The sequence below is a fragment of the Pseudomonas lyxosi genome, assembly GCF_047758685.1.
Taxonomy (GTDB): domain Bacteria; phylum Pseudomonadota; class Gammaproteobacteria; order Pseudomonadales; family Pseudomonadaceae; genus Aquipseudomonas; species Aquipseudomonas lyxosi.
In genome coordinates, this window is the sequence record NZ_CP180481.1 from 4,256,773 (window position 1) to 4,718,145 (window position 461,373).

Sequence of the window (461,373 nt, forward strand, 5' to 3'; positions counted from 1 at the left end):
GGTTTGCTGACAATAGAGCGCAAGGAGCGTAAGGGTGGGCAGGGCTGCTGTTCTGATTTGCATACTAACCTCGGTAAATATCCATTATCGAATTAGCGTAGCTGGCGGCCACATGCCCATGGATTCATCAATAGGCGCCCCACGCACCCTCTAAATCGAATTATCAATCATCGAGATAATCTGAACTAATCTGAACGGGGCCGGTTCGTTCGCCAACGGTCCAACATAAGTGGTAGTCCATATTCTCAATATCGAGAAGGAGCTACTGATGAACAAAGGCTTTTACTTCACCCCCGTTATGGCTTTGGCAATCATTGGGCCCCAAATCGGTCTTGCTGCCGATAGCCAGGCAGAGCTGGCCAAACAATCACTGAATCCGGTTGCCGCGCTCTACAGCGTGCCCATTCAATACAACTGGAACCAGAAACTTGGCCCCAGTGGCGAGGGCTATCAAAGCGTTACCAATATCCAGCCCGTGCTGCCATTCAGCCTCAACGACGAGTGGAATCTTATTTCCCGAACCATCCTGCCGGTTATCGATCAGCATGGCCTGGTACCTGGTGGGCAGGCGGACAAATCCGGTATCGGTGACGTGACCCAGAGCTTCTTTTTTTCACCCAAGCACCCGACCGCGAGCGGTTGGATTTGGGGGGCTGGGCCGGCGTTCCTGATACCGACCGGCAGCGATAAGTTTCTGAGCGGTGAACAATGGGGGGCGGGTCCCACCGTGGTTGCCCTCAAACAAAGTAATGGCTGGACACGCGGCATTCTGGCCAACCACATCTGGTCGCTGGAAAACAGCCCGCCCGATGACAAAGACAAAATCAACCAAACCTTTCTGCAACCGTTCTTTAGCTACACCACCCATACCTATACAACTTACGGCATCAACACTGAATCCACCTACGACTGGCAAACCCGCGAATGGTCAGTGCCGATTAACCTGTTCGTCACCCAGTTGTTCAAAGTGGGTCATCAACCCATGAGCCTGCAAGCAGGGCCGCGTTACTGGGTTGACAGCCCAAAAGATGGCGCGGAGGGCTGGGGATTTCGGGTGGCGTTTACGCTGTTGTTTCCCAAGTAATTCCAACCCTGCTTATCCAGCCCTGAACAGCGCTTCGCTACATCGCGACTCTTTCATTTGTGTACGCAACTGCCAGAGCCCAAGCCGCAGTGAAGGGAATAAGGCAATGGGTTTCACGGCGCCGCGGCATCAAAAGGGTATATTTTGCCCCACTCTTTCGCCATATCCACTACTGTCCAGTTCTGCGCCCGAGCTTCATCCAATGCTTTGTCCAGCTTGCCGACCTTCGACTCTCGGTCGTACGCCCATTCACGCTGTGCATCGGTGTGATGCACAAGTCCCATGAAGCGCTTGCCGTCGCCCGCGGCGGTCCATTGCAGCATTTGCTGATCGCCATCGGAATTACCAAAAGCGAAGATCGGTCGGCGGCCTATAACGGCGTCAATACTGACGGGTTTACCTGGGCCATCGTCGTTATGAGCGAGCTTGGGCATGCGCATGATCACCGGCTTGCCTGCGTTATATTGATACTCAGCGGTGAAGGTAGTCCCGATCACCTGCTCCGGTGGAACGCCATACACTTCCTCCGTCCAAGCGCGCATGAACTCCACTTCGCCTCCAGACACGATGTAGGTTTTGAAGCCGTTGGCTCGCAAATAGGCTAGCAACTCCAGCATCGGCTGATAGATCATTTCCGTGTAAGGCTTATGGGTTTTTGGATGCACAGCTTTAGCCAGCCATGCTCGGACATTGGCCAAAAAGGCTTGCGTACTGATCTCGGTATGGGTGGCATCGATAACTTTCATCTGTCCCTCCATGCCGCTGCCAGCCAAGGTTTTCTGATCGTTTTCCAGCACTGCCTTGAATGGTTGCTGCTGTTTCCATTCTGGATGCTGTGGTGCCAGGCGCTTGACCTCCTCAAGGGCAAACAGCATCTGAAAATACATGGGCTGCTCGCTCCACAATGTGCCGTCGTTATCGAACACTGCAATACGTTCAGCCGGTGGCACAAAATCCTTGGAATCATCAGTCGTCACTGCTTGGACGAATTCCACAATGGCGTGTTTGGAGGGACCCTCTTGCCAAGATGGTAAAGGCTCGGCAGCTTGCAGCAGCAGTGGCCACAACAAGGCAAGCCAGAGCCAACGCATTGACGGACGAGTCAGCGAGATGGCGGTCATAAATTTACTCCCCTCAAAAAATCAGGTGAGAAGGTGGATCATGAAATACCCGCTGCTTTGTTTGTCGCCAGTGGTGACTACTCACCAACATCAATCTGCGAAGGGGCGACCTCTGGTGAAGCCGCCATTTTTCGGTTGATTTGATCAGTTGCCGGCTGGCATCGGCAGGTTAATGCCTTCTTTTTTTAGGGTCTCACGTACAGATTGGAATTTCTGGTACTGGGACAACTCGATCGGCCCGTCGTAACCCATGCTTTGCAATTTACGTGGTGGGTAATCGACGTAGGTTTTCATCAGCTTCATGATTGCGCCCGTGATCGGCACCATCGTCCAGGTACGCTCGGTAAAGTTGTTCATGAAGAGGTCATAGCGCTCTTGCGGGTCTTGCCACAAGTCAAAGATTTGCGGCACGGTGGCCACATATTTTTCTGCGCCTTTCCATCCCAGGTTAGTGTCCACGGCCAGGCCACCGGTTTGCGCGCCATCATCGCCCCGCAGGTTGAATACGGCTTTATAGTTACCAACACGGGCCGCCCCCGGGGATAATTCGTTCTCGGTAAAGTAGAACCACTCCTTACGCGGAGAAGGGCCACTGCCGGTGAGTACTGGGGTCATGTCGTAACTGTCGAAAATGATCGGCTGACCCTCGCGATCTTTCTCGGGCAGCTTCACACCGGCAACAGAGGCGAATGTCGCCATCAAATCCAGGCCACCGAGAATCTCGTGGTTTTTTGTGTCGGGCTTGATCTTGTCTGGCCAGACGGCAATTGCCGGTACCCGGTTACCGCCCTCACGCACAGTGCCCTTAGTCCCGCGGAACGGGGTGTAGCCGGCATCCGGATAAACATCCTGCCAGGCCCCGTTATCAGTGGTGTAAACCACCAGAGTGTTCTTATCTAGGCCGAGCGCCTTGAGCTTGTCCATGATGCGGCCGATGTGGGTATCGAGTTCGACTACAGAGTCGGCGTACTTGGACTTGGACATGGATTTATGAATGAACTCCGGTGCCGGCATGTTCGGCTGGTGGACTTTCATGAAGTTCACGTTGATGAAAAACGGCTTGTCCGATTTGGCCGCCGTATCGAGAAACTCCAGCGCGGCTTTTTCGACATAGTTGTCAAAGAACGGAATGCCGACCACGCCGGGTTTGCCGTCCACGACAGGCGTGTCCACGTACTGGCCATTGACCTTGAATTCTTCGACCGGTTTTTCGCCCGCCTTGCCGGACAAAGCGCCCTTGGTCACTCTTTGAAACATCGCGCGGGTATCCGGGTCCATGTCCGGGAACCATTCGGGGTCTGCATAGGTGTAGGCATTGAGGTGGTACAGACCGACGTATTTCATCACGTCATAACCTTGCGCATTGGGCAGCGCATAGTCGGCTTCGCCCAAATGCCATTTGCCGGTGAAATAAGTGTCGTAGCCACCGGTTTTCAACACCGATGCAAGCGTCCACTCCGCTGCCGGCAAGCCACCGCCCTGGCCCTGGAAGGCCACAGTGGTCATCCCGCTACGGTTGGGGATCCGCCCGGTTTGCATGGCCGCCCGGCCAGGCGTGCAGCTTGGCTGGGCATAAAAAGAATAAAAAGTGACCCCTTCTGCCGCCAGCTCATCGATGCTGGGCGTAGGCATGCCTCGGCCGATCCCACCTCCGTAGGGGCCGAGGTCGCCATAGCCGGTATCGTCGGAAACGATAAACAGAATATTGGTCTTTTCCGTTTGCACCGCGTGGGCAAGTCCGTTCAGTGACAAAAGTGCAGCAAACACGATAGATAATCTGAAACGATCCGATAGCTTTTCCATACCAGGATTCCTCGTTGTTTCATGGTGTTAGCAACCGGGTGATGAGTGCACATCAATATTGACCCTTGGTGCATTGACCACCGAGCAATTAGCCTAGGTACTGCGTACAGAATCATTTCCCCCTTATTGCCTGACCATGCACGGGTTAAGGCGCACGAATGAGTCTAGTGCGGTTTTGTTAATTGAACGTGGCGATTGCTATGTTTTAGCGGGTGTATGTAACGCCAGGATTACAAACTGTATATACACCCATCATGAATACGATAAACAGCAAGGCAATCGCCAGATATGACGGCGTCTCTATTCACAAATGAAATAAGCAAATTCATCGAGTCGCTTGCGCAATATCGCCGCAGAAAATATCGACATTGCCATCCTCGGGTGAGGTACGCACGACAACGGAATACTTGCCGGAGAGCAGGTCTGGCATTTTTATCGGCGCGCTTCTGTAAAAGGACCATCCACCGGTACCCGCATTGGGTTCAGTGTTTACCTTGTCGTTCATTGCGTAGGCGGCTGGCCCTGGTTGCTGGCAACTGCCTTTGTTGATGAACGTGTATAAGCGCGGAGGCATGACGGTTCCGATTGGAACGCCTGTGATGTAGAAGTCAAAGTTGGTTTGATTGCCTACGCCGGTCAACGTGGTATTGGCAACCTGCCCCGGATTTTTGTGGGTCGCTGCCAGAGGAAGGTTCATTGATTGGTTTGATGAGCTGGTGCAGCCGAAGAGACTTGCGGTGATCAGCGTTGCGAGGGGGATACAGGGGTTCATTGCCAACCTCCAATAATGGAAGAAGTGCGTTGGGCGGACTATTGGGTATAGCTCATTCATACGGCGTTACGCTCATGAGCATCTACTTTTATAGCCCCCCAAATCCCTGAAAACCCCGGTTTATCAATCAGACTTTTTGAACCCGAATGCTCACCAGCCGGAGTACCTGCAAGTAAGTGGGTGGTTTCGGTACGATGCCACGGTCGCGCAAAAGCGCATGCAATTGTGGCAGGCGAAAATACGGCACTGACGCCATTAGATGCTATTCGCCGAATGCATGTTTTCCCTGCTCGGCAGCTGCCCCAGACGCGACGGATCATTTCAACGATGGATCATCCATGTTCATTTTCTTCCAGCCCTGCAAGAGCTTCTGCGCCTTCGGTTCCTGCCCTCCTTCGAGGTAGTACTGGAACAACGCCTGCCGCGCATTGCGGTTGGCGGGCTGCACCTTCAACAGTCTTTCCAGTTCCTCACATGCCGCCTCAACCTTGCCGCTGTCATGCAGTGCTACTGCGAGGACATAGCCGTATTGAGCACTCAGCGGTTCCAGTTGCGCGGCATTGCGCAGGAAGGACATGGCTTGGTCCGATTTCCCGGAGCGCACCAGTGACAGACCTTGGGTGTGTTGCAACAGGGCAGCTTCCGGGTGATCCCTCAGGCTTTGCGTGAGTAGCGTTTGAGCCTCCTGGCTGCGCCCATTGGCTTGCAGCCATTGCACCAGCGTCACCAGCGCCGGGTGGAAATCAGGATCACGCTGGAGCGCAGTACGTAGCAGGCCTTCGACATCGCCATTGCGTCCATTGGCTTGATACAGCATGGCCAGGTTGAGGTTGGCTTCGGCGCGTTCGGCCAAGTTCTTCTGGACCGCTTCATACTCGCCAATGGCGGCATTCCACGCGTTCTGAGCATTGCCCAGACCGTTTCGCGCCAGACTGAGCAAGTCTCGCGCCGCCGCAATGCGCACGCCCTTCACCGGGTCGCTCAGCAACGGCGTCAGCAGCGGCGCACGCTCCGGTGGCGGTAGGAACGCGCTGATCGCCCGCACGGCGCTTTCACGCACTTGCGGTGCCGGGTGGCTTAGATCGTTAGTTGCCAGTTTCAGCGCCTGTTCGCTGGGATATGACGGCAACTCGGTGAGCAGGGTCGACCGTTGAATGGCCGGCAGGTTTATGCGCTGCAATTGTTCGTACAAGGCTTGTGCCGCGCCGGGCAAGCCGGTGCGGATCAGCCACATGCTCTCGTCGTAACGTGGCGCTTGTACCGTATGCGCGCCAGTCCACAGCTTGAACTGTTTGGTGACCTTATCGCCGACCTTGCCCTGGTGGCAGGTCAGGCAGGCATCCGGCGTGCCGAGTTTCTTCGCGCGTTCGGGGTTCGGAATGCTGAAGCTGTGATCATGCCGAAAGTCATTGCCCATGTAGAACTTGCCGGGCATGTGGCAATCCACGCACTGCGAGCCGGGTTGGCCCATGGTATGGCGGGTGTGTTCGATGGAATCGTAATTCTTCGCTTGCAGGCCCTTGCCATCGACACCTTCCACCGATGTCTTGCCGACGGTGTTGTGGCATTGCAGGCAGACGCCATTTCCCGGCATCTTGAGCTGGGTGCTATGGGGGTTGTGGCAATTGCTGCAACGCACACCCTTGTCGGACATTTTGCTCTGGGCGAAGGAGCCATGTTCGAACACTTCGTCCTTGATCTTGCCGTCTAGGGCATACAGTTCGCGGGTCAGGGGACTCGGCAGGTAGTCATCCATCAAGCGATTGCCGACGGTGAAACCATCGCCCAGCGGCGCGCGGCGGGAGTGGCAGCGTGCGCAGGTTTCGATTTCGACGGTGGCATTCTTGTCCTTGAGGTCGACTGCAAACCCGGCGTGGATCAAGTCATCTTTTTTCGCCGTCCATTCCAAGTGATTGGAGGCCGGGCCATGACACGCCTGGCAGCCGACACCGAGGCTGTTCCAATGACTGTCAAAGGTATTTTTTGCCGCATCGAAATTGCGCTTGTAACCAGTGGTGTGGCACTCGACGCACATGAAATTGGCGTTCTGGCTCGGTTTGCTCCAGTGCATCGGGTCCTTGAAGGTCACGCTCTGGCCCGGATAGAGGTGAAACCAGCGGTGTTTCTCGGTATCCCAGGCCACACCCAAGGCTTGCAAGCGACCGTCGCCAACCTCGATCAGGTATTGCTGTAGCGGCCCGATCCCAAAGGTGTAAGCGACCTTGAAGTCCGTGTTCTTGCCATCGATGCCGGGGGTGTTGACCCAGAATCCGTCACCCTTGCGGGAGAAATGGGTGGTTTCTTTTTCCGCCTTGAAGGTGACGTTATTGAAGTCGCCAAGCATGGTTTCAGCGTTGGCTACCTGCATCGCCAATTGGTGATGGGAACCTTGCCAGTCCTTGACTTGGGCGCTGTGGCAACCCTGACATTGCTGCTCATCGACCATTTTTGCCGGCGCTATTTCCTGCACTACGGCAACCGGTTGTGGCTTGGCCGATTGGACGACCTGCGTGCCGACCGGCGCATACGCAACGGGAGCAGGTTTGCTGCTGAACAGGAACCAGCCGATGCCCACAACTGCCATGAGCAGCACGCCGATAGTGACGGGGAACAGATAGCGGTTAATCGGCGCCGGTTGCGAATCAGGGCTTGCGCAAACTGCTTTATTTTTATCTTTCGGCATTACGACTTCCATAGCCCGGATGCGTTTGCCGTCAGGCGCGCGTTCAAGCTTGATCCAGCTTTGCCGGATGACCGGCGACTGCCAATAATCTATGTGATAGCCGGATCAATCCTATTGATCACGACGCCGTATTCGGCGTCGCTCCTTTCCACGATGAATTTTTAGACTTTGGATCGACCCACAAATTTTTCTAGTCTATAGATCGCTTAGGCTCAAGCGTGGGACCTGTGAATGTCCGAGTTTGCCGGAAGCGGACTTGGTCCCAACGTCAGCTATTGGCCGATTGCTGCCTGTCGCGATGAGCAAAACCAGGTATCGGTGTCGACGCTTTCACAGCGATTGAAGGCTGGTTTTGATGGTCGTGACCACACGGTTACGGCCTTCGTGTTTAGCGTGATACAGGCGTTGATCGGCTGTGCGCAGAATGGCCTCGATGGTGTCGCCGTCGCGGCCGGATTGCGATACGCCGATGCTCACGGTGACCACGGTTAACCGCTGCAGGCCATGAAAAGAATTATTGGCAACTGTGCTTCGCAAACGCTCGGCGATGACGTGCGCGCCTTCAAGTGAAGTCTGAGGCAGCAGAATCATGAACTCTTCCCCGCCGACTCGGGCTACGCCGTCATACGGCCGGATCGAATCGAGGCATTTCTCCACGAAATCCTTCAGGATGTCGTCGCCAACCTGATGCCCGAAGCGATCGTTGATGGACTTGAAATTATCCAGATCGAGTGCCAACACGGAGAACGGCTCACCGCCGCGCTTGGTCCGGCCCATTTCGACTTCGAGCCGCTCCATGAACCGACGCCGATTGTCAGCGCCAGTCAGTGGATCGGTCGCCGCAAGGTGCCCGAGTTCTTGATTGGTGCGCTGGAGTTCCTGCAGGGCGCTCTCGGTATACGCCATCGCTTCGGCAAGACGCACCATCAACTCCTCCTGGCTGTAAATCTTCGAGAACGACCGCGTGGTGAGGAACGCTTGCACGACCCCATAGCTCAACATGAAGAATCCACCGGCGAAGATCGCATGAGCGAGCCACCACATGTGGTTCCACGGACGTGCAAGGATGAAGGCAAGCGATGACAGCGCGAACGCGGTGACCGAGATGACAAAAATCATCATCAGCGGCGAACGGATACGGCGCAGCAGGAGTATTACCACGGTCAATGTGGATAGAACGAGGGCACCACCTTCCATCGAGAGGCGCACCGCGAGATTGCCGGCGATCGGTGAATTCGCGACGTACGCCACTGCCACGTCAACCAGCAGGAACAGTCCTATCCAGGTCAACCACGGGCGGGCCTTCATTCGTTGGTCCGCGGCATCGGGTGGGCGGTGGTACGACAGCATTCCGACTAACAGCAAACTCGACATGACCAGTCGAGAGGCTGGTCCATAAAGCAGGAAGAGCCAGATATTGTGGTGCGCTTGCCCGGTGAACGCACCATGCAAGGCGTAGATGACTACAAAACCGAGAAAACCAAGCGTCATCCATCGCAGCAGCGGATCTCCGGATGACTGATAGCAGCGCCACGTGACGTAAGTAACAAACAGGCCCGCCAAGGTGGCTGCCGTGATCGCAATGATATGGAACAGGTGGTGTTCGAAAATAAGGGTGGGGTCTTGAAAGACGTATAAGTAGCCAATCAGATAGGCCGGAACAAACGCGAATCCTGCGAGCAGCAAATAGGCGTAAACCTTGACCATGAGGCGGACGGCTTCAGGTGGCTCGCCGCTGGCGATGAGATTGCTCATGGTTCCCTCCAGGTTGAAATCTATTTAGCCAGCACCGGTCCGGTATTGGCTCCAAAGCCGCCTGCATGCCAACGGTCCCACGCATCATTACGCAGATAGGGATGGACCGACCTATGGCATTTCAATATTAGACTCCTTCCCGATTTCTGCTGCACAAGCAGGTAAAAATGTTCACGCGAACGCAAGGGGCGCGCTAATTGATCTGCACAATGACCGGACCTTCCGTGACGACCGGCGGGTTCGCGTGGATGTGCGAGGCGTTTTTCTGAATCCAGTCGCGAGCGACTTTCATGCTCTCATCGGTGCCGGCCTTGTCCGTGCAAACAGTCACCGACATACCGCCATCACCGAGAGGTAACAGTGTGTAGCTTGCGAGGCCAGGCACTTTCCGGAGTGCAGCTTCGACGTCGGCTTTTTGCTTTTCCAAGACATCGAAAAGCTGCTTTGCACCAGGACCTGAGTAGGTTCTTATGACCGCATACATAGTCGTCTCCTTTGTGATTTACCGTCTTGATACCCATCCAGATCGGCTGATGGCCGCTGATGTGTTCAGCTTAGTCAAGCGCCGGTGACAAGCGAAAGGCAACGACCACCGGCAGCTTTTGGCCCAGAGTTGAGCCCGCCAACCCTGTTCATTCGCGCGTAGATTCCGGTTCTTCCAGGTGATCGATGTGCTTGAAGCGTTCGACCAGGAAATCGATCAGGCTGCGTACCCGTGCCGACAGGTGCAGCTGTTGCGGATACACGGCGTAGACATCGGCGCGGGTGGGGGTCTGATCCTCCAGCACCAGACGCAAGCGGCCACTGCGCACGTAACGGGCGATGTCCCATTCGGCCCGCAGCAGAATGCCGTAACCTTCCAGCGCCCAGTTCAGGGCCACTTCACCGTCGTTGCAGCCTAACGCGCCGCGCACCTTGATGTTTTGCGTGCGCCCGCCATTGGTGAAACTCCACACGCCGTAGGGCGTTTCGTTTTGTCGCAGGAAGATGCAGTTGTGTTGCTGTAAATCCGCCAAGCGTTGGGGCACGCCATGCTTTTCCAGGTACAGGGGCGAGGCGCATAACAGACGGCGATTGGAGGCGATCTTTCGGGCATGGAAGGCGGCATCCGGCAGCGTGCCGAAACGAATACCCAGGTCAAACCCGTGAGTCGTCAGGTCGAGCGGGTGGTCGCTGATTTCCAGCTGTATTTCCACTTCCGGGTACTGCGCGAAGAACGCTCCCAGAGCCGGCCCGATATAGCGCCGACCGAACCCCAGCGAAGCGTTGACGCGAATCAGGCCTTTAGGCGTCGCCCGACTGTTGCTGATCAGCTGCTCGACCTCATCGATCTGCGTCAGGATGCGCGCGGCATGGGAAAAATACAGTTCACCTTCCGAGGTCAGGCTCATCGAGCGCGTGGTGCGGTTGACCAGGCGTATGCCTAGCCGTGCTTCCAGTGCGGTCAGGCGTTTGCTCACCGCCGGCGGTGTGACGCCCAACTCGCGAGCCGTTGCCGCGAGGCTGCCTTTGTTGGCCAGCAGGTAGAAAAAAGACAAATCCTGGGTCTGGCTCATTGGTAACTCAAATTCATCTATGTAGTGATCTGGAGTAACTCACGCTCATTTGTTCACTACATATACTCCGCTCACACCCTGATTGAACACCCCGTTCGACAGGCACAACAAGAACGTGACGAGAGTGGAGTCAACAATGAGCGCATACAAAATTGCTGCAGTTCCAGGTGATGGTATCGGTGTTGAAGTGATCGCGGCGGGCGTCGAGGTGCTGCAAGCTTTGTCGCAGAAATCCGGCTTCGAACTGGATTTCAAACATTTCGACTGGAACTCGGACAACTACCTTAAAAACGGCTACTACATCCCGGAAGGTGGCCTGGAAGAGCTGAAAACCTTCGACGCCATCTTCTTCGGCGCTGTCGGTGCGCTCAACGTGCCGGATCACATTTCGCTGTGGGGCCTGCGCCTGCCGATCTGCCAGGGCTTCGACCAGTACGCCAACGTGCGTCCCGCTCGCGTGCTGCCTGGGGTCAAAAGTCCGCTGCTCAATGGTGATCAGATCGATTGGGTCGTGGTGCGTGAAAACTCCGAGGGCGAGTACTCCGGCAACGGCGGTCGAGTCCACCGGGGCCTGCCCGAAGAAGTCGCCACCGAAGTGTCGGTGTTCACCCGTGCCGGGGTCGAACGCATTCACCGTTTCGCCTTCGAACTGGCGCAAAGCCGTCCACGCAAACACCTGACCATGGTCACCAAATCCAACGCCCAGCGTCATGGCATGGTGCTGTGGGACGAGATCTTCTACGAAGTCGCCAAGGACTTTCCGGACGTCAGGATCGACAAGGAACTGGTCGACGCCGTGACCACGCGCATGGTGCTCAAACCGTCGACGCTGGACGTGATCGTCGCCACCAACTTGCACGCCGACATCCTGTCCGATCTGGCGGCTGCGTTGTCCGGCAGCCTGGGCATCGCGCCGACCGCTAACCTGAACCCTTCACGCAAATTCCCCTCGATGTTCGAACCGATCCATGGCTCGGCCTTCGACATTACCGGCAAAGGCGTCGCCAACCCGATCGCAACGTTCTGGACGGCAGCGATGATGCTCGAACACTTGGGCGAAGCGGCCGCGGCGAAACACCTGATGTCGGCCATCGAGGCGGTGACCGAGAGCGGCCTGCATACCCCGGATCTGGGCGGTACGGCCACCACCCGCCAGATCACTGATGCGGTCATCGAGTTGATCAAACGCTGATTCAAGCTGCGGCACAACGCCAAGGGGTTGATCACCGATCAGACCCCTTGGCATTTCCTGACAACAATAAAAAATCAGGGCCCTGTCATGAAAAGAATATTCGGCAAGCTTTATGTACAAGTGCTCATCGCCGTGATCCTCGGCGCCATCGTCGGGGTGTTCGTGCCCGAAACCGGAACAGCGCTCAAACCCTTGGGTGACGCGTTCATCAAACTGATCAAGATGCTCCTCGCCCCGGTGATCTTCCTGACGGTGGTCACGGGCATTGCACGCATGGAGAACATGAAAGAGCTGGGGCGCGTCGGCTTTCGTGCGCTGATCTATTTCGAAGTGGTGTCCACCCTGGCGCTGGTCGTCGGTCTGGTGGTGGTCGATGTGTTCAAACCCGGCGCCGGCATGAACATCGATGTCGCCACGCTGGATACGTCCAGCCTGTCCACCTACACCAGCGCCGTGAAGCATGCGTCGTTCATGGACTTTGTGATGAACATCATCCCCGACACCATCGTGGATGCGTTCGCCAAGGGCAACGTGCTGCAAATATTGCTGTTCTCCATCCTGCTGGGCATTGCGCTCGCGCATGTCGGACCCCGTGCCAAGGTGTTCGTCGACACGCTGGACAGTCTGATGCAGGGCATGTTTCGCATCGTCAACATGGTCATGCGTCTGGCACCCATCGGCGCCTTCGGCGCGATTGCCTTCACCATCGGCAAATACGGCTTTGGCTCGCTGTTCTCACTCGGCAAGCTGATGGCTTGTGTCTACCTGACCTGTGCCGTGTTCGTGATTTTTGTACTGGGCCCGATCTGCCGCTACAACGGTTTCAGCCTGTGGAAGTTTCTGAAATTCATCAAGGAAGAACTGTTCACTGTCCTCGGCACCAGCTCTTCGGAATCGGTGCTGCCGCAGATGATTTCCAAGATGGAAAAGGCCGGCGTTTCCAAACCTGTCGCGGGCCTGATCATTCCTTCGGGCCTGACCTTCAACCCGGACGGGCAGGCGATCTACTACACCATCGCCGCCATCTTCATCGCGCAGGCCACGAACACACCGCTGACCCTGACGGATCAGTTGATCGTCCTGGCCGTGCTGATGTTTACCTCCAAGGGCTCTGCCGGGGTCACCGGCTCGGGATTCATCATTCTGGCGGCGACGTTATCGTCCCTTGGGACCATTCCGGTGGCGGGCATGGTGCTGCTGTTGGGCGTCGACCGGTTCATGTCGGAAGCGCGTGCGATCACCAACACCATCGGCAATGGCGTCGGGACAATGGCCATTGCCAAATGGGTCGGGGCGCTGGACACCGTGAAAATGCACAAGGCGTTGAATGGTGAGGTCGTAGGGGAGAAACCCGCGACGGCTCAGACAGAGGTTATCGCTGCTCATTCAGCGCCTGGTTAACGGAACGAACTCAAAGTTTGTAGCCGATCTGCCGCAACAGGTTCTTGCGCCACAGGATGTCTTCCTCGCCTTCAATGCCACGGGCACAGTAGCCATCCACCACGCCCAGAATCGCTCGTCCTTGGTCCGTCTCGGCGAGAATCACTTCAGTCGGGTTGGCCGTTGCACAAAAAATGCGGCACACCTCTGGAACCATTTTGACGGCGTTCAACACGTTTACGGGATAGAAGCCATCGTCGAGGAAAATGATGAAGCTATGGCCTGCTCCGATGGCTTGGGCATTGCTCCGGGCCAGTTCGATCATGGCGGTGTCGGTGCCGGACCAGCGCACCAGGCAGTTACCGGAGGCTTCGCAAAAGGCCACGCCAAAGCGGATACCCGGCACGGCATTGACTAACGCTTCGTGGATGTCCTCGACGGACTTGATGAAGTGGGTCTGACCGAAAATGAAGTTCGTCGCTTCCGGCTTGTCGATTTTCAACGTGATGAGTTGCATCTCGAACGCCTCCTTTCACGATGTCGTTACTCTTCAGCCTAGCGTGATTAAGAGTCCGGCGTTGAGCATCGATGCGTTTGATACTTGAACATACAAAGCGCCCCGGCGCTGACACATTGCAGATACATCAGTGCGCTTTGATGGGCCAGCCCCACACACATAGAGAGATTTGCCATGTACCGCAAACTGCAGCATGTCGCGAAGTTCCTCAGCCAGAGCGCGCGTTTGATGGTTGGCGTGCCTGATTACGATAACTACGTTGCGCAAATGGCGCTCAATCATCCCGGCGAGCCGGTCATGAACTATTCGGCGTTTTTTCGTGAGCGTCAGGAAGCGCGCTTCGGCCGTGGAAAATGCAATACGCGGTGCTGCTAGAACTTCGCATAGTTCAACGCATCGACAATGGCCGAGCCGCCGATACCGGTCAGCGACAGTACCCCAAAGCGTGCAATGACGATCATCTTGCGATGCAACGTCAGTGGCTGTTAAATCAGGCATGCCACCTTTAAGGTCAGAAGAGCCAGCCGCCATGCACACCATCGGACTCATCGTTTACCCCGGATTTCAGGTATTGGGCCTGGCCATGTGCGCCACGTTCGAGTTAGCCAACATGGCCGCCGACGAACCGGTGTACAGCATTGCCTTGCTGTCCGAGCACGGCGGTACGGTGCAGACCTCCGCCGGGTTTGGCGTGGAAACCTCGGCGTTCGACCAGCGCTCGTTCGACACGCTGCTGGTGCTGGGCGACAACCTGATCCGTCCGGTATCACCGGGCATGGTGGCGTTTTTGCGCAACGCCAGCCGGACCACCCGGCGTCTGGGCTCGATCTGCACCGGCGCCATTGCGCTGGCCGAGGCCGGTTTGCTCGATGGCCGCCGCGCGACCACTCACTGGTGCCATGCCCCGGCGCTGCAGAAGGCTTATCCGAAGGTGAAGGTCGAGGAAGACCGGATCTTCATCAACGACGGCAACATCTGGACGGCGGCCGGCATGAGCGCCTGCGTCGATCTGGCGCTGGCGCTGGTGGAAAAGGATCTGGGCGCGGAAGTGGCACGGCGGGTGGCCCGGCAATTGGTGGTGTACCACCGGCGCGCGGGAGGGCAGTCGCAGTTTTCGGTGATGCTCGAACTGGAGCCCAAGACCGATCGCATCCAGGCCGCGTTGGCCTATGCCAAACAGAACCTGAAGTCCGCGCTGTCGGTCGAGGAACTGGCCAGCGCCGCCAACCTCAGCCCTCGGCAGTTCAGTCGCGTGTTCCATGCCGAAACCGGGCAATCACCGGCCAAGGCCATCGAAAACCTGCGCGTGGAAGCGGCACGCCTGATGATGGAAACCGGTCGGCACCCCATCGACGTGGTGGCGACTGATACCGGTTTTGGCGATCGGGAGCGGATGCGTCGAGCGTTTATCCGTGCTTTTGGGCAACCACCGCAAGTGATTCAGCGAGCCAATCGGGGCTGATGCCAGTCAGTTAAGCGTGACACTGAACCTGTGGCGAGGGAGCTTGCTCCCGCTGGACTGTGCAGCAGTCCCCTGCTTTTTAGGGATCGGGGGGCCGCTTCGCGGCCCAGCGGGAGCAAGCTCTCTCGCCACAGGTTACTTATCGATTGACGCGGGTGATGCTTGAAGTGTCCTAAAAGGTGGTGTATTCGACATTTCGGTCTAAATATTATTGGCGTAATTTTGATCTCGTTGAAGTCCACTCCCTCAATGAGATCACCGCCATGACCATCGTTAAAGCCGCTGCTGTCCAGATCGCACCTGTTCTCTACAGCCGTGAAGGCACTGTAGAAAAGGTCGTTAACAAGATTCGTGAACTCGGCGAGAAAGGCGTGCAGTTCGCCGTTTTCCCCGAAACCATCGTGCCGTACTACCCATACTTCTCCTTTGTGCAGGCCCCTTTCAAAATGGGGTCCGAGCACTACAAATTGCTGGATCAGGCTGTGGTTGTACCTTCTGCAACCACCGATGAAATCGGCAAAGCAGCCAAAGAAGCCAACATGGTGGTTTCCATCGGCGTCAACGAGCGCGATGGCAGCACCTTGTACAACACTCAGTTGCTGTTTGATGCTGATGGCACCTTGATTCAGGCACGTCGCAAGATTTCGCCGACCTATCACGAACGCATGATATGGGGCATGGGCGACGGTTCGGGCCTGCGCGCCACCGACAGCGCGGTAGGGCGCATCGGTCAACTGGCCTGCTGGGAACATTACAACCCGCTGGCTCGTTACGCTTTGATCGAAGACGGCGAACAGATTCACGCCTCGATGTACCCAGGCTCGTTCGCAGGTGCCTTGTTCACCCGGCAGATGGAAGTCAGCATTCGCATGCATGCCCTGGAATCGGCTTGCTTCGTGGTTAACTCGACGGCTTGGTTGTACCCGGAACAGCAAGCCCAGATCATGGCCGACACCGGTTGCGAGATCGGTCCGATCTCCGGCGGCTGCTACACCGCGATCATCGATCCACAAGGTGAAGTCGTCGGCGCACTGACCGAAGGCGAAGGCGAAGTGATCGCTGACATTGATCTGTTCCAGATCGAAATCCGTAAACGTCAGATGGACGGCCGCGGTCACTACAGCCGTCCGGAAATACTGAGTCTTAACATCGACCGTACGCCTCATCGCCATGTTCACGAACGCACAGCTCAGCCGAAGGTGGCCGTCATTGCGCAACCGGAAGAGGTGTGATCATGAAAATCATGGCGATCGGAACACTCAAGACCCTGACCCCCGAGCAGCGCGTTGCTTACCTGCCCGCTGAAGTACCCGCGACGTTGCAACTGTACCTGGATGGCAAGATGGAACAGTTCTGGATGCGCGACAACGAAGCGGGGGTGATTTTCCTGATGACCGTCGAATCGGTCGAAGAGGCCGACAGGTTGCTCAAGGCACTGCCGCTGGGTGAGGTCGATCTGCTGACGTTTGAACTGATGCCGATCGGGCCGCTGAGTCCGTTGGGAATGCTGATCAAGTAAGCGTCGCACACAAAAAAGGCACCTTCACCGTTAAATGAAGGTGCCTTTTGCGTTTGTGTGGCCTTACAGTTCCTGACCCAAAAAGATCAACGTATTGCCATGGGCCTCAGCCGCTGCGCGCTGGTTGTAGCTGTCGCGGTGCGAGCAGTTGAAGCCATGTTCGGCCTCCGGGTACACGACAATTTCGACGTTGTCGTTGTTCTCGAAACGTTCGGCGATTTTCTCCACGGCTTCCAGTGGGATGTGGCTGTCCTGTTCACCGAAATGCATCAGCAGCGGCACTTCGATTTCATCGGCCCGGTCCAGCTGATTCTGGATTCCGCCGCCGTAATAGGCGATGGCCACGTCCACCAGCCCATTGGCGGCGGTGTGGTACGAGAGCAAACCACCGAAGCAGTAACCAATCGAGGCGATCCCGCCGTCCAGGCCCGGCTGGGCTTTCAAGGCGTCAATGGCCAGTTCGATGTCGGCCTGTGCCTTGCCGACGTCGGTGGCGTTCATCAACTCGACGGCGCGTTTCCAGCCGGCCTCGTCGTAGGTCAGTTCGATGCGGTGGCCGCTGCGCCAGAACAGGTCGGGTGCAATCACCAGATAGCCGTCCGCGGCGTATTGCTCGGCGACTGAGCGGATGTGTTCATTCACGCCGAAAATTTCCTGGATCAGCACGATCCCCGGGCCTTTGCGGGTGTGCGGAATCGCCAGGTAAACGCCGAATTTACCGTCGGCGCTATCGATCTCGATCCATTGGGTGGTCACGCTCATGGTGGCTCCTGTCTACACAAGTGAGTGGGGTGAAGTTTATTTCGGCTGCGTGGCCTTGAAGCTTGGCAGAGACTGCATACGTTTCCACCATCCGTCGAAACCGTCCACCGAAAACACCTGCGGTGCATCCGGGGTCATGGCGATGTAGGCGCAGCCCGGCGCCAGGTAAAAGTCGCCGATGCTGGGTTCAAGACCTGCGATATAGGGATCGGTGCCTTTTATTTTCATCAGCTCGCGCAGCACCCGTTTCGAGTTCTCGATGCCTTTGCGGCGCGAATCTTCATTCTGCCCGCCAATGAAGTCAGGAAAAAGATGGTAGCCGAACACTTGCACAAGGTTGCCGTAGCCATAGGAATCGTAAATGCCTTGGGCCATGTGGGTGCGAGCGCGGTCGTGGGCGTTGTCAGGAGTGATGGACGGGCCTGGCAGGACTTCGTCCAGGTAGGCCACGATCGCGCCGGTTTCGATCACCCGGAACCCGTCATGGTCGATGACCGGCACCTTGCCGAAAGGGTGACGCACCATGTGCTCTGGCAGGTGCGGCTCGCCTTTGATCACGTTGACCTGCACCTGGTCGAAGTCCGCGTCTTTTTCCACCAGCAGCATCTTCACGGTGCGCACATAAGTACTGCCGTCAAAACCATAGAGGGTGAGACTCATGACGATTGCTCCACTATTGAACCGAGGGACGTTATCGAGTCCCTGGCGCTTTAGCGGTTATCGCGACGCCAGAAGACTCGAGCCAGCAGCGCATCGAGGCTGAGCTTGCCGGCACCCGAGAGCAACAGCGGCATAAAGGCCGCGAGGTAGATCAGCGGCAGTTTGAAGTTGCCGTGACCCTTGTTGCTGATGGCGTAACCCTGGGCAAGCTCACTCAATGTAGACCAATCGGCCGGCCAGTGAACGGCGGCGGTCGCGACGACCGTGACCACGATCAAAATGATTGCCGAGATCCGCGTTCCCAGGCCTACCAGTATGGCCAGGGCGCAGATCAGTTCGGCCCACATCGACAGTTCCCAGTTCAGCGTGGCCGGCACGTGGTTGAAGGGGAACGGGAAGCTGTCCTGAATATCGGCGAACCAGTTTTCGCCATTGAATTTTTCCAGGCCTGACTCGAAGAATTCCCAGGCGAGGAACACCCGCAGGGTCAGCGGCGCAATCCAGCTACCGGCACGGTCGAGGTTCAGGTGCAGGCCTTTCACGGCCGATGAGAGTGAGGTGGTCATGGGCATGATCTCCGTTCAGTCAGGGAAGTGGGGCAACGGGGTGCCCCACGCAAAGGGTTACTCGCTGGCGCCGCACTTGCCTTCGCCACATTTACCTTCCGCCGGTTTTTCTGCCGTGTCGGCCTGGACCTGACTGTAGCCGTGGGCCAGTTGTTTCATGCTGAATGCTTCGGACTCGGAGGCCGAAGCCACGTTGGACAGGGCCAGGCCGCCAGCGATGATCAGGCCGAGGGTCAAGGAAGAAGTCGAGAGCTTGAACATGGTGATACTCCGTAGCATTGATTGAGTTGAGCGCTTTGATCGGCGTGGCCAATCGACAGGCACAGTTCATCAAGCAGGTGTATCTGCGATGTGTCTTTGGTGTGGGGATTTAGGGGCAGGGTGTGTCGGGAGGGGCGCTGTACACACTGTGATACGTAACCTAGAACGCAGCCCTGTAGCAGCTGTCGAGCCCCAGCGAGGCTGCGTTCGGCTGCGAAGCAGTCGTGAAACCAAGCGACGCGGTAGTTCAGGTAAATCGCGGGCACAGGAACTGCGACTGCTGCGCAGCCGAACGCAGCCTCGCTGGGGCTCGACAGCTGCTACAGGGATAGTGTTTCAGCCCCGCAGATATTGCATGCTCCTGCAGGAAACTGTGATCCGGCCCCGACCAGTGGCGTCTAGCATCTGTGTCCCCGCAATCCCATGGGGCGAGACTTCGGAACCCGGCATGCAAGCGCTGTTGAACGAGATCCTTGACGCAGTACGTCCCCTGATCGGCCAGGGCAAGGTGGCTGACTACATTCCCGCTCTCGGTACGGTGCCAGCCGATCAACTGGGAATCGCGGTGTACGGCAATGACGGCGAACTGTATTGCGCCGGCGATGCCCATACGCTGTTCTCGGTGCAGAGTATTTCCAAGGTGTTCAGCCTGGTGCAGGCCATCGACCACTCCGGCGAAGCCATTTGGAAACGCCTGGGGCACGAGCCTTCCGGCCAACCGTTCAACTCGCTGGTGCAACTGGAATTCGAGCGCGGACGCCCGCGCAATCCCTTCATCAACGCCGGTGCGCTGGTGATCTGCGACATCAACCAGTCACGCTTTGCCGCGCCGGCACTGTCCATGCGCGATTTTGTCCGTCGGCTGTCCGGCAACCCGCAAGTCATGGTGGACGGCAAGGTCGCCGAGTCCGAATACCAGCATCGCGCGCGCAACGCTGCGATGGCCTATCTGATGCAGTCTTTCGGCAATTTCCACAACGACGTCGAAGCGGTACTGCGCAGTTACTTCAGCCATTGCGCGCTGCGCATGAGCTGCGTAGATCTGGCGCGGGCGTTCTGTTTTCTGGCCAATGACGGTTTCTGCAAGCACAGCGGCGAACAGATCCTCACCGCCCGCCAGACCCAGCAAGTCAACTCGATCATGGCCACCAGCGGCCTCTACGATGAAGCCGGCAACTTTGCCTATCGCGTCGGTTTACCCGGCAAGAGCGGCGTGGGCGGGGGGATTGTCGCGGTGGTGCCGGGGCAGTTCACGGTGTGCGTCTGGTCGCCGGAGTTGAACACCGCCGGCAACTCCCTCGCGGGTATGGCCGCGCTGGAGTTGCTGAGTCAGCGGATTGGCTGGTCGGTGTTCTAGTCAGAGCGGCAACGCTTCGACCCGGCTGCGCAGACACGCCAGTGTTTCATCGTCCAGCACCGTGGTGATATCCAGGTGCTCTTTTGCCAGACCTTCATCGTCAAGGGCCGCTCCATGGCTTGTGAATTCATCGCTCATGACGGCCTCCTTGGAAAACAGGAAACGCTGATATACCTCTTTCAGCGTAGGAGGGCAGCATGCAGGGCTGCCGGGTTTTCGACCACCGGTCAGGCGTGCGGTTAATGACGCTCCAGGGATTTTCCTATACATTTTCCGGCCGCCCATTGCATGGTGAAACCGCTTCATGTCTCTTGCGCTCGAACGTCTAGTCGCTGGCACGCCTATCCCTTTCGCCGGGAATCGTGTCTCTGTGGTCAGCCCCGAATTGGCCGCGCGTTTTCAGCCCGGGGACCATTTGCTGGTGGAGCAGGTCAGCGGCGAATTGTTGCTGATTCCGGTGGCTGACCAGCAAGCGGCGGCCATCGCAATCGAGCGTGCCGAAGCGGCGTTCAGCGCAATGTCCGCGGTCACCGATCAAGCCATCAGCGAGTTCTTTGATCGCTTCGCCCAACGCCTGGAAGACCCTGCCTGCTGGGCCTTGATCGAAGCCGCCAACCTGGCCGACATCGAGCGGGCCAAGGCCCGTGGGCGTTCCACCACACGGCTTCTGGCGGATGAACGCATGCGCCGTGACATGATCGCTGGCCTCAGGGCCTGGCGCGATGCGTCGGCCACGCGCGGCAAAGTGGTCAGTTGCATCGAGCATGACGGCTGGAAAGTCGAGCAAGTGGTCTCGCCGCTGGGCATCGTCGCGTTCGTCTTCGAAGGCCGGCCGAACGTCTTCGCCGACGCCGCCGGTGTGTTGCGCACGGGTAACACGGCGGTGCTGCGCATCGGCAGCGATGCGTTGGGCACGGCGCAAGCCATCGTCACCCACGCACTGAATCCGGCACTGAGCGACGCCGGGTTGCCGACCGGCGCGGTGTCGCTGGTGGAAAGCGTCAATCACGCCGCCGGTTGGGCGATGTTCGCCGACCGGCGCCTGTCGCTGGCAGTGGCCCGTGGTTCGGGGCGCGCCGTCAGTCAATTGGGCAGCATCGCCCAACAGGCCGGCACCGCCGTCAGCCTGCACGGCACCGGTGGCGCCTGGCTGATCGCCGACAAGGACGCCGATGCCAAACGCTTTGCCGCGGTAGTGCGCAATTCGCTGGATCGCAAAGTCTGCAACACGATGAACGTCTGCCTGATCCACCGTGACCGTGTGGCGCAATTGCTGCCGCTGTTCCTCGACGCGCTGCAACAGGCCGGCACCGCACGCGGGCAGGGCTGCAAATTGCACATCGTCGAAGGCTGCGAGCAGTACTTGCCAACCGATTGGCAGACCGCCAGTGTTGAGGTGTACCGCGCCGAAGGCTATCAGACCGAAGCGTTGGCCGAACCGCTGCCCGAGGATCAGTTGGGCCGCGAGTGGGAATGGGAAGAAACCCCGGAAGTCAGCCTGAAGATTGTCGATGACCTGGACAGCGCCATCGCGTTGTTCAATCGCTATAGCCCGCAGTTCACCGTGTCGTTGATCAGTGAAGATGCCGAGGCTCAGGAACGCTTCTACAACGCGGTCAACGCACCGTTTGTCGGTAACGGGATTACCCGCTGGGTCGACGGACAGTACGCGCTGAACAAGCCGGAACTGGGGCTTTCGAACTGGGAGAGCGGTCGCCTGTTTGCTCGCAGCGCGATTCTCTCGGGAGATGGGGTGTTCACGATCCGCAGTCGCATGACCCAGACGGATCTGTCGGTCAAACGCTGATCCAGCACCACGACCCCAGTCAACGGTCGCACTATACTTAATGTGCGTCCGTATGGGCGTGGCGAGCACTCCAAAACGAATCAGATGTCCATAACGCTCGCCTGAGCGTCAAGGCTGCACAGCCAATGGACGGGCAGTGCATCTGATGACGGAGAGAGGGTTACACCATGAAACTTCATTCCTTCCAACAATACTCTCATGATCTGGAAAGGGGCGTTCACGACACGTGGATTACCGCCAGGGTGAAGTCAGCCCTGGCAATGGCCGAACCCAGTCTTGGCCTGCAAATCCATGTCAAAACCCACGGGGGCACGGTGGCATTGAGCGGCCGCGTCAACACCCATAAACAGTGTGAGCAGGCTGTTGCTCTGACCCGTTCGGTTCAGGGGGTCGTCGATGTCGATGCCAGAGACTTGCTGACTCACGTGTTCACCCCAGGCAGCATTCCAGAACCACCCAACGCGGAAGAGAGTCCTGAGAATCGGGACGATAAATAACCTTGTCGATCGTGTTAGTGCGGCGCTCCCGTGAGCCGGGAGCGCTGCATCGATCGTCTCGCGGCGAGTCGATTCAGGCTGCTGCTTCTACGGATCTCGCTTGAAGGGCACAGGTGTCCGGGTACTCGGCGAGCGCCACGAAACGGTGGCTGTTGGCATCCAGGGCGTCGACCGAACCGGTCTCGATGTCGTAAACCCAACCATGCAAATTCAACAGGCCTTTCTCCTGAGCCAGGCGCACGCTCGGGTGTGTCTGAATATTGGCCAGTTGCGCGATGACATTCTCCCGAACCATTGAACTCACCTTCGCCGCGTCATTGGCGTGAGGGCGGGATTCGTTGATGACTTTCGCTGACTCGGCGTGTTGCAACCAGCCGCTGACGGCGGGCAGGTGGTCCATGCATGTGCACTTGGCGACGGCGGTCATGGCGCCGCAGTCCGAGTGCCCGCAAATCACAATGTCAGTCACGCCCAGCACTGCGACCGCATATTCGACCGTGGCCGACACACCGCCGGGGTGAGGGCTGTAGGAGGGCACGATGTTGCCGGCATTGCGGATCACAAACAGTTCACCGGGTTCTTGTTGGGTCAGCAATTCTGGCACGACACGGCTGTCGGAGCAGGTGATGAACAGCGTGCCCGGATGCTGGGTGGTGGCCAGGTGTTTGAACAGGTCGGTCCGTTGCGGAAAGGCGTCTTTCTGGAACTTCAAAAAACCTTCGATGAGCGCTTTCATGGCGATCTCCTCATGGGTGCATCGGATGGTTCCGTAGCAGCTGCCGAGCCCGCGAGGCTGCGTTCGAGCCGGGGTCGCGCTCGACCGAAGTCCTCGCAGACCCAGGCGACTGCTGCGCAGCCGAACGCAGCCTCGCAAGCTCGACAGCTGCTACGGATATAGCGTTTTAAAGGTAATGCGGGCCGGTATCCGCTTAGAAAGGACGCAGCGGCAGGAACTTGCCATCGAGGGTGATCACCGCGCGGGAGCCGCCTTCCGGGTCTTCGACTTTCTTCATGTCGAGCTTGAAGTTGATCGCACTGATGATGCCGTCGCCGAATTGCTCATGAACCAGGGCTTTCAAGGTGGTGCCGTAAATCTGGATCATTTCGTAGAAGCGGTAGATGGTCGGGTCGGTCGGGACACCCGAGAGGCTGCCGCGCAACGGGATAATCTGCAGGCGGGCCACGGTGTCGGCGTCCAGATCCAGTTTTTCGCCAATCACTTTGGCGGCGCTTTCCGGCAGCGGGTGCTGACCGAGCAGGGCGGCAGTGACGTAGGCCAGACCGAGGCCGGTGCCGTCGGTCAGGTCCTGCCAGGACAGGTTTTTGCTCGCCTTTGCATCGAGGATCGACGTGGTCAGGGCCAGGCTTGGGTCGTTGTAAGCGTGGGACTGTTGCATGGTGTTTCTCCTGTCGGGAGTGATGTTGCTTGGGTGTGGAGCAATCTTCTGCCGATCGATCAATAGCGTCCAAGACCGATATACAATGCAGCGCATAAGCACAGCCTATAGATGGTGATTCCCCATGCTGCTCCGACATTTGCGCTATTTGCTGGCGGTCGCCGACCACGGCGGTTTCACCCGCGCCGCCGAGGCGCTTCACGTTTCGCAGCCGACCCTGTCCCAACAGATCCGACAACTGGAAGAAACTCTGGGCGTGAGCCTGTTCGACCGAACCTCGCGCACGGTGAAACCCACCGATGCGGGCGAGGCCTACATCGAATGTGCTCGTCGGGTGCTGGTGGAACTGGAGGCGGGCAAACGTGCGCTGCATGACGTAAAGGATTTGTCCCGCGGCACCCTGCGACTGGCCATGACCCCAACGTTCATGGCGTACCTGGTGGGGCCGCTGGTGCGCGATTACGTGGCGCGCTTTCCGAACATCCATCTACAGATTTTCGAGCTGTCGATGGATGACATCGAGGCCGGGCTGGTGGATGACTCACTGGACATCGCCATCGCGTTTACCCAGGTCAGAAATGCCGACATCGAGTCGATCCCGGGGTTTACCGAGACCTTGGGCGTCATGGTGGGGCGCGATCACCCGTTATACGAAAGCCAGGTCGGGTTGTCCGCGCAAGAGGTTGCGCAGCTGGAGTTTGCGCTGCTGGCCCCCGACTTCGTTACCCGTACCCGTATCGATGAGTACTTTGCCCAGGAGCAAATCACGCCGAAGGTGGTGATCGAGGTCAACTCGGTGAGTACCTTGCTGGAAGTCATTCGGCACACGGCCATCGCCACCATCCTTCCGGAGCCCATTGCCACCGAGGACCGGGCGTTGCGCAAAATCCCGTTGTTGGGGGAGTCGCCCAAACGAGGGGCCGCGCTGCTTCGACGCAAAAACAACTATCACAGCGCAGCGTCGGTGGCTTTTATGGAACTGGTGTTGGGGGCGGCTGCAGGTGAGTCGACGACGTCAGTCTTCTATTAATTGGCACACACCATTGGGCGCCTTGCCCGTGGAGGACACCGTGACCGAATCGTCATCGGAGAGGAGGATCGAGATGACGACGCCCGAACCCCTGGCTTCGAAACGGCGATCGTCAATGGCTTTGGTCTCGGCTTCCTTGCTGTTGATCAATACCGGCCCGTCCTGATCCGCGTGGACGATGACTTTGCCGGGGCAGTCCGCATCGAACAACGGAACGCCGATGATGCTGTTTGCATGGGCAGCACTGGCCATTACGAGCAACAGCAAGCCTGTCAGTTGTATGTTCATCACAAACCTCCAATGATCCAGTGCACACGGTTAACAATAGCGTTGTTTGGTGCGCACGAGACAAACAAAAAGGCCCCGCTCGATATGACGAGCGGGGCCTTTTTATGGATGGGGTGTGGAGGTATCAGTAGAACCGGTCAATCACCCGAACTTCGTTCTGGTTCTGCATCGAGGCCCATGCCTGTTTCAGCGTTTGCAGAACATTACCGATGAAGTCCTTGTCAGCCGCGGCTTTCTTGCCGACATAGCCTTGGCCGCGACGGTACATCTTCAGTCGGGCGAGCAGGTTCTGGTTGTTCTTGTCGAACTCCGCTTCATCAGCGTGCGTCGACAGGCAGTCGATATGCACCTGGCCCGACTTGCTGATCCAAAGAATATGGCTGTCATGGCTGTCTTTTTGCGCAGCGAACAGATGAGCCAGTTCATCGATAGTGGGTTGATTGTTCAGATTCATAGTAAGCCCCTTGACCATTTGGTGATCTTTCAAAGTTGATTCGCTAATACAGGTAGCCCATCGGTTAGTTGATCCCTGGCACCGAAACCAGGACGTCAGCGGTCGGCCGCCAATATGACGGGGTCCCGCGTCTGTTGCATGTAGTCGTGTTGAATAACTGCTACGCAATAGCGTCACAACGAGGAGAAGCGGCGAAAACCTTCTGGCCACTGCCGACATTTTCAGGGTCGGCCACAAGCTTCATGAGGATTGATCGCCAGCGCTTCTCGTCCTTGTACTGGACGTTCAGGCCAGGTCAGCTTCTTCAATCTGCCTTGTGGGCAGCGTGTATCCGGGAAAAACAGCTCGGCGGTCAGACGAGCTTGCTCAAACGTGTTGCCTGTTCTCCCGATCGGGGAGACGTCTGCATCATGCAAGGGCAAATCGGAGGCGTCAACGGTTTTGTAGTGATTATTTTTTGGCACTACATATTGTCGGACAAAGTCGTTTGGAATTAAAAAGCGGAATGGGAAAGCGCCAGTCAGGACGATGGCAGCGATGTCTGGAATCGGTAAACGGTGCAGGGATAACCGTCTATCGGCAGCTTATGCAGGGTGAACTCGCCATGGGTGACATCAGCCAGGACCCGGCCCCAGAACCGCCGCGCAGGCTGATTCGCGTCGAGGTGGAAAATTTGCCATTGACCGGGGAACCGGCTCAAGAGGGTGGAAACGACAAACTTCGCGACGCCTTGGCCACGAAAGCGTCGACTGACAAAGAAGTAGCCGATGTTGTAATCGGCGCCGTGAGTATGGGTTTCATCATCCACCGTCACGAAACCGGCCAATTCTCCGTCGACCTTGATCAGAAACGGCCTGGTTGCGGGGTTGCGCCAGTAACCCGGTTTGGGCTGGGCGTTGAAGAAACCATGCTCACCGAACTTCAGCGGCAGCCACTCGCTGAAGTCATACATGTAGAACTGCATCAGGTTTTCAATTGTTTCCAGTTCGTCGCGCTGGGCGGCGTGCAGTTCTATCAAGGGCATGCTCGTAGGCTCCTGAGGCGCACTCAGTGGGGGGCGAAATCGTATTTCCCACCTTTTTTCAGTGCGGCTTGATAGGCCGGGCGAGCCTGAAAGCGTTCAATCCAGGCCGCTATATGAGGATAGTTGCCGAGCTTGGCTTGGGCTCTGGCGATCTCGCCGATAAAACTCATCTGGATGTCGGCGGCACTGAACTCATCGCCCAACAGGTAATCGGACTGGTTCAGAGCCGTGTCGAGGTAGCTCAGGTAGTTGGCTACCTCCGAATTGATCCGTGGATGCAACGGCGCGCCGGCCTCACCGAGACGCCCCACGTACAGGTTCAACATCAGCGGCAACATCGCCGAGCCTTCGGCGAAATGCAGCCACTGCACGTATTCGTCATAGGCGGGGGTGAACGGATCGGGTTGCAGGCGACCGTCGCCATGGCGGCGAATCAGGTAGTCGATGATCGCGGAGGACTCGATCAGCTTCTGCGCGCCGTCTTCGATGACCGGTGATTTACCCAGGGCATTGATCGCTTTCAATTCCGGCGGTGCCAGGTTGGTCTTCGGGTCGCGCTGATAGCATTTCAGCTCGTAAGGGATGGCGAGTTCTTCCAGCAACCAGAGAATCCGCTGGGAACGGGAGTTGTTCAGGTGATGCACGATAATCATGGTCGATGCCTTCTCAGAAAATGGGGCTGTCGCTGGGCTTGAAGAACACTAGACCCTTTTGGCTCGCTCGAAGTGCCCTCAAGCCTTGCTCGCCGGTTTTGCCGCGCGTTTAGTGCCGGTGGAGGGCTTGCGTTTGGCGGGTTTGCGTTTGTTTTTCCACGGTGTGGCACCGCGCCCGGCGGGGCTTGCCGGTCCACTGATGGTCAGGCTCAGGCCGGCGCAACGGGCGACCTGTTTGCTCATCCACGCGGCTTGCTTGGTGACGAATTCTTCCAGGCTCATCTCGCCACTCTGCACCATGTCCAGCGCCTGCTCCCAGATCGCCGTGGTCCCGGGGTCGGCGATGGCACGCGGCACCGCATCGATCAGGCTGAACGCGGCCGGGGTGGCGGCCAGGGCCTTGCCGTTCTTGATCAGATAACCACGGTCGAGCAGGCCCTGGATGATCGACGCGCGGGTTGCTTCGGTGCCGATGCCGGTGGTGTCCTTGAGTTTCTGCTTGAGCAGCGGATCTTCCACCAGTTTGGCGACGTTCTTCATCGCCTTGATCAGATCGCCTTCGGTGAACGGTTTGGGCGGTTGCGTCCAGAGGTCCTTGAGCTTGACGTCGGCCACTGCACAGTCACGTCCTTCGGCCAATGCCGGCAGTGTTTGCGGCGCCGGTGCTTCGCGGCCTTTGGCCGGGGCAAGGGCCTCGGGCAGGGCGCGTTTCCAGCCGGGTTCGACGATCTGCTTGCCGACGGCACGCAAGGCTTCACCGGCGCAGTCGAAGTCGGCCTGGGTCCGGTCGTATTCATGGTTGGGCAGAAACTGCGCCAGATAACGCGCGCGGATCAGGGTGTAGACCGCCCGCTGCTTGCCCACCAGCCGCTCGAGGTTTTTCGCTGCGGCCGTGGGGATGATGCCGTGGTGAGCGCTGACCTTGGCGTCGTTCCACGCCCGTGAGCGGCGCAGAGGCTCCAGGAAGTCGTTCAAGGCGTTCAGTGCCGGATCAGCCTGCCTCAGCGCGGCCAGAATGCCCGGTGCTTCGCTGTGCTGACTCACGGGCAGATAACCGCAGTCGCTGCGTGGATAGGTGATGACCTTGTGGGTTTCGTACAGGGCCTGGGCGATATCGAGGGTTTCCTGGGCGCCGAGCCCGAGCTTCTTCGAGCAGACTTCCTGCAAGGTGCCCAGATCGAAGGGCAGGGGGGCCAATTCGCGCATTCGCTCGGTACGCAGTTTGATCACCCGGGCACTCGCCGCACTGCCAATGGCTGCCGCTGCATTTTGCGCCAACGCCTGATTCAGGCAGCGATCCTGATCGTCGCAAACCTCGGAGGTCGCACGCCACTGGGCGGTGAACGCAGTGCCGTCGTGCAGCAGTTGCACATCGATGGCCCAATAGGCGACCGGCACGAAGTCGGCGATGCTGCGGTCGCGATCCACCACCAGGCGCAGGGTCGGCGTTTGCACCCGACCGACCGGCAATACGCCCTGATAACCGGACTGACGCCCCAGCAGTGTGAAAAGCCGACTCATGTTCATGCCGATCAACCAGTCGGCCCGCGAGCGCCCGAGTGCCGAATGGTAAAGGCTAAACGTCTCGGCCCCCGGCTTCAGGGCTGCCAGCGCCTTGCGGATCGACGCATCGTCCAGCGCCGACAGCCATAGCCGCTGGATCGGCCCGCGATAACGGCAATGCTCCACCAGTTCCCGGGCGATCATCTCGCCTTCACGGTCGGCATCGGTGGCGATCACCAGTTCGCTGGCCTCGCCGAGCAGGCGCTTGACCGCTTTGTACTGGCTGGCCGTGCGTGGTTTGACGGTCATCTTCCACTTCTCTGGAATGATCGGCAGATCCGCCAGCACCCAACGCTTGTAACGCGCGTCATAGGCGTCGGGCGGCGCGGTTTCCAGCAGATGGCCGATGCACCAGGTCACCGTGACGTCCGTTCCCAGCCAGCAGCCGTCGCCACGACGCCTGGCGCCGAGGACGGCCGCAATGTCTTTGGCCTGGGAAGGTTTTTCACAGAGGTACAGCCGCATAACCACCATCGCTCATCAACTGTCGAGAGGCGGACAGAATGGCGGCTGATGAGCGATGGGGCAATCTTTATCTGTATGGATGTACAGTCGGTGCGTTGCGATTCATTGCACAGGCTCCTCAGTAGTTCAGGTTAACCACCGGCTGGTCCAGCTTCGCGCCGGGCTCTCGCCTGAGAATGGTCAGCAACGCTGCGGTAATCACGTTCACATCATTATCGAAGCCTCCGTGAGAGGTGTCTTTTTTGGTGCCCGCGCCATAGTTCATTTTCGGATCGTTGAAGATATGCAGGGTTTGCGCGAACGCTTCGGGAAGCCCGCGACCCGTTGCGGCAAACCCGGTCGGAATGGTTTTCCCAAAGTAAAACTGGTTCCACTGTTCGGTCATGTTTTTGGCGGCGATGTTCCACTCCGCCAGATCGGGATTGCTGAAGTCCTGGCACTGTTTGTCCAGACTTTTGGCCATGCCCAGCAGCGGCATGCGTTGCAGTTCTTCATAGGCCCGGGAAACGAGGTAAAGCAGGGATTTGTGGTACACGCCGATGACGTTGTCCTCCTGTTCGCGGCTCTCGGACATGATGTAGATGTGGAAGTCCTTGCGCTTGAGGCCTCCACCTTCGATGACTTTGCGGTAGGTCTGGTTGGCGAAATCGAGGGTGCAGGCCGGGGCCATCAGCGTCGACGTTTCCGTGGGCAAACCCCTGGCCCACAGCAGTTGAATCAAGTGGCCATTGATCAGGGAACCCGCGGAGTGGCCGATCAAATGCAGCTCGACGTTCTTCTTGCCCATGTCGGCGACCAGGTTTTTCAGGTTCTCCGCCATTTCCACCAGCCCGCGCGGGGTAAAGCCGGCGACTGCGGCGGCTTCGGCGTTCTGTTTCATCTGGCTCCACTGGTCGCCGCCGGGTTTTTTGGTCGCCAGTTCCAGCGTGCGATCAAAGCCTTCCACGGCTTTGTCCTTGATGGCCTTCAAGGCATCGCTGATGCTGCCGGCTTCGGGAAACAGCCCGGGCAGGGTGTCCTGGACGATATCCGCCAGCGTTTCGAGGGCCCCGGTGCGCCAGGTGACAAACAGCGGATAGATGCCGTTTTCAAGGAAGTAGGGCGCCATGGCACAAATGCGGTTGATCGAATCCTGCTCGGAATTGAGCCCGCCGTGGGCAATGACGGCGATGCGCAGCACAGGGGGGCTGTTTGCGGCCGGCAGCTTGTTGTACCAGGCGCGAGGCGCCTCGAAGACGATGCGCTTGACGCCCGCCCGGACGTTTTCCACGTCGGTGAGGCGAGGGCCGATGCTGCCATTGTTTTCCATCACGATGGTCAGGCCGTAAGCCTGATCCTTGGTCAACAGCGGCGGCCCTTTGCGATCGGGCTCGCAGGCGCTGGCCGTGAACAGGGAAAACCCTTCGCGCTTGGCGCTGGAACTCGAAAGCGCGCTACAAAACGGTGATTGAACGCCGTTCCGGGAGCCTGAAGGGCGTGCGTTTTTCGATAACGCGCCGCGTTCGATCGGTACCCCGAGGGCCACGGTCCAGGCGTCGGTGCCATTGGCCAGCCAGTCTTCGAACGTCAGGATGGCAAAGCCGGAAAATCCCCAGTCGGTTGACCAGGAGTTCTGCACGATGAACCCCTGACTGGTGTACCCGATCAAGGCAAAGGCGTGACCGCCCTCACTGGCTGCCGGCCATTTGATGACGGGCAGCTGGGACATGCTCTGGAATTCCACCGCCGGCTGTTTTTTGCCTTTGGGCCGCATCAGTGCCCAGCCCTGATGCACATTGGCAGAGACGAAAAGCGCGCCGGCCTCATACAGCGCCGCCATCATGGCGGTGACATCGTCCTTCTCGACACGGTAGTAAACCCCCAGCGGCCGCGTCATGGCATCCATTGCCCAATTCTCCGCCGGTGCTTCAAAGGCCGGAACCGATCCGTCCGGCTTGACGGTATAGGGCCACAGTTCCTGCGCGCAGACGCCGTGTTTGTGCCAACCCTTCAACGCGCCGCGACAACTGGAACCCACATAGTCCTCGCCTGGCCATTCATCATAGAGTTTGGCCAGATGATAAAGCTGGCGCGGACTCGTTTTGGTGGAAGCCCTGTCTCGCCGCCACAACAGAAAATTGACCACCGCCGCCAGTCCGAACCCGGTGCACGCGCCTTCGCTGCCCTGGTAGAGCACCATGTTTTTGTCCAGGTAACCCGAGAGTTCGGAGGCGATGTCCTTGTCGGCGGGCCAGGAGGGCGGCAGTGACTGGACACGAGGGGTAAAAATGCGATCGCGCAGGTCGAGGCGATCTGGACGGGCGTCGAGGGTGATGATTTTCTGGTCGAGGGAAAACTGTGTGGCGGGCATGGTGAAACCCTCAGGTTTCTGAGACTCAAATCCCCACGCCATGCCACGACTGCCTGTCTGAGCAGCAGGGACGTCAACGATCCTATTGATCGTAGACGATGTTTCACCGACTTTGAGCGTTTGCCTGCTTATATCGGCATTTCGTTTTTGATCCAGTCAAGAATCGAGCTGGAGGAAGCTCGTTGGAACGCCGCATCGTCCCGTTCGGCTGCGAAGCCGTCGTGAGTGCAAAATCTGGGTTATACCTGAAAGTCGTGGTCTCAGGTTTTGGGGCTGCAGCGCAGCCCATCAGCATCATGAGGAACGTATTTCATGAAAAGCACCGGTCCTAGTCCTGTCATCACCATTGCAGAGCAGCCGGGCTGCCTGCTTGTAAAGTTTCACGGTATTCAGGTGGCCGCGTCCGCACGGGCGCTGGTGTTGCTCGAGGCCAACTATCCTCCGGTGTATTACGTACCGCGGGAGGACATCGATGAAAAGTACTTTGCCCGCACCGATCACACGAGTTATTGCCCCTACAAGGGCGATGCCAGCTATTTCAGCTTGCAAGTGCCGGGACATGAGGGCGCTAACGCGGTGTGGAGCTATGAAGACCCCAAAGTGTCGGTAGAGCAGATTCGCAGCTACATGGCGTTTTATCCCGATCAAGTGACCTTTGAGGTGCTCAAAGACGTTGAGTGAGGAGCGCTTTCCAGGCATCAACGAAAACGCCGCGCATGGGCGCGGCGTTTTAAGGTCAGGTGTTCAGCTCATCGAGCAGCATCCACCAGCGTGGATTCATCAATCTGACTAATCGAAGTCACCCCGGTCAAGGTCATGGCGACGCGCATTTCCTTGGCGAAGATATCCAGCATATTTTCCACACCGCGTTGACCATCGGCCGCCAATGCATAGGCCATGGAACGCCCCAGCAGTACGCCTTTTGCGCCCAGCGCCAACATCCGTACGACATCAAGCCCCGAGCGGATTCCCGAGTCGACCAGCACCGTCAGATCATTACCGATGGCTTGCATGATGGGAGGCAATGCCCGGGTGGTGGAGAGCACGCCGTCCAGCTGTCTCCCTCCGTGGTTCGACACGACAATGCCATCCGCGCCAAAGCTGACCGCGTCCCGGGCATCCTGAGGATCGAGAATGCCTTTGATGATCATCGGGCCTTTCCAGAACTCACGAATCCACTCCAGATCGCTCCAGCTGATTGAAGGGTCGAAGTTGTTGGCCAACCAGCCCATGTAGTCTTCGAGCGTGACGGCTTTGCCAAGGTACTTCGAGATATTGCCCAGGTCGTGTGGACGCCCCATGACGCCGACATTGAATGCCCAGTCGGGTTTGGTCATGGCCTGAAGCATTCGCCGCGATGAAGCAAAAGGGCCTGACATGCCCGAGTGTGCGTCCCTGTATCGAGCGCCGGGCGTGGGCATGTCCACGGTAAACACCAGGTTTTTCACACCGGCGGCCTTCGCCCGCTCCAGTGCATTTTTCATGAAACCTCTGTCCTTCAACACATACAGCTGAAACCAGATGGACTGTTGGCTTTGTGCCGAGACTTCCTCGATCGAGCACACCGAGACCGTTGATAGACAAAGCGGGATGCCTTTGTTCTCCGCCGCTTTAACCGCCTGCACTTCTCCACGGCGGGCGAACATGCCCGTCAGGCCTACCGGGGCCAATATGATCGGCATGGAAAGTGGTTGATCGAAGAGGGTGGTTTCAAGGCTCAGGGTTTCGACGTTTTTCAGAATGCGTTGACGCAGGCTGATGCCGGTCAAATCAGCGCTATTGGCCCTCAGCGTGTGCTCTGCATAAGCCCCGCCATCAATGTAATCAAACAGAAAACGGGGGAGTTTGCGGCGTGCTGCCTCGCGATAGTCAGATGCGGATGAAATGATCATGGTGCCTCGGTCTGGTGAGTGGCGGGGCGATGGTTGCGTCGAGCGTCGGGTCAGATTAACGAAAACCCCGCGCATTGCGGTAATGCTGTTCACTTAAGAAAATGGATGGCGGCCTGAGAGCCGACTGGGTTTTGATCGTGTACATATCCGTTGCTGCGATAACGGCGGCTTAGGGTTCCGCCCTTACGGCGGGTCACTTGGAAAAGCGCCAAGTAACCAAGCGCTCTTGCCCCTGACGTACGGTGCCTCGCTTAGGCTCGGCATACCCTCGCTCCGGTCCTGCTCCGTGGGCCCGCCGCCATCGGCCATCCATGGCCGGGGGCGGCTACCGCGGCATCCTTGCCGCGGTGCCCACTGCGCAGAACCTGCGCTCGGCCTTCCGATGGGGCAGATCAAAAGCAAAAGCCAAAGCCAAAGCCAAAGCCAAAGCAACAGCAAGATCAAAAGATCGCAGCCTCGCTTTGCTCGACAGCTCCTACAGGGAAATGCGTTCACTTGAAGCCAGGCCGGCCGGTAGGCCGCCTCGCTTTTGCGGTGTGCGCCCCCTCGAGAGGCCGAGTGGAGGTTCTGCGCAGTGGGCAACCCGGCATGGATGCCGGGTTAGCCGCCCCCGGCCATGGATGGCCGATGGCGGCGGGCCCACGGAGCAGGACCGGAGCGAGGGTACCCTGAGCCTAGGCGAAGGGCCGAACGAAAGGGGCAAGAACCCTTTGGTTACTTTGGGGTTCTTTTCCAAAGTGACCCGCCGTAAGGGCGGAACCCTAAGCCGCCGTTACCGAAGAAAGGATATACACCCAATCGCTCGACCACCAAAACGTCAGTTGGTATCCAGGTCCACGTTCTTGGTCTCACGCAAACAGATCATTCCAACGACCAGGCTCACCGCGGTAATCACCACCGGGTACCACAGCCCGTAGAAGATGTCCCCGGTGTACACCACCAAGGCAAACGACACTGTCGGCAGGAAACCGCCGAACCAACCGTTACCAATGTGGTACGGCAGCGACATCGAGGTGTAGCGGATGCGGGTCGGGAACAGTTCGACCATCAGCGCTGCCAGCGGGCCGTAACACATGGCGGAGATGATGATCAGCGCGACGATCAGCGCCACGATCATCGGTTTGTTGATCAGCTGGACATCGGCTTTTGACGGATACCCGGCCAGGGTCACGGCGCCACGCAGGGCCGCTTCATCGTAGCCATCGAGTTTCACTTCGCCGACGCTGACCTGCACCGCGCTGCCGGCAGGTAGAGCTTCGCTGTTGTAGGGCAGGCCCTGTTTCACCAGGAAGGTTTTGACCTTGTCGCACGGGCTATCGAATTTCGCCTTGCCCACCGGGTCGAACTGGAAGGTGCAGGTGGCCGGGTCCGCCAGCACGGTGATCGGTGCCTGACGGCTGGCCTGGTCGATGGCCGGGTTGGCGTAGTGGGCGATGGACTTGAAGATCGGGAAGTACAGCGCGGTGGCCAGCAGCAGGCCGATCATCAGCACCGGTTTGCGCCCGACTTTATCCGACAACCAGCCGAAGAAAATGAAGAACGGTGCGCCGATGATCACGCTGACGATCAACAGACTGTTGGCCAGCGCCGGGTCCATTTTCAGGAACTGGGTGAGGAAGAACAGCACGTAGAACTGCGCCGCGTAGAAGGTCACGGCTTGCCCGGCATTGATGCTGAACAGGGCGATCAGGACGACTTTCAGGTTTTCCCATTTGCCGAAGGAATCGCGCAGCGGCGACTTGCAGAGCTTGCCTTCCTCTTTCATTTTCACGAACGCCGGCGACTCGTGCAGGCTCATGCGAATCCAGGTCGAGATGCCCAGCAGAATGATCGAAAACAGGAACGGAATCCGCCAGCCCCAGACTTCGAACTGGTCACCGGTGAAGTAACGGCAACCGAGCACCACCAGCAGCGACAGCAGCAACCCGAGGGTCGCGGTGGACTGAATCCAGCTGGTGTGGAAACCGCGTTTACCCATCGGCGCATGTTCCGCCACGTAAGTGGCAGCGCCGCCGTATTCACCGCCCAGGGCCAGGCCCTGAAGCATGCGCAGCACCACAAGGATGATCGGCGCGGCAATGCCAATGCTCGAGTAGGTCGGCAGCAGCCCGACGCAGAAGGTCGCCAGGCCCATGAGGATGATGGTTGCAAGGAAGGTGTATTTACGCCCGATCATGTCCCCCAACCGGCCGAACACCAACGCGCCGAACGGCCGCACGATGAAGCCAGCGGCGAAGGCCATCAGCGCAAAGATGAACGCCGTGGTGTCGTTGACCCCGGCAAAAAACTGTTTGCTGATCACCGCCGCGAGGGCGCCATAGAGGAAAAAGTCATACCACTCGAAGACCGTCCCGAGTGACGAGGCGAAGATGACTTTCTGGGTTTCCTTGCTGGTGCCCGCGCTGCGCACGGCGTCCAGAGGCTGAACATGTTCTGACATATCGGTATCCCTCACAGTGATTGTTTTTTTTGTTCCACTGCCGGCGCCGGCCTTTTGGGCTGGCGCCGCTATTCCTTTGTTCAAGAGACTGCGGTCAGTGCTTTTTCGTCGGGTGCAAAACTCCTTGTGGGTGTTCCCAGGATCAGTTGTGCAGCCTTTTCGGCAATCATCAGCGTAGGCGAACAGGTGTTGCCCGAGGTGATGCGCGGCATGATCGAGGCGTCAGCGATGCGCAGGCCGGGGATGCCGTGAACGCGCAGTTCGGCACCGACCACCGCGTCCGCGTCGTTGCCCATGCGGCAGGTGCCGACCGGATGGAAAATCGTTGTGCCGATACGCGCGGCGGCTTCGTGCAATTCTTCGTCGCTCTGCAAGCTGTCGCCGGGCAAGTACTCGACCGGTTTGAACGGCTGCAGGGCCGGTGCAGCTACGATGCGGCGGGTCAGGCGAATGGCATCCGCTGCCACCCGCAAATCCTCCGGATGGCTCAAGTAATTGGGCTGAATCAGCGGTGCTTCCTGCGGATCGGTGGAACGGATCTCGATGCGACCACGGCTTTGCGGGCGCAGATCACACACCGACGCCGTGAAGGCGGGGAAGGCGTGCAACGGCTCACCGAAACGCTCCAGCGACAGCGGCTGAACGTGGTACTCGAGATTCGCCGACATCTGCTCCGGTCCCGAACGGGCGAAGGCTCCAAGTTGACTCGGTGCCATGGACAGCGGACCGCTGCGGTCATACAGGTAACGCAGGCCCATGCCCATCTTGCCCCACAGGCTGCCGGCAATTTGATTCAGCGTGCGTGCGTTTTCCAGCTTGTAGATCAGGCGCAGTTGCAGGTGATCCTGCAGATTGCCACCCACGCCGGGCAGTTCATGGGCAACGCCGATTCCTAGTCGTTGCAACAGCGGGCGAGGGCCGATCCCGGAACGTTGCAGGATGCTCGGTGAGCCGACGGAACCGGCGCACAGCACGATTTCCTTGCGCGCTTTGAAGGTTTTCGCCTGACCCTGCCAGCGCGCACTGACCGCTGACGCACGGCCGTTTTCCAATAGCACGCGATCCACTTCGACGTCGGTCAGCACGGTGAGATTGGGCCGGTTACGGATCGGCTTGAGAAACGCCTTGGCCGCGTTCCAACGAATACCGGCCTTTTGGTTGACCTGGAAGTAGCCGCAGCCTTCATTGTCGCCCTGGTTGAAGTCATCGATGCTGGCGATGCCGCTTTGCTCGGCGGCGCTGCGGAAGGCATCGAGAATCGGCCACGACAGCCGCTGACGTTCGATCCGCCATTCCCCGGCGGCGCCGTGAAACTCCGAGTCGCCGGCAAAATGGTTTTCGCTCTTTTTGAACAACGGCAGCACGTCGTTCCAGCTCCAGCCGGGATTGCCCTGGGCCGCCCAGCCGTCGTAATCGCCGGCCTGGCCGCGCATGTAGATCATGCCGTTGATCGAGGAACAGCCGCCGAGCACCTTGCCACGCGGGTAACTCAGGGCGCGACCTTGCAGGCCGGGTTGCGCTTCGGTCTTGAAGCACCAGTCGGTGCGCGGGTTGCCGATGCAGAACAGGTAACCCACGGGGATGTGAATCCACGCATAGTTGTCGCGGCCGCCGGCTTCGAGCAGCAGCACGCGATTCTGCGGGTCGGCCGACAACCGATTGGCCAGCAAACAACCGGCCGGGCCGGCCCCGACCACGATGTAGTCGTATTCATCCAGGGAAGTCTGCATCCGTGACCTCTTGTTGTTGTTCTTGTTGTCGGTCATCCTAGTTGTTAGCTTTCGTCAAAAGAATGTTAGTTTTTGCGCAGCCGCTGTGCGTTTTTAAACAGCCCCACCTCAAGGACGGTTCATGTTCGACTGGAATGACCTGCGGTTTTTTCTCGAGTTGCAGCGCAGCGGGCGTCTGCTCACCGCTGCCCGTCGTTTGAACACCACCCACGCCACCGTGGCCCGGCACATCGAGGCCATCGAAAAGAGCCTCGGCACCGCGTTGTTTGTCCAACATGCCCAGGGTTATGAGCTGACCCCGGCGGGCGAAGCGTTGCTCAAACATGCCGAAGCGATGGAAAACGTCGCGTTGCTGGCGCAGGAAGAACTCACCCAGTCCACGGCGCCGCTGGGCAAGATCCGCGTCGGCGTGACCGAAGGCTTGGGCATCATGTTCCTCGCCAGCCGCATGAACGGCCTGTTCGAACGTTATCCGGGGCTGGAAGTGGAACTGGTGGCGGTGCCGCGTTTCGTCAGCATCCTCAACCGCGAGGCCGAAATCAGCATCCACCTCGAACGCCCGGCTGCCGACATGCTGGTCACGCGCAAACTGACTGACTATCGATTGGCGTTGTACGCCAGCCAGGAGTACCTGGATCGTTCGCCACCGCTGCGCAGCCGCGAAGACCTCGGTCGCCACGCCTGGATCGGCTATGTCGATGACTTGCTGTTCAGCCAGGAGTTGATGTTCCTCAACAGCTACTGCCGCAATCCGCAGGTGGTGTTTCACAGCACCAGCGTCATCGCCCAGCAACAGGCTGCGCGCTCAGGCCTGGGGATCGCCGTGCTGCCGTGTTACATGGCCAGCGCCGATCCCGGCCTGGTGCCGTTGTTGCCGGATGAGAGTATCCAGCGCAGCTATTGGATCAGCACGCGGCGCGAGCTGCACAAGTCGGTGCGGTTGCGGGTGTTGTGGGATTACGTGGTGGAGTTGTGTGAGGCGGAGCAGGGGTTGTTGCTGGGATAACAAAAATCAAGAGATCGCAGCCTTCGGCAGCTCTACAGGGATAGGTGTAGGAGCTGCCGAAGGCTGCGATCTTTTGATCTTGAGAGAGTGTCAGACTCATTTCCCAAATGCTCACTCATGCTTCAGAACGTGCCGATACTCTTTGTGGTGAAAGCCAACTTCACTGTGTTGTTGGAACCGGTCTGCCACTTTACGTCGGTCGGGTCGTTCTCTTTGCGCACGATGCACTTCCATTCCACATCTTTGCCGTCATCCGTGCCAGGGAAAAGTACCTTGCCGGTCCATGTAGAGTTGTTAGGGGCGGGTTTAGGGTCGAGCTTTACGGCCTTGGCCGGATCCCAATTCCCTAACTCTGGATGGTTGCCAAGAACATACACGCTGTAGCCCGGCACCGTGTTGCCGTTATCGCATTGAAATTCCACTTGGTCTTTCAAGGGCTGCCACGTGACACCCAGGGCATCGCGGAACACGGGCAGAATTGCCAACAGGAAAACGCCCAGCGGCAATAGGTAACGATTGCGAGACATGATGAACACCTCAATTCATTCCAGTGGGCGCAGCTTAGCCCCGGCCAAACTGAAAGTGACCTGTTAGAAATGACAGTTCTTTAGAGCGCTTCGCAATAGCCTCAATCGTTGCTTATTAACTGCGAGCTTGTTTGCGCTGGACGGCGCAGCCGTCCTGGCCTTCAATTCGTGGGATGAAGACAAGGAGCGTCCACCGACACTCCGTCGTGATAAAGGGAGCTTGCAGCATGACCGACGACACAAAAATAAAAGGCCCGGCGTCGTACTTCCCATCAATCGAGAAAAAGTACGGGCAGCCAATCAGCCACTGGCTGGATCTGCTGGGAACAGTGAGTGCAAAGAAGCACATGGAAATGGTGGCGTGGCTGAAGACTGAACACGGTATGGGGCATGGCCATGCGAATGCTTTGGTTGCGCATTATTTGGCGAGTTCACCTACCTAGAGACCTGACGCCATCGCGAGCAAGCTTTGCTCCTACAGGGGTTCGTGTTTCAAGGGAGGATTTCGAATGAGGTGCTGGCCAGGCGCTCTCCATTCACCAGCACGTGCACGGCGTGTTTGCCCACGTAGTGTTTGCGGGTGGTGAGTTCCTTGATCTGCTGGCTACGGGCAATGGTCTCGGTAGCCTTGCCGGGAAGCGTCAGCGCCTTGAGCTTGAACACCTTCGCTGACGTGCTGCCGTTGGCTTTTACGTAATCGATCGCATAGTCGATCACCAGTCGCTGACTGTTCTGGACCGTGGATTTAACGGCGAAGGACAGGGTGACTTTTTCCCCCAGACGAATCACTGCCGGTTCCACCTTCACATCGATGATCTCGACCTCAGGCTTGCCGCCTGCGCCAATGATCGCCAATGCGCGTTGGTTGCCCTGTTTGATCAGGCTGCGCAGGGCGTGTTTGGCGATCCATGCGGTGTGTTTGTTGTCCAGCGACCAGCCTTCGATCAGGTCCAGCACCCATTCGGGATGATCCTTGGTGATGTCGTTGAGGTGGTTGGCCACGGACTTGCGCACATAGAGGCTGTCGTCGGCCTTGAGGTTGTCGAGGATCGCGGCGGCCAATGTTGGGTCAGCCTGAATCTGTTCCAGTCGAAACGACCACGGCAGGCGCGGTCGGCTGCCTTCGCTGGCCAGGCGGCGGACGTGCTCGTTTTCGTCCAGGGACCACTCGTGCATGACCGCCAGTGAGCGTTCGATGTCGCTGCGCAGGAAATGGCGGATCGCGAATTCCGAGGAGCCGAAGGTGGTGAAGTATTTCAGCGCCTCCATGGATTGTTCGAAGGCATGTCCGCCGTAGGTCGCGACGTAATGCGGCAATGAGATGCTGACGAAGCCGCTGTTCAGCTGCGGAGCGAGGGCGCGCAGCACTTCAAGCGTTTCTTCATAGCCCAACGGCAGGACCGCGTGCAGGCACTCGCTGACCCGGGCCATGCGCTGCATGATCGATAACTCGGCAAGGCCGTCGTTGGCCAGTTTCAGGAAGGCCTTGGCGTTGAACTCGGGGTAGACGGCGGTCATCTCGGTGGCGATGTGCTTGAGGCGGTCGGCGTTGAAGATTTCTTTCAGGGCGGGGGAGCTTTGGTCAGCAGCCATTGTGGATTCCTTTTGATCGTTCCCACGCTCTGCGTGGGAATGCCGCCATGGACGCTCTGCGTCCGCTCTTGGGATGTGACGCAGAGCGTCACGGGATGCATTCCCACGCAGAGCGTGGGAACGATCAGTTATCAGTTACGCCTTGCCTGATTCTTCTTCCAACTGATCCGCCTCAAACAACCTCGCCAGTTCCGCCCGCGCTTCCTGCGCCGTCTGCAATACCTTCGCCGCATCGTCATAAATCGCATGCTGGGCTTCCAGCACCTGCTCGTCGTGATGTTTGAAGCGCTTGATTCGCGCATCGGCCTGGGCCTGGGTCAAACCCAGGCCGACCAGGGTGCGCCGGCTCATTTCCAGACTCGAATAATAGGTTTCCCGAATGGCCTCGGCGCCAAGGTCCACAAGCCGATGCACATGCTGACGGTTACGGGCCCGGGCGATGATTTTGATGTGCGGATAGAGTTTGTGCACCAACTCGGCGGTCTTGATGTTGGTGTCCGGGTCGTCGGTGGCGATGACAAAGTATTCCGCCTGCTCGACCTTGGCCGCACTGAGGATCTCCGGGCGCATCGGGTCGCCGTAGAACACCGGCACACCGCCGAAGCTGCGCGACAGTTCGATGGTTTCCACCGAGGTGTCGAGGGCGACGAACTTGATGTTTTGCGCGCGCAAAATCCGCGCAACGATCTGCCCCATACGGCCCATGCCGGCGATCACCACGCGCGGCGTGTCGGTATTGATCTCGCGGAATTTCTCCGGCACTACCACCGGTTGAACCTTGGGGCTGACCAGTCGTGCGCACACCAGCAACAGCAGCGGCGTCACCGCCATGGACAAGGTGATGGTCAGCACCAGCAAGTCGTACAGGCGCGGCTCGAACAGCCCCTGGTCGCGGCCGATCTTGAACACCACAAACGCGAACTCACCACCGGCCGCCAGCACGATGCCGAGGCGAATCGCACTGACCTTGCCCAAGCCACCGGCCAGCCGACCGACAATAAACAGCAGCGGCAGTTTGATTGCGATCAGCAACAGGGTCAGACCCAGCACCGTGATCGGCGCGCTCAGAAGCAGACTCAGATTGGCGCCCATACCGACACTGATGAAAAACAGCCCCAGCAGCAATCCCTTGAACGGCTCGATTTGCGCTTCCAGTTCGTGACGGTATTCGGAGTCCGCCAGCAGCAACCCGGCAAGAAACGCCCCCAGTGCCATGGACACGCCGACCAGGTCCATCAGCCACGCCGTGCCGATCACCACCAGCAACGCGGTGGCGGTGGAGACTTCCGGCAAACCGGTCTTGGCCACCACCCGGAACACTGGGCGCAGCAGATACCGCCCACCGATCACCACCACCGCGATGCTGCCCAGCACGCGCAAGCCGTGATTGAGGCCTTCGCCAGCGCTGCTGGTGTGATCGCCACCCGCCAGCAACGGCACCATGGCGATCAACGGGATAGCGGCGATGTCCTGGAACAGCAGAATCGCGAACGCCAATCGCCCGTGGGGGCTGGTCAGTTCCTTGCGCTCGGCCAGGCTTTGTAAACCGAACGCCGTGGACGACAGCGCCAGGCCCAAACCCAAAACGATCGCGCTGTTCAACGGTTGGCCGAACACGAACAACGCCAGCACACCAATCACCGAGCCCGTCAGCAGCACTTGCGCCAGGCCGACGCCGAACACCGATTTGCGCATCACCCACAAACGTCGCGGCGACAGCTCAAGGCCAATGATGAACAGCAGCAACACCACCCCGAGTTCGGAAATGTGGCTGACGCTTTGCGGATTGCCGATCAAGCCCAGCACCGACGGGCCGATGATCACGCCGGCAAACAGATAACCCAGCACCGCCCCCAGTTGCAGGCGCTTGGCCAAGGGAACGGTGAGCACTGCCGCGAACAGAAACACGACAGCGGCTTGCAACAGGTTGCCTTCATGGGGCATAGCGAAACTCCAGGGACTCGGTGTGGCGGGGGTGACAAGGATAAAGGGTGATGCTTCATGCGTCAGCCTGAACATAAAGTCTTGTTGACTGACACACCGCCATCGCGAGCAAGCTCGCTCCCACAACGGATCTCCAGTGGACACAGTTTCTCTGCACGCCACGAACAAATGTGGGAGCGAGCTGCTCGCGATGGCGGCCCTAAGGGCGACGAAAATGTAGTTATATGTTGCATTAGTTAGTTACATTTATGCGATAAGCTGATCAATCTGTCCGTCCCCGAGTGCGCACCATGGCCATCAACTTCGACCTGAACGACTTGCAAGCCTTTCGCGCCGTGGTGGAGCAGGGCAGCTTTCGCAAGGCGGCCGACGCGGTACGCATTTCGCAACCGGCGTTGAGCCGGCGCATCGAAAAACTCGAAGACGCCCTCGGTGTAAGGTTGTTCGAGCGCACCACACGCAAGGTCAGCCTGACCCAGGCCGGACGCGGTTTTATGCCGAGCGTCGAGCGTCTGCTGGACGACCTGGACGTGGCGCTATTGGGCATCAGCGAAGTCGCCTCGACCCGCCTTGGCCACGTCACCGTCGCCTGCGTGCCTTCTGCGGCTTACTACTTCATGCCGCGAGTGATCGCCCACTACCACCGGCAGTTTCCACGGATCAAGGTCAAGGTCCTCGATTCCAGCGCCCACGAAGTGCTGAGTGCGGTGGTCAACGGCGAGGCGGATTTCGGCCTGAGTTTCATGGGCACCCTGGAGGCGGAAGTGGAGTTCGAGCCGCTGGTACAGGAAGGTTATGTGGTGGCGTGCCGGCGTGATCATCCGTTGGCCGGGCGCAGTAGCGTGACGTGGGATGAGTTTTATCAGCAGGATTACATCTCGCTGGATAAGACGTCGGGCAATCGCTTTTTGCTGGATCAGGCGCTTACGGGCATCGTGCCGCAGCGGCCGAGCATCTGCGAAACCCGGCATGTGACGACGATGATTGGTTTGGTCGAAGCGGGGTTGGGCGTGGCAGCGGTGCCGTTGATGGCGATGCCGGCGGCGGATCATCCGATCCTGACACGGGTGCCGCTGACCGATCCGCAGGTGATGCGCAGTGTCGGTTTGATCAAGCGCCGGGGTCGTACCTTGACCCCGGCGGCACTGGAACTGGAACGGCTGGTGGTGGAAATGAAAGTCCAGATCAGCGACTGACCGAGTCCAGCCCGGTGGCTTTGACATCCGGTTGAGCGGCGGTGGAGGCCAGGTAATCCAGCAATGCCTTGGCTTGCGCCGGGTGTTGCGCACCGACCGGAATGCCTGCGGCGAAACGCGTGACCGACTGCACCGACTCTGGAATCTTCGCCACAAAACTCACGCCCGGCACCGGCAGCAACTCGCTGACCTGCTGGAAGCCCAGTTGATAGTCACCGGTGGCAACCACCGAGCCCACCGGGATTTTCGGGATCATCGTTGATTTGGGTTTGAGCTGGTCTTCAATGCCCAGCCGTTTGAACAACTGATCCTCAATGTACACACCACTGGCGCTGTCGGAGTAGGCCACGGACTTCGCGTCGAGCAAGGTCTTTTTCAGGCCGTCGACAGAGCTGATGTCCGGCTTCGGCGCGCCTTCGCGCACCACCAGACCGATCCGCGAGTCCGCCAGTTCGACCCGTGAGGCGGGATCGACTTTGCCTTGCTTGATCAGGTCATCGAGGGCGTAGCCGACCATGATCAGCACGTCGGCTTTTTCACCGCGAGCGAGGCGATTGGGAATCGCTTCCGGGGCCTTGCCCATCGAAGGGCCGAGGGCGGTGTCCAGTGTGTTGCCCGTGGAGGCGGCGAATTTCGGGCCGAGGATTTTATAGGCGGCGGTGAAACCGCCGGAGGTCATCACGCGGATCTCTTCGGCCTGAGCGACGGTGTTCAGACCCAGGCTGGCCAGCAAAGTCAGGGCTGCAAAATTGAATAGCTTCTTCATGGTCATGTGCTCTCAAAGGGTTCAGGACATCGCCGGTTGCAGGCGACCGGTCGAACGGCGATAGAGATACAGCGTCGCGCACAGGGCACAGAGCGCGGCAAAACTCATCCAGTAGCCGGGCGCAGCCTTGTCGCCGGTGTACTGGATCAGGAAGGTCGATATCGCCGGGGTGAAACCACCGAACACCGCCGTGGCCAGGCTATAAGCCAGGGAGAAACCGGCAACCCGAACTTCGACCGGCATGATTTCCGTCAGCGCGGCGATCATCGCGCCGTTGTACAAACCGTAAATGAACGACAACCACAGCAGCACCAACAGCATGTTGATGAAGCTCGGTGCCTGCACCAGATACGTCAGCGCCGGATACGCCGTGGCCAAGGTCAGCAGGGCCATGGCAATCAGCACCGGGCGACGGCCGATGCGGTCCGACAGTGCACCGCCAATCGGCAGCCAGAAGAAGTTCGAAACGCCCACCAGCAAAGTCACCAGCAGCGCATCAGATGTACTCAGGTGCAGCACGGTCTTGCCGAAGGTCGGTGCGTACACGGTGATCAGGTAAAACGCGGTGGTGGTCAGGGCAACCATCATCATTCCGGCGAACACGATCACCCAGTTCTGCGCCAATGTGCGGAACACATCGCCCATGCTCGGGCGGTGTTTACGGGTGGCGAACGCTTCGGTTTCCTCAAGGTTGCGGCGCAGGAAGAAAATGAACGGCACGATCATGCAGCCGACGAGAAACGGAATCCGCCAACCCCAGTCGGCAATCATCGCTGGCGCCATCCATTGGTTCAGGCCATAGCCCAACGCCGCAGCGACAATGATTGCCACTTGTTGGCTGGCCGACTGCCAACTGGTGAAGAAGCCTTTGTTGCCGGGCGTGGCGATTTCCGAGAGATACACCGAGACGCCACCCATTTCTGCGCCGGCCGAGAAGCCTTGCAGCAAGCGGCCGATTAACACGATGGCCGGTGCGAACAGCCCGATGGTTTCGTAACCGGGCACCAGCACAATCAAAATCGTGCCGCTGGCCATGATCGACAGGGTGACGATCAACCCTTTGCGCCGGCCAACATCATCGATGTAGGCGCCCAGTACCACCGCGCCCAACGGTCGCATCAGGAAGCCTGCGCCGAATACCGCGAAGGTCATCATCAGCGAGGCGAACTCGCTGCTGGCCGGGAAGAACACGGCAGCGATCTGCGTGGCGTAAAAGCCGAAAAGGAAGAAGTCGAATTGTTCGAGGAAGTTGCCCGAGGTGACCCGGAAAATCGCACTGGCCCGGGAGCGACCGGAAGTCGCGGGCCGTTGGGTTGATGCTGTCATAGACGTGTACTCCACCGCTTTTATGACGTGCACTGCCTGGACGCAGTGCACGGTTCTTATTGGGGCGGATAGTGGAGCAGCGTGATCGATATGTTAATTGCATTGTTGGCATGCATTGATGTTTGAAACGGATCAATGTAATCCGTAAGGAATGATTCGCTGCATGTGCAGTCGGAGTTCTGGTACCGCGACATCACAGGAGGATCACCCCATGAACAGCAAATCCCTCATCGCCGCCTTGGCCATTGCCGCCAGCGTTGCCGGTATCAGTCCTATTGTTCAAGCGGATGACCCACCGCAAAAAACCGTCCAGCCTGGGGTCAACAACTCCCGCCAACTGGTGATGGGTGATCGGGCCCCAGACGTTTACCAGCGCAGCGAAAAAGCCCTGACCAACTGGAAGCAGAAAGGCCTGAAAGCCCCGAAAAGCCAGGCGCAGTGGGTGCAGATCAATGACAAGTACATGATGGTGATGATTACCAACGGGACGATTGTGGATGTGACGCCTGTGGAGCGTTAAACCGCCCGCAACAATTGGCCATGGAAGGCTGATTGAAATTGCACACCGTTCCGGTAAAGCTCGGCATCGATTTTGTTGACTGGATGTCAGGAGCGACTCGTTGGAAAAGAAACCTCTTTACCGCAAGGTCAATACCCGCACTTGGGGTGTCCGACGTAATGAAGTCACGGGACATTACCGGCATCAGCGCAATACCAAGACTGAAATCCAAAACGATACACCGCGGGGCTCAATGCATGGAACTCGTCGGCACGGGTTCGACTACACGCCGTTGTTTCGGTTTCTGCTATCCCGAGTCGGTGGGCAATGGGATGAGGTTTTCAGCGAAGCGGTGGCTCGCCTCGATCGGCCTGAACCGGTGTTCTGGATGGTTGCCCTGCATGAAAGCGAAAGGCAGGAGCAGGTGCGATTAGGGGAGTCGAGCTACTTCAGTGGCTTGTATGTCGATGATCAGGGGCGTTTGCGGATCGTCAATACTGAGCTGACGGCCGAAGGCATGACGCCTTATTGTCATTGCTGCACCCACACCTTTAACGGCATTCCTTTCGGCCAGCGCAAGGACTGAACGGGTCAATCGACCCGACTATGGTTCATCGTTTGCTCGCCCAATCGATACTGATTATTCCCACTGCGCTTTGCCTCATACATCGCCAGATCCGCAATATGAATCAACCGGTCCATGCTCGGCGCATGGTCCGGGAACACCGCGACACCCAGGCTGGTGCCGATGTGGCGTTGATCATTACCGATGGTTACCGGTGGCGACAGTTCGACGAAGATTTTCTGGCAGATGCTGCGGGCTTCGTCTTGCAGGCTGTTGCCCTGAGGCAGGCCTTGAAGGATGACCACAAATTCGTCGCCACCGATCCGGGCGACGGTATCGGTTGAACGCAGGATTTTCTTCAGTCGGGTGGCGGTGGTGATCAGTACCCGGTCGCCGGCGGCATGGCCGTAATGGTCGTTGATTGCCTTGAAGCCGTTGAGGTCGACAAACACCAGCGCAACCCTCGTGGCGCTGATGCGCGCCTGTTCCAGCGCCTCGGACAGACGCTCCTCGAGCACCAGGCGATTGGGCAGACCGGTCAGCGGGTCGAAGTGAGCCAGGTGTTGCAGGTAGCTGGCGGAGGCTTTTTCCTCGGTGATATCGCGTACCACGCCCATCATCTTGATCGTTGCATCGTGGTCGTTCTTGACCACATTGCCGGTTTCCCGAAGCCAGCGGATCGTGCCGTCGGGCCAGACCACCCGGTATTCCTCGTCATGGTTGTCGCCGGTTTCCAGGCAACGCAATTCCCCGGCCCGGACCTTGGCCCGGTCGTCGGGGTGAACACATGAGCAAAACAGTGCGTAGGAGGGCGTTACTTCGTCGATCTTGAAGCCGAACATGCCGTAGATCGCGTCCGACCAGTAGAGCTTGTTGGTGTCGACATCCCAGTCCCACGTGCCGATACGGGCGAAATACTGGCTGCGCTTGAAGCGTTCGACGTCGCCGTCCTGGCGGATGTTTTGTCCGTCAGTCAGGCTGGTGATCAGCACGCGATACTCGGCCAGCTGCTTTTGCAGCGAGCGCTCACGACAGATCAACGCGACGATCAGGGCTAGCATCACTGAGCCGATGGCGGCGCTGGTCCAGTCCACAGTCATTCAGGTTTCGCCATCGTGGCGTATCAGCCGTATCGGGGGAGATGTGCCTATGTTAGTTCACACGGCGTTCGATCATCAGCCTCTATTACGAGGGGGCGCCAAACTTATAGCAGTTCACCTTTGTCCCACAGATGTACCAATTCCCCTGGCGCCTGATCTTCAGGCACCTTCATCACCATCCGGTCGTCCTGTTCGCCGCTGCGGTAGCGCACTTCGATTTGATAGAAGCGCTGATCGCCCCGACCAGCGGATGAACTCGTCATAAGCAGGCAACCCTCGAGCAACGAACAAATGCGGGTGCGTTGGTCGGCATTGCATTGGGCGAATTCGATCTCTCGGGGGCGGGTCAAGGTGTGGATCGCCGCTATGCCGCCCTGGCGGGAGACACAGACCACCGCGTTATCGTCCAGTGTTGGAAAGGTTTTCATTGTTCCTCCGGCGTCAGGTTGACGCCCACTTCAGACCAGCCGTGTCGCACAGCTTCGACTGCCTTCGCCCCAAACCCTTTCTGGGCATGCTCGACGGTCAGTTGCGCGAAAGCACTGAATGTCGCTTCGCTACTCAGGCGTTTGTCGCACAGCGCGTCGTACCAGATGCGGCCGGCTTTTTCCCAGGCAAAGCCGCCCAGCGCCATCGCGGCCAGATAAAACGCCCGATTGGGGATGCCCGAATTGATGTGCACACCGCCATTGTCCTCCTGGGTGATCACAAATTGGCGCATGTGATCCGGTTGCGGGTCCTTGCCGAGCAGAGGGTCGTCATAAGCCGTACCGGGACGGGCCATCGAGCGTAAACCGATACCTTTGATGCGCGGTGCCAGCAGGTCGGCACCGATCAACCAGTCGGCCTCTTCGGCGGTCTGGCCCAATACATGTTGTTTGATCAGTACCCCGAAAACGTCCGATATCGATTCATTCAATGCCCCGGACTGATTGACATAGAGCAGACCGGCTTCGCTTTCGATCACGCCGTGCGTCAACTCGTGGCCGATCACATCCAGAGAGCGGGTGAAGCGCTCGAAGATTTCGCCATCGCCGTCACCGAACACCATTTGCGCGCCATTCCAGAACGCGTTCTGGTAATCCAGGCCGTAATGCACGCTGCCGATCAGGGCAAAACCCTTGTTGTCGATGGAGTCCCGACCCAGCACCTTCCAGAAGAAATCATAGCTGGCACCCAATGCGTCGTAGGCCTCGTCGACCGCCGGATCACCGGTTGCCGCCTGGCCTTCAAGCCGCACAGGCATACCCGGCAGAAGCATTTTCCCTTGCGCGTCGTGAATGCTGCGCTGCGCCAGGCCGGGTTGGCCGGGCTGCGGCAGGATCGCTTTGGCGGGTGGGCGCGATGGCGGGCCGGGATTGTGCCGCAGACGGCGGACATGGATCAGCGTGGTCTGGGCGCTGGAGCGCTGACGGTCGGAACCGTGGGCGATGATTCGGTTGAGGATGTAGGGCGGGATGAAACTGTACAGCGGTGATGAGTCGGTCATCAGAGCGTCCTTTCCTGAATACGAAGTCGTTATTCATGTGAGCCGGATGACGGTCTTTCGGTTCCGTGGATTGCCTTGCGCGCCGGTTTCTGCGAAAACCTCCGCCAGCGCCCCAATCACTGGGCGACAGTGAACGAGTAGGAATCATGAACGACGAGTTGCAAATCATTGACCTTGAGCCGGGCGACGGCAAAGCCGCCGTCAAAGGCGCGCTGATTACCACCCAATACCGCGGCTGGCTGGAAGACGGGACTGAATTCGATTCTTCCTACAGCCGGGGTAAACCTTTCCAGTGCGTGATTGGCACCGGTCGGGTGATCAAGGGGTGGGATCAGGGGATTATGGGCATGCAGGTCGGCGGCAAGCGCAAGCTGTGGGTGCCTGCGCATTTGGCCTATGGCGAGCGGACGATGGGAGCGATCACGCCGAATTCGAACCTGATCTTCGAGATTGAATTGCTGGAAGTGCTGACGCGCGATGATTGATTGGCGTATGAGCTGAAATGACAAAAACCGCACTATCTGCACACAGAAAGGGCGGTTTTTTTTTTGGAGCATTGATCAAACCACCTCGCCACTATTTTTTCGCCAGCGCCTTCTATTTGGTGATTCAGGTGAATGCGTCAATGTCGTCAAGGGTATCCGTCACAACGCCTTCCAAGGAGGGAAACCTGTACTTCACGCTTTCGAGTGCTGGGAGCACCACTTTCGTATCCAGATCGCCATGCCTGCGGGCTATATGACCAAGAGCCGTGATGGCGGATGCTGCAATCGATTCGCTCTCACTTGCGAGGTACTTGAGGCAGGTGTCCTGAGCCCAGGTTCTGTCCTGCTCATTCAGGCCGATGGAAACCAATGCGGCAATAACGTTCGCTTCTTCATCGCTAGCAAGGAGCCTCGTCGCTTCCTCGTGGCTCATGGATGGATCCTGGTAGAGAAGGCTCACTTTTTTACTCCTGGAATGTTGGTGAAAACTCAGGATTGCATCTTATGGCTGTAGGACGGGTCTGAAACTCGTACTGTTGTTACAAATGCACGCGTTTCTTTCAAGATAAGTGAATTGCTGGAAGTACTGACCCGCGATGATTAACCGCTAGGACTGAAAGGTTTCCCGGTAGGCAAAAAGACCCGGTGTTCCACCAGTCATCACGAACAGCACATTGTCCCCGGAACGGAAGCGTCCTTGTCTGAGATCAGCCAACAGCCCGGCAAACGCTTTGCCGGAGTACACCGGGTCGATCAACAGGCCTTCGGCGCGAGCCATCAGGCGCACTGCTTCCTGCATGGCTGGCGTCGGCAGACCATAGCCGTCGCCCAACTGACTGCCGTCGATGGCGATCTCTTCAGCCTGCACAATGACGCTACTGCCCAACAGCGCCAGTGCGTCCTGGGTCAATTGCCGGGTTCTGGCCGCTGACGTGTCTCGATCGGACAACACCGAATAGGACTTGACGATCGAGGTGCCTCGGCCCAGCAACTGGAAGCCCGCCGCGAGCCCGGCGTGGGTGCCGGCGCTGCCGTTGGGCACCACGACCTGATTGAAGGTGAGGCCGAGTTCCGTTTCCTGTTGCGCGATCTCCGCTGCGCAGCGCGCATAACCGAGACTGCCCAGGGGCGTTGAGCCACCGGTGGGAATCACCAGCACGTTGCGCCCCGAATCCCGAAGTTGCGTGGCCCGTGTTTCGGCCTCGGCGAGTGAGTCGCTGCCCCCGGCAAGCACCTGTAGGTTTGCGCCAAACAATTGGTCGAGTAGAACGTTGCCGTTGAGTTCGTAATCCACATCGATTTTGGGTACCGCGCGGGTCAAGATCAGTTCGCAGGCAAGGCCCAGGCGCGCGCACACCGCAGCAGTCAGGCGCGCATGGTTGGACTGAATGCCGCCCACGGTGATCACCGTGTCGACTCCGGCCGCCAACGCTGCGCCGATATGGAATTCGAGTTTGCGCAGTTTGTTACCGCCACCGCCAATCAGCATATGATCGTCGCGCTTGAGAAACAGGCCGATTCCCTGCGACTTCAAGCCCAGCAGGTGTTCGAGGCGTTCGGCGTGCTGAATGGGTGTGGGGCCTTGCAGAAGGTCTGCCCGTGCAAAAGAACTCAGTGACGTGTCCAGTAGGGTTTGCATCAATGGAGCCTCGTTGTTCACTTTAATTAAGTGACTCTAGGGAGAAAGCCCTTCGTGATAAACGCATTGCCGGTTATTACTCCTTTAACCTGATGTACTTAATCAAGCGTTCCGTTTCCTCCCTTCACAAGGCATGGTCATGAGCAAACTCAGGCAAATGGAAGTTTTCGTCGCCGTGGTCGAGGCGGGCAGCTTTGCCGATGCGGCCAATGACATCGGGATGTCGGCGGTCATGGTTGGACGGCATATCCAGAGCCTGGAGAAAACCCTCAACACCAAACTGATTCAACGTACCACCCGACGCCAATCCATCACCGGGGAAGGGCGGTTGTTTTATGAGGAAGCCAAGCGGGCATTGGAGCAGGTGAAGTACGCGTTCAGCCGGGTGGAGGCGTCGAACCCGGAGCCCAGCGGCCTGTTGCGAATCACCGCACCGATGACCCTCGGCGTGGCATTGGTCGGTCCTCTGGTGTCGAAGTTCATGCAGTGTTATCCGCAGATCCAGGTCGAGCTGATTCTGAGCAACGAGGTGGTGGACCTGTACGAGACATCATTCGATCTCGCGTTCAGGATCTCCGAACTGATCGGCGTGAACCTGCTGGCCAAGCCGTTGCCACCGTATCGAATGGTGATCTGCGCATCGCCCCGGTATCTGCAAAAATGGCAGGAACCTCAGTCCCCCGAAGACCTGCACCGACACAGAATCCTCACCCACACGTCCTGGAACAACCGGTTTGCCTGGCCTTTGCAAAACGGCGCCAGCGAGGTTCCCTGGCCCGAAGGAGCGGTGCTGAAAAGCAATGACGGCCAGGTACTGCTGCAGGCGGCCGTGGCCGGAGAGGGGATTTTGATGCAGCCCGATTTCCTGGTGTCGGCTGCCTTGGCCAACGGGGAACTCGTGCGGATCCTGGACGCCTACGCGCCGCCCCCCAAGCCGGTGCAGATGGTTTATCCACGCTCGCGAAAATCACTGCCCAAGTTGAAAGCCTTTATCGATTTTGTTGCGCAGCGACTGGCGTGACCGTTGCGTGTTGACGCGGTCTTACGGCAAATCGCTAAACAGCGGAATACGCCCGTTCAGCGAAGGCCGGTAATGCCAGGTCACGCGATCCAAAGCAGGCTTTATCGTCAGGATCTCCTTCAACGTAGCGCTGGCAATGCTTAGGGCCAATGTCTGCCCCGGACATTGATGCCGCCCCGCACCAAAGGTGAAACTGCGCCGGTCTGGACGATCAAGAAGAAAGACGTCGGGCTGGTCATTGAGTTGCGGATCGCGATTGGCCGAGGCCAGCAGCACCAGAATCACGTCGCCGAGGTTCAGGCTTACCCCCTCGATTTCACAAGGCGCCGCGACAAACCGGCGGGTGTTCTGCACCGACGGATTGAAGCGCTGAACTTCAGCGATCAAGTCGTCAACGGGTGTCGATTCGCTGCGCAACGATGGGTTCCGAATCAACGCCAACAGCGCATTGCCGATCAGTCCGGCGGTGGCTTCATAGGTCTGGGAAAACAGCCCGATCAGGTTGGCGATCAATGTCTCAGAGTCGCCAACTGTTGCCGCGAAGCGCTGGCGGATCCCGGCGAGCAGGGCGCTCTGATTGCTCGGATCATCCAGCAACTCAACGAAATAGCCGCTCAATTGTTCCGCTGCAACGTGGGCTGCATCCAGTTGCGCTTGATCGCTCAGGGGCGACAGGCAGGCGACGAAGTCCCCCGTCAGTTCGCTGATAGCCCGACCCTGAGCCGGAGAGAACCCGAGCAATGCAGCCACCACGCAAACCGGCCCGCGAAACATCGCCTTGTAAAACCCATCGGCGCCCGGAGTGATCAGGCGAGCGCCGACCAGTGCATTGACTTCATCTGCATCAATCGACGCCAACCCTGGTTGAATCGCCGACTTCGGGCAACGCTGCCGTTCGCCCTCATTCATCCGCATCAACTGACCAAAGACCTTGCCGGCCATCCCGCCAACAATCGCCTTGGGCACCGGTTCGTGGGAAGGCCGGACAAGACAGTCAGGATGCGCCAGCACGGCCGCAACAGTTCGGGCACTACTCGCCACCCACACGTTCAGTCCTTGGTGAAAAACCAGCCCGCCCTCCGCGCGCAGTTGCGCGTAATAGGGATAAGGATCGGCATGAGTCGCAGCGATGATCGGGTCCATGGGTCGCAGCCTTGTTTGTGGTTGGAAAAGTGTTGCTACTATCTCCAGTTCGAAAGGGCCTTGATTCGTCCGGGAGCGAAATATGAACGTAGAACAGCACGATGTCGGCGTCTCTCAGGTGGCTGCGGCGATCGCGGAACCGGCCCGGACGAAAATCCTTTGTTCGCTGATGGACGGCCACGCCCGCACCAGCACCGAGTTGGCAGCGATTGCCGAAGTCAGCGCCTCCACCGCCAGCGCGCACCTGGCCAAACTCAAGGAATTGGCGCTGGTGCGCCTGCACGTGCAGGGCCGACATCGCTATTACAGCCTGACGGACAAGCGCGTCGCCCAGGCGCTGGAAGCGTTGATGGTGATCGGCCAGAACGCTGCGCCGACCTTCAATTCGCGTACCCCGGATCGCCTGCAATTCGCCCGCACTTGCTACGACCACATGGCCGGCACGTTGGCGGTGCTGCTGCATGACCGGATGATCGAAGCGGGGTGGCTGCTGGAAACCGATGAACAGGTCTATCAACTGAGCGACAGCGGTGAGGCGGTGTTTGAAGGGTTGGGTATCGAGGTCAAGGACTTGAGCACGCTGCGCCGCCGCTTCGCCTGCCCATGCCTGGACTGGAGCATGCGTCGGCCGCATCTGGGCGGCTCGTTGGGGGCGGCGTTGTTGCAAACGGCGATCAAGCGCAAATGGGTGACTCAGGACCTGGACAGTCGCGCGCTGGCGTTGACGGCGACGGGGCGCAAGGAACTCAGCAGCCGGTTTGTCGTTGAACTGCCGGTTCAGGTATCGACAGCACAACCCGCGTCCACCGAGACCCGGCGTCGCGCGATCGCCAGTTCTGCGCCTTAGCGACTGGCCGAGGCCATCAGCACGCCGAAGCCGGCGAAGGTCACGCCCGAGACTTTCGCCGCCAGCCAGGACCCCTTCGTGCTGGACAACCAGCCTTTGGCGGCATTGGCGAGCAAGGCATAGCTGCCATGCACCAGAATCACCAGTACTGCGTATGAGGCCACCAATTTGAAGAACTGGGTGGAGAAGTGCGCCGAGGTGTCGATGAATTGCGGGAACACCGCCAGAAAGAAAAACACAGCCTTGGGGTTCAAAAACTGGATCGAAGCCGCTTCAAGGAAGCGGTAGCCCGGGCTTGAGGGGCGCGTTTCAAGCAACGAGCTGAAACGATCCGAACGCCAGCTTTTGTAACCCAGGTACAACAAATAGGCAGCCCCAGCATATTTCAATGCGGTGAAGGCGTGCGCGGAGGTGCTGAGGATCAGGCCGACACTGGTGGCGCTGATGGCGGCGACGATAAACGCACCCGACGCGATCCCCAGAATGCCTGGCACTGCCCCCGTCCAGCCGTGGCGCACCGCGTTGGACAGGGTCAGGACCACGCCAGGCCCTGGACTCAAAATGGTCAGGGTGGCAAACAGTAGAAAGAGTCCGTAGCTGTTCATGTCTTGCTCCGTCAGGTGGCGCAGGCTGCGTGCGGGCAGATTGGCGTGGCGACGTGGGCGTGACAAACGTTTTAATTGCGCTGCATATGTGACTAAATTAGACGCATGACAAATCCACTACCGCCGCTTAATGCTGTTCGCGCCTTCGCCGTTGCTGCTCGCCATCAAAGTTTCAGCCTGGCGGCCGAAGAGCTGCATGTCAGTCACAGTGCCGTCAGCCGGCATATCAAATTGCTTGAGGAACACCTGGGCGTGCTGCTGTTCGAGCGGCGTGTCCGTCAATCGGTGCTGACGCCGGCCGGTCAGCGTTTTTATGAGCAGGTCAGTGCCGGGCTGGCGCAGATCGCCAACGCCGCCGCTGCGCTCAAGCAACATGCCTCGCTGCCGACCGTGAAGATCAATGTCCGTCCATCCTTTGCGATGCTTTGGCTAGCGCCCAGGCTGGAGGATTTCATTGCGCAGCACCCGGACATCAAACCGCAAGTGATTACCCAAACCCAGGCACCCGATCATGCGCGCGACGGGTTCGACATCGTCATTCGCCGTGGTCGTGACGACTGGGCGCCGGCGATTGAGGCGCGAGCCCTCTTCGAAGACGAACTGTTGCTGGTCGCGGCACCTTCGCTAATCCAGCGCCTGGCCCTTGAAGACCTCGCGTCCCTGAGCCGGCACACGTTACTGACTGCCAAGGCGCGTCGCGAAGATTGGCACAACTGGGCCCTGCATTTTGGCCAATCCCAGTCAGCCACTCAGGTCACCCGGCAGTTTGATCACATGCACCTGGTGCTTGAGGCCGCCGTGGATGGACAGGGCATTGCCTTGTGCCCGACCTCTTTGCTGGGCACCCACCTCTCGAGCGGTCGCCTGATTTGCCCGTTGCCCGAATTGCGGATGCCGTTGCCGCGTTATTACTACGGTGTCGCGCCGGACGTGACGGTGCAGACACGGGTGTTTGTGGAGTGGTTGTTTGCCCGCATTGCTCAGGATGGGCGGGCGTTATAAAAAGTAGCGCCTTCAGGAATGTTTTTATTGACGAAGGACATGGCCCCGATAGTAACGTTATCACCAATTGAGAGGGTGTCCGCGATGATGCAACTATTTGCTCCAACACTTACGTTATCGCCGATCTTGAGGTCATATTCAGGTAACCCCATGGTTTTTATGCCAATGGTGGTATTTTGACGGATAAAGAAATTTCGGCCGATCTGAACATAGCCAGTGATGACGATCCCAGGCAAATGGCCGATACGAAAGCCGGGCCCTATTTTGGCATCAATACTTATTTCAACCCCGTACTTTAGATTGATCTTCCTTTCCAATCGTTTCGCATAAACGCGGAACAAACCTTTTCGAGCATTTAAATACTGCGCAAGTCTAAATAAAAACAAGTATCTAAGCGTGTTGTTCTTTCTGGTTCGTTTAAGAATGTTGGTTATCAGGCCGATGTGACTTCCCGGTTTTTTCTTGTTTGAAACTTCCGATTTCCAATGCATCGTCAAAGTTTCTAAATTCACGGCGCAGCCCCTAGCCTTACGGCTCTGAAAAATGGGCTAGTTTAACAAGTGAACTATGGAATGGGTACGGCCCCTGGATAGCCATTCTTTTTGCAATAAAAAACCCACCCATCGCCAAAGCGATGGACGGGTTATGTGCCGCTTGGGATCAGGCCCCGTCAAATCAAACCTTGACGATCCAGCCCGCTGGCGCTTCGATGTCGCCGGTCTGTACGCCCGTCAGCTCTTTGTAGAGCTTCTGGGTGACCGGGCCGACTTCGGTTTCGCTGTGGAACACGTGCAGTTTGTCGTTGTAGCTGATCCCACCGATCGGGGTGATCACCGCAGCAGTACCGCAAGCACCGGCTTCCTTGAAGTCGGACAGCTTGTCGATGAACACGTCACCTTCAACCACTTCCAGGCCCAGACGCGATTTTGCCAGCTCGATCAACGACAGACGGGTGATGCCCGGCAGGACCGACGGCGAGTTCGGGGTCACGAACTTGTTGTCGTGGGTGATCCCGAAGAAGTTGGCCGAGCCGACTTCTTCGATTTTCGTGTGGGTCATCGGGTCCAGGTAGATGCAGTCGGCGAAGTGGGCTTTCTTGGCCTGGGAACCTGGCATCAGGCTGGCCGCGTAGTTACCACCGACCTTGGCTGCACCGGTGCCTTGTGGGGCGGCGCGGTCGTAGCTGGAGATCAGGAAGTTGTGCGGGGTCAGGCCGCCCTTGAAGTAGGCACCGACCGGAATGGCGAAGATCGAGAAGATGAACTCGGGGGCGGTACGCACGCCGATGTTGTCACCCACGCCGATCACGAACGGACGCAGGTACAGCGCGCCGCCGGTGCCGTAAGGCGGGATGAAACGCTCGTTGGCGCGGACCACTTCCTTGCAGGCTTCGACGAACTGCTCGGTGGACACCTGTGGCATCAGCAGGCGCGCGCAGCTGCGTTGCATGCGTGCGGCGTTCTGATCCGGGCGGAACAGGTTGATCGAACCGTCCTTGCAACGATAGGCCTTCAGGCCCTCGAAGCATTGCTGGCCATAGTGAAGGGCAGTAGAGCCTTCGCTGATGTGCAGCACATTGTCTTCGGTCAGGGTGCCTTTGTCCCACTCGCCATTACGCCAGTGCGACAGATAGCGCTTGTCTGTCTTGATGTAGTCAAAACCCAACTTGTCCCAATTGATGCTTTCGTTACCCATGACACCCTCTATCACTTAACAACCGCCGAAACGGTTCAAGGCTTCTGACGTTTTTCTGGATGGGGACAACAATACTTCATTCCGGGCCCATTTCGCAGCCGGAATTCAATCTCTGCGACCATCGATGCACCCGATGTAGCAGCTGTCGAGCACCGCGAGGCTGCGTCCGGCGGCGAAGCCGTCGCAAAACCTGCCATCGCGGTCTTTCAGACTGACCGCGTTAACCGGATTACGACGACTTCGTCGCCGGACGCTGCCTCGCGGTGCTCGTCAGCTGCTACAGGGTTATATGTCCGGTTTTAGAGGTGCAGAGCATGACCCAAAGCTCGCAACGCCGCTTCCTGCACAGCTTCGCCCAAGGTCGGATGCGCGTGGATGGTGCCAGCGATGTCTTCCAGTCGGGCGCCCATTTCCAGGCTCTGACCGAACGCGGTCGATAATTCCGACGCGCCCACACCGACTGCTTGCCAGCCGACAATCACATGATTGTCACGCCGCGCCACGACCCGCACGAAGCCGCTTTTCGATTCCAAAGTCATTGCCCGGCCATTGGCCGCAAACGGGAAGCTGGAAACGATGCAGTCCAGACCAGCCGCCTTGACGTCGTCCGGGGTCTTGCCGACCACCACCAGTTCCGGGTCGGTAAAGCACACGGCGGCGATGGCGGTGGGGTTGAACTCACGGGATTTACCGCTGATCAGCTCGGCAACCATCTCGCCCTGAGCCATGGCCCGGTGGGCCAGCATCGGTTCGCCGCTCACGTCGCCGATGGCATACACGTTGCGCATGCTGGTCTGGCAGCGGTTGTCGATCTTGATCGCCGAGCCGTTCATGTCCAGGTTCAAACCTTCGAGGTTCCAACCTTGAGTGTTCGGTTTGCGGCCGACGGCCACCAGCACCTGATCGGTTTCCAGGTTCAGGGTGTCGCCATTCGGGTCAAGCACTTGCAGTGTATTGCTAACAGAATCAAAGCCTTGGACGCTGTGCTTCAAGTAAAGCTTCATACCAAGTTTTTTCAGTTCGTCATGCACAGGCTGTGTCAGTTCGGCGTCGTAAGCCGGCAGGATGCGATCCTGAGCCTCGACCACGCTGACCTCGGCGCCGAGCTTGCGATAGGCAATCCCCAGCTCCAGACCGATGTAACCGCCACCGACCACGATCAGCCGTTTCGGCACGGACGTTGGCGCCAGAGCTTCGGTGGAGGAGATGATCGGGCCGCCAATCGGCAGCATCGGCAGGTTCACGCTTTTCGAACCGGTGGCCAGCACCAGGTGCTCGCACTGAATGCGCGTGTCGCCAACTTCTACGGTTTTACCATCAATGACTTTCGCAAATCCTTGAATAATCTGGATTTTATTCTTTTTCAGCAGTGCCGAAACGCCGGTGGTCAAGCGATCGACGATGCCGTCCTTCCACTCGACACTCTTGCTGATATCGAGCGTCGGCGCCGAAACACTGATGCCCAGCGCCGAGTGCTGGCTGTGGTGCTGCGTCTGGTGAAACTGTTCGGCGACGTGGATCAACGCCTTGGACGGAATGCATCCGATGTTCAGGCAAGTACCGCCCAACGATTCGCCTTCCACCAGAATGGTCGAGATGCCCAGCTGGCCGGCACGAATCGCCGTTACATAGCCGCCAGGGCCGCCGCCGATGATCAGCAGTGTGGTGTTCAAAGTTTGCATGCGTGCTCCTCTAAAATCAGTCCACGAACAGGGTGGCGGGTTGTTCGAGCAGGCCACGAACGGCCTGGATGAATTGCGCCGCGTCCATGCCGTCGACCACGCGGTGATCGAAGGAGCTGGAGAGGTTCATCATCTTGCGAATCACGATCTGGCCTTTGACGACCATCGGGCGTTCGACGATTTTGTTGACGCCCACGATCGCTACTTCCGGCAGGTTCAGCACCGGGGTGCTGACGATACCGCCCAAGGCGCCGAGGCTGGTCAGGGTGATGGTCGAACCGGACAATTCATCGCGGCTGGCCTTGCCAGTGCGCGCGGCGGTGGCCAGACGGGAGATCTCAGCGGCGCTGTCCCACAAGCTGCGGGTTTCGGCGTGACGGACCACTGGCACCATCAAACCGATGTCGGCTTGCGTGGCGACGCCGACATGCACCGCGCCGAGGCGGGTGATGACCTGGGCTTCGTCGTCGTAACGGGCGTTGATCTGCGGGAAGTCGCGCAGGGCGACGACCAATGCGCGGACCAGGAACGGTAGCAAGGTCAGCTTGCCGCGGGTCGCGCCGTGTTTTTCGTTCAGATGAGCGCGCAGTTCTTCCACGGCGGTGACGTCGATTTCTTCGACGTAGCTGAAGTGAGCGGCGCGCTGAGTGGCGTCCTGCATGCGCTGGGCAATCTTGCGGCGCATGCCGATGACCGGGATTTGCTCTTCGTCGTTACGCTGGGCGTAAGCGGCGGCAGCGGTGGATTGCGGCTGCTGACCCTGGGCCAGATAGGCGTCGAGGTCTTCGTGCAGCACCCGACCGGCAGGGCCGGTGCCACGTACCAGACGCAACTGGATACCGAGGTCCAGCGCATGTTTGCGTACAGCCGGTGAGGCCAGCGGACGCTCATCAGCTTCGCGAGCAACCATCGGACCTTGGCATACGGCAGCTCGCGGCGCTGCAGCGGCGACCGGTTTGCTTTCAACTACGGCTGCAACTTTCGGCGCCGCAACGGGCGCTTCTTTAACAGGTGCAGGCTGAGCCGACTCTTTAACGTTGCCCGCGCCTTCGACTTCAATGCTGATCAGGATGCTGCCAACCGCCATGACTTCGCCAGGCACACCGCCCAGCGCAATCACCTTGCCGTTCACCGGCGAAGGGATATCGACCATCGCCTTGTCAGTCATGACATCGGCGAGTACCTGATCTTCGACGACCATGTCGCCGACTTTGACGTGCCAAACCGACAATTCAACTTCTGCAATGCCTTCACCAATGTCCGGCATTTTAATAACGTGCGTGCCCATTCAGACCTCCATAACCCGATGCAAAGCCGCGCCCACTCGGGACGGACCAGGGAAATACGCCCACTCTTGTGCGTGCGGGTAGGGAGTGTCCCAACCGGTGACGCGTTCGATAGGCGCTTCCAGGTAGTGGAAGCAGTGCTCTTGCACCAGGGCGACCAGTTCGGCGCCGAAACCGCAGGTGCGGGTCGCTTCGTGAACGATCACGCAACGACCGGTTTTCTTCACCGACTTGACGATGGTGTCCAGGTCCAGCGGCCACAGGCTGCGCAGGTCGATGACTTCAGCGTCGATGCCGGTTTCTTCAGCCGCCACTTGCGACACGTAAACGGTGGTGCCGTAGGTCAGAATGGTCACGTCCTTGCCCGGACGCGCGATAGCGGCAACGTCCAGCGGCACGGTGTAATAACCGTCCGGCACTTGGGCGGCCGGGTGTTTCGACCACGGCGTTACCGGACGGTCGTGGTGACCGTCGAACGGGCCGTTGTACAGGCGTTTTGGCTCGAGGAAGATCACCGGGTCATCGTTTTCGATGGAGGCGATCAACAAGCCTTTGGCGTCGTAAGGGTTGGACGGCATGACCGTGCGCAAGCCGCAGACTTGGGTGAACATCGCCTCGATGCTCTGGCTGTGAGTCTGGCCGCCGTAGATGCCGCCGCCGCAAGGCATGCGCAGGGTCATCGGTGCGGTGAACTCGCCGGCCGAGCGATAACGCAGGCGGGCGGCTTCGGAAATGATCTGGTCCGACGCCGGGTAAACATAATCGGCGAACTGAATCTCGGCCACTGGCCGCAGACCGTAGGCGCCCATGCCGACGGCGACGCCGACGATGCCGCTTTCGGAGATCGGCGCATCGAATACCCGGGAAGTGCCGTATTTGGTCTGCAGGCCTTCGGTGCAACGGAACACGCCGCCGAAGTAGCCGACGTCCTGGCCGAACACCACGACGTTGTCGTCACGCTCAAGCATCACATCCATGGCCGAGCGCAGGGCCTGGATCATGGTCATGGTGGTCGTGGTCATGGCGGTTTCCAACTCGATTTTGTTGTTGTGATCGTTCATGTCAGATCCCCAACTCTTGACGCTGGCGCTTCAAGTGCTCCGGCATCTCTTTGTAGACGTCTTCGAACATGGTCGCGGCGCTCGGAATCTGGCCGCCGGCGAGGGTCCCGTACTGTTCGGCTTCTTTTTGCGCGGCGATGACTTCGGCTTCCAGTTCGGCGCTGACGGCGACGTGTTCCTCTTCGGACCACTGACCGATTTTCACCAGGTGCTGCTTCAGGCGCGCAATCGGGTCGCCCAACGGGAAGTAGCTCCAGTCGTCGGCAGGACGGTATTTGGACGGATCATCAGAAGTCGAGTGCGGACCGGCGCGGTAGGTGACCCATTCGATCATGGTCGGACCGAGGTTGCGGCGCGCACGTTCGGCGGCCCAGGCAGAGGCAGCGTAGACCGCGACGAAATCGTTGCCATCGACCCGAAGGGAGGCAATGCCGCAACCGACGCCACGACCGGCAAACGTAGTGGCTTCACCACCGGCAATCGCCTGGAACGTGGAGATCGCCCACTGGTTGTTGACCACGTTGAGGATCACTGGCGCACGGTAAACGTGGGCGAAGGTGAGGGCGGTGTGGAAGTCGGATTCAGCGGTAGCGCCGTCGCCGATCCAGGCCGAGGCGATTTTGGTGTCGCCCTTGATCGCCGAGGCCATGCCCCAGCCCACGCCTTGTACGAATTGGGTGGCGAGGTTGCCGGAAATGGTGAAGAAGCCATAGTCCTTGACCGAATACATGATCGGCAGCTGACGGCCCTTGAGCGGATCGCGCTCGTTGGACAGCAGTTGGCAGATCAGGTCCACCAGCGGCACGTCTCGCGCCATCAGAATGCTTTGCTGGCGGTACGTCGGGAAGCACATGTCATCGACGTTCAGTGCCAGGGCCTGGCCGCTGCCGATGGCTTCTTCGCCAAGGCTCTGCATGTAGAACGACATTTTTTTCTGGCGCTGGGCGACCACCATGCGGTTGTCATAGATCCGCGTCTTGAGCATGGCGCGCATGCCTTTACGCAGGATCTCGGCCGGTACGCCTTCAGCCCATGGACCGAGGGCATTGCCCTCGTCATCGAGCACGCGAATCAGGCCCTTGGCCAGATCAGCGGTGTCGGCCGGTTCAACGTCGATTGGGGGTTTGCGCACCGTGCCGGCGTCGGTCAGACGCAGGTAGGAGAAGTCGGTTTTGCAGCCAGGACGGCCCGATGGTTCGGGAACGTGCAGTTGCAGCGGTTCGTACGCTTGGTTCATGGCTTCTACGCTCGATCTTGTGAATTTCTTGTAGTGAGCTGACCGTCATTCTTCGATGAAAGAAATCTTGTCCTACAACAATCATAGGCCGGGCCAAGAAGAATATTTCTCTCTGTTTCGTTGCGTTGGCGATCATTTGAGGATAAAAAATCTGCATAAACATAAAAAACAGGTGGTTTTGTCTCATGCGCAAACTGGACCGTACCGATATCGGCATTTTGAACAGCCTTCAGGAGAACGCGCGCATCACCAACGCCGACCTCGCACGCTCGGTCAACCTGTCGCCGACGCCGTGCTTCAACCGGGTCAAGGCGATGGAAGAATTGGGCCTGATTCGAGAGCAGGTGACCCTGCTGGATGCCGAGCTGCTGGGGCTGCATGTGAACGTGTTCATTCACGTCAGCCTGGAAAAACAGGTGGAGGAGGCGTTACAGCATTTCGAAGAAGCGATCTCGGATCGCCCGGAAGTGATGGAGTGCTATTTGATGGCCGGCGACCCGGATTACCTCATCCGCGTACTGGTGCCGACCATTCAGTCGCTGGAGCGCTTCATGATGGACTTTTTGACCAAGGTGCCCGGCGTCGCAAATATCCGCTCGAGCTTTGCGCTCAAGCAGGTGCGCTATAAAACCGCGCTGCCATTGCCGGCTAACGGCTTGACCCTCAACAACTAAACACAAAGCCTCTGTAGCAGCTGTCGAGCACCGCGAGGCAGCGTTCGGCTGCGTAGCAGTCGTAGAACCTGTAAACGCGTTCTTTCTGACAGACCGCGGACGCAGCCTCGCGGTGCTCGACAGCTGCTACGAGGGGAAACTCAGAGTCTGTTGATCGGGATTTTCAGATAGGTCACGCCATTGCCCTCGGCCGGCGGCAAATTCCCCGCTCGCACATTCACCTGAATCGCCGGCAGCAAAAGCGTCGGCATGCCCAGCCCCGCATCGCGCTGGGTGCGCATGGCGACGAACGCGGCTTCGTCGATACCGTCATGAATGTGAATGTTGCTTTTGCGCTGCTCGCCCACCGTGCTCATGCACTGAGGTTCGCGGTCTGCGGGCGGGTAATCGTGGCAGACATAAAGTTTCACGCCGGCAGGGAAGGCCAGCAGTTTGTGGATCGAGGCGAACATCTGGTTTGCATTGCCACCGGGAAAGTCGCAGCGCGCTGTGCCCACGTCCGGCATGAACAGCGTATCGCCCACCAGAATCACATCGCTGTCGATCAGATAGGCCATGTCCGCTGGCGTGTGGCCGGGCACATGCAGCGCCGTGGCCTTGAGGTTGCCGATGCGGAACGATTCGTCCGGCGCGAACAGATGGTCGAACTGCGAACCGTCACTGCGAAATTCCGGCTCAAGGTTGAACAGGGTCTTGAATACGCCCTGAACCTTGCTGATGGATTCGCCGATAGCAATCTTGCCGCCCAATTCCCGACGCAGATAAGGCGCGGCGGACAGGTGATCGGCATGGGCGTGGGTTTCCAGCAGCCATTGCACCTGCAACTGATGTTGGCGAACGAAGGCGATGATCTTGTCGGCCTGGACGGTGGCGGTTCGTCCGGCGGCGGGGTCGTAGTCGAGCACCGGGTCGACGATGGCGCAGTGCCCGCCATCGTGCTCGTAGATCACGTAGCTGAAGGTCGACGAGGCAGGGTCTAAAAACGCTTCAATCAAGGCGGGCATGGTGGCCGTTTCTTTCTGGACAAGCCTTGAGGGTAGTTTCATTTTCCCTGCGCTGACCAGCCCGCATCAATTCAATTAATGAAAAAAGCTGTGCGCGCTCTATCCTGTCAGTCATCGATACCGGGCGCTCCCGGCTTTTTTTGCAGATCACGAGAGTTTTATGTTGCTGGCAAGTTTCTTTGGCGTGGTGATGGGGTTGGTACTCGGTTTGACCGGAGCCGGTGGCGGGATTCTTGCGGTGCCGGCGCTGGTATTGGGGCTGGGTTTGACCATGACCCAGGCTGCGCCGGTCGCACTGTTCGCGGTGGGCAGTGCGGCGGCTGTCGGCGCCATTGACGGGTTGCGCCATGGCCTGGTGCGCTACCGCGCAGCGTTGCTGATCGCTCTGCTGGGGGCGGTTTTTTCGCCGGTCGGCATCTACTTCGCCCATCAGTTACCGGAAAAAATCCTGATGATCCTGTTCAGCCTGCTGATGGTCATGGTGGCCTGGCGGATGCTGCGCCGTGAGCGCCAGGAAGAGGGACCAAACGACCACGGCCACGCCAACTGGGGCCAGAAGAACTGCATGCTCGATCAGCAGACCGGGCGCTTTTCCTGGACCGCCAAGTGCACCGCGACTCTTGCGTCACTGGGCGCAGTGACCGGTGTGGTCTCCGGGCTGCTCGGGGTGGGCGGCGGCTTCCTGATCGTCCCGGCGTTCAAGCAGCTGACCGATGTGCAGATGCGCGGAATCGTCGCCACTTCCTTGATGGTCATCAGCCTGATTTCCGCCATTGGCGTGATCGGCGCGTTTCAGGCCGGGGTGCGAATCGACGGTTTGGGCGTGGCGTTTATCGTTGCGAGCATCGTCGGCATGATCATTGGCCGAAGACTTTGCGCGCGAGTACCGGCCCGGGGATTGCAGATCGGGTTCGCCAGCATCTGTGTCGTGGTCGCCGCTTACATGCTGTTTAGAGCGGGCGTCTAGCAAGTACCGGTTCCTGTGGACGCCAGTCCGTTCCACAGGCGTACACCTTAAGTTTCGGGCCTCGTCGACGGACGGTCTTACACCGAACTTGTCGCGCATCACTTGCCACTCCAAAGCACTCTAAATCCGCCTCCAAGGCAGCGTATGACGCCGCCGGTCAGCTTTCGATAATCGCCTCCGACATCCAGTCCCCCGCTGCGGAGCGCGTCATGCACAACAATAAGAACATCAAGCATCGTTTCTTGCCTGCCTTCATCGCCAGCCTGTCGACCCTCGGTTTGAGCTCGATGGCCGAAGCCGAGATCGTGCTGTACGACAAGGACCAGACCACGTTTTCCACCGACGGCTACATCAACGCCTTCTATGTGAACAGCGATGTGGACCGTGCCGGCGACCAGTTCGACCGGAAACAGGCGCGGGTCAAAATGGGTTTTCTGCCCAACTACCTGGGCTTCAACATGAGCAAGCAGGTCGATGACCTCAAGCTCGGCGCCCGGTCCTCCTTCTGGGTGACCATCAACGACAGCGAAACCAACGGCACCGACACCGCCATCGACGTGCGGCAGTTCTACGGCACGGTGGCCAACCCTGAGTGGGGCGAAGTGCTGATCGGCAAGGACTTCGGCCTGTTCGCCCGTTCCAACATCCTGCTGGATGAAATGCTCGCCGGTTACGGCCAGGTCAGCGATTCCCTGGGCCTGGTGGACGGTGGCGGGGTGTCGTTCGGCAACATCGGCACGGGTTATCCGTACCCGTTCCCTACGTCCCAGATTACCTATCGCACGCCAGTGATGGAGGGCTTGCGGGTGGCGGTGGGGATCATGGACCCGGTGGACACCAACGACAGCAGTCCATTGGGCAAGGCGTATCAGGAGAATCCGCGCACCGAGAGCGAGATCACCTATCAGTTCGACGTGGCCGGGGCGAAGATCTACAGCTGGGTCAACGGCAGCTACCAGACTTCGGACAATACCGATTCCACTGTGCAGTCCGTCACCTCCAAAGGCGTCGGTTATGGCGTGCAGGCGAAGATGGGTGGGCTGTCTCTTACCGGCTCCGGCTTCCAGGCCAAGGGTATCAACCCGTTCTTCACCAACAATGCCGGTGAACCGACCCTGCGCAACGTCGACAGTGACGGTTACCTGCTGCAGGGCTCCTACAAACTCGGCAAGAACCGCCTGGCCTTGTCTTACGGCAAGACCAACGACGAGGGCAACGGCGTGGTCGGCAGCGGCGCGGACTACGAGACGCGCGGTGTGGCGCTGTTTCATGACGTCAACGACAACCTCAAGCTGGTGGCCGAGTACAACCAGTTCGCAATCAACGGCCACGACACCAGCGACCAGAACGAAGACACCGACACCTTTGCGGTGGGGGCGGTACTGACCTGGTAACTCTTGGGTGGCGAGTCTGGCTGCGCGCATCGCGGCGAGATTCGCCACCACTCTCATCCCATCGAAGCGGCTACCCGCTACCCAAGTAGCATACGTTGCAGCTCGCAGGCTTCGTACACTCGGGCTTCATATATGCGCACCTGCGGGAGGCGACGATGCAGCAGGTCCAGAGTGATGAAGGTGTGGTCAGTGCAATGTCCCAGGCCACCGATGCCCAACAGGTGGCCCAGGAGCTGGCGCGACAACTGTTGCACCCGCACTTGGGCTTCGTGCTGTTCTTCTGTTCCGCCGAGTACGACTTGCAGGCGCTGGGCCAGGCCTTGCAACAAAGCTTCGGCGGCATTCGCCTGGTGGGTTGCACCAGCGCCGGGGAAATCACGCCCTTGGGCTACGGTCGCAACTGCGTGACGGCGGTGGGCTTCGACCATCGGCATTTCTCCATCGACGCCGAACTGATCTCCGAGATGGAGCGTTTCAGCCTGATCGACGCCCAGCAAATGGTCGAGCGACTGGTCGGTGGCTGTCGCAGCAACACCTTGGCGCCGATCAAGGGCAACAGCTTTGCGTTGACCCTGCTCGATGGGTTGTCCAGTCGTGAAGAAATGGTCCTCGCAGCCCTGAGTGCGGCGTTGGGCGACATTCCGCATTTCGGCGGTTCGGCCGGCGACGACAATTACCTGACCCACACCCACGTCTATTTTAATGGCGAGTTCCACAGCGGCGCAGCGGTGGTGGTGTTGGTCAATACCTGGCTGGATTTCGAGGTGTTCACCACTCATCACATCTTGCCGAGGGCGGAAAAACTGGTGGTCACCGGCGCCGACAGCGCTTCGCGTCGGGTCTTTGAGCTCAACGCCGAACCTGCCGCCGAGGAATACGCCCGGCACATCGGCGTGCCGGTGGCGGAGCTCGATCATCGGATCTTCGCCGCGCACCCTTTGGCCGTGCGGATCAACGATCAGTATTACGTGCGGGCGATCCAGCAGGTTCACCCGGACCTGAGCCTGAGTTTCTACTGCGCGGTGGAAAACGGCATCGTCCTCACGGTCATGACGCCAGGCCCGATGCTGCCGAATCTGCAAACGCTGTTCGATGGGTTGCAGGAGCGCCTCGGCGATCTGTTGCTGACCATCGGCTGCGACTGCTTTCTCAGGCGTCTGGAACTGGAAGACGGCGGCAGTCTGGAGCAGATCGGAACGTTTTTGCGTGACCAACGGGTGATGGGTTTCAACACCTACGGAGAACAGTTCAATGGCATGCACATCAACCAGACCTTCACCGGGGTTGCCATTGCCCGAGGCCGGTCCCCTGGACACCGTTGAGCTTCAGGCACAGATCGCCAGCCTGCAGCGCGACAACCACAAACTGCAGCGCATCAATGGCGCGCTGATCGAGCGGATCGAGTCCGGCATCACCCGCGGCAATGACCCCTACGCGGCGTTCCAGCATTCGGTGGTGCTGGCCGAGCAGGTGCGTGAGCGAACCGACGCGTTGAACCAGGCCATGGCTGAACTCAAATCGGGCAATCATTTGCTCAGCGAAGCACGCCTGCGCGCAGAAACTGCGCATCAACACTTGATCGATGCCATCGAGAGCATTTCCGACGCCTTTGTGCTGTTCGATGCAGACCAGCGGATCGTGTTGTTCAACAGCCGCTTCAAGGCTTTCTGGGGCAACAGCCGGGTGCGAATCAACGCCGGTATGCGCCTGGCCGAGGTCAAGCGGCTGATGTCCGCCACCGGGCTGTTCACTGAAGAGCCGCGCGGGCATGCCGACGAAAATCTGTTCTATCGCCTGCAGAACGGCCGCTGGTTGCAAGTCAGCGAAAGGCCGACTCAGGAAGGCGGGCGGGTGATCCTGTTCACCGACATTACCGACGTCAAACTCAGCGAAACCGTGCGCCGCGAGCAGGCGGTGGCGCAGAAATCCCATTTGTTGCAACGGGCGGTCGACAACCTGTCCCAAGGCGTGGCCATGGTCAATGCCGAGGGCATTCTGGAGTTGTGGAACCGGCGTTTCCTCGAACTGAGCGGCCTGGCGCCGGTGGCGGCTCATCGTCTGTTTGCCGAAGTGATCGGCGACAGCGAGTTGAACCTGCTGACGCCGGCCAGTCGCGATGCAAACGGGCGGCCGGTGCAGGAATGCGAGCAGCGCCTCTACGATGGCCGGGTGCTGGAAATCCGCACCCATCCGTTGCCCACCGGTGGTTTCGTCAACACCTTCACCGACATCACCGAACGCTACCAACACGCCGAAGCGCTGAGCGAAAGCGAGCGCTGGATTCGCCTGATCACTGACCATGTGCCGGCGCTGATTGCCTACCTGAATGCTGACCTGGTCTACGAGTTCACCAACAAGGTGTATGAAGAATGGTACTGCTGGCCTCGGGGCGTGATGCTTGGGCAGAGCCTGCGCGAAGTCCACAGTGAGCAGCATTACCAGCGCCTGGAAGCCTACGTGGCCCGGGCCTTGGCCGGTGAGAGCGTGACGTTCGAGTTCGCCGAAACCAACATCAACAATCAGGAGCGCTACATGCTGCGCTCCTACGTACCCAATCGCTTGGCCACCGGGGAAGTGGTGGGGATTTTCGTGTTGATCCGCGACATCACCGAACGCCGCCGCACCGCCGAGGCGCTGCACCAGGCCTATCAGAATCTTGAGTTGCGGGTGCGCGAACGGACGGCGGAACTGACCACGCTCAACGACCAATTGCTGCGTGAAATCGACGAGCGTCGGCGAGCGGAATCTCGCCTGCGTGAAGCCAAACTCGAAGCCGAACAGGCCAACCTGTCGAAGACCAAGTTTCTCGCCGCCGTCAGTCATGACCTGCTGCAACCACTCAATGCCGCGCGGCTGTTTACCAGCGCGTTACTCGAACGGCGGGAGCCGGTGGCCAATGCGATTTTGGTGCGTAATGTCAGCAATTCCCTCGAGGATGTGGAGAACCTGCTGGGTACGCTGGTGGACATTTCCAAGCTGGATGCCGGGGTGATCAAGGCCGACATTGCGCCGTTTGCCCTGAGTGAACTGCTGGAGAACCTTGCGGCCGAGTACACCCAGGTGGCTCGCAGCGAAGGCCTGGAGCTGCATTTCATTCCCTGTTCCGCGCTGGTGCGCAGCGACATTCAGTTGCTGGCGCGGATTCTTCGAAATCTGTTGAGCAACGCCATTCGCTACACCTACAGCGGTCGTGTGGTGCTCGGTTGCCGGCGTCATCACCAGCGCCTGTCGATCGAGGTCTGGGACAGCGGCATGGGTATCGCCGAAAACCGCCTCGAGGAGATTTTTCAGGAATTCAAACGCGGTGATGTACAGCGACCAGATCAGGATCGCGGGTTAGGTCTGGGTCTCGCGATCGTGGAAAAGATTGCCGGGATTCTTGGTCACCGCATTCATGTGCGTTCGTGGCCGGGCAAGGGCTCGATGTTCTCGGTCGAAGTGCCGCTCAGCGCCACCGCACCCAAGGCGCTGCCAAGCCAGCAGGTGAGTGAGCCGATGCTTGAACGTCTGCGTGGGGCGCGGGTGTGGGTGCTGGATAACGACGCGGCTATTTGCGCCGGGATGCGCACGTTGCTCGAAGGGTGGGGGTGTCTGGTGGTCACGGCGCTGTCCGAGGAGGATCTGGCGCGGCAAGTGGACAACTATCACGAAGAAGCCGATTTGCTGATTGCCGACTATCACCTGGACGACGATCAGAACGGCGTCGATGCCGTGGCCCGTATCAACGCCCGACGCGGCTCGGCGATTCCGGCGATGATGATCACCGCCAACTACAGCAACGAACTCAAGCAGCAAATCCGCGAACTGGGCCACACCCTGATGCACAAACCGGTGCGGCCGATGAAGCTCAAGACAGCGATGAGTCATCTCCTAGGCCTATCCCGATAACTTGAATCGGACTGAACCTGTAGCAGCTGGCGAAGCCTGCGTTCGGCTGCGCAGCAGTCGTAAACCCTGAAGGCGCGTTCTTCCTGAAGCACCGCATTGTCTGAATTCACGGCTGCTCCGCAGCCGAACGCAGGCTTCGCCAGCTGCTACAGGGAGTGTGTCGCCGTAAAATCCCCTTAACTGATCGGCATTAGGGCATGCCACTCAGCACAGTAAACGTGTTTCAGCGCCGTAAATAAGACCCGAAATCAATATCCCCGGCACTCAAAATGGCCTGCACCCGATTGTGCACATTGAGTTTGCGCAGGATCGCCGAGACGTGGGCCTTGACTGTGGTTTCGGCGATTTCCAGGGTGTAGGCGATCTGTTTGTTCGACTCGCCCTTGGTCATGCGTTCGAGCACCAGCAACTGCTTGCGGGTCAAGGCCTGGAGCAGTTCAGGTGGAAAGCTCGGGGCATCGTTCATGCGCCTTGTACCGCATTTTTGTGTGCGGATGATGTCCGGCGGCAAGTAGACATTGCCGTTGAGGATCTGCTGGATGGCCTCGGTCATCTGCACCCGTGGCGAGGATTTGGTGATGAAACCCACCGCGCCGTAAGTGATGGCTTGCAGCACGACTTGTTTGTCCTGTTCGGCCGAGACGATCACCACCGGAATGGTCGGCGCCTCGTTGCGCAGGTTGATCAGGCCATTGAGGCCGTGCATGCCGGGCATGTTCAGGTCGAGCAGGATCAGGTCCAGGTCGTCATGTTCCTGCGTCAGCACCAGGGCGCTGTCCAGGTCGGCGGTTTCCATCACTTCGCTGCCGGGGAAACCGTCGCTGATGACGTTATGAATGGCTTCGCGAAACAGCGGGTGATCGTCGGCAATCAGAATTTTGTACATAGCCTTTCACCTCATTATTTTGATTAGGGTGTGGCAACAACACGCACGCGTAACGGTCAGGGAAAGGGTTCCGGCTGGGCGGGTGATACGGGCAGGTTGGCTGCCTGCCAGGCGTCCAGGCCGTCGCGATACCAATACAGAGTCTTATAGCCCATGGCGGCGGCGCGCTTCACGGCGTTCCAGCTCAGCCAGCAATCGGAGCGGCAGTAGAAGACCAGCGGTTGCGCGAGATCACCTGCGGTCAATGTGTTCAGCTTACGCGCAAAATAGTCCTGCCAGTCGGGCGTCAGGTCACCGTCGCCGGTATTGGCCAGCCAATGGCTGCCGGGGAGGTTTTCGTGGGGCTGGTCCTCGATGAAACGTCCTTGCAGCCATTGGCGGCGGTAGACGTCGATCAGCACCGGACGCGGTGTCTGGGTCAGTAGGGTTTGCAGGGCGGCGGTATCGATGATGCCGGCGCCCTGGACTTGACTCGGGGTCGGGCTGCGGTACAGACCGATGCGATAGCCGTCGGCGGAAAACAGCGGTGTTTCGGCCTGCGCGACGCCCAGCAACAGGCTCAGCGATAGCGCAGCGAGAGAAGGGCGCAGCAGACGACGTCGGGCACGCGGCATGGGGTTCAATCCTTATAGTTATGAACCTATTACATGCCAGTCTCGGTGCGATTGGAATGCGACGATAGACAGGAAAACCAGTACTAAAGTAGTAATTTTCAACCGTTGATCGCTGATTGATCGTTCCCACGCTCTGCGTGGGAATGCCTCCACGGACGCTCCGCGTTCGGCTCTGGAGGGGACGCGGAGCGTCCCGGGCTGCATTCCCACGCGGAGCGTGGGAACGATCAGGGTAACAGGGGAGTTAGATGGATTTGCGCAGGGCGGCGTGTTGCGGGTTGAAGGTGAGTACCGCCAGCAGCGCGAACATTAGCGTCAACCCTAGACAAACTGCCAGCGCCAACGGATTGAAGCGTTCATACAAGGCAAACCGCACCAGTTCCACCGCATGGGTGAACGGGTTCAACGCGCACAACCAGTACAGCCACTCGCTGGACTCGCGCATTTTCCACAGCGGATACAGCGCCGACGACAGGAAAAACAGCGGGAAGATCACGAAATTCATCACCCCGGCAAAGTTCTCCAGCTGACGGATCGCGTTCGACAGCAACAAACCCAGCGCGCTGAGCATCAACGCCACCAACAGCAACGCCGGCAAGGCGATCAACAGCCCCATGGCCGGTGGCTGCACGCCGTACACCCAGGCAATCGCCAGAAAGGCATAGACCTGCAACAGCGAGATCAGCGAGGTGGCCAACAGTTTGCTGCACAGCAGGAAAGTCCGGGGCAGGGGGCTGGTCAGCAGCACGCGCATGCTGCCCATTTCCCGGTCGTAGACCATCGACAGCGAACCTTGCATGCCGTTGAACAGCAGGATCATGCAAGCTAGCCCGGGGATGATGTAAACCTCATACGGAATGTAGGTGTCGTACGGCTCGATGATCGCAATCCCCAGTGCAGCGCGAAAACCGGCGGCGAACACCAGCAGCCACAGCAGCGGCCGCACCAGCGCGCTGAGAAACCGCGTGCGCTGCAACACAAAGCGCAGCCATTCACGCAGCACGATGCCGCTGAAACATTGCCAGTAGGCATTCATTGGGCGGCTCCTGAAGTCGTCAGTCGAGTGAAGGCCGAACCCAGGTCACCACCGTGCTCCAGGCTCAGGACGTCGGCTTGTCCGCTAGCGACCAGCCGGCCCTGATGCAGGATTAACAAGTTGTCGCTCGGCTGTACTTCATCGAGTAAGTGAGTGGTCCAAAGCACGCTGATGCCTTGCTCGCGGCACAAACTGCGAATGTGTTGATTGAGCGCCAGCCGACTGGCCGGGTCGAGGCCGACGCTGGCCTCGTCGAGCAACAGCAGGCGCGGTTCATGCAGCAAGGCGCGGGCGATTTCAACCCGGCGACGGTGGCCGCCATTGAGTTCGCGGACCCGCTCGCGACGGCGTTCGGTCAAGGCCTGACGTGCCAATTCGGCGTCGACGCGGATGCCGGTCTGACGTCGGGACATCCCATGCAGCGCGGCGTGATAACGCAGGTTCTGCTCGACGCTGAGGTCCAGGTCCAGCGTGCTTTGCTGAAACACCACGCCCAACTGCTTGAGCGCCGGACGCGCCGCGTTGCGCAGTGAACAACCACCGACGCGGATGTCACCGCGCTGCACATCGTAGAGCCGAGTGAGCAAGGCAATCAGCGTCGATTTGCCGGCGCCGTTTGGCCCCAGCAATGCAGCGAAACGGCCGGATGCCAGGCTGAAACTCACCTGGCGCAACGCCTCTTTCGCACCATAAGCGAAACTCAGCTCGCTGACTTCGAGTGCGTTCATGGGGTCACCACCACGCCCCACGGATAGCGCCCGACCTTGATCGATTGGGTGACCTTGAGGTTGTCGACATCGATCACCGACACATCGCCGCTGACGCCATTGGTGGCCAGCAATTGCTTTTGATCCGGGGTAAACGACATCTGCCAGACCCGTCGCCCGACCAACAGATAATCAAGAATCTCGAAAGTCTTGGCATCGATCACCGCCACGTGATTGGCCGGGCCGAGGGCGACGAAACCGTACTTGCCGTCAGCGCTGAGCTTGATGCCCACCGGTTGAACCTTATCCGGGTGCACGCCCTTGATCTGGAAGGTCAAGGTCTTGAGGGTCTTGCGGGTGGCGACGTCGAGAATGGTCACCGTGCCGCCGATTTCCGCCGAGGCCCAGAGCTTCGAACCATCCGGCGTGAACTCGACGAAGCGCGGCCGTTGATCCACCAGTGTGCTGTCGGCCAGGGTCTGGGTACTGGTGTCGATCCAGTGCAGCATGTTGGTGGTTTCGCTGGTGTTCACCGCCCACTTGCCGTCGGGGCTGACAGCCATGCCTTCGGGTTCGACGCCGACGCTGATCTGGCTCAGCACTTTGGAGGTTTCTGTGTCGATCACCGTCACCAGCGCATCGTCTTCGTTGGAAACGTACAACCAGCGATTATTCGGGTGCAGGGCGAACTGCTCAGGGTCCTTGCCCGAGGGCAGTTCCTTGATGATCTTGCGCGTGGCGACGTCCATCACCTGGACCCGGTCCGAGTCGCTGGCGCAGATGTACAGCAGCTTGTTGTCGTGGGATAGCAACAAACCGCGCGGGCGCTCGCCGACGGGCAGGGTGTCGGTGACTTGCTGGGTCTGCAGATCGATCAGGCTGAGGCTGTTGTCCTTTTCGTTGGAGACCCAGGCGGTGCTGGCCGCGGCATGCCCGGCGGCGAGCAGCAGGGCGCAAGAGAGCAGGGTGCGGCGCATGGCGGATTCCTTTTTGTTGTAGTTCTTGTGGAAAGTTGGATTAGGGAAAGTGGCAGGTCACTTCGGGTTTGTCGTAGCCCAGGCTGTCCATTTCGTTGAACGGGTGCAGGAAACCGTCTTGCGGCGAGGTACTGACCAACGCCCGGGGCTGCACGATGGGAATGGGTTGGCGCAACTGACCGTTCCACGGTCGATAACTGAGCTTGCGACCCTTGAAACCGTCCAGCGGCAATTGATCGCTGATTTCAAGCGCACGGATCGCCATCGGATCGACCTGACGCAATTTGCTCACGGCACTGGCAATGCTGCGCACGGCGATCCAGGCCGCAAAATCCCGGTCATTCATCCAGCGCCCGGTCAGGGCTTCGAAGCGTTTCTGCAACTGGGCGGCGCCGTAGGTTTCCACGGTTTTGTGCCAGCCCACCGGGGTCAGCCCCTGAGTGCCGGCGACCGGCCGTGGGTACCAGGTCTGGTAGGGCACGTATTCGCCGAAATCACCGCGTTCATCCGCTACCAGCACCACGTCGTACTCGGCGGTCTGGGTGAACAGCGGCATGTCGGCCTGGGCGCTGCGACGCTGATCGTTGTCGAAACTCCAGGCTTTTTCCGCGACCAGTTTCAGACCGAAGCGTTTGGCGGCGCGGCGCAGGGCGGCGGCATAGGCTTGATCGTCCGGGGTCGGGCCGACGATCAGCAGCGCCCGTTGCCATTTGCGCACCACCAGAAATTGCGCCAGCGCATCGGCGAGCATCGCCCGGCTCGGCAGGCTGTGCAGCACGTTCGGCAGGCAGTCGGTGGTGCGCAGGCTGTCGTCGGGGCTGCCGGCGTTGAACAACAAGCTGTCGGGCAGCACGGCGCTGAGTTGGCGCAGGCTGGCGGCCGGTGCGTTGACGACAAACAAGCGCAGACCTTGTTCATGCTGAGCCTTGGCCGCTTCGACCAAGGCATCCGGATTGTCGACGTTGGCGCTGACCAGGTTATAGCTCTGGTTGAGGAAACGCCCGGTGCTGTTGCTGTCAGTGATCGCCAGTTCGGCGCCACGCAGCCCGGCATCGACCGGCTCGGGAATGACGTTCGACAGCAACGGGCCCGGGTCGGGGCGATAGCCCAGGTAGCCGATCTGCACCTGCAACGGTGCGTCCGCGGCTTGGCTCTGGGTCGCCAACCCGGCGGCGCAGGCAATCGCCAACAGGTAGATCAGGGCGTAAGGGGCAAGCTGGCGCATAAGGCACTCCATTACAGGTAGCGCCAGCATAGGAACGCTGTGAGGCAGAAGGAAATATGCAGAAAGTACCAGTGAGCCAGTACCAAGGTAGTAAAGGCGCCGGAAGCGTACCCGGGTGCGCGCCACAAGCCCTACTACCAAGGAACTAGACGGCGGCCACCAAAGCAGCATGGGGCTTGCGCGAAGCCCTTCCTAAGATGGGTGCCATAGCCTCTGCCAAGAGGTTTTGCGTGCAATCAAGAGGGCATAACAATGACAACAAAACGCAACGCCTTACTCGTTGCCGGGCTGCTGGCCGGTTTTATCAGCGCAGGTTCGGTCTGGGCCCACGGCAACGTGGTCCCCCAGGCTGTCGAAACGCCGGGCCTGACCCCGATCAAGGACGCCGGCGTGCCGGTCGATGCCGATGGTTGGGCATCGGTGAACCCTTACCGCAATTCACCGCAACACGATAAAGCCGTAGAAATTGGCTCCTCGGCGTACAACCAGAACTGCGCGGCCTGTCATGGCCTGGAAGCCAAGTCTGGCGGCATCGCCCCCGATTTGCGCATGCTCGATGTCGCTGATGCCGGAGATGAATGGTTCGTCGAACGCGTGCGCCACGGCGCCGTACGTGACGGCCGGGTCTACATGCCGAAAATGGCCGACTACCTGAGCCAGGAAGCTTTGTGGGCGGTACGCACTTACCTGGACACCGTACACGTCGAGGAGTAATCCATGCGCCTGTTCGCTGTGTTGATCAGCGCTGTGTTGCTGTGCTGCCAGGCAGTGCAGGCGCAGGTCCGTACCTATGACGAAATGATCGCTGCCAGAGAGCTGAAAGTGGCGGTCTACAAGGACTTCGCCCCCTACAGTTTTGAAGACACCGGCCAGGCCCGTGGCGTTGATGTCGAACTCGCCGAAGCGTTGGCCAAGGCGCTCGGCGTGCGCCTGACGTTGATTTGGGCGCCGGCCGGCGAGAAGCTCGATGACGACCTGCGCGATTACATCTGGCGTGCCAGTCAGTTGCACGATCTGCAACTGGCCGACCTGATGATGCGTGTGCCGTACGATCGCGACTACGCGCAGAAGCGCAATGAACTGGGTGAGCTGGAAAACGGCCATGTGGTGATGTTCGGGCCGTACCAGAACGAACAATGGCAGGTCGCCTATGACCGCCGCCGGCTGGACAAGGTCGGCAGCGTCGCCGTGTTCGAGCACCACCCGATCGGCGTCGAAGTCGACAGCGTGCCGTCGTTCTACCTGACCTCGGTGTTCAACGGCATGCTTGCCGGCAAAACCCACCACTATCCCGGCGTGCCCCAGGCTTTCGCGGCCATGAAGGCCGGTGAAGTCGATGCGGTCATGGCCATGCGCGGCGAGATCGACTGGCAGGTTCATGAAGCCAATGATCCGCAAGTGGCGCTGGCGGAAAACGCCTACCCGAACATGGGCAAGCAGCTTTGGGAGATCGGCATGGCGGTGCACGAAAGCAACCGTCAACTGGCCTATGCCGTGGAAGAGGCGCTGGAAGCCTTGATCCGCGAAGGCGCTGTCAAAACCATTTATGGCCATTACGGCCTGCGCTATGACGTGCCCGAGATGTATCAATAGTGAACTGGCGAGCGGGTTGTCTGTTGGCCTGTTGGCTACCCATCGCCGCGCACGCGGTGGACATCGACCCGGGCAAAGACCCGGTGCCCTCGGTGATGTGGGCCTTCTATCACAAGCAAATGCTCGGCGATGCGCCGTTCGTGTTCGACGAGCGGGTCAAGCTGCTGGCGCCGCCGTTCGCCGAAGACGCCCGGCAAGTGCCGTTGGAAATCGACGCGCGAGCGTTCAAGGGCGAGGTGGTGAAAATCCTCGCCTGGGCCGAACTCAACCCCTTGCCGAAAATTGTCGATTTTCAGCCGCTGGACCGGGTGCTGCCGTGGCTGTCGATCCGCATCCGTATCGAACAGGCCACGCCGTTGCGCGCGGCGGTACTGACCCGCGATGGGATCTGGCATGTCGGCTCGACCTTGATAGATGCGGCGGGCGGCGGTTGCACGGCGCCGAGTGTGGTACGCACTCAGCCGGGCTGGGAGGACCACATCGGCGAGGTGCTGGGCGGTCGTTATCCCCGTGGCGAATTCAGCCGTGTGCGCTTGCAGGTGGCGCACCCGATGGACAACGGCATGGTCAGCGGCATCCCGGAATTCTTCATCAACCATGCCGAACTGCGGGATCAGAACGATCAGTTGCTGGCACGTTTGGAGCTGTTTCCCGCTGTCAGCGAAAACCCCAACCTGGCCTTCGATATCGAAGGGGCAGGGCAGACGCGCCTGATGCTGCGCGACAACAGCGGCAATCAATTCGATGCGGCCATACCCTGACCCAAAGGAGCGCGCGATGCGCTGGATGCTGCTGTTGTTCATCGGTTTGAGCCTGCCGGCCCTGGCCGAACTCGACTACTCACTCAAGCCCCGGCAGATCGCCGAAGACACCTGGCTGCTGGAAGGCAGCACCGATAATTTCGCCAAGGCCAACGGCGGCAACATAGTCAACACCGCGTTCATCGTCACCGAGCAGGGTGTGGTGGTGATCGACACCGGACCGTCGAAACGCTACGGCGAAGCGATGCGCAAGGCGATTGCCTCGATCACCGACAAACCGGTGATCGAGGTGCTGCTGACCCATCATCATCCTGATCATGTGCTCGGCAACCAGGCCTTCACTGACGTGCCGATTGGTGCGTTGGCCGGCACCACCGAGCTATTGCATCAGCAGGGCGATGCGATGGCCGAGAACATGTATCGCCTGGTGGGCGACTGGATGCGCGGCACCGAAGTGGTGTTGCCGACCCGGACGCTGGCGCCCGGCGTGCAAAGTTTTGGGAATCACGATCTGCGTCTGCTGGGCCTGGGTGGGCACACGGGCGCGGATCTGGCTATTCTCGACCAGAAAACCGGCGTGCTGTTTGCCGGGGACCTGGTGTTTTACCAACGGGCGCTGACCACGCCCAACAGTCCGGGTCTGGCGGTGTGGCTGGCGGACATCGCCACGCTTCAAGGCTTGCCGTGGACGCTGATCGTCCCTGGCCATGGGCCGGTGGCCAGCGATCGACAGCCGTTCGAGCAAATGCGTGACTACCTCAGCTGGCTCGATCAGCTCATGCGCGATGGCGCCGCCAACGGCAGCGACATGGCCGAGATGATCCACAGCCCCATTCCCGAACGGTTTGCCGGGATCAGCCTGAGTCGTTACGAACTGATCCGCAGCGTCAGCCATCTGTATCCGCGATACGAACGCGGGCAGATGACGCGAGTGGATTCCGCCGCGAACAAATGATCTAGCGGCGACACAACCCCTTGTAGCAGCTGGCGAAGCCTGCGTTCGGCTGCGTAGCAGTCGTAAATCCGGTTTGCACGATTTTCCAGATGCACCGCGAGCGCTGATTTTACGACTGCTACGCAGCCGAACGCAGGCTTCGCCAGCTGCTACAGGTCGAGGTGAACCCTAACTCGTTGGCATCATCCGACCCGGTACTAAGGAACTAGCAATCTCAGCACTGCGGGCAATTGTTCCAAGGGCGGCGGCGCCCAAGAATCAGCACCAGACCGGGAAAATTTCCCGGGTATAACAAAAACTGCAGAGGTAGCCGTCATGACCCAACCCGCACGTCGCCAACCCTTCGTCTTGAGTGTGCTGCTCAGTGCCATGCTGTTGTCTGGCTCCGCATTGGCCGGCGTCACTGATAAAGACATCCTCCAGGACCCCAAGAACCCGGAGCAGATCGTCACCAACGGTCTGGGCGTCCAGGGTCAACGCTACAGTCCGCTGGACACGCTCAATGTCAACAACGTGAAGGATTTGCGGCCGGTCTGGGCATTCTCCTTCGGCGGTGAAAAACAACGCGGTCAGCAAGCACAGCCGATGATCAAGGACGGCGTGATGTACATGACCGGTTCCTACTCGCGGGTGTTTGCGGTGGATGCGCGCACCGGCAAGAAACTCTGGCAATACGATGCGCGCCTGCCCGATGACATCCGTCCTTGCTGCGACGTGATCAACCGTGGTGTCGCGCTGTACGGCGACCTGGTGATCTTCGGCACCCTCGACGCCAAGCTCGTGGCCCTGAACAAAGACACCGGCAAAGTCGTCTGGAGCAAGAAAGTCGCCGACCACAAGGAAGGCTATTCCATCAGCGCCGCGCCGTTGGTGATCAACGGCAAACTGATCACAGGTGTCGCCGGTGGCGAGTTCGGGGTGGTTGGCAAAATCGAAGCCTACGACCCGAAAAACGGCGACCTGCTGTGGACCCGTCCAACCGTAGAAGGCCACATGGGCTACACCTACAAGGACGGCAAAGCGGTAGAGAACGGCATCTCCGGCGGCGAAGCCGGCAAGACCTGGCCCGGCGACCTCTGGAAAACCGGCGGCGCGGCGCCTTGGCTGGGCGGTTACTACGACCCTGAAACCAATCTGCTGCTGTTCGGCACCGGCAACCCGGCGCCGTGGAACTCGCACCTGCGTCCTGGCGACAACCTCTACTCCTCGTCGCGTCTGGCGCTCAATCCGGACGACGGCACCATCAAGTGGCACTTCCAGAGCACGCCTCACGACGGCTGGGACTATGACGGCGTAAACGAGCTGGTCTCGTTCAACTACACCGAAGGCGGCAAAGAGATCAAAGCCGCCGCGACCGCTGACCGTAACGGCTTCTTCTACGTGCTGGACCGCACCAACGGCAAATTCATTCGCGGCTTCCCGTTCGTGGACAAGATCACCTGGGCCACCGGCCTGGATAAAGAGGGCCGGCCGATCTACAACGAAGCCAGCCGTCCTGGCGCGCCCGGCACCGAAGCCAAAGGCAGTTCGGTATTCGTAGCCCCGGCGTTCCTCGGCGCGAAAAACTGGATGCCGATGGCCTACAACAAGGACACCGGACTGTTCTACGTGCCATCCAACGAGTGGGGCATGGACATCTGGAACGAAGGCATCGCCTACAAAAAAGGCGCGGCGTTCCTCGGTGCCGGTTTCACCATCAAACCGCTGAATGAAGACTACATCGGCGTGTTGCGCGCCATCGACCCGAAAACCGGCAAGGAAGTCTGGCGCCACAAGAACTTCGCGCCGTTGTGGGGCGGAGTGCTGACCACCAAGGGCAACCTGGTGTTCACCGGTACGCCGGAAGGTTTCTTGCAAGCGTTCAATGCCAAGACCGGCGAGAAAGTCTGGGAATTCCAGACCGGCTCCGGCGTACTCGGCTCGCCTGTGACCTGGGAAATGGACGGCGAACAGTACGTCTCGGTTCTCTCCGGTTGGGGCGGCGCCGTACCGCTGTGGGGCGGCGAAGTGGCCAAGCGCATCAAGGACTTCAACCAGGGCGGCATGCTCTGGACCTTCAAACTGCCGAAAGACCTGGTCGCCAAGCACTGATTGCTGCCACTGATCGTTCCCACGCTCCGCGTGGGAATGCAGCCCGGGACGCTCTGCGTCCCAAGAGCCGAACGCAGAGCGTCCGTTGAGGCATTCCCACGCAGAGCGTGGGAACGATCATCTACTACCAAATAACGAGAGTCCTCCTGCCAACGGCGCATTCGTCTGACGCGCAGGGCTCTCTACTATCGGTTCATCGCCTGTTTGCCCGACAGGCATCGACCCAGACAGAGGCCCACCATGATCTACGCACAACCTGGTACACCTGGCGCCGTCGTTACGTTTAAACCGCGCTACGGCAATTTCATCGGCGGCGAGTTCGTCGCCCCGGTCAATGGTGAGTACTTCACCAACTCTTCGCCGGTCACCGGTGAAGTGATCGCCGAATTTCCTCGCTCCAGCGCCGCTGACATCGAAAAAGCCCTCGACGCAGCGCATGCCGCGGCTGATGCCTGGGGCAAGACCTCAGCGCAGGACCGCTCCCTGGTGCTGCTGAAAATCGCTGACCGCATCGAGCAGAACCTGGAAATCCTCGCCGTCACCGAAACCTGGGACAACGGCAAAGCCGTGCGCGAAACCCTGAATGCCGACGTGCCGCTGGCCGCCGACCATTTCCGTTACTTCGCTGGTTGCATTCGCGCCCAAGAGGGCGGTGCCGCCGAGATCAATGAGCTGACCACCGCCTATCACTTCCACGAGCCGTTGGGCGTGGTCGGTCAGATCATTCCGTGGAACTTCCCGCTGCTGATGGCCGCCTGGAAACTCGCCCCGGCCCTGGCCGCCGGTAACTGCGTGGTGCTCAAGCCCGCCGAGCAAACGCCGCTGTCGATCATGGTCTTCGCCGAGCTGATCGCCGACTTGCTGCCACCCGGCGTGCTGAACATCGTTCAGGGCTTCGGTCGCGAAGCGGGTGAGGCACTGGCCACCAGCAAGCGCATTGCCAAGATCGCCTTCACCGGTTCCACCCCGATTGGCGCGCACATCATGAAATGCGCGGCCGAGAACATCATTCCGAGCACTGTCGAACTGGGCGGTAAGTCGCCGAACATCTTCTTCGAAGACATCATGCAAGCCGAGCCACAGTTCATCGAGAAGGCTGCCGAAGGTCTGGTGCTGGCGTTCTTCAACCAGGGCGAAGTCTGCACCTGTCCATCGCGAGCGCTGGTGCAGGAGTCGATCTACGACGACTTCATGAAAGTGGTGATGAAGAAGATCGTCAAGATCAAGCGCGGCAACCCGCTGGACACCGAAACCATGGTCGGCGCCCAGGCGTCCGAGCAGCAATACGACAAGATCCTCTCGTACCTGAAAATCGCTCAGGAAGAGGGCGCCGAGCTGCTCACCGGCGGCGCGGCCGAGCGTCTTGAGGGCGACTTGTCGACGGGTTATTACATTCAGCCGACCCTGCTCAAGGGCCACAACAAAATGCGCGTGTTCCAGGAAGAAATCTTCGGCCCGGTGGTGGGTATCACCACCTTCAAGGACGAAGCCGAAGCCCTGGCGATTGCCAACGACAGCGAGTTCGGCCTCGGCGCCGGTCTGTGGACCCGCGACATCAACCGTGCCTACCGCATGGGCCGGGCGATCAAGGCCGGGCGTGTCTGGACCAACTGCTACCACCTGTACCCGGCCCACGCCGCGTTTGGTGGCTACAAAAAATCCGGTGTCGGTCGTGAAAACCACAAGATGATGCTCGACCACTATCAGCAGACCAAAAACCTGCTGGTGAGCTACGACATCAATCCGATGGGGTTCTTCTAACCTCCGCAAGATGAAGAACCTGTGGGAGCGAGCTTGCTCGCGATGAGGCCAGTACATTCAACATTGATGTTGACTGTCACGCCGCCATCGCGAGCAAGCTCGCTCCCACATTGGTTTTGTGTGTACTAAAAAACCGCGCAGTACCCCCTACCAATGCACGCCGCCACCTCGTTCGAAAGTAGCATTCGGGTGCCTGGCGCCCCGTGCATTAATGGCTTCACCGGAATCGTCCGGCATAAGAAGAGGATTGACCCATGTGGACTAAACCCGCGTTTACCGATCTGCGCATTGGCTTCGAAGTGACGATGTATTTCGCCAACCGCTGATTGTTCACCCGGCCAGTCGTTACGTTGGCCGGGCCTGCCTTCTGGAGCATTGCCCATGCACATTCGCGTTCTCGGATCCGCCGCTGGCGGTGGTTTTCCGCAATGGAATTGCAACTGCCGCCAGTGCGCCGCGATGCGCAATGGCAGCCTGCGGGCCCAACGGCGCACCCAGTCCTCGATTGCCCTGAGCGACAACGGTGTGGATTGGGTGCTGTGCAATGCTTCACCGGACATTCGCGCGCAACTCGAGAGTTTCGCGCCGCTGCAACCGGCGCGCCGGGTGCGTGATACCGCGATTGCTGGCGTCGTCCTGATGGACAGCCAGATCGACCATTGCACCGGCCTGTTGAGTCTGCGCGAAGGTTGCCCGCATCAGGTCTGGTGCACCGAACGGGTCCATGAAGACCTGAGCAGCGGCTTCCCGCTGTTCACCATGCTCAAACACTGGAACGGCGGGTTGCAGTGGCAACCGGTCGCGCTCGACCGCGAGCCCTTCAGCATCCCGGCTTGCGCACACCTGCGATTTCGCGCGATCCCCTTGGTCAGCAACGCACCGCCGTACTCGCCCAATCGCGGCAATCCACAGCCGGGCGACACCGTCGGATTGTTTGTCGAAGACCGGCGCAGCGGTGCGTCGCTGTTCTACGCGCCGGGCCTGGGACAAGTCGACGACGAGGTTCTGGGTTGGATGCAACGCGCCGATTGCCTGTTGCTGGACGGCACCTTGTGGCGCGACGACGAGATGCGAGTCTGCGAAGTCGGCCAGAACCTGGGCAGTGAAATGGGTCACCTGTCGCAAAGCGGTCCTGGCGGCATGCTCGAGATCCTTGAAGGCTTCACCCGCCAGCGCAAGGTGCTGATCCACATCAACAACACCAACCCGATCCTCGATGAAGACTCGGCCGAGCGGGCGCTGCTGGATCGGCGCGGGATCGAAGTGGCGTTCGACGGCATGAGTATTGAGCTGTAGCGGAGGGCCCTTTCGCGAGCAGGCTCGCTCCCACAGTGGATCGCATTCCCCTGTGGGAGCGAGCCTGCTCGCGAAGACGCCAGACCAGACACCGCAGATTTCCCGGAGAACCGCAATGACTGACACCCCAATGTCCCCTACCGAATTCGAAGCGGCCCTGCGCGCCAAAGGCGCCTATTACCACATCCATCATCCGTTCCACCAAGCCATGTATGCCGGGCGGTCAACCCGCGAGCAGATTCAAGGCTGGGTCGCCAATCGCTTCTATTACCAGGTGAACATCCCCCTGAAGGACGCCGCGATTCTCGCCAACTGCCCGGACCGCGATGTGCGCCGGGAATGGTTGCAACGAATACTCGATCACGACGGTGCACCCGGCAGCGAAGGCGGGATCGAAGCCTGGCTGCGGCTGGGCGAAGCGGTGGGGCTGGACCGCGAGCAAATCCTTTCACAGGAATTGGTGCTGCCCGGTGTCCGTTTCGCCGTGGACGCCTACGTCAATTTCGCCCGTCGCGCCTGTTGGCAGGAAGCCGCCAGCAGTTCGCTGACCGAGCTGTTTGCGCCACAGATCCACCAATCCCGGCTCGATGCCTGGCCGGCCCATTACCCGTGGATCGACGTCGGCGGTTACGACTATTTCCGTAATCGCCTGAGTCAGGCACGACGGGATGTCGAGCATGGCTTGCGCATCACCCTGGCGCACTACGTCACGGTCGAAGGCCAGCAACGCATGCTGGAAATCCTGCAATTCAAGCTCGACGTGCTGTGGAGCATGCTCGACGCCATGAGCATGGCCTACGAGCTGGAGCGCCCGCCGTATCACACCGTCACCCCCTCGAACGTCTGGCACCGGGGGATTGCCCTGTGAGCCTGATCAACCGCGAGCAATCACCGTCGCTGCGTCAGGGTTTTCGCCTGCAATGGGAGCCTCGTCAGGACTGTCACGTGCTGCTGTACCCCGAAGGCATGATCAAACTCAACACCAGTGCCGGGCAGATCCTCGATCTGGTGGACGGCCAGCGCAGCGTTGCAGCGATCATTGATCAACTGTCCGCGAATTTCCCCGGTGTACCGGGGATCGACGAAGATGTGCTGGCGTTTCTGGAGGTGGCCCATGCTCAATTCTGGATCGAATGACTCACGCCCGGGCCCGCCGCTGTGGCTGTTGGCGGAGCTGACCTATCGTTGCCCGCTGCAATGCCCGTATTGCTCCAACCCGCTGGACTTCGCCCAATCAGGCGAAGAGTTGAGCACCGAAGAGTGGATCCGGGTGTTCCGCGAAGCGCGGGAGATGGGCGCTGCGCAACTGGGTTTTTCCGGCGGTGAACCGTTGGTTCGCCAGGACCTGGCCGAGCTGATCAAGGCCGCCCGGGACATGGGTTACTACACCAACCTGATCACCTCGGGCATCGGCCTGACCGAGCAGAAGGTGCGCGATTTCAAGGTCGCGGGGCTGGACCATATCCAGATCAGCTTCCAGGCCGCCGACGAAACGGTGAACAACATGCTCGCCGGCTCGCGCAAGGCCTTCGCCCAGAAACTCGCGATGGCCCGTGCAGTAAAGGCCCAGGGCTACCCGATGGTGCTGAACTTCGTCACCCATCGGCACAACATCGACCAGATCGCGCAGATCATCGACTTGTGCCTGGAACTGGAGGCGGATTTCGTCGAATTGGCCACCTGCCAGTTCTACGGCTGGGCCGAGCTCAACCGCGTCGGCCTGTTGCCCACGCGCGAACAATTGCAGCGCGCCGAGCGCATCACCAACGAATACCGCGAGCGTCTTGAAGCGCAGGGCCACCCGTGCAAGCTGATCTTCGTCACCCCGGATTACTACGAAGAACGCCCCAAGACCTGCATGAACGGTTGGGCCAATCTGTTTCTCGACGTCACTCCGGACGGTACGGCATTGCCTTGCCACAGCGCTCGACAGTTGCCGGTGCAGTTTCCCAATGTGCGCGAGCACAGCATCGAGCACATCTGGACTGATTCTTTCGGTTTCAATCGCTTTCGTGGCGATGACTGGATGAAGGAGCCGTGCCGCTCCTGCGATGAAAAGCACAAGGATCTTGGCGGCTGCCGCTGCCAGGCATTCATGCTGACCGGTGACGCCGCCAACGCTGATCCGGTGTGCAGCAAATCCCCGCACCACGGTGTGATTCTCAAGGCTCGCGAGGAAGCCGACGCACCGGGGTTGGGCATGGAACACCTGACGTTGCGTAACGAGAAGGCTTCGCGATTGATCTATCGCGGATGAATCTAGAGTTGACACAGATCCCTGTGGGAGCGGGCTTGCCCGCGATGGCTTACTTCCAGTGAACAGTGAGTCGCCTGACACTCAGTCATCGCGGGCAAGCCCGCTCCCACAGGGATTTGCGGTGGATATCAGATTTAGGTACACCGCGACTTGCTACCCATTGGTCTGATTGCATTCACAGCCGGATGCTTTAGTGTGGACGTTACCTTCCAAAACAATAAAAACAGGCTTTCCAATGAGCCAGAGTCTCAGCCAGCTGCGTAAATTCGTTTCGCCTGAAATCATCTTTGGTGCCGGCTGCCGGCACAACGTCGGCAATTGCGCCAAAACCTTTGGCGCCCGCAAGGTGCTGCTGGTCAGCGATCCCGGTGTGATTGCGGCCGGTTGGGTCGCCGATGTTGAGGCCAGCCTGCAAGCCCAGGGCATCGAGTACGTCCTGTACAGCGCGGTCTCGCCCAACCCGCGGGTCGAAGAAGTGATGCTCGGCGCCGATCTGTACCGGGAAAATCATTGCGATGTGATCGTGGCCGTCGGTGGCGGCAGCCCGATGGATTGCGGCAAAGGCATCGGCATTGTCGTCGCCCATGGGCGCAGCATCCTCGAATTCGAAGGCGTGGACACCATCCGCGTCCCGAGTCCGCCGCTGATCCTGATTCCGACCACCGCCGGCACCTCAGCCGATGTCTCGCAATTCGTGATCATCTCCAACCAGCAAGAACGCATGAAGTTTTCCATCGTCAGTAAGGCGGTGGTGCCGGACGTGTCGCTGATCGACCCGGAAACCACCCTGAGCATGGACCCGTTCCTGTCGGCCTGTACCGGCATCGATGCGTTGGTGCATGCCATCGAAGCGTTTGTTTCCACCGGTCACGGGCCGTTGACCGATCCCCATGCGCTGGAGGCGATGCGCCTGATCAACGGCAACCTGGTGCAGATGATCGCCAACCCGAACGACATCGCCCTGCGCGAGAAAATCATGCTCGGCAGCATGCAGGCCGGGCTGGCGTTCTCCAACGCGATCCTCGGCGCAGTGCACGCCATGTCTCACAGCCTCGGTGGCTTTCTCGATTTGCCTCATGGACTGTGCAACGCGGTGTTGGTGGAACATGTGGTGGCGTTCAACTACAACTCGGCACCAGAACGCTTCAAGGTGATCGCCGAGACCTTTGGCATCGATTGCCGTGGCTTGAATCACCGGCAGATTTGCGGACGTCTGGTAGAACATCTGATCGCCCTGAAACATGCGATCGGCTTCCACGAAACCCTCGGACTGCACGGAGTCAGCACCGCGGACATTCCGTTCCTGTCGCAACACGCCATGCACGACCCGTGCATTCTGACCAACCCGCGCGAGTCCAGTCAGCGTGATGTCGAGGTCGTCTATGGCGAAGCCCTCTGACGAACAGCAACGGGCGCTGGCGGGGTTACTGGGATTAGGCAGCCACTCGGCGCGCAAGAGTCATTACCCTGAACTGGCTGCGCGCCTCGACGAGCTGGAAGCCGAGCGCAATCGCTACAAATGGCTGTTCGAAAACGCGGTCCACGGGATCTTCCAGGCCAGCCTCCTGGAAGGCATGCGTGCCGCCAACCCGGCACTGGCGCGGATGCTCGGCTATCAGGACCCGCAAGAGGTGCTGTTCTCACTGGCCGACCTGGCGAGCAACCTGTTTGTCGGCGGCGCTCAAGAACTGGAAAACATCGGTGAACTGCTCAAGCGCGAGCGCAGCCTGCTTGGCTACGAAACCCAATTGCGACGCAAGGATGGCAGCAGCCTCGACGTGCTGATGAACCTGTTGCTCAAGCCCGATCAGGAAGGGCTGGTGGAAGGTTTTGTCGCCGACATCACCGAACGCAAACTCGCCCAGCAACGTCTGCAGCAACTCAACGACGAACTGGAGCAGCGCGTCACCGCGCGCACCGACGAGTTGCTGGAAGCCAACCGCAACCTGCAACAGCAGATCACCCAGCGTAAACAGATTGCCCAAGCCTTGCGCGATGCCCGGGACGCCGCCGAGGCCGCCAACCGCAGCAAGGACAAATACCTCGCCGCCGCCAGTCATGACCTGCTGCAACCGCTCAATGCCGCGCGTTTGCTGATCTCGACCTTGCGCGAGCGCAAGCTGCCCGACGTCGAACAGGTGCTGGTTGAGCGTACTCACCAGGCGCTGGAAGGGGCGGAGGATTTGCTCACCGATTTGCTGGATATTTCCCGGCTCGATCAGGCGGCGGTCAAACCGGACATTGCGCTGTACCGCCTCGATGAATTGCTCGCGCCGCTGGTGTCGGAATTCCAGTCAGTGGCCCAGGCTGAAGGGTTGAACCTGCGGGTGCACATGGGCGATTACGCCATCAGCACGGACTTGCGCCTGATGACGCGGATCTTGCGCAACTTCCTCAGCAACGCCTGCCGCTACACCGACGAGGGCAGCATCCTGCTGGGTGCCAGACGCCGGGGTGAAATGCTACGCCTGGAAGTCTGGGACACCGGGCGCGGGATCGCGGCGGACCGGTTGGATTCGATTTTCCTCGAGTTCAACCAACTGGACGTCGGACGTGCTGCCGATCGCAAGGGTGTGGGCCTGGGGCTGGCCATCGTTGAACGCATCGCCAAGATTCTCGGTTACAGAATCCAGGTTCATTCATTACCGGGACGCGGTTCGATGTTCAGCATCGACGTGCCGATCTCCCATGAGATACCGCTGCCGATCAGCCTGGCGGCACCACTGCCGGGCACCGGAAATCCGTTGCCGGGCCGACGTTTGCTGGTGCTGGACAACGAAGTGAGTATCCTCGAAAGCATGAGCGCGCTGCTCGGGCAATGGGGCTGCGAGGTGGTCACGGCCACTGATGAATTCTCCGCACTGGCCGCCTTGCAGGGGCGACCGCCGGAACTGATTCTGGCGGACTACCACCTCGATCATGGGGTGGTGGGCTGTGATGTGGTCAGGCATCTGCGAGAGCATTACAAGCAGGTGATTCCGGCGGTCATCATCACTGCCGACCGCACGGATCAGTGCCGGCGCTCATTGCAGAAACTCGACGCACCGCTGCTGAACAAACCGGTGAAACCCGGCAAGTTGCGCGCGGTGCTGAGTCAGTTGCTGGGGGAGCGATAGTGCAAGCTGAAACCGAGTTCGGCTGACTCGCCTTGCTCCAGCAAACGCAGTCCTGGCCGACCGGGCAGGTGATGCGCGTTGACCGGGTGGCTCACCGGTTCGATACAGAAAAAATCCAGGCCCACCGGGCAGTAGAGCAGGAAGTAATCGCTGCCGGTGGCCCGGCATTCCAGCTCATAGCCCAACGCCGGCTGGCGGATCAGGCAGTGGCCGTCCCATTCGCAGAAGCCGTTGTCGACCAATGTGTCGGGCAACCCCTTGAGTGACTGGAAATCCCATTCGGCTGGTAATGCACTGAGGTGTGTCGGCAGTTTGGTCCTGTCACACAACCAGACTTGCCGGGCTTGCGCTTGCAACTGGGTGCCCGTGGTACGCGGAAAGTAAGGATGCAAACCGAGCCCATGCCAGGCAGGGCTTTCGGCCAGATGGGTGACCTTTAGATCAAGTCTCAGCTTGCCTTCGCTCAGATGGAATCGTTGCCGGGCGCGGTAAGCGAAGGGCGTAGTGCTGTCGAGTTGCAGGATGACTTCATCGCGCGTCTGCGAAACCACCTGCCACGACTGTTGCCAGGCACTGCCGTGAATCGGCAGGGGATCGGTGAGGCTGTTGGGAGTCAGTGCCAGCCAGCCCTCGGGGCATTCAAAGCCACCTTCGGAAATTCGGTTCGACCACGGTGCCAAGGGAAAACACCCGAGTTTGCCCGGCAGACCGGTGTTCAGCGCGTGAGCGTCACTGTGGCGCAACAACGGCAGCCCCGTGCTGCGCACGCTCCAGTTGACGATGCTGCCACCGAGTTCCGGGGCGAGGGTGAGGTGGGTGAGTTCGTCTTCGAGGTTCAGCAATGTTGGCGTCATTTCAATTGAGCTCTGATGTGAGAACACCGCCGAGCCTTGTAGCAGCTGCCGAAGGCTGCGTTCGGCTGCGAAGCAGTCGTCAATCCGGTGAATGCGATTTTCCTGATACACCGCGCCGTATGGTTTTACGACTGCTTCGCAGCCGAACGCAGCCTTCGGCAGCTGCTACAGGGGACCTGGTTCATCCCTGGAACAACGGCTCCGGTAAACCTTTCACCCCGGGATTGAGGGCGAACACACCGCCGGCCAGTGACTGTTCGTCATGGTCGTCACCGGGGCGGATCGAGGTCACGAACAGCGTGTCTAGACGACTGCCACCGAAGGCGCACATGCTCGGTTTTTTCACCGGTACGGCGAGGGAACGGTCCAGTCGGCCGTCCGGAGTGAAACGGTGAATCAGCCCGGCGTCATTGGCGCAAATCCAGTAGCCGCCTTCGGCATCGACCGCCGCCCCATCGGGACGACCAAGGAACTGATGCATGTCGACAAACAGCCGCCGGTTGGACGGCGTGCCGCTGTCGATGTCGTAATCAAAGGCCCAGATTTGCTGGACCAGGGGATGAGAGTCAGACAGGTACATCGTCCGCCCGTCCGGGCTGAAACCCAGGCCGTTGGGCACGATAAACCCGCTGAGTTGCGCCTCGAGTGGCCCGCGTTGCCCGGCGCTGTAACGGTAAAGCGTGCCGTCGGCAGCATTGGCGCCCATGTTCAGCACCATGCTGCCGGCCCAGAAGCGCCCCTGACGATCGCAGCGACCATCGTTCAGGCGCATATCTGTGCGGGCGTGTTCGACCGGAGCCAGGAGGTTGCTGTCGAGGCTGCCATCGTTATGCGGGTGCAGATGAAAGAGCCCGCTTTCCATCCCGGCAACCCAGCCGCCGTTGCTGTGACGTGCAATGCAGGCGAGCATCTCCGGTGCTGTCCAGGCGTGAACATGGCCGGTTTCGGCGCTCCAGCGTTGCAGGCCTCCGACGGGAATATCAACCCAATACAGGGCATTTTCCTCGGGGACCCAGACCGGGCATTCACCGACTGCGTTACGGGCATCGACAATCAATTCGGCTTGCATGACAACTCATCCCCTCGGATTTTTGTTGTTGGGATCAAGTGAGGTTCGCGGGTTCAGTCGCCGAACGGGCCGGACGCGACAAACGCACCACCCTGGTAGACCCGTGCCGGGTCATCAGCGGCCGGCATCGGTTGGGCTTCGACTTTTTCGCGGAACACTTCGGAGCTGTCCTGAGGTTCATAACCCAGGCCGCTGGCGAAACGGTTGTCCCACCAGACGTTCTTGTTGTCGGACATGCCGTAGACCACGGTGTGGCCGACATTGGGGGCGTACAGCGCGCATTCGAGCAATTGAGTCAGGTCGCCGAAGCTCAACCAGGTGCTCATCATTCGGCGGTTGAGCGGCTCAGCGAACGAGGAGCCGATGCGCACGCTGACGGTCTCGATGCCGTAGCGATCGAAGTAGAAACTGGCCATGTCTTCGCCGTAGGACTTGGACAAACCGTAGTAGCTGTCCGGGCGGCGAGGGGAGTGGGCGTCGATGACTTCATCCTGCTTATAGAAGCCGATCACGTGGTTGGAACTGGCGAAAATCACCCGCTTCACACCATGGCGGCGAGCAGCTTCATAGATGTGGAACACGCCGCAGATGTTGGCGCCGAGGATCTCTTCGAACGAGTGCTCCGTCGATACGCCACCGAAGTGCAGGATCGCGTCCACACCTTCAACCAGCTGATGGACTGCTTGCTTGTCTGCCAGGTCGCAGGGCACGACTTCTTCACGGTCATCGATGGCCGGGGCGATGTCAGCGATATCCGACAGGCGAATCACATTGGCGTAGGGCCGCAGGCGTTCGCGCAGGACTTTGCCGAGGCCACCGGCGGCACCGGTCAGAAGCAGGCGATTAAAAGGGGCACGGGCTGTAGGAATGGTTGTCATGGAAGTCCCTGCACAAGCGGTTATTGTTATTGGATTCGTTGTAGGTTGTCGTACGACTAGATCGAAGTATCGTTAAGGTCTCAGGTCGTTGTCAACGCGTCATCGGTTGAAATTGACGGAGGGTCTGGTCGCCCGGCGATCGATGTAGCAGCTGGCGAAGCCTGCGTTCGGCTGCGCAGCAGACGTAAAATCAACCGACGCGGTGCATCAGGAAAATCACGTGCGCAGGGTTTACGACTGCTCCGCAGCCGAACGCAGGCTTCGCCAGCTGCTACAAAGAGTGAGTTTTGGCACAAATTGGGGGATTCAACCTTGTCGTAATACCCGCCTTACAACAACGAGAGCGGGTAGTTGATGATAATGCGGTTTTCGTCGAATTCGTTGGTGCTGAAGTCCTTGCGGATGGACGCATTACGCCATTTGACGTTGAGGTTCTTCAGCGCGCCGCTCTGCACGGTGTAAGCCAGTTCTGACTCGCGGCCCCATTCTTTGCCGTCGGTGATGGTGCCTGTGTGCACGTTATCGCCGCTGATGTAGCGGTTCATCATTGTCAGGCCGGGAATGCCGAGCGCCACAAAATTGTAGTCGTGGCGCAGCTGCCAGGATCTTTCCTTGGCGTTGTCGTAGCTGGAGTTGTAACTGTCGTTGGCCAGGGTGCCGCCGCTGGTGCCGTTGACCCGCATCCAGACATCGTCGCCGGTGAGTTTTTGCAGGCCGACAAAGAAGGTGCTGCCGCCGTATTTGGCCGAGAGCATGGCGAACGCGGTTTTGTTGTCGAGATCGCCGGCCAGGGCGCTGCCGTCTTCCTTGCCGATGAAGTAGCCAAGATTGGCACCGAGGGTCCAGTCGCCGATGGGCTGGCTGTGGCTCAGGTTGAAATACTGCTGCTGATAAATGTCGCTGAGTTGCGCGTGCCAGATGCCGACCTGGGTGCGTTTTTCGTTGAACGCATATTCACCGCCGCCAAAGTTGAAACGGTCCGAGGTGAAGGCAGCGGATTTGCCGTTCATGAACATGTCTTCCATGCTCGCATCGTTGCGCGGGCTGTTGGCGCGGAACTGGCCGCCGTAGAGCGTCAGGCCACTGATCTCGGTGGACGTCACCTGACCACCACGGAAGGTTTGCGGCAGGGAGCGGCCGTCGTCGGAGCGCAGGATCGGCAACACAGGCATCCATTCGCCGACTTTCAATTCGGTTTTCGAGACTTTCCCTTTCAGCGCCACACCCAGGCGCCCGAAATTGTCGGCCGGGCGGCCGTCGTCATGAATCGGCAGCAACGAGGTGCCGCCCGTGCCTTTGCCACCGTCGAGTTTTTCCGAGTACAGGCCCAGCACATCCATGCCGAAACCGACGGGGCCCTGGGTGAATCCGGATTTGGCATCGAGGATGAAGCTTTGCGTCCACTCTTCAGCCTTGCCCTGCGGGTAGGCCGGGTTCGTGAAATTGCGGTTGATGTAGAAGTTGCGCAGGTTCAGCGTGGCTTTGGCGTCATCGACGAAACCTTCGGCATGACTGGTCATGGGCAGGGCGAGGGCCAGGCTGCCGCAACCGATCAGGCTCAGGGTGTGACGGCGTGCGAAGGTTGGGCGAGGGGGGCAGACGGAGGAATTGCGGACGAGCTTGCTCACAGTGACGCTCCCGTGTTTCTTGTTGTTTTTATTTTTTGTTATACGTCGTCGTACAACATCGGGGCGGATTATTTGCAAGTGTTACGGGGAATGTCAATCAGAAGTTGTACGATGACTTGGTGCGATCAGGGTTTTGTGTTTTAGCTCACGATCATCGGGGGCATGGTGCCCAGAAGTGAAACCGCGGCAACCGCTCCCATCCCGAGCAACCATTCGAGGATTACGCTAGTTTTCAGAGCGATCCGACGCTGCTCGCAGTCGTTGATCCGCAGTCGATTGAACAGCGCCAGCCCCAGCATCGCGGCGACCAGCACAACCTTGATCAACAGAATCAGCGCAAATCCGGACAGCAACGGCGTCGGCCAGAATTGCCCGGTGAGTACCCGCACGTTGATCAAACCGGTCATTACCAACCCCGCCACCAATACGTAACCAACGCCGCTGAAGCGTTGCAATGTCGCTTTGATGGAATGCTCTGCCGGTTGCAGCAGGATCATCACCAACAACGTCAAACCGCCGAGCCAGGCGCCGACGCAGGTCAGGTGAATGATTTGATTGAGGATCAGCAATTGGCCGTTGAGGCCGTCGAGCATGGCACCGTGTCCGACCGGGGCGAGGGTGGCCAGCAGCAGGCTGGCGAGGCCGATTCGCAGGGGCAGGTTTGCATGCAAGGGCGTCATCAGCAGCGCGACCAACAACGCATTGAGCAGCAAGTGCCAGCGCCAGACCTGGCCGAAAAACGTCTTGCCCAGCACCAGTTGCAGGGTCAACGGATCGAATGCCGCGTCCCACGAACCGGCCATGCTGGCCGTGATCAGCAGCAACCAGCTAACGCCAGTGACCAAGGTCACCGCCGCCAGCCAGCGGCTTGTTCTGGCCAATCGCCGATCCAGATTTCCAGCGCCGCCATTGACCAGCAGAGGCCTGAACACCCAGGCCCCGAACAGCATCAGCACAACAGTGAAATGCAGAAAGCGGCACAGCACCATCGCGCTCGTCATGAATTACTGGCCAACCTTGAAGCTATAGGCGCCTTCGCTTTTGTGGGTATCGACCGACACCGCGTGCCATTCGACTTTGTAGGCACCCGCTGCCAACGGCTCGGCCGGGGTGACGATCAGGGTTTTCTTGTCGCTGCCTTCGGTGGCGAGGCTCTTCACCGGCACGTCGCTGCCGTCCTTGCTGATCGTGACCTTGGAAAAGGTCGCTTCAACGCCTTCGGAAAACACCAGGCGCAGTTCCGACGGCGCGCTCACCGTGCTGTCGGCGGCCGGGGCCTGGCTTTTCAGATGGGCGTGGGCAAACACCGATGAAGCGGCGAACAACGAGCCGAGCAGGGCGACGGTGGTCAGCGTTTTCTTGAGCAGCATCGTGGAATACCTCTGAGGCGGGTTCGAAAAGGCGGTCAGTTTACCTGCGAGAAGCTGGGTGTACGAAGTTTCGTTTTCCCTTGTCGCCGCGAGGTAGAGCGGATGCTAGTCTTGAGCAACGCTGTTGTCAGGGAGCCCTCATGGGCAATCACAAGATCGAGATTCGTCGCAGTAACGTCGAGAAAATTCTGTTGGGGGCCGAAAAGGTTTTCGCCGAAAAAGGTTTCGGCGGCACCGCCATGGCCGACATCGCCGCCGAAGTGCAACTACCGCGCTCCAACCTGCATTACTACTTCAGCACCAAGAGTGAGCTGTACAGCGCCGTGCTGTTGGGTTTGCTGGAAGTGTGGAAACAAGACGCGCTGTGCTTCGAGATGTTCGACGACCCGCGCGTGGTGCTCAGCAGTTACATCCGCGCCAAGATGAACCACTCCCGCAGCCGACCTTACGGCTCCAAAGTCTGGGCCAACGAAATCATCCATGGTGCGCCGACCTTGGGTGAGAAGCTGGACGTCAGCCTGTACGACTGGGCCAAGATGAAAGAAGCGAAAATTCGCCAGTGGGTGGATGACAAACGCATCCTGCCGGTGGAACCTTCGAGCCTGCTGTACATGATCTGGGCCTCGACGCAGCACTACGCCGACTTTGATCATCAGGTGAATATTCTGAATGACCATCAGCCGTTGTCGGACATGCAGTTTGAGCGGGCGGTGCAGACGGTGACGAGTGTGATTTTGCGGGGGATTGGGTTGGAGCCTTGAGGCTTAAGATCGATCGTTCCCACGCTCCGCGTGGGAATGCCTCAATGGACGCGGAGCGTCCCGGGCTGCATTCCCACGCAGAGCGTGGGAACGATCAGTTAGGGAGCGACGTGGTACGGATTCCTCGGATCATGATTCCAATCCAGAAACGGCTTCCCGTTCTCCATCGGCACCATCTCGATACAATCCTGCACCGGGCACGTGATCTGACACAGATTGCACCCCACGCACTCATCATCAATCACTTCATATTTATGCGTCCCGTCCGCCTGCTTCAGGCTGGCAATCGCCTGGTGCGAAGTGTCTTCGCAAGCAATGTGGCAACGACCGCAACCAATGCACGCCTCCTGGTCAATCTTGGCAATCACCTGATAGTTGATGTCCAGGTACTTCCAGTCCGTGGTGTTGCCCACCGCACGCCCGGAAAACTCTGACACGCTGGCGTAGCCCTGACTGTCCATCCAGCGCGATAAACCGTCCTTCATCTCCTCGACAATCCGGAAGCCATGCAGCATTGCCGCCGTGCACACCTGCACCGAGCCGCTGCCCAGCGCAATGAATTCCGCGGCGTCGCGCCAGCTGCCAATGCCGCCAATGCCGGAGATCGGCAGGCCTTGCGTCTGTGGATCGCGGGCGATTTCGGCGACCATGTTCAGCGCAATCGGCTTCACCGCCGAACCGCAATAACCACCATGAGTGCTTTGGCTGCCCACGGCGGGATTGGCGACCATGCGCTCCAGGTTCACGCTGGTGATCGAGTTGATCGTGTTGATCAAGGACACCGCATCCGCACCACCCCGATGAGCCGCGCGGGCGGCGACGCGAATGTCGGTGATGTTCGGCGTGAGCTTGACGATCACCGGCAGCGAGCAGTACGTCTTGCACCAACGGGTGACCTGCTCGACATACTCCGGCACCTGGCCGACCGCCGCGCCCATGCCGCGCTCCGGCATCCCGTGCGGGCAACCGAAGTTCAGCTCGATGCCATCGGCACCGGTGGCTTCCACCAGCGGCAGGATGAATTTCCAGGATTCTTCAACGCAGGGCACCATCAGCGACACGATCAGCGCGCGGTCCGGCCAGTCCTTTTTGACCTGGGTGATTTCCCGCAGGTTGATCTCCAGCGAACGATCGGTGATCAGCTCGATGTTGTTGAAACCCACCACTTCACGGTTGGCACCGAAGTGCGCTGAGTAACGCGACGATACGTTGACCGCCGCCGGGTCTTCACCCAGGGTTTTCCAGACCACGCCGCCCCAGCCAGCCTCGAAGGCGCGGACCACGTTGTAGGCCTTGTCGGTGGGTGGCGCGGAGGCCAGCCAGAACGGGTTGGGGGCTTTGATGCCGGCGAAGACAATCGAGAGATCGGCCATTTACGCAGCCTCCACGTTGAGCATGAGTTGGGCGTTGATGGCCTCGGCGGCCCGTTTGCCGTGCTGCACGGCCTGTACGGTGAGGTCCTGATCGAGACTGGTGCAGTCGCCGCCGGCGTACACGCCGGGGATGCTGGTGCGCAGGTTTTCGTCCACTTGAATCCGCTCACCCTGGCGCTTGAGTTCACGGGCCAGCGGGTCGACGAGGGCACTGGCGTCGAAGGCCTGGCCGATGGCTTTGAAAATGGCGTCAGCGGCCAGTTCGAACGTTTCGCCAGTGGTTTGCAGGCGACCTTCGACTAACCAGGTCCGAGCGAAGCGCATGCCGCGTACTTGGCCTTGAGCATCGAGCAAGACTTCTTCGGGTTGTGCCCAAGTCAGCAAACGCACTTGATTGGCTTTGGCGATGTCCTGTTCGTGGCCGGTGGCGCCCATTTCCTCGACGCCGCGGCGGTACACCAGGTTGACGTCGCGTGCCCCGAGGCGAGCCATTTGCACGGCCATGTCAATGGCGGTGTTGCCGGCACCCAAAACGATACAACGGTCAGCGAGGGGGAGTTGGGTCAGGTCATCGGCCTGACGCAGTTCGCGGATGTAATCGGTGGCGGCCAGCAGACCGGGTGCCTCTTCATGAGCAAGCCCCAGCTGTTTGCTGGCGGCCAGACCCAGCCCAAGGAACACCGCATCGAACTGCTGATGCAGATCGCTGAGGGTCAGGTTCTCTCCAAGTTTCTGCCCGTGGCGGATTTCGATCCCGCCGATTTCCAATAGGAATTCAAGCTCCTTCTGCGCGTAGTCGTCCACCAGTTTGTACTTGGCGATCCCGTATTCGTTGAGGCCGCCAGCCTTTTCCCGTGCCTCGAAAATCACCACGTCATGACCGTGCATGGCACTGCGGTGAGCGCAGGACAAACCGGCCGGTCCGGCGCCGACCACCGCGATGCGTTTGCCGGTTGATGCAGCACGCGTGAAGGGGTGTTCGCTGAAGTGTGCGTTGTCGACGGCGTAACGCTGCAACAGGCCGATCAGCACCGGTGCGCATTCATGGTCGTTGTTGCGCACGCAGGCTTGCTGGCAAAGCACTTCCGTCGGGCACACCCGGGCGCAACTGCCGCCGAGGATGTTCGCCGAGAGGATTTTCTGCGCGGCGCCCTGAACGTTTTCCTGGTGGATATTGCGAATGAAAGACGGAATGTCGATCTCGCTCGGACAGGCATTCACGCACGGTGCGTCGTAGCAGTACAGGCAACGCGAGGCTTCCAGGTGGGCCTGACGGTCGTTGAGCGGCGGTGCCAGATCGGTGAAATGGCCGGCGAGGGCGGCCGCATTCTCGTGCGGATGCGGGAGGTGGTTCAGGGTCTTGATCACGGTGTTAGCCTCACGGTTATTGAGGTACTGCCTCTGATGGGCTGATCGTTCCCACGCTCTGCGTGGGAATGCCTCAATGGACGCTCTGCGTCCGCTTCTGGGACGCGGAGCGTCCCGGGCTGCATTCCCACGCGGAGCGTGGGAACGATCGGGTGTACGGCGTCAGCGTTTCACGGCAACAGGCTTGTTCAACTCAGCCCGCTTACTCAGCAAATCAAACACCACCGGATACGCCGGCCGTTCGACATACCGCCCGGCACCACGCTCGGCCCGCAAATCACCATCGGCCCATACCACCCGGCCCTGGCTGACGGTATGACTCGGAACACCGCGCACGGTCTTGCCTTCGAAGATGTTGAAGTCCACTTGCTGATGGTGAGTCTTCGCCGAAATCGTGCGCGTACCTTCCGGATCCCACAGCACCAGATCCGCGTCCGCACCGACGCGAATCGCGCCTTTGCGCGGGTAGAGGTTGAAGATCTTCGCTGTGTTGGTGGAGGTGAGCGCCACGAAGTGCTGCATCGACAATCGCCCGGTGTTTACCCCTTCATCCCAGAGCACCGCCATGCGGTCTTCGATACCGGCCGTGCCATTCGGGATCTTGCTGAAATCATCACGGCCGGCGGCTTTTTGCTCGGCGCAGAAGCAGCAATGATCGGTGGCGGTGGTGTGCAGGTTGCCCGATTGCAGGCCGTGCCAAAGTGCTTCTTGATGGCCGCGCGGACGGAAGGGCGGGCTCATCACGTAACCGGCGGCGGTCTGCCAGTCCGGGTGTTGGTAGACGCTGTCGTCCAGCAGCAAATGCCCGGCCAGGACTTCGCCGTAGACTTGTTGGCCCTTGCTGCGGGCGTAGGTGATTTCGTCGAGGGCTTCCTTGGTCGAGACGTGTACCAGATACAGCGGCGTGCCCAGGGTTTCGGCGATGCGGATCGCCCGACTGGCCGCTTCACCTTCCACCTGCGAAGGGCGCGACAACGGATGCGCTTCAGGGCCGGTCATGCCCTGGGCCATCAACTTGCGTTGCAGGTGATAGACCAGCTCACCGTTTTCCGCATGCACGGTCGGCACTGCGCCCAGTTCCAGGCAGCGCTCGAAACTCGCCACCAGGGTGTCGTCGGCGGCCATGATCGCGTTCTTGTAGGCCATGAAGTGCTTGAAGCTGTTGACCCCGTGCTGGCTGACCAGCTCGGCCATTTCCTCGCGCACCTGTTCACTCCACCAGGTGATCGCGACGTGGAAACCGTAATCCGACGCCGACTTCTCGGCCCAGCCGCGCCACTGATGAAAGGCTTCCATCAAGGATTGCTGCGGATTGGGAATCACAAAGTCGATGATCGACGTCGTGCCACCGGCGAGTCCCGCCGCGGTACCGCTGAAGAAGTCTTCACTGGCCACCGTGCCCATGAAGGGCAGTTGCATGTGCGTGTGCGGATCGATGCCGCCGGGCATCAGGTATTGGCCGCTGCCGTCGAGCACTTCGGCACCCGCCGGAACATCAAGATTTTCGCCGATGGCTTTGATCACGCCGTCGGCGCAATAGACGTCGGCGCGATAACTTTCATCATGGGTAATAACGGTGGCGCCACGGATCAACAGAGACATTCCGAGTTCCTCGCAGGCAATGACCGACTTGTGCCGGTTCTAAATGTTTTATATGAAGCCGACGCAAACAGGTGTATTCCTGTCAGCGCTGTCAGGAATAAACGCTAGTCTGAGTTTGAGGATTGAGCAAGAATATTTTTTATAAGCTTATATCTGTTTTAACGTACTGATAAATAACGAATAAGTTTGTAAATCACCAAAATGGTGAGGCCTATCACCATTTTGACGCACTTGACAGGTTGTAAAAATAGACGAGATTTCTTATGTGAAATCAGCCGCTTGAGGATGGTCTATGGTTGATGCGCAACATTGAAAAAAAGTGGTATGCACCAGATTGAGTCCTGACTGTTCGGACAACTTGCCTGGCATTTGGCCTGAGTGAACAAGCAAGTCACCGGTGACTCATAGGCTATATAAATAAAACTGATAAACATCAGTTGGTTACAAAGTTTTTATGGAACTGCCCGATGCGCAAACGGGGTAACCGGCACGTTAATTGATGCCGCCAGCCCCTGATGAGCAACAATAATCAAAAGAACAGTGGAGCGGCCATGCAACAGATCAGATCGCAAGTGACCGAGCGCGACGGCTTGTTCGAGCTCGAAGCCGGCAGTGACGTCCTCGACAGTCCCCGTTACAACCACGACATGGCACCGACCAAGGTGCGCGAACGAACCTGGAACAAATGGCACATCACAGCATTGTGGGTCGGCATGGCGATCTGCGTGCCGACCTACACCCTCGGCGGCGTGCTCACCGCGCATTTCGGCCTGAGCGTCGGTGAAGCGCTGCTGGCGATTCTGTTCGCCAACATCATCGTACTGATCCCGTTGACCCTGAACGCCTTTCCCGGCACCAAGTACGGCATTCCGTTTCCGGTGTTGTTGCGTTCGTCCTTCGGCATCCTCGGTTCCAACATTCCGTGCCTGATCCGGGCGGTGGTGGCGTGTGGCTGGTTCGGCATTCAGACGATGTTCGGCGGACTGGCCATTCACCTGTTTCTCGGCTCGGTGTTCGATGGTTGGAAATCCCTCGGCGGCACCGGTGAAGTGATCGGGTTCATGGTGTTCTGGGCCTTGAACCTGTGGGTGGTGATTCGCGGTGCGGACTCGATCAAATGGCTTGAAACCCTCTCTGCACCGTTGTTGGTGCTGGTGGGCGCGGGGCTGCTGGTGTGGGCGATGCCGAACGTATCGATGAGCGAATTGATGGCGATCCCGGCCAAACGTCCGGAAGGGGCCAGCGTGGTCAGTTACTTTGCCGCCGGGCTGACCGCCATGGTCGGGTTCTGGGCCACCTTGTCCCTGAACATTCCGGATTTCAGCCGCTATGCGAAAAGCCAGAAGGATCAGATCGTCGGGCAGATTATCGGCTTGCCCCTGACCATGTTCCTGTTCGCCTCCCTCGGTGTGGTGATGACGGCCGCCTCGGTCAAACTGGTGGGCGTCACCGTCTCCGATCCGGTCACCCTGATCGGCCATATCCAGAGCCCGGTCTGGGTCGCGCTGGCCATGGCGCTGATCATCATCGCCACGCTGTCGACCAACACGGCGGCGAATATCGTTTCGCCGACCAACGATTTCCAGAACGTCGCGCCCAAGTTCATCAATCGCACCAAAGCGGTGATGCTCACCGGTCTGGTCGGTTTGGCGCTGATGGCCCATGAGCTGTTGAAGAAGCTCGGTTTGATCGTCTCGGATTTAAGCCTGGAAACGGTGTATTCCAACTGGTTGCTGGGCTATTCGAGCCTGTTGGGCCCGATCGCCGGGATCATGGTGGTGGACTATTTCCTGATCAAGAAACAGCAACTGGATCTGGCCGGCCTCTATCGCGATGACGTTTACCCGGCGTGGAACTGGTTCGGGTTTATCGCGTTCGGTGTGCCGGTGGCGCTGACGTTGCTGTCACTCGGTAGCAATGCATTCAGCTGGTTCTACGACTATGGCTGGTTCACCGGCTCGGCACTGGGCGGGCTGATTTATTACGGGTTGTGCTCTATGCGCCCCAGTCCGTCTGTTGCGAAATCTGCAGTTTGATCGTTCCCACGCTCCGCGTGGGAATGCAGCCCGGGACGCTCCGCGTCCCAAGCCTGGACGCAGAGCGTCCATGGATGAATTCCCACGCAGAGCGTGGGAACTAGAAGAACTGAGGAGATCATCATGAACGCTGCCGTAGACGTTCTGCAGTCCACCCATCAGCACATCAACCGCGACCGCTTGTGGCAGTCGCTCATGGACCTGGCCAAGCTCGGCGCCACGGTCAAGGGCGGCGTCTGTCGCCTGGCCCTGACCGACCTCGACCGTCAGGCCCGGGACATTTTCGTGAATTGGTGCGAGGAGGCCGGTTGCACCGTCAGCATCGACGCCGTGGGCAACATCTTCGCCCGCCGCCCCGGCCGCAACCCGAACCTGCCACCGGTGATGACCGGGAGCCACATCGACACCCAACCCACCGGCGGCAAGTTCGACGGCTGCTTCGGCGTACTGGCCGGTGTCGAAGTGCTGCGCACCCTCAATGACCTGGGTGTGGAAACCGAAGCGCCGCTGGAAGTCGTGGTCTGGACCAACGAGGAAGGTTCACGCTTCGCTCCGTGCATGATGGGCTCCGGTGTATTCGCAGAAAAATTCACCCTCGAAGAAACCCTGGCCAAGGTCGATGCCGAGGGCGTCACGGTCGGTGAAGCCTTGAACGCCATTGGCTATGCTGGCGAGCGCAAGGTCAGCGGCCATGCCGTCGGCGCCTATTTCGAGGCGCATATCGAACAAGGCCCGATCCTCGAAGACGAACACAAAACCATCGGTGTGGTGATGGGCGCCCTCGGGCAGAAATGGTTCGACCTGAAACTGCGCGGCGTTGAAGCCCATGCCGGCCCGACGCCGATGCACCTGCGCAAGGATGCTCTGGTCGGCGCTTCGGTAATCGTCGGTGCAGTCAACCGCGCCGCCCTCGGTCATCAACCCCATGCCTGCGGCACCGTCGGCTGCCTGCAAGCCTATCCCGGCTCACGCAACGTCATCCCCGGCGAAGTGCGCATGACCCTGGACTTCCGGCATCTGGAACCGGCGCGCCTGGACTCGATGATTGCCGAAGTCCGCGAAGTCATCGAAACCACCTGCGAGGAGCACGGCCTGACCTTTGAATTGACACCCACTGCGGATTTCCCGCCGCTGTACTTCGACAAAGGTTGCGTCGAAGCCGTACGCGGCGCTGCCCAAGGCTTGGGCCTGTCGCACATGGACATCGTCAGCGGAGCAGGGCACGACGCAATCTTCCTCGCCGAACTCGGCCCGGCGGGAATGATCTTCGTACCGTGCGAAGGCGGCATCAGCCACAACGAAATCGAAAACGCCGCGCCGGATGACCTGGCGGCCGGGTGTGCGGTGTTGCTGCGAGCAATGCTGGCGGCTTCAGCGGCGATTGCCAGCGGTCAATTGGCGGCGTGATATGCCTGACGTGCGCTGAAAAAAACAGCGCACGTCACAAACCCGAATCCTCAATCGTCATCCTGTTGAATCCCCCAAACAGTGGAGCAACACGATGTCGTCCAACACCCAACCGGTCAACCTGCTGCAATCGATTCCTCAGGTGTTCGAAAGCCTGACCCAGGTCCACGTCACCCTCGACAGCCACGACCTGGCCCCGACCCTCAAACACCTGCTGCACCTGCGTGCCTCGCAGATCAACCAATGCGGTTTCTGCGTGAAGATGCACACCCGCGAGGCCCGTGAAGCCAATGAAACCGACGAGCGCCTGGACCGCCTGATCGTCTGGCGTCACGTCAGCGATTTCACTGCTGCTGAACGTGCGGCCCTGGCCTGGACCGAAGCCCTCACCGTACTCGATGAAAAGACCGATTACGCCAGCCTGCGCGGTGACTTGCGCGAGCACTTCAATGACGCGCAAATCGGTGCCTTGACGGCCGAGATCGGCATGATCAACCTGTGGAACCGTTTGCAGGTGTCGAGGCACTGATTGATGAACTCCGCTGAAAACGCCGCCGCTGTGTTCGAGCAGCGCCGGCCCTTTTTGCTCGGTCTGGCGTATCGCATCCTTGGCTCCCGCGCCGAAGCCGAGGATGTCGTGCAAGAGCTGTTCATCAAATGGCTGGAGACCGACCGCGCCGCCATTACCACGCCGGCCGCCTGGCTGACCACGACCTGCACCCGGCACTGCATCGATCTACTGCGTTCTGCTCACAAGTCGCGGGTTGATTACATCGGCACCTGGCTGCCGGAACCGATTCACACCACCCATCAGGATTCACCCGAACACAGGCATGAACTGGCCTCGTCGCTGTCCACCGCGTTCCTGTTGCTGCTGGAACGGCTAACCCCCAAAGAGCGTGCGGCGTACCTGCTCTACGAAATTTTCGACATGGATTACGCGCAGGTCGCGGATGCGGTCGGGGTTCAAGAGGCTGCCTGCCGCAAACTGGTGTCCCGGGCCAAGGCCAGCCTGGGCAGCGGACAAACGCGCTTCCAGCCGGAACCGGCTCGTCAGGACCAATTGCTCAGCGCCTTCCATCGCGCCATCGCCAGCGGCTCGACCGCTTCCTTGACCGCGATGCTGAGCGAAGACGTCGAACTCTGCGCCGACAGCGGCGGCAAGGCCTCGGCGATCCGCGATACCTTGTCCGGCATTACCAGCGTGCTGGATTTCATTGGCCAGTCGTTGCACGTCTATTGGCAGACTTGTGAATGGCTGCCGAGCGAAATCAATGGCGCCCAAGGCGTAATCATCAAGGCGGACGGGGTCATCACTGCGTCGATGACGTTTGGGTTCGACGAAACGGGGCGGGTGAGCCGGATTTTTATCATGCGTAACCCGGAGAAGTTGGCGGGGTTGCAGGGTTTGTTGGATGTGCAGTAATTCAATGCCCGGCGGATGAGTCCTCTGCACTATCCCAACCCCCCGCGGTCGTAATCTTCACAGGGCGGTGCGTGAATGCGCCGCCGTACGCGTGGAGATCCAATGAGCCAGGACGTCCTGACCACCGAAACCAATCGCCGTCAGTTGCAGCAGATTATCGCCGGCCTCTCCGATGGGGTGATTCTGCTGGAACTCGACCAGACCCTTCTCTGGGCCAATGACGCCGCGTTGGCCATGCACGGCGTCGGGCAGCTCAGCGAGCTGGGGGCGAATGCCAGGGAGTATGCCAAGCGCTTCGCCTTGCGTTATCGCAATAATCATCCGGTTCAGGCCGACAATTATCCGATCAGCCGCGTCGCCCGAGGCGAGTCCTTCAGCGATGTGTTGGTTGAGGTGACACCGGCAGACGACGAAGAGCGCACCTGGGTTCACAGCGTGCGCAGCATGGTGTTGGCCGACAGCGCTGGCAAGCCGGAGTCGCTGGTGCTGATCATGAACGATGTCACGGAGTGGGCCAGCGCCGAACAGCGTTTCGAGAAAACCTTCAACGCCAACCCGGCCCCAGCGGTGATCTGTCGCCTCAGCGATTTGCGCTACATCAAAGTCAACCCGGGCTTCCTGGAGATGACCGGCCTTGCCCGTGATCAGGTGATCGGCCGTTCGACCTATGAACTGGACGTGCTGGAGGGCGCAGAAAACAAAGACCTGGCCAAGCAGCGTTTGCGTGAAGGGGCAACCATTCCGCAAATGCAGGCGCAGCTGCAGTTACACGACGGTGGCAGCAAACAGGTGATCGTCGCCGGCCAGCCCCTTGAGCTGAACGACGAAGCCTGCATGCTGTTTTCCTTCGTCGACATCGAGCCTCGGTATAAAGCCGAAATCGCCCTGCGCCAAAGCGAGGAACGTTTCGCCAAGGCTTTTCGACTGACCCCGGTACCGATCCTGGTGTGCAACGCCATCAATCAGGAGGTGATGGACGTCAATGAAGCCTTCCTCGATACGCTCGCGTATCCCCGTGAAGAAGTGCTCGGCAAGACCCTCGCAGAGATCGACTTCATCCATGACAAGGGCGCACGTACACGGCTGTTCGCAACCCTGGAGAAAACCGGAAGCCTGGATCGCATCGATGTCAGCCTCCGTAAGAAAGACACCGGGCTCATCGATTGTGCGGTCTCGGCCGACACCGTGAACATTCAGGACAATCCCTGCTACTTGCTGGTGTTTATGGACATCACCGAACGTAAACGTACGGAGCTGGAGTTGGTGTCGGCGATAGAAGAGGTCATGAAGGATGCCTCCTGGTTCAGCCGCACGCTCATCGAGAAACTCGCTAACGCCAAAAACGTCAACTCGCCGCAGTTGCCTAGCGTGTCTTTCACCGACCTGACCGCCCGTGAGCGCGATGTGCTCGGCCTGATCTGCGAAGGCCTGGCCGACAAGGAAATCGCCGCGCGGCTGAAGCTCGCGCCGAACACGGTGCGCAACCATGTGTCGACGGTGTATTCCAAGCTCGACGTTCACAGTCGTAGCGAGGCGATTGTCTGGGCTCGCGAGCGTGGTTTGTTCTCCAGCGAGTGGCGGCCCAAGGCCCAGCGGTAGGTGCAAATGCACTACTCGAGGGGGTGCAAATTCATGTTCTGGACGGGGGCGGCAGTTCTTACGCTGTAAGGGTGCGATACAGGTCTTCGGGTATCGCGTCCCTTTCAAAACAGCGACAGGAACTGCCGGATGATTTATGTGGCGCAATTGCGGATGCAACTGGAGCGGAGCTTTTCGCCGTTGGCCTGTGACTGCGGTGTTACCGGTGATCAATCACTGACGGTGAAGCTCTATCATCCGGTGTCGGGGCAGGTGGATCTGGTGGTAACCGGGTTGAGTGTGGCCAACCTCAGAACGCCGGAGTCGGTGGCAGCTTTGATCGAAGAGCTGCGTTATGAACTCGAGAGCAACACATTGCATTGTCGCGAAACGTCCTAGGAACTGTCGGGTTTTGCCGAAGGTCGTATAAAGAATACGAGAGTATTTTTTCTGTGACCGGTCCGCGGGTTCGCGGTGAGGCAGTTGGGTCGCGGAATATGTCGATCACTTACCGCGGGTCAACCTATGAAAAGTCTTGGGAAACGCATTTTTGCAACACTGTCGTTCGCACTCTGGATAGCGATTCTGGGTGGTTGTGCGAGTCCTCCACCGCCACCTCCCGCCGCGCCGCCTCCACCCCCTGTGCGCACCTGCCAGACCACTGAAAACACCGATGTGCAAGGCGATATGCGGGCTGAGGGGCAAGTGACCCGGGAAACGACGCTCACTCGTTGCGTCACTCAGTAAGCGTCCATCTGCTCACGTTGAACCGCCAGCGGCGCTGTGCTGCTGGCGGTTATCCGCGCGTTTCGCTCAGACTTCCTCGATCCTGACCCACCGCGATTCCTGCGCTGCCAGTCGAATCGCGGTCGCCAGGCGTTCGACTTCCCACGCCTGTTCGAAATCCGTTCCACCCTGAGACAAGCCTGCCAGCGCCATCACCAGATCATGGACTTCCAGCGTCTTGAGTTCGTTGTAACCCAGCTGATGCCCTGCCGCCGGACTGAACGCCGCATAACCCGGCAGATTCGGCCCTGCCAGCAGGCGCTGGAAACCGTCCTGACCGGCACGAAACAGACGCAGTTCATTCAGGCGTTCCTGATCGAACACCAAAGTCCCTCGGGTGCCGCTGATTTCAAAACTCAGGTGATTCTTGTAGCCGTGCTTGAGCCAACTGCTGCTGAATGTGCCCCGGGCGCCATTCGCAAACCGCAACAAGGCGTGGACCTGATCGTCGACGGCGATACTGCGTAGTTCCGTGCTGCCAGCCGTGGCGGGACGTTGCCGGTGCACGGTCTGGGTGTCGGCGCTCACTGCCTCGACATCGCCCACCAGATAGCGGGCCATGGCCAACAAGTGACTGCCCAGATCGGCCAGTGCACCACCGGCATGATCGGCATCGCAACGCCACGACCAGGGTGACGCGGGATCGGCCATGAAGTCTTCGCTGAATTCACCCTGGAAACTGATGATCTGACCCAAGTCGCCGTTTTCAATGAGCTGCCGGGCGAGCGCGATCATCGGGTTGTGCTGATAGTTGTAACCCACCCGCGTCACCACGCCTGCCGCTTTGGCCGCCAGACGCATGGCGTCGGCCTGTTCCAGATTCACCGCCAATGGCTTCTCGCAATACACTGGTTTGCCGGCGGCGAGGGCGGCCATGGCCATGGGGTAATGCAGGTGATTGGGCGTGGTGATGGCAATCAGATTGACCTGGGGGTCATCGATCAGTTGCTGCCAGTCGCTATGAGCGGTGTCGAAACCCCAGGCATCGGCGCAGTGGCGGGCACGCTGCGGATCGGCGTCAGCCAGGGCGGCGAGTTTGAGCTTGAGGGGCAGTTCGAAAACCGCACTGACGTTGCGAAACGCCAAGGCATGGGCGCGGCCCATGAAACCTGTGCCGATGAGTCCGATACCGAGTTCGCGCATAGCCGGGGTCCTTTTGGGATTTTGTTTTCAGGAGGGCTATTTATGGAATAAATATTCACTTATTGCAAATAATAGAAAATAAGTTCTTACTTATGATCGTACCCACGCTCTGCGTGGGAATGCCTCACTGGACGCTCTGCGTCCGCTGTTGGGACGCGGAGCGTCCCTGGCTGCATTCCCACGCAGAGCGTGGGAACGATCGATAACAAACAAAAAGGCAGCCCTGAGGCTGCCTTTTTGTTCATCTGGTGAAATGGATCAGGACAGGAAACCCCCATCCACATTCAATGAAACCCCGGTGGTGTAACTCGACGCATCACTCGCCAGATACAACACCGCCCCCGCCATCTCACTCGGATCCGCCACACGCTTGAGCGGAATCTGTTGCAATGCTGTGTTCAAAATAGCCTCGTTTTTCACCAGCGCCGAAGCGAACTTGGTGTCGGTCAGGCCTGGCAGCAGGGCGTTGCAGCGGATGCCGAACTGCGCGCATTCCTTGGCGAACACTTTGGTCATGTTGATGACCGCGGCTTTGGTCACCGAGTAGATACCCTGGAAGATCCCTGGTGAGATGCCGTTGATCGAAGCGACGTTGATGATGCTGCCGCCGCCGTTTTCGCGCATCAGCTTGCCGGCTTCCACCGACATGAAGAAGTAGCCGCGGATGTTCACGTCGACGGTTTTCTGGAAAGCGCTGAGGTCGGTGTCCAGTACGTTGCAGAACTGCGGGTTGGTCGCCGCGTTGTTGACCAGGATGTCCAGGCGACCGAACTGTTCGCGGATACCGGCGAAGACCTGGCTGATCTGTTCCATTTCACCGATGTGGCAAGCAACGGCCGTGGCTTTGCCGCCGGCGGCGATGATCGCGTCGGCCACGTGCTGGCAGCCGTCGAGTTTGCGGCTCGAGACGATCACGTGGGCGCCTTGTTGGGCCAGCAGTTTGGCGATGGCTTCACCGATACCGCGGCTGGCGCCAGAAACGAATGCGATTTTGCCGTCGAGGTCGAACAACTGAGTCTTGGACATGGTTTTTCCTTGTTATTGGGGCCAGTGGCTTGATCAGAGGCTGGATTTCGAAATGACTTGCAGGCTCATCTGCTCCAGCAGTTTGTTCATGTGAATGAACTGCGCGAAGCGTTTGTCCTGGGTCTGACCATGGAAGAAGCGGTAGTAAATCTGCTGCACGATGCCGGCCAGGCGGAACAGGCCGTAGGTGTAGTAGAAGTCGAAGTTGTCGATCTGGATGCCTGAGCGCTCGGCGTAGTAATCGACGAACTCGCGGCGGGTCAGCATGCCCGGGGCGTGGCTCGGTTGGCGGCGCATCAGTTGCACCGGCGCCGGGTCGTCGGCTTCGATCCAGTAGGCGAGGGTGTTGCCCAGGTCCATCAGCGGGTCGCCGAGGGTGGTCAGTTCCCAGTCGAGCACGCCGATGATATCCATCGGGTTGTTCGGGTCGAGGATCACGTTGTCGAAGCGGTAGTCGTTGTGGACGATGCTGGAGGTCGGGTGATCGGCCGGCATCTTGTCGTTGAGCCAGGCTTTGACCGCTTCCCACTTCGGCGCGTCCGGGGTCAGGGCTTTCTCGTAGCGATCGCTCCAGCCTTTGATCTGCCGCACGACATAACCTTCGGGTTTGCCGAGGTCGCCCAAGCCATAGGCGTTGTAGTCGACCCGGTGCAGTTCAACGAATTTGTCGATGAAGCTCTTGCACAGCGTTTCGGTTTTCGCCGAATCCAGACCCAGTTCCGGTGGCAGTTCGGAGCGCAGGATGATCCCCTTGACCCGTTCCATCACATAGAACTCGGCGCCGATCACTGATTCGTCAGTGCAGTGCACGTAGGCTTTGGGGCAGTACGGAAAACCATCACGAAGCTGATTGAGGATACGAAATTCGCGGCCCATGTCGTGGGCGGACTTGGCCTTGTGGCCAAAGGGCGGGCGACGCAGGACGAACTCCTGTTCGGGGTATTCCAGCAAATAGGTGAGGTTCGACGCACCGCCCGGAAACTGGCTGATCTGCGGCAAACCACTCAGGCCCGGAATGTGGGCCTTGAGGTACGGATCGATCAGGCTGGCATCGAGTTCTTCGCCGGTGCGGATACGGGTGGACTGGTCAGTAAGCGCCATGCTTATCCCTTCTGCTTATTCTGGAGGCCTGAGACTATTGGCTAATCTAATGCGCACACCCGACACCCACAACCACGAAACGCCCTTATAGGTGAGCGTGTTGCCGGGCAATCATTGTTTTTGATACACCTGTTTGAATGGCGGTCAGATCATGCTCGTCGTCGATGGCAGGGCAATCGGGGTCAATACCGGATTGCCGGTGAAGAACGCCACCAGATTGCGACCGACCAGCTCCACGGTGCCTTGAGTGGCTTCCGGGGACAGACCGGCGACATGCGGGGTGAGGATCACATTGGCCAACGCCTTGAAGGCATTGGGTACTTGGGGTTCTGTGTCGAAGACATCCAGCGCAGCGCCGGCAATCCTGCGCTGCTCAAGCGCGCTGATCAGGTCTGCGGTGACGATCACACTGGCTCGGGCGATGTTGACGATGAACCCCTGGGGCCCCAAGGCGTCGAGAACTTGTTTGTTGATCAGGTGTTTGGTGCCCAGGCCGCCGGGGGTGGCGACGACCAAAAAGTCTGATTCCCGTGCCAACTCGGTGGGCGTCGAGCGGAAGCTGTACGGCACATCGCTGCGATGCTGGCGGTTGTGGTAACTGACCGTCATGTCGAAGCCGTGGGCGGCGCGTTTGGCGATGGCCATCCCGACTGCACCGAGCCCCAGGATGCCCAAGTGCTTGCCCGCCAGGGAAGGGCGCATGATCTTCGGCCACTCACCGCGGCGCACGGCGGCGTCGCAACGGGGAATGTCACGTACCAGCGACAGCAGCATCGCCATGGCATGGTCGGCGACTGAAGAGGCATTGACTCCGGCGCCATTGGTGACCGTTATGGCCCGGTTGGCGGCGGCTTGCAGGTCGACGTGTTCGTAGCCGGCGCCGATCACGCAGATGATCTTGAGATTGGGCAGGGCGGCGATTTCGTCGGCATACAGGCCCAATGGGCCGCGGGTCAGCACCGCATCGATCTGCGCACCATGCCGTGTGATGGCATCGGCGCGCTCGGCAGGCGTGGGCGCCAGAATCAGGTGAAAACCCTGATGTTCGAGAATCGGCAGGTAATCATTGATGGTTTCAACCAGTACCAGAACGGTTGCGGGCATGCTGGGCTCCTGTGCGCATCGGAAAGTCGGGGCTCGAAAGTTGCTTCAAAACGTTGCTTCAAATTGCTGATTCCGCAACGGTTTGGCATTTATCAAAGATAGCAGGCTTGTGGCCTTCGACCTCAGTGTAGGAGCGTTCAGTAGCGCTTACATATCCACGGTGTTCAACACCTTTGCGAAGGCACCGTTCAACGTCGCGTTATGGTGTTCGATGATCGACCGGGCCGGCAGCGCAGGTGTGTCCATGCAGGTATGCGCATCGGCCACGAGTATGGGTTTGAACCCCAACTCGGCCGCAGCCCGGCAGGTGCTGTCGATGCAATATTGGGTTTTCATGCCGGCGATGAACACTTCATTGATGCCGCTAGCTCGCAGTTGCTCTGCCAGCGCGGTGGCGTAAAAGGCATTGGGTCGGGTTTTGTCGAACAGTATGTCGGTGCTGGCATTCAGATCCAGGGCGGGCAGCAACTGCCAGAAGGGGCTACCGACTTCGATGGGCGAACCTTGAGGGCCGGTATGGCGCACCGCGAAGATCGGCAGGTTGCGCTCCCTGGCCTGACGAATGAGTTGCTGGATGTTCGCCAGTACCCGTTCACTGTCGTAGGGTTTTTCCGGGCCGTGGAACAGACCGACCTGCATATCGATGATCAACAGCGCAGATGACATGGGTGTTTCTCCTTGGGTGTCGTACGAAAAGTGCCGAACGGACGGGAGAAACAACAAGGCCCCGTCCATTGCTGGCGGGGCCTTGGGTTCACTGCGCTGTGTTTATCTCAGCCAGCCACCGCACGACCCGCCGTTAGCGGTCGTGGTGGTGCGGGTGAGGTTCAGCGCAGGAATATTCATGAGGCCGATCATGCTGTCGGCGTCGCGGGTGTGTCAATAGCCGTGTCCGAGGTGAGAAATGTCCGGGCTGCGTCGAGAATTTCATCGGACAAGGCGTCACCCCGGGTTGCGCGGGCCAGGGTCAGGGCGCCGACCATCAGCGAATAGTCCACCAACGCTTTTTGCCGATTGGTTTCGGGCTGATCTGCGCCCATCAGCGGTGCCAGCATCTGCAGCAATGCCTCCAGCCCTTGGGTGTAGGTCTGGTGCAATCCGCTTTCAGCGGTTTCATGGCACATGTCGCTGGCAAACGCGGTCACCGGGCAGCTTTCGCCCGGATTGTCGCGATTGGCCGCGGACAGGTAGGGCGCAATGATGCTCTCGCGGGCCGAGAGGCTGTCATCGTTACCCTCTATTTTCTGCTTCCAGCGTTCCATGGATTGGGTGAACGCCCGGCTGCACGCCTCTTGCGCCAGCGCTTCCCTGGATTCGAAGTGACCATAGAACCCGCCATGGGTGAGGCCGGCCGCGCCCATCACGTCGACGACACTGATCCCGTGCAGGCCGCGTTCGCGAAACAGACGCGTGGCGGCCTCGACGATGATCTCGCGGTTGAGTTCGGCTTGTTTGCGGGAGACTCGGGGCATTGGTGGCTCACAGGTTTATAAAAGTAGAAATCAGCTGGCGTACTGGGCTATGCCATTGCCAAACGACCAGTTCTCTTTCTTTACTTCCACCAGATTGATGAACACATCTTCCAGGCGCACCGCCAGTTCCGCGTTAAGGCTCTCGGCAATGGTTTTGTAGAGGAGTTTTTTCTGCTCGATGGTGCGGCCTTCGCTCAGGGTGATCTGAATCACCACCAGATTGTCGGTGCGATTGATGCCCAGGTAGCCGGGATCAAAGATGAAATGCTGTTCATCGTGCTCGGCAAGAATCTGGAAGTTATCGTTCTCCGGCACGCCAATGGCGCTGTGCATGGCGGCGTAGATCAATTGCCCGACACGTTTGGCGTAAGTCGGGTCTTGATGCTTTTTGATGTCGACGCGAACGAGTGGCATGAGAGGGCTCCGAAATTAGGGTTACCGGTCAGCAGTCGGGATCGAAATTACATGACGGCAATCCTTTATTGAATAGATTTTTTAAAACATCTATTCAATAAAGAGTGCCAGAGGATCTGATCCGCCCAACCACTCCTCAGCTAAGTCTTTGCTTCTGCTCATTAATCCCGGACAATCGCGCCCCTGTTTCGGCCAGGGCGCTGCCTGTCGGATTTTTCCGACTCGTCCTGACCGGGTAGCAACTGACCGGAATGCGGAGATCCCACCGGATGAATGATCGGGCCAATAGCGTCGACGAACGCTATGTATCGGCGACACCAGCGACGCTTGAGAGCTGGAATCGCCATGACACCACCTGGATGCTGGGCCTGTTTGGCACAGCCATTGGGGCTGGCACGCTGTTTTTGCCGATCAACGCGGGTCTGGGCGGCTTCTGGCCGTTGTTGGTCCTGGCGGTGTTGGCGTTCCCCATGACGTTTTACGCACACCGTGGCCTGACCCGCTTTGTGTTGTCCGGACGCGAAGGCGCGGACATCACTGAAGTCGTGGAAGAGCACTTCGGGATCAAGGCTGGCGCTCTGATCACTTTGCTGTACTTCTTCGCGATCTTCCCGATCCTGCTGATCTACAGCGTGGCCCTGACCAACACCGTGGGCAGTTTCCTCGAGCATCAACTGCACATCATGCCGCCACCGCGCGCCGTGCTGTCGCTCGTGCTGATCCTCGGCCTGTTGGCGGTGGTACGTTGCGGCGAACAGGCGATCGTCAAAGCCATGAGCCTGATGGTTTATCCGTTCATTGTTGCGCTGCTGTTCCTCGCCGTGTTCCTGATTCCCCACTGGAACGGCGGCATTCTCGCCACCGCGTCGACGCTGCCAGAACCGTCGGCACTGCTGCACACGCTGTGGCTGGCGATTCCGGTGATGGTGTTCTCGTTCAACCATTCGCCGATCATCTCGGCGTTCGCGGTGGACCAGAAACGTCGTTATGGCGATCACGCCGAAGAGCGCAGCTCGCAGATCCTGTCCCGCGCTCACGCCTTGATGGTAGTGATGGTGCTGTTCTTCGTGTTCAGTTGCGTGCTGACCCTGTCGCCAGCGCAATTGGCCGAAGCCAAGGCGCAGAACCTGTCGATCCTGTCGTACCTGGCCAATCACTTCAGCAACCCGACCATCGCCTTCGCGGCGCCGTTGATTGCGTTTGTGGCCATTTCCAAGTCGTTCCTGGGTCACTACATCGGCGCCAGCGAAGGTCTTAAAGGTCTGATCGTGAAGAGCGGCAAGCGCCCGGCACCCAAGACCCTGGATCGCATGACTGCCGCCTTCATGCTGGTGGTCTGCTGGATCGTTGCCACGCTGAACCCGAGCATTCTCGGGATGATCGAAACCCTTGGTGGCCCGATCATCGCTGCGATCCTGTTCCTGATGCCGATGTACGCGATCCGCAAGGTTCCGGCCATGGCGCGTTATCGCGGTCAGGCTTCCAACGTCTTCGTGACGGCGGTGGGCCTGGTGGCAATTTCGGCGTTGATCTACTCGTTGACTGCCTGAACACCACTCTGATCGTTCCCACGCGGAACGATCAGGCATAAAAAACGCCGCTCATCTCACGATGGGCGGCGTTTTTTTATTGCGTTGAAATTGCTCAGCACCTGACCCAGAGCCGACATTCCGTGCGCTTAGCGATTAAGCTTGAGGCTTCATAAACGCGTCATAGAGCGTTGCCGAGGACTTTTCCCGGCCAGTCTATTTTTCTCTGGAGACGCTTCATGGCTCGTGCCCACGGCGCATCGGCGCAACCCCAAGCCGATAGGCCAAACCGTTGGCTGGACGTATTGGCCGGGCTGTCGATTGCCGGTTTGTTGTTACCCGAGGCGGTCGCCTATTCAAGCATTGCCGCGTTGCCGCCACAGGCGGGCGTGATTGCGTTATTTGCCGGTCTACTGTGTTACGGGCTGTTCGGCACCAGCCGTTTTGCCATCGTTTCTGCTACGTCGTCTTCGGCGGCGGTACTGGCCGCCGCCACAGCCACTTTGGCCAATGGTGACTCGGGCCTGCGCATGACCCTGGCGATCGGTCTGGTGCTGGTGACGGGTGGGTTTTTCCTGCTGGCCGGGTTGTTCAAACTCGGCAGCGTGACGTCTTTTATTGCCAAACCGGTGCTGCGAGGCTTTGCCTTCGGTCTGGCAGTGACGATCATCCTCAAGCAAGTAGCGAGCATCGTTGACGTGCACTTGAACAATGGCAACCTGATCCGTTTCCTGCCGCAACTGCTTGAGCAGTTGCCGCAGTGGAACCGGGTCGGCGCGCTCGTGGCAGTCGTGTCCTTGCTGGTGCTCTGGCTGTGCACGCGGGTCAGGCGTTTACCGGGAGGTTTACTGGTGGTGGCGCTTGGCATCGCGGCCGGTCAATGGCTGAACTTGCCCGCTTATGGGGTGAAACTGATTGGCGTGATCGACTTGAGCCTGGAGGTGCCAAGCCTTCCTGTGCTGCCGTTTACCGACTGGCTGCGCCTGGGAGAATTGGCGTTTGCCATGGTGATGATTCTGTACGCCGAGTCTTACGGATCGATTACCTCGTTTGCGCTCAAGCACGGCGACCGTGTGTCCTCGAACCGCGATCTGCTGGCACTTGGTGCGGCCAATTTGCTGTCGGGCCTGTTTCATGGCATGCCGGCGGGCGCCGGTTACTCTGCCACGTCGGCCAATGAGGCGGCGGGTGCCGGATCGCGTCTGGCGGGCGCGGTAGCAGCGGGGGTGGTGTTGCTCATTGTGTTGACGGTGTTGCCCTGGATTGCCCTGACCCCCGAGCCGGTATTGGCGGCCATCGTCATTCATGCATTGGCACGTGGCTTGAGCCTGCAGCCATTGGGCCGGTATTTCGTCTGGCGTCGCGATCGTCTGCTGGTGATTTGCGCGGTGGCGGCAGTGCTGGTGCTGGGTGTGTTGGACGGCTTGTTGGTGGCGGTGGTGATCAGCGTGGTGCTGATGTTGAAACAGATGTCATCGGCGGATATTCAGGTGCTGGGCCAAATGGGCGGTGGCCATGAATTTGTTGACGTGCAACGCCATCCCCAAGCTATCGAGATCCCCGGAGTGTTGATCGTCAGGCCGAGCGAGGCGCTGTTTTTTGCAAACGTTGAGCGCATTCTGGGCGGTGCATTGCGCCTGGCCCGGCATGCATCGCCACCGATTCATACGATCATTCTCAGTCTGGAGGAGTCTCCCAACCTGGATGGCACGAGTATCGAGGCGCTGGAAACGTTCTTTATGCAAGTGCGAGCCGAGGACAAGCTGCTGATTCTGGCGCGGCTCAAACACGAGGCCAAAGCGGTTCTCGCGCAGTTACCGGCGCAGGAGCTGGAGCAGGTGAGTCTTAGCGGTTTGAGCGTCGACGGCGCTGTGCAACAAGCGCTTCAGGCGAACGGGCACCTTTCGCAGGCATAAAAAAACGCCGCTCATCTCACGATGGGCGGCGTTTTTTATTGCGTTGCAGCGTTAGGCTTGAACGACCGGGATGTTGGCGTTCGCAGCAGCTTCACGGAACTCGGCGATCTGGTCGAAGGACAGGTAGCGGTAAACATCGGCCGCCATGCTGTCGATCTTGCCAGCGTATTCCATGTACTCCTCGACGGTCGGCAAGCGACCCAGGATGGAAGCAACAGACGCCAGCTCGGCCGAAGCCAGGTAGACGTTCGCGCCGTCACCCAGACGGTTCGGGAAGTTACGGGTCGAAGTCGACACAACAGTCGAGTTCGGCTCTACACGTGCCTGGTTACCCATGCACAGCGAGCAACCCGGCATTTCCATACGAGCGCCGGCCTTGCCGTAGATGCCGTAGTAGCCTTCTTCAGTCAGCTGGTGAGCGTCCATTTTGGTCGGCGGCGACAGCCACAGACGGGTTGGAAGCTGACCTTTGACCTGTTCCAGCAACTTGCCGGCAGCGCGGAAGTGACCGATGTTGGTCATGCACGAACCGATGAACACTTCGTCGATCTTCTCGCCAGCAACGCTGGACAGCAGACGGGCGTCGTCCGGATCGTTTGGCGCGCAGAGCACAGGCTCTTTGATGTCAGCCAGGTCGATTTCGATGATTTCAGCGTATTCGGCGTCAGCATCGGCAACCATCAACTCAGGGTTGGCGATCCAGGCTTCCATCGCTTGAGCACGACGTTCCAGGGTACGCGCATCGCCGTAGCCTTCGCCGATCATCCAGCGCAGCAGGGTGACGTTGGAGCTCAGGTACTCGGTGATCGACTCTTTCGACAGCTTGATGGTGCAACCGGCAGCCGAACGTTCGGCCGAGGCGTCGGACAGCTCGAAAGCTTGCTCGATGCTCAGGTTGTCCAGGCCTTCGATTTCCAGGATGCGGCCGGAGAAGGCGTTCTTCTTGCCTTTCTTCTCGACGGTCAGCAGGCCAGCCTGAATCGCGAAGTAAGGAATGGCGTGAACCAGGTCACGCAGGGTGACGCCTGGTTGCATTTTGCCTTTGAAACGCACCAGGATCGATTCCGGCATGTCCAGCGGCATAACGCCAGTGGCTGCGGCAAACGCTACAAGACCGGAACCGGCCGGGAACGAAATGCCCATCGGGAAACGGGTGTGGGAGTCACCACCGGTACCGACGGTGTCCGGCAGCAGCATACGGTTCAGCCAGCTGTGGATGATGCCGTCGCCCGGACGCAGGGAAACGCCGCCGCGGGTCATGATGAAGTCTGGCAGGGTGTGGTGGGTGGTCACGTCGATCGGCTTAGGGTAAGCCGCGGTGTGGCAGAAGGACTGCATCACCAGATCGGTCGAGAAGCCCAGGCACGCCAGGTCTTTCAGTTCGTCACGGGTCATCGGACCGGTGGTGTCCTGAGAGCCGACGGTGGTCATTTTCGGTTCGCAGTAAGTACCTGGACGAACGCCTTTGCCTTCTGGCAGGCCACAAGCCTTGCCGACCATTTTCTGCGCCAGGGTGAAGCCCTTGCCGGTGTCGACAGGTGCTTCAGGCAGTTTGAACAGGTCGGTAGGGCCCAGGCCCAATTCGGCACGGGCCTTGTCGGTCAGGCCGCGGCCGATGATCAGCGGGATACGGCCGCCAGCACGAACTTCGTCCAACAGCACCGGGGTCTTCATTTCGAAGGTGGTCAGGACTTCGTCAGTGCCGTGTTTGCAGACTTTGCCAGCATGCGGGTACAGGTCGATCACGTCGCCCATGTGCATGTTGGTGACGTCGAATTCGATTGGCAGTGCGCCAGCATCTTCCATGGTGTTGTAGAAGATCGGAGCGATTTTGCTGCCGAAGCAGAAACCACCGGCACGCTTGTTCGGCACGTAAGGAACGTCGTCGCCGAAGAACCACAGTACCGAGTTGGTCGCCGATTTACGCGACGAACCGGTGCCGACCACGTCGCCAACGTAGGCGATCGGGAAGCCGGCGTTGCGCATTTCTTCGATCTGCTTCATCGGACCGGTGACGCCCTGGGCGTCAGGCACGATGCCTTCACGGGCCATTTTCAGCATGGCGAGGGCGTGCAGCGGGATGTCCGGGCGGGACCAGGCATCAGGAGCAGGGGACAGGTCGTCGGTGTTGGTTTCGCCGGTAACCTTGAACACGCGCAGGCTGATCTTGTCGGCCAGCACAGGGCGGTTTTTGAACCACTCGCCGTCAGCCCAGGATTGCAGCACGCCTTTGGCGTGAACGTTGCCGTTCTTGGCTTTTTCAGCGACGTCGTGGAAAGCGTCGAACATCAGCAGGGTGTGCTTGAGTTCTTCGGCAGCGACTGGCGCCAGTTCGGCGTCGTCCAGCAGATTGACCAGAGTCACGATGTTGTAGCCGCCCTGCATGGTGCCGAGCAGTTCAACAGCGCGTTTCTTGTCGATCAGAGGGGATTTTGCTTCGCCTTTGGCGAGGGCAGACAGGAAGCCGGCCTTTACATAGGCTGCTTCGTCCACACCTGGCGGAATGCGATTGGTGATCAGGTCAACGAGGAAAGCTTCTTCGCCAGCCGGGGGATTCTTCAGCAGCTCGACCAGGCCTGCAGTTTGTTCGGCGTTTAGTGGCTGGGGAACGATACCCAGTGCTGCACGCTCTTCGATATGTTTGCGGTAGGCTTCAAGCACAGTTATTACCCTCATCAGTGGTCCCATCTGGGTGTCCGGGACGCTCATCCCGAAATTGCCGTACTCATGCGCTGCGTGGCGTTGTGGGCCACTTAGCCAGAATTACCGACAATTCCTTACAGAAGCTGCTTTCAAAGTTTTACGCCTGCAGAACGGGAGCTGATGAGGGTTGGCGTTGGGCTTTTCCCCGCTGGAAAAACCCGTCGCCAACACCGCTCTGAAGGAACGACTGTGCTCGTGACGCTTTGAAAACAGCTTCTAACGGACATTGGCGCCTTAAAAGGCTGGCTGATTCTACGGCAAAAAAAAATTAAAGGTAAGTCAGGGTCTATTGGACTTTGGTGGCGAGCCGCGTTGCTGGGCCAACGTGTGCGAGGCAAGGCGCGGGATGCCGCCAATGGTTGTTCCCTTGGCAAATCCCGCAACGCAGCCTCGCGCACGTTGGCACGCAACCCGAAGGGACGGGGCCCGCTTGGTGCAGGGCTGCGTTGCTCGGAACTTATTTGGAACAACCAAACTGCGTTCCTCGCGCCTTGCCCTGCACCAAGCGGGCAACCGTCGCGGCCGCCACCAAAGTCCAATAGACCCTGAGGCCCTCAAGATTGAGGGGTGATGAATGTTAGACAAAGGGCTAACATGCCGACCTGTTCTGCTTTCCCGTGCTCTGCCAACCTATGCCCAATCAGACCATCAAGACCCCCTGCGTCGGCCTCTGCTCCACTGTTTACGGTGATTTGGTGTGCCGTGGCTGCAAGCGTTTCCACCATGAAGTGATCAACTGGAATGGTTACAACGAGGAGGAAAAACGCGCGGTGTGGCTGCGTCTTGAGCTGCTGCTGTCCCAGGTAATGGCCAGCAAGCTGGAGGTTTTCGATCCACAGCGCCTTCGATTGCAGCTGGAACAGCGCAAGATCCGCTTTGTGCCGCATCAGTCGGAATATTGCTGGGCCTATCAGTTGATCGCCCGGGGCGCGCGGGTCATCAACAACCTGGAAGCCTACGGGATGGTGCTGATGCCGGAGTTTCGCGACTGGAACCTGCCGGAACTGCGGGATGCCATTGATCGGGAGTTCTTTTTACTGTCTGAAGCGCATTACCAGCGCTACATTGCACCGGGCTTTCTCCGGGATGCCTTCGGCGGCTGACTTTTAAAGTCAAAAGATCGCAGGCTTCGCCAGCTCCTACAGGTTGAACTCAATACCAAGTAGGAGCTGGCGAAGCCTGCGATCTTTTGATCTTCTCTAATGCTGGGTCACGACCTCTTCCAGATGGTCCATGATCGTATCCGGCTTCAGCACCAGCACATCGCTCTCCACCGCATCCAACACGACCTCCGCCGTATTTCCGATCAGCGCTCCTGACAACCCCGATCGAGCCACGGTACCGATGACCGTCACCGCCGCTTGCAGCTTGTGGACCATGAACGGAATCAACACATCCGCCGGGCCTTCCTCGATATGCAGGTGCTCGTCATCGATATCGAACTCGGCCTGAAACGCCTTGCACTGTTCGCGATAGCGCGCCTCGATGGTTTCGCTGAGTTGCAACGTCGGGTCGGCTGCCGACAGCATCGGCGACGGATGGGCACTGACCACGTGCAAATGGGCCTTGGCCAGGCTGGCAATGTCGTAACCGTGATCGACAATGCAAGAGTGCAAGGTGCGGTGTTCACCATCGGTACTACCGACGTCGATCGCCGCCAGAATGACGCCGCCAGTCCAGGGTTTCGAGGTTTTGACCAGCAGCACCGGCGTCGGGCAGTAACGCAGCAGCTTCCAGTCCGCCGGGGTCAGCAGGGCTTTTTTCAGCGGACTGTCGGGGTAATGCTGCTTGACCACCAGTCCGCAGCCTTCAGCCTGCTGCACATCGACGATGGTTTCGTGCAGGCTTTCGTTCCACGCCTGCTCGGTGGTGACGCTGTAGCCGTCCTCGATCAGCGCGGCCTTGAGCACGCCCAACATGCCGCTGTGGTCATGCTTGCGGTCGCAGACCAGCAGATGCAGATGAGCCTGGGTCACGCCGGCAATCAGTTTGGCCCGTTTGAGCGCCAGGCTTTCCGAGTGCTCAGGTTCGAGGACCACCAGAATGCTGCGAATGGCTTGCATGATCGGGATCTCCATGAAGTAAAAAATACTGCGTTGGACAACTATAGTTGCTGGTTGGCCATTCGGGACTTGATGTATATCAACGGTCGCGACTGGTGGTCTGCCGGCAGGCCGGTATAATCGGCGCCCTTCGATTTTGAACCTCTTATCCGTGAGCCCCATGATCCTTCCCGAAATTCACGAGTTCCTCGGCTGCCGCACCCCCGATGGCTGGGTTCAGGCCGCGCTGGCCGATCAGGACACCCTGCTGATCGATCACAAGAACTGCGAATTCAAGGCCGCCAGTACCGCGTTGAGCCTGATTGCCAAGTATCACTCCCACGTCGATCTGATCAACCTGATGTCGCGTCTCGCCCGGGAAGAGTTGGTGCACCACGAACAGGTCATGCGCCTGATGAAAAAGCGCAAGATCGAGCTGCGTCAGCTGTCCGCCGGACGCTACGCCTCAGGCCTGCGCAAAGTGGTGCGCAGTCACGAGCCGGTCAAACTGGTGGACACCCTGGTGGTCGGCGCCTTTATCGAAGCCCGCAGCTGCGAGCGTTTTGAGGCGCTGGTGCCGCATCTGGACGAAGAACTGGGCAAGTTCTACTTCGGCCTGCTGAAGAGCGAGGCCCGACATTTCCAGGGTTACCTGAAACTGGCCTACCAGTACGGTGACGCCAAGGACATCGCCCAAGTGATCGAAAAAGTCCGCGCTGCCGAGCAGGAGCTGATCGAGTCGCCGGATGTGGAGTTTCGTTTCCACAGCGGTGTGCCAGCACGGGCTTAGCGGCTCAAACCCAAGCGCTCATGCCACTCGGCGATGGATTCTTCGGGATAGACGTCGAACTGCTGATCCCCAGGATGCGCCTCGACTTCCACCCACGGCGCCTTGGAACCGAGCATCAAGTGCGTGTGCTCCGGTGGCACCGGCAGCGGGGTGTCGATGGCAGAGGCAAACGGGTGAATCAGCTCCGGCCATTCGGGGTTGAACAGCCACAAGCCCGAGCCACACAGAGAACAGAAATGCCGCTCGGCGGTGCTGCTGTGGGCGCGTTTATCGCCTTCGTCCTTGAGTCGTGCGTGATAAATCGCAATGTACTTGCGACCGCGCACCTTCAGGCTGCCGGCATCGCCACCCAGGTTGATCGCATAACCGCCACCGCCCTGGGTCTTGCGGCAGATTGAGCAATAGCAGCGCTGGTACGGGTAGGGGTGGGCGCTGGTCAAACTGAACGACACCGCGCCGCAATGGCAGGAGCCTTCGAGCTGCATGGGAACCTCCGACAGGGCTTGAACCGATCCATGACAGCCTAGACCAACAAATAAACGGTCCCGCTGGACGCCCACCCATGGCCGGGGCAGCATGGGCGCCTTCCTATTGGAGCCTTTGCCATGCGACGACTGCCTTCTCTGGCAGCACTCAGAACCTTCGAATGCGCCGCCCGCCACGCCCATTTCGGCCGGGCGGCGGCGGAGTTGTGCGTCACCGACAGCGCGGTCAGCCATCAGATTCGCCAGCTCGAAGAACAATTGGGCGTGACGTTGTTCATCCGTGAAGGCCGGCAGATTCGCCCGACGATGGCCGCCGGACGCCTGATGCAAAGTTTGCAGCAGGCCTTCGAGCTGATCGGTGACGCCTGCGATGAGCTGCGCGACCCGTCATCGCTGGCGGTGTTGCGTCTGGCGGTGACCGCCGAGCTGGCGCAAAAGTGGTTGATGAGTCGCCTCACGGATTTTTACGCGCGCTATCCGCACATCACCTTGCACCTCTACGAACAACCGATCGACGCCACGGCGCCGGGCGAAGACATCGACCTGGCGATCACTTACGGCACCGGCCCGGTGGACAGCAGCGCATACTTTGTCCGGCCCTTGCCGGCCTTGCAGTTCTTCCCGGTGTGCAGCCCCGGACTGTTCAACCAGGGCACGTTGAAAACCCCGAAGGATCTGACGCGTCACTGCCTGTTGCACGACGATCAGGACGGCAAGACCTGGACTACCTGGCTCACCAGCCATGCTGGCGATCAGCGTCCGGAACGGCAGCTGTATTTCGCCCACGCTGGTTTGGCGCTGGAAGCGGCGGCCCAAGGGCAGGGCGTGGCCATGGGCGACAACCTGACGGCTCAAGAAGACTTGCTCAGCGGTCGGCTCGTGCGGCCCTTCACCTCCAGCATGACTGCGCTGGGCCAATATGCGCTGGTGTGCGAACGGGTGAGATTGGAGCGCCCGGCAGTGGCGCAGATGCTGGAATGGTTCAACGATCAACTGATCGATTGATGAGTTGAATTCAAGTATTCCGAAATAATCATCGTTGGCGAGGAGGGCGCCGGCGACCGTAGCCTGTGGTCATTCCAATCCCCGCTGATGAGGTTTGACCATGGCACGTTTGCTCGACTCCACACCCAAACTCGATGGTTTCCGTTTGCCCGGCGAGTTCGAAACCAAGTCCGGTTGCTGGCTCGGCTGGCCGGAGCGCACCGACGTCTGGCGCAATGGCGCCAAGCCTGCGCAGAAAGTCTGGGTGCAGATCGTCACTGCCATCTCCCGCAGCGAACCGGTCACCGTGTGCGCCTCCGCCGCGCAGTTCGCCACCGCCCGCCGCCAATTGCCGCCTCAAGTGCGGGTGGTGGAAATGACCTGCAACGACACCTGGTTCCGTGACAGTGGCCCATGCTTTGTGGTCAATGACGACAGCGATGAGGTGCGCGGCGTGGACTTCGAGTTCAACGCATACGGCGGCCTCGACGGGGGCCTCTATTACCCGTGGGACAAGGACGATCAGATCGCCAGCAAAATCCTCGAAATCGAACGGTTTGACCGCTACCGCGCGCCGCTGATTGCCGAATTGGGTGGTATCCAGAGTGACGGCCAGGGCAGCATTCTCACCACCGAACAATGCCTGCTCAACCGTAATCGCAACCAGCATTTGGGCAAGGAAGAAGTCACCCGGCGATTGACCGATTACCTCGGTGCCGAGCAAATCATCTGGCTGCCTCGGGGCTGCAAATTCGACGAAACCGACGGCCATGTCGACGATCTCGCCTGCTTCGTGCGCCCCGGTGAAGTGGTGCTGCAATGGACCGATAATCGCGATGACCCGCAATGGGAAATCTACCAGGAGGCCTACGACATTCTGCGCAGCACCCGCGACAGCCGTGGCCGCGAGCTGAAAGTGCACAAGCTGCCGCAACCGGACGTGCTGGAATGGACCGCTGAAGAAGCCGAAGGCCTGGATCAACAAGACAGCACGCACACCCGTCAGGCGGGGACCAAAATCTGTGCCTCGTATATCAACTATTACGCCGGCAATTCCTCGATCGTGGTGCCGCTGTTTGGCGATCGCAACGATCAGGCAGCAATGGCGACCCTCGCCGAACTGTTCCCTCAACACAAAATCGTCGGTATCGAAAACTCTCGGGAAATCCTCCTCGGCGGCGGCAATGTCGCGTGCATCACCATGCCGCAGTACGCCGGCAGTGCCTGCAACAAAAAGGGAGTCTGATCATGGGCTTGCACAAACTGACTCAAGCATTACTGCTGGTGCTCGCACCCCTGTGTGTGCAGGCCGCCGACACCGCTAAACCGGTGGTCAATCTGTACATCTGGGGCGAGTACCTGGCCCCGGACACCCTGACCAATTTTGAGAAGAAAACCGGCATCCACGTGGTGGCCGACCACTTCGACTCCCTGGAAACCGTCGAGACCAAACTGCTCACCGGCCGTAGCGGCTATGACCTGGTGCTGACTGCGGGTCAGCATTTGTCCCGGGCGATCCAGAGCGGTGCAATTCAAACCCTGAACCCGCAACAGCTGCCGCATTTTGCTGGCGTGGGTGACGAGTTCCGCCAGCACATGGCGGTGTTCGATCCGGGCAATCGCTACGCAGGGATCTACGCCTGGGGCACCACCGGCGTCGGCTATCAGGAACAGGCAATCAAGCAGCGTCTGCCCGACGCACCACGGGACAGTTGGGCGATGCTGTTCGACCCGGCGGTGGTGTCGAAATTTGCCGATTGCGGGGTCAGTTTACTCAACGATCCCAACGAAGTTTTCGCCGCGGTCATGAAGTACATGGGGCTGGACATCAACCGCCAGAACCTCGATGACCTGAAACGGGCCGAACAGCAACTGGCGAAAATCCGGCCTTACATCCGCTACTTCGACAATGACCTGAACATCAGCGACCTCGCCAATGGCAACACCTGCGTCGCGATGTCGTGGAACGGCAATGTGGCCATCGCCGCCGGACAGGCCGAGGCTGCGAACAAGCCGTTCAAGCTGAGTTATCGGATACCGAAGGAGGGCACGTTGATCTGGTTCGACGCGATGGTCATTCCCAAGGATGCGCCTCATCCTCAGGCGGGACTGGCGTTGATGGATTATCTGATGACGCCGGAAGTGATTGCGCCAATCACGGACACCATCCATTACGCCAATGCGATTACGGCGGCGGACGGCTTGATTGATCCGGCGATTCGCAATGACCCGGGGACATATCCGTCGGCTGAGGTGAGGGCTTCGTTGTATAGCAAGAATGACAATGGCAAGGCGTTTAACCGGGCGTTGATTCGGGCGTTCAGTCGGTTGAAGTCGGGGTTGTAATCGGCTTTGGGTGATGTGCTTGTCGGTCTGACGCCTTCGCGGGCAAGCCCGCTCCCACAGGGATAGTTGTCGCATACAAAACTTGTATTCACAGAAGATCCCTGTGGGAGCCGGGCTTGCCCGCGATGAACGATAACGCGGTCTACTTGCCGGTCATCCGCCACAAATACCAGGAAGCCACCGTCCGATAAGGACTCCACGCCAACCCGATCTCAATCATCTGCTTGCGCGTCGGCTGCACCTCCAACCCCTTCATCCGCCGATACCCTTCACGCACCCCGAAATCATCGGCCGGCAAAATATCCGGTCGCTCCAGGCTGTAAATCAGCAACATCTCAACCGTCCAGCGCCCAACACCACGCAGGGTGATCAAGCGTTCAATCAACGCTTCATCATCCATTGCCACTGCCTCCGCGTAATCCGGTACCACACCGTCCAGCGCCGCTTGGGCAATGCCCTGAATGGTCGCGATCTTGCTGGCGGAAAACCCGCAACTGCGCAGTTGATCGAACCCGGTCGCGACAATCTGTTCAGGCCTCGGGAACGCGCCCGTCCCAAACAATGCCAGCAGCCGACCGACAATCGCATCCCCGGCCTTTGCATGCAGTTGCTGGTAGGCAATCGCCCGCACCAGCGACTCATAAGGATCGCGAGCCGCATGGGGTTGATGCAGGCAAGGGCCGATGGCGGCGATGTGGCGGCGCCAGTCCTCATCGATGGACGATAGAAACTCGGTGGCGGGCAGATAGGCGTCGGGCATGGGGTCAAGCTTTCCCGGACGGCGCCAACAGGGCGTTCACTTCGCCATAGGTGAAGGCCTTCAGATCACGGCTGTCGAGTGTCCCTGTTTCCAGAAAGCTCTTGGCCAGTGCGCTCATGGCGCCATAAAGAAACTCGGCGATGCGTGAACCCGCGCTCAAACGACGTACGCCGAGCGCTTTCAGTTCTTCAGGCGATGGCAAGCCGGGGAGCCCGAGGACGTTCAACGGCAACGGAGTGCCCTGGCACAGCGCAGCGATTTCGTACTCAGCCGTGACGCCAGCCGCGAACAAACCATCGGCACCGGCCGCTTGATACAACGCGGCACGCTTGAGCGTCTCTGCCACGCGATCTTCGGCGGGCACCAGACTTTTGAGGTACACATCGGTGCGGGCATTGATGAACAGCTTCACATTTCGGCGGCTGGCAACCTGCCGAGCGATTTCGATCTTGCGCACCAGCAGCTCGGGAGGGGACGCACCGTCCTCGATATTGATCCCGACGGCCCCGGCGGCAATCACCGCATCGATGAGGTCGGCCACCCGCGTCAGGTCATCGGAATAGCCGGCCTCGATGTCCACGGTCAACGGCACCGAGATCACCCGGGCGATGGACTCGACCGTTGATATCAGGCGCTCAAGGGGCAGGGCGTTGCCATCCGGATAACCGTGAGCCCAAGCCACCGCCGCGCTGCTGGTGGCTACGGCTTTGCTGCCCAGTTGCTCCACGATTCGCGCCCCGGCGGCATCGCCGACGTTGGTGAGAATCAGCAGGCCATCCTGGTGCAACTGGTGAAATTGATTGTCGAGCGTGTCCATCGAATGTCCTTCCTTATGACTATTTGAGAAACCTGCGAGGGATCAGAATGCGAGTTGTTGCGTGATCTGCACCGCCGCTTTTTCCAGCCTGAGCAAGAACGCCTTGCGCGGTTGTCCTCCACCATAGCCGGTCAGCGAGCCGTCCGCGCCGATCACCCGGTGGCAGGGCACAACAATCGAAAGACGGTTATGCCCGTTGGCCAGGCCCACGGCGCGACTGGCGCCGGGTTTGCCCAATAGCGCCGCGATGGCGCCGTAGGTGCTGGTCTGGCCGTACGGGATCTTCGCCAGTTCGGCCCAGACCTGTCGGGCGAAATCGCTGCCAGGCAAGTGTAGTGGAACGTTGAAGTCAGTGAGTTTGCCGGCGAAGTACTGCGTCAGCTCGGCTTCAATCTGCTGCAAATGCGCGTTATGCCCTGGCGCGACCGCATAGCCGTATCGATTCTGCAATTCTTCGACTTCCTTGGTCAGCGCTGGCCGATCAAGAAACTCCAGCAGCACCAGCCCGCGTCGTTCGGCCATGGCGATCATGGGCCCCAGCGGTGTGGTCAGGCGAGTGAACAGCAGCGGCTCGCTGTTGGCGGCGCGGCCGGGCGTGATGTTGAAGGACTTTTGAAACGCATCGCGAAACCCGCTCAGGGACTCGTAGCCTGAATCGAACGCCGCGTTGTCGATGGAATCGCCCTGTTTGATCCCGCCCAACGCCATGCCGAGGCGTCGGGTGCGCAGCCAGGCGTGAAAGGTCATGCCGAAATGCTGCTTGAACCAGCGGCGCAATTTCAGCGGCTCGATGCCCTCGGCCAGCAACTGGGCATCGGTCCAGCGCTGCTCGGGGTCGGCGTCTACGGATTTGAGCAGCCGCTGCACCCAGTCCGGGGCAATGGCCGCCGCGTCCAGCGGCTTGCAGCGCAGGCAAGCGCGGTAGCCGGCCGACATGCACTCTTCGGCATGGGCGAAGAACTCGACGTTCTCCGGTTTCGGTTTGCGCGCCGTGCAGCTGGGGCGACAGAAGATGCCGGTGGTTTTGACCGCGGTAAAGAACACCCCCTCGTAGGCGGTGTCTCGTTCGAGCATGGCGCGAACCATCTCGGCGTGGGGCGGAAGCAAAGCGTTTTGTAGGTTCATGAGGTGAGCATAAGACGCGTCGCCCAGCGCCTCCACCGGAAAATCGACAGGGAATTCCAGTCATTCGTCATGAGGACTGCCTAATGGTTATGTCGGTGATGGATGTCCGGAAAATGTGGATGGCTGTGGCGCAGCGGCGTGTGTTCATGTTCGTGGCTGTGGGGCTCGGTTCCGTCCCACTGGAACGAATGTTCATGTTGATGATGCTCGTCATGTACGTGGCGATGAGCATGCTTGAGCGCCTCATGTTGATGCTCATGGGCATGACGTTCCTTGAGGTGAATCCATACCCCAAGGCCCATCAACAGCGAAGCGGCCCAAAACGTCAGCGTGACGGGTTCATCCAGCAGCAGGATGGCGATTGCCGCGCCGAGGAAAGGTGCCGTGGAAAAGTAGGCGCCGGTACGCGCAGTGCCCAGGCCTCGAAGCGCCAGAACGAACAACACCAGGCTGATGCCATACCCCAGGAAACCGACGATCAGCGTAGGCGCCAACACTGTAATGTGTGGCAGTGTTGCGCCGAGCAACAGCGCCAGAGAACAGTTCACCGCCCCGGCGACCAACCCCTTGATACCGGCAATAAACAGCGCATCCGAGGCCGATACCTTGCGCGTCAGGTTGTTATCGATCGCCCAGCACACGCAGGCCAGCGCGACCGCCAACGGTCCGATCCAGCCCTGTGACTGCGCCGGGCTCTGGGGCCAGGCCAGCAGCAGGCCACCGGCGACGATTGCCAGCATTCCGGCGACGATGCGTCGGTCAGCGTTCTCCTTGAATACCACCCAGGCCAGGACGGCGGTCAATACCGATTCGAGGTTGAGTAGCAGCGAGGCCGTGGCGCCGGCGGTCAGGGTCAAACCGAACATCAGCGCCACCGGCCCGAGCACGCCGCCAAAAGCGATGGCACCGATCAGCCATGGCCACTCCGACGATTTCAGGCCGCTGGGCTGCCAGCCTCGGTCGCGCAACAGTCTGACGAGCGTCAGGCCCAGGCCGCTGCCCAGGTACAACAATCCGGCCAAAAGGATCGGCGAAAGGTTCAGGCCCAGCAACTTGGCCAATGGTGTACTCGCGCCAAAAAGAGCGGCAGCGCCAAGGGCGTAGACAACGTTCAGGTTCATTCAAGGCTCGTCGGGTATTGAGACGGGATCAAACGCAGTCTGAACCTGCGTTGCATCCCGTCAATCCATAACTTCAGGCCCGCCGCGCCATCAGCAACACCGAAGCCGCCGCCGACAGCAATCCCGCGCAGCAACGATTGAATAGCTGCTTGCCCCGGGGTTCGGCGAACCAGCGGCGCATGTGCAGGCCCATGTAGGCGTAGGCGCCGATAGCGATCCATTCCAGCACCAGGAACAACGCGCCCAACACGGCGAATTGCGGCGATACGGCTTGGGTCGAGTCGACGAACTGGGGCAGGAACGCGGTGAAGATCAGGATCGCTTTCGGATTGCCGGCCGCCACCAGGAACTCCTGCCGCGCCAACGCCAGCATCCCCACCGGCGCGCCCGCTACCACGTTTTCCGCCCCGGGATCGGCGCGCCACAATTGCCAGGCGAGGTAAAGCAGATACGCCGCCCCCAGAATCTTGATCCCGTAGAACAACAATTCCGACGTTTGCAGCACCACCGCCAGCCCCGCCGACGCGAGGGCGATCATGCCGGCGAACGCGAGCAGCCGACCGATCCCGGCGACACAGGCGATGCGATAGCCGTAGCGGGTCGAGTTGCTGACCGACAACAAGTTGTTCGGCCCGGGCGCCATGTTCAAGGCGAAGCAGGCCGGCAGAAACAGGGTGAGGGTGGCGAGGTCCATGACGGGTCTCCAAAAGCAGGAACGGTATTTTTATCACAGGGGTGGGGTGGCTTGACCCATACAGTGGTGGACGTCGGTCGCGGTACAGCTGAGGGGTGTTTTGTTCAATACAGCCATCAGGTCGCTCTTTACCTTGAGGCCTCGTTCAACTGAATAGAAGAAGGTCTGTGATGAGTCTGATTATCTCGATGGCGGCGTTTGCACTGGTGGCCTCGATAACCCCAGGGCCGGTGAATATCGTGGCGTTGAGTTCCGGTGCGCAGTTTGGTTTTCGCGCCAGTCAACGGCATGTGGCCGGGGCGACGTTGGGTTTCGTCGTGTTGTTGGTGTTGATGGGATTAGGGCTGCATGAGGCGTTAAAGCGATGGCCAGCGCTGACGCAGGTGGTGCAATGGGCGGGTGTGGCGTTCCTGTTGTACATGGCCTTCAAGTTGGCCGCCGATAATGGGCATCTGGATGCGAAGGAGTCAGGCCGTGCACCGTCGATGCTGTATGGCGCGGTCATGCAATGGCTCAACCCGAAAGCCTGGCTGGCCTGTGTGGCGGGCATGGGCGCTTTTGTGGCGGATGGCGAGGCGCGGCTGGTCTGGCAGTTTGCCGCGGTGTATCTGGTGATTTGTTACCTGTCCGTCGGCTGCTGGGCTTATGCCGGGACGTTTTTACGCGGCTATCTGAGTAACCCGGCGGGCATGCGCCTGTTCAATCGGAGCATGGCGTTGCTGCTGGCCGCGAGCGCGGTGTACCTGTTGTTTTAGCCGCGATACTGCCCCGGTGTCGCCGCCAGATGCTGTTTGAACGCACGCTGAAAATGCGCCTGATCGGCAAACCCGGCTTCGAGCGCTACATCGGCGATCAGCTTGCCGCTGCGCAGCTGATCGCGGGCGAACTGGATGCGCCGGTTGACCAGAAAGGCGTGGGGCGTCATGCCGTAATGCTGCTTGAACGCACGAATCAGATAGGACGGCGATAGCTGAGCCGCCTCGCAAATGTCTTCGAGCTTGAGCAGTTGCGTGCAGTTGTCGCGGATGTAATCGGCCGCCCGCTCCAGTTTGAAATTGGGCTCGCGCAGCGGTTGATCGATCGGATTGAGCCGCTGCTGCACGTCGGTGAAAAACTCCACGGCCGCGCTTTGCTTGCGCAGCACATCTTGCTGCGCATCGACCAGCACGTCGTACAAACCCTTCAGGCCGGCAAACAGCTCGCTGTCGTGAGTGTGGGTGATGGAAAACCGGCGAAACGCCAAGTCCTGGCTGAAACCGAGCTGATGCTGCAAATCGGTCAGCCAGGGTGTCTCGACGTACAGCATCAGGTACGACCACGGCTCGTCATCGATGGGATTGCAGGCGTGGACATCACCGGGATTCATCAGCACCACGGTGCCTGCACTGACCTGAAACTCCGATTGCTCGTGGAGGTAGGTACTGCGCCCGGCCGTGATCGCGCCGATGGAAAAGTGCTCGTGGGAATGCCGTGTGTAGCAGACCTCGCGGCCGTCGGCGATGGAACGGGCTTCGATGAAGGGCAGGGCGTCGTCGCGCCAGAAGCGCGGGGCTTTGTCAGCGTCTTTGGCAACGGCGGGCTTCATGGTCAGCGTCCTCGGCAGGTCAGCGTCGAAGTGTATTAGCTCTCGCCGTCAAAGGCTCGTTGCAGTGCCGCGATATCGAGTTTTTTCATCTGCAGCATCGCCGTCATGGCGCGTTGGGATTTTGCCGTGTCAGGGTCTTTCATCATGTCCATCAGGGCCACCGGTACGATCTGCCAGGACACGCCGAATTTGTCCTTCAGCCAGCCGCATTGCTGGGCCTCAGCGGGTCCGCCCGCGGACAGGCGCCCCCAGAAGTGGTCGACTTCTTCCTGATTATGGCAATTGACCTGAAATGAAACCGCCTCATTGAATGTGAACACGGGACCACCGTTGAGGCCGGTAAAACTCTGCCCGTCCAGTTCGAAACTGACCGTCATCACCGAGCCTTCGGGTCTGCCGTGGATCTCCTGACCGGCCTTGCCGTAGTGGGTAATGGCGGTGATTTTCGAATGATCGAAGATTGCACAGTAGAACTTCGCGGCCTCCTCGGCGTGATCGTCGAACCACAGGCAGGGCGTGAGTTTTTGAACACGGTGCATGGCGTCGCTCCTCTACGGATTACTCAGGCTGGACTTTCAGCGTAGTCAGCCTCTGGTCGTCTGGCCGTACCGTAGATCGACAAGTTGAAAGAGTTTCCTTTGGCGACGGAATCAACAATGTCGGCATGACCCGATAGCCGCTAGACTGCGGACCTGGTTTGCCGCAAGGACGCTCTGCATCATGGTTATTCCTCGTTTATTGGCTGTTTCCTGTCTGCTGACCGCCGCTGCGGTGAGTGCCGAACCGCTGACGTATCACCTCACGGATCCCGCGCAGAAATACGTCATCGACGTGCTGTTTGCAGAGCCGCCCACCCAGACTTTCGACGGCGCTCCCGCGCTGATTACGTTGCGCGAAAGAGCCGGCGGGCAGGTGCTGCAGCGCATCGAGTCAGCCGAAGCGTTCGCCCTGTTCAAGCCAGGCCGCAAAGCTTCGGAGTTCGACCGCAACCTGGCGTATGCCGATCAAAGTCTGCTGTTGTTCGGCGATTTCAATTTCGACGGGCAACAAGATCTTGCCGTACGCAATGGCAATGAAGCGGGCTATGGCGGCCCTTCCTACGACATCTATCTGTTCGATCCCGAGAGCCCGACGCTCGTGTTGAGCACGTCCTTTTCCGCTCTGACCCGTGACGCAAATCTGGGCATGTTCGACATCGACCCGGTCACCAAGCGCCTGCATACCCAGTCCAAAAGCGGTTGCTGCTGGCGCCAGAGCGCGACTTGGCAAATTCAGGACAACCGTCCAGTGATGGTGGCCGAGAAAATAGAGGTGGTGCAGAAGCCGTCGGAAGCCAACCCGTTCATGCCATATGGCTATGTGGACGTTACCGATCGTGAACTGAAATCTGGCCAGTGGACGGAGCGTCGTCGCCTCGAGGGTCCCGTCGGCGAAGCGCCCGTCATGTTGCGCGGCACCCTCGATGACAAGATCCCCGTTGAGCTGTGGTGGCAACTTCAGGGTGATGTCTATGTTGGCGAAGTTCGCTACAGCAAGACCGGCAGCGGTAAACCGATCCGGCTGGTGGGCAATACCTACGAAGATGGTGGAATCGTTCTGCGTGAACTGGACGACGACGGTCAGATGATCGGCAACTGGTTCGTCGAAGGCACGCCGAACGAGCAGGGCAGCCAGACCGGCACGTGGATCAACGGCTCTCGTCAATTAAGCATCAATGTGCGGCCGACCGCGTTCAAGGTCGCCGCGCAAAAGCTTGAGCCGGTTGCTGACAGTCAGCGAGAAGGGCGCTACCTCGTGAGCAATGTCCAGGATCGGCGTGTCGGCGAGTTGACCCTCAAAATATTGCCGGGAATCGACAACGGCCCCGAGATGGCGGACATCAACCTGAGCATTTTTCAGCTCAAGGATCCGCCCGTCGAAGTCCATCATCAGTATCCATTGCTCGCCGGCAACCTTGTCATCGCGCTGGACCCCCAGGGCGATCCGCTGTTTCGGCTGCAGTTGCTCAATGGCGCTGCAGAAGTGACCGGTTTTGGCGAGTATCAGAAGTACAGCGCGGCTTATGTGAAACAACCCTGATGTAGTCGTAATGACGTTTGATCGGGTCGGTATGACTACTTCGAGCTGGATACTCGTGGTCTGAAGGCGAAGGTTCAGCGACGTCCCAGGCCTCCTTTTTCAGAGATCCACCGGGTGGCCAAATCGATAAAGGCCCGCAGTTTCGGCTGTGTCTGTGTCCGGCTGGGAAAGTACAGGTACAACGCCGAGCTGAGTGGCACAAAGGGTTGCAGCACCCGTTCCAGGCGTCCATCCGCCAACTCGTCGGCAATTTCCAGATCACAGGCATAGGCCAGGCCCGAACCGCTGCGTGCGGCCGCCACCAACAATCGGCGGTCATTGACGATCACGCCGCCCTCGACGCCCACGGTGAAGTCCCGACCCTCGCGACGAAACTCCCAGCGATGCGCGCTGCCGGAGGTCGAGAAGCGAAAGCCGATGCATTCATGTCGGGTCAGGTCTTCCGGGATGAGCGGTTTGCCTGCTTTGGCAAAGTACGCCGGGGAGCCCACCACCGACCATTGCAGGTCAGGTGTCAGACGCACCGCGATCATGTCTTTTTCAATCGACTCTCCCAGGCGAATCCCGGCATCGAAGCCGCCAGCCATCAGGTCGACCGTGGCGTCATCCAGGGAAATATCGAGGGTGACTTGCGGGTAGGCCTGCCGGAACAGCGGAATCAGCGGCTCCATCAACAGCGTGCCGGACAATCGCGGTACGGTGAGTCGCAACGTGCCCATGGGCTGATCACGGAAACCGCTGAGCACCGCCAGGGCTTCATCGATTTCACTGGCCGCCGGACGCAAGCGGGCAAACAGGCTGGCGCCGGCTTCGGTCAGTGCCACTCGGCGCGTGGTGCGCTGAAACAGCAGCACGCCGGTACGTCGTTCCAAGAGTTTGATCGCATGGCTGACGGCGGTGGGCGTAACGGCTAGCCGAGTCGCGGCCAGGGTGAAACTTTTGTGCTCGGCGACGGCGAGAAACTCGGTCAAACCGTCGAAAGGGTCGTGATTCATATCGGCGCCATTATGAAAGAGCGTTTCATAGTGCTTGTAACACGAAGGCATTTTTCTAACCAATGTTCCTGCGTACCTTGTGCTTACCCCAACTGCCTACAAGGATTCGCGAACATGACCACTGCCCAAAACTTCAAACGTGTCTGGCTCATCACCGGCGCTTCTCGCGGTATCGGCGCCAAAATCGCTGCCGCCGCGCTGGCCAATGGCGACGCCGTGGTCGCCACCGCCCGTGACGCCAGGAGCATCACCCAGCGTTTTGGCGAGCAGCCAGGCTTGCTGGCCGCCACCCTTGATGTGACCAACGAAGCCCAGGGCGTTACGGTGGCCAACGCCGCCATTGAACACTTCGGGCGCATCGACGTGCTGGTCAACAATGCCGGTTTCGGTTTGCTCGGCGCGGTGGAAGAGGCCAGCGCCGACGAAGTGCGACGCGTGTACGAAACCAACGTCTTCGGCTTGCTGAATGTCACGCGCGCCGTCCTCCCGCACATGCGCGCCGCTCGCCGTGGTCATGTGATCAACATCTCTTCGGTGGGCGGTTATCAGTCGGCACCGGGTTACGGTGTGTACTGCTCGACCAAGTTTGCCGTCGAAGCATTGAGCGAAGCCTTGCACGGCGAGCTGGCGCCGCTGGGCGTCAAGGTCACCGTGGTCGAGCCGGGTTACTTCCGTACCGACTTCCTCGACAGCAACTCTCTGGTCGAGTCCCCTGAAACAATTGCCGACTACGCGTCGACCTCCGGTGAAATGCGCAAGGTGGCCAAAGCCGTCAATCAGCAACAGCCAGGCGACCCGGAAAAACTCGCTCAGGCGATGATCATCCTGGTCGAGGCCGAGCAACCACCGCTGCGCCTTCCGCTGGGCACGGACTCGGTGACTTACATCGAGGCCAAGAACGCCTTCGTCACCGGCGAGCTGAACGCCTGGCGCGAGTTGTCAGTGTCCACCGACTTCTAAGCCCCACCCGCTCTGTGTAGCAGCTGCCGAGCCCGCGAGGCTGCGTTCGGCGACGAAGTCGTCGTAAACCCTGCGAACGCAGTTTTCCTGGCACACCGCAGAGCCTGACTTCACGACGACTACGTCGCCGAACGCGGCCTCGCGGGCTCGGCAGCTGCTACACAGAGTGAGTTACTTCAGTCTTCTTTGTGTGACCGGTGGTCGATGAACCTGTCTCGCCCGGTAATTTGCGCTTAGCTGTAGGGATAACCCGAGGTTCCCGAGAGCCCCTTCAGAACACCGTGAATCTGAGGAAATTCGCAATGCTGACCCTCAACATCAATGGCAAGGACCAGGCGCTGGATGTCCCCGCAGACATGCCGCTCCTGTGGGTCCTGCGCGATGTCGCGCACCTGACCGGCACCAAGTTCGGTTGCGGCATGGCCCAGTGCGGCGCCTGCACCGTGCACGTCGACGGCGCGCCGCTGCGCTCCTGTATCACCCCCGCCACAGCCGTGGCCCACGGGCAAAAAATCCTCACCATCGAAGGCCTGTCCACCGACGGTTCGCACCCGGTGCAACAAGCCTGGGCCGAACTCGATGTGGTCCAGTGCGGTTACTGTCAGTCCGGGCAGATCATGTCTGCCGCCGCTTTGCTGGCGAAAATTCCCAAACCCACCGACAGCGACATCGATCAGGCGCTCTCCGGCAACATCTGCCGCTGCGGCACCTATCCAAGGATCCGCGCAGCGGTCAAACGCGCCGCCGAGATCGGTTGATGCCACGTTGACGGGAGTCCCAACAATGAACAGCCTCAATCCTCTGTCACGCCGCGGTTTCCTCAAGGGCAGCGCGGTGCTGGGCGGTGGTCTGGTGGTGGCGTTTGTCATCCCCGGTGGTCATCGCTTTGCCATGGGCGCCGAGAATCAAGGCAATGTTTTCGCGCCCAATGCGTTTTTGCGGATCGGCAATGACAACAGCGTCACCATACTGCTCGGCCATTCGGAAATGGGCCAGGGCATCTGGACCGGCCTGACCATGTTGATCGCCGAAGAACTGGACGCCGACTGGTCGAAGATCCGTGTCGTACATGCCCCCGCATCGGCCGCCGAGTATGGTCTGGCCGGGTTTGGCGGGATGCAAATCACTGGCGGGTCCACCTCGACCTGGATGGAGTTCGACCGCTACCGGCAGGCCGGTGCAGCGGCGCGTTTGATGTTGATCGACGCGGCGGCCAAACGCTTCAACGTTGCGCCCTCCGGGATTCGCACCGAATCGGGTGTGGTGATTGCCGGCGACCAACGCGCCACCTACGGCGAACTGGCCGATGACGCCGGCAAGTTGCCGGTACCGGATCCGGCGTCGATCAAGCTCAAGGAGTCCAAGGACTGGAAAATCATCGGCAAACCGACCAAGCGCCTGGACACCCCGGAGAAAATCACCGGCCGTGCCAAGTTCGGCATGGACGTGCAGTTCGATGGTCTGATGACCGCCATGGTCGCGCGCTCGCCAGTGTTCGGTGGCAGCGTTAAATCCTTCGAAGGCGCCGAAGCGCTGGCGATCCCGGGCGTACACAAAGTGGTGCAGGTGCCCACCGGGGTGGCGGTGATTGCCGACCATTACTGGGCGGCGAAGCTGGGGCGCGATGCGTTGAAGATTGATTGGGACCTGGGCCCGAACACCGGGCTCGACAGTCAGACGCTGCTGGAAAGCTTCCGCAAACTCGCCGCCACCCCTGGCGCTTCGGCCAGTCAGGCCGGTGATGTCACGGCGGGTCTGGGTAAAGCGGCGAAGACCATCGATGTCGAATACAGCGTGCCGTACCTGGCCCACGCGCCGATGGAGCCGCTCAACTGCACGGTGAAAATCACCCAGGACAAATGCGAAATCTGGACCGGCACCCAGTTCCAGACGCTGGATCAAATGGTCGCCGGGAAAATCACCGGGCTCAAACCCGAGCAGGTGGAGATTCATACCGAGTTTCTGGGTGGCGGTTTCGGTCGCAGGGCCAATCCGACCTCGGACTTTGTCGCTGAAGCCGTGGAAGTCGCCAAGGCAGCGGGCGCGCCGGTAAAAACCGTCTGGTCCCGGGAGGACGACATTCGCGGTGGCTACTATCGCTCGGCGTTCCTCCATCAGGCCCGCATCGGCCTCGATGCTGGCGGCCTGCCGATCGCCTGGAAGCATGTGATGGTCGGGCAGTCGATCATGGCGGGCACGTCATTCGAGGCGACCATGGTCAAGAATGGCATCGACAAGACGTCTGTCGAAGGGGTCGCCGACAGTCCCTACCTTGAGGGGTTGGCGAATCATCAGGTGGATCTGCATTCGCCGCAAACCGGCATCCGCGTGCTCTGGCTGCGTTCGGTAGGGCACACCCACACCGCGTTCGTGATGGAGTCGCTGATCGACGAACTGGCAGAGGCGGCCGGCAAGGATCCGGTCGAGTACCGACGAACCTTGCTCAAGGAACATCCACGGCATCTTGGCGTGCTGAACCTGGCCGTCGAGAAAGCCAACTGGAAGGCGCCACTGCCGGATGGCCATGCGTTGGGTGTTGCGGTGCATGAGTCTTTCGGCAGTTATGTTGCCCAGGTGGCCGAGGTGTCCCAGGACAACCTGGCGATCCGTGTGCATCGGGTGGTGTGTGCGGTGGATTGCGGGATTGCGGTCAACCCGATGAGCATCGCGGCGCAAATGGAATCGGCCATCACCTTCGGCCTCGGATTTACCTTGCACAGCAAACTGACCTTCAAGAATGGGCAGGTGGTGCAGTCCAATTACCACGACTATCAAGTGCTGCGGCTCAACGAAATGCCGGTGGTGGAAGTGCATATCGTGCCCAGCAGCGACAAACCCGGCGGCATCGGCGAGGCCGGTGTGCCGCCCACGGCGCCGGCAGTGGCTAACGCGGTGTTCGCCCTGACCGGCCAGCGCTTGCGCGAACTGCCGTTGCAACTGTCGGGGGTGTGAGATGAGACGACATCTGGTTCTTGGCGCGGTGGTGTTGATCGGCCTGATCGCCTACGCCGAGCACGTGTTCGCTGACGATAAGGAAGCCATCAAGGCGTTCGATACCGTGCAAAAGGTCTTTCAGAGCCCGCGGTGCCAGAACTGCCATATCCCCGGCGATTCGCCATTGCAGTTCGACGCCGGGATTCCCCACGCCATGAACGTCGTGCGGGGCATGGACGGCAAGGGCGCGGCGGGTCTGCCCTGCGCTACCTGCCACGCCGAGAGTAATCCGCCAGCCAGTTACGGCGCTCACGCACCGCCGGGGGCGCCGCACTGGAGCCTGCCGCCAGCCGCGCACAAAATGGCCTGGATCGGGCTGCCGGCCGATAAATTGTGCGCAATGATCAAGGACCGTTCCAGCAACGGTGACCGCGATTTCGCCGCGCTGATCAAGCATGTCAGCGACGACAAGTTGGTGCTTTGGGGCTGGAATCCGGGTCAGGGAAGGGCGCCGGTCCCGGTGCCGCATGATATTTTCGTCACCCAGTTCAAGCGCTGGGCAGACGCGGGAGGGCCATGTCCGGTCGTGGGAAGTTGACCGGCGGTCCGTTAACAGGGAGTCAAACCGGGTATGGACGACTCTAAGAAATATACCCGCCAATGGAGTGAGTAATGCTGATCCCAGGCAAACCGGTAAAACCAGGCGCATGCGCCGACCCGTTGCGCACGCCACTGCAGGAGCGCGAACTGCTGCGTGACTTGGCCCGCAAGGCCGAGGAGGAGTTGATGGGCGTGCAGATGGCGAGCATGGATGAGTTGACGCTGCTCTCCAACCGACACGGTTTTACAGCGCTGGCCCAACAAGGGCTGGATGTCTGCCAACAGCTGAAAAAGTCAGCGACGATGCTGCTCTTCAATATTGATGACTTCAAACACATCAACTATCTCTATGGTCGTGCCGAGGGCGACAACGCCCTGAAAACCTTCGCTGATGTGCTGCGAATCGCCTTTCGCGAGAGCGATGTGATCGGCCGGTTGGGCAGCGACAAATTCGTTGCGTTGCTGACCGGCTCAAGCGTTGTGGAAATACCCGCGATCAGGGCGCGACTCGAAGAAATACTCGAAGAGCGCAATGCCACGGTGCATCGCGGTTATGACATCCACTTCAGTGTCGATCAGATCGAGTTTCATCCTGCGCTCCACCAGACGGCCGAGGGCTTATTGGCCGCGATCAGTGAGCAAATCGGAAGCGACCCGTTCGGCCACCCGTAGCAACGAACCGTCATTTCTGAACCGGCCGATCATCTGTAAACCGATAGGCATCGATCCTTCAGCGCGAACCAGCGGGATATTCACCTGCGGCCAGCCGAACGCGCCCCAGAACTTGATGAAATCCGATGGCCCGGTGCTTTCCAGGCCCACGGGCGCGACCATCCCGCAGCAGGGGCCGAGCATTGCGTCGTAGGGCTGGCATCGTTCATTCAAGCGCGGTGCAAGCGCCGCCAACCGGGCCTTGGCAGCGGACTCCTGTTCCCAGGTTGTCGCCGCCGCTCGGTCGAACATTGCCAACGTCGAAGGGCTTAACAGTGCGCGGTGTTCCTGAAACTCCTTCGCCAGAGAACGGGCGCCTTCGCAATCGTTGATTAACAGGTGATCGTCGAATACTCCGGCAAATTCATCCGGCAGTTGCACGTCGTTGACCTGATGACCGGCGCTGAGCAAGTGGTCCACGGCCTGTTCCAGGGCGTTGGCCACCTCGGGGTCGACCTGATCCCAGCGCGCTGTGCGATAGAAGCCCAATTGCAGAGGACGTGGTTCAACCTCAGGCACTGCAAAACCTGGAATCAACACCCGCGCCACCAAGTGCAAATCCCGCACCGAGCGACCGTACCAGCCTACGGTGTCGAAGCTCGGCGCCAGCGGCTTTACGCCTTCCAGCGATACCAGTCCAAACGAAGGTTTGAACGCGAACAGACCGCAATAGGACGCCGGTTTCAGCAGTGAACCGGCAGTCTGGGTGCCCAGCGCCACAGCAAAGAAATCCGCTGCCATCCCGGCCGCTGAGCCGGCACTGGAGCTGCCCGGCGTGCGGTCCGGGTCATGCGGGTTGCGGGTCGGGCCGGTGTGCATGTACGCAAATTCAGTGGTGTGGGTCTTGCCCATGATCAGCGCGCCGGCCTGACGGAGCAGGGTCACCACATGGGCATCCCGGGCAGGTTGATGACCGGCATAGATGGGCGAGTTAAATTGCGTCGGATGGTCGGCACTGTCGAAGACATCCTTCACCCCCACCGGGACTCCGGCCAGCAAGCCACGACTGTTGTGCAACGCAGCATCGGTGCGTACTTTTCGGGCATCGAACGAGACGAAGGCCCGGATGTCCGGCTCCAGCGCCTGAATGCGCTCCAGGACCGTTTCGGCGATGACGGCGGCGGTCGTCTCACCCTTGATCACGGACTGACTGAGGGCTGTGGCATCCGGGACGGGGCGGATCATTTGGCAAACAACTGAGTGATGTCCTTGAATGCCTTGAACTCAAGCGCGTTGCCGCAAGGGTCGAAGAGAAACATCGTGGCTTGCTCGCCCACCAATCCCTGAAAGCGAATGCCCGGCTCGATGACGAATCGGGTATCGAGGGCTTTCAGGCGTTCGGCCAGCGCCTCCCATTCGTTCATCCCCAACACCACGCCGAAATGCGGCACCGGCACGTCATGACCGTCGACAGCATTGGTGTGCGCGGCTTCTTGAGAGGCGTTTTTCGGCGCCAGGTGAATGACCAGCTGATGGCCGAAGAAATTGAAATCGACCCAGTGATCGCTTGAGCGACCTTCTTCCAGGTCGAACACCTGGCCATAAAAATTGCGCGCGGCAGTCAGGTCGTAGACCGGGATGGCCAAGTGAAAAGGGGATAGTTGCATCGGATGTGCCTCGGCTGTCTGGATTCGGATTGAGTTTAGCCCTGTGCTTTTTGATTAAAAGACGATAATTTTTGCATCGAGCTCAAATTATTTCGATCAATCGAGAACGCCATGCTGCGGGAACTGAAAACCTTTATTGCGGTGACGCGCTACGGCACTTTTGCCGCGGCCGGGATGCACATCGGCCTGACCCAGTCGGCCGTCAGCGCGCAGATTCGCAATCTGGAACAGGCCTTGGGTATTCGTTTGTTCGACCGCACCGGACGTCAGGCGCTGCTCAATGCGGCGGGCCAGCGGGCGTTGCCGATGGCCAGGGAAATGCTCGAGACTTTCAGCCGCATGGCGGTCAGCGATGATGTCAGCGAGTATCGCGGCGAGTTGAAAATAGGCGCGGTGGCCACGGCCCAGACCGGACTGCTGCCCCAGGCGTTGCTGCGGCTGAGGCAACAGGCGCCGTTGCTGGAGCCGAAACTGGTGCCCGGCGTGTCGCTGAACCTGTTGAGCCAGGTGGACACCGGTGAGGTGGATCTGGCGATCCTGATCAAGCCGCCGTTCGAGTTGCCCAAAGAACTGTCAGCGCAGGTCATCCGCAAGGAGCCGTTTGTATTGATCGTGCCGGCGGACCTTGAAGGCGATGAGCCGTTGCAGATCCTCGCGAGCCATCCGCACGTGCGTTACGACCGCAATTCGTTCGGTGGAAGATTGGTGACGCGGTTTTTGCGTGAGCAGCAGGTTGATGTGCAGGTGGCTTTGGAGCTGGATGAACTGGAAGCCATCGTGAAGATGGTTGAATGCGGGTTGGGGGTGTCGCTGCTACCCGAGGCGGGGCTCTGGCTTGAGCATGGGGCGAAGGTTCGGATCATTCCGTTGGGGGCGTTGACGTTCTATCGGGAGATTGTGTTGTTGCAGCGTTACAGTCAGCGCACACAACCGATCCAGCAGCTATTTGCCAACTGCCTGACACTAATTGACGATTAACCACAAATCCCCTGTGGGAGCGGGCTTGCTCGCGAAGGCGTCGTGTCAGACGACATCAATCTTGAATGATCAACCGCATTCGCGAGCAAGCCCGCTCCCACACTGGATTGCATCAGACCTGGAATAGCAGGCACAAAAAACCCGCCTCAAGAGGCGGGTTTAATGAGATGGTCAGCCTGACCGAAGATTACTCTTCGAGGCTGCCCATGGCCGTGGTGTTGAAACCACCGTCCACGTACATGATTTCGCCGCTGATGCCGGACGCCAGGTCCGAGCACAGGAAGGCGCCGGCGTTGCCGACTTCGTCGATGGTGACGTTACGACGCAGCGGGGTTTGCGCTTCGTTGGCGGCCAGCATCTTGCGGAAGTTCTTGATGCCGGAAGCGGCGAGGGTGCGGATAGGGCCAGCCGATACGCAGTTGACGCGGGTGCCGTCCGGGCCCAGGGAGCCGGCCAGGTAACGAACGCCAGCTTCCAGGGAAGCCTTGGCCATGCCCATTACGTTGTAGTTCGGCATGGTGCGCTCGGCGCCCAGGTACGACAGGGTCAGCAGGCTGCCGTTGCGGCCTTTCATCATTTCGCGGCCGGCTTTGGCCAGGGCCACGAAGCTGTAGGCGCTGATGTCGTGAGCGATGCGGAAACCTTCACGGGTGGTGGCTTCGGTGAAGTCGCCATCCAGTTGGTCGCCCGGGGCGAAGCCGACGGAGTGCACGATGCAGTCCAGACCATCCCACTTCTTGCCCAGCTCAACGAAGACCTTGGCGATTTCTTCATCGCTGGCCACGTCGCACGGGAAGCACAGGTCAGGGTTGGAACCCCAGCTTTGTGCGAACTCTTCGACACGACCCTTGAGTTTGTCGTTCTGATAAGTGAAGGCAAGCTCAGCGCCCTCGCGATGCATGGCGGCAGCGATGCCGGATGCGATGGACAGCTTGCTGGCGACACCGACGATCAGTACGCGCTTACCGGCGAGAAAACCCATGTGTTGCTCCTCTCTTTCAGGTTATTGCGCAGTGGCTGGGGCCAGGAAAGCGGCTTCCAGCAACTGCTGTGTATACGGATGTTTGGGGGCCGCAAAAATACTTTGCGCGTCTCCCTGTTCGACCACTTGGCCTTGCTTGACCACCATCAGCTGGTGGCTCAGCGCTTTGACGACAGCCAGGTCATGGCTGATAAACAGATACGTCAGGTTGTACTTGGTTTGCAGTGAACGCAAAAGCTCCACCACTTGGCGTTGCACTGTCCGGTCGAGGGCCGATGTCGGCTCGTCCAGCAGAATCAACGCCGGTTTTAGCACTAATGCCCGGGCAATGGCGATTCTCTGCCGTTGCCCACCGGAAAATTCGTGGGGGTAGCGGTGCCGGGTTTCCGGGTCCAGACCTACCTCCTTGAGTGCCGCAATAATCGCCAGTTCCTGTTCCGCCTCGGTGCCCATCTTGTGGATCCGCAGGCCTTCGCCGACGATCTGGCTCACGCACATCCGTGGGCTCAGGCTGCCGAACGGGTCCTGAAACACCACCTGCATCTCCCGCCGCAGCGGCCGAACCTGTTGCTGCGTCAGGCAGTCTAGCTGCTTGCCTTCAAAACGGATGGCGCCTTTGCTGCCGATCAGCCGCAAAATCGCCAAACCCAGTGTCGACTTGCCCGAACCGCTTTCTCCCACAATCCCCAGGGTCTGGCCCTGAGGCAGGCTGAAATTGATTCCGTCCACCGCTTTGATGTGGTCGACGGTCTTTTTCAGAAAGCCTTTCTTGATCGGGAACCAGACTTTCAGGTCCTCGACTTGTAGCAAGGGCGGGCCGATAACGTTAGTTGCCGGCTTGCCGCTGGGCTCCGCTGCCAGCAGTTCCCGAGTGTACGGATGCTGCGGTGCGCGGAACAACTCTTCGCACGATGCCTGTTCGACGATGCAACCGCGCTGCATGACACATACGCGATGTGCAATTCTTCGCACAAGGTTCAAATCGTGACTGATCAGTAGCAGCGCCATGCCCAATCGGGCCTGTAATTCCTTGAGCAATTCGAGGATTTTCAGCTGGACGGTCACGTCCAGCGCGGTGGTTGGCTCGTCGGCGATCAGCAGTTCCGGCTCGTTGGCCAGGGCCATGGCAATCATCACCCGCTGACGCTGGCCGCCAGACAATTCATGGGGCAGGGCCTTGAGGCGTTTCTCGGGCTCCGGGATGCCGACCATTTCCAGCAGCTCCAGCGTGCGCTTGGTCGCGACTTTGCCGATCAGGCCTTTGTGGGTGCTCAACACCTCATTGATCTGCTTCTCGATCGAGTGCAGCGGATTGAGCGAGGTCATCGGCTCCTGGAAGATCATCGCGATCCGGTTGCCGCGGATGTGGCGGATGGTTTTCTCTTTCAGACTCAGCAGGTTTTGCCCGGCGTACTCGATGGTCCCGGACGGATGCCGGGCGAGCGGGTAGGGCAGCAGCCGCAGGATCGAGTGCGCCGTCACCGACTTGCCGGAGCCACTTTCGCCCACCAGCGCGAGGGTTTCCCCGCGCTTGATATCGAAGCTCACGCCTTCGACCACCCGTTGAACGCGCTCGCCAACGACAAATTCGACGGCCAGGTCGCGCACTTCGATCAGATTGTCCTGATTCATTTCACTTCCTCGGGTCGAAGGCATCGCGAGCGGACTCGCCGATGAACACCAGCAAACTCAACATCAACGCCAGCACGGCAAACGCGCTCATGCCGAGCCACGGCGCTTGCAGGTTGGATTTGCCCTGGGCCACCAGCTCACCGAGGGACGGCGCGCCAGGCGGCAAGCCGAAACCGAGGAAATCCAGGGCGGTCAGGGTGCCGATGGCGCCGGTCAGGATGAACGGCATGAAGGTCATGGTCGAGACCATGGCGTTGGGCAGGATGTGGCGGAACATGATCGCTCCGTTTTGCATCCCCAGCGCCCGCGCGGCGCGCACGTATTCCAGATTACGCCCACGCAGGAATTCGGCGCGGACCACGTCCACCAGGCTCATCCACGAGAACAGCAGCATGATCCCCAGCAGCCACCAGAAGTTCGGCTGGACGAAGCTGGCGAGAATGATCAGCAGGTACAGCACCGGCAGCCCGGACCATATCTCCAGAAAGCGCTGCCCGGCCAAATCCACCCAGCCGCCGTAGAAACCCTGCAAGGCTCCGGCAATCACGCCGATGATCGAGCTGAGAATGGTCAGCGTCAGGGCAAACAGCACCGAAATCCGGAAGCCGTAAATCACCCGCGCCAACACGTCGCGGCCCTGATCATCAGTGCCGAGCAGGTTGTCGACAGAGGGTGGCGCCGGGGCCGGGACTTTCAGGTCGTAGTTGATGCTTTGATAGCTGTAGGGAATCGGCGCCCACAGGACCCAGGCGTCTTTTTCCTTGAGCAGTTCGCGGATGTACGGGCTCTTGTAGTTGGCTTCCAGCGGAAATTCGCCGCCGAAGGTGGTTTCCGGGTAGCGCTTGAGTGCCGGGAAGTACCAACCGTTGTCGTAGTGCACCACCAGCGGTTTGTCGTTGGCGATCAGCTCGGCGCCGAGGCTCAGTCCAAACAGCAGCAGAAACAGCCACAGCGACCACCAGCCACGCTTGTTGGCCTTGAACAGTTCGAAACGTCGGCGATTGAGAGGGGACAGGTTCATCTCAATGCTCCCGGCTTTCGAAGTCGATGCGCGGATCGACAAAGGTGTAGGTGAGGTCACCGATCAGTTTCACCACCAATCCCAACAGGGTGAAGATGAACAGCGTGCCAAAAACCACCGGGTAATCGCGGTTGATCGCCGCCTCAAAACTCATCAGCCCGAGGCCGTCGAGGGAGAAGATCACTTCAACCAGCAGCGAACCGGTGAAGAAGATGCCGATGAACGCCGACGGGAACCCGGCGATCACCAGCAGCATGGCGTTGCGGAACACATGGCCGTAGAGCACGCGGTGATTGGTCAGGCCCTTGGCCTTGGCGGTGACCACGTACTGCTTGTTGATTTCGTCGAGGAAGCTGTTTTTGGTCAGCAACGTCATGGTCGCGAAGTTGCCGATCACCAGCGCGGTGACTGGCAACGCGAGGTGCCAGAAGTAATCGAGCACCTTGCCGCCCATGCTCAACTCGTCGAAGTTGTTGGAGGTCAGCCCTCTGAGCGGGAACCAGTCGAAATAGCTGCCGCCGGCAAAGACCACGATCAGCAGGATGGCGAACAGGAAGGCCGGTATCGCATAGCCGACGATGATCGCCGAACTGGTCCAGACGTCGAAGTGGCTGCCGTGTCGCGTCGCCTTGGCGATCCCCAGCGGGATCGACACCAGGTACATGATCAGGGTGCTCCACAGCCCTAGGGAGATCGACACCGGCATCTTTTCCTTGATCAGGTCGATGACCTTGGCGTCGCGGAAGAAGCTGTCGCCGAAATCCAGGGTGGCGTAGTTCTTGATCATGATCCACAAGCGTTCCGGGGCCGATTTATCGAAGCCGTACATGTGCTCGATTTCCTTGACCAGCGCCGGGTCCAGGCCTTGGGCGCCGCGATAGGCGGAGCCCGCCACCGAGACTTCGGCACCGCCGCCGGCGATGCGGCTGGTGGCGCCTTCGAAGCCTTCGAGCTTGGCGATCATCTGCTCCACCGGCCCGCCGGGAGCGGCCTGGATGATCACAAAGTTGATCAGCAAAATGCCGAGCAAGGTCGGGATGATCAGCAGCAGTCGCCGAAAAATATACGCCAGCATCTGATTACTCCGTGCCCGCAGGGTCGGCTTGCAGTTTGGTTTCGACTTCTACCGCAGGTTTGGCATCGGGCTTGATCCACCAGGTGTTAATGCCGATGTCGTACTTGGGTGAAACTTTCGGGTGGCCGATGTGATTCCAGTACGCCACGCGCCAGGTCTTGATGTGCCAGTTGGGGATCACGTAATAGCCCCATTGCAGCACGCGGTCCAGTGCGCGGGCGTGGGCCACCAGGCTTTTGCGCGAATCGGCGTTGATCAGTTGCTCGACCAACTGGTCCACCACCGGGTCTTTCAGGCCCATGGAATTGCGGCTGCCGGGTTTGTCGGCGGCGTCGGACATCCAGAACTCGCGTTGCTCGTTACCCGGCGAGTTGGACTGCGGGAAGCTGCCGACAATCATGTCAAAGTCCCGTGAACGCACGCGGTTGATGTACTGCGAGACGTCGACCCGGCGGATCACCAGGTCGATGCCCAGGTCACTCATGTTGCGCTTGAACGGCAGCAACACCCGCTCGAATTCGGTCTGGGCCAACAGGAACTCGATGGTCACCGGTTTGCCGTTGGCGTCGACCATCTTGTCATCGACGATCCGCCAGCCCGCCTCTTGCAGCAATTGATAGGCTTTGCGCTGTTGGGCGCGGATCATGCCGCTGGCGTCGGTCACCGGGTTCTGGAAGGCCTCGCTGAACACCTGCTCGGGAATCCTGCCGCGGAACGGGTCGAGGATCGCCAGTTGATCGGCGTCCGGCAGGCCGCTGGCCGCCATTTCCGAATTTTCGAAATAACTGCGGGTGCGCGCATAGGCGCCGTTGAACAATTGCTTGTTGGTCCATTCGAAGTCCAGCAACAGGGTCAGGGCCTGGCGCACGCGCACGTCCTGGAACACCGGGCGGCGCAGGTTGAATACAAAGCCTTGCATGCCGGTGGGGTTGCCGTTGGGGATCTGTTCCTTGATCAACCGGCCCTCGGTGACGGCCGGAATGTTGTAGGCGTTGGCCCAGTTCTTTGCTGCCATTTCCAGCCAGTAATCGAACTGCCCGGCCTTGAGTGCTTCCAGGGCCACGGTGTTGTCGCGGTAGTAGTCGGTGGTCATCACGTCGAAGTTGTAGAACCCGCGGTTGGCCGGCAGGTCCTTGGCCCAGTAATCCTTGACCCGCTCATAGCGCACCGAACGCCCGGCCTTGACTTCGCTGACCTTGTACGGGCCGCTGCCCAACGGCATTTCCAGATTGCCCTTGGTGAAATCGCGCGTCGCCCACCAATGCTTTGGCAACACCGGCAACTGGCCGAGGATCAGCGGCAGCTCACGGTTGTTGTTGTGTTTGAACTTGAACAGCACCGTCAGCGGATCTTCAGCGACCACTTCCTCGACATCGCTGTAGTAACCGCGGAACAGCGGCGCGCCGTCCTTGATCAGGGTCTGGAAGCTGAACACCACGTCCTCGGCGCGCATCGGATGCCCGTCGTGGAAGCGCGCTTCGGGGCGCAGGTAGAAACGCACCCAGCTATTGTCCGGGGCTTTTTCGATCTTGCCGGCGACCAGGCCGTACTCGGTGAACGGTTCATCCAGGCCCTGTTTGGCCAGGGTGTCGTAGATCATGCTGATGTCGTCGGCCGCGACACCCTTGTTGATGAAGGGGTTGAGGCTGTCAAAGCCGCCGAAACCGGCCTGACGGAAGATCCCGCCCTTGGGCGCGTCGGGGTTCACGTAATCGAAATGTTTGAAATCGGCCGGGTATTTCGGCGGCTCGTTGTACAGGGTCAGGGCATGTTGCGGGGCGGCGCAGGCCAGCCCGGCGAACAACAGACCGCTGGCCTGCAAGAGCAGGGTGCGTACGGGTTTCATCGATCTTTCTCCGAAGATTTCAGCCACCACGCGCTCAGGCCCAATGTGTAGGGCGGCGTGGTGACGAAGGCGAACCGGTTGCGGTAGGCCAGGCGGTGATAATTGAGGTACCAGTTGGGAATGATGTAGTGCTGCCACAGCAACACCCGGTCCAGGGCCTTGCCGGCGGCGACCTGTTCATCGCGGGTCTGGGCGGCGAGCAATTGTTCGAGTAAATGGTCGACCACAGGGTTGGCGATGCCAGCGTAGTTTTTGCTGCCCTTGACCCCGACCTGGCTGGAATGGAAGTACTGCCATTGTTCCAGGCCCGGACTGAGCGTCTGGTTGAGGGTCATCAGGATCATGTCGAAATCGAACTGATCGAGGCGTTGCTTGTACTGGGCGCGATCGACCGTGCGCAGCCGGGCGTCGATGCCGATGCTGGCGAGGTTCTCGACGTAAGGCTGAAGAATGCGTTCCAGGTTCGGGTTGACCAGCAGGATCTCCAAACGCAACGGTTGGCCAGCGGCGTTCTGAACGTGCTGGCCGCTGAGCTTCCAGCCGGCCTCGGCAAGCAGGCCCAGGGCCTTGCGCATGGTTTCCCGGGGGATGCCGCGCCCTTGGGTCTGCGGCAGGCTGAACGGCTCGGTGAAGAGCTTGGCGGGCAACTGCTCGCGATAGGGCGTGAGCATCAGCCATTCATGGCCGACCGGAAGGCCCGTCGCGGAGAACTCGCTGTTGGGGTAGTAGCTCATGGCGCGTTTGTAGGCGCCGCTGAACAGGGTGCGATTGGTCCACTCAAAGTCGAACATCAGGCCCAGGGCTTCACGGACTTTGGTCTCGGAGAAGGCCGGGCGTCGGGAGTTCATGAACAGACCCTGGCTCTGGGTCGGGATCTGGTGCGGAATTTGCGCCTTGATGACGTCGCCGCGTCGCACCGCCGGGAAGCTGTAGCCGTTTTCCCAGTTCTTCGCCTGGTGCTCGATATAGATGTCGAATTCGCCGGCCTTGAAGGCTTCGAACGCGACGTCGCTGTCGCGGTAGAACTCGACTTCCATGCGGTCGAAGTTGTATTTGCCGCGATTGACCGGCAAGTCCTTACCCCAGTAATCCTTGACCCGTTCGAAAATGATCCGCCGTCCTGGCTCTACCGACGTGATGCGATACGGCCCGCTACCCAGCGGCGGTTCGAAGGTGGTGGCCTTGAAGTCACGACCTTTCCAGTAATGCTGGGGCAGCACCGGCAACTCGCCCAGGCGCAGGATCAGTAACGGATTGCCGGCGCGCTTGAAGAGGAAACGAATGCGCTGCGGATTGAGGATGTCGACCCGCGACACTTCCTGAAGATTGGTGCGGTATTGCGGATGGCCTTCCTTGAGCAGCAAGCGGTAGGAGAACGCCACGTCATAGGCGGTAATCGGCGTGCCATCGTGGAAGCGCGCTTCGGGACGCAGATTGAACACCACCCAGCTGCGGTCTTCACTGTATTCCACCGATTGGGCGATCAGGCCATAGCTGGAGGTAGGTTCATCGCCGGACGGCGCGTACTGGCCGGTGCCGACCATCAACGGTTCGTTGAGCTCGTTGATGCCGTATTGCAGGAAATTCGGCGTGGAAACCGGGCTTGAACCCTTGAAGGTGTAGGGATTGAGCGTATCGAAGGTGCCAAACGCCATCACCCGCAACGTACCGCCCTTGGGCGCTTGAGGGTTGACCCAGTCGAAGTGGGTAAATCTGGCCGGGTACTTGAGCGTGCCGAACTGCGCATAACCATAGCTTTCGCTGATCGTCGCGCTTGCGGGGGAGCTCAAGGCCAGGCTGATCAGGAGCAGGAGGAGGGGACGCTTCAAGTCAGGGATCCGATCCAGGCGGCTTGGGCTTTGTGGCCCGTACAGTAACAGCTTGTATCGACAGGAAAAAGACGGGGGCTTAATGCGCTCGTCATTGTGCCGGAGGACTCCCTGTAGCAGCTGGCGAAGCCTGCGTTCGGCTGCGCAGCAGTCGTTAATTCAGACGATGCGGTATTTGAGGAAGTCCGCGAACTCAGGTTTTGCGACTGCTTCGCAGTCGAACGCAGGCTTCGCCAGCTGCTACAGGGGTTTGGGTAAAACCTTGGGTCAAAAAAAGCCCCTGAAATCAGGGGCTCATTTTAGTGCGGGGAAGCCACCGTCAACATCTGACCAGGCTTCAGCGCCTGGCCAACACGTGGGTTCCAGCGCTTGAGGTGCTGCATCTCAACGTTGAAACGCTTGGCCACCATGTACAGCGAGTCGCCTTGCTGGACCTTGTATTGGGTCTGCGGCTTTTCCTTGACTGCTTTGCTGTTGGTTTTGCTGTTCGCCGCAACGACGGTGTTGACGCGACCGCTGCTGCGCTTGGTGGCGTCCTGCATGACCAGCGCCTGGCCGGCCTTGAGATTCTTGCCGGTCAGCTTGTTCCAGCGTTGCAGGTCCTTGACGTCGACCTTGTTGGCCTTGGCGATGGCGGCCAGGTTGTCCCCGCGTTTAACGCGGTAAACGCGTTTGAGACTGGCGAGTTCGGAGTCGTCCGAGCCTTCGAATACCGGCTTGAGCGGCTTCTTGCTGATCAACTCTTCAGGACGCATGGTCGACAGGCTGGCCGTCAGCAGTTGCGCCTTGGACGTTGGCACCAGCAAATGCTGGGGGCCATCGATGGTGGTGCGCTGCTTGAAGGCCGGGTTGAGCTGGAACAGTTCGTCTTCGTCGATGTTAGCCACCGCGGCGACCTTGGACAGGTCCATGCGCTGGTTGATTTCGACGACCTGGAAGTACGGTTCGTTGGCGATCGGGTTCAGGTTCACGCCGTAGGCTTCAGGTGCCAGCACCACTTGCGACAGGGCCAGCAGCTTTGGCACGTAGGCCTGGGTTTCGGCCGGCAGCGGCAGGTTCCAGTAATCGGTCGGCAAACCGAGCTTTTCGTTGCGCTCGATGGCCCGGCTGACCGTGCCTTCGCCGGCGTTGTAGGCCGCCAGGGCCAGCAGCCAGTCGCCGTTGAACATGTCATGCAGGCGGGTCAGGTAATCCATGGCCGCGGTGGTCGAGGCGGTGATATCGCGACGGCCATCATAGAAACGGGTTTGACGCAGGTTGAAGTAACGCCCGGTGGAAGGGATGAATTGCCACAAGCCAACCGCGTCGGCCCGGGAATAGGCCATCGGGTTGTAGGCGCTTTCAATCACCGGCAGCAGCGCCAGTTCCAGCGGCATGTTGCGTTCTTCAAGGCGTTCGACGATGTAGTGAATGTAGAGGCTGCCGCGTTCGCCGGCGTTTTCGAGGAAGGACGGGTTGCTGGCGAACCACAGGCGCTGTTGCTCGATGCGCGGGTTGACGCCTAGGTTGTCCTGCAGCTGAAAGCCCTGACGCATGCGTTCCCAGACGTCTTGTGGAATTTGCGGAGTCGGTTTTTCGCTGAGCCAGATAGGTTTCTGCTTGGCTCGGGCGGCGATATTCGGAGTGTGTGTCGCTTCGGTCTGCGGCACATGGCTTGAACAGCCCGCCAAAGTGGCGGACACAGCCACCGCAATGGCTTGAGCCAAGCGGGTCAATGCGTCTGAATTGATGGCTTTACGAATAGATGACGACATTGGCTGGAAGTAAGTTCCGGGCAAAAATGTCGGGCGATTCTAGAAAGCGTACCCCCTGCGGTCAACCATTCAGAATTTTTGTACCAACGTGATGGCTACTTAGAACTTATCTTTCCAAGCACGCAGAGCAGCAAAGACCGCACTCGGAGCCCGGTTTTGGGTTCCATTCCGTTCGTCCATTTTTTCTTTAACGGATGTTTCGTCGACACGCAAAAACGGGTTGGTAAGCTTTTCAAGCGCCAGAGTAGAGGGCAGCGTCATGATTCCGGCTTCACGTTGTGCGGTGACTTTTTCCAGACGTGCGGCAGTGTCCGGATTGCCTGGTTCGACCGCTGCGGCAAACTTCAGGTTGCTCAAAGTGTATTCGTGAGTGCAGTAGACCAGCGTATCTTCAGGCAGCGCGGCGAGGCGCGTCAGGGAGGTATGCATTTGCTTCGGCGTGCCTTCGAACAAGCGTCCGCAACCGGCAGCGAACAGGGTGTCACCGCAGAACAGTAAACCATGATGGTAATAGGCGATATGCCCCAGGGTATGGCCGGGGACGGCAAAGACATCGAAGTCCCAGCCCAGCACGCTGACGCGGTCGTTGTCCTTGAGCGCCACGTCCCGGACCGGGATGGTTTCGCTGGCCGGACCGTAGACTGTCGCGTCTGTCGCTTTTTTCAGCTGCTCGACGCCGCCGACGTGGTCATGATGGTGGTGAGTGATCAAAATATCACTCAACACCCAACCCGGATGCGCTACGAGCCAGGCCTGCACTGGCGCGGCATCGCCCGGATCAACCACCGCGCAGCGCTGGGTGCGGTGGTCTTGTAACAACCAGATGTAGTTGTCGGTAAAGGCGGGCAGGGCACTGATCTGTATCATCGTCGGATTCGCCAAGCGGAAAACAATGGCGCATCTTAGAACTTCCTGGCGCGTTGGAGAATGCAATGACCGATAAAGCGTTCGCTCAGGCTGATCCTGAATGGCTGACATTGATCAGCGCGGCCCGAGAATGGCTGTCCGGCCCCATCGGGCAATTTCTGCTGGACGAAGAACGTCGCATGCTCGAAGACGAGTTGGGACGGTTCTTCGGTGGCTACCTGGTGCATTACGGTCCGTCGGCCCAAACGCCGCCGTCGGCGCCGCAAGTCCAGCGCAATGTGCGGCTCGGCGCGCCATTGCCGGGTGTCGAGATCGTCTGCGAAGAGCAGGCGTGGCCTTTGAGCGAGCATGCCGCCGACGTGGTGGTGTTGCAGCATGGGCTGGATTTCTGCCTGTCGCCCCACGGCCTGCTGCGCGAAGCGGCGAGCAGCGTGCGGCCCGGCGGGCATCTGCTGATCGTCGGGATCAACCCCTGGAGTACCTGGGGCTTGCGTCACGTTTTTGCTCATGACGCCTTGCGCAAGGCTCGCTGCATCTCCCCATCGCGAGTCGGTGACTGGTTGAACCTGCTGGGCTTCGCGCTGGAGAAACGCCGCTTCGGATGCTATCGTCCGCCGCTTGCGTCACCCGCCTGGCAGGCTCGTCTGGCCGGTTGGGAGCGCAAGGCCGGTGACTGGCAACTGTCGGGTGGCGGCTTCTATTTATTGGTGGCGCGCAAGATCGTGGTGGGCCTGCGGCCCGTCCGTCAGGAGCGGCGCGAACCGATGGGCAAGCTGATTCCATTGCCGATGGCCAAGGTCAATCGTCGCCGCATTGATCCGTAATACACTTTTTATTTTCCCGGCCGGGTTTGCCCCGGCCTCGGGCATCGTCGATCACCGATCGGCGAGCCACCGCATTTTCTGGATAGATTGGCATGAGCGATAGCGTAGAACTCTTCACTGACGGCGCCTGTAAAGGCAACCCTGGCCCTGGCGGCTGGGGCGCGTTGCTGGTGTGCAAGGGCATTGAAAAAGAACTGTGGGGCGGCGAAGCCAACACCACCAACAACCGCATGGAGCTGATGGGTGCGATCCGTGGCCTTGAAGAACTCAAGCGCTCCTGCGACGTGCTGCTGGTCACCGACTCGCAGTACGTGATGAAAGGCATCAACGAGTGGATGGACAACTGGAAGAAGCGCGGCTGGAAAACCGCCGCGAAAGAACCGGTGAAAAACGCTGATTTGTGGAAGTTGCTGGATGAGCAGGTCAATCGCCACAACGTCACCTGGAAATGGGTGCGTGGCCATATCGGTCACCATGGCAACGAACGCGCCGACCAGTTGGCCAACCGTGGCGTGGATGAAGTGCGCGGCTACAAGCAGGCTTAAACCTCACACTGATCGTTCCCATGCTCCGCGTCACTAGTGTCCGGTAAAACCTTTTCAAAGCTGAAGGCTGCCTTGGGCAGCCTTCAGCTTTGTTCGCTTTTGCCTTCGCTGTTCAAGGTGTTCAATGCTTAATGGGCGTTCGAACAAGCTGTGGGTTAGCCGAATGGCAAAGTCTGAAATAGATCCCGAGCAACCTGAACGGCGCTGATAAAGATGCAGCAAAAGATAGGTAATCAAGGCGCTGTAGATCTGCAAACGAACGGCATTTTCAGAGAAGCCGAAATACCGTTTGAGCTTGAGGTTTTGCTTGATCCACTTAAAAAACAGTTCGATCTGCCAACGTTGTTTGTACAGATCGGCGATCTCCTCCGCTGAGCGAGAGAAGTCGTTGGTGACCAGAATCAATGGCGTTTCGTGGTCCTCTCGGCGGATCTGAACCCGACGCACAGCCTGATTTTGGTAGAGATTCGGACGTCGAGTGTTCAGGTATTTCTTCCCGAACAATACCGATTCGTCCGCCTCAATGAATTCGGGTGCATCCTTTTCCCTCAAATTTTCTACCGGCTTTAGATTGGCGTTTTTCTTCAGTCGGGTGACGAAGAAAGAACCCATCTGATCAATCTGGTGCCACCAGTTGTAGTCGCAGTAACCCTTGTCGAAAACGTACGTCATACCTGCTTCAAGCGGCATGGTCAGGGCATCGCTCAGATCGTTGACGTTGGCGGCGGTGATGTTTACGTAAGTCGGGGCTGTTTGCTGTGGATCGATGGCCACATGTACCTTCAAGCCTTGGGTTATGCGGGTTTTCGTCGCGGTGGTCCATTCGTCAAAACCGGGTCCGCGCAGGCTGATCGAGGTCGAATCGATCAGGGTGATCATGGCTTCGAGCGACTTGCGCTGCTTGCGGCCAATGCCTTGAAGCAAGTGCTCACAGGCCAGCCGAAACGGCTCTGAGCTGCGCTTGTTCAACGCATCACAAAGGGTCGAACGCACCATGTTCTTGGCGTTGAGGTGGTGGCGATGGGGTTGCAGCGACTGCGAGGCTGTCGCCAACGTACGCAAGCTTTTGGCTTGCGTCAGCTGACCGTAAATCAGCGTGACGAGCAGATCCCAGGACGTGAATTGTTTGGCGTAACGATCAGCGCCACAGCGTTTGACGGCGGCTTTGAAGAGCTGATGAGGAAGGGCTTGAAGCATTTGCGCAAATCGAGTGCTGCTGAACATGGGCGAAAATCAAGTCTGAAAACCTGATTATTGCTTACGAAGCAGGCACAGCAAGGGGGAGCAAGCTCCCCCTTCGGTTTTTACCGGACACTAGTGATGCTCCGCGTGGGAATGCCTCTAGGGACGCTCCGCGTTCCAAGGGGACGCAGAGCGTCCCGGGCTGCATTCCCACGCAGAGCGTGGGAACGATCAGCGCCGGCATTACCTATGCGCCGTGAGTGGGTGCAACACGCACCCGAAAGACCCCGGCGAGCGTGTTAAGATCGCCGCTTTTGCACGATTGACCCGTTGAGAGCTGAGCACTGATGGCCACCAGATCCGTTGTACTCGATACCGAAACCACTGGCATGCCGGTGACCGACGGCCACCGGATTATCGAAATCGGTTGTGTCGAGTTGATCGGTCGGCGCCTGACGGGCCGGCATTTCCACGTTTACCTGCAACCGGACCGCGAGAGTGATGAAGGCGCCATTGGCGTCCACGGCATCACCAACGAATTTCTGGTTGGCAAGCCGCGCTTCACTGAAGTGGCCGATGAATTCTTCGAATTCATCAAGGGCGCGCAGCTGATCATCCATAACGCGGCGTTCGACGTTGGCTTCATCAACAACGAATTCGCCTTGATGGGCCAGCACGATCGTGCGGACATCACGCAGCACTGCTCGATCCTCGATACCCTGATGATGGCCCGGGAACGTCACCCGGGGCAGCGCAACAGCCTCGACGCATTGTGCAAACGCTATGGGGTCGACAACTCCGGTCGTGAACTGCACGGCGCCTTGCTCGACTCCGAGATCCTCGCCGACGTTTACCTGACCATGACGGGCGGCCAGACCAGCCTGTCCCTGGCCGGTAATGCCTCCGACGGCAACGGTTCAGGGGAAGGCGCGGACAATTCCGCCACCGAGATCCGCCGTCTGCCGGCCGATCGTCAGCCGACGCGGATTATCCGTGCCAGCGAAGATGACCTGGCCCAACACGTGGCACGCCTGGAAACCATCGCCAAATCCGCCGGCGCCCCATCGCTCTGGCAGCAACTGGCCGAGGCCAAGGCTCAAGCCTGATTTTTTCGCCACACAATGGTGCGCCTGATGACCCCCTTCGGGGCACCGCACTCGCCACATGCGCCCGAACCCTCTACCCTGAGGTGATTGGCGGACCACGGTCTGCCGCCTCAGGACACTGAGCCCCATGTATAAAGATTTGAAATTCCCGGTCCTGATCGTCCATCGCGACATCAAGGCCGACACCGTCGCCGGTGATCGCGTGCGTGGTATCGCCCGGGAGCTGGAGCAAGAAGGCTTCAGCATTGTCTCGGCGGTGGATTACACCGAAGGGCGTCTGGTTGCCTCGACCCATCACGGTCTTTCCTGCATGTTGATTGCGGCCGAAGACGCCAGCACTCACTCTCATCTATTGCACAACATGGCCGAGCTGATTGGCCTGGCGCGGGTGCGTGCGCCTGACTTGCCGATCTTCGCACTGGGCGAGCAGGTGACCCTGGAGAACGCTCCCGCCGACGCCATGGCTGAACTCAATCAGCTGCGCGGGATACTTTATCTGTTCGAAGACACCGTGCCTTTTCTGGCCAGGCAGGTCGCCCGAGCGGCACGCAAATATCTGGATGGTTTGCTGCCGCCGTTTTTCAAAGCGCTGGTGCAGCACACGGCCGACTCCAATTATTCCTGGCACACACCCGGCCATGGCGGCGGCGTGGCGTACCACAAGAGCCCGGTGGGTCAGGCGTTTCACCAGTTCTTCGGGGAAAATACCCTGCGTTCCGATTTGTCGGTGTCGGTGCCGGAACTCGGCTCTTTGCTCGATCACACCGGTCCGCTGGCAGAAGCCGAGTCTCGTGCTGCCCGCAATTTCGGCGCCGATCACACCTTCTTCGTGATCAATGGCACCTCGACCGCCAACAAAATCGTCTGGCATTCGATGGTCGCTCGCGATGACTTGGTGTTGGTGGATCGCAACTGCCACAAATCGGTATTGCATTCGATCATCATGACCGGCGCCATTCCGCTGTACCTGTGCCCGGAGCGTAATGAGCTGGGGATCATCGGCCCGATTCCATTGAGCGAATTCAGCCGCGAATCGATTCAGGCCAAGATCGACGCCAGCCCGCTGACCAAGGGCCGGGTGCCCAAAGTCAAGTTGGCGGTGGTGACCAATTCGACGTACGACGGCCTCTGCTACAACGCTGAGCTGATCAAGCAGCAGTTGGGCAACAGCGTCGAGGTCTTGCACTTCGATGAGGCCTGGTACGCCTACGCGGCGTTTCACGAGTTCTTCGCCGGGCGTTACGGCATGGGCACTTCCCGCAGTGAAGACGGCCCGCTGGTGTTCACCACCCATTCCACCCACAAACTGCTGGCGGCGTTCAGCCAGGCGTCGATGATTCACGTCCAGGACGGCGGCGCGCGGCAGCTGGATCGGGATCGCTTCAATGAAGCGTTCATGATGCACATCTCCACCTCGCCGCAGTACAGCATCATCGCTTCGCTGGATGTGGCGTCGGCCATGATGGAAGGCCCAGCCGGGCGTTCGCTGTTGCAGGAAATGTTCGACGAAGCGCTGAGTTTCCGCCGGGCGCTGGCCAATTTGCGCCAGCACATCGCCGCTGACGATTGGTGGTTTTCCATCTGGCAGCCGCCGTCGGTGGAAGGCATCGATCGTGTTGTCACGCAAGACTGGCTGCTGCAACCCGACGCCGACTGGCACGGCTTTGGCGGCGTGACCGACGACTACGTGCTGCTTGATCCGATCAAGGTCACGTTGGTGATGCCGGGCCTGACGGCAGGCGGCGCCCTCAGCGAGCGCGGGATTCCGGCGGCGGTGGTCAGTAAATTCCTTTGGGAGCGTGGGCTGGTCGTTGAAAAGACCGGGCTGTATTCGTTCCTGGTGCTGTTCTCCATGGGCATCACCAAGGGCAAATGGAGCACGCTGCTGACCGAGTTGCTGGAGTTCAAGCGCAGCTACGATGCCAATGTCAGCCTCGCGACTTGCCTGCCGTGCGTGGCGCAAGAGAATGTCACGCGCTATCAGGGCATGGGGTTGCGCGATCTGTGCGATCAACTGCACGCCTGCTATCGCAGCAATGCCACGGCCAAACACCTCAAGCGCATGTACACAGTGCTGCCGGAAATCGCCATGAAGCCGTCTGACGCCTATGATCAATTAGTGCGTGGCGAGGTTGAAGCGGTGTCGATCGATGCTCTGGATGGGCGGATCGCCGCGGTGATGCTGGTGCCGTACCCGCCGGGGATTCCGTTGATCATGCCCGGCGAGCGCTTTACCGAGTCGACGCGCTCGATCATCGATTACCTGGCATTTGCGCGCACGTTCGATAGCAGCTTCCCGGGGTTTGTCGCTGATGTGCACGGATTGCAACACGAAGACGAGGGCAATGGACGGCATTACACCGTTGATTGCATCAAGGAATGAGGACCTTTCCCAGTATGCAACCGATCATGAATCCGAAATACCCAGGGCTGTCGGTGCGCGTTGCCGACGATGGTTTTGCAGCCTATATCTGGGGCAGTGATTTCAGTTTTGAAGTCGCGGCCTACGGCGCAGCCGAAATCGGCAAACCGGTGGAGCAATGGCCGGTGACGCCGATCACGCCCTATCGCAAGTGCTACGGCATTGATCCCGAAGAGTTCAGCAGTTTCCGCGATGCCGCTGACAGCGCGATTTTCATGGCTTATCTCGATGATGAGCCGGTGGGTCACCTGGTGGTCAGCACCAACTGGAACGGCTTTGCCCATATCGACGAGTTGGCGGTGCATGCGCCGGCGCGCCGTCATGGCGTGGCCAAGGCGTTGCTGGATGTGGCGCAGTTCTGGAGCCGCAAAAAGAAACTGCCGGGCATCATGCTCGAAACCCAGAACAACAACCTGGGTGGCTGCCGGCTCTATGAGCGCAGCGGTTACGTCCTGGGCGGAATCGATCATCTGCGTTATCGCGGGATCGATCCGAACACCGCCGAAGTGGCGCTGTTCTGGTATCGATTGTTCGATAACCCGCTGGAAACCCCGGTTAGTTCGCCAACATCGCCACGGCTTGTTCCGTGATGATGCCCAGCAATGCCTGAACCGCTGGCGATGGCTCGCCATTCTTGAGGGTCAAGGCATAAAGGCTGATCGGCACGGCCGGCGCCAGCGGGCAGGCATCCAGTCCGGCCGATTTGGCCCCGAGGGCGGTGAAAGGGTCGACGATGGCCAGGCCTTCACCGGCCTCGACCATGCTGCGCATCATTTGATGAGTCTGTACCCGTGTCTGAATGACCGGGGCAGGGCGCAGGGCATGCAGTTTGTTTTCCAGCGCCGGGCTCAGCGGATCGTGACCTTCCAGGCCCACCATCGATTGGCCGGCCAGGTCCTGCAGCGAAATGTACTTTTGTTTGGGTTGCAACCAGCCGTGGGGTGCCAGCAGCTGTAGTTTGCCTTGGGCAATCACCTGGCAATGAACGTCGGCGTGATCGGGGTCATGCAGGCTCACGCCCAGATCGCTTTCACGCAGCAGCAGGTTTCTGACGATCTCGCGGGTAGGTTGACTCAGAAGGGTGCAAGGCGCGTCAGGAAGACGTCGGCGCAGGGCGGCAATGCTCTGTGGCAATAGCTGCTGTGCCAGGGGCGGCGTGCAGACAATCCGCAAGGGCGGAGCCTGATATTGCTTGAGGCTGTTGGCCAGGCGCTGGACCGGCTCGAGCGCTTCATAGACGTGGGCGATCTGGACCTGCAACTCCCGCGCCTCGCGCGTAGCCTGCAAGCGTCCACGCACGCTGGAAAACAGCATGAAACCCAACTGATCCTCGGCGTCGCGCAGAATCCCTTCGACTTCGGCCACAGGCAACTGCAGCCATTCGGCGGCGGTGCCCAGGTGACCGGTCTGCAGGAGCGCCTGGATCACTTCGATATGACGTAAACGCATGCGTGAAGTCCATGTTCAGCAGGTGAGGGAGTCAGTGGCTGAATCCTAACTCAAGTGCGCGCATATGACTTCTGCTCATAACACGGGGTTATGAAGCGACGTTGGTTTCCGGCCGGCTGCCGACATAGGTGTCGGGCTCGCGCACGATAGTGACGTCCGATTGCACCAGCAAAAACTGGTTGTCATCGAGTTTTTTAACGCGATCGCCAATGGCCAGCTTATAAGTGGTGACAGGCACCGAGCCAGTGAGGCCGTCTGCCGACGGGGTGGATTCCTGGAACTCATGCACGGAATAAACGCGGCCTTCCGCGTCTCTTGCATGGAACTGACCGACGAGTACTGCTGCCATCTGCTTAGAACCTCTGGGGATAAATCACTCAATTTGCGGCTCTGTAGACCGTGGTTGGGCGAGGTAAGTTTTCCTACGGGAAAAAAATAGTCAGGGACGGCGTTTTCAGTCGCCCACTGGTTGAATCGTCATCTATAACTACAAGCTCTTTCCATCGGACAGTCGAGAATCTTCCATGAGCAACGTCTATAAGATCGCTGTACTGGTCGGCAGCTTGAGAAAGGAATCGATCAATCGCAAGGTGGCGCTGGCCCTGGCCGAGCTGGCGCCTGCCAATCTCAAACTGGCTATCGTCGAAATCGGCGATCTGCCGCTCTACAACGAGGACATCGATGGTGCTACACCGCCCGCAGCCTACAGCACTTTCCGGCAACAAGTGAGCTCATCCGACGCGGTGCTGTTCGTCACCCCCGAATACAACCGTTCGGTGCCTGCGCCGATGAAGAACGCGATCGATGTGGGTTCGCGTCCCTATGGCAAGAGTGCCTGGAGCGGCAAGCCCGGAGCGGTGATCAGTGCTTCGCCGGGCGCTATCGGTGGTTTTGGCGCCAACCATCACCTGCGCCAGTCCATGGTGTTTCTGGATGTGCCGTGCATGCAGCAACCGGAAGCCTACTTGAGCGGCGCCGGTTCAGCGTTCGACGAGGCGGGTAACCTGTCCGAGGCGCTCAAACCGTTTTTGCAAAAATTCATCAATGCCTATGGGCAGTGGGTCGAGCAGCATAAAAAGCAATGACGCTCTTTTAGCCACGGAGCCGGCCACAGATCATCGATTCGATCTCCAGCAGCCATGCGGCGGTTTGCGCCGCCGCAGGTTGTGCGGTGACGCAATAACGGCGACCGCCCCAAGCCGTGATCAGCCAGGCATCAATGGTTGTTTCTGAAGGGCATACGGGCAAGTCGGTACAGGCTGCGAAGGCTTCGCGCCACTTCTGCGACAGCTCCTGGAACACTCGCCGATGGTGTTTGGGTTCGGCGATCTGGTGTTCGAGGGTCATCAGTTCATAGTCGAACAACGGTTGCCTGGCCTCGACCGGGTCACAGGTCAGGCGTATCAGACGGTTGGTCCGGGTCTGCCAATCCAGATCCGTGGGCTGTACGACCTGTTCATCCACCTGCTGCAACAGGTGCTCCAGGCAATGTCGGACGTAACCTGACAGCAAGGCTTCCTTGCTCGGGAAATAGTCGTACAGCGTGCCAATGGCGACGCCTGCTTCCAGTGCGACCGCGCGCGTGGTCAAACCCGACCAGCCATCGCGCCGCCAAATCCGAACAAACGCCTCATAAATGGCTTCCACGGTGAAAACTGCCCGGGCCTGACTCGGTCGTTTCAGCGGCTTTGCGCGGGGATTGAGGGTGGGCGCGATGCCCTTGGAGTTTCCGAACCCGCTCTTCATCGGCTGCCACTACTCTGGTGCTACCCGCCACTCACTCGCAGCAGGAGTCTGAAAGATGCAAAGTCCGAGCACGGTAACACGGCTGATCACCCGCAAAAACGCCCTCGACCAGAGTCGAATCGAGCAGGAGCAACGTAGCCTGATTCCGGCTGACGGGGAGGTGATTTTCAAGATCGACCGGTGCGCGTTGACCACCAATAACATTACCTACGCCGCTTATGGCGATTCGATGAACTACTGGGAATTCTTTCCTACAGGGTTGGCGGAATGGGGTCACATCCCGGCGTGGGGTTTTGCCGATGTCGTGGCGTCTGATGTGGCCGGTATCAATGTCGGGGAGCGCTTCTACGGGTATTTTCCGATTGCCAGCCATCTGTGGATGCGCCCGGAACGGGTCACTGAGCGTGGTTTCTATGACGCCGCCGAGCATCGGCAGGCACTGACGTCGGCTTACAACCAATACACCCGTTGCAGCTGGGATTCGTACTACAGCCCTGAAACCGAAAACCTGCAGATTTTGCTCAAGCCGCTGTTCCTGACCTCGTCGATGCTGGCGGATTTCCTGCAGGACAATCAGTTCTTCGGCGCAACTCGACTGGTGTTCTCCAGCGCTTCGAGCAAAACCGCCTACGGCACGGCTGTGTGCCTGGAAAACCACCCTGACCTGGAGCGGGTGGCGCTGACCTCCGCCGGCAACAAGGCGTTTGTCGAGAAACTCGGTTGTTACGAGCGAACGGTGGCCTACGCAGAACTGGCGAGCCTGGCCAATGACCGCCCTACGTTGTACGTAGATTTTTCCGGCGACCTGGATTTACGTGATCAGGTCCACCAGCATTTTACCGGGCAGTTGGTTTACAGCTGTTTCGCCGGTTCTGCGCAAAGCACCGATGAGGCTAGATTGACGGCCATCGAGGGGCCGCAACCGGTGTTCTTTTTTGCGCCGATCCAGATCCGCAAGCGCAATGCCGAGTGGGGGGCGGAAGGAGTCAGCCAGCATATTGGTGAGGGTTTGCAGCGTTTCTACCGGCAGTTGACGACGGCTGAAAATCCGTTGCTCGAAGTGGTCGAGGACAAAGGCTATGAAGCCGCGCAGAGCGTGATTTCCCGGCTGTTCCACGGCCAGATCGCACCGGTGGAGGGCCATGTGATCCGGCTATAGCACACCGATCTGTCGTAGCAGCTGTCGAGCCCGCGAGGCTGCGTTCGGCGACGCAGTCGTCGTGAAATCAGGCACCGTGGTGTCCCAGAAATACCGCGTTCGCAGGGTTTACGACGACTGCGTCGCCGAACGCAGCCTCGCGGGCTCGACAGCTGCTACGTTGATTGCGGTGCGTTTAGGGGGAGAGGAGCAAGTTTGGGCTTTACTCCGCTTGTGCATTGCGGCTGAATCGCGGTTTGTTTTTCCGACAAGGCTGCACTGCATGCTGATCGCATCGTTGATTTTCCTGCTGACCATCACCTTGGTGATCTGGCAGCCAAAAGGCCTTGGCGTCGGCTGGAGTGCGGTATTCGGCGCGGTACTTGCGCTGATTTTCGGGGTCGTTCATCTGAGCGACATCCCGCTGGTGTGGCAGATTATCTGGAACGCCACCGGGACCTTTGTCGCGCTGATTGTCATCAGTCTGCTGCTGGACGAGGCGGGTTTTTTCGCCTGGGCGGCGTTGCATGTGGCCCGATGGGGGCGGGGCAGCGGACGCAAGCTGTTTGCTTATATGGTGCTGCTCGGGGCGTTGGTGTCGGCGTTGTTTGCCAATGACGGGGCAGCGCTGATTCTCACACCCATCGTGATTTCCATGCTGCTGGCGTTGCGCTTTTCCCCGGCGGCGACACTGGCGTTCGTCATGGGCGCCGGTTTCATCGCTGACACGGCGAGTCTGCCGTTGGTGGTGTCGAACCTGGTGAACATTGTTTCAGCGGACTTCTTCAATATCAGTTTCAACCGTTATGCGGCAGTCATGATTCCGGTCAACTTCGTCAGCGTCGCCGCCACGCTGGCGATGCTGATGTGGTTCTTCCGTCGTGACATCCCCAAGGATTACGACCCCGAGCAACTGGCGCATCCGGCTTCAGCGATCCACGACAACGCCACTTTTTATGCCGGTTGGGCCGTGTTGGTGATTCTGTTGCTCGGCTGCTTCGCGCTGGAACCGCTGGGGATTCCGATCAGTGCCATTTCTGCGGTGTGCGCGGCGTTGCTGCTGGCCATCGCCGCCCGTGGTCACAAGATTTCCACGCGCAAAGTCATCAAGGAAGCGCCGTGGCATATCGTGATTTTCTCGCTGGGCATGTACCTGGTGGTCTATGGCCTGCGCAACGCCGGGCTCACGGGGTATCTGGCCGGATGGCTGGATGGTTTTGCCGGTTACGGCGTGTGGGGCGCGGCGATGGGCACGGGCGTGCTGACGGCGCTGCTGTCGTCGATGATGAACAATCTGCCGACGGTGCTGATCGGTTTGCTGTCGATCGATGCCAGCCAGGCGACCGGGGTGGTGAAGGAGGCGATGATCTACGCCAACGTCATCGGCAGCGACCTGGGGCCGAAGATTACGCCGATCGGCAGCCTGGCGACGTTGCTGTGGTTACATGTGCTGGAGCGCAAGAGCATTCGGATCGGCTGGGGGTATTACTTCAAGGTCGGGATTGTGCTGACGGTGCCGGTATTGTTGGTGACGTTGGCGGCTTTGGCATTAAGGCTATCTATCTGAACCGAGCTGGCCCAGACGCTACAAAACTCAGCCATTACCCGGCACATTCGGCCAAAGATCCGCCACCAGAAACAGTCGCTCGGCTTCTTCCCAATCGCCCTGGGCGTTTTCTGTGAGTCGCACCAGCAACTGCGCCGGGGCCAGTGGCTCCAGATCGCTGAGCCAGGCATTCAGCTGTTCAATGCTCCAGGTCTGCTCCACCGGATAGTGCGCCGGCGCCAGCCAGGCATGGCGGGGCAGGGGTTGCCAGCGACCGAACGGGCGTTGCACGACAAAATCTGCCCAGTCCTTCTGATGCAGCCAGCTACCGCGTAAATGCTGGGGATGTGCACCATTCGGTGGCTCGGCCGGTCCTGGCCACGGATACAGCAAATAGCCGCCCAGCCACAAATGTGCACTGAACTGCTGGATATCCAGCGCCGCCAATACTTCGCGGCTCTCCGGGCGCGCCGAAATCGGTAATTGATGCTGAGTCAGATGGGCCAGTTTGCGGTCCAGCCGATCATGGCAGCCGGGGCCGAGCCACTGCGCCGTGTCGTGTCCGTCGCCATTTTGCGGGCCAAGGTAAAGTTTGATCGCCAGTTCCAGATGATGCACGCCGTCACGATCGCGCAGCAGCATGTCCAGTTCGCCCAGCGTGTGGCCTTCGCGGCGGATCGGCATGTTGGCGGCAATCAGGTCGATACCCGGCGCGTGCCGCACGGCGTATTGCCAGAGGCGTTCGTAGTACAAGCCCAGTCGCCGGGTTCTGGCCTGCGCCAGCCAGTGCAGCAAGTCATAACTGTCTCGATCCAGTTGCCGCAGCCACTGTTCCAGCCGCTCCGGCGCTTGTACCCAATCACTGCCGGTCAGCGGGTGTCGCTGCGGCCACGTCGTGACGCCAAGCATCGGCGGCGCGAGGATGACCCAAGCCAGGTCGCGCACTTCGGGGTGGCGCAACTGGTGGGGTAACTGCAGCAAATCGGGAAATAGGATCATCTTGCGAGCATAGCCTCAATCGTGAGTACACCGTTGTGGCTGAAAGGATTTTGTCTATCCCGCGCTTTCGCCCATAATCGTGTTTTTCGCCGCCGCTGCCCTTCATTAGGAGCCCCATGGAGCAATTTCGTAATATCGGCATCATCGGTCGCCTGGGCAGTTCTCAGGTGCTGGATACCGTTCGCCGACTGAAACGGTTTCTGCTCGATCGTCACCTGCACGTGATCCTCGAAGACACCATCGCCGAAGTGCTGCCGGGTCATGGCCTGCAAACCTCGTCGCGCAAGATGCTCGGTGAAGTATGTGACATGGTGATTGTGGTCGGTGGTGACGGCAGCCTGTTGGGCGCCGCGCGGGCACTGGCCCGACACAATATTCCGGTGCTCGGCATCAACCGTGGCAGCCTGGGCTTCCTGACCGATATTCGCCCCGATGAGCTGGAAGTCAAAGTCGCCGAAGTGCTCGACGGCCACTATCTGGTGGAAAACCGCTTCCTGCTGCAAGCCGAAGTTCGTCGTCACGCCGAGGCCATTGGTCAGGGCGACGCGCTGAACGACGTGGTGCTGCACCCCGGCAAGTCGACGCGGATGATCGAGTTTGAACTGTACATCGACGGCCAGTTCGTCTGCAGCCAGAAGGCCGACGGCCTGATCGTCGCCACGCCCACCGGTTCGACCGCCTACGCGCTGTCGGCGGGCGGGCCGATCATGCATCCCAAGCTCGACGCTATTGTGATTGTGCCGATGTACCCCCATACCTTGTCGGGCAGGCCGATTGTGGTCGATGGCAACAGTGAGCTGAAAATCGTCGTGTCCAAAGATATGCAGATTTACCCGCAAGTCTCCTGTGACGGGCAGAACCATTTCACCTGCGCACCGGGTGACACCATCACGATCAGCAAGAAAGCCCAGAAGCTGCGGCTGATTCACCCGCTCGACCACAACTACTATGAAGTCTGCCGGACCAAACTCGGCTGGGGCAGCAAGTTGGGTGGTGGAGGCGACTGATGCTCGATCCCGCGCGAAGCTACGACCTGATCGGTGACGTGCACGGTTGCGCTCTGACCCTTGAGCACTTGCTCGACCGGCTCGGTTATCAAAAACAAGGTGGCGTCTGGCGGCATCCGTCGCGTATGGCGGTGTTCGTCGGCGACATCATCGACCGCGGCCCGCGGATTCGCGAAGCGCTGCACATCGTTCACGACATGGTCGAAGCCGGCCAGGCGCTGTGCATCATGGGCAACCATGAATTCAACGCCCTCGGCTGGAGCACACCGGCGCCTCCGGGCAGCGGCAAGCAGTTCGTGCGTGAACACACCCCGCGCCATGCCCGTTTGCTGAACGAAACCCTGACCCAATTCGAAGACCATCCGGCTGACTGGCATGACTTCCTGCAATGGTTCTATGAGATGCCATTGTTCGTCGATGCCGGGCGTTTCCGGGTGGTGCATGCCTGCTGGGACGCGGGGTTGATCGAACCATTGCGCGCGCTATTCCCTAACGGTTGCGTCGATGAACATTTCCTCCAGGCCTCGGCCGTACCGGGCAGTTTCGCCTGCACTGTGTTCGACCGCCTGCTGCGCGGCACTGACATGCGCTTGCCTCATGGTCTGACAATGACCAGTGGCGATGGCCTGACGCGTTCGTTCTTCCGCACCAAGTTCTGGGAAGACGACCCGCAAACCTACGGAGACATCGTGTTCCAGCCCGACGCCTTGCCCGAACCCGTGGCCCGGACGCCGCTGTCGTCCACCGAAAAAAACACCTTGCTGCGCTATGGCGTCGACGAGCCATTGTTGTTCGTGGGCCATTACTGGCGCAGCGGCAAACCGGTGCCGATCCGGCCGAACCTGGCCTGCCTGGATTACAGCGCGGTGCTCTACGGCAAACTGGTCGCCTACCGTCTGGACCAGGAAACCCGCCTCGATCCGCATAAATTTGTCTGGGTTGATGTCGAGCGGCCGGAGGTGTTGCGATGAGTGCCGTTGCCGTATTACGGCTGCCGTTGGCGGTGGACTTGAGCGGGTTCGTCAAACTGTTGCAGCGCATGCAGGTGCCGCATCGGGTCAGCGAAGAGGCGGGTGAGCAAGTGCTGTGGGTGCCGGCCAACATCAGCGAAGATGTGCGCACGTTGTACGAACGCTTCCCGGCCGGTGATCCCGATCAGCAGCTGGACATTCCGGTGGCGCAAACCATAAAGCGCCCAGGTTTCGTTGAGCAACTGCGCCACGCCAAGGCGACAGCGTTCGTGTTGCTGCTGAGCCTGCTTGTCGGCGCGGTGACGCTGTTGGGCGAAAACCTCGACACGATGCGCTGGCTGACCTTCCTCGATTTCCGCATTGTCGGCGAGTACATCCACTTCGTGCCCTTGGCCGACAGTCTGGCAGCGGGGCAGTGGTGGCGTCTGGTGACACCGATGCTGATCCACTTCGGCATCCTGCACCTGGCCATGAACGGCATGTGGTATTGGGAGCTGGGGCGGCGCATCGAGTCGCGCCAGGGCAGTATCAACCTGATCGGCCTGACGTTGCTGTTCGGCCTGGTCTCGAACTACGCCCAGTTTGTTTTCAGTGGTCCGACACTATTTGGTGGGTTGTCCGGCGTGCTGTACGGCCTGCTCGGGCATTGCTGGATCTTTCAGCTGTTGTCGCCAAACCCTGCTTATCGCCTGCCGCGCGGCGTGCTGGTGATGATGCTGGTGTGGCTATTGCTGTGCCTGTCCGGGCTGGTCTCGATGATCGGCTTCGGTGAAATTGCCAATGCGGCCCACGTCGGCGGGTTGCTCGTCGGATGCTTGACCGGTTTGTTGGGTGGTTTGTACAACCGCCGTAAACTGGCCGCCTAAAACAGTTATGTATTAAAGAGCGCGGAGCCCTTGATGTCCTCTTTTAACGAAATGATCAACAACATCACCCCTGATATCTACCAGAGCCTGAAACTGGCGGTGGAAATCGGTAAATGGTCCGACGGTGGCAAACTCACCGCCGAACAACGCGAACTGTCGCTGCAAGCGATGATCGCCTGGGAAATCCAGAACCTGCCCGAAGACCAGCGCACCGGTTACATGGGCGTGCAGGAGTGCAGCTCCAAGTCGATCGAAGTGCCGAATATCCTGTTCAAATCGGATGCCGTCCATTGATCGAGATTGGCCGCGGTGCAATCAGCAAAATGTCGGCGCGCCTTGACGGGCCGAACGTGCAGTACGCGTTTCGTCTGGACGACGTCGAGGTGCCGGTCAACCCTTTGATCGGGACCACGGTGCGCCTGGAATACCTGGGAGCGATTCACTGCACCCATTGTGGACGCAAGACCAAAACCAGTTTCAGTCAGGGTTACTGCTACCCGTGCATGACCAAACTGGCCCAGTGCGATATCTGCATCATGAGCCCGGAGCGTTGCCACTACGACGCTGGCACTTGCCGTGAGCCGGAGTGGGGCGAGAAGTTCTGCATGACGGATCACATTGTGTATCTGTCCAATTCCTCGGGGGTGAAGGTCGGGATTACCCGCGCCACCCAGCTGCCGACCCGTTGGATCGATCAGGGCGCCCGTCAGGCCTTGCCGATCATGCGTGTCTCGACCCGTCAGCAGTCGGGCTTCGTCGAAGACCTGTTCCGCAGTCAGGTGGCGGACAAGACCAACTGGCGTGCATTACTCAAGGGCGATGCGGTGTCGGTTGACCTGGCGCAGGTTCGTGATCAGCTATTCGACAGTTGCGCCGAAGGATTGCAAAGTTTGCAGGAACGATTCGGCCTACAGGCGATCCAGACTATTGCCGATGTCGAACCGCTCGAAATCCGATATCCGATCGAGCAATACCCGGCGAAGATTGTCAGCTTCAACCTGGACAAGAACCCGATTGCCGAAGGCACGCTGCTAGGGATCAAAGGGCAATACCTGATCTTCGACACTGGCGTGATCAATATTCGTAAATACACGGCCTACCAGCTCGCCGTGCATCAGTAAGGACTCCAGCATGCGCACCGAACAACCGAAGATGATCTACCTGAAGGACTATCAGGCGCCCGAGTACCTGATCGACGAGACGCACCTGACCTTCGAGTTGTACGAGGACCACAGCCTGGTCCATGCGCAACTGGTGATGCGCCGCAATCCTGAACGTGGCCCGGGCCTGCCGCCGCTGGTGCTGGATGGCCAGCAGCTTGAATTGCTGTCGGTCACACTGGCCGACCGTGAGCTGAATGCCGCTGACTACCAGTTGACCGAGAATCACCTGACCCTGCACCCGACCAGCACCACCTTCACGGTCGACACCAGCGTCAAGATCCACCCGGAAACCAACACCGCGCTGGAAGGTCTGTACAAGTCCGGCACGATGTTCTGCACCCAGTGCGAGGCCGAAGGCTTCCGCAAGATCACCTATTACCTCGATCGCCCGGACGTGATGAGCACGTTCACCACCACGGTGGTTGCCGAGCAGCACAGCTATCCGGTGCTGCTGTCCAACGGCAATCCGATTGCCAGCGGTCCGGGCGAAGACGGCCGGCACTGGGCGACCTGGGAAGATCCGTTCAAGAAACCGGCCTACCTGTTTGCGCTGGTGGCCGGTGATTTGTGGTGCGTCGAAGACACCTTCACCACCATGACCGATCGCGCTGTAGCGCTGCGCATTTATGTCGAGCCGGAAAACATCGACAAGTGCCAGCACGCCATGAACAGCCTGAAGAAGTCGATGCGCTGGGACGAAGAGGTCTACGGTCGCGAGTATGACCTGGACATCTTCATGATCGTCGCGGTCAACGACTTCAACATGGGCGCCATGGAGAACAAGGGCCTCAACATCTTCAACTCGAGCGCCGTGCTGGCCCGCGCCGAAACTGCGACCGACGCCGCGCACCAGCGGGTCGAGGCGATTGTTGCCCACGAATACTTCCACAACTGGTCGGGCAACCGCGTGACCTGCCGCGACTGGTTCCAGTTGTCGCTCAAGGAAGGCTTCACCGTGTTCCGCGATTCGGGCTTCTCCGCCGACATGAACTCGGCCACGGTCAAGCGTATCCAGGACGTGGCGTACCTGCGCACCCACCAGTTCGCCGAAGACGCAGGTCCCATGGCTCACGCCGTGCGCCCGGACAGCTTTATCGAGATTTCCAACTTCTACACCCTGACCGTGTACGAAAAGGGTTCGGAAGTGGTCGGCATGATCCATACCTTGCTCGGCGCCGAAGGCTTCCGCAAAGGCAGCGACCTGTACTTCGATCGCCATGACGGCCAGGCCGTGACTTGCGACGACTTCATCAAGACCATGGAAGACGCCAACGGTGTCGACCTGACCCAGTTCAAGCGCTGGTACAGCCAGGCCGGCACGCCGCGTTTGGCAGTCAGCGAGTCCTACGACGCGGTGGCGAAAACCTACAGCCTGACGTTCCGTCAAAGCTGCCCGGCAACCCCGGACAAGGTTGAGAAGTTGCCGTTCGTGATCCCGGTCGAATTGGGCCTGCTGGACTCCAAAGGTGCGGCCATTGCGTTGCGTCTTTCCGGTGAAGCCAGCGCTCAGGGCACCTCACGGGTCATTTCGGTGACCGAAGCCGAGCAGACATTCACCTTCATCGACATCGCGGAACAGCCATTGCCTTCGTTGCTGCGCGGCTTCTCGGCGCCGGTGAAACTGAGCTTCCCGTACAACCGCGATCAGCTGATGTTCCTGATGCAGCACGACAGCGACGGCTTCAACCGTTGGGATGCGGGTCAGCAATTGTCGGTTCAGGTGCTGCAAGAGCTGATTGCTCAGCAGCAAAAAGGCGAGAAGCTGGTGCTGGATCAGCGCCTGATTTCTGCCTTGCGCACCGTGTTGTCGGACGAGACGCTGGATCAGGCCATGGTCGCGGAAATGCTTTCGCTGCCGGGCGAGGCGTATCTGACCGAGATCAGCGAAGTGGCTGACGTTGACGCCATTCACATCGCACGCGAGTTTGCTCGCAAGCAATTGGCAGAAGGTTTGTTCGAGGCGTTGTGGCTGCGTTATCAGGCCAATCGCGATCTGTCGAAGAAAACCCCGTATGTAGCCGAGGCCGAGCACTTCGCTCGTCGCGCGTTGCAGAACATTGCGCTGTCGTACCTGATGCTCATCGGTAAGCCGGAAGTGTTGGCGGCGACGCTTGAGCAGTTCGAAACCAGCGACAACATGACCGAGCGCCTGACGGCGTTGGCGGTATTGGTGAATTCGCCGTTCGAAGAAGAGAAGGCCACGGCACTGGCGAGTTTTGCCGAGCACTTCAAGGATAATCCGCTGGTCATGGATCAGTGGTTCAGCGTCCAGGCGGGCAGTGTATTGCCCGGTGGTCTGGAGCGGGTCAAGGCGTTGATGCAGCATCCGGCATTCAATATCAAGAACCCGAACAAGGTGCGGGCGCTGGTCGGCGCGTTTGCCGGGCAGAACCTGATCAACTTCCATGCGGCGGATGGTTCGGGTTATCGGTTCCTGGCGGATCTGGTGATTGAGTTGAACGGGTTCAACCCGCAGATTGCTTCCCGGCAGCTGGCGCCGCTGACTCGCTGGCGCAAATACGACGACGCGCGTCAGGCGTTGATGAAAGGTGAGCTGGAGCGGATTCGCGCTTCGGGTCAACTTTCGAGCGATGTGTTTGAGGTGGTCAGCAAAAGCCTGGCCTGACTCTGGGTTTGCTCCTACAGCGGTTCACCTGAACCCTGTAGGAGCTGAGCTTGCTCGCGAAGGCGGCCTTAGAGCCGACCGGGATTTTTGATGGTGTACATATCCATTCCTGCGGTAACGGCCGCTAATGGTTTCGCTCTTACAGCGAGTCCCTTTTGGCAAACGCCCTCCGTGTCAGGCTACTTGTCGCCCTTGTTGATTGACTCATTCACTCAAGAGGGCGAAGGTGCACGACAATGCCTATGCGTTATACCGACGACTTCAAAGACTGGGCCGTACAGCAAATGATGCCGCCCCTCAATCGTTCAGTGGCGGACCTCGCTGTTGCACTCAATGTCACGCCACAGGCACTGCGTAATTGGAGGCAAATGGCTAGAGATAAAGGTTTGATCGTGCCCGGAAACGGGAAGACCAGTGATCAATGGTCCAGCGCCGATAAATTCAATGCCGTCATGGAAACCGCGCCGTTGAGCGAGGTGGAAATCTCTCAATATTGCCGAATCAAAGGTATTTATCCTGAGCAAATCCAGCAGTGGCGCGAAGCCTGCCAAAACGCCAATACCCTTGCTGACCTGAAACCCAGCGCAGAGAAAACTGCCGAGCAACTACGGATCAAAGAGCTGGAACGTCAGTTGATTCGATCAGATGCTGGACGTGCTGAGGCGGAGGCTTTGCTGGAACTCAGAAAAAAAGCCAATGCGATCTGGGGCAAGGACAAGGAAGACTGATCAGTGCCTCTGATCGTACGCAAGCCATGAAGTTGATTGCCGAGGCAGTACTGGGTGGAGCTCGTCGATATCGGGCGTGCAACGAGCTGGGACTGAGCCTGCGCACGGTTCAACGTTGGCGACACACTGACTGCGACAAGCGCCTGGTGGCTCAGCGGGTAGCGCCATCAAACAAGCTCAGCGAGGCAGAGCGCCAAGCGGTGCTTGGCGCGGCCAATCAGGCTGGCTATGCCAGCCTCACACCGCACCAAATCGTTCCCAAGCTGGCAGATGAAGGTATCTATCTGGCTTCGGAATCGACTTTTTACCGTGTGTTAAAAGCGGCTAATCAAAACGTGCGCCGTGGTCGTGCCAAAGCCCCGAAACGCAAGGTGCTGACGACGCATCGTGCTGACGGCCCCAATCAGGTGTGGTGCTGGGATATCACCTGGTTGCCGAGCACAGTTAAGGGCCGTTTTTTCTACTGGTACATGGTCAAGGACATCTACAGCCGTAAATTGGTCGCCAATGAAGTGTATGAATCGGAGTGCAGCGAGCATGCGTGTGAGCTGCTTGAAAAAGGCTGCTTACGCGAGCACACAGCCGGTCGTCCCTTGGTGCTGCACTCAGACAATGGCCACGTCATGAGAGGTTCTTTGCTGCGTGAAAGCATGGTTGCTCTGGGCGTCGAGCCGTCATTTAGCAGACCTCGTGTGAGCAACGACAATGCCTACGCCGAAGCACTTTTTCGCACGGCAAAGTACTGCCCGCTCTGGCCGGATCAACCGTTTGATACGGTCACGCAAGCAAGGCTTTGGGTGCAAAAATTTATTGAGTGGTACAACGAAGACCATCGTCATAGTGCCTTGAAATACGTGACGCCGAACGAGCGCCATGAAGGCAAAGCAACAGCTCTATTACAGGCCAGAGCAGCGCTGTATGAAGATGCCAGGGAAGCTAATCCGAGCCGCTGGAGTACCAGCACACGCAACTGGAAGTTGGCAGATACGGTGTATTTGAACCCCGAACGCCCTGACGTTAAGGCCGCAATGGGTTAGCCGTAGGAATACCAAGGCGACAGGTACCTTGACACGTACCGAACGCCTCAAAAGTAACCAAAAAGTCTCGCCCCAAGCGTCCGGCCCCTCGCTTAGGCTCGGCGTTCCTTCGTTCCGGCATTCATCTGGGGGCATCGCCTCCGGTTGGCTTCGCTTCAACCTCCTCTCGATGTGTGCGGCTTCGCCGCACGGCGCTTCGCGCCTTCCCCCCAGATGCACACCTCCACTCAGCCTCCCGAAGGGGCGGGTGGGTCAAGATCAAAAGCTGCAGGCGAGCTAACGCTCGGCCTGTTGAGTGGTGAGAAGCCGGGGGTACACCCATTCCCTGTAGGAGCTGTCGAGTGAAACGAGGCTGCGATCTTTTGATTTTGCTGTGGCTGTGGCTTTAGATCTTGATTCTGCTTTTGATCTCTCGCCCCTTCGGCAGGCCGAGCGTAGGTGTTCATCAGGGGGTTAGGCGCGTAGCGCCGTGCGGCGGAGCCGCACACATCGAGAGGAGGTCGTCGCGAAGCAGACCGTAGGCGATGCCCCCTGATGGATACCGTAGCGAGGGAACACTGAGCTTTAGCGAAGTGCCGTACGCCGGGGCGAAGCCTTTTGGTTCCTTTTTGGCGTTTGAAAAAGGGACTCGCTGTAAGAGCGAAACCGCCAGCAGCCTTAACCGCAGTAACGGATATACACACCGACCAACAAAACCCAATCACCCCACCTGATACCCAAACATTCAGCAAATGCGCAAACCGCCCAGGTTAACAAAACATAACGTGGCGTCGATTGTCAGACCTTTCCAAACCCCGATAGGATAAGCCAGCTTCCGAAGGGGCTCTAGATTGCGCATTTCAGGACTATGCTCCAGAAAAGGCATTCGCAAAGAGCACCCTTATGGCGCCCAGAAAGGTTGAACGACCTAACAATAATAATGGGGGAAGGTCTATGAGTGAGCCTGTCATGGGTGTGGGTATCTGCCGCCCGCCGGCATTACGCAAATTCGCGTTGCTGGCTACAGCGCTCTCGCTGTTGGGCTGTGCCGTGCTGTCGGCACCTGCGCTGGCCGCTGCTGCGCCAGCATCCGACATTGTTTATTCCGTTGAATCTGCCAAAGCCAGCAAGAGCCTGATGCTCGACGTCGTGCACGCCGGCAAGCGTCTGGTGGCGGTCGGGGATCGCGGGCACATTTTGTATTCCGATGATCAGGGCGCAACCTGGACCCAAGCCAAGGTGCCGACGCGGCAACTGCTGACGTCGGTGTTTTTCGTCGATGACAAACACGGTTGGGCTGTCGGCCATGATGCGCAGATCCTCGCGAGCGAGGACGGCGGCGTCACCTGGACCAAGCAATTCGAAGATCTGAAACGCGAATCGCCGCTGCTCGACGTCTGGTTCCAGGACGTCAACAGCGGCTTTGCCGTGGGCGCCTACGGTGCGTTGATGGCCACCACCGACGGTGGCAAAAACTGGGAAGACGTCAGCGATCGCCTCGACAACGAAGACCAGTACCACCTCAACGCCATCGCCGCGGTCAAGGATTCCGGTCTGTTCATCGTCGGCGAGCAGGGCAGCATGTTCCGCTCCGCCGACTGGGGTCAGACCTGGGAAAAGCTTGAAGGTCCATATGAAGGCTCGCTGTTTGGCGTGATCGGCACCGCTCAAGCCAATACGCTGCTGGCCTACGGGCTGCGGGGCAATCTGTTTCGCTCCACCGATTTCGGTACGACCTGGGAGCCGGTTGAGCTCAAGGCCGCTCGCGGTGCACTGGAATTCGGTCTGTCCGGAGCGACGCTGCTCGACGACGGCTCCATCGTGATTGTCGGCAACGGCGGCTCTGTGATCCGCAGCAACGACAACGGCGAAACCTTCAGCGTGTTCAACCGTCCGGATCGCATTTCCGTATCGGCAGTCACCGCAGCGGGCAACGGCAATCTGATTCTGGCAGGGCAGGGTGGCGTTCGCGTCACTTCGCCAACCGGCGCAGAGAATGGAAAAAATGGGTCGTCCAAATGAGCCGGGCAAATAATAAGAAGGCGGGTCTATGACATCCTTGAGCACTCATCATCATGACAAGGCGACGTTTCTCGAACGCCTGATTTTCAACAACCGCCCGGCAGTGATCGTGATCTGCCTGCTGGTCAGTATTTTCCTGTTCTGGCAAGCGACGCTGATCCGGCCGTCCACCAGTTTCGAAAAAATGATCCCGCTCGAGCATCCGTTCATACAAAAGATGATGGAGCATCGCAACGATCTGGCGAACCTGGGCAACACGGTGCGCATCTCGGTGGAAGCCACTGATGGCGACATCTTCTCCAAGGAGTACATGGAGACCCTGCGTCAGATCAACGACGAGGTGTTCTACATCTCCGGTGTTGACCGTTCCGGTCTCAAGTCGCTGTGGAGCCCGAGCGTACGCTGGACCGAAGTGACAGAGGAGGGCTTCGCCGGTGGTGAAGTGATTCCGCAGAGCTACAACGGTTCCCAGCAAAGCCTCGACCTGTTGCGCAACAACGTGCTCAAGTCCGGTCAGGTCGGGCGTCTGGTGGCCAACGACTTCAAGTCGAGCATTGTTGATATCCCGCTGCTGGAGTCCTACCCGGACCCACAGGATCAGGGCAAGTTGCTGGCGCTGGACTATCGCAAGTTCTCTCACGAACTTGAAGACAAGATCCGCAACAAATTCGAAGCCCAGAACCCTAACGTGCAGATCCACATCGTCGGTTTCGCCAAGAAAGTCGGCGACCTGATCGATGGCCTGGTCATGGTGGTGATGTTCTTCGGCGTCGCCTTCATCATCACGTTGATCCTGCTCTACTGGTTCACCAACTGCATGCGCAGCACCGTGGCGGTGTTGAGCACCACGTTGGTGGCAGTGGTCTGGCAGCTCGGCTTGATGCACTTTTTCGGCTTCGGGCTTGATCCTTACTCGATGCTGGTGCCGTTCCTGATCTTCGCCATTGGTATTTCCCACGGTGTGCAGAAGATCAACGGTATTGCCTTGCAATCCAGCGAGGCAGACAACGCCTTGACTGCGGCGCGGCGCACGTTCCGTCAGCTGTTCCTGCCGGGGATGATTGCGATCCTTGCGGATGCGGTGGGTTTCATCACACTGCTGATCATCGACATCGGCGTGATTCGTGAACTGGCCATCGGTGCGTCTATCGGCGTGGCGGTGATCGTGTTCACCAACCTGATCCTGCTGCCGGTGGCGATTTCCTACGTCGGCATCAGCAAACGCGCCGTCGAACGCAGCAAGAAAGACGCGCACCGCGAACACCCGTTCTGGCGTCTGCTGTCGAACTTTGCCAGCCCGAAAGTGGCGCCGGTATCGATCGTCCTGGCCTTGCTCGCCTTCAGTGGCGGCCTCTGGTACAGCCAGAACCTGAAAATCGGTGACCTTGACCAAGGTGCTCCGGAACTGCGTCCGGACTCGCGCTACAACAAGGACAACAACTTCATCATCAGCAATTACTCCACCAGTTCCGACGTGTTGGTGGTGATGGTCAAGACCAAGTCCGAAGGCTGCTCGCGCTACGAAGCCATGGCGCCGATCGACGAGCTGATGTGGAAGATGCAGAACACCGAGGGCGTGCAGTCGGCGATCTCACTGGTGACCGTGTCCAAGCAGATGATCAAGGGCATGAACGAGGGCAACCTGAAATGGGAAACCCTGTCGCGTAACCCGGACGTGCTGAACAACTCGATCGCCCGGGCTGATGGTCTGTACAACAACAGCTGTTCATTGGCACCGGTGCTGGTGTTCCTCAACGATCACAAGGCCGCCACGCTGGATCGCGCCGTGCATGCGGTGCAGGACTTCGCCAAGGAGAACAACAAGGAAGGCCTGGAATTCATCCTCGCCGCCGGTAACGCCGGGATCGAGGCCGCCACCAACGAGGTGATCAAGGAATCCGAGCTGACCATCCTGATCCTGGTGTACATCTGCGTGGCGACCATGTGCATGATCACCTTCCGTTCCTGGGCGGCGACGTTGTGCATCGTGCTGCCGCTGGTCCTGACCTCGGTACTCGGCAACGCCCTGATGGCCTTCATGGGCATTGGCGTGAAAGTCGCAACCCTACCGGTTGTGGCACTCGGGGTGGGGATTGGCGTGGACTACGGCATCTACATCTACAGCCGTCTGGAAAGCTTCCTGCGTGCCGGTCTGCCGTTGCAAGAGGCGTACTACCAGACGCTGAAGTCCACCGGTAAAGCCGTGCTGTTCACCGGCCTGTGCCTGGCGATCGGCGTGTGCACCTGGATCTTCTCGGCCATCAAGTTCCAGGCCGACATGGGCCTGATGCTGACCTTCATGCTGCTCTGGAACATGTTCGGCGCACTGTGGCTGTTGCCGGCATTGGCGCGGTTCCTGATCAAACCGGAGAAATTGGCGGGGCAGAAGGGCAATTCGTTGTTCGCTCACTAAGCTTTAGTCACACCCCGAAGCCGCAACCTCTGGTTGCGGCTTTTTTATGGGCGCGACTCAGCGCGGTAGCAGCGGCAAGAAATCGTTGTTTGCCAGCTCTTTGCTGATGAACCCGCGATGAATGTCGATTTTCTGTTTCGGATCTTTAGCCTTGGCGATCGCCGATTCATACGTTTCGAAGCGTTGTTCTTTGGTTTTTAGATGGGCCTGGGTGTAGTCGGACTTGGCATCATCCACCTTTGCATAGTGAAAATGTCCGTACCACCAGGGTTGATCGTCACCGTTCAACAGGACGTATTCCTGCATGAAGTCCCGGCGTCCGGTTTTAAGCTGAACCCGGTTACCAATGATGCGCGGGTATATTTCCTTACGCCGCAATAGATACTCCACGCCCTCGCTGTTAGGGGCTTGGGCCAGCGTCATGCGGGTGCGCAGCTCCGTAGCCTTGTCGTCCAGGGCTCGGGCCTTGTCTCGCAGATCGGTAACAAGCGGGGCCTCTTTTTCTCGGTTTGGCGGCGCGTTTTCGTGCTTTTCCAGGTTATCGGCATACCGGATCAGCTTTTGCGCTTCTCGCTGCAATTGCTCTTCGATTTCCTTGGGCGAGCTCGCACGTTGTGAGTAGCCCTCAATTTTCCGCACTTGTTTATCAACATTGGCCAGCGCTTTGCGGGCGTTGGCCTTGAGTTGATCGTAGGGCACGGGTGAAAGCTTGGGTGCCGCGGGCCTGGCTTCGACGATTTCGACCCAGACATCGGGCTCATGTTCGTGGAAAGACGCCAACGGCTTGTCGTCCATTGGCCCATTGATATCGACGATGTCACCGCCCTGATTGGCAATGCGAGGGCGAATCTCACCGATCAACGTACCCTTTCTGGTTTTGATGACCTTCTTGCGGCTTGCCGACGAAGAGGGAGGTTTGACCGGAGATTTGCCGTCCCCCGACGAGGAGGGCGAGGGTGGCTCTGGTTGCGGCTGGCTTTGAAGTTCTTCGGCCAGACGGCGCTCGGCATCCACGCGCAACTCTTCAACGATCTCTCGCAGGCGGGTGAAGGCAGAGAGCTGTATTTCGTCGTTATCGAAGATGCCAATACTTTCGAGGCCGTCTTGCGCCTTGTTGTAGTGGGTGACCAGGTTATCCAGCACGGCGATACGGTCGCTGCTTTCATAGACATGTGTGGTGTGCAGTTCGGCATGAGAACGAGACAACAACCGTATGGGATCGAGCGTGCTTTCAAGTGTCGCCTCTGTTTCGGAGCCGAGTGCCTTGGCACTGAGAATGCGCAAGATGGTCAGTTGGTAGGACTTGACCCTCAGCGCGGTCATTTCATTTTCCGATCGGTTCCCGGTCAATCGACTCCAGGCTTCTACGCCCAGGCGAGGGATCTGCTTGAGTTCGTGAAGTCGGCTATCCACCTCCTCATAGAGCTTGATCATGGATTCGTTGATGTCGGCGGTTTTGCGCATGAAGTCAAAGTACCGATCCACCATGGTCGGGCCTTCGATTTGCAAGGTTGCAAGGACTTGCTGAACGCCACTGCTGAATTCGGTGTAAGCGAGGTTGTTGGCGTCACGATCCAGGTCAGCCATAACGAGCTGTTTGCGAACGTTATTGATGATGTTTTCCAAAAGGCCGCAGAGCCGCTGATTGTTGGGCGGCGTGTCGGTCAGGCTGCTTAATTCCTTGGTTTCGGCAATCAGCGTGACGTAGCTTTGGGTCTGCGTGTCCAGTTCAGCGGCGTACCGTTGCCTGAATGTCGCGCGTTCCGCCTCGGAACTGGCGGGGTGATTTTTTTTCAGCTGCATCAGGCTTTCTGCGATATCGACGCGTTTTTGCACCCGCTCCTGTTGGTCCAAGAACGCCTGACTTTGAAACTCCAGCAGTGCGATGCGCTCTTGACGCCTTTCTCGCTCGGCGGCAATTCTCTTTTTGGGTCCGCCTCCAACCAGTTTCAGGCCCTGATCCAGCACCCATTTGCCATTGGCAGTGGCCTTAAGCTTGATCCCCGGATGATCCGGGTGTTCGGGATGCACCAGATAGACCTCGCCGAATCCGGGCACGATACTCACGCGAAAAAGCAGGCCCTTGATGCTGGCATGCCATTTGTTGTCAATCCGGTACAAGCCTTTGAAGAGACCGGTTGCGATGGGTTCGGGCAGAGACGCCGGCCATGGAACCCGAACGTCGTGCAGCTTCTCGAACAGCCGCGCCGAGGCCGAGTCGCGAGCGGTCGACAGGTTGAAATCCAACAGGGTGTTGCCGCTACCCGGCGGTTCTGAAGGCAACCCTGGCGTGTCCTGGGCGACGGGCGCTTCGATGTTCAGAGGGGATTGCGCCGCTGAGCGGAGCAACGGATCGAAGGCGACCGGACGTTGTTCGCCCTTTTTTGTGGACAACGGCACATCGACGGCACCTCGGCCTACATGCAAAAGCACCAGCCCGATGTTCAACAATACGTCGACCCAGGCCTGGTTTCGAACCTGGGCATCTTCACTGTCCAGGGCTGGAAGGTCGTTGATCAGACTGTGGGTGATTTGCAGCATCCATCCCACCAGCATGGCCGGACCGCGCAACAGCGGCAGAATCAGGTTGTTGAATACCAGCCAGCCGCCTTCCAGGATGATCGCCCAGCGGCTCTCGGCATTGGATACGGATTGTTTGTCGGCCAGATCCACCAATGCGCGGGCATTGCTGGCGAACAGGCTGGCCAGCAATCGACCTTCTTCGAGCGCAGTGAGCCAATCACCTGCGGCGTCGTCCCCCACCAGAATCGCCGGTTTCGGTTTGTCTGGCTGGGTGAAGTCATCGCCAACATGGAAGTGGACAATGTGCGGTTCGTTGAAACCGTTGTTGTCATAGATGGGCCGCGCGCGATCCGTAAGCCAGGTCAGCACGCTGGTTTGCAGCGGGCCGGCCTGGGCGATCGCGCTCAATAAGTCGGTGCGGGTGGGGTATTGATGCAGGCACGGCGTGTACAGCGGTCGGTAAAGAATATGTGGGCCGTCGGCATCGACGTTTTTCGGCTCGATGATGAACATGTTGCGGACTACATCGCAGTCAGCCCCGGCTTTCCTTTGAAATGCCAATGGCCTGATGACAATCGACTGCTCATCGACGATTCGCTCGATAGCGGTGTTGTTCATCAATGCATCGACGTACCGGTATCCCCGGCGGGTGAAACCGTGTTCACCCTTGATCGAATGTTCAAGGGCCTGCAGTGGTAACCGGGTACCCAGTTCGAGGCCAAACAGGCGCCCGCGTTCCTTGGCCTCATGGTTATTTCCAAGCAACAGGTTCTCAAGTAACTCCGGATAGCGTTTGCCCACATCGACCCGGGTCACCAGATCCAGCAAGTAGGCCTCGGTGGTCCAGTCCTGGATCAATTGCTCCCCTGTATGGCGAATGGTCATCCGGCCTTTGGGTTTTCCAGCCAGGTTTTTGACGGCCAACTCGGTCAGGGACATTTTGACGGTTTCAATGTAGCCGCTGCCAAGATCACCGACGGGAACATGAAAGGTCAGTTCCAGTTCATCGGCGTTATAGCCGGGCGCCAGGGGCTGATCCTCCAGCATCTGTTTGTGCAACGCCTTTCTAGCGAACGTGTGGAGGTCGTCGATGCCGTCTTTAAACGAGCGACCTTGGGTTTGCTGTTTGATGCTCGCCATTGTCAGAACGTGTTTGCGATAAGCCATACGGTCCGTGGGTGCAGCCTCTTGCAGCCACTCGGGAATCGTTGTCTGTATCGGTTGAAAGTGCATGGGGGCGGTTTGGCTTCCAACGAACAGCTTGGCCACGTCGGTGATGGAATCAAAGCGTCTTTCAAGGTCCTCCAGACGCCGACGGGCGGGCAGTTTGAGCGCGGCCAGGTCTTCCAGTTGCTGGTTCAAGAGCAGGGAGGCCTGGGTGTCAAAGATATTGCCGTCGGGCTCAAAGCGTTTCCAGGTGATCGAGTCAGCCATGAAGTCCTGTTGAAACTGCTCGCACCAAGCCAGGCCGAAGGCTTGCAGGGAAGGGTAAGACTTGATGGTGCCGGTCACACTGCACCACAGATGGGTTTCACCACAACTCACCAGAATGTCGGAGGTCTGCAGGGCGACCGATACTTCGCCTTTGATCAGGCTGGTTTGAAGGGTGTAGGCATGAACAACGCCATTTGGCCCTGGCCTTTGAAGGCGCATTTGATTGTCGGGGTGATTGGCCAGTTCACTGAGGACATCGGCTTGCAATGCGTTGCTCGACGACAGGTGTGTGGCGGATGTCTTGAGAACGCCGGCAAGCAGATCCCCCAACCATTGCCAGCGGCTGACCTCGGTATCGGTCTTCTTGTTCCAGTAGGTTGTCAACGCCTCCTGAAAGCTGATGTACAGAATCGTCGGCAACTCACGGATAACGCCTGCAATCACTTGCATGTCCGGTCCGCGCGAGGTGGTTTTTCCGATGGTCAGGTGCGCAGGCGCTTTGTTGGTCAAAAAGCAGCTGCGGCCGTACTGCTCGTTCAGGTCGGGCGGTGTGCCGCTGGCCAGGTACTCAAGCACCACGTCCAGAAACAGGGTGAGACGCCATGAGCCATCCGGGATCGGCTGCGCGATTTTCGTCAGGGAAGGATCAAAATCAAGCTGAGGGTATTTTTCCAGCAAGCCGTCCTTGAGCAAGCGAGAGGTTTGCGAGCGCAATGTCGGTCGGGTATTGAATCGGGCGCTGATCGCGCGCGCGAGGATGTCGGTATAGCCCACCGTAGTGGGCGATGAGGCAGGTGTCGGCATGATGCAGTCCTTTGCATGGGGTTAAATCCGGAGCATAAGACCAAGCCGAACGAGGTGTGCGGTAACCGGCTACCACCTATCGACCGACTCGACAGGCTAAGAGCGCGCTTGATGTAACAGCTGGAGGTTTTGTTACGACGGGTCGGTGCCCAACACCGCATTCAACGCACTACGCGCATCATCCAGCTGCACCAGCGTGGCATGCCGCGCTCCGAGCGCATCACGATTCTCGATTGCCGTCAGAATTGCCTTGTGCCGTGGTAATGCCAGTTCATGCAGATTCGGTCGCTGGTTGGAATGCTTCAAGGCTTCGGCAATCGCCACCGACAGCATGTTGCACAGGTTGGCCAGCAAGTCATTATGGGTCGCATCGGCAATCCGGCTATGGAAATCCAGGTCCGGTTGCAAGAGCGCTTCGGGGGTCGGTGCGGCTTCCATACGTTGGTAGGCTTCACCGATGGAGGCGATGTCAGCGTCCGTGGCGAACTGCGCGGCGAGGGCGGCTGCTGCGGGTTCGATGATGCTGCGCACGCTGGTGAGCAAATCGAAGAATTCATTTTGCGGGCTGCTTTGCATCAGCCAGTGCAGCACATCCGGATCGAGCATGTGCCATTCCTTGCGCTGCTTGACCACCGTGCCCACTCGCGGACGGGAATATACCAGACCCTTGGCGACCAAGACTCGGGTGGCTTCGCGCAGGACTGGACGGCTGACCGCGTACTCCTCGCACAACAGGGCTTCGGCGGGCAGTTTGTCACACGGCTTGAAGCGTCCGGAAACGATCTGCATGCCCAGTTCCTGGACGATGCGCGAGTGCATGCTTTTGCGGTCGGAGGGTTTGCGGTAATCCATGGGGAACGGCGCGATCCTGGGCGATGGGGTGCTGCGCATGATAACAGGCGCGAGCGGCGGGCGATCCAGCCCTTGAAAAGATCGCAGGCTGCGCCAGCTCCTACACCGACCGAGTACGCCGAAAATACCCCGTCGTACCGGACCCCGTAGGAGCTGCCGAAGGCTGCGATCTTTTGCTCTTAATGGGAATGGCGCGGTACCTCAGAACCACGGCAGCCGACCAGGAAGTCGAAATCGCAACCCTGATCCGCCTGCAGCACATGGTCGATGTACAGCTGACGATAGCCACCCACGATCAGTTGCTGCGGCGGTTGCAGATCAGCCATGCGCGCCGCCAGTTCGGCGTCCGGAATGTCCAGGTGCAGACGACCGTTGGCGCAGTCGAGTTCGATCCAGTCACCTTCCTTCACGGTCGCCAAAGGTCCGCCGGCGGCCGCTTCCGGGGCCACGTGCAGAACGACAGTGCCGTACGCTGTGCCGCTCATGCGCGCATCGGAAATGCGCACCATGTCCGTCACACCCTGGGCCAGCAACTTGGCCGGCAAGCCCATGTTGCCGACTTCGGCCATGCCCGGATAACCCTTCGGCCCGCAGTTTTTCATCACCAGAATCGAGTTGGCATCCACCTCCAGCTCTGGATCGTTGATCCGTGCCTTGTACATGTCGAAGTTTTCGAACACCACCGCACGCCCGCGGTGTTGCATCAGTTCGGCGCTGGCGGCTGAAGGTTTGAGCACCGCACCGAGTGGCGCAAGGTTGCCGCGCAATACGCAAATGCCGCCGTCGGCGCGGATCGGGTTGTCGAGGGTGCGGATCACTTCGTCCTGGCCGTAGATCGGTGCGTCCTTGGTGTTCTCGCCGAGGGTCTTGCCATTGACGGTCAGTGCATTCGGATGCGGAATCAGATTGGCTTCACCCAGACGACGCAGCACCGCTGGCAGGCCACCGGCGTAGTAGAACTCCTCCATCAGGAAACGCCCGGACGGTTGCAGGTCGACGATGGTCGGCATGCCACGACCGATGCGGGTCCAGTCATCCAGATCCAACTCGACACCGATGCGTCCGGCAATGGCTTTCAAATGGATCACGGCGTTGGTTGAACCACCGATGGCGGCGTTCACCCGAATGGCGTTTTCGAAGGCCTCTTTGGTGAGGATTTTCGACAGCTTCAAATCTTCGCGAACCATCTCCACCGCGCGCATGCCGGACATGTGTGCCAGCACGTAACGACGCGCATCGACCGCTGGAATCGCCGCGTTGTGGGGCAAGGAGGTGCCAAGTGCTTCAGCCATGCAGGCCATGGTCGACGCGGTGCCCATGGTGTTGCACGTACCGGCCGAGCGGGACATGCCACCCTCGGCCGCAAGGAAATCGTCGATGGTGATGGTGCCAGCCTTGACCTGTTCGCTGAGCTGCCAGACCACAGTACCCGAGCCAATGTCCTGACCTTTGTGCTTACCGTTAAGCATCGGCCCGCCAGTGACGACGATCGCCGGCACGTCGCAACTGGCCGCGCCCATCAACAACGCCGGGGTGGTTTTGTCGCAACCGGTCAGCAGCACAACTCCGTCAATCGGGTTGCCGCGAATCGCTTCTTCGACGTCCATGCTCGCCAGGTTGCGGGTGAGCATGGCGGTCGGACGCAGGTTCGACTCGCCGTTGGAGAACACCGGGAATTCCACGGGAAAGCCCCCAGCCTCGATCACCCCACGTTTGACGTGCTCCGCAATCTGGCGGAAATGCGCGTTGCACGGGGTCAGTTCCGACCAGGTGTTGCAGATGCCGATGATCGGCTTGCCGTGGAACTGGTGGTCGGCGATGCCCTGATTCTTCATCCAGCTGCGGTACATGAAGCCGTTCTTGTCGGCAGTGCCAAACCATTGGGCGGAGCGCAGGGTGGGTTTCTTATCAGACATGATCGGTTCTCTTATTGTATGACTATATTGTTTGAGCTGAGGCGTAACATAAGCGCAAATCCGGCGGTTTGGAAGTGTTGTTGCGTAAATAGTATTACTATATAGTCAATTTCAACGGAGGGATTGCCCTGGCGGTTTTCCGCGAGAGGCGTCCCCCGAGGTTCTATAACAACAACAATCGGAGACCGATCTCATGAGCCAGGAACTGCGGCTTATTCGTCGCATCACGCTGAAACTGATTCCCTTCCTGATCCTGCTGTACCTGATCGCCTATGTGGATCGCTCCGCCGTAGGCTTCGCCAAGTTGCACATGGGCGCCGACCTCGGCATCGGTGACGCGGCTTACGGGCTGGGCGCCGGGCTGTTTTTCATTGGCTATTTCCTGCTGGAAATTCCCAGCAACCTGATGCTCGAACGCTTTGGCGCGCGGCGCTGGTTCGCGCGGATCATGATCACCTGGGGCGCCATCACCATCGGTATGGCCTTCGTCCAGGGGCCGCACAGTTTCTATGTGATGCGCTTTCTGCTCGGCGCGGCGGAAGCCGGCTTCTTTCCGGGCGTTCTCTACTACATCACCCAGTGGTTCCCGGTGCGCCATCGCGGCAAGATCCTCGGGTTGTTCATCCTTTCCCAACCCATCGCCATGTTGATCACCGGCCCGGTGTCCGGCGGTCTGCTCGGCATGGACGGCATTCTTGGCCTGCATGGCTGGCAGTGGCTGTTCATCGTCATCGGTACCCCGGCAATCCTGTTGACCTGGCCAGTGCTGCGCTGGCTGCCGGACGGTCCGAAACAGGTGAAGTGGATGGACCAGGCCGAAAAAGACTGGCTGACCGGCGAACTGAAAAAGGATCTTGAGGAGTACGGCCAGACCCGCCACGGTAATCCGTTGCACGCCCTCAAGGACAAACGTGTGTTGCTGCTCGCGTTGTTCTATCTGCCGGTGACCCTGAGCATCTACGGCCTGGGTTTGTGGTTGCCGACCCTGATCAAACAGTTCGGTGGCACGGATCTGGTGACCGGTTTCGTGTCATCGGTGCCGTACATCTTCGGGATCATCGGTTTGCTGATCATTCCGCGCAGTTCCGACCGCTTGAATGATCGCTACGGCCACTTGGCGGTGCTTTACGTGTTGGGTGCCATCGGCCTGTTCCTCAGCGCCTGGCTGACGGTGCCGGTGCTGCAACTGGCGGCGTTGTGCCTGGTGGCCTTCGCGCTGTTTTCCTGCACCGCGGTGTTCTGGACCTTGCCGGGCCGCTTCTTTGCCGGCGCCAGTGCGGCGGCCGGGATCGCGTTGATCAACTCGGTGGGCAACCTCGGCGGCTACATCGGTCCGTTCGTGATCGGCGCGCTCAAGGAATACACCGGCAACCTGGCTTCGGGTCTGTACTTCTTGTCCGGCGTGATGGTGTTCGGGTTGGTGTTGGTGTTGACCGGTGTGGTCTATCGCCTGCTGGAACGCAAGCATGTACTGCCGGCCGACCAGTTCGCTGCCAGCGCCCGTGGCGCTACCCGCACTTAATCTGCAAACAGGAGAAGGTTCATGCGTTTAGTTCAGTTCGAATTGAGTAACGGCGAGCGCCGGGTGGGCGTGGTCGAAGACGGTCTGGTGCGCGAAGTGCAGGACGCGCGCACCGTTCGCGACCTGGCGTTGGCGGCGATCGAGGCGGGGGTCAATCTTGAGCAACAGGTGAAAAACCTGGGCCTGGGCATCAGCCATGACTACGCCGAACTGTTGGCCACGTTGTGCATCCTGCCGCCACTGGATCACCCGGATCCCGCGCACATGCTGGTCAGCGGTACGGGCCTGACCCATCTGGGCAGCGCGTCGGCACGGGACAAGATGCATCAGCAAGTCGGCGACGAAGCCGCGATGACCGACACCATGCGCATCTTCAAATGGGGCGTGGAGGGCGGCAAACCGGTAGCGGGGCAGGCCGGCGTTCAACCGGAATGGTTCTACAAGGGCGACGGCAGCATCGTCGTGCGTCCGGGCCAACCGTTCCCGTTGCCACCGTTCGCCGAAGACGCGGGGGAGGAGCCGGAGCTCAGCGGGCTCTACGTCATCGGTCGCGACGGCAAACCGTATCGCCTGGGTTTTGCCGTGGGCAACGAGTTCTCCGATCACGTAATGGAACGCAAAAATTACCTGTACCTGGCCCACTCCAAACTGCGCAGTTGCAGTTACGGCCCGGAACTTCGAGTCGGAGAACTGCCTCAACATTTGGCAGGCACCAGCCGCATCCTGCGTAACGGTGAAGTGCTGTGGCAGAACGAGTTTCTCAGTGGCGAGGCCAACATGTGCCACAGCCTGGAAAACCTCGAGTACCACCATTTCAAGTACAGCCAGTTCCTGCGTCCGGGCGATGTGCACATTCACTTCTTCGGCACCGCGACCCTGTCCTTTGCCGACGGCATTCGCACCCAGCCGGGTGACGTGTTCGAGATCAGTCAGGCCGAGTTCGGTGCACCGTTGATCAACGGGATTGCACCGGTTGAAGCAGCGTTCGAGCCCGGCACCATTGGTACCCTTTAAGGAGACAGGCATGACCCAGATTCTTGGTCACAACTACATCGGCGGTCAGCGCAGCGCTGCCGGCGAAATCATCGTCAACAGCGTTGATGCCAGCACAGGCGAAGCGTTGCCTCACAATTTTTACCAGGCCACCCTCGAAGAAGTCGATGCCGCTGCCAAGGCTGCCGCTGCCGCCTACCCGGCCTATCGCAGCCTGAGCGCCGAACGTCGGGCGCAATTTCTCGATGCGATTGCTGATGAACTGGACGCGCTGGGTGATGACTTTGTAGCGCTGGTCTGTCGCGAAACCGCGCTGCCCGCCGCACGGATTCAAGGCGAGCGCGGTCGCACCAGCGGCCAGATGCGCCTGTTCGCCAAGGTGCTGCGGCGTGGTGATTTCTACGGTGCGCGGATCGATCAGGCACTGCCGGATCGCCAACCGCTGCCGCGTCCGGACTTGCGCCAATACCGCATCGGCCTCGGGGCAGTCGCGGTGTTCGGTGCGAGCAACTTTCCGTTGGCGTTTTCCACGGCGGGCGGCGACACCGCGTCGGCGTTGGCCGCCGGTTGCCCGGTGGTGTTCAAGGCTCACAGCGGTCACATGGCCACCGCTGAACGGGTCGCTGATGCGATCATCCGCGCGGCGGAAAAAACCGGCATGCCGGCTGGTGTGTTCAACATGATCTACGGCGGTGGCGTCGGCGAAGCGTTGGTCAAGCATCCGGCGATTCAGGCGGTAGGCTTTACCGGTTCGCTGAAGGGCGGTCGTGCGTTGTGCGACATGGCGGCCGCGCGTCCACAACCGATCCCGGTGTTCGCCGAGATGTCGAGCATCAACCCGGTGATCGTGTTGCCGCAGGCGCTGGAAGCTCGGGCAGAAACCGTCGCTCGTGACCTGACGGCGTCGGTGGTTCAGGGCTGCGGTCAGTTCTGCACCAATCCCGGTTTGGTGATCGGTATTCGCTCGCCGCAATTCAGTGCGTTTGTGCAGCAAGTCGCAGGGCTGATGGGCGATCAACCGGCGCAAACCATGCTCAATGCCGGGACCTTGAGCAGCTATGACAAAGGCTTGCAAAAACTCCTCGCTCACCCCGGCATCGAGCATCTGGCCGGCAGTCAGCAACAAGGCAATCAGGCGCAACCGCAGCTGTTCAAGGCCGATGTCAGCCTGTTGATCAAGGGCGATGATGTGCTGCAGGAAGAAGTGTTCGGCCCGACCACGGTGTTTGTCGAAGTGGCGGATCAGGCGCAACTCAGCGCCGCATTGAACGGCCTGCACGGGCAGCTGACGGCGACGATCATTGGTGAGCCGGCAGACTTCGAGCAGTTCGCTGAGCTGACGCCGTTGCTGGAACAGAAGGTTGGAAGGATCCTCCTCAATGGCTATCCGACTGGCGTGGAAGTCTGCGATTCAATGGTCCACGGCGGTCCGTATCCGGCCACTTCCGATGCGCGTGGTACGTCGGTGGGCACCTTGGCCATTGATCGCTTCCTGCGCCCAGTGTGCTTCCAGAACTACCCCGACAGCCTGCTGCCGGATGCGTTGAAGAATGGTAATCCGCTGCGTATTCAGCGGTTGGTGGATGGCCAGCCTTCGCGCGAAGCGTTGTAATCCTGTGACTGATCGTTCCCACGCTTTGCGTGGGAATGCAGCCCGGGACGCTCCGCGTCCCTTCAAAGCCGAACGCAGAGCGTCCGAAGAGGCATTCCTTTGCTGCGCGTGGGAACGATCATTGCGGTGTGATGAGCTATCATTGCGTCTTTCCCATTCAAAGATTGACTGCCATGACTGCCGCAACCGACACCTTGATCGCCACCCTCGAACACTGCGATATGGTAGAAATCGATGGGCTGCACGCCTTCGAATTCTCCCTCGATGAAGACGATAACCTGCACATCGAATGCTTGGACGGTCGTGTGTCCAAGCACTGGGAGTTCACGCCGGCCGAAGTCGAGGCCGCGACCTTCGACCCAACCCTGCAAAGCTGGCTGATCACCGGCAGTTCCGGCGAACACCGGCTGGTGTGCATGACCGCTATCCGCGGTGATGACGACGAGGAAGAAGCGAATGAGGATGCGTAAGCTCTGGCCGCTGTTGATAGCCGGCAGCGTCGGCGCGATGGGTATTCAGGTTGCGTCGGCCGACGACTACCAGTTGCTGGTCGGTTCCTACACCGCCGGTCAGAGCCAAGGGATTTATCGCCTGAACTTCGACAGCGCCACCGGGCAGATCGATGCCAAACCACTGCAAGTGATCAAGAGCGAAAACCCATCCTGGCTGACCCTGTCCAAGGATCAGCGTCAGCTGTTCGTGGTTAACGAAAACGGCCCGGGACAGACCGATCCGGTAGGGCGCGTCAGCAGTTATGCGATCGATCCCAAAACCCATGAGCTGAGCCTGATCAATCAGGTGCAGAGTCTGGGCAACGAGCCGACGCATTCGGGCCTCAGCGTTGAAGCCAGTCACCTGTTTGTCAGCAACTATTCGGTGGCTGAAGATCCGGGCGGCACGCTGGCAGTATTGCCGGTGGGCGCCGATGGCAAGCTCAAACCCGTGGTGCAGATGAGCAGCCATCCATCAAGCCGGGTCAATCCCGAGCGGCAGATGTCGGCACACGTGCATTCAACGGTTTCCTCGCCGGACGGCCAGTATGTGTTCTCCAATGACCTGGGCGCCGACAAGATCTTTGCCTACCGCTTCGACCCCAAGGCCAACCCGGAACTGCCCTTGACCGCCGCTACACCGGCGTCCGTCCAGTTGCCACCCGGCAGCGGGCCGCGTCATCTGCTGTTCAGCGCCGATGGCAAGCACGCGTGGCTGACCATGGAAATGAGTGCGCAGGTTGCAGTGTTCGATTACAAGGACGGCCAACTCAAGCAAACGCAAATGGTCGAGTTGGCGACGGGTCAGCCCGTTTCGGACAAGGCAGCCGCTGCGCTTCACGCGTCAAGCGATGGCAAGTTCCTCTATGTCAGCAACCGTGGCACCGCCAATCAGCTGCTGGTGTTCGCCATCGATCCTGCGACCGGGCACCTCAAGGAACTGCAGCGCCGTTCCGTAGAAGGTGATCATCCGCGGGAGTTCAGCCTCGATCCGAGTGGCAAGTTCTTGTTGATCGCTAACCAGAAAAGTAACCAGATTGTCGTCGTCGAACGCGATTCAAAGACAGGCCTGCTGGGTAAAACCGTGCAAAAACTGCCGATGGATGCCCCGAGCGACCTCAAGTTCATGGTGCGTCAATAGGCCGCAGGCCCCGGTTGATGGGGCCTGCATCCTTCTATTAATGACGCTGATATCTGCTAATGCTACAAAAGATTTCAAGGCGCCAACCTCGAAGGTTAAGTTTGCTTCACGGCCCCACCGGGCAAGCAAGCCAACTGAATCCGAGGAACATCGCCATGAACTTCAACCTCTTCTCCGTAATCGCCGCTTCCGCTATCTCTGCCACTGTTGCTTTGCCAGCCAGCGCCAGCGTTGAAATCAGCGACAAAAAATCCCACGCCCAAAGCTACACCCAGAAATACCTGCAACAGAGCGCCAACTTTTACGCGGCTCTGGATCATAAGACCCAAGCCTGAAATTTGAACCCTGCACCTTTTATGCAGGAGCGAAGTCACTTGCGCCGATCAAGCTGAAAAGCTTCGAAAGACCTGAGTGATGTCGCTCCTGCATAACGCGTTTACGACAGCATCATATTGCTATCAATGTATTGCTTGATATCACATGGCCATAAGTTTAAATTTGACGCTGATTTTTTGACTCCTTCTCAAAATAAGGATCGACAGCATGGCAATGCGTCTGGCCGTGGTTCTTCTGTTTCTCTATTCCACCCCCATTCTTTCGGCTGCCCAGCCCGTTCCAGAAGAGCCGGATGCGGCCCGCGAACGCATGATGAGTTTTATTGAAGACTGAGATAGTTTGGCTTAATGATTAACGAAGCTGATGGTTACTATGGATAACCCTGAGTGGTTATCACCGCTTTTTTGATCGATTCTGTGGGCATCGAAACATGCCTGCGGAGAACATCATGGCCAGCGCAATCATCACTTCTGCCAAACACGGCGCCTATCTGGCTATCGCTCTTTACGTAGTCCTGGTGCTGGTTGTCAGCCTCTCGCCACAATCGCGTCAACCGCTTGAAGCGCCGGTTCAAGTCGCTCATCCCGGCATCCAGTTTGAACACCGTTCGCAAACCGCGATGGTCGATCAGGCTGAACTCGCGGGAGTCGCCGGGGAATGAAAGGGCATAGACTTTGGGTCATCGCCTTCCTGGCGTTCATGACCAATGGATCCTCGTTGTTGGGGATCGGACAGGGCTCGGCGGGGTCGGTGGCACGGACTATCGAAGCCAATCACAACCTTGCTCGCAACATTGAAACCGCTAAGGCCCTGGGGCTGCTGGCCGGCAATCCACCAATCGAACGCCAGGACGATTTCTTCGGGCCGTTCCACGTGGATTGCTCGGCGTTGCAGATGTGTGAAGTGTTGGCCTGAGTCGCCTAGACGCGTCCCCTGTAGCAGCTGGCGAAGCCTGCGTTCGGCTGCGCAGCAGTCGTAAATCCGCTATGTCAGATTCATCTGTTAGACCGAGTGCTCTGGTTTCACGACTGCTGCGCAGCCGAACGCAGGCTTCGCCAGCTGCTACAGGGGGCGGTGCGGCTCCTTCTGCATTACGTCGACAAACAAATCCGACTCCAGAAACCGCTGCAACCAGCCCTGCAAACGGTGATAGGGCGTCTGCCCGAACCACTCGCGATCCACATGGGCGAACTGCCGCACAAACGGCATCAGTGCCACATCCGCCAGACTCGGATGCTCGGCCAGCAAGTAGTCGCGTCCCTCCAGTAACTCATCAAGCCTGCGCAAAAACACCTCGCCCTCGGCGCGATAAAACGCCATCGACTGCTCGGGGTATCGCTCGGCGTACTTGTAGCGATTCAGGTGCACCTTGAACACCTGATCGTTTTCTTCGATCAGCCCGGCGATGTGTTGCTGCCCGACAGGATCATCCTTGAGCAACCAATCCTGCGGATCGTTCTGTGCCAACGCCCAGTGCATGATCGCCAGGCTTTCATCGATCACCTGACCGTCGACGCTCAGCACCGGCACCGTGCCTTTGCTCGACAGCGCCAGCATTTCGGCAGGTTTGGCCTTCAGGCTGACCTCGACAATGTTCACCGCAACGCCGGAGTAGCGCAGGGCCATGCGCGCCCGCATCGCATAGGGGCAGCGACGGAAGGAATACAGCGTATTCATTTCACCTCCAGCGTACTGAGGCCGTTGCCCTGACGGCGGACCTGAATCTGCACCGGAATCCGTTCATGCATTTCCTGCACGTGTGAAATCACCGCGACTTTACGTCCCTGCGCTTGCAAGCCGTCGAGAGCATCCATGGCCAGTTGCAGGGATTCCGGATCAAGGCTGCCGAAGCCTTCATCGATGAACAGCGATTCGATTTTCAGCGTGCTCGATGCCATGGACGCCAAACCGAGCGCCAGGGCCAGCGACACCAGGAACGTCTCGCCGCCGGACAACGAATGCACCGAACGCAGTTCATCACCCATCTCGGTGTCCATCACCAACAAACCGAGCATGCTGCCGCCACGTTTGAGGCGATAGCGCCGCACCAGTTGCCGCAACTGAACGTTGGCGTGATGCACCAGCAGGTCGAGGTTGTAGGCTTGGGCGATCTTGCGGAAGGTGTCGCCCGTGGCCGAACCGATCAGTGCATTCAAACGTGCCCAGCGCTGGTATTCGGTGTAAGCGTCGGCGATCTGCTGCGCGAGGGCTTGATTGGCATTTTGCCGGCGCTGATCCTCGGCCTGTTCGGCGCGCAGTTCGGCGCAACGGTGTTCGCTGGCGATGAACAGGTTTTGCAGCTCGGCAAGCGCTGTCGCCAGTTGTTCGGCGTCGAGATTGCCGTTGTGCTGCGCTTGATGATTGAGCAGACGCTGATCGCGTTCCTGCAACAGAACCTTGGTCTGTTCGATGGCTTTTTCGCTTTGCTGCAATTGCTGACGCAGTTCGCTGACCTGCTGGTCGTCGACACTCAGCAGATCTTCCAGACCACCGTCATCCAGTTCCGGATGCAATGCGCGCCAGTCGGCAATCTTGCCGCTCAGCTCGCGATCTTCGGTTTCCAGTGCCTGCGAGCGTTCCTGCTGGGCCTTGAGTTCGGCGCCCAGCTGCACCAGCCGCGTACGCACGGTTTGCAGTTCCTGATTGGCCGTCGCCTCAGCATTGCGCGCCTGTTCGACGGCTTGATCCAGTTGCTGCTGCCACTGCTCGGCGCTGGCGTGTTCGCCGAGCAATTGCGTGAGTTTTTGCTGGCAGGCCTGTTGCTGGTCGGCGAGGGCGGTGAACTGCTGGCGGGCCGTTTCCAACTGCTGGAGGCGAGTGAGTTGGCGGTCCTGTTCTTTCTCCAGCGTCTGCTGCCGTTGTTGCTGTTCGCCGAGTTCATCGCGTTGCTGATCGAGTTGTTCCAGCCGCTGGCTGATCTGCCGGTCCAGTTGCATGAAGGTCGCGGCCGGTTCGTTGCGCAGCGCTTGCAGCGTGTCGGCCGGGAGCAGGGTGCTGAACGCCGTCAACTCCTCGTCCAGACGCTGGCGATCACTGCTCAACTCTCGTTGCTGGTTGGCCAGGTGCTGGGCAGCTTGCTGGCTCGCCGCTTCAGCACTACGCAGTTGCTGTTGAAGGCGCGCGGCGTCCTGTTGCAGGGTGAGCAGGGCGGTCTGCCGTTGTTCGTCCTGAGTGATGCTTTGGTTCAACTGGTTGTTTTGCTGCACCAGCCAGGTATCGCGTTTAGCCGCATCCTGCGTGAGCAGCTGCGCAGATAACGGATGTGCTTCAAGGCTCGGTGCCAGGCTCTGTTGCTGGGTCGCGAGGTGCTCTTGTTGTTGCAGCAACTCCTTTTGCTGCGCAATCACGCCGCCCACTTCAGCGCGCAGGTCAGTGAGCTTTTCTTTCAACAGGTCGACGGCTTTCTGGGCGTTGGCCTGTTCGCTTTCATCATGCCGGCCAAGGCTTTGCAGCAGTGCTTCGGGCTGATGATAGGGATGGTCGGGGCTGCCACAGACCGGGCAAGGCTGATCGTCCTGTAACTGCTCGCGCAGTTCTTCGACGCTGGCGCTGCGGGCCAGGCGCTGGCGTTCCAGCAGTTCGCGGGTGACGGTCAGGGTCTGTTCGGCAACGACCAATTCGTTCTTGGTTTTTACACCGTCCTGGGTCAGACGTTCTCGTTCTTGCTGAGCGGTCAGCTGGCGCTGCTGGAGTTCGGACGCGCGCTTGTCCAGTTCCTGCTGACTGGCCCACAGGCGCGTCAGCTCTTCAAAGGCTCGCTGTTGCTTGCGGTTGTCTTGCAACAGACTCCCGAGAATCTGGATCTGCTCGGCCACCGCTTCCGGTTCGGCGCCGGCCTCCTTGTACAGCACTTCAAGGCTCTGGCGCTGAGTGGACAGGTCCTCGGCAGCGCGAGCGGCGCTCTGTTCCAGGGCGGCCAGTTCATCCTGGCCCTTGTTCAGGCGATTGCCGATCAGCATCAGCTGTTGCAGGCGATCACGGTAGGCGTTCCAGGCATCGCTCAAAGGCGCCAGAGGGGTGCTTTGCTCAAGCTCCCCGGCGATCCGCTGCAAACGTTCGGCGACCTGTTTCTGTTGGTCGAGCAAGCCTTGGATCGTGTTTTGGCCCTGAGTGCAGGTCAGTTCCGCCTGCTGCTTGAGGTCGGCACTGAGGCTTGCATCCTTGACCAGGCGGGCGAGGGTACTTTGCTCTTCAAACGCCTGACGCAGCAGTGGAGCGCTGCTGGTGTGTTGGCTTTGGGCTGAGACGAGTGCGGTCTGCGCGGCGCTCAGGCTGTGTTCGAGTTGCGCCTGGCGCTCGTTCAGTTCGGTTTGCTGTTGGATGTGCTGCTGAATCTGCGCGGTCAGCGGTGTGAGCTGGGCAGTGAGTTCGGTCTTGCGGGCGAACTGGTGCCGTTGCGGGGCCAGTTGCTCCAGGCGAGTCAGCTTCAAACGTTCGCCGGCCAAACTGTTCCAGTGCTGCTGGGCCGATTGCAGTTGCTCGGTGGCGCTCTTCTGCTCGTCCTGCAACTGGCGCAGGTCCTTGAGCCAGGTGTGTTGCAGTTCTAAATGCTTGAGTTGCGCTTGCTGGGTCTTGAGTTGTTGCTGAGCCTCGTTGAAGCATTCATCGAGTTCTGCCCGAGCTTCTGGCGACAATGGCGTCACGCCGGTGGCCTGCTCCTGCAACAGTTTGTGGGCTTCTCGAGCCTCTTTGGTTTTGTCGAAAGCCCGGCGACCGAGGCGCGTATACAGCGCAGTGTCGGTGAGTTTTTCCAGCAGTTCGCTACGTTCGTTGTCGTTAGCCTTGAGGAACGCACTGAATTCGCTCTGAGCCAGCAGCACCGCGCGAGTGAATTGCTCAAAGTTCAGGCCCAGTACGGATTCGAGCTGGGTTTTGAATTCAACTTTCTGACTGGCCAGCAGTTGATCGAGATCGATGTCGCGCAAACTCTGGCGGCTGGCTTGCAGCTTGCCGCCGGCTTTCTCGCGGGCGCGATTAGCCTCCCAGCGAGCGCGGTAGCGACGGCCATCGATGCCAACGAAATCTACTTCGGCATAACCTTCACCGGTACCGCGGCGCAGCAGCGTGCGCGGGTCGCCAGTGCTGATCTCGCCGTCGGCGTCTGGCGCTTTGGCAGACACCTGAGCATTGCTCAGCCGAGGCACAGCACCGAACAACGCCAGGCACAAGGCGTCGAGCAAGGTGCTTTTGCCGGCTCCGGTCGGCCCGGTGATCGCGAACAGACCGGCGCTGGCCAACGGCTCAGCGGTAAAGTCGATTTCAAAGGGCCCGGCCAGTGAGGCGAGGTTTTTCAGGCGGATCGCGAGGATCTTCATGGTTGTTCGCTCTCCATCTGCACGTCTTGCAACAACTCGGCGAAGTCCTTGAGGGTTTGCTCATCGACCTCGCTGCCGTAGTTGTCCTGCCAGGCGCGGCTGAACAGTTCCTGAGGTGAGAGCTGGTCGAGTTCGATCAAGGTCGTGCCGTCATCCACGCCATCGCAGCTGCCATTGCCGGCGTATTCAGCGGCGATCCGCACCAGGCGCACGGCTTTGCCTTGCAGGGCGGTTTCCACTTGATAACGCAAGTCGGGTTGCGGCTCATCGAGACGCACACGAACTTCCAGCCACGGCTGGCGCTGGATATCGGCCAGCAAGTCAATGTTCGGCAAGTCGGCCAGTTGCAGCAGGATTTCCGCCAGTGGCGCGGGACCGATGCGTTGCAGATTCACCGCCCGGGGGATCAGTTTGGGTTCGACGCTGACCAGGGTTTCGCCCTCGAGTTTGATGTCGAGAATCTGGTGCTGATAGCCAATCTCGGAGAACGACAACGGAATCGGCGAGCCGCTGTAGCGGATGCGCTCTTCACCATTGACCTTCTGCGGCTTGTGCAAGTGACCGAGGGCGACGTAACTGATGCTCGGCCCGAACAGACTGGCGGGCAGCGCTTCGGCGTTACCGATGATCAGGCTGCGTTCGGAATCTTCCGACACCGAACCGCCGGCCATGTGCGCGTGGCTGATAGCGATCAGCGCCTGACCTGGTTTGCGCTTGGCATTGGCGGCTTCGATCAGCCATTCGTGAACCTGACCGATGCCGCGCAGGTAGTTGTCGCCCAAGTGCGCGCCGGTCACCTCGGCGGGGCGCAGGAACGGCAGCGCCAGGCACCAGGCGACGGTTTTGCCTTTGGCGTCCGGCAATGGCAGCAGCAGGCGCTCGGCGTCGAGTTGACCATCATCCAGCCACAGCACACGACCCAGCGCATGCGTGCGCAAACGCCGCATCAACGGCGCGGGCAGTTCGATCCGCGAACCGGAGTCATGGTTGCCGGCGATCATCACAATGGTCAGCTTCGGCTGTTGTTCATGGGCGCTGACGATGAAATCGTAGAGACGTTCCTGGGCTTTGACCGGCGGGTTGACCGTGTCGAAGATATCGCCGGCAATCAGAAGCACGTCTGGCTGGTCCAGCTTCAGCTGGCGCAGCAGCCATTCGAGAAAGCAGGCGTGTTCGAAATCGCGTTCCTGGCCGTGCAGGTTCTGCCCGAGGTGCCAGTCGGAGGTGTGAAACAGACGCAAGGTGAACTCCGTAGGAAATAAGGTGATGGCCGCGAGGAAAATGATGGCGGCTAAAGGGGAGGGAGTTTACTGGCAAACACGCTGGATGTGGCCGTGCACTTCTTGTAGCAGCTGGCGAAGCCTGCGTCCGGCTGCGCAGCAGTCGCAAAATCAGCACTCGCGGTGTATCAGACAAACCATGCAAGCCGGATCTACGACTGCTTCGCAGCCGGACGCAGGCTTCGCCAGCTGCTACAGGGGATGCGGCGACAGTGGTTATTTTGGGTACAGCGGCGGCAGGCCACTGTCGCCAACCGGGTCCTGAACCCGCTCGGCAATCGGAATCGCCTTGATCGCCCGCCACAAGTCTTCACCTTGCCAATGCTGGCCGGTTTCGCTGTAGAGCGCGCCGTTCAAGCCGTCGAGGGCGTCGGACAACGGCACAAAACGCGCCGCCATATCGGCCAGGGTTTCCGGTTGTTGCCGGGCCCAGGCGTCGAGGGCCTGACGGGTGGCGTGGGAGTCGTTGGCCTGACAGGCGCGCTTGAGATCGTCGAGCACGGTGCGCGGGCTCGGGCCGGTCTGCGCCGCGCGCAGGATCGCCGGTTGCCAGCGGGCGCGCCACCAGAGACCGAAACCCAGCAGGGTGGTGCAGGCCAGGATCAGGGTGCTGAGTTTCCACCACCAGAGGGCTTCGTTGTCGGCCGCGGAAAAGACTTGAGGCATGCCGGCCGGGGTGTCGACCATCAGGGCCGGATTGTTCGCCACTGGCAGGGTTCGGGCCGGCAGGCTGCTGTGATCCAGGTGGTCTTCGAAGGTGTTCCACCAGATCACTTCAACCGCTGGCAACTCGATTGCGCCGGCACGGGTTGGCACCAGGGCTTCACGGTCTTCGCGACTGCCGATCAGACCGCGCTCGCTGTTCTGGTTGCCCAGCACCGGTTGATCCGGATAGCGCCGCAAGCCGTTGACGTCGGTGGCGGGCAGCGGTGGCAATTGCGAACTGTCCAGGCCTTCAGCCTTTACCGTCAGGCTGCGGGTCAACGAGTCACCCACCTGCGCATGATCCGGTTCCGGGTTCCAGCTTTCGCTCAGGCTGAGGCTACGGGCCGGGAGCCATGGCACGTCGGCCGGGTAGGTGGCGGGTTTGGCCTTGACCGTCAGCAGAATCTCGGCGGAGCTGACCCGCATCAGTTTGCCGGATTTCGGTGCTTGGGCGGCGGAGTCCTTGGCAGGCTGTGCGTCAACGAGTGCGGCATTGAATATCTGCGGCGGAATGATCAACTCACCGCTGTGTTGCGGGTAGATCGCGTAGCGCATCTCGATCACGCCGTGGCGCAGGCCGTTGATGTCTTTCTCGTAGGTGCGCGCCTCGCCCAGTTGCTCGATGCGCACATCGGGGATTTGCAACGGGGGAAGGCTGCTGTCGTCGTACAGCGACACCGAATGATAGATGCGCAAGGTCAGGATCGCCTGGGCTTGCACGTACACGCTGTTTTGATCGAGGCTGGCGTCGATGAATACCGGGGCCCGTTTGGTCGGGCTGTCCTGGGTTTCGGTTTCGACCACTTGCACGGTGATTGGCTGGCTCTGCACGTCACCCAGTTGCAGTGACGGAATCACCACGCTGCCGTTCTGCCGAGGCAGCAAGGTGATAATCCAGCGGGTTGTCGCACGGTTGTCGCCGTTCAGGGTAGTCAACTGGTTGACCTGACGGGTACCGCGCACTTCGAACAGCGGCTCCAGCGGTGTCAGATCAGGCTTGCCGAACTGCGTCACGTCGTTGGATTCGAGGGTCAGTTCAATCGTTTCGCCGCTGTTCAGGTGACTGCGATCGACACTGGCGAGCAGCCCCGCAGCCTGGGCCTGAACAGTCCAGAGCAACAGTGCGAGCAAGAAAGTGGTGAAGCGGGTCATCGAGTTTTTCCCTGATCCTGATGTTGTTGCTGTTCGTACCAGAATTTGCGCCTGAGCAATTCACCCGGGTCATCCGGGATCTTGCGCAGCCATTGCTCCAGCGCTTGGCGCTGTTCACCGTCGATGCTGTCGCTGGCCGGACGCATCGGTGGTCTGGTGCTGTCTTCATTCCCCAGCTCGCTGCCCGGGACTTCATTGGTGCCGGGTTTCGACGGCGTTTTGCTCTGTTGGTCGGAGTCCGTCGTGGTTTGTTGGCCGTCGGTTTTCGGTTCGCCCTTATCCGACGGTTGCGTGGCCGCGCCCGGTGGCGGTTCTTGCGTGGGGGGCTCGGTCTCGTTGCCGGCGTTTTTGTCCGGTGCAACGGGCGGCGGAGTGTTTTTCTGCTTGAGCAGACTTTCCACCAGCGCCTTGTTGGTCAGGGCCGGGCGCAAATCCGGTTGACGCTCCAGCGCCTGTTCGTAGGCATCCAGCGCGGCTTCCAGCTCACCGCTTTTGGCCAGGGCGTTGCCACGATTGTAGTGGGCGTGGGCGTCGCTGCCTTCGGCGAACCGCTGGGCGGCGCCGCTGTAGTCGCCTGCCTCGTAGAGCGCGACACCTTGCCATTGTCGATCTTCGAAATGCTGCGCAGCCTCAGCCGGACGCTTTTTCTTGAGCAAGATCAGACCCTGTTGGTCGGGGCGCAGCCACAAATCGTTGAAGTCGAAGGCATAACTCGGTTGTGGCAGCAAAAACAGCAGTGGCAAGCAGAACAACCAGCCGCGACGACCGGCGCACGCCGCCAGCAGCAACAACGGCAACAACAGCCAGTAACCCTGATCGGCCCACGAATCGAGGCGCAGGGTCTGGCCGTCGTTGCGCAATGCGCGTGGACCGTCGAGCAAGCGGAGGGCGCGCAGGTCGGCATCGTCCAGGCGCGCGTGGCGATAGCTTCCGTTCAGGTCGTTGGCAAAGGCTTTCAGGCCTGGTTCGTCCAGATGTGGGACCAGAATCGCGCCCTGGTCGTCCTTCAGAAAACTGCCGTCCTCCTGGGTGATCGGCGCGCCTTCGGCAGTGCCGATACCGAGCATCAGAAATTGTGTCGACTTGCCGTCCAGCGCCTGCTGAATCCCCTGGCGTTCCAGTTCGGTCAAGGTCGAACCGATCAGCAGGATCCGCCCGTCACCGAGGGCGCCCTGTTCCAGCAGGGCAAGGGCCTTGGTCACCGCCAGATCGGCGCGATGTCCTGCTTGGGGCATCAACGAAGGCTTGAGGGCATCCAATAGATTGCGGCTGGTCGACAGATCATCCGAAAGGGGCACCAGCGTGTGAGCGCTGCCGGAGTAGACGACGATTGCAGTTTGGGCGTCGCTCCGGTTCTCCAGCAGGTTGAACAGCTTGCGCCGGGCCTGTTCCAGCCGGTTGGGTGGTACGTCGGTCGCGAGCATTTCCGGGGTCAGCTCAAGGATCACCACCAGCGGGTCGGCGGGTTTCTGGCTGGCTTGCTCGACACGTTCCCAGCTCGGCCCGAGCAGCGCCAGAACGGTCAGGACCCAGGCACATCCCAGGATGACCCACGGCAATTTGCTGTCGCGACCGTTGCCACCACTGAGCAACGCCGCATGGAAGGCCGGTGGCAGAATCATCTGCCAGCGCCCGGCGCGTTTCTGCCGATGCCAGAGCTGCCAGAGCAACCAGCCGAGCAATGGCAACAACAGCAACCACCAGGGGCGGAACACGTACGGCCAGAGTGCGCTCATCGACGCCTCCGCAGACGCAGGCGTTTAAGCCGCTGGCGCCAGTCGGGCAGTTGCGATTGCAAAAACAGATCCTTGGTAAACAGTCGGCGCAACGGGTTGTCTGGCCAGCCCTCGCGAACCACCAACAGCATGCTCAACAGCAACGCTATTGCCAAAGGCCAGTGGTACAACGCCTGAGCCGGGCGGGCCTGAGTCGGTTGCTGGGTCACCGGTTCCAGTTTGTCGAGGGTGTCCTTGATCGCTTGCAATTCCTTGTCATCGTGAGCCCGAAAATACTGGCCGCCCGTGGCTTCGGCGATCGCCATCAAGGAGGGTTCATCGAGGTCTAGGCTCGGGTTGACCCCAAGGAAACCCAAAGTGCCGCTTTGCTCAGGATCGGCGCCGATACCGATCGGGTAGATTTTCACGCCTTCGCTGGCCGCCAGCCGCGCCGCCGTGAGCGGGTCGATTTGGCCACCGTTGTTGGCGCCGTCAGTGACCAGAATCAGTACGCGACTTTGTGCCGGGCGTTGGCGCAGGCGTTTGAGGGCCAGGCCAATGGCATCGCCGATGGCGGTGTTCTTGCCGGCGATGCCGATCCGCGCTTCGTCGAGCCACACGCGCACCGTGTGCCGGTCGAACGTCAGCGGTGCTTGCAGATACGCCTGGCTGCCAAACAGGATCAGGCCGACGCGATCGCCGTCGCGACTTTCAAGGAAGTCACCGAGCAAGTGCTGAACCAGTGTGAGTCGACTGACTTCTTCGTCCTGCCACTGCATGTCGGGGAAATCCATCGAGCCGGACACGTCCACCGCTACCAGCAGATCGCGACCGCTGGCGGCGATGGGCAGCGGTTCGCCAAGCCATTGCGGGCGCGCCGCCGCGATCAGTAACAACAGCCACAGCAGAATGAACGGTGCCTGTTGGCGCCAGGCCGGCAGGTTGGCCCGGGCGCGGCGGCGGACCAGGCCTTCGAGGTCGCCGAGGAAGCTGACTTTGAGCGCCGGCTCGCCACTGTCGGCGACAGGCAGCACGATGCGCATCAGCCAGGGCAGCGGCAGCAGGGCAAAGATCCATGGCCAGGCGAACTCAAACATGTTTACGAATCCAGGTGTCGACCGCTTGAGTCAGGCCGGCGATGGCCTTGTCGTCGAGTTTGCATTCGGGTTTGTAGGCGCCTTCGACCAGCACCATCCAGCGGGTCAGGCCGGCGGCCGGGCAACGATTGTCGAGGAATGCCAGCCATTTGCGCCCATTGAGGGTATGGCTCTGGCTGTAGGGGTAGTGGTTGCGGCACAGGCGTTTGAGTAAACCGTTGAGTTGCTGCAACCAGGCACCGGCCGGAGCGCCGTCGTAGGGTTTGGGCATCCGCGCCAGTTCTGCCAGCGCGGCGAGGCGCACCGGGTCCAGCGGTTGTTCGGCGCGCACGATAGGGCCTTTTTTCGCAAAGAAGTGCCTGGCCTTCCACAGACCGAAACCGATCAGAGGCAGTAACAGCAGCAACAGCCACCAGCCCGGTGCCGGTGGCCAGAATTCGATCGGCGGCGGGGAGATCAGCGGTTGCAGTTGATCGAGGCTGCTCATCGGCCTTTCCCCGGTTTCTGCGGGTTAAGGTACTCGCGCAATTGTTCAACCATCTCGCTCTGGGTGCTCAGGGGCATCAGCAGTACCCGCAGCTTCTGCGCCAGCAATTCCCAGCGAGCGATGCGCGCTTCGGCCTGGGCGCGATAGGTCTGGCGCAACTCGAAGTTCAGCGTGTCGAGTTCCAGTTGCGCACCGCGTTCGGCGAAACGTAAAAGCCCGGCGGCGGGCAGGGCGTGATCCAGTGGATCGGACACCGGTAGCAGCAATAGATCGCAATGCCGCGACAACAGGCTCAGCTGTTGTTCGGCGCCCTCGGTCAGGGTGCGTTCGTCGCAGATTATGATCACCAGGCTGCCGGGACGCAGTACTTCCCGGGCACGGCGCAGGGCAATGTTGAAGGCGTCCCGGTCCGGCTCGTTTTCCGTGTGCAGCGACTGATTGACCCGCACCAGACGGTTGAGCAACTGCAGCAGGCTCTGTTTGCTGCGTCGTGGCTTGATTTCATAGTGTTCGTTGTTGCCGAACACCAGTCCGCCGACGCGATCGTTATGACCCAGTGCGGCCCAGCCGATCAGGCTCGCGGCCTGGGCGGCGAGCACCGACTTGAACATCAGCCCCGAGCCGAAAAACAGCCGGCGACTTTGCTCGACCATGATGAAAATCGGCCGTTCGCGCTCTTCATGGAACAGCTTGGTGTGGGGTTCCTGGGTCCGTGCGGTAACCCGCCAGTCAATGCTTCGCACGTCATCGCCGGCCTGATAGACCCGCACCTGATCGAAGTCCACCCCGCGCCCGCGCAGTTTGGAGTGGTGCAGGCCGATCAGCGGGCTGCGCTGGCTCGGTGTGGAAAACAGTTGCACTTCACGCACGCGATGGCGCATCTCGATCAGCTCGGCGAGGCTGACACGGATGCCCGGCTCGGGCGGCAGGAGGACGTTCATCGGGGTCAAGCGACGGCTACGACGTCGAGAATCCGCTGGACCACCCGGTCCTGGTCGATGCCCGCGGCTTCGGCTTCAAAGGAAAGAATGATGCGGTGGCGCAGTACGTCGAACAGCACCGCTTGAATGTCTTCCGGGCTGACGAAGTCGCGACCGGCCAGCCAGGCGTGGGCCCGGGCGCAGCGGTCGAGGGCAATCGAACCGCGCGGGCTGGCGCCATAGGCGATCCACTCGGCCATCTCCGGGTCGAACTTGGCCGGGGTGCGTGTGGCCATGACCAGTTGCACCAGGTATTCCTCCACGGCGTCGGCCATGTACAAACCGAGGATTTCCTTGCGCGCGGCAAAAATCGCCTGCTGGCTGACCCGGCGCTCAGGCTTGGTTTCGCCGTTCAGCGCTTCGCCACGGGCCTGTTGCAGGATCCGACGTTCGACGGCGGCGTCCGGGAAGCCGATTTTCACGTGCATCAGGAAGCGGTCGAGCTGCGCTTCGGGCAGTGGATAGGTGCCTTCCTGCTCGATCGGGTTTTGCGTGGCCATCACCAAAAACAGCGGCGACAGCTCATACGTGCTGCGCCCGACGCTGACCTGGCGCTCGCCCATGGCTTCGAGCAGGGCGGACTGAACCTTGGCCGGGGCGCGGTTGATTTCGTCCGCCAGCACCAGGTTGTGGAAGATCGGACCTTGCTGGAACACGAAACTGCCGGTTTCCGGGCGATAGATTTCCGTACCGGTGATGTCGGCGGGCAACAGGTCGGGAGTGAACTGGATGCGATGGAACTGTGCTTCGATGCCTTCGGCAAGTTCTTTGATGGCCTTGGTCTTGGCCAGGCCCGGAGCGCCCTCGACCAGCATGTGGCCGTCGGCAAGCAAGGCGATGAGCAAGCGCTCGATGAGTTTTTCCTGGCCGAGAATCTGCGTTGAAAGAAAGGTTCGCAGCGCGAGCAGCGCTTCACGATGTTCCATCGATGACTGTTCCTGGAAAGGGTGACCGAAGACGTTCGAATAACGCCAGGGCTGGGGGCGTTACTTTAATCTATCGCGGGGGGCGGCGACTAACGGCATTTTGTGCAAATGTGCGCAGCCGCGCGAGGATCAAAGGATCGCAGGCTGCGCCAGCTCCTACAGGATCGGTGTCATCCGTAGCAATTGCGCCAAACCCGGTCAATGTAGGAGCTGGCGAAGCCTGCGATCTTTTAGCGGCCTAATCAGGCGAGTTGGCTGATATAGGTGCCAGTACCCTTCAGAATGTTTTGCAACGTTTCTTCCACTTCAGCCAAATCCGCCGTATCAGTGCTGTGAATGATTTCCAGCGAATCATCACCATTCAGCGCATCGGCGTCAGCGGCGGCGATTTCGATCAGCAGGCGGGTAGGGCTGAGGGTGACTTTCACGCCGTCCAGCGTCGAAGGCTCGCCGTCGAGGGTGATGTCCAGCGCGTCCTCGTCCGGGTAGCGGGTCATCAGGAACATATCGCCCTGATCGCTGTGGCAGCAGAGCATGGCCATGTTGTCTTCTTCGTCGTCGCACGGGTTGACGATCAAGAGGGCGGTGGTCATTTGCATGGGAAATTCCTGGCTCGACGAGCGTTGTGAAGACAAACAAAGGGCAATTCTGCCAGCAGACGGGAATTTCTGCTCGCCTGAGTGTCAGAGGATGTGTCGTGAACATCCGGGGTGTTACTGGTCATTTCTGGTACGGATGTGCCGCAAAACCGGGCTTAAACCCCCCGTTTTGCCGTGCGACTGCTAGTGTTGTTCGATGCACAAGGCGCAAGCTGCGTACCGATGACCGAATATGTCGCAGCGCTGCAAGCACGGGGCTTGCCGCACTGGTTAAGCTGCGCAACGGATGAGCACCTGTAAAGGCATTGCGCTGCACCTTGCCCAGTCGTTTTTGCAGATGCCCATTCATGGAAGGTGAATGTGACCTGAGTGTCTTGTCCAGCTTCACCCACCTGTCATCCTGTTTCCTCTGCCCGAGAATCAGGAACAGGGTGACGGATCGCCCCGAAAGGGGTTTTGCACGCGACGCTTCCATCAATAACAAGCCCAAGCGGAGTACCACAGATGGCGTTCTTCACCGCAGCCAGCAAAGCCGACTTCCAGCACCAACTGCAAGCGGCACTGGCCCAGCACATCAGTGAACAGGCACTGCCACAAGTGGCGCTGTTCGCGGAACAATTTTTCGGCATCATTTCCCTGGACGAGCTGACCCAGCGTCGGTTGTCCGACCTCGCCGGCTGCACCCTTTCTGCGTGGCGCCTGCTTGAGCGCTTCGATCACGCGCAACCGCAAGTGCGCGTCTACAACCCCGATTACGAACGCCACGGCTGGCAGTCGACCCACACCGCGGTCGAAGTGCTGCACCACGACCTGCCATTCCTGGTGGACTCGGTGCGTACCGAGCTGAACCGTCGCGGCTACAGCATTCATACCCTGCAAACCACTGTGCTGAGCGTGCGTCGCGGCAGCAAGGGCGAGCTGCTGGAAATCCTGCCGAAGGGCACCCAGGGCGAAGGCATTCTGCAAGAATCGCTGATGTACCTGGAAATCGACCGTTGCGCCAACGCGGCCGAACTGAATGTCCTGAGCAAGGAACTGGAACAGGTTCTCGGTGAAGTCCGCGTTGCGGTCGCCGATTTCGAGCCGATGAAAGCCAAGGTCCAGGAGATCCTCACCGGCCTGGACAACAGCCAGTTCAAGACTGATCCGGAAGAAAAAGCCGAAATCAAAAGCTTCCTGGAATGGCTGGTGGGCAACCACTTCACCTTCCTGGGCTATGAAGAGTTCGTGGTTCGCGATGAAGCTGACGGCGGCCACATCGTCTACGACCAGGATTCCTTCCTCGGCCTGACCAAATTGCTGCGCACCGGCCTGACCTACGATGACCTGCGCATCGAAGACTACGCCGTGAACTACCTGCGCGAACCGACCCTGCTGTCGTTCGCCAAGGCTGCGCACCCTAGCCGTGTACACCGTCCGGCTTACCCGGATTACGTGTCGATCCGTGAAATCGACGCCGACGGCAACGTCATCAAGGAATGCCGTTTCATGGGCCTGTACACCTCGTCGGTGTATGGCGAGAGCGTGCGGGTCATCCCGTACATCCGTCGCAAGGTCGAAGAAATCGAACGCCGTTCCGGGTTCCAGGCCAAGGCTCACTTGGGCAAGGAACTGGCGCAGGTGGTCGAAGTGCTGCCGCGCGACGATCTGTTCCAGACCCCGGTCGACGAGCTGTTTACCACTGTGATGTCGATCGTGCAGATCCAGGAACGCAACAAGATTCGCGTGTTCCTGCGTAAAGACCCGTACGGCCGCTTCTGCTACTGCCTGGCCTACGTGCCGCGCGACATCTACTCCACCGAAGTGCGTCAGAAGATCCAGCAAGTGCTGATGGATCGCCTGAAAGCCTCGGACTGCGAGTTCTGGACCTTCTTCTCCGAGTCCGTGCTGGCCCGCGTGCAACTGATTCTGCGCGTCGATCCGAAAAACCGTCTGGACATCGACCCGCAACAGCTGGAAAACGAAGTGATCCAGGCTTGCCGCAGCTGGCAGGACGACTACTCGGCCCTGACCGTCGAAACCTTCGGCGAAGCCCACGGCACCAACGTGCTGGCCGACTTCCCGAAAGGCTTCCCGGCCGGTTACCGCGAGCGTTTCGCCGCGCATTCGGCTGTGGTCGACATGCAGCACCTGCTGAGCCTGAAAGAATCCAATCCGTTGGTGATGAGCTTCTATCAGCCACTGGGTCAGGTCTCCGGTCAGCGCGAGCTGCACTGCAAGCTGTATCACGCCGATACCCCGCTGGCGTTGTCCGACGTGTTGCCGATCCTGGAAAACCTTGGCCTGCGTGTGCTGGGTGAATTCCCGTATCGCCTGCGTCACAACAATGGCCGCGAGTTCTGGATTCACGACTTCGCGTTCACTGCCGCTGAAGGCCTGGAACTCGACATCCAGCAGCTCAACGACACCTTGCAGGACGCGTTCGTCCACATCGTGCGCGGCGATGCCGAGAACGATGCGTTCAACCGCCTGGTGCTGACCGCCGGCCTGCCATGGCGCGATGTTGCGCTGCTGCGTGCCTACGCCCGCTACATGAAGCAGATCCGTCTGGGCTTCGACCTGGGTTACATCGCCAGCACCCTGAACAACCACACCGACATCGCTCGCGAGTTGACCCGGTTGTTCAAGACCCGTTTCTACCTGGCCCGCAAGCTCGGTACTGACGATCTGGAAGACAAGCAGCAACGCCTGGAACACGCGATTCTGAGCGCACTGGACGACGTCCAGGTGTTGAACGAAGACCGTATCCTGCGTCGCTACCTGGACCTGATCAAGGCCACCCTGCGGACCAACTTCTACCAGACCGACGCGCACGGTCAGAACAAGTCCTACTTCAGCTTCAAGTTCAACCCGCACCAGATTCCAGAGCTGCCGAAGCCAGTACCGAAGTTCGAAATCTTCGTTTACTCGCCACGCGTCGAAGGCGTGCACCTGCGCTTCGGCAACGTTGCTCGCGGTGGTCTGCGCTGGTCCGACCGTGAAGAAGACTACCGCACCGAAGTCCTGGGCCTGGTAAAAGCCCAGCAAGTGAAGAACTCGGTCATCGTGCCGGTTGGCGCGAAGGGCGGCTTCCTGCCGCGTCGCCTGCCACTGGGTGGCGGTCGAGACGAGATCGCGGCCGAGGGCATCGCCTGCTACCGCATCTTCATCTCGGGCCTGTTGGACATCACCGACAACCTGAAAGACGGCGCGCTGGTACCGCCGGCCAACGTCGTGCGTCATGACGACGATGACCCGTACCTGGTGGTGGCAGCGGACAAGGGCACTGCAACCTTCTCCGACATCGCCAACGGCATCGCCATCGACTACGGCTTCTGGCTCGGCGATGCGTTCGCATCGGGCGGCTCGGCCGGTTACGACCACAAGAAAATGGGCATCACCGCCAAGGGCGCGTGGGTTGGCGTTCAACGTCACTTCCGCGAACGCGGCATCAATGTTCAGGAAGACAACATCACGGTGGTCGGCGTCGGCGACATGGCCGGTGACGTGTTCGGTAACGGCTTGTTGATGTCCGACAAGCTGCAACTGGTCGCAGCGTTCAACCACCTGCACATCTTCATCGACCCGAACCCGGAGCCGGCCAACAGCTTCGCCGAGCGTCAGCGCCTGTTCGACCTGCCGCGTTCGGCCTGGTCGGATTACGACACCAGCATCATGTCCGAAGGCGGCGGGATCTTCTCCCGTAGCGCGAAAAGCATCGCGATTTCCCCGCAGATGAAAGAGCGCTTCGACATTCAGGCTGACAAGCTGACCCCGACCGAACTGCTGAATGCCTTGCTCAAGGCACCGGTGGATCTGTTGTGGAACGGCGGTATCGGTACCTACGTCAAAGCCAGCAGCGAAAGCCACGCCGATGTCGGCGACAAGGCCAACGATGCACTGCGCGTGAACGGCAACGAACTGCGCTGCAAAGTCGTGGGCGAGGGCGGTAACCTCGGTATGACCCAGCTGGGTCGTGTCGAATTCGGCCTCAATGGCGGCGGTTCCAACACCGACTTCATCGACAACGCAGGTGGTGTGGACTGCTCCGACCACGAAGTAAACATCAAGATCCTGCTGAACGAAGTGGTTCATGCCGGTGACATGACCGACAAGCAACGTAACCAGTTGCTGGCGAGCATGACCGACGAAGTCGGCAACCTGGTGCTCGGCAACAACTACAAGCAGACTCAGGCCCTGTCCCTGGCGGCACGCCGTGCCTTCGTGCGGATTGCCGAATACAAGCGTCTGATGAACGACCTGGAAGGCCGCGGCAAGCTGGATCGCGCCATCGAGTTCCTGCCGTCTGAAGAAGCGATCAACGAGCGCCTCGCGGAAGGCCATGGCCTGACCCGTGCAGAGCTGTCGGTGCTGATCTCCTACAGCAAGATCGACCTCAAGGAAGCGCTGCTCAATTCTCAGGTGCCGGACGACGATTACCTGACGCGCGACATGGAAACCGCTTTCCCGCCGACCCTGGTGAGCAAGTTCTCCGACGCCATGCGCCGTCACCGTCTGAAGCGCGAAATCGTCAGCACCCAGATCGCCAACGATCTGGTCAACCACATGGGCATTACCTTCGTTCAACGACTGAAAGAGTCGACCGGCATGAGCCCGGCGAACGTGGCCGGTGCTTACGTGATCGTGCGTGACATCTTCCACCTCCCGCACTGGTTCCGGCAGATCGAAGCCCTGGACTACCAGGTTTCCGCTGACGTGCAACTGGAGCTGATGGACGAGCTGATGCGTCTGGGCCGTCGCGCTACGCGCTGGTTCCTGCGTGCCCGTCGCAACGAACAGAACGCTGCCCGTGACGTCGCGCACTTCGGTCCGCATCTGAAAGAGTTGGGTCTCAAGCTCGACGAACTGCTGAGTGGCGAGATCCACGAAAACTGGCAGGCTCGCTATGAGGCGTATGTCGAAGCCGGTGTGCCGGAGTTGCTCGCACGCATGGTGGCTGGCACTTCGCACCTGTACACCCTGCTGCCGATCATCGAGGCCTCCGACGTGACTGGCCAGAACCCTGCAGACGTGGCGAAGGCTTACTTCGCTGTCGGCAGCGCGCTGGACATCACCTGGTACCTGCAACAGATCAGCGCTCTGCCGGTTGAAAACAACTGGCAGGCCCTGGCCCGTGAAGCGTTCCGCGATGACGTCGACTGGCAACAACGTGCGATCACCATCTCGGTCCTGCAACAAGGCAACGGTACCCAGGACGTGGAAACCCGTCTGGAACTGTGGATGGAAGAGCACGAAGGCATGATCGAACGCTGGCGCGCCATGCTGGTAGAAATCCGTGCCGCCAGCGGCACTGATTACGCCATGTATGCGGTGGCCAACCGTGAGTTGCTGGATCTGGCGTTGAGCGGTCAAGCGGTAGTGCCTACTACTGCTGCTGTCACTGCCAGCGCTGAGTTGGAGCCGGCTGCCTGATCAGGCGCTGAATGAAGAAGCCCTGCAATGAGAGTTGCGGGGCTTTTTTTTGTCTGATCGTTCCCACGCTCTGCGTGGGAATGCCGCTATGGACGTTCTGCGTCCGCTGTTGAGGCTGTGACGCGGAGCGTCACGGGATGCATTCCCACGCAGAGCGTGGGAACGATCTTTAGTGCAACTTTATGCCTGTAGTGTTATCGATCATCGACACTTTATCTGTCGGTCTGGTCAATAAATTACTGAGCGACTGGTCAAACTTCTGCAAGGCCCGAACTTGCACATTCTGTTGTTCGTTTATATCGGCAACTATCTCTTCGCTGCGTTTATAGTCCGCCCATACCGGACTCAGTTCCTTAGCGTCATGCCCTTGCGCAATGCCGATATAGTTGAAGTTGGTATCGTAGAACGCTGCGCTGACATTCGCGCTGATATCCGAACTGCGCGATGTCATCAATTGACTGCGCGTGTCGACGACGGCGACCACGTCGGGTTTTGCGGCCCTGAGGCTTTGCATATCCGGATACACCGTCACCGAGCCAAACTGACGTTGCAAAGAGGCTTTGACCCAGTCCACCGCAAGGTCCGGTTTGGAGGTGGCAACGTAGGCATCGTGGATCGACTGCACCAGCAGGGTCTGGCCGAAACCGGTGCCGGCGTTGGCTTGGTAATCCTGAAGGTAGGCGCGGTTGGTCTGAGTGTTGCGGCTGTAGACGATGCCCAGGGAAACGTTGCTGCCATTGGTGACATGCGTGGCGCTGCTGCGGCCGACCGGCTCGGTGAAAATGCCGTCGAGCGAAGAAACAGCCTTCGGTGCAGTGGGTATTGAACAGCCTGTTAAAAGAACCGTTATCGTCAAGGTGCTGACAAGTGCAAGTTTCATGGTGTTTCTCCCGTGAAACAACTTGAGTCGGAAAGTTAATAGGCCGGACACAGTCGGCGGAGATTCCAGACTAAACCTGTCGTCACTGAATGAAATGGCCAATCACCGCACTTGTCAGGTGACGACTAGTTTTGATTGGTTTAAAAGGCCCCGGTTAATGACGCCGGGAAATAAAAAGGCCCGAATGCTTAATTCGAGCCTGTTTATTTATGGCTGGCGCAATAGCTATCAGTTTTCCAAAGGGATCAATATTTTTTCTTCTGGCGCTAACACCATAAACACCAACAGTTTGGCGGGGTTGGTGGTGCTGGCATTTTTCGAGACCAGATGCTCCGACCCCGCCGGCTCGTACCAATATTCACCAGCCTTGTAGGTGATCGCCTTTTCGCCTTTGACCTGGGAAATGATTTCTCCCGAAATGACGTAAGCCATGGCCGTCCCCTCGTGCTTGTGGGCGATGGACGATTGGCCGGGCAGATAGTCGACCTCGATCATCAGCGCCTTTTTATTGGGCACGTTTTTCAACATTTGGTCCTGCAACACGGTGACCTTTTCCGAAGGCGCGGATTCGTGGGCGAATGCCGCGGCGGAGACGGTCAGGGCGAGGGCGGCGAGGGGGGCAGCACAGTAGCGGAAGGCTTTCATGGGTATCACCTGCTTGGTTAGTCGTCAGGGACCACAGTAAGTCTCGGCCAAGGCCAAACAAACAGCCAATTTTCGTGAAGGCGAGGGGACCAATCATGCGCGTTGAAAAAACAAGATCGCCGCCTCCAGCTACTTCTGCAGGGGTACCCATTGCCCTGTAGGAGTAGCCGAAGGCGGCGACCTAATTTTCTAAACGATAGGAAAGCTGTTGAAGTCGACGCTGTTGGCCAGACGGCTGTCGATCAGGCCGATAAAGCCTTGTACTTCAGGGCAGTTGAAATGCATTTGCATGGCCGCTTCCGATTGCCAGCGGGCGCTGACCGTCCAGCGGTTGTCGTCCTCGGGGCAGCGGTCGACCATATAGGAATCGCAGCCCGGCAGTTCGCGCAGGGTGTCGACAATTTTTTGCAGTTGCTTGCCCAATTCGTCCGAGCGGCCGGCGGCGGCCTGCACCTTAACGGTATTGATCACTTCGTTGGACATTGCTCACACTCCTGAATCAGGCCGGACGAATCCTGCTCATTGAGAGATAACGCTTATGCAGGATAGGCCCGCATCTCCGGACCACCAATAGCCAATCGTGGGATAAAAACGCAGACCAATCCATCAGGCGACCTGCTGCAAAATGTCCCGCAGACGGTCCAGGGCGATGTCGATGTCGAGGGTTTCGATGGCGCCAAAACCGAGGAAAAGCCCGGACTGCGGCGCTTGCTGATAGAAAAAGCTGTCGATGGGATACACCCCGACTTCGACCTTTTTAGCCAGTTCGATCACTAATGGAATATCGATAGGCACTTTGCACATAACCGCCATGTGGAACCCGGCGGTGGTCGGGACCGCCTCGAGCCACGGTGAAAGGTCGCCGGCCATGCGCTCGAGGATCCGCTCACGACGCCCGGCATAGATCGTATGGCAGCGTCGAATGTGCTTGAGCAGACAGCCTTCGGCGATGAACTTGGCCAGCGCCCATTGGGGCAGGGTAGACGTGTGCAGGTCGGTGAGCTGCTTGGCGCGAATGACCGCTTCGAGTATTGCCGGCGGCAGGATCGCATAACCCAGCCGCAGCTCCGGCAGCAGGGTTTTTGAAAAGGTTCCGACGTAGGCGACGATGCCGCGTTCGTCCATGCTTTGCAGCGAGTCGGTAGGCCGGCCTTCGTAGCGGAATTCGCTGTCGTAATCGTCCTCGATGATGATCGCGCCCAACTCATGGGCCCGCTCCAGCAGCGCCACCCGGCGCGCCTGGCTCATTGGCATGCCGAGCGGGAACTGGTGAGAGGGGGTGACGTAAATCAGTCGGGTGCCAAGGGGGATCTTGTCCACCTGAATGCCTTCGGCATCCACCGGGACGCCGATCACCGTGGCGCCATGGGTACCGAACAACAGGCGTGCGGGCGGATAGCCGGGGTCTTCCATGGCGACAAGGCTGCCGGGGCGCGTGAGCACCCGGGAGATCAGGTCCAGTGCCTGTTGCGCGCCGTTGCACACCACCACGTCTTCGTCCTGGCAATTGACCCCGCGAGAAAACGCGATGTGCCGGGCGATCGCATTGCGCAGCGCCGGCAGGCCTTCGGGCAGGCTGTAGAAACCCTTGGAAGCGGCGATCTGGCGCAAGGCGTGAGCGGTGCAGCGCCGCCAGTCATCCTGGGGAAACTGGCCCTTGCTGGTGGCGCCGCCGATGAAGTCGTAGCGCAACGAGCCTTCCAGCGTCGGATGGCGCAGGAACACCGGCAGGTTGCGCCAGGACTCGATGACCTCGGCACTGGCCAGCTCCGAATGGCTCTGTTTACGGGTGATTTTCGCCGGTCGGGCGTTGACGTAGGTGCCTTTGCCGATGACCCCGGTGAGGAAGTTTTCGTAGGTCAGTTGCGTGTAGGTGTCGGAAATGGTCTTGCGCGAAATGCCCAGTTGTTCTGCCAGCAAACGACTGGGCGGTAGCTGCGTCCCGGCTGCCAGACGCCCGGATTCGATCGCGCTGCGCAGTTGGCTGTACAACTGGCCTGCCAGGTCCTTGCGGCCGTTGATGACAACGTGAAGTTCCATACCGGCGAGGCTCCTGGGGCGATTGAGGCGCGTGTGCGTCGGGCCAGATTACCCGCATGAGCGCCTGCGCAAAAGTTGCGTGGGCGAAAAACCTCCGATTGGTCTGGTGCCTGAGTGGTCCACGGGTATTTCGTAGAATTGGATCTGTAACGCCGGCGTATCAACGCCTACCTTGGGGGGCACACATTCGATCCACGAGGTCACTCCATGAACGCCCGCCTGGATTACTACAGCGCGTCGCCCAAAGCGATGAAAGCAATGATTGCCATGGAGGCCTTGACCAGCAACCTCAGCATCGAGCCGGCCTTGCTGCATTTGATCAAAATCCGTGCCTCGCAACTCAATGGCTGCGCCTTCTGCACCGACATGCACTCGGTGGATGCCCGGCGACTCGGCGAGACTGACCGTCGGTTGTATTCAATCGTGGTCTGGCGCGACAGCGGCTTCTTCAATGCGCGAGAACGCGCGGCGCTGGCCTGGACCGAAGCCGTCACCTTGCTCTCTGAAAACCATGTGCCGGACGAGGTCTACGCGCAGGCCCGGGAGCAGTTCAACGAAGGCGAGATGGTCGACCTGACCATCGCCGTCACCACGATCAACAGCTGGAATCGCCTGGCGGTGAGTTTTCGGCAGACCCCTGGCGGCTGAATCGATTTTACGCCCCGAATGTCACATCAGGTTCATAAACCCTGCGCAGGATGAGGCTTTCAAGGACAGATCGACAGGGAGTCAGCGATGCCATTTATGGAAACCACAGATCGTCAGCAAGCTGCCGAGTACCGCTCGCCCGTAGAAAATACTTCATCCTGGCGCACACTGGCGGCAGGGATTGATCCGGTACTGGCGCAGTCTTTTCGGGTCAGTGCCCGTTGCGGCTGTTTCATGCAGGCGGCCCGCAGTCTCAACATCAAGGCCACTCAACTGCGCAAACAATTGGCACAACTTGAAGCGCAACTGCAGTGTTCGCTGTTCAGCCACTCAGAGAATGGCGTTGCCCTCAGTCGTGACGGATTGCAGCTGCAATCGCAGTTGATTGCTCTGGCCCACGAGCGCGACTTGCCGGTGATCGAGCAGCCGTTGATTCGCCTGGCCGTCGCCGAATCGATCCTGCATGACATTCTCAGTCGCGATCTGGTTGCCTTGTTGCGGCGCAACGCCAGCGTGCGCCTGGACATCATTACCCTCGACAGTGAACTGTCCCTGCAAGCGGTCAGTGCCGATGTGGTGCTGTGGCTGGCCGGCACCGATTCACCGCTGCTCGGCCCGAGTTTTGCTGTCAGCGAGCCCCGGCGTCTGGCGCGGCTCGACTATCTGCCCCACATTGCCAAACGGTATTCACGGGTCGCGTCCCGCCCTGACAGCCTCGATGACCTGGCGGATATCCTGCTGGTGCAATGGCAGCATGACCGTCAGGTCGACTGTTTTCGGCCGTGGAATACCCTCGTGGACCAGCGCCTGGCCGGAGTGGTGCAGTTGCATTCCTATGAGCTGATGCTGGAGATGATCCGTTGCAGCGCCTGCATTGGCCTGCTGCCCGGCTACATCAGCCGCTTCGACCGCGGCCTGATTGAATTGCCGGGGCTGTTCAGTCAACCGATGCAGCGCCAGGTGTGGATGGCGGTCAATGCCGAGTCCGAGGGTTCAGCGCAGGTGCAGATGATCGTCGAGCTGATCCAGAACACCTTCGAAGAGCGGCGGGAGTGGTTCGAACAACCTGCGGCGGTATAGAGTGGGCGGCCATGTCTGTATCAAGGATGAATCACCCATGCCCGCCACTGACGCTGTCATTTCCTTCGAACGTTTCAACGAATCCCACATCGACGGCATTACCGCGCTCTACAACGACCCGGCCATTACCCGTCAGGTGTTGCAAATGCCGTTTCAGTCCGCGGAAGTCTGGCGCAAGCGCCTGGCGCCCGACAACGAGCGTGTGGTGCAGCTGGTGGCGCTGCATCAAGGGACGGTCATCGGCAATATTGGCCTGGAGCAGTTTTCGCGGATACGCCGCAGCCATGCCGGCAATCTCGGCATGGGCGTCGCGGTGGCTTGGCAGGGCAAGGGCGTCGGCTCGAAGCTGTTGGCGGCGGCGCTGGACATCGCCGACAACTGGATGAACCTGCAACGGGTCGAGCTTTCGGTCTATGCCGACAACGAAGCCGCCATCGGGCTCTACCGCAAGTTCGGCTTCGACACCGAAGGGTTGTTTCGCGACTACGCCGTGCGTGATGGCGTGCTGGTGGATGCCTTGAGCATGGCGCGCCTGCGTCGCACACCCAAGGCCGGTTGAGTCACTCGCCCAACGCGAACGCCACCGCCGCTTGAGCATGCAGTTCGGTGGTGTCGAGCAAGGGCAGGGCGCTGTGCTCGGGTTTGATCAGCAGGCCGATTTCCGTGCAGCCGAGGATGATTGCCTGGGCGCCGCGTCGGGTCAGCGATTCGATGACCTGCTGATAGACCTTGCGTGACGCCTCGCTGATCACCCCGACGCACAACTCGTCATAGATGATCCGGTGGACGGCCTGACGTTCATCGGCCTCCGGCACCAGTACGGTCAACCCCATTGAAGTCAGGCGCTCCTTGAGGAAGTCCTGCTCCATGGTGAACGCTGTACCGAGCAATCCAATCTTCAGCGCGCCAGCCTCGACGGCAGCCTGACCCGCCGGGTCGGCGATGTGCAGGAACGGAATGCTGATCGCTGCCTGAATCTGCCCGGCCACTTTGTGCATGGTGTTGGTGCACAGCACCACGCAATCGGCACCACCCGCCTGCAGCCGTTGCGCCGCGTCCACCAGAATCGCCGCGGCATCGTCCCAGCGCCCGGCGTGCTGGGCCTGTTCGACAGGGCCAAAGTCGACGCTGTACATTAGCAATTTCGCCGAACGCAACGGCCCGAGCCGGTCGCGCACTTGCTGGTTGATGAGACGGTAGTACTCGGCGCTGGACTCCCAGCTCATGCCGCCGATAAGGCCGATGGTGCGCATGTCGTGCTCCTGTTGATGGCAACCCTTTGTTCGAGCATGCCCTTATTTGAGAGTACCCGTGGCTCTTCATAGCGATCTATCAGGAAATTTCACATGCCAACGGTGCTGAGCCAGGAGCTGCTGGGCGGCAGACTCTGCTTGCAGCTTTTGCCCCGGGCGGCTTACAGCGCGCGTGATCCTGTGCAGTGGCAAACCCTTGGGGTGACACTGGAACGTCAACAGGGCGTGCACGCCATCGATTCGGATCACCGGGTGGATTTCGACACTTTGCCTGGGGTGCTGGCTTACACCCCGGTCGGCGTGGAAGTGTTTTCCGAATCGGCCAGCGGTGGCGAATACCTGCTGATGCGTCTGGACGAGCCGTTGGCCCATCAGCATTTACCCGCGGTTGACCATCGTGTGCAGTCTTCAGGTAATCGCCGCGCACTGATGCTGGGCCGGGAACTGCGGCGTCTGTTGCTCGCTCCGCAACCGGACAGGCTGGCGCTTGAGCAAAGGGCGGTTGAATTCGTTGGTTTGATGGAGCCGAAGGCCAATACCGCGCAACGTGCCACGCCCAGGGTTTTCACCCAAGTGCTTGATCAGATCGCCGAGCAGTTCCACGAGCCCCTGACGCTGCAACAATTGGCCGCCACCTACGGGCAAAACGAGCTGCGCTTTCTGCGCGACTTCACCCGGACCATCGGCCTGACACCTCACGCTTACCTCGTTGAAGTGCGGCTTCAGGCGGCACGCCGGATGATCGAACACACCGATCTGTCCCTGGCCGACATCGCCCTGGACGCCGGCTTCGCCCATCAGTCCCACATGGGCAGTGCCTTTCGCAAATACCTGGCCATGACCCCCAGCCAATACCGTTCACGCTTTTAGTCGTACGCCGGCAGCGCGCATCTGCCATGCTCAAAGTCCGCAGCACTGCTTCAACAAAGGAACACCGCAATGGACGACGTACAGCAACTGGGTGAGATGCTTCGCCATTACGCAGAAAGCGAAGCGCACAAGAAGCAACTGTTCGAGTCGCAATCGGCCGTTTGGGCGACGCGAATTGGTGAGCTGTTTGATCAGATCCAGCAATGGCTGGAACCGGTCCAGGCGCCGAATCTGCTGGAGGTGAGCCGCGAGGCCTATGTCGCCTCGGGGCCGAGCGTTCCGGTCGAAACGTCGACCTTCAAGACCGAGAAGCTGTCCATTGTGATCGCCGGTAAACCAGTGGAGTTTGTGCCGGATGTGATGGGTGCCGGTGGTCAGATTTCACTGGCCGTGATGGGCCTGACGGCCGCGCGCTATGGCAGCATTTCGCTGGTGTGCCTGCCGCCGTCCAGTAGTTGGCAATGGCGCAAGACCAATGGGTTGAAAGATCCGGATACCTTTGCGTTCGATGCGAACTTTTTGGCGCAGCAGTTGCAGAGTCTGATTCCCCGCGAACGCAGCTGAGCTTAATGATCGTTCCCACGCAGAGCGTGGGAACGATCAGTGTGGCGTCAGATTTCCAGGTTGCCCCACCCCGGTTTCACTTCTTCCGGCGCCACCGCCTTCACACTCTTACCCGTCGCCAACTCCACCCGCCGCGCCACCTCCGGGTCATCGGCAAACGGAATCAAACTGGCTTCATCCAGACTCTCTGTCGTCTGGTGTTTCAGGCAGTATTCAACCGCCAGCCAAAGCCCCACCACGCCCAACACATTCAGCACGACCTCAATCATCTCAAGCCCCTTGCCTCAGGCAATCTGCGCGTCGCGGTGGGCCATTTCGACGTCCGAAACCCGCACCGTGCGCCAGACGTTGTAAGCCATGAGCAACATGCCGCTGAGGAAGAACACCCCACCGGCGAAGCGCACCACGAACCCTGGATGGCTGGCCTGCAAGGCTTCGACGAAGGAGTAGGTCAGCGTGCCGTCGTCGTTGATCGCGCGCCACATCAGGCCCTGGGTGATGCCGTTGACCCACATCGAGGCGATGTACAGCACCGTGCCGATGGTCGCCAGCCAGAAGTGCAGGTTGATCAGCGGCGTGCTGTACATCTGCTCGCGGCCGAAGACTTTCGGGATCATGTGGTACAGCGAGCCGAAGGTGATCATTGCCACCCAACCCAGAGCGCCGGCGTGGACGTGGCCGATGGTCCAGTCGGTGTAGTGGGAGAGGGCGTTGACCGTCTTGATCGCCATCATCGGCCCTTCGAAGGTCGACATCCCGTAGAAGGCCAGGGACAACACCAAAAAACGCAGGATCGGGTCGGTGCGCAATTTATGCCAGGCCCCTGACAGCGTCATCATGCCGTTGATCATTCCGCCCCAGCTCGGCGCCAGCAGGATCAGCGACATCGCCATGCCCAGCGACTGCGCCCAGTCCGGTAGTGCGGTGTAGTGCAAGTGGTGCGGGCCGGCCCAGATGTACAGGGTGATCAGCGCCCAGAAATGCACGATCGACAACCGATAGGAATACACCGGCCGCCCGACCTGTTTCGGCACGAAGTAATACATCATCCCCAGGAACCCGGTGGTCAGGAAGAAACCCACCGCGTTGTGCCCGTACCACCACTGCACCATGGCGTCGGTCGCCCCGGAATACACCGGATAAGACTTGAACCAGTCCACCGGAATGGCCAGGTGATTGACCACGTGCAGCATCGCGATCACCACGATGAACGCGCCGAAGAACCAGTTGCCGACGTAAATGTGTTTGGTCTTGCGCTGCACCACGGTGGTGAAAAACACGATGGCATAAGCGACCCAGACCACCGTCATCCACACCGCGCCGGAGAACTCGATCTCGGCGTATTCCTTGGTGGTGGTGTAGCCCAGCGGCAGGGTGATCAGCATCACCACGATCACCGACTGCCAACCCCAAAAGGTAAATGCCGCGAGCTTGTCCGAAAACAGCCGCACCTGGCAGGTACGCTGCACCGCGTAGTAACTGGCGGCGAATTGCGCGCTGCCGGCAAAGCCGAAAATCACCAGGCTGGTGTGCAGCGGGCGCAAGCGGCCGAAGGTGGTCCATGGCAGGTCGAGGTTCATCTGCGGCCACACCAGTTGCGAGGCGATCCACACCCCCATCGCCATCCCCACGACACCCCAAACCACGGTTGCCACGACGAATTGGCGGACGACCTTGTAGTTATAGGCCTGTCCGATTGTTGCTGTGCTCATGGTCAATGCTTCCACGGTTGCAAAGTCTTGCCAGGCCACCCGGACTGGCATGCCGTCCACTGTAGAAACCCTGCCGGAAACAAAACAGACTCAGAAAAACCGAGTTTATGCGGATCAGATAAAGCGCATGTCTGCGGTGATCAGCCGCAGTCTGATACGGTTTTTTAGCATTCAGGTGAATCTGTAACGTACTGCGCCGCAGGTCCATAGTCGTTACCACAAGCACCGCCAAACCCGTAGCAGCTGTCGAGCACCGCGAGGCTGCGTTCGGCTGCGAAGCAGTCGTCAAACCAGGTGACTCGGTCTGTCAGGTAAACCGTGGGCACAGGATTTACGACTGCTGCGCAGCCGAACGCTGCCTCGCGGTGCTCGACAGCTGCTACGGGGCAGAGCGTGCGATCAATCCTGATGAGGTAGCCACATGTATCAGTACGATGACTATGACCGGGCCCTGGTCTTTGAGCGGGTCGCGCAGTTTCGCGATCAGGTCGAACGCTTCATGGCGGATGAGTTGAGCGAAGAAGAATTCCTGCCGCTGCGTTTGCAAAACGGCCTGTACATGCAAAAGCACGCCTACATGCTGCGAGTGGCGATTCCTTACGGCACATTAAGCGCGCCGCAAATGCGTACGCTGGCGAGCATCGCCCGGGATTACGATCGCGGCTATGGCCACTTCACCACCCGGCAGAACATGCAGTTCAACTGGATCGAACTGGCCCAGGTGCCGGACATCCTCGAACGTCTGGCACAGGTGGAAATGCACGCGATCCAGACCTCCGGCAACTGCGTGCGCAACATCACCACCGAAGCCTTTGCCGGGGTGGCGGCGGACGAAATGATCGACCCGCGGCCGCTGGCGGAAATCCTGCGGCAGTGGTCGACCATCAACCCGGAATTCCTGTTCCTGCCGCGCAAGTTCAAGATCGCCATCTGCTCGGCGGAACAGGACCGGGCGGCGATCATGATGCACGACATCGGCCTCTATCTTTACCCGGGTACCAACGGGCAAATGCTGCTGCGGGTCATCGTTGGCGGCGGGTTGGGGCGCACGCCGATCCTTGGTTTACAGATCCGCGAAGGGTTGCCGTGGCAGCACTTGCTGTCCTACGTCGAGGCGGTGCTGCGGGTCTACAACCGCCACGGTCGGCGCGACAACAAGTACAAGGCGCGGATCAAGATTCTGGTCAAGGCGCTGGGCATCGAAGCCTTTGCCCGGGAAGTGGAGGAGGAGTGGCAGTACCTCAAGGACGGCCCGGCGCAGTTGACCGACGTCGAGTATGAGCGCGTGGCCAGCGCCTTTGTGCCGCCGGATTACCGCGCTCTGGCGGACGCCGACCTCGATTTCGGCACACGCCTGTCCGAAACCCCGGCTTTCGCCCGCTGGGTGTCGCGCAACGTTCAGCCACACAAGGTGCCGGGTTACGCCAGCGTGGTGCTGTCGACCAAACCGGGCATTGCCTCACCGCCGGGTGATATCACGGCCGAGCAAATGGAGGCCGTTGCCAACTGGTCCGAGCAGTTCGGTTTTGGCGAAATTCGCATCGCTCATGAACAGAACATTGTGTTGCCCGACGTGCCCAAGGCTGATCTCTACTCGCTCTGGTGCCTGGCTTGCGAACAGGGCCTGGGCTGCGCCAACATCGGTTTGCTCACCGACATCATCGCCTGCCCCGGCGGCGACTTCTGCGCGCTGGCCAATGCCAAGTCGATCCCCATCGCACAAGCCATTCAGGCACGCTTCGAAGACCTCGACTATCTGCATGATCTGGGCGACATCAGCCTGAACATCTCCGGCTGCATGAACGCCTGCGGCCACCACCACATCGGCAACATCGGCATTCTGGGGGTCGATAAGAACGGCAGCGAGTGGTACCAGATCACCCTCGGCGGTGCCCAGGGCAAGAACAGCGCATTGGGCAAAGTCATCGGCCCGTCCTTCAGCGCCGCCGAAGTACCCGGGGTGATCGAGCGGATCATCGCCACGTTCGTCAATTACCGCGAGAGCGAGGAAGTGTTCGTCGATACCTTGCAGCGCATCGGTCTGGAACCGTTCAAAGAGCAGGTCTATCCGAAGCTGCTGGAGGTGTCGGCATGAATAATTTGCTGCGGCTGGAGGAGGGTGTGGCGCGGATTGTCGCTGATGATCCATGGACCCTGGTCAGGGATGTCAACGATGAATGGCCGGCGGGTGCAGTGATTCTGCCGTTGGCCCGTTGGCTTGAGGGGCCACCGCAAAAAGGGGTGTGGTTGGGGCCGGACGATGAAGTAGAAAGCCTCAAGCCGTGGTTTTCACACCTGCCGCTGATCGCCCTCGACTTCCCGAGCTTCCGTGACGGTCGCGGTTACAGCCAGGCCTACTTGCTGCGCACTCGATTGGGCTGGACGGGCGAGTTACGCGCGGTCGGCGACGTACTGCGCGATCAACTCAGCCACATGCGTCAATGCGGGTTCGACAGCTTCGCGGTGCGTGAGGACAAGTCCGCCGAAGATGCGCTCAAGGGACTGGCCGGGATGAGTGTGTTGTATGGGCGTTCGGTGATTGAGCCGCGGCCATTGTTCAGGCGACGTTGAGGGTTTCGCTTGGGTCGATGATGGCACTTTGGTAGAGTCCGCACCTCATAAGGAAGTCGTACCGAAAGGAGTCTGGTTTGAGTGTGGGCAAGAAGATTTTAGGGTTAACCGCGTTTCTGCTGATGTTGACCCTGTGGGGCGGCTACTTTTATGTGTTCCAGGAGAACCGCGGCGGTCAGTTGGGTGGTGCGTTCGACAGTTACGCCTGGTGCGGCACGCCACCGGCCGCCGATGCGCTGTCACTGGGCAAGGATCAGCTGACGCTGCGCATCACCAACAACCTGCGTGGCGAGTTCATGCTCAGCGGCGCGTTGATTGTTTCCGAGCGGACTTTCAACCGCTACGACCTGGGCCGTAACGAGCTGCGCCTGCGCCTGGAACCGCTGCAATGGTCCTACGGCGCCACGCCGATTTTCCTCGAACAGGTCAGGATCGAACCCCTGAGCCGTAACCTCGCCTCTGACAACAAAAGCGCCTACGCAGAGCTGGAGTCACGACCGATTGGCGTACAGGGGCGCGCCACCGAGTTCCCCTTCGATACCTACCGCTACGGCTACAAACCGGTGCTGTATTACCTCAAGGGCAATGAGCGCATCGACCTGCGCTTTCGTCACATCACCACGGTGATGGAGATGTCGAACACCTTTACGCCCATTCAGAAGTACAACCGGGTCGAGTATATCAACGAGAAAAACTCGCTGGTTCGCGACGAGGATTACAAGCCTTACGCCGCCAACGAATGCGCGTTCAGCGTCGAGCGCAAGGGCTCGTTCAAGGTGATCGTCTTGTTGTTGCTGCTGGTGATTTGCCTGCCGCTGATGCACGTGTTCTATCGCGATGAACCGGGGATCGATTTTCTCGCCACGCTGGTGAGTATTGGGGCGATCCGGGTGTTTCTGGTGGGGCCGTTGCAGGACTTTCAGCTGTACAACATTGACTTCCTGTTTGGTGCGGCGATTTTACTGGTGGGGACGGTGTCGTTGATCAAGGCGATGCGGGCGAATAGTCGGCGGGAGTTGGCGTTGAAGAGTGGTTCTTCGTGGTGATTCCACCTTCTATGTAGCAGCTGCCAAGCAGCGCGAGGCTGCGTCCGGAGTCCGCCGTCGTGAAGTCACGCGATACGGTTTACAGGAAAACCGTGTTTGCAGGGTTTACGACGACTTCGTCGCCGAACGCAGCCTCGCGCTGCTCGACAGCTGCTACAGATGACAGACCGAGTGCGTTCAAGATCACGTTAACGACTGGATCAACGACAACCGGGCATTGCGATTGCACCGGCAACGCCCACAGATAACTTTGGACCGCCTGTTGGAAATCCAGCTCGGCGTAGAGCCTGGCGATCGATTCATGCGCCGGAGATTCACCTTCCGTCGAGATCTTGCCGATCCGCATATCGAGGTCCTGAGCACCGACGCCGCAACTGACGAACATCGTCATCAGGCTGAAACCGGCTGCGCGAATTGCAACGTGCATATCAAAGTCCTCATTTGCCGAAGGTGACGTTAATCCCGGCGAACAGTGCGAACCGCAGTAGGCCATCGCCGGTGTTGTAGCCACCGTTTGGATCAGTTCCAGCGCTGATCGGCACGGTGGCGCGCGGTAACTGCGGCACACCAATAAAATCGCTGGGAGCGAGGGGTAAGGTGCCACGCATCAGAAAGTCATCAGTAAAGCTTGGGTGTGTAGTCATCCAGAAGGTGGGTGCCAGGCCTGTAGGACACTTCTGTTGAAGCTAGCAGCTGACGCCGGGTTCGCCAGTCGAAGGGGGAGCCTGAACAGATCAACCAGATAGATAGCAAAAAAGTTAGTACTAAAACAGGAGGTTGAGAGCGATGGACTGCTGATGTGGCGAGGGGGTTTGGCCCTCTCGCCATTATGATCGGACTATTCAGTGCTTCTTCACCTGCGCACGCAGCCGTTCTTCCTGCTCCCGCAGCTCCGGTGTGAACTCGTCCCCGAAATCCTCGGCCTCGTACACCTGGCGAATCTCGATCTCGGCGTCGGTGCCTGGCATCGGGTTGGGGCAGCGCTTGACCCACTCGATCGCCTCCTGTTTCGACTTCACCTGCCATATCCAGTAGCCAGCGATCAGCTCCTTGGTTTCGGCGAACGGGCCGTCGATCACCGTGCGCTTTTCACCCGAGAAACGCACGCGGGCGCCTTTGCTGCTGGGTTGCAGGCCATCGCATTCGATGAGGATGCCGGCTTTGACCAGCTCCTCGTTGTAGTTGCCCATTGCGGTCATCAGTTCTTTGCTGGGCAGCACACCGGCCTCGGAATCCTGGCTGGCTTTCACAATGATCATGAATCGCATGGTCTTATCTCCGCTGGATGTGAGTGACTCACAGGCTAGTCGAATGGCCGTCGCCTGAATCGACAGCGCTTCCTACGAAAGATCGCCGAAAAGCAGATTTGTTTCTCGACACTAAACTCGCTATGCAGTGATAGGGGCGGGTTGTATCCAATGTGTGCGACGAGACATCACAATTTGTATCTGGGCATAGGTCGTCGGGCCATTTCGTGGTTAACTTCGGCCTCTTCAAAATTCTCTACAACAACGTTCAGAAGGACTCCGTTCATGGCTCAAGTCACTCTTAAAGGCTCCCCGGTTCAAGTCAACGGCCAACTGCCACAAGCCGGTTCCAAGGCGCCAGCCTTTTCCCTGGTTGCCGGCAATCTGTCCGACGTGACCCTGGCGAGCTTCGCCGGCAAGCGCAAAGTGCTGAACATCTTCCCAAGCGTCGATACCCCGACCTGCGCGACTTCGGTTCGCAAGTTCAACGCCCAGGCCAACGATGTCGCCAACACCGTCGTGCTGTGCATCTCCGCTGATCTGCCGTTCGCCCAGGCTCGCTTCTGCGGCGCCGAAGGCCTGGAAAACGTACAGAACCTGTCGACCCTGCGCGGTGCCGAGTTCATCGAGAACTACGGCGTTGCCATCGCTGACGGTCCGCTCAAAGGCCTGACCGCCCGCGCCGTCGTGGTTCTGGACGAAAACGACAACGTTCTGCACAGCGAACTGGTCAAGGAAATCGCTGAAGAACCGAACTACGAAGCAGCACTCGCCGTTCTGAAGTAAAAGTAGTTTTACAATTGTTAACGGCCTGGCCCTGTCCAGGCCGTTTTCATTTGTGCTTCAGTGTCTTAGATAAATCTCCTGTTACGTAAGCCAAAGGTAAATTGCCGGTAAAGCCGCTTTGCTTAATGCCCGCCAGTGCTTATCGTTCAGCCTCCTGTAGAAGAAGCCCACGCGCCCAATGGTTGATCATTCCATGCAATCCTCCGTTTCCCGTAGTCCCCGTCGCTGGCTGTTCGGCCTGCTTGTCCTGTTGGTCATCGCTGGCCTGTGCTGGAAATTCTGGCCTGCCGGCACTGCCCAAAAAGAGGGCGCAGGGCAAAAAGCCGTTGCCGGGCACACCGGCAGGTCGGGGGGGATGCGTCCCGGTTTCGGCGGGGCGACCGGGCCCGTTCCGGTGCGTGTCGCGCCAGCGGTCAAGGGCGACTTCCCGCTGTACTACAAGGCGCTGGGCACCGTGACGGCGCTGAACACCATTAATGTGCGCAGCCGCGTCGGTGGTGAGCTGATGAAGATCTCCTTCGAGGAAGGGCAGATGGTCAAGGCGGGCGATCTGCTGGCTGAAATCGACCCGCGTCCTTACCAGAACGCCTTGCTTCAGGCCGAAGGCACGTTGCTGCAGAACCAGGCACAACTGAAAAACGCCCAGGTCGATGTGGAACGCTATCGTGGCCTGTATCGCGAAGACAGTATCGCCAAGCAGACCCTGGACACCGCCGTAGCGCTGGTGGGCCAGTATCAGGGCACGGTCAAAACCAATCAGGCGGCGGTCAACGACGCCAAGCTCAATCTGGAATTCACCAAGATCCGCGCCCCGATTGCCGGGCGTGTGGGCTTGCGTCAGCTGGATGTCGGCAACCTGGTGGCAGCCAACGACACCACCGCGCTGGTGATCATCACCCAGACCCAACCGATCAGCGTTGCCTTCACCTTGCCGGAAAACAGCCTGGAGATCGTGTTGGCCCGTTATCGCACCGGCGCCAAACTGCCCGCCGAAGCCTGGGACCGTGGCGACACCAAGTTGCAGGCCACCGGCGTCTTGCAGAGCCTGGACAACCAGATCGACGTCACCACCGGTACCCTGAAATTCAAGGCGCGCTACGAGAACCGCGATCAGGCGCTGTTCCCCAATCAGTTCGTCAACGTCCACCTGCTGGCCGACACCCTAAAAGACGTGGTGCTCGCACCTTCGGCAGCGATTCAGTTCGGCACCAACGGCACGTTTGTCTACGCCCTGGACGGCGACAAGAAAGTCGCGATTCGTCAGTTGAAAGTCGGCGCCAGTGATGGTGAAAACACCGTGATTACCGAAGGCCTCGCCCCTGGCGATCGCGTGGTCCTTGAAGGCACCGACCGCTTGAAGGAAGGCAGCGAAGTGGAAGTGGTCAACGACACCAAGGATGTACCGACCACCCCGACCGGGCACCTGCAAGGCAAATCCGCCGCCACGGCACCTGACGCGACGACCACCGACAAGGTGAAAAAGGGCGGCGCATGAACATCTCGCGGCTGTTCATCCTTCGCCCGGTCGCCACGACCCTGAGCATGCTGGCCATTATCCTGGCCGGCGTGATCGCCTATCGGCTGTTGCCGGTGTCGGCATTGCCTCAGGTCGATTACCCGACCATCCGCGTCATGACGCTGTATCCCGGTGCCAGCCCGGATGTCATGACCAGCGCCGTGACCGCACCCCTTGAACGTCAATTCGGGCAAATGCCCGGCCTGACCCAGATGGCTTCGACCAGTTCCGGCGGCGCTTCAGTGCTGACCCTGCGTTTCAGCCTCGACATCAACATGGACGTCGCCGAGCAGCAGGTGCAGGCGGCGATCAATGCCGCGACCAATTTGCTGCCCAAGGACCTGCCGGCGCCGCCGGTGTACAACAAGGTCAACCCGGCCGACACCCCCGTGCTGACGCTGGCCATCACCTCCAAGACCATGCTGCTGCCCAAGCTCAATGATTTGGTCGACACGCGCATGGCCCAAAAAATTGCCCAGATCAGCGGCGTGGGTATGGTCAGCATTGCCGGCGGCCAGCGTCAGGCCGTGCGGATCAAGGTCAACCCCGAGGCGCTGGCGGCCAATGGCTTGAACCTGTCTGACGTACGAACCTTGATCGGCGCGTCCAACGTCAACCAGCCCAAGGGCAACTTCGACGGCCCGACCCGGGTGTCGATGCTCGATGCAAACGATCAACTGACCTCGCCCAAGGACTACGCCAACCTGATCCTCGCCTACGCCAACGGCGCGCCGTTGCGGTTGAAGGACGTGGCGGAGATCGTCGATGGCGCGGAAAACGAACGTCTGGCGGCGTGGGCCAACGAAAATCAGGCGGTGCTGCTGAATATCCAGCGCCAGCCTGGCGCCAACGTCATCGAAGTGGTTGACCGGATCAAAGCCCTGTTGCCGAGCATCACCGACAACCTGCCGGCCGGCCTCGAAGTCACCGTGCTGACCGACCGCACCCAGACTATCCGCGCCTCGGTCACCGACGTGCAGCACGAATTGTTGATCGCCATTGCGCTGGTTGTGATGGTGACCTTCCTGTTCCTGCGTCGGGCCAGCGCCACGATCATTCCGTCGGTCGCGGTCCCACTGTCGCTGATCGGCACCTTCGGCGTGATGTACCTCGCGGGTTTCTCGGTCAATAACCTGACCCTGATGGCACTGACCATCGCCACCGGTTTCGTGGTGGACGATGCGATCGTCATGCTGGAGAACATTTCCCGATTTATCGAAGAGGGCGACAGCCCCCTGAATGCAGCACTCAAAGGCGCCAAGCAGATCGGCTTCACGCTGATCTCCCTGACCCTGTCGCTGATTGCAGTACTGATTCCATTGTTGTTCATGGCCGACGTGGTAGGGCGGTTGTTCCGCGAATTTGCCATCACCCTGGCGGTGGCGATCCTGATTTCCCTTGTCGTCTCCCTGACCCTGACGCCAATGATGTGCGCGCGGTTGCTCAAGCGTGAGCCCAAGGAAGAAGAACAGGGCCGTTTCTACCGGGCCAGCGGCGCCACAATTGATTGGATGATCGCGGCTTACGGGCGCAAGTTAAAGTGGGTTCTCAAGCATCAACCGCTGACCCTGATGGTGGCCATCGGCACACTGGCGTTGACCGTGTTCCTTTACATGGTGGTGCCCAAGGGCTTCTTCCCGGTGCAGGACACCGGGGTGATCCAGGGCATTTCCGAGGCGCCGCAGTCGATTTCCTTTGCGGCCATGAGCGAACGTCAGCAGGAACTGGCCAAGGTGATCCTGGGGGATCCGGCGGTGGAGAGCTTGTCGTCCTACATCGGCGTCGACGGTGACAACTCGACGCTCAACAGCGGTCGTCTGCTGATCAACCTCAAATCCCACAGCAATCGTGATCTGAGCGCCACCGAGGTCATCGCACGTCTGCAACCGGAATTGGACAAGCTCCCCGGCATTCGCTTGTTCATGCAACCGGTGCAGGACCTGACCATCGAAGACCGCGTCAGCCGGACTCAATACCAGTTCAGCATGTCGTCGCCGGACTCGGAGTTGCTGAGTCTGTGGAGCGGTCGTCTCGTCGACGCACTGGCCCAACGGCCGGAGCTGACCGACGTTGCCAGCGATTTGCAGGACAAAGGTTTGCAGGTCTATCTGGTGATTGACCGCGATGCGGCGTCGCGGGTCGGTGTGTCGGTGTCGAACATCACCGATGCGCTGTACGACGCCTTCGGTCAGCGGCAGATTTCCACCATTTATACCCAGGCCAGCCAATACCGCGTGGTGCTGCAATCGCAGTCCGGCGAGAGGATCGGCCCGGAGGCGCTGAACCAGATTCACGTGAAAACCACCGATGGCGGGCAAGTGCGCCTGTCCAGTCTGGCGCACATGGAGGAGCGTCAGGCACAACTGGCGATCACTCATATCGGTCAGTTCCCGGCAGTGATGATGTCCTTCAACCTCGCGCCCGGCGTGGCGCTGGGGCATGCGGTGGAGATCATCGACCAGGTGCAGAAAGACATCGGCATGCCGATTGGCGTGCAGACCCAGTTCCAGGGCGCGGCTGAAGCGTTCCAGGCGTCGCTGTCGAGCACCTTGCTGCTGATTCTGGCGGCGGTGGTGACCATGTACATCGTGCTTGGCGTGCTCTATGAGAGTTACATCCACCCGATCACCATTCTCTCGACCTTGCCGTCGGCTGCGGTCGGCGCCTTGCTGGCGTTGCTGTTGAGCGGCAATGACCTGGGCATGATCGCGATCATCGGCATCATTTTGTTGATCGGCATCGTGAAAAAGAACGCGATCATGATGATCGACTTCGCCCTCGACGCTGAACGCAATCAGGGCATGGACCCGGAAACGGCGATCTATCAGGCGGCGCTGCTGCGTTTCCGGCCGATTCTGATGACCACGCTGGCCGCGTTGTTCGGCGCGGTGCCACTGATGCTGGCGACCGGCTCCGGCGCGGAACTGCGTCAACCGTTGGGTCTGGTGATGGTGGGTGGCTTGTTGGTCAGTCAGGTGCTGACGTTGTTTACCACTCCGGTCATCTACCTGTATTTCGACCGCCTCGGTCGGCGCTGGGGTCGCAAGCCTGAAGCAGTGGAAGCGGCAGAACAGCCATGAACCTGTCCGGACCTTTCATCAAGCGCCCGGTCGCGACGATGTTGCTGAGCCTGGCGATCCTGCTGCTGGGCGGCGTGAGCTTCGGCCTGTTGCCGGTGGCGCCGCTGCCGCAGATGGACTTCCCGGTGATCGTGGTCCAGGCGAGTCTGCCCGGTGCGAGCCCGGAGGTCATGGCCTCGACCGTGGCCACGCCGCTGGAGCGTTCCTTCGGCGCTATCGCCGGGGTCAACACCATGAGCAGCCGCTCCAGCCAGGGCTCGACCCGGGTGATTTTGCAGTTCGACCTGGACCGCGACATCAACGGCGCGGCCCGGGAAGTGCAAGCGGCGATCAACGCTTCGCGCAATTTGCTGCCGAGCGGGATGCGCAGCATGCCGACCTACAAGAAGGTCAACCCGTCCCAGGCGCCGGTCATGGTGCTGTCGTTGACCTCCGACGTACTGGAAAAAGGCCAGCTCTACGATTTGGCCTCGACGATCCTGTCCCAGAGCGTGTCTCAGGTGCAGGGTGTCGGCGAAGTGCAGATCGGCGGCAGTTCCTTGCCGGCGGTGCGCATCGAACTCGAACCGCAGGCGCTCAACCAATACGGCGTGGCGCTGGACGATGTGCGCAACACCATCGCCAACGCCAACGTGCGCCGGCCCAAGGGCTCGGTCGAAGACAGCCAGCGGCTGTGGCAGGTTCAGGCCAACGATCAACTGGAAAAAGCCAAGGATTACGAGTCGCTGATCATTCACTACGCGGACGGCGCGGCCCTGCGCCTGAAGGACGTGGCCAAGGTCAGCGACGGCGTCGAAGACCGCTACAACAGCGGTTTCTTCAACAACGACGCGGCGGTACTGCTGGTGATCAACCGCCAGGCCGGCGCCAACATCATCGAGACGGTCAACGAAATCAAGGCTCAGCTGCCGGCGTTGCAGGCCGTGTTGCCGGCCAGCGTGAAGCTGAACGTGGCGATGGACCGGTCGCCGGTGATCAAGGCGACCTTACACGAAGCGGAAATGACCCTGCTGATTGCCGTGGCGCTGGTGATTCTGGTGGTGTTCCTGTTCCTCGGTAACTTCCGTGCCTCGTTGATTCCGACCCTTGCGGTGCCTGTGTCGCTGGTCGGCACCTTTGCGGTGATGTACCTCTACGGATTTTCCCTGAACAACCTGTCGCTGATGGCGCTGATTCTGGCCACCGGACTGGTGGTGGACGACGCCATTGTGGTGCTGGAGAACATTTCCCGGCACATCGACAAAGGCGTACCGCCGATCAAGGCCGCGTACCTCGGGGCGCAGGAAGTCGGCTTCACCTTGCTGTCGATGAACGTCTCGCTGGTGGCGGTGTTCCTGTCGATCCTGTTCATGGGCGGGATCGTCGAAAGCCTGTTTCGCGAGTTTTCCATCACGTTGGCGGCGTCCATCGTGGTGTCGCTGGTGGTCTCGCTGACGCTGACACCGATGCTCTGCGCCCGCTGGCTCAAGCCGCATACGCCGGGTGAGGAAAACCGTTTGCAGCGCTGGAGTCAGCGCGCCAACGAGTGGATGGTCGGCAAATACGCCACGAGCCTCGACTGGGTGCTGCGTCACCGCCGGTTGACCTTGCTTAGCCTGATCGTGACAGTCGGCGTTAACATTGCGCTGTATGTCGTTGTTCCTAAAACATTTATGCCTCAGCAGGACACCGGCCAGCTGATCGGTTTCGTGCGCGGCGACGACGGGCTGTCATTCAGTGTGATGCAGCCGAAAATGGAAACCTTCCGCCGCGCCGTGCTCAAGGATGACGCGGTGCAAAGCGTCGCCGGCTTCATCGGCGGCACCAACGGCACCAACAACGCCTTCATGCTGGTGCGGCTGAAACCGATCAAGGAACGCAACATTTCTGCGCAAAAGGTCATCGAGCGCCTGCGCAAGGAAATGCCCAAGGTCGCCGGTGCGCAGCTGATGCTGATGGCCGATCAGGACCTGCAATTTGGTGGCGGTCGTGAACAGACCACGTCGCAGTATTCCTACATCCTGCAAAGCGCCGACCTTGGCGAGTTGCGCGAGTGGTACCCGAAAGTCGTTATCGCACTCAAGGCGTTGCCGGAGCTGACGGCGATTGACGCCCGTGAAGGGCGGGGCGCCCAACAGGTGACCCTGATCGTCGATCGTGATCAGGCCAAACGCCTGGGCGTCGACATGGACATGGTCACCGCGGTGCTGAACAACGCCTACAGTCAGCGGCAGATTTCGACGATTTACGACAGCCTTAACCAGTATCAGGTGGTGATGGAGGTCAATCCGAAATATGCCCAGGACCCGATCACCCTCAAACAGGTTCAGGTGATCACCGCTGACGGTGCACGGATTCCGCTCTCGACCATCGCGCATTACGAAAACAGCCTGGAAGACGACCGCGTCAGCCATGAAGGCCAGTTCGCCTCCGAGAGCATTTCCTTCGACATGGCCGAAGGCGTGACGGTGGAGCAGGGCACGGCGGCCATCGAGCGGGCCATCGCCAGACTGGGTATGCCGGAAGACGTGATCGTGAAAATGGCCGGCACCGCCGACGCCTTCGCCGCGACCCAGAAGAGCCAGCCTTGGATGATTCTCGGCGCGCTGGTGGCGGTGTATCTGGTGCTCGGTGTGCTGTATGAAAGCTACATTCATCCGCTGACCATTCTCTCGACCTTGCCGTCGGCCGGGGTCGGCGCGTTGCTGTCGATCTATGCGCTGGGCGGTGAGTTCAGCCTGATCTCGTTGCTCGGGCTGTTCCTGCTGATCGGCGTGGTGAAGAAAAACGCCATTCTGATGATCGACCTGGCCTTGCAGCTGGAACGGCATCAGGGCATGGCGCCGCTGGAATCGATTCGCAGCGCTTGCCTGCAACGTCTGCGGCCGATTCTGATGACCACCCTGGCGGCGATCCTCGGCGCCTTGCCGTTGCTGCTGAGCCGCGCCGAAGGTGCGGAAATGCGTCAGCCGCTGGGCCTGACCATCATTGGCGGGCTGATCTTCAGCCAGGTGCTGACCCTTTACACCACCCCGGTGGTTTACCTCTATCTCGACAAACTGCGCCATCGCTTCAACCACTGGCGTGGGGTGCGTACCGATGCTGCTCTGGAAACTCCGCTATGACTGACCGTTCGCTTATCACTCTGGCTGCACCGCTGGTAACGGCCCGAGGCTCGCGTTTGTTGAGCCTGGCGCTGTGCGTGGCGATGCTGAGCGCCTGCGCCATCGGCCCGGATTACCAGCGCCCGCAAGCGGCTGCGCCGGCGCAATACAAGGAAGCGGCAGGCTGGCGTCAGGCCAATCCCAGCGATTCCCTGGCCCGCGGCGCGTGGTGGGAGTTGTATGGCGATCAGCAACTCAATGGCCTGGTTGAAAAACTCAACAGCTCCAACCAGACGGTCGCGCAGTCCGAAGCCCAGTACCGGCAGGCCCAGGCCTTGGTGCGCAGTGCCCGTGGCGCGTTTTTCCCAACCGTGGACCTGACCGTCGGGAAAAACCGCTCCAGCCAGGGCACCGGCAGCAGCAGTTCGAGCCTGACCAGTTCTTCCAGCGGGATTCGCGACACTTACACCGCACAGGCCGGGGTCAGTTGGGAAGCCGATGTTTGGGGAAAACTGCGCCGAGGCCTTGAAGCCGACACCGCCAACGCCGAGGCGAGTTTTGCCGATCTGGCGGCGATGCGCTTGAGCCAGCAGTCGGAACTGGTGCAGAACTATCTGCAACTGCGCGTGATCGACGAACAGAAACGCCTGCTGGAAGCGACGGTCGAGGCCTATCAGCGTTCGCTGACAATGACTGAAAACCAGTATCGCGCCGGTGTCTCCGGCAAGGACGCGGTGGCGCAGGCCCAGACTCAGCTCAAAAGCACCCAGGCTGACATGGTTGATCTGATCTGGCAGCGCGCCCAATTCGAGAACGCCATCGCCGTACTGATCGGGTTACCACCGGCCGAGTTCAGCCTGGCTGAAACCAAAGACATTCCTGCGTTGCCCGAGATCCCGCTGACCCTGCCTTCGCAATTGCTCGAGCGCCGCCCGGACATCGCCTCCGCCGAACGCTCGGTGATGGCGGCCAATGCCAACATCGGCGTGGCCAAGGCGGCCTACTACCCGGACCTGACGCTGAGTCTGAACGGTGGTTACAGCAGCAGCACCACTTCCAACTGGATCAGCGTGCCGAACCGCTTCTGGTCGGTCGGACCGCAATTGGCCATGACCTTGTTCGACGGCGGTCAGCGCTCCGCGGAAGTTGACCGTAGCGAAGCGGCCTACGACGAAACAGTGGCCAAGTACCGCCAGACCGTGCTCGATGGCTTCCGTGAAGTGGAAAACTATCTGGTGCAGCTCAAGGTACTGGAAGACGAAGCGGGCGTGCGCCAGGAAGCACTGGACGCAGCGCGTGAATCTTTGCGTCTGACCCAGAACCAGTACAAGGCCGGTGTGATCGCGTATCTGGGCGTGGTGGTCGTTCAGGCCACAGCGTTGAACAATGAACGCAGCGTGCTGAGCCTGTTGCAGAGCCGATTGATTGCCAGCGTGCAGTTGATCGCGGCATTGGGTGGTGGCTGGGATGGGGCGTTGCAGGTGAGCGAAAAAGAGTAGGCGCCAGCTCCGATGATCGTTCCCACGCTCTGCGTGGGAATGCAGCCCGGGACGCTCCGCGTCCCTTTCGAGAGTTGGAACGCGGAGCGTCCCTAGAGGCATTCCCACGCGGAGCGTGGGAACGATCATAGGGGCGACACTTAATGTGAAACCTTAAAACAAACGTTTCATCGGCTTGATGGCCCTTTGCTAATTTTGTCAGTGCGTTCTTTTGCGCAATCAGTACAATCGCCCGATTTGCCCCCCGAGAACGGAGGGCTGTCGCGAGTAGTCTCATGCTTATCGGTAGCTATTCCCCTACGCTGGTTATCATCTCGCTTTTTGTGGCGATCCTCGCCTCCTATACCGCGCTCGACCTGACCGAACGCATCGCTACGGCCAAGGGTCGGGCCGTGCATCTATGGACGGCTGGCGGTGCCTTTGCCATGGGGGTTGGCGTGTGGTCGATGCATTTCATCGGCATGCTCGCGTTCAAATTGCCCATCGACCTCGGTTACGACGTCGGCATCACGTTGCTGTCTCTGGTGATTGGCATCCTGTCCTGCGGCTTTGCCCTGTGGCTGGTCAGCCAGCCACAATTGCCAGCCTGGCAATTGGCATTCGGCGCGCTGGTCATGGGTTCCGGGATCAGTGCGATGCACTACACCGGCATGGCCGCGATGCGCATGCAGCCGGGTATCGATTACGATCCGACGCTGTTCGGCACCTCGCTGCTGATCGCCGTAGTCGCCTCGGGCGCCGCGTTATGGATCGCTTTCCGCCTGCGCCAGCACACACCTTATGTCGGCCTGATCCGGGGCGGTGCGGCGGTGATCATGGGGTTCGCGATCGTCGGTATGCACTATACCGGCATGGCAGCGGCGCGTTTCCCGGATGGCAGCTTCTGTGGCGCGGCCGTCAGCGGCTTGAACGGCAAGGGCCTGGACAATCTGGTGCTGATCACCACCCTGGCAGTGTTGAGCCTTGCCTTGTTGACCTCGATCCTCGATGCGCGCCTTGAGGCCCGCACCGCAGGCCTTGCTCATTCATTGACCGAGGCCAACCGCGAACTGACGCAACTGGCCCTGCATGACACCCTGACGGGCCTGCCGAATCGCGTGTTGCTGGCTGACCGCATCGATCAGGCAATGTCCATGGTGCGCGAGCAGGGCGGTTGTTTCGCGTTGATGTTCATCGATCTGGACGGTTTCAAGCCAGTCAACGATGCCTTTGGGCACCATATGGGCGATCTGTTGTTGCGTGAGGTCGGCTTGCGCCTGCGCGAGGATTTGCGCAGCCATGACACCCTGGCGCGGATCGGCGGTGATGAATTCGTATTGCTGGTGCAACTCGTCGAGCAGGATGACGCATTGAACCTGGCGGCCCGTCAGGTCGGGCTGATCGGGCGTTCGTTCCGGGTCGGCGAACATGACTTGCAGATTTCCGCCAGCGTCGGCATCGCTATATACCCGGGCAACGGTGAAACCGCCGAAGAGTTGCTGATGAACGCCGACGCGGCGATGTACCACGCCAAGGGCACCGGGAAAAACGGCTACAGCTTCTTCGATGCCTCGATGAACAGCAACGCGCGCAAACAGCTGCAGTTATTGCAGGACTTGCGTATCGCCATTGATCAGCAGCAATTCAGTCTCTATTACCAACCCAAGTTCGATGCCAACAATGGCCGACCGGTCGGTGCGGAGGCGTTGTTGCGCTGGGTGCATCCGACCCAGGGCATGCTGCTGCCGGACAAGTTCATCGAACTGGCGGAAAAGACCGGGCTGATCATTCCTATTGGCGAGTGGGTGCTCAACGAAGCCTGCCGTCAGATGCGCGAGTGGTACGTGCTCGGGTACACCGACTGGCGCATCGCGGTGAACCTTTCTGCCTTGCAGTTCTGTCACGCGGGCCTGGTCCAGAGTGTCGCCAAAGCCTTGGCCACTCACCATTTGCCGGCCAACAGCCTGACCCTCGAGATCACGGAAACCACCGCCATGAGCGATGCCGATGCGAGCATGACGGTGCTTCAGGAGCTGTCGACAATGGGTGTCGACCTGTCGATCGATGACTTTGGCACCGGCTATTCGAGCTTGATGTACCTCAAGCGCTTGCCGGCCAACGAACTGAAGATCGACCGGGGGTTTGTCCGCGATCTGGAACGTGACAGCGATGACGCCGCCATCGTTTCTGCCATCGTCGCCCTCGGTCAGGCGCTGGGGTTGCGGATCGTCGCCGAAGGGGTGGAGACCGACTCGCAGCAAGACTTCCTGACGCAACTCGGTTGTGATTCGCTGCAGGGCTATCTGCTCGGGCACCCGCTGCCGGCCGAACGCTTCATGGTGGATATTCTGCGTGCAGAGCAATTGGCGGTGAGTTGAGAACACTGTGATTGATGTGAACCCATGCAAAAGCCAGCGATGACGGTTATTCTTGCCCCCGACTGCTAACGCTTGGAAAGGGGGAAAGCTCACATGGACAAAGTCATCGTCATCACTGGCGGCAGCCGCGGTATCGGCGCCGCCACAGCCCTGTTGGCCGCCGAACAAGGCTTTCGGATCTGCATCAACTACCTGGCCGACGAATCCGCTGCGCAAACTGTGCTGGAACAAGTCCGCGCCCTCGGCGCCCAAGCCATCGCGGTGCGCGCTGACGTCAGCATCGAAGATGAAGTGATCGCGCTGTTCCACCGCGTGGACACTGAGCTGGGCCGGGTCACGGCGCTGGTGAACAACGCCGGCACGGTCGGGCACAAGTCCCGGATCGATGAAATGTCCGAATTCCGCATTCTCAAAATCCTCAGAACCAACGTCCTGGCGCCGATCCTCTGCGCCAAACACGCGATCCTGCGCATGTCGCCCAAACATGGCGGGCAGGGTGGCAGCATCGTTAACGTGTCCTCGGTGGCCTCACGCCTGGGTGCGCCAAGTGAATACGTCGACTACGCCGCCTCCAAAGGTGCGCTGGATACGTTCACCATCGGCCTGTCCAAAGAAGTAGCCGGCGAAGGCATCCGCGTCAACGCGGTGCGCCCTGGTTACATCTACACCGATTTCCATGCATTGAGCGGCGACCCGGATCGGGTCAGCAAGCTGGAGTCGGCGATTCCGATGGCTCGGGGCGGGCGTCCGGAAGAAGTGGCTGAGGCGATTGTGTGGTTGCTGTCGGACAAGGCGTCTTATGCGACCGGGACATTCGTTGACCTCGGCGGCGGGCGTTAACACTGATCGTTCCCACGCTCTGCGTGGGAATGCCTCAAGGGACGCTCTGCGTTCCAGCTCTCGAAAGGGACGCGGAGCGTCCCGAGCTGCATTCCCACGCAGAGCGTGGGAACGATCAGGTAGGTGTGGTTAGAACGACCGCACAATCCGCCCCAGCGTCTCCATCGCCTTCTCGGCAGTCTCATCCCAAGGGCTGCCGTAATTCAGCCGGATACAATTCCTGAAGCGCTGGGTCGGTGAAAAAATCGGCCCGGGCGCAATGCTGATCCCTTGCGCCAACGCCATCTGAAACAACTTCAGAGAATCCATCTGCGGTGGCAGCTCCAGCCACAGGAAGTAGCCGCCGGCGGGTTGGCTGACGCGGGTTTGCGCCGGGAAGTAGCGCGCGATAGCGGCGAGCATGGCGCTTTGCTGTTCTTCCAGGGCATAGCGCAGTTTTCGCAGGTGCCGGTCGTAGCCGCCGTGTTGCAGGTAATCGGCAATGGCTGCCTGGGCCGGCATCGACGCGCACAGCGACGTCATGAGTTTCAGCCGTTCGATCTTCTGCGCATAGCGCCCGGCGGCGACCCAACCGATGCGGTAGCCGGGGGCCAGGCTTTTGGCGAACGAACCGCAGTGCATCACCAGCCCTTCGGTATCAAAAGACTTGGCCGGTTTCGGCGCCTGTTGGCCGTAATAGAGTTCGGCGTAGACATCGTCCTCGATCAAAGGCACCTGATGGCTGCGCAATAGCTCAACCAGTTCCTGTTTCTTCGCCTCGGGCATCGTCGCGCCCATCGGGTTCTGGAAACTGGTCATGCACCAGACAGCCTTGATCGGGTGCCGTGCCAGGGTTTGCGCGAGTACGCCAAGGTCGATGCCATCGCGCGGATGCACAGGGATTTCCACAGCTTTGAGCTTCAGCCGCTCCAGGATTTGCAGGCAGGCGTAGAACGCCGGGGCTTCGATGGCCACCAGATCGCCGGGCTCGGTGACCGCTTGCAGGCACAGGTTCAGCGCTTCCAGCGCACCATTGGTGATCAGCAGTTCTTCCATGGGCAGCATCAGCCCGCCGACCATGTAGCGCAGGGCGACTTGTCGACGCAGTTGCGGGTTGCCCGGCGACATGTCGGTGACGACCATGCGCGGGTCCATCTCGCGGGCGGCGCTGGCCAGGGAGCGGGACAGGCGCTGCAGCGGGAACAGGGTCGGGCTGGGGAAGGCCGAGCCGAAGGGCACGGTGTTCGGGTCCTTGATCGAGTCGAGAACCGAGAACACCAGTTCGCTGACGTCGACTTCGGTGGACTCGTTGACCTGACTGCTGATCACCGGCTCCGAGAACGGGCTCGGCGCGTGCGCGTTGACGAAGTAGCCGGAACGCGGGCGAGCGCGGATCAGGCCGCGGCGTTCGAGCAGGTAGTAGGCCTGGAACACCGTGGACGGGCTGACCCCATAAGTCTGGCTGGCGTAACGCACCGATGGCACACGCTGGCCGGGGCCGAGAACACCGGAGCGGATCAGTTCAGCGATGTCGTCGGCGAATTTTTCGTAGCGTTTCATCGAGGGCCTGGATGGGTGTCATTCATTGAAAAAATGGGTGGCAGTCAGGTCGCCAAGATCGCAGCCTTCGGCAGCTCCTACAATGGATCGGCGTACACCTGTAGGAGCTGCCGAAGGCTGCGATCTTTGGCTTTGCATCTTAAAGGCTCAACGATTCATCGGCGCAACAAACCGGCTCTTCGCCACGCTATAAATCTCTGGCTCATCGCTGTCGACAATCTTGAAGCTGATCGTCTGCGAACTGCTGCTCGGCCGTTCCGTGGTCATTGCCACCGACACCGGCACATCCACAATCTCGCCCGGTGCCAGGCTCAGTTCGGTCTTGCCTTGCAACTGGAAGCCGTCGCCGTCGACCAGGGTCAGGCGGTAATCCTGACGTTGCTGGGTCTTGTTGATGACTTTCAGGCTGTAGATGTTTTCGATCTGCCCCTGACTGTTCTCGCGGAACAGGCCACGGTCCTTGCTCACGTCCAGCGAGACCATCGGCCGCTCCACCAGCGCCAGGGCAAGCGCACCGATCATCACCAGCAGGACCGCGGTGTAGCCTATCAAACGCGGCCGCAACAAATGAGTCTTGCCACCCTGCAATTGATGCTCCGAGGTGTAGCTGATGAGCCCGCGGGCGTAGCCCATTTTGTCCATGATCGAATCACAGGCGTCGATGCACGCGGCGCAGCCGATGCATTCCATCTGCAAGCCGTCGCGGATGTCGATGCCGGTCGGGCAGACCTGCACGCACAACTGGCAGTCGATGCAATCACCGAGGCCGACTTCAGCCGGTGCCACGTCACGTTTGCGCGGGCCGCGGTTTTCGCCACGGGCCACGTCGTAGGAGATGGTCAGGGTGTCTTTGTCGAACATCACGCTCTGGAACCGCGCATACGGGCACATGTGCATGCACACCGCTTCACGCAGCCAACCGGCGTTGATGTAAGTCGCGCCGGTAAAGAACAGCACCCAGAACAGGCTGACGCCGCCCATCTGCAAGGTCAGCAGTTCTTCGGCCAGAGGACGGATCGGGGTGAAATAGCCGACAAAGGTCAGGCCGGTCAACAGGCTGATAGCCAGCCACAAGGTGTGCTTGGCCGAGCGGCGGATCAGTTTGTTCAGGCTCCAGGGCGCGGCTTGCAGCTTGATCCGCTGGTTGCGTTCGCCTTCGGTGATCTTCTCGCACCACATGAAGATCCAGGTCCAGGAGCTCTGCGGGCAGGTGTAACCGCACCAGACTCGCCCGGCGAACACGGTGATCGCAAACAGGCCGAACGCGGCAATGATCAGCAGCGCCGACAACAGGATGAAATCCTGCGGCCAGAAGGTCGCGCCGAAGATGTGGAATTTGCTTTCGGAAAGGTCCCAGAGCACAGCCTGGCGGCCGCCCCAGTTCAACCACACCGTGCCGAAGAACAGCAGGAACAGAAACCCCGCGCCGCTCATGCGCAGGGTACGGAATAAACCGGTGAAGCTGCGGGTGTGGATCAGGTTGTCGCTGGACTTGGCCTTCATCTTTGGACGCGAAGGCTCGTAGCTTTGTACTAGCGGGGCACTTTCAACAATTCGGACGGGGATTCTATCGCTCATGGTCTTTCGCTCATCAGCCTCCATCAGGCCTGAGCACTATGAGCGGTGATCTGTTTGCATAACAGATTCACCTATTGCAATAAAAAGCGGATCAGATGGACATTGATCCGCTGCCTGCGACAGTTGATGCACCCGCTACAGCGGGACGCAGACACCTATATCAAGCGTCTGCGGGTGTTATTGATCCGGGTCAGTCAAATCACCGAATCACTGTCGGTGGCCTTCAAATGCTTACGACCGTCGACTGCGCCTGCTACGGTCAATGCGTCGGCTTCTGCTTCGGTAATGTAGAAGCGCTGGCCGTCGAGCTCCACCGCCGACATGGCTTTTTCCGAGTCGGTAATGATGGTGACGTCGGGACACAAACGAATTTCTTCGCCGTTCTCGGTAATGAAGAAGCAGGTCTGGTTTTCGATGCGCACAGTCATGGAGGCGTCCTTTTTTCTGCGGGTTATAAGGTGTTAGGGCACAGCCGAGGATCATCGTTCTGTGCAACTGATTAATGGTCGACGCGGTCCATCCCCAATAGAGCAACTTTCCATTCAGTCATCACAAGGACAACACCATGAGCGCCTGGTGGCATGAGGTTTGGGTGACCCTGCAAGCGGAGTTCGCCGATGTTGGCGACGCTTCACAACTGACGCGCATTACCGTGCGCTTGCTGATGGCAGCGGTGCTGGGCGGGATTCTCGGCTTCGAACGCGAGCACAAGGGCAAGGCCGCCGGGGTCCGCACCCACATGCTGGTGGCGCTCGGTGCCGCGCTGTTTGTGCTGGTACCGCAAATGTCCGGCTCGCAGGCCGATGCCATGAGCCGGGTGGTGCAAGGTGTGATCGCGGGGATCGGCTTTCTTGGCGCAGGGACTATTCTGAAAAACAACGAGGGCGACGAGGGGCACGTCAAAGGCCTGACCACCGCCGCCGGGTTGTGGATGACCGCCGCCATCGGCGTCTCGGCCGGGTTGGGGCGAGAGGCGACGGCGGTGCTCAGCACGTTGTTGGCGTTGGCGATTCTCAGTGTGATGCCCGTCGTTGTGCGGATGATCGACAAGGACAAGGATCAAAATCCCTGACCTGATCGTTCCCACGCTCTGCGTGGGAATGCCTCATCGGACGCTCTGCGTTCGGCTCTCGATGGGACGCGGAGCGTCCCGGGCTGCATTCCCACGCGGAGCGTGGGAACGATCATTCGGGTGTGACAACCACCGGCGGCATGGTGCTCGGCGGTTCTTCCCGAGGTGGCGGTGTGGTACCGGGCGGGTCTTGCTCAGGCACCGGCGCAGGCTCGGTCGGCGGAATGGTCGGGCTGTCGATGTTTGGATCAGGCGTTTCGGCAGGGATCGGAATGCTCATGAATTTAGCCTCCAGTGGCACATGGCGTAAGTCGTGCTTAAGTGTGTTGACCACTGTGTAAAGGAATTGATTCCGCCGAAGGCCCAGGCAAATCCTCGTGAACTTTACCGGTGCCTGTCGCTCGGAACCTAAGTGAGTTCATTCCGGGGCGGACGATCCTGCGGGATGGCTATCCTGCTACAAGCCACAGACACAAGAGCGTCCATGGGGCGTAAAGGAGAGATGCTCGATGACTGCTGAAAAACCGACAGAGCTGAACTACAACCCTCATATGCCGCTGTCGCAGGCTTTACTGCTACCGCGCATCGCCATCGAAAACACCATGCCGACCCTCGATGGCGGGCAGTTCGCCGTCAAAGCCGTGGTCGGTCAGGACGTGGTGGTGACCAGCAAAGTGTTTGCCGACGGTCACGACAAGTTGGCCGTGCGAGTGCGCTGGCACGCCGAGGACGAGGAAACCTGGCAAAGCGAAGTCATGACCGACCTGGGCAATAACGGCTGGCAGGGCCAGTTCCGGGTCGCGCGCCAGGGCCGTTATGTGTTTTGCATCGAAGCCTGGATCGATCAGTTCGCCAGCTTCTGTTATGAGCTGGAGAAAAAACACGCCGCCAGGGTGCCAATCAGCCTGGAGTTGCAGGAGGGGCGAACGCTGGTCCAGCAAGCCGCCGAACGCACCGAAGGGCAGCTGAGTGAACAACTGGCGGCGCTGCACCATGACTTGTCGGGGCTGCTCGAAACCGAGCAGGTCGAGATGTTTCTGCACCCAAGTAGCGCCGAGTTGATGACGCAGGCCGATCATCGTGCCTATTTGAGCATCAGCCCTGAGTACCCGCTCGACGTCGAACGGGACCTGGCGCAGTTCGCCAGTTGGTATGAATTGTTTCCGCGCTCGATCACTGACGATCCGGCCCGTCATGGCACCTTCAACGATGTGCATTCGCGGCTGCCGATGATCCAGGACATGGGCTTCGATGTGCTGTACTTCCCGCCGATCCACCCGATCGGCCGCAGTTACCGCAAAGGTCCGAACAATTCCCTGACCGCCGGGCCGGACGATCCGGGCAGTCCGTATGCCATTGGCAGCGAAGAGGGCGGGCATGAAGCCATTCATTCGGAGCTGGGCACGCGCGAAGACTTCCGGCGTCTTGTCGCGGCCGCCGCAGACCATGGGCTGGAAATCGCCCTCGACTTCGCGATTCAGTGTTCCCAGGATCATCCGTGGCTGACGCAGCATCCGGGCTGGTTCAACTGGCGTCCCGACGGCACGATCAAATACGCCGAGAACCCGCCGAAGAAATATCAGGACATCGTCAATGTCGATTTCTATGCCACCGATGCGATTCCGAGTCTGTGGGTCGAGTTGCGCGACATTGTGGTGGGTTGGGTCGAGGAGGGCGTGAAGCTCTTCCGCGTCGACAACCCTCACACCAAACCGCTGCCGTTCTGGCAATGGTTGATCGCTGATGTGCGGGCGCTGTACCCCGAGGTGATCTTCCTGGCCGAAGCCTTCACCACCCCGGCAATGATGGCGCGGTTGGGCAAGGTCGGTTACTCCCAGAGCTACACCTACTTCACCTGGCGTAACAACAAGTCCGAGCTGGCCACCTATTTCACTGAACTCAATGAGTCACCGTGGCGCGAATGCTTCCGGCCGAACTTCTTCGTCAACACACCCGACATCAACCCGGCGTTTTTGCATGAGTCGGGGCGCGCCGGTTTTCTGATCCGCGCCGCGCTGGCGACCATGGGCTCCGGTCTGTGGGGCATGTATTCAGGTTTCGAACTGTGTGAAGCGGCACCGGTGCCAGGCAAGGAGGAATACCTCAATTCCGAGAAGTACGAGATCCGCCCACGGGACTTCAACGCACCGGGCAACATCATTGCCGAGATTGCCCAGCTCAACCGCATCCGCCGGCAGAACCCGGCGCTGCAGACGCACCTGGGCTTGAAGGTCTACAACGCCTGGAACGACAACATTTTGTATTTCGGCAAACGCAGCGCCGATGGCAGCAATTTCATTCTGGTGGCCGTCAGCCTTGATCCGCAGAACGTCCAGGAAGCGAATTTCGAATTGCCGCTGTGGGAAATGGGCTTGCCCGACGACGCCAGCACCCAGGGCGAAGACTTGATGAGCGGTCATCGCTGGACCTGGCACGGCAAGTACCAATTCATGCGGATAGACCCGGCGAATCAACCGTTCGGGATCTGGCGGATCACCGTTTAGCACTGATCGTTCCCACGCTCTGCGTGGGAATGCAGCCCGGGACGCTCCGCGTCCCATCCAGAGCCGAACGCGGAGCGTCCGTGAAGGCATTCCCACGCAGAGCGTGGGAACGATCTGGGCCGAGGCGCTTTCCAGTTTTCAACAGGAGTTTCAAATGGCGAAGAAACCCAAGGCTGCCACCTTTATCAAGGACCCGCTCTGGTACAAGGATGCGGTGATCTACCAGGTACACGTTAAGTCTTTTTTCGACTCCAACAACGACGGGATCGGCGACTTTCCCGGTCTTATCGCCAAACTCGATTACATTGCCGATCTGGGCGTCAACACCATCTGGCTGTTGCCGTTCTATCCCTCGCCACGACGCGACGATGGCTACGACATCGCCGAATACCGTGGCGTGCATTCCGACTACGGCACCATGGCCGACGCCAAGCGGTTCATCTCGGAAGCCCATAAACGTGGCCTGCGGGTGATTACCGAACTGGTCATCAACCACACCTCGGACCAGCACGCCTGGTTCCAGCGCGCGCGCAAAGCCAAGAAAGGTTCGGCGGCGCGGGACTTTTACGTCTGGTCCGATGACGATCAAAAGTACGACGGCACTCGCATCATCTTTCTCGACACCGAAAAATCCAACTGGACCTGGGATCCGGTGGCCGGCCAGTACTTCTGGCACCGTTTCTATTCCCACCAGCCAGACCTGAACTTCGATAACCCGCAAGTCATGAAAGCCGTGCTGTCGGTGATGCGCTACTGGCTGGACATGGGCATCGACGGTCTGCGTCTGGACGCGATTCCGTACCTGATCGAACGCGACGGCACCAACAACGAAAACCTGCCCGAGACCCACGACGTCCTCAAGCAGATCCGTGCCGAAATCGACGCCAATTACCCGGACCGCATGCTGCTGGCCGAGGCCAATCAGTGGCCGGAAGACACCCAGCTGTATTTTGGCGACACCGACAAGAAAGGCCTGAACGGTGACGAATGCCACATGGCGTTCCACTTCCCGCTGATGCCGCGCATGTACATGGCGCTGGCCCAGGAGGACCGTTTCCCGATCACCGACATTCTGCGTCAGACCCCGGAGATCCCGGCCAACTGTCAGTGGGCGATTTTCCTGCGCAACCACGATGAGCTGACCCTGGAAATGGTCACCGACAAGGAGCGCGATTACCTGTGGAATTACTACGCGGCCGACCGTCGGGCGCGGATCAACCTGGGCATTCGCCGCCGCTTGGCGCCGTTGATGGAGCGCGATCGTCGCCGGGTGGAACTGCTCAACAGTTTGCTGCTGTCGATGCCCGGCACGCCGACTCTGTATTACGGCGACGAAATCGGCATGGGTGACAACATCTACCTCGGCGACCGCGATGGTGTGCGTACACCGATGCAATGGTCGATTGACCGTAACGGCGGTTTCTCCCGCGCCGACCCGGCGAGCCTGGTGCTGCCGCCGATCATGGACCCGCAATATGGCTACTTGTCGGTCAACGTTGAAACCCAAGCCGGCGACCCGCATTCGCTGCTGAACTGGACCCGGCGCATGCTCGCCGTGCGCAAGCAGTCCAAGGCCTTCGGTCGCGGCACGCTGAAAATGCTTTCGCCGAGCAACCGGCGGATTCTGGCTTACACCCGGGAATTCACGGGGCCGGATGGCAAGTACGAAATCATTCTGTGTGTGGCCAACGTGTCGCGCAGTGCGCAAGCGGCGGAACTGGATCTGTCCGCGTACGCCGGCATGGTGCCGGTCGAGATGCTGGGCGGTAACGCCTTCCCGCCGATCGGCCAGCTTAATTTCCTGCTGACCCTGGCGCCTTACGGTTTCTACTGGTTCGGCCTGGCGGCGGAAAACCAGATGCCGAGCTGGCACGTGGAACCGGCGCAAAGCCTGCCGGACTTCACCACGCTGGTGCTGAAAAAACAAATGGAAGAACTGCTCGAAGCGCCGTCCCGCGGCACGCTGGAGCAGGGCATCCTGCCGAACTGGCTACAGAATCGCCGCTGGTTTGCCGGCAAGGACGCGGCCATCGAACAGGTCAACATCGCTTACGGCGTGCGCTTCGGCGATCCGCTGCACCCTGTGCTGTTGAGTGAAATCGACGTCACCAGCGGCGGCCAGACCAGCCGCTATCAATTGCCGTTCGGTTTTATCTCCGAAGATCAGGTCGGTGCCGCGTTGCCTCAGCAACTGGCCTTGTCTCGGGTCCGGCGCGTGCGTCAGGTCGGCTTGATCACTGACGCCTTCAGCCTCGACACCTTTGTACATGCGGTATTGCAAGGCATGCAAAGTAATGCCGTATTGCCATCCAGTGCGGGCGATATCTGTTTTGAGCCGACGTGGGAACTGGCGAAACTCGGTCTGACCGGTGAATCGGAAGTGCGTTACCTGTCCGCCGAACAGTCCAACAGTTCGGTGGTGATCGGCAACAGCCTGGTGCTGAAACTGATCCGCAAGGTCGCGTCTGGCGTGCACCCGGAACTGGAAATGAGCGCGTTCCTGACTCATGCCGGTTTCCGCAATATCTCGCCGCTGCTGGGTTCGGTGGTTCGCCGCGATCCGGCGGGCGAGGACAATCTGCTGATGATTGCCCAGGGCTATTTGAGCAATCAGGGCGACGCTTGGGAATGGACCCAGAACAACCTCGAACGGGCGCTGCGCGATGAGCTGGCCGACGCCATGTCCGAGCAGGAGCAACACTACAACGCCTTGGGCGAACTGAGAGACTTCGCCGGCATGCTCGGTCAGCGTCTGGGTGAAATGCATCAGCTGCTGGCGTCGCCCAGCGACAACCCGGACTTCGCCCCGCAGGTCACCACCCAGAAAGATGCCCTGGCCTGCGCCAAGGACGTGACGGAGCAATTGGAGTACGCGCTGAAGTTGCTCAAACAGCATCAAAGCGAATTGAACCCGGCAGACAAAGCCTTGGTCACTCGTTTAGTGGACAACAAAAAAGCCATCCTCAGCCATGTTCAGGAGCTGGGCAAAAAAGCCGTTGGTGGTCTGCGCATTCGCGTCCACGGCGACTTGCACCTGGGCCAGGTGCTGGTGATCAAGGGCGACGCCTACCTGATCGACTTCGAAGGCGAGCCGGCGCGACCGCTGCATGAGCGACGGGGCAAACACAGCCCGTACAAAGATGTCAGTGGCGTATTGCGCTCCTTTGACTACGCTGCGGCGATGGCGATCAATGTGCACAACGTCGACAACACGGCCGATGTCCAAGCCGCTCGTCAACGTGTCGCCGATCGCTATTTAAATGAAGCAAGACAAGCATTTGTCGACGCTTATCGGCTGGCGGCAGCTAGTCTTGCTCATGCATGGCAAGATCCGGAAGGCGAGGACGCCGCATTGGCGTTATTCGGCCTGGAGAAGGCAGCGTATGAAGTGGCCTACGAGGCAGAAAATCGCCCCACATGGTTGCCCGTGCCGTTGCACGGTTTGTATGGGTTATTGAGTGGGCTTAAACCCTTTTCCGATCTTGGTGGAGAGTAGTCATGAGTTTCTCGAACAAGGAACAGGGACACGCTAAAGAAGCGTTGCTGCCCAGATCGCGGGACATCGACGCACTGGTACGCGCCGAACATCACGACCCCTTTGCAATACTCGGCCCCCACGGCGATGGTGCCGGCGGGCAATTCATTCGGGCCTATTTGCCGGACGCCTTGAGCGTGCAGGTACTGGCCAAAGACTCCGGGGAGGAACTCGGCAACCTTGAGGCCACCCAGACGCCGGGCCTGTTCGTCGGGCATTTCGATCGGGCGCAGCCGTATCTGCTGCGTACCCGGTGGGCCGGCGGCGAACAAATCTCCGAAGACCCTTACAGCTTTGGCCCGTTGCTCGGCGAGATGGACTTGTACCTGTTCGCCGAAGGCAATCACCGCGATCTCAGCGCTTGCCTGGGCGCGCAGCTGAGAACGGTCGACGGTGTCGACGGCGTGCGTTTCGCCGTGTGGGCACCGAACGCCAAAAGGGTGTCGGTGGTGGGTGATTTCAACAACTGGGACGGTCGCCGGCACCCGATGCGCCTGCGTCATCCGACCGGTGTATGGGAAATTTTCGTCCCGCGCATGCAAGCGGGGGAAACGTACAAATACGAAATCCTCGGTACCCACGGCATTCTGCCGCTTAAGGCCGACCCGATGGCGCTGGCCACCTCGCTGCCGCCGGACACCGCGTCAAAAGTCGCTTCGCCGCTGAACATCGATTGGCAGGATCAGGAGTGGATGCAATCCCGGGGCGACCGTCATCGGCCGAGTGCGCCGCTGTCGATCTACGAATTGCATGCTGGTTCGTGGCAATGTGAGCTGGATGATCTGGGCGAGGTCGCCCGCCAGTACACCTGGCATGAGTTGGCCGAGCGGCTGATTCCTTACGTGAAGGAACTGGGTTTCACCCACATCGAACTGATGCCGATCATGGAACACCCGTTCGGCGGTTCCTGGGGCTATCAGCTGCTGTCGCAATTCGCCCCGAGCGCCCGCTACGGTACGCCGGATGATTTCGCCGCGTTCATCAATGCCTGCCACCAGGCCGACATCGGCGTGATCCTCGACTGGGTGCCAGCGCATTTTCCGACCGATACCCACGGCCTGGCGCAGTTCGACGGCACCGCGCTGTACGAATACGGCAACCCGCAGGAAGGCTTCCATCAGGATTGGGACACGCTGATCTACAACCTGGGCCGCACCGAAGTGCACGGCTACATGCTGGCCTCGGCGCTGCACTGGCTGAAACATTTCCACGTCGACGGTCTGCGGGTCGATGCCGTGGCTTCGATGCTGTATCGCGATTACTCGCGCAAGGCCGGCGAATGGGTGCCAAACCGTCACGGCGGTCGGGAAAACCTTGAAGCCATCGACTTCCTGCGCCATCTCAATGACGTGGTAGATCTTGAAGCCCCCGGCGCGCTGGTGATTGCCGAAGAGTCCACCGCGTGGCCGGGTGTAAGCCAGGGCACGCAACAGGGCGGACTGGGCTTCGACTACAAGTGGAACATGGGCTGGATGCACGATTCGCTGCATTACATCCAGCAGGACCCGGTGTACCGCGCCCATCACCACAACGAGCTGAGTTTCGGCCTGGTGTATGCCTGGTCCGAGCGCTTTATCCTGCCGATCTCCCACGACGAGGTGGTACACGGCAAGCACTCGCTGATCGACAAGATGCCCGGCGACCGCTGGCAGAAATTCGCCAACCTGCGCGCCTACCTCAGTTTCATGTGGGCGCATCCGGGCAAGAAGCTGCTGTTCATGGGCTGCGAGTTTGGTCAGTGGCGTGAGTGGAACCACGATCAGCAACTCGACTGGTACTTGCTGCAGTACTCGGAACACAAAGGTGTGCAGAAACTCGTCGGCGATCTCAATCGGCTGTATCGCGAAGAGCCGGCGCTGCATGATCAGGACGACGCGCCGCAAGGCTTCCAGTGGTTGATTGGTGATGATGCAATCAACAGCGTCTACGCCTTCATGCGCTGGAGCAGGGATGGGCGGCCGGTGTTGGTGGTGGCTAACTTCACGCCGGTGCCACGTGAGGGGTATCGCATCGGCGTACCGTTTGCCGGGCGTTGGACCGAGGTGATCAACAGCGATGCTGCCACTTACGCCGGTTCGAACTATGGCAACAGCGGCGGGGCGTTTACCGAAGACGAGCCGAGCCATGGCCAGGCACTCTCGTTGGTATTGAACCTGCCGCCGCTGGCGGTGTTGATGCTGCGTCCGGAGGGTTGATCTAGAACCGAGTCGCCGCCATTCGCGAGCAGGCTCGCTCCCACATTAGATTTTTGTCGTATACAAAACTAATGTGGGAGCGAGCCTGCTCGCGAAGGCGTCAGCCCTGAAAAAAGCATTTCTTCAAGTGTGACGCTCACCACCGCATCCGCACACCCAAGCTCCCAATCAACCCGTTCAAATCATTTTCATCCACCGCACTGCTGTAGTCGGCGCTGACGTAAAAACTCACGGCGGGCGTCACTCTGGCCACCAACCCCAAACCCACTTCGACGGTCGATGAATAGCGGCTGCTGCTGATCTTCTCGACCTGATCGAGGTTCACGGTATTGCCGGTGTACACCGTGTGCCACACGTTGGTTCGCACATAGGGTTCGACCCCCAGACCGTTGATGTCGTAACTACCTTTCAACCGTGCACCGACCCGGCCGCTCCAGGACGTCAGATCGCTGGACGAGGCATTGCCGGAGCCGGCATACGGGGTGTCCAGGGTAATGCGTTGATTGATCAACTGTGCCTGGGGTTCAACTACCCAGTTATCGCTCAGACCAATGGGGAAACCACCTTCCACCGACAGCGTCACCGCGCTGCCCTCGGTCGCCAGTCGGGCGCCCTGGTCATTGCGGGTATAACCGTTGACCCGGCCGCCGCTGGCCGTCAAATCCACGTGCCAGCCTTGGGGCCCGGTCAGGCTCCAGTAGGCGCCGAGGCTCTGGCCTTCGAGGTTGAGGGTGTCGTGGCTGGGGTCAGCAAGGGCGCGACCGGTCAGCAGCCCGTTGCTGTTGCCTTGTAACTGAGTGACGCCGCCAACCAGTCCGACCCGCTGGGTATGACCGCTACCGCTTTGCAGAGTCAGGATCGCCGGACCTTTGAATTCGCTACTGCCAGGGATAGCAAACCCCTGAGCCAGAACATCGGTTTGCGCCTGTCGCGAAGCCTGCCCATACACCTGATCCCAGGCCGAAGGCGCAGCGTCCTCGATGGTCAGGCGCGAAGTTCGTGTATCGGAGGCGGCGCTGAAGCGGCCGGGGTAGGGGGTGGTGAAAGTGACGGCTGGCAAGGTCATGACCGGAACGTCCTGACGGTACCAAGGTGTGGTTTCATCTTCTGCAGGCCCTGCCTGTACATCCATGGACGAGCACAGAAGGAGTGAACTCGAGACAGCGCAAAAAGTAACTTTGATCTCTTGTTGGGTGAATGAAGTTTTCATGGAGGTCTACCTTGCAATCGCATGCCGTAGCTCGCTCTGGCGTCTCTCTCCTACCCCGAATGAGGGGCGACCGAATGTAGTGGGGCAAGCCTCTGGCCGCCCGATTTTGCGGGAGTCTGGGGGGTTGCCCCGGGTGATATTTCCGGGGGTAGTAATGTGTAGCTAAGAAGACCCTTGACATCGCGTCAAGAAAATGGCCGATAAATGGTATGTGTATTTTAGGACTCGCAAGTGACTGATTTACGCCGCACATCTAAGTTCTTGTTTGTTCGAAAAATCGTCAAGAAATCCGCGTTCCAGAGCGTTTTTGATAGTGGGCTACCGGTCTACCAACTCACCCTGACACCGACATTTGCGGCCGTTCCGCGCAGTTGATTGCTGTCGATATTGCTGGTGTACGCGACTGCGCCATACACGCTCACGGTTTTCGCGAGGCTAAGCACCACGCCGACACCGAGGTCGGCCGATGACGATTTTTGCTCGGTATCGATCCGGTCTGCGCCGTCGAAGGTTACCGAGTCGGTACCGGAAAGGGTGTGCCACAGATTGGCTCGTACATAAGGTTCCAGTGGTCGTCCGCTGACTTGGTAGCGGCCTTTGAGTCGAGCGCCGAGGCGACCGGTCCAGGCACCGTCGGAGTCGAATGAGACGTGGGAAATGCCGTCGTCCTGGCTGTCCAGCGAGACTTTTTGATGGATGACCTGCGCCTGGGGTTCAACAACCCAGTTACCCGTCACTTGAATTGGATAGCCGGCTTCCGCCGAAACAGTCAAGGCGTGGCCTCGGTTGTCCAGTTCGAGGCCGCGTTCGGAGTGGCTGTCACCGTCGAGCCGGGTGCCCATGATGACGGTGTCGACGTACCAGCCCTTGGGATCGGTCAACGTCCAGTACACGCCATAACTGTCGCCTTCAAGTTCCACTTTGCCAGCGCGCTTGTCTTCGAAGCCTTGGTTGAAACCGTCGACATCGCCCCGCAAACGCGTATGCCCGACAAAAAAACCAGTGCGCTGGGTCTGTCCATTGGAAGTCTGTGAGCTGTACACATCGTTACCCACCTGGAAACCGCTGAGCGAACCGTCGAGCCTTGGCGTTACGGTGCCGGCCCAGGTCTGATCGACGTGCTTGCCGTAGACCCGGCCCCAGCCAGCGCCAAAGGCCCCGGTTTCGTTGAGCAGGCGCTGATCGCCCTGGCGATCATGGAAAGTGCCGAGTGCATTCAGGGTCAGTTGCGCGGCAGCGGGTGGCAGTACCGACCAGGTCGGGACCTCGGGGCGGTACAGCGGAATCGGTGACGCGCCCGGTACGGCTGCCGGTAAAACCGGTAGCGGTGGACTGCCGGCGGGAGCGAGTGCAGCCACCGGCGTTGCGATAACCGGGACGACAATTGGTGGCAAGGCCGGATCCGGGTTTGGGAGGGTGACGGTCGCGGGGGCCACAACGGCAGAGCGCAAATACCAACTGTTTTCGCTGCCTGCACTAACGCCACCCTTGAACAGGTAGTAATCGAAGGCACCCGCAGATAGCGGACCTTTGAGCGCAAACGCATCGGGGGTGCTGACAGCAGTGCCTTGAGCCTGTACCAACTCAATGCCGTTCTGCTGCGTCAACCCGCCGGTTCCGCCCAGATTGGTGACCGTGATCAATGTGCTGCCGGTCAATGTCCCATCGTTCACCACCAGTTTGTCGCTGGGGGAGTTGTCGTCTCCCACCACGCTTTGCAACAGCAACTGGCCGCCGTTGCCCGCGTAATTGCCTTGCACGGTCAGGGTGTCATTGGTGCGGGTATTACCGCTGCCGAGGTCGATCCGCCCGGCGTTGTTCAAGGTTGCACGCTGGCCGGCGGTGAATGGCGTGATGTTGCCCTGGGTTGACGTCAGCGTGCTGCTGCCATCGATATTGAACACACCGGTGCCGCTGGCACTGTCGCCCAATACAAAGTTGCCGGCCAGATCGAACTGCGAACTGTTGTTCAGGTTGACCGTTTCCCAGTTGATGTACCGGGCAGCGCCCGCTGAAGTGGTGTGGTCGAAGGTCAGCAGGTCTGTGCCGTTTCCACCGTCGATGCTCGGGGTGAGGGCGAGGGTGCTTTCGCCGAGATTTCCCAGGGTGGCACTGTCGTTGCCGACGCCCATGAGGATGGCCGAGCGGATGATACCGCCACCGTTCCACACCAACGTGTCGTTGCCGGCGCTGGCGCGGACCTCGCCGACGATCTCGCCACCCGTCACCGTGATGCTGTCGTTGCCGCCGCTGACACTGACGTTGCCGCCAATTCGCCCGGCGGACACGATGATGGTATCGGTGCCGAAACCGGTCACCAGGTTGCCGAGGATCTGCCCGCCGGACATGTCAAAGGTGTTGTCGTCGAGTTTCATGTCGACGCGACCGATCGTGCCACCCGTTATCTGCGCAAAGTCACCGTCTTCAAAGCCGCCGACAATCGTGCCGCCGGTCATCAGGAATTGGTCAAAACCATCGCCCTGCGCCAGGGACTGAATACTCCCGCCATTCATGATGAAGGTGTCGATGCCGCTGTGCTGGTGGACTTCGCCGGTAATCTGCCCGTTGTCGATTTGCAGAATATTGGCGCCGTCGCCCTGATCGAGTACGCCTGCGATGGTGCCCGAACCCATGAGCACCCGGTCGACACCCGCGCCGAAGGTTACGTCACCATTGATGGTGCCGGTGCCATTGGCGGGAAAGGTCAGTGTGTTGTTGCCCGACAAATCGGTCAGCGGGCCACTGCTGGCGCTGTCGCACACGTAGTTGTCGTTGCCGGCGGTAGGTGTGAGCGTACAGGCCGCGTGGGCGGTCTGGGACCAGCCTATCCAAAGCCAGAGAGAAACGGCGCAGGCTGAGTAACGGTACTTGGGCAGTTCTGTCGAAAATATCATGCTCGTCTCCACGCATCGATTGGCGCCCGATCCCTTCACTCGTCATGAGTGAAAAAGTTTCAGGCGTCCTTGGCAGCGCGAATTGCGAGACGACATCGGTAATACAAGTACCCGAACTGGAAAACCTTCGGCAAAGTTGGCTGCTACGGTTGTATGTCCGTACATGCAACGGGTACGGGCATGTGCACCGTAACAACAGATTTTGAAAGTGGCTACTGTCAGAAGTAACAGGTAGGGCAGCGGATTTCCTTCTCAGGCACAGTATTCAACCGAGCTATTGGGCGTTTCAAAGATGCACTTCCACCGCCAACGGCAAGTGATCCGACAAATGCGTCCAGGGCTTGTGCCCCAGTATTCGCGGCTCATGACTGCTGGCATTGCGCAGATAAATCCGATCCAGGCGCAGCAGCGGAAAGCGTGCCGGATAGGTTTTCGCCGGGCGACCGTGGTGACGCTCGAAGGCTTCATGCAGATAGTCGCGTCGGGCGAGGGCGGTGTTACCTTGCAGCTGCCAGTCGTTGAAGTCGCCGGCTATAATCACCGGCGCATCGTCGGGCAAGGATTCGAGCAGTAGGCACAGTAGCTGGAGCTGCAGCTGGCGATGGCTTTCCAGCAGACTCAAGTGAACGCAGATCGCATGGACTTCAGTATGCCCCGGCACATCCAGAACGCAATGCAGCAGGCCGCGGCGTTCCGGGCCGGTGATCGAGACGTCGAGGTTGCGGTGTTCGCGGATCGGGTATTTCGATAACAGGGCATTGCCGTGGTGACCGTTGGGGTAGACCGCGTTACGACCGTAGGCGAAGTCGCTCCACATGCTGTCGGCCAGGAACTCGTATTGTGAGGTCTGCGGCCAATCGTTGTAGCGAGTGGAATGGCGGTCGTGTTCACCGACGACTTCCTGCAGGAACACCAGGTCCGCCGACGTACTGCGTACCGCTTCACGCAGTTCCGGGAGAATGAAACGTCGGTTGAGTGCGGTAAAACCCTTGTGGGTGTTGACCGTCAGCACTCTCAGTCGATGAATCGCCAGAGGCGTGTTCAATGGAGATGATCCGACGGCCTGCCACTTGGAATCACTGGTCACGTTCACTCCTCTGAATCAGGACTGCTTATGTATGCGACTGATTCAGCGGCGGGCAGTTCAGAGTGATTCGTCGTAACAACCGTTCACCGAAAACTGTAGCAGCTGTCGAGCTTGCGAGGCTGCGTTCGGCTGCGTAGCAGTCGTCATCCAGAACATGCAGTTTGCCTGACACACCGCGTTGCCGGATCTCACGACTGCTTCGCAGCCGAACGCAGCCTCGCAAGCTCGACAGCTGCTACAAAGTTGTGTCAGACGAAGACAATTTCGTAGGGCAACCGTATCCGTTCCAGAAGCACCGGGGGCAGCAGTGGGGCGAGGCCGATGGCCGGTTCGCCGTCGAGCTGGCTGGCATAGGCGTGGGTGGCGTGGCTTTTGCGCGCGACGGTCCAGGTGTCCAGGCGAACCTTGCGCGCGCGATGCCATGGGATGAGCCCTCGATCACGCGTTGGCCAGTGCCACGCCCAGACCGGTACTTCGTTGAGCTCCGCCCCGACCATGGCCGCGGCCTTGGCGCTGGCCCGACCCACGGCGTCATGGTCGACAATGCCATCCTCGCGCCAGGTGCTGAACACCACATCCCCGGGACGTAAATAACGGGCAATGAATTGCGTCAACTGAAATTCCCGTTCGGCCAGGGCGTTGTCGGTGAAGCCGCCACGAATCCATTTCAGGCTGTGCATCGGCAGCCCGAGCCGGCGCAAGGCTTCGAGGCTTTCCTGGGGGCGGAACACGCTCAAGCGTTTCTCCGACCACTGTTGCGAGCCCGGATGGCTGGCGCTGCCGTCGGTAATCGAGATCAATTGCAGGGGATGCCCCAAGGCGCTGAGCAGCTGCAGCAGGCCGCCGCAGGTCACGACTTCATCGCCAGGGTGTGGGGCAATCACCACGGCGCGTGCGCCGGCGGGGACCAGGGTCTGAGTGCTGATGACAGGAATGTTGTCCAGTTGCGGGGCGCTGTTCCAGATTTGTACTGGCGGGATGCTTTCACTGATGGAGACCGGTTTCATGGCTACGTCCTTGTTCTCGTTGATAGCAATGTGCGGCGCTCCAAACCCTGGATTGCCGCGAGGAGAGTATTGCTCAAGACACGCTATTCGTCGCCTCGATGCTCCATCCGGTACGTTTTTTTATCCGAGCTATCCCTGAAGGTCCATTTCACTCTTCTTCCTCATGCTGCAATTCGAACAGCAGCAGCGAACGACCGGTGACGGAATATTCGTGTCCGAACTCGAAGCGTTCCTGCCCGCGAATCGACGGTTGATTGGTGTCGATCATGCACGTCCAGTGATAGCCGTCAGGCACTTCCGGCAAGGTGAAGTTGACGATGTCGTGATGCGCGTTGACCACCAGCAACAAGGTCGCGTCACCACCCTTGCGACGGATACCGGTTTCCTGGGCGCGGCCATCGAGCAGCATGCCGAGGCAGCGGCCATGGCCTTCCTCCCATTGTTCGATGGACATTTCGCTGCCATCCGGCGCGAGCCAGGTGACGTCCTTGACGCCGATGTCCTCGTTGTAATTGCCCACCAGGAACCGGCCGCGACGCAGGATCGGGTAGGTCAGGCGCAACTTGATCAGCCGTTTAACAAACTTGAGCAGGGCCTTGCCGTCTTCGCTCAGGTCCCAATTGACCCAACCGATCTCGCTGTCCTGGCAATAGGCGTTGTTGTTGCCTTCCTGGGTGCGGGCGAATTCGTCGCCGGCCACCAGCATCGGCGTGCCTTGGGACAGCAGCAGCGTGGCGAAGAAATTGCGCATCTGCCGCTGACGCAGCTCATTGATCTCGGGATCGTCAGTCGGGCCTTCGACGCCGTGGTTCCAGGACAGGTTGTTGTTGCTGCCGTCCTGATTGTTCTCGTCGTTGGCTTCGTTGTGTTTGTCGTTGTACGACACCAGGTCGTTAAGGGTGAAACCGTCGTGGGCGGTGACGAAGTTCACCGAGGCATACGGCCGCCGGCCACGCTGATTGAACATCTCGCCGGAGGCGGTCATGCGACTGGCGAAGTCCGCCAGTTGGCCGTCGTCGCCTTTCCAGAACGCACGCACGGTGTCGCGGAATTTGTCATTCCACTCGACCCAGCCGGGCGGAAAGTTACCGACCTGATAGCCGCCGGGGCCACAATCCCAGGCTTCTGCAATCATCTTCACCTGACGCAGCACCGGGTCCTGACGGCAGGCCACAAGGAAGCTGTGACGTTCGTCGAAGCCATCGTGGTAACGACCGAGAATGGTCGCCAGGTCGAAGCGGAAACCGTCGACGTGCATTTCCGAAGCCCAGTAGCGCAGGGAGTCGGTGACCATTTGCAGCACGCACGGGTGACTCAGGTCCAGGGTGTTGCCGGTGCCGGAATCGTTGATGTAGTAGCGTTTGTCTTCGGGCATCAAGCGGTAGTAGGAGGCGTTGTCGATGCCGCGCATGGACAGGGTCGGGCCTTGCTCGTTGCCCTCGGCGGTGTGGTTGTAGACCACGTCGAGGATCACTTCAAGATTGGCTTCGTGCAGGTGCGCGACCATCTCCTTGAACTCGGCGATCTTGCCGCTGGCCAGGTAACGCGGGTCGGGGGCGAAGAACGCGATGCTGTTGTAGCCCCAGTAATTGGTCATGCCTTTGTGCAATAGATGCTGGTCGTTGACGAAGGCATGGATCGGCAGCAATTCCACCGTCGACACGCCGAGCTTGCGGATGTGTTCCAGCACGTCATCGACCATCAACCCGGCGAAGGTACCGCGCAGATTCTCAGGGACGGAGGGGTGACGCATGCTGATACCGCGCACATGAGTCTCATAAATGATGGTCTTGTCCCAAGGCACGCTGACCCGATGGTCGTGGCCCCAGGTGTGAGCCGGGTCGATCACCTTGCACTTGGGTACGAACGGGGCGCTGTCACGTTCATCAAAACTGAGGTCGGCGTCGGGGTGGCCGATGGTGTAGCCGAACAGCGCTTCGGACCATTTCAACTGGCCGACCAATTGTTTGGCGTAGGGGTCGATCAGCAGTTTGTTGTGGTTGAAGCGATGACCGTTCGCCGGGTCGTACGCGCCGTAGACACGGTAGCCGTAGATCATCCCCGGATGCGCGTCGGGCAGGTAGCCGTGGTAGATCTCGTCGGTGTATTCCGGCAGTTCGATGCGTTCCAGTTCGACTTCGCCGGCATCATCGAAGATGCACAGCTCGACCTTGGTGGCATTGGCGGAAAACAAGGCAAAGTTGACGCCTAGGCCATCCCAGGTCGCGCCCAGCGGGAAGGGCAAGCCTTCACGGATTCGCGAGGCCTCGACCTGAGGTTCTGGCGCGGCTTTCTTCGGACTGGTCATAGGTGCTCCTGCAAAGGGGGGACAGTTCTTGGCTCTGGTTTTTTTTGAGGGCGAGCGAGCCCTCGGTGGCGAGAAGACTCGCCACGAGGTCAATCAGGACAAGGTGAGAGGCGTCAGACAGCGGGCGGTTTACGCGCTGATCGAGGCTTTTTCTCGTTGGCTTTTTCGCCCGGTGGGATGACCTTGGAGGCCGCGGCGGGCTTGGCTTTGGCTTTTGGCTCGGCAGCCTTGCCATTGGCTTTGCTGGCAGGGGCCTTGGTGCCGGCGGTTTTGCTGCCAGCCGCTTTTGCCGATTTGCTCGGTGCCAGGGCTTCGGCTTCAGCCAGTTTACGGGCCATCTCCCAGTGGCGAGCGTCCTGGCCCTCGGGTTTTCCTTCCGATTCCCAGATCTGATAGGCAAATTCGCGAATGCGTTTATCGTTGATACTCATCGCAATGCTCCTGAACTGAACTCAAGTGTGGGTAGTTTGGATAAAAAGATTGATCGGGAAATCCACTAGCGCGTCGCTGATGTTCAGCTCCCTTTGGTGTGTGACTGTTGTGCTTGAAAAAAGTCCCTCTAAATTTTCATCAGGGGCGGTGAACGGTAATTTGACCCGTGTATCGCCCCACAGCGGCGCGTCAATCCGGGGTTCGGCACTGTTTTTCAGCAGTTCAGCGCAACGTATCGGTACGATCACGATGGCGCGTTTTCCTTCCAGTGAGCGAGCAAATGCGAGTACCCGGTGAGCCTCGCTGCCGACGACTTCAAGGGCTTGATACGTCCCGCGCCGGAACAGCTCGGTGTGTTCGAACCGCAGGTTCAGCGTACGAGCGATCAGGGTTTGCTTGATGCGCCCGTCACGCCAGTTAGCTAACAATTCTGGCAGCTCCAATGGCGTCTGCATGGACTGCTGACGGCTGGCGTAATCCACCGGCCGGCGGTTGTCCGGATCGACCAGCGAAAAGTCCCAGTACTCGTTGCCCTGATACAGGTCCGGTACCCCCGGCACGGTCATGCGCAGCAAGGTTTGCGCCAATCCATTGAGTGCGCCGGGGACGGCGATGCTCTTGGCTGCTTTGCCGAGGGCAGCGCGTAGCAGCTCACCTTCGGGGCTCAGAAGCAGACGTTGCAGGAATTGCTGAACCGCTTGTTCGTAAGCCTCGTTCGGCGCGCTCCAGCTGCTTTGCAACTTGGCTTCGCGCAAGGCTTTCTGTTGCCACTGCCACACACGTTGAGTGTAGTTCTCCAAAGTGGCTTGATCGTCACTGCGCAAATCGAGCGGCCAGCTGCCGAGGATCGCTTGATAGAGGATCAACTCATCGCCCGCAGTCGGCATCTGGTCGTCGTCGCGCAGGGGGCGGGCGAGGGTCCGCCAGAGCGAGACTTGCTCGGCGTACCAGGCACTGCGCTCGCTCAGCACCGCCAGGCGCGCGCGGGTGTCTTCGCCGCGTTTGTGGTCGTGGGTCGCGGTGGCCAGCAAATTGTCGGGGAACGCTTCGAGACGGTTGATGCAAGCCGCATGGAAATCGGCCACCGGCGCGCTGAACTGCTCGGTGCTGAAGCCCACGTCATTACGCGACAACAATGTCGCCGAGCGATAGAACGCGGTGTCTTCCACAGCCTTCGCCGCCGCCGGCGACGTCAGTTGCTGAAAACGCACACAGGCATGCTTGAGCATCTTGCGCGGCCGGCCCAACGGGCGTTTGCGCCACGGCTCACCCCCCAGCCAACTGGCCAGGCAATCGAGCACCGGCCAGTCGGCCTCGCTGAGGGTTTGCCTGGCACCGTCCATGGCTTGCTGGAAAAACACATCGTCTTCAGCCGAACGCCCACGGGGGCTGATGTAGGTGCGGTACACCGGGAAATGCACGATCAATTCCTGCAACGCCCGACGAATTGCACCGAGGGTCAGGTCACGAGTCATCAGGTCATCCCGGGCCACTTGCAACAGGGCCTGGGCGACGCTTTCGAAGTCTCCGGCGAGGGAACCGTTGAGGATCTGCTGACGGGCAAGTTGTGCTTCCTGACGGAAATCGGCGGGCCGTTCGCTGTAACGATTCCACAGTTCGCCCAAGGTGTCGGCGCCTTCAGGAGCATGTTGCAGCAGCGACAGCTGATTCATGAACTCGTAACCCGTGGTGCCATCCACCGACCAGTCACGGTGCAGGGTTTCACCTTCGCCGAGGATCTTCTCCACGTAGATCGGCAGGTGCCGATCCGGTGACAGGCTGTCGACCCGCCGCCGCAGTTTGCGGCAGTAACCTCGAGGATCGGCGAGGCCGTCGATGTGGTCGATGCGCAGACCGTCAACCAGGCCTTCAGCCACCAGCTCGAAGATTTTCGCGTGGGTGGCTTCGAACACGGCCGGGCGTTCGACCCGCAGGCCGCCCAGTTCGTTGACATCGAAAAAACGCCGCCAGTTGATGTCATCTGCCGCCGTGCGCCAACTGGCCAGGCGATAGCTTTGGTGTTCAAGCAACTGGTGCAGGCGCTGGAAACCTTCGGCGGTGAGTGAGTCGTAAGCGCTGAGGTTTTGCTGGATGGCCTGCAGAATCGCCGGATCATTGGCCAGTTCACGCAGCTCTGCTTTCAGCGGCATCGCCAGACTGTGGGCGTCGGTCTGGTAGCTCAAGGTGCTGAAGCGGTCTGCCAGCGACTTGAGCGATTCGGCGGTCAGCGGGTCATCGGTTCTGAGCAGTTCGCCGTAATGGGTCGGGCAGATCGGGAAGTGATGCTCATAGTGCTCGACATAAAACGCGCCCTTTTGCGCATCGAAGCGCAGGGGCAGGGTGCCGTCCTGCAAGGCGATGCCGTAGTCGCTGCCGAGGAAGGGCAGCAGCAATTGGCCTTCCATCAACGGGTCGGGTGAATGCCACTGGATATCGAAGAATTCGCCGTAAGGGCTCAGGCGTCCCCATTCCAGCAAATCCTGCCACCATGGATTATCGCCACCGCCGACGGCCATGTGGTTGGAGACGATGTCGAGGATCAGCCCCATGTTCAGCTCGCGCAATGCGCTGACCAAACGCCGCAGCGCCGCTTCGCCACCCAGCTCCGGATTCACCGTGGTCGGGTCCACGACGTCGTAGCCATGCATGGAACCGGCGCGGGCGCTCAGCAGGGGTGACGCATAGACATGGCTGATGCCGAGGCTGGCGAAGTACGGCACCAGCGGCACCGCATCGTCCAGCGTGAAGTCTTTATGGAACTGCAGCCGCAGGGTCGCCCGCAGCGGTTGGATAAGCGTTTGCTTCATTGGTCACGCTCGGCCGCCTGAAGCCGCGCACAGGCGAGCAGTTCCAGGCGCCGGGAGGCGTCCGGGTCATCGAGCAAGGCTTCACTGTCGCCAGGCAAGCGTCGGGACCAGTTGGGGTGCGTGTCGGTGGTGCCGGGCAAGTTGGCCTGCTGCTCGATGCCCAGGGCATCTTCCAGCGGCAACAACACCAGCGGCGCACGGGTATGGCCGAGGAAACGTATCGCGGCGTCGAGCACCTGATCGGTTTCATGGGACTCTTCGCGAAAGTTCTGCGGGTCCTCGCTCAACACCCGGCGCAGGCCTTCGCGCTCGCGTTCACGGTGATGGCGCCATTCGATTTCACCCGCGGCTTCGACCAGCCCCAGTCGGGCGTTCCAGTCGATATCGTGGCCATGCCACCAGCCATTGAGTGTCGGCAGGTCATGGGTGCTGGTGGTCGCCAGTGCGTTGTCCGGCCAGTCGAGAATCGGTTTGAAGTGCGCGTTGTCCTGTTCGAACAACAGCACGCGCATGCCGAGGATCGAGCGGGCGATGAGCTTTTCTCGCAGACCGTCAGCCACGGTGCCGAGGTCTTCACCGAGGACGATGGCCTGATGGCGATGGGACTCGAGGGTCAGCAAACGCAGCAGGTCGTCCACCGGGTAATAGAGGTAGGCGCCGTCGGCGGGTGACGCGCCGTTGGGGATCACCCACAGCCGTTGCAGGCCCATGACGTGATCGATGCGCAGGCCACCGGCGTGGGCAAAATTGGCGCGGAGCATTTCGATGAAGGCACGAAAGCCGTTGCGCACCAGACCTTCGGGCGAGAACGCGGAAATTCCCCAGCCCTGACCGGTGCGGTTGAGGATGTCGGGCGGTGCGCCCACGGTGAGTGAGGCGAGCAACTCGTCCTGACGACTCCAGGCCTGACTGCCACCGCCATCGGCACCCACCGCCAGATCGGCGATCAGGCCAATGCTCATGCCGGCGCTGCGGGCGGCGGTTTGTGCGCGTTCCAGGCAGCGTGTGATCAGCCATTGGCAGAAGGCAAAGAAGCCGATGCGTCCGGCGTTCTCTTCGGCGAATTCGGCCAGGGCAGCGCTGCGCGGGTTTTGCCATTGCTCGGGCCACTGCCGCCAGTCGAGGTTTTCACCCTTGGGGGCGCGGGCTTCTTGAATGGCTTCGAAGCGGCAGTGGTTTTCCAGGGCTTCGCCAGCGGCGTGGCGGAAGCTGCTGAAGTCGGCATGCAACGGGTGTTCACCCTGGACAAAGCCGTCGTACAACGCTTGCAACAGACGATGTTTGGCTTCGGCCGCCACCGGCCAATCAACCAAGGGCAAGGCTTCAAGGTGCTTGAGTTCTGCCGCCAGGCCGGTGGCATCAATCGCGGTTCGCAACGCTCGCTCGCCCAGGATGGCGCCCGGTGCGGCGTACAGACTGTTGAGAAACAAACGGCTGGAAGGCGAATACGGGCTGTAACGCTGAGTATCGCTGCTGAACATGGCATGCAGCGGACTGATCGCCAACGCTTCGGCGCCACGTTCGCCGGCCACACGGGCCAGGTCTTCCAGCGCCTGGGTATCGCCGAAACCGCAATCGCCCGGACGACGCAGCGAGTACAGCTGCACGCTTAGGCCCCAGGCGCGCGGGATCGGGCTGTCGACGGCATCGCCGACGCTGTAGCAGCGAGACGGCGCCACGGCCAAGGTAAATTCCTGCCCGTCGATGCTGACGTGCTGATAACCGACCGGGATCAGGCCGGGCAGTATCGCCTCGGCATCCAGTTTCAAATGAAGTCGCGAGCCATCTTCAAGGTGGACCTCGCACGGTGTTTCCGGCTCAAAGTAATGCGCCAGGCTGAGGCCGACACCGAAGTCTGCGGTCAGCAGTGGTGGCAGGTGTCGGGTCTGTTGCACCTGCTGCAGTTCCAGCAGGCTGGCGTCGATTTCCTGAGCGCTGCTGGCCGGGTGGCCAAGTCCGATGAGGACGTTGCGTAACACTGATGGAGCGACTTTCTGTGGACGACCGTTAGCGTCGATCCAGTCGACAGCCAGGCCAGCTCGGCTGGCCAGTATTTCCAGTTGCGTATCGCTCATTGGCGCTCTCCATCCGGGGGTAGCAAAGGGGCTGCGGCCGTGAGGCTGACTAGCGCGCAATACGGGGCAAGCGTGCCCTGATCTAACAGACCGGCTGACTGTGGCGGGTATTCGAACAACAACAATGAAGCGTCGGCCTGTGGGGAGTGGACCACAGGTGTGTCGCTGAGGTTCAGGTCAATGCGCAGCTGACTGCCATCGCCCAGTCGCCAGCGCGCCGTTACCGCGCCTGTGGCCAGCACCTCGGCGCCCAGTGCTTGAGCACCGGGCAGGCGGGGAATGATCTGCTGATGGCGGATCTGCAACAGTTGGCGATACAGATCGTGCATGGCGGATTGTCGGGCTGATGTCAGCTCGGGGCGTGAAGCCTCAAAGGTCTGGCGCGCGTTGGGGTCGGGAATCTGCTCGCGTTTGTGCGGATCAGCAAACGCGCTGAAGGCGGCAAACTCGTTACGTCGTCCCTCGCGAACCAGCTCCGCGAGTTCACCGTGATGGCTGGTGAAGAACAGGAACGGTTGCTCGACGGCGAACTCGTCGCCCATGAACATCAGCGGGATCATCGGTGACAACAACAGTAATGCGGTGGCGGCCTTGAGCGCATCGGGGTTGGCCAGTTGATGCAGCCGTTCGCCCAGGGCGCGGTTGCCGATCTGGTCGTGGTTTTGCAGAAACAGCACGAAAGCACTGGGCGGCAAATGACCGCTGGGCTCGCCACGGGTTGTACCGTGACGGGTCACGTGGCCTTGAAACACAAAACCCTGGCTCAGGCAGCGAGCCAGTTGCTCGGTGGGGTTTTGCGCATAGTCGGCGTAATAGGCGTCGGTTTCGCCGGTCAGCAGCACGTGCAAGGCGTTGTGGCCGTCGTCGTTCCACTGCGCGTCGAAGCCTTCTTCCAGCAGACTGGCCTGGTTGTGTTCGTTTTCAACGGTCAGCCACACATACCTGGCCGGATCGGTTTGCTGGCGAACCTTTTGCGCCAGTTCCTGAAGAAAGTCAGGGTCTTCGATAGCGTGTACCGCGTCCAGACGCAAACCATCGAAGCGATACTCCAGCAACCACATCAGCGCATTGTCGATGAAGAAGTCCCGCACCTCGCGCCGCCTGAAGTCGATGGCCGCACCCCACGGTGTGTGCTTGTCTTCGCGGAAGAAGCCCTTGGCGTAGCGATGCAGGTAATTGCCGTCCGGGCCGAAGTGGTTGTAGACCACGTCGAGAATCACCGCCAGGCCATGACCGTGGGCGGTGTCGATCAGGTGTTTGAGTTGTTCGGGAGTGCCGTAGGAGGCTTGGGGCGCGTAGGGCAGAACCCCGTCGTAACCCCAATTGCGATCACCGGGGAATTGCGCCAGCGGCATCAGTTCGATCGCGCTGATGCCCAGCTCCACGAGGCGCGCCAGGTGCTGCTCGACTTCGCTGAAGCCACCGAGCGCACCGACGTGCAATTCGTAGATTACCGCCTCATTCCACGGCCGCCCGAGCCAGGCGCTGTGTTGCCATTGATAGGCAAGTGGATCGACCACCACGCTGTGGCGGTCGATATCACCGGCCTGCGCGCGGGAGGCCGGGTCGGGCACCTCCAGCTCGCCGTCGATGTTGTAGCGGTAACGCGTGCCGGCGGGGCAGCGGGTGTTGATCACGAACCAGCCATCTGCCTGGGGCAGGAGTGGCAAGGACTGTCCATCTTCCAGTTCGACACTGACGTAAAACGCATCTGGCGCCCACAAGGCAAAACGCGTGTGTTCTGCGTCCAGCATGATTGCGCCGTGGGGCCAGGTCTCAAGGGTCCGTAACGGCATCTTTGAAAACCTCTTAATGTTTGCCCGATTTACCCAACGCCTTGGCGACAAGTTGTTCGTAGAGTTCGGCGTATGGTTCGACCGCCTTGCACCAGTTGAAAGGCGCGGCCATGGCACGGCAGCGCATGGCATTGAGCAGGTCGGGGAAGGCAAAAACCTTGAAGGCCCGGCTCAGGGCTTCTTCGTAACTTTCGGCCGTGGATTCGTCGAACAGGAAACCGGTCACGCCGTTTTCAATGGTGTCGGCCAGACCACCGGTGTTGCGTGCCACCGGCAACGAACCGAAGCGCTGGGCGTACATCTGGCTCAGCCCGCAAGGCTCGTAACGCGAAGGCATCAGCAGGAAATCACTGCCGGCGAACATGCGACGGGCGTCGGTTTCGTTGAAACCGATGCGCACGCCGATCTGGCCTGGAAAACGCAGGGCCAGCTCACGCATGGCTTGTTCTTCTTCCGGCTCGCCACGACCGATGATCGCGATCTGCCCGCCGGATTTGACGATGTACTCGGAGACGGCTTCGGTCAGGTCCAGGCCTTTCTGATAGACCAGTCGCGAAACCACGGCGAACAGTGGGCCTTCGGAGTCTTCCAGGCCGAACAGCTTACGCACGTGGGCGGCGTTGACCGCTTTGCCTTCCCAATCGCCAATTTTGAAGGGGCAGAACAGGTGCGGGTCGGTGGCCGCGTCCCAGCTTTCATCGATGCCATTGGGAATACCACTGAGCAGACCTTGCTGGGTCTTGGCGGCAAGAAAACCGTCGAGACCGCAGCCGAAGGCCGGGGTGGTGATTTCCTGGGCATAGGTGGCGCTGACGGTGGTGATGTGGCTCGAATATGCCATGCCGGCCTTGAGGAACGACATCTTGCCGTAGAACTCCATGCCTTCCTGTTGCAAGGCATGCAAAGGAATACCCAGTTCCGGGCACGAGCCAAGACTGGTCACGCCCTGATAGGCGAGGTTATGAATGGTGAACAGCGTCGGGGTGCGCTGTCCACGCCAGTGCATGTAAGCGGGTGCCAGACCGGCAGGCCAGTCATGGGCGTGCACCAGGTCCGGGCACCAGTGAATTTGTGCAAGGTTGGCGGCGATATCGGCGGCTGCCAGTCCCAGGCGGGCGAAACGAATGTGGTTGTCCGGCCAGTCGCGGCCGTTGTTGGCACCGTAAGGCGAACCCTCGCGCTCGTAGAGCTCGGGGCAGATCAACACGTAAATGACCAGACCGTCGGGCATGTCCATGCGCCCGATCTTGCAGGGGGGCAACGCGGCGTGACCACCGAGCTCACCAATGATATGAATCGGGTTTTCGCTGTGCAGCACTTGCGGGTAACCGGGGATCAACACTCGCACATCGTGCAAATGAGCCATGGCTCGCGGCAGCGCTGCGGAAACGTCGCCCAGACCACCGGTTTTCACCAGATCGGCGATCTCCGAGGTGACGAACAGCACTTTCTTCTTGTTAGGGTTCTGGCTGGCCACCGGTGCCAGCGTCTTGGTGCCGGGGACGCTGATCGATTGGTGACTGGGGGCGCTCACAGCGCTCGTTTCGCCGACCTGCTGATGAGCACGTTCTCCCTGAATATCTAAAGCCGCACTGATCATATGAATCTCCCGTGTTGTTGATCTAATTCTTAGGTCTGGCACAAACGGTGTTTCGTGGCCAATTCCTGTGGCCGGGCGCAAACGCGCTACGCATCGGAGAGCAAGCGCTGCCAATGCGATGAAGCAGAATGGCTATAGAGATCGTTGCAAGGATTGCACCAGTCGCAACGCGCCTCCCTTTAACCTGACCCGTCACGACCGGCAAAAGTTTCGACTTTTTTTCCGCTTTGTGACCGGCCGGTTTCGCCCCGCGGAACTGAGTCTAGGCCAGAACTTAGAGCGGGGGAGGTCAGATGGCAAAATTGTTCGACAATCGGTTTAAAGAGGTACGGACGTACCGCTTGGAGGGGGAAACGCACCGACGAAGGGCATGTTTTTTTACCGTTTTGCCTCAAAAAAAAGTCGAGATGTCACATGAATGTGCGAAGTGCGGTAATGCTCATGCACCATTGTGGTGCTCGACGGCCAGTCCTGTCTTTGGCCGAACCGCTGCCTTACGGTGCGCCTTGATGCCTTGTTATAGTCCGGGCCTCATTTTCTGTCCGGTAAAAGGATCACTGCCATGTCTCAGTACACTGCGTTCACCGTCGAACTGGCCGATAAAATCGCCCATGTGCAGATCAATCGGCCGGAAAAGATCAATTCGATGAATGCCGCGTTCTGGAGCGAGATCATCGAGATTTTCCAGTGGATCGACGACACCGACGAAGTCCGGGTGGTGGTGCTCAGTGGTGCGGGCAAGCATTTTTCTTCCGGCATCGACCTGATGATGCTGGCCGGCGTGGCCAATGAACTGGGCAAGGACGTGGGTCGCAACGCGCGCCTGCTGCGCCGCAAGATCCTCACCTTGCAAGCGTCTTTCAATGCCGTCGACAATTGCCGCAAGCCGGTACTGGCGGCGGTTCAGGGATATTGCCTGGGTGGCGCCATTGATTTGATTTCGGCTTGCGACATGCGTTACGCCGCCGAAGACGCACAATTCTCGATCAAGGAAATCGACATCGGTATGGCCGCCGACGTTGGCACTTTGCAACGCTTGCCGCGGATCATCGGTGACGGCATGCTGCGTGAACTGGCTTACACTGGTCGCACGTTCGGTGCCGAAGAAGCGCGTGGCATGGGCCTGGTCAATCGCGTTTACAGCGACACCGCCAGCCTGCTCGACGGTGTCATGGGCATTGCCCGCGAGATCGCCAGCAAGTCGCCGATTGCGATCACCGGCACCAAAGAGATGATCAGCTACATGCGCGACCATCGCATCGATGACGGCCTCGAATACGTCGCCACCTGGAACGCCGCCATGCTGCAATCCACCGATCTGCGCGTGGCCATGGCCGCCCATATGAGCAAACAGAAACCCGAATTTCTGGACTGATTAAAAATGACTTCACGCTGGACCACTGCAGTACTGGACACCGACCAACCCGGCGGCTGGGCGGTGGCGCGCAGCCCCGAAGGCTTTCTGTTCGATGACAATGGCGCGCTGTTCCCGCGCGAATGGCTCAAGCGCCAGGACCTGTCGATCCTCGCCGAACATGGCATCGGTCACCTGGACGGCGAACCGGTCTATTTACTGGAGCTGCGCAGTCACAGCGACGTGCCGGGCTGCAACTGGAAAGGTCTGCGGGCGTTCATGCTCGAAGGTGACCATACGCTCTACAAAGTGCTCGGTTATGCCGCGCAAATCGGCACCTGGGCCCGCGAACACCGCTTTTGCGGTAACTGCGGGCAGGCGATGACCCAGGTAACCCGGGAACGGGCGATGTATTGCGAGCCGTGCGATTTACGCAGCTACCCGCGCATTTCGCCGAGCATGATTGTGCTGGTGACCCGGGGCGATGAGGTTCTGCTGGCCCGTTCGCCACGCTTTGTCAGCGGGGTCTACAGCACGTTGGCGGGGTTTGCCGAACCTGGCGAATCGGCTGAAGACTGCCTGATTCGTGAAGTCCGCGAAGAAGTGCAGATCGAGGTCAAGAACATCCAGTACATGGGCAGCCAGTGCTGGCCGTTCCCGCATTCGATGATGCTGGGTTTCCATGCCGAATACGCCGGTGGCGAGATCGTGTGTCAGGAAGACGAGATCGAAGACGCCCAGTGGTTCAACGTTCATGAGTTGCCGCCGTTGCCGGCGTCACGCTCGATTGCCCGTTACCTGATCGACGTCTATGTGGCGCGGCGCTTAGGCCACGCTGAACCAGTGTTGCCAGGCTAACCGCACGGTCAAGCCCAGCACCACGGTGATGAACACCGGGCGAATGAACTTCGCACCGCCGCTGATGGCGGTGCGAGCCCCGAAGAACGCCCCGACCATCACCGACAGGCCCATGCTCAGGCCGATGATCCAGTCCACTTGCCCGGAAAACACGAACACCGACAGTGCGGCAATGTTGCTGACGAAGTTCATGCTGCGCGCCACCCCGCTGGCCTTCACCAAGTCGATGGGGTACATCAGCATGCTGCTAACGGTCCAGAACGCGCCGGTTCCGGGGCCGGCCACGCCGTCGTAGAAACCGAGGCTGAAGCCTTGGGTCGATTGCCACTTTTTCTTGATCGGTGCGTCGCTGTCCAGCGGCGCTTTCGGCGTGCCGCCAAACAACAGATAGACGCCGCAGCCGAAAACGATCACCGGGAGCATCTTGTTCAGCCATTCTGCTGGCAGGTAATGAGCGACCACGGCACCGGTCAGCGCACCCACCAACGTGCCGACAATGGCGTGCATCCACTGCCTTGGATGGAACAGTTTGCGTCGGTAGAAGGTGAAACTGGCGGTGGCCGAGCCGAACGTCGAACTGAGTTTGTTGGTGCCCAGCACCAGATGCGGCGGCAGGCCTGCGGTCAGCAGCGCCGGGGTGGTCAACAGACCGCCGCCGCCGGCAATGGCATCGATGAAACCGGCAATGAAAGCGACGAGGGCCAGAATGGCCAGGGTGGTGAGGTCAACACTGAGTTCGAAAGGCATGGAATCGGCTTATTCGGCGGGGTGCAGGACAGGGCTGCGGGGAAGGGCCGATATCTTACCTATAAAGTTGTCCTCCTACAGCTGATCGTTCCCACGCTCTGCGTGGGAATGCCGCCATGGACGCTCTGCGTCCGCTGTTAACGCTGGGACGCGGAGAGTCCCGGGATGCATTCCCACGCAGAGCGTGGGAACGATCAGTGGTGGTTATTTATACTGTGGTCCATTGCCGATCTGCCACACAAACGGCGGCTCGGTCCCGTTGATCGCCCAATCCCCGACAATCCGCGCCTTGTAGATCACCGGATTGTGCGACGACACCGTCCGCGCATTGCGCCAGTGCCGGTCCAGCGATTTACCCATCCGAGTATCCGAAGCCCCCAGTGCGTTGAACAGCTCTGTGGTCGCTCGCTGGATCAGCTCCGACACCACCACCTGCGCCTTGGCCGATTCGATTTCCGCCGCGACATTCGCCTCTTGTTCCAAGGCTTCATCACCTGAGAATCGCGCCAGATAAGCCCGCTGCGCCGGTTGTGCAGCCCTCAAGGCGCTGGCCTCGGCGGCATACACCAGCGCGGCGATTTCACCGACCACTTGCTGCACCTGCGAATCCTGGCTGACGTGCTGCGCATTGCCATGGCTGTAGATGCGTTTGCGTTCACGTACTTGGTGAGCCACATCGCGCAACGCGGCACGACCGATCCCGGCCAGTGTCGCCAGCAGCACCAACTGATAAAACGCGGTCTGGTATTTGAAGCGGGTGGCGAAGTCGATGATGTTCTCGGCCTCCACGTCGGCGTCGATAAACCGTGAAGTACCACTGCCGGTGGTGCGCTGGCCGAAACCATCCCAGTCGTCGCTCTGCACGATGCCCGGCTGACGGGTTCGGACCGCAGCAATCACGTCTCCGCCGGTGTCGCTGCGTTGCGCGTACACGTCGATCCAGTCGGAAAACAGGCTGCCGGTGCTGTAGAACTTCTCGCCGTTGAGTCGCCATTGATCGCCATGAGGCGAGACTTTGGTGATGACATCGCCAATGGCGACGCTGCCGATTTCGGTCCAGGCATTGCCGACGATGTCACCGTCGACGAAGCGCTTGAACCACAGATCCCGCGCCGGGCCGGGCGCCGAGTTCAAGCGATCCTCGGCAAATGCGAAGTGCCCGCGCAAGGCCTGAGGCACGTTGGAATCGGCTTCGGCCAATTCGATCAGCAGCTCAAACAGTTGTGGCAGGGAGGCGCCGCCACCGCCGTACTCAACCGGAATCCGTACGGCGCCGAAACCGGCGTCCTTGAGCCACTGAATCGGTTCGTACGGAAGGCTGCGGGACTGTTCGCGCTCAACGGCACCGGCGGCGATGCGTTGAAAGATCGGCCGGAACCTTGCGGCCAGCGCTTCATAATCAGTGCCAATGGACAGCGGATTGATTACCTGGTGTTCGGTCATGGGACGGCTCCTTGGCTCGGCTAAAAAAAGTTGCACACCAAGGGGATTGCACGGTCCATGCCGGGAGCGCACGGCCAGGATTTACGCCATGAAGTCACTGCTCAATCGCGCCTAACTGTTGCTCCGCCAACAGTCCATCAGCAAATCGCCCTGATCACTCACAGCACACCATCGTGAATGTCCCGTTAATCCGCGGTTTGCGCGCTGGCACGGTTGCTGCTCTCACCCCAGGACTTCCCTAAAGTCCCGAGGACATGCCAATGAGTCAGCAAGCCGTCAAATTTGCCTACTGGGTGCCGAACGTCAGCGGCGGGCTGGTGGTCAGCAAAATCGAGCAACGCACCCACTGGGGAATCGACTACAACCGCAAACTGGCGCAACTGGCCGAAGAGGCGGGGTTTGAATACGCCCTGACGCAGATCCGCTTCACTGCTGGTTACGGCGCCGAGTACCAGCACGAATCGGTCGCCTTCAGCCACGCGCTGCTGGCCGCCACCACCCAACTGAAAGTGATCGCCGCCATCCTGCCCGGCCCTTGGCAACCGGCGCTGGCGGCCAAGCAATTGGCAACCATCGACCAGCTGACTAACGGCCGGGTGGCGGTGAACATCGTCAGTGGCTGGTTCAAGGGTGAGTTCCAGGCGATTGGCGAACACTGGCTGGAACACGACGAGCGTTATCGCCGTTCCGAAGAGTTCATCCGCTCGCTAAAGGGTATCTGGAGCCAGGACAACTTTACCTTTCGCGGTGACTTCTACCGCTTCGACAACTACAGCCTCAAACCCAAACCGTTGGGTCAGCCGGAAATCTTCCAGGGTGGCAGTTCCCGTGCGGCTCGGGACATGGCGGCACGGGTTTCGGACTGGTACTTCACCAACGGCAACACCCCGGAAGGCATCAAGGCTCAGGTCGATGACATTCGCGCCAAGGCGGCGGTGAACAATCATTCGGTGAAAGTCGGCGTGAACGCGTTTGTCATTGCCCGCGACACCGAAGAAGAAGCGCGAGCCGTGCTGGCGCAAATCATCGATCAGGCTGACCCCGAGGCGGTGAATGCGTTTGGCGATGCGGCGAAGCAGGCGGGCAGGGCGTCACCTGAGGGTGAGGGCAACTGGGCCAAGTCGACGTTCGAGGATCTGGTGCAGTACAACGACGGCTTCAAGACCAACCTGATCGGTACGCCGCAGCAGATTGCCGAGCGGATCGTCGCGCTGAAAGCGGTGGGCGTGGATCTGGTGTTGGCGGGGTTTCTGCACTTTCAGGAAGAGGTGGAGTATTTCGGCAAGCGGGTGTTGCCGTTGGTGCGTGAGCTAGAAGCCAAGGCAGATGTAACACCTCAAGCCGCAGTCGCCTGAACACCAATGATCGTTCCCACGCTCCCGCGTGGGAATGCAGCCCGGGACGCTCCGCGTCCCTGAAGCGGACGCGGAGCGTCCGGTGAGGCATTCCCACGCAGAGCGTGGGAACGATCAGTGTTGGTTTACAGACCCAGATCAGACAGGCTTGGGTGATCGTCAGGACGACGGCCCCGCGGCCAGTGGAACTTGCGGTCGCTTTCCTTGATCGGCATGTCATTGATGCAGGCAAACCGATTGGCCATCAAACCGTTCTCGTCGAACTCCCAGTTTTCGTTGCCATAGGAACGGAACCAGTTGCCCGAGTCGTCGTGCCATTCGTAGGCATAACGCACGGCGATGCGGTTGCCGGTAAAGGCCCAAAGTTCTTTGATCAGGCGGTAATCCAATTCCTTGGCCCATTTGCGCGTCAGGAAACTTTTGGCTTCTTCGCGGTTGTAGGCAAACTCGGCGCGATTACGCCATTTGGTGTCCAGGGTGTAGGCCAGCGACACGCGTTCCGGGTCGCGGGAGTTCCAGCCGTCTTCGGCCAGGCGTACTTTTTCGATGGCCGATTCACGGGTGAATGGCGGCAATGGCGGACGAACTTCGGCATTAGACATTAATAGTCTCCCTATCAAAGTAAAGTTCTAGCAAGTTGTCGGGCTTGGTTTAAGTGTTACAGGTCCAATAACTTTCGCGCCATGCATTGCGCATTATCGGCGGCACTGTGATCACCCATGACAAGCGCCACGGTAATGGCACCGTCGATCAGGATAAGCAGCTGTTTGGCCAGCGTATCCGGGTCTGTGGCGCCATGTTCGGTGCAGAGCTCGCGCACGTAGTCGAGCAGCTTCTGTTTGTGGTCTTTGGCAACCAGGCGAACCGGGTCTTGCGGGTCGCCGGTTTCGCCGCTGGTATTGATGAATGCACAGCCACGGAAGCCTTCGGAGGCGAACCAGGCCTTGAGTACGGTAAACAGGTTGAGCAGCCGGTCGGCCGGCGTTTCAGCCTGGTCGACTTCGCTTCTGTACCAATGCATCCAGCGCACATCACGGCGTTGCAGGGCCGCGACGGTGAGCTCCTCCTTGTTGGCGAAGTAGCGGTAAATACTTTTTCTGGAGACGCCGGCGGTTTTCACCAGAAGATCCATCCCGGTGGCAGCGATGCCACTTTTGTAGATCAACTTTTCGGTGACATCCAGAATGATGTCGCGTGTGTCTTTGCTGGTTATTTCGTTCATGTGGCGAACAGTAGAATGATCGTTCTCCTTGGTCAAGAAGATATTTTCGTTGCCTACAAAATTGCTATCGCGAGCAAGCTCGCTCCCACAGGGGAACGCATTTCAAATGTGGGAGCGAGCTTGCTGCGATGGGGGCATTACAGTCAGTAACAAGACCCGAACCGATCCATGGTGTAAGCTCTCGGGTTCTCCGGATTCGACCTTTTTGCGAGCCCTATGCCGTCGCTTTTCAAACGCTCTCTGCTGCCCAAACTGCGCAGTTTTCCGCTGACCGCCGATGCCGTCACCATCCTTTCTGGCGCTGCCGAGTTTCGCCGGTGCCTGCTGGAAAAGATCGCCAGCGCCACCCGGTGCATTTATATCGTCGCCCTCTATCTGCAACAGGATGAAGCCGGCCAGGAAATTCTCGATGCCTTGCACGCGGCCAAACTGGCGCGTCCGGAACTGGACGTGGTGGTGGTGGTTGACTGGCTGCGCGCCCAGCGTGGCTTGATCGGCGCCGGCAAGCAGCCGGGCAACTCGGCCTGGTATCAGGAAACCACCCGCACTCATGCCAGTGAAGTACCGGTATATGGCGTTCCCGTGCAGACCCGTGAGCTGTTCGGCGTGCTGCATTTGAAAGGCTTCGTGATCGATGATTGTGTGATCTACAGCGGCGCGAGTCTGAACAACGTTTACCTGCACAAATTCGACAAGTACCGCTACGACCGTTATCACCTGCTACATAACAGTGCCCTGGCCGATTCGATGCAGCACCTGATTCAGCACGGTCTGATCGCTTCCAAAGCGGTGCATCGTCTCGATTTGCCGAACCTGCCGACCACCCGCAGCCTGCGCAACGACATCGGCGACTTGCGCAGCCGTCTAAAGCACGCGGCGTACGACACCACGACAGGCACCACGGAAAAGGGTGGTTTGTCCGTCAGCCCATTGCTCGGTGTTGGCAAGAACAACCCGTTGAGCCGGGTGATTTGCGAATTGATCGCCAGCGCTCAGCATCAACTGACCATCTGCACGCCGTACTTCAACCTGCCGCTACCCGTGACCCGGGAAATCAACCGGGCACTGGCGAGGGGCGTGAAGATCGACATCATCGTCGGCGACAAGACGGCCAACGACTTCTACATCCCGCCGAGCGAACCGTTCAAGGTGATTTCGGCGCTGCCGTACCTTTACGAGATCAGCCTGCGGCGTTTCGCCAAGCGTCATCATCGCAGCGTCGACAGCGGCCAGTTGAACCTGCATCTGTGGCGTGATGGCGACAACACCTATCACCTCAAAGGTATGTGGATCGATCAGCGCTACACCTTGCTGACCGGCAACAACCTCAACCCGCGGGCGTTCCGACTCGATCTGGAAAACGCCTTGCTGATTGATGATCCGAAAGGTGAGTTGCTGGAGCCGCGCCGTAAAGAGCTGGCGGAGATTTTCGAGAACACTCGCCGGATCGAGCGTTATCAGGAACTGGAAACGCTGCTGGAATACCCGGCAGGGGTGGCCAAGTTTCTCAAGCGCGTGAGTCGTGTGCGGATCGAGCGGTTGTTGTACCGGATTTTGTAAGGCTTAAAGCAAAAAGATCGCAGCCTTCGGCAGCTCCTACAGGATGTACGTCATCCCACTGTAGGAGCTGCCGAAGGCTGCGATCTTTTTACAGGCAACGCCGATGTTTAATTCAATCCCAACTTCCCACGCAACGTCGACAAATCCTCAGCCAAAGTATTCACCGGCCCGACCAGCGCCTTGCGGTCGTTTTCCTTCACCTTGTCATACGTCTCGAAACCACCGTCTTTGGTTTTGTACTTGGCCAGTGTCTTGTTCACCGTAGCGAAGTTCTTGTCGACTTTGGCAATGAAGGCCGCGTCCTGCTTTTCGATCTGCGGACGGAATAAATCGACGATTTTCTTCGCACCGTCGATGTTGCCCTGGAAGTCATAAAGGTCGGTGTGGCTGTAGCGATCTTCTTCCCCGGAGATCTTGGTCGCAGCAACTTCTTCAAGCAATGCAGCGGCGCCGCCCACCACTTTTTCCGGCGGGAAGGTCAGGCCGGCGACGCGGGTTTGCAGGTCTTTCACGTCTTTGTTCAAGCCATCGGCCAGTTCGCCCAGGCCCTTTGTGCTGTTTTCCGAGAACAGCGAGTATTCGATGCGGTGGAAACCGGTGAAGTCTTCGGCTTTCACGCCTTTTTCGTGGTCATCGACACGGGAGTCGATGGATGCATCCAGGTCACTGAACAACTCGGCTATCGGCTCGATCGACTCGTAGTAGACGCGGGTCGGGGCGTAGAGCTTTTTGGCGGTGGCCAGGTCGCCTTTTTTCACGGCATCGGTGAACTGTTGGGTGTGGCTGGCCAGCTCATCGAGCTGTTCAGTCACGTAAATCTTGTAGTCCGAGATCGGCCCCACCAACTCCAGCGGTGCCGTCGCCGCGAAAGCCGAAAGCGGGGTGTTGAGCAAACCAAGGGTCAGCAGTAACGCGAGTGGCGACTTTTTCATGGCACGGTTCCGTGTTGGGGGTTGGTTATGCGGTGGCTTTTGGTTTTGTGGCCTCAAGCAGCGAGCGACCGATGAAGTCCTTTTCATCCGTCACGCCTGGCAGGGTGAAGAAATACCCGCCGCCGAACGGTTTGAGGTATTCCTCGAGCGGCTCGCCGTTGAGTCGGGTCTGAACGGTGATGAAGCCTTTTTGCAGATCCGCCTGATAGCAGATGAACAGCAGCCCCATGTCCAGCTGACCGTTCTTGTTCACGCCGTTGGAGTAGTTGAACGGCCGGCGCAGGATCAGGTTGGCCTGTGTCGCGGCGGTGCGCGGGTTGGCCAGGCGGATATGCGCGTCGAGCTTGGTCAGCTTACCTTCAGGGTCCTTGGCATAGTCCGGGACCTGGGTTTCATGCTCGCCGCCCATCGGCGCGCCGGTGCTCTTGACCCGGCCGAGAATGCTTTGCTGTTCCTGCAGCGGAGTGCGGTCCCAGCGCTCGACGAAGTTGCGGATGATCCGCACGGCCTGATAACTGCCATTGGCCGCCCAGGCCGGTTCGTCACTGCCGGGCTGGACCCAGACGATGCTGTCCATGGCCTTGGCATCGTTGGAACTCGGGTTGGCTGAGCCGTCACGGAAACCCAGAAAGTTGCGTGCACTTTGCGCGGGCACACCGGGTTTGGCCGGGGCCTGGGGCGGCACGCTGCCTTCCTGTTTCCAGCGCACCAGGAGCAAGTCCGGCAGGTTTTTCACGATGTCGCGCAGGGCGTGGATGTTGGTGTCGGTGGTGTTGGAGCAGAACTGCAGACTGAGGTCGCCGTGGCAGCAATCGGCTTCCAGCGCATCGTTGGGAAAACCGACCATACGGATCAGCCGCTTGGGTTTGGCGGCGCCCAGGCCGAAGCGCTCATCGAACAGCGATTCGCCCACCGAGACGGTGATGGTCAGGTTGTCCGGCGTCACCACCGGGCCGAGAATTCCCGAATCCACCGGCGGCAGTTTCGGATCGACCTGCGTGACCGGGCCGCCTTTCATCAGAAATGCAATGCGCTCGTTGAGGGTGCGAAACAAGCGCTCCAGGTCTTCGCGGTCGCTGGCCAATACATCAAACGACACCAGCATGCCGCAGGCCGGGCGTGGGGTGACGATGCCGGTCTGGTGTTTGCCGTGGAATGCGTGGCGGTCTTCGGTCTTGTCGCTGCTCGGCGCTTCGGTCACTTGCGCCGGGCTGGCAGCCATGGCCGGGCAACTGAGTGCGGTTCCGGCCAATACCACGCCAGCGGCACCCATGCCCATCAATACCCGGCGACGCTGGAGGTTGAATTGCTCTGAATCGTTCATCGGTTTGTTCTTCTGCTTACAGGCCGGAAAGGCCAAGGGCGGGATCGATTTCATCGAGTGCGTCGGCCAGAACCTTGGCCTTGTCGGCGATCTGTTTGCGCTGCCCGGCACTGACGCTGTCGTAGCTCGCATAGCCTTCCTTGACCTTGAAGCCATTGAGCTCGGCGTCGAGGGCGGTGGCGGCGTTGTCGATCTTCGGCAGCAGTTCGGCGGCGGATTTGCGCAGTAACGGACGCAACAGGTCGACGACTTTACGGGTGGCATCGAGGTTGGCGGCAAAACCGTTCAGGTCGGTGTGGCTGTAGCGTTCTTCTTCACCGCTGCTGACGCGGACATCGCCCATGCTGTTGAGATTGCGCACCACAATGCTCACCAGTTGCTCAGGCGGTAGTGACTGAGCCAGCAGTTGCTGTTTGAGCGTGGTGGCATCGGCGATCAGACGCTGGGCGACGGGCGTCAGACCGTCGAGCGTGCGTTGCTGGAACAGCGCGTATTCGATCCGGTGGAAACCGGCGAAGCCTGGGTCCTGCTCGCGTTTCTCAAAGTAATCGGCGCGGGCGTTGATCGTGTTGTCCAGCTCGGCCAGACGCTGGGCGGCCGGGGCGATCCGTTGATACGCGGCGCGAGCTGGCACGTACAAGGCTTGCGCCTGGCTGAGGTCGCCGGCTTCGATGGCGTGTTCAAGGGCGGTGACGGCGTTGATCAGCGCGCTGCTCTGAGTGCTCAGGTAAACGCGGAATTCCGACAGTGGGCCAACAAAGGCCACCATCGACGGTTTGGCCTTGGCCGCCGCGTCTGAAGCGGCGGTCGGGCTGACGTGCAAGGTGCCGCGTGGATTGCTCAGCAGACCGCATGTGATCGCATAGTCACCGGGCAACAGGTTGGCATTGATCACCTGACTCAGGCCGGGCGCGATGTTTTCCCGCTCTTCGACCACCAGTACACCGTCGAGAATTTCCCATTCAACGGCCCGGTCCGAGCGATTGACGACACGGAAGCTGGCGCGACCGGCCGGGACGCTCAGTGCACTCGGCTCGCAGCTGTGCGGGTGGATGGTCACCAGCACTTCGTCATGGTTGGCCTGGCGCTTGGCGGCGGCCATTTTCGAGGCGTAGTAGAACAGGCCACCGGCGGCGATCATCACGATCACCGAACCGGCCACCGCCCAGCGCAAGGCGCGGGGAGGGGAGGCCTGAGGAGCGGCTTGATTTGGCATGGGGGCCCTTACTGAATGGAAACGGAAGAAGATTGCTTGGCGGATGCAGGCGCAGGCGCAGGGAGAAAAAACATCACCAGCGCCACCACCAGATAAATCAGATACGCCCCGAGGGTGCTGACCGTAGGCGCGTCCTGGTAACCGAACATTCCGGCCAGCACCGATCCCAACGGGCTATCCATCGGCAGCGTCGCGCTGAAGTCGAAGAGTACGGTTTGCAGGTGATTCCACACGCCGGCTTCATGCAGCGCTTGTACGGAGTTGGCGAGGATTCCGGCAGCCACCACCAGAATGAACAATCCGGTCCAGCGGAAAAACGCGCCGAGGTTCAGGCGCATGCTGCCGGTGTAGATCAGAAAACCGACGATGATCGCCAGGATCAGGCCGAGCAGGGCGCCGATCGGTGCCGCCGGGCCTTCGCTCTGCTGGAACACCGCGAGCAGGAAGAACACCGTTTCCAGGCCTTCCCTTGCTACGGCGAAAAACACCATGGCGATCAGCGCCGTGACCTGGTGTCTGGAACCGGTCAGCGCGTGATCGAGAGAAGCGTGCAGCGACTGTTTGATCGAACGCGCAACTTTGCGCATCCAGAACACCATGGAACTGAGAATGCCCACGGCGACCAGGCCGACCACCCCTTCAAACAGTTCCTGTTGTTTTTGCGGGAACTCGGCACTGACCAGTTCCAGGCCACCGCCCACCAGCAAGGCCAGGGCTGCGGCGAGGAAAACGCCGATCCACACCGCCGGCATCCACTGGCCGCGACCGGTCTGCTTTAGGTAGCTGGCGATGATGCCAACGATCAGCGCGGCTTCAATGCCTTCGCGCAGCATGATCAGAAAAGGAACGAGCATTCAGCACCGGGGCGTCATTAGATAGGGTGCTAATTTGTAACATAATGACACTCATTCCCAAATGCCAGTCATTGACATTTAGCTGAACCTAACCTGAACAGAATCTCTTCTGCACGGATCGTTCCCACGCTCTGCGTGGGAATGCAGCCCGGGACGCTCCGCGTCCCGAGAGCGGACGCAGAGCGTCCATTGAGGCATTCCCACGCAGAGCATGGGAACGAGAGTGGATTCAGCTAATATGCCCCACTTCAAACAGGAACAAGGCTTGCCTCGGTCAATGTCGGAAAAAGACACCATCTCCATTCAACTGGTGCGCGAAGCACTGCTGCAAAGCTGCGCCCCCGGAGCGACCACCGATGAGGTGTTGAACAAGGTCGGCATCGATCCGGCGCTGCTGCAAACCACCACTGCCCGCGTGCCGGCCACCGCTTACGCAAGGCTGTGGCGCTTGCTGGCTCGGCGCCGGGACGATGAGTTCTTTGGCATGGACCCGCGCAAACTCAAATCCGGCAGCCTGGAGTTTCTCTGTCGCTGCTCCATGGTCCAGCCGAGCCTGGCCGCCGGCCTGACCTCGGGTTTGAGCTTTCTGTCGTTGATGCTCGAACACCTGCCCGCGCAGTTGGTTCGCCAGCAAAGCCTGGCCGAAATCGTCCTGCTCGAAGACGACCAGGACCCGCGCCGCGCCTTCACTTATTTCACGTACTGGATGATCGTTCACGGCGTTGCCTGCTGGCTGGCGGGGCGGCGGATTCCGATCCTGGCCATCGAGTTGCGCTGCCCGGCACCGGACTTCTGCGATGACTATCAGGTGATGTTCTCCGAGAACCTGCGTTTCGAGCGGCCGCGCACGCGGATGATTTTCTCCGCCGAGTGCCTGGACTTGCCGATCAAGCGCAACCCGGAAGAACTCAAGCGCTTCCTGGCCCAAGCGCCGGCCAATATTCTGGTCAAGTACCGCGACCCGGAGAGCCTGGCCAGCCGGATCAAGCACGATTTGCGGCAACTGCCCGCCGAACACTGGCCGGAAACCGAACCCCTGGCGCAACAGCTGTGCATGTCGGCTTCCACCCTGCGTCGGCGCCTGGCCGAAGAAGGTCAGACTTACCAAGGGCTCAAAGACAGTGTGCGCAAGGAGCTGGCGATTGTTTGGCTGGCCGAGCCTGCCATCAGCTTTGCCGAGATCGCCACGCGACTGGGATTTGCCGATACCAGCTCGTTCTACAAGGCGTTTCGCAAGTGGTCGGGCTCAAATCCCGGGCATTACCGCAGCCTGATCCTGAACGAAGCCAGCTAGACACCGATCGTTCCCACGCTCTGCGTGGGAATGCCTCAACGGACGCTCCGCGTTCGGCTTTTTGGGGCGCAGAGCGTCCCGGGATCATCTTGGCCAAACCAGTCACGCAACTTGATAGCTTTGACCATTGTCCCGCGCCCCGCGCAGAGCGAGTATTTCCCTGTTAATCGAGGTTCCCCCAGCCTAATAAAAATACAAAGGGATTCTGGCAATGCGCGATTATTTGTCTGCTACATCACAGTTCAATTATCAGCACACCGTCGACGCCGCGCTCGCGGGCGATTTGACTGCCCTCAATGCCTGTGTCGAGTGTTGCGACCGGCATGCCTTGCCGGGGCGCATCGCGCTGTTCTGGGAAGGCCGCGATGGTGCCAGCGCGACCTACACCTTCAGCGACTTGCAGGACAAAGCCGCGCGGTTCGCCAATTTCCTGCTGGCCCAAGGCGTGAAAAAAGGCGACAAGGTGGCCGGTCTCCTGCCACGTAACATCGAATTACTGATCACCGTCTTCGCCACCTGGCGCATCGGCGCGGTCTATCAGCCGCTGTTCACGGCATTCGGCCCGAAAGCGATCGAACACCGCCTCAGTTCCTCTGGCGCCAAAGTGGTGGTCACCGACGCGGGCAATCGTTCCAAGCTCTCTGAAGTCGCCGACTGCCCGACCATCGTCACCGTCGCCGGCCCCAAAGGCCAAGGCATCGTCCGCGGCGATTACAGCTTCTGGGCCGAACTGGCCAATTATTCTCCTGTGTGCGAACCGGTCCTGTTGACCGGCGAAGACCCGTTCCTGCTGATGTTCACCTCGGGCACCACCGGTCCGTCGAAAGCGTTGTCCGTACCGCTCAAGGCCATCGTCGCCTTCCAGAGCTACACCCGTGACGCCGTGGACTTGCGCCCTGAAGACGCCTTCTGGAACGTCGCCGATCCGGGTTGGGCCTATGGCATCTATTTCGGTGTCACAGGTCCCATGGCGATGGGGCATCCGATCACCTTTTACGATGGCCCGTTCACCCTCGAAAGCACCTGCCGGGTGATCAACAAATACGGGATTACCAACCTCACCGGTTCGCCGACGGCCTATCGCCTGTTGATCGCGGGTGGCGACGAATTCGCCCGCTCGATCAAGGGCAAGCTGCGCATCGTCAGCAGCGCCGGCGAGCCGCTGAACCCGGAAGTGATTCGCTGGTTCGCCGACAACCTCGGTGTGGTGATTCATGACCATTACGGCCAGACCGAACTGGGGATGGTCCTGTGCAATCACCATGGCCTGGAGCATCCGATCCACATGGGCGCCGCCGGTTTCGCTTCACCGGGCCACCGCATTGTGGTGCTGGATGACGAGTACAAAGAACTCGGCGTCGGTCAGCCGGGCATTCTGGCCATCGATCGCACCCAGTCGCCGATGTGCTGGTTCGCCGGTTACGAAGGCGCACCGACCAAGGCCTTCGTCGGCAACTATTACCTGAGCGGTGACACCGTCGAGTGGAACCCGGACGGCAGCATAAGCTTCGTCGGTCGCAGCGACGACGTGATCACCACCTCCGGCTACCGGGTCGGCCCGTTCGACGTGGAAAGCGCGTTGATCGAACACCCCGCCGTGGTTGAAGCGGCCGTGGTCGGCAAGCCCGATCCGGAGCGCACCGAACTGGTCAAAGCCTTTGTCGTGCTCAGCGCGCAATACCGTGCTGCGCCGGAACTGGCCGAAGAGCTGCGCCAACACGTGCGCAAACGACTGGCCGCACACTCGTACCCCCGTGAAATTGAATTTGTCAGTGAATTGCCGAAAACCCCTAGCGGCAAATTGCAGCGCTTTATCTTGCGCAACCAGGAAATCGCCAAGGCTCAAGAGGCCGCCGCGAAGAACGTTTCAGCTTGAATCCAAGGAAACAATGATGCAGATCGAAAACAAGGTTTTTCTCGTCACTGGCGGTGCGTCCGGCCTCGGTGCGGCCACCGCTGAAATGCTGGTCGCGGCCGGCGCCAAAGTCATGCTGGTGGACATGAACGCCGAGGCCGTTGCGGCCCAGGCTGAACGTCTCGGCGCGCAAAGCGTGGTGGCGGATATCAGCAACGAAGCCGCGACGGAAGCTGCTGTGCAGGCGACTGTCAAAGCTTTCGGTGGCCTGAATGGTCTGGTCAACTGCGCCGGCATCGTGCGCGGTGAGAAGATCCTCGGCAAGAACGGCCCACACGTGTTGGCCAATTTCAGCCAGGTGATCAACGTCAACCTGATCGGCAGTTTCAACATGCTGCGTCTGGCCGCTGCGGCAATCGCCGAAACCGAAGCGGATGCCGATGGCGAGCGCGGCGTGATCATCAACACCGCCTCGGCCGCAGCCTATGACGGCCAGATCGGCCAGGCCGCGTATGCCGCCTCCAAAGGCGCGATCGTCAGCCTGACCTTGCCCGCCGCCCGTGAACTGGCGCGCTTCGGCATCCGCGTGATGACCATCGCCCCGGGCATTTTCGAAACCCCGATGATGGCCGGCATGACCCCGGAAGTCCGCGCGTCCCTGGCCGCTGGCGTGCCATTTCCGCCACGTCTGGGCAAACCAGGCGAGTATGCCGGGCTGGTCAGGCATATCATTGAAAACAGCATGCTTAATGGCGAGGTGATCCGTCTCGACGGTGCCTTGCGCATGGCCGCCAAATAAGGAGGATTTGTCATGACTATTTCCAACGATCCCATTGTTATCGTCAGCGCCGTCCGCACCCCGATGGGTGGTTTCCAGGGCGAACTGAAAAGCCTGACCGCACCGCAACTCGGTGCTGCCGCAATTCGCGCCGCCGTTGAACGCGCCGGTGTGGCGCCGGACTCGGTTGAAGAAGTGCTGTTCGGTTGCGTCCTGTCCGCCGGCCTCGGCCAAGCCCCTGCGCGTCAAGCCGCATTGGGCGCAGGGCTGGATAAATCGACTCGCTGCACCACTCTGAACAAAATGTGCGGTTCGGGCATGGAAGCGGCCATTCTGGCCCACGACATGCTGGTGGCCGGCAGCGCCGACGTGGTTGTCGCCGGCGGCATGGAAAGCATGTCCAACGCCCCGTATCTGCTGGACCGCGCCCGCAGCGGTTACCGCATGGGCCACGGTCGTGTGCTTGATCACATGTTCCTCGACGGTCTGGAAGACGCTTACGACAAAGGTCGCCTGATGGGCACCTACGCCGAAGATTGCGCTGAAACCAATGGTTTTACCCGTGAAGCCCAGGACGCGTTTGCCATTGCCTCGACCACCCGCGCGCAGCAGGCGATCAAGGACGGCAGCTTCAAAGACGAGATCGTGCCGCTCACCGTGACCGTCGGTAAAGAGCAAGTGCTGATCAGCAACGACGAACAGCCACCGAAAGCCAAACTGGACAAGATCGCCTCCTTGAAACCGGCGTTCCGCGAAGGCGGCACGGTGACGGCGGCGAACTCCAGCTCGATCTCCGATGGCGCCGCGGCACTGGTGTTGATGCGCCGTTCCGAAGCTGAAAAGCGCGGCCTGAAACCGCTGGCAGTGATTCACGGTCACGCGGCGTTTGCCGACACCCCGGGCTTGTTTCCGGTGGCTCCGGTGGGCGCGATCAAGAAACTGATGAAAAAAACCGGCTGGTCCCTGGACGAAGTCGATCTGGTCGAAGTCAACGAAGCCTTTGCCGTGGTCAGTCTGGTCACCATGACCAAACTGGAAATCCCCCACGAGAAGGTCAACGTTCACGGCGGCGCTTGCGCCCTCGGCCACCCGATCGGTGCATCTGGCGCGCGGATCCTCGTGACCTTGCTCTCGGCCCTGCGCCAGAAAGGCCTGAAACGCGGCGTTGCAGCGATCTGCATCGGCGGCGGTGAAGCCACGGCCGTGGCCGTTGAATGCCTGTATTAAGGAATCACTATGCTCCCGACTGACGAACAACTTCAGATCAGCGACGCGGCCCGGCAGTTTGCCCAGGAACGGCTGAAACCGTTCGCCGCCGAGTGGGACCGCGAGCATCGCTTCCCCAAGGAAGCCATCGGCGAGATGGCGGAACTGGGCTTCTTCGGCATGTTGGTGCCGGAAGAGTGGGGCGGTTGCGACACCGGCTACCTGGCCTACGCCATGGCCCTGGAAGAAATCGCGGCCGGCGACGGCGCCTGCTCGACCATCATGAGCGTGCACAACTCGGTGGGTTGCGTGCCGATTCTCAAGTACGGCAACGACGACCAGAAAGAACGCTTCCTCAAACCTTTGGCCAGCGGCTCAATGCTCGGGGCTTTTGCCTTGACCGAACCGCAGGCCGGCTCCGACGCCAGCGGCTTGAAAACCCGCGCGCGTCTGGAAGGCGATCACTACGTGTTGAACGGCTGCAAACAGTTCATCACCTCCGGGCAGAACGCCGGGGTGGTGATCGTGTTTGCCGTGACTGATCCGAGTGCCGGCAAGCGTGGCATCACGGCGCTGATCGTGCCCACCGATTCACCGGGCTACAAAGTCGCGCGGGTCGAAGACAAGCTCGGCCAGCACGCGTCCGACACCTGCCAGATTCTGTTTGAGGACGTGAAGGTGCCGGTGGCCAACCGGTTGGGCGAGGAGGGCGAAGGTTATCGAATCGCCCTGGCCAACCTCGAAGGCGGCCGCGTCGGCATCGCTTCGCAATCGGTGGGCATGGCCCGTGCTGCGTTCGAAGCGGCTCGCGACTATGCCCGCGAGCGTGAAAGCTTCGGCAAACCGATCATCGAGCATCAAGCGGTCGCGTTCCGCCTGGCGGACATGGCAACCCAAATCGCCGTCGCCCGGCAGATGGTGCATTACGCGGCGGCGTTAAGAGACAGCGGTAAACCCGCCTTGGTCGAAGCGTCCATGGCCAAGCTGTTTGCCTCGGAAATGGCCGAGAAGGTTTGCTCCGCAGCCTTGCAAACCCTCGGCGGTTACGGTTACTTGAACGATTTCCCGCTGGAGCGGATCTACCGCGACGTGCGGGTCTGCCAGATCTACGAAGGCACCAGCGATATTCAGCGCATGGTTATTTCGCGCAATCTTTGAGAAGGAAAACACTTGTGAGCTACGAAACGATTTTGTTGGAAACCCATGGTCGTGTCGGCCTGATTACCCTGAACCGCCCGAAGGCGCTGAATGCGTTGAACGCGCAGATCGTCAGCGAGCTGAATCACGCCCTCGATAGCCTGGAAGCCGATTCGAACATCGGCTGCATCGTGCTGACCGGCTCGAAAAAAGCCTTCGCGGCCGGTGCCGACATCAAGGAAATGGCCGAGCTGACCTACCCGCAGATCTACCTCGACGACCTGTTCAGCGACAGCGATCGCGTGGCTAACCGCCGCAAGCCGATCATCGCCGCGGTCAACGGTTTCGCCTTGGGCGGTGGTTGTGAACTGGCGCTGATGTGCGACTTCATCCTGGCCGGCGACAACGCCAAATTCGGTCAGCCGGAAATCAACCTCGGCGTACTGCCGGGTATGGGCGGCACCCAGCGCCTGACCCGCGCGGTGGGCAAGGCCAAGGCCATGGAAATGTGCCTCAGCGGTCGCTTGATCGATGCGGTGGAAGCGGAGCGTTGCGGGATTGTGGCGCGGATTGTTCCGGCTGATGAGTTGCTGGAAGAAGCGTTGAAAGTCGCGGCGCTGATTGCCAAGAAGTCGTTGCCGATCGCAATGATGATCAAGGAAAGCGTCAACCGCGCGTTTGAAGTGAGCCTGTCGGAAGGTGTGCGCTTTGAGCGTCGGGTGTTCCATGCGGCGTTTGCGACGCAGGATCAGAAGGAAGGGATGGCGGCGTTTATTGGTAAGCGTGAAGCCGAGTTCGTCGGTAAGTAACCCACACTGATCGTTCCCACGCTCTGCGTGGGAATGCATCCTGTGACGCTCTGCGTCACGCTTGAGAAGGGACGCGGAGCGTCCCGGGCGGCATTCCCACGCGGAGCGTGGGGACGATCATTTAGACCAGGTAATGCTTCAACTCCCGAGCAATCACCATCCGCTGTATCTCGCTCGACCCTTCATAAATCTGTGTAATCCGCGCATCCCGGTAGTAACGCTCCACCGGGTAATCCTCCAGATACCCATACCCGCCATGAATCTGCATCGCCGACGAGCACACTTTCTCGGCCATCTCGGATGCAAACAGCTTCGCCTGTGAGGCCTCCGACAGACACGGCTTACCGGCACTGCGCAACCGCGCAGCATGCAGGATCAGCAGTCGTGCCGCGTTCAACCGGGTGTGCATGTCGGCCAGCATGTTGGCGATGCTCTGGTGCTCGATGATCGGTTTGTCGAACTGCACCCGATCCCGCGAATAGGCCAGCGCCGCTTCAAACGCCGCGCGGGCAATGCCCAGCGCCTGCGCCGCGATGCCGATGCGGCCGCCTTCAAGGTTGGAGAGGGCGATTGCCAAACCTTTGCCGCGCTCACCCAGCAGGTTGGCTTCGGGAATCGTGCAGTTGCTCAAGGTCACCGCGCAGGTATCGGACGCGCGAATACCCATTTTGTGTTCGGTGCGATCAACGATGAAACCCGCTGTATCGGTCGGCACCAGGAACGCCGAGATGCCGCGTTTTCCCAGGTCCGGATCGGTCACCGCAAACACGATGGCCAGTTTCGCCCGTTTGCCGTTGCTGACGAATTGCTTGGCGCCGTTGATCACCCACTGGCCGTCGCGCAGTTCGGCGCGGGTGCGCAGGTTGTGGGCTTCGGAACCGGCCTGGGGTTCGGTCAGGCAGAAGCAGCCGATGGCCTGGCCGCTGGCCAGATCCGGCAGCCAGGTCTGTTTCTGTTCTTCAGTGCCGTAGTTGAGGACCGGACCGCAGCCCACGGAGTTGTGAATGCTCATCAGTGCGCCAGTGGCGCCGTCACCGGCCGAAATCTCTTCCACGGCCAAGGCGTAGGCGACGTAGTCGACATAAGTGCCGCCCCATTCCTCGGGCACCACCATGCCCAGCAGCCCCAGTTCACCCATCTTCGCCACCAGACCGTCGTCGATCCAGCCGGCCTTTTCCCAGGCTTGTGCGTGGGGCGCGATTTCGCCGCGGGCAAAGTCCCGGGCCATGTCGCGGATCATGACTTGTTCTTCGCTCAATTCGATATCGTGCATGGCTCAGCTCCCGCTTTGGTCAAAACCGGTGAAGAAACTCGCGACGTGCTCGGCGTCCAGCGCCTGCAAGGTCGGCGGGTTCCAGCGCGGTTTCTTGTCTTTGTCGATCAGCAAGGCGCGCACGCCTTCGATCAGGTCGCCGCGCTCGAACCACTGACGGTCCAGGTGCAGCTCAAGGGCGAAGCAGTCTTCCAGACTCAAGTGCCGACCACGACGGAGCATTTCCAGGGTCACACCCATGGCCAGCGGTGAACGGCTTTCCAGCAGGTCGGCGGTGGTCGTGGCCCACTCGTGGCTGTCGGCGACCGTTACTTCACGCAGTTGCTCAACAATACTCGGCACATCGGGCAGGGCGAAGAAGTGATCGATGGCCGGGCGCAACGCCGCCAAAGGTGGTGCCGGCAATTGTTGCACGGCGAGTTTCGCCAGCAGACCTTGAAGGTCCTTCAACGGCGTTTCGTGCCATTCGAGCTGATCGAGTTGCTCGTCCAGGGTGCCCAGCCTGTCGCTTTCCAGGTACCAGTCGGCCAGGCCGCAATAGAGCGCATCGGCCGCACGGATTTGCACACCGCTGACGCCGAGGTAAATACCCAGTTCACCGGGAACCCGCGGCAGGAAATGGCTGCCGCCGACATCCGGGAAATAACCGATCGCCACTTCCGGCATCGCCAGACGGCTTTTCTCGGTGACCACCCGCAGGTCGGCGCCTTGTACCAGGCCCATGCCGCCGCCCAGGACAAAACCGTCCATCAAGGCGAGCACCGGTTTGCGGTAATGGTGAATCGCGAGGTCGAGGGCGTATTCCTCGACGAAGAAATCTTCGTGCAGCGTGTCGCCGTTTTTGAAGCTGTCATACAGCGAACGGATGTCGCCGCCGGCACAGAACGCCTTCTCGCCAGCACCGCGCAACACCACCGCGTGCACGTGCGGATCCAGCGCCCAGGCGTCGAGTTGACGCTGCAGATTGCGCACCATGTTCAGGGTAATGGCGTTGAGTCCGGCGGGGCGATTGAGGGTCAGGTGACCGATGTGGTTGCGAACCTCGGCCAGCACTTCGTTTTGCATGGCATCCATGGACGAAGTCCCCTTCGATGAAACCTGAGCAGTCATCACTAACTCCCTGCTTTTATTGTTCTTTATAGAGAAGCTCGCGCGCGAGCGATGCTGGATCGTAACAGTGCAAATTTGTGATGTACAACCGGCATATGTGCAGCTCTCGTCTGCATTTTTGTAATGCTGGCGCAGAATTCCTCTGCGAAAACGGCCGCGGGCCGGGCTCACGACAGATTCGGCTGTCAAAACAGCCTTATCAGCGCAATCCGGGTGTCTACACCGGCCCGTACGACACCTGCACCCGATCATCTGTTGGCATTCTTGCCTCGGGTTTGAAGCCGTCTGTGCCGAGGGTTTCAGGCCGGGTGCCGCTGTGTGCGGTCCCACCGTGCAAAACAATAAGAAACGCTGTTGCGGTGTTAGCCGCATCGACTCTCTGTTCCTGCCCATAAAGGTGGCCTGGTTAGCCTGGCCGCGATAACTCCAAACAAATCGGGATTCAAGAAGATGAAGACTAGATGGCTGAGCTTGTCGGTACTCGCATTGCTGTGCTGCACCACGGGCGCCAGCGCCAAGGAGTGGAAAGAGTTGCGATTCGGCGTCAACCCCAGTTACCCACCCTTTGAATCCACCACCGCCGATGGCGGCGTGCAGGGCTTTGGCGTGGATTTGGGCAACGCGATCTGCGCCGAATTGAAGGTGAAATGCGTGTGGGTCAGCAATGACTTTGACGGACTGATTCCGGCGCTCAAGGCCGGGAAGTTCGATGCCATCGAATCGTCGATGACGGTGACCGATGCGCGTAAAAAGCAGATCGACTTCACCGATCGCCTGTACGCCGGGCCGACCGCCATCGTCACTCGCAAAGATTCCGGGCTGTTGCCCACCGCGGAGTCGCTGCAGGGCAAGACCATCGGTTACATGCAGGGCACGATTCAGGAAACCTACGCGAAGGCCAAACTGGCACCCGGCGGCGTGAAACTGCGGGCCTATCAGAATCAGGATCAGGTCTACGCCGACCTGGTATTTGGCCGTCTCGACGCCTCGATCCAGGACAAGATGCAGGCGCAGATGAGCTTTTTGACCTCCCCTCAAGGCGCTGACTTCAAGAACAGTGAAGGCATCAGCGACCCGTTGGTGCCATCCGACATCGCCATCGGCGTGCGCAAGGACAACGAAGAACTCAAAGGCATGCTCAATGCCGCCATCAAGGCCCTGCATGACAAGGGTATCTACGCGCAGATCCAGCAGAAACACTTCGGCGATCTGGACCTCTACAACTACTGATCCTCGCGCCCCGAAGGCTGCGTCCTGGTAACAGGCGCAGCGCTTGCGCGCGGGCGCCTCAAGACAGGTGACTGACGTGAACTCCTTCCTGAATCTGATCGGGGTCGATCTCTCGGCCCTGCAAGGCTATGGCCCTTTGTTGCTGCACGGCACCTGGGTCACTCTGAAATTGTCAGCGCTCTCGCTGCTGGTGAGCATGGCGCTGGGCTTGTTCGGGGCTGCGGCGAAACTGTCGCCGCTGAAGCTGTTGAACCTGCCGGCGACCTTCTACACGACGCTGATTCGCGGTGTGCCGGACCTGGTGCTGATGCTGCTGATTTTCTACAGCCTGCAAGGCTGGCTGAGTAGCCTGACCGAGGCCATGGATTGGCCGTACATGGAAATCGACCCGTTCGTGGCCGGCGTCATCACCCTCGGCTTTATCTACGGCGCGTATTTCACCGAGACCTTTCGCGGGGCGATTCTGAGCGTGCCGCGCGGCCAGCAGGAAGCCGCCGCGTGCTTTGGCTTGAACCGCTGGCAGCGGTTTCGCTTCGTGGTGTTCCCGCAAATGATGCGTTTCGCCTTGCCGAGCCTCGGCAATAACTGGCTGGTGCTGCTCAAGGCCACGGCGCTGGTGTCGATCATCGGTTTGTCGGACCTGGTCAAAGTCGCGCAGGAAGCCGGCAAAAGCACTTTCAATATGCTCGATTTCCTGCTGCTGGCAGCGGCGTTGTACTTGCTGATTACCAGCGCGTCCAACTACGTTTTGCGCGTGCTGGAACGGCGCTATAACCAGGGTGTGCGGGGGATGGCACGATGATTGAGTTGATTGCCGAATACTGGAAACCCTTTCTGTTCAGCGACGGCTATAGCCTCACCGGGTTGGCCATGACGTTGTGGCTGCTGGTGGCGAGCATTGTGATGGGGTTCTTCCTGTCGTTGCCATTGGCAATCATGCGCACTTCGCGTTGGGGCCTGCTGCGCTGGCCGGTTCAGCTGTTCACCTATGTGTTTCGCGGTACGCCGCTGTATATCCAGTTGCTGATTTGCTACAGCGGGATCTACGGCATCGCCGTGGTGCGCTCGCAACCATTGCTCGAAGCATTCTTTCGCGATGCGATGAATTGCACCTTGCTCGCGTTCACGCTCAACACCTGCGCCTACACCGTGGAAATCTTCGCCGGGGCGATTCGCAGCATTCCCTACGGTGAAATCGAGGCCGCCCATGCGTATGGCTTGAGTGGCTGGCGCCTGTACCTGCGGCTGATTCTGCCTTCGGCGTTGCGCCGGGCACTGCCGTATTACAGCAACGAAGTGATCCTGATGTTGCACGCGACTTCAGTGGCGTTCACCGCCACCATTCCGGACATCCTCAAAATCGCCCGGGACGCCAACGCCGCGACCTTCATGACCTTCCAGGCCTTCGGCATTGCCGGCCTGCTGTACCTCGCGCTGTCGTTCGGCCTGGTCGGAGCCTTCCGGTTGGCAGAGAAGCGCTGGCTGAGTTTTCTTGGCCCGACTCACTGAATCCCATTTTCTATCCAGAGCGGTGCCGTTTGCGCGCCGTTCCAGGAGTGCTGACATGTACAAACTCACGGTTGAAAATCTGTATAAGCGTTTTGGTGACAACGAAGTGCTCAAGGGTGTCTCGTTGAATGCACGGGCAGGCGATGTGGTGAGCATGATCGGCGCCAGCGGTTCGGGTAAAAGCACGATGCTGCGCTGCATCAACTTTCTGGAGCGCGCAGATGAAGGCGCCATTGAACTGGACGGCGAGCGCGTCATCACCCGCCCGGGTGCCGGGGGCATGCGCGTCGCTCATCCGGCGCAATTGCAGCGTTTGCGCACGCGCCTGGCGATGGTGTTCCAGCATTTCAATCTGTGGAGCCATCTGACGGTGCTGGAGAACATCGTGCTCGCGCCGTGCAGGGTGCTGGGAATCAGCCGCAAGGCTGCGGAAGAAAGTGCGCGGGCCTATCTGGACAAGGTCGGTCTGCCGCAACGAGTGGCCGATCAATACCCGGCGTTTTTGTCCGGCGGACAGCAACAGCGGGTGGCAATCGCGCGTGCCCTGGCGGTGGAGCCGGAGATTCTATTGTTCGATGAGCCGACCTCGGCACTCGATCCGGAATTGGTGGGTGAGGTGCTGAAGGTAATTCAGGCGCTGGCGGAAGAAGGCCGTACCATGTTGATGGTGACCCACGAGATGGGGTTTGCCCGGCAGGTTTCCAGCCAGGTGTTGTTCTTGTATCAGGGAAAGGTCGAGGAGCAGGGTGACGCTACGATCCTCGACCAGCCAAAAAGTGAACGTTTGCAGCAATTTCTATCGGGCCGTTTGAAGTGAGGCAAGACGTACATGGCGGATATCCGCGATCTGTCGATCGTGCTTGATCGTATCGATCAGGCAATCATCGAAGTGCTGCGCCACGAAGGGCGCATCACTTATCAAAAGCTTTCCGAGCGTGTGCACCTGACGCCCAGGCCGTGCCTGGAACGGGTGCGTAAACTCGAACAGCTCGGGGTCATTCGTGGGTATGGCGCGATTCTCGATGAAAAGAAACTGACGCCGGGTTTGTCGTTGCTGGTGTTGGTGGCGTTGTCCAACCAGAGTGGGCGGGCGGCGCAAAAGGCGTTCGAAGCCAAGGTCCGCGCCTGTCCGCAGGTGCTGGAATGTCGGTTGATCAGCGGTGCGTTCGACTACAGCTTGCGCATGCGTTGCCGGGACATGGAGCACTATCGGGTGCTGACCGAAGTCTGGTTCGATGATCCGGATTTGCACATCGACAAGTTGGTCAGCCATCCGGAATTGGCGATGGTCAAGACCACGATGGAATAAAACTTCACCCGGCCCTGTAGCAGCTGCCGAGCCTGCGAGGCTGCGTTCGGCGGCGCAGCCGTCGTAAACCCTGCATGCACGGCCTACCTTATACACCGCACCGCTTGATTTCACGACGGCTTCGCCGCCGAACGCAGCCTCGCAGGCTCGGCAGCTGCTACAGACCTTCGCCGAATCGGCTGAGCGATTCAGAATCTTCAGCCGTTTCCATCACAACCAACCCCCTTATCAACCGGGTTTTTCCGGCGCCGAAACAGACAATGAGTACCTCTCAACCCTCATTGAATCTGTATCCATGCAAACCACCAATACTGTTTTGATGATTCGCCCGACACGTTTCTCCTTCAATCAGGACACGGCGGCGAACAACCGTTTCCAGCAGCCGGCCGACGTCAGCGAAGACGTTCAGCAAAAGGCCCTGCAAGAGTTCGATGGCTACGTTGCCGCGCTGCGTCACCACGGTGTCGAGGTCATGGTGCACAACGACCGCGAAGCACCGCACACCCCGGATTCGATCTTCCCCAACAACTGGTGGAGCAGCCATCCCGACGGCACATTGGTGCTGTACCCGATGCAGGGCCACAACCGGCGTCTGGAGCGGGACAAAGGCGTGCTCGACTGGCTGCGGGACGAGTACCGGGTGGAACAGTTGCTGGACCTTTCCAGCCTCGAACAGCAAGAAGTGTTCCTCGAAGGTACCGGCAGCATGGTGCTGGATCGTCAGCAGCGGATTTGCTACGCCGGTTATTCCACCCGCACCCATGCCCGTGCCCTGGACCAGGTGGTCAGCCATTTGGGTTACGAGCTGTGCGCCTTCAATGCAGTGGACCGCCAGGGTGTCGCGATTTACCACACCAACGTGATGATGAGTGTCGGCACGCGCCTGGCCGTGGCTTGCCTGGCGTCGGTCACGCACCCGGCCGAACGCCTGGCCCTGCGTTCGCGACTGGAAGACAGCGGTAAAAAGGTCATCGCCCTGAGCTGGGAGCAGCTGGAATCCTTCGCCGGCAACATGCTGGAGGTCCACAACGCTGCGGGCGAACCCTTGCTGGTGATGTCGCGCACGGCCTGGCAATCGCTGGATGCCGCGCAACGTCGTTTGATCGAAGCCCACGCCATGCCGCTCCCCGTCAATATCGACACCATCGAGCGCATCGGCGGCGGCAGCGCGCGCTGCATGTTGGCGGAAGTCTTTCTAACCAAACGTCTGGCTACCCAGGAGCAAGCACGATGATCGTTCGTCCAGCCACACCGGCAGACCTGCCGGCCTTGTTAGCCCTGGCCCATAGCGCCGGAACCGGTTTGACTACCTTGCCGGCCGACGCGGGGCGTCTGCGTCAGCGTCTGGAATGGGCGGCGAAAACCTTCGCCGGCGAGGCCGAACGCGCCGATGCCGATTACCTGTTTGTGCTCGAGAATGACCAGCATAAAGCCATCGGCATTTGCGCACTGGCCGGTGCCGTCGGCCTGCGCGAACCCTGGTACAACTATCGACTGGGCCTGTTTGTCGCAGCCTCGAAAAACCTCGGGATCAATCAGCAGCTGCCGACATTGTTCCTCGGTAACGACATGACCGGCCATTCGGAGCTGTGTTCGCTGTTTCTGCATGCCGATCACCGCAGCGGTCTGAACGGGCGCTTGCTGTCCAAGGCGCGGTTCCTGTTTCTGGCGGAATTTCGTCAGCACTTCGGTGAAAAGGTCATCGCCGAGATGCGCGGCTACTCGGACGAAGAGGGCGTTTCACCGTTCTGGGAAGGTCTGGGCCGGCACTTCTTCAAGATGGACTTTGCCGATGCCGACTACCTGACCGGGCTGGGTAACAAGACCTTCATCGCCGAGTTGATGCCCAAGTTTCCGCTGCCGACCTGCCTGTTGCCTGAAGCGGCGCGAACGGTCATCGGTCGCGTTCACCCCAATACCGAACCGGCGCTGGGCATGCTCAAGGCTGAAGGATTTGAACACCGCGACTACATCGACATCTTCGACGGCGGCCCGCTGATCGAATGCGCCACCGGGGACATCCGTGCGGTGCGTGACAGCCAGGTGCTGCAACTGAGCATCGGCACACCGGGGGAGCAGGCGGCGAGTTACCTGATTCATAACCGCCAGTTTGCCGAGTGCCGGATTACCGCGGCACCGGCGCGGGTGGCTGCTGGTACGTTGATAGTCGATGCACAAACCGCGAAGAGTTTGGGGTTGAGTGCAGGGTCTTCGGTTCGAGCGGTAAGTTTGGCAGTACCTGAAAGGCAATTATCTGCGGCCTGAATTTGTAGCAGCTGGCGAAGCCTGCGTTCGGCTGCGAAGCAGTCGTGAAACCTGATTGCACGGTATTCCTGATACACCACGCCGCTTGATTTCACGACGGCTTCGCCGTCGAACGCAGCCTCGCAGGCTCGGCAGCTGCTACAAGGACCGTGGCGCTGTCAGGTTCTGCCTCGAAGGACTTCACCGATGCTGCGCCGTTTGGCATGCAACTCACTGGCATGGATCAGCTGTTCGAGGTCTTCAGGGGTGACGTCAAAGAACGCCTCCATGTCCGCCAGGGCCAGTTTCAGGTCCTGCGCGGTGATAGCCTGGCTGTCGATCGGCGGATTATCGGCCGGCACTATGCCCACTGGTTCGCCGGCGCGTTTTGGGTAACGAATGCGCGTCAGGTTGTTGTAGGCCAGGGCGCTGAGCAGCATGGTCGATCCGCTGAGCATCACCGGGCCGAGGGCTTTCCAGTCCAGGGCAATGGTCGCCGGGTCTGCCAACACCAACAGCAGCGCCAGCGCCCCGGCCGGAGGATGCAGGCAACGCAACCAGCACATCAGAATCAGCGCCATTCCGGCCGCCAGGCAAGCGCTGCCAAGGGTTCGTCCGAGCACGTGAGCGACCAGTAGCGACACCACCCCCGCGCTGAGGTAGCCGCCAAGAATCGACCAGGGCTGGGCGAGGGCGCCGGAGGACACTGCGAACAGCAACACGGCGGATGCGCCCAGCGGACCGATCAGGTGCTGCGCTACTTGCATGCCGAATACCTGGCTGCAGAGCCAGACACTGAACATCGTGCCCAAGGACATGCCGATCGCGGCGCGGCTCCATTCGGAGGGGCGGGTGTTGATGGCGGCGGGAAACCAGCGAGCGAACATGAGGCAGACGATCCGTTGAAAAAAACCGAGGCAAAAAAAAGGCTTAGCTGGGAAACCCAGAAAGCCCTTGAAGTTGTTCCAACTATTGGGGGAGGAACGAGCACAGTGTGCCGTTCATTCCTGATGCTGACAAATTCATATTAATGCAGTTTTAGTGCATTAATTTTGCTGTAACGCCACCCGACGACCGCTCATGAAACACAGGAAACCACCCATGGCAGTCAGCGCGCTCAGGGCATAAAACATCGTTGGCGCGGGGGTGTGCATCAGCAGGAAACCGCAAATCACCGGGCTCAGGGCACCGCCGAGGGCCGCGAGGTTTTGCGCGCCGTAATAGCTGCCGCGCAGTTCTTCCGGGGCCAGGGTGTCGACGAAGAGGAATTCGGCGGGGTAAATGATCATTTCACCGAGGGTGAAGATGAACATTGCCACGCACCACGACACCAGGCTGTCAGCCAGGCTGAAGCCGATCAGCCCGACGATGAACAGACTGGTACCGCCCGCGATCCAATAACGCAATTGTTCGCGCTTGAGGAAACGGCCGATCTGGTATTGCAGCAGGATCACGCTGATCGCATTGCAGGCGAGCAGGGCGGCCATGGTTTCCAGTGCCCGCTTGGAATCGTGGGTCACCAGCAGGTATTGCGACAGGTACAGGGTGAAACGGCCATGGACCACGGTACTGAGCAGGCAGCCGCAGGTGAACATGATCAGCGTGCGGTCATTTTTCAGGGTGATCAGCGTCTTGAGAAAACTCGCGGGTTGGCCAATCGCGGGTGTCTGGGCCGAGTCCTTCGGTATCCCGATCATCAGGAAAATACTGAAGAACGCGATGCCGCCAGCGATCAGGAACGGTGCAATCGGATACACCCCGGCAATCACCACGCCCAGCATCGGGCCGGTGGCGTAGCCGATGTTGGTCAAGGTGTAGCGCAGGGAAAACGCCTTGGCGCGCTGGCCCATGGGCAGGTTTTCACTGAGGATCGCCTTCGAGCCGATCAGGAACAGCGCCGAGGCGGTTTCGGTGATCACCAGGGTGGCGGTGGTCAGGTAGAGGTTGTCGGCGAAGGTCAGCAGCACGAAGCCGATGGCGCTGGAGAGCATCGCGAGGATCAGCAGCCGGCGCTTCTCGAGGCGGTCGATGATGTAACCGCCGTAGAGCGCGAGCAGGGTGGCGATGAACACCGCGATGCCCAGCAGCAAGCCAACGTCCTGTTGGTTGAGGCCGAGTTTGTTGCTCAGGAACAACGTCAGCAGCGGGCTGGTGATGGCGCGGCTGACGACGATGGTCAGCGAAACGATCATCAACCGGCGGATAACGAGTGAGTAAGTGGCCACGGTGGTGCAAATATCCTTATTTAATGATCTCTGACTGATCGTTCCCACGCGCAGCAAAGGAATGCCTCAATGGACGCTCTGCGTCCGCTTCTGGGACGCGGAGCGTCCCGGGCTGCATTCCCACGCGGAGCGTGGGAACGATCAGTGCCTCGACAGATTCCAGCTCTTCAACCCGCCACAACTGCTCAAGCAGTTCTGCCGCTTGCCGCCGCGGCATCACCCGCACCGCCAGACTGAAAAACTTCTCCTTCAACGCCGCATCATTCAACGGATTGCGCGGGGCACCCAGCGGCGGGTCGACACACAGGCTCGCCTGCCGACCGTCTACGGTCCGCACGCTGACGATTGGCTCGCCATCCTCTGACAGTTGCGGGTCCACTTCAAGACGGATGCGCGACATCCAGTGAGCAATCCGTGGATCGCTCCGTTGTTCATCGTCATAAGCCTCCAACCGGCAATGACCCTGCACCAGCCGGGCGGCGAGGGCATACGCCAGGCTCATCTGCGCCGCCGCCAACGTGCCGACATCGCGTCCGCCGCACATGTTCTGAAGAAACCCGCACAACGACACCCGGACATCCTCGACCTGATCCGCGCTGACCTGCAGTTGATCCAGCAACAGCCCCAGCGCATCAATGGCTGAATGCGTTCCTCGGCACGCCGCATAAGGTTTGATCGAACAGCGAGCGAGTTTCCATACGACGCCCAGATCGGCATCCAGCGCGTCAGGTTGTGCAGCCTCACCGGCGAGGGTTTTCAGAAACCCGCCCCAGACATCGTCGAACAACTTCGTCGGCCCGGTGATGCCTCGTTGGGCAAATCGCGCCGCCAGCAATCCACCCTCGGCGGCACGACCGCTGTGAAGTTTTTTGCTTTGCGAACCGTCGTGGATAAATGCCCACAGCCCCCCACTGAAACTGCCGGCAATGCCCAGCGCCGATACGGTTTGCGCGGTATCCAGTCCGAGAATTCGCGCACTGGCCGCCGCCGCACCGAACACGCCGCAGGTGGCGGTGGAGTGCCAGCCGGCGCCGTTGTGGGCCGAATAACTGCCGCAGGCTTCGAGCACCCGACGGCCGATTTCGTAGCCGATTACCACAGCCGTGATCAACTCCCGGCCATTCACCGGTTTTCCAGACATCGACACCGCCGCCATGACGGCCGGCAGCACAACCGCGCCGGAATGGTCGCAGCCACCGGTGTCGTCCAGTTCCAGGGCATGGGCGGCGACACCATTGAGCATGGCGGCCTGAGCCGCGCCGGTGCGCTGATCGGTGCCCCAGATCAGCGTGCTCCCGACTTCACCGTCGAAGACCTGCCGTGCCTGCTTGGCTACCTCGCTACCAGCCCCGGCCAACGTCGCGCCGAAGGTGTCGAGTATGTGCCGCCTGGCTTGTGCCACCAGTGCGGGCGGCAAGTTTTCGAATCGGGTATCGACGCAGAACTGCGCCAGCCGTTGCATCCGCTCACTCATGAAAGGTAATCCCGATAATGCCGCTCATACACCGCCGCCGGATGGTCCTCGGTCACCGGCAGCGCCGATTCAGCCCACCATTGAGCGACGTCGGCCCCCGTGGCGATCCACACGTCATCGTGCTGTTGAATCCCCTCAAGCAACTCGCGCAACACGCCAATCCGCCCAGGTGTCGCAATGATTTCCGGATGCAGCCGCAGCACATAACACAAGCCAAACCGGTGAAACCCGGCGAAGTCCATTTGCAGGTTGCCCAACGTGTGGCTGTAAGAGGCGATCCGCGATTGCGCCGGCGGCACGGCCGGGCTGAGGTTGAAGGCGAAGTAGGGTTCGTCTTCCAGCTCGTAGTGCAACGGCAACTCAATGACTTCGGGTGCCGTCGGATGAGCGAATGGCAAATCATCACCGCGCCACGACGATGACCAGCGAATGCCGTGATCCTTCAACGCCTCGATGAAGCCCGGCGCACCGTTGCCGGCCGGGATGCGAAAGCCTGTTGGACGCTGGCCAGTCAGCGCGGTCAACGCCTCACAGCCTTTGGCAATCTCGGCGCTTTGCTCGGTGAGGCTCAGGGTGTCGTAGTTCTGATGGCGATAACCGGCGCAGGCGATCTCATGTCCGCCAGCCTGGATTGCCCGAATGTGCTCGGGGTTTTCCTCGGCGACGATACCGGGCACAAACCAGCTGGTGGAAACCCCCAATTCTTCGAACAAACCGAGCAAACGGTCGACGCCGCGTTGGGTGCCATAGCGCCAGACCGACAGCGTCTTGTCGCGCCCGGCAACCTCCGGAGCCTGAGTGAGGATGCCGTGGATGTCGTTGTAATCGACGGTCAGTACCACGGCGCAGCGGTAGCCTTTGGGCCAGACAGTGGAATCAGCCATGGTGATGCTCCTTCAGCCACCACTGGGCGACATCGCGGCACGTGGCGAACCACACGTCATCGCGCTGGCGCATGTGTTCGAAGAGTTTTTCCAGCAACAGGATGCGTCCCGGTTTGCCGGTGATCTTGGGGTGGAACAGGGTGGTCAGGCACAACCCTTCGTTCATGGCGCCGTCGTACTCGCGGCACCAGTTATCGAGGGTCAGGGCGTAGCTGGCGGTGCGGTCCAGCCCGGAAGGAAAGTCCGGCGCGCGGGTGTAGGCGAGGGAGGCGTAGTCGTCCATTTCCCAGCGACCGGGGATTTCCACCAGCGGTGTTTCGTGGCCCGGCACTTTCACCAGGTACGGCCGGTCATCACCGCGCATGCTGCTGGAGTAGGTCACGCCGGCTTCCACCAGCATCGCCGGGGTTTCGGCGCGCCAGTCGCCGGATGGGGTGCGGAAACCTTCGGCGCGGATGTTCAAGTGCTTCCAGAACACCTCGCGGGATTTCTTCATCACGTCCTTTTGCTGGTCCAGCGTCAGGGCGTAAAAGGATTCGTGTTTGTAGCCGTGGTAGGCCACTTCATGCCCGCGCTCGACAATCGCCTGGCACTGTTTCGGCCAGTTCTCCACGACCCAGGCCGGGACGAAGAACGTCGTCGGGATTTGGTACTCGTCGAGCACATCGAGGATTCGTGGCAGGGCGCGGTAAGGGCCGTAACCGCCGAAACCGAAGTACTCGGGTTTGCGCCAGATCGAGCCGTTGAGCATGGCATCGCCGGTCGGGCCGTCGAGGTCGAAGGCCAGGGCGAGGCAGGCTTTGTGCTGGTCGGGCCAGGAGGGTTGTGGCGAGGAGGACATCTTGGGCACTCCATTGAACAATAGGTCTGAAGCAACCACTCCCGTAGGAGCATGGCTTGCCCGCGATGGCGTTCTCAGGTGCGCCATCGCGGGCAAGCCATGCTCCTACAGGCAAGCATTACTTGCCGGCGTTAATGGTCACAGTCTTGATCGCACCCAACTGCAGATCCCATTTCTTCAGGATTGCCTGGTAGCTGCCGTCATCGATCATGCTCTGCAACGCGACCTTCAGCGCCTCACTCAGCTCAGGCTTTTTCTTGCTCACGCCCAGCCCGGTGAACTGCTCGGAGATCGGCAGGCCCACGGTTTTGTACATGTCCTTTTCCTGAGTCTTCAGGTACGACAAGGTTTCGCTGCCCTGCATCGCCGCGTCGATACGGCTCTGACGCAGTTGCGCACGGGCATCGGCCGAGCCTTCGGTGCCGATCACGTTGATCGCAGGCTTGCCGGCGGCTTCGCAATTGGCCTTGCTCCACTCGGCGATTTCCGCCGGGAAGGTGGTGCGGCGGCTGGTGCCGACTTTCTTGCCGCACAAATCAATGATCTCGTTGAAGTCCTTGTTCTTCTGCAACGTGTAGAACTGCGGACCGCTGGTGAAGTAGTCGACGAAGGTCACGCTGGCCTGACGTTCGGCGGTGTCGGTCATGCCCGACATGACCATGTCCACGCGGTCGGTGGTCAGCGCATTGATCATTTGCTCGAAGCCGGTTTCCTGCCATTTGATCTTTACGCCCAGACGTTCGGCCAGGGCATTGCCCAGGTCATAGTCGAGACCGGTGAGGGTGTTGGTGGCCGGGTCCTTGAAGTCCATCGGCGGGTAGTTCGGCATGATCGCTACCACGACCTCGCCTTTCTCCTTGATGCTGGCCGGGAGTTCGGCGGCGAAGGTGAAGCCGGAAGCCATAACGCTTGCGAGTACTGCGGGGATAACGAAGTTCTTCATGGTCGTTCTCTTATGAGTGTTGTTACGCCAGCCGGCGCTTAGGTTCGAACGGCAGAAATGAAGCTTTGGGTGCGCGGGTTTTGCGGACTTATTAGTATTTCTTCGGGGCTTCCAGCCTCCACGATCTGCCCGCCGTCCATGAACACCATGCGGTTGGAAACCTCGCGAGCGAAGCCCAGTTCATGGGTGACGACGATCATGGTCATGCCGGTTTGCGCGAGGTCGCGCATCACCGACAGCACCTCACCGACCAGTTCCGGGTCGAGTGCCGAAGTGGGTTCATCGAACAGCATCAGCTTGGGCCGCATGGCCAGTGCACGGGCAATGGCCACCCGTTGTTGCTGACCGCCCGAGAGTTCGATCGGGTAGCTGTTGCGTTTGTCGGCCAGGCCGACGCGAGCGAGCAATTCCACGGCTTCTTCGTGCGCCTCTTTGGGCGAACGCTTGAGCACCTGGCACGGCCCTTCGATGATGTTTTGCAGCACAGTCATGTGCGGGAACAGGTTGAAACGCTGGAACACCATGCCGGTGGACAGGCGTTGACGGGCGATCTGCGACTCGTTGAGTTCATGCAGTTTGTTGCCGACGATCCGGTAACCCACCAGTTCGCCGTCGACCCACAGACCGCCCTTGTCGATTTTTTCCAGCTGGTTGATGCAGCGCAGCAAGGTGCTTTTGCCGGAGCCGGACGGGCCGATGATGCACAGCACTTCGCCTTGCTCGACTTCGATGTTGATGTCCTTGAGGGCGTGGAAATGGTCGTAGTACTTGTTCAGGCTCACGGCCTTGACGATGCTTCTCATGTGGGGCTCCTCAAGAACGCTTGCCGGCGCCGCGAGCGAAACGACGCTCCAGACGGCTTTGACCGAAGGACAGGACGGTGACGGTGGCCAGGTACCAGATACCGGCGACGATCAGCAGCTCCATGACCCGGGCGTTGGCGTAGTAGATGTTCTGGGCGTTGTAGAGCAGTTCCGAGTATTGGATGACGCTCGCCAGCGAGGTCATCTTCACCATGCCGATGAACTCGTTACCGACTGGCGGAATGATCACCCGCATGGCTTGCGGCAGGATGATCCGGCGCAGCGCTTGCAGGCGCGGCATGCCGATCGACTTGGCGGCTTCGTACTGGCCGGTGTCCACCGACAGCAGGCCGGCACGCACCACTTCAGCGGTGTAGGCGCCCTGGTTGATGCTCAAGCCGAGGAGGGCGGCCACGAACGGGGTCATCAGGCTCACGGTGTCCATTTCGAACAGGCCGGGGATGCCGATAGTGGGGAAGATCAGCGCCAGGTTGAACCACAACAGCAGTTGCAGAATCAGTGGCGTACCGCGAAACAACCAGGTGTAGGTCACTGCCACGTAGCGCAGGATCGGGTTGGCCGACATGCGCATGATCGCGGTGATCACCCCGAAAACAATGCCCAGCGCCATGGCCAACACCGCCATGACGATGGTGTTGAGCAAGCCCCACATGATCGCCTGGGAAGTGAGGAACTGGCCGATGTAGGACCACTCGATCTTGCCTTCGGCGAAGGCCCGCACCAGTCCGAGAATCGCAATGACGATGACGGTGGCGAAGAAAATCCGCCCGTAATAACGCCGTGGCACATGGTGGTACTGGGTGATATCGAACTGGTTTTCCGCCAGTTTGCGCTCCGACTGGAGTCGTTCTGCCTGAGTCTGGCTCATGTTGCTTCTCCGTACACTGGTATCACAGGTCCAACTTGATCCCTGTAGGAGCCGAGCTTGCTCGCGATGGCGGTGTGTCAGACGACATCAATGCTGAATGTCAGACCGTCATCGCGAGCAAGCTCGGCTCCTACAGAGTTTTGCGTCGTCTATCAGAGCCGGAAACCTTGATAGTTCTCGGTCCATTGCTGCTGCGCGGCGAGGGCCGTTTTCAACCGACCGATCTGCTCACGCACCTGTTGCGGCGCCGTTCCGCCCCAGCCACTGCGGGCGGCGATGGCGGCTTCGAGGGTCAGGCTGTCGCGCACTTCCGCGGTCAGGCGCGGGTCAATCTCGGCCAACAATGCCGGGGAGGCTTCCCACAATTCGATGTCGTGTTTCTCACAGGCCTGGACCAGCGCACCGGTGATTTCGTGGGCTTCCTTGAACGGCACGCCGCGCATGGCCAGCCAGTCGGCGACTTCGGTGGCGAGGGTGAATCCCAGTGGCGCTTGACGACGCAGTTCTTCGACGTTGACCTTCATGGTCGCGACCATCCCGGCCATGGCGGGCAGCACCAGCAGCAGGGTGTCGACGCTGTCGAGTACACCGTTTTTGTCTTCGCTCAAGTCGCGGTTGTACGACAGCGGCAGGGACTTGAGCGTGGAGAGCAGACCGGTCAGGTTGCCGATCAGGCGACCCGCTTTGCCGCGCGCCAGTTCAGCGATGTCCGGGTTTTTCTTCTGCGGCATGATCGAGCTGCCGGTGGCGTAGGCATCGTCCAGCGCGACCCAGCGAAACTGCCGCGACGACCACAGGCAGAACTCTTCGGCGAGGCGGGAAATGTTGATCCCGAGCATGCTGGCAATGAACAGGAACTCGGCAACGTGATCGCGGCTGGCCACGGCGTCGATGGAGTTTTCACACACACCGCTGTAACCCATTTCCTTGGCCGACTGCTGAGGCAGGCGCGCGATGGCGGAACCGGCCATGGCAGCAGCACCCAGTGGCGACAGCGAAGTGCGATTGTCCCAGTCCACCAGGCGTTGCACGTCACGCAACATGGATTGGGCGTGGGCCAGCAAGTGGTGGGCGAAAACGATCGGCTGGGCCTGCTGCAGGTGGGTGAACCCCGGGCAGATGCTTTCGATGTGTTGCTCGGCTTGGTCCACCAGTGCTTGTTGCAAGGCCAGAACTTCAACGGCCAGGGTGCGAACGTGATCACGCAGGAACAGGCGCAAGTCGTTGGCGGTCTGGTCGTTGCGCGAACGACCGGCGCGCAGCTTGCCGCCGAGGGCGCCGAGGCGTTCGGTCAGCAGGCGTTCGATGAAGGTGTGGACGTCTTCGTCATCCAGGGTCGGTGCGATGCTGCCGGCGCGGAAGTCATCACCGATGCGCTCAAGAGCGTCGAGCATGGTCTGGGTTTCTTGCTCGCTCAGCAGCCCGGCGCGCTGCAATTCACGGGCATGCGCCTTGGAACCTGCGAGGTCGTACGGGGTGAGGCGAAAGTAGCGCTCGGGGCAACGGGACAAGGCCGCCAGGGCTTCGGACGGGCCGCTTTTGAAGCGAGCACCCCAGAGACGGTCGGTGGTTTGAGACATTGTTGTTTTCCTCGTCGGTAAAGCGAACTGAAATCGGTGTGCCGGGCCTGAAACACTCGCCGCAATTCAATTGGGCGTGGTTCGGCCTAAACATTATTCAAGGGCAGGGGAAAAGCGCAGTTGCATCGTCGCGAGAGCTGATCGAAGTGTCAGCTTTTAATAGTTCGAAATCAGTGAGTTGGCACTGATGTGCGGGATTTATTAGCGGTTGCCAAGCCTGGTTTTCTGTGGTCATTATTATTTACCAGCACTATTTTTGTTGTTGGACACAGGTTGTTGAATAGGGCGCCAGAGGTAAATAGGCATTATGGAAACCCCACTTTCCAATTCCGGAAACCCGCCGCTGAAAACGGGCCATCGGGCACCGCTGACCCTCAGCGGTCTGGACTTCAAACTGCTCAAAGTGTTCAAGGCCGTGGTCGAGGCCGGCGGCTTCAGTGCCGCCCAGAACGAGCTGAATGTGGGACTGGCAGCCATCAGCAAACAGATCTCCGACCTGGAGATCCGCATCGGCATGCGCCTGTGCACCCGCGGCCGCGAGGGTTTTCACCTGACCGAAGAGGGCCGCCTGGTGTATCAGGCGTCGATTGATTTATTTGCCTCGGTCGACAACTTTCGTGATCGCCTTAGTTCAGCGCAAAACGAACTGATCGGTGATCTTGGTGTGGGGGTTATTGACAATACGATTTCCGACGTTAATTCGCCGTTAGTTGCTGCACTTAGAATAATTAATGAGGCATCGCCTAAAGTCAGGTTCCAACTTCAAGCCTCACAGCTGGATGAAGTGGAAAGAGGCGTGGTAGAGGGGCGGTTAGTGGCGGGGATCGTACCGGTTTATCAGAAACGCGAAGAGTTTGATTACTACGCGCTTTATGAAGAACGCTCCGAAGTTTATTGCGCGGTCGGTCATCCGTTATTCACGGTGCCGGACGCAGAAATCGGCAGCCATGTGCTCAAGGATTACGAGTGCATCAACCACCGCTACGCGATCCACCGCGACAAACTGAACTTTGCCCACTACGACAGCTTTTCCGCCTCGGCCAGCCAGGTCGAAGCGGTGGCATTGTTGATCAAGACCGGGCGTTTCGTGGGTTTTCTCCCCCAGCATTACGCCGCGCCGCTGGTGGCGCAGGGGCAGTTCCGGGCGGTGCGTGCGGACCTGATCCACATCGTCACGCCGTTCAATCTGATCCTGCGCCACAACACTGTGCGCAGTCCGTTGGTCAAGGCGTTTGCCCAGGCGTTGGGGGTTGATTTGAAGGCGCCGCTCTAAGGCTCAAACGCATCGCACAACGGCTTTCACCGGGTAAGCCGTGGGCGACTTCGTCGCTTAATACAGTCGCTAATCGCAGATCCAATTGTGCAGGGCTCAATGTTTCAAAGCCCATTCGCTGATAAAACGGTTCATTCCACGGCAAGTCGCGGAACGTGGTCAGCGTCAGACCATAGAGTGCTCGATCCCGGGCATGCGCAACCGCGGTTAACAGTAACTTGCGACCCGCGCCCCGGCCCTGGAAGTGTTGTCTGACGGACAGTTCCTGAATATGCAGCTCGTTGTCGACTTCAACAGCGCTGACAAATCCCTTGGGCACCGCGAATAGTGAAATTCATGCGGGCGACTGTAGCAGCTGTCGAGCTTGCGAGGCTGCGTTCGGCGACGCAGTCGTCGTGAACCCAGGCAACGCGGTGTTTCAGGAAGACCTCATGCGCAGGTCTTGCGACGACTTCGTCGCCGAACGCAGCCTCGCAAGCTCGGCAGCTGCTACAGGGGATTGAGGTGCAGCAGGACATAATCGTTTTTGTCGAAGCGCCCGCTCAACACGGGCGGCAACGCACCCAGCGGCGTGCCCTGCAGGGCGCGGTAGTCGTGTTCATCCATCATCAGCCAATGCGGCCCCTGAAGGTTTTCCAGTTCTTGGGTCGATTCGGTGAAAACCGGTTGCAAGTCCTGCTCGATATTGACCATGAACTTGATCGCCTTGGCGTCTTTACCCATGGCGTGCAGCACCAGCGGCGCCGGGTCTTTCTGGACAAGTGCGAATGCCGCGCGGCTGAAGGTCTGGGTATCGTAGAGGCGACGTTCGACGGTTTCGAACACCACGATGTACACCGACCACAACGCCAACACCGCGCAACTGGCCAACGTCAGCGCCCGCCATCGGGGTCTGAAAAGCATCGCCAGAGCAATGACTTGCAGCATGCCAAGAATGATCAAAATTGCAGTCAGAGCCGGCATTTGCTCGGAAAAACGTCGGTGAGCGACCATCAATCCAACGACCAATAGAGCCGGAATCAACAACCACACCCCTTGCATCAACCCCCGCAACCACTCGAATACCCGACCTTGCGCCACCTGGAACGGATACGCCGCAATGATCGCCGCCATGGGTAACATCGGCAGCAGGTAACGGGCCTTTTTTGCCTGGGGGATCGAGAGCCCGACCATCACGATCAGGCCGGCCGCCGTGCAGTACTGCAACAGGCGTAACGCGGGACCGGCCTGCCGAGGCGTTGTCAGCCAGACGGCGGCCAGAGCCAGCAACGCCAATGGATACGCGAGCGCATAGTTGCCCAGCGAACGGGTGAAATAATACAGCGAACCGCTGACGCCTTCGCTACCGTCCAGGCGCCCCATGATCTGCATGCGCACCACATAGTGCATGAACTCCGGGCCGCCAATGGTTTCCGCCAGCCACAGCAGCACGCCAACGCACACGGCCAGCAGCACCGACGCCACCAAGCCAAAACCAAAAAAATACTGCCATTGTCGATTGAGCAAGAAATAGCTGCACAGCATGCCCGTGGGAATCACCAGCCCGATCGGCCCGCGAATCCCGAAACCCAGCAGCAATAAGGCAAAGATCAGCCACCACCGGCGCTTTGCGGCGAAATAATCGGCGGCATAGCCGAGGTAGAACACCGCAAATGCCACCGCCGCGAGCATCAAATCCAGGGACACGGCACGGGTTTCGGTGACAAAGGTGTTGGTCAGCAGCATCAGGGCGATGCTCAGCAACGCCCAGCGCTGGGAGTAGGGCGCCAGTAGCCGGTACATCAACGTGACGATCACCGCCCCGGCAATTGCGCTCGGCAACCAGGCAGTCAAACTGTTGACCTGCCCGAACGGCAGTGACAGCGCCCAGATGAACAACGTCGTCAGCGCCGAATAATCCGCATACGGCTGGCCATAGGTGGTCGGGAAAAATGTCGGCCCGTGGCGCAGCATTTCCTGAGCGAACAGCACAAAGCGCGAATCGAAGCCGATCACCGCCTGCTGATACACCCCGGCGCTGAACAACAGCAGCGCCGCCAGCCCTAGCGCCAGGGACTGGCGGCGGATAGCAGGTGACATCGCACTCAAGCGAAGACCGAAGCAGCGGGCCACTGCTGATGCGGAATCGGCAAGTTGCGCGATTCACCACGGCCCATCGGGAAGTACATGAAACCGGCGCGGGCCAGTCGATCGGCGTCGTACAGGTTGCGTCCGTCGAAGATCACCGGGGCGTTGAGCCGCTGCTGGATCAGGCTGAAATCCGGGGCTTTGAACTGCTGCCATTCGGTGCAGATGATCAACGCGTCAGCACCGGACAATACCGATTCCGGCGTACCCATCAGCATCAACCGGGATTCATCGGGATACAGCTGCTGGGTTTCCTGCATGGCTTCCGGGTCGAACGCGCGGACATTGGCCCCGGCGGCCCACAGCGATTCCAGCAGCACCCGGCTCGGTGCATCGCGCATGTCGTCGGTGTTCGGTTTGAACGCCAGCCCCCACACGGCAAAGGTCCTGCCGCGCAAATCGCCCTTGTAGAACGCGTTGATGCGTTCGAACAGCTTGTGCTTCTGACGCTGATTGATCGCTTCCACCGCTTGCAGCAAATCGCTGGAGCAATGCGCCTCTTCGGCGCTGTGGATCAGCGCGCGCATGTCCTTGGGAAAGCACGAGCCGCCATAACCGCAGCCGGGGTAGATGAAGTGGTAACCAATGCGCGAATCGGCGCCGATGCCCAGGCGCACCGATTCGATGTCGGCGCCCAGGTGTTCGGCCAGTTCGGCGATCTGGTTGATGAAGCTGATCTTGGTCGCCAGCATGCAGTTGGCGGCGTACTTGGTCAGCTCGGCGCTGCGCAGGTCCATGAACATGATCCGGTCATGATTGCGGTTGAAGGGCGCGTAGAGGTCACGCATCACGTCCCGCACCTCATCGCGTTCGCAGCCGATGACGATCCGGTCCGGGCGCCGGCAATCGGCCACGGCAGAGCCTTCTTTCAAAAACTCCGGGTTGGAGACGATATCGAACTGCAGCAAGCGGCCGACCTTGATCAGGCACTTGTCGATATGCGCGCGCAAGGTGTCACCTGTGCCCACCGGCACCGTAGATTTCTCCACCAGAATCACTGGTTGTTCACGATGACGCGCCACGGCTTCTCCTACCGACAGCACATAACGCAGGTCCGCCGAACCATCGTCCCGGGACGGTGTACCGACCGCGATAAACAACACCTGGCCATGTTGCACCGCGAGTTTTTCGTCGGTGGTGAACTGTAGACGTTTGGCGTCCAGGCCTTCGCGCACCAGGCTGGCCAGCCCCGGCTCGAAAATGCTCACGTGTCCTTGTTGCAACAGTTCGACTTTCTTCTCGTCAATGTCCATGCAGACCACGTCGTGGCCGACTTCAGCCAGGACAGCCGCTTGCACCAGGCCAACGTAACCGCTACCAAATACACTGATTTTCATGGGGCACTCCTGAGTTCGCGCGAGCGAGCAGGCCGAGAGTTAATGGTAATGACACCGAGGATGACCAGGGCCACCCCGATGGTTTTTGAAAAGCTGAATGCTTCGTTGAACAGCGGCAGGCTGGCGGCCAGCAGGTACACCAGCGCGTAGCTGATGCTCAGCAGCGAATAGGCTCGGCCCAGCGGTAAATCCCGCAGGGCGGCGAGCCAGCAAAGCATCGACAGGGCGTAGGCCAGAATCGCCGCAATTACCACGGCGACGGCAGTTAGATCGACGCTGGCGGTGAACCAGTGTTCAGGTGTTGGCAGGCGACTCATGCTCCAGCGCATGCCCAGTTGCGCGGCACTGACCAGCAACACGCTGCCCAGCGCGAAGGTGATTCCGCGACGCAGGTTCATGTGTGTTGCCCCAGCAGCACCACGCCACTGATCACCAGCGCCACACCCAACCAGTGGCGCCGGTCGATGGTTTCGTGGAAAACGAAGCGGGCGACCAGGGTGATCAGTACGAAATTGAGGCTCAGCATCGGGTAGGCGATGCCGACCTCGAGGCGCTGCAACACCAGCAGCCACACCAGCAAGCCCAATCCCAGAGAAGCGAGGGCTAGCCACAACCATGGCGAGCGCAATTTCTCGCTCCAGAGCGACGCCTTGTCGCGCCAGCTCTCGACGGCGTACTTCTGGGCGATCTGGCCCAGGCAGGTCAGCAGGCAGGCAGCCAAGAGCAGTAACAAGCTCATGACGCCTCCTGAGGAAAGATCAGAATCACAATGTTGCCTTGTTCATAGCGCTTGCCATCCTTGGGCAGCCGTTCGATTTCCTGCAGCTCCTCGTCACCCTTGACCCGCATGACCACGCCGACCGAGCCGCTCTGGCGGGCGTTGCGCATCCATGCTTGAACCTGGTTCGGGTGGACTCGCTGCTGTGCGCCGTCAGGATAGGCGAGGCCATATTTCAATTCGCCTATCGTGTTGTACAACGCCACGTCCGGGCGTTTCAGACGCCAGGCCAACGCTCCGGCGGCGCCGAGGTCGTTGCTCAGCAACTGGTCGGACTGGCCGAGTTCCTGGGCATGTTCGAGGATGAATCGGTCGGGCATCTTGTTGGCGACCACTGACTCGGGCAGCCCGGCCGGCAACAGGGCGATCAGCAGCAGGCTGCCGAAAGCTGGCGCCGCCCAGCATTGCAACGGTCTGAAAGCTTGCAGCAGGTTGGCCATGATCCAGCCGGTCAGGCCGATGAACACCAGCACCAGGTTGTGCAGTTCATGGTTGTAGAGCGGTTTTTTCAGTTGCAGGTAGACCAGGGCCACCAGGATCGTCAGGCCCAGCAGCAGGTTCAGCAGACCATTGATGCCCAGTACCCGGCCTTGCTCCAGCTTCAAGCGGTCCACCAGTGCGTGGCCCAGGAGCAACGCCAGCGGCAGCAGGCACGGCAGGATGTAGCTGGGCAATTTGCCTTTGCTGAGGCTGAAAAAAATCAGCGGCATCAGCAGCCACAGCAGCAGGAAAGCGACGTCGGCCTGGCGTCGTGTGTCCCACGCCTGTTTCAGCGCCGACGGCAGCAACGCCACCCACGGCAAACTGAACGCCACCAGCAACGGCAAATAGAACCACCACGGCGCGTCATGCTGGGCGTCATCGCCGGCGAAGCGGCGAATGTGTTCGTGCCAGAAAAAGAACCGCCAGTAATCGGGCTCCTGCGCGTGCACCGCCAAGACCCACGGCAAACTGACGGCGATGGCCACGACAATCGCCAGCGGACCGTAGATCAGCAGTTCACGCCAGCGTTTTTGCCAGATCATCCAGGGCAGGGCGATCAGCACCGGCAGCAGCCAGGCGAGGAAACCCTTGGTCATGAACCCCATGCCACAGGCCAGGCCCAACACCGCCCAACCGATCAGACGCTGGCCACGACTGACGCTATCCAAGGCAAACCACAAGGCAACCAGGCTCAAATTGACCCAGAACGTGAATTGCGGATCGAGGTTGGCGTAGCCTGCGGCGCCAGCGATGACGGTGAGACTCATGTACAGCAGCGCGCAGGCAAAACTCTTGCGTGGTTCGTTCCAGAGCCGGCGGGCGATCAGGTAGCACAGCAACACACTCAACCCGGTGCTCATCGCGGAAGCAAACCGCACGCCGAACAGGTTGTCGCCAAACAATGCTTGGCTGGCTGCGATCATCCAGTAACCGGCCACCGGTTTTTCGAAATAGCGCAGGCCCATGAAATGCGGCGACACCCAGTTGCCGCTCAGGAGCATGTCCTGGCTGATCTGGGCGTAGCGGGTTTCGTCGGGAATCCATAAGCCATGGCTGCCCAGCGGCAGCAAATACGCCAGAGCGAAGATGGCCAGCAACAACGGCAATGCCCAACGCTTGCTCATACGCTTTGCACTCCCAGCCAGCCTTCGCGTCCTTCGAGGGTGCCGCGCAGCACCCGGCCGGCCGGCAAGGTGTCGGGGGCTTCGGGCAGCAGATCGCCCAAGGGTTGAAAATGGATGTCTCGCTGGCGCGCATCGGCCAGCAGTTGACGAAAATCGTTGGCCATCAGAATCCCTTCTACTTCGGCATGGATCGTATAGACGTTGAGTTTTTCGGGGCTGAAGCGATCAAGAATGAAGGCGTTGAAGTCTTTGGCCGCCACGCTGGGGCCGACCACCTCATCGAACGTCGGCAGGTCCACCGGAATCTGCGGGGCACCCAAACCACCATCGGCCAATCTCGGCTGGAACAGGCTCTGGCCCCGGCAGTCGCTGTTGTAGCGAAAGCTGAACGCCTGCTTGGCCTCGATTACGCGCTCGTCCGCCCGCCACCCGGCGGATGCCGAGCACTCGACGTTTTGCCCTAGGATGTCGCAGAGCGTGTCCACGCCCCGACGAAGGTGCTCGATCAGTTGCTTGTCGCTCCACCGCCCGGCATTGGCCTGCCAGCCGTGGTGATCCCAGGCGTGCAGGCCGACTTCATGCCCGGCTGCCACGGTTTGACGCATCAAATGCCCAAGATCACGGCCGATCGGTTTGCCGGGCCACGCTGTGCCGGCCAGCAAGATGTCCCAGCCATACAGGCCGGCCGCGTTGGAGCGGAGCATTTTCCAGAGAAATTGCGGGCGGATCAGGCGCCATAAATGACGCCCCATGTTGTCCGGCCCGACACTGAAGAAAAACGTCGCCTTGACCTGCGCTTCATCGAGGATTTCCAGCAGCCGCGGCACCCCCTCACGGGTGCCTCGGTAAGTGTCGACATCAATCCGCAGACCTGCCTGCATCAGCGCTTGTCCGCGATTTCGAGCATGGCTTCACGCAAGAAGAAATCCAGCGTATTGCCAATGGTTTCACTCATCTGCACGGTCGGCGTCCAGTCCAGCAGGCGCTTGGCGTTGGCGATGCTCGGTTTGCGGTGGGACACGTCCTGATACCCGGTGCCGTAGAACGCTTTGCTTTCGACATCGCGGAACCCGGCGAACGGCGGGAAGTTTTCGCGCAACGGGTGCGCTTCGAACTGACACAACAGCTCCTCGCCCAACTGACGAATGCTGGCCTCGTTGTCCGGGTTGCCGATGTTGATGATCTGGCCATTGCAGGCGTCGTTCTCGTTGTCGATGATCCGTGCCAGCGCTTCCACGCCGTCGGCAATGTCGGTGAAGCAGCGTTTTTGCTCACCGCCATCGAACAGGCGAATCGGCGTGCCTTCCACCAGGTTGAGGATCAGTTGGGTGATCGCGCGGGAACTGCCGATACGCGCCGAGTCCAGACGATCGAGGCGTGGGCCCATCCAGTTGAAGGGACGGAACAACGTGAAGTTCAGGCCTTTCTGGCCATAGGCCCAGATCACCCGGTCGAGCAGCTGTTTGGAGATCGAGTAGATCCAGCGCTGCTTATTGATCGGACCGACGATGAGGTTGGAGGTGTCTTCGTCGAAGTTCTGGTCCTGGCACATGCCATAGACTTCCGAGGTCGACGGGAAGATCACGCGTTTGTTGTATTTGACGCAGTAGCGAACCAGTTTCAGGTTCTCTTCAAAGTCCAGCTCGAACACCCGCAGCGGGTTGCGGGTGTATTCGATCGGCGTGGCGATCGCCACCAGCGGCAGGATCACGTCGCACTTCTTGATGTGGTATTCGATCCACTCGGAGTGGATGCTGATATCGCCTTCGACGAAGTGGAAGTTCGGATGGCTGCGCAGACGCTCGATGGCATCCGAGCCGATGTCCAGTCCATACACCTCGTATCGGTCGTCACGCAGCAGGCGCTCGGACAGGTGATTGCCGATGAAGCCGTTGACGCCGAGGATCAGCACACGGGTGCGACGCGGCGCGCGACCGGACTCGGCGCCACGCAGTACGGAACCGTCCACCAGACCCAGTTCGTTGGCCAGTTGCGGGCCACTGAGGTACAGGCCGTTGTCGTTGCGCTGGCCGGCGGTGATCACTAGGGAGTCTTCGCTGCAGGCGATACGCAGCGGGTCGACACTGATGACCCGTCCCGGTGCCAGGCCTTCATTGCCCTTGGCGACTTCTGCGCTCCAGACAATCAGCTTGTGTTCGCCCACGGCGCAGAAGGCGCCCGGGTAAGGCTGAGTGACGGCGCGAACCAGATTGAACAGTTCTTCCGCCGGTTTGTTCCAGACCAGTTTGCCGTCTGCCTGTGTGCGGCGACCGAACACCGTGGCTTGGGATTCGTCCTGTGGGGTTTCGTTGATTTTGCCCTGAAGCAACGCCGGTAGCGTGTCACGCAGCAAGTCGGTAGCGGCCAGACGCAGTTTTCCGTGCAGGCTCAGCGCCGTGTCGCTGCGCTCAATCGCAACCGTTTTCTGGGCGAGGATTGCGCCCGCATCGGCCCGTTTGATCATGCGGTGCAGGGTCACGCCGGTTTCGGTTTCGCCGTTGACCAGCACCCAGTTGGCCGGCGCACGACCACGGTAACGCGGCAACAACGAACCGTGCAGGTTGAAGGCGCCTTTGCTGGCGGTGGCCAACAGCGGTTCGCTCAGCAGGTGGCGGTAGTAGAACGAGAACAGGTAATCCGGGTTGAGCTTGCTGATGCGCTCAATCCACAGCGGGTGGTTGGCATCGTCCGGGGCGTGCACCGGGATGCCGTTGCGGGCGCACAGTTGCGCAACGGAGCCGTAGAACGCGTTTTCCTTCGGATCATCGGCGTGGGTAAACACGGCGGCAATTTCAAAGCCCGAGCTGAGCAGGGTTTCGATGCCGGCACAGCCGATATCGTGATAGGCGAAGACAACAGCTTTTACACTCATGAGAGAACCTGATCGGAAGAAGTGGAAGTGAGGCCGTCAACGGTGACAACGGGAGCCGGGGCAGCAGGCTGGCTACGCAGAACTTTTTCGATAAAGAACCGGGGGCGGGCGCGCACGTCGCTGTACATGCGGCCCAGGTACTCGCCCAACAGGCCCATGCCGATAAATTGGCCGCCGGTGAAGATGAACAGCACGGCGAACAGCACGAATGTCCCGTCGCCGGCCCAATGGGCGCCGAAGGCCAGGCGCAGTACGATCAGCGCCGTGGCAAACAGCACGCCGAGGGCTGCCATGCCGAAGCCGACAATGCTCAACAAACGCAGGGGTGTGGTGGTCATGCAGGTGATCAGGTCGAACATCAGGTTGACCAGGCGCATGGGGCTGTATTTGGATTCACCGTGTTCGCGCTCGGCGTGAGTCACGAGGATTTCCGTGGTGTGCCGGGCGAAGCTGTTGGCGAGGATCGGGATGAAGGTGCTGCGTTCGCGGCAGGCGAGCATGGCGTCGACGATGGTTCGCCGGTAAGCGCGGAGCATGCAGCCGTAGTCGGTCATGGCGACGCCGGTGGATCGCTGCACCGCCAGGTTGATCAGCTTCGACGGCCAGCGACGCAACGCCGAGTCCTGACGATTGCTGCGCACGGTGGCGACCACGTCATAACCCAGTTCGGCCTGAGCCACTAACCGCGGGATCTCTTCGGGCGGGTTTTGCAGGTCGGCGTCGAGGGTAATAATCACATCACCTTTGCACTGCTCGAAACCGGCCATGATTGCCGCGTGCTGGCCGTAGTTGCGGTTGAGAATGACCGCCACCACCGGGCTGCATTCACGATGGGCGGCGGCTTCGAGGATCTGCGCCGAGTCATCGCGGCTGCCGTCATCCACCAGCACAATCTCGTAGTCATGGTGCAATTGCTGGCAAGCCGCTTCGGTGCGCCGGAGCAATTCCGGCAGGCTGTCTTGCTCGTTGTAGACCGGGATGACGATCGACACGCAACGGATCGGGTAAGGTTTCACAGGCTTGAGTCCATAACGTTTTCAATGGCACCGACCACACGATCGACGTCATCGAGGGTCATGTCGGGGAACAACGGAATCGAGCACAGCCGTGCCGAGTTCCATTCGGTGTTGGGCAGATAGATGTTGGGGAAGCGTTGGCGGTAGTAGGTGTGCAGGTGAGTGGCGATGAAGTGAATGCCGGTGCCGATGTTCTGCGCTTGCAGGGCCTTCATGAACGTTTCGCGGTCCAGCCCGCAGCGCTCGCTATCGATCCGCAGGATGAACAGGTGCCAAGCGTGCCGCTGCGGGTACGCCGGAATCGCCAACGGCTGCACCTTTGATCCTTCGAGGCGCTGCAGGTAGGCGCGGGCCAGTTCGGTACGCTTGGCATTGATCTGATCCAGGCGCTCCAGTTGCACCAGGGCGATGGCGGCGTTGATGTCGGCCAGGTTGTATTTGAACCCCGGCTCCATCACCTGCGCCTGAGGTTTACGGCCGTGCGTCATGCGGTCATAGGCGTCGACGCCAAGGCCGTGAAACTTGAGCATGCGCACCCGACTGGCCAGGGCTTCATCGTCACTGACGAACATGGCGCCCTCGGCGCAGGTCATGTTCTTGATCGCGTGGAAGGAGAAGATCGCCGTGCCTTTCGCGCCGACATGCCGACCTTTGTAGAAGGTGCCTGCTGCGTGAGCGGCATCTTCAATGACCGGGATGCCGTGTTTGTCGGCCAACGCATAAAGCGGATCGAGATCGAACGCGGCGCCGGCGTAATGCACCGGAATAATGGCTCGGGTGCGCGGCGTGATCGCGGCTTCGATACTGGCCAGGTCACTCATCAGTGTGTCGCGATCAACGTCGACGAATACCGGGGTCGCGCCCAACAGGCAGATCATGTTCGCGGTGGACACCCAGGTCTGGGACGGCGTAATGACTTCATCGCCCGGACCAATGCCCAATGCCAGTAACGTGATGTGCATCCCGCCGGTGGCCGAAGACAGTGCCACGGCATGACGACATCCCACGTAGTTGGCGAATTGCTCTTCCAGTTCCTGATTTTTCGGCCCGGTAGTGATCCAGCCCGAGCGCAATACTTGCTCTACGGCGGCAATTTCTTCATCGCCGATACTGGGGCGGGAGAAGGGTAGAAAAGCCTGACTCATGGGCACCTCGGGGGCTGAAAAGTGAGTAGCCGTAGAGGCTAACGTATTGGATCCAAGGTAAGCGTAGACGCTAAAACGAAAGCTGCATCAATCAGTTACTTCAAATGCATGAGAAAGCACATCGGTTGACTTTTGCTGCCATGCTCGGCAGGTTGGGACCAAGAGCAGGGTCACCCCGGATTCATTGAGGTTATTCCCGATTTTGTGAAAGGAACATGAAAAGCCGGTCGGCGAATCGTTTATCTGGATGTCATACAGCCACTGTTCAGACTTCTGCCGTTCATCGAGTTTTCTAGTAAGAAGTCCTACGCAAGTGTCCCGCTTTATATGAAGGATGTTTCAATCCTTAGTTGTTAATGAACTGTTTCCACATTAAGGCCGTTTCGTTTGATTGACTTACCCGCTACCGACCCAATCCCTTCAAAGACCAATCCGCTGACCCTGTACCTGGCGCGTCTGGCACCCTCCAGCCAACTGACCATGCGTTACGTGTTGCAGGACGCCGCTGACCGGTTGGGCTTCGAAGACATGAACGTCGAGGAGATTCCCTGGCACAACCTGCAACCGGAAGATGTCATCGCGCTGGTGGCCACCTTGCGCACCGACGGCTACGCGCCGAACACCTCTTCGCTGTACGTCAACGCGGTGCGTGGAGTGATGAACGAGGCGTGGCGCATGAGCCTGATCAGTCAGGAACACTTGCTGAAAATGCGTTCGGTGAAAGGAATTGCCGGCACGAGATTGTCCCAGGGGCGCAACCTCAGGCGTACGCTGATCCAGGAATTGATGGCGGTCTGCGCGGCCGATCCACGGCCACAAGGGTTGAGGGATGCGGCGATCATCGGGATTTTGTATGGCTCGGGCATGCGCAAATCGGAATCGGTGAACCTGGACCTGAACCAGGTCGATTTCGCCGAGCGCAGCCTTCGTGTGACCGCCAAGGGCAACAAGCAATTGATCAAGTACGCGCCGGCCTGGGCGTTCGCCAAGCTCAATGACTGGCTGGAACTGCGGCGCTCGCTACTGAAGGAGGGCGAAGTGGACGATTCGTTCCTGTTCAACCGCATCCGCCGCGGCAGTCACATCACCCGCGAGCGCATTACCAAACATGCGATCTATTACATCGCCCGACAGCGGGGCGCGCAGGTCGGGGTGAAAATCATGCCGCATGACTTCCGACGTTCATTCATTACCCGAGTGATTGAGGAGTACGACTTGTCGATTGCCCAGAAACTCGCTCATCACAGCAACATCCAGACCACGGCGAACTACGATGTGCGCGATGACAACGAGCGGCGTCGGGCCGTGGACCGGTTCGATCTTTGATGGGCAGGGGTCAAGATTCGCTCAGTACGTGGGCATGGCCGATTGTCGAGACGTGAACCGCACTGCCGGCGGGTGGCGCATAGAGGCCCGAACTGCGCACCATTAATGATCGACCAGGCTGTTGCCCGGAAGCCAAAGCCTCCAGTTCCACCGTCAACGTGCAGGTATTGCCGCTGAAATCCCGCTCGGTCACGACGGCGCGACACCCGGCAGCCTTGGTCGTGCTGGGCTGGATGCTGACGAGTTGCAGTTGTTCGGGACGCAGCATGATCTGCGCCGATTTGTTGTTCCGGTGGTTGTTTACCGGTATCCGACCGAGATCGCAATGAGCCCAACCGGCTTCGATTCTGGCGGGCATGACCACGGCATCCCCCAGAAACAACGCGGTTTGTTCATCCTCGGGGTAGCGGTAAAGATCCAGCGGATGGCCCGACTGCACCAGCCGACCATCGCGCATCACCGCCAGCTGATCGGCAAACGACAGCGCTTCACTCTGGTCATGGGTGACCAGAATGGTGGTCACGCCGGCGTCTGTCAGTAGCCGCGCGACCATTTTGCGCATAGCGCCCCGAAGTCCGGTGTCGAGGGCTGAAAACGGCTCGTCCAGCAACATCAAGCGCGGCTGTTGCGCCAACGCCCGCGCCAGTGCCACGCGTTGTTGCTGGCCGCCGGAGAGTTCATGGGGCCAACGGTTGGCCATGTTTGCATCCAGCGCCACGCTGTCCATCAACTCTGCGACGCGCTCCTGTTTTGCACCGCCCTTGATCGAAAGCCCGAAACCGATGTTCGCGGCCACGGTCATGTGCGGGAACAGGGCGCCGTCCTGCGGAACATAGCCAATCAAACGCTGATGCGCCGGGACTTCGTGGGTGTCGTCGACGAGCGTTTGGCCATTGAGTGATAGTCGCCCTGCGTCCGGGAATTCGAAGCCGGCGATCATCCGCAACAGCGTGGTTTTTCCTGAGCCGGACGGGCCGACGATGACCGTTCGGCTGCCTGTTGGCACCGACAGGTTGATGCTCTCCAGCGCTTGATAGGAGCCGTAGGACTTGGAAATGGAATGGAGTTCAAGAGCGTTCATCGGCCAGCCGTTCGTTTGGATTGGTGGTAAAGAAGTCCGGTCAACGGAAGCGACAGCAAAATCATCAGCAGGGCATAGGGCGCAGCCGCGGCGTAGTCGATTTCGCTGGTCATGGCCCAGAACCCGGTGGCCAGGGTGCGCGTGCCGTTGGGGGCGAGCAGCAGGGTGGCGGTCAACTCATTGGTGATCGCCAGAAACACCAGTGCGGCGCCTGCGGCAGCGCCGGGCGCGGCCAGGCGCAGGGTGATCAGCCACAATGCCCGGGCAGGCGAGCGCCCGAGGCTGCGGGCCATGTTCTCCAGCTCCACCGGCGCCTGGGCGATACCGGCGCGCAAACTCACCAGGGCGCGGGGCAAAAACATCAGCAGGTATGCCAGCAGCACCGTGACAGTCGTCTGGTAAATCGGCCGGGCGAAATGGATGGTGACGGTCACCAATGCCAAGGCCACGACGATCCCGGGCAACGAACTGGTGATGTAGTTGCAGCTTTCCAGTACACGTTGCAACCGGCCCGGAGAGCGAATCGACAGCCAGGCAATCGGAATCGCGGCGCAGGTCGTAAGGGCGGCACCCGCAAGGCCGAGCAGCAGCGTCTGTTCCAGCGCCGGCAGAAGCTCGTCCATCTGCCAGACCTGCGTGCCGCCGGCTATCAGCCAGCTACCTAACGTCACGAGTGGCACGCCCAGCGCCAGCGCGCAGGTCGCGATCTGTACGGTCAGGGCGACGAGGGTGGTTCCGGATTTCAGGCGTACTACCCGCTGCTCACGAGCGCTTCCCGATCCGACCCGGGCGTAACGCGCCGTGCCGCGAGAGGCCGATTCTGCGGTCAGCATCACCAGGCAACACAGGGCGAGCACGCTGGCCAGCATGTGGGCGGCCGGGCCGTTGAAGGTGGATTTGAACTGATCGAAGATGGCCGTGGTGAAGGTGTCGAAACGGATCATCGCGTACAGGCCATATTCGGCCAGCAGGTGCAGGCCCACCAACAACGCACCGCCGCAGATGGCCAGACGCAGTTGCGGCAACACCACGCGGAAAAATATCGCCCAAGGCTTGAGCCCCAGCGATTCGGCAACGTCTTCGATGGCCGGATCGAGCCTGCGCAAGGTCGCAGCAATCGGTAGGTACAGGAACGGGAAGTAGGCGATGACCGAGACCAGAACCCCGGCAAACAGCCCGTGAATCGGTGGGACCAGACTGACCCACGCATAGCTGTGCACGAAGGCCGGCACCGCCAGCGGCGCGGTCGCCAGCAATGACCACCAGCGCCGCCCCGGCAGGTTGGTGCGTTCTGTCAGCCAGGCCAGAGACAGGCCTAACGTGACGCACAACGGAATCGTGATCACCACCAGTAAAACGGTGTTGATCAACAGTTCAGCGACCCGCGGCCGGAAAACCAGCGGCACAAGGGTCGCCCAGCCTGTCTGAAACGATACGCCGATGACGAAGGCAATCGGCAGCAGCGAAAGCAGCGACGCCAGCACCGACAAACTGATCACCCACGCGCCACCACGCCCCGCGAAGAGACCGCGGGATCGTCGTCGCAAGTTCGCGGGTATCGCCTCAGCGACACCCGCTGGTAAGGTTTCAGGCATCAATTAGAGCAATCCCGCCTGAGTCATCAACTCCACGGCTTTTTTACTGTCGAGTTTTGAAGCATCGACTGTCGGCGCGTCGAGTTGCTGCAAAGGCACCAGTTTTGGATTGGATTCAGCGTTCTTGCCCACCGCGTATTCGAACGATTTACCGGTTTTGAGAATGGCCTGGCCATCTTTGCCGGTAATCCATTTGAGGAACGCCTGGGCTTGTTCCTTGTGTTTGCTGGACGCCAGAACGCCGCCGCCGGAGACACTGACAAACGCGCCCGGATCCTTATGCTTGAAGTAGTGCAGGGCGGTGTTCTTGCTGTTTTCGCCGGTCTTGACCTGGTCGCCGAAGCTGTAATAGTGGTAGATCACGCCGCTGTCGATCTGCCCGGCGTTGACCGCTTTGAGCACGGCGCTGTTGCCCCGGTACGCGGTAAAGTTGGTTTTCATCCCTTTGAGCCACTCCAGGGTGGCGGCTTCGCCTTTGAGTTCCAGCACGGCGGCGACGATGGCCTGGAAGTCGGCACCGGCCGGTGAAGCGCCCCAGCGACCTTTCCAGTTCGGGCCGGCGAGGTCCATCAGCGACTTGGGCAGCTCGGCTTCGGGCAGTTTGCTCGGGTTATAGACAAACACCGTGGAGCGCGCGGCGATCCCCACCCATTTGCCATGGGCAGGGCGGTACGCTGCACCGACCTGTTCCAAAGTGGCCGGTGCAACCGGTGCAAACAGCCCCGCGTTGTCGACCAGCACCATCGCAGGGGAGTTTTCGGTCAGGAACACGTCGGCCGGGGAGGCGGCGCCTTCCTGCACGATCTGATTGCCCATCTCGGTGTCGTCACCATTGCGCACGGTGACCTTGATGCCGGTTTCCTTGGTAAAGCCCTCGATCCAGGATTTGGTCAGGCTTTCGTGCTGGGCGTTGTAGACCACGATGCCATCGGCATCCGCTGCATACACGTGACCGGCACTCAGCAAAGCGGTGGCCAGCAGTGCTGTTTTCAGGAAAGAAGGGATGTTGGGACTCATGCGTTGGCAGCTCCTGTTTTTTTTAATAATCGTGCGCGCAGATTCAGCCGAGACGGTCGTCAATTATTGTAGGCCAATACGAATCATTTGCAGGATTAAGGCGGCGGCAAATGTACTGCGCAGAATGAGAAAAAAACGTCAAATCACTGGGTCACCGGGCAACCTCTTTGAGTTCCACCCGCGGCCTGGCTGATCACCGCAGCCAGGCGTTTGACATTGTTCTGCTGAGCCGCTACCAGTTCATCGATGGACGGCCCTGAAGGTGTCTGCAACGTGCTGCGGCAAGTGACCAGCGCGTTATCACTTTCGCCGAGGCTACGCAGGCGCCATTTGACGTCGATCAACCCGTATTGGCCGGGGATCGAGTCAAACCGTTGCACGTCCAGCCGCACCGATACCTTGCGCTGGGGATTGCTGTTGACCAGTTGGTCCGCCAGGGCAGTGCGCAATTCATCCGACAGGCTCGCGCCCCACCACTCGGTTTCGAGGATCGCCAGGCCGCTGTTGCCCTGGCGAATAACGATTTGCGGGCGGTCGACCTGAGGAGGGACGCTGAGCCCCTCGATCTGGATATCCGCAGCGCTGGTCCTTGAACTGCCGCTCGGTTGGGCCGGGGTCAGGGTGTGGAATTGAATCGGATCACTGCGGCAAGCGGCGAGTAGCAACAATGCAGTGACCAAGCTGATCTTCAGCGGATAAACCATGAGTGATGCTCCTGTGGTCATTTGCGCGGCGGCCCTTGCAGGTCCATCGGCGCAGCATTGTCGGGACGACCGCGAATCAGCGATTCCGGATGCCGTCCCAGGTAATCCGAGAGTTCACGCAAGGAGCGCGACATGCGCCCGAGTTCGTCGAGGGTCTGACCTAATTGTTCGCGTTGCGGCGAGTCTTCGGCCAAGGTCGAACTGGCCGATTGCAGGGTCTTGCTGACATCCGCCAGGGTTGTCTGCACGCCGGGCAGGGTCTTGGCGTTGAATTGCGCCAGACCTTTACGCAGTTCGACGAGGTTGCTGTCCAGGTTGCCGGCAATGCGCTCGATTGGCAGCTGGTTGATCTTGTTGACCATGCCCTCCAGTTTTTCTTGCAACTGCTCGAGGCTGCCAGGAACGGTTGGGATAGAGACTGGACGGGCGGTCGGATCGAATACGACTTTTTCCGCTTTGGGGTAGAAATCGAGCGAAATGTAGAGCTGGCCGGTCAACAGGTTGCCGCTACGTGCCTGGGCCCGCAGACCGTTGTCGATGAAGGTGCCCATCAGACGTATGCCAGCGGCTTCGTCGTTGGGGTCATGCTTCAAGACCTCGAGCATTTTGGTGTGGGCCTGGCCGAGGCGTTGCGGGTAGATCACGATGCCGACATTGACCGGGAAACTGCGCTTTTTCGCGTCGAAGTCCAGATTCACCGACACCACTCTGCCGAACTCGATGCCAAGGAATTCCACCGGTGCTCCAACCTTGAGGCCGCGCAAGGCCTGATCGAAACGCAAACTCAAGAATTGCCCCTTGCCGCTGGGTGGGGCGAGGGCGGTTAGCTGGTCTTCGAACAGGTCGAAGGATTTGTCCTCGGCGGCCGGTTGATCGTTAGGGCTGTATTCCGGAGCGCGGAAGGCGATGCCGCCCACCAGGATGGAGGACAGCGATTCGGTTTTCACCGAAAAGCCGTTGGCGCCGACATTCAGGTCGATCCCGCTGGCGTTCCAGAACCGGGTGTTTTCTGTGACGTAGGCATCGTTGGGCGCGTGGATGAACACTTCGATGTTCACCCCTTTACCGTCGGCGTCCAGGGCATAGGCCACCACTTGCCCCACCGGAATCTTGCGGTAGTAAACCGGCGAGCCAATGTCCAGTGAACCGAGATCCTGGGTGCGCAGGGTGAAGCGCTTGCCCGGCTCGCCATAGGTAATCGGCGGCGGGTTTTCCAGGCCGGTAAAGTTCTTGGAGCGAGCATTGGCCTGGCCGATGTCGGCGCCAATGTAGTCCCCGGACAGCAGGGTATCGATCCCCGACACCCCGCCGGCGCCAATGCGCGGACGCACAACCCAGAATTGCGAGTCTTCGCGGGTGAAACTTTCCGCCTGTTTGTCTAGTTTGATCGTGGCGTTGACGCTTTTCTGGTCATTGCTCAGTTCCACCTCCGAGACATGCCCGATCACCACGTTGCGGTATTTGACCTCGGTCTTGTTGGCCGTCAGGCCGCTACCGGTCTTGAACGTGACGGTAATGGTCGGACCTTCCTGCATCATGGTGTGCACGACCAGGGAAATCCCCACCAGCACCGCGACGATCGGGACGATCCACACCAGCGAAACGCTAAAGCGGCGGGTCTTGACAGGGGCCTGCCCGGGGGCTTGCGACCCATTAGTGGCTTGCGACTTCATCCATGACCTCCTCGTTTGGGTTATCCCGCTCTTCTTTATCCCAGATCAGGCGTGGGTCGAAACTCATGGCCGACAGCATGGTGAACACCACCACCAGACCGAAGAACAGAATGCCCGGGCGCGGTTCGATATCGGCCAGGGCTTGAAACTTCACCAGTGAGGCCACCAAGGCGACCACGATCACATCGAGCATCGACCAGTAACCGATGAGCTCGACGAAACGGTACAGCGTTGACCGCTGCTTGCTCGCCCATTGGCTGTCGCGCTGAACGGTCACCAGTAACAGCGTCAGGGCGACGAACTTGATGCCCGGCACCGCGATGCTGGCGATGAAAATAATCAGGGCAATGTCCCAGGCACCGTGCTTCCAGAAATCCAGTACCCCGCTCATGATCGTGCTATCGGCGCCGTTGCCGACCATTTTGGTGTTCATCACTGGCAGCAGATTAGCCGGGATATAAAACACCAGCGATGTCAGTAGATAGGCCCAGGTCCGGGTCAGGGAGTTGGTTTTGCGCCGATGCAACGGCGCGCCGCACCGTGTGCATTCGTGAGGTTCATCGGTCATGTCACAGGCCAGGCCGCAGCTATGACACAGGCACAGGTTGAGTTCACTCGCCACCGGGGGCCTGTTCATAAGATGTCCCATAGATCACGGATGTCGCGCCCGGCAATGCGGATCATCATCAGACTGAGAATGGCCAGGGCAAACAGGCCGATGCCGGGCAGCACATCCAGCAGTCCGGCGAGTTTGATGACCGCGACCATCGCCCCCAGCAGACAAACCTCCAGCATGCTCCAGGGCCTGAGGGTTTCCAGCCAGCGCATGCAGAACCTGAAACCGGGCGAGCGCTGATGGGCGAGGGCGAAGCTCAGGACCCAGATAAGCAGCAACAACTGGAAAATCGGCGCGATGATCATCGAGATAGCCGCCACCATGGCGATGAAAGTGATCGGCCCCAGACTCAGGGCCAGCACCGAATCCCAGAGTGTTGCGCTGTTTTTAAGGCCTTGGAGGCTGATGCTCATGACGGGATAGAAGTTGGCGAAAATCCACAGCATCAACGCGGTGAAGGTCAACGCCAGACGTTGTTCCACCGTCAGGCCGTTATAGCGCTGAAGCACGCCGCCGCAGCGTGTACACAGGGTTTTCTGATGTTTGGCGAGCGTGACTTTTTCATACACGCAGTCGCAGTGCTCGCAGATGATCAGTGGGTCAGTCGTAGCCATAGGCTGCACTCGCCAGGACGCAGGGAAGTCAGAGCACTCCCTCAATATAGAAGCGCCTAGCGATTGAGCAAATTAAAAGGCGGGCACCGATCGTTCCCACGCTCTGCGTGGGAATGCCTCAATGGACGCTCTGCGTCCGCTGTTGGGACGCGGAGCGTCCCGGGCTGCATTCCCACGCGGAGCGTGGGAACGATCAGTTGGGCGGTCAGCCGAGCAGTTCGCGCAGGCGATACCAGAACATGCCGAGGGCCAGCAGTGGAGAGCGCAGCATAGGCCCACCGGGAAAGGTCATGTGCGGCACGGCGCTGAACACGTCAAAGCCCTGACTGTGACCGACGTGGATCGCTTCGCCCAACAGCTTTGCGCACCAGTGGGTCACGTTCAGGCCATGACCGGAGTAACCCTGGGCGTAAAACACGTTCGGGTGCTGGCTCAAGCGCCCGACCTGTGGGAAGCGATTGGCGGAAATCCCAATCTTGCCGCCCCATTGATAGTCGATGCGCACGTTGGCCAGTTGCGGGAAGACCTTGAGCATGTGTGGGCGCATGTAAGCTTCGATGTCCGCCGGATCGCGCCCGGAATAATGGCAGGCGCCGCCGAACAGCAAGCGTCGGTCCGCCGAGAGCCGGTAGTAATCCAGACCGACTTTCTGGTCGCAGAGCGCCAGGTTATGCGGGATCAATTGCGTTGCCTGTTCGGGCGTCAACGGCTCGGTGGCGATGATGTAGCTGCCCGCCGGAAGGACCTTGCCGCTCAGTTTCGGTTCGAGCTCTTCCAGGTGAGCGTTGCACGCCAGCACCAGACTGCCGGCGCGCACCGTGCCGCCGGCACAGCGAACCTGCACCGTGCTGCCATGGATCAACTCCAGCACCGGGCTCTGCTCGAAAATTTGCACGCCTAAGGATTGAGCCAATAGCGCTTCGCCAAGGACAAGATTGAGCGGGTGCAAGTGACCCGAGCCCATATCGACGAGACCACCGGCATACACGCCTGAGTTCACCACCTGCTGACGGATCTGCTCCGGCCCGACGAGTCGGGTTTCGTGGGCGTAACCCGATTCGGCAAGGCCTTGCTGCTCCGCCTTGAATGCCGCGAACTGCGCTTTAGTATTGGCCAGTTCACAGAACCCCCAGCGCAGGTCGCAATCAATCCCGTGTTCACGAATGCGGTTGCCCACGAGCGCTACCGACTCGACGCCCGCACGCTCAAGGTAGCGCACGCCTTCTTCACCGACATGACGGGCAAAACCGCTGACGTCATGGCCGATACCGCGGATCAACTGACCACCGTTACGTCCGCTGGCGCCCCAACCGATCCGTCGGCCTTCCAGCAGAATCACCGAGAGCCCGCGCTGCGCCAGTTCGATTGCGGTGTTCACGCCGGTAAAGCCGCCGCCAATCACACAGACATCGGCCTCAAGATCCGCGGCCAGTGTGGGGTAGGGCGCCATGCCATTGGCTGACGCCGCGTAATAGGAGCGAGCATGTTCGTTGCTGTACTGATTCATTGGTTGGACTTCACTTTGCTCCAGGAACGGGTCATCAAACGCATGATTGCCTGGGGCGGGGTGGTCGAAATGTAGAGCTTGTCGAGGACTGCCTGTGGTGGATAAACCTCAGGGTTGTTGACCAGCTCAGGGTCCATGTCTTGCTTGGACGCCGGGTTAGGGTTGGCGTAACCGACCGACGCGCTGACCTTGGCAATCACTTGCGGGTCGAGCAGGTAGTTGATGAAAGTATGAGCCTCTTTCTGGTTGCTGGCGTCTGCAGGGATCGCCAGCAGATCGAACCACAAGTTACTGCCTTCCTTGGGAATCGCGTAGGCGATGTTCACGCCGTTCTTGGCTTCCTTGGCCCGGTTCGCGGCCTGGAACACGTCACCCGAGTAACCGAAAGCCACGCAGATGTCGCCGTTGGCCAGGTCTGACACGTACTTCGAGGAGTGGAAGTAGGTGATGTAAGGGCGGATGGTCAACAGCTTGGTTTCGGCTTTTTTGAAGTCTTCAGGGTTTTCGCTGCGCGGGTCCATGCCCATGTAATTGAGAACGGCCGGGAACACTTCATCGGCCGAATCCATCATAGATACGCCGCACTGACTGAGTTTTTTCAGATTCTCCGGTTCGAAAAACACCGCCCAGGAATCGATGCGGTCAATGCCCAGCACTTGCTTGACCTTGTCGACGTTGTAGCCGATGCCGTTGGTGCCCCACAGGTACGGGACCGAGTGTTCGTTGCCCGGATCGTTTTTCTCCAGCAGCGCCAACAGTTTCGGATCGAGGTTCTTGAAGTTGGGCAGCTGCGAACGATCGAGCTTCAGAAACGCACCAGCCTTCACTTGACGAGCGAGGAAGTGGTTGGACGGCACCACCACGTCATACCCGGTGCGGCCAGCGAGCAATTTGCCCTCCAGGGTTTCGTTGGAATCGAACACGTCGTAGATCACCTTGATCCCGCTTTTAGCCTGGAAGTCGACGAGGGTGGTCTCGCCGATGTAATCGGTCCAGTTGTAGACGCTGACCGTTGGCTGAGCCTGCGCAACGGCGCTGAACAACACTGCCAGCGCGACCGGAACCATGGGTTTCAATAGACGCATACGACACCTCTTCTAATTGTTTTTAGACGCTGATCGTTCCCACGCTCTGCGTGGGAATGCCTCAAGGGACGCTCCGCGTTCCAGCTCTCGAAAGGGACGCGGAGCGTCCCGGGCTGCATTCCCACGCGGAGCGTGGGAACGATCATCAGGGGGGGTTAGACGCTGAGCAGCAGGAACTCTCGTTCCCACGAGCTGATCACGCGCTTGAAGTTCTCGTGTTCGGCGCGCTTGACCGCCACATAACCGCGGACGAATTTGCTACCCAGATAACGCCCGATGGTTTCGCATTCTTCCATCTGCGTCAGGGCGTCCTCGATGGTGATCGGCAGGCGCAGATTGCGGCGCTCATAGGCACGACCTTGCACCGCAGCGCTCGGTTCGATGCGCTCGACCATGCCCAGATACCCGCACAACAGACTCGCAGCGATCGCCAGATAAGGGTTGGCATCGGCACCCGGCAAACGGTTTTCCACGCGCATCGCGTCCGGCGTTGAAGTCGGCACACGCAGGCCCACGGTGCGGTTTTCTTCACCCCATTCGACGTTCACCGGCGCCGAAGTGTCCGGCAGGAAGCGGCGGAACGAATTGACGTTCGGCGCAAACATCGGCAGCACTTTGGGGATGTACTTTTGCAGGCCGCCGATGTGATGCAGGAACAGCTCGCTCATCTGCCCGTCGGCATCGGCAAAGATCGGCTGGCCGGTGGCGATGTCCACCACGCTTTGGTGGATATGCATCGCGCTGCCGGGTTCATCGCCAATCGGTTTGGCCATGAAGGTCGCAGTGACGTTGTGCTTGAGCGCCGCTTCGCGCAGGGTGCGTTTGAACACGGTGATCTGGTCGGCCAGATCCAGCGCGTCGCCGTGACGGAAGTTGATTTCCATCTGCGCCGGGCCGTCTTCGTGGATCAAGGTATCGAGGTCCAGGCCTTGGAGCTCGCACCAGTCGTACACGTCTTCAAACAGCGGATCGAATTCGTTGGCAGCGTCGATGGAAAACGACTGACGACCACTTTCCGCACGGCCCGAACGCCCCAGCGGTGCCTTGAGCGGCAAGTCCGGGTCTTCGCAGCGCTGGGTCAGGTAGAACTCCATTTCCGGCGCGACAATCGGCCGCCAGCCTTTGTCGGTGTACAGCTGCAGGACTTTTTTCAGCACGTTGCGCGGTGACAGTTCGATCGGGTTGCCGAACTTGTCGAAGGTGTCGTGAATCACGATAGCGGTGGGCTCGATGGCCCATGGGATCACGTACACCGCGTCGGAGACGGGCTTGCACACCATGTCGATGTCGGCCGGGTCGAGCAGGTCGTAGTAGATGTCGTCGTCGACAAAGTCCCCGGTTACCGTTTGCAAAAGCACACTTTCCGGCAGGCGCATGCCTCGCTCATGCAGGAACTTGTTGGTGGGTGCAATTTTGCCGCGTGCAATGCCGGTCAAGTCACTGACCACACACTCGACTTCGGTAATCTTGTGATCTTTCAGCCACGTGAGCAGCTGATCGAAAGGGACATTCATAAAGACCTCGTTATTGGTTTTATTAACGCCGGGGAGGCTGGTTTCATCCACCACACACTTCCCCTGTGGCGCGTTGACGACTATCTTGGGCGAGCCTTGACGTTCCATCTATCCACTTTCAGCAGCACCAAAACGCACCAAACGAGTGCGTAAGGTCACCCATGACAACGTGCAATCCCCTGCAAGTCCAAGCGTTCAACACCGCCGATGTAGCGGAGCAAATCCGCGCCACACCGGGCTGGGTGCAGTATTACCAGCAAATGTCACCGGGGCATTTCGCCGGGCGCGTGCGCTACCTGGACCTGCAAGGCGTGGAGATTTACGAGGAACAGATGAACACGCGGGTCGAGCAGAATTTCAGCGCGCCCGAAGGCTCGCTGGCGTTCTGTTTTGATCGAAGCGACAACGCGCTGTACGTGTTGAATGGCGAAAGCCGCAACATCTGGATCACCCCGGAGAACTACCAGGAAATCGCCGTGGTGTTCGGTCCGGCGTTCGTGCAGCGTCACGGTTTGAACGTGGCCAGGCTCGAAGGCCTGTTCATGGCGCCGCTGAACTCGGGACAGAACGCGCTGTTCAGCCGCTGGCTGAGCGGGACGTTGACCCGACTGACGCAGACGCTCGATCCGCCGAGCAAGGAGGCGTTGACCCAGCAGTTGCTGGAAGACTGCCTGTACATCCTCGACAACGCGTGCGTTTGCCTTGATCGCGGTGGGCTACAGCGCCGCGCCGAAGAGCGATCGGTAATGAAGCGCATCGGCGAATGGGCGGCTGATGCCCCGGAAGAGACCCTGAATCTGCTGGAACTTTCGCAGGTCGCCGGGGTTTCACTGCGTCAGTTGCAGCATGCGTTCAAGGCTTATACCGGGATGACCCCGACCCATTGGCTGCGCTTGCGCCGACTCAATAGCGCACGCCGCGAATTGCTCAGCCGCACAGCGATGGACACCACCGTTGCCGAAGTGGCGATGCACTGGTCGTTCTGGCATTTAGGGCGATTTTCCAGCAGTTATCGCGCGTTGTTCAACGAACTTCCCAGTCAGACGCTCGCCCGCAAACCCTGTGGCGCACCAGGTCGCAGGTAAGCCGGGGACACGTCAGCGCGGCTTTGTGGCTTTCGCCGATTTGCTGTTGCCCGGCATGTGCAGGTAAGCCATCACGCTTTCGGTCAGCTCGGTCGCCAGTTTGACGGCTTCCTTGTTGCGCGCCATCACGCCCGCCACCAAGCCTTCGATCAAGGCGAGCACCGCGATGTTGGAACTGGTCAAAACCGGATGGTCGGCGGGAGCAAACAGCACGTGTTCGGCAATGCTGGTGAGCGGCGAAGCGGGTGAGTCGGTGATTGCCAGCACCGAGGCACCCCGCTCATTGGCGAAACGGGCGAGTTGCAGGGTGTCGAGGGAATAGCGCGGCAGGGAGATCGCCAGCAACACATCCTGATCGGTAATCGCGGCCAGACGGTAAGCGGCGTTTTCGTTGCCGCCCTCCATGCTGATGGCGGTGGCGTCCGCGCAGAAAGGCATCAAAGTCGAGGCGGCGAGGCCGGCGAAGTAGACGCTGTTGCCAAAGCCCAGGATGTAGATTTTGCGCGCGGTGGTCAGGCGCGTGACGAACGCTTCAAAGGTATCTTCATGGTTGTTGGTCGCCGCCGTGGCGAGGTTGCTGCTGGCGCTCTGGATTTGTTCATGCAGGCCAAACGCGCCGCCAGGACGATGCGCCAGTTCGTTGCGCAGTTTGTCGACCGGCGACACCATCTGCTGCAACGTCGCGACCAGCTCGGCCTTCATGCCGGTGTAGCCACCCAGGTTCAGGGCCTTGGCCAAACGGTTGACCGCGGCTGGCGAGGTGGACGTTTCGTGAGCCATCTCCTCGATGGTCAGCGTCGCAGCCCTCAGCGGGTGACGCAGGATAAAGTCCGCCACCTTGCGCAGTGACGGCTGCAAATCGCCAACGATCTCTGCCAGTTTGCGCATAACCGGTGCGGCATAGACCGTGGTGTTTTTCGCTGGGGTCGGCATATCCGGCTCAACATTTCCTGAGGGTTGATAAAGCTGGCGGGAGTGTATCTGAAGCCGCCCCTCGGTGTGCAGCGCTTGGCCAAGGGGCGGTGATCGGGAATGCCCGTCAGTTTAGCCGCAACGCAGTCCGTGTAGCAGCTGCCGAAGGCTGCGTTCGGCTGCGCAGCAGTCGTAAAACCTGACCGCGAGGTAGTCCTGAAGAACCGCACTGCCTGATTTCACGACTGCTGCGTAGCCGAACGCAGGCTTCGCCAGCTGCTACAAAGTATGCGCTGCAACTGAAGTTGCTTAACTGACTGGCATTAGGCCGGTCGGATTACTTCAAGCTCCCGGCAAGAAACTGCTGGAGGCGTTCGGACTGCGGGTTGACCAGCACTTCGCGCGGGTCGCCACGTTCTTCGACCTGACCTTTGTGCAGGAACACCAGTTGATTCGAAACCTCGCGGGCAAAGCCCATTTCGTGGGTCACGACCACCATGGTGCGACCTTCGAGGGCGAGGTCCTGCATAACTTTCAGCACTTCGCCGACCAGTTCGGGGTCGAGTGCCGAGGTCGGCTCATCAAACAGCATCACTTCCGGCTCCATGGCCAGCGCACGGGCAATCGCCACACGCTGCTGCTCGCCGCCCGACATATGGGCCGGCCAGGCATCCATCCGGTGCGCCACGCCGACTTTGTTCAGGTAGTGCTCGGCTTTTTCCCGGGCTTCTTTCTTGCTGATGCCAAGCACATGCACCGGGGCTTCCATGACGTTTTCAAGGGCGCTCATGTGTGACCACAGGTTGAAGTGCTGAAACACCATCGACAGCCGCGAACGCATGCGTTGTAACTGCCTGGGTTCGGCCGCCTTGAGCCCGCCGAGTTTGTTGGTCACCAGTTTCAATTGTTCGCCGTTGAGCACGATGTTGCCGGCGTTGGGCTGCTCCAGCAGGTTGATGCAGCGCAGGAAGGTGCTTTTGCCAGAGCCGCTGGAGCCGATGAGGCTGATCACGTCACCGGCTTTTGCCTCCAGGGACACGCCCTTGAGCACGTGGTGGCTGCCGTAGCTTTTGTGTAGATCCTGAACTTCAAGTTTGTACATGGTTTTAGTTCTCTGGAATCAGTCGCTGAGCAAGCGACCCTGGCGAATAAGGCGGGTGCCCGCGACTTTGGCCAGCCACAAACCGGGCTGGGCAAAACGCAGGCGTTCTCGGGCATAGAGGATGCCGTCGGTGCTGGCGCGCACGATACTGTGGCGATCGGTCAGCGGATCCAGCACTTCGAACAGCGGATCGCCAACCCTGACCCGGGCACCCAGCGGTTGCAGAAAACTCACCACGCCGGGGTGCGGCGCATAGGCGTACTGCGCGCCGGCGAATGGCGTCGCTTCACAACAGGTCGTTGGTGCTGCTGGCCAGTCACCGCTGATCAGGCCTTGTTCGGCGAGATAGCCAAGAATGGCCTCGGCGCTATCGACACATTGTTCGCGTTCGGTGTCGGCCATGCCGCGCAACTCGATGGTGGTGGCCACACAGGCCAGCGGAATATCGACTTCAGGAAAGAGCTCGGCCAACCGCAACCAAGGGATCGCACAGGCCTCATCGAAGGCACTGCCGCCCGCACCCTCGGCCAGCAGCGCGGCGCCGGCACCGAGTCGAGCGGCCAACGAACGCAATCGCGGCCAGTTTTGCGGCATGGCGTAAAGCAGCATGATCGACTCGAAATCGCAGTGCAGGTCCAGCACCACATCGGCGTCACAGGCATGTTGCAGCAGCAGGCGGCGCAGGCCATCGAGTTCCGATGTCGGTGGTGGCATGTCGGCGAGGACATCGGCCATGGCCCGGCGGATCAGTGCGGTGTTGACGTCGGCATTGTCGCCCAGGTGGTCTTTCACCAGCGCCGCCACAGCTTCGGCCAGCGCCGGGAAATCCCGATTGAAATTCTTCCCGCTGGAGAACTCGAAGCGCCCCTGATGGGTGGCCTGGAACATCTGGGCGATGCCAATCGGATTGGCCATCGGCACTAACTCGATCACTCCGTTCAGGCGACCTTGTTCTTCCAGCACCCGCAGACGTCGTTTGAGTTCAACCGCCACGCGCATCCCCGGCAGCTCATCAGCGTGCAGGGACGCCTGAATGTAGGCCTTGCGCGGTCCGCTGCCAAAGCGAAACAGCGACAGTTTCCGTTCAGTGCCCGAAGCACTCCACGGCAACAGGTATTCAATGTGCTCCATAACAGCTCCTTAGTGCTTGCGCGGTGCCAGATACGCCAGCCAGCGACGCTCGGCCAGCTTGAACAGGCGAACCAGGATGAAGGTCAGGGCCAGGTAGATCAGGCCGGCAGTGATGAACGCCTCGAACGGCAGATAGAACCGCGCACTGACCGTACGCGCGGCGCCGGTGATGTCCACCAGCGTGACAATCGATGCCAGGCTGGTGGTTTGCAGCATCATCAGCACTTCGTTGCTGTACTGCGGCAGCGCCCGGCGCAAGGCCGACGGCAGCAGAATGCGGCGGTACAGGGTAAGGCGCGACATGCCCATGGCCTTGGCGGCTTCGATCTCGCCGTGGGCCGTGGACTTCAAACTGCCAGCCAGCAGTTCCGCGCTATAGGCACTGGTATTGATCGCGAAGGCCAGGCAGGCACAAAAGGTTGCACTGGACAGGTATGGCCAGAGCACGCTTTCACGTACCGCGGCGAACTGCGCCAGGCCGTAATAGATCAGGAACAATTGCACCAGCATCGGCGTGCCGCGAATCACGTAGGTGTAGAGCCAGGCCGGGAAGTTGATCAGGGGCGATCGGGACACCCGCATCAGTGCCAACGGAATCGCCAGCACCAGACCGAAGGCCAGGGAAATCAGCAGGACTTTGAGGGTCAACAAGGCGCCATTGAAATACAGCGGCAGGTTTTCCCAGATCAGGTTGTAGTCAAGAATCATGGGGTGCTCCCAATCACAATTCGGCGGCTTTGATGCCGACCGAGTAGTGTTTTTCCAGATAACGCAGCACCAGCAATGACACGCTGGTCAGCATCAGATAAAGCGCCGCCACCGCGAGGAAAAACGTAAATGGCTCATGGGTGGCGTCCGCTGCGTTCTTGGCTTTGAACATCATGTCCTGCAAGCCGATCACCGAGATCAGCGCGGTGGATTTGGTCAGCACCAACCAGTTGTTGGTGAACCCGGGAATGGCGAAACGAATCATCTGCGGCACCAGAATCCTCCAGAACACCTGGCCGCCACTCATGCCATACGCCGCGCCGGCCTCGGCCTGACCTTTAGGGATCGCCATAAACGCGCCGCGAAAGGTTTCTGACAGATAGGCGCCGAAAATGAAGCCCATGGTGCAGACGCCGGCGATGAAGGGATTGATGTCGATGTAGCGGGTGTAACCGAGCGCCAGGGCAATGCGGTTCACCAGATCCTGGCCGCCGTAGAAGATCAGCAGGATCAACACCAGGTCAGGAATACCGCGAATCAGGGTTGTGTACCCTTCGCCCAGCATCGCCAGCCATTTGAGCGGTGACAACCGAAAAGCCGCGCCGATCAGCCCCAAAGCAATCGCCATGCTCATGGAGGTCAGGGCCAGGTTAATGGTCAGCCAGGCGCCATCGAGAATGCTCGATCCGTAGCCGTGAAGCATGATGAAGTTCCTCAAACGAGCGCCAAAAGGCGCGCGAGACAAGCCCAAAGCGCCCGCAAGAGGCCGGCGCCACAGGGTTTCAGGTAAGGTTTATTCGCCGTAGATATCGAACGCGAAGTACTTGGCCATCACTTGCTGGTACTTGCCGTTGGCGCGGATGGCGTCGATCGCCGTACTCAGACGTGCAACGTTCACGCTGTCGCCTTTACGCACCGCGATCCCGGCGCCTCGGCCGAAATATTTCGGGTCGTTGATGTCCGGTCCTGTCAGCGCGAAACCTTTGCCTGCTGGCGTCTTGATGAAGCTCTCGTCGGTGTTGACGATATCGGCGAGCGTCGCGTCCAGACGACCCGACGCCAGATCAAGGAAGGCTTCATTTTGTGAGCCGTAGCGCAGCACTTCGACCCCGGCTTTTTCCAGCTGCTCGGTGGCAAAACGGTCGTAGGTCGATGAGCGTTGCACTCCGACCTTCTTGCCCTTGAGATCAACCAGCGGGTCGTTGATCACGTTGCCGGCCTTCATCGCGAACTTGCCTGGCGTGTGGTAGTACTTTTTGCTGAAGTCGACCGACTTCATACGGTCTTCAGTGATCGACATCGACGACAGTACGGCATCGATCTTACGCACTTTCAGCGACGGGATCATGCCGTCGAATTCCTGGATGACCCACTCGCATTTGACCTTCATTTCTTCGCACAGGGCGTTGCCGATGTCGTAATCGAAACCACTGACATTGCCCTCCGGCGTCTTGAAAGAGAAGGGCGGGTAGGCGGCTTCGATACCGATACGCAGGCTGTCTTCGTCGGCGTGTGCCAGCAAGCTTGCGGCGCACAGTGCCAGAGCACCTAGAAGTTCTGTCTTGTTCATATTGTTGACTCCTTGGAGGGGCGTTGGGGTGGTACAGGCCGTCCGATCTGGCACGGTGGATCAGTCCTGATGATTTTGCGTGGCTATAAATGACATGTTTTATTTCACAATGCAATACTGTGAAAATAAACGTATCAGTCGGTAGCGCAAAAATTCACACCGATTCCGTGTGATCACGAGCTCGTTCAGGCGCCAGGCAGGCTATTGATGGGGATTACGCGGGGGGAACAGGCTTGGCCAATTCGATGCCGGCCGCACCCAATCGCTTCAGGATCTCAAAGAGCAGATCGCTCTTGGTCGTACTGACAATCCTTGGGCTGCTGACATAGCCGGTGATGGTCAATGTGATGCCTTCAGGGCTCAGATTGCTGAAGCGGACAACGGGGGCGGGTTTCTCGAGGATGGTTTCATGCTCGTGATAGGCGTTGTACAGCAGGTTCTTGACTTGCTCGGGGTCGATGTCCAGAGGGAACACCAGCTCGAGTGTGGCCACCCCTTGGGCGCTGCCGCCCATGGTCACATTGCGCAGGTTCTGGGAAATAAGCTGCGAATTGGGCACGATCACGATCGAACGGTCACTGAGCTGTATCTCGGTGGCCCTGACATTGATCCGCCGGATATCACCTTCGACCCCGCTGATGCTGATCAAGTCGCCGACCTTGACCGGACGCTCGGTGAGCAGGATTAACCCGGACACGAAGTTCTTGACGATCTCCTGCAGGCCGAAGCCGATCCCCACCGACAACGCACTGACGATCCAGGCCAGGTTCGTCCATTTGACGCCCAATGAAGACAACGCCAGCAGAATGACCAGCGCGTACCCGATATTACTGAACAGGGTGCTCAGCGACGCCCCCATGCCGGGGTCCATATCGGTTTTCGGCAGGAACTCGTTATCCAGCCATCTGCGCAGCGATCGAATCAGGTAAATACCGATCAACAGTGCGAGGACCGCATTCAACAGATTGCCCGGAATGATGTTCAGCTTGCGCAAGCCATCGCCGCCGAGGATCGCTGAAACCCTGTCAGTCAGCTGTCCAAAAGTCGCTCCAACCCCCCCCACAATCGTTGTAATCGCGGCAATCAACAGTAGGGCCGCTCTGCCAATACCCGACACAACAACCTCGATTTGTTCAAGCCGTACGTCGCCGACACCCAGCAGCTGTTTGATCGTCTTGCCGCTGGAGTGCTTGGGCGAAAACAGGTAATCACACAGGTCCCTGAACAACTGCGTCAGCAAATAGAAGCTGGCAATGACGATATAGAGCCAGACAATTTCGTAAGTAATGAACCGGGCCAGGGAGATGTAACCGACCAGCAGGCCAAAAATCGAGATCAACATGGCGATACTGACGGCGGTATAAATCAACCCCGCCAGCGTAGTACCTGACTCAGGGTGTTCTCCGGCAATGACCATCGCTCGGCGGGTTTTACTGACGCGCAGTAATAGCGCACCCATAATCAAGATGACGACTAATGACACGACGCCCCGGCTGAACAGAACCACCTGCGAACTCATACCCGTCGCATTGGTGACTTGTACCAGCGAGATGAGTATCAGCATTGATCCGGCCAGCAGCGCCGGAAAAGGGCTTATTGCAAGTGCCACTTCATCGGCGATGCCAGGCAACCGCCATGAGGGATTGCGTTTAGACAGCAGGGCCCGACTCAGACCGATAATCAGGGCGCAGGCGTAAGCGACTTTCTCTACATCGTCGAAGTAACCTTGCAGTGGCTGAGGCAATGGCTGAAGGCGGGTAGCCGCCGCGGAGATGAGCTCTATTGCGCAACCTGCGCTCAGCATCGTGGCAACTACCGTGGCTATCGCCAATGAACTTCTGCGCAGGCGACCTTCCGGTACCCGATGGATGCAGATCCATGTCAAACCACGCTCAGCCAGTCTTCGCCCCGGCGTCCAGAAGGCCAGGGCCAGCAATAACAACGTGACGGTCGCGGCGCGCCGGCCGGGTTGCCAGACGGACTGAATGACACTGTTGCACTGGTCGATCAAAAAACTCAGACGGTTTTTATCCTCCTCCAGTGGAGAAAACAGCGGTAACCAGAACCGGGGGTTGAGGAGGCTGGCGGTTCGCTGGGCGAGTTCGGTTTCCAGTTGTGTGCGCCGAATGCTGGCGATCTGAGCGATGAGGTTAGTAGCGCCTTCTTTGATGGCCTGCAATATCTTGAGATCGGCATCCACCTTGTCTTTTTGTTCGGTGAGATAGGACCTCTGTTTCACGAGATCGGACTTTTCCATGGCAACGCTGGTGGCGGATGCCGTCCCGAGCACACTGAGTTGTGCTTGCAATTGCGTCTGCTCGGGAAGTAACACGGCCGCCAACTTGTCCGCATCACTTAAGAGCAACTGAACGTTGTCCTGAAAGCCTATTAACTGGGTGTAGTTACTGGTCAGTGACACCTGCTGTTTAAGGTTATCCAGCCTTAATTGCAGTGCTTCCAGATCGCTTTTCGACACCGTAGCGGTAGCGCTGGCCTCACCGTTGCTTGCCGTGTTGGGTAGTTCATCCGCCGACAGCTCGCCGATGTTCGCCCCCATCAGCGCGAACACAACGAATATGAGTAATTTCAATGCAGGACGCATAGGCATGCCTCCAGCGGCTTTAGCCATTCAGGTTAGGTCATGGCGTGTGCTGGCGCGAAAAATAGTTCCGCACGCTGAGCACGAATAGGGAAGGGGGGGCGGGTGAGAAGGGGTGATCTACAATCTTTTATGCTGAACCACGCTCAGGATCACGAGGTGTGACGTATTGAGCGGTCTGTCTACCGACCCAGTGTGCTTGCAGAGTGCCGGGCCCTGTCGGAGGTCATCATGAAAAGGTTGTCATCCATTAGCCTGTGCATCGCACTGTCGGTTTCCTGGACCCAGGGCTGGGCGGAAACGGTGGTGCCGATGAAAGGGCAGAGTTCGCAACAAACCCAAACGGACATTACCGAATGCAACAACATCGCGGCCAGTCAGAGCGCCTCGGCTGCACCGCCTCCTAGCGGTGGAAGGTTGAAGGGGGCTGCAGCGGGCGCTGCCGCCGGTGCGGCGGGGGCCCAGGTGCGCGGACGTCAGCATGACGAGTTTTATGATCGCGTCGATGATGACACTAAGCAGGACTATCGCCAGAATCGCGCCAAGGAAACCGCCGCGGCAGGCGCGGTCGTCGGAGGCTCGCGTCAGCGTCAGGAACGCCGGGCGCAAGAGAAAACCAGTGCTGCGACCAGTTCAACGGCCTATACAAGCTGCCTGCAAGGGAAGGGGTATCAGGTTAACCCTTGAACGTCATTTTGCCGCCGCTGATCGAGCAGATGAACCATCAGGCAGGCATACAGCGTCACGAGGATGAACAGGCCCATGCGGATGGCGAACGCTGTGTAAACGTCCTTGCCTGCTGCGCTGTCCTGTACCGACTGACCCAACAGGATGATCAGTGTGATCAGGGTATTGAGCCAAAACCCCGGGGTAAACCGGCTAGGGCTCAGGGCGTAGAGTTTGCGCGCCAGCACCAGGCCGAACAGCAACATCCATAGAAAGAACATCCACAGATGCACGAACAGACTGAGGGCGCTCCAGAACAGGATCGCCAACAGGCCTGCGAGCAAGGTTGACCCGAGCAGTTCGCGACCGGCGTTGCGGGCATTCGTCGTGGAGCTTTGCTGACCCAGGCCAACGGCCTTCAGGATGATCGGCAGATAACCGGCCGGGTCGATCAGCGCCAGCAGGAATGTCGGTAACACAATCAGGGTTGCACGCAGCGCAACCCGACTGACTTCTTCTGCCGGCAGGGGTGGGGCAGGCGGCGGGGAAGGGGCATTGGGTGGATCCGGGAATAACCCATGACTGAACGCCACAACGACAACGGCGAGTAGCAAACCCTTGACCAGTGCGCCGATGACCATCGCCGCCAGATCGAATTCGGCGATACCGGCCGAGGAAATCATGGTCAGACCAATCACCAGGAAGGTCATGATCAAGGTGTTGCCGCCGCGCAGGCCAAAGCGGAAGGCCAGGAACAGACCGACGCTGATCAACAGCACGCCGCTGACGGGGTAATAACGCAGGACCGGGATCAATAGCAGGCCGATGCCGGTGGTCAACATGGCGGCCAGTGCGAGAACCAGTCCGGCCTTGAACGGCAGCGGGCGATTGACCGAGGCCAGCAACAGCAGGCAAAGCACCGGCGCCATAAAAGGAATCGGCAAGCCCAGGCCGAAACTGGCGGTGAGGCTCAACGCCGTGCCGGTGGCCAGGCGCAGCGCGCGTTGATCCCGCGGCGTGCGCCGAGTCGACATACCCTTAATAGGCATAGCTCAGCCAGCTCATGAACCCCACAAACACACGGCCGAGTGGGTTCAGCGGATTGCTCTCGGTGGGGAAGGCCATGACTTCGGCCTGGCCACCGGCACGGATCCCCCGACTGTCACGCAACGTGTTCAACGAGTCTGGCGAAAACTCGATAATGACCGGGAAACGCTGGGCCGGACGCAACCAATCGCGGCTGTTCTGCACGCTGGGCAAGGTGCCAGGCGCGGGTGTCTGGCCCACGCTGACGCCGTAGCCGACGCTGCGCACGCGCCCCTCGAAGACCTCGCCCGGCAGCGCATCCAGAACAATCGAAACCGGCGTGTCGAGCTTCACCAGACCAAGGTTGTTCTCGGTCATGTCCGCACTGATCCACACATCATGAATGGCGATCAGGGTCATGACCGGGCTACCGGCCGCGGCGAATTGCCCAGCGTCAGTGCGCAGATCCGTAATCAGCCCGGCCGAGCGAGCGCGAATCTGCGTGTTGGACAGATCCAGTTCGGCTTTGGACAACGCCGTGGCGGCACTGCGCAGCAAGGCGTTGTCTTCCTCGCTGCCACCTTCCTGCTCACGCGCTCGCTGCACTTCGGCGCGGGCAGCGGCGACCTGACTCACAGCCTGTTCGCGGTTAGCGCGAGACACTTCGAGCAGGCGTACGGAAATGGTGCCCGGGTCTTCGCGATACAAACCTTCAAGACGCTGATTGTCCTGACGCGCCTTGAGCTCATTGGCCTGTGCGGCCCGCAAGTTGGCTTGCGCCGAGGCAATGCCGGCGGTGCTCGCACCGATCTGTCGGCGGGTCGATTCAAGGTCGGCGCGCGCGCGGTCGACGGCAATCTGGTACGGCTGAGGGTCCACCTCGAACAGGATTTCGCCGGCCTTGACGTCCTGGTTGTTGCGCACGTTCACCCGGATCACGCGGCCTGCCACTTCCGAGGCGACCGGAATCACAAAGGCACCCACTCGGGCCTGTTGTGTGTAGGGGGTGAAACGATCCGCCAACAGGTACCAAGTCAGACTCAGGAGGATCAGTAGGAGGACCCACTTGATGCCTTTTTTCGCCGGGTCGGCAGCCGGCGCTGGAGCCTGGGCGACTGGGGGCTCGGACGAGGAAGGGGCGGTTTCACTCATTGGTCTTTTACCTTGTAAGACATTGGAATGGCAGGCTGTGCAGGGGTGGGCTCTTTCAGCAGATCGCCCCAGTCGGTGCGTTTTTCCATTTGCTGGCGGGTGGTCGGATCAACTTTCGGCTGGGCGCTGTACCAGCCACCGCCCACGGCTTTGTACAAGGCAATGACATTACTGACGGCATTGCTGCGGGCGACCAGATAATTGTCCTGTTGTTCGAGCAAGGCACGCTGCGCATCCAGCACCCGCTGGAAGTCCGAATAACCTTCGCGATATTGCGCGCTGGCCAGCACCAGCGAGCGTTTGGCGGCTACTTCGGCCTCGCGCAGGATGCCTTCGCGCTCCAGGGATTTGATCAAGCCATAGGCTGCATCGTCCGCCTCGCGTGCCGCCTGGCGAACCTTGTCGCGGTAGGCCTCGATCAGTTGCTGCAACCGCGCATCCTGCACGCGCACGTTGTTGCTGATCTGCCCGTGATCAAACAGATTCCAGCGCAGACTGGGGCCGCCGATCAAATCCAGATTCCGGGGCGTGCCACTGAGCGTGTCGGTGGACCAGACGATGCTGCCCAGCAAGGTCAGCGACGGATAGAAATCGCTCTCGGCCACACCGATGAGCGCTGACTGGGCGGCGACATTAAGTTCGGCGGCGCGCACGTCGGGCCGACGCAGCAGCAGGTTGGCCGGTACATCCTGCAACACGGCACGGTCGATCAGCGGGATCAATCCCACGTTCTCGACCAGTTGCGGCATTGCGCCGGGCGGCTGACCAATCAACACCGCCAACGCATTGCGAGTCCGTTGCAACTGGTCTTCGAAATTGGGGATGGTGCTCAACGTGCCCAGGTATTGGGTCCTGGCTTGTTGCAGGTCGAGCTCGGCAGTTTGGCCACTGTTGAAGAGCTTTTCGGTGATCTCGAAGTTGCGCTTTTGCTGTTTGGCGTTTTCCCGGGCGACACGCAAACGGGCTTCGGTGGTGCGCAGCGAAAAATAGGTATCGGCCACTTGTGCGCGCAGCAGTACGAGTACGTCTTCATAGTTGGCCTGGGCGGCGAAGTAGCTGGCATCGGACGACTCGATGGCGCGACTGAAGCGTCCCCAGAAGTCCAGTTCCCAACCCACGTCGAACCCCACGCTGTGTTGCCAGAAATGGCTGTCTTGCGGGTTGGTCCCACCGGATTGCCTGCGGTTGAAGTAAAGACTGTCGACACTGGCTTGCTGCAGTTGCGGGTAAAGACCGCTTTGAGCAATGCCGAGTTGGGCGCGGGCTTCCATGACGCGCAGGCCGGCGATTTTGAGGCTGGAGTTGCGTGCATCCGACTCGGCAATCAAATGATCGAGGACCGGATCGGCGAAGACTTGCCACCACTGACGAATGTCCGGGTTCAGGCTGCGTTGGCTGGATTGCTCGAGGGCAGGGGTGCTCCAGTGTTTGATCCATTCTTCGCTGGGCGGCTGGAAGTCCGGCCCAAGCCGTACGCAGCCACTGAGGCCGAGTACGCCAAACAGCACGAACCGGCCAGGCCAATTCAGCAGGGTTGTACCTGGATGCATTACGCATTTCCCGACCAACAAAGATCACTGGAGCATAGCCGTCCAAATGGGCACATGGCTGCTACGCTTTTTAAGCGCCATCAAATCTACTGTGATCCGTTAGAAAGGTACGACGATTATGAATAACACCCCGGGTGTTGTTGAACCCCATTCAGCCGGTTGGCGCTTCAAGGTGGGAATAGTCATTATCTGCTTGATGCTGGGCTCCTGGCTGTTAGTGCCTCTCGCGGCGGCAGCCGATGTGTCTGGATCAAAGATCGCTGCACTGACTGGCGTGCTGTTCATCAGCAACAAAATCCTGCTGATTCTCGCCATTGCCATCATGGGCAAGTCCGGATTCCAACAGTTAAAGCGCAGCCTGTTCGGCTATGTGTCCTCACTTGCACCCAGCACGGACGTCGAAGTGGGCCCATTGCGTCATAGAATTGGAATCGTGATGTTCTTTGTGCCGCTGATTTCCTCCTTTCTTGAACCCTACATCGACAGCATTTGGCCGGGGCTCAGACCCAACCTCTGGCAAGCTCAAGCGCTGGGTGACCTTATGCTGATCGGTAGCTTTTTTGTATTGGGGGGGAATTTCTGGGAGAAAGTACGCGCCTTGTTTATTCGCACTGCTCGTGTCGCAAACACAAGTGCGGCGTGAATAACAATAGTGGGCGAGGGTAGTGAGTACTCGTGTGCTCAAGCCCTAATGGCTAGCTCTACTAAAGAGCTATTTAGCATAGTTATTATTAATCGTGCGCATGGGAATAATAGAGCGGGCGCATTAATTGCACGCTATTTCAAAGGCTGGAGGGCTCAATCAACATGACTACCAACACCTTTGATAAACACATTCCCAGCGCTGAGGCTGTAGTCGCAGCACTGAACCTGGAACCCCACATGGAAGGCGGTTACTACCGCAGAACCTTTCAAACCGATCACCACGCGATGGTTGAGACCGCTGGGGGCCGGCGCTACCTGATGACATCCATTTACTACTTGCTGACCAAGGATTCGCCGATAGGTCATTTTCATCTGAACCGATCGGACATCGTGCATTACTACCATGTGGGAGATGCGATTCAGTACAGCCTGATTTTTCCGGACGGCACATTAAAAACGGTTGTGATGGGCAGCGACATAATCGCCGGACAATGTCTGCAGTTGCATGTGCCTGGTGGCGTCTGGAAAGCTTCGCAGCTTACAAATGGATTGGCGGGATACGGCCTGATCAGCGAAGCGGTTACACCGGGGTTTGATTTTGCAGATATGGAGTTGGGTATTCAGCAGCAGCTTACCGAGCAATTTCCCGAACACACGGAGCTGATTGAGAAGCTGACGGGAGAATGAGTGGCTGAGGTGATTTGATCCTTCAAAATCTGCGTGCAACTGTGCGCCTTCGCTAAATATGGCAAAGACCAACCAATTGATTTGATTGAAGTTTCCAATCGGCAAGATCAAACGCGGCATTGAAAGCAACGTTTTTGTCATATTTACCAATCAATTAGCACTTTTTGTCACGTTTAAGGATTAAAAATAATTATTGCTATTGCGAAATCTTATAATCATTTGAATGGTTATTTCTTCGTCAGAGATATTTGGTGAGTTAATCTGAGAGAGCTTCATATATCTGGAGTTTCGATATGGCAGAGCTCATAAAAATCTCGATTGGCAGGGTTTTTCAATTTGAAGCATCACAGGTCGAGGTGCTTGCTACGCTAAGTGACGGCCTGTGTCAGGTGAGGAGCTTGTCTAGTGGTAAGATTTTTATTATCTCTGTCGGTGAACTAGTACCAATATTAAATGAGCGCGAGAAGAAATTAACCGAAGAAGTTTCCTTGTGGGTCGATGAAAAAGGTACTGCAGGTACTCGTCAACGAAGCAAAGCAGTTGAAAGGTTTAACGAGATACAGAAAGTATTTACTAAAACTATCAGTAACTCAGAGGCGGTAGCTGAGCTACAGACTGTTTTGGGGCTGGGGCAGAGGTCCATATACAGATTACTTTCGCGCTATAATGAAAAGCGAGGACCTGTGAGTGTCATGGAGGCACGACGAGGACGCTGTACTGGAAAAGTAATGTTAGATGAGCAAGTTGAGTCGATAATTGGATATTGCATTAAACAGACCTTAGAAAAAAAAGAGCGTTTCACATATGTAAATCTTCACGAAAAAGTACGTGGGCTGTGCGAAATGGCCGGATTAAAAAGCCCTGGTATCAAAGCCGTTACGCAAAGAGTCAAAAAATTGCCAGCCACCAAAACAGCAAAAATTAGAATTGGCACTAAACGGGCTGCAGATGAATCAAGACCAAAGCCAGGAAGTCTCGACATAAGCCGCCCCTTTGAGCGGGTACAGATCGATCACACACCCGTGGACATAATACTAGTGGATGACGAGTACCGTTTGCCCATTGGTAGGCCTTGGGTAACTTTTGCAATTGACCTTTATACGAGAATCATACTAGGGATTTACTTGTCTTGGTCCTCGCCCTCGCGATACTCCGTTGCTTGCTGTGTTGCCAATATGTGCATACCAAAAGATCGATGGCTTCAGCAAATTGGGTGTGCTGATGTAAAATATCCGTTTTATGGCGTACCTGAGGTTATACATGCTGACCGTGCGGCGGAATTTAGGACGCCCGCGTTAGTTGATGCCTGTGATGCTCATGCAATGAAGATGGAATGGCGCAGAGAAAAACATCATGGCGGCCATATTGAGCGATATATTGGCACTGCGATGGGGGCAGTGCACTTTTTACCAGGCAAAACAGACTCAAACACTGTGGCAAACAGAGGCTATAATAGTGAAGTGTCGGCGTGTTTAACATTTAGCGATTTTCGACACTGGTTGTTGCGCGAAATTGAGCGGTATCACTTGCGACCTCATACTGGTATTGGCAATGCTACACCAAAGTCAAAGTGGGACGCTTATTTTACTTTGCCCGATGGTACTAGAGATGTTCCATCGATTATCAGTGATCCAAAATCCTTTAAATTGGATTTCATGCCAAGGAAATCCGTAGCGATTCGTAGCGCAGGGATTAAGTTGAATAATCTCCGCTACTGGGATGATTCGCTCAGGCTGGAAATAGGAAATTCATATCCTTGTGTTTATAACCCTGAAACGCTACGAACTGTCTGGTTGAAAATTGATGGACATTATCGCGATATTTATTACGCAAATGTCATGGCTCCGGATGTTTCATTAGAACAGGCAAAGTGTGCGGCTAAGTTAGCGAAAATACGAGGGATAAGACCTGCAGACGAAGCGCGGTATTATGAAATACTACGTGAAAATGAAGCACTAGTAGAGGATTCTGCGCAAAAAACCAAAGAAGCGAGAAAAAAAAGGTCAAAGCAGAAACAACGAAGCGAACATCACTTTGAGGCAGTTCCTAATGATGAACTTCTTTCAGCGATTGGGACTAAAGGGAGTATTAGTACTGGAGTAGATTCAAAGCCGTCGAGAAAGGTATATTTTGATGACTGACACTCTGAAGATGAATCATTTGTCAGAGCGAGCGCGTGCTCTGGCTATGAATGGGGAGGAAGATCGAATTTCTCATATTTATAACTGGATGTGGGTCCACAATAGCTCTGCTGAGAAGGTTGAAGCTATTTGTCGACGTATGCTAACTACCCACAACCCTAACCAAGCACCCTGTTTGTTGGTTATCGGGCCAACAGGTATTGGAAAAACTGCTTTGCTGAAGCATCTTGAAAAACACGTTTTTTCTAAAAACCGTGCGATTATATATTTTGATCCGCGATATTGCACCACGTATAAAGCTTTTCTCGCTCAATTTTCAAAAAATTTGAATATACACGTTACCCCTAAGCAAATTCCCACCAATGCTGTGTTAGAGGCTGAGTTGGCGAGGGTTCTTTTGTTGCGAGGAGTCAAAGCGATTGTAATTGATAATTTGCATGATCTAATGAGAGGGAATAGTGTAAATCAGAGAAATACGTTGACCTTTCTGCGAGAGCTAAGTTGCGGTTCGAATCCTGTATTGTTACTTTGTTTCGGGATCGATAAAGTTATGAGTTCAATCCGGAGTGACGAACAGTTGGAGCGCAGACTTTGCATATATTCAATGCCGGTATGGCGAAACGATTCTAATTTTTTAGAGTTTTTAGCAGTAATAGAGTCTGAGCTACCTCTGCGTAAACCATCCGGACTTACTGATCGAAGCAAAGTTGGTTTTCTGATCGCTCATAGTCACGGAGTAACAAGTGGGATAATTGAGCCAATTAAACATGCGGCGATTTATGCGATCACTAGCGGGGAAGAACGGATCAGTTTGGCTGCACTAAAAATAGGCGCGAGCGCACCTTTTCAGCAGGAGGGTTGGTGAGGTGAGCCCTTTAAAGAAAATCAAGCCCGTGCATGACGAAACACTAACATCGTTTCTGTATCGTTCAAGCTTAAAAGAGGATCAAAGATGTGAGCGAATAAATTTGCTGCTTAGTGATTTTAATTGTAACTGGGACGAAGGATTTGATCCTGATTATTCTTGCTCGAAAATAGGGATTGCAGTGATTGGACACGCAGTTAATTGCGGTTCAGGCGAAATATCGAGAATAATATCCGATTGTCCATGGTTAGTGTTACGACCACGTCGACACAGAAAGTTTTTCTGTGCGCATTGTATTTTTAATGATGTTACGTGCGGGCGCCATCCCTCGTGGCGAAAAACATGGGATAGCTTCATTACAATAACCTGTCCAGAGCATGGTATTCCCATGAACCAATTGGATGAGCCAATCATTCAATCTACAAAGGCGCGAGCGGCTTTTTCGAAGGCCTGTCGAGACTATACAAGTAAAGGGCCTTATGTCTATGAAACGATGCATCTATCGGTTCCTTCTATCGGAACGACGGCAGGCGCATGGGCCTGCCTGTGGAAGTTCGGAGCTCATATTCAAGCTGTTCTGACTATGTCTCGCGCTAAACAGGTAATGTTAAGAGGGGTATTGAAAGGGGAGCCGTGGAGTGAGTGCTGGCCGGCACTAGAGACAATTTTAGGTCTGTCGCTAAGACAACATACTAGGTATCACGAATGCAGGAGCTTAATTTCGAGAGTGCTTCGAAGCCCACCCCAATATCAGGTAGCAGTTGATACGAGCGATGCGAGCAAAAAAATAGACGATGGCATGGTGTCAACGGGATTAATTAACCGTCTATTCTCGTTGCTTATATTAGGGGTTTTTTGGGAGTTGTTTTCAGTCTCTGAAGGCGTTTTGCTGTTTAAGGCATTGTCCCGACTTTGTTTTTCTCTACCTTCGACGATATGCGAATTGAAGAGAGAACTATTATTGTCGGAAACAAATGACTATGAGTCTATTGTAGTGGCGCGGCAACTCAAATGGTCCCTAAAGGCTCGTGCACACTGGATGTCGCGCTGACAAGGTAGGTGTGAAATGGAAATTACATTCGATGCTTATGGCGATTGTGTGTATCGAGCCATCATGATGCAGAAAAACTTACATGACCTGAGGGGCGTATTACTTGATGATCCTAGCCTTGAAATAAATATCCTATGGAAAGTTCCTCCCCAAAAATTCGGTACTAATGTAATTGCACAAAGACTTTTTGACGGAGTGGCCGGTAGCGCACTACTAGAAGCGATGTCAAATTTTTCGGGGGAGGAGGCATGGGCACGCAAGCGACCTATACGCTTTCCTGGATTGGTACGAGTCTCGCCTGAAACATTTCGGATAGTAAAAGAAGTTTGTGAAAGCAAATATCAATTGCGCGCCTCTCTTAATGCCCTTTCTAAATCTCAACGACAGAAATTTTGGTCTAAGTTTCCCACATGGACTGGTATTGAGGTGCGTCGTTTTCCGATTCTGATAGAATCAGCCAAAGCGATAAGGTTTTATTGGTTTTTAAACTCGTCCCTCAAAAAAATGTCTGCAACAAACTGGGCTGCGAAAATACGTCAGCAGATCGCCAACGAGTTCAAAATCTCTTCAGCTATCAGAGATCGTTTGATTGAATTAAGGCGGCGTGAACTTGCATATTTTGAGACGGTGAATCCTGATTTGGTGGTTGGGGAGTTTCGCACAACCCGACCCAGTATTAAAGGGCGAGTCGTATTTCAAGATGGCAGTGCGCGGATTTATAACGCCTCTTTACCATTTATATTTTGTGATGATGTTTCCGACATTGTGATTAATCCATTAAAAGATCTCTATGATTATTGCCCTCCCGGCCATGCCAGGAACGCCCACCATGTCAGGGCCAAATTGATGGTCGATCCGATAACGCCAGGGTCGAATTTTTATTGTTACCAATCTCGTTATCAGTCTGATTTTGCAGATCCGATGAAATTTTAACAATAGACAGCATGTTCCCTAATCCATCAATGAAGCCTGTGCCTACATTAATTTCGATATTGTCGCTCAAAACGAACGAGAGGGCTGGGTGCAATATTCACAGGTTTTTTCATTGGCCAGCGCGTACTTGTACGGTTGTGTAACGGCGTTGCGTCGACCCGGAGTAACTGGTTGGTAATATTGAATACGCTAATCGGACTGAAATTTCCGTCTTCGGAAACAACGGCGGATAACATTCCCTTATCAGATCTAATATCCTCGTAGGTTGACCACCTTGGAATAAGGGGTTGATCAAATCCGTCAGCTCGCCACCGATATCCTAACGCGAATCAGCTAGATTTCACGTCAAACCCCAAGTCAGGCGGCCAACGGAGAGCACCTCTCTGGCCATTTAGCTGCCCTACACGCTGATCGGCGGCACGTTCGTCGGTACCATCATGACGCTGGTGTTCCTGCTAGCGATGTACTCCATCTGGGTTCAAGATGCATCCTGACAATACGGTCAAGCTGAACCAGCCGAGCATTAATTTATGACTTGACGAAATTATCGTCTGTCGCCTTTGGGCCGAAATCGCCTTTAATGTAGAGATCGAAGTTTTCCACAGTTTGGCCGGAGACAGCCTTGTCCAGCCGATGTTTTATAAGCCACCTGGCATTCACGAGGTGATAAGTAACATCATAGTAACCCGCAGCACTTCGCTGTCCGTTATAGTTGGCATTAGGCCTGAACAAACCAATCCACTGAAAATGCAACCGACTATAAGCCCTGTCACCGATGAGTTGAATTCGGGGAAGATGCATGAAGTGCAGCCCCTTGTAGAAAGCGTCGATGCCCCGGCAAAAGGCTGAGAGTTTTGCGCTTCCGGTGATGATCTGGCGTTTTTGGGCACCGACGGGGGCCAAGTCGAGCACGCCATCACTTGTGAACAGCGCTGCCCAGCCATCACCATCGCCGGCATCCCAACTCCGTGCATATTCTGCCTCGAGATCTATGATTGCCAGACGGGCTTCAACCTCTGCGAGACGCACTTCAAGGGCCGCTAACGTTTGGTCTTTCATTGTATTCAGCTCCAGGAGTTTTCAGGGGCGTCGATACGATTGGTGGGTTGGCAACTACGGGGCCAGAACTCCAAGTCATGCGACTGTTCCTTAATATTGTATTTTCGTTCGACTCTACTCAGAGGTCTGGCACCCGTCCTGGTCCAAACGGAGGTTGGAAGCGACACCTTCGCTCGCGCCTGGCCTCTCGTGCATTCAGAGAGATCTACGCACTGCCGATCGTTGCGCTGCGTTGTTAAACGCTCTCTATCGTCTCTTCAGACTAAGACGCCCATCTGTTTGACCTTTAGGATCAGATCCAAAGGCCAATTCCAGAGAGAGCGTCGGGTATGACTGTCGAACGAGATTTCACCAATAAAGTGGTGTTGGTTACAGGTGGCACCAAAGGAATTGGCTTCGGGATAGCAGAGTGCTTCCTGAAGGCCGGCGCCACGGTGCTGGTGTGCGGACGCAATTCTCCACTGACATTGCCGGGCGTAGAGGGGCGGTCGGCGGATTTTTTTCCTGCAGATATTCGTGAGAGCGCCGATCTGGACAGACTCTTCTCCCATATCCATGAGCGTTATGGCCGGCTTGATGTGTTGGTTAAAAATGCCGGCGGTACCCCTTATTCTCTTGCAGCCAGCGGTTCAGCTCGCTTTCACGAGTCGTTGATCAGCCTGAATCTGACCGCACCGTTGCTTACTGCATTGCGGGCGAATGCCTTTATGCAGGATCAGGACACGGGAGGAGTCATTTTGTTCATCGGCAGCGTGGGCGCTTACTCGGCCAGGCCGGGTAGTGCTACCTATGCGGCGGCCAAGGCTGGCGTGCTCAGTTTAACCAAATCCTTGGCGGTGGAGTGGGCGCCCAAAGTCCGCGTGGTCTGCGTCAGCCCCGGGCTGGTACAAACCGAGCAGTCTCATTTGCATTATGGCGATGATGACGGCATCGCTGCGGTGTCCGCTACCGTGCCACTTGGACGTATGGCACAACCTTCGGATATCGGTGAAGCCTGCTTGTTCATGGCCTCTTCGCAGGCGGCGTACATCAGTGGGGTAGACCTGCTGGTCCATGGCGGGGGCGAGCGCCCTGCGTTTCTCAATGCGGCGAGTGTGAACAACGAATGAATCCTCGGCCTTTGCTCTAGTCCTGATGGACGATGAGTCAGCTTGTTCTCTCGGCCAGCATCTGGCCAAGTTCTACTTCTTCAGAATAGGAAATGACAAATGACACAGGCGGTCATCGTATCCGTAGCGCGCACGGCAATGGGCAAGGCCTATCGAGGGGCTTTCAATGACACTGAAGCGCCAGTACTCGGGGGGCATGTAGTTCGTGCAGTGGTCGAACGGGCAGGTATCGAATCTTCCGAGGTCGATGATGTGGTCATCGGCGTAGCGGCTCAACAGGGGACTCAGGGCTACAATCTGGGTCGGTTGTGCGCTTACACGGGCGGCCTGCCTGACTCTGTGCCTGGCATGGCGGTGGACCGGATGTGCGCATCGGGATTGATGAGCATCGCGACGGTCGCCAAGGGCATCATGTGTGGCGAACTGAACATTGCAGTGGCCGGTGGTCTGGAGTCAATTTCGCTGATCCAGAACAAACACAAAAATACTTATCGGCTCCAGTCCAAAGCGGTGCTGGAGGTCGCGCCCAGCGCATATATCCAGATGATTGAAACCGCTGAAATCGTCGCGAAGAAATATGCGATCCCGCGTGCCTTGCAAGATGAGTACTCCCTGCAAAGCCAACAACGTATCGCAGCGGCTCAACGTGATGGCCTATTCAGCGAGGAAATCGTACCTATCACCACGGCCAAACAGCTGTTCGACAAAGAAGGCAACAGCCTTGGCCATGAACTGGTCACCCTCACCCAGGATGAATGCAATCGGGCAGATACAACACTCGAGAGCCTGGCTAACCTGAAGCCGGTTTGGAAGGGGGGCAATTGGATCGCTGAAGGAGAATACATAACCGCGGGCAACGCCTCGCAACTGTCCGACGGAGCCGCCGCCAGTCTGCTGATGAGTGCTGCTGAAGCAAAGCGCCGCGGATTACAACCGCTGGGGGCCTACCTCGGCCTTGCTGTGGCTGGCTGTAAACCCGAAGAAATGGGCCTCGGTCCGGTTTACGCTATTCCCAAACTACTCAAGCAGCACGGGTTGGCGGTCAAGGATATTGGGCTGTGGGAGATCAACGAGGCATTTGCCTGTCAGGTGATTTACAGCCGCGATCAGTTGGGTATTCCTCAAGACAGGCTTAACGTCAACGGCGGAGCTATTGCCATTGGGCACCCCTTTGGAATGAGTGGCACGCGGATGGTCAACCATGCCTTGCTCGAAGGCCGACGTCGCGGCGTTAAATATGTCGTTGTGGCCATGTGTATCGGCGGTGGCATGGGAGCCGCCGGGCTTTTCGAGGTGTTATGAGTGTGAATGCCCAAACCGGTGATTGGTTATCACGGATTCAAGCGCGCCTCGATCAGCCTTATGCTCGGGTATTGGCGTGTGATCCCGTGAATCCAAGCATGATTCGACACTGGTGCGAGGCTCACGGCGTCGATGATCCACGCTATCGGGTAGGCGTGGGTGAATGCAGTGACGCACAGTTGGCTCCACCGAGTATGTTGCAGGTCTGGCTTCAGCCGGGCCCTTCAGGCTGGCGGCCGGAAGGCTCGGCGCAAGTGGATGCGACGGAAATTATCCGGCTGTTCAGTGAGGGAGGTTATACCGGTCTGGTCGGCGTCAATGTTGATCAGGAGTTTGTTAGATACCTTCGCGTAGGTGAGCGGCTTTATAGTGTCAGTACCCTTGTGTTGGTGAGTGATCGCAAATCTACAGGGTTGGGTGACGGATACTTCTTCACTGTGCGCCAGGACGTATTTGCTCAGGACGATGAAAAGGTTGCAGTCCTGCACTTCCGCCAGTTGTGCTATATGCCGAAGGAGTCATCATGACCAGTGTTTCGCCTGTGCGTTTTGAAGATATTTGTGTCGGCCAATCTTTGCCGACATTGCGGGCTGAGGTGACGACCAGCAGCATCGTTACCAGTGCCATGGCCACCCGTGATTTTCATCCGATTCACCATGATCTCGATACAGTCCGTAAGTTGGGGCACCCAGAACTTTTCTTGAATATCTTTTCCAGCGCTGCCTATGTCGAGCGCTTCGTCAGTCAATGGGCAGGAACCGAGGCGCGTCTGAGCAGGATGAGCATTCGGCTAGGTGCTCCGTGTTATGCAGGAAACACGTTACGCATTGAGGGTTCTGTCAGCGATTCAGGGGCCACGCCAATGCGCTGGGTTGAAATTGAGATGCACGCATACGGGAATGAAATCGTGCATGCCAATGGCGCGGTCAGGCTGGAGTGGCCTTGAGTGGTTATGTTCTGCCCGCAAATGTAGTGTCCGATTCTCAAACAAGAATAAGCAGAGGATGACCATGATGAACGATGGCAGTACTGCGGCCGCTTTAGGCCACAACGAAAACGCCAAAGCGTGTGTGGTCGTGGCCGGCCCTGCGCTGGTTGCACTGATCCCTATGGCGGCGGCGCCTGCGCTACCGGCCATGGCGGTACAGTTCGCCGCAGAAGGTGACGGGGCACTCTTTGCGCAATTGGTGATGACGATTCCAGCGGTCATGGTCATTCTCGCCGCTCCCCTAATGGGCTATCTCGCTGAGCGTATCGGGCGTCGATTGGTACTGCTCAGTTGTCTGTTTCTGTTCAGCCTTTCGGGTGCTTGTGTGATGTTGTTGAGCGATCCCTGGTTGCTGATCGGCTCACGATTATTGTTGGGTGTTGCTGGCGGTGGGCTGCTAACCATTTCATTTGCATTGGCGGGGGATTTCCAGGGACACCTTCGTGAGCGCGTACTCGGTTTTGCCGGGGCGGGCGCGGCGCTGATGGCCATAGTCGCGATGGTCGCCGGCGGGCATCTGGTGGATTTATTGGGATGGCGAGGGCCTTTCGTACTCTACCTGCTAGGTTTGCCTGTGGTGCTTTTGGGCTGGTTTGTAGTGGCTAGACATCGAGCGGTAGAACGTATTTTTAACGACGTCAGATTTCCGATACACAGCCTTTGGCCGCTTTATTTGCTGACCATTATTTTGACCATCGGCCTATTCATGCCGGGCATTCAGGGACCGTTTCTACTTGAGGCTGATGGAGTCGAGAGCGCGACGACTCGAGGTCTGGTGCTATCGGCATACTCACTGGTGGCTGCGATTGCCGCTGGTAGCTTCGGTTACTTGCGCCGTCGCTTAGAGCCAAGAGCAGTGTTGGTGCTCACGGCGCTCGCTCTGGGCATCGGCTGCCTGGTCATGGCCACTGCTCACAGCGTCTTCGGATTGATCCTGGGTTGTGTGATTACCGGGATCGGGGCGGGTCTGGTGGAGCCGATTACGGTGTCAATGATTTTGTCCCGTGCGCCGGAACCCGTGCGAGCACGGGCGGTTGGATTGCTCTTGAGTGCGGTGTTCCTCGGGCAGTTCCTTAACCCATTGGCGGTTGGCCCTCTGAGGACTCTTTACAGCATCCACGGTGCATTTTTCGGTGTCGGTCTGATCTTCGTTGGTCTGGCGATCATGCTTTGGCTGGTCAAACGCAAGCGCGCAGATAGCTCGGTGCCAGTGCCTTCCAATAGCGAACTTTGAGCGCTGAGTCAGCGATCCTCAAATGCCCCAGCCGGTGTTCAGGCTGGGGCATTTTTCATTGTGCTTTTTTGAAAGCAAGCTGCAAGGCAGTCGCTGCCACGCTCAAGGCTTCGTCGGCCGCGTCGATGACCCCGAGCATGCTGGCGAAGCCATGGATTTGCCCGTCCCATCGGTGAAGACGAGCAATGACTCCCGCCGCCCTCAGTGCCTGGGCATACGCTTCGCCCTCGTCACATAAGGGGTCATACTCGGCGGTGATCAAGGTGGCTGGCGCCACGGCAGGTGAAAGAGTGGCTCGTAACGGAGAAGCGCGTGGGTCGTTCGCCGCCGATTGATCAGGCAAGTACTGATCCCAGTACCACTGCATCATTTCAGTAGTAAGAAAATAATCTTCGCCACGTGCCTGGTAGGAGGGGCTGTCGAAGCGGCAGTCGGTTACCGGATATAGCAGCACTTGATGGCAGAGTGTCGGTGCGGCATTTTGGGCGTCAATGTTGGCGATCACAGTGGCCAGATTTCCACCGGCGCTGTCACCGGCGATAGCTATGCGACTTGGGTCGCCACCGAGCGAGGGGGCATGCGAGACGACCCAGTTCAGCGCAGCAAGGCTGTCATCCAGGGCTGCGGGAAATTTTGCTTCTGGCGCCAGGCGATAGTCGACCGACACTACCAGGCTTGCTGCCCGATTAGCCAGACAACGGCAGACGTTGTCGTGCATCTGTGGCGAGCCGAAGACAAAGCCACCACCGTGCAGATAAAGGGTAATGGGTAGCGGACCTTCAGCGTCGGGATAATACAGGCGCAAGCTCAGTCGGCCAGCGGGGCCTTCGATACTGAGGTCTTCGATACGCCGTACCTCATCGCCGGGACTGAAGGGTGATTGGCCTTCGGGCATCTGGGCCAAGACAGCGCGGATCTGGGCGCCGTCCATGCTGTAGTCCATCGGCGGCATCAAGGACAGTAACTCCAGGGCGGCCTTGGCTTGTGGGTGAAGTGGCATGAGTCTGCTCCTGTTCGTTATGGAGGAAATCAATCGTGCTGGGTGGTCGCCAAAATACGTTGTAGTCGGCGCTCGGCCGCTGTGCGAACTTCCTCTTGAGGGAAAATCCAGAACTGCTGTGCCTCGATCCCGGCCAGCACCTTTTCAGCCAGGACTTCGGGGGACATGGCATGGCTGATCAAATCACGTAAATGTGCATTCAGCTCCCCTCCGTGGACGGAGCCATTGTCATTCAGGTTTCGGGCGATACCTGTGCTGATAGCAGCAGGGCAGACCACCGAGATGGTGATCGGATGTTCAGTAGCTGCCATTTCCGCAGCCAGGCATTCGCTCAGTGCGATCACTCCATGCTTGGACACGGTATAGGGCGCCACCCAGGCACCGCTGGTGAGGCCGGCCAGTGAGGCGATGTTCACGACATGGGCGCCGCCTGTTTGTTTGAGCAGTCGCGGGATGAAGGCATGTATGGCATGAATCACGCTCCACAGATTGATGTCCAGCACTCGCTTCCATTCTTGTACATCGAGTTCCCAGCTGGCACCGCTGCTCAACACTCCAGCATTATTGATCAGCAGGTCGACGCGGCCGAACTGTTCGAATGCCCTGATGGCCAGGTTCTCAACAGCAGCGGACTCGGCGACATCCGTTTCGACAGACATGGTCGTGACACCCTGCGCGCGCACCTCGGCGTGAACCTGCTCCAGACCAGTCAAGTTGATATCCGCCAGCACCAGCTTGCAGCCGCGCTTGGCCAGTGCAAGTGCCAGGCCTTTGCCGATGCCGCTGGCCGCCCCGGTCACGACAGCGACCTTGTTTTTGCAGATGCGCATGGGGTCGTGCTCCAACTTTGAAATAAACATTGTTCTAGCGTGAGAGACGTCTGCGCAGCATCGTCCGCACGGACTAACCGGTAACTCGTCCAAATGGGGTATGTGCAGATCGAAGGTGGCGCCTAACGTGAGCAAAACCTGAGCGCGATGCGTGCCTGACGCGCGCGCTTTATGTGGTCCGGCTGGATTCGGCGCCAACGTGCGCTACGTTTTGAGGAGAGAGAGATGGCACTGGGACACAAGATCGAGACACAAGCGATCCCGGAGCGTTACGCCCGTGGCTGGCATTGTCTGGGGTTGGCGCAGGATTACAAAGACGGCAAGCCACATAAGCTCGATGTGTTTGGCACCAAGCTGGTAGCCTTTCAGGGTGAAGACGGCAATGTGCATATACTCGATGCGTACTGCATTCACATGGGCGCCGATCTGAGTATGGGAGAAGTGCAAGGCAACTCTGTCGTTTGCCCTTTCCATCACTGGAGTTGGGGGGCAGATGGCAAATGCAACAGCATTCCTTACTGCAAACGAATTCCGCCAAGAGCCAAGACCAAAACCTGGCCAACTCGTGAGCAAAATCTACTGTTGTTCGTCTACAACGACCCGGAGGGTAATCAACCGCCGCCAGAAGTCGAGATTCCGCGCATCGATGCCTGTTTCTCTGATGAGTGGACGGACTGGAGCGTCAAGTATTGGCTGTTCAATACCAACTGCCGCGAGCTGGTCGACAACTTGGCGGACGAAGGTCACTTTAATGCGGTCCACCATGCTCCGAATGATTATTTCGCCAACATTTTTGAAGGGCACAAGGCCAGTCAAATCACCATTGGTGGCAGTGAAACGCTGACGGAAGGAGGGTTGAGTACCTACAACACCTATTTCGGACCGGCTTACCACATTACCCATATGATCGCCGAGCAAGGCGGTATGGCCATTGAGTCGATCCTGTTGAACTCGCATGTGCCGCGGGATCTCAACAGCTTTCATCAGCGTTTTGGTGTGATCGTCAAGCGCGTGCCAGGGATGTCGGACGCCGAGAACGAAGCGTTGGCCGAAGCGTATTCGAAGGCGGTGTTTGATGCCTTCGCCCAGGACCAATTGATCTGGGACAACAAGGTGCGAATCGACAATCCTATGCTCTGTGAGAACGACGGCCCGATTTATCAGTTACGCAAGTGGTACTCGCAGTTCTACACCGACGTCGCAGATCTGCCGGCAGATGTGAGTGAGCGCAAGATCTTCGAAACCGTTACCAAAGTGGAATCGCCCGCGATGCATCACGTGTTCGAGCAGGAAGATTCCGGGGATGAATGTTCCACGCCGCTACAGGCCGGTCGCACGGCATGATTTGACAGATGCAAGACGGGTGGAGGGTGGACCGGGTTGATCCTGGTTCGCCTTTTTTTTGCGTCAGTGAAACACCCGTCGGGGGAGGAGCTGGCCGTTAGTCTTTTTGGACGATGCCTGGGGCCCGTGCGAATGGAAGGATAGGGTTAAAGGCACACAGTCTCTGGTGTGACCATCAGGCTTTTATAGGGAGAAATTGCATGTCCATTCAGTCCGTACCCAAGACGGCCATCCCGAGTGAGTACGACCTCGTACAGCGTGCTCGCGCGATGGTGCCGCGGTTGCTTGAGCGTGCAGAACAGGCGGAGCGAGACGGTAAGGTCCCCGATGAAACGATCCGTGAAATGCTGGAAGCCGGTTTCTTTCGGGTCTTGCAACCCAAACGGTATGGCGGTTATGAAATGTCACCGGCGACCTTCTACAAGGTGCAGATGACCTTGGCCGAGGGCTGTATGTCGACCGCCTGGATCTACGGTGTGTTGGGGGTCCATCCTTGGCAGATGGCCTTGTTCGACGAGCGTGCCCAGGACGACGTTTGGGGGAGCGATACTTCCATTCTGGTGGGCTCAACTTACATGCCTGTCGGTAAAGTCACCCCGGCAGAGAAGGGGTTTCGTTTGAGCGGGCGTTGGAGTTTCTCCAGCGGTTGCGAACATGTCGAGTGGATTTTCCTGGGGGGAATGGTTCCTCCCAGCGACGAGGGTGGTGTACCTGAATACCGCACTTTTCTGTTGCCAAAAAGTGACTACGAGATCGTCCGCAACTGGAATACCTTCGGCCTCAAGGGCACCGGGAGCCATGATATTGTGGTCGAGGATGTTTTCGTTCCGGAGTATCGAACCCATCGCACCCGTGACGATTCGGTTGCGGCCCGTCCAGGTTTGGCCATCAACGATGCGCCGCTGTACCTTCTGCCATTTGCGCAGGTGTTTGTGCGTGCAGTGTCGTCTTCCTGTATCGGTGGTCTGCAGGGCGCGCTGAATGCATTTCGAGCGAGTGCAGCAGTGCAAGTCAGTCGCAATTTCCTCGGTGCGACGGCCAATGATCCATCGGCTCAACTGGTGGCCAGCGAAGCGGCTTCAGCGGTTGATCAACTCAAAACGACATTGTTTCGCAATTTCGAGGCGCTAATGAGCGCTGCTGAGAAGGGTGAGCCGGCCCCTATCGAAGACCGTTTGCTGTATCGCTTCCAATCGTCTCAGGCGCCGGAAATCTGCGCGCATCATGTCAGTCGTCTACTCAAGGCTTGTGGCGGTTCCGGGCTTTATCAAAGCCATCCGGTGGTGCGCTATTTCCTCGATATTCATGCGGGGCGAGCACACGTCGCCAACTATGCGGACCCTGTGGGGCGCAACTTCGGAGGGGTGCTCTGTGGTCTTGAGAATAAAGACACTACTGTTTAAGCGCCTCTGGGCGTCTTTCAGTCCCGCCAATAATAACGACAAGATCAGGCCATGAATGCGATAGCAAGCCGGGAAGAAGCATACGATGTGGTGGTGGTCGGGACCGGGGCGGGCGCGATGCTGACGGCTGCCCGAGCCCACGACTTGGGGTTGTCGGTACTGGTGATCGAAAAAACCGACAAATACGGCGGCACGTCTGCAGTGTCGGGTGGGGGGATCTGGATTCCCAACAACGACCACATTGCAGCCAGCGGCGGTAGCGACAGCATAGAAGACGCAAAGGCGTATCTGGTTGCTGCGGCCAAAGGAGAAGTGGCCCCTGAGCGCATTCGTGCCTATGTCGAACAGGCGCCACTCATGTTGCGCTATGCCGAAGAAAAGACGCGCATGCGTTATCGCGCCGTGCCCAATTACGCCGATTATTATCAGGATTTGCCCGGTGCCAAACTTGGCTACCGGACCCTCGATCCTTTGGCGTTCGATGGTCGCTCCCTCGGTTCGCTATTATCCCGATTGCGTGAAACGTCTCCCACCATGCTTATATTCGGGCGAATGGGCATGACCACGTTCGAAGCCATGACCCTGTTGGCCCGGGTCCCCGGTTGGAAGAGGCTTGCGTTCAAGCTGGGCTGCAAATACTGGCTGGACTTGCCTGGCCGGCTTCGCAGCAAGCGCGATCGTCGGTTGACCATGGGCAACGCGCTGGTGGGCTCACTTCTGCGGTCGTTGCTGGATCGCAACATTGCGATTCGGTTGAACACACCGTTAAAAAGTCTGCGTGAAGAGGACGGCCGTGTGGTTGGCGTAGATGTGACTTATCAGGGTCGGGAGCTGTTCATACGTGCCCGCAAGGGCGTTGTGCTGGCTGCCGGTGGATTTGAGCGCAATCAGCAGATGCGTGAACAGTACTTGCCCAAGCCCACTCAAACCGATTGGACTGCAGCGCCACCCTGCAATACCGGGGATGCGATTCTGGCCGGACAACAGCTGGGGGCTGCGGTGGATCTGATGCAGCATGCCTGGTGGACTCCTACCGTACATGTACCGGGTGAGGAGAAACAGCGCGGCTTGTTTTCCGAGCGCGCCTTGCCAGGGTGCATCGTGGTCAATCGACTGGGCAAACGCTTTGCCAACGAAGCGCAGGACTACCTGGACTTCGTCCTGGCGATGTATGAAGACCACGCCAGGACGAAAGCCAATCTACCGGCCTGGATGATTTTCGACGCTAACTTCCGGCGCAAGTACAACGCAGGTCCGCTGGTCTCTGCTTCAGTCATGCCTGATTCGCTGCTGCCACGTGATTGGCTGGGCAATGTGTTCTTTCGCGGTCAAACCCTCGAATCCCTCGCCAGCGCCATTGGTGTCGATGCAGCAGGTCTGACGGACAGCGTGCAGCGTATCAACCGCTACGCGGCCACGGGTATCGATACAGATTTTGCAAAGGGCGGTAACCAGTATGACTTGTTCTATGGCGACCCTACCGTCAAGCCGAATCCGTGTCTTGGACCGATCCTGAAACCACCGTTCTACGCACTGAAACTCGACGCGGGAGAGATCGGAACCAAGGGTGGCCTGGTGACCGATGAGTTCGCTCGGGTGTTGAACGAGTCCGGGCAGCCTATCGTCGGCCTCTATGCCACCGGCAATACTTCGGCCTCGGTAACCGGGCCTTCTTATCCGGGGGCGGGCGCCACGCTTGGACCCGCGTTGACATTCGGTTTCATCGCCGCCAACCATCTTGCGGGAGAGAAAAATGCTTGAAGGAAAAATCTGCTTAGTTACGGGTGCGAGTCGAGGCGTTGGCCGTGGCGTAGCACTCGCGCTCGGTGCCGCGGGCGCTACGGTCTACGTGACAGGACGCAGTGTGCGTGAAGGTGATGCGCCTTTACCCGGCACAGTTTATCGCACCGCTGAAGATATCGATCAGGCAGGCGGACAGGGCATCGCCGTGGTCTGTGATCATGCCGACGATGCTCAGGTCCAGGCCTTGTTCGAGCGGGTTCAGCGTGAGCAGGGGCGGCTCGATATTCTGGTCAACTGTGCCATCGCCATTCCTGCAGAGCTGACGGATATCGCGCCGTTCTGGAAGAAGCCGCTGACGATGACCGAGTTATTCGGGGTCGGTATGCATTCGGTGTATGTCGCCTGTTATCACGCGGCGCCCTTGCTGCTGGAAACCCAGGGGTTGATCGTCAATATTTCTTCCGCTGGCGGACGTTGCTATATGCATGGCCCGGCTTATGGCGGTGCAAAAGCTGCGACCGACAAAATGTCCCATGACATGGCTCACGACTTTCGCGCATTTGGAGTCAGTGTTGTGTCTCTGTGGCCGGGGCTGGTCAAAACCGAGCGGACCTTGGCTGTCTGTGCGGCGGAGCCGGAGAAGTACGGCGACTGGCTGGCCATGGGCGAAACGCCGGAGTTTCTTGGGCGGGTAGTGGCGGCGTTGTATCTGGACAGCGAGCGACAGGCGCGTTCAGGAAAAGTCTTCTATGCCGCCGAATTGGCAGTGGATTACGGCGTGCAGGATGAGGGTGGCATACAGCCTCCATCCCATCGTGCGTTCCTCGGTGATCCTCCTGAGTTCTCTTCGGCAGTGGTGGAGTAGCACGCTTTTTTTTTTGATCATTGCTCCCCTTCACACACTGATCATGGCGCCCCATAAAAGGGGCGTTTTTTTGCGGTAAAGATTTAAACCACTGGCGATAGTCCTATTGGACGATGAGTCCAAACGCATTGAATCCGAGAATCCAGACATCCCGGAACCAATTACAAAAAGTAAGGGGCGCGCTTTTGAAGACTCGCATGCAAGACAAGGTGGTGTTGATCACCGGCGCAGCCAGTGGTGTGGGGCAAGCCGCCGCACAAGCATTGGTTAACCAGGGCGCGTGTGTGGTCGTCGCCGATGTTGATGAGCACAAGGGTCGTGAGACCGCTCAAAGCTTGGGTGAGGCTGCGCTGTTCATACGTTTGAACATCACCGATGAACATGATTGGGAACAGGCTCTCGCTGTGACTTATGCGCATTTCGGACGCCTGGACGCGGTGGTCAATAACGCGGGTATTTTCCCGACTGAAGATATCGAGCAGACCAGTCTGCAAGAGTGGCGGCGAACACTTTCGATCAACGCCGACGGAACTTTCCTTGGCTGCAAATACGCAATTCAGGCTCTGCGTGAGAAGGGTGGGGCAATCGTCAACCTCGCGTCCACCGCCGCTGTCGCAGGTCACCCTGGCATGTGCGCTTACTCGGCTTCCAAGGGGGCCGTGGCTGCTCTGACACGTAATGTGGCCGTGCATTGCCGCAATCATGGCTATCGAATCCGTTGCAATACGATCATTCCCGGCGGGATCCGCACACCGATGACGGCTGCCATCTGGAGCGGGAATGACGACCTCAGCTTTGCTGACAATCCCAAGTCGCCTTTCTGTGAGCCAGAGGATGTAGCCAATCTGATTGTGTTCCTCGTCTCGGATGAATCGCGATATATCAATGGTGCTGAAATGCGAGTCGATAATGCATTTCTGGTGGCGCTCGGTTGAGCAGGAGATCTTGAAACATGAGCGGCCCGGTTTATCACACCCTTCGTATCCGAACCGTCATTGAAGAAACGCTGGACGCCAAGTCCCTCGTGTTCGATGTTCCGCTGTCGTTGGCTGACACCTTTCGCTATCGGCCGGGGCAGTTCCTCACATTGCGTTTACCCGTTGGCGAGCGGCACTTGCCCCGTTGTTACTCTCTGGCCAGTTCGCCCTTGGTCGACGGCGCGATGCGGGTCACCGTCAAGCGCGTTCGCGACGGGCGGGGCTCCAATTGGGTCTGCGATAACCTGAACGCCGGTGATGAGTTGCAGGTGCTGCCACCTGCTGGCGTATTTACGCCGAAATCCTTCGAAGGCGACTTCTTGCTCTTTGGAGGGGGCAGTGGCATCACCCCAGTGCTGTCGATCCTGCGCTCGGTGTTGGTGGCGGGTACGGGACGGATCTGTCTGATCTATGCCAATCGCGATGAAGCCTCGATCATCTTCCGTGATGAGTTGAAAACCCTTGCTGCCGCCCACCCATCACGCCTGCAAGTCCTGCATTGGCTGGACTCGGTTCAGGGTATTCCTTCGGTCGCCCAACTTGCGGAACTGGCCCGGCCGTGGCGCCAGGCCAATTGTTTTATCTGCGGTCCAGGGCCTTTTATGGATGCGTCGGTCGAGGCGCTGCACGGTCTGGAGATTCCCCAGGCACGGATCCATGTCGAGCGCTTCGTGTCCTTGCCTGAAGAAGGGGCTGAGGTCGTGCCGATTCAAGGCGATGGCCCGGTCAAGGAAGTGCGTCTTGACGTCACGCTCGATGGAGAGCGTCACCAATTGACCTGCACCAATCAGGAATCCCTGCTCGACGCCATGCTGCGCGCTGGTATTGATGCGCCTTATTCCTGTCGCGCAGGTGCCTGTGCCACCTGCATGTGCACGTTGGTGAGCGGAAAAGTGAATTTACGCGTGAATGATGTGTTGGACAAAAACGAGCTGGCTGAAGGCTGGACGTTGGCATGCCAGGCGGTCGCCGACAGCGATCACATCACTTTGCGCTTCCCGGATTGATCGTGCCGGGCTGTCTTAACACTGAGGTTTATTGAACATGGCGTCGAATACTCTGACAATCCCTCGCATGCTGGCGCACTCGGCGCAGCGCCACGGTGAACGTATCGCTATCGAGGAAAACGGTGTTGCGATCACGTATGCGCAGTTACATCGCAACGCCTTGAAAGTCGCCGCGGGACTTATCGCCCTGGGCGTCGAGCCCGGTGACCGAGTGGCCATCTGGGCGCCCAACGGCAGCCAGTGGATCGTCGCGGCGCTGGGTATTCATTGCGCAGGTGCGGCGTTGGTGCCGGTCAACACCCGCATGAAAGGCAGTGAAGCCGGTTATGTGTTGGCCTCCAGTGGTGCGCGCGTCCTGTTCAGTGCCGGGCAGTTTCTCGGCAGTCACTATCCTGAGTTGCTGGCTGAACATCGTCCCTTCTCACTGGCGCAGATCGTCGTCCTCAATGACGCACGTCCCGTCGAACTGAGCTGGGAAAACTTTCTCGACAAGGCGCAGGAGATTGATGATGCCGTGGCGTTCCAGCGTGCGGCAGCGGTGACTCCGGACATGCTCAGCGATGTGATGTTCACCTCTGGCACTACGGGTAACCCCAAAGGCGTCATGACCGCACATGGGCAGAACCTGAAAGCTATCGACGGCTGGGCCCAGGCCATGGGTTTGTGCGCAGAAGACCGCTATTTGATCGTCAATCCGTTTTTTCATGCGATGGGTTACAAGGCGGGCTGGTTGGCAGCCTTGATGCACGGCGCGACAATCCTGCCGCAACAGGTTTTTGATACGTCGGCCGTATTGAAAGCCATCGAGCGTGACCGCATCAGCGTATTACCTGGACCGCCCACGGTATTCCATAGCTTGTTGGCCGACCCTGCGTTGGCGACGACTGATCTATCAAGCTTGCGCGCAACCATTACCGGTTCGACCACCATTCCCCCCAGCCTGATTGAGCGCATGCGTAACGAGTTGGGTTTCAAGGTCGTGCTAACCGGTTACGGTCTGACGGAATCCTGCGGGTTTGCCACGTTGACCTCTCGAGATGATTCGCCACAGGTGGTCGCTCATAGTTGTGGCCGAGCGATGCCGGGCGTTGAGCTGAGGATTGTTGACGAGCACGACCGGGAGGTTGAGCCAGGAACGGCGGGTGAGGTGCTGATTCGTGGCTACAACGTCATGCAGGGGTATTTTTCCGACGATGCCGCCACTCGTGAGGTGGTGGACACCGAGGGTTGGCTGCACACAGGAGATATCGGTTTGCTTGATGAGGCGGGCTGTTTGCGCATCACGGATCGACTTAAGGACATGTACATAGTGGGTGGCTTCAACTGTTACCCGGCAGAGATCGAACGTTTGATCGCTGCTCACTCAGCCGTCGCTCAAGTGGCGATAGTCGGTGTCCTGGATGATCGTATGGGGGAGGTTGGGCGAGCCTTTGTGGTGTTACGTCCGGGTGCGTTGATGAATGGCGAGGAGTTCATTGCCTGGTGCCGTACGAACATGTCGAACTATAAAGTGCCGCGCTACGTCGATTTCGTTGACAGCCTGCCCACTAACCCCAGCGGTAAAGTCCTCAAACGTGAGCTGAGGTCTGTGGCGCTGGCGCAGGTTTCCTGAACGGGAAGCGAGCGTAGCGATTAATGAAAAGGGAACCGATCGGTTCCCTTTCCACGCTTTGCCTGGCTCATCGGCCACCCAATAATCCTGTCTGTCAGCATGCGCATCGAATCCTCTCCAGCAGGGTTCGAGGGGCCGTCGAACCGCCGATCTTCGCGGGCTTTTGATTATCGAATCGATAGTCTCAATGGACGATGTTTGATCCCGCTATCCGTCTGAGAATCCTCATCAGGTAATCGAAATTTCTGAGAGGCACTCATGATCGATATCAGAGGACTGGCCTACGTGGTCGCGGAGTCGACCGACATTGCCCGTTGGAAACGCTACGGCGAACAGGTAATGGGCTGCATGTCGACACCGACAGCGGCAGGTGGCGTCTATCTCAAGCTCGACGAGCGTCCCTATCGCTATGTCATCACCCCTGGAGAGCGTGATTGTTACTTTGCTTCCGGGTGGGAAGTGGCCGATCAACAGGCATTCGACAAGGCCGTTGTCGAGCTGGAGGCCGCTGGTGTCAATCCGCGCAAGGCAACCGCGGTTGAGCTGGTTTCACGCATGTTTCAAGACATGGTCTGGTTCCTTGACCCTTCTGGTAATCGTCATGAAGTGGTCTGGGGGATCAAGTCCGACTTCAAACTGTTCGACTCGCCGGTCGGTATTCCGAAGTTCATCACCGGGGCGATGGGGCTAGGGCATACCGTGTTGCCTGCTGCGAAATTCGACGCCACCTGGGCTTTTTTCCGCGATGTGATGGGCTTCGGTTTGTCCGATATCTACAACCATCAGGCAGGTCCTGATGCACCGGTCCAGCGATTGCACTTCACCCATTGCAACAACGGTCGTCAGCACAGCTTGGCGTTGTTTGAAGCTGAGGCTCCGTCCGGCTGCATTCATGTCATGGCCGAAGTCGATTCGATGACAGAAGTCGGACGGGCCATGGATCGTTGCAAGTCGCAGGGGTTCAAGCTTCTGGCGAGCCTGGGTCAACACGTCAATGACGAAATGGTTTCCTTCTACATGGAAACCCCCGGAGGTTTCGCGTTGGAGTACGGCTATGGCGGGTTGGTCGTGGACTGGAACCAGCACTCGGTCTTTGAGGCCACTGCTATCAGCTATTGGGGGCATGACTGGAGTCTCGGTCTCGCCACTGCACACCTGGATAAATGAGGCTCACGATGAATAAAGAACTCAGCGCGAAGGATGTCGTCGCTCGACTGCGTGATGGCATGACCATCGGTATCGGTGGTTGGGGACCGCGTCGCAAGCCCATGGCAATCGTTCGTGAACTGCTGCGCTCGGACCTCAAAGATCTGACGATCGTCAGCTACGGTGGGCCGGAGGTGGGCATGCTTTGTGCCGCGGGCAAGGTCAGAAAACTGATTTTCGGCTTCGTCACACTCGACGCCATTCCGCTGGAACCTTATTTCCGTAAAGCCCGTGAAGCCGGTGAGTTACAGGTCATGGAACTGGACGAAGGGATGTTCGAGTGGGGCTTGCGTGCTGCAGGTATGCGTATGTCTTTCCTGCCGACCCGCTGCGGTTTGGGCACCGATGTGCTTGACCGCAATCCTGATCTGCGCACGGTGCGTTCGCCTTATGACGACGGCGAGGTCTATGTCGCCATGCCGGCCTTGAATCTCGACGTGGCGCTGATTCATGTCAATGAATCGGACCGCTTGGGTAACACCTTGGTCAAGGGGGGGGATCCGCTTTTTGATCACCTGTTCGCCCGTGCCGCCAAAGAGAGCTACGTAAGCACGGAAGTCCTGCATGACTGCTTCGGTCTTGCTCCGGAGATGGCCCGCCTGAATTTTTTCGAACGTTACCTGGTCACTGGCGTGGTGCACGCACCTTTTGGCGCACACCCCACCTACAGTGGCCCCGACTACGGCTGGGATCTGGAGCACTTGAAGCGTTATTGCGCCAGTGCCACCCAGGAAAATGGCTGGCAAGGCTACGTCGATGAATTCATTGCCTGCAGTGAAGCCGAGTACCTGAGCAAGGTTGGAGGCGCCGAGCGCGTCAGCAAATTGCCTTTGCCGATTTTCTAGCTTTCGCAGCCTAAAGATAAGGACAACCGTCATGACTCAAGCCTCTACTGCCGCCACCGACTACAGCCTCGCTGAGCTGTTGATTATTGCTGCCAGCGAAGCCTGGCGTGGCAATGGTGAAATTCTGGCGTCCGGGATCGGTGTGGTGCCACGCCTGGGGGCCAGCCTGGCCAAGCTCACTCATTCGCCCGAGCTTTTGATGACCGACAGTGAAAGCTTTCTGGTCGAGGAGCCGATTCCCCTTGGTCCGCGTGGCGATTACCAGCCCAAGTATTCCGGCTACATGTCTTTCGACCGAGTGTTCGAATGCGTTTGGGGCGGTCGGCGGCACGCGATGATCGGTCCGACTCAGATTGATCGCTACGGTCAGACGAACCTGTCACTGGTTGGTGATTACGTCAAACCTAAAACTGCCGTTCTAGGCGTTCGCGGTCTGCCGGGCAATAGCATCAACCACGCCAACTCGTTATTCGTGCCTAACCACAGCGTGCGGGTTTTCGTCGGCGCCGAGGTCGATATGGTCTCCGGTGCCGGATACAACCCGGAGCGTTGGCCAGAGGGCTCACGCAATGATTTTGTCGATCTGCGATTGATCATCACCGATCTGTGCGTCATGGATTTCGGTGGACCGAATCATGGAATTCGAGTGGTTTCCTTGCATCCGGGTGTGACCTTTGAACAGGTTCAGAGTGCCACCGGTTTCAGCCTGCTAAAGGCTGACGAGATCCTGACGACTCCGGGACCGAGCGAAGAGCAGTTGGAAATCATTCGCCGCCTCGATCCGTACAACTTGCGAGCAAGTGTGATCAAAAACAATCCGCCTGGCGTACGCACCGCCTGAAGCCGCTGCAAGAACGGGGAGCACCGTATGGCTGAACAACAAGAAACAGGCGTCGACAGTGCGCAAGAGGTGGTCCTGTACAACGTGCAGGATGGCATCGCGACGGTGACGATGAACCGTCCCGAGTTCAACAATGCGCAGAACTCGAAAATGACCTATGCACTGGACGCTGCCTTTCGCCGCGCGGTGGATGATGACGAGGTCAAGGTCATCATCCTGCGTGGCAGTGGCAAACACTTTTCTGCTGGTCATGACATCGGCACGCCAGGACGAGACATCAATCAGAGTTTTGATCGCACATCACTGTGGTACGACCATGTGAACAAGCCAGGTGGTGAGTTTCTTTATGTGCGTGAGCAAGAAGTGTATCTGGGCATGTGCAGACGCTGGCGCGATCTGCCCAAACCGACCATTGCCATGGTCCAAGGTGCCTGTGTAGCCGGTGGTCTGATGCTGGCCTGGGTTTGCGACATGATTGTTGCCAGTGACGATGCGTTCTTCTCCGATCCAGTTGTGCGCATGGGAATTCCGGGCGTCGAGTACTTTGCCCATGCTTTTGAGTTGAACCCGCGTATTGCCAAGGAGTTTCTGTTTCTCGGTGAGCGCATGAGCGCCGAGCGGGCTTACCAGATGGGCATGGTCAACCGCATTGCCAGTCGGGAGAACCTCGAGGAAGAGACTTACAGCATCGCTCAACGGATCGGCAAGATGCCACGCATGGGTCTGGCCTTGACCAAACAGGCGATCAATCACATCGAAGACCTGCAAGGCAAACGGGCAGGCATGGATGCGGCGTTTGCCTGGCACCATTTTGCCCATGCTCACAATGAGTTGATCTCCGGTGACAAATTGGGCGGTTACGACGCCAAAGCCATGGCTGATTCGCAGCGCACTCCAGGTGAAATCCGTTCCGGCGAGGCGCAAAACAAATGACCCTGAGCCTGCATACACCGATCTGTGACTTGCTGGGTTGCCGCTATCCGGTGATTCAAACCGCGATGGGCTGGGTGGCGGACGCGCGGCTGGTGGCGGCAGTCGGCAATGCAGGCGGTTTTGGCTTTCTGGCGGCCGCGACACTGCCGGCGGACCGGTTGGAGGCGGAAATTCGTCAGGTGCTGGCGCTTACCGATCAGCCATTCGGAATCAATTTCCACATGTTCCAGGCGAATGCCGGGCAAGTGCTCGCCTTGATCGTCAAGTACCGATTGCGCGCAGCAAGTTATGGGCGAGGTGCGGATCGCCAGAGCATCGATCGTTTGAAGCAGGCAGGGGTGATTTGCATACCTACCGTGGGTGCCGTAAGGCATGCGCGTAAAGCCGTCGAGTTGGGTGCTGACGCCCTGGTCATCCAGGGTTCCGAAGGCGGTGGGCATACCGGTGTCGTGCCTACCAGCATGCTCCTGCCAATGGTGCTGGATGCGGTGAATGTACCGGTTCTGGCGGCCGGCGGACTGCACGATGGTCGGGGGCTGGCAGCGGCCTTGGCGTGTGGCGCTCAGGGGATAGCAATGGGCACACGCTTTTTGCTGACCGAGGAATCGCCCGTGCCGGCTACCACGCTGGAACGCTATTTGAGTGTTAGAGATCCAGCCAATATTCGCGTTTCCCTGGCGGTAGACGGCTTGCCGCAACGGATGATCGACAACCCGACACTGCAGCGTTTGGAGCGATCGGGCGTGGTACGTCAAACCTGGCAGGCCTTGCGCAGTGCCTGGTATTACAAACAGCAGGCCGGTCTGAACTTTCTCCAGTTGTTGCGCGTCGCGCTGAGTACCTGGCGGGCTGACAGCGAGCTCTCGCTGAGTATGGCCGCCCGCGCCGCCAACGCCCCACAACTGATTCGCCTGGCATTGAGTGACGGACGTCCCGACGACGGCGTGCTACCCAGTGGCCAGGTGGCTGCCAACATCGATCGACTACAGAGCTGCGCACAGGTTATCGAAACAATCGTTGTCCAGGCCCGTCAACGGCTACTGGCTCTTCAGACCTGGATGGCAACGACTCCGGAGGTAAAGATATGACTCAAGGATTTCATAGCTCGATAGAAGACGGTGTCGCGGAGTTGGTCATCGATCATCCCCCGGTCAACGCCCTCGACAGCGCGGGCTGGTTCGCCCTGGCTCTGGCGATTGATGCTCTAGGCGCACGAAGCGACGTTCATGTGATTGTGATTCGAGCTGAAGGTCGAGGTTTCTGCGCAGGTGTCGACATCAAAGAGCTGGCGACCTATCCGGAGCGCATTGTTGCAGTCAACGCAGGCAACTACGAAACCTTCCGGTCAGTGCACCGCTGTCCGGTGCCCGTGATTGCGGCGGTGCACGGCTTCGTTCTGGGTGGAGGCATCGGCATCGCCGGTGCGGCAGACATCGTCATCGGTGCCGAGTGCGCAACGTTCGGTGTACCGGAAGTTGATCGTGGTGCGATGGGTGGCGGGGCGCATTTGCAGCGTCTATTCCCGGTACAGAAAGTGCGCCACATGTACTTCACCGGAGAAAAAATCACTGCCGCCGAGGCCTATCGCCTTGGTGCGCTGGAGCAGGTTGTACCGCGCGCGCAGCTACGGGAAACCGCGCTGGCCGTCGCGCGCAAAATTGCTTCGAAAAGTCCGGCAATGATTCGCCTGGCCAAAGAAGCATTGAATGGTGTGGAAGACGGGAACCTGGAGGACAAGTATCGCTGGGAGCAGGGTTTTACGCTTCAGGCCTATCTGAATGCCGACTCCGCCGAAACCCGCCAGGCCTTCGTCGAGAAGCGCCAGGCAAGCTTTATTCCACACAGCGCGGATTGACCAGGAGAGCCTTTGATGAAACTCGAATATACCGACCAGCAACAGGCGTTCCGCCAGGAAGTCCGCAATTGGCTGGCAGTGCATGTACCCAAGCGACCTTTGGACAGTTTCGACTCGGCGGAGGGCTTCGAACAGCATCGCGAATGGGAGCGAACGCTGGCAACCGGCAACTGGAGCATGGTGACCTGGCCCAAGGATTTGGGCGGTCGCGCTTGCGATCTGATTGAGTGGTTGATCTTCGAAGAAGAATACTGGCGCGCCGGTGCGCCAATGCGGGTTAACCAGAACGGAATCTTTCTGCTCGGCCCAACGTTGATGGATTTCGGCACACCCGAACAGAAGCAGCGTTTCCTGCCCATGATGGCCAGCGGTGAAAGCATTTGGGCTCAAGGCTGGTCGGAACCCAATGCTGGCTCGGACATGGCGGCCATTCGTGCCAAAGCGACCCGTGATGGTGATCACTATGTGCTTAACGGCCAGAAAACCTGGTCGACCCGAGCGGTTTGGGCTGACTGGTTGTTCGGGATGTTCCGTAGCGACCCGAACTCGCAGCGTCATCATGGCTTGAGTTTTCTTCTGGTGCCGTTGGATTCGCCAGGCATCACGGTTCGTCCGATCCGTCAGCTCAACGGTCTGCCCGGTTTTGCCGAAGTGTTCTTCGATGATGTACGGGTTCCGGTAGAAAACCGGTTGAGTGAGGAGGGTGCGGGTTGGCAGGTGGCGATGTCCACGGCCGGTTTCGAGCGCGGTTTGATGCTGCGCTCACCCGCGCGGTTCCAGGCGACCGCCAAAGCGCTGGTGCAACTGTATCTGGCGAACCGGGCTTCGGCCGACCAGGATCCATCGGTCCGTGAGGCGGTAGTCAGTGCCTGGATGCAAGCAGAAGCCTACACGCTCGCGACCTATCGCACGGCCAGCAGCCTGATCGCCGGCGGGCATATCGGCGCTGAGTCCAGCACCAACAAAATCTTTTGGTCCGAGCTTGATCAGCACATGCACGAGACGGCCATGCAGATACTCGGTGCGCGCGCAGAGCTGTTACCGCACTCACCCGCGGCTCGAGACGTTGGCGGTTGGCTGGAGGGGTTCATGTTCGCCCACGCCGGGCCTATCTACGCTGGCACCAACGAGATCCAACGCAACATTATTGCCGAGCGCATGCTCGGTATGCCTCGCTGAGGAGACGTCCATGGACTTTAAATTTACAGCGGATCAGATCCTGTTTCGCGACACCATGCGGCGATTCTTTCTGGTCGAAGCCGCCCCTGAAATGCTTCGCGAGCTCTGGGAAACTGAAGCCGGTCGTTCTCCGCAGTTGCGCCGCAAGATTGCCGAACAGGGCTTGACTGCTCTTTCGGTCGGTGAAGCCTATGGTGGCCTGGGGTGTGGCGATGTTGACTGGGCGTTGATGATGCCCGAGCTGGGTTACTTCGCGATCCCCGACTCACTGGCGGGTACCGCCTACCTGGCGGCAGCAATGCTCAGTGCGTTGCCGGATGAGTCGCTGATCAAGCAGGAATGGTTGCCGCGTGTTGCTGATGGCAGCGCGAGGATTGCCGTGGGCCACCCGATCAACCCGTTGGTGGCTGACGCGCACCTTTGTGACTTGCTGTTATTGGCTCATGAAGGCGAGGTCCACGCGTTGCATCGTGACGAGGTGAAACTGGAGCGCAATTCGAGCGTCGATTTATCCCGGCGCCTGTCCCAAGTGAGCTGGACACCGAGTGACAACAGCCGTATTGCCGATGCCCAGAGTGGGCAACTGATTTGGACCGACACCCTCGAGCGTGGTGCCTTGGCCACCAGTGGGCAGCTATTGGGCCTGGCCAAACGCATGCTTGACCTCTCCATCGACTACACCGCCGAGCGCAAGCAATTCGGTAAACCGATTGGCAGTTTTCAGGCGGTCAAGCACCACTTGGCAAACGTTGCTGTGCTGATCGAGTTCGCCAAGCCCGTGTTCTATCGGGCGGCTTATGCAGTCGAGCATCAACTCCCAAACCGTGAAATCTATGTATCCCACGCCAAGTTGGCGGCGGGCGAGGCCGCTTTGCTCGCCGCGAAAATGGGGATTCAGGTTCATGGGGCCATGGGGTACACCTGGGAAGTCGACCTGCAAATTTTCATGAAGCGCGCTTGGGCCCTGGTGGGCACCTGGGGCGATCGTGGCTTCCACAAGGCCCGGGTTGCCGAGTTCGTACTCGGTAACGTCGACCAGCTCGGTCCGGGCAATACCTTTAACTTGAATGAATGAGGTCCAGCATGGCGCAAGCCTATATCGTCGATGCACTGCGTACGCCGACCGGTAAACGTCGCGGCTCGTTGTCCGAGGTTCATCCTGCTGACCTGGGTGCACACGTTTTAAAAACCTTGGTCGAACGCAACAATATTCCTGCTGAAGACTACGAAGATGTGATCTTCGGTTGCGTGGATGCGGTCGGCCCCAATGCCGGGGTTATCAGCCGCACGTCCTGGTTGGCGGCCGGTTTGCCTGACCATGTGCCGGGCACGGTGATCGACCGCGCCTGCGGCTCCTCGCAGCAGGCCCTGCACTTCGCCGCGCAAGCAGTGATGAGCGGCACCCAGGATGTGATTGCCGTGGGCGGCGTGCAGAACATGAGCATGGTTCCGATTGCCTATGCCATGACCGCCGCGAACCCCTTGGGTTTTACCGACCCGTTCTCGGGCAGCAAGGGCTGGAAAGCGCGTTACGGCGATCAGCCAGTCAATCAGTTTTATGCGGCGCAGATTATCGCCGAGAAATGGAAACTGACCCGCGAAGACATGGAGCGATTCTCTCTGGAGAGCCATGAACGGGCGTTAAGGGCTATCAAGGAAGGGCGCTTCGAGCGCGAGATCGTCGGCCTTAATGGCTTTTCCATCGACGAGACACCGCGTGTCAGTAGTCTGGAAAAAATGGCCACGCTGGAGCCAGTCGATCCGGCTTACCCAATGATCACTGCTGCGGTGTCCAGCCAGACCTGTGATGCGGCCGCCGCTCTGCTGGTGGTTTCCGAGGCGGCGCTCAAACGTTACAACCTGACGCCCCGTGCACGGATCGAGCACATCAGCGTGCGTGCCGATGATCCGATCTGGCACCTCACTGCGCCGATTCCAGCCACCGCTGCCGCTTTGAAAAAGGCGGGCCTGCGCCTGGAAGACATCGACCTGATAGAGATCAATGAAGCTTTCGCTTCCGTGGTCCAGGCCTGGCTCAAAGAGACCGGCTATCCCTATGAACGAACCAACGTCAATGGCGGGGCTATAGGTCTGGGTCATCCGCTGGGCGCAAGTGGCGCACGCTTGATGACAACCTTGCTGCATGAACTGGAACGCACCGGTGGCCGTTATGGCTTGCAGACAATGTGCGAGGGTGGCGGCCAAGCGAACGTCACCATCATCGAACGACTTGGGTGAGGGATTTGAAAATGGGTATTTGTGCTAACAGAACAGTAATTATCACCGGCGCCGGTGGTGGTCTTGGGCGTGCTTATGCGTTGGCCTTCGCCGCCGAAGGTGCGAATGTGGTGGTCAACGACATTCGTCGTGAGGCTGCCGAGGCGGTGGTCGCCGATATCGTCGCCGCCGGTGGGCAGGCACTGGCCAACGACGACGACATCACCCGTCTCGACCACGCTCAAGCGATCGTCGAGAAGGCCGTGGCACATTTTGGTGAAGTGCATGTACTGGTCAACAACGCCGGCAACCTGCGCGACCGGATGTTTGTCAGCCTGAGCGAAGATGACTGGGACGAGGTCATGCGCGTCCACCTCAAGGGTCACTTTTGCTTAGCCAATACCTTGGCCAAACGCTGGCGCGATAAGGCCAAGGCGGGCGAACCTGTCGATGCTCGGATAATCAACACCAGCTCCGGTGCCGGGCTGCAAGGTTCGGTCGGACAATCCAATTACGCCACCGCCAAAGCTGGCATTTGTGCGCTGACACTGGTGCAGTCGGCAGAGTTGATCCGCTATGGCATCACCTCTAATGCCCTGGCGCCAGCCGCGCGTACCAGCATGACCGAGTCGGCAATGCCCGATGTGGTGAAAAAACCCAGTGATGACAGCTTCGATTTTTGGGACCCCGCCAACGTCGCGCCGCTGGTGGTCTGGCTAGGCAGTGAGCAGTCTCGACACATTAACGGACGGGTCTTCGAGGCTTCCGGTGGCAAGTTGTCGCTGGCCGATGGCTGGCGCCTTGGCCCACAGCGCGATAAAGCGGCGCGCTGGCTGCCGGCTGAAATTGCAGAGGTCGTCGCTGCACTGATTGCTGAAGCGGTACCTCCACAAAAGGTGTATGGGGCATGAGTGCCGGTATGGATTTTTCCCTCAACGACGATCAGAAGATGATCGCTGAAGCCGCCGAAAGCTTCATGGCCGAGGCCTGTCCATCGTCGTCAGTGCGTGAGGCGATGGAAAGCCCGACTGGCTACGACGCCGCGCTGTGGAAGCAGATTGCCGAGGACATGGGCTGGTGCGCCACGCATATTCCTGAAAGCCAGGGCGGACTGGGATTATCGTGGGTCGAGTTGACCCTGATTTTCGAACAGATGGGACGGCGTCTGCTGCCATCGCCGTTTTTCGCCACAGTGGGCTTGGCTGCAACGACATTGCTCGAAGCGGTGGACGAGTCTACACGTGCTTCTTATCTGGAGAAAATTGCCGCCGGGCAGTTGCGGGCGACCGTGGCATTGGCAGGCAAAGGTTTATCCTGGTGCGCCGAATCGCCTGGTGCCACGGCTCAGGCCTGCGCTGAGGGCTATCGTCTGCAAGGGCGATTCCGACACGTCCCTGATGGCGCCAGCGCCGAGCTTTTTTTGTTGCCTGCGCGGCTGGAAAACGGTGAGTTGGCGTTGTTCGCGGTTGCTGCCGACCTCCAGGGGATCGAGCGGCAGGAACACGTCGGTGTCGATCTGACGCGACGCGTGGCTGAGGTTATTTTGACCGACGTTACGGTTGGAAAAGCCTGCAAACTGGCCGCAGGTCCACAACTTGATGACCGCTTGCAACGTGTGCAGGCCCTGGCAACGCTGGTGCTCGCTGCCGAGCAGCTGGGTGGTGCGCAACAGTGCCTGGATTTGACACTGGCCTATGCCGCTGAACGGGTGCAGTTTGGTCGTCCGATCAATGCATTTCAGGCGGTCAAACACCGCTGTGCGGAAATGATGGTGAAGATCGAGGCGACACGTTCTGCCGTCGGTGGCTGTGCTCGCGTTGCAGCCACTGTGCCGGGGACCGCCGAGTTGCTGCGCGAGGCGGCCTGCGTCAAGAGCTTCGCCAGCGAGACGTTCTATTTCTGCGCTCAAGAAGCGATTCAGTTGCACGGCGGCGTGGGGTTCACTTGGGAATACGATCCGCAGCTGTATTTCAAACGTGCCCAGGCGAGTGCTCATTGGTTTGGCGATGTCGACGCGTCCCGCGAAGCCATTGCCAGCTGGCTGATCACTGGCGGCGAAGCCGAGCGGGAAAAGCCTGAAGAGGCGGATGAAGCACTAGCCTTTCGCGCAGAGATTTCGCAGTGGATGGGCGAGCATTTAACGGGTCGCTTTGCCTGTCTGAAGCATCGCGGTGGCGCCGGAGACGAGGATGCCTATCCGGAGCTGCGCAAGGAGTGGGAGCAGGAACTGGCCAAAGGCGGTTGGACCTGCGTCGGCTGGCCGAAAGATTACGGCGGCCGTGGCCTCAGTGTGGCGCAGCAGATTATTTTTCACGAGGAATACGCTCGCGCAGGTGGTCCGGGCAATATCGGTCATTTGGGTGAAACGTTGCTCGGTCCCACTGTGATTGCCTTTGGCAGCGAAGCACAGAAACAACAGTTTCTACCGGGAATCGTGGCAGGTACCGAGTATTGGTGTCAGGGGTATTCCGAACCCAGTGCCGGCTCGGACCTGGCCAATGTACAGACCCGAGCACGCCTTGACCCGGTGACCGGTGAATGGGTGCTGCACGGTCAAAAAGTCTGGACCTCTCTGGCACACGAATCGCAATGGATTTTCGTCGTGGCCCGTTCTGAGCCCGAGTCTCGTGGGCATCACGGGCTGATCTTTCTACTGGTCAAGCTGGATCAGCCGGGTGTTGACGTTCGCGGGATCAAACAGATCACCGGCACCTGTGAGTTCAACGAAGTGTTCTTCGATGGTGCACGCTGTCCCGCACAGAATGTTATTGGTCAACCCGGCGAGGGCTGGAAGATCGCCATGGCCTTGCTTGGATTTGAGCGCGGGCTGTCCTGGATCGGCATGCAGATGCATTTTGCGCATCAGCTCGAGCTGGTCTGTAAAGCTGCCCGGGATACCGGCAGCGTCGACAACCCGTTGATTCGTGCGCGTATCGGCCAGGCCTGGATGGGCCTCAAGGTTATGCACTACAACACCTTGCGCACGCTCAGCGGCGGGGATGACGGCAGCCTTTCCCGAGAGGGTTACATCATCAAGTACTACTGGTCCAACTGGCACCGCGATCTGGGCAAGTTGGCCATGGATGCATTAGGTATCGAAGGCGATATCTATGTCGATGACTTCTCTCGAACCCGACTGCAACAAGTGTTTCTGTTCAGTCGTTCGGACACCATCGTCGCGGGTACCAACGAGATTCAGCTCAATATTATTGCCGAACGTGCCTTGGGTATGCCCAAAGAAGCACGACCGACGCGTTAGCTCAACAGGAGTCTCGCATGATTAATGTTCCTGCCTATGTTCCCGGCCATGACTTGCTCAAGGGCAAGTCTGCGCTGGTCACCGCCGCCGCTGGCGGTGGTATTGGCTATTCCACTGCGCAACGATTTGCCGAGGAGGGTGTGCGCGCGTTGATGCTTTCTGACGTGCACCCGCGTCGCCTTGAAGAGGCGGTTGCCCGTTTGCGTGAGGAAACCGGACTCGACGCGATTTACGGCCAAGTCTGCGACGTGACACAAGAAGATCAAGTTCAGGCCTTGGTTGCCGAGGCTGAGGCGTGTCTGGGCGGCACCGATATCCTGTTCAACAACGCAGGTCTGGGCGGGCAAAAACGCATCATTGAAATGAGCGATGAGGAATGGCTGCGGGTGATCGATGTATCGCTCAACGGTACGTTCCGCATGACCCGCGCGATGCTCAAGGTCATGCAACCGCGTGGCCATGGCGCAATCATCAATAATGCCTCGGTGCTGGGCTGGCGCGCTCAGAAAGAGCAGGCGCACTATGCGGCGGCCAAGGCCGGGGTCATGGCCCTGACGCGCTGCAGTGCGTTGGAAGCGGCCGAATACGGTATTCGCATCAATGCAATATCTCCGAGCATTGCCATGCATGCGTTCCTGAAAAAGACAGCGGATGAAAACCTGCTTTCAGCTTTATCCGCCAACGAAGCCTTTGGGCGCCCTGCGGAAGTCTGGGAGATGGCCAATATTGCAGTTTTTCTGGCCAGCGAATATGCGTCCTATCTCGTGGGAGAAGTCATTTCTGCCAGTAGTCAACGGGCTTGAGGGGCGGCGCATGGTAAACATCTACAACAATGCCGAAGAAGTGCTCGCAGCCGTTGGCACTTCTCTTGGTGTGACCGAGTGGCTGAGTATCGATCAGTCTCGGGTAACGGGGTTCGCCGAGGCGACCAATGATCATCAATGGATTCATGTCGATGCCGAGCGGGCCAAGGAGGGGCCGTTTGGCACAACCATAGCGCATGGGTATTTGACGTTGGCCCTGGCCGGCAGCTACTTCCTCTCGCAACTTATCGATGTGCGAATGCGCATGGGCGTCAATTACGGTACCGACCGTGTCCGCTTTCCTGCACCAGTGCCCGTCGGAGCGTCTATTCGGGGGAGGGGGGAGATCATCAAGGCTGAGGTTGTGGATGGTGGAGTGCAGGCAACTGTGCGGGTCACGGTGGAGATTCACGGGGCTGAGCGACCGGCCTGCATCGTCGACACAATCAGTCGTTACTACTTCGATTGATTCAACGGAGTCATCCAATGCCTAGCATCGTACGTATGAAGTCAATTTTTCAGCATTATGTTGACGGCTTTGAGCGTGCTGATGCTCAGGCAGTCATCGCACTATTCGCTGAAGACGCAAGTATCGAAGATCCAGTTGGATCGAAAGCTCATGTTGGCAGAGCAGCTATCGTCGATTTCTACAACAGAGCCATTGCAGCAGAAACAATTGTGAAGGTTCGAGGACCGATCCGAGGCGCTCCTCATGGTAACGCGCTAGCCGTTGTCCTGGAGACATTGGAACCCACTGCAAAAGGTCTTGAGGTCTACTCGAGAATTGACGTGTTTCGGTTCGATGATTCGGAAAAAATAATTTCACGACAATCTTTCTACGGGCCTGATGATTTGTTATTGGTCACGCCTGGTTAGTTCTATCGATAACTGCATTGCCCCCTCATTCGGAGGCGCACTTTTCTATGAGGTTTGAACACCGTGGATGCGACTGACTACTTTGAGATCCAGAACCTGATTTATGAATATGCCGCGCGTCTGGATCAAGGTGATCTTGATGGTGTTGGCAGGTTATTCGCACACGCTGATGTTCATATTCCTGGGCGCAGTGCGCCGGTGAGCAACGACCCTAAGCTGTTGTCCGAGCTGTTCAAGGATTTTGTTCGCCTGTATGACGGTAAACCGCGTACCCGGCACATGATGAGCAATGTGCAGATCCGCCCCAATGGTCCGAATCGGGCCATGGCCCATGTCTATGTGATGGTCTTCCAACAGACCGCTGAACTACCACTGCAGCCGATCATTGGCGGTGACTATATCGATCGGTTCGAGAAGGTTGATAACGTCTGGCGGTTTTCCGAACGGATCATCGCCAATGATTTGTACGGGGACCTGAGTGCCCATGGAAAGTACACCTATGCTCCCGGCGGAGCATAAAGTCATAAGCGACTACTCCGGATGGACGATGCAGCAGGGGGCTCTGCACGGCACATTCCAGTAAGCCCATGATGCAGTGATCCGTGACTGCTCGGCGATGCTTAATCAGGAGGAGTCATGAATCAGCAGTCAACAATAATCAACAATGAATCTGCTACGCGAACGGCCCAGCGGCAGCCGCCGTCAGGTCTGCGCTCCACCGAAGCAGGACGGCATCGAGTTTGGGGCGGTTTGGCCATGGCGCTGCTGGTAGCTATCGGTACGGTTGCTTCCTTTCTGCCTCGACCCAGCCCACATTTCCCTGCTACCTCAGTCCAGCCTCAGCGCATGCTGATCAATAGTGCCGCGCAAGTTGATGCGCAAATTGTTGCGGCCGGGGAATTGGGACATCTTTTCTTCAGTGTGGACGCAGGCAAGAGCTGGCAGGACGCTAAAGTCGAGCCGCAACGTGGCTCGACCCTGACAAGGGTTTTCTTCCCCAGCCCGACACTCGGTTTTGCGGTCGGTCACGACAACTGGATTTTACGGACTGAGGACGGTGGCAAAACTTGGCAGGAGGCCAACTTCGCGGGTGAAAACTCAGAAGTATTGCTCGATGTCTGGGGTAAAGCGCAGGGGCCGTTATTTGCTATAGGCAGTTTTGGCAGTTTTCTCACCTCTACAGATAAGGGTAAATCCTGGGCGCCGCGCGATACGGCGCTGGGTGACCGACATTTGTATGCGCTGTCCGGAGCCGGCGAGACACATCTGATGCTGGTGGGGGAGAGTGGATTGGTCGCGAGGTCTTCTGATCAGGGTACGACCTGGACTCGCTTGCCGGAGTTCTACAAAGGTTCGTTTTTCGGTCTGGTCTCGCTTTCCCCTGATACCTGGCTGGTGTACGGCATGCGTGGCAAGGTCTACCGCACTCAGGATTTCGGTGAGACCTGGAAGGAAATCGACTCGGGCACTACCGCTGCGCTTTACGGTGGAACTCAGACTCGGGAAGGCAACGTTGTTTTGGTGGGTGAGGGCGGTGTGGTCACTGTCTCGGAAGATCACGGCCAGACATTTAAGCGCACGCACGCTGGAGGTGGCCAAAGTCTCTCGAGTGTCAGTGAGGCTACTGATGCAAGACTGATATTTGTCGGCCCGGCGGGTATCACGCAGCAGGCACAACAGCCTGTGCAACGCAAAGCCGTCGAATGAGGAACGCGTCGTGAATAACAAGAAATCCATCTTCGTCGATCGTTGTGCCGATTTATTGATGGCGCACCGCCGTTGGTTGTTCGTGCTGTTCGTGCTCCTGACATTAGTGTTTGCCGGCACGGCCACACGCATCAAGCTGGACCCTGGTTTCTATAAAATGATCCCGCTGCAACATCCCTATATGCAGACCTTCGTTGATTATCTGAAGGTGTTTCCCGGGGCAAATCGGGTCTTGGTCAATCTTCGCTGGAAAGGTGAGGGTGACATCTACAACAAGCAATTTCTGCAAGCCTTGCGCGAAGCTACCGATGAGGTGTTTTTCATTCCCGGAGTGGACCGCACACGGGTTTCGTCACTGTTTACCCCTGATACGCGCTTTATCGAAGTGACAGAAGAGGGCTTTTACGGTGATGTGGTGGTTCCGTCGCGGTTCGGCGGAACCGATGAGGACCTTGCGGTAGTTCGGCGCAACGTGGCGCGCTCCGGAGTCATTGGACGCCTGGTCCAGATAGATCTGAAGGGTGCCCTGATTCGCGCCGATCTGCAGGAACTCAATCCGCAAACCGGCGAGAAGGTCGATTACGAAAAAGTCGCGGCCGCGCTGGAAAAAGTTCGAGCCAAATTCAGCAGCGATCAGCTTGACGTCAATATCATCGGTTTCCCGGTGTTGATCGGTGAGATTATTAACGGTTTGGTTGGGGTGATTGCGTTTTTTGGGGTTGCCTTCGCGATCACTGCAATCTTGCTGTTTTTCTATTGCCGATCATTTCGCCTGACCTTGCTGACCCTGGCGGTAGCGCTGTTGCCCGTCATCTGGCTGTTGGGTTTGTTGCCGCTTCTGGGCTATGGCATCGACCCACTGTCCATTCTGGTGCCGTTTTTGATTTTCTCCATCGGCGTCTCCCATGCGGTGCAGATGACGAATGCCTGGAAGCAGTCGGTACTGGGCGGCGCTGACTCACTGTCAGCTGCGCATTCGGCGTTCCGTCGACTGTTTATTCCCGGGGCGTTGGCGTTGCTGACCAACGCACTGGGCTTCGCGGTGATCATGCGAATTCAGATCGATAGCGTGCGTGAGCTGGGCATTACCGCGTGCCTGGGCGTTCTATTGATGATCATCACCAATAAGATGATGTTGCCGATACTGCTTTCCAGAATGCGTCTGGAGAGTTCTGCCCGGAACGTCAAGACCGATCCGGTCGGTCGTCATCCTGTTTGGTGGAAACTTTCGGCGGTGACGCGGCCTGGGCCGGCCATGGCTGTCTTCGTGGTTTGGCTGACGTTGCTGGTGGTGGGGACGCTGGAGTCGCGCCACCTCACGGTGGGTGATATTGGTAGCGGCGCCCCAGAGCTGCGGGCCGACTCACGTTATAACCAGGACAATGAGGCCATAGTCAGCCACTACGCTATCGGCGTCGACGTACTGACCGTGGTAGTCGAAGCCAAGGGGTTCGATGGTGATGCCTGTCTGTATTATTCGGTGATGAATAACGTCGATCGTTTTGAAATGTTCTTGCGCGGCGTCTACGGCGTGCAGTCGGTGGTCAGCGTGCCGGACCTGGCCAAGGTCGGTATTGCTGCCAACAACGAAGGTAACCCGCGTTGGGCGGCGCTACCGCGTAGCAGTCAGGCGTTGCAGCAGGGATCCGCAGCCTATAACCCTGACTTGGGCTTGAATACGGACAGCTGCACTGCCATGCAAGTATTGATCTACACCAAAGATCACCAGGGTGTGACGCTTGATCACTTGACCAGGGAAATCAAACGCTACATTGCTGAGCAGCCGACGGAGGGGGTTGAGTTTCGGGTCGATCAGTCGTTCCGTCTGGCGGGTGGCAACGCTGGCGTAATGGCCGCCACCAACGAAGCGGTCGAGCAAGCGGAAGTGACCATGTTGGCCTCAATCTTCGGTGCGATCACACTCCTTTGTCTATTGACCTTCCGCTCCTGGAAGGCGGTGTTGTGCATCATCATGCCGCTGGCGATTGTCTCGATCCTGTGCAATGCGTTGATGGCGCAGCTGGGGATCGGCCTGAAAGTCGCGACGCTGCCGGTCATCGCGCTGGGTGTCGGGGTAGGGGTGGATTACGGGATCTATCTCTATGAATGCATCAAGCATCATCTCGACAATGGGGATGACTTGCGTTCTGCCTTTTACGAAGCAATGCGTCAGCGGGGGACGGCTGCGGTGTTTACTGCCGTGACTATGTCGGTTGGTGTCGGCACCTGGGCATTCTCCGCGCTGAAGTTTCAGGCTGACATGGGTATTTTGCTGGCCTTCATGTTCCTGGTGAACATGTTCGGCGCGGTGCTCTTGCTGCCGGCATTTGCCAGTTGGCTAAACGTCGGAGCCAAGGTTGAAACCAAATTCAACGCTCCGGCTTCCGTTAAGTAAAACAACACTTTCTGGTTGTACATCGCATCGACAACTTTGTTGTCGATGCGCCTTTGTGCCCTCTATTTAACATTCAGTCGAGGACGTTATGCATATCGCAATACCGAGGGAGACACTCGCCGGTGAAACACGGGTTGCTGCAACCCCGGAAACCATCAAGAAGCTGATCGGCCAGGGTCATAAGGTCACTGTGCAAAGCGGTGCCGGCATTAATGCCAGCGTTGTCGACAGTGCCTATGAAGCGGCAGGCGCAATTATTGGCAGCGCCAACGATGCGTTTGGTGCCGAGCTGATTCTAAAGGTGGTCGCCCCCAGCGACAGCGAACTGAAGCTGATAAAAAGCGGCACCGTTGTGGTGGGTATGCTCAACCCGTTCAGCAATGAAACCATTGCCAAGCTGGCTGAGCGCGGCATTACCGCTTTCGCACTGGAGGCTGCACCACGCACCTCCCGCGCGCAAAGCCTGGACGTGCTGTCCTCCCAAGCCAATATTGCCGGGTATAAGGCTGTATTGCTGGCGGCGCACCACTATCCACGCTTCATGCCGATGCTGATGACCGCGGCGGGCACCGTGAAAGCGGCGCGTGTGCTGATTCTCGGCGCTGGCGTAGCCGGGTTGCAGGCCATCGCCACGGCGAAACGCCTGGGTGCGGTGATCGAAGCCTCTGACGTGCGTCCTGCGGTGAAAGAGCAGATTGAGTCCCTCGGCGCCAAGTTCGTCGACGTGCCTTACGAGACCGATGAAGAGCGCGAGTGCGCCGTCGGTGTCGGCGGTTACGCGCGACCCATGCCGGCCAGCTGGATGCAGCGCCAGGCCGCGGCCGTACACGAACGCGCCAAACAGGCTGACATTGTCATCACCACCGCGCTGATCCCGGGCCGCAAGGCGCCGACGCTATTGAGCGCGGAAACCGTGGCGCAGATGAAGCCGGGCTCGGTGGTCATCGACCTCGCTGCAGCCCAGGGTGGTAACTGCCCGCTGACCGTCGCCGATCAGGTGGTCATCGAAAACGGCGTGACCATTTGCGGTCCGACTAACCTGGCCGGCGTGGTCGCGGCAGACGCTTCGGCACTGTACGCGCGCAACCTACTGGACTTCCTGAAGCTGGTCTTCAACAAAGAAGGCCAGTTCGAGATCAACCTCGAAGACGACATCGTCGCCGCGTGCCTGATGTGCCGCGACGGCCAAGTCATCCGCCAAAACGCCTAAGCAAGGATTCAGACGATGGAAGAGCTTATCTCCCCCGGTATCTACAACCTGATCATCTTCGTGCTGGCGATTTATGTCGGCTACCACGTGGTCTGGAACGTGACCCCTGCACTGCACACGCCGCTGATGGCGGTGACCAACGCCATCTCGGCGATCGTGATCGTCGGCGCCATGCTGGCGGCGGCGCTGACCGTCACACCTCTGGGCAAGACCATGGGCACCCTGGCGGTGGCGCTGGCGGCGGTGAACGTATTTGGCGGCTTCCTGGTCACCCGGCGCATGCTGGAAATGTTCAAGAAAAAAGCCGCGTCGGCAAAAGCGCCTGCCGCGAAGTCAGCAACAGGTAAGGTAGAGGTGCAAAACGCATGAGCATGAACCTGGTTACCTCCCTGTATTTGTTCGCGTCGGTCTGCTTCATTCAGGCGCTCAAGGGCCTGTCGCATCCCACCACATCGCGGCGCGGCAACCTGTACGGCATGCTCGGCATGGGCCTGGCGATCCTCACCACGGTCGGCCTGATCTACAAGCTCGGTGCCGAGCTGGCCCAGGACGGGATCGTCTACGTGATCGTCGGCCTGCTGATAGGCGGCACCGCCGGTTCGATCATGGCCAAACGCGTGGAAATGACCAAGATGCCGGAACTGGTCGCCTTCATGCACAGCATGATCGGTATGGCCGCTGTGTTCATCGCCATTGCGGCGGTGGTCGAGCCGCAGTCGCTGGGCATCGTCAAACAGCTGGGTGATTCGATTCCGGCCGGTAACCGCCTGGAGCTGTTTCTTGGCGCAGCGATTGGTGCCATCACCTTCTCCGGTTCGGTGATCGCGTTCGGCAAGCTGTCGGGCAAGTACAAGTTCCGCCTGTTTCAGGGCGCACCCGTGCAGTTCGGCGGCCAGCACAAGCTGAACCTGCTGCTGGGACTGGCGACATTGGGCCTCGGCGTGACCTTCATGCTGACCGGTAACTTGAACGCCTTCGCGCTGATGCTGGCCCTGGCCTTCGTGCTGGGCGTACTGATCATCATCCCGATCGGCGGAGCGGACATGCCGGTTGTGGTGTCGATGCTCAACAGCTACTCCGGCTGGGCAGCGGCGGGCATCGGCTTCTCGCTGAACAACTCGATGCTGATCATCGCAGGTTCGCTGGTGGGTTCGTCCGGTGCGATCCTGTCGTACATCATGTGCAAGGCGATGAACCGTTCGTTCTTCAACGTGCTGCTCGGTGGCTTCGGCAATACCGCGGATGCGGCTGGCCCTGCTGGCTCGAAAGAAGCCCGTCCGGTGAAATCCGGTTCGGCTGATGACGCTACCTTCCTGCTGACCAACGCCGACACCGTGATCATCGTTCCGGGCTACGGCCTGGCGGTCGCACGGGCACAGCATGCGCTGAAGGAACTGACCGAGAAGCTGACCAATCGCGGCGTGACCGTGAAGTACGCGATCCACCCGGTCGCCGGTCGTATGCCTGGCCACATGAACGTATTGCTGGCCGAGGCCGAAGTGCCTTACGACCAGGTGTTCGAGATGGAAGACATCAACTCCGAGTTCGGTCAGGCCGACGTGGTGCTGGTGTTGGGCGCTAACGACGTGGTCAACCCGGCTGCGAAGAACGATCCAAAATCGCCAATTGCCGGCATGCCGATTCTGGAAGCGTTCAAAGCCAAGACCATCATCGTCAACAAGCGCTCGATGGCCAGCGGCTATGCCGGTCTGGATAACGAATTGTTCTACCTCGACAAAACCATGATGGTCTTCGGCGACGCCAAGAAAGTCATCGAAGACATGGTCAAAGCCGTCGAGTAAAGCCTCCACAAGTACCTCTGCCGCCCGCTGGCGCAATGCCGGTCGGGCGAGCTACTGCTTGCCAAAAAAAGCCCTGCTGTTCGCTATTAATCCCTCAACATCAAATCGCCCAAGTTGACTACTCCAGTCAGACGATGCGCGAAAGTTTTAACGCTATCCATACTTGGCACAACTTCTGAGCGACGAACACCCAGAACGGTTGCGACGCTACAGGTAGAGCCCAGCGATAAGGAGAAAAACCATGAAGTTTTCGTTAATTTATGAAGCACAAACCACAGATTCTTCGCGCGAAGGTGACCGCAAAGTATTTGACGATACCGTCGAGCAAGTCGTATTGGCGGACAAGCTCGGTTTCGATGTGGTATGGGCGGTAGAACACACTGCTCTTAGTAACTACTCGCACTCGAGCGCACCTGAAACATTGCTGGCATTTCTCGCTGGCAAGACTGAACGCATTGGTATTGGTCACGGAGTGGTGTGCTTGCCTCCGGCGATGAACCATCCGGTAAAAATCGCTGAACGAATTTCTACGCTCGACCTGTTATCCAAAGGACGTGTGCATTTCGGTATGGGTAAAGGCGGAACGCAGCAAGAGGCAGGCACCTTTGGTTACGACCTGGCCAAGCTGCAGCCGCAAATCGACGAAATGATGTACTTGATCCCGAAAATGTTCGTTCAGGATGAGATCGAACATGACGGCGAGTTCGTGAAGATTCCACGTCGCCCTATCCATCCAAAGCCTTACCAATACCCGCATCCTCCGATGTATATGGCCTGTACCAATGCGACCAGTCTGGCGACCGCGGGGGGGCGTGGTCTTGGCGCTCTGGTCCTTGGGTTTGGTGGTCCTGATGAGGTCGCGAAAAAGAATGCAACCTACCGAGAGGCATTTGCCAATCGCAAGGCTGAAGATCAGGTGGGCTTCCGCCCGACCGAGCATTTGGCGGCGCTTTGCCCGGCTATCGTCATGCAGGACGGACAGGCAGCCCGCAAGATCGGGATACGTGGGCAGCGCTACTTCCTCGAGTCCCTGGCGCACTGGTACACGGGGGGGGAGAAGCCTGATCCATCGAAGTGGGATGAGGATGTAACCACCACGGGTAGCGGGCAAGCTGTACTCAATACGTCGTGGGGATCGGAAAAGGTATCGGTGGACTTCAGTGATCCGTCCCTTGAGTTGCTCAACCCCAATCATGCCTATGGCACGGTTGCCGACTGTATCGGTTACGTTCAGCGGCTCGTGGATGCCGGCGCGGATGAAATTCTGTTCATTTGCCAGATGGGGACTATCCCGCAGGAGGCTCAACTGGAGACCATTCGCAATATCGGCGAGCATGTCATCCCTTATTTTCGCGATGCACTGGTCAAAGGCCGGGAGGCCGCTGTAGAGGCCTGATCGAGGGCGTGTGGGCGTTGCTCCGACGGGAGCAGCGTCGCTTTGCGGGGTACGTGTTTTCGAGGGGCGTGCGGATAAATTTGAGGTATTTTCCGCCCTCGTCCAAATGAAGGATGTGAGGGGGATTCTGCAAAGCAATAGTAACGGCACCTGCTGATAGGGAAGCGCTCACCGTCCTGAATACAGGTCGAGACGCATCACTCACAGGGGCTTTGCCGGCAGTAGTGAAATGGCTGGCAAGCGTTCCAGGGCGAACAATAAATTCAATACTGTCCCGGAGGCGAAACTGAAATGAACGCTCGAAATTGCAAGGCGAACGCTGGCAGTCCACGGCTGCGTTTAAAGCTGAATATGATGACGTGCGCCTTTGTCGCAATGGGAGTGTCCTCAGCGCATGCGGGGAACTTCCAATTTGGTGACGGCATCAATGTCGATTACCTCACGACCGTCAATTATGGCTTGAATGTCCGTGCTGAAAAACAATCGAATGACCTGATCAATAACAACATCAACGGCGATGACGGTGATCGCAATTTCAAGCGAGGGAGCATTGTCAACAATCGCATCAGTGCCATCGGTGAAATGAATATTTCCAAGGATGGCACTGGCGTAATGCTGCGTGGCTCGACCTTTTACGATTTTGCCTACAACACCTCGAACGACAACAACTCGCCGGACACGATCAACAAGTTTGGTCCGGTTGACCACTTTTCCTCCCAGGCCGAGGATCGCAGCGGATCGCGTACTCGTCTACTTGATGCCTATGCCTATACCGGGGGCGCTGTAGGTGATAGCAGCTTCTACGATCTGCGAGTCGGTAATCAGGTAGTCGCGTGGGGTGAAAGTCTCTTCATCTCCGGGATTTCCGCGGTGCAGGGGCCGGTGGATGCGACCAAAGCCAACGTGCCAGGAACCGAAATCAAGGAAATACTGCTTCCGGAAAGCCAGATCGCCGGCAGCTTTTCCTTCAATGACTGGACGTTGCTCAGCTATTACCAGTTCAAGAGTCACCCATACGAACTGTCGCCTGTGGGTGATTACTTCTCCACCACTGATGTAGTGGGTGCCGGTGCACGATACATTCGTTTCTCTGAGGGTGATCTGGCCAGCGTGGGCAAGCTCGCGCGGACCAGCGACGAGGATGCGCGTGACAGCGGGCAGTGGGGCCTTGGTGTGCGTTATATGCTGACACCGAACACCCAAGTGGGTGTTTATCGGCTGCGCTACCACGACCGACTGCCGAGTGTTCTGATTAACCCGACTGCAGGTACGTACACCGTCAAATACTTTGAAGACATTGATCTGACAGGGGCCAGTGTCTCGACCCGTATTGGTGATTGGCAGGTGTCGGGCGAGGTCAGTTACAAGGATGGCTTGCCACTCGCCAGCACCACCGTTGGCGTCTCTCGTGGTTCTGCCAGCCAAGCGCAGATCTCGACCATCAGGACCTGGGGCGCGAGCTGGCTTGCCCCGCAAACCACGCTGGTGGCTGAAGTCGGCGCCTTGCACGTCAACGACATAGACCAAGGCAAACTGGCGGGAGATCGTAACGCCCAGATGGGCCAGATGACAGCGACCATGACGTATCCCGACGTCTTCAGTGGCTGGGACATGTCGGTACCGGTCAGCTACGGTCACCAGTTCAATCAGTCTTCAGTGGGGACCTTCGGATTTGGCGGCGATGGTGATTCGCGCGCCAGCATCGGCGCCAAGTTCAAATACCTGAGCAACCTTGAAGTCGGGCTGACGTACAACGCTTTCCTCGGTTCGCCAGACCCGGTGGAACGTCCTCTGGCCGATAGAGACTTCGTCTCCTTCAACGTCAAATACGACCTGTAACAAGACAAGAACAGGAGATTTACGATGATGATTAATGTTCTTCGTACTGCAGTGGTCGCTGTTGGTTTGAGTTTTGCGTTAGCGCAACCGGCCTGGGCAAAAGTGTCCGCTGATGAAGCCGCCAAGTTGAAGGGCGACCTGACGTGTATCGGGGCCGAGAAACAAGGCAATGCCGATGGGTCGATTCCAGCTTTTTCCGGTAAGTGGCTGGGTGTTCCACCCCAACTCAAGTTCCCCGGGACGGGCCATTACTGGCCTGATCCGTATGCAGATGAAAAACCCCAGTTCACCATTACTGCACAGAATATGGCGCAGTATGCGGACAACCTGACTGCTGGCCAGCAAGCACTGCTGAAAAAATACCCGGATACCTTCAAGATCCCGGTCTACGCCAGTCATCGTGATTTCCGTTATCCGGATTGGGTGTGTGCGACAGCCGAAAAGAACGCTACGCAAGCAGAAATGGTCGACAACGGCGAGGGGTTCATCGCAACCACTGGAGCACCTCCGTTCCCGATTCCAAAGACCGGGCTGGAACTGTTCTGGAACTTCAACAACACCTCTTTGCAACCCTGGACCGAGTCCTCGGTCCAGCAGCAAGCCGTGGTTTATCCGGACGGTAACACCGCATGGGGTGAGGTGGACATGCGCTGTCTGTCCCCACGAGGAGAACCGACTGTTCGAAGAAGCACTGATTCTGCTGAACAACCTTACGGAGGTGTGAACGCCTGGTGCTTCGTCAAAACCATTCTTCCGCAGCGCGATAAAGGCTCGGTGTTGGTGGCGGGCGACTACTTCAACTACGCCAAGCGCCCTCGGGATGCTTATCAATACAACCCCGGCACCCGCCGTGTGCGTCAGTTACCTTCTTTCGGTTTTGATATGCCCCAAGGGCCAGGTGGCTTCCGTACGGTGGATGACGATCACTTGTTCAACGGTTCGCCAGAGCGATACGACTGGAAGATCGCTGGCAAGCGTGAAATCTTTATCCCCTGGAACAGTTATCGCATCCACCAAGACGATGTGACCACGGATGAACTATTGAAGAATAAGGGCCATATCAACACCGACAGGATGCGTTTCGAGAAGCAACGTGTCTGGGTGCTTGAGGGCAATCTCAAGCCCGGCTTCCGCCATCAATATGCCAAGCGCGTGATTTACATTAATGAGGATACCTGGTCGGGGGTATTGGCTGACGAGTATGACAGCCGTGGTCAACTCTGGCGTACGGTGCTGACCAACTGGGTATACGCCTATGAGATCCAGGGCTACTTCTACGGCGTGGTGGGGCATCACGATCTGATCTCCGGTGCTTACCTGGTCGACCGCATGACCATGGGCCGTGGTGCGCCAAAACTCAACGAGGGGGGGATGACCCCAGCCATGTTCACGCCTGAGGCGGCTGCTCGCGCCGGTCGTTAAGACTGCTCGCCGAACAGTTAACCAGAGAATGCCCCGGCCAGTCCGGGGCATTTTCATCATGGGAGCGTCTTCAGTGATGAATCGTATCGACTGGCCGGATTTGACCTTCGATTATCGTGGTCGACATGTATTGGTAACAGGTGGCACCAGTGGTATCGGTGCCGTGATCTCTGCGGCTTACCACAGCGCAGGCGCGCAGGTGTATGTGACCGGAACGCGTACGGCAGCGGCCGACTATCCACAGGATCTGAGCGGCTACCGCTATCTACCACTCAATGCGCTTGATAACGATCAAATAGAAAACGTCGCGTGTGCCTTGCCGCAACTCGACATCCTGGTGCATTGCGCTGGGGTGGCCCTGTCCGGTGATGGTGGCAATGAGTTCGAACCCGATACTTTCGAGCGTGCCTTGCAGATCAATCTGTCGAGCTTCTATCGCATGGCCCTGGCGGTGCAGCCGAAGCTGGCAGTGAGTTCGTTGCCGGGAGGCGCGAGCGTGATCAGCATTGCCTCTATGACATCGTTCTTTGGCAACCCTGTCGTCCCTGGTTATGGCGCGGCCAAGGCAGGGCTGGTGCAGTTGAGCAAAACACTGGCCATCGCCTGGGCCGGGCAGGGGATCCGGGTCAATGCAGTAGCGGCGGGCCTGACCGAGACCCCCATGACGGCAAAACACATCGCCAATGATCAAGCGCTTGAGCCGGTCATGCAGCGTACGCCGCTCAAGCGAGTCGCCCAGCCGGGGGACATCGCCGGTGCCGTTCTCTTTCTGACCAGCTCCGCTGCCGCATTCATCACAGGGCAAACGCTGCCGGTCGATGGCGGATATTCGGTGGTGGGGTAGATCATCCAGTGATTCTCAGGAGCTAGTCATGGCCAAGGTTATTCCAAGCGTCGAGCATATCCGTCAGATGTTCGAGCGTTATGCTGTTTGTCTGAGTGAAGGCGACGTCGAGGGTGTCGTTTCGTTGTTTGCTCCAGAGGCATTATTGGAGGATCCAATAGGGACCGAATATCGTGGACATGCTGCGATCCGCGATTTTTTTCAACGCAGCTTCGACGGAGTCGGTGGGCGCATCCGCTTCGAGCCTGAAGGGCAAGTGCGCATTCATAATGAGCACGCCGCCTGTGCCTTTACGGCCATCTGCGATCGTATCGAGCCGCCCTTTGAGGTCGATACGCTGGACATCGCCCGTTTCGATGAGCAAGGGCGGTTTGGTTCGTTGGTTGCGATCTGGAGTCAAGCCAATGTGCGCACGGGAGGGGCTCTGAAATGACCAGCGCCACGATCCAATCGCATTCAACCGGGCATCTGCGTTGGGCGATGCCTGTATTGCTGGCCAGTGCGCCGGCAATGGCATTGTTGTACACCGCCGTCAGTCCGGTACTGCCGGAGCTGGCCGACTATCTGGGTGGAGATCCTGGCGAGGCGGCATTGATGGCGCAGCTGGTGATGATGGTTCCGAGCATCGGCTTGATGGTTGGCGGCCCGCTCACCGGCTGGTTGGTCGACCGGCTGGGGGCGAGATTTTTACTGATTGCTTGTGCCGGAATCTATGCGCTCACCGGGTCGGCAGGTCTGTATCTGGACAGCGCCTGGAGCTTGTTGCTGACTCGCTTTTTTCTGGGGATGGCGGCGGCGGGATTGGGGACGTCCACGCTGGTATTGATTGGCGAAAGCTTCGATGCCCAGGCTCGCAATCGAGTCGTGGGCTATCAGTCGGCGTGCGGCGCGCTGATGGGCTTGCTGTCGATGCTATTGGCCGGATATCTAGGCCAACTGGCTGGCTGGAGACTGCCCTTCAGCTTCTACTTGCTCGGCGTGCCACTGCTGGTGTTGTCCGTGCTGGTGATCCCCAAGCGCGCTCCAGCCCCCGTCGCCATGGATTATAAAGCCAGGGAAAAGAGCTCGATCCGCAGTCTGTTCCCACTGTATCTGGGCTTCATCCCATTGTACGCCGCGGTATTTACCAGCAGCACACAAACCTCGTTTCTACTGGCGGACAGTGGCGTGTCCAAGCCGACGATCCTGGCACTGGTACTTGCAATGTCAGCGCTTGCCAACACGCTGGGAGCCACCGGGTACGGATTTCTGCGGAGTCGGTTTGGCAGGCGTCGCGTGTTTTTTTTCGGGCTTATTGCGCTTGCGATTGGGCATGTGGTGTTGGGCTTGTCCAGTGGTGCATGGGTAGCAGGTCTAGGATGTGCCATGACGGGTCTGGGAGGAGGCATTCTGACTCCGCATCTTGTCAATCTGGTGCTGGACCGCGCCAGTGAAAGCCAACGAGGACGAGCCGTTGGCGTCATGTATAGCGCACTATTCTTTGGCAGCTTCCTCAATCCCCTACTCATGGCGCCTTTAGCCGCATGGTTTGGACGTCATACGGCGGTATTGGGGATTGGCATAGTGCTGACGATTGTTGCGTTGCTCATCCTGTTGCGGCGTGAACGGCCAGATGAGTCGTCAACGGCGCCTGCCCAGGTGCCGTCTTCGTCAGGCTGAATCACGATGAGTGCGGCTGACGCCTGAGTATTTCCAGGCGTACGCCGTTCGGGTCACTGCAGGACAAACCGTATAGACCGCGTTGGTCCTGTGCGCGAAAGTGGACGATACCGCCGTTTGCCTCGATAGCATGGGCGGCGGCGGTAAGGTCGGTGGCGGACAACATCAGAAAGTTAAAACCGTAACTGTTCAATGGCGCCCGAGTCAGTGCACCGACGCAAAGTGGATGATCAATCTTAAGCAGCTCGAGTGTGTCGCCTTGGGCGTTTCGGACCATCTGCGCACTGAGCCGGACGTCGTCCAGTTCATTGATGGTGTCCAGCCACTCGCTTTGCAAATCGAAACGTTCGGCTTCGGCAAAGTTGAGTTGCGAATAGAAGTCGAGGGCAGGCTCTATCGCTGAAGTACACATCCCTGAATGCGAGAAGCGGTCATTTTCTTCGGGGCAATGCATGAGTTCGATACGTATCCCGTTCGGGTCGATGGCATACATCATGGTGACCTGCGCCTCGGAAAAAAACGCACGGGTGTGCGGGTAGATCTTGCCTCCCGCTGCATCAATCCGTTCAGCACTGCGCGAAATATCGGCCACCCAGAATGCCAGGTGCGTCAGGCCGTATTGATTGTTAGGGCGTCGTTCCAGTGAGCCCGAGGATTGTGGGTTCTCGAGTTCAAACAGGGTCAAATCGACTCCTTGAGCGTTGCGGACGCTTTGAAGACGACCCCGCGCATTGTGGAGTTCGCCGCTTCCTGGAAGGCAGGCCAGGTCCAGCGTGTGCGGTGAGCGTTGCGGCGTGAAATCCAAGGCGTCTTCATAGAAACGCACTGATCGATTGAGGTCATGGACGCATAAGCCTCTGGACTTGAACTGAATATTCATCGCTTCTCTCTTCATTGATCAGTGCTGTGGATGAGTACTTTGCCGGTTGACATATCCGCTTCCCGCGCGCGTCGAAGATCCTCCTTTTGTATTGTTCGGCCATCGTCCGCTTGGACTAACAAAACAGCGTTCAACCTATCGCTGCCTACCCGGTGCAATCTCGCTCAAAAGTAGTCCGGACGGACGATGGATGACGCGCTCCATTGCCGTAATTTCAATTCAAAGGCCTGTCGCCGACGAGCCGCTCAAGCGGTCGTTACGGGGATTGGTGTGAGTAGAAATCAGCCAGGAGAGAGCTCGGGCATGAACGTCGAAAATAGAGAACCATTGGCCGAGCATTCGCAAGCGCGTGTGCTCCCAAGCGCAACACTGACTCACTTGCAGCGTCTCGAAGCCGAAAGCATCGATATCATGCGTGAAGCGGTATCGGACAGTGAAAACCCGGTGATGATGTACTCCATCGGCAAAGACAGTTCGGTGATGCTGCATTTGGCAATGAAGGCTTTTTATCCTTCCAAACCTCCGTTCCAATTCCTTCACGTGGACACCACGTGGAAGTTCCGCGAGATGATCGAGTTCCGCGACAAGACCGCGCAAAGGCTGGGCATGGACCTGTTGGTGCATATCAATCCGGAAGGGGTGGAGAAGAACATCAATCCTTTTGATCACGGCTCTTCGCTGCACACCGACATCTGGAAAACCCAAGGTCTCAAGCAGGCGCTGGACAAGTACGGCTTTGATGCGGCGTTCGGTGGCGCACGCCGCGATGAAGAGAAATCACGCGCCAAGGAGCGCATCTTCTCGTTCCGCTCGGCCCAGCATCGCTGGGATCCGAAAATGCAGCGACCAGAGCTCTGGCGGTTGTACAACTCTCGCAAAAACAAGGGCGAGAGCATTCGGGTATTCCCTCTGTCGAACTGGACCGAACTGGATATCTGGCAATACATCTATCTGGAAAACATCGAGCTGGTACCGCTGTACTTCGCCAAAGAGCGTCCTGTTGTCGAGCGCGACGGTACGCTGATCATGGTCGATGACGAGCGCATGCCGTTGCTTCCAGGCGAAACGCCGATGATGAAAAGTGTGCGCTTCCGCACCTTGGGTTGCTACCCCCTGACCGGCGCTGTCGAGAGTACTGCTTCGACGTTGCCGGAAATTATTCAGGAAATGCTCCTGGCTAAAACCTCCGAGCGCCAGGGTCGCATGATCGACCATGACTCAAGCGGCTCGATGGAGAAGAAAAAACAAGAGGGGTACTTCTAATGGCACACGTTTCCGATTTGATTGGCGAGGATATCGAACAGTATCTGCACGCCCACCAGCACAAGAGTTTGCTGCGTTTCATTACCTGCGGCAGTGTCGATGACGGGAAAAGTACCCTGATCGGCCGGTTGCTTTATGAATCGAAGATGCTGTTTGAAGACCAACTTTCTGCACTGGAAGCTGATTCCAAGAAAGTCGGTACCCAAGGGGGTGATCTGGACTTCGCATTGTTGGTCGACGGCTTGGCCGCCGAGCGCGAGCAGGGCATCACCATTGACGTGGCTTACCGGTTTTTCTCCACCGACCGCCGCAAATTCATCGTCGCCGATACCCCGGGTCACGAGCAATACACCCGCAACATGGTGACCGGTGCTTCGACCGCCGATGTGGCGGTCATCCTGATCGACGCCCGCCGTGGTGTGCTGACTCAAAGCCGTCGCCACAGCTATCTGGTTTCGCTGATCGGTATCCGGCATGTGGTGCTGGCAATCAATAAACTCGACATGGTCGATTATTCAAAAGCGCGATACGACGAGATCGTCGCTGAGTACCGCACATTCGCGCAGCAGATTGGTATCGAACAGTTCCAGGCCATTCCGATGTCGGCGCTCAAGGGCGACAACATCATCGACAAGAGCCCTAATACGCCTTGGTACGACGGCCCGACACTGATGGAGTACCTGGAAACCGTCGAGATCGACAATGATCTGTTGATTCGTGGTCCTTTCCGTATGCCCGTGCAATGGGTTAACCGTCCGAACCTGGATTTCCGTGGTTTTTCGGGGCGTATCCTCGGCGGTGCGATCAAGCCGGGCGACCGGGTTCGTGTCCTGCCATCCGGGCGCGAGAGTACGGTCAAACGTATCGTCACTTATACCGGTGACCTACCGGTTGCTGTAGCGGGACAGTCGATCACCTTGACCTTGGCGGATGAGGTCGATATCAGCCGTGGCGATGCCATTGTTACGGTCGATGCACCGGCATCGGTAGCGGATCAGTTTGAAGCCAATCTGGTCTGGATGAGTGATGAGGCATTGGTGCCTGGGCGTCAGTACCTGATGAAAATCGGCGCCAAGACCGTGACCATGACCATTGCCGCGCCCAAGTACAAGGTCAATGTAAACACCCTTGAACACTTGGCGGCCAAGACCCTGGAACTCAATGAAATCGGTGTGTGCAACCTCAGCCTGGATCAGGCCGTGGCGTTTGACCCCTACACCGAAAACCGTGACATGGGTAGCTTCATCATCATCGATCGGGCCAGCAACACGACGGTCGCAGCGGGGATGTTGCACTTCGCCTTGCGCCGTTCGCAGAATATTCACTGGCAGGCCATCGAGGTCAACAAAGCCGCGCATGCGAAACTTAAAGGGCAGCGTCCCGCGGTCGTCTGGTTTACCGGCTTGTCCGGTGCCGGCAAGTCGACCATCGCCAACTTCGTGGAAAAACGCCTGCATGCATTGGGTCGCCACACGTATCTGCTGGACGGCGACAACGTGCGTCACGGTTTGAACAAAGATCTTGGTTTCACCGAAGCGGATCGAGTGGAGAATATCCGTCGAGTCGCCGAAGTCTCGAAGCTGATGCTTGATGCCGGTTTGATCACCTTGGTTTCGTTCATCTCACCGTTCCGTACCGAACGTGATATGGCCCGCGGCCTGATGCAGGAAGGCGAGTTCTGTGAAGTGTTCGTCGACACGCCGTTGGGAGTGGCCGAAGAGCGTGATCCGAAAGGGTTGTACAAAAAAGCACGGCGTGGCGATCTGAAGAACTTCACCGGTATCGACTCGCCGTATGAAGCACCCGAGAATCCTGAGTTGCGTATCGATACCACCTCGCTATCGCCCGAAGATGCGGCGGAGCGTATTGTCGAACACCTACGCACCATGGGCATCCTGACCTGAGTGCGTCGAGCCTGAAGCTGCCCGGATAAGTCTTCGGACTTATTTGGGCAGTGTCGATCACGCAGATGGAGAATTGTGGATGAGCGGAATCGTCTTCGACTTTAGTCAGTTGAATGTCATCGTCACCGGCGGTACCAGCGGCATCGGTCTGGCAACCGCCAGGTCGTTTCTGGCTGCCGGTGCAAGGGTTACTGTTACCGGTCAACGTGCGGCGCCTGATGAGTATCCGGACGTGGATCTGAGTGGTCTTGATTACCACTGCCTGCAGCTGGATAACAAAGGCTCAATTGCGGACTTTGCAGGTTCGGTCAAGTCTGTCGACATCCTGATCAATAACGCAGGGCATATCATGCCCGACGCTGATTTTGCCGAGGCCGTTCAAGTCAATCTGAATGCAGTCTACGAGTTGAGCGCAGCGTTGCGTCACACGCTGACCAAAAGCGTGCTTGCAGGGGGCGCCAGCATCATCAATATCGCCTCGATGATGTCCTATTTTGGCAGTCCGCATCTGCCAGGTTATGGCGCAGCGAAGGCCGGGGTCGTGCAACTGACGAAAACCCTGGCGGTGGCCTGGGCGAAGGAGAATATCCGGGTCAACGCGATTGCCGCAGGCTCGGTGCCGACCAGCATGACAGCGACCTACGCGGACAATCCTTATTGGGCCAAGGTGGTTAGTGACAAAACTCCCTTGGGACGTTGGGCTACGCCGCAGGAAATGGCTGAGCCGATCATGTTCCTCTGTTCGCCTTCGGCCAGTTACATCACCGGTCATACCTTGGTGGTCGACGGTGGTTATTCGGTCATCGATTGATCCAGCCCGGACGGGTCAGGGATACAGGGCTGCAAGCTGGCCATAACAATAAAATGAGGAGCAAGACATGCAACGTTTCAACGGGAAAGTAGCGCTGGTGACCGGTGCAGCCTCCGGTATTGGTCGTGCCAGTGCAGTGCGCCTGGCACAAGAGGGCGCAAAACTGCTGCTGGCAGACATTAATTCAGCGGGCCTTGAGTCTGTCGCCGCACAGCTGCGAGAAGCTCATGGGACCGAGGTCGCCTGCTTTACCTTTGACGCGACCGACATGCAAAGCTGCCGGGATATGGTCGCACTGGCGGTGGCACATTTCGGTCGCCTCGATGTGCTGTGCAACATTGCCGGCATTGCCGGGGGTTGGCATTTCACACAGATGACCGACACCCAATGGCGGCGGATGCTAACTATCAACCTGGACAGTGTGTTCGCCATTTCTCAGGCGGCAATTCCGGCCCTGATTGCCAGTAAAGGCAATATCGTCAATATGGCTTCGGCTTCGGCTAAACAAGGCCAGGCTTATCTGGCAGCCTATTGTGCCTCCAAGGCTGCCGTGGTTGCGTTGACCACAAGTATCGCTGTCGAGTTTGCCGCTGATGGTGTGCGGGCGAATGCGATTTGTCCGGGTGGGGTGAACACCAACATCCATACCACGATCCAGTTCCCGGAAGATATCGATCAGAAATTGATGGCCAAGCTGTACCCGCTGTCAGCCATTGCCGAGCCCGAGGAAATCGCTGCCGCTGTCGCTTACCTGGCCTCTGATGAAGCGCGCTACGTCACCGGTATCGACTTCTCCATCGATGGCGGGCAGACCATGTCCTGAACAGACATCCATCCGCGATAGCCGAACAGAATTATAAAAAAATGGAGTCCATCAGTATGTCCAGTGGCTTTAGCCATCTCATGTCTCCAGGGTCGATCGGATCCATGGCCCTGCGCAACCGGATCATCATGTCGCCGATGGGATCGAACCTGGCAGAGCCTGAAGGCTTCTGTGGCGAGCGCATCGTGCGTTATTACGAAGCGCGTGCCAAAGGCGGCGCAGCAATGGTCATCATGGGCTCCACGGGTGTGGCTTGGCCGCGCGGCTCGGGTAATCAAATGCAGGTGGCGATCTCCGAGGACCACTTCATTCCAGGGCTCAAGGCAGTGGCCGACGCGGTGCATGCATATGGCGGAAAAATCGCCATGCAGCTGCAACATGCCGGGGCCATTTCGGTGAATGAGCCGTTGCGCGGTTTGCCGTTGCTGGTGCCGTCGATTCCGACAGATAAGGCGTTTGACTGGCCTGTGGATTTAACCCCGGAAGAAAACAAGGAGATGTTCGAGGCCTTTTTCAAACCCGGTGTGGTGATCAGCCATCAGGTGGCCACCGAAGAAGATCTGGAATGGGTAATCGACTGTTTCGCCCAGGCCGCGCGTCGAGCCAAGGCTGCGGGTATGGATGGTGTCGAGATCCACGCAGGGCATGGCTACTTGCTGTCCGGTTTTTTGTCTCCTACGAGTAACAAGCGCGATGACCGCTGGGGCGGCTCATTGGAAAACCGCGCACGGCTGTTGATCGAGGTCATCAAGCGGATCAAGAGTACCGTGGGCGCAGAGTATCCGGTGTGGTTCCGTCTCGATTCTCAAGAGTTCCTGATGGATGACGGTATCACCCTCGAAGATGCAATCTCGGTAGCCCGGCTTGGAGAGCAGGCTGGCGCCGATGCGATCCATGTGACGGCGAACGCAGATAAAAGTAAGGGCATCAGTTTCACCGAAGGCCATGCCACGCATTTTCCCGGCTACTTCTTAAAAAATGCCGAGGCAATCAAGGCGGCGGTCAACATTCCCGTGATTTGCCCCGGGCGCATCGAACCGGAAGTCGGTGATCGGTTGATCGGCGAAGGCAAGCTGGATTTTGTCACCATGGCGCGCAAGCTCCTGGCCGATCCTGAGTTACCGAATAAACTCGCCATCAATCGTCCAGAATTGGTTCGCCCCTGTATCTATTGCTACACCTGCATCAGCCAGATATTTCTGGGGACCAATGTGCGCTGCGCGGTCAATGCGCAGACCGGCTATGAAAATACCGCACCCATCATGCCCCTTGAGGGCGCGCCAAAGCGAATACTGGTGGTTGGCGGCGGCCCGGCAGGCATGGAAGTAGCGCGAGTCGCAGCGTTGCGAGGTCACGACGTACACCTGTATGAGGCCTCCAAGCGTCTTGGCGGAACCGTGTTTTTCTCGTCCATTGTCTATCCGGAAAACGGCAAACTCATTGAGTACCTTGCCCGGCAGATGATCGAACTCAAAGTGTCGGTGCATTTGAACTGCACCGTCACCCCTGAGTTGGTCAGGCAGATGCGACCGGATGCTGTGGTGGTCGCGACAGGCGCCACGCGCAGCTTGATCGATTTACCCGGATCCAAATTTCCCCACGTATTCAGCGGCGATGAAATGCGCTCCATGGTGACCGGCCAGTACGGTCCTGAACTCGCCCGCAAGCTGCCAGCGTACGTTCGCTTGCTGATCACTACCGGCAGGACCCTGGGCTTTCTCAAAAACGCGGCAACCATCAGCCATATGAGCGAGTACTGGCTACCGCTTGGCAAACATGTGGTGATTTACGGCGGCGGGCTGGTGGGTGTCGAACTGGCCGAGTTCCTCGCCGAGCGTGGACGCAAGGTCACAATTATCGAGCCAGGCGTCAGCTTCGGTAAAGAGCTGATGATGGTTCGCCGCTGGCGCCTGATGGACACCCTTCGCAAGCTGAAAGTAACGCTTCTGTCGTCCAGCGATCTGCTTGAGATCAAGGCTGATCGGGTGGTCTACCGAACGGCCACCGGGCAAGTGCAATCACGTAAGGCCGATACCGTCATCATGGCGCTGGGCGCAAAACCGAGTGGAGAAAAATTGTCCAGGAGCCTCGAAGCCGAGTGTGCTCAGGTGCACTGCATCGGCGATGCTCAGGAGCTGGGTTATATCGAGGGAGCGATCCGTACGGGCAACGCCGTCGGCCGCGCGCTCTGAGTTTTTTACCAATATTTTGGAGTTGAACGATGAACATCTCGCCTTCAAGCGATCAAGCCGTTCGCGATAAAAATAAAGCGTTGTTTGTACGCATGCTGGGTCACCTTGGACGAAAGGAATTTGACGAGTTCGAGGCTTGCCTTGCACCGGATATGCTTCAGGAATGGCCTTATCGCCCGGTGCCGAACATGCCCTCGAGCCTGGTTGGTAATCGCGCATTACGTACACTGATCGAGCGGGGCACGGCGCCTTTTGACCCTTATGCGTATGAGATCGAATCGATGCATGATTTGCTCGATCCCAATACGCTGATCGCCGAATACAGCTCCCACACTTTTTACCATCCCACCAACAAACCGTATTCGAATTTCTATCTGAGTATTTTCCGGTTTGTTGACGACAAGATCGTGTACTGGCGCGAGTACGTGAACCCGTTGATCATCAAAGAAGCCTTGCTCGACGATTTCACCAAGCCTGTGTACGCCGATCCGGAGGAGCCGCGATGAACATAGTGGATACCTTGGACGAATTGTTGTCCATTGAGCTGATCAAGCGCCTGAAAGCCAGCTATTTCCGGTGTGTTGATAGCCAGGACTGGTTGGCACTCGCTGATTTGTTTACGCAAGACGCACGCTTCGACATGCGCGATGCGAGCGGCCTCCAGCACGACCCCAAGGCCTTGTCCGAGGGCCGAGCGAATATCATCGCGTTTTTGCGTGAGGCATTGGCCGGAGTGACCACGATGCACCATGGGCATATGCCTGAAATCGAGATAATCAGCCAGGATTCGGCGGTTGGTATCTGGGCGATGGAAGATGTTTTGCACTGGTCTGAAGAGTCGGACTCGCCGCTGAGGTTCCTGCAGGGTTATGGCCACTACCACGACGAATATCGACGTGTAGACGGGCGTTGGCAGCTCCATTCCTGCCGTATCAGTCGACTGTTCGTAGAATCTCAGGGACGCTGAGCAAGACTCAAGTCAGTTGCCCCGATTCATTGTAACGATCATGTTCGATCACCACCGTGGAGCCCTTCCATGAAGACTATCGTGATCATTGGCGCGGGTTTCAGCGGCACGGCGACGGCGGTTCAACTACTGCGCCAGAGTCCGGTCGGCCTGCATATCGTGATGGTCAACCGCACTGCAGGCATGGCCAGGGGTATCGCCTATGGAACCAATAGCCCGCATCATCGGTTAAACGTACCGGCAGGAAACATGAGTGCGCTAGCCGATGATCCGCAAGATTTTCTGCGCTACTGCCAGGCATATGATCCCTCGATCGGCGCTGCGGATTTCGTCTCGCGCAAGCGTTACGGCGATTATCTGGCTGCGCTGCTGAACAGTGCCCAAGGGCAATGTCGCTCGGGAAGTACATTGACTTGTCTGGCTGGAGAAGCCTTGGCGTTACGACCCTGCCAGCAGGGGGCTCAGGTCGAGTTGGCCGATGGTCGGTTGATCGAAGCCGCGCATGTGGTCCTGGCATTCGGGCACTTTGCGCCACTTGACCCCAAAGGAGTCGACACGGACCTGGACGCTGGTCGTTATCAACGCGATCCGTGGGCTGCCGAGGGACTGGTATCAAACGTTGCCCATCAACCCGTGCTTTTGTTGGGCAGCGGTCTGACGGCAATGGATGTTGCCCTGAGTCTTGAGCGTCAAACACCTCACGCGCCCATCTATTTGTTGTCACGCCGAGGGCTGTTGCCGCTGCCGCATCGTGCGGGCCCGGTGAATACTCAAGCGAGTGATGAGCTGGTCCAGAGAATGCTTGAAGGACCCGCGACGGTACGTTGCTATATGCAAGAGATTCGGCGTCAGGTTCGTTTGGGGGAGGCGGCTGGCGTCAATTGGCGTGATGTGTTTGTAATGTTGCGCCCTCATACGGTAACGCTGTGGGCGCGTCTTCCGGTCATTGAGCGCAGACGTTTTCTTCGTCATGCCCAGGCGTATTGGGACGTCCATCGTCATCGGGTGGCTCCGGGCGCTTTTCAAGCATTTCAATCGGCTGTGGCTGAGGGTCGACTCAAGCCTATGGCGGGACGTATCAAAACGCTTGAATCATGTGAACATGGGTTACGTATAGGTATTCAGCTGCGCGGGAGTAATGAGCTCACCTACATCAAGGTGGCCCAACTGATTAATTGCACCGGGCCGAACTCAGACCTGCGACGTGTCGATGACCGGTTGATCAAACAGTTGCAAGCAGATGACCTGATCAGTATCGATCCTGATGGAATGGGTTTGCATGTTGATTCCAGTCTTGCGGTGAAAGATCGAGAGGGTCGACCTCTTTCATGGTTGAGCTACGTAGGCCCGATGCTGAAGGCCGACTATTGGGAGGCGACGGCGGTCCCTGAACTGCGCCAACACGCTTGGCAACTGGCTCAGAAATTGATTGCTGGCGCAGCGCAGTAGTACCTAGTTGGGTAACGTCTCGCACGGGTAATACGCCAAGCCAACGGTACCCCAGGAAGCCTGCCGGGTCTCAGATTTGGAATTGTTTCAGCAATTCTTGAAGTTCCCCACCCAAGCCTGCGAGATGAGCGCTCGATTGAGCGGTCTTTTCGCTCGTAGACGCGCTTTTCTCCCCAATGTCACGTACCTGGACCATGCAGGTGCTGATAGATTCGGCAGCCGCGGTTTGCTCCTCGCCTGAGGCCGCGATCTGTTGATTCATCTGTTTGATGATGGAGACCGACTGGGTAATGCGTCCCAGGGCCGAGCTGGCCTGATCGGCGAGGTTGACGGTGCTTTGCGTCAGTTTGCGGCTGCTTTCCATTTCCACGACTGCCTGCTGCGCCATCCGCTGCAGAGTGGTGATCAATATTTCGATCTCTTGCGTCGAGCTCTGGGTGCGCCTGGCCAGCGCGCGAACCTCGTCCGCCACCACCGCAAATCCTCGGCCCTGATCGCCGGCCCGGGCGGCTTCAATCGCGGCATTCAACGCCAGCAGGTTGGTTTGTTCGGCAACACTTCGGATGACTTCCAGCACTGTATTGATCCGGGCGCTTTCCTGGTGCAGCTCCTGGACGGCCTGAGCGGAGTGTTCGATTCCTGTGGACAAATGATCAATATGTGCGACGGCTTCGCGCACGACCCGATCACCCTGACGCGCCTCTTCATCGGCCTCATGGGCCGCTCGAGAGGCGTTTTCGGCGTTGCTGGCGACCTCTTGAACGGTGATGCTCATCTGCTGGATGGCTGCGGCGGCGTGCTCGGTTTCGGTTTTCTGGATCAACACCCCCTCACGTGTCTGCGCGGTGATGCTTGAAAGCGCTTCGGATGCACTGGCGATCTGACCTACGCCTGTACCGATTTTCCCGATCAGATGCCTTAGGCTGAGCATCATGTCTTGCATGGCCGTCAACAGCTGTCCAAGTTCATCGGTACGCTCAACTTTAAGGTTGTGTCGCAGATCGCCCGCGGCGACTTTCTGGGCGAACGCGACCGTTTGCAATAGGGGAGTCACAATCAGCCTGGAAATGATCACCGTGGCGCAGATACCTAGCGCAATTGCAAAGGCCGTCATTGCGCCAAGTAATACAAAGACTTGCTGGCTATCGCTACGCATGGCTTGTTCTTCTGTTGCCACAGCCTCTTCGCTCAGCGCTGTGACCGTCTGTGCCCGTTCAATCAGCCTGGCTTCTATGGCCTTGCTATCCAGACGTGCCTGACGGTAGTTCTCGAAGGTTTGCTGATAGCGAAACAGCGCTTCCAGAGCGCCGTTGAGTGCGTGCATCTGCTCCTCACCCAGCCATACCGAGAGGTTACGTGCTTGAGCTTGAAGCTCATCGTTGACCTGTCCCCAGGTGTCCAAGGCCTCTTGTGTCCCATCGATGATATAGAGGCTTTCATTGCTGCGCAGGTCGAGCATGTACTTGCTCAATTTTGAGGCACTCTCGGCCAAAGACAGAGGGTCACCGCCACGCAGCATGTCTTTGGCCAATTTTTCGTCGCGGGCGGCGTTATACATGTCTTGTTCAATGACTTCGAACTGCCGGCGTGCATCATAGGCATCTTCTGATATGACGTTACGCGCCGTTTGAGCCTTGGCCACTTGCTCAACGTAGTCTTGGAATTGTTGCCGGTAAATGACAACAGCATCCGTCATTTTTTTTAGATTCGGATCCGCTGGACCCGCTGCGTTCAGGTTGTTGATGTGAAGGGTCGCCTTGTCAAGGCGAGCGTTTACCTCCCGCACCGATTCCGCATTCCGAGTCAGAGCGAAGTCTTTTTCAGCTTGGCGTGTTTGCAAAATTTGGGTATTGACTTGAGTAAGCAACACCGCCCGTGTGTGCCTCTGAATGATAGCGTTGACTGCATATAAACCGGTGATGGCGACGGTTAACGTCAATCCAAGCACCATACCAAATCCAAGAATCAGCTTTTTACCTACAGCCAGGTTGGCGCAGGCGCGAGAGGCAACACGTAGCATCTGTATGTTCCTTATTATTCTAAAGTTATGAACTTCGTTAGCGCGCCTGCAATAGCATCAGCCAAGTTAATATTATCCCATTATTAAATTGTCGGTTATTGCTCTGTTATACCTCGTCCATATGGACTAGCCGATCGAACGTTTTTTTACTTTTCAGGAGTAGTCCAAATAGACGATGCTCGAGAGAGCGTCAAAACTTAGGTTACTGGAGAGTAGGAGGGACTACTCGCAGTAGGTAGATACCGCGCGTTGCGATCAACAACAATAAGAGGACGCAGCAAAATGAAGATTTCACCAAGGGTTCTCGGCAAACTGGCCCGGGTGCCGATGTCGGCAGCATTCGTTACTCTGGCCTTGCCAAATATTAGCTGTTTTGCGGGTGAAACAATCAATTTTGACAATGGCGCGAGCATGGATTACACGCTGACGGCCAACTACGGTATCGGAGTTCGCGCGGAGAAACAGTCCAGGAGAATTCTTAATCAGCTTAACGCAGACGATTCCGATCGAAATTTCGATCGAGGAAGTCTGACCACCAATCGCCTAAGTTTATTGATCGAGTCCGATCTGCATAAGGACAATTATGGGTTGTTCTTGCGTGGTAGTACTTTCTATGACGCAGTCTATAAAGGATCAACTGATAATAAGTCGCAAAGCACGTTGAACCATGATGGCGACGCCGACGAGTTCAGTTCAGAGACTCGCAAGTGGGACGGCAGCCGCACCGTCATGCTTGATGCTTATACTTATGGGGCCTGGGACCTGGGGGGCGAAAGTAAACTCAGTGCGAAACTGGGCAAACATTTGGTTGCTTGGGGTGAAAACGTGTTTTTCCCGGGCATCTCGGGCGGACAGAACGGCGCAGATGCCTCAAAGAGTAACATCCCGGGGGTTGAAACCAAGGATGTTCTGCTAGGTGCAGAGGCTCTCTCCAGTCAGTGGAATATCACTCAGGACTGGTCTCTGGTGGGGTATTCGCAGTTCCGTTTCCGTCCGACAGAGTTGTCGCCGACGGGCGACTATCTGTTCTCCACCGATGTCATTGGTCCGGGTTCGGAGAAGCTGTTTTTCGCGCCCGGTGTCGCCATTCCGCGCACGTCAACGGATGATGCACGTGATTCCGGCCAGTGGGGCATTGGCACTCGGTATCGAGTGACACCTTCGACGGAACTTGGCCTCTATCATATTAACTACCACGCCAAAACACCTTCTGTCGTTTTCGATCCTTCTGGCAGCTCATACCATGTGAAATACTTTGAAGATATCAAAGCCACCGCCATGAGTATTTCCACGCGCTTGGGGGATTACAGTCTGGGCGGGGAGGTCGGCTACTATCAAGGGTTACCAGTTCAAGTAAATACAGCTGGTTTGCCGCAACAAGTCCGCGGTGATGCGGTGCAAGCACAAGCCAATATATATGGATCGTTCGGACCTAACTTTATGTCTGATCAAGTGATCGTGCTGGCGGAAGTTATAAGCCAGAAATTGCTTGATCTTGATAGTAATCCGTATGGGGCGAGTACCAAAAATACTAGCCTTGCGTCTTCTACTCGTACAGGTTGGGGTTATTCGTTTGCCTATATCAACCGATATCTGGGTGTCTTCGACGGTTGGGACATGACCGTTCCGATAGCTTGGAACCAAGGGGTGAAAGGCAGCGGAGTCATACAAAGCAGTGGTCTTCTTAATGAGGGTGACAAACGTCTAAGTGTCGGCTCCAGTTTGATTTATCTGGATAATCTAGAAATCGGCGTTAAATACAATATGTTCTTCGGTGATGTCAATGATCCGAGTCAGCTGGCTGATCGGGACTTTGTCACGCTTAACGCAAAATACAGTTTCTGAACGGTATAAGAGGGTATAAAAATGTTCAGTAAATACTATGCAGGTGCAGCCGCTTGTACCCTGACGATGACCTGTCTTGTCAGCGTACCAGCGTGGGCCAAGGTCTCTGCTGAAGAGGCAGCCAAGCTAGGCAATCAACTGACCTGCCAGGGTGCTGAGAAGGCCGGAAACGCTGAGGGTACGATTCCTGAGTACTCAGGCAAGTGGCTTGGCAAACCTTCAGGCCTTGCTTATGCAGGGACTGGCACACCCTACACCGACCCTTATGCGGATGAAAAACCGCTTTATGTCATCACAGCCAGCAACATGGAGCAGTACGCGGCCAAATTGACCGATGGTCAAAAAGCGCTGCTAAAAAAATACCCGGACACCTTCAATCTCCCTGTCTATAAAACGCATAGAGACTGGGCTTATCCGCAATGGATTTGTGATGTCTCGAAAAAGAATGCTGTTACGGCCGAACTTGTTGACGACGGGTTGGGTATAAAGGCAACTAATGGCAGTTCTCCATTTCCTATTCCAAAAAGCGGCCTGGAACTGGTATGGAACATGACGGTGCCCGCGGCGTCTCCTCGAGAGGTGGGAACATTCGATACGGCGGTTGTGAACCCGAGTGGCGGAATTTCCTGGGCGCGTGAGTTTCACAAAATCGTACTCAGCAAGGCCGACCCCAAGAATCGAGTGGAAACGACGGGATCAGCGGCCTGGAGTTATGGCGAGAAGCTCGTGCCTCAGCGCGACAAAGGAACCCTTACGTATGCCCGGGTTCCCTATAACTACAAATCGGATTTTCTTGATGTTTGGCAGTACAGCCCGGGCACTCGCCGTGTCCGCCAGTTGCCTAACTACGGATTCGACCAGCCCGGCCCCGGGGGATACACCACATTGGACGAGGGACAGATCTTCAATGGTTCTCCCGAACGTTACAATTGGAAGCTGGTCGGCAAGCGCGAGATCTATGTTCCTTACAACACGTATAAATTGCTCGACCCGAAACTCAAATATGCGGACTTGCTGAAGAACAAAGGGCATATCAGTCCGGAGTACACGCGATTCGAATTGCATCGGGTCTGGGTCGTTGAAGCCGAGCTAAAACCTGGTTTCCGACATCTGTATCCCAAGCGAGTCATGTACATCGATGAAGATACCTGGTTGCCACTGATGGGTGACAACTACGATGCCCGAGGGCAATTCTGGCGCACAGTTATGAACCACACGGTGTATGCCTTTGATGCTCAAACCGTTTGGCCGCATGTGGCTGTGTATCACGACCTGGTATCGGGATCTTATATTGCCGATCGCCTGACGACCGAGCAGAAACCTGTCACGTTGGTGGATGACGGCAGCCTCAAGGAAGAGCAATTCTCTCCTGATATGTTGCGCGGGGCAGGGCGCTAAAACACCAGAGGTTGTCCAGTGGTAACAGATAAGGCTCTCCAGCTAATGGGGAGCCTTTTTTTGCTTGTGCGTCAAGTATTGCGCGCAAGTACTACCAGCTTGGCTGTGGTGGCCGCGCTGGTGACTTGGGGTGAAAGTCCGCTATCAGAGCGTAGTCAGCAACAAGAGACGCCGGGTGCCGATGGCATGACGTCGAGTTGGCGGCCTACGAAACAGTACTGGTCGATCCTCAAGGCTCGACTACCTGGCTGGCGAGTACCATCGGCAAGGTGTACGCGCTGTCGAATTCTAAAACCCAAAGGCGGAAGCTGACATTTAGGCGCTCCCAACGTCTTGGTTCGTCTGATTCACCAGGCACTGCTGCAACAGCTCACGCCGATCTTCGATGCTCTGTTCTCGGACTACAACTATGGTTTTCGTCTGGGCAGAAGCGTTCATCGATCTATCGAAAAAGACCCGCGCCCACGTGGTGGCGGGTCACCGTTGGTGCCTGGGAGCTTAATCTGTAGAGGTTCATTGATCGGGTAAGTCACTACCTCTTGATGGCCTATATGGAGCGTGACGTCGAAGATAGGCGAGCGCTCAAACTGATCCGTCGGGACTTTGAAGCCGGGATTATGTTGGTGGGATTATCAGCCAACGGCAGGACGGGACACCCCGCTGGGCGGCCCACTCTCGCCGTTGCTGTCGAATAGGCCTTCTATCCATATGGATGACAGTCGAGATCGCTGAGAAATGCGGGAGGCCAAGCGCGGATCAATAAGCAGGTCGATGCCGATTGCACTGCCTGTTTATTGGATTGAAAGACATCAACGGGCTGGAGCTGTTGTGTTATTGGGCAGGTGCCCCTTCATTATGTGAAAGGGCATTTGCTGGATGATGGATCGTATCGAGCCAGAACTTGTGATTCATTCAATGCCAGACGATCAACGAAAAATACTTGTCAAATTGATTTGTGAGGGCGCAACACAGAGCTGACCTGGGCCTGGGGCGGTGTAATTGCACATCGCGTAGTTGTTGGGGTGAGGGTTTATCCGCGATTCGAGGACCGTCAACGTCATCGCCACTGCAGTGATCGATAGCAAAACGACGAACATGTTCTCAATTCTTATTTTTGTTTTCATGCTGACTCCAGTCTGCAAACGCAATCGTGAAGGTTTTTGGTGGAGCGCCCGGTCTATCCTGTATCGATTGGAAATTGCTCCATCTACAGGCTACGTGGGCGCGTTTGTCCTGGAATCGTCCAAATGGACTACTCGCTCGAAGGTTCTGGTTTTGGTAGCGCGTAGGCGATTATGTAATCGCCCAAAGTGGTTCCCATATGGGCATGCCCGCCAGCGGCAATGATCACGTACTGGCGTCCATCATGTGATGAGACGTAGCTCATCGGCGTGGCCTGGCCACCCGCGGGAAGGCGGGCCTTCCAGAGTTCTTTGCCTGTTTTAGTCTCAAAGGCACGCAAATAGTTGTCGGTGGTTGCACCAATGAAAACCAGGCCGCTGGCCGTGACTATCGACCCGCCCTGATTCGGCATTCCTAGTTTGAGGGCTATACCGAGCGGGGCGTTGTCTTGGGTCGTGCCCAGGGGGATCTCCCACAGCCGTTGTTTGGTTTTCAGATCAATGGCCGTCAACACCCCCCACGGTGGTGGCGTGCAAGGGATGCCTAACGCAGAAAGGAAAGGAGTGTTCTGCACTGCGTACGGTGTGCCGTATGACGGGTTGTACTGGGCCACACCGGCTTTTTCCTGTCGATCGGACTCGTCGCGGGGGATGAGCTTGACGATGGAGGCGATTCGGTTGGTGTTGGCGATCAGGATCTGACGCTGCTCGTCCACTGCAACGCTGCCCCAACTGCTGGCGCCCAGGTTGCTGGGGTAATTCACGGTACCTTGCAATGATGGCGGAGTGAAGATGCCTTCGTGGCGGTAGCGACGGAACTCGCGCAGGCACAAATGGCGGTCGATGGGTGTCAACCCCCAGATATCCTCTTCCGTCAGCACGGTGGGATGCAGGGACGGCATGTCGCTCGAGAACGGCTGAGTGGGTGAAGCTTGGTCGCCGGGTGCAGGGCCGCCGGGTACCGGGCGCTCACTCACGTTGCTGAGCGGGGTACCCGTGCGACGGTCGAGGACAAACAGCTGGCCGGTCTTGGTGCTCTGGATGAGTGCGGGAGTCCCGTTGAACTCTGTCAATACCGGCTGGGAAGCCACGTCATAGTCCCACAAGTCATGATGAACGGTCTGAAACGCCCAGCGGACCTTACCAGTGCTCACTTCCAGTGCGACGACCGAACTGCTGTAGCGTTCTTCGCTCGGACTGCGCTCTCCACCGAAATAGTCAGGCGAACGGTTGCCGGTCGGGATGTAGACCAAACCCAGTTGTGGGTCTGCACTGAACACCGACCAGGCATTGGCCGAGCCTCGGGTGTATGTATTTGCACTCTGATCGGCCTCGATGGCGCCAGAGTCCCAAGACCAGAGCGGCTTGCCTGTACGGACATCAAAAGCCCGGACCACTCCGCTCGGTACATCGGTTGACTGGTTATCAAGCACCAGACCGCCGACCATCACGCTGTCCCCCACTACGGTGGGGGGAGAGGTGACGCTATAAAAACCTGGCTTGACGCTACCTAGGTGTTCAAGTAGTGACACGGTGCCATTGACGCCGAAATGGGTGCAAGGTTTACCGGTTTGGGCATTCAGCGCCAGCAATCGTCCATCCAGCGTGGCCGCCAGAATTCGCTTCGGACAGGCCAAAGGAGAATCATTGGCGCGATTGTCGGGAGCATCGGCGTGGTAAGCCACGCCTCGGCAGGTCACTAGATAATGTCCTGAGGTATTGCTCTGCGGGTCGAACCGCCAGCGCTCTTTGCCGCTGTCGGCATCAAGGGCGATGATGGTGTTGTGCGGTGTGCAAAAATACAGACTGTCATCGACTTTCAGCGGTGTGGCTTCAAATGCCGGTAAGTTCTTGGCGTCCTGCGTTGCCAGGTCGCCGGTACGGTACGTCCAGGCGACTTGCAGATTTTGCACGTTTTGCGGTCCGATCTGTGTGGCCGGCACAAAGCGTGTACCAGACTGCGTTCGACCGTAATGAGGCCATTGGTCGTTCGCGGGTATTTCGGCAAGCGCCATGCCAGCGAACGGCAGCAGTAGGCCGGCGACAGCCCGGCGCCGAGGCGCCGTCAGCTTGAAAAAAAGGTGCATTCAAGGCATCCATTTCTTGAAGTTATTTAACTTCAGTACCGTCATCCCAAGGGTGGGCAAGGCCTGGGTCGGTTTGAATAATCAGCTGTTTGAGCAGGTTTTTCAGTGAGACGGTTTCCCAATAGCCGAAGCGGTCGAGTACGTCCGCCTCCAGAGCCTTGGCCGCAGCGATAATGCGCAAGGTTGAGTCGCGGCCTACTTCTGTGAGGTAGCAGGTAGTGCCATCGAGTCGCACGAAGCCCTTGTCGCGCAGGCCTTGCAAAACTTGCTCGTTGGCCTCGAAGCCGGTGTACGAGAACAGACTGTTGAGTTTTTCCAGGCTTCGCCCGTCTTTCACGCTGAGCACACTCAGGAAAAAGTACTCGGTGTCGTTCAGGCCATAACTCAGCGCGTGTTGACGGATCTGGCTGTAGAACTGGAAGTGTGCACGTGCGAGCAGGTAGCCAATGAAATCCTCGCTGAAGCTTGAGTCCACATCGGCTCCGGGCGCCATCGACAAGGTTGCGCTTTTACGGGTGGCGACGGCGTATTTCCCTGCCTGAAACACCAATGGCGCAACAGGTTGGTGGTCGAACTCAATCACTTCACCGACGAAAATAATGTGATCGCCGCCTTCATACATAAAGGAAGTCTTGCACTGCATGCGGGTGCAACAGCCGTTAAGCAGAGGCACGCCGCCGAGTCCGAGGTCTATATCGACGCCGCTGAACTTGTCTTCACCACTTTTGGCGAAACGGTTCGACAGGGCTTCCTGTTCGGCCGAGAGAATGTGCACAGCCCAGAATTCGCTGGCTTCGAAAGCCTCCAGATTGCGAGAACTCTTGGCCAGACTCCACAGCACCATCGGTGGATCGAGTGAGACTGAATTGAAGCTATTGGCGGTGATGCCGACCGGGGTGCCATCCGGCGCGCTGGCGGTAATGATGGTGACGCCGGTGGTGAAGGTGCCTAGAGCGTTGCGAAATTCGCGGGGATCGAACTGGGTTTTAGCGTTCATGGTGGGCCTCACGGATCTTGTTTTTGTCAAAAGTGATGGGCGCGGAGGAGGTCTCGGTTCAATTGGCCAGTTTTTGCGTGATGACCAACTGAAAGGCGCTATTGAGCGGTTCGAGGACGGCGCGCCACTCATGGGGGCCTTTCTCGATCGGGCGCACGACCAGGATGTCGGCTGCAATCAGGCGATCAACGACAACCTCGATATCTCGCTCGACCTGGATGACCAACGCTGGTTTATCAATGATGCGTTCGGCGTCGCTGGCAAGAGTGAGACTCAAAGGGGCAGATTCGAACGCAGCGTAGCGGTTTGCATCACGAAATTTCAGCGTCAGGCCCAGGACGTCCTGAAGCAGGCACAAGGTTGATTCCAGGTTTGCGACGGGTAGTAAGAGGGCATTGAGCTTCATGGGTACTAACTCCAGCGGTGATGACCCTAGCCTACGGAGTCCCCCCTCTGGATTTCATCGTCCGATGAGACTAGCCGGCGAGTTCTTTGCCGGTTTTCTAGCGATTTAGGCGGATGAGCACCGACATCGTCCAAATGAACGATTGCCCCACCGCACAGGACGCCTAAATTTCAATTAGCATTCCGCAGACTTTGTAGGATTTGATGAGGTAGGATCGTAAGAAATAAATCTTGACGTTGCGTCATCACCGGAAGTGTTGAGCTCCACAATAAAAATAAGCGGGAGAAAAGCATGAGACTCGTTTGGCCTGAACCTGTATCGCGCAGCGATGTTAGTCATCCCACCTGTGAACCTGCCGACATGAGCGAACAACAAGATGGGGCTGCCAGCCTAGACGTTTTTTCACGCAGCCGTATGGCCCCGGCAAAGTTCAATGAGCTAATTTCGCTAATTTATGAAGGTCCCCTGGAGACCTTGCCTTGGGCGAGTTCACTCAATTTTTTGCGCGATCTTCTGGACGCAAATTGGGTCACATTGATCTTGCGTCCTGCCTCGGAAAGAAATGATGCGTTGATTATCAATGCCGGCCCCAAAGGCCCGTTCATGGAGCAAGGCAAATTTTCCAGCCGTACCGCTTTTACGCTTGATCCCTTTGTAGGCTTACCGCCAGACAAGGTCCTGACGGTGGAGGAAATGATCGGTGCCGGCGATTGGCATACCAGCGACTTCTATAAGCAGTTTGTCGAGCCCTACGATATACGTTATCTGTTGGGGTTCGATATCTATACCAAAGATGGTTCCGAGTGCCGTTTCCGTGTCTGTCGCAGCCATGCGTCGCAGCCGTTTTCCGATCGGGATCGTGCGGTGTGCGAGGCTCTGTTGCCACATCTGAAACGCTCCATTGAGCTTCACTCCCGACTGGATCATATTGAGTCGGAACGCCGCCTGTATGCCGGTGCTGTGGATCGCATGATGCTGGGTACTGTGGTGTTCGATGAGACCGGAACCATCATGAAAACCAACAAAGTGGCCGATGAAATTCTTCGGGCGCATGACGGTATCCACATGTCGAACGGGACGCTGGAGGCCAAGTATTCGACTGAAAATCGCGCTCTTCAACAATTTATCCGGCAGGCACTGGAAAACGCCACCAATCTTCCGCAAGCGATGTCGATCACTCGACCATCGGGATTGGCCAAATATGGCGTGGCAATACGCTCGGTACCTCTGAGCGAGTGGTCGGAAGGACGACATCGGCCAGCGGTTATGGTGTTTTTACGCGATCCAGAGCACAAATCCCAGGCTTCGCCGGACGTGATTCAGTCGCTGTTCGAATTGACCCCGGCCGAAGCGGCTCTGGCGTTGTTGCTGGCTGATGGTATGACGCTGGAAGAGGCAGCGGATGATCTCAATATTCGCAAGAACACGGCGCGAGCGCATCTACGCTCGATTTTTTCCAAGACTGGGGTTACCCGTCAAACAGCTCTGGTGCGTCTGCTGTTGGGCAGTATTACACCCAACAACGATTGAGCCGGATCAGTCGATAGAAAAACGGCCTCTCAAGAGGCCGTGAAGCGTGTTTGGAAAAGGTCGGCAAAGCGATCGAACTCAACGTGTGGTAAATCGTTGATGCCGGCCGCCCCGCGTCGACCTCCACCCGTGGGGAACTCTCTACAGAACTCATCAGCACCCAGGTTGCTATTGGCGGGTACCCGGACGCTAACAGTGAAACCGCCTTTGGATTTTGGCGACAGAATGGCGATGGCGTGCCCAGGTTGAGCCAGCATCAGCTCGTTGGCCAACACGCCAATTGCCCGACGAGCCCAGGCTGCGTCCGGTAGCATGACAATCGACGTCGTCGGCCCCTGCCGCACTGGCTGCAGCTGACGGGCTTGCTCCATATCGGCCTCATAACCGGCGCTTAATGCTGCAAATGCCTTTGAGTTGTGGACGAAATCAAGTGGATCACTATAGGGGCGCATCTCTTGAGCCAGCAATGCAGGATCGAAGTGCAAGTCTTCGATGCTCTCGCCGTAGGCGTTGTAGTTCAGGTAGATGCCTAGCTTTTTCAGGGTTGCTCGAGCGGAGGCGTCGAAGCCGGCCGTAATCGCCATTGCGTTGGCTACCTTTGGCAGGCTATCACCGAATGCAGCCGTGATGGCCCATGCGCGATAAGTGCCTTCCAGATGACGGTCGACCAAAATGCTGGTGCATACGTCGCCCGCTGTGTCGATGTGTGATGTAAAACGTTCATGGTCTGGTTGTTCACCCGCGAAGTGGTGATCGAAGTACCGAACGCGAGCACCGTTGTCGAGCAGCCTGGTCAGACCTGCACGATTGGTATCCAGGGAAATGTCTAATGCAATCACCTCGTCACCGACGCCGGCCTGGACTCGCTCCAGCAGTTTGATGTCGCGTTTGACCCCCGTTATCAGTTGCGCTTCCTGCGGATCGGCAAGGCGCAATTGCTGGAGCGCACAGAGCCCATCTGCATCACCATTGAAGGCATAAATCACACTCATCCGAAAATCCTCAACGGTTATCCGATTTGCCGGCGGCATGCAGTGCTTCGGCGTGCTGTTTCAGGCCATTGGCCACGGCATCGAAATTCTGTTTCACCCAAGGCCCGAAGGTCTGCATGATGTTGTCAGCATTGAGCCCCAGGAAAATGTCGGTGGTGAAATACCGGCAACGTTCGGCGCCCAGGCTTTCGATGTACTGGTCGCGACGGGCAGCATCCTTGGAGTCCGCAGTCGGTCGTTGCTCCCAGGACAGCAATTGGTTGGGCTCGTACGCAACCAGGTGCTCCACCACGCAAAAACGCGCCCCGGGTTTGGCAGGGTCCGGGATGTAGAGATTGACCGGAGCGCCCAGTTGCAAGCTTGACTCGACCGCAACGGTGAAGGGGTTCCATAGGTGGTATTGCTGCAGATCCACCAGAATCTCCCAGACCAGTTCGGCTGGCGCGTCGATCTCGACTACCACGGATGTGACAATATTTTCAGCCTTACTCATGCGTTCAACTCCAGTGATTCAGGGCGCCATGAACTCGCCGCCATTGATGTCGAGCCAGGCGCCAGTGACGGCCTTGGCGTAATCGGATACCAAAAACAGCGCACCCTTGGCGCAGTCATCGTCGGTCGGGATATGCCCCATGGGAATATTGAGCGATGCCGCAGAAATCTGCTCTTGCACGCTGATGCCTTGTTCTTGCTCGACGTGCTGCATGTACTGTTCAACCGGTGTGCCCCACATCCAGCCCATGGCCGCAGTGTTGACCCGCACACCGAACGGCGCATATTCCTGGGCCAGGTATTTCACCGCGGTAGCCAATGCCCCTTTCGACGCGGCGTAGCCACCCTGACCAATAAGAGGTTTGCGGGTCACCATTGAGTTGATCATGACCATCGCACCGCCACCCTGGAGTTTCATCTGCTTGGCAGCCTCCAGCGCCAGGTTCATCGTACCGAAGACATTGGTCTGGAAAATCTCTTGCCAGCCTTCAGTGCCGCCGTCTTGCAAGTTACCCATCACATTCCCGGGGTTGTAGGCGCTGTTGATCAGGCAATCCAGCCGTCCAAAGCGCGCCACCGTCTGTTCTACAAGGTGGCGACATTGGTTGGGATCGAGAATATCGGTCGGCACTTTGAGTACTTCACAAGGCAGTTGCAACGCTTCGATGCGGGCTTGAGCATCATCGAGTTTGGCGATACCACGCGCTGCCAATACCACGCCGCACGCGCCTGCACGAGCAGCCTCTATGGCCAGTTTTACGCCAAGACCTGGACCTATCCCTGAAATGACTACAACTTTGTTCTGCAGAATCATGTTGGCAATCCTTGACGATGGTTACGCGCTCTTCTCCAGGCGCGGGAGGATGTGGCGCGCGCGGTAGGCGGCGAAGTCATGTTCGAGCTGTTCCTTGGTCAACCCCATTTTCTCCAGGGAGTACTCATGTGCGGCCCGTTTATCCCGGCTGCTGGAGGACAACCATTGCTGCATCAGTTGCTCGACTTCTGGCGTCAGCTCGACACCGATGAACGGATAGATAAGCTTGATGACTTCCAGCGGGCGCGCGACGGCGTCCAGATACCAGACATCGAGAAAGCGGTCCTTGGGCTGGTTATCGCGCACGGAAAGGGCATCATGCAGACCTTTGGCGAATTTAGCCGACCAGATGCTTGCTGCTTTTTTCGGGTCGGCCTTGTCGCTGTACACGCCCCAGATGGTGTAAGCGAAGCTGCTCATCGAAGGAATGGTTTCCAGCGGATCACGGTGCGTCTGAATGACTTTCACACCCGGGAATACCTTGAACAGCGTGTCCATGGCGTGAGTGTGGTGCGGTGCCTTCATGACCCAGCGTTGTGCCACTACCCCGCGTTGACGCTTTTGCCATTGCAAGAATTGCAGCTGTTTTTTCAAGTACACATAGGCTGGGGTTTGATCCTGACGACCGAGCCAATCGGTGTAGTCGGGGACATTGGCATAGGCGTACATGGCACTCAGGAACGAGTGCTCCATCAGCACGACTTCTTCATCGCACAACTCGGCATCCAATGGATGCATGGTCAGCAATTCCGGCATGGCCTCGATCATCATTTTGACCTCAGCCTTGCCCAGGGCAATCCGCGGGTCCGGTTTGCCGGCCTCGGCGGTGGCCAGTGGTGCCGGATAGCGGACTTCCCACCAGGCTGGCGTGTAAAAGCGCGGATCCCGGGCCAGAACCCGATGCAGCATGGTGGTGCCGGTGCGCGGCAGACCGACGATGACCACTGGATCTGCAATCGACTCATTCAGAATCTCAGGGTGTCGCTGCACATAGTTTTCCAGCACCAGACGCGAGCCCAGGCTTTCGACCAGGCGTTCGGCGAACATCTGGCTGCCGATAGTGGACAGCTGGCCGTCTTTTTTAATCGAGGCCAGCAGCACGTCCAGACCTTCACGAAAACTCGGGTCGCCGAAATCATTCAGGCCGTTATTGCGATTCATCGCCTCGGCGAGCAGGGCCTCGGCGTCAAGCGGGGGGGTAGTGGTCATGTTCTAGAGTCCTAGTGGCAATTCGTTGAGCTTCACCACGTGCGTTCTGGGGTGAACCTGTTCTTTTGAGCCTATCCAGCGAAAGCACAACGTGCCGTCGTCATGGCCTGCGGTTTCCAGCCAATTTGAGGTGCCCGGATCACGATGAGCGATCACCAGGGTTACGCTGCCGTCTGGATTTGGCTTGGCGGAGTGTTGATTGAGTGAAATTCGGTAGTAGCGATAGTCCAGCGACTCCATCCAGTAGTTGTTGACCTGGATGTTCCAGTACTCACAGTCCGGGATACGGTCGAGATGAATCACCAGCGCTTCGTCTTCAGCCAGTTGCCAGCGCGAGTGGTAGTAGAAGATGTTTGGATCGCCACCCACCGATTGGCAGAGCGCTTGGTCGGCAGGGGGCAATTGGTTGATATGCCCCTCGTAGCTTTGCGCCCAATTGGCGAAGGTGGTCGCAGTGTTTTCGACAAAACGGGCGGCTTGAACCAGATTGTTGCGCAGCTTCCCCGGGTTGATCGGGAAGGGTTTGCCGTCGGCGTCGATACGCTCGATCTTTAGTTGGGCCGGTTTCTCATTGGCTCGATCAAGGAACACCTGGCGAATCAGCAATTGAATGCTGTCTGGGTCAATTTTCAGCCAGTTACCCGGTTGCGGGTATTGGCTGATAACGAGTTCGAAACTTCCATCTTGGGCGAACGTCAGACTGTTGCTGTCGATGAAGCCACCAGGTTCCAGCTTGCCTGACTTCTCGTACCCACCGCGCTTGGTGCTGAAGTTGATCGATGCGGCCGATCCGCGTAATCCACTGATCCTGTATGTGTACTGACCGTTGATGCGGGCGGCCAGATACCCCATGTCCGGATTATCGGCGCCGATTTTTGCTGTCTCGTGGGAGGGCACCATAAAAGTCGGGAATTGCTCGTCACCGCCTTCAACAAACATCTCAAGACCGATGCGCGCCAAGCGACTCAGATAACGCATACCTTCTGCCTGGTTGAAGTCGTCTTGAGGCGCCTCCTGGCGTTGTAGCTGCAGACCTGCGCGCTTGAGAGTGTCGCAGTACAGTTCCCAAGTGCGAATGCTTTCACTCTTTGCCTCTGTCAGGTCTACCACACGGGCTTCCTCGATCTGGTTGGTATGCCCGCAGAGTAGAAAACCTGTCAAGAATGATCATCGTCCTTTCGGACTAACTATCCGCACGGGTGTCGCGGATTGTTTGCCAGGTGCATGGCAACCCGTAGAGTGTTCTGAGTGACACCGCGGTTGGTGGTGTTCGCAGCGGTGTGAGGCAGGGAGGAGGGGCGCATCGAAGGGGTACAGGAAAGGAGAAAAGACGGACTCAGCGCCTGCGTGGGGGCGCCGAGTCCGGAGGGAGGGACGTGTCAGGCGCTTTTGGCGATGGCTTGTGCTTTGTCGCGGGCACGGGCCATGTCCATGGCGGTGTCCTCGATCATGTCTTCCTGGCCGCCGACCATGCCGCGAGCGCCCAACTCGACCAGAATATCCCGGGCACTCACACCGTATTTGGCTTCGGCGCGCTTAGCGAACAGCAGGAAAGACGAGTAAACCCCGGCATAGCCCAACGTCAATGAGTCGCGGTCGATGCGTACCATGTGGTCCATCATCGGCAGTACGATGTCTTCGGCAACGTCCATGATTTTGTAAAGATCGACGCCCGTTTCGATGCCCATGCGATTGCACACGGCGACGAACACCTCCAGCGGTGTATTGCCCGCTCCGGCGCCCAGGCCATTGGTCGAACCGTCTATACGTACTGCGCCAGCTTCGATGGCGGCCAGGGAGTTGGCAATACCCATCGCCATGTTGTGATGGCCGTGGAAGCCGATTTCGGTTTCCGGTTTAAGCGCTGCACGCAGTGCGCCAATCCGCTCGGTCACGTCTCCGGGTAGCATGTAGCCGGCGGAGTCGGTGGCATAAATGCAGTTGGCGCCATAGGACTCCATCAGCTTGGCCTGGGTAACCAACTGCTCGCCGGAGACCATGTGCGCCATCATGAGAAAGCCCACGGTGTCCATTTCCAGTTTACGAGCCAAGGCGATGTGTTGTTCTGAGACGTCGGCCTCGGTGCAGTGTGTGGCAATGCGGATTGTATGCACGCCCAGGTCCTTGGCCATGCGCAGGTGATCGACCGTACCAATGCCCGGCAGCAGCAGGGCTGATGCCTTGGAGTGTTTGAGTTCGCCAATCACCGCGCTCAGGTATTGCTCGTCTGTATGGGCCGGGAAACCGTAGTTCACCGACGCACCGCCCAGGCCGTCGCCATGGGTGACTTCCAGCAGCGGCATGCCGGCATCGTCCAGCCCGCGGGCGACCGCACGCATTTGTTCAAGGCTGATCTGGTGACGCTTGGGATGCATGCCGTCGCGCAGCGTATTGTCGTGCAGAATGATTTTCTTGCCTTGCAGGTTCATGTCAGGCCTCCAGCGCGGTCTGGGGTTCGAGGTTCAAGTTACCGTTGAGGATTTCCTCTGCGAACATCTCTGCAGTCCGGGCTGCGGCGGCCGTCATGATGTCCAGGTTTCCGGCGTACTTGGGCAGGTAATCCCCCAGACCCTCGACCTCCATGAAAATCGACACGCGATTGCCATCGAACACTGGGCCGTTCTTGAGGCGGTAACCGGGCACGTACTTTTGCACGTCGGCGATCATGGCATGCACCGAAGCGATAATCGCCGCTTGATCGGGTTCGGATTCAGTCAGACAGTGGATGGTGTCGCGCATCATCATGGGCGGTTCTGCCGGGTTGATGACGATGATCGCCTTGCCTTGTTTTGCGCCTCCGACACGTTCGATGGCGCCAGCAGTGGTGCGGGTGAATTCATCGATATTCTTGCGGGTGCCCGGGCCGACTGAGCGAGAGGAAACGGTCGCGACAATTTCACCATAGGCAACCGGTTGTACCCGTGATACCGCGGCGACCATCGGGATCGTCGCCTGGCCGCCACAAGTCACCATGTTCACGTTCATTTGCCGCTGTCCGACCTGTTCGCGCAGGTTGACCGGTGGTACACAATACGGTCCGATCGCGGCCGGGGTGAGGTCGATCATTAACACACCAAGCGCATTGAGCTTTCGCGAGTTTTCGGCGTGCACATAGGCTGATGTAGCATCGAAAGCGATCTGAATACCGTCCTCGATCACATGGGGCAACAGCCCGTCTACGCCGCGGTCCGTGACCTTCATGCCCATCTCGCGAGCACGCGCCAGACCTTCGGATGTGGGATCGATACCCACCATCCAGACGGGTTCGAGCACAGGACTGCGGCTTAGTTTGTAGAGCAGATCGGTGCCGATATTGCCTGGACCGATCACTGCACATTTGATTCTTCGCATATTGCACCTCCTGAAACGTGATGGGGGGCAGGTATCAGTCGATGAAACTGACCGACGCTGCGCCTAATCCTTCGATGGTGAGCTCGAATCTGTCACCGGCGCTGGCTGGTACCAACGGTGCGAGAGACCCGGACAAGATGATTTCCCCGGCACGGAATGGAATGCCGAAGCGTCCCAGGGTGTTGGCCAGCCAGGCCACAGCCTCAGCGGGATGGCCCTGGACGGCGCTACCCAGTCCAGAACCCGCGGCGAGTCCATTGCGCAGCACGTCGAGACGGACGCTGGCCAGGTCCAATTCGCGAGGTGCGGTGCGCTGATCGCCGAGCACGAAAACACCGCATGAAGCGTTGTCTGCCACCGTGTCCTGGATGCGGATTTTCCAATCGGTGATCCGTGAGTCGACGATTTCGAAGCACGGCAGCACCCATTCAGTGGCATCCAATACGTCTTCACGCGTGACGTTGCCATGGAGGTCTTCCTTGAGAATGAAGGCGATTTCACCCTCCGCCCGCGGCTGGATCAGACCGGATTGACTCAGGCTGATGCAGGCGTCGTTGGGGTAGTGCATAGCGTCAGTCAGAAACCCAAAGTCCGGTTGGTGCACATTCAGCATGTCCTGCACGGCTTTGCTGGTAACACCGATTTTTTTGCCCACCAGTTGTTCGCCGGCGGCGATTCGTCGTTGCAGGATGTGCAAGGAAATGTGGTAGGCGTCGTCGATGCTGATCTCGGGGTGGTGCGTGGTCAGCGGTGAAAGTGTCTTGCGCGCACGTAGCGCAGCATACAACTCGTCGCCCAATTCGCTGATGAGGTGCTGGTCCATGGAGAATCCCTTAGCCGTTTTGCAAGAAGTCGAGGCAGGTCCGATTGAACAGGTCGCGATGCTCGACCATGACCCAATGCCCGCAGCGGTTGACAAGGACAACGCGTGCATCCTGGCAATGCGCCAGGATTTTGTACGCACCTTGGGCTGGGCAGAATTTATCGTCGCTGCCCCAGAAGCCAAGCACCGGGCAGGTGATTTCAGCGAGGCGCTCACTCATATTGGGCACGCGCATGGTCGAGAGCACGCTTTTGGGTTGAAGCGCGCAGATCGGGACGCGCTGATCAAGCAACTCTTCGGTGATCAGCGATGAGTCATAGACAAGAATGGAGAGCAGGCGGCGCATGCCTTCACGGTCCAGTGCCCCATCGGCGAAGTCGCGCATCATTTTCTGGATGCCTTCCATCTGGAAGTACACTTCGCGCTCCTCCAGCCCGCCCGGCCCCATCAGGATCAGCTTGCTGACCGCCTCAGGAAAGTCGAGTGCATATTTGATTGCAATCGCGCCACCCAGTGAATTGCCAATCAGTACGCAGCGCTGCACATCCAGTGCCTGCAGGAATTCATGCAAGGCACTGACGAAGAAGTCCAGCACATAGTCGACGTCTTCAGGTTTGGACGACAAGCCATAACCAGGGAGGTCGGGAACCAGCGTTCGATAACCGTGCTCATTGAACCATGGATAATTGCCCTGGAAATTGCTATAGCCGCTGGCGCCAGGACCGCTACCGTGAATGAACACTAGCGTGTCACCCTGACCGTCGTCCTGATAGTGGATATCCAGACCGCTGGGTGTACGCAGTTGTTTGGCCGATGGAATAGGAGTCATCTGGGGCGCCATGGGTTAGTCCGTTGGTAGCGTGTGACAACTCAAGGTCGAGTGGTCATTTCACCTTCAACGACATCTTCAATGTGCGCCCGGTTCGAAGCATCGTCTGTTCAGACTAAGAGCCGAGATAGTGGGCTTTTTTCTTGGTGAAGAAAGCATCTATTCCACGACCAAAATCCTCGGTTTGAGTGCACGCGCAAAACCCTTCGCGTTCGGCGTCCAGTTGCTCCTCAAGGCTGCGTTGCAAGGCATTTCGTAACAGCCGTTTGGTTTGCCCTAGGGCAAAGGTCGGGCCCTCGGCCAAGCGATTGGCCAAGCGTTCGGTTTCAGCCTGGAGCTGATCCGCGGCAACCAGTTTGCCGATCAAACCCAGGCGCAAAGCTTCGTCAGCATCGAACGGCTCACTGAGCAGAAGCAGTTCCATGGCTTTGTGCAGGCCGACCAGCCTTGGCAGGTGCCATGAGGCCGATGCATCAGGGCTGGTGCCAATCGAGGCATAAGCCAGGTTGAAGCGCGTGCCCTGCGCGGCCAGAACAAAATCACAGGCCAACGCGATGCTGACGCCAGCGCCTGCGACGGCGCCATGTACGCTGGCAATCACCGGTTGTGACAGTCCGGTCATGATCGCCAGCGCCTCATGTAAGGGTTCAATCAAGGCTTGGGCATTTTCCAGTGGGTTTTCTCGCAGGCTGGCAAGATCACCCCCTGCGATGAACGCACGACCGGCGCCCTTGAGGATAACGACACGAATATCGCTAGAGGCGGAGATGGTCCGCATGGCGTCGCGAAACGCTATAGCCATGGGGACGTTGATTGCATTCAGTGCTGCAGGGCGATCAAAAAGAAGGTGAGCAACCGGACCGTCCAGGGTCAACGTCAAGGGTGCATCCTCACTGTTCATTGTTGATCTCCTGCGACGAGATGGGACGGTAAATTCGGGGTGAAGTAGGCTGCGCAGGCCGCGCCTCGGGTTTTGGCCTTGGCGAGTTCATCCTTGGCGACGGTGCGTAGATGCACCTCGTCCGGTCCGTCAATGAAGTGCAGCGCGCGCCCCCAGGTCCAGAGGAATGCGAGCGGGGTATCGGCGGTCATGCCCATGGCACCGAATACCTGAATGGCACGATCCAGCACCCGGGTTTGCAGGCGTGCGGCGACCAGTTTGATGGCCGAGACATCGACGCGGGCGCTGCTATTGCCCAAACGATCGATCGTGTCCGCCGCGCGCAGCACCAGGAGTCGCGCCTGATCGATCTCTACTCGCGATTCGGCAATCCAGTCACGCACATTGGAAAAATCTGCCAGGTGACGACCGAATGCCTTTCGCTCCAGAGCGCGGGTGCACATCAATTCGAGCGCCAGTTCGCACTGACCGATGGTGCGCATGCAATGGTGAATGCGTCCCGGCCCAAGACGTGCCTGGGCGAGGGAAAAGCCGCCGCCTTCCTTGCCCAACAGATGATCCAGTGGAACACGGACGTTGCTGAGCAATACTTCGCAATGCCCCTCGACGGCGTAGTGATGCATGAGCGGCACGTTGCGCACGATCTGGACGCCGGGAGTGTCCATCGGCACAAGGATCATCGAGTGGTTTTGGTGGCTGCTGCTTTCATCGGCATTGCGGCCCAATACGATCATCAATTTGCAGTTTGGGTGCAGAGCGCCTGTGGTGAACCATTTGCGCCCGTTGATCACATACTGCTCACCGTCGCGCTCAATGCGTGTGGCAATGTTGGTGGCATCAGAGGAAGCGACGTCCGGCTCTGTCATGGCGAAACAGGAGCGAATGCCACCTTCCAGCAGCGGCTTGAGCCAACGCTGGTATTGCTCGGGGCTGGCCGCGAGGTGCAACAGTTCCATATTGCCGGAGTCTGGCGCGTTGCAGTTGAACACCTCGGCAGCCCAAGGCAGTCTGCCCATGATTTCCGACAGCGGCGCGTATTCGAGATTGCTTAGCCGGGTGCCTGGCTCGTCCGATCGCAGGGCTGGCAGAAACAGGTTCCATAGCCCTTCGTCCTTGGCGAGAGCTTTAAGGTCATTGATCAACTCGAGTGGGTAAATACCTTGTTCAGCCTGGTGATGCCATTGGATGTTGGCCGGCAGCAAGTAATTATCGTAGAACGCTTGAAGGCGTTGTTGCAGTTGAACGACGTGGGGCGGATATTCAAAGTTCATGGGCGGGTCTCGACTGGTCAAATGACAATGGCGTTATCGAGCAGCTCAAGGCCGCGTCGGGCGAAAACTTTTCCCAAGGGGCCGACACTTGCGGCGTTCTCCGAAGCTGCGCTGCCGGATCGTGCCCGAGCTGCTATGCCTTCGAAAATCACCGCCAGGCGAAATAGCGCGAAAGCGAAGTGAAAGGTTTCGGCCCCTCGATTGCGTTGGGTGGCATGGTAGTACTGCTGCAAATACTCTGCTTGCGAAGGTATGCCCAGTGTCCGCAGATCCAGGCCGCGGATGCCGCCATACTCAGACGGCAAGGTGTGCCAGGCGATGCAGTTGTAAGCCAGATCGGCAAGTGGGTGGCCGAGGGTTGAAAGCTCCCAGTCAAGCACGCCGATGACTCGCGGTTCGGTGGGGTGAAACATAAGGTTACCCAGTCGGAAATCGCCATGGCATATCGTGGTTTCATCGTCTTGGGGTAAATTGACGCGTAGCCAGGCCAGCAGGTTGTCAAGCTCGGGATTATCGTGCTGGTTAGCCATTTCCCATTGCGTACCCCAGCGCGCCAACTGTCTGGAAAAGTAATTGCCTTCTCGGCCATAGTCAGAAAGGCCTATCGCCTGCCAGTCAACTTGATGTAGCTCTGCCAGCGTCCGGGCCATGGATTCATACATGGCTCTGCGATCGTCGGGTGATACCCCGGGCAGGCTATATTCCGGAAAAACGCGCCCCTGGAGTCTTTCCATTAAATAGAAGGGCGTTCCGACGATGTCGGGCTCTGCGTGATACAGAACTGTCTTTGGCACTGGGACTCGGGACTGCGCAAGTGCGGTCATGACCCGGTATTCACGATCAACCGCGTGGGCCGATGGCAAGATCTCACCACTTGGTTTTTTTCGAAGCACCAGCTCGCGATTATCAAAGGTGACAAAGAATGTCGGGTTGGACTGGCCACCACCGATGCGCTCAAGGCGCATATCCCCTTGAAGCCCGCTGATCGTGTCCTTGAGGAACACCTGGAGCTGTTCGGGATGAAATTCGGTAATGTTTGAGGTTTCTTTTTTTGTCATTGCAAGCACTTCTCGGTGGGACTGGATCAGTTGACACCGCTGCTGGGGGTCGATCTGCAATTGAGCCCGTTCATCAGCAAGTCGATGCATTGGTTAGCGATGTCTTCGACCCTGAGGGGGCCCTTGGGGTCATACCAACGGGCAATCCAGCTCAACGCGCCGGCGATGGTGAAGGCTGCGATTTTTGGATCGCAGGGCATCAAGACCCCGTCGGCTATACCTTGCTGAATCAGGCTGCGGAACTTGAGATCGATGCGACTCTTTAGTCGTCGCAGTTTGCGGCGACTTTTCAAAGGCAAGGGGTCTTCACCGACACGAATCAAGCACATACCGAAATCCATCGTCACGATCTCGGCGTACTTGCGCATTACGGCGATCAGGTTTTCCTTTGAATCACTACCACTCTGAATGGCTTCGTTCGAGGCGTTCTCCAGCATCTCCAGACCGATACGTACGCATTCGAAGAGGATTTCATCCTTGTTCTTCACGTAGTAATACACCGTCGGCTTGCTCACATTCAGCCGCTCAGCCACTTCGTCAAGGGAGGTGGCGTGAAAGCCTTTCTCGTTGAACAACTCGGCTGCCGTGCGTAGTACAGCGTCGCGCTTGTTTTCTCGCTCGGTCAGGCGGTCCTGCTTCTTTGCCCACGGTGAGCGATTGTCGTTGGTGTTCGTCATGGAAATCCCTGATCAAACGAGTTGCGGCTGAATGACGTCATTGCCCGAAAGCCATTCGACCCAAGAGGTCGCATCCGTGCTTTCAAGGAAATAGCTTACTCGCGAGTAGGGGGCTTCAAGAATAGTCTGAACAGACGATGCGGTCGGATGATGGAGGGGCGAACACTTATAGCAACTGCGGTGCTGGCGCTCGATTTTTCCAGGGCTATTGCTCGATCTATACGCCGCGATAATCCAAAAAAACAAGAAAATGCGAGGTCTGCGATGAAGGCCATTTTGTGCCTTGTAACGCTCGAAAATGGGTCAACGAACCCAGCTGGCTGCCTCGCCACCATGGAGCAAGAGGAGTCGCAGCGTCATGAGTGTTGAACGAGTTGTCGTGTCTTCGCCTCATTGCGCATTTGAGGCGCATTTTACCGATGCCTTGCAGATGTTCGACGCCGCCCGGGACAAGGCTCCACAGGCCGCTGCCGTGCATTATTTCGACACGACGCTCAGCTACGCCCAACTGGATCGGGACGCCAATGCGTTGGCGGCATTCTGGCAGGAGCAAGGTGTGGTCGCTGGAGATCGTGTCGGGTTGTTTCTGCAAAATGTGCCGCAGTTTGTGATTGGCTTGATTGCCAGTTGGAAGCTGGGGGCAATTGCTGTGAGCATCAACCCGATGAACCGGGCTCGAGAGCTCTCGTTATTGCTTGAGGATAGTCAGGCCAGAGTGTTGATGTGCCATGACTATCTCTTTCATGAGGTGGTGTCTCAGCTTGAACATCGGCCCGACAACTTGCTGTTGATTGTTGCGGGTCAGCATGAACTTCAGAGCCGCAATGATCCGCGTATTTTCGGAGTGCCCTCGGCACCCGCGGGCGAAGGCTTTTTCCTGCGCGACATTACCGCGGCGTGGGTCAATGCCAAGCCGGTTCGTACACGGATCAAGAGCAGTGACATTGCCACTATCGTGTACACCTCGGGAACCACCGGCCTACCCAAAGGGGTTGAACATAGTCATGCGAGTTATGCCTTTAACAGCGAGGCTTTTCGCAGCTGGGCCGCTCTTGATGATGGTGTGCCGATCCTGGCGATGGCTCCCCTGTTTCACGTCACCGGACTGATTCTGCATATCGGCGTCGCCTTTGCCTGCTCCGCTCCCCTTGTGCTGACTGCTCGCTTTCATCCTGAGGTTTTTGCCGAAGCCGTGCAGACCTATCAGGCTGCATTCACTATCGGTGCCATCACCGCGTTCATTGCACTGCTTAACGCTGACAAGGTTCGTCCAGAACAGCTTGCGTCACTGAAAAAAATCTACTCAGGCGGCGCACCCATTCCTGAAGCAGTGGTCATTGCTTTCCGGCAAAAATTTGGGCACGACATCCGAGCGGTCTATGGACTGACTGAAACCACTTCTGTGGCAACGGCAGTGCCTCATGATCGATTGGCAGTGTGCAACGAAGAGGGCGTGTTGTCGGTTGGATTACCCATTCATGCTACCCACCTGCGTATTGCCAATGAGCAGGGCCAGGCACTACCGACGGGCAGCATCGGTGAGATTTTGATTCGTGGCCCGCAAGTTATGCGTGGCTACTGGCAACGCCCTGAGGCGACTTGCGAAGTCATGAGTGATGGTTTTTTGCGTAGCGGCGATGTTGGGTATCTGGACGCTGAGGGTTGGCTTTTCCTCGTTGATCGGATGAAGGACGTCATCATCGCCTCCGGCTTTAAAGTCTGGCCACGAGAAGTAGAGGACGTTCTTTACGGCCATCCTGAGGTGCGTGAAGTCGCTGTGGTTGGAGTGAAAGATGACTATCGCGGAGAGAGCGTAAAAGCCGTCGTTAGCCTGAAGACGGGCGCCCAGGTCACACCTGAACAGCTTATTGTTTTCTGTAAATCACGCATGGCTGCCTATAAATACCCACGGCAAATCGAGATTCGCGACGATTTACCCAAAACCACCAGTGGAAAAATCATGCGTAAGGAATTGCGCTGACGGGCACGCCATATCCAACTTTTAGAAGGGATGAGTCCATGAAAGCAGCCGTTTTTCACGACCCTGGGCATATAGAAATGAATGCGCAGGCGACAATGCCGCAAGTCGCGCCTAGCGAAGTGTTGATACGCGTAGAAGCCTGCGGCATTTGCGGCAGTGACCTGCATATGTTCCGCACCGACGCCCATCGCAAGCAATTGGTGCGTGTCGACCCTGAAGGGCTGGAGATTCCCGGGCATGAATTCAGTGGGGTGATCACGGCGGTTGGGGAGAGGGTGGTCGGTTACAGCATTGGTGAGCGTGTGGTAGGTGTGGGAATGGGCGGAATGGCTGACTTGGTGCCCGTGCCTGTCAATCCGTTTCAGCTGGTGCGCATTCCCGAGAATGTTTCTTTCGCTGCTGCGGCGACCACCGAACCCTTGGCCGATGGCCTGCAAATGATCCGCAAAGCCAACCTGAAATCGGGCGACAACGTTGTAGTTTTCGGGGTGGGCATTATCGGTCTCGGGGTGATTCAGGCGCTCAAAGCGCTGGAAGTCGACGTCGGGAAAATTGTCGCCATCGATGTATCTGATGAGCGCCTGGCTATGGCCTTGGAGATCGGGGCGACCGATACGATCAATCCCCGACACCAGGATTTGCTCACCGCGGCCAAAGCCATCTGTGGCTTTCTGCCAATCACTTATCCCGAGATAGAGCCCACAGATATCAGTGTTGTCTTTGAGTGTGCGGGGTACCTGAAACACATGACCGGGCCGGCACCTCTGGAGTCGGCCCTGCGCATGGCACGTCCGGGCGACGGCAGGGTCATCTGCTTTGGCGCCTACGAGGACCGGTTGAACATCGACATGATGCCGATGATTAACAAGCAAATCAGTCTGTTTGGCTCCAATGGTTACGCGGCCGAAGAGCTGGAACTGGCCTTGCAGTTGATGTCTGAAGGCAAGCTTGACCGTGAACGTTTGATCTCCCATCAGTTTGCACTTGCCGACGTCAGCCAGGCCTTTGAGGTCCAAGGCAGCGGGCAAGCGATCAAGGTCATGCTGCTGCCCAATCGAGAGACGCTTTGAGCCTGATTCAATCGCGTTTCACAGTACACATAACAATAAATGGAGAGAGACGATGGCCCTGCAATCGCTAGGTGAACGTATCGCTGACCTGTTAGTTGCCGAAGGCATAGACAAGTTTTTTTCACTGCCAGAAGTCACTTTCGGCAAGTTGCATCATGCACTGCATGATCGTGGTGTCCCATTGATCGCTCCCCACCATGAAACTGCCAGCGGCTTCATGGCTGAGGCCTATGCCGCGTTCACAGGCAATATTTCAGTGGTAGGTGCCAACTGTGGCCCCGGCGTCATCAATCTTTATTCGGCCATCGCCAACTCATGGGAGGAGCACCTTCCTGTGTTGTACATCGGTTCCGAACGCACGTCGTTGGCGCGTAATTCTCCCCGGCGCTCGAAATTCCAGTGCCCGCCGAGTATTGAAGTGGTCAGGCCCATGACCAAGTTTGCCGCAGTGCTGGAGAATCCGATGGAGGCCGATGAACTCTTTCATGAGGCTTTCCGGCAATTGCGATCCGGTACTCCGGGTCCGGTCTACATTGGTCTGCCCTTTGATATGTTGTTGGAAGATCGCGATTTCGGTGAGCTAGTGCCTCCGCAGCAGTATCGGCCGACGACATTCGAGGAAACTGTCAGCGACGCGCAGATCGAAAGAGTCGCATCGATGTTGGTTCAGGCCAAATCACCTTTGCTGGTTGGCGGTACCGGGATTCGTAACTCGGGTTCCCAGGCGCTGTTCGATGAGCTGGTGCTAGCACTGCAAGCACCTGTAATTCTCACTGCGTCCGGTCGTGGGGTTTTGGCGGATACACATCCGTATGTGTTTGATCTGGGTCTTGAACCAGGGGCAAGCATCAGTCGCGATGCGGACGTGATTTTCGCGATCGGAACCCCCATCGGTGAAAAGCTGGGTTTCGGCGGTTACGCCTATTCAAATGAGCAGAAGGGCTTTCCGAATTATTTCGGTAAACATGGCACACAGCGCTGGATTCAGCTCGATCTGGATCCACATAACATTGGTCGCAATCGTCCGGTGGAGGTTGGCCTGGCGGGTGACATGCGGCAGATTTTGCCGCGGTTGATCGCTGCGCTGCGTCGCCATCAGCCGCTTCAGCACAACGCCCAGGTGGAGCGCTGGCAAGCCGAGCGGCAAAGCCGTTATGCCGATTTCTGTGCTCAGGTCGCGACCATCTCGAGCACGCCGATTCACCCGGGGCGCGCAGTGCTCGAAGTCCAAAAGACCCTGCCTGAGGATGTTGTCCTGATCAGGGATGGTGGAGCTTTCAGTATCTGGATGCACAACTATATCCAGCATTCGCTGGGTGGGTTCATGTTTGCCGGCAAGCTAGGCAATCTTGGGACAGGCCTGCCTTACGCGCTGGGTGCGTCACTGGCCGAAGCGAATGCTGACAAGCGTGTCTGCCTTATCACGGGAGATGGCGCTTTCGGCTTCTACCCGATGGAGTTTGAAACGGCGGTTCGATATCAATTGCCGATCGTCATTGTGGTGGGTTACGACCAGGGCTGGTCTCTGGAGGTGCCTTACTACATGCACGTCTGCGGACGCACCTTCGAGGTCGATCATGCCTTCGTCCGTCTGGATGACATGGCCCGAGCCATGGGCGGACATGGCGAATTCTGTGAAACCAGTGAACAAATCGCTCCGGCCATGGAGCGGGCATTTGCCAGCGGAAAACCGGCCATCGTCCAGGTGGTGATAGATCGTGAGGTGAATGCCTACCAAATGCCCAATACCCATCTCTGGACACGCTGGCACGCTGACAAAGCAGTCTACAGCGACGAGTGATTGCAAGCATGCGTAGCGCCGCTCTGTGCGGTGCTGCAGCCAACCGTATGAGCAGGGCATCCCCATGAGTACTCAGGATACGCAACAACTCACTCGAAACTATCGTTGGATGTCCAGCATCACTGTGCTGCTGGGCACCATCGCCTTGGGGTTTTCCGCGACCATGGTGATGGTGGCTTTGCCGGAGATGATGGTCGCTTTCAATGTTGGTCAAGAGGTCATTCAGTGGCTTGCAACTGGCTTCCAGGTCACTGCGACCACCTCAATTCTGGCCACCGGATGGCTTACGGGGCGATTTGGTCTGCGGCGTGTTTACGTATTCACCCTGTTGCTGTTCGTCGGTGTTTCGCTGCTAGGCGCTATGAGCTGGAATGCGCAGGTGGCCATTTTTGCTCGCGTCATGCAGGGCATTGCGATGGGACTGGTCCCTGCAGTGGCACTGATCACGATTGCCCGAGTGTTCCCGCCACAAGCCGTAGGGATGGCCATGGGAGTCTTTGGTGTCGGCGCGGTGCTGGCGCCTGCCATTGGCCCTGCAGTTGGCGGTGTATTGCTGGGGCCATTTGGTTGGTCTGTGATTTTCCTGTTTCCGGTTCTGTTCTGCTTGCCTGCGCTGTTACTGGCGTTCAAGTATGTACCCGAGGCGGACCCAACCATCGTTCACGGTCGATTTGATTGGCTGGGGATGTTGTTGCTGACAGTCTTCATTTTCGCTCTGCTGAACATTACCGGGTTAGGCCTGAGCAAAGGATGGACAACCTGGCAGACGTTGGGATGCGTGGCACTGACACTGGTCAGTCTGGTCTGGCTAGTGTTCTGGCAACTGCGCTGCAAGGCCCCATTGGTCGAACTCAGTCTGTTTCGCAACCCACGGTTTTGGTCCGTGTTTCTGGTGGCGGTACCTTATGGGTTCTGTCTCTATGGCACGAGCTATCTAATTCCGTATTTCCTTCAAAGTGCCGCCGGTTACTCACCGGCAGATTCCGGCGCAATGCAGGTACCGGGGGGGATTATTCTTGTGTTGGTCATTTTCAGTGCGGGTGCCTTATGCGACAAGCTCAGCGCCCGAACTGTGACCATCTCCGGTTTGTTTCTGTTTGCGCTGGCGAGCATCGGTTTCACCTTCACAACTGCAGTCACTGGCTTCTGGGTGGTTGCCGCGTGGTTCACGCTTAGTCGTGTGGCGATGGGGATGCTGATTCCCTCTACCACTGTCGCTGCCATTCAGTCGGTTCCGCCCGCATTACTGCCTTATGCCTCAACCACCATGAATTTTTTCATGCAGTTGGGCGGGGCGATCGGAATCAATGTGTTGGCGATCCTTTACCAATCGCGGCTGGAAGGGCATGCCATAACCAATGCTTCGACGGCGGCGTTTGAAGCCTTTCATGAGTGCTTCTGGTTGGCGGCACTGTTGATGGTGTGTGCGCTGATACCGGCGGTATTTATTCGCAAGTCCCCCCAGATCGAGCCGGCACCCGGTCCTCATGCAAGCAAGATTCCCTCTTGTCCCTGAACAACAAATTGGGGAAACACACCCCGACAATGAAATGGGAGTTAGTCGATGAACGCACATACGAATGAAGTTGCTCTAAAGGCAGCCTTGGCGATGACCCGTGAGCTGCTGATCAATGGTGAATGGCGAGCAGCGGCCGATGGTCGTACCGCTGCAATCCATGATCCTGCAACCGGCCAGGAGATCGCGCAAATCTCTCACGCTGGTGAAAAGGACGTGGACGCAGCGGTGCGCGCGGCCCAGGCTGCGCTGAGCAGCACTCACTGGCGAGATATCACTCCGGCAGTCCGTGAGCGGATGATCCTGCGCTTTGCTGACTTGATCGAGGAAAACGCCGATCTATTGGCAGGCCTGGAGACGCTCAATAACGGCAAACTGTTGGCTAACTCCCGAGGCTTCGACGTCCTCGCCGGTGCACAGTGGGTTCGTTACATGGCCGGCTGGGCGACCAAGATCGAAGGCTTGGCGCTGGACGTCTCGGCGTCTGCTCCTGGAACCCGTTTTCAGGCTATCGTCAAACGCCAGCCGGCGGGTGTAGTGGCGGCCATTGTCCCTTGGAACTATCCACTGTTAATGGCCATATGGAAAATCGCGCCGGCGCTGGCCACCGGCTGTACCTTGGTGCTGAAACCTTCTGAAGAGACACCTTTAACTGCATTAAAGCTGGCTGAATTGGCGTTGCAGGCGGGCATTCCCCCAGGTGTTTTCAATGTCATTACCGGTGATGGTGCAACGGGTGCCGCTCTGGTCCGCCATCCCGGTGTGAATAAAGTCGCGTTTACCGGATCCACCGAAGTCGGTCGGATAATCGGTCAGCAATGCGGGCATGACATCAAACGAGTGTCACTGGAATTGGGCGGCAAAAGCCCGGTCATTGTTCTGGACGACGTTGATGTGCAAGCTGTGATTGCCGGCGCCAGTAGCGCGATTTTTTATGATCAAGGGCAAGTCTGCACCGCGGGCTCGCGCTTGTACGTGCACAAGAAACACTTCGATGAAGTTGTCGATGGGGTTGCCCAGGCGGCGAAGAACTTGCGCCTGGGATCAGGCTTCGATCCGCGGAGCCAAATTGGCCCGTTGATTTCAGCCAAGCAACGTCAGCGAGTGTTGGGGCTGATCGAGACGGGTGAGCGCGAGGGCGCTGAGTTGCTGGCGGGAGGTGCGGCGCCAGAGGGTGCTGGATACTTCGTCCAGCCCACGGTGTTTGTTCATACCTCGGGTAAGCCACTGACGCTGGTTAGGGAAGAAGTGTTCGGTCCGGTACTTGTGGCTCAGCCTTTCGATGACATAGAGGAAGTGATTCGTCAGGCCAACGATACCCCCTACGGCCTGGCAGCCAGTGTTTGGACGCGCAATATCAGTAATGCGTTACGGGTCGCCGAGCGCATCGAGGCGGGTACGGTCTGGATCAACACCCATCTGCCGTCGGATCCGAACATCCCGTTTGGTGGTTTCAAACAGTCAGGGATAGGTCGCGAAAACGGCCGCGCAGCCATTGAGGCTTACACCGAAACCAAGTCGATCGTCATCGCCTATTGAGGCTATGTCAGTCGCAATCTTGAGGGTGTACAGCGTACACCCTCAATTGTTTGATGCGCCGTGGGGCAGGGTTCAGGCGGTCCTTTGCATCCCGAGTGCCCAGGCAATTGAACCCTGAGCGGTCTCAAGCATCAGCTTCACGCGTTCGATTTTAGACAGCGAGGTACGTTCAAGCCACACCGGGATATTGTTTAAAATAGACACCATGCTTTGAACCGCTGCCTTCAGGTTTGGCGAGTACGATCCGGTATCTGAAAGCAACGTCAGAAAGTACTCCTCGTAACGTTGGCGCAGTTGCTGGATCCGCTCCTGATGTTGAGTGCAGAGATTGCGCGATTCATGCTCGGCCACTTGGAAGTACGCCGCTCTTTGTTCATGCAGGGCGATATGTGCCTGTAGCAACGCATTCAATTTTTCTGTGGCGCTTCTGTTCCTGCTCAATTGGCTCTGTGCATTAACCAGCAGTGTCTCGTAAAGCTCTTCGATCAATTCGAATAGAAGGGTTTCCTTGCTTTCGAAGTGGTGATACAGCGATCCAGCATGGATTCCGAGATGGGCTGCCAACTCGCGCATGCTCACCTGACCGAAACCCCTGATGGCGAAAAGCTCTACCGCTTTTTGACGTGCCTGAAGCTGACGTATCAGGGTAGAAGGCAAGCTTTCGACGCTTGCCAAGGACTGCCGCTCAGTCATAGCGGTAAAACCCTTGCCCGACTTTGCGACCCAGATGCCGCGCAGCAACCATTTCCTTGAGCAATGGAGCAGGGCGGTACTTGGGGTCACCGAAGCCGTCATGGAACGAATCAAGCACCGCCAGCAACGTATCGAGACCGATCAAGTCGGCCAGTGCCAGCGGGCCGATCGGCTGGTGGCAGCCCAGTTTCATGCCAGTGTCGATATCTTCCGCACTGGCCAGGCCTTCCTGCAATGCGAAAATGGCTTCATTGATCATGGGCACCAGAATGCGATTGACTGCAAAACCTGGGCTGTTTTTCGCCGTAATCGGCGTTTTGCCAATTTCTTTGGCGAAGGTCAACGTACGAGCATGGGTTGCATCGGAGGTTTGCAGTCCGCGAATCAGCTCCACCAGTTCCATCATCGGAACGGGGTTGAAAAAGTGCAGGCCGATAAAACGTTCAGGATGGCTGACTGCTGCCGCCAGTTGAGTAATGGACAGCGATGACGTGTTACTGGCAATGATGCTTGCGGCATCGACCTGCTGGTCGATCTGTTGAAGGATGCGCAACTTCAGCTCGAGGTTTTCGGTGGCGGCTTCGATAATCAGGCTTGCGTCAGACAATGCGGCATAGTCCGTCGTCGTATGGACCCTGGTTAAAGCATTATCCTTCGATTCTTGCGTCAAAGTACCTTTGCGAATCTGGCGATCCAGATTAGTCGCGAGGGTTTTCAGGCCTCGTGCCAATGCCTCATCGCTGACATCCACCAAAGTTACCTGCAGGCCTGCGATAGCGCACACTTGAGCGATACCATTGCCCATGGTGCCTGCACCAATCACAGCTATTCGTTGCTTATTCATAGAATTTTCCATTGAGTCAAAGTCAAACGCGCTCGAAGATCGCAGCGATCCCTTGTCCACCACCAATGCACATCGTCACCAATGCATAGCGCCCCTGGATGCGATGCAGTTCATGAATGGCCTTAGTCGTGATGATGGCGCCGGTGGCGCCCACGGGATGTCCGAGCGAAATGCCAGAGCCATTGGGATTGACCTTTGCCGGATCCAGGTCCAGCTCACCTGTCACAGCACAAGCCTGGGCCGCAAACGCTTCGTTTGATTCGATGACATCCAGATCGGCCACCGTCAAACCGGCGCGTGCCAATGCCTGGCGTGTGGCAGGGATCGGGCCGAGCCCCATCAGTTGCGGGTCGACCCCGGCATGGGCATACGCCACAAGGCGGGCGAGGGGACGCAGGTTGCTGTTCTGGATCGCCGCACCGGTTGCCAGCACCAACGCTGAGGCACCGTCATTCAAGCCTGAAGCGTTGCCCGCAGTAACGGTGCCATCTTTCCTGAAAGCTGGATTCATTTTTGCCAACTGTTCTAGAGAGGTATTGCTGCGGACATGTTCATCCACTTCAAAGCGCTCGATGCCCTTACGGCTGGTAATCTCAACGGGCACGATTTGGCTCAGGAAGTACCCGTTGGCAATCGCTGCGCCCGCACGTTGCTGGCTTTGTAGCGCCAGAGCGTCTTGCATTTCCCGGCTGATGCCATATCGCTCTGCAATATTTTCAGCCGTAATGCCCATATGGATGCCGTATAGAGGGTCATGCAAAATGCCGAGCATGTAGTCGATGGCTTCAAGATTTCCCAGTCGTCCGCCCCAACGTGCACCGGGCAACATATAAGGGCCGCGACTCATGGACTCGACTCCGCCGGCAACGGCAATTTCAGCATCACCCAGTATCAGCGACTGAGCCGCGCTAATGATCGCTTGCAGGCCAGAGCCGCATAGTCGGTTGACATTGAACGCTGGAGTTTCCTGTGAAATGCCTGCATTGAGGGCAGCGATACGCGACACGTAGGCATCTTTGGGTTCGGTTGGAATGACGTTACCCATCACCACATGACCGATCTGTTGTGCGTCGCACCCACTGCGCGTTAATGCCGCTTTAACCACCGTCGTTGCCAGTTGCGTGAGTGGCACATCCTTGAGTGAACCGCCGAAGGTTCCAATGGGTGTTCTGACTGCGCTGAGAACATAAACATCAGGCGAGGACATGGGGATCTCCGATAGGACTTATGGGGCTTACCAAGTGTGCGCGTGCCGGTATTGGAAGTACGGCAGACAAGGGGATAGAGAATCCTTGGATCAACGATCCGAAAAAACTGGCTTTCTCTTCTCGATAAACGCTTGCATGCCTTCCTTCTGATCTTCAGTAGCGAATGTGGAATGAAACAGGCGACGCTCGAAGCGCACACCTTCGGCAAGACTGGTCTCGAACGCGCGATTGACTGCTTCTTTAGCCATCACGTTGATGGGCGCTGACTGCTGACATATATTTGCGGCTATGCTGAGTGTTTCTTCCAGCAGCCGGGCTGCGGGCACCAGTCGGCTCACTAGACCACAACGTTCCGCCTCGACGGCATCCATCATGCGTCCGGTCAGAATCATGTCCATGGCCTTGGATTTACCGATAAAACGAGCTAATCGTTGGGTGCCACCGCACCCGGGAATTGTGCCGATGGTTATTTCCGGCTGCCCGAATTTCGCTGTGTCAGCGGCAATGATGAAGTCGCACATCATTGCGAACTCACAGCCGCCTCCTAAAGCGTATCCAGCTACTGCAGCGATAGTGGGTTTTCGAAACGCCGCCAAACGGTCCCAGGTAGCGGTGATGAAGTCAGTTTTGTAGACCTCCATGTAAGAAAAATTTTGCATTGACTTGATGTCGGCACCGGCAGCAAAGGCTTTCGCGTTGCCAGTCAAGACAACGGCGCCCACGTTGTCATCAGTCTCCAATAAATCAAGAAGGTGACAGAGTTCCTTGGTTAACTCTGGAGACAGTGCGTTGAGTGCTTGCGGACGGTTGAGAGTAATAAGAGCGACTTTTCCGTGCATTTCCAGCAGGAGATTGGTGTAGGTCATTGGGTAGTCTCTTTAATGGAGTTGAGGCTGCGCTGGCAAATTGAACCGAGGTGAAAGGGATCCTGCCCGGTTCGAAAACCTTTCAGCTAAACTCTTCGGCGACATCCAGCCCCATAATTGATCGCTACCGGAAAACGACAGTTTGGTCCGCATGGGTCCTGTAGCGGTTACCAATGTAATGTTTGTGAATTTCTGTGTGATCGTCTGAACGGACTAAATTGGATATGCCCGCGTCAATTCCTGCGGCATGGATGCCTAGGAAATCTCGCCGAATGGGAAGGGCCTGGCGGCCTTGATGGCCCTGAAGATTGGCGTTAATCAGGCTGAGCCCTGTTGTGTTGTCGAGTGACAACGTATTCAAGCTCGCGGAAAAGCTGACGTAATCCAGCGCGGGGTGGAGTCGAAGGCTCTGCCGAGTAGTCACAGCTAGCAGCTGACGGTACTTCACCAGGACGGCTTGTTCACCGCACCGTGTGTCCAGAGGTTCCCCGCGAATGGAATACCCCTTTATGGAATCCGACGCCCGCCATGACAGCTCTCATTGATTGGGCAGAACTTCGTCGCAAGTCGATGGTCGGTGATACGATTTTCGCTCACCGCTTTGAGACTTTCCGATACTCGTTCGGTGACTGTCCAAACCAGCGCCGGAACGCACGCGAAGGCTGTGGAATCACCGTAACCAAGCTGAAATGCTAGATCTTCCTGCTTCATCTCAGTATTTTCCAGCAGTTATCCAGCTAGTTGTTTACGCTCCGCTTCGACAAGTTTGCGGAAGGTAATGCCTTCCTCTGTCAGCCTGCGATGCAGGCTGCGCGACGCCATAGCCAGCATTCGCAACATCTTCGAGGGAGGCTGCCAGCCCCGTTGCCCCCATGAGAAGTTGTCGGACCTGGCCGGTGACGCCGTCGACTTGCCGTCTCTCCAGCTGCGCGCGGCACTGCTCTTCCAATAGCCGGACCAGATGTACGTCGTACATCGGCACAGGCAACTCTGCATCCTGTCGACGCAGCACGATGGCGTCGCGCGAACATCCATAGTGTGGCGCGATGCCGCTGAGTGCTTCGATCCAGTCAGCGTGCGCCAGCGGCCTGCCCTGAAATTCGAGCCGCAGCACGTGCAATCCCGACAAGGCGAGCTCGTCGAACAGACGAATGCCTGTCGCCATATCTCGCTCCATTAGGAACTGCCGCAGTGGTGTGGGATCGCTGAGGCGTCGACGCTAGTGCCGTATTCGTGCTGATCGCAGAATATCTCCAATCGGCAGTACGCCGTGCTAAGCGGCAGATAGCGGAGCGCGCACTGAATGGCCTCACGCACATTGCGACTGGTTCGCAGCGCAAATCCCCACCCGTCAAGTGGTGGGAAATGCCAAATTTGGCGCTGATCGACCCTCCTAGTGGAGAGATTTGGGCTGTTAGCCTAAACTCGCCCGAACCCTAGCTCTGAAATTATTTTCTACATCATCTTGAAGTTTCAGTTTGGCAGCTAACGATGAAACCAACCGCCGATCGATAACGATGATTCCGTCGCGGTCTCCGAAAATGGCATCACCTGGATTGCAGACTATGTGACCGCACGCAACAGGAAAACCTACCTGGCCCGGGCCGTATTTAGAAGGGCCCGCTGGATTTACCGCACGAGCATAAGTGGGAAGCCCCATGGCATCGAGCTCTTGAATGTCACGAACTGCGCCATCGATAACCACCGCTGCGACTTTGCGTGCAAGGCACACCTCGCCAAGCAAATCGCCGAATAATGCACGATTGATCTCTCCGTTTCCATTGATAACTAGAACATCACCTGGTTGGGCGTCGTCAAGAGCACGATGGATAGCGAGATTGTCACCCTCCCACGTAAGTATAGGAAGTACAGTTCCGAAGAATGTTGCTTTTCCTGCAACATGCCGGATCACTGACGCCATCATTCCCAAGCGCTGTAGAACATCACCTATCAATGCGACTGGATACATTGATATTTCTTCGATTTGAGCAAGCTCAGCTCTCTCCCATTTATTATTGACCGTGATACTCTCATCAGAAACGTTTATAAACATAGCGACCTCGATATTGGTTTGCTTATCAGTGTGCTTGCTAGATGACTTGGTTTAAAAACTTGTGTGGAAGAGTTGGCTCGAGAAAATTTAGTTCATAGCAGTTCGCTACTTCGGCTTTATTTAAGCTAAGGTGGAATGAATATGTCGAAAGGTTACTAAGTGACTATAGAACAGTGGGTATATGCGGCCGGCGCAGAGTTGGCGTTTAACATCTCTGCAGCGGCTTTAGTAAGTGGTGGCGATGCTTATGACTTCTCGGCCACCCTTTGAAGTTCACTCTGTTCTTGGTCACGAAGTTCACTCAATGATTTAACCAGGAATTTGCCTCCGTCTATAATGTGCATGTCCAACAGATTCACTGCTCGTAGGGTGTCGCGCTCGCGGCAGAGATCCAGCAGGATTAAATGCTCTCGATGCGATTTCTCTTGGCTGCCTGCGAGGTTGACCATCATTCTGGTATAGCGCTCAATTTGCTGATGAATCCGTCCGACCATTTCTATAGTCGCAGCGCGCTTGGAAGGGGCGTAAAGAGCCGTGTGGAAAGCCCAGTTGAGTTCGTGAGAATACTCAGAGTGTTGGCCTTCTTGTCCAAATAGCTCTGCACATTCTTTCGCGTGCTGAAGGTCCGCCTCTGTCATTTGTGGAATGGCTAGCGCTAGCAGCCACGTTTCAATCCTGGCTCGCAGCTCGTACATTTCCAAAATTTCCTCCAGGGAAATCTTAGAAACGATGGCGCCCTTATGGGATACCAATGTGACAAACCCTTCCGAATGCAGCTGATGTAGCGCCTCGCGGACGGGGATGCGGCTCACACCAATATCGGTGGCAATGTGCTCCTGCCGCAATTGGTGGCCTGCCTTGTATTCCCCAGACAGAATCCGCTTACGAATTAAGTCGGCTACCTGAGTCGAAATCGTTTTTTTCTGAACAACCATATCCTTACCAGCCATCGCACTTTATCGGTTAGTTGCCGCGTTTTAGGCGACCGGGTCGACAGCCCAGAGGGGATACTGTCGGCACATTTTGGTGTGCATCATCATCTTAGCAACCTTGCCCGTCGACTCCAGATAAAACCACGAAAAATCTGAATTGGATAAAATCTCCAATTATTCTTATGCCGAACACACTGTTCAGTCAACATTTTTCCCGACGGGAAAAACGTATTCCTCGGTCTAAATTCCAGATATTCATATAAAAACTATAAAAAACAAGGATATATGTAAGAAGGCAGCCGGGCCTACACTCATGCCATCTGCGTGGCCTAGCTTGGGCGCGGGCTAAGCTCCTGGTCAGCCAAGCTCACCAAAGCCCACGATTAAGCGAATTAAGCCCCAGTGGGCTGGTTTTTTTTTGTAAAGGATATAGTATCCAAAAGAACTTTAACGCTGGAGATGAACATGAAGCATCAAGATAAAGTGGTTATCGTCACTGGCGGGGCTCAGGGGCTGGGGTTGGCTTGTGCTGAAAGGTTCCTGGCTGACGGCGCCAAGGTACTTTTGGTGGATGTGAAGGCAGACATCGTCGAGGCGGTCGCAGGGCGCATGGGAGAAAACGTTAGTTTTTGGGCCGGAGATCTCAGCCTGATTAATAGCGATATGGCGAAAGAAATCGTCGACAAAGCCGTCAGTGTCTTCGGATCTGTCGATATCCTGGTAAACAATGCAGGGATCATCCATCTCGATGCGTTTGTAGATTTTCCCGAAGAAGCGTTCGACCGGGTACAGCGGGTCAACCTGAAAGCTCCGTTTTTGATCGCTCAAGCCGTCGCGCGGACGATGATTGTTCAGGGTCGAGGTGGCTCGATTATCAACATGTCTTCGATCAATGCCGAACTGGCCATCCCCAATTCTGTGGCATATGCGGTTTCGAAAGGTGGGATCAAACAACTGACTGCTGTAATGGCCGTTGGGCTTGCACCACATGGCATCCGGGTAAACGCGATTGGCCCTGGCACTATCCTTACCGATATGGTGAAAAGCTCTGTCATGGCCAGTGATGCTCAGAGGCAAACGATTCTTTCCCGTACCCCACTTGGGCGCTGCGGCGAACCCTCAGAAATCGCCAGCGTTGCTTCATTCCTCGCCAGTGACGACGCTTCTTACATCATCGGGCAAACCATCTATCCAGATGGCGGTCGCCTCATCCTCAACTACACCGTTCCAGTTAACGAGTGAGATGTAAGCATGGTTGAGATCGGCAGCGCCTCAAGATTAAGTCGTGCGGGGACTAACGGTATCCTTTTTGACGTCGCTTCAGAACGTTTCGATGAAGTGCTGCAGCAGCGCCTTTGGGCCGTTAACAAGGCATTGGCTGGTTCGCCACTGGTACGGGAAAGTGTTCCAGGGATGAATAACTTATTGGTGCTGTACGATTCCAGTCGAGTGGAGCCCCAGCAGATTGAAGATGTCTTACAAACGCTTTGGCATACCACTCAGCCTGACCCTCTCATCGGGCGAGATGTAGATGTGCCTGTAGTTTATGGGGGGGATTTTGGCGAAGATTTGCCAGCCCTATCAGAGCACACTGGTCTCAGCATTGAGAAGGTCATTGAGCTCCACAGTGAGGCAACCTACTGTGTGTCTAGCATTGGTGCTATGCCTGGATTTACGTATTTGTCAGGACTGCCCCCCGAACTGGCTTGGGCACGTAGATCGGTTCCGCGTATGCAGGTACGTAAAGGGGCGATCATCATAGGTGGTAGTCAGGCGGGCATCATGCCTAGCACTGCACCATCCGGTTGGCATGTGATTGGCCATACCGAAATTGGCTTATTTGATCCGATGAACACTCCGCCAAATCGGTTTCAACTGGGTGATCGCATTCACTTTCGAGTATCCGGAGTTCAATCATGATTGAAGTCCTAACTACTGGTGCCCCTAATTCGATTCAGGATCTTGGTCGATTTGGCCATCTAGATATTGGTGTAAGTCATTGTGGAGCGATGGATCGACCTGCATTAGCATTGGGAAATGCTCTGCTGGGAAACGCAACATCGGATGCGGGACTTGAAGTGGTTATGTTTCCTTTCAAACTCCGATTTCAAGAGCGTTGCCGCTTCGCGCTGACCGGTGCTGATTGTGGTGCGACGATAGCTGGTTGCCCGATACCTCCCAATTGGGTAAGCACCGCGCATGCAGGTCAAACACTTGTGCTGGAGCGACCTTTGAAAGGAGCACGAGCCTACTTAAGTTTCGAAGGGGGGGTCGACGTGCCGCCGTTAATGGGGTCGAGGTCGACTGATCTTAAATGCGCTTTCGGAGGGCTTGAAGGGAGAGGTTTGCGAAGAGGGGATCGTTTGTCTCTAGGTAGTCGGCCAACAGTAATCGGCGTCAGCGGTTTTGGAGCGATACCAGGCTATCTATCCGCTAACGAGGGTGATGTGAGCTTGCGGGTGCTACGCGCCGCGGAGCACGATTTTTTTACCAAAGACTCCTTGAAATCGTTTTATGCGACCGCTTGGGAGTTAACCCAGGAAGCTAATCGCATGGGCTATCGACTGAGTGGAATCGGTTTGAGTTTGAAGCATCCTGTCGAGCTATTCTCTCACGGCATTTTGTCGGGCACTGTTCAAGTCCCTCCATCAGGTCAGCCCATTATCCAGATGGCTGATGCAAACACCTGCGGCGGTTATCCAAAAATCGCCACTGTAATCGAAGCTGATTTGTGGCGGCTTGCCCAATCACCTTCGGGAACGAAGTTTCGTTTCGTTGAAACGGATCATCTGGAAGCAATCGAGGCCATGCGAAAAATTGAGCAGCAGCTCGAGGAAGTACGTATCGCGAGTCGACGGCTCTCGTTCAAGTCTTGATGTCACTTTAATTGGAGGAATTCCAATGTCGAAATTGCAAACAAAACTGAGCGTCGATCTCAACTCTGACATGGGCGAAGGTTTCGGCGCATACACGATGGGGGACGATGAAGCGATCCTTAACATCGTCAGTTCGGCCAACGTTGCCTGTGGTTTCCATGCTGGCGACCCCGAGATAATGGCAGCTACCTACAAGCTTGCTAAACAACGTGCGGTGACAGTCGGAGCGCATCCAGGGTTCCCAGACCTTTGGGGGTTTGGGCGGCGTAGCATGCAGTTTTCTCTTGGTGAGATAGAGCGGCTGATCGCTTATCAGATCGGCGCAGCACAGGCAGTCTCAACATACTCCGGTCATCCTATTCGCTACGTCAAAGTGCATGGGGCGTTAGGTAATCTCTGCCAAAGTGACGGTGAAATTGCTGCTGCCGTGAGTCGGGCAATCAAAGCAGTTGATCCAACGCTTGTGTGTCTGACGATCGCTCTTGGTCAACAGGAACGTATAGCCTCTGAAATGGGGTTGAGCGTCCGCTCTGAAATATTTGCTGATCGCGCATATACAGAGGAAGGACTCCTGGTTTCTCGCAAGCTGCCAGGTGCTGTGATCCATGACGCGGAAGCAGCAGCCGCTCGAGTAGTTCGGATGGTTAAGGCGGGTGGGATTGAAACCGTGTCTGGTAAAGTCTTAATGACGCCGATCGACTCAATCTGCGTACATGGTGATTCACCAGCCGCAGTGGGAATTGCGTCACGTGTGCGTCAAGTGCTTGAACAAGAAGGAATTGAAGTTAAGGCTTTTATTTGATCGATGAGATAAGGGCACGGCTGTGCCCTTATTCCGCATGGTCGTCAGGGGTAGCAAGCGGGCGTTGTTCTCTATCAAGTGTTCGCCCAACCCTAATGGAATAGATCAGTTGCTCCGTCGCAACTGGCAGCTAGCTTGATTGCGCGGTGCGTGAGGCCTGAAGTAGCATTCCAGGCACTGGAAGGTAACCGTCCAGCCAACACACGTTCCTGATCGCAACGCTTAGGGTGAAGTGTCCACCTAATTTTAAGCGGACGCCTAATGCCACAAGAACGTCGCCCCTATCCCAAATCCTTAAGGGGCCAGGTGATTGCCGAATGTGCGCAGCCTGACACCTCGAATGCCAGTGTTGCTCTGACCGACAACCTCACCGCCAACCTTGTGCATGAGTGGATTCCGGTGCATGAGCAGAAAAGCCTGGCACTGCAAACTGCCTTTATCTTGGTCAAGGCATCGCAGTCGACATCGCCTTGAACACCTGTTTGCATTCTCGTTTACCAAGCATTGCTTCCCCACTGACCAGCAGTTGCACAAACTGTATTTCAGGCCAAGACGAAATGCGCGACCGGGCCCGTCAATCGAACCCTTCGCAGACTGGATGAAGTGACTTAAGCCGATTAGTCGATCGGCCGCAGGCGATATTGCGGCGGCAGTTGCTCAAAGCCGCTGATGGTTGCGTCCAGGCTCTTCCAGCGACCATCCTTAATGCCATAAATACAACCATGGATCGACAGGCTCTGGCCGCGATGCCAAGCGTTTTGGATGATGCTGGTGTGACCGACATTAGCCACTTGCTGGATCACGTTCAACTCACACAGCCGGTCGACACGTTCTTCTTCCGTCGCTAACTGACCCAGCTCTACTCGTTTCTCGTAGTACAAGTCGCGAATCGAACGCAGCCAGCCATCGATCAGGCCGAACTGGCGATCCTCCATCGCCGCGCGCACACCGCCACAGCCATAGTGCCCGGTGACCAGGATGTGTTTGACCTTGAGCACATCCACGGCGTACTGGATCACCGACAGGCAGTTCAGGTCAGTATGCAGCACGACGTTGGCCACGTTGCGGTGCACGAACAAATCACCCGGGAGCATGCCTACAATTTCATTGGCTGGCACTCGTGCATCCGAACAACCGATCCAGAGGTATTCGGGGGTTTGCTGGCGTGCGAGCTTGGCGAAGAAATCAGGATCTTCCTGCTTGATTGCATCGGCCCAACGCAAATTGTTATCGATCAGTTCTTGTAGGTCGTTCATGTTCAAGCCTCATAAATGATCCGCAGCTTTGACAAGCGGCGAGCGCCCGAAGCCACGTCTCCTTGTCTCGGGTCGGGGGTAAAAACCTGTGAACTCTCACGTTGCATACCGGGGTCTATTCTAAAATAGGGCCCCAAGCATGAGTTGCAGCCATAACCCGGCCATTTCGCCCGTTGGCGATTCAGTCGTTATGCAATTTTGCAACTAGGCAAGGCGGGATGCCTGGACGCATACACTGCAAGTTGGTTCGATTTACGATGGCGACCAAAATCTCTGCTCCCACTGCGGATCGCATCTTGCTGCCGAGCGTAACGGATCAGCGTAATTATCGAACGCGTAGCGGCGTTGGCCGAGGAGCCGGCGCTAGGCTCGAGTATCACATCTGGACATATCAGGACGTAGCGTGGCTGTATGGTCATATCTCACTAGATACTCACAATTACAGCCTGATCGATAAGAGAAACATTAGTCGGTCATATCACTCGTTTGGTGCCTATATGGGCGCGAGCCGTCTCGCATGTGCGAGTTCGGAATGCGCGTCGGCTGGACGCTTACGATAATTTTGTTCGGTTCAGTGAAGGTCGCAGGCTGTTCTAGCGCAGCGTAAATGCCCTATGAACACTACAATCTCGCTCGTGCCGGCTCTATCTCAAAATCGCTTACTCACGCTCATCCATTTTTTGGGAAGCAATTTCGAGATGGGTTTCTCCATCAACTGCATGCAAATAAAGCCTGAGATAGGTCTCGATTCGAGGTCGAAATCCCTTTAGTCATCTGTCAAAGATAACGGCGGCGCCTTCTCAGGAGCCGCCTTGGAATTAGGTCGCTGCTACCACTGTTATTTCGAGCTTATGGCCAGGTTCGAGCAAATCCATGCGGCCTGTGGAGCGAGCGGGTGGGTTTTGCGGATCAATCCAAGTGTCCCATACGCTATTCATCTCGGCGAAATCGCCAATGTCTGCAAGCCAGATGGTTGCCTGCAATAACCGAGATTTATCGGTACCAGCTTTCTCTAGCAACGTGTCGATGCTAGCAAGTATTTGTCGAGTTTGATCGGCAGCGCTAGCGCCCGCTTCGCCAACCTGACCAGTCAAATAAACTGTGCCTTGATGGGCGACGGCAAGAGAAAGTCGAGGGGATTTGTCGATGCGAGAAATGCTCAATTTCGTATTCCTTAGATTCTTCTGAGAAAGGGCTGTCGAAAGATGCGCTTGGAAGGCAATCAATAAACGTGTTCTTCGATCTTTGCGCCTTCTGCGATACGTTCGTATCGGAAGGGCGTTAGATCGATGGTTCTATAGGCGCCGTAAGTGATCAGCTCGCTCACGCCGAGACCAGCTGCCGGCGCATGCATCATGCCGTGTCCACTAAAGCCATTGATGAGGATTAGATTGCTTAGCTCTGGGTGGTGACCAATCAGGGCGCTATGGTCGAATGTGTTGTATTCATAGAGGCCTGCCCAAGCACGCAGCATCCGCAATTGTTCAAACCCAGGGATACGATGTGCCAAAGCCGGCCAAATTTTCTCTTCGAAGAGATCGTAGTCGACGTCCAACCCAAAATTATCATCGTCGTTTTCTACTTCAGGCGTTATCCCACAGATATACAAATGACCCTCTGGGCGCAGGAAGAAGCCGCTGGTATCCATTATGAACGGTGCCTCGGGGTGCTTTTCCGGGCTGTCGAACACAAATACGCAGCGCTTGCGTGGGTACACGGGTACATCGACCCCTGCCATTCGAGCAACTTTTGCTGCCCAGGGCCCCGCGGCATTTACCACGGTATCCGCAATCAGCTTGTCTCCGGACTCCAGATTAACGGCGGCAATTCTGTCTCCGTCCATATCTAGTGAGCTCACGGTGCCGGCGATGTACTCGACCCCAAGCTTGCGAGCCTTGCGTCGGAATGCTTGAAGTAGGGCTGGGCCATCGAACCAACCCTCGGAATGCGTTCCATAAGATGCGATAGCCAAATCTTCAGTGTTGATCCAGGGGAATCGCTTTTTGAGGCTTTCTTTATCGAACAGCTCTGCCTCGAACCCACAGGCAACTTGCGTTTCGTGCTTGGCCTTAAAGTTGGCAACGTGCTCTTCGGCGCCGAGAAATAAATAGCCGGGCTCTCGCAAACCAACATCTGCATCGTGTCCTTCTACATAGAGGCGATCCCGAACGTCGCGCAGGAACTCGATGCTGTTGGCGGACATTTGAATATTGGGAGGAGTCCCAAACTGTTGCCGTATCGCGCTCGTAGAAAGCGAGGACGATGAAGCCTGGTAGAACGGGTCTCGCTCAATGACCGCAATCCGACCCTGAAAGTCGGGGTTTGACGAGAGGAAGAAGGCCAGCGAGCTTCCTATAACGCCGCCGCCGATGATGACTACATCATATGTTCGCTGCATGAAGATCTACCTATATGAGATTCGGTTCAGCCACGCAAGCAGGCAGTGGCGTGACGGAATCCACTATGCATAAAATTGGATACAGTGTCCAGATCCACTGAAATGCGTGTTGAAATATCTTGGATACCGTTATCGGGAGCGCTCCACAGAATAGGTGCGGCGTTTTGGTTCTTTACCTCTGCGACGGTGCATTTTTAGGGCGATTTGATAGCCTATAACGCGCCTAAATAATAGAAAATCGCTATGTATACAGTGGCTTATGTGATTTTTAATGGTTTGTGGATTTCAAGGGCTGAGCTCATTTCAGCTTATTTCGCTGCGTGGGGTCATATCCATTTGCGACGTCGCAGGCTAGATCCGTTTGACACCCTTTCAAGGATACTGTATCCATTATCCAGTGGTTGCAGAAATGCCCATTTACGCGACGATAACGCTAATCCGGAGCCTTATGACCGCTCCGGATCCCAATCAGGCGGACGGAGACAAAAATTATGAGCGCTAAATTCAAGCTGGCCGTATGTGCGGCAGCCTTGTTCACAGCAACGCCACTGATGTCTGCAATGGCAGGGGAGATCAAACTTGGGATCATCGCGCCGATGACCGGCCAGCAGGCTAGCGAAGGACAGGACATGGAAAACGCGATCAAGTTGGCAGTGTCTGACCTGAACGCGAAGGGCGGCGTAAATGGCAACACCATCACCACGATTACTGCAGATGACGCTTGTGATCCGCAGCAGGGTGTTACAGCCGGTAGCAAGCTGGTTTCGAGCGGGGTGACAGCTATCGTTGGTGGTTACTGCTCTGGGGCGGTACTTCCTACGCTTAAGCTCTACGGTGATGCAGGGGTGCCTTTCGTTATGGTTGCCACGAATTCTGCCAAGCTTGTCACTGCGAACCCTGGTAATGCTGTCATGATGAATTCGACTGCCGACGCTCAGGTCGCAACCGCCATTGGCCTTTTCAGCAAAAGAGGCGTGAAAAGCGTTGTTTTGGTCAACGAGGGCGACGCTTACTCGGCGGACTTAGCCAAAATGACTGCTGAACAATTTGCAGCAGCAGGAGGTACCGTTGCCGCGAATGAGCGGGTGACGACAGGGGAGCAAGATTTTTCCGCATTGGTTAGCAACATCCGCTCGAAGAAGCCTGATGCAGTTTTTTGGACTGGATACCATGCTGGTGCCGCGTTGCTGACTAAGCAACTTCGCCAAGGTGGTTACAAAGGGATGATAGTTCTGGGCGATGGCGCTAACTCTCCCGAGTACCTAACCATTGCAGGCTCTGCTTCCGAAGGTGTCTACATATTTTCCCCTCCTGTGCTGGATTTCTTGCCTAACGCTGCTGCGTTTAAGAAAGCCTATATTTCAACTTACAAACGTGATCCTGGTGCCTACGCGGCCATGTCTTATGACGGGGCCATGCTGATGGCTGATGCCATCAATCGAGCCAAATCAACAGATCACAAAGCTGTAGTTGCAGCGCTGAGAGATAGCGACTACTCCGGCTTGGCTGGTGAGATCAAGTTCACGCCTCAGAACACGCTCGCCCGTTCAAATTTTGCGGTGCTGGTAGTGAAAGACAAAAAGTGGGCATTGGCTGAGTAAGTCATTGCGCTTGGCGACGAGCAGGTCGCATGACTCTGCTCTAGTCGCGTTTTTTGTACATTGGCAGGACTTCAGCATGTCTAGTGAACTTTTCATTCAACAACTCGTGAACGGCCTGATACTCGGATCGTTCTATGCCCTAATCGCTCTGGGTTACAGCATGGTGTTTGGGGTAATCAAACTTCTGAACTTCGCCCATGGTGACGTTTACATGACCGGTTCTTTTGTCGGTTTGGTCACACTTGGTGTCGTCGGTACATGGTTAGGCAACGGATGGATGGGGCTGTTGTGCGCTCTACTTATCAGCATGCTTTTGATAGGCGTGCTGGGAGTATTGATCGAGCGCCTCGCTTACCGCCCAATGCGCAATGCGCCAAAGTTATCCATCCTTATCACAGCACTTGGGATGTCCATGGTTCTCAATAGTGCGGCTCTCGCACTCACTGGGGGCAAACATGAAGCCTTCACTGTTGATTTAGGGTTCGATGGTATTGATTTGAGCAATGTGCATATCACCTACACACAGATGTTTCTGGTGGGGTTAGCCATCACGCTAATGATTGCCCTAGAGCTATTTGTTTCTCGCAGCAAATACGGTAAGGCCATGCGCGCAGTGTCTATTGATCCTGGCGCAAGTCGCTTAATGGGTATTAACGTTGACCGCATCATTTCACTGACGTTCTTTATTGGCTCTGCCTTGGCTGCATGCGGTGGCGTAATGGCCGGAGCCTACTACGGAAGTACCCATTTCTTCATGGGCTTTGTCATGGGGCTCAAAGCATTCACTGCTGCCGTGATTGGTGGCATTGGAAGCATTCCGGGCGCAATGCTAGGTGGCTTGGTACTCGGTTTGCTGGAAGCGTTAGGTACCTCGTTACCGTTTGTTGACTCATCGTGGCGAGATGTTTTCGTCTTCGCCATCCTGATTACGTTCTTAGTCCTACGGCCCACAGGCATCTTGGGACGCTCGGTCGTGGAGCGCGTCTGATGAATACAAATACATCAATTCCTACGATCCCCAAGACCGCTACCTCGTCTTGGAGAGACTCAAGAGCTGTACAAGTTTGTGGTGTTTTGTTCCTGTTGGCTATTGCGCTTTTGCTTCCAAAATTTGCCAACAATTATGTGATTGAGGTCGCGAGTAACATCCTTATTTACATGGTGCTATGCCTGGGGCTCAACATCGTCGTTGGGTATGCTGGCCTCCTAGATCTCGGGTATGCGGCTTTTTTTGCAGTAGGCGCTTACACCACCGGCATTTTAACCAGTGAATTCGGAATGAACTTTTGGTTAACAATTCCGATAGCCATGACGTTTGCTTGTCTAGCCGGGATCATTATTGGGAGTCCAACCCTACGTCTACGCAGCGACTATTTGGCCATCGTTACGTTGGGTTTCGGTGAAATTGTCCGAATCATTGCTCGAAATCTGGACATCACTGGTGGCGCCAGTGGCTTGGTAGGCATTAACCGACCTTCCTTGTTCGGGTTTCAGCTGATTCAGGTGCAGCACTTCTACTACCTGTTCTTGGCATTGGTCGTATTGACGGTATTCGTATGCTTAAGCATCGAGCGTTCGCGCATCGGTAGGGCCTGGCGTTATGTGCGCTTCGATGAGGATGCCGCAGCAGGCATTGGTATTAATCGAGTAGCGGTCAAGCTGTATGCGTATATGACGGGTGCCATTATCGCATCCGTGGCGGGGTGTTTCTACGCGACTAAGATGACCGCGATCTCCCCAGAAAGCTTCACCTTTAGCCAGTCCCTTTTGATTTTGCTGGGAGTTGTACTAGGCGGGATGGGCAAGATCCCAGGAGTATTGCTTGGTGCCGCCGTGGTGACGTTGATTCCTGAAATTTTCCGTGACGCAGGTACTTGGCGTCCTCTAATCACCGCTGTCGCGTTGCTAGCCATCATGTTGTTCAGGCCGCACGGCATTTGGCCCGAGAAGAGAGGTTAAAACAATGTCACTACTAGACGTTAACAATATTAGTCTGGGGTTCGGCGGGCTCGATGTTCTGAGCGACGTATCCTTCCAGGTTAAGAAAAACGCAATTAATAGTGTGATCGGCCCGAATGGAGCAGGTAAGACCTCTCTGTTCAATTGCCTCACCGGATTTTACAAAGCAAGCAAGGGCACCATTTCTTTAGATGGGACGCCGCTTAAAGGCCTCCCACCTCACCGAATTACTCAGGCCGGGCTCGCTCGGACGTTTCAAAATCTACGATTGTTCAAAGAAATGACCGTACTAGAGAACGTGATGTCGGGTCGTCACTGCCGAACTCATCACGGATTGTGGTCGGCAATTTTACACCTGCCGTCACAACGTCGTGAGGAGCGAGAGATCGCCGCCGCCAGCCAACACTGGCTCGATTTTGTAGGCATCGGCCATCACGCAAATCGCATCGCCGGTAGCCTTTCTTATGGCGATCAGCGCCGGGTGGAATGGGCCCGGGCCTTGGCATCCGAACCGAAGCTTATTCTGCTGGACGAGCCGGCAGCAGGCCTCAACGAAGAGGAAAAAAATTCGCTCATTCATCTCATTCGTCGAGTTCGTGATGAGACCGGTACAACGGTTTTGCTGATCGAACACGATATGGGCCTGGTAATGCAGGTTTCCGAGAACGTGGTGGTTTTGGATCACGGCCAGAAGATTGCGGATGGCAAACCTTCCCAAGTTCAGAAGGATCCGAAAGTCATCGAAGCCTACCTTGGCCCCGAGGGGGAATAACCAAATGAGCGAGATTCTACTCAGCGTTAAAGCGATGGATGGAGGCTACGGCAGTATCAAGGCACTCCATGGCATCGATCTTGATGTGCACCAAGGCCAGGTGGTTTGTTTGCTTGGTGCTAACGGTGCGGGGAAAAGCACAACCCTGCGCACTATTTCGGGCTTAATTCGTTCAACGGCCGGCAGCATTCGATTCCTCGGTGAGGACATTACCCGAGTACCGGCGCATACGTTGCCCTATATGGGGCTTGTACATGTACCCGAAGGCCGACGCATCTTCGGAGAAATGAGCATCAAGGACAACCTTGAGCTTGGCGGCTTCACACTCAAGGATGGAGTTGAGAAGCGCCGTCGTATGGATCTGGTTTTTGACCTTTTCCCTGTGTTGGCAAAGCGACGGGACAAGGACGCGGTGTTTCTTTCCGGTGGTGAACAGCAAATGTTGGCAATCGGTCGCGCCATGATGGCTGGGCCGAAATTGCTACTGCTAGACGAGCCATCGATGGGGCTTGCGCCGTTGATGATCAAAGAGGTCTTACGCATCGTCAAACAGCTCAATGATGAGGGGACGACGATCCTGCTGGTCGAGCAAAACAGCAAGTTGGCACTGAAGTTCGCACATTACGGTTATGTGCTGGAGACGGGACGAATCACTACCGAAGGCACTCCGGATGAGTTGCTTGGAGATGGAGCGATGGTTCGTGCCTATCTCGGAGCCACTGCAAGCATCTAACCGTTATCAGAACTCAAAAAACACTTCTTGAAGGATACGATCGTGAGCTTTATCGCACCGCGTCTTAATGTCATTAAACCTTCCGCAAGTATTACTGT

Annotated in this window: 407 protein-coding genes and 5 pseudogenes (2 of these 412 cut by a window edge); 202 read left to right on the forward strand and 210 right to left on the reverse strand. The window is 58.6% G+C overall.

Annotated elements, in window-relative coordinates; translation table 11 throughout:
* A protein-coding gene (locus ACMXYI_RS19670; RefSeq protein WP_415768667.1) for an OmpP1/FadL family transporter crosses the window boundary here: on the reverse strand, positions 1–63 show its 5' end (the start). Its footprint begins 1,206 nt before the window's first position; only the first 63 of its 1,269 coding nucleotides appear in the window; the start codon lies at positions 61–63; its stop codon lies off the left edge, out of view.
* Positions 64–298: 235 nt separating this feature from the next.
* On the opposite strand from ACMXYI_RS19670, the gene ACMXYI_RS19675 reads away from it, so the two are divergent.
* The gene (locus ACMXYI_RS19675) at positions 299–1,084 is read left to right on the forward strand and encodes a transporter (protein WP_415773934.1); all 786 of its coding nucleotides are present in this window, start codon (positions 299–301) and stop codon (positions 1,082–1,084) included.
* A gap of 113 nt (positions 1,085–1,197) precedes the next feature.
* Here ACMXYI_RS19675 and ACMXYI_RS19680 read toward each other — a convergent pair whose 3' ends face one another.
* The 7 genes from ACMXYI_RS19680 to ACMXYI_RS19710 form a co-directional block, all read right to left on the reverse strand.
* Positions 1,198–2,205: an HAD family hydrolase gene (locus ACMXYI_RS19680; RefSeq protein WP_415768668.1), complete on the reverse strand. Its 1,008-nt coding sequence runs from the start codon at positions 2,203–2,205 to the stop codon at positions 1,198–1,200.
* Between the two features lie 144 nt (positions 2,206–2,349).
* Complete coding sequence (locus ACMXYI_RS19685) at positions 2,350–4,008, reverse strand: arylsulfatase (RefSeq protein ID WP_415768669.1); 1,659 nt, start codon at positions 4,006–4,008, stop codon at positions 2,350–2,352.
* Between the two features lie 325 nt (positions 4,009–4,333).
* Positions 4,334–4,780 carry a hypothetical protein gene (locus ACMXYI_RS19690; RefSeq protein ID WP_415768670.1) on the reverse strand — a complete coding sequence of 149 codons (447 nt, stop codon included), beginning with the start codon at positions 4,778–4,780 and terminating at the stop codon, positions 4,334–4,336.
* 316 nt (positions 4,781–5,096) lie between these two features.
* Positions 5,097–7,463 (reverse strand): multiheme c-type cytochrome, encoded by a 2,367-nt coding sequence (locus ACMXYI_RS19695; protein ID WP_415768671.1) that lies wholly within the window; start codon positions 7,461–7,463, stop codon positions 5,097–5,099.
* 330 nt (positions 7,464–7,793) lie between these two features.
* Positions 7,794–9,218: a GGDEF domain-containing protein gene (locus ACMXYI_RS19700; RefSeq protein WP_415768672.1), complete on the reverse strand. Its 1,425-nt coding sequence runs from the start codon at positions 9,216–9,218 to the stop codon at positions 7,794–7,796.
* Positions 9,219–9,411: 193 nt separating this feature from the next.
* Positions 9,412–9,702: a hypothetical protein gene (locus ACMXYI_RS19705; RefSeq protein WP_415768673.1), complete on the reverse strand. Its 291-nt coding sequence runs from the start codon at positions 9,700–9,702 to the stop codon at positions 9,412–9,414.
* Positions 9,703–9,850: 148 nt separating this feature from the next.
* On the reverse strand, positions 9,851–10,774 hold the full coding sequence (locus ACMXYI_RS19710) for a LysR family transcriptional regulator (RefSeq protein ID WP_415768674.1): 924 nt from the start codon (positions 10,772–10,774) through the stop codon (positions 9,851–9,853).
* Between the two features lie 136 nt (positions 10,775–10,910).
* On the opposite strand from ACMXYI_RS19710, the gene ACMXYI_RS19715 reads away from it, so the two are divergent.
* Both ACMXYI_RS19715 and ACMXYI_RS19720 read left to right on the forward strand, forming a co-directional pair.
* Positions 10,911–11,966, forward strand: a complete 1,056-nt coding sequence (locus ACMXYI_RS19715; RefSeq protein ID WP_415768675.1) for a tartrate dehydrogenase — start codon at positions 10,911–10,913, stop codon at positions 11,964–11,966.
* 87 nt (positions 11,967–12,053) lie between these two features.
* Positions 12,054–13,367 carry a dicarboxylate/amino acid:cation symporter gene (locus ACMXYI_RS19720; protein ID WP_415768676.1) on the forward strand — a complete coding sequence of 438 codons (1,314 nt, stop codon included), beginning with the start codon at positions 12,054–12,056 and terminating at the stop codon, positions 13,365–13,367.
* A 10-nt stretch (positions 13,368–13,377) separates the two neighbouring features.
* On the opposite strand, the gene ACMXYI_RS19725 is transcribed toward ACMXYI_RS19720, so the two are convergent.
* Positions 13,378–13,863 (reverse strand): adenosine-specific kinase, encoded by a 486-nt coding sequence (locus tag ACMXYI_RS19725; protein WP_415768677.1) that lies wholly within the window; start codon positions 13,861–13,863, stop codon positions 13,378–13,380.
* 174 nt (positions 13,864–14,037) lie between these two features.
* On the opposite strand from ACMXYI_RS19725, the gene ACMXYI_RS19730 reads away from it, so the two are divergent.
* The 4 genes from ACMXYI_RS19730 to ACMXYI_RS19745 all read left to right on the forward strand — a co-directional run bounded on the left by ACMXYI_RS19730 (position 14,038) and on the right by ACMXYI_RS19745 (position 16,844).
* A complete protein-coding gene (locus ACMXYI_RS19730) occupies positions 14,038–14,238 on the forward strand; it encodes a YbdD/YjiX family protein (protein WP_415768678.1) in 201 nt (66 codons plus the stop codon).
* A 154-nt stretch (positions 14,239–14,392) separates the two neighbouring features.
* Complete coding sequence (locus ACMXYI_RS19735; protein ID WP_415768679.1) at positions 14,393–15,325, forward strand: GlxA family transcriptional regulator; 933 nt, start codon at positions 14,393–14,395, stop codon at positions 15,323–15,325.
* Positions 15,326–15,588: 263 nt separating this feature from the next.
* Positions 15,589–16,557: a nitrilase-related carbon-nitrogen hydrolase gene (locus ACMXYI_RS19740; RefSeq protein WP_415768680.1), complete on the forward strand. Its 969-nt coding sequence runs from the start codon at positions 15,589–15,591 to the stop codon at positions 16,555–16,557.
* Between the two features lie 2 nt (positions 16,558–16,559).
* Positions 16,560–16,844 (forward strand): hypothetical protein, encoded by a 285-nt coding sequence (locus tag ACMXYI_RS19745; protein ID WP_282478985.1) that lies wholly within the window; start codon positions 16,560–16,562, stop codon positions 16,842–16,844.
* Between the two features lie 63 nt (positions 16,845–16,907).
* Here the strand turns inward: ACMXYI_RS19745 and ACMXYI_RS19750 are convergent, their stop codons facing one another.
* From ACMXYI_RS19750 to ACMXYI_RS19765, 4 genes are read right to left on the reverse strand one after another with little or no spacing between them, the layout of a single operon-like run.
* The gene (locus ACMXYI_RS19750; RefSeq protein WP_415768681.1) at positions 16,908–17,606 is read right to left on the reverse strand and encodes a dienelactone hydrolase family protein; all 699 of its coding nucleotides are present in this window, start codon (positions 17,604–17,606) and stop codon (positions 16,908–16,910) included.
* Positions 17,607–17,642: 36 nt separating this feature from the next.
* On the reverse strand, positions 17,643–18,266 hold the full coding sequence (locus ACMXYI_RS19755) for a glutathione S-transferase family protein (protein ID WP_415768682.1): 624 nt from the start codon (positions 18,264–18,266) through the stop codon (positions 17,643–17,645).
* Between the two features lie 50 nt (positions 18,267–18,316).
* Positions 18,317–18,832, reverse strand: a complete 516-nt coding sequence (locus ACMXYI_RS19760) for an HvfX family Cu-binding RiPP maturation protein (RefSeq protein ID WP_008151486.1) — start codon at positions 18,830–18,832, stop codon at positions 18,317–18,319.
* 57 nt (positions 18,833–18,889) lie between these two features.
* Complete coding sequence (locus ACMXYI_RS19765; RefSeq protein WP_046048963.1) at positions 18,890–19,093, reverse strand: HvfA family oxazolone/thioamide-modified RiPP metallophore; 204 nt, start codon at positions 19,091–19,093, stop codon at positions 18,890–18,892.
* A 448-nt stretch (positions 19,094–19,541) separates the two neighbouring features.
* On the opposite strand from ACMXYI_RS19765, the gene glsB reads away from it, so the two are divergent.
* Positions 19,542–20,450, forward strand: a complete 909-nt coding sequence (glsB, locus tag ACMXYI_RS19770) for a glutaminase B (protein WP_309677733.1) — start codon at positions 19,542–19,544, stop codon at positions 20,448–20,450.
* Here glsB and ACMXYI_RS19775 read toward each other — a convergent pair whose 3' ends face one another.
* Positions 20,451–20,588 (reverse strand): hypothetical protein, encoded by a 138-nt coding sequence (locus ACMXYI_RS19775; RefSeq protein ID WP_415768683.1) that lies wholly within the window; start codon positions 20,586–20,588, stop codon positions 20,451–20,453. It abuts the gene before it with no gap.
* A 166-nt stretch (positions 20,589–20,754) separates the two neighbouring features.
* Here ACMXYI_RS19775 and ACMXYI_RS19780 point away from each other — a divergent pair, with 166 nt between their 5' ends.
* Both ACMXYI_RS19780 and ACMXYI_RS19785 read left to right on the forward strand, forming a co-directional pair.
* Positions 20,755–22,257 (forward strand): aldehyde dehydrogenase family protein, encoded by a 1,503-nt coding sequence (locus ACMXYI_RS19780; protein WP_415768684.1) that lies wholly within the window; start codon positions 20,755–20,757, stop codon positions 22,255–22,257.
* Between the two features lie 167 nt (positions 22,258–22,424).
* A complete protein-coding gene (locus tag ACMXYI_RS19785; RefSeq protein ID WP_415768685.1) occupies positions 22,425–22,754 on the forward strand; it encodes a BON domain-containing protein in 330 nt (109 codons plus the stop codon).
* Between the two features lie 73 nt (positions 22,755–22,827).
* Here the strand turns inward: ACMXYI_RS19785 and ACMXYI_RS19790 are convergent, their stop codons facing one another.
* Positions 22,828–23,490: a carbonic anhydrase gene (locus tag ACMXYI_RS19790; RefSeq protein WP_415768686.1), complete on the reverse strand. Its 663-nt coding sequence runs from the start codon at positions 23,488–23,490 to the stop codon at positions 22,828–22,830.
* A gap of 193 nt (positions 23,491–23,683) precedes the next feature.
* Positions 23,684–24,151 (reverse strand): cyanase, encoded by a 468-nt coding sequence (cynS, locus tag ACMXYI_RS19795; RefSeq protein ID WP_309677737.1) that lies wholly within the window; start codon positions 24,149–24,151, stop codon positions 23,684–23,686.
* A gap of 124 nt (positions 24,152–24,275) precedes the next feature.
* On the opposite strand from cynS, the gene cynR reads away from it, so the two are divergent.
* Positions 24,276–25,181 carry a transcriptional regulator CynR gene (cynR, locus tag ACMXYI_RS19800; RefSeq protein ID WP_415768687.1) on the forward strand — a complete coding sequence of 302 codons (906 nt, stop codon included), beginning with the start codon at positions 24,276–24,278 and terminating at the stop codon, positions 25,179–25,181.
* Here the strand turns inward: cynR and ACMXYI_RS19805 are convergent.
* The 6 genes from ACMXYI_RS19805 to ACMXYI_RS19830 form a co-directional block, all read right to left on the reverse strand.
* Positions 25,167–25,469, reverse strand: coding sequence for a hypothetical protein (locus tag ACMXYI_RS19805; RefSeq protein WP_415768688.1), 303 nt, complete (start codon positions 25,467–25,469; stop codon positions 25,167–25,169). The genes cynR and ACMXYI_RS19805 overlap by 15 nt on opposite strands.
* A gap of 124 nt (positions 25,470–25,593) precedes the next feature.
* The gene (locus ACMXYI_RS19810) at positions 25,594–25,923 is read right to left on the reverse strand and encodes a hypothetical protein (protein WP_415756642.1); all 330 of its coding nucleotides are present in this window, start codon (positions 25,921–25,923) and stop codon (positions 25,594–25,596) included.
* A 520-nt stretch (positions 25,924–26,443) separates the two neighbouring features.
* Positions 26,444–26,947, reverse strand: coding sequence for a GNAT family N-acetyltransferase (locus tag ACMXYI_RS19815; RefSeq protein WP_415768689.1), 504 nt, complete (start codon positions 26,945–26,947; stop codon positions 26,444–26,446).
* Between the two features lie 23 nt (positions 26,948–26,970).
* A complete protein-coding gene (locus tag ACMXYI_RS19820) occupies positions 26,971–27,600 on the reverse strand; it encodes a glutathione S-transferase family protein (protein ID WP_415768690.1) in 630 nt (209 codons plus the stop codon).
* 78 nt (positions 27,601–27,678) lie between these two features.
* Entirely contained in the window at positions 27,679–29,628 is a 1,950-nt protein-coding gene (locus tag ACMXYI_RS19825; RefSeq protein WP_415768691.1) for a DNA topoisomerase III, read from the reverse strand.
* Positions 29,629–29,746: 118 nt separating this feature from the next.
* Complete coding sequence (locus tag ACMXYI_RS19830) at positions 29,747–31,978, reverse strand: C1 family peptidase (protein WP_415768692.1); 2,232 nt, start codon at positions 31,976–31,978, stop codon at positions 29,747–29,749.
* Between the two features lie 312 nt (positions 31,979–32,290).
* Here ACMXYI_RS19830 and ACMXYI_RS19835 point away from each other — a divergent pair, with 312 nt between their 5' ends.
* Entirely contained in the window at positions 32,291–32,659 is a 369-nt protein-coding gene (locus tag ACMXYI_RS19835) for a DUF427 domain-containing protein (protein ID WP_415768693.1), read from the forward strand.
* A gap of 68 nt (positions 32,660–32,727) precedes the next feature.
* On the opposite strand, the gene lldD is transcribed toward ACMXYI_RS19835, so the two are convergent.
* The 3 genes from lldD to ACMXYI_RS19850 form a co-directional block, all read right to left on the reverse strand.
* Positions 32,728–33,870, reverse strand: a complete 1,143-nt coding sequence (gene lldD, locus ACMXYI_RS19840) for an FMN-dependent L-lactate dehydrogenase LldD (protein ID WP_415768694.1) — start codon at positions 33,868–33,870, stop codon at positions 32,728–32,730.
* An 817-nt stretch (positions 33,871–34,687) separates the two neighbouring features.
* A complete protein-coding gene (locus ACMXYI_RS19845; protein ID WP_415768695.1) occupies positions 34,688–36,310 on the reverse strand; it encodes an MFS transporter in 1,623 nt (540 codons plus the stop codon).
* 80 nt (positions 36,311–36,390) lie between these two features.
* Complete coding sequence (locus tag ACMXYI_RS19850; RefSeq protein ID WP_415768696.1) at positions 36,391–38,040, reverse strand: GMC family oxidoreductase; 1,650 nt, start codon at positions 38,038–38,040, stop codon at positions 36,391–36,393.
* A gap of 121 nt (positions 38,041–38,161) precedes the next feature.
* Here ACMXYI_RS19850 and ACMXYI_RS19855 point away from each other — a divergent pair, with 121 nt between their 5' ends.
* Positions 38,162–39,046, forward strand: a complete 885-nt coding sequence (locus tag ACMXYI_RS19855) for a LysR family transcriptional regulator (RefSeq protein WP_415768697.1) — start codon at positions 38,162–38,164, stop codon at positions 39,044–39,046.
* 122 nt (positions 39,047–39,168) lie between these two features.
* On the opposite strand, the gene ACMXYI_RS19860 is transcribed toward ACMXYI_RS19855, so the two are convergent.
* Positions 39,169–39,573 carry a carbohydrate-binding module family 20 domain-containing protein gene (locus ACMXYI_RS19860; RefSeq protein WP_415768698.1) on the reverse strand — a complete coding sequence of 135 codons (405 nt, stop codon included), beginning with the start codon at positions 39,571–39,573 and terminating at the stop codon, positions 39,169–39,171.
* Positions 39,574–39,800: 227 nt separating this feature from the next.
* Here ACMXYI_RS19860 and ACMXYI_RS19865 point away from each other — a divergent pair, with 227 nt between their 5' ends.
* Positions 39,801–40,016 carry a DUF4287 domain-containing protein gene (locus ACMXYI_RS19865; RefSeq protein WP_415768699.1) on the forward strand — a complete coding sequence of 72 codons (216 nt, stop codon included), beginning with the start codon at positions 39,801–39,803 and terminating at the stop codon, positions 40,014–40,016.
* 49 nt (positions 40,017–40,065) lie between these two features.
* Here the strand turns inward: ACMXYI_RS19865 and ACMXYI_RS19870 are convergent, their stop codons facing one another.
* Positions 40,066–41,166 (reverse strand): DNA alkylation repair protein, encoded by a 1,101-nt coding sequence (locus ACMXYI_RS19870; protein ID WP_415768700.1) that lies wholly within the window; start codon positions 41,164–41,166, stop codon positions 40,066–40,068.
* 135 nt (positions 41,167–41,301) lie between these two features.
* Complete coding sequence (locus tag ACMXYI_RS19875; protein ID WP_415768701.1) at positions 41,302–43,110, reverse strand: monovalent cation:proton antiporter-2 (CPA2) family protein; 1,809 nt, start codon at positions 43,108–43,110, stop codon at positions 41,302–41,304.
* A 290-nt stretch (positions 43,111–43,400) separates the two neighbouring features.
* On the opposite strand from ACMXYI_RS19875, the gene ACMXYI_RS19880 reads away from it, so the two are divergent.
* Positions 43,401–44,306 carry a LysR family transcriptional regulator gene (locus ACMXYI_RS19880; RefSeq protein WP_415768702.1) on the forward strand — a complete coding sequence of 302 codons (906 nt, stop codon included), beginning with the start codon at positions 43,401–43,403 and terminating at the stop codon, positions 44,304–44,306.
* Here ACMXYI_RS19880 and ACMXYI_RS19885 read toward each other — a convergent pair.
* Positions 44,296–45,072 (reverse strand): substrate-binding domain-containing protein, encoded by a 777-nt coding sequence (locus ACMXYI_RS19885; protein WP_415768703.1) that lies wholly within the window; start codon positions 45,070–45,072, stop codon positions 44,296–44,298. The two genes, ACMXYI_RS19880 and ACMXYI_RS19885, sit on opposite strands and share 11 nt — an antisense overlap.
* 21 nt (positions 45,073–45,093) lie before the next feature.
* Complete coding sequence (locus tag ACMXYI_RS19890; RefSeq protein WP_415768704.1) at positions 45,094–46,398, reverse strand: MFS transporter; 1,305 nt, start codon at positions 46,396–46,398, stop codon at positions 45,094–45,096.
* Positions 46,399–46,609: 211 nt separating this feature from the next.
* Here ACMXYI_RS19890 and ACMXYI_RS19895 point away from each other — a divergent pair, with 211 nt between their 5' ends.
* Positions 46,610–46,918: an RcnB family protein gene (locus ACMXYI_RS19895; RefSeq protein ID WP_415768705.1), complete on the forward strand. Its 309-nt coding sequence runs from the start codon at positions 46,610–46,612 to the stop codon at positions 46,916–46,918.
* Between the two features lie 100 nt (positions 46,919–47,018).
* A complete protein-coding gene (locus tag ACMXYI_RS19900) occupies positions 47,019–47,483 on the forward strand; it encodes a hypothetical protein (protein ID WP_415768706.1) in 465 nt (154 codons plus the stop codon).
* A gap of 5 nt (positions 47,484–47,488) precedes the next feature.
* Here the strand turns inward: ACMXYI_RS19900 and ACMXYI_RS19905 are convergent, their stop codons facing one another.
* The 3 genes from ACMXYI_RS19905 to ACMXYI_RS19915 all read right to left on the reverse strand — a co-directional run bounded on the left by ACMXYI_RS19905 (position 47,489) and on the right by ACMXYI_RS19915 (position 50,051).
* A complete protein-coding gene (locus tag ACMXYI_RS19905; protein ID WP_415768707.1) occupies positions 47,489–48,562 on the reverse strand; it encodes a diguanylate cyclase domain-containing protein in 1,074 nt (357 codons plus the stop codon).
* Positions 48,563–48,666: 104 nt separating this feature from the next.
* Entirely contained in the window at positions 48,667–48,990 is a 324-nt protein-coding gene (locus tag ACMXYI_RS19910; RefSeq protein WP_415768708.1) for a protealysin inhibitor emfourin, read from the reverse strand.
* Positions 48,987–50,051: a M4 family metallopeptidase gene (locus tag ACMXYI_RS19915; protein ID WP_415768709.1), complete on the reverse strand. Its 1,065-nt coding sequence runs from the start codon at positions 50,049–50,051 to the stop codon at positions 48,987–48,989. The genes ACMXYI_RS19910 and ACMXYI_RS19915 overlap by 4 nt, the downstream gene beginning before the upstream one ends.
* 146 nt (positions 50,052–50,197) lie before the next feature.
* Here ACMXYI_RS19915 and ACMXYI_RS19920 point away from each other — a divergent pair, with 146 nt between their 5' ends.
* A complete protein-coding gene (locus ACMXYI_RS19920) occupies positions 50,198–50,536 on the forward strand; it encodes an FKBP-type peptidyl-prolyl cis-trans isomerase (RefSeq protein ID WP_415768710.1) in 339 nt (112 codons plus the stop codon).
* Positions 50,537–50,660: 124 nt separating this feature from the next.
* Here the strand turns inward: ACMXYI_RS19920 and ACMXYI_RS19925 are convergent, their stop codons facing one another.
* Together ACMXYI_RS19925 and ACMXYI_RS19930 are read right to left on the reverse strand one after the other, a co-directional pair.
* On the reverse strand, positions 50,661–50,996 hold the full coding sequence (locus ACMXYI_RS19925; protein ID WP_415768711.1) for a hypothetical protein: 336 nt from the start codon (positions 50,994–50,996) through the stop codon (positions 50,661–50,663).
* A 147-nt stretch (positions 50,997–51,143) separates the two neighbouring features.
* Entirely contained in the window at positions 51,144–52,175 is a 1,032-nt protein-coding gene (locus tag ACMXYI_RS19930) for a D-cysteine desulfhydrase family protein (RefSeq protein WP_415768712.1), read from the reverse strand.
* A 139-nt stretch (positions 52,176–52,314) separates the two neighbouring features.
* On the opposite strand from ACMXYI_RS19930, the gene ACMXYI_RS19935 reads away from it, so the two are divergent.
* Positions 52,315–53,196, forward strand: coding sequence for a LysR substrate-binding domain-containing protein (locus ACMXYI_RS19935; protein WP_415768713.1), 882 nt, complete (start codon positions 52,315–52,317; stop codon positions 53,194–53,196).
* Positions 53,197–53,217: 21 nt separating this feature from the next.
* On the opposite strand, the gene ACMXYI_RS19940 is transcribed toward ACMXYI_RS19935, so the two are convergent.
* The gene (locus tag ACMXYI_RS19940; RefSeq protein WP_415768714.1) at positions 53,218–54,339 is read right to left on the reverse strand and encodes a cytochrome P450; all 1,122 of its coding nucleotides are present in this window, start codon (positions 54,337–54,339) and stop codon (positions 53,218–53,220) included.
* An 82-nt stretch (positions 54,340–54,421) separates the two neighbouring features.
* On the opposite strand from ACMXYI_RS19940, the gene ACMXYI_RS19945 reads away from it, so the two are divergent.
* Positions 54,422–55,186 (forward strand): ArsR/SmtB family transcription factor, encoded by a 765-nt coding sequence (locus tag ACMXYI_RS19945; RefSeq protein ID WP_415768715.1) that lies wholly within the window; start codon positions 54,422–54,424, stop codon positions 55,184–55,186.
* Here the strand turns inward: ACMXYI_RS19945 and ACMXYI_RS19950 are convergent.
* A complete protein-coding gene (locus ACMXYI_RS19950) occupies positions 55,183–55,791 on the reverse strand; it encodes a LysE family translocator (protein WP_415768716.1) in 609 nt (202 codons plus the stop codon). The genes ACMXYI_RS19945 and ACMXYI_RS19950 overlap by 4 nt on opposite strands.
* A gap of 105 nt (positions 55,792–55,896) precedes the next feature.
* On the opposite strand from ACMXYI_RS19950, the gene ACMXYI_RS19955 reads away from it, so the two are divergent.
* The gene (locus ACMXYI_RS19955; protein ID WP_415768717.1) at positions 55,897–56,793 is read left to right on the forward strand and encodes a LysR substrate-binding domain-containing protein; all 897 of its coding nucleotides are present in this window, start codon (positions 55,897–55,899) and stop codon (positions 56,791–56,793) included.
* Here ACMXYI_RS19955 and ACMXYI_RS19960 read toward each other — a convergent pair.
* The 6 genes from ACMXYI_RS19960 to ACMXYI_RS19985 form a co-directional block, all read right to left on the reverse strand.
* Positions 56,772–57,305, reverse strand: a complete 534-nt coding sequence (locus ACMXYI_RS19960; protein WP_415768718.1) for a serine acetyltransferase — start codon at positions 57,303–57,305, stop codon at positions 56,772–56,774. The two genes, ACMXYI_RS19955 and ACMXYI_RS19960, sit on opposite strands and share 22 nt — an antisense overlap.
* 163 nt (positions 57,306–57,468) lie before the next feature.
* Positions 57,469–58,488, reverse strand: a complete 1,020-nt coding sequence (locus ACMXYI_RS19965) for a branched-chain amino acid aminotransferase (protein WP_076031364.1) — start codon at positions 58,486–58,488, stop codon at positions 57,469–57,471.
* Between the two features lie 299 nt (positions 58,489–58,787).
* Positions 58,788–60,170 carry a dihydrolipoyl dehydrogenase gene (lpdA, locus tag ACMXYI_RS19970; protein ID WP_415768719.1) on the reverse strand — a complete coding sequence of 461 codons (1,383 nt, stop codon included), beginning with the start codon at positions 60,168–60,170 and terminating at the stop codon, positions 58,788–58,790.
* Between the two features lie 16 nt (positions 60,171–60,186).
* Positions 60,187–61,458, reverse strand: a complete 1,272-nt coding sequence (locus ACMXYI_RS19975; RefSeq protein ID WP_415768720.1) for a dihydrolipoamide acetyltransferase family protein — start codon at positions 61,456–61,458, stop codon at positions 60,187–60,189.
* A complete protein-coding gene (locus ACMXYI_RS19980; RefSeq protein ID WP_007948485.1) occupies positions 61,459–62,517 on the reverse strand; it encodes an alpha-ketoacid dehydrogenase subunit beta in 1,059 nt (352 codons plus the stop codon).
* Position 62,518: 1 nt separating this feature from the next.
* Positions 62,519–63,754, reverse strand: coding sequence for a 3-methyl-2-oxobutanoate dehydrogenase (2-methylpropanoyl-transferring) subunit alpha (locus ACMXYI_RS19985; RefSeq protein ID WP_415768721.1), 1,236 nt, complete (start codon positions 63,752–63,754; stop codon positions 62,519–62,521).
* Between the two features lie 185 nt (positions 63,755–63,939).
* On the opposite strand from ACMXYI_RS19985, the gene bkdR reads away from it, so the two are divergent.
* Positions 63,940–64,428: a Bkd operon transcriptional regulator BkdR gene (gene bkdR, locus ACMXYI_RS19990; protein WP_033054503.1), complete on the forward strand. Its 489-nt coding sequence runs from the start codon at positions 63,940–63,942 to the stop codon at positions 64,426–64,428.
* A gap of 140 nt (positions 64,429–64,568) precedes the next feature.
* On the opposite strand, the gene ACMXYI_RS19995 is transcribed toward bkdR, so the two are convergent.
* Complete coding sequence (locus tag ACMXYI_RS19995) at positions 64,569–65,432, reverse strand: MBL fold metallo-hydrolase (RefSeq protein WP_415768722.1); 864 nt, start codon at positions 65,430–65,432, stop codon at positions 64,569–64,571.
* Between the two features lie 160 nt (positions 65,433–65,592).
* Between ACMXYI_RS19995 and ACMXYI_RS20000 the strand changes: the two genes are divergently transcribed.
* The 4 genes from ACMXYI_RS20000 to nahK all read left to right on the forward strand — a co-directional run bounded on the left by ACMXYI_RS20000 (position 65,593) and on the right by nahK (position 71,681).
* A complete protein-coding gene (locus ACMXYI_RS20000; protein WP_415768723.1) occupies positions 65,593–66,399 on the forward strand; it encodes a sulfite exporter TauE/SafE family protein in 807 nt (268 codons plus the stop codon).
* 209 nt (positions 66,400–66,608) lie between these two features.
* The gene (locus tag ACMXYI_RS20005; RefSeq protein ID WP_415768724.1) at positions 66,609–67,793 is read left to right on the forward strand and encodes a porin; all 1,185 of its coding nucleotides are present in this window, start codon (positions 66,609–66,611) and stop codon (positions 67,791–67,793) included.
* 155 nt (positions 67,794–67,948) lie between these two features.
* Complete coding sequence (gene nosP, locus ACMXYI_RS20010; RefSeq protein ID WP_415768725.1) at positions 67,949–69,115, forward strand: nitric oxide-sensing protein NosP; 1,167 nt, start codon at positions 67,949–67,951, stop codon at positions 69,113–69,115.
* The gene (nahK, locus tag ACMXYI_RS20015; RefSeq protein WP_415773935.1) at positions 69,084–71,681 is read left to right on the forward strand and encodes a hybrid sensor histidine kinase/response regulator NahK/ErcS'; all 2,598 of its coding nucleotides are present in this window, start codon (positions 69,084–69,086) and stop codon (positions 71,679–71,681) included. The genes nosP and nahK overlap by 32 nt, the downstream gene beginning before the upstream one ends.
* 223 nt (positions 71,682–71,904) lie before the next feature.
* Here nahK and ACMXYI_RS20020 read toward each other — a convergent pair whose 3' ends face one another.
* The 6 genes from ACMXYI_RS20020 to ACMXYI_RS20045 form a co-directional block, all read right to left on the reverse strand.
* The gene (locus tag ACMXYI_RS20020; protein WP_008149733.1) at positions 71,905–72,567 is read right to left on the reverse strand and encodes a response regulator transcription factor; all 663 of its coding nucleotides are present in this window, start codon (positions 72,565–72,567) and stop codon (positions 71,905–71,907) included.
* A 56-nt stretch (positions 72,568–72,623) separates the two neighbouring features.
* Positions 72,624–73,181, reverse strand: coding sequence for a PQQ-dependent catabolism-associated CXXCW motif protein (locus tag ACMXYI_RS20025; RefSeq protein ID WP_415768726.1), 558 nt, complete (start codon positions 73,179–73,181; stop codon positions 72,624–72,626).
* Between the two features lie 244 nt (positions 73,182–73,425).
* Positions 73,426–74,217, reverse strand: a complete 792-nt coding sequence (locus ACMXYI_RS20030) for an ABC transporter permease (RefSeq protein ID WP_415768727.1) — start codon at positions 74,215–74,217, stop codon at positions 73,426–73,428.
* Positions 74,214–74,945, reverse strand: coding sequence for an ABC transporter ATP-binding protein (locus tag ACMXYI_RS20035; protein ID WP_415768728.1), 732 nt, complete (start codon positions 74,943–74,945; stop codon positions 74,214–74,216). Before ACMXYI_RS20035 ends, ACMXYI_RS20030 begins: the two co-directional genes overlap by 4 nt.
* Positions 74,942–75,901 (reverse strand): YVTN family beta-propeller repeat protein, encoded by a 960-nt coding sequence (locus ACMXYI_RS20040; protein ID WP_415768729.1) that lies wholly within the window; start codon positions 75,899–75,901, stop codon positions 74,942–74,944. Before ACMXYI_RS20040 ends, ACMXYI_RS20035 begins: the two co-directional genes overlap by 4 nt.
* A gap of 40 nt (positions 75,902–75,941) precedes the next feature.
* Positions 75,942–77,126, reverse strand: a complete 1,185-nt coding sequence (locus ACMXYI_RS20045) for an ABC transporter substrate-binding protein (protein ID WP_415768730.1) — start codon at positions 77,124–77,126, stop codon at positions 75,942–75,944.
* A 252-nt stretch (positions 77,127–77,378) separates the two neighbouring features.
* Between ACMXYI_RS20045 and pedF the strand changes: the two genes are divergently transcribed.
* The 13 genes from pedF to ACMXYI_RS20110 all read left to right on the forward strand — a co-directional run bounded on the left by pedF (position 77,379) and on the right by ACMXYI_RS20110 (position 90,956).
* Positions 77,379–77,840, forward strand: a complete 462-nt coding sequence (gene pedF, locus ACMXYI_RS20050; RefSeq protein ID WP_415768731.1) for a cytochrome c-550 PedF — start codon at positions 77,379–77,381, stop codon at positions 77,838–77,840.
* A gap of 3 nt (positions 77,841–77,843) precedes the next feature.
* Positions 77,844–78,719 (forward strand): substrate-binding periplasmic protein, encoded by an 876-nt coding sequence (locus tag ACMXYI_RS20055; RefSeq protein WP_415768732.1) that lies wholly within the window; start codon positions 77,844–77,846, stop codon positions 78,717–78,719.
* Entirely contained in the window at positions 78,719–79,480 is a 762-nt protein-coding gene (locus ACMXYI_RS20060; protein ID WP_415768733.1) for a quinoprotein dehydrogenase-associated SoxYZ-like carrier, read from the forward strand. Before ACMXYI_RS20055 ends, ACMXYI_RS20060 begins: the two co-directional genes overlap by 1 nt.
* Before the next feature lie 16 nt (positions 79,481–79,496).
* A complete protein-coding gene (locus ACMXYI_RS20065) occupies positions 79,497–80,435 on the forward strand; it encodes a quinoprotein relay system zinc metallohydrolase 1 (protein WP_415768734.1) in 939 nt (312 codons plus the stop codon).
* Between the two features lie 315 nt (positions 80,436–80,750).
* The gene (locus ACMXYI_RS20070; protein ID WP_415768735.1) at positions 80,751–82,526 is read left to right on the forward strand and encodes a PQQ-dependent methanol/ethanol family dehydrogenase; all 1,776 of its coding nucleotides are present in this window, start codon (positions 80,751–80,753) and stop codon (positions 82,524–82,526) included.
* 240 nt (positions 82,527–82,766) lie between these two features.
* Complete coding sequence (gene exaC / locus ACMXYI_RS20075) at positions 82,767–84,287, forward strand: acetaldehyde dehydrogenase ExaC (RefSeq protein WP_095128184.1); 1,521 nt, start codon at positions 82,767–82,769, stop codon at positions 84,285–84,287.
* A gap of 254 nt (positions 84,288–84,541) precedes the next feature.
* Complete coding sequence (gene pqqA / locus ACMXYI_RS20080; protein ID WP_003253598.1) at positions 84,542–84,613, forward strand: pyrroloquinoline quinone precursor peptide PqqA; 72 nt, start codon at positions 84,542–84,544, stop codon at positions 84,611–84,613.
* A gap of 55 nt (positions 84,614–84,668) precedes the next feature.
* Positions 84,669–85,583: a pyrroloquinoline quinone biosynthesis protein PqqB gene (gene pqqB, locus ACMXYI_RS20085; protein WP_415768736.1), complete on the forward strand. Its 915-nt coding sequence runs from the start codon at positions 84,669–84,671 to the stop codon at positions 85,581–85,583.
* Positions 85,584–85,698: 115 nt separating this feature from the next.
* Positions 85,699–86,451 (forward strand): pyrroloquinoline-quinone synthase PqqC, encoded by a 753-nt coding sequence (gene pqqC, locus ACMXYI_RS20090; protein ID WP_415768737.1) that lies wholly within the window; start codon positions 85,699–85,701, stop codon positions 86,449–86,451.
* Positions 86,448–86,720: a pyrroloquinoline quinone biosynthesis peptide chaperone PqqD gene (pqqD, locus tag ACMXYI_RS20095; RefSeq protein ID WP_415768738.1), complete on the forward strand. Its 273-nt coding sequence runs from the start codon at positions 86,448–86,450 to the stop codon at positions 86,718–86,720. The genes pqqC and pqqD overlap by 4 nt, the downstream gene beginning before the upstream one ends.
* Positions 86,698–87,840 (forward strand): pyrroloquinoline quinone biosynthesis protein PqqE, encoded by a 1,143-nt coding sequence (gene pqqE, locus ACMXYI_RS20100; RefSeq protein ID WP_415768739.1) that lies wholly within the window; start codon positions 86,698–86,700, stop codon positions 87,838–87,840. The genes pqqD and pqqE overlap by 23 nt, the downstream gene beginning before the upstream one ends.
* Before the next feature lie 235 nt (positions 87,841–88,075).
* The gene (ercA, locus tag ACMXYI_RS20105) at positions 88,076–89,239 is read left to right on the forward strand and encodes an alcohol dehydrogenase-like regulatory protein ErcA (RefSeq protein ID WP_415768740.1); all 1,164 of its coding nucleotides are present in this window, start codon (positions 88,076–88,078) and stop codon (positions 89,237–89,239) included.
* On the forward strand, positions 89,223–90,956 hold the full coding sequence (locus ACMXYI_RS20110; protein ID WP_415768741.1) for a hybrid sensor histidine kinase/response regulator: 1,734 nt from the start codon (positions 89,223–89,225) through the stop codon (positions 90,954–90,956). Before ercA ends, ACMXYI_RS20110 begins: the two co-directional genes overlap by 17 nt.
* Here ACMXYI_RS20110 and ACMXYI_RS20115 read toward each other — a convergent pair.
* The 6 genes from ACMXYI_RS20115 to copC form a co-directional block, all read right to left on the reverse strand.
* Positions 90,935–91,810: an aldose 1-epimerase gene (locus tag ACMXYI_RS20115; RefSeq protein ID WP_415768742.1), complete on the reverse strand. Its 876-nt coding sequence runs from the start codon at positions 91,808–91,810 to the stop codon at positions 90,935–90,937. The genes ACMXYI_RS20110 and ACMXYI_RS20115 overlap by 22 nt on opposite strands.
* A 181-nt stretch (positions 91,811–91,991) precedes the next feature.
* On the reverse strand, positions 91,992–92,879 hold the full coding sequence (locus ACMXYI_RS20120; protein ID WP_415768743.1) for an SMP-30/gluconolactonase/LRE family protein: 888 nt from the start codon (positions 92,877–92,879) through the stop codon (positions 91,992–91,994).
* Between the two features lie 53 nt (positions 92,880–92,932).
* Entirely contained in the window at positions 92,933–93,757 is an 825-nt protein-coding gene (locus ACMXYI_RS20125) for an NAD-dependent epimerase/dehydratase family protein (protein WP_415768744.1), read from the reverse strand.
* Between the two features lie 329 nt (positions 93,758–94,086).
* Positions 94,087–95,385, reverse strand: a complete 1,299-nt coding sequence (locus ACMXYI_RS20130; RefSeq protein ID WP_415768745.1) for an OprD family porin — start codon at positions 95,383–95,385, stop codon at positions 94,087–94,089.
* Between the two features lie 140 nt (positions 95,386–95,525).
* Positions 95,526–96,386: a copper homeostasis membrane protein CopD gene (gene copD / locus ACMXYI_RS20135; protein WP_415768746.1), complete on the reverse strand. Its 861-nt coding sequence runs from the start codon at positions 96,384–96,386 to the stop codon at positions 95,526–95,528.
* Between the two features lie 3 nt (positions 96,387–96,389).
* Entirely contained in the window at positions 96,390–96,755 is a 366-nt protein-coding gene (copC, locus tag ACMXYI_RS20140; protein ID WP_415768747.1) for a copper homeostasis periplasmic binding protein CopC, read from the reverse strand.
* 140 nt (positions 96,756–96,895) lie between these two features.
* On the opposite strand from copC, the gene ACMXYI_RS20145 reads away from it, so the two are divergent.
* Positions 96,896–97,516 carry a TetR/AcrR family transcriptional regulator gene (locus ACMXYI_RS20145; RefSeq protein WP_008149783.1) on the forward strand — a complete coding sequence of 207 codons (621 nt, stop codon included), beginning with the start codon at positions 96,896–96,898 and terminating at the stop codon, positions 97,514–97,516.
* A gap of 98 nt (positions 97,517–97,614) precedes the next feature.
* Here the strand turns inward: ACMXYI_RS20145 and preA are convergent, their stop codons facing one another.
* The 3 genes from preA to hydA all read right to left on the reverse strand — a co-directional run bounded on the left by preA (position 97,615) and on the right by hydA (position 101,859).
* Positions 97,615–98,889 (reverse strand): NAD-dependent dihydropyrimidine dehydrogenase subunit PreA, encoded by a 1,275-nt coding sequence (gene preA, locus ACMXYI_RS20150; RefSeq protein ID WP_415768748.1) that lies wholly within the window; start codon positions 98,887–98,889, stop codon positions 97,615–97,617.
* Complete coding sequence (locus ACMXYI_RS20155) at positions 98,890–100,257, reverse strand: NAD(P)-dependent oxidoreductase (RefSeq protein ID WP_033054552.1); 1,368 nt, start codon at positions 100,255–100,257, stop codon at positions 98,890–98,892.
* A 162-nt stretch (positions 100,258–100,419) separates the two neighbouring features.
* Positions 100,420–101,859, reverse strand: a complete 1,440-nt coding sequence (gene hydA / locus ACMXYI_RS20160) for a dihydropyrimidinase (protein WP_415768749.1) — start codon at positions 101,857–101,859, stop codon at positions 100,420–100,422.
* A gap of 551 nt (positions 101,860–102,410) precedes the next feature.
* Between hydA and ACMXYI_RS20165 the strand changes: the two genes are divergently transcribed.
* The 6 genes from ACMXYI_RS20165 (at position 102,411) to ACMXYI_RS20190 (ending at position 108,705) form a co-directional block, all read left to right on the forward strand.
* The gene (locus ACMXYI_RS20165; protein ID WP_415768750.1) at positions 102,411–103,895 is read left to right on the forward strand and encodes an NCS1 family nucleobase:cation symporter-1; all 1,485 of its coding nucleotides are present in this window, start codon (positions 102,411–102,413) and stop codon (positions 103,893–103,895) included.
* 123 nt (positions 103,896–104,018) lie between these two features.
* Positions 104,019–105,302: a Zn-dependent hydrolase gene (locus tag ACMXYI_RS20170; protein ID WP_415768751.1), complete on the forward strand. Its 1,284-nt coding sequence runs from the start codon at positions 104,019–104,021 to the stop codon at positions 105,300–105,302.
* Between the two features lie 94 nt (positions 105,303–105,396).
* Positions 105,397–105,831, forward strand: coding sequence for a carboxymuconolactone decarboxylase family protein (locus ACMXYI_RS20175; protein WP_415768752.1), 435 nt, complete (start codon positions 105,397–105,399; stop codon positions 105,829–105,831).
* A gap of 3 nt (positions 105,832–105,834) precedes the next feature.
* The gene (gene sigJ, locus ACMXYI_RS20180; protein ID WP_415768753.1) at positions 105,835–106,728 is read left to right on the forward strand and encodes an RNA polymerase sigma factor SigJ; all 894 of its coding nucleotides are present in this window, start codon (positions 105,835–105,837) and stop codon (positions 106,726–106,728) included.
* A 102-nt stretch (positions 106,729–106,830) separates the two neighbouring features.
* Positions 106,831–108,327: a PAS domain S-box protein gene (locus tag ACMXYI_RS20185; protein WP_415768754.1), complete on the forward strand. Its 1,497-nt coding sequence runs from the start codon at positions 106,831–106,833 to the stop codon at positions 108,325–108,327.
* Positions 108,328–108,456: 129 nt separating this feature from the next.
* Positions 108,457–108,705 carry a DUF1652 domain-containing protein gene (locus tag ACMXYI_RS20190; protein WP_415768755.1) on the forward strand — a complete coding sequence of 83 codons (249 nt, stop codon included), beginning with the start codon at positions 108,457–108,459 and terminating at the stop codon, positions 108,703–108,705.
* Between the two features lie 414 nt (positions 108,706–109,119).
* Here ACMXYI_RS20190 and ACMXYI_RS20195 read toward each other — a convergent pair whose 3' ends face one another.
* From ACMXYI_RS20195 to ACMXYI_RS20225, 7 genes are all read right to left on the reverse strand, one after another.
* Positions 109,120–110,235 (reverse strand): Gfo/Idh/MocA family protein, encoded by a 1,116-nt coding sequence (locus ACMXYI_RS20195; protein ID WP_415768756.1) that lies wholly within the window; start codon positions 110,233–110,235, stop codon positions 109,120–109,122.
* Between the two features lie 258 nt (positions 110,236–110,493).
* A complete protein-coding gene (locus tag ACMXYI_RS20200) occupies positions 110,494–111,261 on the reverse strand; it encodes an SDR family oxidoreductase (RefSeq protein WP_008149805.1) in 768 nt (255 codons plus the stop codon).
* Positions 111,262–111,294: 33 nt separating this feature from the next.
* Positions 111,295–112,362: a phosphotransferase family protein gene (locus ACMXYI_RS20205; protein ID WP_415768757.1), complete on the reverse strand. Its 1,068-nt coding sequence runs from the start codon at positions 112,360–112,362 to the stop codon at positions 111,295–111,297.
* 144 nt (positions 112,363–112,506) lie between these two features.
* Positions 112,507–113,466, reverse strand: a complete 960-nt coding sequence (locus ACMXYI_RS20210; protein WP_415768758.1) for a 2-hydroxyacid dehydrogenase — start codon at positions 113,464–113,466, stop codon at positions 112,507–112,509.
* A 147-nt stretch (positions 113,467–113,613) separates the two neighbouring features.
* Positions 113,614–114,132 (reverse strand): cysteine hydrolase family protein, encoded by a 519-nt coding sequence (locus tag ACMXYI_RS20215; RefSeq protein WP_415768759.1) that lies wholly within the window; start codon positions 114,130–114,132, stop codon positions 113,614–113,616.
* A 188-nt stretch (positions 114,133–114,320) separates the two neighbouring features.
* Positions 114,321–114,938 (reverse strand): TetR/AcrR family transcriptional regulator, encoded by a 618-nt coding sequence (locus ACMXYI_RS20220; protein WP_415768760.1) that lies wholly within the window; start codon positions 114,936–114,938, stop codon positions 114,321–114,323.
* Positions 114,939–114,968: 30 nt separating this feature from the next.
* Positions 114,969–115,352: a tautomerase family protein gene (locus ACMXYI_RS20225; protein ID WP_008149859.1), complete on the reverse strand. Its 384-nt coding sequence runs from the start codon at positions 115,350–115,352 to the stop codon at positions 114,969–114,971.
* 269 nt (positions 115,353–115,621) lie between these two features.
* Here ACMXYI_RS20225 and ACMXYI_RS20230 point away from each other — a divergent pair, with 269 nt between their 5' ends.
* Positions 115,622–116,902 (forward strand): serine/threonine transporter, encoded by a 1,281-nt coding sequence (locus ACMXYI_RS20230; RefSeq protein WP_415768761.1) that lies wholly within the window; start codon positions 115,622–115,624, stop codon positions 116,900–116,902.
* 218 nt (positions 116,903–117,120) lie between these two features.
* Positions 117,121–118,797: a SulP family inorganic anion transporter gene (locus tag ACMXYI_RS20235; protein ID WP_415768762.1), complete on the forward strand. Its 1,677-nt coding sequence runs from the start codon at positions 117,121–117,123 to the stop codon at positions 118,795–118,797.
* Between the two features lie 51 nt (positions 118,798–118,848).
* Here ACMXYI_RS20235 and acnB read toward each other — a convergent pair whose 3' ends face one another.
* On the reverse strand, positions 118,849–121,458 hold the full coding sequence (acnB, locus tag ACMXYI_RS20240; RefSeq protein ID WP_415773936.1) for a bifunctional aconitate hydratase 2/2-methylisocitrate dehydratase: 2,610 nt from the start codon (positions 121,456–121,458) through the stop codon (positions 118,849–118,851).
* Between the two features lie 674 nt (positions 121,459–122,132).
* On the opposite strand from acnB, the gene ACMXYI_RS20245 reads away from it, so the two are divergent.
* A complete protein-coding gene (locus tag ACMXYI_RS20245; RefSeq protein ID WP_033054572.1) occupies positions 122,133–122,603 on the forward strand; it encodes a DUF1289 domain-containing protein in 471 nt (156 codons plus the stop codon).
* A gap of 96 nt (positions 122,604–122,699) precedes the next feature.
* Here the strand turns inward: ACMXYI_RS20245 and ACMXYI_RS20250 are convergent, their stop codons facing one another.
* A complete protein-coding gene (locus ACMXYI_RS20250; RefSeq protein ID WP_415768763.1) occupies positions 122,700–123,563 on the reverse strand; it encodes a universal stress protein in 864 nt (287 codons plus the stop codon).
* Between the two features lie 160 nt (positions 123,564–123,723).
* Between ACMXYI_RS20250 and ACMXYI_RS20255 the strand changes: the two genes are divergently transcribed.
* On the forward strand, positions 123,724–124,332 hold the full coding sequence (locus tag ACMXYI_RS20255) for a tRNA-(ms[2]io[6]A)-hydroxylase (protein ID WP_415768764.1): 609 nt from the start codon (positions 123,724–123,726) through the stop codon (positions 124,330–124,332).
* On the opposite strand, the gene ACMXYI_RS20260 is transcribed toward ACMXYI_RS20255, so the two are convergent.
* On the reverse strand, positions 124,329–124,817 hold the full coding sequence (locus ACMXYI_RS20260; protein WP_415768765.1) for a GFA family protein: 489 nt from the start codon (positions 124,815–124,817) through the stop codon (positions 124,329–124,331). The genes ACMXYI_RS20255 and ACMXYI_RS20260 overlap by 4 nt on opposite strands.
* Positions 124,818–124,937: 120 nt before the next feature.
* Here ACMXYI_RS20260 and ACMXYI_RS20265 point away from each other — a divergent pair, with 120 nt between their 5' ends.
* From ACMXYI_RS20265 to ACMXYI_RS20275, 3 genes are all read left to right on the forward strand, one after another.
* Complete coding sequence (locus ACMXYI_RS20265; RefSeq protein ID WP_415768766.1) at positions 124,938–125,822, forward strand: LysR substrate-binding domain-containing protein; 885 nt, start codon at positions 124,938–124,940, stop codon at positions 125,820–125,822.
* A gap of 100 nt (positions 125,823–125,922) precedes the next feature.
* On the forward strand, positions 125,923–127,047 hold the full coding sequence (gene aguA, locus ACMXYI_RS20270; RefSeq protein ID WP_415768767.1) for an agmatine deiminase: 1,125 nt from the start codon (positions 125,923–125,925) through the stop codon (positions 127,045–127,047).
* 2 nt (positions 127,048–127,049) lie between these two features.
* Positions 127,050–128,147, forward strand: a complete 1,098-nt coding sequence (locus ACMXYI_RS20275; protein WP_415768768.1) for an extracellular solute-binding protein — start codon at positions 127,050–127,052, stop codon at positions 128,145–128,147.
* A gap of 142 nt (positions 128,148–128,289) precedes the next feature.
* Here the strand turns inward: ACMXYI_RS20275 and ACMXYI_RS20280 are convergent, their stop codons facing one another.
* The 5 genes from ACMXYI_RS20280 to ACMXYI_RS20300 form a co-directional block, all read right to left on the reverse strand.
* Positions 128,290–128,907, reverse strand: a complete 618-nt coding sequence (locus tag ACMXYI_RS20280; protein ID WP_415768769.1) for a DNA-3-methyladenine glycosylase family protein — start codon at positions 128,905–128,907, stop codon at positions 128,290–128,292.
* 4 nt (positions 128,908–128,911) lie between these two features.
* Entirely contained in the window at positions 128,912–129,724 is an 813-nt protein-coding gene (locus ACMXYI_RS20285; RefSeq protein ID WP_415768770.1) for an isocitrate lyase/PEP mutase family protein, read from the reverse strand.
* 42 nt (positions 129,725–129,766) lie between these two features.
* Positions 129,767–130,849, reverse strand: a complete 1,083-nt coding sequence (locus ACMXYI_RS20290; RefSeq protein WP_415768771.1) for a bifunctional transcriptional activator/DNA repair enzyme AdaA — start codon at positions 130,847–130,849, stop codon at positions 129,767–129,769.
* An 80-nt stretch (positions 130,850–130,929) separates the two neighbouring features.
* Positions 130,930–131,970 carry a DMT family transporter gene (locus ACMXYI_RS20295; RefSeq protein ID WP_415768772.1) on the reverse strand — a complete coding sequence of 347 codons (1,041 nt, stop codon included), beginning with the start codon at positions 131,968–131,970 and terminating at the stop codon, positions 130,930–130,932.
* Positions 131,971–132,043: 73 nt separating this feature from the next.
* Positions 132,044–132,664 (reverse strand): LysE family translocator, encoded by a 621-nt coding sequence (locus ACMXYI_RS20300; protein ID WP_415768773.1) that lies wholly within the window; start codon positions 132,662–132,664, stop codon positions 132,044–132,046.
* Positions 132,665–132,834: 170 nt separating this feature from the next.
* On the opposite strand from ACMXYI_RS20300, the gene ACMXYI_RS20305 reads away from it, so the two are divergent.
* Positions 132,835–133,419, forward strand: coding sequence for a LysE family translocator (locus ACMXYI_RS20305; protein ID WP_415768774.1), 585 nt, complete (start codon positions 132,835–132,837; stop codon positions 133,417–133,419).
* Here the strand turns inward: ACMXYI_RS20305 and ACMXYI_RS20310 are convergent.
* Positions 133,416–134,249, reverse strand: coding sequence for a helix-turn-helix domain-containing protein (locus ACMXYI_RS20310; protein ID WP_415768775.1), 834 nt, complete (start codon positions 134,247–134,249; stop codon positions 133,416–133,418). The genes ACMXYI_RS20305 and ACMXYI_RS20310 overlap by 4 nt on opposite strands.
* Before the next feature lie 35 nt (positions 134,250–134,284).
* Positions 134,285–134,788 (reverse strand): VOC family protein, encoded by a 504-nt coding sequence (locus ACMXYI_RS20315; RefSeq protein WP_415768776.1) that lies wholly within the window; start codon positions 134,786–134,788, stop codon positions 134,285–134,287.
* A 181-nt stretch (positions 134,789–134,969) separates the two neighbouring features.
* On the opposite strand from ACMXYI_RS20315, the gene ACMXYI_RS20320 reads away from it, so the two are divergent.
* Positions 134,970–136,328 carry an XAC2610-related protein gene (locus ACMXYI_RS20320; protein ID WP_415768777.1) on the forward strand — a complete coding sequence of 453 codons (1,359 nt, stop codon included), beginning with the start codon at positions 134,970–134,972 and terminating at the stop codon, positions 136,326–136,328.
* Positions 136,329–136,402: 74 nt separating this feature from the next.
* On the opposite strand, the gene ACMXYI_RS20325 is transcribed toward ACMXYI_RS20320, so the two are convergent.
* Positions 136,403–137,323, reverse strand: coding sequence for a LysR family transcriptional regulator (locus ACMXYI_RS20325; RefSeq protein ID WP_415768778.1), 921 nt, complete (start codon positions 137,321–137,323; stop codon positions 136,403–136,405).
* 114 nt (positions 137,324–137,437) lie between these two features.
* Between ACMXYI_RS20325 and ACMXYI_RS20330 the strand changes: the two genes are divergently transcribed.
* The 5 genes from ACMXYI_RS20330 (at position 137,438) to ACMXYI_RS20350 (ending at position 142,489) form a co-directional block, all read left to right on the forward strand.
* On the forward strand, positions 137,438–138,283 hold the full coding sequence (locus tag ACMXYI_RS20330) for an oxidoreductase (RefSeq protein WP_415768779.1): 846 nt from the start codon (positions 137,438–137,440) through the stop codon (positions 138,281–138,283).
* A 302-nt stretch (positions 138,284–138,585) separates the two neighbouring features.
* The gene (locus ACMXYI_RS20335) at positions 138,586–139,041 is read left to right on the forward strand and encodes a (2Fe-2S)-binding protein (RefSeq protein WP_054615082.1); all 456 of its coding nucleotides are present in this window, start codon (positions 138,586–138,588) and stop codon (positions 139,039–139,041) included.
* A gap of 25 nt (positions 139,042–139,066) precedes the next feature.
* A complete protein-coding gene (locus tag ACMXYI_RS20340; RefSeq protein ID WP_415768780.1) occupies positions 139,067–141,235 on the forward strand; it encodes a xanthine dehydrogenase family protein molybdopterin-binding subunit in 2,169 nt (722 codons plus the stop codon).
* Position 141,236: 1 nt separating this feature from the next.
* Positions 141,237–141,815: a hypothetical protein gene (locus ACMXYI_RS20345; RefSeq protein WP_415768781.1), complete on the forward strand. Its 579-nt coding sequence runs from the start codon at positions 141,237–141,239 to the stop codon at positions 141,813–141,815.
* A gap of 74 nt (positions 141,816–141,889) precedes the next feature.
* Positions 141,890–142,489, forward strand: coding sequence for a GGDEF domain-containing protein (locus ACMXYI_RS20350; RefSeq protein WP_415768782.1), 600 nt, complete (start codon positions 141,890–141,892; stop codon positions 142,487–142,489).
* Here ACMXYI_RS20350 and ACMXYI_RS20355 read toward each other — a convergent pair.
* A complete protein-coding gene (locus tag ACMXYI_RS20355; RefSeq protein WP_415768783.1) occupies positions 142,436–143,713 on the reverse strand; it encodes an amidase in 1,278 nt (425 codons plus the stop codon). The two genes, ACMXYI_RS20350 and ACMXYI_RS20355, sit on opposite strands and share 54 nt — an antisense overlap.
* Entirely contained in the window at positions 143,710–144,135 is a 426-nt protein-coding gene (locus tag ACMXYI_RS20360) for a VOC family protein (protein ID WP_415768784.1), read from the reverse strand. Before ACMXYI_RS20360 ends, ACMXYI_RS20355 begins: the two co-directional genes overlap by 4 nt.
* 111 nt (positions 144,136–144,246) lie before the next feature.
* Between ACMXYI_RS20360 and ACMXYI_RS20365 the strand changes: the two genes are divergently transcribed.
* Together ACMXYI_RS20365 and ACMXYI_RS20370 are read left to right on the forward strand one after the other, a co-directional pair.
* On the forward strand, positions 144,247–145,113 hold the full coding sequence (locus ACMXYI_RS20365) for a LysR family transcriptional regulator (protein ID WP_415768785.1): 867 nt from the start codon (positions 144,247–144,249) through the stop codon (positions 145,111–145,113).
* Positions 145,103–145,213 (forward strand): annotated as a pseudogene (locus ACMXYI_RS20370) (metal ABC transporter ATP-binding protein); the annotation flags it as partial. The gene ACMXYI_RS20365 and the pseudogene ACMXYI_RS20370, both read left to right, overlap by 11 nt.
* An 87-nt stretch (positions 145,214–145,300) precedes the next feature.
* Here the strand turns inward: ACMXYI_RS20370 and fabI are convergent.
* The 8 genes from fabI to gloB all read right to left on the reverse strand — a co-directional run bounded on the left by fabI (position 145,301) and on the right by gloB (position 156,119).
* Positions 145,301–146,095 (reverse strand): enoyl-ACP reductase FabI, encoded by a 795-nt coding sequence (gene fabI / locus ACMXYI_RS20375; protein WP_008152082.1) that lies wholly within the window; start codon positions 146,093–146,095, stop codon positions 145,301–145,303.
* Between the two features lie 21 nt (positions 146,096–146,116).
* Entirely contained in the window at positions 146,117–147,727 is a 1,611-nt protein-coding gene (locus tag ACMXYI_RS20380) for an ABC transporter ATP-binding protein (RefSeq protein WP_415768786.1), read from the reverse strand.
* Position 147,728: 1 nt separating this feature from the next.
* Positions 147,729–148,748 carry an ABC transporter permease gene (locus tag ACMXYI_RS20385; protein WP_415768787.1) on the reverse strand — a complete coding sequence of 340 codons (1,020 nt, stop codon included), beginning with the start codon at positions 148,746–148,748 and terminating at the stop codon, positions 147,729–147,731.
* Position 148,749: 1 nt separating this feature from the next.
* Positions 148,750–149,823 (reverse strand): microcin C ABC transporter permease YejB, encoded by a 1,074-nt coding sequence (locus ACMXYI_RS20390; RefSeq protein WP_056741785.1) that lies wholly within the window; start codon positions 149,821–149,823, stop codon positions 148,750–148,752.
* Positions 149,824–149,827: 4 nt separating this feature from the next.
* A complete protein-coding gene (locus ACMXYI_RS20395; RefSeq protein WP_415768788.1) occupies positions 149,828–151,669 on the reverse strand; it encodes an extracellular solute-binding protein in 1,842 nt (613 codons plus the stop codon).
* On the reverse strand, positions 151,666–153,498 hold the full coding sequence (locus tag ACMXYI_RS20400; protein ID WP_415768789.1) for an extracellular solute-binding protein: 1,833 nt from the start codon (positions 153,496–153,498) through the stop codon (positions 151,666–151,668). Before ACMXYI_RS20400 ends, ACMXYI_RS20395 begins: the two co-directional genes overlap by 4 nt.
* Positions 153,499–153,797: 299 nt before the next feature.
* Positions 153,798–155,252, reverse strand: coding sequence for a transglycosylase SLT domain-containing protein (locus ACMXYI_RS20405; protein ID WP_415768790.1), 1,455 nt, complete (start codon positions 155,250–155,252; stop codon positions 153,798–153,800).
* Between the two features lie 99 nt (positions 155,253–155,351).
* The gene (gene gloB / locus ACMXYI_RS20410; protein WP_415768791.1) at positions 155,352–156,119 is read right to left on the reverse strand and encodes a hydroxyacylglutathione hydrolase; all 768 of its coding nucleotides are present in this window, start codon (positions 156,117–156,119) and stop codon (positions 155,352–155,354) included.
* 65 nt (positions 156,120–156,184) lie between these two features.
* On the opposite strand from gloB, the gene ACMXYI_RS20415 reads away from it, so the two are divergent.
* Both ACMXYI_RS20415 and rnhA read left to right on the forward strand, forming a co-directional pair.
* A complete protein-coding gene (locus ACMXYI_RS20415) occupies positions 156,185–156,943 on the forward strand; it encodes a methyltransferase domain-containing protein (RefSeq protein WP_008152097.1) in 759 nt (252 codons plus the stop codon).
* Positions 156,944–157,035: 92 nt separating this feature from the next.
* Complete coding sequence (rnhA, locus tag ACMXYI_RS20420) at positions 157,036–157,488, forward strand: ribonuclease HI (RefSeq protein WP_008152099.1); 453 nt, start codon at positions 157,036–157,038, stop codon at positions 157,486–157,488.
* Positions 157,489–157,542: 54 nt separating this feature from the next.
* On the opposite strand, the gene ACMXYI_RS20425 is transcribed toward rnhA, so the two are convergent.
* The gene (locus tag ACMXYI_RS20425) at positions 157,543–158,712 is read right to left on the reverse strand and encodes an IS4 family transposase (RefSeq protein WP_415768078.1); all 1,170 of its coding nucleotides are present in this window, start codon (positions 158,710–158,712) and stop codon (positions 157,543–157,545) included.
* 305 nt (positions 158,713–159,017) lie between these two features.
* Here ACMXYI_RS20425 and dnaQ point away from each other — a divergent pair, with 305 nt between their 5' ends.
* The 3 genes from dnaQ (at position 159,018) to ACMXYI_RS20440 (ending at position 162,788) form a co-directional block, all read left to right on the forward strand.
* Positions 159,018–159,776, forward strand: coding sequence for a DNA polymerase III subunit epsilon (dnaQ, locus tag ACMXYI_RS20430; protein ID WP_033054619.1), 759 nt, complete (start codon positions 159,018–159,020; stop codon positions 159,774–159,776).
* A 127-nt stretch (positions 159,777–159,903) separates the two neighbouring features.
* A complete protein-coding gene (locus ACMXYI_RS20435) occupies positions 159,904–162,159 on the forward strand; it encodes an Orn/Lys/Arg decarboxylase N-terminal domain-containing protein (RefSeq protein ID WP_415768792.1) in 2,256 nt (751 codons plus the stop codon).
* 14 nt (positions 162,160–162,173) lie between these two features.
* Complete coding sequence (locus tag ACMXYI_RS20440) at positions 162,174–162,788, forward strand: GNAT family N-acetyltransferase (RefSeq protein WP_415768793.1); 615 nt, start codon at positions 162,174–162,176, stop codon at positions 162,786–162,788.
* Here the strand turns inward: ACMXYI_RS20440 and ACMXYI_RS20445 are convergent.
* Both ACMXYI_RS20445 and ACMXYI_RS20450 read right to left on the reverse strand, forming a co-directional pair.
* The gene (locus tag ACMXYI_RS20445; RefSeq protein WP_415768794.1) at positions 162,754–163,647 is read right to left on the reverse strand and encodes a LysR family transcriptional regulator; all 894 of its coding nucleotides are present in this window, start codon (positions 163,645–163,647) and stop codon (positions 162,754–162,756) included. The genes ACMXYI_RS20440 and ACMXYI_RS20445 overlap by 35 nt on opposite strands.
* A gap of 88 nt (positions 163,648–163,735) precedes the next feature.
* Positions 163,736–163,996, reverse strand: coding sequence for a hypothetical protein (locus ACMXYI_RS20450; RefSeq protein ID WP_046048837.1), 261 nt, complete (start codon positions 163,994–163,996; stop codon positions 163,736–163,738).
* 175 nt (positions 163,997–164,171) lie between these two features.
* Here ACMXYI_RS20450 and ACMXYI_RS20455 point away from each other — a divergent pair, with 175 nt between their 5' ends.
* A complete protein-coding gene (locus ACMXYI_RS20455) occupies positions 164,172–164,732 on the forward strand; it encodes an NADPH-dependent FMN reductase (RefSeq protein ID WP_415768795.1) in 561 nt (186 codons plus the stop codon).
* 7 nt (positions 164,733–164,739) lie between these two features.
* Here ACMXYI_RS20455 and ACMXYI_RS20460 read toward each other — a convergent pair whose 3' ends face one another.
* Complete coding sequence (locus tag ACMXYI_RS20460) at positions 164,740–165,393, reverse strand: TetR/AcrR family transcriptional regulator (protein WP_415768796.1); 654 nt, start codon at positions 165,391–165,393, stop codon at positions 164,740–164,742.
* Between the two features lie 55 nt (positions 165,394–165,448).
* On the opposite strand from ACMXYI_RS20460, the gene ACMXYI_RS20465 reads away from it, so the two are divergent.
* A complete protein-coding gene (locus ACMXYI_RS20465; protein ID WP_415768797.1) occupies positions 165,449–166,552 on the forward strand; it encodes a DUF2855 family protein in 1,104 nt (367 codons plus the stop codon).
* Positions 166,553–166,814: 262 nt separating this feature from the next.
* Positions 166,815–168,098 (forward strand): arsenic transporter, encoded by a 1,284-nt coding sequence (locus tag ACMXYI_RS20470; protein ID WP_415768798.1) that lies wholly within the window; start codon positions 166,815–166,817, stop codon positions 168,096–168,098.
* Between the two features lie 27 nt (positions 168,099–168,125).
* On the opposite strand, the gene ACMXYI_RS20475 is transcribed toward ACMXYI_RS20470, so the two are convergent.
* Positions 168,126–169,076: a DUF1853 family protein gene (locus tag ACMXYI_RS20475; RefSeq protein ID WP_415768799.1), complete on the reverse strand. Its 951-nt coding sequence runs from the start codon at positions 169,074–169,076 to the stop codon at positions 168,126–168,128.
* 116 nt (positions 169,077–169,192) lie between these two features.
* Here ACMXYI_RS20475 and ACMXYI_RS20480 point away from each other — a divergent pair, with 116 nt between their 5' ends.
* The 9 genes from ACMXYI_RS20480 (at position 169,193) to ACMXYI_RS20520 (ending at position 181,888) form a co-directional block, all read left to right on the forward strand.
* Positions 169,193–170,083 (forward strand): NAD(+) kinase, encoded by an 891-nt coding sequence (locus tag ACMXYI_RS20480; protein ID WP_007906781.1) that lies wholly within the window; start codon positions 169,193–169,195, stop codon positions 170,081–170,083.
* On the forward strand, positions 170,080–171,054 hold the full coding sequence (locus ACMXYI_RS20485; protein ID WP_415773937.1) for a metallophosphoesterase: 975 nt from the start codon (positions 170,080–170,082) through the stop codon (positions 171,052–171,054). The genes ACMXYI_RS20480 and ACMXYI_RS20485 overlap by 4 nt, the downstream gene beginning before the upstream one ends.
* Entirely contained in the window at positions 171,051–171,920 is an 870-nt protein-coding gene (locus tag ACMXYI_RS20490; RefSeq protein ID WP_415768800.1) for a rhomboid family intramembrane serine protease, read from the forward strand. The genes ACMXYI_RS20485 and ACMXYI_RS20490 overlap by 4 nt, the downstream gene beginning before the upstream one ends.
* Before the next feature lie 33 nt (positions 171,921–171,953).
* Positions 171,954–172,214 (forward strand): YeaC family protein, encoded by a 261-nt coding sequence (locus ACMXYI_RS20495; protein WP_415768801.1) that lies wholly within the window; start codon positions 171,954–171,956, stop codon positions 172,212–172,214.
* Complete coding sequence (locus ACMXYI_RS20500) at positions 172,211–173,041, forward strand: DUF2797 domain-containing protein (RefSeq protein ID WP_415768802.1); 831 nt, start codon at positions 172,211–172,213, stop codon at positions 173,039–173,041. The genes ACMXYI_RS20495 and ACMXYI_RS20500 overlap by 4 nt, the downstream gene beginning before the upstream one ends.
* A 10-nt stretch (positions 173,042–173,051) precedes the next feature.
* The gene (gene pepN, locus ACMXYI_RS20505) at positions 173,052–175,709 is read left to right on the forward strand and encodes an aminopeptidase N (protein WP_415768803.1); all 2,658 of its coding nucleotides are present in this window, start codon (positions 173,052–173,054) and stop codon (positions 175,707–175,709) included.
* 236 nt (positions 175,710–175,945) lie between these two features.
* Positions 175,946–177,474 (forward strand): IS3 family transposase gene (locus ACMXYI_RS20510; RefSeq protein WP_415768804.1). Its coding sequence is split into 2 segments (ribosomal slippage): positions 175,946–176,411 and positions 176,411–177,474, totalling 1,530 coding nucleotides; the frame shifts between segments, so codons are not numbered across the junction.
* A 933-nt stretch (positions 177,475–178,407) separates the two neighbouring features.
* Entirely contained in the window at positions 178,408–179,475 is a 1,068-nt protein-coding gene (locus ACMXYI_RS20515; protein WP_415768805.1) for a WD40/YVTN/BNR-like repeat-containing protein, read from the forward strand.
* Between the two features lie 28 nt (positions 179,476–179,503).
* Positions 179,504–181,888: an efflux RND transporter permease subunit gene (locus ACMXYI_RS20520; protein WP_046049562.1), complete on the forward strand. Its 2,385-nt coding sequence runs from the start codon at positions 179,504–179,506 to the stop codon at positions 181,886–181,888.
* A gap of 57 nt (positions 181,889–181,945) precedes the next feature.
* Here the strand turns inward: ACMXYI_RS20520 and ACMXYI_RS20525 are convergent, their stop codons facing one another.
* The 3 genes from ACMXYI_RS20525 to ACMXYI_RS20535 all read right to left on the reverse strand — a co-directional run bounded on the left by ACMXYI_RS20525 (position 181,946) and on the right by ACMXYI_RS20535 (position 189,417).
* Positions 181,946–186,649: a dermonecrotic toxin domain-containing protein gene (locus ACMXYI_RS20525; protein ID WP_415768806.1), complete on the reverse strand. Its 4,704-nt coding sequence runs from the start codon at positions 186,647–186,649 to the stop codon at positions 181,946–181,948.
* A gap of 132 nt (positions 186,650–186,781) precedes the next feature.
* Complete coding sequence (locus tag ACMXYI_RS20530) at positions 186,782–187,501, reverse strand: FadR/GntR family transcriptional regulator (protein ID WP_176471536.1); 720 nt, start codon at positions 187,499–187,501, stop codon at positions 186,782–186,784.
* Positions 187,502–187,680: 179 nt separating this feature from the next.
* Entirely contained in the window at positions 187,681–189,417 is a 1,737-nt protein-coding gene (locus ACMXYI_RS20535; RefSeq protein WP_008157040.1) for an IlvD/Edd family dehydratase, read from the reverse strand.
* Between the two features lie 193 nt (positions 189,418–189,610).
* Here ACMXYI_RS20535 and ACMXYI_RS20540 point away from each other — a divergent pair, with 193 nt between their 5' ends.
* The 9 genes from ACMXYI_RS20540 (at position 189,611) to ACMXYI_RS20580 (ending at position 196,427) form a co-directional block, all read left to right on the forward strand.
* Positions 189,611–190,939, forward strand: a complete 1,329-nt coding sequence (locus ACMXYI_RS20540) for an MFS transporter (protein ID WP_415768807.1) — start codon at positions 189,611–189,613, stop codon at positions 190,937–190,939.
* Between the two features lie 21 nt (positions 190,940–190,960).
* Entirely contained in the window at positions 190,961–191,953 is a 993-nt protein-coding gene (gene araD1 / locus ACMXYI_RS20545) for an AraD1 family protein (protein WP_415768808.1), read from the forward strand.
* 10 nt (positions 191,954–191,963) lie between these two features.
* Positions 191,964–193,544 carry an aldehyde dehydrogenase (NADP(+)) gene (locus ACMXYI_RS20550; RefSeq protein ID WP_415768809.1) on the forward strand — a complete coding sequence of 527 codons (1,581 nt, stop codon included), beginning with the start codon at positions 191,964–191,966 and terminating at the stop codon, positions 193,542–193,544.
* A 173-nt stretch (positions 193,545–193,717) separates the two neighbouring features.
* Complete coding sequence (locus tag ACMXYI_RS20555; protein WP_415768810.1) at positions 193,718–194,014, forward strand: DUF5629 family protein; 297 nt, start codon at positions 193,718–193,720, stop codon at positions 194,012–194,014.
* Positions 194,007–195,176, forward strand: coding sequence for a lactonase family protein (locus tag ACMXYI_RS20560; RefSeq protein ID WP_415768811.1), 1,170 nt, complete (start codon positions 194,007–194,009; stop codon positions 195,174–195,176). Before ACMXYI_RS20555 ends, ACMXYI_RS20560 begins: the two co-directional genes overlap by 8 nt.
* 155 nt (positions 195,177–195,331) lie before the next feature.
* Positions 195,332–195,511: a hypothetical protein gene (locus ACMXYI_RS20565; protein WP_008157047.1), complete on the forward strand. Its 180-nt coding sequence runs from the start codon at positions 195,332–195,334 to the stop codon at positions 195,509–195,511.
* A gap of 208 nt (positions 195,512–195,719) precedes the next feature.
* A complete protein-coding gene (locus ACMXYI_RS20570; RefSeq protein WP_415768812.1) occupies positions 195,720–195,845 on the forward strand; it encodes a hypothetical protein in 126 nt (41 codons plus the stop codon).
* Between the two features lie 115 nt (positions 195,846–195,960).
* Entirely contained in the window at positions 195,961–196,173 is a 213-nt protein-coding gene (locus tag ACMXYI_RS20575; RefSeq protein WP_415768813.1) for a hypothetical protein, read from the forward strand.
* Positions 196,170–196,427: a hypothetical protein gene (locus tag ACMXYI_RS20580; protein WP_046053629.1), complete on the forward strand. Its 258-nt coding sequence runs from the start codon at positions 196,170–196,172 to the stop codon at positions 196,425–196,427. Before ACMXYI_RS20575 ends, ACMXYI_RS20580 begins: the two co-directional genes overlap by 4 nt.
* Positions 196,428–196,574: 147 nt before the next feature.
* Here the strand turns inward: ACMXYI_RS20580 and ACMXYI_RS20585 are convergent, their stop codons facing one another.
* The 10 genes from ACMXYI_RS20585 to ACMXYI_RS20630 form a co-directional block, all read right to left on the reverse strand.
* The gene (locus ACMXYI_RS20585; protein WP_415768814.1) at positions 196,575–197,189 is read right to left on the reverse strand and encodes a glutathione S-transferase; all 615 of its coding nucleotides are present in this window, start codon (positions 197,187–197,189) and stop codon (positions 196,575–196,577) included.
* Positions 197,186–200,827, reverse strand: coding sequence for an AAA family ATPase (locus ACMXYI_RS20590; RefSeq protein WP_415768815.1), 3,642 nt, complete (start codon positions 200,825–200,827; stop codon positions 197,186–197,188). Before ACMXYI_RS20590 ends, ACMXYI_RS20585 begins: the two co-directional genes overlap by 4 nt.
* On the reverse strand, positions 200,824–202,068 hold the full coding sequence (locus ACMXYI_RS20595) for an exonuclease SbcCD subunit D C-terminal domain-containing protein (protein WP_415768816.1): 1,245 nt from the start codon (positions 202,066–202,068) through the stop codon (positions 200,824–200,826). Before ACMXYI_RS20595 ends, ACMXYI_RS20590 begins: the two co-directional genes overlap by 4 nt.
* Positions 202,069–202,323: 255 nt before the next feature.
* The gene (locus tag ACMXYI_RS20600) at positions 202,324–203,964 is read right to left on the reverse strand and encodes a BatD family protein (protein WP_415768817.1); all 1,641 of its coding nucleotides are present in this window, start codon (positions 203,962–203,964) and stop codon (positions 202,324–202,326) included.
* Positions 203,961–205,700, reverse strand: a complete 1,740-nt coding sequence (locus ACMXYI_RS20605) for a tetratricopeptide repeat protein (RefSeq protein ID WP_415768818.1) — start codon at positions 205,698–205,700, stop codon at positions 203,961–203,963. The genes ACMXYI_RS20600 and ACMXYI_RS20605 overlap by 4 nt, the downstream gene beginning before the upstream one ends.
* Complete coding sequence (locus ACMXYI_RS20610; RefSeq protein ID WP_415768819.1) at positions 205,697–206,776, reverse strand: vWA domain-containing protein; 1,080 nt, start codon at positions 206,774–206,776, stop codon at positions 205,697–205,699. The genes ACMXYI_RS20605 and ACMXYI_RS20610 overlap by 4 nt, the downstream gene beginning before the upstream one ends.
* Positions 206,769–207,263, reverse strand: a complete 495-nt coding sequence (locus ACMXYI_RS20615; protein WP_415768820.1) for a DUF4381 domain-containing protein — start codon at positions 207,261–207,263, stop codon at positions 206,769–206,771. The genes ACMXYI_RS20610 and ACMXYI_RS20615 overlap by 8 nt, the downstream gene beginning before the upstream one ends.
* Complete coding sequence (locus ACMXYI_RS20620) at positions 207,260–208,204, reverse strand: DUF58 domain-containing protein (RefSeq protein ID WP_415768821.1); 945 nt, start codon at positions 208,202–208,204, stop codon at positions 207,260–207,262. Before ACMXYI_RS20620 ends, ACMXYI_RS20615 begins: the two co-directional genes overlap by 4 nt.
* A 5-nt stretch (positions 208,205–208,209) precedes the next feature.
* Positions 208,210–209,169 carry an AAA family ATPase gene (locus ACMXYI_RS20625; protein ID WP_008150800.1) on the reverse strand — a complete coding sequence of 320 codons (960 nt, stop codon included), beginning with the start codon at positions 209,167–209,169 and terminating at the stop codon, positions 208,210–208,212.
* A gap of 242 nt (positions 209,170–209,411) precedes the next feature.
* Complete coding sequence (locus tag ACMXYI_RS20630; RefSeq protein ID WP_415768822.1) at positions 209,412–209,768, reverse strand: hypothetical protein; 357 nt, start codon at positions 209,766–209,768, stop codon at positions 209,412–209,414.
* Between the two features lie 504 nt (positions 209,769–210,272).
* Here ACMXYI_RS20630 and ACMXYI_RS20635 point away from each other — a divergent pair.
* Positions 210,273–215,180, forward strand: coding sequence for an NAD-glutamate dehydrogenase (locus ACMXYI_RS20635; protein WP_415768823.1), 4,908 nt, complete (start codon positions 210,273–210,275; stop codon positions 215,178–215,180).
* A 169-nt stretch (positions 215,181–215,349) separates the two neighbouring features.
* On the opposite strand, the gene ACMXYI_RS20640 is transcribed toward ACMXYI_RS20635, so the two are convergent.
* The 4 genes from ACMXYI_RS20640 to ACMXYI_RS20655 form a co-directional block, all read right to left on the reverse strand.
* Complete coding sequence (locus ACMXYI_RS20640; RefSeq protein WP_415768824.1) at positions 215,350–216,060, reverse strand: ATPase; 711 nt, start codon at positions 216,058–216,060, stop codon at positions 215,350–215,352.
* A 228-nt stretch (positions 216,061–216,288) separates the two neighbouring features.
* Complete coding sequence (locus ACMXYI_RS20645) at positions 216,289–216,705, reverse strand: cupin domain-containing protein (RefSeq protein WP_415768825.1); 417 nt, start codon at positions 216,703–216,705, stop codon at positions 216,289–216,291.
* A gap of 189 nt (positions 216,706–216,894) precedes the next feature.
* Entirely contained in the window at positions 216,895–217,188 is a 294-nt protein-coding gene (locus ACMXYI_RS20650; RefSeq protein ID WP_008150809.1) for a putative quinol monooxygenase, read from the reverse strand.
* A 123-nt stretch (positions 217,189–217,311) separates the two neighbouring features.
* Positions 217,312–218,745, reverse strand: a complete 1,434-nt coding sequence (locus ACMXYI_RS20655; protein WP_415768826.1) for a PLP-dependent aminotransferase family protein — start codon at positions 218,743–218,745, stop codon at positions 217,312–217,314.
* Positions 218,746–218,952: 207 nt separating this feature from the next.
* Between ACMXYI_RS20655 and ACMXYI_RS20660 the strand changes: the two genes are divergently transcribed.
* From ACMXYI_RS20660 to ACMXYI_RS20670, 3 genes are all read left to right on the forward strand, one after another.
* A complete protein-coding gene (locus tag ACMXYI_RS20660; protein ID WP_123364141.1) occupies positions 218,953–219,393 on the forward strand; it encodes a carboxymuconolactone decarboxylase family protein in 441 nt (146 codons plus the stop codon).
* 87 nt (positions 219,394–219,480) lie between these two features.
* Positions 219,481–220,473, forward strand: coding sequence for a LysR family transcriptional regulator (locus tag ACMXYI_RS20665; protein WP_415768827.1), 993 nt, complete (start codon positions 219,481–219,483; stop codon positions 220,471–220,473).
* A 37-nt stretch (positions 220,474–220,510) separates the two neighbouring features.
* Positions 220,511–221,032: a GNAT family N-acetyltransferase gene (locus ACMXYI_RS20670; protein WP_415768828.1), complete on the forward strand. Its 522-nt coding sequence runs from the start codon at positions 220,511–220,513 to the stop codon at positions 221,030–221,032.
* Position 221,033: 1 nt separating this feature from the next.
* On the opposite strand, the gene ACMXYI_RS20675 is transcribed toward ACMXYI_RS20670, so the two are convergent.
* Positions 221,034–221,726 carry an aspartate/glutamate racemase family protein gene (locus tag ACMXYI_RS20675; protein WP_056745848.1) on the reverse strand — a complete coding sequence of 231 codons (693 nt, stop codon included), beginning with the start codon at positions 221,724–221,726 and terminating at the stop codon, positions 221,034–221,036.
* A gap of 93 nt (positions 221,727–221,819) precedes the next feature.
* Between ACMXYI_RS20675 and ACMXYI_RS20680 the strand changes: the two genes are divergently transcribed.
* Together ACMXYI_RS20680 and ACMXYI_RS20685 are read left to right on the forward strand one after the other, a co-directional pair.
* Entirely contained in the window at positions 221,820–222,596 is a 777-nt protein-coding gene (locus tag ACMXYI_RS20680; protein WP_415768829.1) for a helix-turn-helix domain-containing protein, read from the forward strand.
* A gap of 69 nt (positions 222,597–222,665) precedes the next feature.
* Positions 222,666–223,160, forward strand: coding sequence for a hypothetical protein (locus tag ACMXYI_RS20685; protein WP_046046933.1), 495 nt, complete (start codon positions 222,666–222,668; stop codon positions 223,158–223,160).
* A gap of 47 nt (positions 223,161–223,207) precedes the next feature.
* On the opposite strand, the gene ACMXYI_RS20690 is transcribed toward ACMXYI_RS20685, so the two are convergent.
* Both ACMXYI_RS20690 and ccoN read right to left on the reverse strand, forming a co-directional pair.
* On the reverse strand, positions 223,208–223,429 hold the full coding sequence (locus ACMXYI_RS20690) for a cbb3-type cytochrome c oxidase subunit 3 (protein WP_415768830.1): 222 nt from the start codon (positions 223,427–223,429) through the stop codon (positions 223,208–223,210).
* A 15-nt stretch (positions 223,430–223,444) separates the two neighbouring features.
* Positions 223,445–224,872 carry a cytochrome-c oxidase, cbb3-type subunit I gene (gene ccoN / locus ACMXYI_RS20695; protein ID WP_415768831.1) on the reverse strand — a complete coding sequence of 476 codons (1,428 nt, stop codon included), beginning with the start codon at positions 224,870–224,872 and terminating at the stop codon, positions 223,445–223,447.
* Positions 224,873–225,293: 421 nt separating this feature from the next.
* On the opposite strand from ccoN, the gene ACMXYI_RS20700 reads away from it, so the two are divergent.
* From ACMXYI_RS20700 to ACMXYI_RS20710, 3 genes are all read left to right on the forward strand, one after another.
* Entirely contained in the window at positions 225,294–226,967 is a 1,674-nt protein-coding gene (locus ACMXYI_RS20700; RefSeq protein WP_415768832.1) for a nitrite/sulfite reductase, read from the forward strand.
* The gene (locus ACMXYI_RS20705; protein WP_102614351.1) at positions 226,964–227,443 is read left to right on the forward strand and encodes a DUF934 domain-containing protein; all 480 of its coding nucleotides are present in this window, start codon (positions 226,964–226,966) and stop codon (positions 227,441–227,443) included. The genes ACMXYI_RS20700 and ACMXYI_RS20705 overlap by 4 nt, the downstream gene beginning before the upstream one ends.
* Positions 227,444–227,520: 77 nt before the next feature.
* Positions 227,521–228,489, forward strand: coding sequence for a hypothetical protein (locus ACMXYI_RS20710; RefSeq protein ID WP_415768833.1), 969 nt, complete (start codon positions 227,521–227,523; stop codon positions 228,487–228,489).
* Positions 228,490–228,709: 220 nt separating this feature from the next.
* On the opposite strand, the pseudogene ACMXYI_RS20715 reads toward ACMXYI_RS20710, so the two are convergent.
* The 3 genes and pseudogenes from ACMXYI_RS20715 to ACMXYI_RS20725 form a co-directional block, all read right to left on the reverse strand.
* Positions 228,710–228,916, reverse strand: a pseudogene (locus tag ACMXYI_RS20715) (DUF1254 domain-containing protein); the annotation flags it as partial.
* Positions 228,917–228,926: 10 nt separating this feature from the next.
* On the reverse strand, positions 228,927–229,097 hold the full coding sequence (locus ACMXYI_RS20720) for a hypothetical protein (RefSeq protein ID WP_415768834.1): 171 nt from the start codon (positions 229,095–229,097) through the stop codon (positions 228,927–228,929).
* A gap of 234 nt (positions 229,098–229,331) precedes the next feature.
* Positions 229,332–229,757, reverse strand: coding sequence for a YciI family protein (locus tag ACMXYI_RS20725; protein ID WP_415768835.1), 426 nt, complete (start codon positions 229,755–229,757; stop codon positions 229,332–229,334).
* Between the two features lie 264 nt (positions 229,758–230,021).
* Here ACMXYI_RS20725 and tpx point away from each other — a divergent pair, with 264 nt between their 5' ends.
* The 7 genes from tpx (at position 230,022) to ACMXYI_RS20760 (ending at position 242,897) form a co-directional block, all read left to right on the forward strand.
* Positions 230,022–230,522, forward strand: coding sequence for a thiol peroxidase (tpx, locus tag ACMXYI_RS20730; protein WP_134097025.1), 501 nt, complete (start codon positions 230,022–230,024; stop codon positions 230,520–230,522).
* Positions 230,523–230,700: 178 nt separating this feature from the next.
* Positions 230,701–232,017: an MdtA/MuxA family multidrug efflux RND transporter periplasmic adaptor subunit gene (locus tag ACMXYI_RS20735; RefSeq protein ID WP_415768836.1), complete on the forward strand. Its 1,317-nt coding sequence runs from the start codon at positions 230,701–230,703 to the stop codon at positions 232,015–232,017.
* Positions 232,014–235,118 (forward strand): MdtB/MuxB family multidrug efflux RND transporter permease subunit, encoded by a 3,105-nt coding sequence (locus ACMXYI_RS20740; RefSeq protein ID WP_415768837.1) that lies wholly within the window; start codon positions 232,014–232,016, stop codon positions 235,116–235,118. The genes ACMXYI_RS20735 and ACMXYI_RS20740 overlap by 4 nt, the downstream gene beginning before the upstream one ends.
* Positions 235,115–238,222 (forward strand): efflux RND transporter permease subunit, encoded by a 3,108-nt coding sequence (locus tag ACMXYI_RS20745; protein ID WP_415768838.1) that lies wholly within the window; start codon positions 235,115–235,117, stop codon positions 238,220–238,222. The genes ACMXYI_RS20740 and ACMXYI_RS20745 overlap by 4 nt, the downstream gene beginning before the upstream one ends.
* The gene (locus ACMXYI_RS20750) at positions 238,219–239,700 is read left to right on the forward strand and encodes an efflux transporter outer membrane subunit (protein ID WP_415768839.1); all 1,482 of its coding nucleotides are present in this window, start codon (positions 238,219–238,221) and stop codon (positions 239,698–239,700) included. Before ACMXYI_RS20745 ends, ACMXYI_RS20750 begins: the two co-directional genes overlap by 4 nt.
* A gap of 275 nt (positions 239,701–239,975) precedes the next feature.
* Positions 239,976–242,057, forward strand: a complete 2,082-nt coding sequence (locus ACMXYI_RS20755; protein WP_415768840.1) for a putative bifunctional diguanylate cyclase/phosphodiesterase — start codon at positions 239,976–239,978, stop codon at positions 242,055–242,057.
* Between the two features lie 93 nt (positions 242,058–242,150).
* Entirely contained in the window at positions 242,151–242,897 is a 747-nt protein-coding gene (locus tag ACMXYI_RS20760; RefSeq protein ID WP_415768841.1) for an SDR family oxidoreductase, read from the forward strand.
* 129 nt (positions 242,898–243,026) lie between these two features.
* On the opposite strand, the gene mapR is transcribed toward ACMXYI_RS20760, so the two are convergent.
* The 3 genes from mapR to ACMXYI_RS20775 all read right to left on the reverse strand — a co-directional run bounded on the left by mapR (position 243,027) and on the right by ACMXYI_RS20775 (position 246,442).
* Positions 243,027–244,436, reverse strand: coding sequence for a GntR family transcriptional regulator MpaR (gene mapR / locus ACMXYI_RS20765; protein WP_415768842.1), 1,410 nt, complete (start codon positions 244,434–244,436; stop codon positions 243,027–243,029).
* 147 nt (positions 244,437–244,583) lie between these two features.
* The gene (ccoG, locus tag ACMXYI_RS20770) at positions 244,584–246,014 is read right to left on the reverse strand and encodes a cytochrome c oxidase accessory protein CcoG (protein WP_415768843.1); all 1,431 of its coding nucleotides are present in this window, start codon (positions 246,012–246,014) and stop codon (positions 244,584–244,586) included.
* Positions 246,015–246,208: 194 nt separating this feature from the next.
* Complete coding sequence (locus ACMXYI_RS20775; RefSeq protein WP_149627920.1) at positions 246,209–246,442, reverse strand: DUF3203 family protein; 234 nt, start codon at positions 246,440–246,442, stop codon at positions 246,209–246,211.
* 137 nt (positions 246,443–246,579) lie between these two features.
* Here ACMXYI_RS20775 and ACMXYI_RS20780 point away from each other — a divergent pair, with 137 nt between their 5' ends.
* Positions 246,580–247,086, forward strand: coding sequence for an MgtC/SapB family protein (locus tag ACMXYI_RS20780; protein WP_415768844.1), 507 nt, complete (start codon positions 246,580–246,582; stop codon positions 247,084–247,086).
* A 112-nt stretch (positions 247,087–247,198) separates the two neighbouring features.
* Here the strand turns inward: ACMXYI_RS20780 and ACMXYI_RS20785 are convergent, their stop codons facing one another.
* Positions 247,199–247,366, reverse strand: coding sequence for a hypothetical protein (locus tag ACMXYI_RS20785; protein WP_415768845.1), 168 nt, complete (start codon positions 247,364–247,366; stop codon positions 247,199–247,201).
* 229 nt (positions 247,367–247,595) lie between these two features.
* On the opposite strand from ACMXYI_RS20785, the gene ACMXYI_RS20790 reads away from it, so the two are divergent.
* The 3 genes from ACMXYI_RS20790 to glgB all read left to right on the forward strand — a co-directional run bounded on the left by ACMXYI_RS20790 (position 247,596) and on the right by glgB (position 255,320).
* Complete coding sequence (locus ACMXYI_RS20790) at positions 247,596–249,590, forward strand: alpha-1,4-glucan--maltose-1-phosphate maltosyltransferase (RefSeq protein WP_415768846.1); 1,995 nt, start codon at positions 247,596–247,598, stop codon at positions 249,588–249,590.
* A 154-nt stretch (positions 249,591–249,744) separates the two neighbouring features.
* Positions 249,745–253,086 carry a maltose alpha-D-glucosyltransferase gene (gene treS / locus ACMXYI_RS20795; protein WP_415768847.1) on the forward strand — a complete coding sequence of 1,114 codons (3,342 nt, stop codon included), beginning with the start codon at positions 249,745–249,747 and terminating at the stop codon, positions 253,084–253,086.
* Between the two features lie 2 nt (positions 253,087–253,088).
* A complete protein-coding gene (gene glgB, locus ACMXYI_RS20800; protein ID WP_415768848.1) occupies positions 253,089–255,320 on the forward strand; it encodes a 1,4-alpha-glucan branching protein GlgB in 2,232 nt (743 codons plus the stop codon).
* Positions 255,321–255,456: 136 nt separating this feature from the next.
* Here the strand turns inward: glgB and ACMXYI_RS20805 are convergent, their stop codons facing one another.
* The 10 genes from ACMXYI_RS20805 to glgA form a co-directional block, all read right to left on the reverse strand.
* Entirely contained in the window at positions 255,457–256,530 is a 1,074-nt protein-coding gene (locus tag ACMXYI_RS20805) for an autotransporter domain-containing protein (protein ID WP_415768849.1), read from the reverse strand.
* Between the two features lie 326 nt (positions 256,531–256,856).
* A complete protein-coding gene (locus ACMXYI_RS20810; RefSeq protein ID WP_415768850.1) occupies positions 256,857–259,424 on the reverse strand; it encodes an autotransporter outer membrane beta-barrel domain-containing protein in 2,568 nt (855 codons plus the stop codon).
* A gap of 286 nt (positions 259,425–259,710) precedes the next feature.
* A complete protein-coding gene (locus ACMXYI_RS20815; RefSeq protein ID WP_415768851.1) occupies positions 259,711–260,511 on the reverse strand; it encodes an endonuclease/exonuclease/phosphatase family protein in 801 nt (266 codons plus the stop codon).
* A gap of 248 nt (positions 260,512–260,759) precedes the next feature.
* Positions 260,760–261,518: a PIG-L deacetylase family protein gene (locus ACMXYI_RS20820; protein ID WP_415768852.1), complete on the reverse strand. Its 759-nt coding sequence runs from the start codon at positions 261,516–261,518 to the stop codon at positions 260,760–260,762.
* Between the two features lie 148 nt (positions 261,519–261,666).
* Positions 261,667–263,826, reverse strand: coding sequence for a glycogen debranching protein GlgX (gene glgX, locus ACMXYI_RS20825; protein ID WP_415768853.1), 2,160 nt, complete (start codon positions 263,824–263,826; stop codon positions 261,667–261,669).
* A gap of 113 nt (positions 263,827–263,939) precedes the next feature.
* Positions 263,940–264,257 (reverse strand): DUF2934 domain-containing protein, encoded by a 318-nt coding sequence (locus tag ACMXYI_RS20830; RefSeq protein WP_415768854.1) that lies wholly within the window; start codon positions 264,255–264,257, stop codon positions 263,940–263,942.
* A 21-nt stretch (positions 264,258–264,278) separates the two neighbouring features.
* Positions 264,279–267,065, reverse strand: a complete 2,787-nt coding sequence (locus ACMXYI_RS20835) for a malto-oligosyltrehalose synthase (RefSeq protein ID WP_415768855.1) — start codon at positions 267,063–267,065, stop codon at positions 264,279–264,281.
* A complete protein-coding gene (gene malQ, locus ACMXYI_RS20840; protein ID WP_415768856.1) occupies positions 267,062–269,140 on the reverse strand; it encodes a 4-alpha-glucanotransferase in 2,079 nt (692 codons plus the stop codon). Before malQ ends, ACMXYI_RS20835 begins: the two co-directional genes overlap by 4 nt.
* Positions 269,137–270,936: a malto-oligosyltrehalose trehalohydrolase gene (gene treZ, locus ACMXYI_RS20845; RefSeq protein WP_415768857.1), complete on the reverse strand. Its 1,800-nt coding sequence runs from the start codon at positions 270,934–270,936 to the stop codon at positions 269,137–269,139. Before treZ ends, malQ begins: the two co-directional genes overlap by 4 nt.
* A 13-nt stretch (positions 270,937–270,949) precedes the next feature.
* Positions 270,950–272,536: a glycogen synthase GlgA gene (glgA, locus tag ACMXYI_RS20850; RefSeq protein WP_415768858.1), complete on the reverse strand. Its 1,587-nt coding sequence runs from the start codon at positions 272,534–272,536 to the stop codon at positions 270,950–270,952.
* Positions 272,537–273,098: 562 nt separating this feature from the next.
* Between glgA and ACMXYI_RS20855 the strand changes: the two genes are divergently transcribed.
* Together ACMXYI_RS20855 and nudC are read left to right on the forward strand one after the other, a co-directional pair.
* Positions 273,099–273,911, forward strand: coding sequence for a crotonase/enoyl-CoA hydratase family protein (locus ACMXYI_RS20855; RefSeq protein WP_415768859.1), 813 nt, complete (start codon positions 273,099–273,101; stop codon positions 273,909–273,911).
* A 6-nt stretch (positions 273,912–273,917) separates the two neighbouring features.
* Positions 273,918–274,748, forward strand: a complete 831-nt coding sequence (gene nudC, locus ACMXYI_RS20860; protein ID WP_415768860.1) for an NAD(+) diphosphatase — start codon at positions 273,918–273,920, stop codon at positions 274,746–274,748.
* Here the strand turns inward: nudC and ACMXYI_RS20865 are convergent.
* Together ACMXYI_RS20865 and ACMXYI_RS20870 are read right to left on the reverse strand one after the other, a co-directional pair.
* Positions 274,716–275,495 carry a TSUP family transporter gene (locus ACMXYI_RS20865; protein ID WP_415768861.1) on the reverse strand — a complete coding sequence of 260 codons (780 nt, stop codon included), beginning with the start codon at positions 275,493–275,495 and terminating at the stop codon, positions 274,716–274,718. The two genes, nudC and ACMXYI_RS20865, sit on opposite strands and share 33 nt — an antisense overlap.
* A 204-nt stretch (positions 275,496–275,699) precedes the next feature.
* On the reverse strand, positions 275,700–276,938 hold the full coding sequence (locus tag ACMXYI_RS20870; RefSeq protein WP_415768862.1) for an acyl-CoA dehydrogenase family protein: 1,239 nt from the start codon (positions 276,936–276,938) through the stop codon (positions 275,700–275,702).
* 260 nt (positions 276,939–277,198) lie between these two features.
* Here ACMXYI_RS20870 and sfnG point away from each other — a divergent pair, with 260 nt between their 5' ends.
* Positions 277,199–278,293 carry a dimethylsulfone monooxygenase SfnG gene (gene sfnG / locus ACMXYI_RS20875; RefSeq protein ID WP_415768863.1) on the forward strand — a complete coding sequence of 365 codons (1,095 nt, stop codon included), beginning with the start codon at positions 277,199–277,201 and terminating at the stop codon, positions 278,291–278,293.
* Between the two features lie 125 nt (positions 278,294–278,418).
* Here the strand turns inward: sfnG and ACMXYI_RS20880 are convergent, their stop codons facing one another.
* On the reverse strand, positions 278,419–278,895 hold the full coding sequence (locus tag ACMXYI_RS20880; RefSeq protein ID WP_415768864.1) for a DUF1348 family protein: 477 nt from the start codon (positions 278,893–278,895) through the stop codon (positions 278,419–278,421).
* Between the two features lie 56 nt (positions 278,896–278,951).
* On the reverse strand, positions 278,952–279,515 hold the full coding sequence (locus ACMXYI_RS20885) for a TetR/AcrR family transcriptional regulator (RefSeq protein WP_415768865.1): 564 nt from the start codon (positions 279,513–279,515) through the stop codon (positions 278,952–278,954).
* Between the two features lie 216 nt (positions 279,516–279,731).
* Between ACMXYI_RS20885 and pssA the strand changes: the two genes are divergently transcribed.
* Entirely contained in the window at positions 279,732–281,075 is a 1,344-nt protein-coding gene (pssA, locus tag ACMXYI_RS20890) for a CDP-diacylglycerol--serine O-phosphatidyltransferase (RefSeq protein ID WP_415768866.1), read from the forward strand.
* A 107-nt stretch (positions 281,076–281,182) separates the two neighbouring features.
* On the opposite strand, the gene efeO (ACMXYI_RS20895) is transcribed toward pssA, so the two are convergent.
* The 4 genes from efeO (ACMXYI_RS20895) to efeU are packed head-to-tail and all read right to left on the reverse strand — an operon-like array spanning position 281,183 to position 285,401.
* The gene (efeO, locus tag ACMXYI_RS20895) at positions 281,183–282,007 is read right to left on the reverse strand and encodes an iron uptake system protein EfeO (protein ID WP_415768867.1); all 825 of its coding nucleotides are present in this window, start codon (positions 282,005–282,007) and stop codon (positions 281,183–281,185) included.
* 25 nt (positions 282,008–282,032) lie between these two features.
* Positions 282,033–283,331, reverse strand: a complete 1,299-nt coding sequence (gene efeB, locus ACMXYI_RS20900) for an iron uptake transporter deferrochelatase/peroxidase subunit (protein WP_415768868.1) — start codon at positions 283,329–283,331, stop codon at positions 282,033–282,035.
* Between the two features lie 16 nt (positions 283,332–283,347).
* Positions 283,348–284,547, reverse strand: coding sequence for an iron uptake system protein EfeO (efeO, locus tag ACMXYI_RS20905; protein ID WP_415768869.1), 1,200 nt, complete (start codon positions 284,545–284,547; stop codon positions 283,348–283,350).
* An 8-nt stretch (positions 284,548–284,555) separates the two neighbouring features.
* Entirely contained in the window at positions 284,556–285,401 is an 846-nt protein-coding gene (gene efeU, locus ACMXYI_RS20910; protein ID WP_415768870.1) for an iron uptake transporter permease EfeU, read from the reverse strand.
* 277 nt (positions 285,402–285,678) lie between these two features.
* Between efeU and ACMXYI_RS20915 the strand changes: the two genes are divergently transcribed.
* The 6 genes from ACMXYI_RS20915 to ACMXYI_RS20940 all read left to right on the forward strand — a co-directional run bounded on the left by ACMXYI_RS20915 (position 285,679) and on the right by ACMXYI_RS20940 (position 292,480).
* Positions 285,679–286,695, forward strand: coding sequence for an AraC family transcriptional regulator (locus ACMXYI_RS20915; RefSeq protein ID WP_415773938.1), 1,017 nt, complete (start codon positions 285,679–285,681; stop codon positions 286,693–286,695).
* 211 nt (positions 286,696–286,906) lie between these two features.
* The gene (locus ACMXYI_RS20920) at positions 286,907–288,571 is read left to right on the forward strand and encodes an AMP-binding protein (protein WP_415768871.1); all 1,665 of its coding nucleotides are present in this window, start codon (positions 286,907–286,909) and stop codon (positions 288,569–288,571) included.
* Positions 288,572–288,587: 16 nt separating this feature from the next.
* The gene (locus ACMXYI_RS20925; RefSeq protein ID WP_415768872.1) at positions 288,588–289,349 is read left to right on the forward strand and encodes an SDR family NAD(P)-dependent oxidoreductase; all 762 of its coding nucleotides are present in this window, start codon (positions 288,588–288,590) and stop codon (positions 289,347–289,349) included.
* 12 nt (positions 289,350–289,361) lie between these two features.
* Entirely contained in the window at positions 289,362–290,555 is a 1,194-nt protein-coding gene (locus ACMXYI_RS20930) for an acetyl-CoA C-acyltransferase (protein WP_415768873.1), read from the forward strand.
* A gap of 9 nt (positions 290,556–290,564) precedes the next feature.
* Positions 290,565–291,692: an acyl-CoA dehydrogenase gene (locus ACMXYI_RS20935; RefSeq protein WP_282482859.1), complete on the forward strand. Its 1,128-nt coding sequence runs from the start codon at positions 290,565–290,567 to the stop codon at positions 291,690–291,692.
* A gap of 14 nt (positions 291,693–291,706) precedes the next feature.
* Complete coding sequence (locus tag ACMXYI_RS20940; protein ID WP_415768874.1) at positions 291,707–292,480, forward strand: enoyl-CoA hydratase; 774 nt, start codon at positions 291,707–291,709, stop codon at positions 292,478–292,480.
* A 121-nt stretch (positions 292,481–292,601) separates the two neighbouring features.
* Here the strand turns inward: ACMXYI_RS20940 and ACMXYI_RS20945 are convergent, their stop codons facing one another.
* Positions 292,602–293,753 (reverse strand): acyl-CoA dehydrogenase family protein, encoded by a 1,152-nt coding sequence (locus ACMXYI_RS20945; protein WP_059402381.1) that lies wholly within the window; start codon positions 293,751–293,753, stop codon positions 292,602–292,604.
* Between the two features lie 3 nt (positions 293,754–293,756).
* On the reverse strand, positions 293,757–294,863 hold the full coding sequence (locus tag ACMXYI_RS20950; RefSeq protein ID WP_415768875.1) for an enoyl-CoA hydratase/isomerase family protein: 1,107 nt from the start codon (positions 294,861–294,863) through the stop codon (positions 293,757–293,759).
* Positions 294,864–295,313: 450 nt separating this feature from the next.
* Here ACMXYI_RS20950 and ACMXYI_RS20955 point away from each other — a divergent pair, with 450 nt between their 5' ends.
* From ACMXYI_RS20955 to astA, 7 genes are all read left to right on the forward strand, one after another.
* Entirely contained in the window at positions 295,314–296,093 is a 780-nt protein-coding gene (locus ACMXYI_RS20955) for a transporter substrate-binding domain-containing protein (RefSeq protein ID WP_150657935.1), read from the forward strand.
* A gap of 76 nt (positions 296,094–296,169) precedes the next feature.
* Positions 296,170–296,895 (forward strand): ABC transporter permease, encoded by a 726-nt coding sequence (locus ACMXYI_RS20960; RefSeq protein WP_415768876.1) that lies wholly within the window; start codon positions 296,170–296,172, stop codon positions 296,893–296,895.
* Positions 296,892–297,602, forward strand: coding sequence for an ABC transporter permease (locus ACMXYI_RS20965; protein ID WP_008155279.1), 711 nt, complete (start codon positions 296,892–296,894; stop codon positions 297,600–297,602). Before ACMXYI_RS20960 ends, ACMXYI_RS20965 begins: the two co-directional genes overlap by 4 nt.
* 55 nt (positions 297,603–297,657) lie before the next feature.
* Complete coding sequence (locus ACMXYI_RS20970) at positions 297,658–298,419, forward strand: ABC transporter ATP-binding protein (RefSeq protein WP_415768877.1); 762 nt, start codon at positions 297,658–297,660, stop codon at positions 298,417–298,419.
* Between the two features lie 12 nt (positions 298,420–298,431).
* Positions 298,432–298,911 carry an Lrp/AsnC family transcriptional regulator gene (locus tag ACMXYI_RS20975; protein ID WP_007974731.1) on the forward strand — a complete coding sequence of 160 codons (480 nt, stop codon included), beginning with the start codon at positions 298,432–298,434 and terminating at the stop codon, positions 298,909–298,911.
* 295 nt (positions 298,912–299,206) lie between these two features.
* On the forward strand, positions 299,207–300,145 hold the full coding sequence (gene ctlX, locus ACMXYI_RS20980; protein WP_415768878.1) for a citrulline utilization hydrolase CtlX: 939 nt from the start codon (positions 299,207–299,209) through the stop codon (positions 300,143–300,145).
* Positions 300,142–301,176 (forward strand): arginine N-succinyltransferase, encoded by a 1,035-nt coding sequence (astA, locus tag ACMXYI_RS20985; protein WP_415768879.1) that lies wholly within the window; start codon positions 300,142–300,144, stop codon positions 301,174–301,176. The genes ctlX and astA overlap by 4 nt, the downstream gene beginning before the upstream one ends.
* 158 nt (positions 301,177–301,334) lie before the next feature.
* On the opposite strand, the gene ACMXYI_RS20990 is transcribed toward astA, so the two are convergent.
* The 9 genes from ACMXYI_RS20990 to argH all read right to left on the reverse strand — a co-directional run bounded on the left by ACMXYI_RS20990 (position 301,335) and on the right by argH (position 310,794).
* Positions 301,335–302,042 carry an HPP family protein gene (locus ACMXYI_RS20990; RefSeq protein WP_415768880.1) on the reverse strand — a complete coding sequence of 236 codons (708 nt, stop codon included), beginning with the start codon at positions 302,040–302,042 and terminating at the stop codon, positions 301,335–301,337.
* 159 nt (positions 302,043–302,201) lie between these two features.
* Complete coding sequence (locus tag ACMXYI_RS20995) at positions 302,202–303,380, reverse strand: MFS transporter (protein WP_415768881.1); 1,179 nt, start codon at positions 303,378–303,380, stop codon at positions 302,202–302,204.
* A 16-nt stretch (positions 303,381–303,396) separates the two neighbouring features.
* Entirely contained in the window at positions 303,397–304,854 is a 1,458-nt protein-coding gene (locus tag ACMXYI_RS21000; protein WP_415768882.1) for an MmgE/PrpD family protein, read from the reverse strand.
* Entirely contained in the window at positions 304,851–305,738 is an 888-nt protein-coding gene (locus ACMXYI_RS21005) for a polysaccharide deacetylase family protein (protein ID WP_415768883.1), read from the reverse strand. Before ACMXYI_RS21005 ends, ACMXYI_RS21000 begins: the two co-directional genes overlap by 4 nt.
* The gene (locus tag ACMXYI_RS21010; RefSeq protein ID WP_415768884.1) at positions 305,731–306,579 is read right to left on the reverse strand and encodes a polysaccharide deacetylase family protein; all 849 of its coding nucleotides are present in this window, start codon (positions 306,577–306,579) and stop codon (positions 305,731–305,733) included. Before ACMXYI_RS21010 ends, ACMXYI_RS21005 begins: the two co-directional genes overlap by 8 nt.
* A 118-nt stretch (positions 306,580–306,697) precedes the next feature.
* Entirely contained in the window at positions 306,698–307,522 is an 825-nt protein-coding gene (locus tag ACMXYI_RS21015; protein WP_415768885.1) for an ABC transporter substrate-binding protein, read from the reverse strand.
* 38 nt (positions 307,523–307,560) lie between these two features.
* Positions 307,561–308,325 carry an amino acid ABC transporter ATP-binding protein gene (locus ACMXYI_RS21020; protein WP_033054778.1) on the reverse strand — a complete coding sequence of 255 codons (765 nt, stop codon included), beginning with the start codon at positions 308,323–308,325 and terminating at the stop codon, positions 307,561–307,563.
* A gap of 10 nt (positions 308,326–308,335) precedes the next feature.
* Entirely contained in the window at positions 308,336–309,214 is an 879-nt protein-coding gene (locus tag ACMXYI_RS21025; protein WP_056745976.1) for an amino acid ABC transporter permease, read from the reverse strand.
* A gap of 152 nt (positions 309,215–309,366) precedes the next feature.
* On the reverse strand, positions 309,367–310,794 hold the full coding sequence (gene argH / locus ACMXYI_RS21030) for an argininosuccinate lyase (protein ID WP_415768886.1): 1,428 nt from the start codon (positions 310,792–310,794) through the stop codon (positions 309,367–309,369).
* Between the two features lie 307 nt (positions 310,795–311,101).
* On the opposite strand from argH, the gene ACMXYI_RS21035 reads away from it, so the two are divergent.
* Complete coding sequence (locus ACMXYI_RS21035; RefSeq protein WP_415768887.1) at positions 311,102–312,067, forward strand: LysR family transcriptional regulator; 966 nt, start codon at positions 311,102–311,104, stop codon at positions 312,065–312,067.
* Here ACMXYI_RS21035 and ACMXYI_RS21040 read toward each other — a convergent pair.
* From ACMXYI_RS21040 to arnB, 10 genes are all read right to left on the reverse strand, one after another.
* Positions 312,018–312,386 carry a GNAT family N-acetyltransferase gene (locus ACMXYI_RS21040; RefSeq protein ID WP_415768888.1) on the reverse strand — a complete coding sequence of 123 codons (369 nt, stop codon included), beginning with the start codon at positions 312,384–312,386 and terminating at the stop codon, positions 312,018–312,020. The two genes, ACMXYI_RS21035 and ACMXYI_RS21040, sit on opposite strands and share 50 nt — an antisense overlap.
* A gap of 170 nt (positions 312,387–312,556) precedes the next feature.
* Positions 312,557–314,146 (reverse strand): ArnT family glycosyltransferase, encoded by a 1,590-nt coding sequence (locus tag ACMXYI_RS21045; protein ID WP_415768889.1) that lies wholly within the window; start codon positions 314,144–314,146, stop codon positions 312,557–312,559.
* Positions 314,147–314,151: 5 nt separating this feature from the next.
* Positions 314,152–315,531 (reverse strand): UDP-glucose dehydrogenase family protein, encoded by a 1,380-nt coding sequence (locus ACMXYI_RS21050; protein ID WP_415768890.1) that lies wholly within the window; start codon positions 315,529–315,531, stop codon positions 314,152–314,154.
* Complete coding sequence (gene arnF / locus ACMXYI_RS21055) at positions 315,528–315,929, reverse strand: 4-amino-4-deoxy-L-arabinose-phosphoundecaprenol flippase subunit ArnF (protein WP_415768891.1); 402 nt, start codon at positions 315,927–315,929, stop codon at positions 315,528–315,530. Before arnF ends, ACMXYI_RS21050 begins: the two co-directional genes overlap by 4 nt.
* Positions 315,926–316,270 (reverse strand): 4-amino-4-deoxy-L-arabinose-phosphoundecaprenol flippase subunit ArnE, encoded by a 345-nt coding sequence (gene arnE, locus ACMXYI_RS21060; protein ID WP_415768892.1) that lies wholly within the window; start codon positions 316,268–316,270, stop codon positions 315,926–315,928. The genes arnF and arnE overlap by 4 nt, the downstream gene beginning before the upstream one ends.
* Positions 316,267–317,916 carry a lipid IV(A) 4-amino-4-deoxy-L-arabinosyltransferase gene (arnT, locus tag ACMXYI_RS21065; RefSeq protein WP_415768893.1) on the reverse strand — a complete coding sequence of 550 codons (1,650 nt, stop codon included), beginning with the start codon at positions 317,914–317,916 and terminating at the stop codon, positions 316,267–316,269. The genes arnE and arnT overlap by 4 nt, the downstream gene beginning before the upstream one ends.
* Positions 317,913–318,797, reverse strand: coding sequence for a 4-deoxy-4-formamido-L-arabinose-phosphoundecaprenol deformylase (gene arnD / locus ACMXYI_RS21070; protein ID WP_415768894.1), 885 nt, complete (start codon positions 318,795–318,797; stop codon positions 317,913–317,915). Before arnD ends, arnT begins: the two co-directional genes overlap by 4 nt.
* Complete coding sequence (arnA, locus tag ACMXYI_RS21075; RefSeq protein WP_415768895.1) at positions 318,797–320,788, reverse strand: bifunctional UDP-4-amino-4-deoxy-L-arabinose formyltransferase/UDP-glucuronic acid oxidase ArnA; 1,992 nt, start codon at positions 320,786–320,788, stop codon at positions 318,797–318,799. The genes arnD and arnA overlap by 1 nt, the downstream gene beginning before the upstream one ends.
* The gene (gene arnC, locus ACMXYI_RS21080) at positions 320,785–321,804 is read right to left on the reverse strand and encodes an undecaprenyl-phosphate 4-deoxy-4-formamido-L-arabinose transferase (RefSeq protein WP_415768896.1); all 1,020 of its coding nucleotides are present in this window, start codon (positions 321,802–321,804) and stop codon (positions 320,785–320,787) included. The genes arnA and arnC overlap by 4 nt, the downstream gene beginning before the upstream one ends.
* Positions 321,801–322,949: a UDP-4-amino-4-deoxy-L-arabinose aminotransferase gene (gene arnB, locus ACMXYI_RS21085; RefSeq protein WP_415768897.1), complete on the reverse strand. Its 1,149-nt coding sequence runs from the start codon at positions 322,947–322,949 to the stop codon at positions 321,801–321,803. The genes arnC and arnB overlap by 4 nt, the downstream gene beginning before the upstream one ends.
* A gap of 387 nt (positions 322,950–323,336) precedes the next feature.
* Here arnB and ACMXYI_RS21090 point away from each other — a divergent pair, with 387 nt between their 5' ends.
* Entirely contained in the window at positions 323,337–324,275 is a 939-nt protein-coding gene (locus ACMXYI_RS21090) for a site-specific integrase (RefSeq protein WP_046053537.1), read from the forward strand.
* A gap of 10 nt (positions 324,276–324,285) precedes the next feature.
* Here ACMXYI_RS21090 and ACMXYI_RS21095 read toward each other — a convergent pair whose 3' ends face one another.
* From ACMXYI_RS21095 to ACMXYI_RS21140, 10 genes are all read right to left on the reverse strand, one after another.
* Positions 324,286–325,356 carry an ABC transporter ATP-binding protein gene (locus ACMXYI_RS21095; protein WP_415768898.1) on the reverse strand — a complete coding sequence of 357 codons (1,071 nt, stop codon included), beginning with the start codon at positions 325,354–325,356 and terminating at the stop codon, positions 324,286–324,288.
* Entirely contained in the window at positions 325,353–326,951 is a 1,599-nt protein-coding gene (locus ACMXYI_RS21100; protein ID WP_415768899.1) for an ABC transporter permease, read from the reverse strand. The genes ACMXYI_RS21095 and ACMXYI_RS21100 overlap by 4 nt, the downstream gene beginning before the upstream one ends.
* Before the next feature lie 3 nt (positions 326,952–326,954).
* The gene (locus tag ACMXYI_RS21105) at positions 326,955–327,968 is read right to left on the reverse strand and encodes an iron ABC transporter substrate-binding protein (RefSeq protein ID WP_415768900.1); all 1,014 of its coding nucleotides are present in this window, start codon (positions 327,966–327,968) and stop codon (positions 326,955–326,957) included.
* Between the two features lie 143 nt (positions 327,969–328,111).
* A complete protein-coding gene (locus tag ACMXYI_RS21110) occupies positions 328,112–328,672 on the reverse strand; it encodes a PqiC family protein (RefSeq protein ID WP_415768901.1) in 561 nt (186 codons plus the stop codon).
* Positions 328,673–328,689: 17 nt separating this feature from the next.
* Positions 328,690–330,345, reverse strand: a complete 1,656-nt coding sequence (locus tag ACMXYI_RS21115) for an intermembrane transport protein PqiB (protein WP_415768902.1) — start codon at positions 330,343–330,345, stop codon at positions 328,690–328,692.
* Entirely contained in the window at positions 330,326–330,982 is a 657-nt protein-coding gene (locus tag ACMXYI_RS21120; protein WP_415768903.1) for a paraquat-inducible protein A, read from the reverse strand. The genes ACMXYI_RS21115 and ACMXYI_RS21120 overlap by 20 nt, the downstream gene beginning before the upstream one ends.
* Positions 330,979–331,575, reverse strand: coding sequence for a paraquat-inducible protein A (locus tag ACMXYI_RS21125; RefSeq protein ID WP_415768904.1), 597 nt, complete (start codon positions 331,573–331,575; stop codon positions 330,979–330,981). Before ACMXYI_RS21125 ends, ACMXYI_RS21120 begins: the two co-directional genes overlap by 4 nt.
* A 205-nt stretch (positions 331,576–331,780) precedes the next feature.
* Positions 331,781–333,082: an NAD(P)/FAD-dependent oxidoreductase gene (locus tag ACMXYI_RS21130; protein WP_415768905.1), complete on the reverse strand. Its 1,302-nt coding sequence runs from the start codon at positions 333,080–333,082 to the stop codon at positions 331,781–331,783.
* Positions 333,079–334,167: a polyamine ABC transporter substrate-binding protein gene (locus ACMXYI_RS21135; protein WP_415768906.1), complete on the reverse strand. Its 1,089-nt coding sequence runs from the start codon at positions 334,165–334,167 to the stop codon at positions 333,079–333,081. The genes ACMXYI_RS21130 and ACMXYI_RS21135 overlap by 4 nt, the downstream gene beginning before the upstream one ends.
* 155 nt (positions 334,168–334,322) lie before the next feature.
* The gene (locus ACMXYI_RS21140; RefSeq protein WP_282378368.1) at positions 334,323–335,681 is read right to left on the reverse strand and encodes a glutamine synthetase family protein; all 1,359 of its coding nucleotides are present in this window, start codon (positions 335,679–335,681) and stop codon (positions 334,323–334,325) included.
* A 161-nt stretch (positions 335,682–335,842) separates the two neighbouring features.
* Here ACMXYI_RS21140 and ACMXYI_RS21145 point away from each other — a divergent pair, with 161 nt between their 5' ends.
* On the forward strand, positions 335,843–336,766 hold the full coding sequence (locus ACMXYI_RS21145; protein WP_415768907.1) for a helix-turn-helix domain-containing protein: 924 nt from the start codon (positions 335,843–335,845) through the stop codon (positions 336,764–336,766).
* Between the two features lie 12 nt (positions 336,767–336,778).
* Here the strand turns inward: ACMXYI_RS21145 and ACMXYI_RS21150 are convergent, their stop codons facing one another.
* The 7 genes from ACMXYI_RS21150 to ACMXYI_RS21180 all read right to left on the reverse strand — a co-directional run bounded on the left by ACMXYI_RS21150 (position 336,779) and on the right by ACMXYI_RS21180 (position 344,791).
* The gene (locus tag ACMXYI_RS21150) at positions 336,779–337,699 is read right to left on the reverse strand and encodes a MurR/RpiR family transcriptional regulator (RefSeq protein ID WP_415768908.1); all 921 of its coding nucleotides are present in this window, start codon (positions 337,697–337,699) and stop codon (positions 336,779–336,781) included.
* 316 nt (positions 337,700–338,015) lie between these two features.
* Positions 338,016–338,780, reverse strand: coding sequence for an ABC transporter ATP-binding protein (locus ACMXYI_RS21155; RefSeq protein ID WP_415768909.1), 765 nt, complete (start codon positions 338,778–338,780; stop codon positions 338,016–338,018).
* Between the two features lie 18 nt (positions 338,781–338,798).
* Positions 338,799–339,911 carry a succinylglutamate desuccinylase/aspartoacylase family protein gene (locus ACMXYI_RS21160; RefSeq protein WP_415768910.1) on the reverse strand — a complete coding sequence of 371 codons (1,113 nt, stop codon included), beginning with the start codon at positions 339,909–339,911 and terminating at the stop codon, positions 338,799–338,801.
* A 9-nt stretch (positions 339,912–339,920) separates the two neighbouring features.
* Positions 339,921–340,619 carry an ABC transporter permease gene (locus ACMXYI_RS21165; RefSeq protein ID WP_415768911.1) on the reverse strand — a complete coding sequence of 233 codons (699 nt, stop codon included), beginning with the start codon at positions 340,617–340,619 and terminating at the stop codon, positions 339,921–339,923.
* Between the two features lie 13 nt (positions 340,620–340,632).
* On the reverse strand, positions 340,633–341,322 hold the full coding sequence (locus ACMXYI_RS21170) for an ABC transporter permease (RefSeq protein WP_123364053.1): 690 nt from the start codon (positions 341,320–341,322) through the stop codon (positions 340,633–340,635).
* 90 nt (positions 341,323–341,412) lie between these two features.
* Positions 341,413–342,189 carry an ABC transporter substrate-binding protein gene (locus ACMXYI_RS21175; protein WP_415768912.1) on the reverse strand — a complete coding sequence of 259 codons (777 nt, stop codon included), beginning with the start codon at positions 342,187–342,189 and terminating at the stop codon, positions 341,413–341,415.
* A gap of 214 nt (positions 342,190–342,403) precedes the next feature.
* Entirely contained in the window at positions 342,404–344,791 is a 2,388-nt protein-coding gene (locus ACMXYI_RS21180; protein WP_415768913.1) for a DUF3772 domain-containing protein, read from the reverse strand.
* Positions 344,792–345,019: 228 nt separating this feature from the next.
* Here ACMXYI_RS21180 and ACMXYI_RS21185 point away from each other — a divergent pair, with 228 nt between their 5' ends.
* Positions 345,020–345,475 (forward strand): hypothetical protein, encoded by a 456-nt coding sequence (locus tag ACMXYI_RS21185; protein WP_415768914.1) that lies wholly within the window; start codon positions 345,020–345,022, stop codon positions 345,473–345,475.
* Here the strand turns inward: ACMXYI_RS21185 and ACMXYI_RS21190 are convergent.
* Genes ACMXYI_RS21190 through ACMXYI_RS21200 form a run of 3 tightly spaced genes read right to left on the reverse strand, consistent with a single transcriptional unit; the run spans position 345,460 to position 349,182 of the window.
* Positions 345,460–346,488: a DUF2955 domain-containing protein gene (locus ACMXYI_RS21190; RefSeq protein WP_415773939.1), complete on the reverse strand. Its 1,029-nt coding sequence runs from the start codon at positions 346,486–346,488 to the stop codon at positions 345,460–345,462. The two genes, ACMXYI_RS21185 and ACMXYI_RS21190, sit on opposite strands and share 16 nt — an antisense overlap.
* Before the next feature lie 4 nt (positions 346,489–346,492).
* Positions 346,493–347,632, reverse strand: coding sequence for an HlyD family secretion protein (locus ACMXYI_RS21195; RefSeq protein WP_415768915.1), 1,140 nt, complete (start codon positions 347,630–347,632; stop codon positions 346,493–346,495).
* Positions 347,629–349,182, reverse strand: coding sequence for an efflux transporter outer membrane subunit (locus tag ACMXYI_RS21200; protein ID WP_415768916.1), 1,554 nt, complete (start codon positions 349,180–349,182; stop codon positions 347,629–347,631). The genes ACMXYI_RS21195 and ACMXYI_RS21200 overlap by 4 nt, the downstream gene beginning before the upstream one ends.
* Before the next feature lie 118 nt (positions 349,183–349,300).
* Between ACMXYI_RS21200 and ACMXYI_RS21205 the strand changes: the two genes are divergently transcribed.
* The 6 genes from ACMXYI_RS21205 to ACMXYI_RS21230 all read left to right on the forward strand — a co-directional run bounded on the left by ACMXYI_RS21205 (position 349,301) and on the right by ACMXYI_RS21230 (position 355,504).
* The gene (locus ACMXYI_RS21205; protein WP_415768917.1) at positions 349,301–349,825 is read left to right on the forward strand and encodes a transporter suffix domain-containing protein; all 525 of its coding nucleotides are present in this window, start codon (positions 349,301–349,303) and stop codon (positions 349,823–349,825) included.
* 164 nt (positions 349,826–349,989) lie between these two features.
* Positions 349,990–350,514: a cupin domain-containing protein gene (locus tag ACMXYI_RS21210; protein WP_415768918.1), complete on the forward strand. Its 525-nt coding sequence runs from the start codon at positions 349,990–349,992 to the stop codon at positions 350,512–350,514.
* A gap of 293 nt (positions 350,515–350,807) precedes the next feature.
* Complete coding sequence (locus tag ACMXYI_RS21215; RefSeq protein WP_415768919.1) at positions 350,808–352,655, forward strand: Mu transposase C-terminal domain-containing protein; 1,848 nt, start codon at positions 350,808–350,810, stop codon at positions 352,653–352,655.
* Entirely contained in the window at positions 352,648–353,520 is an 873-nt protein-coding gene (locus ACMXYI_RS21220; RefSeq protein WP_150637036.1) for a TniB family NTP-binding protein, read from the forward strand. The genes ACMXYI_RS21215 and ACMXYI_RS21220 overlap by 8 nt, the downstream gene beginning before the upstream one ends.
* A gap of 388 nt (positions 353,521–353,908) precedes the next feature.
* Positions 353,909–354,571 (forward strand): hypothetical protein, encoded by a 663-nt coding sequence (locus tag ACMXYI_RS21225; RefSeq protein WP_415768920.1) that lies wholly within the window; start codon positions 353,909–353,911, stop codon positions 354,569–354,571.
* 15 nt (positions 354,572–354,586) lie between these two features.
* Positions 354,587–355,504 carry a DNA replication terminus site-binding protein gene (locus tag ACMXYI_RS21230; RefSeq protein ID WP_415768921.1) on the forward strand — a complete coding sequence of 306 codons (918 nt, stop codon included), beginning with the start codon at positions 354,587–354,589 and terminating at the stop codon, positions 355,502–355,504.
* Positions 355,505–356,032: 528 nt separating this feature from the next.
* Here ACMXYI_RS21230 and ACMXYI_RS21235 read toward each other — a convergent pair.
* The gene (locus ACMXYI_RS21235; protein WP_415768922.1) at positions 356,033–356,563 is read right to left on the reverse strand and encodes a nuclear transport factor 2 family protein; all 531 of its coding nucleotides are present in this window, start codon (positions 356,561–356,563) and stop codon (positions 356,033–356,035) included.
* A 329-nt stretch (positions 356,564–356,892) separates the two neighbouring features.
* Between ACMXYI_RS21235 and ACMXYI_RS21240 the strand changes: the two genes are divergently transcribed.
* The 5 genes from ACMXYI_RS21240 (at position 356,893) to ACMXYI_RS21260 (ending at position 361,196) form a co-directional block, all read left to right on the forward strand.
* A complete protein-coding gene (locus tag ACMXYI_RS21240) occupies positions 356,893–357,672 on the forward strand; it encodes an SDR family oxidoreductase (protein WP_415768923.1) in 780 nt (259 codons plus the stop codon).
* Positions 357,673–357,771: 99 nt separating this feature from the next.
* The gene (locus ACMXYI_RS21245; RefSeq protein WP_415768924.1) at positions 357,772–358,974 is read left to right on the forward strand and encodes an acetyl-CoA C-acyltransferase; all 1,203 of its coding nucleotides are present in this window, start codon (positions 357,772–357,774) and stop codon (positions 358,972–358,974) included.
* Positions 358,971–359,501, forward strand: a complete 531-nt coding sequence (locus ACMXYI_RS21250; protein ID WP_415768925.1) for an FAS1-like dehydratase domain-containing protein — start codon at positions 358,971–358,973, stop codon at positions 359,499–359,501. Before ACMXYI_RS21245 ends, ACMXYI_RS21250 begins: the two co-directional genes overlap by 4 nt.
* Positions 359,498–359,920 carry a MaoC/PaaZ C-terminal domain-containing protein gene (locus ACMXYI_RS21255; protein ID WP_415768926.1) on the forward strand — a complete coding sequence of 141 codons (423 nt, stop codon included), beginning with the start codon at positions 359,498–359,500 and terminating at the stop codon, positions 359,918–359,920. The genes ACMXYI_RS21250 and ACMXYI_RS21255 overlap by 4 nt, the downstream gene beginning before the upstream one ends.
* Before the next feature lie 58 nt (positions 359,921–359,978).
* Complete coding sequence (locus tag ACMXYI_RS21260; protein WP_415768927.1) at positions 359,979–361,196, forward strand: MFS transporter; 1,218 nt, start codon at positions 359,979–359,981, stop codon at positions 361,194–361,196.
* 55 nt (positions 361,197–361,251) lie between these two features.
* Here ACMXYI_RS21260 and ACMXYI_RS21265 read toward each other — a convergent pair whose 3' ends face one another.
* Both ACMXYI_RS21265 and ACMXYI_RS21270 read right to left on the reverse strand, forming a co-directional pair.
* Entirely contained in the window at positions 361,252–362,196 is a 945-nt protein-coding gene (locus ACMXYI_RS21265; protein ID WP_415768928.1) for an alpha/beta hydrolase, read from the reverse strand.
* A 29-nt stretch (positions 362,197–362,225) separates the two neighbouring features.
* Entirely contained in the window at positions 362,226–363,026 is an 801-nt protein-coding gene (locus ACMXYI_RS21270) for an SDR family NAD(P)-dependent oxidoreductase (RefSeq protein ID WP_415768929.1), read from the reverse strand.
* A 225-nt stretch (positions 363,027–363,251) separates the two neighbouring features.
* Between ACMXYI_RS21270 and ACMXYI_RS21275 the strand changes: the two genes are divergently transcribed.
* The 34 genes and pseudogenes from ACMXYI_RS21275 to ACMXYI_RS21440 all read left to right on the forward strand — a co-directional run bounded on the left by ACMXYI_RS21275 (position 363,252) and on the right by ACMXYI_RS21440 (position 400,265).
* Positions 363,252–364,370 carry a Rieske 2Fe-2S domain-containing protein gene (locus ACMXYI_RS21275; protein ID WP_415768930.1) on the forward strand — a complete coding sequence of 373 codons (1,119 nt, stop codon included), beginning with the start codon at positions 363,252–363,254 and terminating at the stop codon, positions 364,368–364,370.
* Between the two features lie 200 nt (positions 364,371–364,570).
* Complete coding sequence (locus ACMXYI_RS21280; protein WP_415768931.1) at positions 364,571–365,773, forward strand: acyl-CoA dehydrogenase family protein; 1,203 nt, start codon at positions 364,571–364,573, stop codon at positions 365,771–365,773.
* Between the two features lie 51 nt (positions 365,774–365,824).
* Positions 365,825–367,534, forward strand: a complete 1,710-nt coding sequence (locus tag ACMXYI_RS21285) for an FAD-dependent oxidoreductase (RefSeq protein WP_415768932.1) — start codon at positions 365,825–365,827, stop codon at positions 367,532–367,534.
* Complete coding sequence (locus tag ACMXYI_RS21290; RefSeq protein ID WP_415768933.1) at positions 367,527–368,381, forward strand: SDR family NAD(P)-dependent oxidoreductase; 855 nt, start codon at positions 367,527–367,529, stop codon at positions 368,379–368,381. The genes ACMXYI_RS21285 and ACMXYI_RS21290 overlap by 8 nt, the downstream gene beginning before the upstream one ends.
* A gap of 197 nt (positions 368,382–368,578) precedes the next feature.
* Entirely contained in the window at positions 368,579–369,316 is a 738-nt protein-coding gene (locus ACMXYI_RS21295; RefSeq protein WP_415768934.1) for a glucose 1-dehydrogenase, read from the forward strand.
* Positions 369,317–369,333: 17 nt separating this feature from the next.
* Positions 369,334–370,365 (forward strand): ferredoxin--NADP reductase, encoded by a 1,032-nt coding sequence (locus ACMXYI_RS21300; protein ID WP_218473693.1) that lies wholly within the window; start codon positions 369,334–369,336, stop codon positions 370,363–370,365.
* 37 nt (positions 370,366–370,402) lie between these two features.
* On the forward strand, positions 370,403–371,977 hold the full coding sequence (locus ACMXYI_RS21305; RefSeq protein WP_415768935.1) for a FadD3 family acyl-CoA ligase: 1,575 nt from the start codon (positions 370,403–370,405) through the stop codon (positions 371,975–371,977).
* Between the two features lie 258 nt (positions 371,978–372,235).
* The gene (locus ACMXYI_RS21310) at positions 372,236–373,144 is read left to right on the forward strand and encodes a VOC family protein (RefSeq protein ID WP_415768936.1); all 909 of its coding nucleotides are present in this window, start codon (positions 372,236–372,238) and stop codon (positions 373,142–373,144) included.
* Between the two features lie 8 nt (positions 373,145–373,152).
* Positions 373,153–374,028, forward strand: coding sequence for a CoA transferase subunit A (locus ACMXYI_RS21315; protein WP_415768937.1), 876 nt, complete (start codon positions 373,153–373,155; stop codon positions 374,026–374,028).
* A gap of 31 nt (positions 374,029–374,059) precedes the next feature.
* Positions 374,060–374,869: a CoA-transferase subunit beta gene (locus ACMXYI_RS21320; RefSeq protein ID WP_415768938.1), complete on the forward strand. Its 810-nt coding sequence runs from the start codon at positions 374,060–374,062 to the stop codon at positions 374,867–374,869.
* Positions 374,870–374,896: 27 nt separating this feature from the next.
* Positions 374,897–375,802: an enoyl-CoA hydratase gene (locus tag ACMXYI_RS21325; RefSeq protein WP_415768939.1), complete on the forward strand. Its 906-nt coding sequence runs from the start codon at positions 374,897–374,899 to the stop codon at positions 375,800–375,802.
* Positions 375,799–376,890: an NAD(P)H-dependent flavin oxidoreductase gene (locus ACMXYI_RS21330; protein ID WP_415768940.1), complete on the forward strand. Its 1,092-nt coding sequence runs from the start codon at positions 375,799–375,801 to the stop codon at positions 376,888–376,890. Before ACMXYI_RS21325 ends, ACMXYI_RS21330 begins: the two co-directional genes overlap by 4 nt.
* Complete coding sequence (locus ACMXYI_RS21335; protein ID WP_415768941.1) at positions 376,887–377,657, forward strand: enoyl-CoA hydratase family protein; 771 nt, start codon at positions 376,887–376,889, stop codon at positions 377,655–377,657. Before ACMXYI_RS21330 ends, ACMXYI_RS21335 begins: the two co-directional genes overlap by 4 nt.
* Positions 377,658–377,672: 15 nt before the next feature.
* Complete coding sequence (locus ACMXYI_RS21340) at positions 377,673–378,836, forward strand: acyl-CoA dehydrogenase (protein WP_415768942.1); 1,164 nt, start codon at positions 377,673–377,675, stop codon at positions 378,834–378,836.
* Between the two features lie 10 nt (positions 378,837–378,846).
* Positions 378,847–379,911: an acyl-CoA dehydrogenase family protein gene (locus ACMXYI_RS21345; protein WP_415768943.1), complete on the forward strand. Its 1,065-nt coding sequence runs from the start codon at positions 378,847–378,849 to the stop codon at positions 379,909–379,911.
* Positions 379,912–379,919: 8 nt separating this feature from the next.
* Positions 379,920–381,074 (forward strand): acetyl-CoA C-acetyltransferase, encoded by a 1,155-nt coding sequence (locus tag ACMXYI_RS21350; RefSeq protein WP_415768944.1) that lies wholly within the window; start codon positions 379,920–379,922, stop codon positions 381,072–381,074.
* A gap of 11 nt (positions 381,075–381,085) precedes the next feature.
* A complete protein-coding gene (locus ACMXYI_RS21355; RefSeq protein ID WP_415768945.1) occupies positions 381,086–381,964 on the forward strand; it encodes an SDR family oxidoreductase in 879 nt (292 codons plus the stop codon).
* Between the two features lie 38 nt (positions 381,965–382,002).
* A pseudogene (locus tag ACMXYI_RS21360) lies at positions 382,003–383,085 on the forward strand (acyl-CoA dehydrogenase family protein); the annotation flags it as partial.
* Between the two features lie 12 nt (positions 383,086–383,097).
* The gene (locus ACMXYI_RS21365) at positions 383,098–384,312 is read left to right on the forward strand and encodes an acyl-CoA dehydrogenase family protein (RefSeq protein WP_415773940.1); all 1,215 of its coding nucleotides are present in this window, start codon (positions 383,098–383,100) and stop codon (positions 384,310–384,312) included.
* Between the two features lie 17 nt (positions 384,313–384,329).
* Complete coding sequence (locus ACMXYI_RS21370; RefSeq protein ID WP_218473663.1) at positions 384,330–385,115, forward strand: SDR family oxidoreductase; 786 nt, start codon at positions 384,330–384,332, stop codon at positions 385,113–385,115.
* A gap of 10 nt (positions 385,116–385,125) precedes the next feature.
* A complete protein-coding gene (locus ACMXYI_RS21375; protein WP_415768946.1) occupies positions 385,126–385,584 on the forward strand; it encodes a MaoC family dehydratase in 459 nt (152 codons plus the stop codon).
* Positions 385,585–385,601: 17 nt separating this feature from the next.
* Positions 385,602–385,991 carry a nuclear transport factor 2 family protein gene (locus tag ACMXYI_RS21380; protein WP_415768947.1) on the forward strand — a complete coding sequence of 130 codons (390 nt, stop codon included), beginning with the start codon at positions 385,602–385,604 and terminating at the stop codon, positions 385,989–385,991.
* A 63-nt stretch (positions 385,992–386,054) separates the two neighbouring features.
* Positions 386,055–386,510 (forward strand): nuclear transport factor 2 family protein, encoded by a 456-nt coding sequence (locus ACMXYI_RS21385; RefSeq protein WP_414907070.1) that lies wholly within the window; start codon positions 386,055–386,057, stop codon positions 386,508–386,510.
* Between the two features lie 117 nt (positions 386,511–386,627).
* Entirely contained in the window at positions 386,628–387,698 is a 1,071-nt protein-coding gene (locus ACMXYI_RS21390) for a WD40/YVTN/BNR-like repeat-containing protein (RefSeq protein WP_415768948.1), read from the forward strand.
* Positions 387,699–387,756: 58 nt separating this feature from the next.
* Positions 387,757–390,093, forward strand: coding sequence for an efflux RND transporter permease subunit (locus tag ACMXYI_RS21395; RefSeq protein ID WP_415773941.1), 2,337 nt, complete (start codon positions 387,757–387,759; stop codon positions 390,091–390,093).
* Positions 390,094–390,181: 88 nt separating this feature from the next.
* Positions 390,182–391,303 carry a Re/Si-specific NAD(P)(+) transhydrogenase subunit alpha gene (locus tag ACMXYI_RS21400; RefSeq protein WP_415768949.1) on the forward strand — a complete coding sequence of 374 codons (1,122 nt, stop codon included), beginning with the start codon at positions 390,182–390,184 and terminating at the stop codon, positions 391,301–391,303.
* 15 nt (positions 391,304–391,318) lie between these two features.
* Positions 391,319–391,672, forward strand: a complete 354-nt coding sequence (locus ACMXYI_RS21405; RefSeq protein WP_415768950.1) for an NAD(P) transhydrogenase subunit alpha — start codon at positions 391,319–391,321, stop codon at positions 391,670–391,672.
* Positions 391,669–393,105 (forward strand): NAD(P)(+) transhydrogenase (Re/Si-specific) subunit beta, encoded by a 1,437-nt coding sequence (locus ACMXYI_RS21410; protein WP_415768951.1) that lies wholly within the window; start codon positions 391,669–391,671, stop codon positions 393,103–393,105. The genes ACMXYI_RS21405 and ACMXYI_RS21410 overlap by 4 nt, the downstream gene beginning before the upstream one ends.
* Positions 393,106–393,346: 241 nt before the next feature.
* A complete protein-coding gene (locus ACMXYI_RS21415) occupies positions 393,347–394,501 on the forward strand; it encodes an LLM class flavin-dependent oxidoreductase (RefSeq protein ID WP_218473642.1) in 1,155 nt (384 codons plus the stop codon).
* 354 nt (positions 394,502–394,855) lie between these two features.
* A complete protein-coding gene (locus tag ACMXYI_RS21420) occupies positions 394,856–396,340 on the forward strand; it encodes a DUF1302 domain-containing protein (RefSeq protein ID WP_415773942.1) in 1,485 nt (494 codons plus the stop codon).
* A gap of 24 nt (positions 396,341–396,364) precedes the next feature.
* Positions 396,365–397,762, forward strand: coding sequence for a DUF1329 domain-containing protein (locus ACMXYI_RS21425; RefSeq protein WP_415768952.1), 1,398 nt, complete (start codon positions 396,365–396,367; stop codon positions 397,760–397,762).
* A 76-nt stretch (positions 397,763–397,838) separates the two neighbouring features.
* Positions 397,839–398,606, forward strand: a complete 768-nt coding sequence (locus tag ACMXYI_RS21430) for an SDR family NAD(P)-dependent oxidoreductase (RefSeq protein ID WP_415768953.1) — start codon at positions 397,839–397,841, stop codon at positions 398,604–398,606.
* 28 nt (positions 398,607–398,634) lie between these two features.
* A complete protein-coding gene (locus ACMXYI_RS21435) occupies positions 398,635–399,039 on the forward strand; it encodes a nuclear transport factor 2 family protein (protein WP_415768954.1) in 405 nt (134 codons plus the stop codon).
* Positions 399,036–400,265: an MFS transporter gene (locus ACMXYI_RS21440; RefSeq protein ID WP_415768955.1), complete on the forward strand. Its 1,230-nt coding sequence runs from the start codon at positions 399,036–399,038 to the stop codon at positions 400,263–400,265. The genes ACMXYI_RS21435 and ACMXYI_RS21440 overlap by 4 nt, the downstream gene beginning before the upstream one ends.
* A 1-nt stretch (position 400,266) precedes the next feature.
* On the opposite strand, the gene ACMXYI_RS21445 is transcribed toward ACMXYI_RS21440, so the two are convergent.
* Positions 400,267–401,145 (reverse strand): VOC family protein, encoded by an 879-nt coding sequence (locus tag ACMXYI_RS21445; RefSeq protein ID WP_415768956.1) that lies wholly within the window; start codon positions 401,143–401,145, stop codon positions 400,267–400,269.
* Positions 401,146–401,448: 303 nt separating this feature from the next.
* Between ACMXYI_RS21445 and cysD the strand changes: the two genes are divergently transcribed.
* From cysD to ACMXYI_RS21485, 8 genes are all read left to right on the forward strand, one after another.
* On the forward strand, positions 401,449–402,408 hold the full coding sequence (cysD, locus tag ACMXYI_RS21450) for a sulfate adenylyltransferase subunit CysD (RefSeq protein WP_218473626.1): 960 nt from the start codon (positions 401,449–401,451) through the stop codon (positions 402,406–402,408).
* Entirely contained in the window at positions 402,408–404,312 is a 1,905-nt protein-coding gene (gene cysN, locus ACMXYI_RS21455) for a sulfate adenylyltransferase subunit CysN (RefSeq protein WP_415768957.1), read from the forward strand. The genes cysD and cysN overlap by 1 nt, the downstream gene beginning before the upstream one ends.
* Before the next feature lie 79 nt (positions 404,313–404,391).
* Positions 404,392–405,123 carry an SDR family NAD(P)-dependent oxidoreductase gene (locus ACMXYI_RS21460; protein WP_415768958.1) on the forward strand — a complete coding sequence of 244 codons (732 nt, stop codon included), beginning with the start codon at positions 404,392–404,394 and terminating at the stop codon, positions 405,121–405,123.
* A 67-nt stretch (positions 405,124–405,190) separates the two neighbouring features.
* On the forward strand, positions 405,191–405,946 hold the full coding sequence (locus ACMXYI_RS21465) for an SDR family NAD(P)-dependent oxidoreductase (protein WP_415768959.1): 756 nt from the start codon (positions 405,191–405,193) through the stop codon (positions 405,944–405,946).
* An 80-nt stretch (positions 405,947–406,026) separates the two neighbouring features.
* A complete protein-coding gene (locus tag ACMXYI_RS21470; RefSeq protein WP_415773943.1) occupies positions 406,027–408,138 on the forward strand; it encodes an FAD-dependent oxidoreductase in 2,112 nt (703 codons plus the stop codon).
* A 29-nt stretch (positions 408,139–408,167) separates the two neighbouring features.
* A complete protein-coding gene (locus ACMXYI_RS21475) occupies positions 408,168–408,644 on the forward strand; it encodes a nuclear transport factor 2 family protein (RefSeq protein WP_415768960.1) in 477 nt (158 codons plus the stop codon).
* Entirely contained in the window at positions 408,641–409,105 is a 465-nt protein-coding gene (locus ACMXYI_RS21480) for a nuclear transport factor 2 family protein (RefSeq protein ID WP_415768961.1), read from the forward strand. The genes ACMXYI_RS21475 and ACMXYI_RS21480 overlap by 4 nt, the downstream gene beginning before the upstream one ends.
* A 69-nt stretch (positions 409,106–409,174) precedes the next feature.
* On the forward strand, positions 409,175–410,554 hold the full coding sequence (locus ACMXYI_RS21485) for an FAD/NAD(P)-binding protein (protein ID WP_415768962.1): 1,380 nt from the start codon (positions 409,175–409,177) through the stop codon (positions 410,552–410,554).
* Positions 410,555–410,624: 70 nt separating this feature from the next.
* Here the strand turns inward: ACMXYI_RS21485 and ACMXYI_RS21490 are convergent, their stop codons facing one another.
* Both ACMXYI_RS21490 and ACMXYI_RS21495 read right to left on the reverse strand, forming a co-directional pair.
* On the reverse strand, positions 410,625–411,497 hold the full coding sequence (locus ACMXYI_RS21490; RefSeq protein ID WP_415773944.1) for a methyl-accepting chemotaxis protein: 873 nt from the start codon (positions 411,495–411,497) through the stop codon (positions 410,625–410,627).
* Positions 411,483–412,574: pseudogene (locus tag ACMXYI_RS21495) on the reverse strand (HAMP domain-containing protein); the annotation flags it as partial. The pseudogene ACMXYI_RS21495 and the gene ACMXYI_RS21490, both read right to left, overlap by 15 nt.
* 282 nt (positions 412,575–412,856) lie before the next feature.
* Here ACMXYI_RS21495 and ACMXYI_RS21500 point away from each other — a divergent pair.
* The 3 genes and pseudogenes from ACMXYI_RS21500 to ACMXYI_RS21510 form a co-directional block, all read left to right on the forward strand.
* Positions 412,857–414,419: a DUF1302 domain-containing protein gene (locus tag ACMXYI_RS21500; protein WP_415768963.1), complete on the forward strand. Its 1,563-nt coding sequence runs from the start codon at positions 412,857–412,859 to the stop codon at positions 414,417–414,419.
* A gap of 21 nt (positions 414,420–414,440) precedes the next feature.
* Positions 414,441–415,817, forward strand: a complete 1,377-nt coding sequence (locus tag ACMXYI_RS21505) for a DUF1329 domain-containing protein (protein ID WP_415768964.1) — start codon at positions 414,441–414,443, stop codon at positions 415,815–415,817.
* A 142-nt stretch (positions 415,818–415,959) separates the two neighbouring features.
* Positions 415,960–416,510 (forward strand): annotated as a pseudogene (locus ACMXYI_RS21510) (reverse transcriptase domain-containing protein); the annotation flags it as partial.
* A 559-nt stretch (positions 416,511–417,069) separates the two neighbouring features.
* Here ACMXYI_RS21510 and ACMXYI_RS21515 read toward each other — a convergent pair.
* From ACMXYI_RS21515 to ACMXYI_RS21525, 3 genes are read right to left on the reverse strand one after another with little or no spacing between them, the layout of a single operon-like run.
* Positions 417,070–419,025 carry a pyrroloquinoline quinone-dependent dehydrogenase gene (locus ACMXYI_RS21515; RefSeq protein WP_415768965.1) on the reverse strand — a complete coding sequence of 652 codons (1,956 nt, stop codon included), beginning with the start codon at positions 419,023–419,025 and terminating at the stop codon, positions 417,070–417,072.
* A gap of 22 nt (positions 419,026–419,047) precedes the next feature.
* Complete coding sequence (locus ACMXYI_RS21520; protein WP_415768966.1) at positions 419,048–420,022, reverse strand: flavin reductase; 975 nt, start codon at positions 420,020–420,022, stop codon at positions 419,048–419,050.
* Between the two features lie 58 nt (positions 420,023–420,080).
* A complete protein-coding gene (locus ACMXYI_RS21525) occupies positions 420,081–420,428 on the reverse strand; it encodes a VOC family protein (protein WP_415768967.1) in 348 nt (115 codons plus the stop codon).
* A 291-nt stretch (positions 420,429–420,719) separates the two neighbouring features.
* Here ACMXYI_RS21525 and ACMXYI_RS21530 point away from each other — a divergent pair, with 291 nt between their 5' ends.
* Positions 420,720–421,958: a helix-turn-helix transcriptional regulator gene (locus ACMXYI_RS21530; protein WP_415768968.1), complete on the forward strand. Its 1,239-nt coding sequence runs from the start codon at positions 420,720–420,722 to the stop codon at positions 421,956–421,958.
* 29 nt (positions 421,959–421,987) lie between these two features.
* On the opposite strand, the gene ACMXYI_RS21535 is transcribed toward ACMXYI_RS21530, so the two are convergent.
* From ACMXYI_RS21535 to ACMXYI_RS21595, 13 genes are all read right to left on the reverse strand, one after another.
* On the reverse strand, positions 421,988–422,950 hold the full coding sequence (locus ACMXYI_RS21535) for an acetyltransferase (protein WP_415768969.1): 963 nt from the start codon (positions 422,948–422,950) through the stop codon (positions 421,988–421,990).
* 10 nt (positions 422,951–422,960) lie between these two features.
* Positions 422,961–423,443, reverse strand: coding sequence for an SRPBCC domain-containing protein (locus ACMXYI_RS21540; protein ID WP_415768970.1), 483 nt, complete (start codon positions 423,441–423,443; stop codon positions 422,961–422,963).
* Between the two features lie 18 nt (positions 423,444–423,461).
* Positions 423,462–424,256: an SDR family oxidoreductase gene (locus ACMXYI_RS21545; protein ID WP_415768971.1), complete on the reverse strand. Its 795-nt coding sequence runs from the start codon at positions 424,254–424,256 to the stop codon at positions 423,462–423,464.
* Between the two features lie 21 nt (positions 424,257–424,277).
* Positions 424,278–425,465, reverse strand: a complete 1,188-nt coding sequence (locus tag ACMXYI_RS21550; protein ID WP_415768972.1) for a sulfotransferase family protein — start codon at positions 425,463–425,465, stop codon at positions 424,278–424,280.
* A 3-nt stretch (positions 425,466–425,468) separates the two neighbouring features.
* Positions 425,469–426,626 carry a DUF1214 domain-containing protein gene (locus tag ACMXYI_RS21555; protein WP_415768973.1) on the reverse strand — a complete coding sequence of 386 codons (1,158 nt, stop codon included), beginning with the start codon at positions 426,624–426,626 and terminating at the stop codon, positions 425,469–425,471.
* A 218-nt stretch (positions 426,627–426,844) separates the two neighbouring features.
* Complete coding sequence (gene dmpG / locus ACMXYI_RS21560; RefSeq protein ID WP_414907040.1) at positions 426,845–427,894, reverse strand: 4-hydroxy-2-oxovalerate aldolase; 1,050 nt, start codon at positions 427,892–427,894, stop codon at positions 426,845–426,847.
* Between the two features lies 1 nt (position 427,895).
* On the reverse strand, positions 427,896–428,816 hold the full coding sequence (locus ACMXYI_RS21565; protein WP_415768974.1) for an acetaldehyde dehydrogenase (acetylating): 921 nt from the start codon (positions 428,814–428,816) through the stop codon (positions 427,896–427,898).
* Positions 428,817–428,850: 34 nt separating this feature from the next.
* Positions 428,851–429,639, reverse strand: a complete 789-nt coding sequence (locus ACMXYI_RS21570) for a fumarylacetoacetate hydrolase family protein (RefSeq protein WP_415768975.1) — start codon at positions 429,637–429,639, stop codon at positions 428,851–428,853.
* A gap of 10 nt (positions 429,640–429,649) precedes the next feature.
* Positions 429,650–430,468, reverse strand: a complete 819-nt coding sequence (locus ACMXYI_RS21575; protein ID WP_415768976.1) for an alpha/beta fold hydrolase — start codon at positions 430,466–430,468, stop codon at positions 429,650–429,652.
* A gap of 115 nt (positions 430,469–430,583) precedes the next feature.
* The gene (locus tag ACMXYI_RS21580) at positions 430,584–431,369 is read right to left on the reverse strand and encodes an enoyl-CoA hydratase/isomerase family protein (protein ID WP_415768977.1); all 786 of its coding nucleotides are present in this window, start codon (positions 431,367–431,369) and stop codon (positions 430,584–430,586) included.
* Positions 431,366–432,640 (reverse strand): acyl-CoA dehydrogenase family protein, encoded by a 1,275-nt coding sequence (locus ACMXYI_RS21585; protein ID WP_415768978.1) that lies wholly within the window; start codon positions 432,638–432,640, stop codon positions 431,366–431,368. The genes ACMXYI_RS21580 and ACMXYI_RS21585 overlap by 4 nt, the downstream gene beginning before the upstream one ends.
* Before the next feature lie 17 nt (positions 432,641–432,657).
* Positions 432,658–433,698 (reverse strand): phosphotransferase family protein, encoded by a 1,041-nt coding sequence (locus ACMXYI_RS21590; RefSeq protein ID WP_415768979.1) that lies wholly within the window; start codon positions 433,696–433,698, stop codon positions 432,658–432,660.
* Positions 433,699–433,724: 26 nt separating this feature from the next.
* Positions 433,725–434,375, reverse strand: a complete 651-nt coding sequence (locus tag ACMXYI_RS21595) for a TetR/AcrR family transcriptional regulator (RefSeq protein ID WP_415768980.1) — start codon at positions 434,373–434,375, stop codon at positions 433,725–433,727.
* A 358-nt stretch (positions 434,376–434,733) separates the two neighbouring features.
* Between ACMXYI_RS21595 and ACMXYI_RS21600 the strand changes: the two genes are divergently transcribed.
* The 5 genes from ACMXYI_RS21600 to ACMXYI_RS21620 all read left to right on the forward strand — a co-directional run bounded on the left by ACMXYI_RS21600 (position 434,734) and on the right by ACMXYI_RS21620 (position 442,282).
* Complete coding sequence (locus ACMXYI_RS21600) at positions 434,734–436,356, forward strand: class I adenylate-forming enzyme family protein (protein ID WP_415768981.1); 1,623 nt, start codon at positions 434,734–434,736, stop codon at positions 436,354–436,356.
* Between the two features lie 38 nt (positions 436,357–436,394).
* Positions 436,395–437,426: a zinc-dependent alcohol dehydrogenase gene (locus ACMXYI_RS21605; RefSeq protein ID WP_415768982.1), complete on the forward strand. Its 1,032-nt coding sequence runs from the start codon at positions 436,395–436,397 to the stop codon at positions 437,424–437,426.
* Positions 437,427–437,478: 52 nt separating this feature from the next.
* A complete protein-coding gene (locus tag ACMXYI_RS21610; protein ID WP_415768983.1) occupies positions 437,479–439,227 on the forward strand; it encodes a thiamine pyrophosphate-binding protein in 1,749 nt (582 codons plus the stop codon).
* A 64-nt stretch (positions 439,228–439,291) separates the two neighbouring features.
* Positions 439,292–440,743, forward strand: coding sequence for a DHA2 family efflux MFS transporter permease subunit (locus ACMXYI_RS21615; RefSeq protein ID WP_415768984.1), 1,452 nt, complete (start codon positions 439,292–439,294; stop codon positions 440,741–440,743).
* 48 nt (positions 440,744–440,791) lie between these two features.
* The gene (locus ACMXYI_RS21620) at positions 440,792–442,282 is read left to right on the forward strand and encodes an aldehyde dehydrogenase family protein (RefSeq protein WP_415768985.1); all 1,491 of its coding nucleotides are present in this window, start codon (positions 440,792–440,794) and stop codon (positions 442,280–442,282) included.
* 72 nt (positions 442,283–442,354) lie between these two features.
* Here the strand turns inward: ACMXYI_RS21620 and ACMXYI_RS21625 are convergent, their stop codons facing one another.
* The 7 genes from ACMXYI_RS21625 to ACMXYI_RS21655 all read right to left on the reverse strand — a co-directional run bounded on the left by ACMXYI_RS21625 (position 442,355) and on the right by ACMXYI_RS21655 (position 448,896).
* Positions 442,355–442,975 (reverse strand): TetR/AcrR family transcriptional regulator, encoded by a 621-nt coding sequence (locus ACMXYI_RS21625; RefSeq protein ID WP_415768986.1) that lies wholly within the window; start codon positions 442,973–442,975, stop codon positions 442,355–442,357.
* Entirely contained in the window at positions 442,968–443,819 is an 852-nt protein-coding gene (locus tag ACMXYI_RS21630) for a 3-hydroxybutyryl-CoA dehydrogenase (RefSeq protein ID WP_415773945.1), read from the reverse strand. The genes ACMXYI_RS21625 and ACMXYI_RS21630 overlap by 8 nt, the downstream gene beginning before the upstream one ends.
* Positions 443,820–443,841: 22 nt before the next feature.
* Positions 443,842–445,026 carry an acetyl-CoA C-acyltransferase family protein gene (locus tag ACMXYI_RS21635; protein WP_415768987.1) on the reverse strand — a complete coding sequence of 395 codons (1,185 nt, stop codon included), beginning with the start codon at positions 445,024–445,026 and terminating at the stop codon, positions 443,842–443,844.
* Positions 445,027–445,116: 90 nt separating this feature from the next.
* A complete protein-coding gene (locus ACMXYI_RS21640; protein ID WP_415768988.1) occupies positions 445,117–445,893 on the reverse strand; it encodes an enoyl-CoA hydratase in 777 nt (258 codons plus the stop codon).
* Positions 445,894–446,638: 745 nt separating this feature from the next.
* Positions 446,639–447,085 carry an AraC family transcriptional regulator ligand-binding domain-containing protein gene (locus ACMXYI_RS21645; protein WP_415773946.1) on the reverse strand — a complete coding sequence of 149 codons (447 nt, stop codon included), beginning with the start codon at positions 447,083–447,085 and terminating at the stop codon, positions 446,639–446,641.
* A 222-nt stretch (positions 447,086–447,307) separates the two neighbouring features.
* Complete coding sequence (locus tag ACMXYI_RS21650) at positions 447,308–447,946, reverse strand: RraA family protein (protein WP_415768989.1); 639 nt, start codon at positions 447,944–447,946, stop codon at positions 447,308–447,310.
* 245 nt (positions 447,947–448,191) lie between these two features.
* Positions 448,192–448,896 carry a GntR family transcriptional regulator gene (locus tag ACMXYI_RS21655; RefSeq protein WP_415768990.1) on the reverse strand — a complete coding sequence of 235 codons (705 nt, stop codon included), beginning with the start codon at positions 448,894–448,896 and terminating at the stop codon, positions 448,192–448,194.
* Positions 448,897–449,343: 447 nt separating this feature from the next.
* Between ACMXYI_RS21655 and ACMXYI_RS21660 the strand changes: the two genes are divergently transcribed.
* The 5 genes from ACMXYI_RS21660 to ACMXYI_RS21680 all read left to right on the forward strand — a co-directional run bounded on the left by ACMXYI_RS21660 (position 449,344) and on the right by ACMXYI_RS21680 (position 453,030).
* The gene (locus ACMXYI_RS21660; RefSeq protein ID WP_415768991.1) at positions 449,344–450,120 is read left to right on the forward strand and encodes an SDR family NAD(P)-dependent oxidoreductase; all 777 of its coding nucleotides are present in this window, start codon (positions 449,344–449,346) and stop codon (positions 450,118–450,120) included.
* Between the two features lie 9 nt (positions 450,121–450,129).
* Entirely contained in the window at positions 450,130–450,798 is a 669-nt protein-coding gene (pxpB, locus tag ACMXYI_RS21665) for a 5-oxoprolinase subunit PxpB (protein WP_415768992.1), read from the forward strand.
* Positions 450,795–451,754 carry a biotin-dependent carboxyltransferase family protein gene (locus ACMXYI_RS21670; protein ID WP_415768993.1) on the forward strand — a complete coding sequence of 320 codons (960 nt, stop codon included), beginning with the start codon at positions 450,795–450,797 and terminating at the stop codon, positions 451,752–451,754. The genes pxpB and ACMXYI_RS21670 overlap by 4 nt, the downstream gene beginning before the upstream one ends.
* Before the next feature lie 25 nt (positions 451,755–451,779).
* Complete coding sequence (locus ACMXYI_RS21675; RefSeq protein ID WP_415768994.1) at positions 451,780–452,556, forward strand: LamB/YcsF family protein; 777 nt, start codon at positions 451,780–451,782, stop codon at positions 452,554–452,556.
* A 261-nt stretch (positions 452,557–452,817) separates the two neighbouring features.
* The gene (locus tag ACMXYI_RS21680) at positions 452,818–453,030 is read left to right on the forward strand and encodes a hypothetical protein (RefSeq protein ID WP_415768995.1); all 213 of its coding nucleotides are present in this window, start codon (positions 452,818–452,820) and stop codon (positions 453,028–453,030) included.
* Between the two features lie 143 nt (positions 453,031–453,173).
* Here ACMXYI_RS21680 and can read toward each other — a convergent pair whose 3' ends face one another.
* The 3 genes from can to ACMXYI_RS21695 form a co-directional block, all read right to left on the reverse strand.
* On the reverse strand, positions 453,174–453,812 hold the full coding sequence (gene can / locus ACMXYI_RS21685; RefSeq protein ID WP_415768996.1) for a carbonate dehydratase: 639 nt from the start codon (positions 453,810–453,812) through the stop codon (positions 453,174–453,176).
* Between the two features lie 818 nt (positions 453,813–454,630).
* Positions 454,631–454,975 carry a RidA family protein gene (locus ACMXYI_RS21690; protein WP_415768997.1) on the reverse strand — a complete coding sequence of 115 codons (345 nt, stop codon included), beginning with the start codon at positions 454,973–454,975 and terminating at the stop codon, positions 454,631–454,633.
* A gap of 59 nt (positions 454,976–455,034) precedes the next feature.
* Positions 455,035–456,210: an NAD(P)/FAD-dependent oxidoreductase gene (locus ACMXYI_RS21695; RefSeq protein WP_415768998.1), complete on the reverse strand. Its 1,176-nt coding sequence runs from the start codon at positions 456,208–456,210 to the stop codon at positions 455,035–455,037.
* 491 nt (positions 456,211–456,701) lie between these two features.
* On the opposite strand from ACMXYI_RS21695, the gene ACMXYI_RS21700 reads away from it, so the two are divergent.
* From ACMXYI_RS21700 to ACMXYI_RS21725, 6 genes are all read left to right on the forward strand, one after another.
* Positions 456,702–457,811, forward strand: coding sequence for a branched-chain amino acid ABC transporter substrate-binding protein (locus ACMXYI_RS21700; protein WP_415768999.1), 1,110 nt, complete (start codon positions 456,702–456,704; stop codon positions 457,809–457,811).
* Between the two features lie 76 nt (positions 457,812–457,887).
* Positions 457,888–458,799 (forward strand): branched-chain amino acid ABC transporter permease, encoded by a 912-nt coding sequence (locus tag ACMXYI_RS21705; RefSeq protein ID WP_415769000.1) that lies wholly within the window; start codon positions 457,888–457,890, stop codon positions 458,797–458,799.
* Positions 458,799–459,770, forward strand: coding sequence for a branched-chain amino acid ABC transporter permease (locus ACMXYI_RS21710; protein ID WP_415769001.1), 972 nt, complete (start codon positions 458,799–458,801; stop codon positions 459,768–459,770). The genes ACMXYI_RS21705 and ACMXYI_RS21710 overlap by 1 nt, the downstream gene beginning before the upstream one ends.
* Before the next feature lie 4 nt (positions 459,771–459,774).
* A complete protein-coding gene (locus tag ACMXYI_RS21715; protein ID WP_415769002.1) occupies positions 459,775–460,542 on the forward strand; it encodes an ABC transporter ATP-binding protein in 768 nt (255 codons plus the stop codon).
* Between the two features lie 4 nt (positions 460,543–460,546).
* Positions 460,547–461,275, forward strand: coding sequence for an ABC transporter ATP-binding protein (locus ACMXYI_RS21720; protein WP_415769003.1), 729 nt, complete (start codon positions 460,547–460,549; stop codon positions 461,273–461,275).
* Positions 461,276–461,317: 42 nt separating this feature from the next.
* Positions 461,318–461,373: the 5' end (the start) of a pyridoxal phosphate-dependent aminotransferase gene (locus tag ACMXYI_RS21725; protein ID WP_415769004.1), read on the forward strand. It continues 1,147 nt past the right edge of the window; the window shows 56 of its 1,203 coding nt (coding positions 1–56); the start codon lies at positions 461,318–461,320; its stop codon lies beyond the right edge, outside the window.

Bases quoted from the DNA above. Each gene is read 5' to 3' on its own strand.
- ACMXYI_RS21675 (WP_415768994.1), top strand. From the start codon at position 451,780: ATGTCGAAATTGCAAACAAAACTGAGCGTCGATCTCAACTCTGACATG.
- ACMXYI_RS21590 (WP_415768979.1), bottom strand. From the start codon at position 433,698: ATGACAAAAAAAGAAACCTCAAACATTACCGAATTTCATCCCGAACAG.
- ACMXYI_RS20425 (WP_415768078.1), bottom strand. From the start codon at position 158,712: ATGTTCAGCAGCACTCGATTTGCGCAAATGCTTCAAGCCCTTCCTCAT.
- efeB (WP_415768868.1), bottom strand. From the start codon at position 283,331: ATGAACGATTCAGAGCAATTCAACCTCCAGCGTCGCCGGGTATTGATG.
- ACMXYI_RS20560 (WP_415768811.1), top strand. From the start codon at position 194,007: ATGCGTAAGCTCTGGCCGCTGTTGATAGCCGGCAGCGTCGGCGCGATG.
- cysN (WP_415768957.1), top strand. From the start codon at position 402,408: ATGGCACACGTTTCCGATTTGATTGGCGAGGATATCGAACAGTATCTG.
- ACMXYI_RS19790 (WP_415768686.1), bottom strand. From the start codon at position 23,490: ATGAAAGCGCTCATCGAAGGTTTTTTGAAGTTCCAGAAAGACGCCTTT.
- ACMXYI_RS20125 (WP_415768744.1), bottom strand. From the start codon at position 93,757: ATGACAACCATTCCTACAGCCCGTGCCCCTTTTAATCGCCTGCTTCTG.
- bkdR (WP_033054503.1), top strand. From the start codon at position 63,940: ATGCGCAAACTGGACCGTACCGATATCGGCATTTTGAACAGCCTTCAG.
- ACMXYI_RS19750 (WP_415768681.1), bottom strand. From the start codon at position 17,606: ATGAGCGTGACCACCCAATGGATCGAGATCGATAGCGCCGACGGTAAA.
- ACMXYI_RS20885 (WP_415768865.1), bottom strand. From the start codon at position 279,515: ATGAACGAAATAACCAGCAAAGACACACGCGACATCATTCTGGATGTC.
- astA (WP_415768879.1), top strand. From the start codon at position 300,142: ATGATCGTTCGTCCAGCCACACCGGCAGACCTGCCGGCCTTGTTAGCC.
- ACMXYI_RS21600 (WP_415768981.1), top strand. From the start codon at position 434,734: ATGAGTGTTGAACGAGTTGTCGTGTCTTCGCCTCATTGCGCATTTGAG.
- ACMXYI_RS20005 (WP_415768724.1), top strand. From the start codon at position 66,609: ATGCACAACAATAAGAACATCAAGCATCGTTTCTTGCCTGCCTTCATC.
- ACMXYI_RS19760 (WP_008151486.1), bottom strand. From the start codon at position 18,832: ATGACCACCTCACTCTCATCGGCCGTGAAAGGCCTGCACCTGAACCTC.
- ACMXYI_RS21230 (WP_415768921.1), top strand. From the start codon at position 354,587: ATGGAAATTACATTCGATGCTTATGGCGATTGTGTGTATCGAGCCATC.
- ACMXYI_RS20740 (WP_415768837.1), top strand. From the start codon at position 232,014: ATGAACATCTCGCGGCTGTTCATCCTTCGCCCGGTCGCCACGACCCTG.
- ACMXYI_RS20445 (WP_415768794.1), bottom strand. From the start codon at position 163,647: ATGCGTTTACGTCATATCGAAGTGATCCAGGCGCTCCTGCAGACCGGT.
- ACMXYI_RS21195 (WP_415768915.1), bottom strand. From the start codon at position 347,632: ATGAGTGAAACCGCCCCTTCCTCGTCCGAGCCCCCAGTCGCCCAGGCT.
- ACMXYI_RS21280 (WP_415768931.1), top strand. From the start codon at position 364,571: ATGTCCATTCAGTCCGTACCCAAGACGGCCATCCCGAGTGAGTACGAC.
- ACMXYI_RS20655 (WP_415768826.1), bottom strand. From the start codon at position 218,745: ATGGAACTTCACGTTGTCATCAACGGCCGCAAGGACCTGGCAGGCCAG.
- ACMXYI_RS21335 (WP_415768941.1), top strand. From the start codon at position 376,887: ATGACTCAAGGATTTCATAGCTCGATAGAAGACGGTGTCGCGGAGTTG.
- ACMXYI_RS21310 (WP_415768936.1), top strand. From the start codon at position 372,236: ATGATCGATATCAGAGGACTGGCCTACGTGGTCGCGGAGTCGACCGAC.
- ACMXYI_RS21445 (WP_415768956.1), bottom strand. From the start codon at position 401,145: ATGAATATTCAGTTCAAGTCCAGAGGCTTATGCGTCCATGACCTCAAT.
- ACMXYI_RS20165 (WP_415768750.1), top strand. From the start codon at position 102,411: ATGCAACAGATCAGATCGCAAGTGACCGAGCGCGACGGCTTGTTCGAG.
- ACMXYI_RS20120 (WP_415768743.1), bottom strand. From the start codon at position 92,879: ATGCAAGCCGAATTGATTGTCGATGCCCGTAACGCAGTCGGTGAATGC.
- tpx (WP_134097025.1), top strand. From the start codon at position 230,022: ATGGCTCAAGTCACTCTTAAAGGCTCCCCGGTTCAAGTCAACGGCCAA.
- ACMXYI_RS21575 (WP_415768976.1), bottom strand. From the start codon at position 430,468: ATGACTCCTATTCCATCGGCCAAACAACTGCGTACACCCAGCGGTCTG.
- ACMXYI_RS19910 (WP_415768708.1), bottom strand. From the start codon at position 48,990: ATGAAAACCTTTCCAACACTGGACGATAACGCGGTGGTCTGTGTCTCC.
- ACMXYI_RS20225 (WP_008149859.1), bottom strand. From the start codon at position 115,352: ATGCCACTCGTTCGCGTCGACATCAAAAAGCATCAAGACCCGACTTAC.
- ACMXYI_RS20745 (WP_415768838.1), top strand. From the start codon at position 235,115: ATGAACCTGTCCGGACCTTTCATCAAGCGCCCGGTCGCGACGATGTTG.
- ACMXYI_RS19825 (WP_415768691.1), bottom strand. From the start codon at position 29,628: ATGCGGCTGTACCTCTGTGAAAAACCTTCCCAGGCCAAAGACATTGCG.
- ACMXYI_RS21000 (WP_415768882.1), bottom strand. From the start codon at position 304,854: ATGAGTGAGCGGATGCAACGGCTGGCGCAGTTCTGCGTCGATACCCGA.
- ACMXYI_RS19845 (WP_415768695.1), bottom strand. From the start codon at position 36,310: ATGTCAGAACATGTTCAGCCTCTGGACGCCGTGCGCAGCGCGGGCACC.
- ACMXYI_RS20785 (WP_415768845.1), bottom strand. From the start codon at position 247,366: ATGAGCATTCCGATCCCTGCCGAAACGCCTGATCCAAACATCGACAGC.
- ACMXYI_RS20275 (WP_415768768.1), top strand. From the start codon at position 127,050: ATGGGCTTGCACAAACTGACTCAAGCATTACTGCTGGTGCTCGCACCC.
- ACMXYI_RS20460 (WP_415768796.1), bottom strand. From the start codon at position 165,393: ATGAAGAGCGGGTTCGGAAACTCCAAGGGCATCGCGCCCACCCTCAAT.
- ACMXYI_RS21305 (WP_415768935.1), top strand. From the start codon at position 370,403: ATGGCGTCGAATACTCTGACAATCCCTCGCATGCTGGCGCACTCGGCG.
- nosP (WP_415768725.1), top strand. From the start codon at position 67,949: ATGCAGCAGGTCCAGAGTGATGAAGGTGTGGTCAGTGCAATGTCCCAG.
- treS (WP_415768847.1), top strand. From the start codon at position 249,745: ATGGCGAAGAAACCCAAGGCTGCCACCTTTATCAAGGACCCGCTCTGG.
- lpdA (WP_415768719.1), bottom strand. From the start codon at position 60,170: ATGCAAACTTTGAACACCACACTGCTGATCATCGGCGGCGGCCCTGGC.
- ACMXYI_RS20065 (WP_415768734.1), top strand. From the start codon at position 79,497: ATGCGCTGGATGCTGCTGTTGTTCATCGGTTTGAGCCTGCCGGCCCTG.
- ACMXYI_RS19775 (WP_415768683.1), bottom strand. From the start codon at position 20,588: ATGAGCGATGAATTCACAAGCCATGGAGCGGCCCTTGACGATGAAGGT.
- ACMXYI_RS20610 (WP_415768819.1), bottom strand. From the start codon at position 206,776: ATGTTTGAGTTCGCCTGGCCATGGATCTTTGCCCTGCTGCCGCTGCCC.
- ACMXYI_RS20965 (WP_008155279.1), top strand. From the start codon at position 296,892: ATGATTGAGTTGATTGCCGAATACTGGAAACCCTTTCTGTTCAGCGAC.
- pqqC (WP_415768737.1), top strand. From the start codon at position 85,699: ATGACTGACACCCCAATGTCCCCTACCGAATTCGAAGCGGCCCTGCGC.
- ACMXYI_RS19805 (WP_415768688.1), bottom strand. From the start codon at position 25,469: ATGAACATACAACTGACAGGCTTGCTGTTGCTCGTAATGGCCAGTGCT.
- ACMXYI_RS21215 (WP_415768919.1), top strand. From the start codon at position 350,808: ATGGCAGAGCTCATAAAAATCTCGATTGGCAGGGTTTTTCAATTTGAA.
- ACMXYI_RS19735 (WP_415768679.1), top strand. From the start codon at position 14,393: ATGCACACCATCGGACTCATCGTTTACCCCGGATTTCAGGTATTGGGC.
- ACMXYI_RS21185 (WP_415768914.1), top strand. From the start codon at position 345,020: ATGAAAAGGTTGTCATCCATTAGCCTGTGCATCGCACTGTCGGTTTCC.
- ACMXYI_RS20190 (WP_415768755.1), top strand. From the start codon at position 108,457: ATGATTTATGTGGCGCAATTGCGGATGCAACTGGAGCGGAGCTTTTCG.
- ACMXYI_RS20975 (WP_007974731.1), top strand. From the start codon at position 298,432: ATGGCGGATATCCGCGATCTGTCGATCGTGCTTGATCGTATCGATCAG.
- ACMXYI_RS20950 (WP_415768875.1), bottom strand. From the start codon at position 294,863: ATGACTGCTCAGGTTTCATCGAAGGGGACTTCGTCCATGGATGCCATG.
- ACMXYI_RS21325 (WP_415768939.1), top strand. From the start codon at position 374,897: ATGGCTGAACAACAAGAAACAGGCGTCGACAGTGCGCAAGAGGTGGTC.
- ACMXYI_RS20675 (WP_056745848.1), bottom strand. From the start codon at position 221,726: ATGCGCACCATCGGCCTTATCGGCGGCATGAGCTGGGAGTCCAGCGCC.
- ACMXYI_RS21260 (WP_415768927.1), top strand. From the start codon at position 359,979: ATGACCATGATGAACGATGGCAGTACTGCGGCCGCTTTAGGCCACAAC.
- ACMXYI_RS20245 (WP_033054572.1), top strand. From the start codon at position 122,133: ATGCCCAATCAGACCATCAAGACCCCCTGCGTCGGCCTCTGCTCCACT.
- ACMXYI_RS20070 (WP_415768735.1), top strand. From the start codon at position 80,751: ATGACCCAACCCGCACGTCGCCAACCCTTCGTCTTGAGTGTGCTGCTC.
- ACMXYI_RS20115 (WP_415768742.1), bottom strand. From the start codon at position 91,810: ATGACGCCAACATTGCTGAACCTCGAAGACGAACTCACCCACCTCACC.
- ACMXYI_RS20385 (WP_415768787.1), bottom strand. From the start codon at position 148,748: ATGAACCTGTCCCCTCTCAATCGCCGACGTTTCGAACTGTTCAAGGCC.
- ACMXYI_RS21655 (WP_415768990.1), bottom strand. From the start codon at position 448,896: ATGGCTGGTAAGGATATGGTTGTTCAGAAAAAAACGATTTCGACTCAG.
- ACMXYI_RS20615 (WP_415768820.1), bottom strand. From the start codon at position 207,263: ATGAGCAGCCTCGATCAACTGCAACCGCTGATCTCCCCGCCGCCGATC.
- ACMXYI_RS19730 (WP_415768678.1), top strand. From the start codon at position 14,038: ATGTACCGCAAACTGCAGCATGTCGCGAAGTTCCTCAGCCAGAGCGCG.
- ACMXYI_RS20330 (WP_415768779.1), top strand. From the start codon at position 137,438: ATGACCACTGCCCAAAACTTCAAACGTGTCTGGCTCATCACCGGCGCT.
- ACMXYI_RS21465 (WP_415768959.1), top strand. From the start codon at position 405,191: ATGCAACGTTTCAACGGGAAAGTAGCGCTGGTGACCGGTGCAGCCTCC.
- ACMXYI_RS21480 (WP_415768961.1), top strand. From the start codon at position 408,641: ATGAACATAGTGGATACCTTGGACGAATTGTTGTCCATTGAGCTGATC.
- ACMXYI_RS21405 (WP_415768950.1), top strand. From the start codon at position 391,319: ATGGAAGAGCTTATCTCCCCCGGTATCTACAACCTGATCATCTTCGTG.
- ACMXYI_RS21235 (WP_415768922.1), bottom strand. From the start codon at position 356,563: ATGAAAGACCAAACGTTAGCGGCCCTTGAAGTGCGTCTCGCAGAGGTT.
- ACMXYI_RS21285 (WP_415768932.1), top strand. From the start codon at position 365,825: ATGAATGCGATAGCAAGCCGGGAAGAAGCATACGATGTGGTGGTGGTC.
- ACMXYI_RS20880 (WP_415768864.1), bottom strand. From the start codon at position 278,895: ATGTCTAATGCCGAAGTTCGTCCGCCATTGCCGCCATTCACCCGTGAA.
- ACMXYI_RS20210 (WP_415768758.1), bottom strand. From the start codon at position 113,466: ATGCCCGCAACCGTTCTGGTACTGGTTGAAACCATCAATGATTACCTG.
- ACMXYI_RS19880 (WP_415768702.1), top strand. From the start codon at position 43,401: ATGGCCATCAACTTCGACCTGAACGACTTGCAAGCCTTTCGCGCCGTG.
- ACMXYI_RS21220 (WP_150637036.1), top strand. From the start codon at position 352,648: ATGACTGACACTCTGAAGATGAATCATTTGTCAGAGCGAGCGCGTGCT.
- ACMXYI_RS21050 (WP_415768890.1), bottom strand. From the start codon at position 315,531: ATGAAAATCAGTGTATTTGGTAGCGGTTACGTTGGCCTGGTGCAAGCG.
- ACMXYI_RS19995 (WP_415768722.1), bottom strand. From the start codon at position 65,432: ATGCCCGCCTTGATTGAAGCGTTTTTAGACCCTGCCTCGTCGACCTTC.
- ACMXYI_RS20290 (WP_415768771.1), bottom strand. From the start codon at position 130,849: ATGAACCTACAAAACGCTTTGCTTCCGCCCCACGCCGAGATGGTTCGC.
- ACMXYI_RS20810 (WP_415768850.1), bottom strand. From the start codon at position 259,424: ATGATATTTTCGACAGAACTGCCCAAGTACCGTTACTCAGCCTGCGCC.
- sfnG (WP_415768863.1), top strand. From the start codon at position 277,199: ATGAGTCAGCAAGCCGTCAAATTTGCCTACTGGGTGCCGAACGTCAGC.
- ACMXYI_RS19780 (WP_415768684.1), top strand. From the start codon at position 20,755: ATGTCTCTTGCGCTCGAACGTCTAGTCGCTGGCACGCCTATCCCTTTC.
- ACMXYI_RS19965 (WP_076031364.1), bottom strand. From the start codon at position 58,488: ATGGGTAACGAAAGCATCAATTGGGACAAGTTGGGTTTTGACTACATC.
- ACMXYI_RS21035 (WP_415768887.1), top strand. From the start codon at position 311,102: ATGGAAACCCCACTTTCCAATTCCGGAAACCCGCCGCTGAAAACGGGC.
- ACMXYI_RS21650 (WP_415768989.1), bottom strand. From the start codon at position 447,946: ATGTTTATAAACGTTTCTGATGAGAGTATCACGGTCAATAATAAATGG.
- ACMXYI_RS20835 (WP_415768855.1), bottom strand. From the start codon at position 267,065: ATGAAGCAAACGCTTATCCAACCGCTGCGGGCGACCCTGCGGCTGCAG.
- ACMXYI_RS20230 (WP_415768761.1), top strand. From the start codon at position 115,622: ATGAATGATCGGGCCAATAGCGTCGACGAACGCTATGTATCGGCGACA.
- copC (WP_415768747.1), bottom strand. From the start codon at position 96,755: ATGCTGCTCAAGAAAACGCTGACCACCGTCGCCCTGCTCGGCTCGTTG.
- ACMXYI_RS19980 (WP_007948485.1), bottom strand. From the start codon at position 62,517: ATGAACGATCACAACAACAAAATCGAGTTGGAAACCGCCATGACCACG.
- ACMXYI_RS21025 (WP_056745976.1), bottom strand. From the start codon at position 309,214: ATGAGCCAGACTCAGGCAGAACGACTCCAGTCGGAGCGCAAACTGGCG.
- ACMXYI_RS20990 (WP_415768880.1), bottom strand. From the start codon at position 302,042: ATGTTCGCTCGCTGGTTTCCCGCCGCCATCAACACCCGCCCCTCCGAA.
- ACMXYI_RS19945 (WP_415768715.1), top strand. From the start codon at position 54,422: ATGAACGTAGAACAGCACGATGTCGGCGTCTCTCAGGTGGCTGCGGCG.
- ACMXYI_RS21605 (WP_415768982.1), top strand. From the start codon at position 436,395: ATGAAAGCAGCCGTTTTTCACGACCCTGGGCATATAGAAATGAATGCG.
- copD (WP_415768746.1), bottom strand. From the start codon at position 96,386: ATGACGAGCGCGATGGTGCTGTGCCGCTTTCTGCATTTCACTGTTGTG.
- ACMXYI_RS20170 (WP_415768751.1), top strand. From the start codon at position 104,019: ATGAACGCTGCCGTAGACGTTCTGCAGTCCACCCATCAGCACATCAAC.
- ACMXYI_RS19830 (WP_415768692.1), bottom strand. From the start codon at position 31,978: ATGCCCGCCACACAGTTTTCCCTCGACCAGAAAATCATCACCCTCGAC.
- arnB (WP_415768897.1), bottom strand. From the start codon at position 322,949: ATGAGTCAGGCTTTTCTACCCTTCTCCCGCCCCAGTATCGGCGATGAA.
- ACMXYI_RS21315 (WP_415768937.1), top strand. From the start codon at position 373,153: ATGAATAAAGAACTCAGCGCGAAGGATGTCGTCGCTCGACTGCGTGAT.
- efeO (WP_415768869.1), bottom strand. From the start codon at position 284,547: ATGCCAAATCAAGCCGCTCCTCAGGCCTCCCCTCCCCGCGCCTTGCGC.
- ACMXYI_RS20455 (WP_415768795.1), top strand. From the start codon at position 164,172: ATGAGCAACGTCTATAAGATCGCTGTACTGGTCGGCAGCTTGAGAAAG.
- ACMXYI_RS20000 (WP_415768723.1), top strand. From the start codon at position 65,593: ATGTTGCTGGCAAGTTTCTTTGGCGTGGTGATGGGGTTGGTACTCGGT.
- ACMXYI_RS20520 (WP_046049562.1), top strand. From the start codon at position 179,504: ATGACATCCTTGAGCACTCATCATCATGACAAGGCGACGTTTCTCGAA.
- ACMXYI_RS20340 (WP_415768780.1), top strand. From the start codon at position 139,067: ATGAACAGCCTCAATCCTCTGTCACGCCGCGGTTTCCTCAAGGGCAGC.
- ACMXYI_RS20540 (WP_415768807.1), top strand. From the start codon at position 189,611: ATGAGCCAGGAACTGCGGCTTATTCGTCGCATCACGCTGAAACTGATT.
- ACMXYI_RS21530 (WP_415768968.1), top strand. From the start codon at position 420,720: ATGAGACTCGTTTGGCCTGAACCTGTATCGCGCAGCGATGTTAGTCAT.
- ACMXYI_RS19955 (WP_415768717.1), top strand. From the start codon at position 55,897: ATGACAAATCCACTACCGCCGCTTAATGCTGTTCGCGCCTTCGCCGTT.
- ACMXYI_RS20495 (WP_415768801.1), top strand. From the start codon at position 171,954: ATGTCCTCTTTTAACGAAATGATCAACAACATCACCCCTGATATCTAC.
- ACMXYI_RS21095 (WP_415768898.1), bottom strand. From the start codon at position 325,356: ATGAACGCTCTTGAACTCCATTCCATTTCCAAGTCCTACGGCTCCTAT.
- ACMXYI_RS20820 (WP_415768852.1), bottom strand. From the start codon at position 261,518: ATGAAACCGGTCTCCATCAGTGAAAGCATCCCGCCAGTACAAATCTGG.
- ACMXYI_RS21190 (WP_415773939.1), bottom strand. From the start codon at position 346,488: ATGTCGACTCGGCGCACGCCGCGGGATCAACGCGCGCTGCGCCTGGCC.
- ACMXYI_RS21045 (WP_415768889.1), bottom strand. From the start codon at position 314,146: ATGTCACCTGCTATCCGCCGCCAGTCCCTGGCGCTAGGGCTGGCGGCG.
- ACMXYI_RS19755 (WP_415768682.1), bottom strand. From the start codon at position 18,266: ATGAGTCTCACCCTCTATGGTTTTGACGGCAGTACTTATGTGCGCACC.
- ACMXYI_RS21320 (WP_415768938.1), top strand. From the start codon at position 374,060: ATGACTCAAGCCTCTACTGCCGCCACCGACTACAGCCTCGCTGAGCTG.
- ACMXYI_RS20440 (WP_415768793.1), top strand. From the start codon at position 162,174: ATGCAACCGATCATGAATCCGAAATACCCAGGGCTGTCGGTGCGCGTT.
- gloB (WP_415768791.1), bottom strand. From the start codon at position 156,119: ATGATACAGATCAGTGCCCTGCCCGCCTTTACCGACAACTACATCTGG.
- ACMXYI_RS21470 (WP_415773943.1), top strand. From the start codon at position 406,027: ATGTCTCCAGGGTCGATCGGATCCATGGCCCTGCGCAACCGGATCATC.
- efeU (WP_415768870.1), bottom strand. From the start codon at position 285,401: ATGCTCGTTCCTTTTCTGATCATGCTGCGCGAAGGCATTGAAGCCGCG.
- ACMXYI_RS20575 (WP_415768813.1), top strand. From the start codon at position 195,961: ATGGCCAGCGCAATCATCACTTCTGCCAAACACGGCGCCTATCTGGCT.
- ACMXYI_RS21515 (WP_415768965.1), bottom strand. From the start codon at position 419,025: ATGCACCTTTTTTTCAAGCTGACGGCGCCTCGGCGCCGGGCTGTCGCC.
- ACMXYI_RS21500 (WP_415768963.1), top strand. From the start codon at position 412,857: ATGAAGATTTCACCAAGGGTTCTCGGCAAACTGGCCCGGGTGCCGATG.
- ACMXYI_RS21120 (WP_415768903.1), bottom strand. From the start codon at position 330,982: ATGAACAGGCCCCCGGTGGCGAGTGAACTCAACCTGTGCCTGTGTCAT.
- ACMXYI_RS20285 (WP_415768770.1), bottom strand. From the start codon at position 129,724: ATGGACACGCTCGACAATCAATTTCACCAGTTGCACCAGGATGGCCTG.
- ACMXYI_RS21715 (WP_415769002.1), top strand. From the start codon at position 459,775: ATGTCACTACTAGACGTTAACAATATTAGTCTGGGGTTCGGCGGGCTC.
- ACMXYI_RS19675 (WP_415773934.1), top strand. From the start codon at position 299: ATGGCTTTGGCAATCATTGGGCCCCAAATCGGTCTTGCTGCCGATAGC.
- ACMXYI_RS20855 (WP_415768859.1), top strand. From the start codon at position 273,099: ATGTCTCAGTACACTGCGTTCACCGTCGAACTGGCCGATAAAATCGCC.
- ACMXYI_RS21475 (WP_415768960.1), top strand. From the start codon at position 408,168: ATGAACATCTCGCCTTCAAGCGATCAAGCCGTTCGCGATAAAAATAAA.
- ACMXYI_RS19725 (WP_415768677.1), bottom strand. From the start codon at position 13,863: ATGCAACTCATCACGTTGAAAATCGACAAGCCGGAAGCGACGAACTTC.
- ACMXYI_RS21350 (WP_415768944.1), top strand. From the start codon at position 379,920: ATGGCGCAAGCCTATATCGTCGATGCACTGCGTACGCCGACCGGTAAA.
- ACMXYI_RS21440 (WP_415768955.1), top strand. From the start codon at position 399,036: ATGACCAGCGCCACGATCCAATCGCATTCAACCGGGCATCTGCGTTGG.
- ACMXYI_RS21390 (WP_415768948.1), top strand. From the start codon at position 386,628: ATGAATCAGCAGTCAACAATAATCAACAATGAATCTGCTACGCGAACG.
- glgX (WP_415768853.1), bottom strand. From the start codon at position 263,826: ATGACCAGTCCGAAGAAAGCCGCGCCAGAACCTCAGGTCGAGGCCTCG.
- ACMXYI_RS20565 (WP_008157047.1), top strand. From the start codon at position 195,332: ATGAACTTCAACCTCTTCTCCGTAATCGCCGCTTCCGCTATCTCTGCC.
- ACMXYI_RS20735 (WP_415768836.1), top strand. From the start codon at position 230,701: ATGGTTGATCATTCCATGCAATCCTCCGTTTCCCGTAGTCCCCGTCGC.
- ACMXYI_RS20915 (WP_415773938.1), top strand. From the start codon at position 285,679: ATGTCGGAAAAAGACACCATCTCCATTCAACTGGTGCGCGAAGCACTG.
- ACMXYI_RS20045 (WP_415768730.1), bottom strand. From the start codon at position 77,126: ATGCGCCAGCTTGCCCCTTACGCCCTGATCTACCTGTTGGCGATTGCC.
- ACMXYI_RS21485 (WP_415768962.1), top strand. From the start codon at position 409,175: ATGAAGACTATCGTGATCATTGGCGCGGGTTTCAGCGGCACGGCGACG.
- ACMXYI_RS20665 (WP_415768827.1), top strand. From the start codon at position 219,481: ATGCCATTTATGGAAACCACAGATCGTCAGCAAGCTGCCGAGTACCGC.
- ACMXYI_RS20955 (WP_150657935.1), top strand. From the start codon at position 295,314: ATGAAGACTAGATGGCTGAGCTTGTCGGTACTCGCATTGCTGTGCTGC.
- ACMXYI_RS21295 (WP_415768934.1), top strand. From the start codon at position 368,579: ATGCAAGACAAGGTGGTGTTGATCACCGGCGCAGCCAGTGGTGTGGGG.
- ccoN (WP_415768831.1), bottom strand. From the start codon at position 224,872: ATGAGCACAGCAACAATCGGACAGGCCTATAACTACAAGGTCGTCCGC.
- ACMXYI_RS19940 (WP_415768714.1), bottom strand. From the start codon at position 54,339: ATGGACCCGATCATCGCTGCGACTCATGCCGATCCTTATCCCTATTAC.
- ACMXYI_RS20405 (WP_415768790.1), bottom strand. From the start codon at position 155,252: ATGTCGTCATCTATTCGTAAAGCCATCAATTCAGACGCATTGACCCGC.
- ACMXYI_RS20350 (WP_415768782.1), top strand. From the start codon at position 141,890: ATGCTGATCCCAGGCAAACCGGTAAAACCAGGCGCATGCGCCGACCCG.
- ACMXYI_RS20935 (WP_282482859.1), top strand. From the start codon at position 290,565: ATGCTCCCGACTGACGAACAACTTCAGATCAGCGACGCGGCCCGGCAG.
- pedF (WP_415768731.1), top strand. From the start codon at position 77,379: ATGACAACAAAACGCAACGCCTTACTCGTTGCCGGGCTGCTGGCCGGT.
- ACMXYI_RS21660 (WP_415768991.1), top strand. From the start codon at position 449,344: ATGAAGCATCAAGATAAAGTGGTTATCGTCACTGGCGGGGCTCAGGGG.
- ACMXYI_RS19895 (WP_415768705.1), top strand. From the start codon at position 46,610: ATGAACAGCAAATCCCTCATCGCCGCCTTGGCCATTGCCGCCAGCGTT.
- efeO (WP_415768867.1), bottom strand. From the start codon at position 282,007: ATGAAAAAGTCGCCACTCGCGTTACTGCTGACCCTTGGTTTGCTCAAC.
- ACMXYI_RS20645 (WP_415768825.1), bottom strand. From the start codon at position 216,705: ATGAAAGCCTTCCGCTACTGTGCTGCCCCCCTCGCCGCCCTCGCCCTG.
- ACMXYI_RS20030 (WP_415768727.1), bottom strand. From the start codon at position 74,217: ATGAATGCCTACTGGCAATGTTTCAGCGGCATCGTGCTGCGTGAATGG.
- ACMXYI_RS21395 (WP_415773941.1), top strand. From the start codon at position 387,757: ATGGCGCACCGCCGTTGGTTGTTCGTGCTGTTCGTGCTCCTGACATTA.
- ercA (WP_415768740.1), top strand. From the start codon at position 88,076: ATGAGCCAGAGTCTCAGCCAGCTGCGTAAATTCGTTTCGCCTGAAATC.
- ACMXYI_RS20690 (WP_415768830.1), bottom strand. From the start codon at position 223,429: ATGATTGAGGTCGTGCTGAATGTGTTGGGCGTGGTGGGGCTTTGGCTG.
- ACMXYI_RS21355 (WP_415768945.1), top strand. From the start codon at position 381,086: ATGGGTATTTGTGCTAACAGAACAGTAATTATCACCGGCGCCGGTGGT.
- ACMXYI_RS21430 (WP_415768953.1), top strand. From the start codon at position 397,839: ATGAATCGTATCGACTGGCCGGATTTGACCTTCGATTATCGTGGTCGA.
- ACMXYI_RS21610 (WP_415768983.1), top strand. From the start codon at position 437,479: ATGGCCCTGCAATCGCTAGGTGAACGTATCGCTGACCTGTTAGTTGCC.
- ACMXYI_RS21205 (WP_415768917.1), top strand. From the start codon at position 349,301: ATGAATAACACCCCGGGTGTTGTTGAACCCCATTCAGCCGGTTGGCGC.
- ACMXYI_RS20870 (WP_415768862.1), bottom strand. From the start codon at position 276,938: ATGACCGAACACCAGGTAATCAATCCGCTGTCCATTGGCACTGATTAT.
- ACMXYI_RS21005 (WP_415768883.1), bottom strand. From the start codon at position 305,738: ATGGCTGATTCCACTGTCTGGCCCAAAGGCTACCGCTGCGCCGTGGTA.
- ACMXYI_RS20435 (WP_415768792.1), top strand. From the start codon at position 159,904: ATGTATAAAGATTTGAAATTCCCGGTCCTGATCGTCCATCGCGACATC.
- ACMXYI_RS20775 (WP_149627920.1), bottom strand. From the start codon at position 246,442: ATGACTGTGCGCATCGAAAACCAGACCTGCTTCTTCATTACCGAGAAC.
- arnA (WP_415768895.1), bottom strand. From the start codon at position 320,788: ATGAGTGTAAAAGCTGTTGTCTTCGCCTATCACGATATCGGCTGTGCC.
- ACMXYI_RS20395 (WP_415768788.1), bottom strand. From the start codon at position 151,669: ATGAAACCCGTACGCACCCTGCTCTTGCAGGCCAGCGGTCTGTTGTTC.
- ACMXYI_RS21705 (WP_415769000.1), top strand. From the start codon at position 457,888: ATGTCTAGTGAACTTTTCATTCAACAACTCGTGAACGGCCTGATACTC.
- ACMXYI_RS19915 (WP_415768709.1), bottom strand. From the start codon at position 50,051: ATGACCGACTCATCACCGCTGTACAGTTTCATCCCGCCCTACATCCTC.
- ACMXYI_RS20415 (WP_008152097.1), top strand. From the start codon at position 156,185: ATGACCGATAAAGCGTTCGCTCAGGCTGATCCTGAATGGCTGACATTG.
- ACMXYI_RS20660 (WP_123364141.1), top strand. From the start codon at position 218,953: ATGAACGCCCGCCTGGATTACTACAGCGCGTCGCCCAAAGCGATGAAA.
- ACMXYI_RS21225 (WP_415768920.1), top strand. From the start codon at position 353,909: ATGAACCAATTGGATGAGCCAATCATTCAATCTACAAAGGCGCGAGCG.
- ACMXYI_RS20515 (WP_415768805.1), top strand. From the start codon at position 178,408: ATGAGTGAGCCTGTCATGGGTGTGGGTATCTGCCGCCCGCCGGCATTA.
- ACMXYI_RS21490 (WP_415773944.1), bottom strand. From the start codon at position 411,497: ATGCAAGACATGATGCTCAGCCTAAGGCATCTGATCGGGAAAATCGGT.
- ACMXYI_RS19985 (WP_415768721.1), bottom strand. From the start codon at position 63,754: ATGAACCAAGCGTACGAACCGCTGCAACTGCACGTTCCCGAACCATCG.
- ACMXYI_RS19950 (WP_415768716.1), bottom strand. From the start codon at position 55,791: ATGAACAGCTACGGACTCTTTCTACTGTTTGCCACCCTGACCATTTTG.
- ACMXYI_RS20255 (WP_415768764.1), top strand. From the start codon at position 123,724: ATGATCCTTCCCGAAATTCACGAGTTCCTCGGCTGCCGCACCCCCGAT.
- ACMXYI_RS19710 (WP_415768674.1), bottom strand. From the start codon at position 10,774: ATGAGCCAGACCCAGGATTTGTCTTTTTTCTACCTGCTGGCCAACAAA.
- ACMXYI_RS20925 (WP_415768872.1), top strand. From the start codon at position 288,588: ATGCAGATCGAAAACAAGGTTTTTCTCGTCACTGGCGGTGCGTCCGGC.
- ACMXYI_RS21010 (WP_415768884.1), bottom strand. From the start codon at position 306,579: ATGTCCTCCTCGCCACAACCCTCCTGGCCCGACCAGCACAAAGCCTGC.
- ACMXYI_RS20535 (WP_008157040.1), bottom strand. From the start codon at position 189,417: ATGTCTGATAAGAAACCCACCCTGCGCTCCGCCCAATGGTTTGGCACT.
- ACMXYI_RS20260 (WP_415768765.1), bottom strand. From the start codon at position 124,817: ATGCAGCTCGAAGGCTCCTGCCATTGCGGCGCGGTGTCGTTCAGTTTG.
- glgA (WP_415768858.1), bottom strand. From the start codon at position 272,536: ATGATCAGTGCGGCTTTAGATATTCAGGGAGAACGTGCTCATCAGCAG.
- ACMXYI_RS19740 (WP_415768680.1), top strand. From the start codon at position 15,589: ATGACCATCGTTAAAGCCGCTGCTGTCCAGATCGCACCTGTTCTCTAC.
- glsB (WP_309677733.1), top strand. From the start codon at position 19,542: ATGCAAGCGCTGTTGAACGAGATCCTTGACGCAGTACGTCCCCTGATC.
- ACMXYI_RS20145 (WP_008149783.1), top strand. From the start codon at position 96,896: ATGGGCAATCACAAGATCGAGATTCGTCGCAGTAACGTCGAGAAAATT.
- pssA (WP_415768866.1), top strand. From the start codon at position 279,732: ATGCCGTCGCTTTTCAAACGCTCTCTGCTGCCCAAACTGCGCAGTTTT.
- ACMXYI_RS21535 (WP_415768969.1), bottom strand. From the start codon at position 422,950: ATGAGTGTGATTTATGCCTTCAATGGTGATGCAGATGGGCTCTGTGCG.
- ACMXYI_RS19865 (WP_415768699.1), top strand. From the start codon at position 39,801: ATGACCGACGACACAAAAATAAAAGGCCCGGCGTCGTACTTCCCATCA.
- ACMXYI_RS19715 (WP_415768675.1), top strand. From the start codon at position 10,911: ATGAGCGCATACAAAATTGCTGCAGTTCCAGGTGATGGTATCGGTGTT.
- malQ (WP_415768856.1), bottom strand. From the start codon at position 269,140: ATGAGCGATACGCAACTGGAAATACTGGCCAGCCGAGCTGGCCTGGCT.
- ACMXYI_RS20725 (WP_415768835.1), bottom strand. From the start codon at position 229,757: ATGCGATTCATGATCATTGTGAAAGCCAGCCAGGATTCCGAGGCCGGT.
- ACMXYI_RS21115 (WP_415768902.1), bottom strand. From the start codon at position 330,345: ATGAAGTCGCAAGCCACTAATGGGTCGCAAGCCCCCGGGCAGGCCCCT.
- ACMXYI_RS20530 (WP_176471536.1), bottom strand. From the start codon at position 187,501: ATGGATTACCGCAAACCCTCCGACCGCAAAAGCATGCACTCGCGCATC.
- ACMXYI_RS20705 (WP_102614351.1), top strand. From the start codon at position 226,964: ATGAATAATTTGCTGCGGCTGGAGGAGGGTGTGGCGCGGATTGTCGCT.
- ACMXYI_RS21240 (WP_415768923.1), top strand. From the start codon at position 356,893: ATGACTGTCGAACGAGATTTCACCAATAAAGTGGTGTTGGTTACAGGT.
- ACMXYI_RS20830 (WP_415768854.1), bottom strand. From the start codon at position 264,257: ATGAGTATCAACGATAAACGCATTCGCGAATTTGCCTATCAGATCTGG.
- ACMXYI_RS21180 (WP_415768913.1), bottom strand. From the start codon at position 344,791: ATGCGTCCTGCATTGAAATTACTCATATTCGTTGTGTTCGCGCTGATG.
- ACMXYI_RS21255 (WP_415768926.1), top strand. From the start codon at position 359,498: ATGACCAGTGTTTCGCCTGTGCGTTTTGAAGATATTTGTGTCGGCCAA.
- ACMXYI_RS19705 (WP_415768673.1), bottom strand. From the start codon at position 9,702: ATGTATGCGGTCATAAGAACCTACTCAGGTCCTGGTGCAAAGCAGCTT.
- ACMXYI_RS21460 (WP_415768958.1), top strand. From the start codon at position 404,392: ATGAGCGGAATCGTCTTCGACTTTAGTCAGTTGAATGTCATCGTCACC.
- ACMXYI_RS19815 (WP_415768689.1), bottom strand. From the start codon at position 26,947: ATGCCCTTGATAGAACTGCACGCCGCCCAGCGCGACGAACTGGAAACA.
- ACMXYI_RS21720 (WP_415769003.1), top strand. From the start codon at position 460,547: ATGAGCGAGATTCTACTCAGCGTTAAAGCGATGGATGGAGGCTACGGC.
- ACMXYI_RS19690 (WP_415768670.1), bottom strand. From the start codon at position 4,780: ATGAACCCCTGTATCCCCCTCGCAACGCTGATCACCGCAAGTCTCTTC.
- ACMXYI_RS21140 (WP_282378368.1), bottom strand. From the start codon at position 335,681: ATGAATGTCCCTTTCGATCAGCTGCTCACGTGGCTGAAAGATCACAAG.
- ACMXYI_RS21110 (WP_415768901.1), bottom strand. From the start codon at position 328,672: ATGGTTTATCCGCTGAAGATCAGCTTGGTCACTGCATTGTTGCTACTC.
- ACMXYI_RS20390 (WP_056741785.1), bottom strand. From the start codon at position 149,823: ATGCTGGCGTATATTTTTCGGCGACTGCTGCTGATCATCCCGACCTTG.
- ACMXYI_RS21100 (WP_415768899.1), bottom strand. From the start codon at position 326,951: ATGCCTGAAACCTTACCAGCGGGTGTCGCTGAGGCGATACCCGCGAAC.
- ACMXYI_RS20325 (WP_415768778.1), bottom strand. From the start codon at position 137,323: ATGAATCACGACCCTTTCGACGGTTTGACCGAGTTTCTCGCCGTCGCC.
- ACMXYI_RS20780 (WP_415768844.1), top strand. From the start codon at position 246,580: ATGAGCGCCTGGTGGCATGAGGTTTGGGTGACCCTGCAAGCGGAGTTC.
- ACMXYI_RS20640 (WP_415768824.1), bottom strand. From the start codon at position 216,060: ATGAAACTTGCACTTGTCAGCACCTTGACGATAACGGTTCTTTTAACA.
- ACMXYI_RS20360 (WP_415768784.1), bottom strand. From the start codon at position 144,135: ATGCAACTATCCCCTTTTCACTTGGCCATCCCGGTCTACGACCTGACT.
- ACMXYI_RS20335 (WP_054615082.1), top strand. From the start codon at position 138,586: ATGCTGACCCTCAACATCAATGGCAAGGACCAGGCGCTGGATGTCCCC.
- arnD (WP_415768894.1), bottom strand. From the start codon at position 318,797: ATGCAGGCAGGTCTGCGGATTGATGTCGACACTTACCGAGGCACCCGT.
- ACMXYI_RS21125 (WP_415768904.1), bottom strand. From the start codon at position 331,575: ATGGCTACGACTGACCCACTGATCATCTGCGAGCACTGCGACTGCGTG.
- ACMXYI_RS19835 (WP_415768693.1), top strand. From the start codon at position 32,291: ATGAAAAGCACCGGTCCTAGTCCTGTCATCACCATTGCAGAGCAGCCG.
- ACMXYI_RS19785 (WP_415768685.1), top strand. From the start codon at position 22,425: ATGAAACTTCATTCCTTCCAACAATACTCTCATGATCTGGAAAGGGGC.
- ACMXYI_RS21540 (WP_415768970.1), bottom strand. From the start codon at position 423,443: ATGAGTAAGGCTGAAAATATTGTCACATCCGTGGTAGTCGAGATCGAC.
- sigJ (WP_415768753.1), top strand. From the start codon at position 105,835: ATGAACTCCGCTGAAAACGCCGCCGCTGTGTTCGAGCAGCGCCGGCCC.
- ACMXYI_RS21210 (WP_415768918.1), top strand. From the start codon at position 349,990: ATGACTACCAACACCTTTGATAAACACATTCCCAGCGCTGAGGCTGTA.
- ACMXYI_RS21415 (WP_218473642.1), top strand. From the start codon at position 393,347: ATGAAGTTTTCGTTAATTTATGAAGCACAAACCACAGATTCTTCGCGC.
- ACMXYI_RS20700 (WP_415768832.1), top strand. From the start codon at position 225,294: ATGTATCAGTACGATGACTATGACCGGGCCCTGGTCTTTGAGCGGGTC.
- ACMXYI_RS20040 (WP_415768729.1), bottom strand. From the start codon at position 75,901: ATGCGCCGCACCCTGCTCTCTTGCGCCCTGCTGCTCGCCGCCGGGCAT.
- ACMXYI_RS21375 (WP_415768946.1), top strand. From the start codon at position 385,126: ATGGTAAACATCTACAACAATGCCGAAGAAGTGCTCGCAGCCGTTGGC.
- ACMXYI_RS19810 (WP_415756642.1), bottom strand. From the start codon at position 25,923: ATGAATCTGAACAATCAACCCACTATCGATGAACTGGCTCATCTGTTC.
- ACMXYI_RS21370 (WP_218473663.1), top strand. From the start codon at position 384,330: ATGATTAATGTTCCTGCCTATGTTCCCGGCCATGACTTGCTCAAGGGC.
- hydA (WP_415768749.1), bottom strand. From the start codon at position 101,859: ATGTCTCTGTTGATCCGTGGCGCCACCGTTATTACCCATGATGAAAGT.
- ACMXYI_RS20215 (WP_415768759.1), bottom strand. From the start codon at position 114,132: ATGTCATCTGCGCTGTTGATCATCGATATGCAGGTCGGTCTGTTCCAC.
- ctlX (WP_415768878.1), top strand. From the start codon at position 299,207: ATGCAAACCACCAATACTGTTTTGATGATTCGCCCGACACGTTTCTCC.
- araD1 (WP_415768808.1), top strand. From the start codon at position 190,961: ATGCGTTTAGTTCAGTTCGAATTGAGTAACGGCGAGCGCCGGGTGGGC.
- ACMXYI_RS19685 (WP_415768669.1), bottom strand. From the start codon at position 4,008: ATGGAAAAGCTATCGGATCGTTTCAGATTATCTATCGTGTTTGCTGCA.
- ACMXYI_RS20865 (WP_415768861.1), bottom strand. From the start codon at position 275,495: ATGCCTTTCGAACTCAGTGTTGACCTCACCACCCTGGCCATTCTGGCC.
- rnhA (WP_008152099.1), top strand. From the start codon at position 157,036: ATGAGCGATAGCGTAGAACTCTTCACTGACGGCGCCTGTAAAGGCAAC.
- ACMXYI_RS21570 (WP_415768975.1), bottom strand. From the start codon at position 429,639: ATGGACCAGCACCTCATCAGCGAATTGGGCGACGAGTTGTATGCTGCG.
- ACMXYI_RS19885 (WP_415768703.1), bottom strand. From the start codon at position 45,072: ATGAAGAAGCTATTCAATTTTGCAGCCCTGACTTTGCTGGCCAGCCTG.
- ACMXYI_RS20355 (WP_415768783.1), bottom strand. From the start codon at position 143,713: ATGATCCGCCCCGTCCCGGATGCCACAGCCCTCAGTCAGTCCGTGATC.
- ACMXYI_RS21345 (WP_415768943.1), top strand. From the start codon at position 378,847: ATGGACTTTAAATTTACAGCGGATCAGATCCTGTTTCGCGACACCATG.
- ACMXYI_RS20480 (WP_007906781.1), top strand. From the start codon at position 169,193: ATGGAGCAATTTCGTAATATCGGCATCATCGGTCGCCTGGGCAGTTCT.
- ACMXYI_RS21150 (WP_415768908.1), bottom strand. From the start codon at position 337,699: ATGCCGACCCCAGCGAAAAACACCACGGTCTATGCCGCACCGGTTATG.
- ACMXYI_RS20580 (WP_046053629.1), top strand. From the start codon at position 196,170: ATGAAAGGGCATAGACTTTGGGTCATCGCCTTCCTGGCGTTCATGACC.
- ACMXYI_RS20305 (WP_415768774.1), top strand. From the start codon at position 132,835: ATGAGTCTGATTATCTCGATGGCGGCGTTTGCACTGGTGGCCTCGATA.
- ACMXYI_RS21160 (WP_415768910.1), bottom strand. From the start codon at position 339,911: ATGGAGCACATTGAATACCTGTTGCCGTGGAGTGCTTCGGGCACTGAA.
- ACMXYI_RS21625 (WP_415768986.1), bottom strand. From the start codon at position 442,975: ATGACTGAGCGGCAGTCCTTGGCAAGCGTCGAAAGCTTGCCTTCTACC.
- ACMXYI_RS19920 (WP_415768710.1), top strand. From the start codon at position 50,198: ATGAACGACGAGTTGCAAATCATTGACCTTGAGCCGGGCGACGGCAAA.
- ACMXYI_RS21155 (WP_415768909.1), bottom strand. From the start codon at position 338,780: ATGTACAAACTTGAAGTTCAGGATCTACACAAAAGCTACGGCAGCCAC.
- ACMXYI_RS20250 (WP_415768763.1), bottom strand. From the start codon at position 123,563: ATGCAAGCCATTCGCAGCATTCTGGTGGTCCTCGAACCTGAGCACTCG.
- ACMXYI_RS20635 (WP_415768823.1), top strand. From the start codon at position 210,273: ATGGCGTTCTTCACCGCAGCCAGCAAAGCCGACTTCCAGCACCAACTG.
- ACMXYI_RS20025 (WP_415768726.1), bottom strand. From the start codon at position 73,181: ATGCCGCGTGCCCGACGTCGTCTGCTGCGCCCTTCTCTCGCTGCGCTA.
- ACMXYI_RS20200 (WP_008149805.1), bottom strand. From the start codon at position 111,261: ATGTCCAAGACTCAGTTGTTCGACCTCGACGGCAAAATCGCATTCGTT.
- ACMXYI_RS20295 (WP_415768772.1), bottom strand. From the start codon at position 131,970: ATGAACCTGAACGTTGTCTACGCCCTTGGCGCTGCCGCTCTTTTTGGC.
- ACMXYI_RS19935 (WP_415768713.1), top strand. From the start codon at position 52,315: ATGAGCAAACTCAGGCAAATGGAAGTTTTCGTCGCCGTGGTCGAGGCG.
- ACMXYI_RS21700 (WP_415768999.1), top strand. From the start codon at position 456,702: ATGAGCGCTAAATTCAAGCTGGCCGTATGTGCGGCAGCCTTGTTCACA.
- ACMXYI_RS20550 (WP_415768809.1), top strand. From the start codon at position 191,964: ATGACCCAGATTCTTGGTCACAACTACATCGGCGGTCAGCGCAGCGCT.
- ACMXYI_RS21630 (WP_415773945.1), bottom strand. From the start codon at position 443,819: ATGAATAAGCAACGAATAGCTGTGATTGGTGCAGGCACCATGGGCAAT.
- ACMXYI_RS21585 (WP_415768978.1), bottom strand. From the start codon at position 432,640: ATGAACTTTGAATATCCGCCCCACGTCGTTCAACTGCAACAACGCCTT.
- ACMXYI_RS20755 (WP_415768840.1), top strand. From the start codon at position 239,976: ATGCTTATCGGTAGCTATTCCCCTACGCTGGTTATCATCTCGCTTTTT.
- ACMXYI_RS21130 (WP_415768905.1), bottom strand. From the start codon at position 333,082: ATGAATCAGTACAGCAACGAACATGCTCGCTCCTATTACGCGGCGTCA.
- ACMXYI_RS19695 (WP_415768671.1), bottom strand. From the start codon at position 7,463: ATGCCGAAAGATAAAAATAAAGCAGTTTGCGCAAGCCCTGATTCGCAA.
- ACMXYI_RS20055 (WP_415768732.1), top strand. From the start codon at position 77,844: ATGCGCCTGTTCGCTGTGTTGATCAGCGCTGTGTTGCTGTGCTGCCAG.
- ACMXYI_RS21670 (WP_415768993.1), top strand. From the start codon at position 450,795: ATGATTGAAGTCCTAACTACTGGTGCCCCTAATTCGATTCAGGATCTT.
- ACMXYI_RS20310 (WP_415768775.1), bottom strand. From the start codon at position 134,249: ATGAAGCCCGCCGTTGCCAAAGACGCTGACAAAGCCCCGCGCTTCTGG.
- ACMXYI_RS20605 (WP_415768818.1), bottom strand. From the start codon at position 205,700: ATGAGCGCACTCTGGCCGTACGTGTTCCGCCCCTGGTGGTTGCTGTTG.
- mapR (WP_415768842.1), bottom strand. From the start codon at position 244,436: ATGAAACGCTACGAAAAATTCGCCGACGACATCGCTGAACTGATCCGC.
- ACMXYI_RS21710 (WP_415769001.1), top strand. From the start codon at position 458,799: ATGAATACAAATACATCAATTCCTACGATCCCCAAGACCGCTACCTCG.
- dnaQ (WP_033054619.1), top strand. From the start codon at position 159,018: ATGGCCACCAGATCCGTTGTACTCGATACCGAAACCACTGGCATGCCG.
- ACMXYI_RS20945 (WP_059402381.1), bottom strand. From the start codon at position 293,753: ATGCACGATATCGAATTGAGCGAAGAACAAGTCATGATCCGCGACATG.
- ACMXYI_RS19855 (WP_415768697.1), top strand. From the start codon at position 38,162: ATGTTCGACTGGAATGACCTGCGGTTTTTTCTCGAGTTGCAGCGCAGC.
- pxpB (WP_415768992.1), top strand. From the start codon at position 450,130: ATGGTTGAGATCGGCAGCGCCTCAAGATTAAGTCGTGCGGGGACTAAC.
- ACMXYI_RS20685 (WP_046046933.1), top strand. From the start codon at position 222,666: ATGGACGACGTACAGCAACTGGGTGAGATGCTTCGCCATTACGCAGAA.
- ACMXYI_RS20320 (WP_415768777.1), top strand. From the start codon at position 134,970: ATGGTTATTCCTCGTTTATTGGCTGTTTCCTGTCTGCTGACCGCCGCT.
- ACMXYI_RS20035 (WP_415768728.1), bottom strand. From the start codon at position 74,945: ATGAACGCACTCGAAGTCAGCGAGCTGAGTTTCGCTTATGGTGCGAAA.
- pqqE (WP_415768739.1), top strand. From the start codon at position 86,698: ATGCTCAATTCTGGATCGAATGACTCACGCCCGGGCCCGCCGCTGTGG.
- dmpG (WP_414907040.1), bottom strand. From the start codon at position 427,894: ATGAACCTGCAAGGCAAGAAAATCATTCTGCACGACAATACGCTGCGC.
- can (WP_415768996.1), bottom strand. From the start codon at position 453,812: ATGAACGACCTACAAGAACTGATCGATAACAATTTGCGTTGGGCCGAT.
- ACMXYI_RS21595 (WP_415768980.1), bottom strand. From the start codon at position 434,375: ATGACGAACACCAACGACAATCGCTCACCGTGGGCAAAGAAGCAGGAC.
- arnT (WP_415768893.1), bottom strand. From the start codon at position 317,916: ATGAGCAAGCGTTGGGCATTGCCGTTGTTGCTGGCCATCTTCGCTCTG.
- ACMXYI_RS20110 (WP_415768741.1), top strand. From the start codon at position 89,223: ATGGCGAAGCCCTCTGACGAACAGCAACGGGCGCTGGCGGGGTTACTG.
- ACMXYI_RS21580 (WP_415768977.1), bottom strand. From the start codon at position 431,369: ATGAACAGTGAGGATGCACCCTTGACGTTGACCCTGGACGGTCCGGTT.
- ACMXYI_RS20450 (WP_046048837.1), bottom strand. From the start codon at position 163,996: ATGGCAGCAGTACTCGTCGGTCAGTTCCATGCAAGAGACGCGGAAGGC.
- ACMXYI_RS20300 (WP_415768773.1), bottom strand. From the start codon at position 132,664: ATGGACCTCGCCACCCTCACCCTGTTTCTGCCGGCCTGCTTCGCCTTG.
- ACMXYI_RS21105 (WP_415768900.1), bottom strand. From the start codon at position 327,968: ATGAGTCCCAACATCCCTTCTTTCCTGAAAACAGCACTGCTGGCCACC.
- ACMXYI_RS20600 (WP_415768817.1), bottom strand. From the start codon at position 203,964: ATGACCCGCTTCACCACTTTCTTGCTCGCACTGTTGCTCTGGACTGTT.
- ACMXYI_RS21635 (WP_415768987.1), bottom strand. From the start codon at position 445,026: ATGTCCTCGCCTGATGTTTATGTTCTCAGCGCAGTCAGAACACCCATT.
- ACMXYI_RS20280 (WP_415768769.1), bottom strand. From the start codon at position 128,907: ATGCCCGACGCCTATCTGCCCGCCACCGAGTTTCTATCGTCCATCGAT.
- ACMXYI_RS21410 (WP_415768951.1), top strand. From the start codon at position 391,669: ATGAGCATGAACCTGGTTACCTCCCTGTATTTGTTCGCGTCGGTCTGC.
- ACMXYI_RS21420 (WP_415773942.1), top strand. From the start codon at position 394,856: ATGACGTGCGCCTTTGTCGCAATGGGAGTGTCCTCAGCGCATGCGGGG.
- ACMXYI_RS19860 (WP_415768698.1), bottom strand. From the start codon at position 39,573: ATGTCTCGCAATCGTTACCTATTGCCGCTGGGCGTTTTCCTGTTGGCA.
- ACMXYI_RS19680 (WP_415768668.1), bottom strand. From the start codon at position 2,205: ATGACCGCCATCTCGCTGACTCGTCCGTCAATGCGTTGGCTCTGGCTT.
- ACMXYI_RS21425 (WP_415768952.1), top strand. From the start codon at position 396,365: ATGATGATTAATGTTCTTCGTACTGCAGTGGTCGCTGTTGGTTTGAGT.
- ACMXYI_RS20475 (WP_415768799.1), bottom strand. From the start codon at position 169,076: ATGATCCTATTTCCCGATTTGCTGCAGTTACCCCACCAGTTGCGCCAC.
- ACMXYI_RS21330 (WP_415768940.1), top strand. From the start codon at position 375,799: ATGACCCTGAGCCTGCATACACCGATCTGTGACTTGCTGGGTTGCCGC.
- ACMXYI_RS21175 (WP_415768912.1), bottom strand. From the start codon at position 342,189: ATGAACAAGACAGAACTTCTAGGTGCTCTGGCACTGTGCGCCGCAAGC.
- ACMXYI_RS21680 (WP_415768995.1), top strand. From the start codon at position 452,818: ATGCCACAAGAACGTCGCCCCTATCCCAAATCCTTAAGGGGCCAGGTG.
- treZ (WP_415768857.1), bottom strand. From the start codon at position 270,936: ATGCCGTTACGGACCCTTGAGACCTGGCCCCACGGCGCAATCATGCTG.
- ACMXYI_RS20650 (WP_008150809.1), bottom strand. From the start codon at position 217,188: ATGTCCAACGAAGTGATCAATACCGTTAAGGTGCAGGCCGCCGCCGGC.
- ACMXYI_RS20620 (WP_415768821.1), bottom strand. From the start codon at position 208,204: ATGAACGTCCTCCTGCCGCCCGAGCCGGGCATCCGTGTCAGCCTCGCC.
- ACMXYI_RS20760 (WP_415768841.1), top strand. From the start codon at position 242,151: ATGGACAAAGTCATCGTCATCACTGGCGGCAGCCGCGGTATCGGCGCC.
- ACMXYI_RS21275 (WP_415768930.1), top strand. From the start codon at position 363,252: ATGGCACTGGGACACAAGATCGAGACACAAGCGATCCCGGAGCGTTAC.
- ACMXYI_RS19745 (WP_282478985.1), top strand. From the start codon at position 16,560: ATGAAAATCATGGCGATCGGAACACTCAAGACCCTGACCCCCGAGCAG.
- ACMXYI_RS19905 (WP_415768707.1), bottom strand. From the start codon at position 48,562: ATGACTGTGGACTGGACCAGCGCCGCCATCGGCTCAGTGATGCTAGCC.
- ACMXYI_RS21270 (WP_415768929.1), bottom strand. From the start codon at position 363,026: ATGCGCATCTGCAAAAACAAGGTCGCTGTCGTGACCGGGGCGGCCAGC.
- aguA (WP_415768767.1), top strand. From the start codon at position 125,923: ATGGCACGTTTGCTCGACTCCACACCCAAACTCGATGGTTTCCGTTTG.
- ACMXYI_RS19765 (WP_046048963.1), bottom strand. From the start codon at position 19,093: ATGTTCAAGCTCTCGACTTCTTCCTTGACCCTCGGCCTGATCATCGCT.
- ACMXYI_RS21550 (WP_415768972.1), bottom strand. From the start codon at position 425,465: ATGACCACTACCCCCCCGCTTGACGCCGAGGCCCTGCTCGCCGAGGCG.
- nudC (WP_415768860.1), top strand. From the start codon at position 273,918: ATGACTTCACGCTGGACCACTGCAGTACTGGACACCGACCAACCCGGC.
- ACMXYI_RS21245 (WP_415768924.1), top strand. From the start codon at position 357,772: ATGACACAGGCGGTCATCGTATCCGTAGCGCGCACGGCAATGGGCAAG.
- ACMXYI_RS21615 (WP_415768984.1), top strand. From the start codon at position 439,292: ATGAGTACTCAGGATACGCAACAACTCACTCGAAACTATCGTTGGATG.
- ACMXYI_RS19930 (WP_415768712.1), bottom strand. From the start codon at position 52,175: ATGCAAACCCTACTGGACACGTCACTGAGTTCTTTTGCACGGGCAGAC.
- ACMXYI_RS20750 (WP_415768839.1), top strand. From the start codon at position 238,219: ATGACTGACCGTTCGCTTATCACTCTGGCTGCACCGCTGGTAACGGCC.
- ACMXYI_RS20365 (WP_415768785.1), top strand. From the start codon at position 144,247: ATGCTGCGGGAACTGAAAACCTTTATTGCGGTGACGCGCTACGGCACT.
- lldD (WP_415768694.1), bottom strand. From the start codon at position 33,870: ATGATCATTTCATCCGCATCTGACTATCGCGAGGCAGCACGCCGCAAA.
- ACMXYI_RS19875 (WP_415768701.1), bottom strand. From the start codon at position 43,110: ATGCCCCATGAAGGCAACCTGTTGCAAGCCGCTGTCGTGTTTCTGTTC.
- ACMXYI_RS19870 (WP_415768700.1), bottom strand. From the start codon at position 41,166: ATGGCTGCTGACCAAAGCTCCCCCGCCCTGAAAGAAATCTTCAACGCC.
- ACMXYI_RS20555 (WP_415768810.1), top strand. From the start codon at position 193,718: ATGACTGCCGCAACCGACACCTTGATCGCCACCCTCGAACACTGCGAT.
- cynR (WP_415768687.1), top strand. From the start codon at position 24,276: ATGCTGCTCCGACATTTGCGCTATTTGCTGGCGGTCGCCGACCACGGC.
- ACMXYI_RS20790 (WP_415768846.1), top strand. From the start codon at position 247,596: ATGACTGCTGAAAAACCGACAGAGCTGAACTACAACCCTCATATGCCG.
- arnE (WP_415768892.1), bottom strand. From the start codon at position 316,270: ATGAGCTTGTTACTGCTCTTGGCTGCCTGCCTGCTGACCTGCCTGGGC.
- ACMXYI_RS20970 (WP_415768877.1), top strand. From the start codon at position 297,658: ATGTACAAACTCACGGTTGAAAATCTGTATAAGCGTTTTGGTGACAAC.
- ACMXYI_RS20235 (WP_415768762.1), top strand. From the start codon at position 117,121: ATGGCTCGTGCCCACGGCGCATCGGCGCAACCCCAAGCCGATAGGCCA.
- ACMXYI_RS21200 (WP_415768916.1), bottom strand. From the start codon at position 349,182: ATGCATCCAGGTACAACCCTGCTGAATTGGCCTGGCCGGTTCGTGCTG.
- pqqB (WP_415768736.1), top strand. From the start codon at position 84,669: ATGCACATTCGCGTTCTCGGATCCGCCGCTGGCGGTGGTTTTCCGCAA.
- ACMXYI_RS20805 (WP_415768849.1), bottom strand. From the start codon at position 256,530: ATGAAAACTTCATTCACCCAACAAGAGATCAAAGTTACTTTTTGCGCT.
- ACMXYI_RS21695 (WP_415768998.1), bottom strand. From the start codon at position 456,210: ATGCAGCGAACATATGATGTAGTCATCATCGGCGGCGGCGTTATAGGA.
- ACMXYI_RS21145 (WP_415768907.1), top strand. From the start codon at position 335,843: ATGACAACGTGCAATCCCCTGCAAGTCCAAGCGTTCAACACCGCCGAT.
- ACMXYI_RS20680 (WP_415768829.1), top strand. From the start codon at position 221,820: ATGCCAACGGTGCTGAGCCAGGAGCTGCTGGGCGGCAGACTCTGCTTG.
- ACMXYI_RS20465 (WP_415768797.1), top strand. From the start codon at position 165,449: ATGCAAAGTCCGAGCACGGTAACACGGCTGATCACCCGCAAAAACGCC.
- ACMXYI_RS20720 (WP_415768834.1), bottom strand. From the start codon at position 229,097: ATGCGTGGCACCTTACCCCTCGCTCCCAGCGATTTTATTGGTGTGCCG.
- ACMXYI_RS21525 (WP_415768967.1), bottom strand. From the start codon at position 420,428: ATGAAGCTCAATGCCCTCTTACTACCCGTCGCAAACCTGGAATCAACC.
- exaC (WP_095128184.1), top strand. From the start codon at position 82,767: ATGATCTACGCACAACCTGGTACACCTGGCGCCGTCGTTACGTTTAAA.
- ACMXYI_RS21380 (WP_415768947.1), top strand. From the start codon at position 385,602: ATGCCTAGCATCGTACGTATGAAGTCAATTTTTCAGCATTATGTTGAC.
- ACMXYI_RS20195 (WP_415768756.1), bottom strand. From the start codon at position 110,235: ATGCGCGAACTCGGTATCGGACTCATCGGCACAGGTTTCATGGGCCGC.
- ACMXYI_RS21135 (WP_415768906.1), bottom strand. From the start codon at position 334,167: ATGCGTCTATTGAAACCCATGGTTCCGGTCGCGCTGGCAGTGTTGTTC.
- ACMXYI_RS21170 (WP_123364053.1), bottom strand. From the start codon at position 341,322: ATGCTTCACGGCTACGGATCGAGCATTCTCGATGGCGCCTGGCTGACC.
- ACMXYI_RS20265 (WP_415768766.1), top strand. From the start codon at position 124,938: ATGCGACGACTGCCTTCTCTGGCAGCACTCAGAACCTTCGAATGCGCC.
- pepN (WP_415768803.1), top strand. From the start codon at position 173,052: ATGCGCACCGAACAACCGAAGATGATCTACCTGAAGGACTATCAGGCG.
- ACMXYI_RS21545 (WP_415768971.1), bottom strand. From the start codon at position 424,256: ATGATTCTGCAGAACAAAGTTGTAGTCATTTCAGGGATAGGTCCAGGT.
- ACMXYI_RS19700 (WP_415768672.1), bottom strand. From the start codon at position 9,218: ATGAGCAATCTCATCGCCAGCGGCGAGCCACCTGAAGCCGTCCGCCTC.
- ACMXYI_RS19820 (WP_415768690.1), bottom strand. From the start codon at position 27,600: ATGATTATCGTGCATCACCTGAACAACTCCCGTTCCCAGCGGATTCTC.
- ACMXYI_RS21340 (WP_415768942.1), top strand. From the start codon at position 377,673: ATGAAACTCGAATATACCGACCAGCAACAGGCGTTCCGCCAGGAAGTC.
- arnF (WP_415768891.1), bottom strand. From the start codon at position 315,929: ATGAACCTGCGTCGCGGAATCACCTTCGCGCTGGGCAGCGTGTTGCTG.
- cysD (WP_218473626.1), top strand. From the start codon at position 401,449: ATGAACGTCGAAAATAGAGAACCATTGGCCGAGCATTCGCAAGCGCGT.
- ACMXYI_RS20020 (WP_008149733.1), bottom strand. From the start codon at position 72,567: ATGTACAAAATTCTGATTGCCGACGATCACCCGCTGTTTCGCGAAGCC.
- ACMXYI_RS20920 (WP_415768871.1), top strand. From the start codon at position 286,907: ATGCGCGATTATTTGTCTGCTACATCACAGTTCAATTATCAGCACACC.
- ACMXYI_RS19720 (WP_415768676.1), top strand. From the start codon at position 12,054: ATGAAAAGAATATTCGGCAAGCTTTATGTACAAGTGCTCATCGCCGTG.
- ACMXYI_RS20630 (WP_415768822.1), bottom strand. From the start codon at position 209,768: ATGCAAATGACCACCGCCCTCTTGATCGTCAACCCGTGCGACGACGAA.
- ACMXYI_RS21250 (WP_415768925.1), top strand. From the start codon at position 358,971: ATGAGTGTGAATGCCCAAACCGGTGATTGGTTATCACGGATTCAAGCG.
- ACMXYI_RS21290 (WP_415768933.1), top strand. From the start codon at position 367,527: ATGCTTGAAGGAAAAATCTGCTTAGTTACGGGTGCGAGTCGAGGCGTT.
- ACMXYI_RS20570 (WP_415768812.1), top strand. From the start codon at position 195,720: ATGGCAATGCGTCTGGCCGTGGTTCTTCTGTTTCTCTATTCCACCCCC.
- ACMXYI_RS20220 (WP_415768760.1), bottom strand. From the start codon at position 114,938: ATGCCCCGAGTCTCCCGCAAACAAGCCGAACTCAACCGCGAGATCATC.
- ACMXYI_RS21020 (WP_033054778.1), bottom strand. From the start codon at position 308,325: ATGAGAAGCATCGTCAAGGCCGTGAGCCTGAACAAGTACTACGACCAT.
- ACMXYI_RS21165 (WP_415768911.1), bottom strand. From the start codon at position 340,619: ATGATTCTTGACTACAACCTGATCTGGGAAAACCTGCCGCTGTATTTC.
- ACMXYI_RS19850 (WP_415768696.1), bottom strand. From the start codon at position 38,040: ATGCAGACTTCCCTGGATGAATACGACTACATCGTGGTCGGGGCCGGC.
- ACMXYI_RS20930 (WP_415768873.1), top strand. From the start codon at position 289,362: ATGACTATTTCCAACGATCCCATTGTTATCGTCAGCGCCGTCCGCACC.
- ACMXYI_RS20470 (WP_415768798.1), top strand. From the start codon at position 166,815: ATGCTGATCGCATCGTTGATTTTCCTGCTGACCATCACCTTGGTGATC.
- ACMXYI_RS21565 (WP_415768974.1), bottom strand. From the start codon at position 428,816: ATGCGAAGAATCAAATGTGCAGTGATCGGTCCAGGCAATATCGGCACC.
- ACMXYI_RS20525 (WP_415768806.1), bottom strand. From the start codon at position 186,649: ATGCCGACACCTGCCTCATCGCCCACTACGGTGGGCTATACCGACATC.
- preA (WP_415768748.1), bottom strand. From the start codon at position 98,889: ATGGCCGATCTCTCGATTGTCTTCGCCGGCATCAAAGCCCCCAACCCG.
- ACMXYI_RS20380 (WP_415768786.1), bottom strand. From the start codon at position 147,727: ATGAATCAGGACAATCTGATCGAAGTGCGCGACCTGGCCGTCGAATTT.
- ACMXYI_RS21505 (WP_415768964.1), top strand. From the start codon at position 414,441: ATGTTCAGTAAATACTATGCAGGTGCAGCCGCTTGTACCCTGACGATG.
- ACMXYI_RS21300 (WP_218473693.1), top strand. From the start codon at position 369,334: ATGAGCGGCCCGGTTTATCACACCCTTCGTATCCGAACCGTCATTGAA.
- ACMXYI_RS20625 (WP_008150800.1), bottom strand. From the start codon at position 209,169: ATGGAACATCGTGAAGCGCTGCTCGCGCTGCGAACCTTTCTTTCAACG.
- ACMXYI_RS19890 (WP_415768704.1), bottom strand. From the start codon at position 46,398: ATGACAGCATCAACCCAACGGCCCGCGACTTCCGGTCGCTCCCGGGCC.
- ACMXYI_RS20345 (WP_415768781.1), top strand. From the start codon at position 141,237: ATGAGACGACATCTGGTTCTTGGCGCGGTGGTGTTGATCGGCCTGATC.
- ACMXYI_RS21015 (WP_415768885.1), bottom strand. From the start codon at position 307,522: ATGAAGAACTTCGTTATCCCCGCAGTACTCGCAAGCGTTATGGCTTCC.
- ACMXYI_RS20205 (WP_415768757.1), bottom strand. From the start codon at position 112,362: ATGGCGCTTACTGACCAGTCCACCCGTATCCGCACCGGCGAAGAACTC.
- ACMXYI_RS20590 (WP_415768815.1), bottom strand. From the start codon at position 200,827: ATGAAGATCCTCGCGATCCGCCTGAAAAACCTCGCCTCACTGGCCGGG.
- ACMXYI_RS20315 (WP_415768776.1), bottom strand. From the start codon at position 134,788: ATGCACCGTGTTCAAAAACTCACGCCCTGCCTGTGGTTCGACGATCAC.
- ACMXYI_RS21400 (WP_415768949.1), top strand. From the start codon at position 390,182: ATGCATATCGCAATACCGAGGGAGACACTCGCCGGTGAAACACGGGTT.
- ACMXYI_RS20490 (WP_415768800.1), top strand. From the start codon at position 171,051: ATGAGTGCCGTTGCCGTATTACGGCTGCCGTTGGCGGTGGACTTGAGC.
- ACMXYI_RS20670 (WP_415768828.1), top strand. From the start codon at position 220,511: ATGCCCGCCACTGACGCTGTCATTTCCTTCGAACGTTTCAACGAATCC.
- cynS (WP_309677737.1), bottom strand. From the start codon at position 24,151: ATGCAACAGTCCCACGCTTACAACGACCCAAGCCTGGCCCTGACCACG.
- fabI (WP_008152082.1), bottom strand. From the start codon at position 146,095: ATGGGTTTTCTCGCCGGTAAGCGCGTACTGATCGTCGGTGTCGCCAGC.
- ACMXYI_RS21640 (WP_415768988.1), bottom strand. From the start codon at position 445,893: ATGACCTACACCAATCTCCTGCTGGAAATGCACGGAAAAGTCGCTCTT.
- ACMXYI_RS21435 (WP_415768954.1), top strand. From the start codon at position 398,635: ATGGCCAAGGTTATTCCAAGCGTCGAGCATATCCGTCAGATGTTCGAG.
- argH (WP_415768886.1), bottom strand. From the start codon at position 310,794: ATGTCTCAAACCACCGACCGTCTCTGGGGTGCTCGCTTCAAAAGCGGC.
- ACMXYI_RS20585 (WP_415768814.1), bottom strand. From the start codon at position 197,189: ATGAATACGCTGTATTCCTTCCGTCGCTGCCCCTATGCGATGCGGGCG.
- ccoG (WP_415768843.1), bottom strand. From the start codon at position 246,014: ATGAGCGATAGAATCCCCGTCCGAATTGTTGAAAGTGCCCCGCTAGTA.
- glgB (WP_415768848.1), top strand. From the start codon at position 253,089: ATGAGTTTCTCGAACAAGGAACAGGGACACGCTAAAGAAGCGTTGCTG.
- ACMXYI_RS21520 (WP_415768966.1), bottom strand. From the start codon at position 420,022: ATGAACGCTAAAACCCAGTTCGATCCCCGCGAATTTCGCAACGCTCTA.
- ACMXYI_RS20175 (WP_415768752.1), top strand. From the start codon at position 105,397: ATGTCGTCCAACACCCAACCGGTCAACCTGCTGCAATCGATTCCTCAG.
- ACMXYI_RS19975 (WP_415768720.1), bottom strand. From the start codon at position 61,458: ATGGGCACGCACGTTATTAAAATGCCGGACATTGGTGAAGGCATTGCA.
- ACMXYI_RS21620 (WP_415768985.1), top strand. From the start codon at position 440,792: ATGAACGCACATACGAATGAAGTTGCTCTAAAGGCAGCCTTGGCGATG.
- ACMXYI_RS20185 (WP_415768754.1), top strand. From the start codon at position 106,831: ATGAGCCAGGACGTCCTGACCACCGAAACCAATCGCCGTCAGTTGCAG.
- ACMXYI_RS21265 (WP_415768928.1), bottom strand. From the start codon at position 362,196: ATGCCACTTCACCCACAAGCCAAGGCCGCCCTGGAGTTACTGTCCTTG.